This is a genomic window from Microbacterium sp. (assembly GCF_047602155.1).
In the GTDB taxonomy this organism is placed as follows: domain Bacteria; phylum Actinomycetota; class Actinomycetes; order Actinomycetales; family Microbacteriaceae; genus Microbacterium.
Genome location: NZ_JASGHZ010000001.1, coordinates 339,967 through 797,095, shown reverse-complemented (window position 1 = coordinate 797,095; position 457,129 = coordinate 339,967). Strand labels below are relative to the sequence as shown.

402 protein-coding genes, 7 tRNA genes and 9 pseudogenes (2 of these 418 running past the window's edge) are annotated in these 457,129 nt (G+C 70.8%); 232 read left to right on the top strand and 186 right to left on the bottom strand.

From position 1 onward, the window contains the following. From QM720_RS03710 to QM720_RS03690, 5 genes are all read right to left on the bottom strand, one after another. Positions 1-249: the start of an ABC transporter ATP-binding protein gene (locus QM720_RS03710; RefSeq protein ID WP_415124809.1), read on the bottom strand. It extends 327 nt beyond the left edge of the window; the window shows 249 of its 576 coding nt (coding positions 1-249); it begins with the start codon at positions 247-249; its stop codon lies off the left edge, out of view. Further along, a complete protein-coding gene (locus tag QM720_RS03705; RefSeq protein ID WP_415124808.1) occupies positions 246-1,232 on the bottom strand; it encodes an iron chelate uptake ABC transporter family permease subunit in 987 nt (328 codons plus the stop codon). Before QM720_RS03705 ends, QM720_RS03710 begins: the two co-directional genes overlap by 4 nt. A gap of 32 nt (positions 1,233-1,264) precedes the next feature. Further along, positions 1,265-2,128 carry a putative F420-0 ABC transporter substrate-binding protein gene (locus QM720_RS03700; RefSeq protein ID WP_415124807.1) on the bottom strand — a complete coding sequence of 288 codons (864 nt, stop codon included), beginning with the start codon at positions 2,126-2,128 and terminating at the stop codon, positions 1,265-1,267. A gap of 235 nt (positions 2,129-2,363) precedes the next feature. Continuing rightward, positions 2,364-2,858: a nuclear transport factor 2 family protein gene (locus QM720_RS03695; protein WP_415124806.1), complete on the bottom strand. Its 495-nt coding sequence runs from the start codon at positions 2,856-2,858 to the stop codon at positions 2,364-2,366. Beyond that, a complete protein-coding gene (locus QM720_RS03690) occupies positions 2,855-3,286 on the bottom strand; it encodes an HtaA domain-containing protein (RefSeq protein WP_415124805.1) in 432 nt (143 codons plus the stop codon). The genes QM720_RS03695 and QM720_RS03690 overlap by 4 nt, the downstream gene beginning before the upstream one ends. A gap of 141 nt (positions 3,287-3,427) precedes the next feature. Here QM720_RS03690 and QM720_RS03685 point away from each other — a divergent pair, with 141 nt between their 5' ends. Then, a complete protein-coding gene (locus QM720_RS03685; protein WP_415124804.1) occupies positions 3,428-4,465 on the top strand; it encodes an Ldh family oxidoreductase in 1,038 nt (345 codons plus the stop codon). Here the strand turns inward: QM720_RS03685 and QM720_RS03680 are convergent. Genes QM720_RS03680 through QM720_RS03665 form a run of 4 tightly spaced genes read right to left on the bottom strand, consistent with a single transcriptional unit; the run spans position 4,449 to position 7,612 of the window. Continuing rightward, positions 4,449-4,793, bottom strand: a complete 345-nt coding sequence (locus QM720_RS03680; RefSeq protein WP_415124803.1) for a hypothetical protein — start codon at positions 4,791-4,793, stop codon at positions 4,449-4,451. The two genes, QM720_RS03685 and QM720_RS03680, sit on opposite strands and share 17 nt — an antisense overlap. Continuing rightward, positions 4,790-5,530 (bottom strand): hypothetical protein, encoded by a 741-nt coding sequence (locus QM720_RS03675; RefSeq protein ID WP_415124802.1) that lies wholly within the window; start codon positions 5,528-5,530, stop codon positions 4,790-4,792. Before QM720_RS03675 ends, QM720_RS03680 begins: the two co-directional genes overlap by 4 nt. Beyond that, positions 5,527-6,342: a FadR/GntR family transcriptional regulator gene (locus QM720_RS03670; RefSeq protein ID WP_415124801.1), complete on the bottom strand. Its 816-nt coding sequence runs from the start codon at positions 6,340-6,342 to the stop codon at positions 5,527-5,529. The genes QM720_RS03675 and QM720_RS03670 overlap by 4 nt, the downstream gene beginning before the upstream one ends. After that, positions 6,293-7,612, bottom strand: a complete 1,320-nt coding sequence (locus QM720_RS03665) for an FAD-dependent oxidoreductase (protein WP_415124800.1) — start codon at positions 7,610-7,612, stop codon at positions 6,293-6,295. Before QM720_RS03665 ends, QM720_RS03670 begins: the two co-directional genes overlap by 50 nt. Before the next feature lie 301 nt (positions 7,613-7,913). On the opposite strand from QM720_RS03665, the gene QM720_RS03660 reads away from it, so the two are divergent. The 13 genes from QM720_RS03660 to QM720_RS03600 all read left to right on the top strand — a co-directional run bounded on the left by QM720_RS03660 (position 7,914) and on the right by QM720_RS03600 (position 19,487). Beyond that, positions 7,914-8,723, top strand: a complete 810-nt coding sequence (locus QM720_RS03660; RefSeq protein ID WP_415124799.1) for an SDR family NAD(P)-dependent oxidoreductase — start codon at positions 7,914-7,916, stop codon at positions 8,721-8,723. A gap of 44 nt (positions 8,724-8,767) precedes the next feature. Further along, the gene (locus tag QM720_RS03655) at positions 8,768-9,643 is read left to right on the top strand and encodes an amidohydrolase family protein (RefSeq protein WP_415124798.1); all 876 of its coding nucleotides are present in this window, start codon (positions 8,768-8,770) and stop codon (positions 9,641-9,643) included. A gap of 11 nt (positions 9,644-9,654) precedes the next feature. Further along, a complete protein-coding gene (locus tag QM720_RS03650) occupies positions 9,655-10,338 on the top strand; it encodes a carboxymuconolactone decarboxylase family protein (RefSeq protein WP_415124797.1) in 684 nt (227 codons plus the stop codon). Then, on the top strand, positions 10,335-11,174 hold the full coding sequence (locus tag QM720_RS03645; RefSeq protein ID WP_415124796.1) for an isocitrate lyase/PEP mutase family protein: 840 nt from the start codon (positions 10,335-10,337) through the stop codon (positions 11,172-11,174). Before QM720_RS03650 ends, QM720_RS03645 begins: the two co-directional genes overlap by 4 nt. A 37-nt stretch (positions 11,175-11,211) precedes the next feature. Further along, positions 11,212-11,406, top strand: a complete 195-nt coding sequence (locus QM720_RS03640; RefSeq protein ID WP_415124795.1) for a ferredoxin — start codon at positions 11,212-11,214, stop codon at positions 11,404-11,406. A gap of 5 nt (positions 11,407-11,411) precedes the next feature. Further along, positions 11,412-12,638, top strand: a complete 1,227-nt coding sequence (locus tag QM720_RS03635) for an NAD(P)/FAD-dependent oxidoreductase (protein WP_415124794.1) — start codon at positions 11,412-11,414, stop codon at positions 12,636-12,638. A gap of 11 nt (positions 12,639-12,649) precedes the next feature. Next, positions 12,650-13,876, top strand: a complete 1,227-nt coding sequence (locus QM720_RS03630) for a cytochrome P450 (RefSeq protein WP_415124793.1) — start codon at positions 12,650-12,652, stop codon at positions 13,874-13,876. Between the two features lie 321 nt (positions 13,877-14,197). Beyond that, complete coding sequence (locus tag QM720_RS03625; protein ID WP_415124792.1) at positions 14,198-15,382, top strand: ABC transporter substrate-binding protein; 1,185 nt, start codon at positions 14,198-14,200, stop codon at positions 15,380-15,382. Between the two features lie 33 nt (positions 15,383-15,415). Further along, positions 15,416-16,300: a branched-chain amino acid ABC transporter permease gene (locus QM720_RS03620; protein ID WP_415124791.1), complete on the top strand. Its 885-nt coding sequence runs from the start codon at positions 15,416-15,418 to the stop codon at positions 16,298-16,300. Beyond that, positions 16,300-17,178, top strand: coding sequence for a branched-chain amino acid ABC transporter permease (locus tag QM720_RS03615; RefSeq protein WP_415124790.1), 879 nt, complete (start codon positions 16,300-16,302; stop codon positions 17,176-17,178). The genes QM720_RS03620 and QM720_RS03615 overlap by 1 nt, the downstream gene beginning before the upstream one ends. After that, positions 17,175-17,891, top strand: coding sequence for an ABC transporter ATP-binding protein (locus QM720_RS03610; RefSeq protein ID WP_415124789.1), 717 nt, complete (start codon positions 17,175-17,177; stop codon positions 17,889-17,891). The genes QM720_RS03615 and QM720_RS03610 overlap by 4 nt, the downstream gene beginning before the upstream one ends. A 49-nt stretch (positions 17,892-17,940) precedes the next feature. Continuing rightward, complete coding sequence (locus QM720_RS03605; RefSeq protein ID WP_415124788.1) at positions 17,941-18,678, top strand: ABC transporter ATP-binding protein; 738 nt, start codon at positions 17,941-17,943, stop codon at positions 18,676-18,678. Next, positions 18,678-19,487, top strand: coding sequence for an SDR family NAD(P)-dependent oxidoreductase (locus QM720_RS03600; protein WP_415124787.1), 810 nt, complete (start codon positions 18,678-18,680; stop codon positions 19,485-19,487). The genes QM720_RS03605 and QM720_RS03600 overlap by 1 nt, the downstream gene beginning before the upstream one ends. Positions 19,488-19,536: 49 nt before the next feature. Here QM720_RS03600 and QM720_RS03595 read toward each other — a convergent pair whose 3' ends face one another. After that, positions 19,537-20,298 (bottom strand): FadR/GntR family transcriptional regulator, encoded by a 762-nt coding sequence (locus QM720_RS03595; protein ID WP_415124786.1) that lies wholly within the window; start codon positions 20,296-20,298, stop codon positions 19,537-19,539. 163 nt (positions 20,299-20,461) lie between these two features. Here QM720_RS03595 and QM720_RS03590 point away from each other — a divergent pair, with 163 nt between their 5' ends. The 12 genes from QM720_RS03590 (at position 20,462) to QM720_RS03535 (ending at position 32,826) form a co-directional block, all read left to right on the top strand. Continuing rightward, on the top strand, positions 20,462-21,604 hold the full coding sequence (locus QM720_RS03590; RefSeq protein ID WP_415124785.1) for an acyl-CoA dehydrogenase family protein: 1,143 nt from the start codon (positions 20,462-20,464) through the stop codon (positions 21,602-21,604). Continuing rightward, positions 21,601-22,368, top strand: a complete 768-nt coding sequence (locus QM720_RS03585; protein WP_415124784.1) for an SDR family NAD(P)-dependent oxidoreductase — start codon at positions 21,601-21,603, stop codon at positions 22,366-22,368. Before QM720_RS03590 ends, QM720_RS03585 begins: the two co-directional genes overlap by 4 nt. Then, the gene (locus QM720_RS03580) at positions 22,365-23,198 is read left to right on the top strand and encodes an SDR family NAD(P)-dependent oxidoreductase (protein WP_415124783.1); all 834 of its coding nucleotides are present in this window, start codon (positions 22,365-22,367) and stop codon (positions 23,196-23,198) included. The genes QM720_RS03585 and QM720_RS03580 overlap by 4 nt, the downstream gene beginning before the upstream one ends. Beyond that, positions 23,195-24,097, top strand: coding sequence for a CoA transferase subunit A (locus QM720_RS03575; protein WP_415124782.1), 903 nt, complete (start codon positions 23,195-23,197; stop codon positions 24,095-24,097). Before QM720_RS03580 ends, QM720_RS03575 begins: the two co-directional genes overlap by 4 nt. 7 nt (positions 24,098-24,104) lie before the next feature. After that, positions 24,105-24,902 (top strand): CoA-transferase, encoded by a 798-nt coding sequence (locus tag QM720_RS03570; RefSeq protein ID WP_415124781.1) that lies wholly within the window; start codon positions 24,105-24,107, stop codon positions 24,900-24,902. Beyond that, a complete protein-coding gene (locus QM720_RS03565) occupies positions 24,899-26,470 on the top strand; it encodes an AMP-binding protein (protein ID WP_415124780.1) in 1,572 nt (523 codons plus the stop codon). Before QM720_RS03570 ends, QM720_RS03565 begins: the two co-directional genes overlap by 4 nt. 3 nt (positions 26,471-26,473) lie before the next feature. Beyond that, positions 26,474-27,244, top strand: coding sequence for a citrate/2-methylcitrate synthase (locus QM720_RS03560; protein ID WP_415124779.1), 771 nt, complete (start codon positions 26,474-26,476; stop codon positions 27,242-27,244). A gap of 18 nt (positions 27,245-27,262) precedes the next feature. Then, the gene (locus tag QM720_RS03555) at positions 27,263-28,282 is read left to right on the top strand and encodes a 3-keto-5-aminohexanoate cleavage protein (protein ID WP_415124778.1); all 1,020 of its coding nucleotides are present in this window, start codon (positions 27,263-27,265) and stop codon (positions 28,280-28,282) included. Between the two features lie 52 nt (positions 28,283-28,334). Further along, on the top strand, positions 28,335-28,817 hold the full coding sequence (locus QM720_RS03550; protein WP_415124777.1) for a thioesterase family protein: 483 nt from the start codon (positions 28,335-28,337) through the stop codon (positions 28,815-28,817). Between the two features lie 83 nt (positions 28,818-28,900). After that, positions 28,901-29,677, top strand: a complete 777-nt coding sequence (locus QM720_RS03545; protein WP_415124776.1) for an electron transfer flavoprotein subunit beta/FixA family protein — start codon at positions 28,901-28,903, stop codon at positions 29,675-29,677. Between the two features lie 9 nt (positions 29,678-29,686). Beyond that, positions 29,687-30,661 (top strand): electron transfer flavoprotein subunit alpha/FixB family protein, encoded by a 975-nt coding sequence (locus QM720_RS03540; RefSeq protein ID WP_415124775.1) that lies wholly within the window; start codon positions 29,687-29,689, stop codon positions 30,659-30,661. A gap of 323 nt (positions 30,662-30,984) precedes the next feature. Continuing rightward, positions 30,985-32,826 (top strand): cytochrome b/b6 domain-containing protein, encoded by a 1,842-nt coding sequence (locus QM720_RS03535; RefSeq protein ID WP_415124774.1) that lies wholly within the window; start codon positions 30,985-30,987, stop codon positions 32,824-32,826. A gap of 310 nt (positions 32,827-33,136) precedes the next feature. Here the strand turns inward: QM720_RS03535 and QM720_RS03530 are convergent, their stop codons facing one another. Next, positions 33,137-33,643, bottom strand: a complete 507-nt coding sequence (locus tag QM720_RS03530; protein WP_415124773.1) for a GNAT family N-acetyltransferase — start codon at positions 33,641-33,643, stop codon at positions 33,137-33,139. A gap of 93 nt (positions 33,644-33,736) precedes the next feature. Between QM720_RS03530 and QM720_RS03525 the strand changes: the two genes are divergently transcribed. Together QM720_RS03525 and QM720_RS03520 are read left to right on the top strand one after the other, a co-directional pair. Then, positions 33,737-34,297: an acyl-CoA thioesterase gene (locus tag QM720_RS03525; protein ID WP_415124772.1), complete on the top strand. Its 561-nt coding sequence runs from the start codon at positions 33,737-33,739 to the stop codon at positions 34,295-34,297. 24 nt (positions 34,298-34,321) lie between these two features. Further along, complete coding sequence (locus tag QM720_RS03520; protein WP_415124771.1) at positions 34,322-38,059, top strand: proline dehydrogenase family protein; 3,738 nt, start codon at positions 34,322-34,324, stop codon at positions 38,057-38,059. 197 nt (positions 38,060-38,256) lie between these two features. Here the strand turns inward: QM720_RS03520 and QM720_RS03515 are convergent, their stop codons facing one another. Beyond that, positions 38,257-39,012 carry a hypothetical protein gene (locus QM720_RS03515; protein WP_415124770.1) on the bottom strand — a complete coding sequence of 252 codons (756 nt, stop codon included), beginning with the start codon at positions 39,010-39,012 and terminating at the stop codon, positions 38,257-38,259. A gap of 231 nt (positions 39,013-39,243) precedes the next feature. Here QM720_RS03515 and QM720_RS03510 point away from each other — a divergent pair, with 231 nt between their 5' ends. From QM720_RS03510 to QM720_RS03500, 3 genes are read left to right on the top strand one after another with little or no spacing between them, the layout of a single operon-like run. Continuing rightward, positions 39,244-41,052, top strand: a complete 1,809-nt coding sequence (locus QM720_RS03510; protein ID WP_415124769.1) for a circularly permuted type 2 ATP-grasp protein — start codon at positions 39,244-39,246, stop codon at positions 41,050-41,052. Further along, on the top strand, positions 41,046-41,975 hold the full coding sequence (locus QM720_RS03505; protein ID WP_415124768.1) for an alpha-E domain-containing protein: 930 nt from the start codon (positions 41,046-41,048) through the stop codon (positions 41,973-41,975). The genes QM720_RS03510 and QM720_RS03505 overlap by 7 nt, the downstream gene beginning before the upstream one ends. Then, positions 41,972-42,859, top strand: coding sequence for a transglutaminase family protein (locus QM720_RS03500; RefSeq protein ID WP_415124767.1), 888 nt, complete (start codon positions 41,972-41,974; stop codon positions 42,857-42,859). The genes QM720_RS03505 and QM720_RS03500 overlap by 4 nt, the downstream gene beginning before the upstream one ends. A 123-nt stretch (positions 42,860-42,982) precedes the next feature. On the opposite strand, the gene QM720_RS03495 is transcribed toward QM720_RS03500, so the two are convergent. The 7 genes from QM720_RS03495 to QM720_RS03465 all read right to left on the bottom strand — a co-directional run bounded on the left by QM720_RS03495 (position 42,983) and on the right by QM720_RS03465 (position 52,152). Continuing rightward, complete coding sequence (locus QM720_RS03495) at positions 42,983-43,450, bottom strand: biotin/lipoyl-containing protein (RefSeq protein ID WP_415124766.1); 468 nt, start codon at positions 43,448-43,450, stop codon at positions 42,983-42,985. Positions 43,451-43,506: 56 nt separating this feature from the next. After that, complete coding sequence (locus tag QM720_RS03490; protein ID WP_415124765.1) at positions 43,507-45,009, bottom strand: acetyl/propionyl/methylcrotonyl-CoA carboxylase subunit alpha; 1,503 nt, start codon at positions 45,007-45,009, stop codon at positions 43,507-43,509. 5 nt (positions 45,010-45,014) lie between these two features. Beyond that, positions 45,015-46,568, bottom strand: coding sequence for a carboxyl transferase domain-containing protein (locus tag QM720_RS03485; RefSeq protein WP_415124764.1), 1,554 nt, complete (start codon positions 46,566-46,568; stop codon positions 45,015-45,017). Between the two features lie 216 nt (positions 46,569-46,784). After that, positions 46,785-48,212, bottom strand: a complete 1,428-nt coding sequence (locus QM720_RS03480; RefSeq protein WP_415124763.1) for a rhamnulokinase — start codon at positions 48,210-48,212, stop codon at positions 46,785-46,787. Positions 48,213-48,357: 145 nt separating this feature from the next. After that, a complete protein-coding gene (locus QM720_RS03475) occupies positions 48,358-50,394 on the bottom strand; it encodes a bifunctional aldolase/short-chain dehydrogenase (protein ID WP_415124762.1) in 2,037 nt (678 codons plus the stop codon). Positions 50,395-50,605: 211 nt separating this feature from the next. Further along, positions 50,606-51,772, bottom strand: a complete 1,167-nt coding sequence (rhaI, locus tag QM720_RS03470; RefSeq protein ID WP_415124761.1) for an L-rhamnose isomerase — start codon at positions 51,770-51,772, stop codon at positions 50,606-50,608. Continuing rightward, a complete protein-coding gene (locus tag QM720_RS03465; protein ID WP_415124760.1) occupies positions 51,769-52,152 on the bottom strand; it encodes an L-rhamnose mutarotase in 384 nt (127 codons plus the stop codon). The genes rhaI and QM720_RS03465 overlap by 4 nt, the downstream gene beginning before the upstream one ends. A gap of 92 nt (positions 52,153-52,244) precedes the next feature. Between QM720_RS03465 and QM720_RS03460 the strand changes: the two genes are divergently transcribed. Beyond that, the gene (locus tag QM720_RS03460; RefSeq protein ID WP_415124759.1) at positions 52,245-53,027 is read left to right on the top strand and encodes a nucleotidyltransferase domain-containing protein; all 783 of its coding nucleotides are present in this window, start codon (positions 52,245-52,247) and stop codon (positions 53,025-53,027) included. A 12-nt stretch (positions 53,028-53,039) separates the two neighbouring features. Here the strand turns inward: QM720_RS03460 and QM720_RS03455 are convergent, their stop codons facing one another. The 3 genes from QM720_RS03455 to QM720_RS03445 all read right to left on the bottom strand — a co-directional run bounded on the left by QM720_RS03455 (position 53,040) and on the right by QM720_RS03445 (position 56,298). Further along, on the bottom strand, positions 53,040-53,876 hold the full coding sequence (locus QM720_RS03455; protein WP_415127799.1) for a carbohydrate ABC transporter permease: 837 nt from the start codon (positions 53,874-53,876) through the stop codon (positions 53,040-53,042). A gap of 62 nt (positions 53,877-53,938) precedes the next feature. Continuing rightward, on the bottom strand, positions 53,939-54,841 hold the full coding sequence (locus QM720_RS03450; RefSeq protein ID WP_415124758.1) for a carbohydrate ABC transporter permease: 903 nt from the start codon (positions 54,839-54,841) through the stop codon (positions 53,939-53,941). Positions 54,842-54,978: 137 nt separating this feature from the next. Further along, positions 54,979-56,298 (bottom strand): ABC transporter substrate-binding protein, encoded by a 1,320-nt coding sequence (locus QM720_RS03445; protein WP_415124757.1) that lies wholly within the window; start codon positions 56,296-56,298, stop codon positions 54,979-54,981. A 247-nt stretch (positions 56,299-56,545) separates the two neighbouring features. Here QM720_RS03445 and QM720_RS03440 point away from each other — a divergent pair, with 247 nt between their 5' ends. Both QM720_RS03440 and QM720_RS03435 read left to right on the top strand, forming a co-directional pair. After that, complete coding sequence (locus tag QM720_RS03440; RefSeq protein WP_415124756.1) at positions 56,546-59,224, top strand: family 78 glycoside hydrolase catalytic domain; 2,679 nt, start codon at positions 56,546-56,548, stop codon at positions 59,222-59,224. Positions 59,225-59,251: 27 nt separating this feature from the next. After that, positions 59,252-62,062, top strand: coding sequence for a family 78 glycoside hydrolase catalytic domain (locus QM720_RS03435; protein ID WP_415124755.1), 2,811 nt, complete (start codon positions 59,252-59,254; stop codon positions 62,060-62,062). Here the strand turns inward: QM720_RS03435 and yicI are convergent. Then, positions 62,052-64,274: an alpha-xylosidase gene (yicI, locus tag QM720_RS03430; RefSeq protein ID WP_415124754.1), complete on the bottom strand. Its 2,223-nt coding sequence runs from the start codon at positions 64,272-64,274 to the stop codon at positions 62,052-62,054. The genes QM720_RS03435 and yicI overlap by 11 nt on opposite strands. A gap of 229 nt (positions 64,275-64,503) precedes the next feature. Here yicI and QM720_RS03425 point away from each other — a divergent pair, with 229 nt between their 5' ends. From QM720_RS03425 to QM720_RS03395, 7 genes and pseudogenes are all read left to right on the top strand, one after another. Continuing rightward, positions 64,504-65,343 carry a DeoR/GlpR family DNA-binding transcription regulator gene (locus tag QM720_RS03425; protein WP_415124753.1) on the top strand — a complete coding sequence of 280 codons (840 nt, stop codon included), beginning with the start codon at positions 64,504-64,506 and terminating at the stop codon, positions 65,341-65,343. A 52-nt stretch (positions 65,344-65,395) separates the two neighbouring features. After that, positions 65,396-66,430 carry an autoinducer 2 ABC transporter substrate-binding protein gene (locus QM720_RS03420; RefSeq protein WP_415124752.1) on the top strand — a complete coding sequence of 345 codons (1,035 nt, stop codon included), beginning with the start codon at positions 65,396-65,398 and terminating at the stop codon, positions 66,428-66,430. Positions 66,431-66,580: 150 nt separating this feature from the next. After that, entirely contained in the window at positions 66,581-68,029 is a 1,449-nt protein-coding gene (locus QM720_RS03415) for a sugar ABC transporter ATP-binding protein (protein ID WP_415124751.1), read from the top strand. Then, positions 68,026-69,039 (top strand): ABC transporter permease, encoded by a 1,014-nt coding sequence (locus QM720_RS03410; protein ID WP_415124750.1) that lies wholly within the window; start codon positions 68,026-68,028, stop codon positions 69,037-69,039. The genes QM720_RS03415 and QM720_RS03410 overlap by 4 nt, the downstream gene beginning before the upstream one ends. Next, complete coding sequence (locus QM720_RS03405; RefSeq protein WP_415124749.1) at positions 69,036-70,190, top strand: ABC transporter permease; 1,155 nt, start codon at positions 69,036-69,038, stop codon at positions 70,188-70,190. Before QM720_RS03410 ends, QM720_RS03405 begins: the two co-directional genes overlap by 4 nt. 69 nt (positions 70,191-70,259) lie before the next feature. Continuing rightward, a complete protein-coding gene (locus QM720_RS03400; RefSeq protein WP_415124748.1) occupies positions 70,260-71,105 on the top strand; it encodes a sugar phosphate isomerase/epimerase family protein in 846 nt (281 codons plus the stop codon). Between the two features lie 158 nt (positions 71,106-71,263). Further along, positions 71,264-72,269 (top strand): annotated as a pseudogene (locus QM720_RS03395) (LacI family DNA-binding transcriptional regulator). A gap of 482 nt (positions 72,270-72,751) precedes the next feature. Here the strand turns inward: QM720_RS03395 and QM720_RS03390 are convergent. The 9 genes from QM720_RS03390 to QM720_RS03350 all read right to left on the bottom strand — a co-directional run bounded on the left by QM720_RS03390 (position 72,752) and on the right by QM720_RS03350 (position 81,524). Then, entirely contained in the window at positions 72,752-73,186 is a 435-nt protein-coding gene (locus QM720_RS03390; RefSeq protein ID WP_415124747.1) for a type II toxin-antitoxin system VapC family toxin, read from the bottom strand. Next, positions 73,183-73,461 (bottom strand): type II toxin-antitoxin system Phd/YefM family antitoxin, encoded by a 279-nt coding sequence (locus QM720_RS03385; RefSeq protein WP_415124746.1) that lies wholly within the window; start codon positions 73,459-73,461, stop codon positions 73,183-73,185. Before QM720_RS03385 ends, QM720_RS03390 begins: the two co-directional genes overlap by 4 nt. Positions 73,462-74,007: 546 nt before the next feature. Next, positions 74,008-75,852, bottom strand: coding sequence for a hypothetical protein (locus tag QM720_RS03380; RefSeq protein ID WP_415124745.1), 1,845 nt, complete (start codon positions 75,850-75,852; stop codon positions 74,008-74,010). Between the two features lie 222 nt (positions 75,853-76,074). Beyond that, a complete protein-coding gene (locus QM720_RS03375) occupies positions 76,075-76,848 on the bottom strand; it encodes an SDR family NAD(P)-dependent oxidoreductase (RefSeq protein WP_415124744.1) in 774 nt (257 codons plus the stop codon). Between the two features lies 1 nt (position 76,849). Continuing rightward, positions 76,850-77,698, bottom strand: a complete 849-nt coding sequence (locus QM720_RS03370) for a phosphogluconate dehydrogenase C-terminal domain-containing protein (RefSeq protein WP_415124743.1) — start codon at positions 77,696-77,698, stop codon at positions 76,850-76,852. Then, positions 77,695-78,489: a TIM barrel protein gene (locus QM720_RS03365; protein WP_415124742.1), complete on the bottom strand. Its 795-nt coding sequence runs from the start codon at positions 78,487-78,489 to the stop codon at positions 77,695-77,697. Before QM720_RS03365 ends, QM720_RS03370 begins: the two co-directional genes overlap by 4 nt. Beyond that, positions 78,486-79,322: a triose-phosphate isomerase family protein gene (locus QM720_RS03360; protein WP_415124741.1), complete on the bottom strand. Its 837-nt coding sequence runs from the start codon at positions 79,320-79,322 to the stop codon at positions 78,486-78,488. Before QM720_RS03360 ends, QM720_RS03365 begins: the two co-directional genes overlap by 4 nt. Then, a complete protein-coding gene (locus QM720_RS03355; protein ID WP_415124740.1) occupies positions 79,322-79,792 on the bottom strand; it encodes a ribose-5-phosphate isomerase in 471 nt (156 codons plus the stop codon). Before QM720_RS03355 ends, QM720_RS03360 begins: the two co-directional genes overlap by 1 nt. A gap of 1 nt (position 79,793) precedes the next feature. After that, the gene (locus QM720_RS03350; protein WP_415124739.1) at positions 79,794-81,524 is read right to left on the bottom strand and encodes a dihydroxyacetone kinase family protein; all 1,731 of its coding nucleotides are present in this window, start codon (positions 81,522-81,524) and stop codon (positions 79,794-79,796) included. A 255-nt stretch (positions 81,525-81,779) separates the two neighbouring features. Here QM720_RS03350 and QM720_RS03345 point away from each other — a divergent pair, with 255 nt between their 5' ends. From QM720_RS03345 to QM720_RS03315, 7 genes and pseudogenes are all read left to right on the top strand, one after another. Next, positions 81,780-82,517, top strand: a complete 738-nt coding sequence (locus QM720_RS03345) for a FadR/GntR family transcriptional regulator (protein ID WP_415124738.1) — start codon at positions 81,780-81,782, stop codon at positions 82,515-82,517. 210 nt (positions 82,518-82,727) lie between these two features. Beyond that, positions 82,728-83,795 (top strand): cupin domain-containing protein, encoded by a 1,068-nt coding sequence (locus tag QM720_RS03340; RefSeq protein ID WP_415127797.1) that lies wholly within the window; start codon positions 82,728-82,730, stop codon positions 83,793-83,795. Then, entirely contained in the window at positions 83,792-84,619 is an 828-nt protein-coding gene (locus QM720_RS03335; RefSeq protein ID WP_415124737.1) for a fumarylacetoacetate hydrolase family protein, read from the top strand. Before QM720_RS03340 ends, QM720_RS03335 begins: the two co-directional genes overlap by 4 nt. Next, complete coding sequence (locus QM720_RS03330; protein ID WP_415124736.1) at positions 84,616-85,410, top strand: maleylpyruvate isomerase family mycothiol-dependent enzyme; 795 nt, start codon at positions 84,616-84,618, stop codon at positions 85,408-85,410. Before QM720_RS03335 ends, QM720_RS03330 begins: the two co-directional genes overlap by 4 nt. Positions 85,411-85,675: 265 nt before the next feature. Beyond that, positions 85,676-86,572 (top strand): nucleoside hydrolase, encoded by an 897-nt coding sequence (locus tag QM720_RS03325; protein ID WP_415124735.1) that lies wholly within the window; start codon positions 85,676-85,678, stop codon positions 86,570-86,572. Beyond that, positions 86,476-87,500: pseudogene (locus tag QM720_RS03320) on the top strand (DUF1593 domain-containing protein); the annotation flags it as partial. The gene QM720_RS03325 and the pseudogene QM720_RS03320, both read left to right, overlap by 97 nt. Then, positions 87,489-88,085, top strand: coding sequence for a hypothetical protein (locus QM720_RS03315; RefSeq protein ID WP_415127795.1), 597 nt, complete (start codon positions 87,489-87,491; stop codon positions 88,083-88,085). The pseudogene QM720_RS03320 and the gene QM720_RS03315, both read left to right, overlap by 12 nt. 101 nt (positions 88,086-88,186) lie before the next feature. Here QM720_RS03315 and QM720_RS03310 read toward each other — a convergent pair whose 3' ends face one another. The 9 genes and pseudogenes from QM720_RS03310 to QM720_RS03270 form a co-directional block, all read right to left on the bottom strand. Continuing rightward, positions 88,187-89,491, bottom strand: a complete 1,305-nt coding sequence (locus QM720_RS03310; protein WP_415124734.1) for a DUF222 domain-containing protein — start codon at positions 89,489-89,491, stop codon at positions 88,187-88,189. A gap of 309 nt (positions 89,492-89,800) precedes the next feature. After that, positions 89,801-90,328, bottom strand: a complete 528-nt coding sequence (locus tag QM720_RS03305) for an alpha-L-rhamnosidase C-terminal domain-containing protein (RefSeq protein WP_415127793.1) — start codon at positions 90,326-90,328, stop codon at positions 89,801-89,803. Continuing rightward, positions 90,314-92,620: pseudogene (locus tag QM720_RS03300) on the bottom strand (family 78 glycoside hydrolase catalytic domain); the annotation flags it as partial. The pseudogene QM720_RS03300 and the gene QM720_RS03305, both read right to left, overlap by 15 nt. After that, positions 92,617-94,128, bottom strand: a complete 1,512-nt coding sequence (locus QM720_RS03295) for a family 43 glycosylhydrolase (RefSeq protein WP_415124733.1) — start codon at positions 94,126-94,128, stop codon at positions 92,617-92,619. The pseudogene QM720_RS03300 and the gene QM720_RS03295, both read right to left, overlap by 4 nt. A gap of 40 nt (positions 94,129-94,168) precedes the next feature. Then, on the bottom strand, positions 94,169-95,299 hold the full coding sequence (locus tag QM720_RS03290; protein ID WP_415124732.1) for a serine hydrolase domain-containing protein: 1,131 nt from the start codon (positions 95,297-95,299) through the stop codon (positions 94,169-94,171). 89 nt (positions 95,300-95,388) lie between these two features. Beyond that, positions 95,389-96,255: an ATP-binding cassette domain-containing protein gene (locus tag QM720_RS03285; RefSeq protein WP_415124731.1), complete on the bottom strand. Its 867-nt coding sequence runs from the start codon at positions 96,253-96,255 to the stop codon at positions 95,389-95,391. Positions 96,256-96,589: 334 nt separating this feature from the next. Further along, a pseudogene (locus tag QM720_RS03280) lies at positions 96,590-98,056 on the bottom strand (ATP-binding cassette domain-containing protein); the annotation flags it as partial. 56 nt (positions 98,057-98,112) lie between these two features. Continuing rightward, positions 98,113-99,054, bottom strand: a complete 942-nt coding sequence (locus tag QM720_RS03275) for an ABC transporter permease (protein WP_415124730.1) — start codon at positions 99,052-99,054, stop codon at positions 98,113-98,115. Between the two features lie 60 nt (positions 99,055-99,114). Next, the gene (locus QM720_RS03270) at positions 99,115-100,653 is read right to left on the bottom strand and encodes an ABC transporter substrate-binding protein (protein WP_415124729.1); all 1,539 of its coding nucleotides are present in this window, start codon (positions 100,651-100,653) and stop codon (positions 99,115-99,117) included. A 215-nt stretch (positions 100,654-100,868) separates the two neighbouring features. On the opposite strand from QM720_RS03270, the gene QM720_RS03265 reads away from it, so the two are divergent. Beyond that, a complete protein-coding gene (locus tag QM720_RS03265) occupies positions 100,869-101,495 on the top strand; it encodes a TetR/AcrR family transcriptional regulator (RefSeq protein ID WP_415124728.1) in 627 nt (208 codons plus the stop codon). Between the two features lie 10 nt (positions 101,496-101,505). On the opposite strand, the gene QM720_RS03260 is transcribed toward QM720_RS03265, so the two are convergent. Next, positions 101,506-103,011: a carboxylesterase/lipase family protein gene (locus QM720_RS03260; protein WP_415124727.1), complete on the bottom strand. Its 1,506-nt coding sequence runs from the start codon at positions 103,009-103,011 to the stop codon at positions 101,506-101,508. A gap of 206 nt (positions 103,012-103,217) precedes the next feature. On the opposite strand from QM720_RS03260, the gene QM720_RS03255 reads away from it, so the two are divergent. Beyond that, positions 103,218-104,672 (top strand): sulfatase, encoded by a 1,455-nt coding sequence (locus QM720_RS03255; protein WP_415124726.1) that lies wholly within the window; start codon positions 103,218-103,220, stop codon positions 104,670-104,672. 205 nt (positions 104,673-104,877) lie between these two features. Continuing rightward, a complete protein-coding gene (locus tag QM720_RS03250; protein WP_415124725.1) occupies positions 104,878-107,301 on the top strand; it encodes a glycoside hydrolase family 2 TIM barrel-domain containing protein in 2,424 nt (807 codons plus the stop codon). Positions 107,302-107,552: 251 nt separating this feature from the next. Here QM720_RS03250 and QM720_RS03245 read toward each other — a convergent pair whose 3' ends face one another. Continuing rightward, positions 107,553-108,917: an MFS transporter gene (locus tag QM720_RS03245; protein WP_415127791.1), complete on the bottom strand. Its 1,365-nt coding sequence runs from the start codon at positions 108,915-108,917 to the stop codon at positions 107,553-107,555. 5 nt (positions 108,918-108,922) lie between these two features. Further along, entirely contained in the window at positions 108,923-109,354 is a 432-nt protein-coding gene (locus QM720_RS03240; RefSeq protein ID WP_415124724.1) for a MarR family winged helix-turn-helix transcriptional regulator, read from the bottom strand. Between the two features lie 78 nt (positions 109,355-109,432). Here QM720_RS03240 and QM720_RS03235 point away from each other — a divergent pair, with 78 nt between their 5' ends. The 3 genes from QM720_RS03235 to QM720_RS03225 are packed head-to-tail and all read left to right on the top strand — an operon-like array spanning position 109,433 to position 112,295. Beyond that, positions 109,433-110,293: an alpha/beta hydrolase gene (locus tag QM720_RS03235; protein ID WP_415124723.1), complete on the top strand. Its 861-nt coding sequence runs from the start codon at positions 109,433-109,435 to the stop codon at positions 110,291-110,293. A 5-nt stretch (positions 110,294-110,298) separates the two neighbouring features. Continuing rightward, on the top strand, positions 110,299-111,348 hold the full coding sequence (locus tag QM720_RS03230; RefSeq protein WP_415127789.1) for a biotin/lipoate A/B protein ligase family protein: 1,050 nt from the start codon (positions 110,299-110,301) through the stop codon (positions 111,346-111,348). Beyond that, positions 111,327-112,295: a DNA-methyltransferase gene (locus QM720_RS03225; protein WP_415124722.1), complete on the top strand. Its 969-nt coding sequence runs from the start codon at positions 111,327-111,329 to the stop codon at positions 112,293-112,295. Before QM720_RS03230 ends, QM720_RS03225 begins: the two co-directional genes overlap by 22 nt. Positions 112,296-112,419: 124 nt before the next feature. Here the strand turns inward: QM720_RS03225 and QM720_RS03220 are convergent, their stop codons facing one another. Then, positions 112,420-113,940, bottom strand: a complete 1,521-nt coding sequence (locus tag QM720_RS03220; protein ID WP_415124721.1) for a carboxylesterase/lipase family protein — start codon at positions 113,938-113,940, stop codon at positions 112,420-112,422. 30 nt (positions 113,941-113,970) lie between these two features. Then, positions 113,971-115,281 carry an MFS transporter gene (locus QM720_RS03215; RefSeq protein WP_415124720.1) on the bottom strand — a complete coding sequence of 437 codons (1,311 nt, stop codon included), beginning with the start codon at positions 115,279-115,281 and terminating at the stop codon, positions 113,971-113,973. Positions 115,282-115,414: 133 nt separating this feature from the next. Here QM720_RS03215 and QM720_RS03210 point away from each other — a divergent pair, with 133 nt between their 5' ends. After that, on the top strand, positions 115,415-116,617 hold the full coding sequence (locus tag QM720_RS03210; RefSeq protein ID WP_415124719.1) for an ROK family protein: 1,203 nt from the start codon (positions 115,415-115,417) through the stop codon (positions 116,615-116,617). Between the two features lie 28 nt (positions 116,618-116,645). On the opposite strand, the gene QM720_RS03205 is transcribed toward QM720_RS03210, so the two are convergent. Continuing rightward, positions 116,646-117,272: a TetR/AcrR family transcriptional regulator gene (locus QM720_RS03205; protein ID WP_415124718.1), complete on the bottom strand. Its 627-nt coding sequence runs from the start codon at positions 117,270-117,272 to the stop codon at positions 116,646-116,648. Positions 117,273-117,374: 102 nt separating this feature from the next. Here QM720_RS03205 and QM720_RS03200 point away from each other — a divergent pair, with 102 nt between their 5' ends. Next, the gene (locus QM720_RS03200; protein WP_415124717.1) at positions 117,375-119,627 is read left to right on the top strand and encodes a glycoside hydrolase family 3 C-terminal domain-containing protein; all 2,253 of its coding nucleotides are present in this window, start codon (positions 117,375-117,377) and stop codon (positions 119,625-119,627) included. A 54-nt stretch (positions 119,628-119,681) separates the two neighbouring features. On the opposite strand, the gene QM720_RS03195 is transcribed toward QM720_RS03200, so the two are convergent. From QM720_RS03195 to QM720_RS03170, 6 genes are all read right to left on the bottom strand, one after another. Beyond that, positions 119,682-122,336, bottom strand: coding sequence for a glycoside hydrolase family 3 protein (locus QM720_RS03195; protein WP_415124716.1), 2,655 nt, complete (start codon positions 122,334-122,336; stop codon positions 119,682-119,684). A gap of 89 nt (positions 122,337-122,425) precedes the next feature. Continuing rightward, complete coding sequence (locus QM720_RS03190) at positions 122,426-123,730, bottom strand: MFS transporter (RefSeq protein ID WP_415124715.1); 1,305 nt, start codon at positions 123,728-123,730, stop codon at positions 122,426-122,428. 407 nt (positions 123,731-124,137) lie between these two features. Beyond that, positions 124,138-125,115 carry a UDP-glucose 4-epimerase GalE gene (galE, locus tag QM720_RS03185; RefSeq protein WP_415124714.1) on the bottom strand — a complete coding sequence of 326 codons (978 nt, stop codon included), beginning with the start codon at positions 125,113-125,115 and terminating at the stop codon, positions 124,138-124,140. Between the two features lie 67 nt (positions 125,116-125,182). After that, positions 125,183-126,094, bottom strand: a complete 912-nt coding sequence (locus QM720_RS03180) for a histidine phosphatase family protein (protein WP_415124713.1) — start codon at positions 126,092-126,094, stop codon at positions 125,183-125,185. A 552-nt stretch (positions 126,095-126,646) separates the two neighbouring features. Continuing rightward, positions 126,647-128,290, bottom strand: a complete 1,644-nt coding sequence (gene pgm, locus QM720_RS03175) for a phosphoglucomutase (alpha-D-glucose-1,6-bisphosphate-dependent) (protein WP_415124712.1) — start codon at positions 128,288-128,290, stop codon at positions 126,647-126,649. Positions 128,291-128,354: 64 nt separating this feature from the next. Next, entirely contained in the window at positions 128,355-128,981 is a 627-nt protein-coding gene (locus tag QM720_RS03170) for a hypothetical protein (protein ID WP_415124711.1), read from the bottom strand. A gap of 104 nt (positions 128,982-129,085) precedes the next feature. Between QM720_RS03170 and pheA the strand changes: the two genes are divergently transcribed. Next, complete coding sequence (pheA, locus tag QM720_RS03165; RefSeq protein WP_415124710.1) at positions 129,086-130,042, top strand: prephenate dehydratase; 957 nt, start codon at positions 129,086-129,088, stop codon at positions 130,040-130,042. A 634-nt stretch (positions 130,043-130,676) separates the two neighbouring features. On the opposite strand, the gene QM720_RS03160 is transcribed toward pheA, so the two are convergent. Together QM720_RS03160 and QM720_RS03155 are read right to left on the bottom strand one after the other, a co-directional pair. After that, complete coding sequence (locus tag QM720_RS03160) at positions 130,677-131,735, bottom strand: LLM class flavin-dependent oxidoreductase (protein ID WP_415124709.1); 1,059 nt, start codon at positions 131,733-131,735, stop codon at positions 130,677-130,679. A 201-nt stretch (positions 131,736-131,936) separates the two neighbouring features. After that, entirely contained in the window at positions 131,937-132,956 is a 1,020-nt protein-coding gene (locus QM720_RS03155; protein WP_415124708.1) for a diacylglycerol/lipid kinase family protein, read from the bottom strand. Positions 132,957-133,020: 64 nt separating this feature from the next. On the opposite strand from QM720_RS03155, the gene QM720_RS03150 reads away from it, so the two are divergent. Continuing rightward, complete coding sequence (locus QM720_RS03150; protein ID WP_415124707.1) at positions 133,021-134,298, top strand: MFS transporter; 1,278 nt, start codon at positions 133,021-133,023, stop codon at positions 134,296-134,298. Positions 134,299-134,300: 2 nt separating this feature from the next. Here the strand turns inward: QM720_RS03150 and QM720_RS03145 are convergent, their stop codons facing one another. Next, positions 134,301-134,687: a VOC family protein gene (locus QM720_RS03145; RefSeq protein ID WP_415124706.1), complete on the bottom strand. Its 387-nt coding sequence runs from the start codon at positions 134,685-134,687 to the stop codon at positions 134,301-134,303. Positions 134,688-134,739: 52 nt separating this feature from the next. Between QM720_RS03145 and serS the strand changes: the two genes are divergently transcribed. From serS to QM720_RS03120, 5 genes are all read left to right on the top strand, one after another. Further along, positions 134,740-136,020, top strand: a complete 1,281-nt coding sequence (serS, locus tag QM720_RS03140; protein WP_415124705.1) for a serine--tRNA ligase — start codon at positions 134,740-134,742, stop codon at positions 136,018-136,020. Then, complete coding sequence (locus QM720_RS03135; protein ID WP_415124704.1) at positions 136,017-136,964, top strand: HAD family hydrolase; 948 nt, start codon at positions 136,017-136,019, stop codon at positions 136,962-136,964. The genes serS and QM720_RS03135 overlap by 4 nt, the downstream gene beginning before the upstream one ends. A gap of 100 nt (positions 136,965-137,064) precedes the next feature. Beyond that, positions 137,065-137,149 (top strand) — tRNA-Ser (locus tag QM720_RS03130). Between the two features lie 16 nt (positions 137,150-137,165). Continuing rightward, positions 137,166-138,467: an LCP family protein gene (locus tag QM720_RS03125; protein WP_415124703.1), complete on the top strand. Its 1,302-nt coding sequence runs from the start codon at positions 137,166-137,168 to the stop codon at positions 138,465-138,467. 98 nt (positions 138,468-138,565) lie between these two features. After that, positions 138,566-138,657: transfer RNA gene (locus QM720_RS03120), tRNA-Ser, on the top strand. Between the two features lie 867 nt (positions 138,658-139,524). On the opposite strand, the gene QM720_RS03115 is transcribed toward QM720_RS03120, so the two are convergent. Next, positions 139,525-141,222, bottom strand: a complete 1,698-nt coding sequence (locus tag QM720_RS03115; RefSeq protein WP_415124702.1) for a glycoside hydrolase family 13 protein — start codon at positions 141,220-141,222, stop codon at positions 139,525-139,527. Positions 141,223-141,961: 739 nt separating this feature from the next. On the opposite strand from QM720_RS03115, the gene QM720_RS03110 reads away from it, so the two are divergent. From QM720_RS03110 to QM720_RS03095, 4 genes are all read left to right on the top strand, one after another. Continuing rightward, the gene (locus QM720_RS03110; RefSeq protein WP_415124701.1) at positions 141,962-142,951 is read left to right on the top strand and encodes a carbohydrate kinase family protein; all 990 of its coding nucleotides are present in this window, start codon (positions 141,962-141,964) and stop codon (positions 142,949-142,951) included. Continuing rightward, entirely contained in the window at positions 142,948-145,326 is a 2,379-nt protein-coding gene (locus QM720_RS03105; RefSeq protein WP_415124700.1) for a glycoside hydrolase family 65 protein, read from the top strand. The genes QM720_RS03110 and QM720_RS03105 overlap by 4 nt, the downstream gene beginning before the upstream one ends. 31 nt (positions 145,327-145,357) lie before the next feature. Next, positions 145,358-147,568, top strand: a complete 2,211-nt coding sequence (locus tag QM720_RS03100) for a glycoside hydrolase family 3 C-terminal domain-containing protein (protein ID WP_415124699.1) — start codon at positions 145,358-145,360, stop codon at positions 147,566-147,568. Positions 147,569-147,639: 71 nt separating this feature from the next. Beyond that, positions 147,640-148,068: a nuclear transport factor 2 family protein gene (locus tag QM720_RS03095; RefSeq protein WP_415124698.1), complete on the top strand. Its 429-nt coding sequence runs from the start codon at positions 147,640-147,642 to the stop codon at positions 148,066-148,068. Positions 148,069-148,205: 137 nt separating this feature from the next. Here QM720_RS03095 and QM720_RS03090 read toward each other — a convergent pair whose 3' ends face one another. The 6 genes from QM720_RS03090 to QM720_RS03065 form a co-directional block, all read right to left on the bottom strand. After that, entirely contained in the window at positions 148,206-149,135 is a 930-nt protein-coding gene (locus QM720_RS03090) for a LysR family transcriptional regulator (protein WP_415124697.1), read from the bottom strand. Positions 149,136-149,201: 66 nt separating this feature from the next. Then, positions 149,202-150,227 carry an ABC transporter permease gene (locus tag QM720_RS03085; RefSeq protein ID WP_415124696.1) on the bottom strand — a complete coding sequence of 342 codons (1,026 nt, stop codon included), beginning with the start codon at positions 150,225-150,227 and terminating at the stop codon, positions 149,202-149,204. Further along, a complete protein-coding gene (locus QM720_RS03080; RefSeq protein ID WP_415124695.1) occupies positions 150,224-151,822 on the bottom strand; it encodes a sugar ABC transporter ATP-binding protein in 1,599 nt (532 codons plus the stop codon). The genes QM720_RS03085 and QM720_RS03080 overlap by 4 nt, the downstream gene beginning before the upstream one ends. 163 nt (positions 151,823-151,985) lie before the next feature. Continuing rightward, on the bottom strand, positions 151,986-153,152 hold the full coding sequence (locus QM720_RS03075) for a sugar ABC transporter substrate-binding protein (RefSeq protein WP_415124694.1): 1,167 nt from the start codon (positions 153,150-153,152) through the stop codon (positions 151,986-151,988). Positions 153,153-153,340: 188 nt separating this feature from the next. Beyond that, entirely contained in the window at positions 153,341-154,753 is a 1,413-nt protein-coding gene (locus QM720_RS03070; RefSeq protein ID WP_415124693.1) for an FAD-binding oxidoreductase, read from the bottom strand. Between the two features lie 111 nt (positions 154,754-154,864). Continuing rightward, complete coding sequence (locus QM720_RS03065; RefSeq protein WP_415124692.1) at positions 154,865-156,373, bottom strand: helix-turn-helix domain-containing protein; 1,509 nt, start codon at positions 156,371-156,373, stop codon at positions 154,865-154,867. 147 nt (positions 156,374-156,520) lie between these two features. Between QM720_RS03065 and QM720_RS03060 the strand changes: the two genes are divergently transcribed. Both QM720_RS03060 and QM720_RS03055 read left to right on the top strand, forming a co-directional pair. Continuing rightward, the gene (locus QM720_RS03060; RefSeq protein ID WP_415124691.1) at positions 156,521-157,777 is read left to right on the top strand and encodes an MFS transporter; all 1,257 of its coding nucleotides are present in this window, start codon (positions 156,521-156,523) and stop codon (positions 157,775-157,777) included. Between the two features lie 28 nt (positions 157,778-157,805). Next, complete coding sequence (locus QM720_RS03055) at positions 157,806-158,273, top strand: PhzA/PhzB family protein (RefSeq protein WP_415124690.1); 468 nt, start codon at positions 157,806-157,808, stop codon at positions 158,271-158,273. 327 nt (positions 158,274-158,600) lie between these two features. On the opposite strand, the gene QM720_RS03050 is transcribed toward QM720_RS03055, so the two are convergent. Beyond that, positions 158,601-159,365: an SDR family NAD(P)-dependent oxidoreductase gene (locus tag QM720_RS03050; protein WP_415124689.1), complete on the bottom strand. Its 765-nt coding sequence runs from the start codon at positions 159,363-159,365 to the stop codon at positions 158,601-158,603. A gap of 252 nt (positions 159,366-159,617) precedes the next feature. On the opposite strand from QM720_RS03050, the gene QM720_RS03045 reads away from it, so the two are divergent. Further along, positions 159,618-160,532 carry a LysR family transcriptional regulator gene (locus QM720_RS03045; RefSeq protein ID WP_415124688.1) on the top strand — a complete coding sequence of 305 codons (915 nt, stop codon included), beginning with the start codon at positions 159,618-159,620 and terminating at the stop codon, positions 160,530-160,532. A 117-nt stretch (positions 160,533-160,649) separates the two neighbouring features. Beyond that, positions 160,650-161,045, top strand: a complete 396-nt coding sequence (locus QM720_RS03040; protein ID WP_415124687.1) for a hypothetical protein — start codon at positions 160,650-160,652, stop codon at positions 161,043-161,045. Positions 161,046-161,047: 2 nt separating this feature from the next. On the opposite strand, the gene QM720_RS03035 is transcribed toward QM720_RS03040, so the two are convergent. Beyond that, positions 161,048-161,968, bottom strand: coding sequence for a LysR substrate-binding domain-containing protein (locus QM720_RS03035; protein ID WP_415124686.1), 921 nt, complete (start codon positions 161,966-161,968; stop codon positions 161,048-161,050). Between the two features lie 94 nt (positions 161,969-162,062). Between QM720_RS03035 and QM720_RS03030 the strand changes: the two genes are divergently transcribed. After that, complete coding sequence (locus tag QM720_RS03030) at positions 162,063-162,350, top strand: type II toxin-antitoxin system Phd/YefM family antitoxin (protein WP_415124685.1); 288 nt, start codon at positions 162,063-162,065, stop codon at positions 162,348-162,350. Next, entirely contained in the window at positions 162,350-162,757 is a 408-nt protein-coding gene (locus tag QM720_RS03025; protein WP_415124684.1) for a type II toxin-antitoxin system VapC family toxin, read from the top strand. The genes QM720_RS03030 and QM720_RS03025 overlap by 1 nt, the downstream gene beginning before the upstream one ends. Positions 162,758-162,761: 4 nt before the next feature. On the opposite strand, the gene QM720_RS03020 is transcribed toward QM720_RS03025, so the two are convergent. The 4 genes from QM720_RS03020 to QM720_RS03005 form a co-directional block, all read right to left on the bottom strand. Then, complete coding sequence (locus tag QM720_RS03020; RefSeq protein ID WP_415124683.1) at positions 162,762-163,730, bottom strand: fumarylacetoacetate hydrolase family protein; 969 nt, start codon at positions 163,728-163,730, stop codon at positions 162,762-162,764. Between the two features lies 1 nt (position 163,731). After that, positions 163,732-164,025, bottom strand: coding sequence for a putative quinol monooxygenase (locus QM720_RS03015; RefSeq protein WP_415124682.1), 294 nt, complete (start codon positions 164,023-164,025; stop codon positions 163,732-163,734). Between the two features lie 135 nt (positions 164,026-164,160). After that, positions 164,161-164,928: a cyclase family protein gene (locus tag QM720_RS03010; protein WP_415124681.1), complete on the bottom strand. Its 768-nt coding sequence runs from the start codon at positions 164,926-164,928 to the stop codon at positions 164,161-164,163. A 112-nt stretch (positions 164,929-165,040) separates the two neighbouring features. After that, a complete protein-coding gene (locus tag QM720_RS03005) occupies positions 165,041-165,757 on the bottom strand; it encodes an SDR family NAD(P)-dependent oxidoreductase (RefSeq protein WP_415124680.1) in 717 nt (238 codons plus the stop codon). A gap of 170 nt (positions 165,758-165,927) precedes the next feature. Here QM720_RS03005 and QM720_RS03000 point away from each other — a divergent pair, with 170 nt between their 5' ends. The 3 genes from QM720_RS03000 to QM720_RS02990 all read left to right on the top strand — a co-directional run bounded on the left by QM720_RS03000 (position 165,928) and on the right by QM720_RS02990 (position 168,149). Continuing rightward, positions 165,928-166,209: a type II toxin-antitoxin system Phd/YefM family antitoxin gene (locus QM720_RS03000; RefSeq protein WP_415124679.1), complete on the top strand. Its 282-nt coding sequence runs from the start codon at positions 165,928-165,930 to the stop codon at positions 166,207-166,209. Then, positions 166,209-166,616 (top strand): type II toxin-antitoxin system VapC family toxin, encoded by a 408-nt coding sequence (locus QM720_RS02995; protein ID WP_415124678.1) that lies wholly within the window; start codon positions 166,209-166,211, stop codon positions 166,614-166,616. Before QM720_RS03000 ends, QM720_RS02995 begins: the two co-directional genes overlap by 1 nt. Before the next feature lie 156 nt (positions 166,617-166,772). Beyond that, positions 166,773-168,149: an NADP-dependent succinic semialdehyde dehydrogenase gene (locus tag QM720_RS02990; protein ID WP_415124677.1), complete on the top strand. Its 1,377-nt coding sequence runs from the start codon at positions 166,773-166,775 to the stop codon at positions 168,147-168,149. 489 nt (positions 168,150-168,638) lie between these two features. Here QM720_RS02990 and QM720_RS02985 read toward each other — a convergent pair whose 3' ends face one another. The 3 genes from QM720_RS02985 to QM720_RS02975 all read right to left on the bottom strand — a co-directional run bounded on the left by QM720_RS02985 (position 168,639) and on the right by QM720_RS02975 (position 171,296). Continuing rightward, positions 168,639-169,721, bottom strand: a complete 1,083-nt coding sequence (locus QM720_RS02985) for an NADP-dependent oxidoreductase (protein ID WP_415124676.1) — start codon at positions 169,719-169,721, stop codon at positions 168,639-168,641. 85 nt (positions 169,722-169,806) lie between these two features. Further along, a complete protein-coding gene (locus QM720_RS02980; RefSeq protein ID WP_415124675.1) occupies positions 169,807-170,334 on the bottom strand; it encodes an RpiB/LacA/LacB family sugar-phosphate isomerase in 528 nt (175 codons plus the stop codon). Between the two features lie 95 nt (positions 170,335-170,429). Further along, positions 170,430-171,296, bottom strand: coding sequence for a VOC family protein (locus tag QM720_RS02975; protein WP_415124674.1), 867 nt, complete (start codon positions 171,294-171,296; stop codon positions 170,430-170,432). 104 nt (positions 171,297-171,400) lie between these two features. On the opposite strand from QM720_RS02975, the gene QM720_RS02970 reads away from it, so the two are divergent. The 9 genes from QM720_RS02970 (at position 171,401) to QM720_RS02930 (ending at position 178,431) form a co-directional block, all read left to right on the top strand. Next, positions 171,401-172,336 (top strand): LysR family transcriptional regulator, encoded by a 936-nt coding sequence (locus QM720_RS02970; RefSeq protein WP_415124673.1) that lies wholly within the window; start codon positions 171,401-171,403, stop codon positions 172,334-172,336. Between the two features lie 51 nt (positions 172,337-172,387). Then, entirely contained in the window at positions 172,388-173,572 is a 1,185-nt protein-coding gene (locus QM720_RS02965) for an FAD-dependent oxidoreductase (RefSeq protein WP_415124672.1), read from the top strand. Beyond that, positions 173,569-174,153, top strand: coding sequence for a cupin domain-containing protein (locus QM720_RS02960; RefSeq protein ID WP_415124671.1), 585 nt, complete (start codon positions 173,569-173,571; stop codon positions 174,151-174,153). Before QM720_RS02965 ends, QM720_RS02960 begins: the two co-directional genes overlap by 4 nt. After that, positions 174,153-174,572, top strand: a complete 420-nt coding sequence (locus QM720_RS02955) for a VOC family protein (protein ID WP_415124670.1) — start codon at positions 174,153-174,155, stop codon at positions 174,570-174,572. Before QM720_RS02960 ends, QM720_RS02955 begins: the two co-directional genes overlap by 1 nt. Next, on the top strand, positions 174,569-175,363 hold the full coding sequence (locus QM720_RS02950) for an SDR family NAD(P)-dependent oxidoreductase (RefSeq protein WP_415124669.1): 795 nt from the start codon (positions 174,569-174,571) through the stop codon (positions 175,361-175,363). Before QM720_RS02955 ends, QM720_RS02950 begins: the two co-directional genes overlap by 4 nt. Positions 175,364-175,414: 51 nt before the next feature. Beyond that, complete coding sequence (locus QM720_RS02945) at positions 175,415-176,587, top strand: alpha/beta hydrolase family protein (protein ID WP_415127787.1); 1,173 nt, start codon at positions 175,415-175,417, stop codon at positions 176,585-176,587. Positions 176,588-176,653: 66 nt separating this feature from the next. Next, positions 176,654-176,881: a FitA-like ribbon-helix-helix domain-containing protein gene (locus QM720_RS02940; protein WP_415124668.1), complete on the top strand. Its 228-nt coding sequence runs from the start codon at positions 176,654-176,656 to the stop codon at positions 176,879-176,881. Continuing rightward, positions 176,878-177,282 (top strand): type II toxin-antitoxin system VapC family toxin, encoded by a 405-nt coding sequence (locus tag QM720_RS02935; protein ID WP_415124667.1) that lies wholly within the window; start codon positions 176,878-176,880, stop codon positions 177,280-177,282. Before QM720_RS02940 ends, QM720_RS02935 begins: the two co-directional genes overlap by 4 nt. Before the next feature lie 165 nt (positions 177,283-177,447). Then, positions 177,448-178,431 (top strand): fumarylacetoacetate hydrolase family protein, encoded by a 984-nt coding sequence (locus QM720_RS02930; protein ID WP_415124666.1) that lies wholly within the window; start codon positions 177,448-177,450, stop codon positions 178,429-178,431. A gap of 523 nt (positions 178,432-178,954) precedes the next feature. Here the strand turns inward: QM720_RS02930 and QM720_RS02925 are convergent. Together QM720_RS02925 and QM720_RS02920 are read right to left on the bottom strand one after the other, a co-directional pair. Further along, complete coding sequence (locus tag QM720_RS02925) at positions 178,955-180,355, bottom strand: MFS transporter (RefSeq protein ID WP_415127785.1); 1,401 nt, start codon at positions 180,353-180,355, stop codon at positions 178,955-178,957. Positions 180,356-180,432: 77 nt separating this feature from the next. Further along, complete coding sequence (locus tag QM720_RS02920) at positions 180,433-181,023, bottom strand: TetR/AcrR family transcriptional regulator (protein WP_415124665.1); 591 nt, start codon at positions 181,021-181,023, stop codon at positions 180,433-180,435. A 95-nt stretch (positions 181,024-181,118) separates the two neighbouring features. Here QM720_RS02920 and QM720_RS02915 point away from each other — a divergent pair, with 95 nt between their 5' ends. Next, positions 181,119-182,180, top strand: a complete 1,062-nt coding sequence (locus tag QM720_RS02915) for a hypothetical protein (RefSeq protein WP_415124664.1) — start codon at positions 181,119-181,121, stop codon at positions 182,178-182,180. A 106-nt stretch (positions 182,181-182,286) separates the two neighbouring features. After that, on the top strand, positions 182,287-183,645 hold the full coding sequence (locus QM720_RS02910) for a CotH kinase family protein (RefSeq protein ID WP_415124663.1): 1,359 nt from the start codon (positions 182,287-182,289) through the stop codon (positions 183,643-183,645). On the opposite strand, the gene QM720_RS02905 is transcribed toward QM720_RS02910, so the two are convergent. Further along, complete coding sequence (locus tag QM720_RS02905) at positions 183,635-184,513, bottom strand: helix-turn-helix domain-containing protein (protein ID WP_415124662.1); 879 nt, start codon at positions 184,511-184,513, stop codon at positions 183,635-183,637. The two genes, QM720_RS02910 and QM720_RS02905, sit on opposite strands and share 11 nt — an antisense overlap. 103 nt (positions 184,514-184,616) lie before the next feature. Between QM720_RS02905 and QM720_RS02900 the strand changes: the two genes are divergently transcribed. The 3 genes from QM720_RS02900 to QM720_RS02890 are packed head-to-tail and all read left to right on the top strand — an operon-like array spanning position 184,617 to position 186,194. Further along, positions 184,617-185,603 (top strand): aldo/keto reductase, encoded by a 987-nt coding sequence (locus tag QM720_RS02900; RefSeq protein ID WP_415124661.1) that lies wholly within the window; start codon positions 184,617-184,619, stop codon positions 185,601-185,603. A gap of 44 nt (positions 185,604-185,647) precedes the next feature. Next, positions 185,648-185,878: a ribbon-helix-helix domain-containing protein gene (locus tag QM720_RS02895; RefSeq protein ID WP_415124660.1), complete on the top strand. Its 231-nt coding sequence runs from the start codon at positions 185,648-185,650 to the stop codon at positions 185,876-185,878. Between the two features lies 1 nt (position 185,879). After that, positions 185,880-186,194 (top strand): type II toxin-antitoxin system PemK/MazF family toxin, encoded by a 315-nt coding sequence (locus QM720_RS02890; RefSeq protein WP_415124659.1) that lies wholly within the window; start codon positions 185,880-185,882, stop codon positions 186,192-186,194. A 29-nt stretch (positions 186,195-186,223) separates the two neighbouring features. Here QM720_RS02890 and QM720_RS02885 read toward each other — a convergent pair whose 3' ends face one another. From QM720_RS02885 to QM720_RS02870, 4 genes are all read right to left on the bottom strand, one after another. Next, a complete protein-coding gene (locus QM720_RS02885; protein WP_415124658.1) occupies positions 186,224-187,624 on the bottom strand; it encodes an aspartate aminotransferase family protein in 1,401 nt (466 codons plus the stop codon). Between the two features lie 129 nt (positions 187,625-187,753). Next, positions 187,754-189,133 carry a pyridoxal phosphate-dependent decarboxylase family protein gene (locus tag QM720_RS02880; RefSeq protein WP_415124657.1) on the bottom strand — a complete coding sequence of 460 codons (1,380 nt, stop codon included), beginning with the start codon at positions 189,131-189,133 and terminating at the stop codon, positions 187,754-187,756. Positions 189,134-189,144: 11 nt separating this feature from the next. Beyond that, positions 189,145-190,833 carry an amidase gene (locus tag QM720_RS02875; RefSeq protein ID WP_415124656.1) on the bottom strand — a complete coding sequence of 563 codons (1,689 nt, stop codon included), beginning with the start codon at positions 190,831-190,833 and terminating at the stop codon, positions 189,145-189,147. A gap of 46 nt (positions 190,834-190,879) precedes the next feature. Then, positions 190,880-191,908, bottom strand: a complete 1,029-nt coding sequence (locus QM720_RS02870; RefSeq protein WP_415124655.1) for an agmatine deiminase family protein — start codon at positions 191,906-191,908, stop codon at positions 190,880-190,882. 66 nt (positions 191,909-191,974) lie between these two features. Here QM720_RS02870 and QM720_RS02865 point away from each other — a divergent pair, with 66 nt between their 5' ends. Further along, on the top strand, positions 191,975-192,598 hold the full coding sequence (locus QM720_RS02865; protein WP_415124654.1) for a TetR/AcrR family transcriptional regulator: 624 nt from the start codon (positions 191,975-191,977) through the stop codon (positions 192,596-192,598). Between the two features lie 267 nt (positions 192,599-192,865). Here the strand turns inward: QM720_RS02865 and QM720_RS02860 are convergent, their stop codons facing one another. Next, positions 192,866-194,572, bottom strand: coding sequence for a CocE/NonD family hydrolase (locus QM720_RS02860; protein ID WP_415124653.1), 1,707 nt, complete (start codon positions 194,570-194,572; stop codon positions 192,866-192,868). A gap of 94 nt (positions 194,573-194,666) precedes the next feature. Between QM720_RS02860 and QM720_RS02855 the strand changes: the two genes are divergently transcribed. Then, the gene (locus tag QM720_RS02855) at positions 194,667-195,329 is read left to right on the top strand and encodes a TetR/AcrR family transcriptional regulator (RefSeq protein ID WP_415124652.1); all 663 of its coding nucleotides are present in this window, start codon (positions 194,667-194,669) and stop codon (positions 195,327-195,329) included. Positions 195,330-195,680: 351 nt separating this feature from the next. Here the strand turns inward: QM720_RS02855 and QM720_RS02850 are convergent, their stop codons facing one another. The 3 genes from QM720_RS02850 to QM720_RS02840 form a co-directional block, all read right to left on the bottom strand. Next, positions 195,681-197,003 carry an NAD(P)/FAD-dependent oxidoreductase gene (locus QM720_RS02850; RefSeq protein WP_415127783.1) on the bottom strand — a complete coding sequence of 441 codons (1,323 nt, stop codon included), beginning with the start codon at positions 197,001-197,003 and terminating at the stop codon, positions 195,681-195,683. 107 nt (positions 197,004-197,110) lie between these two features. Beyond that, positions 197,111-198,481: an aspartate aminotransferase family protein gene (locus QM720_RS02845; protein WP_415124651.1), complete on the bottom strand. Its 1,371-nt coding sequence runs from the start codon at positions 198,479-198,481 to the stop codon at positions 197,111-197,113. A gap of 55 nt (positions 198,482-198,536) precedes the next feature. Next, on the bottom strand, positions 198,537-200,069 hold the full coding sequence (locus QM720_RS02840) for a CoA-acylating methylmalonate-semialdehyde dehydrogenase (RefSeq protein ID WP_415124650.1): 1,533 nt from the start codon (positions 200,067-200,069) through the stop codon (positions 198,537-198,539). A gap of 125 nt (positions 200,070-200,194) precedes the next feature. On the opposite strand from QM720_RS02840, the gene QM720_RS02835 reads away from it, so the two are divergent. Then, entirely contained in the window at positions 200,195-201,877 is a 1,683-nt protein-coding gene (locus tag QM720_RS02835; protein WP_415124649.1) for a PucR family transcriptional regulator, read from the top strand. Positions 201,878-202,278: 401 nt separating this feature from the next. On the opposite strand, the gene QM720_RS02830 is transcribed toward QM720_RS02835, so the two are convergent. From QM720_RS02830 to QM720_RS02815, 4 genes are read right to left on the bottom strand one after another with little or no spacing between them, the layout of a single operon-like run. Beyond that, positions 202,279-202,539: a ribbon-helix-helix protein, CopG family gene (locus QM720_RS02830; RefSeq protein WP_415124648.1), complete on the bottom strand. Its 261-nt coding sequence runs from the start codon at positions 202,537-202,539 to the stop codon at positions 202,279-202,281. A 44-nt stretch (positions 202,540-202,583) separates the two neighbouring features. After that, the gene (locus tag QM720_RS02825; protein ID WP_415124647.1) at positions 202,584-203,939 is read right to left on the bottom strand and encodes a hypothetical protein; all 1,356 of its coding nucleotides are present in this window, start codon (positions 203,937-203,939) and stop codon (positions 202,584-202,586) included. Positions 203,940-203,970: 31 nt separating this feature from the next. Beyond that, positions 203,971-204,402 carry a type II toxin-antitoxin system VapC family toxin gene (locus tag QM720_RS02820; protein WP_415124646.1) on the bottom strand — a complete coding sequence of 144 codons (432 nt, stop codon included), beginning with the start codon at positions 204,400-204,402 and terminating at the stop codon, positions 203,971-203,973. After that, entirely contained in the window at positions 204,402-204,605 is a 204-nt protein-coding gene (locus QM720_RS02815; RefSeq protein WP_415124645.1) for a type II toxin-antitoxin system Phd/YefM family antitoxin, read from the bottom strand. The genes QM720_RS02820 and QM720_RS02815 overlap by 1 nt, the downstream gene beginning before the upstream one ends. 9 nt (positions 204,606-204,614) lie before the next feature. On the opposite strand from QM720_RS02815, the gene QM720_RS02810 reads away from it, so the two are divergent. Beyond that, positions 204,615-204,995 (top strand): DUF4440 domain-containing protein, encoded by a 381-nt coding sequence (locus tag QM720_RS02810; RefSeq protein WP_415124644.1) that lies wholly within the window; start codon positions 204,615-204,617, stop codon positions 204,993-204,995. A 9-nt stretch (positions 204,996-205,004) separates the two neighbouring features. On the opposite strand, the gene QM720_RS02805 is transcribed toward QM720_RS02810, so the two are convergent. After that, a complete protein-coding gene (locus QM720_RS02805) occupies positions 205,005-205,274 on the bottom strand; it encodes a helix-turn-helix domain-containing protein (RefSeq protein WP_415124643.1) in 270 nt (89 codons plus the stop codon). 70 nt (positions 205,275-205,344) lie between these two features. On the opposite strand from QM720_RS02805, the gene QM720_RS02800 reads away from it, so the two are divergent. The 4 genes from QM720_RS02800 to QM720_RS02785 all read left to right on the top strand — a co-directional run bounded on the left by QM720_RS02800 (position 205,345) and on the right by QM720_RS02785 (position 213,602). After that, the gene (locus tag QM720_RS02800) at positions 205,345-210,330 is read left to right on the top strand and encodes a type ISP restriction/modification enzyme (RefSeq protein ID WP_415124642.1); all 4,986 of its coding nucleotides are present in this window, start codon (positions 205,345-205,347) and stop codon (positions 210,328-210,330) included. A gap of 40 nt (positions 210,331-210,370) precedes the next feature. Next, on the top strand, positions 210,371-211,531 hold the full coding sequence (locus QM720_RS02795) for a TRAFAC clade GTPase domain-containing protein (RefSeq protein WP_415124641.1): 1,161 nt from the start codon (positions 210,371-210,373) through the stop codon (positions 211,529-211,531). An 89-nt stretch (positions 211,532-211,620) separates the two neighbouring features. Then, on the top strand, positions 211,621-211,869 hold the full coding sequence (locus QM720_RS02790; RefSeq protein ID WP_415124640.1) for a hypothetical protein: 249 nt from the start codon (positions 211,621-211,623) through the stop codon (positions 211,867-211,869). A gap of 38 nt (positions 211,870-211,907) precedes the next feature. Continuing rightward, the gene (locus QM720_RS02785; RefSeq protein WP_415124639.1) at positions 211,908-213,602 is read left to right on the top strand and encodes a hypothetical protein; all 1,695 of its coding nucleotides are present in this window, start codon (positions 211,908-211,910) and stop codon (positions 213,600-213,602) included. 101 nt (positions 213,603-213,703) lie between these two features. Here the strand turns inward: QM720_RS02785 and QM720_RS02780 are convergent, their stop codons facing one another. From QM720_RS02780 to QM720_RS02730, 11 genes are all read right to left on the bottom strand, one after another. Next, positions 213,704-214,099, bottom strand: coding sequence for a hypothetical protein (locus tag QM720_RS02780; RefSeq protein ID WP_415124638.1), 396 nt, complete (start codon positions 214,097-214,099; stop codon positions 213,704-213,706). After that, a complete protein-coding gene (locus QM720_RS02775; RefSeq protein WP_415124637.1) occupies positions 214,089-215,039 on the bottom strand; it encodes a DUF433 domain-containing protein in 951 nt (316 codons plus the stop codon). The genes QM720_RS02780 and QM720_RS02775 overlap by 11 nt, the downstream gene beginning before the upstream one ends. A 359-nt stretch (positions 215,040-215,398) precedes the next feature. Further along, positions 215,399-215,767, bottom strand: coding sequence for a cupin domain-containing protein (locus QM720_RS02770; protein WP_415124636.1), 369 nt, complete (start codon positions 215,765-215,767; stop codon positions 215,399-215,401). After that, the gene (locus QM720_RS02765; protein WP_415124635.1) at positions 215,764-217,194 is read right to left on the bottom strand and encodes an NAD(P)/FAD-dependent oxidoreductase; all 1,431 of its coding nucleotides are present in this window, start codon (positions 217,192-217,194) and stop codon (positions 215,764-215,766) included. Before QM720_RS02765 ends, QM720_RS02770 begins: the two co-directional genes overlap by 4 nt. Before the next feature lie 146 nt (positions 217,195-217,340). Further along, complete coding sequence (locus QM720_RS02760) at positions 217,341-218,990, bottom strand: amidohydrolase (protein ID WP_415124634.1); 1,650 nt, start codon at positions 218,988-218,990, stop codon at positions 217,341-217,343. 39 nt (positions 218,991-219,029) lie between these two features. Then, the gene (locus tag QM720_RS02755; RefSeq protein ID WP_415124633.1) at positions 219,030-219,911 is read right to left on the bottom strand and encodes an ABC transporter permease; all 882 of its coding nucleotides are present in this window, start codon (positions 219,909-219,911) and stop codon (positions 219,030-219,032) included. Then, entirely contained in the window at positions 219,908-220,864 is a 957-nt protein-coding gene (locus QM720_RS02750; protein WP_415124632.1) for an ABC transporter permease, read from the bottom strand. The genes QM720_RS02755 and QM720_RS02750 overlap by 4 nt, the downstream gene beginning before the upstream one ends. Beyond that, positions 220,857-222,035, bottom strand: coding sequence for a spermidine/putrescine ABC transporter substrate-binding protein (locus QM720_RS02745; protein WP_415124631.1), 1,179 nt, complete (start codon positions 222,033-222,035; stop codon positions 220,857-220,859). Before QM720_RS02745 ends, QM720_RS02750 begins: the two co-directional genes overlap by 8 nt. 43 nt (positions 222,036-222,078) lie before the next feature. Beyond that, positions 222,079-223,233 (bottom strand): ABC transporter ATP-binding protein, encoded by a 1,155-nt coding sequence (locus QM720_RS02740; protein WP_415124630.1) that lies wholly within the window; start codon positions 223,231-223,233, stop codon positions 222,079-222,081. A 209-nt stretch (positions 223,234-223,442) separates the two neighbouring features. After that, positions 223,443-224,372, bottom strand: a complete 930-nt coding sequence (locus QM720_RS02735; protein WP_415124629.1) for an ROK family protein — start codon at positions 224,370-224,372, stop codon at positions 223,443-223,445. 209 nt (positions 224,373-224,581) lie between these two features. Next, complete coding sequence (locus QM720_RS02730; protein WP_415124628.1) at positions 224,582-225,136, bottom strand: flavin reductase family protein; 555 nt, start codon at positions 225,134-225,136, stop codon at positions 224,582-224,584. Positions 225,137-225,278: 142 nt separating this feature from the next. Between QM720_RS02730 and QM720_RS02725 the strand changes: the two genes are divergently transcribed. Further along, positions 225,279-226,151 carry a sulfurtransferase gene (locus QM720_RS02725; protein WP_415124627.1) on the top strand — a complete coding sequence of 291 codons (873 nt, stop codon included), beginning with the start codon at positions 225,279-225,281 and terminating at the stop codon, positions 226,149-226,151. An 8-nt stretch (positions 226,152-226,159) separates the two neighbouring features. On the opposite strand, the gene QM720_RS02720 is transcribed toward QM720_RS02725, so the two are convergent. Genes QM720_RS02720 through QM720_RS02700 form a run of 5 tightly spaced genes read right to left on the bottom strand, consistent with a single transcriptional unit; the run spans position 226,160 to position 232,868 of the window. Then, on the bottom strand, positions 226,160-227,296 hold the full coding sequence (locus QM720_RS02720) for an LLM class flavin-dependent oxidoreductase (RefSeq protein WP_415124626.1): 1,137 nt from the start codon (positions 227,294-227,296) through the stop codon (positions 226,160-226,162). A 41-nt stretch (positions 227,297-227,337) separates the two neighbouring features. Then, complete coding sequence (locus QM720_RS02715; protein ID WP_415124625.1) at positions 227,338-228,420, bottom strand: ABC transporter ATP-binding protein; 1,083 nt, start codon at positions 228,418-228,420, stop codon at positions 227,338-227,340. Then, the gene (locus QM720_RS02710; protein WP_415124624.1) at positions 228,417-230,264 is read right to left on the bottom strand and encodes an ATP-binding cassette domain-containing protein; all 1,848 of its coding nucleotides are present in this window, start codon (positions 230,262-230,264) and stop codon (positions 228,417-228,419) included. Before QM720_RS02710 ends, QM720_RS02715 begins: the two co-directional genes overlap by 4 nt. Beyond that, positions 230,261-231,319 (bottom strand): ABC transporter permease, encoded by a 1,059-nt coding sequence (locus QM720_RS02705; RefSeq protein ID WP_415124623.1) that lies wholly within the window; start codon positions 231,317-231,319, stop codon positions 230,261-230,263. Before QM720_RS02705 ends, QM720_RS02710 begins: the two co-directional genes overlap by 4 nt. A 1-nt stretch (position 231,320) precedes the next feature. Further along, on the bottom strand, positions 231,321-232,868 hold the full coding sequence (locus QM720_RS02700; protein WP_415124622.1) for an ABC transporter substrate-binding protein: 1,548 nt from the start codon (positions 232,866-232,868) through the stop codon (positions 231,321-231,323). A 120-nt stretch (positions 232,869-232,988) separates the two neighbouring features. On the opposite strand from QM720_RS02700, the gene QM720_RS02695 reads away from it, so the two are divergent. The 6 genes from QM720_RS02695 to QM720_RS02670 all read left to right on the top strand — a co-directional run bounded on the left by QM720_RS02695 (position 232,989) and on the right by QM720_RS02670 (position 239,785). After that, positions 232,989-233,723 (top strand): hypothetical protein, encoded by a 735-nt coding sequence (locus tag QM720_RS02695; protein WP_415124621.1) that lies wholly within the window; start codon positions 232,989-232,991, stop codon positions 233,721-233,723. Continuing rightward, positions 233,720-235,024: an O-acetylhomoserine aminocarboxypropyltransferase/cysteine synthase family protein gene (locus tag QM720_RS02690; RefSeq protein WP_415124620.1), complete on the top strand. Its 1,305-nt coding sequence runs from the start codon at positions 233,720-233,722 to the stop codon at positions 235,022-235,024. Before QM720_RS02695 ends, QM720_RS02690 begins: the two co-directional genes overlap by 4 nt. Before the next feature lie 11 nt (positions 235,025-235,035). Then, positions 235,036-236,106 carry an LLM class flavin-dependent oxidoreductase gene (locus QM720_RS02685; RefSeq protein WP_415124619.1) on the top strand — a complete coding sequence of 357 codons (1,071 nt, stop codon included), beginning with the start codon at positions 235,036-235,038 and terminating at the stop codon, positions 236,104-236,106. A 191-nt stretch (positions 236,107-236,297) separates the two neighbouring features. Beyond that, positions 236,298-237,506, top strand: a complete 1,209-nt coding sequence (locus tag QM720_RS02680) for a pyridoxal-phosphate dependent enzyme (RefSeq protein ID WP_415124618.1) — start codon at positions 236,298-236,300, stop codon at positions 237,504-237,506. Beyond that, positions 237,503-238,654, top strand: coding sequence for a cystathionine gamma-synthase (locus QM720_RS02675; RefSeq protein ID WP_415124617.1), 1,152 nt, complete (start codon positions 237,503-237,505; stop codon positions 238,652-238,654). Before QM720_RS02680 ends, QM720_RS02675 begins: the two co-directional genes overlap by 4 nt. A gap of 147 nt (positions 238,655-238,801) precedes the next feature. Beyond that, on the top strand, positions 238,802-239,785 hold the full coding sequence (locus QM720_RS02670; protein WP_415124616.1) for a Gfo/Idh/MocA family protein: 984 nt from the start codon (positions 238,802-238,804) through the stop codon (positions 239,783-239,785). A 103-nt stretch (positions 239,786-239,888) separates the two neighbouring features. On the opposite strand, the gene QM720_RS02665 is transcribed toward QM720_RS02670, so the two are convergent. Further along, positions 239,889-240,584: a GTP pyrophosphokinase gene (locus QM720_RS02665; protein WP_415124615.1), complete on the bottom strand. Its 696-nt coding sequence runs from the start codon at positions 240,582-240,584 to the stop codon at positions 239,889-239,891. A 113-nt stretch (positions 240,585-240,697) separates the two neighbouring features. Here QM720_RS02665 and QM720_RS02660 point away from each other — a divergent pair, with 113 nt between their 5' ends. Then, positions 240,698-241,300 (top strand): PadR family transcriptional regulator, encoded by a 603-nt coding sequence (locus QM720_RS02660; protein WP_415124614.1) that lies wholly within the window; start codon positions 240,698-240,700, stop codon positions 241,298-241,300. Between the two features lie 136 nt (positions 241,301-241,436). On the opposite strand, the gene QM720_RS02655 is transcribed toward QM720_RS02660, so the two are convergent. After that, positions 241,437-242,093 carry a TetR/AcrR family transcriptional regulator gene (locus tag QM720_RS02655; protein WP_415124613.1) on the bottom strand — a complete coding sequence of 219 codons (657 nt, stop codon included), beginning with the start codon at positions 242,091-242,093 and terminating at the stop codon, positions 241,437-241,439. Between the two features lie 72 nt (positions 242,094-242,165). On the opposite strand from QM720_RS02655, the gene QM720_RS02650 reads away from it, so the two are divergent. The 6 genes and pseudogenes from QM720_RS02650 to QM720_RS02625 all read left to right on the top strand — a co-directional run bounded on the left by QM720_RS02650 (position 242,166) and on the right by QM720_RS02625 (position 249,733). Beyond that, positions 242,166-242,972, top strand: a complete 807-nt coding sequence (locus QM720_RS02650) for an SDR family NAD(P)-dependent oxidoreductase (protein WP_415124612.1) — start codon at positions 242,166-242,168, stop codon at positions 242,970-242,972. Between the two features lie 313 nt (positions 242,973-243,285). Beyond that, positions 243,286-244,323, top strand: a complete 1,038-nt coding sequence (locus QM720_RS02645; RefSeq protein WP_415124611.1) for a LacI family DNA-binding transcriptional regulator — start codon at positions 243,286-243,288, stop codon at positions 244,321-244,323. A gap of 539 nt (positions 244,324-244,862) precedes the next feature. Beyond that, complete coding sequence (locus tag QM720_RS02640; protein WP_415124610.1) at positions 244,863-245,588, top strand: L-ribulose-5-phosphate 4-epimerase; 726 nt, start codon at positions 244,863-244,865, stop codon at positions 245,586-245,588. Further along, positions 245,585-247,222, top strand: coding sequence for a xylulokinase (locus QM720_RS02635; protein WP_415124609.1), 1,638 nt, complete (start codon positions 245,585-245,587; stop codon positions 247,220-247,222). Before QM720_RS02640 ends, QM720_RS02635 begins: the two co-directional genes overlap by 4 nt. A 65-nt stretch (positions 247,223-247,287) precedes the next feature. Beyond that, a pseudogene (araA, locus tag QM720_RS02630) lies at positions 247,288-248,789 on the top strand (L-arabinose isomerase). Between the two features lie 26 nt (positions 248,790-248,815). After that, positions 248,816-249,733 (top strand): aldose 1-epimerase family protein, encoded by a 918-nt coding sequence (locus QM720_RS02625; RefSeq protein ID WP_415124608.1) that lies wholly within the window; start codon positions 248,816-248,818, stop codon positions 249,731-249,733. A 180-nt stretch (positions 249,734-249,913) separates the two neighbouring features. On the opposite strand, the gene QM720_RS02620 is transcribed toward QM720_RS02625, so the two are convergent. The 3 genes from QM720_RS02620 to QM720_RS02610 form a co-directional block, all read right to left on the bottom strand. Then, positions 249,914-250,705, bottom strand: coding sequence for a polyphosphate polymerase domain-containing protein (locus tag QM720_RS02620; protein ID WP_415124607.1), 792 nt, complete (start codon positions 250,703-250,705; stop codon positions 249,914-249,916). Next, positions 250,702-251,316 carry a DUF4956 domain-containing protein gene (locus QM720_RS02615; RefSeq protein ID WP_415124606.1) on the bottom strand — a complete coding sequence of 205 codons (615 nt, stop codon included), beginning with the start codon at positions 251,314-251,316 and terminating at the stop codon, positions 250,702-250,704. Before QM720_RS02615 ends, QM720_RS02620 begins: the two co-directional genes overlap by 4 nt. 195 nt (positions 251,317-251,511) lie before the next feature. After that, the gene (locus tag QM720_RS02610; RefSeq protein ID WP_415124605.1) at positions 251,512-252,345 is read right to left on the bottom strand and encodes an SDR family NAD(P)-dependent oxidoreductase; all 834 of its coding nucleotides are present in this window, start codon (positions 252,343-252,345) and stop codon (positions 251,512-251,514) included. Positions 252,346-252,447: 102 nt separating this feature from the next. Between QM720_RS02610 and QM720_RS02605 the strand changes: the two genes are divergently transcribed. Together QM720_RS02605 and QM720_RS02600 are read left to right on the top strand one after the other, a co-directional pair. Beyond that, complete coding sequence (locus QM720_RS02605) at positions 252,448-253,164, top strand: asparagine synthase (RefSeq protein WP_415124604.1); 717 nt, start codon at positions 252,448-252,450, stop codon at positions 253,162-253,164. Between the two features lie 76 nt (positions 253,165-253,240). Further along, a tRNA-Arg gene (locus tag QM720_RS02600) sits at positions 253,241-253,313 on the top strand. Between the two features lie 77 nt (positions 253,314-253,390). Here QM720_RS02600 and QM720_RS02595 read toward each other — a convergent pair. The 3 genes from QM720_RS02595 to QM720_RS02585 are packed head-to-tail and all read right to left on the bottom strand — an operon-like array spanning position 253,391 to position 257,612. Next, a complete protein-coding gene (locus tag QM720_RS02595) occupies positions 253,391-256,279 on the bottom strand; it encodes an FtsX-like permease family protein (protein ID WP_415124603.1) in 2,889 nt (962 codons plus the stop codon). After that, the gene (locus QM720_RS02590; protein WP_415124602.1) at positions 256,276-257,007 is read right to left on the bottom strand and encodes an ABC transporter ATP-binding protein; all 732 of its coding nucleotides are present in this window, start codon (positions 257,005-257,007) and stop codon (positions 256,276-256,278) included. Before QM720_RS02590 ends, QM720_RS02595 begins: the two co-directional genes overlap by 4 nt. After that, positions 257,004-257,612, bottom strand: a complete 609-nt coding sequence (locus tag QM720_RS02585; protein WP_415124601.1) for a PadR family transcriptional regulator — start codon at positions 257,610-257,612, stop codon at positions 257,004-257,006. Before QM720_RS02585 ends, QM720_RS02590 begins: the two co-directional genes overlap by 4 nt. 101 nt (positions 257,613-257,713) lie before the next feature. On the opposite strand from QM720_RS02585, the gene QM720_RS02580 reads away from it, so the two are divergent. Then, on the top strand, positions 257,714-257,914 hold the full coding sequence (locus QM720_RS02580) for a hypothetical protein (protein WP_415124600.1): 201 nt from the start codon (positions 257,714-257,716) through the stop codon (positions 257,912-257,914). Positions 257,915-257,948: 34 nt separating this feature from the next. Here QM720_RS02580 and QM720_RS02575 read toward each other — a convergent pair whose 3' ends face one another. Continuing rightward, the gene (locus tag QM720_RS02575; protein ID WP_415124599.1) at positions 257,949-259,829 is read right to left on the bottom strand and encodes an alpha-amylase family protein; all 1,881 of its coding nucleotides are present in this window, start codon (positions 259,827-259,829) and stop codon (positions 257,949-257,951) included. Positions 259,830-260,013: 184 nt separating this feature from the next. On the opposite strand from QM720_RS02575, the gene QM720_RS02570 reads away from it, so the two are divergent. Continuing rightward, positions 260,014-261,612, top strand: coding sequence for an L-serine ammonia-lyase, iron-sulfur-dependent, subunit alpha (locus tag QM720_RS02570; RefSeq protein WP_415124598.1), 1,599 nt, complete (start codon positions 260,014-260,016; stop codon positions 261,610-261,612). Positions 261,613-261,741: 129 nt separating this feature from the next. Continuing rightward, complete coding sequence (locus QM720_RS02565) at positions 261,742-262,215, top strand: Hsp20/alpha crystallin family protein (RefSeq protein ID WP_415124597.1); 474 nt, start codon at positions 261,742-261,744, stop codon at positions 262,213-262,215. 72 nt (positions 262,216-262,287) lie between these two features. On the opposite strand, the gene QM720_RS02560 is transcribed toward QM720_RS02565, so the two are convergent. Beyond that, complete coding sequence (locus tag QM720_RS02560) at positions 262,288-263,463, bottom strand: ROK family transcriptional regulator (RefSeq protein ID WP_415124596.1); 1,176 nt, start codon at positions 263,461-263,463, stop codon at positions 262,288-262,290. Positions 263,464-263,569: 106 nt separating this feature from the next. On the opposite strand from QM720_RS02560, the gene xylA reads away from it, so the two are divergent. The 4 genes from xylA to QM720_RS02540 all read left to right on the top strand — a co-directional run bounded on the left by xylA (position 263,570) and on the right by QM720_RS02540 (position 267,855). Then, positions 263,570-264,757 carry a xylose isomerase gene (xylA, locus tag QM720_RS02555; RefSeq protein ID WP_415124595.1) on the top strand — a complete coding sequence of 396 codons (1,188 nt, stop codon included), beginning with the start codon at positions 263,570-263,572 and terminating at the stop codon, positions 264,755-264,757. A 153-nt stretch (positions 264,758-264,910) separates the two neighbouring features. After that, positions 264,911-266,251: a xylulokinase gene (gene xylB / locus QM720_RS02550; protein WP_415124594.1), complete on the top strand. Its 1,341-nt coding sequence runs from the start codon at positions 264,911-264,913 to the stop codon at positions 266,249-266,251. A gap of 51 nt (positions 266,252-266,302) precedes the next feature. Further along, positions 266,303-267,121, top strand: a complete 819-nt coding sequence (locus QM720_RS02545; RefSeq protein ID WP_415124593.1) for an ABC transporter ATP-binding protein — start codon at positions 266,303-266,305, stop codon at positions 267,119-267,121. Beyond that, complete coding sequence (locus QM720_RS02540) at positions 267,118-267,855, top strand: ABC transporter permease (RefSeq protein ID WP_415124592.1); 738 nt, start codon at positions 267,118-267,120, stop codon at positions 267,853-267,855. Before QM720_RS02545 ends, QM720_RS02540 begins: the two co-directional genes overlap by 4 nt. A 144-nt stretch (positions 267,856-267,999) precedes the next feature. On the opposite strand, the gene QM720_RS02535 is transcribed toward QM720_RS02540, so the two are convergent. Continuing rightward, positions 268,000-268,428, bottom strand: a complete 429-nt coding sequence (locus QM720_RS02535) for a MarR family winged helix-turn-helix transcriptional regulator (RefSeq protein ID WP_415124591.1) — start codon at positions 268,426-268,428, stop codon at positions 268,000-268,002. Between the two features lie 44 nt (positions 268,429-268,472). Between QM720_RS02535 and QM720_RS02530 the strand changes: the two genes are divergently transcribed. After that, positions 268,473-270,329, top strand: a complete 1,857-nt coding sequence (locus QM720_RS02530) for a DUF2207 domain-containing protein (RefSeq protein WP_415124590.1) — start codon at positions 268,473-268,475, stop codon at positions 270,327-270,329. A 44-nt stretch (positions 270,330-270,373) separates the two neighbouring features. On the opposite strand, the gene QM720_RS02525 is transcribed toward QM720_RS02530, so the two are convergent. Next, positions 270,374-271,615 carry an MFS transporter gene (locus QM720_RS02525; RefSeq protein WP_415124589.1) on the bottom strand — a complete coding sequence of 414 codons (1,242 nt, stop codon included), beginning with the start codon at positions 271,613-271,615 and terminating at the stop codon, positions 270,374-270,376. A gap of 392 nt (positions 271,616-272,007) precedes the next feature. On the opposite strand from QM720_RS02525, the gene QM720_RS02520 reads away from it, so the two are divergent. Next, positions 272,008-272,763, top strand: a complete 756-nt coding sequence (locus QM720_RS02520; protein ID WP_415124588.1) for a hypothetical protein — start codon at positions 272,008-272,010, stop codon at positions 272,761-272,763. Beyond that, positions 272,760-273,317, top strand: coding sequence for an RNA polymerase sigma factor (locus tag QM720_RS02515; protein WP_415124587.1), 558 nt, complete (start codon positions 272,760-272,762; stop codon positions 273,315-273,317). Before QM720_RS02520 ends, QM720_RS02515 begins: the two co-directional genes overlap by 4 nt. 84 nt (positions 273,318-273,401) lie before the next feature. On the opposite strand, the gene QM720_RS02510 is transcribed toward QM720_RS02515, so the two are convergent. Both QM720_RS02510 and QM720_RS02505 read right to left on the bottom strand, forming a co-directional pair. After that, positions 273,402-274,058, bottom strand: coding sequence for a hypothetical protein (locus QM720_RS02510; protein WP_415124586.1), 657 nt, complete (start codon positions 274,056-274,058; stop codon positions 273,402-273,404). Positions 274,059-274,070: 12 nt separating this feature from the next. Next, positions 274,071-275,075, bottom strand: coding sequence for a hypothetical protein (locus QM720_RS02505; protein WP_415124585.1), 1,005 nt, complete (start codon positions 275,073-275,075; stop codon positions 274,071-274,073). Positions 275,076-275,210: 135 nt separating this feature from the next. Here QM720_RS02505 and QM720_RS02500 point away from each other — a divergent pair, with 135 nt between their 5' ends. Further along, positions 275,211-275,402 carry a hypothetical protein gene (locus tag QM720_RS02500; protein ID WP_415124584.1) on the top strand — a complete coding sequence of 64 codons (192 nt, stop codon included), beginning with the start codon at positions 275,211-275,213 and terminating at the stop codon, positions 275,400-275,402. Positions 275,403-275,589: 187 nt separating this feature from the next. On the opposite strand, the gene QM720_RS02495 is transcribed toward QM720_RS02500, so the two are convergent. Next, on the bottom strand, positions 275,590-276,042 hold the full coding sequence (locus QM720_RS02495) for a thiol-disulfide oxidoreductase DCC family protein (protein ID WP_415124583.1): 453 nt from the start codon (positions 276,040-276,042) through the stop codon (positions 275,590-275,592). A gap of 149 nt (positions 276,043-276,191) precedes the next feature. Next, positions 276,192-277,076, bottom strand: coding sequence for a lytic transglycosylase domain-containing protein (locus tag QM720_RS02490; protein ID WP_415124582.1), 885 nt, complete (start codon positions 277,074-277,076; stop codon positions 276,192-276,194). 222 nt (positions 277,077-277,298) lie between these two features. On the opposite strand from QM720_RS02490, the gene QM720_RS02485 reads away from it, so the two are divergent. Then, positions 277,299-279,350 (top strand): glucose PTS transporter subunit IIA, encoded by a 2,052-nt coding sequence (locus tag QM720_RS02485; protein ID WP_415124581.1) that lies wholly within the window; start codon positions 277,299-277,301, stop codon positions 279,348-279,350. A gap of 188 nt (positions 279,351-279,538) precedes the next feature. Further along, positions 279,539-280,165, top strand: coding sequence for a YdeI/OmpD-associated family protein (locus QM720_RS02480; RefSeq protein ID WP_415124580.1), 627 nt, complete (start codon positions 279,539-279,541; stop codon positions 280,163-280,165). A 125-nt stretch (positions 280,166-280,290) separates the two neighbouring features. Here the strand turns inward: QM720_RS02480 and pgi are convergent, their stop codons facing one another. From pgi to QM720_RS02460, 4 genes are all read right to left on the bottom strand, one after another. Then, positions 280,291-281,967 (bottom strand): glucose-6-phosphate isomerase, encoded by a 1,677-nt coding sequence (gene pgi, locus QM720_RS02475; protein ID WP_415124579.1) that lies wholly within the window; start codon positions 281,965-281,967, stop codon positions 280,291-280,293. Between the two features lie 152 nt (positions 281,968-282,119). Beyond that, the gene (locus QM720_RS02470; RefSeq protein WP_415124578.1) at positions 282,120-282,968 is read right to left on the bottom strand and encodes a hypothetical protein; all 849 of its coding nucleotides are present in this window, start codon (positions 282,966-282,968) and stop codon (positions 282,120-282,122) included. Further along, positions 282,965-283,642 (bottom strand): LuxR C-terminal-related transcriptional regulator, encoded by a 678-nt coding sequence (locus tag QM720_RS02465; RefSeq protein WP_415124577.1) that lies wholly within the window; start codon positions 283,640-283,642, stop codon positions 282,965-282,967. The genes QM720_RS02470 and QM720_RS02465 overlap by 4 nt, the downstream gene beginning before the upstream one ends. After that, positions 283,630-284,910, bottom strand: a complete 1,281-nt coding sequence (locus tag QM720_RS02460) for a histidine kinase (protein ID WP_415124576.1) — start codon at positions 284,908-284,910, stop codon at positions 283,630-283,632. Before QM720_RS02460 ends, QM720_RS02465 begins: the two co-directional genes overlap by 13 nt. Positions 284,911-285,133: 223 nt before the next feature. Here QM720_RS02460 and QM720_RS02455 point away from each other — a divergent pair, with 223 nt between their 5' ends. Continuing rightward, positions 285,134-285,964 (top strand): aldo/keto reductase, encoded by an 831-nt coding sequence (locus tag QM720_RS02455; protein WP_415124575.1) that lies wholly within the window; start codon positions 285,134-285,136, stop codon positions 285,962-285,964. Positions 285,965-286,003: 39 nt separating this feature from the next. Here QM720_RS02455 and QM720_RS02450 read toward each other — a convergent pair whose 3' ends face one another. The 8 genes and pseudogenes from QM720_RS02450 to QM720_RS02415 all read right to left on the bottom strand — a co-directional run bounded on the left by QM720_RS02450 (position 286,004) and on the right by QM720_RS02415 (position 292,918). Beyond that, positions 286,004-286,339 (bottom strand): siderophore-interacting protein, encoded by a 336-nt coding sequence (locus tag QM720_RS02450; RefSeq protein ID WP_415127781.1) that lies wholly within the window; start codon positions 286,337-286,339, stop codon positions 286,004-286,006. Between the two features lie 139 nt (positions 286,340-286,478). Beyond that, a pseudogene (locus QM720_RS02445) lies at positions 286,479-286,766 on the bottom strand (siderophore-interacting protein); the annotation flags it as partial. Next, positions 286,763-287,605, bottom strand: coding sequence for an ABC transporter ATP-binding protein (locus QM720_RS02440; RefSeq protein WP_415124574.1), 843 nt, complete (start codon positions 287,603-287,605; stop codon positions 286,763-286,765). The pseudogene QM720_RS02445 and the gene QM720_RS02440, both read right to left, overlap by 4 nt. Beyond that, the gene (locus QM720_RS02435) at positions 287,602-288,660 is read right to left on the bottom strand and encodes an iron chelate uptake ABC transporter family permease subunit (protein WP_415124573.1); all 1,059 of its coding nucleotides are present in this window, start codon (positions 288,658-288,660) and stop codon (positions 287,602-287,604) included. The genes QM720_RS02440 and QM720_RS02435 overlap by 4 nt, the downstream gene beginning before the upstream one ends. Then, a complete protein-coding gene (locus QM720_RS02430) occupies positions 288,650-289,672 on the bottom strand; it encodes an ABC transporter permease (protein ID WP_415124572.1) in 1,023 nt (340 codons plus the stop codon). Before QM720_RS02430 ends, QM720_RS02435 begins: the two co-directional genes overlap by 11 nt. A gap of 69 nt (positions 289,673-289,741) precedes the next feature. Continuing rightward, the gene (locus tag QM720_RS02425; protein ID WP_415124571.1) at positions 289,742-290,725 is read right to left on the bottom strand and encodes an ABC transporter substrate-binding protein; all 984 of its coding nucleotides are present in this window, start codon (positions 290,723-290,725) and stop codon (positions 289,742-289,744) included. 173 nt (positions 290,726-290,898) lie between these two features. Next, positions 290,899-291,885, bottom strand: coding sequence for a DNA-3-methyladenine glycosylase family protein (locus QM720_RS02420; RefSeq protein ID WP_415127779.1), 987 nt, complete (start codon positions 291,883-291,885; stop codon positions 290,899-290,901). 331 nt (positions 291,886-292,216) lie between these two features. Then, positions 292,217-292,918, bottom strand: coding sequence for a winged helix-turn-helix domain-containing protein (locus QM720_RS02415; RefSeq protein WP_415124570.1), 702 nt, complete (start codon positions 292,916-292,918; stop codon positions 292,217-292,219). A 340-nt stretch (positions 292,919-293,258) separates the two neighbouring features. Between QM720_RS02415 and QM720_RS02410 the strand changes: the two genes are divergently transcribed. Then, positions 293,259-293,561 carry a GNAT family N-acetyltransferase gene (locus QM720_RS02410; protein ID WP_415124569.1) on the top strand — a complete coding sequence of 101 codons (303 nt, stop codon included), beginning with the start codon at positions 293,259-293,261 and terminating at the stop codon, positions 293,559-293,561. A gap of 1 nt (position 293,562) precedes the next feature. On the opposite strand, the gene QM720_RS02405 is transcribed toward QM720_RS02410, so the two are convergent. Next, positions 293,563-294,372 (bottom strand): alpha/beta fold hydrolase, encoded by an 810-nt coding sequence (locus tag QM720_RS02405; protein WP_415124568.1) that lies wholly within the window; start codon positions 294,370-294,372, stop codon positions 293,563-293,565. Positions 294,373-294,454: 82 nt separating this feature from the next. On the opposite strand from QM720_RS02405, the gene QM720_RS02400 reads away from it, so the two are divergent. The 4 genes from QM720_RS02400 (at position 294,455) to QM720_RS02385 (ending at position 301,607) form a co-directional block, all read left to right on the top strand. Further along, positions 294,455-295,972: an MFS transporter gene (locus QM720_RS02400; protein WP_415124567.1), complete on the top strand. Its 1,518-nt coding sequence runs from the start codon at positions 294,455-294,457 to the stop codon at positions 295,970-295,972. A 9-nt stretch (positions 295,973-295,981) separates the two neighbouring features. Then, positions 295,982-297,130 (top strand): exonuclease SbcCD subunit D, encoded by a 1,149-nt coding sequence (locus QM720_RS02395; protein WP_415124566.1) that lies wholly within the window; start codon positions 295,982-295,984, stop codon positions 297,128-297,130. A 13-nt stretch (positions 297,131-297,143) separates the two neighbouring features. Continuing rightward, the gene (locus QM720_RS02390; RefSeq protein ID WP_415124565.1) at positions 297,144-300,305 is read left to right on the top strand and encodes an AAA family ATPase; all 3,162 of its coding nucleotides are present in this window, start codon (positions 297,144-297,146) and stop codon (positions 300,303-300,305) included. A gap of 129 nt (positions 300,306-300,434) precedes the next feature. Beyond that, positions 300,435-301,607: a carbohydrate-binding domain-containing protein gene (locus QM720_RS02385; RefSeq protein ID WP_415124564.1), complete on the top strand. Its 1,173-nt coding sequence runs from the start codon at positions 300,435-300,437 to the stop codon at positions 301,605-301,607. Positions 301,608-301,638: 31 nt separating this feature from the next. Here the strand turns inward: QM720_RS02385 and QM720_RS02380 are convergent, their stop codons facing one another. Next, complete coding sequence (locus QM720_RS02380; RefSeq protein WP_415124563.1) at positions 301,639-303,720, bottom strand: NAD(+) synthase; 2,082 nt, start codon at positions 303,718-303,720, stop codon at positions 301,639-301,641. Between the two features lie 174 nt (positions 303,721-303,894). Here QM720_RS02380 and QM720_RS02375 point away from each other — a divergent pair, with 174 nt between their 5' ends. Then, entirely contained in the window at positions 303,895-307,665 is a 3,771-nt protein-coding gene (locus tag QM720_RS02375) for a TM0106 family RecB-like putative nuclease (protein ID WP_415124562.1), read from the top strand. A gap of 36 nt (positions 307,666-307,701) precedes the next feature. Then, positions 307,702-308,001 carry a DUF3467 domain-containing protein gene (locus tag QM720_RS02370; protein ID WP_415124561.1) on the top strand — a complete coding sequence of 100 codons (300 nt, stop codon included), beginning with the start codon at positions 307,702-307,704 and terminating at the stop codon, positions 307,999-308,001. Positions 308,002-308,096: 95 nt separating this feature from the next. Here the strand turns inward: QM720_RS02370 and QM720_RS02365 are convergent, their stop codons facing one another. After that, on the bottom strand, positions 308,097-309,311 hold the full coding sequence (locus QM720_RS02365) for an amidohydrolase family protein (protein ID WP_415124560.1): 1,215 nt from the start codon (positions 309,309-309,311) through the stop codon (positions 308,097-308,099). Positions 309,312-309,488: 177 nt separating this feature from the next. Between QM720_RS02365 and QM720_RS02360 the strand changes: the two genes are divergently transcribed. The 4 genes and pseudogenes from QM720_RS02360 (at position 309,489) to QM720_RS02345 (ending at position 312,241) form a co-directional block, all read left to right on the top strand. Then, a complete protein-coding gene (locus QM720_RS02360) occupies positions 309,489-310,169 on the top strand; it encodes an aspartate/glutamate racemase family protein (protein ID WP_415124559.1) in 681 nt (226 codons plus the stop codon). 42 nt (positions 310,170-310,211) lie between these two features. Next, a complete protein-coding gene (locus tag QM720_RS02355) occupies positions 310,212-310,559 on the top strand; it encodes a hypothetical protein (RefSeq protein WP_415124558.1) in 348 nt (115 codons plus the stop codon). A 61-nt stretch (positions 310,560-310,620) separates the two neighbouring features. Continuing rightward, positions 310,621-311,415 (top strand): annotated as a pseudogene (locus tag QM720_RS02350) (amidohydrolase family protein); the annotation flags it as partial. Between the two features lie 55 nt (positions 311,416-311,470). Beyond that, positions 311,471-312,241 carry an amidohydrolase gene (locus QM720_RS02345; RefSeq protein WP_415124557.1) on the top strand — a complete coding sequence of 257 codons (771 nt, stop codon included), beginning with the start codon at positions 311,471-311,473 and terminating at the stop codon, positions 312,239-312,241. 10 nt (positions 312,242-312,251) lie between these two features. On the opposite strand, the gene QM720_RS02340 is transcribed toward QM720_RS02345, so the two are convergent. Then, entirely contained in the window at positions 312,252-312,992 is a 741-nt protein-coding gene (locus QM720_RS02340) for an SDR family NAD(P)-dependent oxidoreductase (protein ID WP_415124556.1), read from the bottom strand. 234 nt (positions 312,993-313,226) lie between these two features. Here QM720_RS02340 and QM720_RS02335 point away from each other — a divergent pair, with 234 nt between their 5' ends. Genes QM720_RS02335 through QM720_RS02325 form a run of 3 tightly spaced genes read left to right on the top strand, consistent with a single transcriptional unit; the run spans position 313,227 to position 316,857 of the window. Then, a complete protein-coding gene (locus tag QM720_RS02335) occupies positions 313,227-314,591 on the top strand; it encodes an aspartate aminotransferase family protein (RefSeq protein WP_415124555.1) in 1,365 nt (454 codons plus the stop codon). Positions 314,592-314,601: 10 nt separating this feature from the next. After that, positions 314,602-315,336 (top strand): TSUP family transporter, encoded by a 735-nt coding sequence (locus QM720_RS02330; RefSeq protein WP_415124554.1) that lies wholly within the window; start codon positions 314,602-314,604, stop codon positions 315,334-315,336. A 45-nt stretch (positions 315,337-315,381) separates the two neighbouring features. Continuing rightward, a complete protein-coding gene (locus tag QM720_RS02325) occupies positions 315,382-316,857 on the top strand; it encodes a PLP-dependent aminotransferase family protein (RefSeq protein ID WP_415124553.1) in 1,476 nt (491 codons plus the stop codon). A 57-nt stretch (positions 316,858-316,914) separates the two neighbouring features. Here QM720_RS02325 and QM720_RS02320 read toward each other — a convergent pair whose 3' ends face one another. From QM720_RS02320 to QM720_RS02300, 5 genes are all read right to left on the bottom strand, one after another. Beyond that, positions 316,915-317,817: an IS982 family transposase gene (locus tag QM720_RS02320; protein WP_415124060.1), complete on the bottom strand. Its 903-nt coding sequence runs from the start codon at positions 317,815-317,817 to the stop codon at positions 316,915-316,917. Between the two features lie 82 nt (positions 317,818-317,899). Next, a complete protein-coding gene (locus QM720_RS02315) occupies positions 317,900-318,499 on the bottom strand; it encodes a sarcosine oxidase subunit gamma (RefSeq protein WP_415124552.1) in 600 nt (199 codons plus the stop codon). Beyond that, positions 318,492-321,416, bottom strand: coding sequence for a 2Fe-2S iron-sulfur cluster-binding protein (locus QM720_RS02310; RefSeq protein WP_415124551.1), 2,925 nt, complete (start codon positions 321,414-321,416; stop codon positions 318,492-318,494). The genes QM720_RS02315 and QM720_RS02310 overlap by 8 nt, the downstream gene beginning before the upstream one ends. Further along, positions 321,413-321,715, bottom strand: a complete 303-nt coding sequence (locus QM720_RS02305; protein WP_415124550.1) for a sarcosine oxidase subunit delta — start codon at positions 321,713-321,715, stop codon at positions 321,413-321,415. Before QM720_RS02305 ends, QM720_RS02310 begins: the two co-directional genes overlap by 4 nt. Positions 321,716-321,731: 16 nt before the next feature. Then, entirely contained in the window at positions 321,732-322,949 is a 1,218-nt protein-coding gene (locus QM720_RS02300) for a sarcosine oxidase subunit beta family protein (RefSeq protein WP_415124549.1), read from the bottom strand. Between the two features lie 100 nt (positions 322,950-323,049). Here QM720_RS02300 and QM720_RS02295 point away from each other — a divergent pair, with 100 nt between their 5' ends. Then, on the top strand, positions 323,050-323,691 hold the full coding sequence (locus tag QM720_RS02295; RefSeq protein WP_415124548.1) for a GntR family transcriptional regulator: 642 nt from the start codon (positions 323,050-323,052) through the stop codon (positions 323,689-323,691). 9 nt (positions 323,692-323,700) lie between these two features. On the opposite strand, the gene QM720_RS02290 is transcribed toward QM720_RS02295, so the two are convergent. From QM720_RS02290 to upp, 4 genes are read right to left on the bottom strand one after another with little or no spacing between them, the layout of a single operon-like run. Further along, the gene (locus QM720_RS02290; RefSeq protein WP_415124547.1) at positions 323,701-325,329 is read right to left on the bottom strand and encodes a thiamine pyrophosphate-binding protein; all 1,629 of its coding nucleotides are present in this window, start codon (positions 325,327-325,329) and stop codon (positions 323,701-323,703) included. 26 nt (positions 325,330-325,355) lie between these two features. Further along, the gene (locus tag QM720_RS02285; protein ID WP_415124546.1) at positions 325,356-326,768 is read right to left on the bottom strand and encodes an MFS transporter; all 1,413 of its coding nucleotides are present in this window, start codon (positions 326,766-326,768) and stop codon (positions 325,356-325,358) included. 33 nt (positions 326,769-326,801) lie between these two features. Further along, entirely contained in the window at positions 326,802-327,023 is a 222-nt protein-coding gene (locus tag QM720_RS02280; protein WP_415124545.1) for a hypothetical protein, read from the bottom strand. A 56-nt stretch (positions 327,024-327,079) separates the two neighbouring features. After that, positions 327,080-327,712, bottom strand: coding sequence for a uracil phosphoribosyltransferase (gene upp, locus QM720_RS02275; protein ID WP_415124544.1), 633 nt, complete (start codon positions 327,710-327,712; stop codon positions 327,080-327,082). Positions 327,713-327,815: 103 nt separating this feature from the next. Between upp and QM720_RS02270 the strand changes: the two genes are divergently transcribed. After that, positions 327,816-328,247: a nucleoside deaminase gene (locus QM720_RS02270; protein WP_415127777.1), complete on the top strand. Its 432-nt coding sequence runs from the start codon at positions 327,816-327,818 to the stop codon at positions 328,245-328,247. Positions 328,248-328,417: 170 nt separating this feature from the next. Here the strand turns inward: QM720_RS02270 and QM720_RS02265 are convergent, their stop codons facing one another. Next, the gene (locus tag QM720_RS02265; RefSeq protein WP_415124543.1) at positions 328,418-329,524 is read right to left on the bottom strand and encodes an alpha/beta fold hydrolase; all 1,107 of its coding nucleotides are present in this window, start codon (positions 329,522-329,524) and stop codon (positions 328,418-328,420) included. A gap of 71 nt (positions 329,525-329,595) precedes the next feature. On the opposite strand from QM720_RS02265, the gene proC reads away from it, so the two are divergent. Further along, positions 329,596-330,429: a pyrroline-5-carboxylate reductase gene (gene proC / locus QM720_RS02260; protein ID WP_415124542.1), complete on the top strand. Its 834-nt coding sequence runs from the start codon at positions 329,596-329,598 to the stop codon at positions 330,427-330,429. Between the two features lie 5 nt (positions 330,430-330,434). Here proC and QM720_RS02255 read toward each other — a convergent pair whose 3' ends face one another. Both QM720_RS02255 and QM720_RS02250 read right to left on the bottom strand, forming a co-directional pair. Beyond that, positions 330,435-331,106: a potassium channel family protein gene (locus QM720_RS02255; RefSeq protein ID WP_415124541.1), complete on the bottom strand. Its 672-nt coding sequence runs from the start codon at positions 331,104-331,106 to the stop codon at positions 330,435-330,437. After that, positions 331,099-332,541, bottom strand: coding sequence for a TrkH family potassium uptake protein (locus tag QM720_RS02250; RefSeq protein ID WP_415124540.1), 1,443 nt, complete (start codon positions 332,539-332,541; stop codon positions 331,099-331,101). The genes QM720_RS02255 and QM720_RS02250 overlap by 8 nt, the downstream gene beginning before the upstream one ends. Positions 332,542-332,611: 70 nt before the next feature. Here QM720_RS02250 and QM720_RS02245 point away from each other — a divergent pair, with 70 nt between their 5' ends. The 5 genes from QM720_RS02245 to QM720_RS02225 all read left to right on the top strand — a co-directional run bounded on the left by QM720_RS02245 (position 332,612) and on the right by QM720_RS02225 (position 334,130). Continuing rightward, entirely contained in the window at positions 332,612-333,016 is a 405-nt protein-coding gene (locus QM720_RS02245; protein ID WP_415124539.1) for an ArsR/SmtB family transcription factor, read from the top strand. A gap of 92 nt (positions 333,017-333,108) precedes the next feature. Continuing rightward, positions 333,109-333,300 carry a helix-turn-helix domain-containing protein gene (locus QM720_RS02240; protein WP_415124538.1) on the top strand — a complete coding sequence of 64 codons (192 nt, stop codon included), beginning with the start codon at positions 333,109-333,111 and terminating at the stop codon, positions 333,298-333,300. Positions 333,301-333,383: 83 nt separating this feature from the next. Then, a complete protein-coding gene (locus tag QM720_RS02235) occupies positions 333,384-333,482 on the top strand; it encodes a 30S ribosomal protein bS22 (RefSeq protein WP_003792170.1) in 99 nt (32 codons plus the stop codon). A gap of 67 nt (positions 333,483-333,549) precedes the next feature. Continuing rightward, positions 333,550-333,834 (top strand): glutaredoxin family protein, encoded by a 285-nt coding sequence (locus QM720_RS02230; protein ID WP_415124537.1) that lies wholly within the window; start codon positions 333,550-333,552, stop codon positions 333,832-333,834. After that, entirely contained in the window at positions 333,831-334,130 is a 300-nt protein-coding gene (locus tag QM720_RS02225; protein WP_415124536.1) for a Dabb family protein, read from the top strand. Before QM720_RS02230 ends, QM720_RS02225 begins: the two co-directional genes overlap by 4 nt. 378 nt (positions 334,131-334,508) lie before the next feature. On the opposite strand, the gene QM720_RS02220 is transcribed toward QM720_RS02225, so the two are convergent. From QM720_RS02220 to mgtA, 3 genes are all read right to left on the bottom strand, one after another. Next, positions 334,509-334,691 carry a YegP family protein gene (locus QM720_RS02220; RefSeq protein ID WP_415124535.1) on the bottom strand — a complete coding sequence of 61 codons (183 nt, stop codon included), beginning with the start codon at positions 334,689-334,691 and terminating at the stop codon, positions 334,509-334,511. Between the two features lie 162 nt (positions 334,692-334,853). After that, the gene (gene aspS, locus QM720_RS02215) at positions 334,854-336,194 is read right to left on the bottom strand and encodes an aspartate--tRNA(Asn) ligase (RefSeq protein ID WP_415124534.1); all 1,341 of its coding nucleotides are present in this window, start codon (positions 336,192-336,194) and stop codon (positions 334,854-334,856) included. Between the two features lie 50 nt (positions 336,195-336,244). Continuing rightward, positions 336,245-338,785: a magnesium-translocating P-type ATPase gene (gene mgtA, locus QM720_RS02210; protein ID WP_415124533.1), complete on the bottom strand. Its 2,541-nt coding sequence runs from the start codon at positions 338,783-338,785 to the stop codon at positions 336,245-336,247. 82 nt (positions 338,786-338,867) lie between these two features. Between mgtA and QM720_RS02205 the strand changes: the two genes are divergently transcribed. From QM720_RS02205 to ccsB, 5 genes are read left to right on the top strand one after another with little or no spacing between them, the layout of a single operon-like run. Further along, the gene (locus tag QM720_RS02205) at positions 338,868-339,500 is read left to right on the top strand and encodes a histidine phosphatase family protein (RefSeq protein WP_415124532.1); all 633 of its coding nucleotides are present in this window, start codon (positions 338,868-338,870) and stop codon (positions 339,498-339,500) included. Then, the gene (locus QM720_RS02200; protein WP_415124531.1) at positions 339,497-340,084 is read left to right on the top strand and encodes a TlpA family protein disulfide reductase; all 588 of its coding nucleotides are present in this window, start codon (positions 339,497-339,499) and stop codon (positions 340,082-340,084) included. The genes QM720_RS02205 and QM720_RS02200 overlap by 4 nt, the downstream gene beginning before the upstream one ends. A 3-nt stretch (positions 340,085-340,087) precedes the next feature. Next, a complete protein-coding gene (locus tag QM720_RS02195; protein ID WP_415124530.1) occupies positions 340,088-340,930 on the top strand; it encodes a cytochrome c biogenesis CcdA family protein in 843 nt (280 codons plus the stop codon). Further along, positions 340,911-342,626: a cytochrome c biogenesis protein ResB gene (locus tag QM720_RS02190; protein WP_415124529.1), complete on the top strand. Its 1,716-nt coding sequence runs from the start codon at positions 340,911-340,913 to the stop codon at positions 342,624-342,626. Before QM720_RS02195 ends, QM720_RS02190 begins: the two co-directional genes overlap by 20 nt. 4 nt (positions 342,627-342,630) lie before the next feature. Next, the gene (gene ccsB, locus QM720_RS02185) at positions 342,631-343,668 is read left to right on the top strand and encodes a c-type cytochrome biogenesis protein CcsB (protein ID WP_415124528.1); all 1,038 of its coding nucleotides are present in this window, start codon (positions 342,631-342,633) and stop codon (positions 343,666-343,668) included. A 134-nt stretch (positions 343,669-343,802) separates the two neighbouring features. On the opposite strand, the gene QM720_RS02180 is transcribed toward ccsB, so the two are convergent. Continuing rightward, the gene (locus QM720_RS02180) at positions 343,803-345,773 is read right to left on the bottom strand and encodes a YhgE/Pip family protein (RefSeq protein ID WP_415124527.1); all 1,971 of its coding nucleotides are present in this window, start codon (positions 345,771-345,773) and stop codon (positions 343,803-343,805) included. Beyond that, positions 345,770-348,697, bottom strand: a complete 2,928-nt coding sequence (locus QM720_RS02175) for an MMPL family transporter (RefSeq protein WP_415124526.1) — start codon at positions 348,695-348,697, stop codon at positions 345,770-345,772. Before QM720_RS02175 ends, QM720_RS02180 begins: the two co-directional genes overlap by 4 nt. A gap of 122 nt (positions 348,698-348,819) precedes the next feature. Here QM720_RS02175 and QM720_RS02170 point away from each other — a divergent pair, with 122 nt between their 5' ends. Then, a complete protein-coding gene (locus QM720_RS02170; RefSeq protein ID WP_415124525.1) occupies positions 348,820-349,446 on the top strand; it encodes a TetR/AcrR family transcriptional regulator in 627 nt (208 codons plus the stop codon). 185 nt (positions 349,447-349,631) lie between these two features. Here the strand turns inward: QM720_RS02170 and QM720_RS02165 are convergent, their stop codons facing one another. Continuing rightward, positions 349,632-350,633 (bottom strand): o-succinylbenzoate synthase, encoded by a 1,002-nt coding sequence (locus tag QM720_RS02165; protein ID WP_415127775.1) that lies wholly within the window; start codon positions 350,631-350,633, stop codon positions 349,632-349,634. A gap of 138 nt (positions 350,634-350,771) precedes the next feature. Between QM720_RS02165 and QM720_RS02160 the strand changes: the two genes are divergently transcribed. Then, the gene (locus QM720_RS02160) at positions 350,772-354,524 is read left to right on the top strand and encodes a homocysteine S-methyltransferase family protein (RefSeq protein WP_415124524.1); all 3,753 of its coding nucleotides are present in this window, start codon (positions 350,772-350,774) and stop codon (positions 354,522-354,524) included. A 110-nt stretch (positions 354,525-354,634) separates the two neighbouring features. Here QM720_RS02160 and QM720_RS02155 read toward each other — a convergent pair whose 3' ends face one another. Genes QM720_RS02155 through QM720_RS02135 form a run of 5 tightly spaced genes read right to left on the bottom strand, consistent with a single transcriptional unit; the run spans position 354,635 to position 359,490 of the window. Beyond that, positions 354,635-355,042, bottom strand: a complete 408-nt coding sequence (locus QM720_RS02155; protein ID WP_415124523.1) for a GNAT family N-acetyltransferase — start codon at positions 355,040-355,042, stop codon at positions 354,635-354,637. A 49-nt stretch (positions 355,043-355,091) separates the two neighbouring features. Next, complete coding sequence (locus tag QM720_RS02150; protein ID WP_415124522.1) at positions 355,092-355,487, bottom strand: glucose-6-phosphate dehydrogenase; 396 nt, start codon at positions 355,485-355,487, stop codon at positions 355,092-355,094. Positions 355,488-355,511: 24 nt separating this feature from the next. Further along, positions 355,512-355,895, bottom strand: a complete 384-nt coding sequence (locus tag QM720_RS02145) for a VOC family protein (RefSeq protein WP_415124521.1) — start codon at positions 355,893-355,895, stop codon at positions 355,512-355,514. Further along, positions 355,892-358,927 (bottom strand): ATP-binding cassette domain-containing protein, encoded by a 3,036-nt coding sequence (locus QM720_RS02140; RefSeq protein WP_415124520.1) that lies wholly within the window; start codon positions 358,925-358,927, stop codon positions 355,892-355,894. Before QM720_RS02140 ends, QM720_RS02145 begins: the two co-directional genes overlap by 4 nt. Positions 358,928-358,932: 5 nt before the next feature. Beyond that, positions 358,933-359,490, bottom strand: coding sequence for a hypothetical protein (locus QM720_RS02135; RefSeq protein WP_415124519.1), 558 nt, complete (start codon positions 359,488-359,490; stop codon positions 358,933-358,935). 65 nt (positions 359,491-359,555) lie between these two features. Here QM720_RS02135 and QM720_RS02130 point away from each other — a divergent pair, with 65 nt between their 5' ends. The 4 genes from QM720_RS02130 (at position 359,556) to QM720_RS02115 (ending at position 363,482) form a co-directional block, all read left to right on the top strand. Next, on the top strand, positions 359,556-360,467 hold the full coding sequence (locus tag QM720_RS02130) for a 1,4-dihydroxy-2-naphthoyl-CoA synthase (protein ID WP_415124518.1): 912 nt from the start codon (positions 359,556-359,558) through the stop codon (positions 360,465-360,467). A 257-nt stretch (positions 360,468-360,724) separates the two neighbouring features. Then, the gene (locus QM720_RS02125) at positions 360,725-361,936 is read left to right on the top strand and encodes an AMP-binding protein (protein WP_415124517.1); all 1,212 of its coding nucleotides are present in this window, start codon (positions 360,725-360,727) and stop codon (positions 361,934-361,936) included. Positions 361,937-362,101: 165 nt separating this feature from the next. After that, positions 362,102-363,073: a 1,4-dihydroxy-2-naphthoate polyprenyltransferase gene (locus QM720_RS02120; protein WP_415124516.1), complete on the top strand. Its 972-nt coding sequence runs from the start codon at positions 362,102-362,104 to the stop codon at positions 363,071-363,073. Positions 363,074-363,080: 7 nt separating this feature from the next. Further along, positions 363,081-363,482 (top strand): DUF4260 domain-containing protein, encoded by a 402-nt coding sequence (locus QM720_RS02115; protein WP_415124515.1) that lies wholly within the window; start codon positions 363,081-363,083, stop codon positions 363,480-363,482. 4 nt (positions 363,483-363,486) lie between these two features. On the opposite strand, the gene QM720_RS02110 is transcribed toward QM720_RS02115, so the two are convergent. Beyond that, complete coding sequence (locus QM720_RS02110) at positions 363,487-363,789, bottom strand: DUF4229 domain-containing protein (RefSeq protein ID WP_415124514.1); 303 nt, start codon at positions 363,787-363,789, stop codon at positions 363,487-363,489. 69 nt (positions 363,790-363,858) lie between these two features. On the opposite strand from QM720_RS02110, the gene QM720_RS02105 reads away from it, so the two are divergent. From QM720_RS02105 to QM720_RS02095, 3 genes are read left to right on the top strand one after another with little or no spacing between them, the layout of a single operon-like run. Further along, the gene (locus QM720_RS02105) at positions 363,859-364,245 is read left to right on the top strand and encodes a PLD nuclease N-terminal domain-containing protein (protein WP_415124513.1); all 387 of its coding nucleotides are present in this window, start codon (positions 363,859-363,861) and stop codon (positions 364,243-364,245) included. A 1-nt stretch (position 364,246) separates the two neighbouring features. Further along, entirely contained in the window at positions 364,247-366,064 is a 1,818-nt protein-coding gene (menD, locus tag QM720_RS02100; RefSeq protein WP_415124512.1) for a 2-succinyl-5-enolpyruvyl-6-hydroxy-3-cyclohexene-1-carboxylic-acid synthase, read from the top strand. 39 nt (positions 366,065-366,103) lie between these two features. After that, positions 366,104-366,967: a polyphosphate kinase 2 family protein gene (locus QM720_RS02095; protein WP_415124511.1), complete on the top strand. Its 864-nt coding sequence runs from the start codon at positions 366,104-366,106 to the stop codon at positions 366,965-366,967. A gap of 17 nt (positions 366,968-366,984) precedes the next feature. Here the strand turns inward: QM720_RS02095 and QM720_RS02090 are convergent, their stop codons facing one another. After that, positions 366,985-368,280 (bottom strand): isochorismate synthase, encoded by a 1,296-nt coding sequence (locus QM720_RS02090; RefSeq protein ID WP_415124510.1) that lies wholly within the window; start codon positions 368,278-368,280, stop codon positions 366,985-366,987. 242 nt (positions 368,281-368,522) lie between these two features. Between QM720_RS02090 and ubiE the strand changes: the two genes are divergently transcribed. The 3 genes and pseudogenes from ubiE to QM720_RS02075 all read left to right on the top strand — a co-directional run bounded on the left by ubiE (position 368,523) and on the right by QM720_RS02075 (position 371,706). Beyond that, positions 368,523-369,233, top strand: a complete 711-nt coding sequence (ubiE, locus tag QM720_RS02085; protein ID WP_415124509.1) for a bifunctional demethylmenaquinone methyltransferase/2-methoxy-6-polyprenyl-1,4-benzoquinol methylase UbiE — start codon at positions 368,523-368,525, stop codon at positions 369,231-369,233. A 9-nt stretch (positions 369,234-369,242) separates the two neighbouring features. After that, positions 369,243-370,305 (top strand): annotated as a pseudogene (locus QM720_RS02080) (polyprenyl synthetase family protein). A 27-nt stretch (positions 370,306-370,332) separates the two neighbouring features. Beyond that, entirely contained in the window at positions 370,333-371,706 is a 1,374-nt protein-coding gene (locus QM720_RS02075; RefSeq protein ID WP_415124508.1) for an FAD-dependent oxidoreductase, read from the top strand. 20 nt (positions 371,707-371,726) lie between these two features. On the opposite strand, the gene QM720_RS02070 is transcribed toward QM720_RS02075, so the two are convergent. Next, positions 371,727-372,938 carry a multidrug effflux MFS transporter gene (locus tag QM720_RS02070; protein ID WP_415124507.1) on the bottom strand — a complete coding sequence of 404 codons (1,212 nt, stop codon included), beginning with the start codon at positions 372,936-372,938 and terminating at the stop codon, positions 371,727-371,729. A gap of 72 nt (positions 372,939-373,010) precedes the next feature. Here QM720_RS02070 and QM720_RS02065 point away from each other — a divergent pair, with 72 nt between their 5' ends. Further along, positions 373,011-374,393, top strand: a complete 1,383-nt coding sequence (locus QM720_RS02065; protein WP_415124506.1) for a glycoside hydrolase family 30 protein — start codon at positions 373,011-373,013, stop codon at positions 374,391-374,393. A gap of 15 nt (positions 374,394-374,408) precedes the next feature. On the opposite strand, the gene QM720_RS02060 is transcribed toward QM720_RS02065, so the two are convergent. Both QM720_RS02060 and QM720_RS02055 read right to left on the bottom strand, forming a co-directional pair. Further along, on the bottom strand, positions 374,409-374,897 hold the full coding sequence (locus QM720_RS02060; protein ID WP_415124505.1) for a YajQ family cyclic di-GMP-binding protein: 489 nt from the start codon (positions 374,895-374,897) through the stop codon (positions 374,409-374,411). Positions 374,898-374,989: 92 nt separating this feature from the next. Continuing rightward, positions 374,990-376,426, bottom strand: a complete 1,437-nt coding sequence (locus QM720_RS02055) for a DUF222 domain-containing protein (RefSeq protein WP_415124504.1) — start codon at positions 376,424-376,426, stop codon at positions 374,990-374,992. A gap of 177 nt (positions 376,427-376,603) precedes the next feature. Here QM720_RS02055 and QM720_RS02050 point away from each other — a divergent pair, with 177 nt between their 5' ends. The 3 genes from QM720_RS02050 to QM720_RS02040 all read left to right on the top strand — a co-directional run bounded on the left by QM720_RS02050 (position 376,604) and on the right by QM720_RS02040 (position 378,288). Further along, complete coding sequence (locus tag QM720_RS02050; RefSeq protein ID WP_415124503.1) at positions 376,604-377,095, top strand: FBP domain-containing protein; 492 nt, start codon at positions 376,604-376,606, stop codon at positions 377,093-377,095. 163 nt (positions 377,096-377,258) lie between these two features. Then, a tRNA-Tyr gene (locus QM720_RS02045) sits at positions 377,259-377,343 on the top strand. 81 nt (positions 377,344-377,424) lie between these two features. Next, on the top strand, positions 377,425-378,288 hold the full coding sequence (locus tag QM720_RS02040) for a hypothetical protein (RefSeq protein WP_415124502.1): 864 nt from the start codon (positions 377,425-377,427) through the stop codon (positions 378,286-378,288). Here the strand turns inward: QM720_RS02040 and QM720_RS02035 are convergent. Then, on the bottom strand, positions 378,285-379,508 hold the full coding sequence (locus tag QM720_RS02035) for a DNA cytosine methyltransferase (RefSeq protein ID WP_415124501.1): 1,224 nt from the start codon (positions 379,506-379,508) through the stop codon (positions 378,285-378,287). The two genes, QM720_RS02040 and QM720_RS02035, sit on opposite strands and share 4 nt — an antisense overlap. A gap of 272 nt (positions 379,509-379,780) precedes the next feature. On the opposite strand from QM720_RS02035, the gene QM720_RS02030 reads away from it, so the two are divergent. The 5 genes from QM720_RS02030 to QM720_RS02010 all read left to right on the top strand — a co-directional run bounded on the left by QM720_RS02030 (position 379,781) and on the right by QM720_RS02010 (position 383,119). Beyond that, a complete protein-coding gene (locus QM720_RS02030; protein WP_415124500.1) occupies positions 379,781-380,692 on the top strand; it encodes a hypothetical protein in 912 nt (303 codons plus the stop codon). A 39-nt stretch (positions 380,693-380,731) separates the two neighbouring features. Then, complete coding sequence (locus QM720_RS02025) at positions 380,732-381,520, top strand: inositol monophosphatase family protein (RefSeq protein ID WP_415127773.1); 789 nt, start codon at positions 380,732-380,734, stop codon at positions 381,518-381,520. Positions 381,521-381,672: 152 nt separating this feature from the next. Beyond that, entirely contained in the window at positions 381,673-382,887 is a 1,215-nt protein-coding gene (locus tag QM720_RS02020) for a M23 family metallopeptidase (RefSeq protein WP_415124499.1), read from the top strand. Between the two features lie 63 nt (positions 382,888-382,950). Continuing rightward, positions 382,951-383,022, top strand: a tRNA-Thr gene (locus QM720_RS02015). Positions 383,023-383,045: 23 nt separating this feature from the next. Further along, positions 383,046-383,119: transfer RNA gene (locus QM720_RS02010), tRNA-Met, on the top strand. A 79-nt stretch (positions 383,120-383,198) separates the two neighbouring features. Here QM720_RS02010 and QM720_RS02005 read toward each other — a convergent pair. Then, the gene (locus tag QM720_RS02005) at positions 383,199-384,407 is read right to left on the bottom strand and encodes a tyrosine-type recombinase/integrase (protein WP_415124498.1); all 1,209 of its coding nucleotides are present in this window, start codon (positions 384,405-384,407) and stop codon (positions 383,199-383,201) included. Then, positions 384,379-385,023: a helix-turn-helix domain-containing protein gene (locus QM720_RS02000; RefSeq protein WP_415124497.1), complete on the bottom strand. Its 645-nt coding sequence runs from the start codon at positions 385,021-385,023 to the stop codon at positions 384,379-384,381. The genes QM720_RS02005 and QM720_RS02000 overlap by 29 nt, the downstream gene beginning before the upstream one ends. A 126-nt stretch (positions 385,024-385,149) precedes the next feature. Here QM720_RS02000 and QM720_RS01995 point away from each other — a divergent pair, with 126 nt between their 5' ends. The 12 genes from QM720_RS01995 (at position 385,150) to QM720_RS01940 (ending at position 391,280) form a co-directional block, all read left to right on the top strand. After that, positions 385,150-385,371: a helix-turn-helix transcriptional regulator gene (locus tag QM720_RS01995; RefSeq protein WP_415124496.1), complete on the top strand. Its 222-nt coding sequence runs from the start codon at positions 385,150-385,152 to the stop codon at positions 385,369-385,371. Positions 385,372-385,454: 83 nt separating this feature from the next. Further along, positions 385,455-385,739: a hypothetical protein gene (locus QM720_RS01990; RefSeq protein WP_415124495.1), complete on the top strand. Its 285-nt coding sequence runs from the start codon at positions 385,455-385,457 to the stop codon at positions 385,737-385,739. 3 nt (positions 385,740-385,742) lie between these two features. Then, a complete protein-coding gene (locus QM720_RS01985; RefSeq protein WP_415124494.1) occupies positions 385,743-386,408 on the top strand; it encodes a hypothetical protein in 666 nt (221 codons plus the stop codon). Positions 386,409-386,411: 3 nt separating this feature from the next. After that, positions 386,412-387,056, top strand: a complete 645-nt coding sequence (locus QM720_RS01980; RefSeq protein ID WP_415124493.1) for a tyrosine-type recombinase/integrase — start codon at positions 386,412-386,414, stop codon at positions 387,054-387,056. Next, entirely contained in the window at positions 387,056-387,562 is a 507-nt protein-coding gene (locus QM720_RS01975; RefSeq protein WP_415124492.1) for a helix-turn-helix transcriptional regulator, read from the top strand. Before QM720_RS01980 ends, QM720_RS01975 begins: the two co-directional genes overlap by 1 nt. 1 nt (position 387,563) lies before the next feature. Continuing rightward, entirely contained in the window at positions 387,564-388,382 is an 819-nt protein-coding gene (locus QM720_RS01970; protein ID WP_415124491.1) for a hypothetical protein, read from the top strand. Further along, entirely contained in the window at positions 388,379-388,648 is a 270-nt protein-coding gene (locus QM720_RS01965; RefSeq protein WP_415124490.1) for a hypothetical protein, read from the top strand. The genes QM720_RS01970 and QM720_RS01965 overlap by 4 nt, the downstream gene beginning before the upstream one ends. Continuing rightward, on the top strand, positions 388,645-388,920 hold the full coding sequence (locus tag QM720_RS01960) for a WhiB family transcriptional regulator (protein WP_415124489.1): 276 nt from the start codon (positions 388,645-388,647) through the stop codon (positions 388,918-388,920). Before QM720_RS01965 ends, QM720_RS01960 begins: the two co-directional genes overlap by 4 nt. Continuing rightward, the gene (locus QM720_RS01955; protein WP_415124488.1) at positions 388,917-389,129 is read left to right on the top strand and encodes a hypothetical protein; all 213 of its coding nucleotides are present in this window, start codon (positions 388,917-388,919) and stop codon (positions 389,127-389,129) included. Before QM720_RS01960 ends, QM720_RS01955 begins: the two co-directional genes overlap by 4 nt. Next, on the top strand, positions 389,126-389,521 hold the full coding sequence (locus QM720_RS01950; protein WP_415124487.1) for a helix-turn-helix domain-containing protein: 396 nt from the start codon (positions 389,126-389,128) through the stop codon (positions 389,519-389,521). Before QM720_RS01955 ends, QM720_RS01950 begins: the two co-directional genes overlap by 4 nt. Positions 389,522-389,533: 12 nt before the next feature. After that, positions 389,534-390,847, top strand: coding sequence for a phage major capsid protein (locus QM720_RS01945; RefSeq protein WP_415124486.1), 1,314 nt, complete (start codon positions 389,534-389,536; stop codon positions 390,845-390,847). 115 nt (positions 390,848-390,962) lie between these two features. Next, the gene (locus tag QM720_RS01940; RefSeq protein ID WP_415124485.1) at positions 390,963-391,280 is read left to right on the top strand and encodes an HNH endonuclease; all 318 of its coding nucleotides are present in this window, start codon (positions 390,963-390,965) and stop codon (positions 391,278-391,280) included. 468 nt (positions 391,281-391,748) lie between these two features. Here QM720_RS01940 and QM720_RS01935 read toward each other — a convergent pair whose 3' ends face one another. After that, complete coding sequence (locus QM720_RS01935; protein WP_415124484.1) at positions 391,749-393,338, bottom strand: phytoene desaturase family protein; 1,590 nt, start codon at positions 393,336-393,338, stop codon at positions 391,749-391,751. Between the two features lie 117 nt (positions 393,339-393,455). After that, the gene (locus QM720_RS01930; RefSeq protein ID WP_415124483.1) at positions 393,456-395,096 is read right to left on the bottom strand and encodes an APC family permease; all 1,641 of its coding nucleotides are present in this window, start codon (positions 395,094-395,096) and stop codon (positions 393,456-393,458) included. Positions 395,097-395,274: 178 nt separating this feature from the next. On the opposite strand from QM720_RS01930, the pseudogene QM720_RS01925 reads away from it, so the two are divergent. The 11 genes and pseudogenes from QM720_RS01925 to QM720_RS01875 all read left to right on the top strand — a co-directional run. Further along, positions 395,275-395,931: pseudogene (locus QM720_RS01925) on the top strand (helix-turn-helix transcriptional regulator); the annotation flags it as partial. Between the two features lie 103 nt (positions 395,932-396,034). Next, complete coding sequence (locus tag QM720_RS01920) at positions 396,035-397,213, top strand: MalY/PatB family protein (RefSeq protein WP_415124482.1); 1,179 nt, start codon at positions 396,035-396,037, stop codon at positions 397,211-397,213. Between the two features lie 13 nt (positions 397,214-397,226). Beyond that, the gene (locus tag QM720_RS01915; RefSeq protein WP_415124481.1) at positions 397,227-397,703 is read left to right on the top strand and encodes a RidA family protein; all 477 of its coding nucleotides are present in this window, start codon (positions 397,227-397,229) and stop codon (positions 397,701-397,703) included. 94 nt (positions 397,704-397,797) lie between these two features. After that, positions 397,798-399,525, top strand: a complete 1,728-nt coding sequence (locus tag QM720_RS01910; protein WP_415124480.1) for an ABC transporter ATP-binding protein — start codon at positions 397,798-397,800, stop codon at positions 399,523-399,525. Positions 399,526-399,556: 31 nt separating this feature from the next. Further along, entirely contained in the window at positions 399,557-401,611 is a 2,055-nt protein-coding gene (locus tag QM720_RS01905; protein ID WP_415124479.1) for an ABC transporter ATP-binding protein, read from the top strand. 41 nt (positions 401,612-401,652) lie between these two features. Continuing rightward, complete coding sequence (locus tag QM720_RS01900; protein WP_415124478.1) at positions 401,653-402,777, top strand: glycerate kinase; 1,125 nt, start codon at positions 401,653-401,655, stop codon at positions 402,775-402,777. Positions 402,778-402,795: 18 nt separating this feature from the next. After that, positions 402,796-403,605 carry a sulfite exporter TauE/SafE family protein gene (locus tag QM720_RS01895; RefSeq protein WP_415127771.1) on the top strand — a complete coding sequence of 270 codons (810 nt, stop codon included), beginning with the start codon at positions 402,796-402,798 and terminating at the stop codon, positions 403,603-403,605. A 9-nt stretch (positions 403,606-403,614) separates the two neighbouring features. Next, positions 403,615-404,064, top strand: coding sequence for a MaoC family dehydratase N-terminal domain-containing protein (locus tag QM720_RS01890; protein WP_415124477.1), 450 nt, complete (start codon positions 403,615-403,617; stop codon positions 404,062-404,064). Beyond that, on the top strand, positions 404,061-404,468 hold the full coding sequence (locus tag QM720_RS01885) for a MaoC/PaaZ C-terminal domain-containing protein (RefSeq protein ID WP_415124476.1): 408 nt from the start codon (positions 404,061-404,063) through the stop codon (positions 404,466-404,468). The genes QM720_RS01890 and QM720_RS01885 overlap by 4 nt, the downstream gene beginning before the upstream one ends. Before the next feature lie 14 nt (positions 404,469-404,482). Beyond that, positions 404,483-405,619, top strand: a complete 1,137-nt coding sequence (locus tag QM720_RS01880; RefSeq protein WP_415124475.1) for a UDP-N-acetylmuramate dehydrogenase — start codon at positions 404,483-404,485, stop codon at positions 405,617-405,619. Positions 405,620-405,670: 51 nt separating this feature from the next. Beyond that, the gene (locus QM720_RS01875) at positions 405,671-406,063 is read left to right on the top strand and encodes an SIP domain-containing protein (RefSeq protein ID WP_415124474.1); all 393 of its coding nucleotides are present in this window, start codon (positions 405,671-405,673) and stop codon (positions 406,061-406,063) included. Positions 406,064-407,251: 1,188 nt separating this feature from the next. Here the strand turns inward: QM720_RS01875 and QM720_RS01870 are convergent. The 4 genes from QM720_RS01870 to aceB form a co-directional block, all read right to left on the bottom strand. Continuing rightward, the gene (locus QM720_RS01870) at positions 407,252-408,469 is read right to left on the bottom strand and encodes a pyridoxal phosphate-dependent aminotransferase (RefSeq protein WP_415124473.1); all 1,218 of its coding nucleotides are present in this window, start codon (positions 408,467-408,469) and stop codon (positions 407,252-407,254) included. A gap of 67 nt (positions 408,470-408,536) precedes the next feature. Then, complete coding sequence (locus tag QM720_RS01865) at positions 408,537-410,264, bottom strand: alkaline phosphatase family protein (RefSeq protein ID WP_415124472.1); 1,728 nt, start codon at positions 410,262-410,264, stop codon at positions 408,537-408,539. Between the two features lie 21 nt (positions 410,265-410,285). Further along, on the bottom strand, positions 410,286-411,881 hold the full coding sequence (locus QM720_RS01860) for an isocitrate lyase (RefSeq protein ID WP_415124471.1): 1,596 nt from the start codon (positions 411,879-411,881) through the stop codon (positions 410,286-410,288). A gap of 51 nt (positions 411,882-411,932) precedes the next feature. After that, positions 411,933-413,549 carry a malate synthase A gene (gene aceB, locus QM720_RS01855; protein WP_415124470.1) on the bottom strand — a complete coding sequence of 539 codons (1,617 nt, stop codon included), beginning with the start codon at positions 413,547-413,549 and terminating at the stop codon, positions 411,933-411,935. A 121-nt stretch (positions 413,550-413,670) separates the two neighbouring features. Between aceB and QM720_RS01850 the strand changes: the two genes are divergently transcribed. After that, positions 413,671-415,125 carry a helix-turn-helix domain-containing protein gene (locus tag QM720_RS01850; RefSeq protein WP_415124469.1) on the top strand — a complete coding sequence of 485 codons (1,455 nt, stop codon included), beginning with the start codon at positions 413,671-413,673 and terminating at the stop codon, positions 415,123-415,125. Here QM720_RS01850 and QM720_RS01845 read toward each other — a convergent pair. Further along, positions 415,122-416,669 (bottom strand): PucR family transcriptional regulator ligand-binding domain-containing protein, encoded by a 1,548-nt coding sequence (locus QM720_RS01845; protein WP_415124468.1) that lies wholly within the window; start codon positions 416,667-416,669, stop codon positions 415,122-415,124. The two genes, QM720_RS01850 and QM720_RS01845, sit on opposite strands and share 4 nt — an antisense overlap. A 105-nt stretch (positions 416,670-416,774) precedes the next feature. Here QM720_RS01845 and gabT point away from each other — a divergent pair, with 105 nt between their 5' ends. The 13 genes from gabT (at position 416,775) to rplA (ending at position 426,071) form a co-directional block, all read left to right on the top strand. After that, positions 416,775-418,124, top strand: a complete 1,350-nt coding sequence (gene gabT / locus QM720_RS01840) for a 4-aminobutyrate--2-oxoglutarate transaminase (RefSeq protein ID WP_415124467.1) — start codon at positions 416,775-416,777, stop codon at positions 418,122-418,124. Between the two features lie 122 nt (positions 418,125-418,246). Beyond that, positions 418,247-419,605 carry a flavin monoamine oxidase family protein gene (locus QM720_RS01835; protein ID WP_415124466.1) on the top strand — a complete coding sequence of 453 codons (1,359 nt, stop codon included), beginning with the start codon at positions 418,247-418,249 and terminating at the stop codon, positions 419,603-419,605. Between the two features lie 59 nt (positions 419,606-419,664). Continuing rightward, on the top strand, positions 419,665-421,029 hold the full coding sequence (locus QM720_RS01830) for an NAD-dependent succinate-semialdehyde dehydrogenase (RefSeq protein WP_415124465.1): 1,365 nt from the start codon (positions 419,665-419,667) through the stop codon (positions 421,027-421,029). A 54-nt stretch (positions 421,030-421,083) separates the two neighbouring features. Beyond that, positions 421,084-421,308 (top strand): hypothetical protein, encoded by a 225-nt coding sequence (locus tag QM720_RS01825; protein WP_415124464.1) that lies wholly within the window; start codon positions 421,084-421,086, stop codon positions 421,306-421,308. After that, positions 421,299-421,715, top strand: a complete 417-nt coding sequence (locus QM720_RS01820; protein WP_415124463.1) for a PIN domain nuclease — start codon at positions 421,299-421,301, stop codon at positions 421,713-421,715. Before QM720_RS01825 ends, QM720_RS01820 begins: the two co-directional genes overlap by 10 nt. Before the next feature lie 59 nt (positions 421,716-421,774). Next, the gene (locus QM720_RS01815; protein ID WP_415124462.1) at positions 421,775-422,212 is read left to right on the top strand and encodes a pyridoxamine 5'-phosphate oxidase family protein; all 438 of its coding nucleotides are present in this window, start codon (positions 421,775-421,777) and stop codon (positions 422,210-422,212) included. Positions 422,213-422,382: 170 nt separating this feature from the next. Continuing rightward, a tRNA-Trp gene (locus QM720_RS01810) sits at positions 422,383-422,455 on the top strand. Positions 422,456-422,530: 75 nt separating this feature from the next. Further along, positions 422,531-422,794 carry a preprotein translocase subunit SecE gene (gene secE / locus QM720_RS01805; RefSeq protein ID WP_415124461.1) on the top strand — a complete coding sequence of 88 codons (264 nt, stop codon included), beginning with the start codon at positions 422,531-422,533 and terminating at the stop codon, positions 422,792-422,794. A gap of 53 nt (positions 422,795-422,847) precedes the next feature. Then, positions 422,848-423,933: a transcription termination/antitermination protein NusG gene (gene nusG / locus QM720_RS01800; RefSeq protein ID WP_415124460.1), complete on the top strand. Its 1,086-nt coding sequence runs from the start codon at positions 422,848-422,850 to the stop codon at positions 423,931-423,933. A 218-nt stretch (positions 423,934-424,151) separates the two neighbouring features. Continuing rightward, positions 424,152-424,415, top strand: a complete 264-nt coding sequence (locus tag QM720_RS01795) for a hypothetical protein (protein ID WP_415124459.1) — start codon at positions 424,152-424,154, stop codon at positions 424,413-424,415. After that, complete coding sequence (locus QM720_RS01790; protein WP_415124458.1) at positions 424,412-424,795, top strand: type II toxin-antitoxin system VapC family toxin; 384 nt, start codon at positions 424,412-424,414, stop codon at positions 424,793-424,795. Before QM720_RS01795 ends, QM720_RS01790 begins: the two co-directional genes overlap by 4 nt. 141 nt (positions 424,796-424,936) lie before the next feature. Further along, complete coding sequence (gene rplK / locus QM720_RS01785; RefSeq protein WP_045247325.1) at positions 424,937-425,368, top strand: 50S ribosomal protein L11; 432 nt, start codon at positions 424,937-424,939, stop codon at positions 425,366-425,368. Positions 425,369-425,381: 13 nt separating this feature from the next. Beyond that, positions 425,382-426,071, top strand: a complete 690-nt coding sequence (gene rplA / locus QM720_RS01780) for a 50S ribosomal protein L1 (protein ID WP_415124457.1) — start codon at positions 425,382-425,384, stop codon at positions 426,069-426,071. A gap of 57 nt (positions 426,072-426,128) precedes the next feature. On the opposite strand, the gene QM720_RS01775 is transcribed toward rplA, so the two are convergent. The 4 genes from QM720_RS01775 to QM720_RS01760 all read right to left on the bottom strand — a co-directional run bounded on the left by QM720_RS01775 (position 426,129) and on the right by QM720_RS01760 (position 430,450). After that, positions 426,129-426,950, bottom strand: a complete 822-nt coding sequence (locus tag QM720_RS01775) for a fumarylacetoacetate hydrolase family protein (RefSeq protein ID WP_415124456.1) — start codon at positions 426,948-426,950, stop codon at positions 426,129-426,131. Further along, positions 426,916-427,881: a VOC family protein gene (locus QM720_RS01770; protein WP_415124455.1), complete on the bottom strand. Its 966-nt coding sequence runs from the start codon at positions 427,879-427,881 to the stop codon at positions 426,916-426,918. The genes QM720_RS01775 and QM720_RS01770 overlap by 35 nt, the downstream gene beginning before the upstream one ends. Positions 427,882-427,902: 21 nt before the next feature. Beyond that, the gene (locus QM720_RS01765) at positions 427,903-429,537 is read right to left on the bottom strand and encodes a bifunctional 3-(3-hydroxy-phenyl)propionate/3-hydroxycinnamic acid hydroxylase (protein ID WP_415124454.1); all 1,635 of its coding nucleotides are present in this window, start codon (positions 429,535-429,537) and stop codon (positions 427,903-427,905) included. A 121-nt stretch (positions 429,538-429,658) separates the two neighbouring features. After that, the gene (locus QM720_RS01760) at positions 429,659-430,450 is read right to left on the bottom strand and encodes an IclR family transcriptional regulator (RefSeq protein ID WP_415124453.1); all 792 of its coding nucleotides are present in this window, start codon (positions 430,448-430,450) and stop codon (positions 429,659-429,661) included. Positions 430,451-430,560: 110 nt separating this feature from the next. Between QM720_RS01760 and QM720_RS01755 the strand changes: the two genes are divergently transcribed. The 11 genes from QM720_RS01755 to QM720_RS01705 all read left to right on the top strand — a co-directional run bounded on the left by QM720_RS01755 (position 430,561) and on the right by QM720_RS01705 (position 442,238). After that, the gene (locus QM720_RS01755; protein WP_415124452.1) at positions 430,561-431,586 is read left to right on the top strand and encodes a BMP family lipoprotein; all 1,026 of its coding nucleotides are present in this window, start codon (positions 430,561-430,563) and stop codon (positions 431,584-431,586) included. Between the two features lie 8 nt (positions 431,587-431,594). Beyond that, on the top strand, positions 431,595-433,115 hold the full coding sequence (locus QM720_RS01750; RefSeq protein WP_415124451.1) for an ABC transporter ATP-binding protein: 1,521 nt from the start codon (positions 431,595-431,597) through the stop codon (positions 433,113-433,115). Further along, complete coding sequence (locus QM720_RS01745; RefSeq protein WP_415124450.1) at positions 433,112-434,218, top strand: ABC transporter permease; 1,107 nt, start codon at positions 433,112-433,114, stop codon at positions 434,216-434,218. Before QM720_RS01750 ends, QM720_RS01745 begins: the two co-directional genes overlap by 4 nt. Then, positions 434,205-435,113: an ABC transporter permease gene (locus QM720_RS01740; protein ID WP_415124449.1), complete on the top strand. Its 909-nt coding sequence runs from the start codon at positions 434,205-434,207 to the stop codon at positions 435,111-435,113. The genes QM720_RS01745 and QM720_RS01740 overlap by 14 nt, the downstream gene beginning before the upstream one ends. Positions 435,114-435,156: 43 nt before the next feature. Beyond that, the gene (locus QM720_RS01735; protein WP_415124448.1) at positions 435,157-436,281 is read left to right on the top strand and encodes an NAD(P)-dependent alcohol dehydrogenase; all 1,125 of its coding nucleotides are present in this window, start codon (positions 435,157-435,159) and stop codon (positions 436,279-436,281) included. Continuing rightward, positions 436,278-437,690, top strand: a complete 1,413-nt coding sequence (locus QM720_RS01730) for an aldehyde dehydrogenase family protein (RefSeq protein WP_415124447.1) — start codon at positions 436,278-436,280, stop codon at positions 437,688-437,690. The genes QM720_RS01735 and QM720_RS01730 overlap by 4 nt, the downstream gene beginning before the upstream one ends. 27 nt (positions 437,691-437,717) lie before the next feature. Next, entirely contained in the window at positions 437,718-438,377 is a 660-nt protein-coding gene (locus QM720_RS01725) for an MBL fold metallo-hydrolase (RefSeq protein ID WP_415124446.1), read from the top strand. 69 nt (positions 438,378-438,446) lie between these two features. Beyond that, on the top strand, positions 438,447-439,415 hold the full coding sequence (locus QM720_RS01720; RefSeq protein WP_415124445.1) for a TAXI family TRAP transporter solute-binding subunit: 969 nt from the start codon (positions 438,447-438,449) through the stop codon (positions 439,413-439,415). Next, a complete protein-coding gene (locus QM720_RS01715) occupies positions 439,415-440,542 on the top strand; it encodes an alcohol dehydrogenase catalytic domain-containing protein (RefSeq protein WP_415124444.1) in 1,128 nt (375 codons plus the stop codon). The genes QM720_RS01720 and QM720_RS01715 overlap by 1 nt, the downstream gene beginning before the upstream one ends. Continuing rightward, the gene (locus QM720_RS01710) at positions 440,539-441,546 is read left to right on the top strand and encodes a hypothetical protein (RefSeq protein WP_415124443.1); all 1,008 of its coding nucleotides are present in this window, start codon (positions 440,539-440,541) and stop codon (positions 441,544-441,546) included. The genes QM720_RS01715 and QM720_RS01710 overlap by 4 nt, the downstream gene beginning before the upstream one ends. Continuing rightward, complete coding sequence (locus tag QM720_RS01705; protein WP_415124442.1) at positions 441,543-442,238, top strand: class II aldolase/adducin family protein; 696 nt, start codon at positions 441,543-441,545, stop codon at positions 442,236-442,238. The genes QM720_RS01710 and QM720_RS01705 overlap by 4 nt, the downstream gene beginning before the upstream one ends. 319 nt (positions 442,239-442,557) lie before the next feature. On the opposite strand, the gene QM720_RS01700 is transcribed toward QM720_RS01705, so the two are convergent. From QM720_RS01700 to QM720_RS01690, 3 genes are all read right to left on the bottom strand, one after another. Next, entirely contained in the window at positions 442,558-443,685 is a 1,128-nt protein-coding gene (locus QM720_RS01700) for a Gfo/Idh/MocA family protein (RefSeq protein ID WP_415124441.1), read from the bottom strand. Continuing rightward, a complete protein-coding gene (locus QM720_RS01695) occupies positions 443,682-444,506 on the bottom strand; it encodes a sugar phosphate isomerase/epimerase family protein (protein WP_415124440.1) in 825 nt (274 codons plus the stop codon). Before QM720_RS01695 ends, QM720_RS01700 begins: the two co-directional genes overlap by 4 nt. Positions 444,507-445,005: 499 nt before the next feature. After that, complete coding sequence (locus QM720_RS01690) at positions 445,006-445,275, bottom strand: acylphosphatase (protein ID WP_415124439.1); 270 nt, start codon at positions 445,273-445,275, stop codon at positions 445,006-445,008. Between the two features lie 91 nt (positions 445,276-445,366). Between QM720_RS01690 and QM720_RS01685 the strand changes: the two genes are divergently transcribed. Further along, positions 445,367-445,705 carry an iron chaperone gene (locus QM720_RS01685; RefSeq protein ID WP_415124438.1) on the top strand — a complete coding sequence of 113 codons (339 nt, stop codon included), beginning with the start codon at positions 445,367-445,369 and terminating at the stop codon, positions 445,703-445,705. 1 nt (position 445,706) lies between these two features. On the opposite strand, the gene QM720_RS01680 is transcribed toward QM720_RS01685, so the two are convergent. Then, the gene (locus tag QM720_RS01680; RefSeq protein WP_415124437.1) at positions 445,707-446,324 is read right to left on the bottom strand and encodes a LysE/ArgO family amino acid transporter; all 618 of its coding nucleotides are present in this window, start codon (positions 446,322-446,324) and stop codon (positions 445,707-445,709) included. A gap of 68 nt (positions 446,325-446,392) precedes the next feature. Here QM720_RS01680 and QM720_RS01675 point away from each other — a divergent pair, with 68 nt between their 5' ends. From QM720_RS01675 to QM720_RS01665, 3 genes are read left to right on the top strand one after another with little or no spacing between them, the layout of a single operon-like run. After that, positions 446,393-447,340 carry a LysR family transcriptional regulator ArgP gene (locus QM720_RS01675; RefSeq protein WP_415124436.1) on the top strand — a complete coding sequence of 316 codons (948 nt, stop codon included), beginning with the start codon at positions 446,393-446,395 and terminating at the stop codon, positions 447,338-447,340. Further along, entirely contained in the window at positions 447,337-449,016 is a 1,680-nt protein-coding gene (locus QM720_RS01670; RefSeq protein ID WP_415124435.1) for a carboxyltransferase domain-containing protein, read from the top strand. Before QM720_RS01675 ends, QM720_RS01670 begins: the two co-directional genes overlap by 4 nt. A gap of 44 nt (positions 449,017-449,060) precedes the next feature. Continuing rightward, the gene (locus tag QM720_RS01665; protein WP_415124434.1) at positions 449,061-449,945 is read left to right on the top strand and encodes a PfkB family carbohydrate kinase; all 885 of its coding nucleotides are present in this window, start codon (positions 449,061-449,063) and stop codon (positions 449,943-449,945) included. 18 nt (positions 449,946-449,963) lie between these two features. Here QM720_RS01665 and QM720_RS01660 read toward each other — a convergent pair whose 3' ends face one another. Continuing rightward, positions 449,964-450,428: a MarR family winged helix-turn-helix transcriptional regulator gene (locus QM720_RS01660; RefSeq protein WP_415124433.1), complete on the bottom strand. Its 465-nt coding sequence runs from the start codon at positions 450,426-450,428 to the stop codon at positions 449,964-449,966. Further along, a complete protein-coding gene (locus QM720_RS01655) occupies positions 450,421-452,130 on the bottom strand; it encodes an MDR family MFS transporter (protein ID WP_415124432.1) in 1,710 nt (569 codons plus the stop codon). The genes QM720_RS01660 and QM720_RS01655 overlap by 8 nt, the downstream gene beginning before the upstream one ends. A 198-nt stretch (positions 452,131-452,328) precedes the next feature. On the opposite strand from QM720_RS01655, the gene QM720_RS01650 reads away from it, so the two are divergent. After that, complete coding sequence (locus QM720_RS01650; protein WP_415124431.1) at positions 452,329-453,513, top strand: Fic family protein; 1,185 nt, start codon at positions 452,329-452,331, stop codon at positions 453,511-453,513. 33 nt (positions 453,514-453,546) lie between these two features. On the opposite strand, the gene QM720_RS01645 is transcribed toward QM720_RS01650, so the two are convergent. Together QM720_RS01645 and QM720_RS01640 are read right to left on the bottom strand one after the other, a co-directional pair. Further along, complete coding sequence (locus tag QM720_RS01645) at positions 453,547-454,230, bottom strand: YqaJ viral recombinase family protein (RefSeq protein WP_415124430.1); 684 nt, start codon at positions 454,228-454,230, stop codon at positions 453,547-453,549. A gap of 10 nt (positions 454,231-454,240) precedes the next feature. Then, positions 454,241-454,978 (bottom strand): hypothetical protein, encoded by a 738-nt coding sequence (locus QM720_RS01640; protein ID WP_415124429.1) that lies wholly within the window; start codon positions 454,976-454,978, stop codon positions 454,241-454,243. 237 nt (positions 454,979-455,215) lie between these two features. On the opposite strand from QM720_RS01640, the gene QM720_RS01635 reads away from it, so the two are divergent. The 3 genes from QM720_RS01635 to rplL form a co-directional block, all read left to right on the top strand. Then, a complete protein-coding gene (locus QM720_RS01635) occupies positions 455,216-456,235 on the top strand; it encodes a hypothetical protein (RefSeq protein WP_415124428.1) in 1,020 nt (339 codons plus the stop codon). 310 nt (positions 456,236-456,545) lie between these two features. Beyond that, positions 456,546-457,061, top strand: a complete 516-nt coding sequence (rplJ, locus tag QM720_RS01630) for a 50S ribosomal protein L10 (protein ID WP_415124427.1) — start codon at positions 456,546-456,548, stop codon at positions 457,059-457,061. Between the two features lie 41 nt (positions 457,062-457,102). Then, positions 457,103-457,129, top strand: the start of a protein-coding gene (gene rplL, locus QM720_RS01625) for a 50S ribosomal protein L7/L12 (protein WP_415124426.1). Its footprint extends 363 nt past the window's final position; the window shows 27 of its 390 coding nt (coding positions 1-27); the start codon lies at positions 457,103-457,105; its stop codon lies beyond the right edge, outside the window.

The window sequence follows — 457,129 nt, the reverse complement described above, 5'->3', positions numbered from 1 at the left end:
CTCGAGCAGGGCGATTCGCCTGGCCCGTGCTCGCGGGCTGAGGGCGGTGAGCTCGGCCCCCGCGAACCGGACGGCTCCGCCGTCGGGGCCGAGAACGCCGGCGATGAGGCGCAGCAGCGTGGTCTTGCCGGCGCCGTTCGGACCGACGATCGCAGTGATCGCCCCGGGCGGGGCCGACACGTCGACGTCATCGACCAGCAGTCGCCCTCCGCGCGAGAACCGCACCCTCTCGAGCTCGAGCCCGGTCATCGCTCGGCCCTCCGACGGATGAGCAGGTGCGCGAACAGCGGGCCGCCGATGAGCGCGGTGAGGATGCCGACGGGAAGCTCCCTGGGCGCGAACAGTGTGCGCGCGGCAGTGTCGGCCCACACGAGAAAGGTCGCCCCCGCGAGGAACGACACCGGCAGCACGGCGGCATGGCGAACGCCGACGACGGCGCGCACCGCGTGCGGGAGGATCAGCCCGACGAACCCGATCGCTCCGCTCGCCGCGACGAGCACACCCGTCAGCAACGCCGTGCACGCGAACAGCATGAACCGCACGCGGCCGACCGGGACTCCCAGTGCGGTGGCAGCGGTGTCGCCGAGCGCGAAGCTGTCGAGTGGGCGCGACGCCGCCCACAAAGGGATGCCGGCCAGCACCACGGCGGCGGTCGTCAGTGCCACGTCGGTCCAGTCGGCGCCCGCGATCATGCCGAGCAGCCAGCCGAGGATCTCGCGGTAGCTGTCGCCGGTCGCGCTCCAGAAGATGACGAGGCTCGTCAGCGCCGACAGCACCGCCGAGACCGCCAGCCCGGCCAGGATCACGGCCGTCGCCGACACGCCACCGGCGGCACGGGCGAGGCCGAGCGCCAGCACGAGCGCGAGGAACGCACCGAGGAAGGCCGCGACCGGCAGGGCGAGGGAGATCCCCAGCACGATGACGACGACCGCGCCGGTCGATGCGCCCGACGACAGGCCGAGGAGATACGGGTCGGCGAGCGGATTGCGCGTCAGCGCCTGCATCACGGCGCCGCACACCGCCAGACCGCCGCCGACGGCGGCAGCGGTCAGCACCCGGGGCATCCTCAGCTCCCACACGATCGCGTCGCGCGTGGGGGAGAGCGGGCCGTCGGCGCCGGTGAGGTGGGCCCAGACGGTCGCCGCGGCGTCGGCGGGAGAGATCTCGGCGGTGCCGAGGGCCGCCGCCGCGGCGCACGAGGCGACGAGGGCGATCGCGAGGACTGTCGCCACCAGCGACACGCGAGTTCGTCGTGGCTGTCCGGTCACAGTTTCGCGAGTTGTGTGACGATCGACGCGACCGCGTCGACGTTGCGGATGCCCGCCTCCGTCGCGGGAAAGTCGACGATGATGAAGCGGTCGCCCGCGACGGCGGGCATCGTCGCCGTGACGGGGTTCGACTTCAGCAGCGCGATCTTCGACGCCGCCGTGTTCCAGGCCGAGTCCACCAGCACGATCACCGACGGGTCGCGGTCGGCAACCTCTTCCCACGAGGTGGAGGTCCAGCTGTCGTGCACGTCGTCGAAGACGTTGCGCAGCCCGGCAGTGGACATGAGCAGCTCGGGGGCGCCGATGCCGGCACCCACGTAAGGCTGATCGCGTCCCGACGAGTACCACACCGCTGTCAGCTCGCGGGAGTCGGGCGTGATGTCGGCCAGCCGCGTGCGCTGCTGCGCGGCGAGGTCAACCGCGGCCGCTTCGGCACCGACCAGGCGGCCGGCCTCGACGAACCCGTCGAAGACCTGATCGAAGGTCAGCGGATCCGGCATGTAGCCGCTTTCGCGGCAGGCGGCCGGAGCGACATACGTGGCCACCCCGAGGCTCTCCAGCGTCTCGCGCTCGCCGACGCCGTCGGCCGAGAAGTTCGACTCCCATCCGCCGAACACGAAGTCGGGGTCGAGCTCGAGCACTGCCTCCTGCGAGGGCACCTTCTCGGAGATGACGGGGATGTCGGCCCCCGCCGCGGCGAGTTCGGCGGGCAGCGGGCCGTCGGAGTACGCACTCCCGACGATGTGATCGCCCACGCCGAGCGCGAGGAGGAGTTCGAGAGTCGACGACTTGATCGTGACGATCCGCTGAGGTGGCGTGGCCGGGACGGTGACAGTGCTGCCGCAGTTGTCGATCGTCACGGGCGCGCCCGTGGTCGGGACCGGTGTCGGTGGGGCGGCGGCCGGAGTGGCGGCGCAGCCGGCGAGCAGAGTGGTGAGTGCGATCGCGCATACCGAGGCGGCGATAGGGCGACGAACGAGCGACATGGATCCTCCACGGAACAGATGAGCGTGCATGAAGAGCACGGGGATCTGCGGTCCACGAGGAGGAACCGCGGGAGGCGACCAAGTGGGTCGTCTCCCGTCATCCTAGCGCTCAACTGCGCTTGTCAGGCAACAACGGAAACCGCAGGGCATCGAGTATGAGCTGCGGTGGAACCGTCGCCTGTTCGATCTGCCAGAGTGCGCGGTGCGCTCGTGCCGTGATGAACCAGCGGCCGTGAACGTGCCGTAGGGTGTCGTCGTAGCGGATCGCGCGGGTCGCGAGGATACCGTCGGCAGGGCGCAAGGCGTGGACGATGGCGAAACTTGTCGCACGCACCGTTCCGACGTCTTCGGTCGAGATGTGCGTGTTGGCGAGGTTGTGCACGGTCGAGGGAGTGCTCACGGTCGCGGCCTGGACGAACTGCGCGACCTGGGCACCACCGATGAGGGTGCCGGCAGCACCTTCGTAGCGTGACTGTGCGTCGTCGGCGAAGCACCCCACGACGGCGGGCCAGTCGCGCCGGTCGATCGCTGACAGGTACGCCGACAACACCTCGAGCACGCGAGCGTGCTCGTGGGCGGATTCGGATACGGGGTCGGCGCTCATGAGTCAGGCCGCACACTCGGGCTGTCGAGCCGCGTGCCTTCGGCGTACTGACCGCCGAAGAGATCGACGCCGGCGGCGGTGAGCGTCGTAGGCCCACCCTGCAGCACGCCGGCCGCGTCCCGCGTAAAGCCCTCGATCTCGGCGATCGCGATGCGGCCCTCACCGTGGCGCACCCAGAGTGTCCAACCCCCTGCGTCGGAGGAGTGATGCACGGCGGGGTCGGCGATCACGATGCGCAGCATGCCGCCGTGGCCGATGAGCGAGGCCGTGCCGCGGAAGCACAGAGCCTCTGTGGCCATGTCGTCGAGGGGGAACAGGATGCCGTGCGGGCTCATCTCGGCGCCCTCGCTGACCTCGACTTCGCCCGTGGCCGGGCCTGCGAGGTAGCGCAGGAGCGAGGTCTTCACGCGCCAGGTCAATGCCGTCATGCCTGCTCCCTCCGGGTGGCGTCGTTGCCGCGACGGTCTCGCGAGTCCTATGTCTTACAATGGCACAAGTCGTATGGTTGTGCAGGTACTGGCCAGGTTCTGCCGAACCTGGCGTCGTCGTGCAGACGGAAGGCGGTGGCGATGAAGGACTCCTTCGAAGGTCGGATCGATGAAGTCGAGATCGGCATCGCTGAGGCGCGCGAGCTCGTGGCGAGGGCGTTCGCGGCTACCGGTTTCACCGCCGACGAGGCGGCGATCATCACCGATCAGATCATCGAGTGCGAGCTGCGCGGCGTACCCAACGCGGGGTTGTCTCGTGCACTCACCCTCGTGGACGTCGCTCGCCGGTGTCCGCCGCACGCCCCCATCACCGTCACGCGGGAGACGTCGGTCTCGGCACTCGTCGAAGGCGGTGGGCATTGCGGCTATCTCGTGGCGCACCGCGCCGTCGAGCTCGGCATTGAGAAGGCCCTCGCACACGGCATCGCCGTGATCTCCGCCCGCGACACCGCGTACACCGGCATGTACGTGCACTATCTGGAGTCGGCCGCGCGGGCCGGCCTGGTCGGCATGGCAGCCGGAAACTCCGGAGCGCGCGTGGCGCCGTATGGTGCCACGCAGGCGCGGATGGGCACCAACCCGATCGCATTCGCCTTTCCGACGGACAGCGACCCGGTCATCTTCGACACCGGGACGTCGTCGGTCGTGCTGTCCGAACTGCACCTCGCGCGCCGGCTCGGGCTCGAGATCGGCGAGGGTCTCGCGTTCGACGCCGACGGCATTCCCACGCGCGACCCCGCAGCGGCGCTCGCCGGTGCGATCACGGTATGGGGTGGATATCGGGGCTCGGGGCTCTCCGTCGCGGTGCAGCTGCTCGGTATCCTCGCCGGTGGCGACGTGCAGCCCACCGACGAATCCGGATCGGGCTTCCTTTTCGTCGCGATACGGCCGGATCTCTTCGGCGAACCCGGCGAGTTCGAGCGCCGCGCCCTCGAGTTCGCCGACTACGCGCGCTCGGCGGAGCCGGTGCCGGGCGGGGCACCCGTGCGCCTGCCGTTCGACCGGTCGGCGCAGACCCGGCGGGAACTCGTGGTGGCCGGCCGCTTCCCGGCATCAGCCCGCGTCGTCGCGGCGCTGCGCGAACTCGCCGGCGAAGGATCCGTCAGTCCGCGGTCGTGAGGCGCTGTGCCAGGCGGGCGCGCGAGCGCACGCGCTCGACGTCGGCGCCCCACAGCCGCGAGAACTCGGCGATGAGCGCGGCGATCGCCGCGCCCGCCAGAGCTGCCTCGAGCGCGGCCGCATCGGTGAACTCGTAGATCGCGTAGTGCACCGGGACGCTCTCCTCTCCGTAGCTCCACCAGCGTGAGGCGGTGTGGGCGCCGAAGTCGCTGAGCGCCTGCGGCAAGTGGTCCTCGTCGTACCAGCGATCGAAGTCGGCGACGAGCGCAGGGTTGCGCACGACGGCGCGCACGAGCATTGCCGTCGGCGGCGGAAGGACGTCGGTCATGCCAGCCCCCTCGGTGGTCGGTCGGCAGGCGGCGGGGTGGCTCTCTCCGGTGAGTCCAAGCCCATCGAGGGCCAGTGCGGGGGAAGGGCGAGGAGGCGCTCGTAGGCGATGGCGAACGACGCGGCGCCGGAGGGCAGCGAGGCCATCAGCGCAGGAGCTGCGGCCGCCACATCGTCGACGGCGCAGAGAAGGAGTCGCGACGGCGTGACGTCCCGTTCCATCATGCCTGCGATCTTCGGTGAACCGGCGGCGCGAGTGAGCGTCCGCCAGCCTGAGATGCCGTCGGCGGCGTCAAGCACCTGCCGCAGAGCCTCGTCGACATCGCTGTCGGCGCCGATGGCGATCAGATCCGTGGCGGGGCCGACACCGTCCCCGCGCATGTGCGTGTCATCGATGCGGTAGGCACCGCCCGCCGCGCGCACGATGGCGCCGAGCATCTGCGTCGTCCATTCCCGTCGCATCCCCGGGCCCAATGACGCGCGATTGCGGTGATACGCATCCGTCTCGAGCACGCCGAGATCGTCGAGTTCGTAGAAGGCGAGGTATTTCGCGGGTGCCGTTCCCACAAGCACGTCGCTCACCACCCACCGGCTCGCGGTGCGCACGCCGGGGACTTCGACGAGCGCGGGAACGTGCTCGTCGTTGTACCAGCGGTTCCACTCCTCATCGACCTCGGGCGTCGACTCCAGCATCCACAGCAGCACGCCGTGACCGTCACCGAACATGGGAGTCTTCATGCCAGCACCTCCGTGTGTGCGTCGACCGTCACGGCGGAGTGCCGTGCGAGGTAGGCGAGATGACTGCGCATCGCCGTCTGAGCCGTCGCCGCATCTCCTGCCGCGATGGCCTGCTGAATGCTGATGTGGTGGCGCACGGCCTGTGCGCCAAGCTCCTCATCGGTCTGGACGAAAGCCAGGGGATGGGTCGTGCGATGCAGAGCCGTCACGAAGGCATCGAGCACGCGGTTGCCCGATGCGCGCGCCACGGCGGAGTGGAACTGTGCGTTTAAGGTGTGCACGGCGGGGTCATCGAAAGCGATGCTGCGCTCGTCGTCGATGATGCGTCGCAAAGCCTGGATGTCGGCGTCGGTGCGGTGCCGTGCGGCGAGACGAGCGCTCGGGATTTCAAGGAGGTCTCGGAAGTCGGCGACCTCGGAGGGGGTGACCGAGCCGACGTCGAGCACGTTGGCCAAGCGGTCGGACACCAGCCTCGACAGCGCGTTGTGGTCGACGACCTGTGCGTACAGTCCGCTGGTGGCTGTCGGTCCCTTTACGACGAGGCCGCTCTCAAACAGCGTGCGCAGCACCTCGCGGATCGTTGCCCGGCTCACCTGGAACGATGCCGCGAGGGTGTTCTCGCTAGGCAGCCGTTCGCCTTCGCCGATGAGCCCGGACAGGATCGCGTGGCGCAACTGCTGCTGGACCTGCTCGCCCGGTCGTTGCACCGGTACGAGTTGCAGGTCAGCGCTGTTCGGGGGGCCGCTGGGCACCGTCGCCTCCTCAATCGGCGCGCGCGTCGAGTTCGCTCTGTATGGACCGCGCCGCCACACGTCCGAGCGTGATGCCGCGGACGAGGCCGCCGGTGTAGCCGCGCATGTTGAGTCCGCCGGCGTCGACCCCGACCGCGCGCAGGCCCTCGATCGAGGTGCCGTCAACGCGCAGGACGTGCCCTTCGACGTCGGTGCTCAGCCCGCCGTGCGTGAACGTGATCGCCGGCTGCACCTCGAGCAGGGCGTACGGCGGCTGGCGAAGCGGCGTGCCGTCGGGTCCGCCGTTCTCGTCCTGCACACGGCGCAGCGTTGCGAGTACGCTTTCACGGTCGAAGCCCCATGCGCCGACCGGTGCAGTCAGCTGCTCCAGATCGTCGGCGATCGAGACGTGCGATCCGGCCTGCTGCGCGTCGATGATCTTATCCTGCAGATCCATCCCCGGGATGAACGCTGTGCGCGCATACTGGTCCCAGACGGCGCTGTCGATGAACAGCAATGCCGTGCCGATCTTGGCGACCTCCTGCACGAGCACATGGTCGCCGAGTGACTCGTCAACGAATCTCTTGCCGTCGGTATCGAGCAGGACGCCGTGCTCGCTGTAGTACTGCGACAGCGGCGTGTAGCGCTCGGGGGTCCACAATTCGGCGGGCAGAGGCGTCGGGATGAGGTGTCCGTAGAAGGCCTCAAGACCCGCCGACTCGGCGGCCCCCACGTCGAGCCCCAAGCGCAGGCCGGCGCCCGCGCTGTGAGCGTTCGCGCGCAGGAGGATATCTCGGGTCCAGGCCCCGATGTACTTCGTGCGCAGCTCGGGGCTTCCCTGGAACCCGCCCGTGGCGAGGACGACGGTCCCCGTTCGGACGGAGAGGATCTCGCCGCTATCGAGGTCGCGTAGCTGCGCGCCGACGACCGCGCCGTCGGCGGTCTCGAGCCCGACAACCTCGTGACGTACGAGCACCCAGCCGCCGGCGCCTTCGACGGCGCGTTGCGCGGACGCAAGGTAGCGGCCGATGTCGATCTGATTGCCTTCGCCGTAGCCGAGCACCCGGAACAGGTCGGGGCCGACGTCGATGCCGAGCGCGCGGATGGCCGCCATCGCCTCATCGAACTCGTCGCGCATCGCCTGGAACTTTGCGACGTCGCCTCCGGGATCCTGGGCGAGGAAACTGTCGGCGTCGGGATTGGTCCAGACGAAGCCCTCCGACAGCGCAGCCGACCCTCCGGCGCGGTCGGCGATTTCGATCACGCCGACCTCGCGTCCGGCGCGCGCCAGCGTCGAAGCGACGGTCAGACCAGAGACCCCCGCGCCTACCACGAGGACATCGATGCTCATCTCTTCATCCACGAGAACTCCCTTGTCCGTGTCGAGTCACTTGTCTGATGTTGTACCGAACACTATACGCGCGACGGCGACACCTGCACCAGTGTCGGTCGGATCCCCGAGAATCCGGGAAGGTTTGCCGGTCGGCGGGCGGATTTCTCCGCGGCTGACGGCTTCTCCTGTGCGTCGGCGGCTAAAGATCGCAAACTTGTCAGACTATTGCGAACTTGTATGGGTGCGGCTAGTCTGATGCCGATAGCCCGATGGAGCACTCGGCGCTGCATGGGTAGCCGTCTCACACAATGGAGTTGGAATGACGTCGATCAATGATCCGGATGCCGTTGGTCCGGATGCCTGGGCTGGCCGCGTCGCCGTCGTGACCGGGGCTGCGGGAGCAATGGGAAGCCAGGTCGTGGCTGACCTCCTCTCGCGCGGCGTTCTGGTCGCAGGGTTCGACCGCACCGACGCGCTGGAACGGCTCGGTGATATCGCCGCAGGCACTCCCGGACGATTTCTCGGGATCGACGTCGACATCACTAGCCGTGCGGCCGTGCAGGATGCCTTCACGCGCGTCGACGACGAACTGGGCCCGGTCGAGTTCCTCGTGAACTTCGCCGGGATCGTCGGCGGGGCATCGACGATTGACGAGATCACTGAAGAAGATGTGCGACGGGTGTTCGCCGTCAACTTCGACGGCACACTGTGGACGCTGCAGGCTGCCACCGCGCGGATGCAGCGGCTCGGTCGCGGCTCGATCGTCAACATCAGCTCGACGAACGGCTTCAAGTCGCGCCGCGACAACCTCACTCACCCTTATGCCGCGGCCAAGGCCGCGGTGATCGGCCTCACGATGTCGACTGCCGTCGAAGCGGCGGCCCACGGCATCCGCGTCAACTGTGTCGCGCCCGGAATGCACCTCGGTCCGCTGCAGCTGGAGATGGCGCGTTCTGGCGACGGTGCCGAGAATTTCATCGAGAAGGCCATCGCGTTTACTCCTCTCGGTCGCGCCGGCACGGGCGCCGACATGGTCGGGCCCGTGCGCTTCCTGCTCGGACCCGACTCAGGATTCATGACAGGCCAGACGATCGTCAGCGACGGCGGTCGCACGCTCTGGTACGACTGAGCACCCGATACGACGCAACGGTTTCGGACGGCGGAGAAGGCGCGATGATCATCACGGATGCCCAGGTGCACATCTGGGAGTTGAGCCGTCCCGGGCGAGAATGGCCCGAGGGGCGATTCATGCCGACGTGGGCATCGACACCGCTGTCGGCCGACCAGCTGGTCGCACGCATGGACGAGGCCTCGGTCGACCGTGCCGTGCTCGTGCCGCCGGCGTTCGAGGGCGACCGCAACGATCTGTCGCTCGAGGCCGCGGCCCGGTACCCCGAACGACTGGCAGTCATGGGCCGCATGCCGATCGACGATCCTGAGACTCCGGCAAGGATGGCGGAGTGGGCGCGGACTCCCGGCGCGATAGGGCTGCGCTTCACCTTCTTCATCCCACAGCACCGGGAGTGGCTCGAAACCGGTGTCACCGACTGGCTCTGGCCTCGAGCCGCAGAGCTCGGCATCCCGCTGATGGTCTACCCGGCACCCGACATCCTCGAATTGATCGGCCCCGTCGCTCGAGACAACCCCGATGTGAAGATCACGATCGACCACCTCGCCGTCGGTCACGAGGAATGGCGCCGCGATGAAAAGGCGTTCGAGCACCTGGACACCCTGCTGGGTCTGGCACAGTACCCGAACGTGGCGGCGAAGGCCTCGGGCCTTCCCGAATACTCGACCCAGCCGTACCCCTACCGCAACATGCACGGCTATTTGAAGGACGTCGTGCAGGCCTATGGGCCGCAGCGCACGTTCTGGGGCACCGACCTCACGCGACTGCCATGCACGTATCGTGAGGCTGTGACCATGTTCACCGAGGAGATGGACTTCCTGAGCGCGGACGACCTCGAGTGGATCATGGGGCGTGCCCTCGGGCAGTGGCACGGCTGGCCGCAGCCGGGCGACAAGCTCGCCCCGGAGCACGGCTCATGACAGCGGATGAGGTGACCGGCCGCTCCGCGGCGCCCGAACTCTACGACGCCGTCATCGGCTTCGGCGACGCCTCCGCGCACAGCGCCCGGCTCGAGCCGAAGGTCGCGGCACTTGTCGCGCTCGCGGTCCGTGCGTCAGCCTGCACGCTGTCGGCAGAGGGTATCGATCATTGGGTCGCCGTGGCCATGGCCGCCGGCGCGACGGCCGCCGAGGTCGCCGACGTGCTCGCAAGCATCGCCCCGCTCGGCAATCACGCCGTGGGAGCTTCGCTGCCTGTGCTGCTGGAGGTCGCCGCGGAGGCGGGCCAGCAGATCGGCGAACCCGAGCTGACAGCGCAGGCGAAGCAGATCAAGGACGAGTTCGTTGCGATGCGCGGGTACTGGACGGACGGTCGCGAGCGCCTGGCCCGCTACTTGCCCGGCTTCTTCGCGAGCTATATGGAGCTCTCGGCCGCACCGTGGAAGCACGGTGTGCTCGAAGGCAAGGTTCGCGAGCTGATGATGGTCGCCATCGACGCTTCGGTCGCGCACATGTATACCGACGGCGTGCGGCTGCACGCACGGATGGCGATGCAGAACGGTGCGACGCTGGACGAACTGATCGGCGCGCTCGAAATCGCCGCGACCCTCGGCGTCGACGGGTTTGTCCACGGGATGCGAACGGCATCTGCGATCGATCGGGAGGGTGACACATGACGGCCGACTGGCTACCCCGCAGCGCAGACGAGGGTCCAGTGCTGCTGCCGGGCGTATATGACGGGCTGGGTGCCCGCCTCGCCGAGATGGCCGGGTTCCGCGCCGTCTACGCGAGTGGCGGTGCGATCGCTCGGTCGGCCGCGCTGCCCGACATCGGGCTACTCACTTTGACGGAGACGCTCGACCGGCTGCGTCCCATCGTCGAGGCGACGTCGCTTCCCGTGGTGGCTGACTTCGAGACCGGCTTCGGTGGCCCCGCCAACATCCGGCGGGCGGCGAAGGCCTTCGCCGACCTCGGCATCGCCGCGTTCCACCTCGAAGACCAGGACGAGCCCAAGCGCTGCGGTGCCTTGCCGGGAAAGCGCCTCATCTCTGTCGAGGAGATGTCGCAGAAGCTGAGTATCGCGCGCGAAGCGGTGAGCAATCCCGACGTACTCATCGTGGGGCGTACGGATGCCGTGTCGGTGGAGGGTCTGGATGCCGCGATCGCCCGCGCCAACGCATACGGTCGCGCCGGTGCCGACATCGTCTACCTCGAGTCGCTGTGGGACGGGCCGTCGATCGCCCGTGTCGCCGAGGAGGTGCCCGGCCCCAAGATGATCAGCATGATCGGAGGGAACTCCGCCCCCGACTTCTCCGCACGCGAGCTCGTCGAGATGGATTTCCGTATCGTCATCGTTCCCAACGACCTGCAGCGCGCCGCGGTGTTCGCGATGCAACGCGCGCTCGAACTGCTGCGCCATGACGGGCACACCACATCCATGGCCGACGCCATGATCACGATGGAGGACCGCGAGCAGATCGCCCGCACGCACGACTACGTGGACCTGGTGTGACGCCGTCCACCCCACTCGAGACCCGAGGAGAAAACTGATGAAGGTCATCGCCGAGATCGACAAATGCATCGGAGCCGGACAGTGCGTGCGCGCCGCCGGCGATGTGTTCACGCAGGATGACGACACCGGTCTTGTCGAGGTGCTCGTGGAGCACCCCGATGATTCGCGCCGTGCGGCCGTGGAGACGGCGGTGCGGCTGTGTCCGACCCATGCGCTGAAGCTCGAGGACTGATCGCCATGGATTCCTATGACGTTGTTATCGTCGGCGGGGGAGAGGCCGGTGTCGGCGCCGCACTGAATCTCCGCAGCTGGGGGTTCACCGGCAGCGTCCTGCTGATCGCGGGCGAGGCCGAGGCCTACCACCGCCCGCCGCTGTCGAAGGGCTTCATCGAAGGCACCGAGGGGCGCGAGGCGTTGCACTCAGCCTCGGACGCAGACTTCGCGCAGATGGATCTGCACACGCGGTTCGGGGCGCGAGTGACGGCGATCGACCGTTCGCGCAAAGTCGTGCTGACGGACGAAGGCGACGTGGGCTACGGACACCTCGTCCTCGCCACCGGCGCGCGCAACCGCTCCCTGACCGATCGTGACCTGACCGGTCTTGTGCAGCTGCGCACCGTCGATGACGGGCAGCGTTTGCGCGACGCGTTGCGCGCGCATTCCTCGATCGTCGTGATCGGCGCCGGCTTCCTCGGGCTCGAAGTGGCCAGTGTTGCTGCCGATCTCGGCCTCGACGTCGAGGTCGTCGAGTTCGCGCAGGCGCCGCTCGGCGGAAAAGTCAGCGCCCCGACCGTGCAGGCAATCGAGTCGTACCTGCGCTCATGCGGCATCCGGTTCTCGCTGGGTGTGGGCGTCTCTGAATTCCTCGAGGAAGACCGCGCGCTCACGGGCCTCGTGCTCAGCGACGGTCGCGTCATCGAGACCTCATTGGCACTGGCGTGTATCGGCGTCGTTCCTGAGGTCGCGCTCGCCGAGGCGGCGGGTCTGAAGATCGGCAACGGCATCGAGACCGACGAGTATCTTGTCACGAGCGATCCCGACATCTCCGCGATCGGCGACTGCGCGTCGTATCCGACCCGCGACGGTTCGCGCCTGCGCGTCGAGTCGATCGCCAACGCGCTTGGCCAGGCCGATGCTGTTGCGCGCCGACTCGCCGGCACCGTCGAGCCGTACACCGCGGTGCCCTGGTTCTGGAGTGTCTACGGCCCGCACCGCATGGAGATCGTCGGCGTGCGCAACCAGGTCGACGAGGTGATCGTGCACGGCAGCCCTCTCGACCACGACTTCGCTGCCTACTGTTTCTACGAGGGCGAGCTCGTCTGCTTCGAGTCCCTCAACCGCGCGCGCGAGCACATGAAGATGCGGCGCCTGTTCGAAAAGGGCACCAAACCCACCCCAGACATCGTCGGGACACGCGGATTCAGCCTCGCCGACTGGAAACCGGCACCCGTCGCCACGACCTGAGAGGACACGCCATGACCACCACACCGACCGAGGTCTTCGCGGCCTTCCCGTTCGAACGCGGCGCAGACCCCGTGTTGCCTCCCGTCGAGTATGCACAGGCGCGCCAGCTGGATGCCCCACTAGTCAAGATCAAGATGTGGAACGACAACGTCGCGTGGCTCGCTACGCGCTACGACGACGTCGTTGAGCTACTCACTGACAATCGGTTCAGTGCGAACCCGCATGCCGAGAAGTACCCGTCGCCGACGTCGAGCCGTGCGGCCGTGCTCAACGCCGAGCCGCCCGCGCTCGGCCAGATTGACATGCCCGAACACTCGCGGCTGCGCCGGATGTTCACACCGATGTTCACACTCAAGCGCATGCTGGAGTTCAGCGATCAGATCCAGGAGGTTATCGACCGCGCTCTGGACAACCTCGTCGCTGCGGGCCCCGGTGCAGATCTGTGCAGGCTGTTCGCCTACGAGATCCCCACCACCGTTGTCGCGGTCGTCATGGGCGTGCCCGCCGAAGACCGCCTGTTCTTCATCGAAACGGCCAACGCCCGGTTCTTCCACACGAAAGATCCGCAGGCCGCGATCGACGCGGGTGTCGCGCTGGGGGACTACTTCGACCGGCTGCTGTCTGAGCGCGAGGCCAGTCCACGTGAAGGCAACGACGTCGTCAATCGCATCGTCAACGAGCAGATCCTGCCGGGGAACCTCGATCACAAGGATGCCATCACGCTGCTGCGCAACATTCTGGTGAACGGCCAGGACACCACGGCGAATGTCATGTCGATCGGCGTCGTCCTGTTCCTCGAGCACCCAGACCAGCTGCAGAAGGTCAAGGACGACTGGTCGAAGCTGCCCGGCGCCGTCGCCGAGATCCTGCGCTATACGACACCGGCGCACTTCCAGGCGCCACGCACGGCTCTTGAGGAGGTTGACTTCAAGGGGATCACGATTGCGAAGGGTGAAGGCATCATCGCCTCGCTCCTGGCGGCTGACAACGATCCGGCGGAGTTCCCCGACCCGCAGGCTTTTGACGTCGAGCGCGACACGTCGCATCACGTGGCTTTCGGCTCCGGCATCCACACCTGCCTCGGGCAGCAGCTCGCGAAGGTCGAGCTGGAGCTCGCTTTCCGGACGTTGTTCACGCGGCTGCCGAACCTCAAGCTGGCTGTGCCGTATGAGGAACTGCGGTTCACGAACAACACGGGTCAGGCTTTCGGCATCCACGAGGTGCCCGTCACCTGGTGACTACCCGGTCGAGAACCCCAGAGGGCGGTCCGCGTCCTGGCACGTGGCGAAGCCGGCAGCTGGACGCTCATCCCGCCGTCGGTGGCTGATGCATTCGTCCAATTTCAGACAATTGGCACCGGATGGCGTCGGATCGCGGAGAGTCGGCGGGTCGATGGGGGAGGTCTCTCGATTTAGGTGGGGATTGCGGGGAATAGCGGTTGTTAAATGGTCTGACATGTGCTTTTCTAGTATTGTCAGACTAGTGCCGAATCTTCGGTGATAAGACACCCGACAATGGGTCGGGTGAATGTCTGGGCTTGCTCAATGAGGAGGAATCCAATGTCCACACACAGCATGCGGCGCCGTCGGACCACGCGGATGCTTGCCGTCACTGCGGCGGCGGCAGCGCTGGCTCTCACGCTCGGGGCGTGCTCGTCCGGCCAGCCGGAGCCGTCGTCGTCCAGCGGCGGCGGACTGCCGGCAGAGATCGAGCTGACGTCGCTATTGAACCAGTCGGGTGTTGTATCCCTGATCGGCAAGGACTCGCAGGCCGGCCAGGAGTTCGCGATTCAACAGCTCAACGAGGAGAAGTTCCTCGGCGATACGAAGCTGTCGATCAAGTTCGAGGACACCAAGACTGATCCGCAGCGCGCCGTGCAGCTGGCCAGTGCCGCTGTCGCCGCGAAGCCGCCGGTCGTGCTGTCGCCGCTGACGAGCGCGGAGAACCTCGCGATCGCCCCGATCCTGCAGCGCGGCTCGGTCCCGCTCGTGATCCATGGCGCGATGGTCGAAGGGCTGGTTGAGACCGGCGACTTCATTTTCCGCACGACGGCGCCGCAGGGGACCTACCAGCAGGCCGCCGTCGATCGGCTCAAGGAGCTCGGCGTCAAGAAGATGATCCTGGTGTACACGGCGGACAACCCCGGCACCAAGTCATGGGCCGAGACCACGATGAAGCCGCTCCTGGCTGACAACGGCATCGAGGTCGTCGAATCGATCGGCATCGCCCAGTCGCAGACCGATTTCTCGTCGGTGGCGACGAAGGTCGCCGACTGGGGCGAGGACACCGCAGTGGGACTGGCCGTGCAGGGTACCGCCAACGGCACGATCGTCACGCAGATGCGCGACCAAGGCTTCAAAGGACACTTCGTTGGCGACAACAACTTCGCCTCGGGCACTCTCGCCGCCGCGGGTGACAAGGCGAAGGGCGCGTTCTGCGTCGTGGCCTTCTCGCCGGAGCTCGACTTCCCGAGCACAAAGGCGTTCGTGGAGGCATGGGGCAAGGCTCACAACGGTGAGGTGCCCAGCGCGTACGCCTCCGAGGGCTACACGATGGTGCTGTTCGCCGTCACCGGCATCAAGAACGCGAACTCGGTTGACCCTGTCGAGGTGCAGAAAGGCCTGCTGAAGGCCTCTCAGGACGGCATCGAAGCCGGCCCCGGGCCCATCACGTTCAAGGACCGTGACGCTCGCGTCGAGGGTGCGCTCATCGTCTGGGACGGCGAGAAGTTCGTCGCCCCGTAGTCGACGGGTCTGTGGGCTGAGGGGGCTTTTCCGATGCAACAAGTCATCAACATCCTGGTCCTGGGATCGATCTATGGACTGTTCTCCATGGGTCTTTCCCTGGCCTGGGGTGTCGCCAACATCCTCAACCTCGCGCATGGTGCGGTGTTCGTTACCGGTGCCACAGTCACCTATGTGATCGGCACCGTGACGGGGCTGCCGCTGATCGTCCTGCTGCCGGTGGCGATGCTCGTGGGAGCACTCATCACCGTCGTCATGGATGCGGTGGCCTTCACGCCGATCATCGCGAAGTCGGAGACCTTGTTCAATCGGGAACTGGCATTCCTCATGGCGACGTTCGGGTTCAACGGCATCCTGATCAATGTCACCGAGGAGCTGACTGAGTCCCGCATCGTCAGCATCCCGCAGTCGGTGTTCCAGTCGGAGGTGTTCCGCTTCGGCGACGTCTCGATCACGAACATCCAGATCCTCACGCTCGTCTTCGGCATCATCGTCGCAGTCGCCCTGACCTGGTGGATCAAACGCACCCGCCAGGGCAGGCTGCGCGCCGTGGCTTACAACGACCGGATCACGCCATTGTTCGGCATCGACGGGAAGCGGCTGTCGCGGGCGACGCTCGCGGTGTCGGGCGCCCTCGCTGCCGGCGCCGGCGTACTGCTGGCGATCCTGCTGAGCGGGTTCAACGCGCACTCCGGAGAGTCGCTGATGATCAAGGCATTCGCGGTGATCATCGTCGGTGGAATTGGCAACGTCATGGGCACGGCGTTGGCCGCCTACGGGCTGGCAGCCGTGGAGACCGTCGCGTTCCTGACCCTGGGCGGCGAAGCGCAGGATGCTGCCGCCTTCGTGATCATCCTCATCGTGCTGCTCCTGCGTCCGCAGGGAGTGCTCGGTGCGACGACGACGGAGAGAGCCTGATGAACTGGTTCGTCGCTAACGAGATCCTGCTGCAGCAGGCCGCGGTCTCCGCGGTGCTCGCAGGCAGTGTGCAGATGCTGCTGAAGGCGGGCATCTTCTCCTTCCTTCCTGTAGGAACCTGGATGATCGGGGGTTACGCAGCCGCGATCCTCTCCTTCCAGGGCTGGCCAACCGTATTGGCGATCATCGCCGCCGTCCTCATCGGCGCGGTCGTGTCGTTCATTGTCGCGTTCGCGATGCGCCGCCTGTCTGGCATGGTGCTCGGCATGGCGTCGCTGGCCTTCGTACTCATCGTTCAGGTGCTCGTTCGCACCGGCCCGACAGAGGTGACCGGCGGTGCACTGGGACTGTACGGCATCCCGCCGCAGTTGAACACGATCGCCGTCGTGCTGATCGCCGCCGCCGTCGCCGTCCTGCTGTGGTGGCACGAGCGGGGTCGTGCGGGCCGCGCGGTGGAGAGCATCCGAGAGGACGCGCATGTGGCGTCCGCCGTCGGCATCCCGGTGCGCGGTGTGCAGGCCTGGCTCGTCACGGTCGCGGGTGCGCTGGGTGCACTGTCAGGCGCGTGCTACGCGTTCATGTTCAACGCCATCACCCCGGATATGGGCGGATTCAAGCTCGTCGTCGCGACCCTATCGATGGTGATCATCGGTGGCGTGGCGTCGTGGAAGGGCGCCTACATCGGCACCGCGCTGATGACGCTCCTGCCGAGCCTCGTGGCGATCTTCGATGCGTGGTCACTGGCCGCATACGGCGTGATCCTCGTGGCGGTGGTGGTGCTCGCTCCAGGCGGTCTGCTCGGTATCTGGCGCGACATCCGCTCCCGCATCCGCGCGCGCTCGCAAGCGAACGCGAACTCGAAGGAGGCGGTTTCATGAGCGCTCTGGTGACAGTCCGTGCCCTCACGGTGCGCTACGGCGGCGTCGTCGCGCTCGACGCAGTCGACCTCGAGTTGGAGCAGGGCTCGATCGAAGGTCTGATCGGCCCCAACGGCTCGGGAAAGTCGACGTTCCTCGCCGCGCTGTCAGGGGCACGGCGCGCCGACGACGGTGAGATCATCATCGACGGCGAAGATCGGCGCCGACTGGCGACCTGGCGGGTCGCCCGTCTCGGCGTCGCCCGCAGCTTCCAAGGGACACGGCTCATCCGGGGGCTCTCGGTGCGAGAGAACATCACACTTGGCGCCGAGTGGCACGCTGAGCTGCGTGGCAAGGAGCGCAGTCTGGTGGACGCGGCACTCGAACGTACCGGACTCGCCGCGGTCGCCAGCGCGGACGCTCGCTCGCTCGCATACGGCACGCAGCGCCTAGTGGAGATCGCGCGCGCCATCGCGGCACAGCCCCGACTGCTGCTGCTGGACGAACCGGCGGCGGGAATGAACCCGCACGAGAAGCGCGAAGTCGAGACGGTGATGAAGTCACTGCGCGACGATGGTGTGACACAGTTGCTGGTCGAGCATGACATGGACATGATCGCGGCGCTGTGCGACCGCGTGCGGGTGCTGTCCAGTGGGCGATTGATCGCGACCGGCACGGCCGAAGAAGTTAGTCGTGACCCGGAAGTGCGGGAGGCATACCTTGGCCACAAATGATCGACTCGTCGCCCAGGGCGTACGCGTCTCGTACGGCGCGGTGGAGGCTGTGCGCGACGTCACCGTTGAAACGGAACCGGGCACGGTGCGGCTGCTGCTGGGTGCCAATGGCGCCGGCAAGTCTTCACTGCTGAACGGCATCTCAGGGATGGCGCCGGTGAAGGGCGGGTCCATCACGCTTGGCGAGCTGCAACTGGACAGGATGCGCGCGCACCGGATTTCGCAGGCCGGCGTGCTGCAAGTGCCGGAGGGGCGACGCATGGTTGCACCGCTCACGGTGGCGGAGAATCTGCAACTCGGTCAGCTCGCCGCGCGTGGGCGCGAAGGCACGGACGGCAACCTTGGCACGGTGGACGCGATCTACGCGATGTTCCCCGCGCTGTACGAACGTCGCGCGATCCGCGCGGGCCAGCTCTCCGGCGGCGAGCAGCAGATGCTCGCACTCGGCCGAGCCTTGATGGGAGTGCCGCGCGTCATCCTGCTCGATGAGCCCACGATGGGGCTGTCACCCAAGTTCGTCGACGTCGTGCTCGAGTGCGTGCGGACGATCGCCGCGAAGGGTATTGGGGTGCTCATGGTCGAGCAGAATGTCGCCGCGCTCGACGTCGCCGATTATGTCTACCTGATGCGGCTCGGTGAGGTAGTGAGTTCGGGCCCGGCGTCGGAGTATGCCGGAGATGAGCGCATCGTCGACTCGTACCTCGGAGTGACCTCGGTGGCCGAAGTCGCTGAGGAGGACGAACAAGAATCCGGCTCGGACGGGCCAGTCGAGGGTGGGACAGCATGATGAAGCCGTTTGACGGACGGGTGGCGCTCGTGACCGGCGCCGGAGCCCAGCGCGGCATCGGCCGTTCAACGGCCGTCGAACTCGCCGCCCAGGGCGCGCGAGTCGTTGTCAGCGGCCGTTGGCACGACTACGCACCGGATGCGCCGTGGCGCGGTGTGCACAGCGTTGTCGAGGAGATCCGTGCTGCCGGCGGCGAGGCTGTCGCCATCCACGCCGATGTCGCCAGCGAGGCCTCGGTTGAAGCACTCGTCCACGAGACCGTTCAGGAGTGGGGTGGGCTCGACATCGTCGTCAACAATGCGGCGGCACGTCGCGAGGGGCCCGTCGCCGCGAGTTGGGAGTTGCCGCTTTCGGAGTGGCAGGAGCAGCTCGACGTCAACCTCACCGGAGTCTTCCTCGTGTGCAAGGCGGCGATCCCTCATCTGCTGCGGCGCAGCAATGGCCGCATTGTCAACGTGTCGTCGTTGTCGGCGCGCATCCCGCTGCGGCAGCGCGCCGGCTATTCGGCGAGCAAGCACGGATTGACCGGCCTTACGCGGGTTCTCGCCGCCGAACTCGCCCCGCACGCCATCACCGTCAACGCCGTATGCCCGGGAGTCATCGAGACCGATCGCTCGGCGACGAGCGCCCAGGTGACCGAGGCTGGTGCCGCGACGAAATGGTCCGATTTTGCGGCCAGTACCGTCCCCGCCGCGCGCGTGGGAAGCCCCGAGGAGGTGGCCGACCTCATCACCTTCCTCGCCTCCGAGCGCGCGGCGTATATCACCGGCCAGGCGATCAACATCGACGGCGGTTGGGTGATGTCCTGATCGCTTGTCAGAAAGTAACAGCGCCCGCTGCCGCCGGTAGTCGCGCTTCCTAGCGCGGGAGTGTGACGGCAACCGGGGCGGCGCCGGTAGCGCCTGTCGCCGACGCGTGCTCGTGCAAGTACTCGAGGTGGTCGTGCATGACGCGCATTGCGGCTGTCGGGTCTTGCTGCTCAATAGTCTTGAACAACGCGATATGGTGTGCGACTGCGGTGCGGCCGAGTTCTTCGTCGGTATGGACGAAGGCGAGCGGGTGGGCTGTGCGGTGCAGGGCTGAGACGAACGATGACAGGACGCGGTTGCCTGAGGCGTCGGCAACTTCGCAGTGGAACCGCGCGTTCAGTTCGGTGACGGCGGGGTCGTCGAAGGTCGTCGCACGTTCTTCGTCGATGATGCCGCGCAGCGAGGCGAGGTTCGTGTCGCTGCGGTGCAGGGCGGCCATCCGGGCACTGGGCACTTCGAGCAGATCGCGGAAGGCGTGCACTTCTTCGGGAGTCACCGAGCCGAGATCGAGAATGTTCGACAAGCGGTCGGAAACCACGCGGGCGAGAGCCCGGTGGTCGACGCTCTGCACGTAGAGGCCACTCGTGGTGCCGGGCTTGGCGAGCAACCCTCCTTCGGTCAGCGAACGCAGCGCCTCGCGGATCGTGGCGCGGCTGACGCCAAATGTCTGCGACAGAGTGTGTTCGCTCGGCAACCGTGAGCCCTCCGCCAGGCTGCCGTCGAGGATCGCACGCTTCAGTTGCGCCTCGACCTGCTGGCGCGGCCGCTGCACAGGGACGGCGGAGAAAGGCAAGGAGGACTGGCCCGGCATCAGGTTCCCATCGATTGTCAGATTCCACGCGGAGCTAACCTATGGCGCCAATCATACGGTGTGGAACTGACAGAACGGGTATCGGTCAGATATTGACTTTGTCTGACAACGTGTGCGATAGTCAAGACACGACCAACGGGGATCGACCGAGGAGACCAGCGACGTGACTCTCACCGAGGACCAGCAGATGATGGTCGACGCGATCGACCAGATCTGCCGGAGCATCGTCACCGACGAGTACTCCGCCGAGATCGACCGTGTGGCGCGCTACCCCGTCGAAGTGATGGACGCCCTCGCGGCGCAGGGCTGGGCGGCATTGCCCGTGCCCGAGGAAGCCGGCGGGGGAGGCGCCTCGGCGCAGGATCTGGTCGTCATCCACGAGACGCTCGCCCGCCACAACCTCGTCGTCGGGCAGGCGTACTTCTCGCTCTGGGTGCTGGGCGCCGAGGCGATCGAGCGGCTCGGCACGCCCGAGCAGAAGGCCGAGTGGCTGCCCCGCATCATGGAGGGTGCGAACGTCGCCTTCGCCCTCACCGAACCGGGGTCAGGCTCTGACGCCGCCGCGCTGCGCACGGCCGCCATCCGCGACGGCGACGACTTCGTGGTCAACGGGTCGAAGGTCTTCATCACCGGCGCCGCTGTGTCCGAGGTCATCATCACCGGCGTGCGCACGTCGACGGGTGGGCGCAAGCAAGAGGGCATCACCTCGCTGATGATCGACCCCACGCTGCCGGGGGTCGACATCCGCAAGCTCTCGAAGATGGGGCTGAAGGGCCTCGATCTGTGTGAGGTCTTCTTCGACAACGTCCGCGTTCCGGCATCCGCCGTCCTCGGCGCGGTCGACACGGGCTGGGCGGGGATGCTGCCGGGCCTCGCGAATGAGCGTCTGCTGCTGGCCGCGCTGAGCGTCGGGGCGCTGCGCGACCTTCTCGACCGCTGCCTCGTGCACGCGCAGCAGCGCGAGTCGTTCGGCAAGCCGATCGCGGGCCACCAGCTGATCGCCGAGAAGCTCGTCGAGATGCGCGTCGCGATCGAGGCGAACCACGCCCTTACGATGCAGGCCGCCGCGCTGGTCGATGCGGGTGACCCGGATGCGGTCAACGTCGCCTCGATGGCGAAGCTGTCGGCGACCCGCGACTACATCTCCGCGACGCGTGAAGCCGTGCAGATCTTCGGCGGCTACGGGTTCACGGACGAGTACCCGGTCTCTCGCCACTACCGCGATTGCAAGTACCTCGAGATCGGCGGCGGCACGAGCGAGATCCAGAAGATCGTCATCGCGCGTTCGATGGGAATCCGGCTGTGAGCGGGCTCGACGCGTTCCGCCTCGACGGGCGCATCGCGATCGTCACCGGCGCGACCGGCGGGCTGGGGGAGCAGGCCGCTCGGGCGCTGGCCGAGGCGGGCGCGACGGTGGTCATCACGGGGCGGCGCGAGCAGCGGCTGCAGGCCGTGGTCGAGGGCATCCGCGCCCTCGGCGGGGCGGCGCACGCGCGCGCCCTCGACATGACCGATCCGGATGCCTTGCGCGCCGTGTTCGCCGAGGTCGCCGAGACAGTCGGCGCCCCCGACATCCTGATCAACAACGCGGCGCAGGCGCACCAGGCGGACGTGCTCGACGTCACCGACGACGACTGGGCGCGCATCATCGACGTCAATCTCACGGCCGTGTTCACCGCGAGCCAGGCGTTCCTGCGCCACCGGAACACCGACCGGGAGAGCGCCATCGTGAACATCGCGTCGCTCGCCGCGACGATCGGCGTGCGCGGACAGGCGGCCTACGTCGCGAGCAAGACGGGCGTGGCCGGGCTCACGCGGGCACTCGCGCTCGACACCGCGCGCTCGGGCGTACGGGTCAACGCACTGGCCCCCGGCTACTTCGCGACCGACATGCCGGCCGAGGTCCTGGCCGACGAGGCGGCCACGGCGGCACTGCTGAAGAAGATCCCGATGCGCCGCGTCGGTCAGCCCGAGGAGATCGGCCCGGTCGTCGTGTTCCTGGCATCCGACGCCTCCCGGTACATGACCGGAGCCATTGTCAACTTCGACGGAGGGTACACCGCGCAATGAGCGAACAGACACGTCCCGTCGCCCTGGTCACGGGCGCCGCAGGCGACATCGGACAGGCCACCGCGGTGGGCTTCGCGCGCCGCGGCTACGACGTCGCGGTGTTCGACCGCGTCGAAGAGATCCTCGCCGAGACGGTCGCGCTGTGTGAGGCAGAAGGCGCCGCGGTGCACGCCGCGGGCGTCAATCAGATCGACTACGACACGGTGCGGGCGGGTGTGCAGGCCGTCGTCGACCGCTTCGGCCGCATCGACGCCCTCTTCGCCAACGCCGGCTACGGCAAGATGGCGCAGCTGATCGACGAGCCGATCAAGGAGTGGAACCGGCACGTCGACGTGAACCTGCACGGGACGTACTTCGTCGCCCGCGAGGCCGCGAACGCTATCATCGCCGGCGGCCGCGGGGGGTCGATCGTGCTGAACGCATCGTCGGGTGCGACGCAGTACTCCGACCTGCTCGGCGCCTACTGCATCACGAAGGCCGGTGTGAAGATGCTCGCCGTGGGCCTGGCCTCCGAGCTCGGCACCCACCGCATCCGGGTGAACTCGATCGAGCCCGGCGTCGTCGAGACCGGCATGACCGCTCCGATGCTGAACGGCGAGAACGGTGCCGCGCACAAGGAGGTGCTCGGGGTGAACACGCCCGTGGGGCGCCTGGGCAATCCGGAGGACATCGCACAACTCGTGCTGTTCCTCTCGTCAAACGAGTCGGCGGGCTTCATCACCGGCGTCAGCGTGCCGATCGACGGCGGGCAGGTCATCCACGGCCACCCGCAGTGGTTCGCGACCGACTACCGCAACACCGGAACCCCGAAGTGGGAGGCCAAGCTGTGACCGACATCACGCGCACGTCGCGCATCATCTCCGTCGAGGATGCCGCGGCCGCCGTCGAGGACGGCATGACCGTCGCGATCGGCGGGTTCATCAACTCCGGGCATCCGATGGCGGTCGTCCGTCAGCTGATCAAGGACGGCCGCAAGGATCTCACGGTCGTCGGCGCCGCGTCGGCCGGACTCGAGACCGATCTGCTGATCGCCGCCGGCGTCGCCAGTCACGTCATCACCCCCTACGTCGGCGCCGAGGGCTTCGCCGGCATCGGGCCTGCCTTCCGCAAGGCCGGCCAGGACGGGCTGATCGACATCTTCGAGCTCGACGAGGCGCACTTCTACGCGGGGCTGCGTGCCTCGGCGCAGCGCGTGCCGTACAACCCCTGGAAGGCGGGGGTGGGCACCGACCTGCCGAAGATCAACCCCCGGCTCAAGGAGTACCGCGACCCGCTCACCGATGAATTGCTCATCGCGGTGCCGGCGATCAACATCGACGTGGCGTTCCTGCACGCCGCCACGAGCGACGTCTACGGCAACGTGCAGCACAACGGCACCCGCTACGGCGACATCTCGATGTACAACGCCGCGACGAAGACCTACGTGTCGGTCGAGAAGGTCGTCTCGCCCGAGCGCATCAAGGCGGACCCGCTCAAGACCTCGATCCCGGGCGCGACGGGCGTCATCCGTGCCCCGTACGGCGCGCACCCGTACTCGGCCGACGGCTACTACGTGCCGGATGCCGGGCACATCAACACGTACCTGGCCGCCGCGACGGCGTGGCTGAAGACGGGCGACCGCGCCGAGCTCGACGCCTACATCGCCGAGTACATCACCGGCCCCGCCGACCACGCCGACTATCTGGAGCGCATCGGCATCCGCACGCTCCTGTCCCTGAACGAGTTCTGAGGCTGACATGACCGAGACCGCATTCCCCGTGTCCCCCAAGGAAGTCATGGCCGCGGCGATCGCGCACGACCTCAAGGACGGCCAGTGGGTCGAGGTGGGGGCGAACCTTCCCGTGCCCCGTGCCGGCGCCCTGCTCGGCCACCTTCACCACGGCCCGAACATGACCGTGATGATCGCCATGACCAAGGCGTACCTGCGCGACACGCCCGTCATCGAGGAGTTCGAGTTCATCACCGACGTCGGCGCGATGCAATGGTCGGAGGCCTACTACCAGCACGACCAGCTGCTCAACAACCAGCGGCACCGCGCCAACGGCGTGTTCTTCTGCGGCGGCATCCAGATCGACCGGTACGGCAACTCCAACATGATCGGCATCGGCAGCGACTACCAGAAGCTGAAGTTCCGCGGCCCCGGGCCGATCGGCACGACCAACGCGACGGCGCAGAACGGCACCTGGCACCTCGTCACCAACTCGCACGACCCGCGCGTGCTCGTCGACCGCGTCGACTACGTCTCCGCGCTCGGGTACGGGCGCGGTGAGAAGAACCTGCGTGAGGAGCTGGGGCTTCCCAACGGGGGGCCGACGTCCATCATCACGCCGCTGTGCGTCTTCGACTTCGAGGAGGAGACTCGCAGCGCCCGCTTGAAGTCCGTGCACCCGGGGGTCACGAAGGACGAGGTCATCGAGAAGACCGGCTTCGAGATCATCGTGCCCGACTCGGTGCCGATCACCGACGGGCCGACCGACGACGAGCTCGCACTGCTGCGCAACCGGATCGACGCCCGAGGCGCCCTGCGGTCATGAAGATGGACGAGCCCGCGCTGCGGACACTGCCGGCGCTTCTTGCCCGCAATGCCGCCGAGGATCCGGAGCGCGTCTTTCTCGCGTGGGCGGGCGGGCAGGCGACGCGTGCTGAGGTGTGGGAGCGGGCGCAGCGCACCGCGTCCGGCTTCCTCGGGCTGGGGCTCGTCAAGGGCGACCGCGTCGCGATCATGCTCGACAACGGGCCGGAGTTCATCTCGGCGTGGTTCGGCCTGGCCACCGCCGGTCTCGTCGAGGTTCCGCTCAACCCCGAGATGGGACCCGAGCGACTGCTGCACGCCATGCGGAACTCGGGGGCGTCGGCCGTCGTCGTCGACGCACGCCACCTGGGCCAGTTCACGTCGCTGCACGCGGAGCTTCCCCAGCTGCGCACGGTCGTCGTCGTCGGCGTCGAGGTGGCCGACACGCCACTGGAGACGAGAGCGCTCGCCGCGCTCGAACACAGCGACATCGGCGAACTGCCGGAGGTCACCCGTGCCGACCCCGAGGCGATCATGTACACCTCAGGATCCACGGGGCCCGCCAAGGGGGCGATCCTCCCGTACGGTCAGCACTACATGAACGGCTGGCAGGCGCGTCGCCAGGCAGACATCCGCCCCGACGACCGCATCTTCGTCGTCCTCCCGCTGCACCACAATCAGGCGCAGGGCTACGGCGTGATGGCGGCGGTCGTCGCCGGCGCCGAGGTCTTCATCGCGACAGGCTTCCGGCGGGCCACGTTCTGGCAGGAGACCGTCGAGGCGAAGGCGACGGTGTTCGTCTTCGTCGGAGCGCTGCTGGCACTGCTCGGCGCGCAGGACGGCGAGCCGGAGAACCCCATCCGGGTCGCCTACGGGGCCATGGTCCCCAAGGAGCTCTACCTCGAGCTGGAACGCCGGTTCGACATGCGGATCATCGACGCCTACGGGTCGACGGAGGCGACGATCCCCACGTGGGGGAGCCTCGACGGCGACCGCGCCATCGGCTCCTCCGGCCGGGTCATCCCGGAGTTCGAGGTGACGATCCGCGACGAGCTCGACGAACAGCTCCCCACGGGCGAGATCGGAGAGATCTGCATCCGCTCGCGCGAACCGTTCACGATGTTCCAGGGCTACTTCGGCAACCCCGAGAAGACCATCGCCGCCTCCCGCAATCTCTGGTTCCACTCGGGCGACCGGGGACGTTTCGACGAGAGCGGCAACCTGTGGTTCGAGGGCCGGGTCGACGACGCGATGCGGCGCTTCGGCGAGTTCGTCTCGGCCAAGGAGGTCGAGGATGCCGTCCTCACCCTCGATGCGGTCGAGCTCGTCGCGTGCTACGGCATCGCCGACGCCGTCGCCGGACAGGAGGTCATGGCCGCGATCGTCCTCCGCGAGGGGCGGCGACTGAGCGCCGAGGAGGTGCGCGCACGGGCCGCCGAACTGCTGCCCCGGTTCGCCGTGCCCCGCTACGTGGAGTTCCTCGACGAGCTCCCGATGACTCCGACCGGGAAGGTCGAGAAGCACAAGCTCCGCGCGCGCGGCGTCACCGATGCCACTTCCGACGCACGCCGAACCCAGGAAGGAAAGTAACGGATGGCCTACTTCAGCACCGCCGTCAGCGAAGTGACGGAGGGCGTCGTCAACCTGCGCGGCTACTCCCTCGCCGACGTCATGCGCAAGGCGACCTACACGCAGGGCGCCTTCCTGTCCATCACCGGCCGGCTGCCGAGCGCCGCCGAGACGCGGCTCGTCGACGGCATCCTCACGAGCCTCCTCGACCACGGCTACGTCGCCTCGACGATCACCGCGGCACGCTACATCGCCTCGGGCAACCCGCAGTTCATCCCGGCGGTCGCCGGCGGCATCCTCGCGGCGGGAAGCAACACGCTGTCGCCCGAACACTCCTTCCATCTGCTCGACCACACCGCCGAGCTCCGCGGCGACGGCACGCTCGAAGAAGGCGCGGCCCGGGTCGTCGAGGAGTACGTCTCGCAGCGCAAGCGGCTGCCCGGCTTCGGTCACCCGACCCACAAGACGAGCGACTTCCGCGCCGACATCCTCTTCGACCTCGCCGCCGAGCTGGGCCTCGACGGCGAGTCGATCCGGCAGCTCCAGGCGATCGACAGGGCGTTCCGCGAGCGCACCGGCAAGACGAACATCCCGATCAACATCGACGGTGCGCTGGCGGCCATCGGGCGCGACCTCGGCTGGTCGCCGAACCAGACCGTCGCCTTCGCCGTGCTGTCGGTGCTACCCGGCCTCATGGCCCACGTCGTCGAGGAGATCGAGACCGGGCGCCCGCTGCGCTACATCCAGGACGGCGAGTACGTCGGCGAACCGCTGGCCAAGTCCGTCGGCGACTGACATCGAGGAGCAACCGCAATGGGATTGAACGACAACACCATCCACTGGGATCGGGTCCGGCAGGGCGTCGAGCGCGCCGAGGGGCGCCTCATCTGGCGGCCCTACGGCTTCCCGGAGATCATCGACCCTTCGCACTCGTACTTCCATGAGGGCGAGATTCAGCCGAAGTGGGACGTGCCCGACAAGATCGTGGTGCAAACGGCCATCACGGGTGCGTTCTACACGCGCACCGCCAACCCCCACCAGCCGATCACGGTCGACGAGATCCTGCAGGATGCGCAGCAGTGCGCTCGTGCCGGCGCCAGCGCGATCCACCTGCACATGCGCGGTGACAACGGCTACAACGTGCTGGATCGCGAGCGCTTCACGGCGGTCGTGAACCCGCTGCGCGAGGAGTTCCCCGGCATCTCGGTCGACGGCTGCTACGTCACGGCGCTCAAGGGCGAGTGGGACGAGATGAAGCTCGCGATCGACGAGAAGATCCTCGACGGCGTGCCGGTGAACACGGCTGTGCTCTACAACGGCGACGCGCTGTTCGCCAAGCCCGCGCCGCTCATGATCGAGAAGACCCGCCTCATCCTCGAAGCAGGCGTCGCTCCGATCGTCGCGGTGTACACGGACGCCGACGTGAACAACGCCGACCGCTTTCTGTTCCGCAGCGGTCTGCTCGGCCCCGGCCAGGTCTGGTGCGTGCTGCCCTCGATTCCCGGCGCGAGCCCGATGGAGAACCCGCACCAGATGTTCACGGGGCTCCTGCGGATGGTGGAGCTGGTGCGGGATGTCGACCCCGAGGCGAAGATCCTCGTCTGTGCGGCGGGCCGGGCATCCGTCTTCCTCGCGACGGCGGCGGCGCTGCTCGGTCTGCACATCCGGGTGGGGATGGAGGATACGGTGTGGAAGTACCCGCACAAGGACCAGAAGATCACGAGCAACCTCGAGGCGTTCCTGCAGGTCAAGCAGATCGTGGAGGCGCTGGGCCGCGAGGTCGCCACGCCGACCGAGTACCGCGAGATCATGGGCGTCAAGGCGCTCGTCTGAGTGTCGATGCGGCAGTGACGAGGTGAGAGGCGCGCGACCGGTCGATGACGACGTGCAACAGCTCGCGGTCGTCGACACGGGCGTCGTCTCGCCCGACGACATCGACTTCAACGACCACATGAACGTCAACGTCTTCTTGCGGATCCTGACCGAGACGACGATCCGCGGGCTGGAGCCGGCCGGACTCGGATTCGGGTATCCGGCTCTCCACCGGTGCGGGCTGTTCTCCGTCGACCACCACGCGCAGTACCTGTCGGAGCTGCGGCTGGGGGCGCCGTACTCGACGCACGTGCGGCTCGTCGCGGCATCCGAGAGCGGCGTGCACACCGTCGCTTACCTCCGTGACGTGGAGGGTCGGCGGGTCGCGGCGACCCTGGAGAGTCTGCTGCTGAACGTCGACCACGCGACGCGGCGCGTCGTGCGGATGCCCGCGGAGATCCAGCAGCGGGTCGCCGAACTGAGTCGGGCGCATCGCGCGCTTTTGTGGCCGGCGCAGGTCTGTGGGGCGATCTCGGTGCCGGGACGAGCCCTCTGAGACCCGAGCTATCTGATCCCCCGTCTCACCATTCACGGGACCGAGTCGCACCTCCTAGAATGGTCCCATCCGAAGGAGAGCCGATGAAGATCGTGGTGCTGGTCAAGGAAGTCCCCGACACCTATGGCGACCGCAAGCTGAATCTCGAGACCGGCCTGGCCGACCGCGCGGCCGGTGATCGGGTGCTCGACGAGATCGGCGAGCGGGCCATCGAGGTCGCGTTGAGCTACGCCGACGCGCACCCGGGCACCGAGGTGCAGGTCGTGTCGATGGCTCCCGAAGAGGCCGCCGCGACGGTGCGCAAGGGGCTCGCGATGGGCGCGGCATCCGCGCTCCAGGTCCTCGACCCGGCCCTTTCCGGCGCCGATCTCGGCGTCACGGCGAAAGTGCTAGCGGCGGCCGTACGCCGCGCCGGATTCGACCTGATCATCACGGGGAACCTCTCCACCGACGGCTCCGGCGGCGTCCTCCCCGCGATGCTCGCCGAGCACCTCGGCGTGCCGCACGCCACCGCGCTGTCGGCGGTGACGATCGCCGAGAGCGAGGTCACTGGGACGCGCGCGACGGACTTCGGCGCCGCGCAGGTGACGGCATCCCTCCCCGCCGTCATCTCGATCACCGAGGCGCTGCCCGATGCGCGATTCCCGAACTTCAAGGGCATCATGGCGGCGAAGAAGAAGCCGTTCGAGACCGTGTCGCTCGCTGACCTCGGCGTCGACATCGACCCGGCGCTCGCACCGCAGTCGATCATGACGGCGGTCAGCGAGAAACCGCCGCGGGGTGCGGGCGTGAAGATCGTCGACGAGGGGGATGCCGGCGACAAGCTCGCCGCGTACCTCATCGAGAACCGGCTGGCGTAAGGGGCTGTCATGATGGATTTCGCTGCGGATTCGATCCTCGTCCTCCTCGACGTCACGCCCGCGGGCGAGCTGGCAAAGTCGTCGGCGGGCCTGCTCGGCGCGGCCGCCGAGGTCGGCACGCCGGTGGCGCTGATCGTGCACGAGAACGTCGAGCTGGCCGCGGATGCCGCTGCCCTCGGCGCCGCCGTCGTGCTCACGCACGCGCCGGGCGACGCCGCGACGCTGTCGCTGCCCGCGGTCGACGCCCTCGCGGCGGCGTTCGCGCTGGTGAACCCCGACGCCGTGCTCGTGTCGAACTCGATCGAGGGCCGCGACGTCGCCGGCCGGTTCGCCGTCCGTGCGGCGCTCGCGCTGTCGGTGGATGCCGTGGGCATCGCGCGCGACGACGACGGCGTGCTCGCGCAGCATTCGGTCTACGGCGGATCGTTCAACGTCACCTCGGCTTCGACCTTCGGGGCGCCCGTCATCACGGTGCGCCAGGGTGCGATCGAAGCCCGCGCGGAGGCGGTGCCGCTCGTGGCCGAGCAGCTCACGGTGGCCCCGTCGGCGTCGCCGGCCGCTGTCGTGACGGGGTTCGAGGCGGAGGTCGCGGCATCCAGCCGACCCGAACTGCGCGGTGCGGCGAAGGTCGTCTCCGGCGGTCGTGGCCTCGGCTCGGCCGAGAAGTTCGTGCTCGTCGAGCAGCTCGCCGACGTGCTCGGCGCCGCCGTCGGCGCCTCGCGCGCCGCCGTGGATGCCGGCTACATCCCCTACTCGCACCAGGTCGGGCAGACCGGGGTCTCGGTGTCGCCGCAGTTGTATGTCGCTCTCGGCATATCCGGCGCGATTCAGCACAAGGCCGGCATGCAGACCGCGAAGACCATCGTCGCGATCAACAAGGACGCCGACGCCCCCATCTTCGACGTCGCCGACTTCGGCGTCGTGGGCGATCTGTTCCAGGTCGTGCCGCAGCTGATCGCGGCCCTCGAGGCGAAGAAGGCCTGATGGTTGCGCCGGGTTCGGCCACCGGCGTGCGCCGCGGGTTGCCGCGCGTGCCGGGCGGCCCCGCGTGGCCCGAGGTGCCCGGGGTGGCGGGGGGCGCGGCGGTGGCCGGTCCAGCCGAGTCGCCCGGCGGCGCAGCTGGGGCAGTCGGCGCGGACCCGGCGTCCGGGGTTGAGTCGCGGCAGGTTGTGGGTGCGGATGCCGCTGACCCGCAGATCGCCGCGACTGAACTGGGTGTTCGTTTGGCGTCGGAGGTTGAGTCGCGGCAGGTTGCGGGTGCGGATGCCGCTGACCCGCAGGTTGCCGCGACTGAACCGGGTGTTCGTTTGGCGTCCGGGGTTGAGTCGCGGCAAGTTGCGGGTGCCGGCGTCGTTGACCCGCAGGTTGCCGCGACTGAACCGGGTGTCGGCGGCGCGCGTGCGCTGCGCCGCGGGCTGCCGCGCGTCGTGGGCGGCGAGGCGTGGCCGCGTGCCGAAGCTGTCGCGGCATCCGTTGCGGCCGGACTGACCCCGGGCGCTGCGACTGAGTCGCGGCACACTGCGGATGCCGGTGCCGTGCACCCGCAATCTGCCGCGACCGAAGCCGCGCCGACGGCGCCCGGGCAGTCGGCTGCGGCGGGCGTCTCCGCGGCGCACCCGCCGCAGGCGACCGCTGAATCCGCCGGAGGGGCGCTGCGCCGCGGGCTGCCGCGCGTCGCGGGCGGCGCGGCGTGGCCGGATGCCGTCGCGGCATCCGTTGCGGCCGGACTGACCCCGGGTGCTGCGGCCGAGTCGCGGCAAACTGCGGGTGCCGGCGTCGCTGACCCGCAGATCGCCGCGACCGAACCGGGTCTCGCGCGTGCGATACGGCGCGGGCTGCCGCGCGTGGCGGGCGGCGCGGCGTGGCCGCCGGCATCCGTCGTGCGCGTCGTGGCCCCGCCTACCCCTGCCGAGTCGCGGCAAACTGCGGGTGCCGGCGTCGCGCACCCGCAATATGCCGCGACTGAACCGGGGGCTGCGCTCGGGACCGAGGTTGAGTCGCGGCAAACTGCGGATGCCGTCGCCGCTGACCCGCAATATGCCGCGACCGAACCCGTTCCGCGGTCCGTCGCGGCGGGTGCGGGGACCGCGGCGGGTGCGGGGACCGGGGCGGGCGCCGAGGCTGCCCCCGCGCCGACGGGGCCGCGTCCGCCGCTGACGGTGCCGCAGACCGTGTGGCCGGGGCGGGCGGCGACCCATCGCCCGGCGCCGAAGGCCGAGCCGCGCCGCTACGGCCCGTTCACGAAGGGCCAGTGGGCGGGCATCGTCGTCGTGGGCGGCGCGGCGCTGCTGTTCGCCGCGGCGATGGCCGTGTTCTTCGTGCGGTGGTTCCTCAGCCTGGAGTTCATGCGGGACTTCCTCGCGACCTATCCGGGCGAGTATCACCTGCCGGATGCGGCGCCGGTCGGCATCCCGGTGTGGCTCGGGTGGCAGCACTTCTTCAACGTGTTCCTGATGGTGCTGATCATCCGGTCGGGGCTGACGGTGCGCACCGAGAAGCGGCCGACCGCGTTCTGGACTCCGCGCAGGGATGCCAAGGGCAAGGTCAGTCTGACGATCTGGTTCCACCAGGCGCTCGACTTGCTGTGGCTGATCAACGGCGCCGTGTTCGTCGTACTGCTGCTGGTCACCGGGCAGTGGATGCGGATCGTCCCGACGAGCTGGGAGGTCTTCCCCAACGCGCTCAGCGCGGCGCTGCAGTACGTGTCGCTGGACTGGCCGACCGAGAACGGATGGGTGAACTACAACTCCCTGCAGCAGCTTGCGTACGGCACGACCGTGTTCGTGGCGGCGCCGCTGGCGGCGCTCACCGGGTTCCGGATGAGCAGCGTGTGGCCGAAGAACAACGCCCGGCTCAGCGCCGCGTACCCGATCGAGTGGGCGCGCACGGTGCACTTCCCGACGATGCTGTACTTCGTCGTGTTCATCGTGATCCACGTTGCGCTGGTCTTCGCGACCGGAGCATTGCGCAACCTCAACCACATGTACGCCGCGCAGGGATCGCCCGACCCGAACGCCTACGCCGACAACTGGACGGGGTTCTGGATGTTCGCCCTGTCGCTCGCGGCCATCGCGGGGGCGTGGGCGGCCGCGCGGCCGCTGGTGCTCGCGCCGATCGCCCGGCTGTTCGGGACGGTGTCGGGGCGGTAGCTGTTCTTCCCCGGCATCCGTCGCCTGTCCCGCCGGCATCCGTCGCCTGTCCCGCCGGCATCCGTCGCCGGTTCCCGCCGGCATCCGTCACCGAAAACAGGAGATCACGCGAAAACAGGATGGATCCCGTCACAATCGTCCTGTTCTCGAACGATCTCCTGTTCTCGTGCGCGTGGGCGGGCGCGCGTGGGCGGGGCGCGTGGGGGCGCGCGTGGACGCGGGCGGGGGCGCGTGGGGGCGCGCGCGGGCGGGCAGGCGCGAAGTCGCGCGGGCGGGCGCCGCCGCGCGACGCCGCCGGGATGCCGGCGCCTCAGCGGACGAAGCGGACTTCGGTGAGGCTCTCGCCGAGGAACGGCTCGGTGTGCGTCGCGCCGTCGAGGGCGAAGCCGTTGCGGGCGTAGAACCGGTGCGCGCGGGGGTTGTCGTCGGCGACCCAGAGGTACACGCCCTCGCCCGGCTCGACGACGGCGTCGAAGAGACGCTGGCCGATGCCGGTGCCGTGGAACGCGCCGAGCAGATAGATGAAGTACAGCTCGCGGAATCGCACGGCGTCGCGGTCGCGCGCGGGCCCCGAACCGGCGAACCCGACGATCTCGCCGTCGACGAGAGCGGCGACCATGCGCAGGTCGGAGCCCTGCTGCGCCCAGTGCGTCCACAGTTCGGCGAGGCGCCGGGGCGAGACCTTCTCGAGCGCGGCCGTGCTGATCAGGTGGTCGTAGGTCTCATGCCAGCACGTCGCGTGCACCCGGCCGAGAGCCTCGGCATCCACGTCGCGGACGGGACGGATGACGACGTCGGTCTTCAACTCGGCTTCCATGGCCAGACTCTACGACTGGGCGCACGAATCGCGAAATCGACGGATGCCGGGATCGCCCCACCCGCATACCCGGAGCGACTAACATCGCGCTACGTGAACGTATGGTGGCGAACCCTGCTGACGATCTGGCGCGCGAAGGCGCTGCTGCGCCGACGCGGGACGATCCCACCGCACAGCGTCGGACGCATCCGGCTGCGGACGCTGCCCACCGATCTCGACCTGCTCGGACACATGAACAACGGCCGCTACGCGTCGCTGTTCGACCTCGGGCGGTTCGATCTGCTGATCCGCACCGGCGTCTGGGATGCGATGAACGCGCAGGGCTGGTACGCGGTGGTCGCGAGCGAGACCGTCACGTTCCGCAAGTCGCTGCGCCTGTGGCAGCGGTTCACCGTCGAGTCGCGGCTGTACGGGCACGACGACAAGGCGGTGTACCAGATGCACCGTGCCGTGGTGGACGGCGAGATCTATGCCGAGATGATCGTGCGGGCGCGGTTCCTGCGGCGCAGCGGCGGCGTCGTGAACACCGCGGAGCTGTTCGAGGCGCTGCACCGGCCCGACGATCTGCCGCCCCTGCCGCAGTGGGTCACCGACTGGGCCGCAGGTTCCGCGCTGCCCTCGACGAAGGCCCCCGCGCCGAGCATCTGGGACTGAGCCCGCGGGTCATAGGCTGGAGCCATGTCGGACACGCCCTCCGTCGCTCCACCCGCGCAGCCCCCGTCTGCGCTCGCCGATCAGGCGATCGAGCTGGCCCGCCGGTGGGTCGCCGAGTCGGCCGAAGCCGACGTCGATCCCGCCGCCGAACGCCTTGCCGGAGTGCTGAAAGACCCCGACGGGCTGCCGTTTACGATCGGCTTCGTCGACGGCGTCATGCGCCCCGAGTCGCTCGGGGCCGCGGCCGCGAACCTGCAGCGCGTCGCACCGCTGGTTCCCGGGTTCCTCCCCTGGTATCTGCGCGCCGCGGTGCGCACCGGCGGCACCGTCGCCCCCGTGCTGCCGACGCCGACCGTGCCGATCGCGCGTCGCGTGCTGCGCGAGATGGTGGGGCATCTCGTCGTCGACGCCCGGCCCGACAAGCTGGGGCCCGCGCTCGCGAAGATCCGGGAGTCGGGGGCGCGGCTGAACCTCAATCTGCTCGGCGAGGCCGTCCTCGGCGAGAGCGAGGCGCTGCGGCGGCTCGACGGCATCCACGACCTCATTCGTCGGGGCGACGTGGACTACGTTTCCGTCAAGGTGTCGGCGATCGCCAGCCACATCTCGATGTGGGCGTTCGACGAGGTCGTCGACACGGTCGTCGAGCGACTGCTGCCGCTGTATCTGACGGCGACCGGCGACGGCACCTTCCTCACCCTCGACATGGAGGAGTACCGCGACCTCGATCTGACGATCGCGGTGTTCACCCGCCTCCTCGAAGATCCGCGGCTGCGGGGCCTGGAGGCGGGCATCGTGCTGCAGGCGTACCTGCCCGACGCGTTGCCGGCGCTGCGCGAGCTCACCGCGTGGGCGGCGCGCCGGGTCGCGGCCGGCGGCGCGCGCATCAAGGTACGGCTCGTCAAGGGCGCGAACCTCGCGATGGAACGCGTGGATGCCGCCCTGCACGGCTGGCCGCTCGCCACGCACGCGTCGAAGCTCGACGCCGACGCCGGCTACCTGCGCTGCCTCGACGAGGCGCTGCGCCCCGCGCACACCGCCGCCGTGCGCGTCGGCGTCGCCGGCCACAACCTCTTCGACATCGCCTACGCGTGGCTGCTCGCCGGCGAGCGCGCGGTCCGGGGCGACGTGGAGTTCGAGATGCTGCTGGGCATGGCGCAGGGGCAGGTCGAGGCCGTCGCCCGCGAGGTGGGGCACGTGCTGCTGTACGTGCCGGTCGTGCGCCCCGACGAGTTCGACGTCGCGATCAGCTACCTCGTGCGTCGCCTCGAGGAGAACGCGTCGAGCGAGAACTTCCTCTCCGCGGCGTTCGAGCTGCACAGCGACCCGGCCCTGTTCGAGCGCGAGCGCGACCGGTTCCTCGCGTCGCTGGCGCGCTGCGCCGACCCGACGCTGCCGGTCGGGCCGAACCGGCGGCAGGATCGCGCGGCGGAGGCCGCGCAGGCCGCGCCGCCGGCCCTTCCTCAGGCGCCGCTGCCGTCGCTGCCGCCGCTGTCCGCGGCCGACGGCGGCCAGCCGGGACGCACGAAGCCGCCGGCGAGCGACGCCGACCTCACGCAGGCGGTGCTCGGCATCGCGCGGGCGTCGGCGGCGGCCGGCGACGACCCGATCGGCGAGCCGGTGTTCGTGCCCGGCGACGTCGTGCAGACGGCGGTGTTCGCCGCCCGCGAGTCGGTCGAGGCGCCACGGGGGGCGCCCGGGTTCGCGAACACGCCCGACACCGACCCCGCGCTGCCGGCGAACCGCGCGTGGGCGGCCGGCATCCTCGCCCGGGTCGAGACGTCGGTCGCGGGGGATGCCGCCGTCGGCGCCGCGCACCTCGCCACGGCAGACCGGCTCGACGCCGTGGTCGCGCGCGTGCGCGCCGCCGCCGAACGCTGGGGGGCGACGCCGGCCGCCGAGCGCGCCGCCGTGCTGCAGGCCGCCGCCCGCGCGCTTCAGGCGCGCCGCGCCGAGCTGATCGAGGTCGCCGCCAGCGAGACCGGCAAGGTGTTCGCCGAGGCCGACGCGGAGATCAGCGAGGCCGTCGACTTCGCGAACTACTACGCCGCGACGGCGCGCGAGCTCGACCGCGTCGCCGGGGCGGTGTTCGTCCCGGCGAAGGTGACCGTGGTCACCCCGCCGTGGAACTTCCCGATCGCGATCCCGGCCGGCGGGGTGCTGGCGGCGCTCGCGGCCGGTTCCGGCGTCGTGTTCAAGCCCGCGCACCAGTCCGCGCGCTGCGCGGCGGTGGTCGCCGAAGCTCTCTGGGATGCCGGCATCCCGCGTGACCTCCTCGCCCTCGTCGTGCTCGACGAGCGCGCGCTGGGGCAGCAGCTGCTCTCGCACCCCGACGTCGACCGGGTGATCCTCACCGGGGCGTGGGAGACGGCGCAGCTGTTCCGCTCGTGGCGGCCCGACCTGGCGCTGCTGGCCGAGACGAGCGGCAAGAACGCCATGATCGTCATGCCGTCGGCCGATCTGGATCTCGCGGCATCCGACCTCGTCAAGAGCGCCTTCGGGCACGCCGGGCAGAAGTGCTCGGCCGCATCGCTCGCGATTCTCGTCGGGCCGGTCGCGCGGTCGCAGCGCTTCGCGCGTCAGCTCGTCGACGCCGTGCAGTCGCTGCGCGTCGGCCCGCCGTCCGATCCGCTGAGCGAGGTCGGCCCGGTGATCGAGGTGCCCAGCGGAAAGCTCCGGTGGGCGCTGACGACGCTGGAGGAGGGCGAGGAGTGGCTCGTCGAGCCGCGGCCGGTCGACGATGCGGCGCCGGAGTACGCGGGCCGGCTGTGGCGGCCCGGCATCCGCACCGGCGTCAGACCCGGGTCGCGCACGCACCGGGAGGAGTTCTTCGGGCCGATGCTCGGGATCCTGCACGCGCACTCGCTCGCCGAGGCGATCGAGCTGCAGAACGCCGTCGCCTACGGACTGACGGCGGGGCTGTACACGCAGGATCCGGCCGACCTGGCGCTCTGGCTCGATCACGTCGAGGCGGGAAACCTGTACGTGAACCGCGGCATCACCGGGGCGATCGTGCAACGGCAGCCGTTCGGCGGCTGGAAGCGCTCGGCGGTCGGCGCCGGCGCGAAGGCCGGCGGGCCGAACTACCTCATCGGGCTCGGGTCGTGGCGGCCGTCCGCCGGCGGGGCGCCGTCGTCGACCCTGCACCTGCGCGGACTCGACACCCGCATCACGATGCTCATCGAGGCGGCCCAGCCGTCGCTGGACTACGAGGCGTTCGAGTGGCTGCGCCGCGGCGCCCTGTCCGACGCGATCGCGTGGGACCGCGAATTCGGCCAGGTGGGGGACGTGTCGCAGGTGAAGGTGGAGCGCAATCTCTTCCGGTACCGGCCCGTGCCCGTCGCGATCCGTGCCACCAAGGATGCCGCCTGGCAGGCCGTGCTGCGGGTCGTGGTGGCCGGCATCCGAGCCGGCGGATCGTTCACGCTGAGCGCGCCCGTCGGCCTTCCGGCCGAGGTGCGCCGGGCGCTCGGAGACCTCGACGCCCCGGTGTTCGTGGAGACCGACCGGGAGTGGATCGACCGGATGCGTGCGGCCCGCGACGCGGCGCCGCGCGTGCGGCTCGTGGGCGCTGCGGCATCCGTCGCCGGTGTGCGCCGGGCGCTGGCCGAGGCGACCGGCGGAGACCCCGGTCTCGCCGTCTACGACAACGACGTGACGACCGCCGGCCGCATCGAACTGCTGCCGTTCGTGCACGAGCAGTCGGTCACGATCACCGCTCACCGGTTCGGCACCCCCGACCCCTGGAGCGAGGCCGTGATCTGACGGGCGATCGGCGGCCGAAACGCGGAGAGAAACAACTTATCTTTCTGTCGTCGGAGGGTGCGGAGAGGCACGATTGCTATGGCGCTTCTGGGGAGCGCCGACGGAGACCGGTTCCAGCACGGCAGTGCTACGGCAGAGCCGCTGGTCGAACCGTCGATGACACGCCGGGGGGAGTGTCGCTCTGGGGCCGGGGGGAATCACTCGACCCCAGGGCTCCCGTCCGTGCCGGGCTGTGCAGCATCGCCTGGCACGGCGGGAGTCGTGAACTCGTTCACGAGCGCGCGCACCCCGAGCGCGAACAGCGTCCAGTTCCCGGTCGGAAGCTCGTCGTCGTCGGTGACGTCGTACGACGGATGCTCGATGCCCTCCAGCGCCCGCACGCCGAATCCCTCGCCCATCGCGGCCATCGCCTCGGCGAAATCCTCGATCGTCAGCGGGGTTCTCATCCGGCGGCCGTACGCCTCCATGACGTGCGCGTAGAACTCGGCGAAGGCGGCGACCGACTCGCGATGGCGCTGCAGGCTCGCCTCCTTCAGCTCGGGCCAGGTCTCCGCGGTGGTGCGCAGGGCCAGCGCGATGCGGAACTGCTGCGCATCCATCGCATCGGCGGGTTCGGTCACCTCGACGGCGGCGGTGCGCACGTGCGCGTCGGCCGCGGCGCGGATCACGTCGTCACTGCTGGCGCCCGACGCGATCATCTCCTCGACCGGCAGCCGGGCGTAGTCGGTGGGGCCGCTGAGCCGCAGCCGCACCATCGCGACGGCGAGGTCGCGCTGGTAGTGGTCCTGATCCGCCCACAGCCGGTAGGCGGCCCCCGTCGTCAGTCCGGCCCGGCGCAGCACCTCCTGCAGTCGGATGTGCTGCACGCCGGCCGAGACTCCGCGTTCCAGCAGCATCTGCATGCCGACCCGCAGCAGGAGCGTGCGGGTCTCGTCTCCAGTGCGTCGCGCCATGAAAAGAAATGTACTCAACTTGTGCGTCCGGCGCCCGTATCGCTTCACCGGTTCGCGCATCCCCGCATCCCCGCGTGGACGAGCGCCGTCGCTGGCGCCGAGCCTGCCGGTTGCGTGCGACCCTGCCGCCTGCGAACCGTTCGCAACCGGCCGGGTCGAGCGTTGGGGGTGGGGTCGACGGGATGCGGGCCCGAAACACCGCGGCAACACATCGCGCACTAGAGTCGTCGCATGGGCGACCTGTTCGACGGATACGGTTCCACGCTGGCACCGCGCAAGACGGCGTCGGGGGTGCCGGCGTTCGACGAGATGTTCGCGGCCCCGGCGCATCCCGCAGCGGCGGCCGATTCGCGACCGGCGTACCGCGAGCTGTACCAGGCGCTCGCGAAGATGACCCAGGAAGAGCTGCGCGGGCGCGCCGATTCGCTGGCCAGTTCCTACCTCGCGCAGGGCGTCACGTTCGACTTCGCCGGTGAAGAGCGTCCCTTCCCGCTCGACGCCGTGCCCCGGGTCATCGAGTACGACGAGTGGGCCCGGGTCGAAAGCGGCGTGCAGCAGCGGGTGCGGGCGCTCGAGGCGTTTCTCGACGACGCGTACGGCCGCCAGCACTGCGTCCGCGACGGGGTGCTGCCGGCGGCGCTCATCGCGTCGAGCCAGTACTTCTACCGGCAGGCTGCCGGCATCCATCCCGCGAACGGCGTGCGGATTCAGGTGTCGGGCATCGACCTCATCCGCGACGAGCACGGCGAGATGCGCGTGCTCGAAGACAACGTGCGCGTGCCGTCGGGGGTCAGCTACGTCATCTCCAACCGGCGGGTGATGGCCCAGACGCTGCCCGAGCTGTTCCTCTCGATGCGGGTGCATCCGGTCGGGGAGTACCCGAACCGCCTGCTGCAGGCGCTGCGGGCGTCGGCGCCGCCCGGCGTCGAGGATCCCAACGTCGTCGTGCTCACGCCCGGCGTCTACAACTCGGCCTACTTCGAGCACACGCTGCTGGCCCGTCTCATGGGCGTCGAGCTCGTCGAGGGCCGCGACCTGCTGTGCTCGGGCGGCAAGGTGTTCATGCGCACGACCCGCGGACCCAAGCGCGTCGACGTCATCTACCGCCGCGTCGACGACGACTTCCTCGACCCGCTGCAGTTCCGCGCCGACTCGATGCTGGGAGCCCCCGGCCTCATGCTCGCCGCGCGGCTGGGCAACGTCACGATCGCCAACGCCGTCGGCAACGGCGTCGCCGACGACAAGCTGCTGTACACCTACGTGCCCGACCTCATCCGGTACTACCTCGCAGAGGAGCCCCTGCTGCGCAACGTCGACACGTGGCGTCTGGAGGAGCCCGACGCGCTCGAAGAGGTGCTCGACCGGCTGGACGAGCTCGTCGTCAAGCCCGTGGACGGCTCCGGCGGCAAGGGGCTGGTCGTGGGTCCGGATGCCTCGCCCGCCGAGTTGGAGAAGCTGCGCAAGAAGCTGCTCGCCGATCCGCGCGGCTGGATCGCGCAGCCGGTCGTCATGCTTTCCACCATCCCGACCCTCGTCGAGGACGGGATGCGGCCGCGTCACGCCGACCTGCGTCCGTTCGCGGTCAACAACGGCGACGAGGTGTGGGTGCTGCCCGGCGGGCTCACCCGCGTCGCACTGCCGGAGGGGCAGCTCGTCGTCAACTCGTCGCAGGGCGGCGGGTCGAAGGACACCTGGATCGTCGGCGGCGAAGGCCCCGGGCGCGGCGAGTACGCGCCCGGCCCGGGGGGCGTCGCGGGCCTGGTCGCCGACCAGGCCGCGGTGACCGAGGCGATCTCGATCATCTACGACGCACAGCAGGCTCAGGCCCACTCGCCGCACGACCGCCCCTTCGGCAACCGCGAGCAGCAGGAGCAGCAACAGCAGGCCCGGGTCGCCCCGTTTCGTCTCGGCCCTGCGGGCCTCGCTCAACGACCGGAGGGCGCGATACGCCGGTTGTCGAGCGCCCCGGTCGTTGAGCGAGCGGCGCAGCCGCGAGACGAAACGCAGCAACCTGCAACAGGGGGTGAGGGGGCATGCTGAGCCGCATCGCGGAGTCGCTGTTCTGGATCGGGCGCTACATCGAGCGCGCCGACGGCACCGCCCGCATCCTCGACGTGCACCTGCAGCTGCTGCTGGAAGACCCGTGGATCGACGAGGACACCGCGTGCCGTTCGCTCATGGGCGTCATGGGCAGCTTCCCGGAGCCGGACGGCCGGGTCACGCGCAGCGACGTGCTGACGAGCCTCGCGGTCGACCGTAGCAACCCGTCGAGCATCTCGTACGCCGTGCTGTCGGCGCGCGAGAACGCCCGCCGGGCGCGCGAGATCGTCTCCACCGAGCTGTGGGAGACGCTCAACACGACCAACTCGCGCATGCCGCGGCGCCTGAACAACGAGAAGGTGCACGAGTTCTTCAAGTGGGTGCGCGAGCGTTCGGCGCTCGCCGTCGGCATCACCGACTCGTCGACGAGCCGCGACGAGGCGTGGCAGTTCCTCACCCTCGGCCGCTCGATCGAACGCACCGACATGACCGCGCGGCTGCTCGCGACGCGCGCGCTGACGGAGGCATCCGGCCCCTCCTGGACGACCATCCTGCGCTCGTGCGGCGCCTACGAGGCGTACCTGCGGACCTATCGGGGGATGCCGAGCGCCTCGAACGCGGCCGAGTTCCTGCTGCTCGACCGGCTCTTCCCGCGGTCGATCATCCACTCCATCGCGCGGGCCGAGGAGTGCATGAGCGCGATCGATCCCGTCGCCGACCGGGTCGGGCACTCCAACACGGTGCTGCGGGCGCTCGGACGCATCCGCAACGATCTGGAGTACCGGCCGATCGGCGAGATCCTCAGCGAACTGCCCGAGCACATGGAGCAGGTGCAGCTGGTCACGCGCGAGGCGTCGGAGGCGATTCGCGCCCGGTTCTTCCCGACACACGCCGAGCCGAGCTGGATCGGAGAGACCTCATGACCGCGCCCTTCGTTCCGGATGCCGCGCCCTACGCGCCGCCGCGCCGCCTGCGCATCGAGCACACGACGGGCTTCGCGTACGCGGGCGAGGTGGGCGCGTCGTACAACGAGGCGCGGATGCTGCCGAACTCGACCGAGACCCAGTTCGTGCTGAGTTCGCAGCTGGACATCCAGCCGGCGTCGAGCGTCAACTACTACGCCGACTATTTCGGCACGCGCGTCGCGACGTTCGACGTGCTGGCCGTGCACGATGCGCTGGAGATCACGGCGCGCTCGCTCGTCGAGGTGCGGTCGCACCCGCTCGTGTTCTCCGAGGTGTCGTGGGACGCGCTGGCGCGCGAGGCCTCTCGGTCGATCGCGACCGTCGAGATGCTGGGGCAGTCGGCGCGCACGGCGCCGCATCCCGAGGTCGCCGCCCTCGCGCGAGCGATCGCCGCGCAGCACGACAACCCCGCGCGCGCGGCGCACGCCATCGCCCTGGCGATCGGCGAGGCCGTGGAGTACACGCAGGGGATCACCGGCGTGCACTCGACCGGCGCGGAAGCCTGGACCGCGCGCAAGGGCGTGTGCCAGGACATCACCCACATCACGCTGGGTGCGCTGCGCGAGGTGGGGATTCCGGCCCGCTACGTCTCGGGATACCTCCACCCCGACCCCGACGCGGAAGTCGGCGTCGCCACGCCCGGCGAGTCGCATGCGTGGGTGGAGTGGTTCGCGGGCGACTGGCAGGGCTTCGACCCCACCAACCGCATCGAGATCGGCGACCGGCACGTGCTCGTGGGCCGCGGGCGCGACTACAACGACGTGCCGCCGCTGCGCGGTGTCTACGCCGGCCCCTTCAAGGGCGAGCTGCACGTGAAGGTGACCATCACCCGCGAGGCGTGACCGCGGTCGGGTTGCTGCGTTTCGTCTCGCGGCTGCGCCGCTCGCTCAACGACCGGTGCATGGGGTGACCCCTCCCCGGTCGTTGAGCGAGGCCCGCAGGGCCGAGACGAAACGCCCCTGCCCCTACGGTGCGGGTGCGACGGTCGCGACGACGGCGCCGCGCGCGACGCGGTCGCCGACCGCGACCGCGAGGCGCACGGTGCCGGCGACGGCGGCGCGCAGCACGTGCTCCATCTTCATCGCCTCGACGACCACCAGCGCGTCGCCGGGCTGTACCTGGTCGCCCTCGGATGCCGGCACCAGCACGACCGTCCCCGGCAGGGGCGAGACGACCTGTGGGGAGGCGTCGGTGTGCCTCCCGGCCCGGTGGCCGGAGCCCGCCCGATCCGCGCGCTCGCCGAGGGGCCGGGAGCCGGCATCCGTCACCCGGAGTGTCACGCCGTCGGAGGCGATCCACAGCGCGTCGGCGCCGGTCGTCTTCTCGCCGGCGAACACGACGGGCCGGGTCAGGGCGTCGATCGTCACGAGCGCCGTGCCGGACCCCGTCGGCGTGAGCGCGGCGGGGGCCTCCGGGGCGGCGTCGACGGACACGCGCAGCTCGTCGCCGCGTCCCCAGACGCGGACCTCGGCGGTCCGCTCGCCCGCCGTCAGCCGGTAGCGGCGCGGAGCCGGCGGCCCGAGCCGCCACCCGTCGCGGCGGTGCCAGGGCCCGGGGTCGCGGCATCCGCGGCATCCCACACGAGCGCGGCCTCGGCGAAGGCGCGCGCGGTCGGCGACGCGAAGCGCCACTCGCCCTGCGCACGGGCGATGAGCCCGGTGTCGAGACGCCCGGCGACGACGTCGGGGTGGGCGAGCAGCAGGCGCAGGAACTCCACGTTCGTCTCGAAGCCGAGCACGACGGTGTCGCGCAGCGCGGTGTCGAGCCGCCGCAGCGCCGCCCCGCGATCGGGCCCGGTCGCGATGAGCTTCGCGAGCATCGGGTCGTAGTCGATGCCGACCTCCAGACCCTCGGCCAGCGCGGAGTCGACGCGCACGCCGTCGCCGCCCGGGTGGATGACCCGCAGCACGCGCCCGCCCGTGGGAAGGAACCCCGCCGCGGAGTCTTCCGCATACACGCGCGCCTCGATGCTGTGGCCCGTGAGCACGACGTCGTCCTGCGTGAGCGGCAGCGGCGCGCCCGCGGCGATGCGCAGCTGCAGCTCGACGAGGTCGAGCCCGGTCACCTCCTCGGTCACCGGGTGCTCCACCTGCAGCCGCGTGTTCATCTCCATGAAGAAGAACTCGCCGGGGCGGTCGTCCGAGACGATGAACTCGACGGTGCCGGCGCCGCGGTAGCCGACGCTGCGGGCGGTCTCGCACGCGGCCGCTCCGAGACGCGCGCGGATCGCGGCGCCGTCGGCGAGGCCTTCCAGCAGCGGTGACGGCGCCTCTTCGACGATCTTCTGGTGCCGCCGCTGCAGCGAGCACTCCCGTTCGCCGAGGTGCACGATGTTCCCGTGCGCGTCGGCGACGATCTGCACCTCGATGTGCCGCGGCGTCGACACATACCGCTCCAGGAATATCGTGTCGTCGCCGAAGGATGCCGCGGCCTCGCGCCGCGCCGCGGCGAGCGCGTCGCGGAGGTCGGCGGCATCCGTCACGACGTGCATGCCCTTGCCGCCGCCGCCCGCCGACGGCTTGACGAGCACGGGCAGGCCGAGCTCGGCGGCGCCCGCGATGAGCTCGTCGTCGCTCGGGCGGGCGATGCCGGGAACCGTCGCGACGCCGCGCGCGTCGACCGCGTGCCGGGCGGCGATCTTGTCGCCCATGACCTCGATCGCCTCGGGCGACGGGCCGATGAAGACGATGCCCGCCGCGGCGCACGCGCGCGCGAACGCGGCGTTCTCGGCGAGGAAGCCGAACCCCGGGTGGATCGCCTGCGCTCCGGTCTGCCGCGCCGCGGCGATGACCCGCTCGACGCTGAGGTAGCTCTCGATCGCCGGCGCGGGGCCGAGTCGCACCGCCTCGTCGGCTTCGCGCACATGCACGGCGCCGGCATCCGCGTCGCTGTAGACGGCGATCGACCGGATGCCCAGGCGCCGCAGCGTGCGGATGATGCGCACGGCGATCTCGCCGCGGTTCGCGATGAGAACGCTCTCGAAGCTCAGCACGGCGATCACATCCGGAACACGCCGTACGACGGTGCCGGCGCGACGGGGGCGCGGTTCACGACGTCGAGCGCGAGCCCGAGCACGTCGCGGGTCTCGTCGGGCTCGATGATGCCGTCGTCCCAGAGTCGCGCGGTCGAGTAGTAGGGGCTGCCCTGCCGCTCGTACTGCGCGCGGATGGGGGCCTCGAAGGCGGCGCGCTCGTCGTCGGACCAGGGCGTGCCGGCGGCATCCAGCTGCTCGGCGCGCACCGTCGAGAGGACGGATGCCGCCTGCGGCCCGCCCATCACCGACACCCGGGCCCCGGGCCACAGCCATAGGAACCGCGGGGAATACGCCCGCCCGCACATCGAGTACGTGCCGGCGCCGAACGACCCGCCGACGACGACGGTGAGCTTCGGCACGCGCGCGCAGGCGACGGCGTTGACCATCTTGGCGCCGTGCTTCGCGATGCCGCCGGCCTCATATTCCCGTCCGACCATGAACCCGGTGATGTTCTGCAGGAACACGAGCGGCGTGCCGCGCTGGTCGCACAGCTCGATGAAATGCGCGCCCTTGAGGGCCGATTCGCCGAACAGCACGCCGTTGTTCGCGACGATCCCGACGCGATGGCCGTGGATGCGGGCGAAGCCCGTGACGAGCGTCTCGCCGTAGTCGCGCTTGAACTCGTGGAACGACCCGCCGTCGACGAGCCGCACGATGATCTCCCGGGCGTCGTAGGGCGTCGTGAGCTCGACGGGGACGACGTCCAGGAGCGAGCCGGCATCCGGCGCTCTCGTCTCGGCGGCGGGCTCGGCGAGGGGCGCGGGGGCGGGGAGGGTCGCGACGATGTCGCGGACGATGCGGAGGGCATCGGCGTCGTTCTCGGCGAGGTGGTCGGCGACACCCGAGATGCGGGTGTGCGTGATGCCGCCGCCGAGATCCTCGGCGCTGACGATCTCGCCCGTCGCGGCCTTCACGAGGGGCGGGCCGCCGAGGAAGATCGTGCCCTGGCCCCGCACGATGACGGTCTCGTCGCTCATCGCGGGGACGTACGCGCCGCCGGCGGTGCTCGACCCGAGGACCGCCGCGATCTGGGGGATGCCGTCGCGCGACATCCGCGCCTGGTTGTAGAAGATGCGGCCGAAGTGGTCGCGGTCGGGGAAGACCTCGTCCTGGAGGGGCAGGAACGCGCCGCCGGAGTCGACGAGGTAGATGCAGGGGAGGCGGTTCTCGGCGGCGATCTCCTGCGCGCGCAGGTGCTTTTTCACCGTGAGCGGGTAGTAGGTGCCGCCCTTGACGGTGGCGTCGTTGGCGACGACGCAGACGTGCCGCCCGTGGACGAGGCCGATGCCGGCGACGACCCCCGCCGACGGGGCGTCGCCGCCGTAGAGGTCGTAGGCGGCGAGCGGCGCGATCTCCAGGAACGGGCTGCCGCGGTCGAGCAGCAGGTCGATGCGGTCGCGGGCGAGCAGCTTGCCGCGCTCGACGTGGCGCCGGCGCGAGGCCTCGGGCCCGCCCCGTGCGATGCGCGCGCGGCGCTCGCGCAGCTCGTCGACGAGCGCGCGGTAGGTGACGACCATGGCACCCCCTCATTCGGTTAGTCCACACTAACCGAAACTGCCCCGCGGCGGGAGGGGCGGCATCCGTCCGGCGCTTCTGGGGATGACTCGCGTGTCGCGAAAAACGGAAGAATCGCGAAATGAGGACGGATGCCGCCGGTTCCCTCCGTTTTTCGCGTCATATCCGTTTTTCGCGACGGGTGGATGCCGGGTGGATGCCGGCGCCGACGGCAGGGGTCAGGCGCGCGGGTCGTAGCGCCGGGGCGGATGCGTGCGGGCGACGAGGTCGCGCAGGGCCTCGAGCGAGCCCGACACGACGCCGCCGGCGCGCGCCTGCACGAGCACGTTGCCCAGCGCGGTCGCTTCGACGGGGCCTGCGAGGACGGGAAGTCCGGCCCGGTCGGCGGTGCGCTGGCACAGCAGGGCGTTCAGCGCGCCGCCGCCGACGAGGTGGATCGTGCCGACGTCGACGCCGCCGAGGCGCCCGGCCTCGCGCGCCGCGTCGGCGAACGCCTGCGCGAGCGACTCGACGATCGCGCGGGCGGTCTCGGCGCGGGTGCGGGGGGCGTCGACGTCGTGCTCGGCGCACCACGCCGCGATGCGCGCGGACATGCTGCCGGCCGTCTCCTCGGACGGCAGGAAGCGCGGGTCGTCGACATCGAAGACCGGCACGGCGGATGCCGGGACGGCGGCGGCGGCCGACAGCACCTCGGCGAGGTCGATCGCGACGCCGTCTTCGCGCTCCCATCCGCGCACGGTCTCGCTGAGCACCCACAGGCCCATGACGTTGTGCAGCAGCCGCACGCGTGCGTCGACGCCGCCCTCGTTCGTGAAGCCCGCGGCCAGCGCCTCGGCGGTCAGCACCGGCCGGTCGACCTCGACGCCGACGAGACCCCACGTGCCGCAGGAGATGTACGCGGCGGCATCCGCCTGCATCGGCACCGCGACGACCGCGGAGGCCGTGTCGTGCGACCCGACGGCCGTGACGACGGGTGCGCCGCCGATGGTTTCCGCAACGCGCGGCCGCAGCGCGCCGACCCGCTCGCCGGGGGCGATGAGCGGGGGCAGGATGGCGCGCGGCACGCCGAGCGCCGCGATCAGTTCGTCGTCCCACGCCTGTGCGGCCCAGCTCAGCAGCCCGGTCGTCGAGGCGTTCGTGACCTCGGCGCGCGCCTGCCCGGTGAGCCAGCAGGCGAGGAGGTCGGGGATGAGCAGCGCCGTGTCGGCGAAGGCGAGCCACGACGCAGGCTCGGCGGCGAACTGATACAGCGTGTTGAACGGCAGGAACTGCAGGCCGTTGCGGGCATACAGGTCGGCGTGCGGCAGCCGCGCGTGCACGGCCTCGACGCCGCGGGCGGTGCGCGCGTCGCGGTAGTGGAAGGGCGTGCCGATCAGGCGGCCGTCCCGCAGCAGCCCATAGTCGACGGCCCACGAGTCGATGCCGATGCTGAGGATGCCGGCATCCTGTCGCAGCGCGTCGCGCAGTCCGCTCAGGGCGGCGCCGTACAGGCCGAGGATGTCCCAGTGCAGGCCGTCGCCGACGAAGACGGGGGTGTTCGGGAACCGCGCGACGGTCGTGGTCTCGAGGGTGTCCGGCCCGACCCGCCCGACGATGACGCGACCGCTCGTGGCGCCGAGGTCGACGGCGGCGACGGCCCCGGTCATCGGATGCCTCGCTGCGTTTCGTCTCGCTGCGCTCGCTCAACGCCCGGGGAGGAGCTGTGGTCCCGGACGTTGAGCGAGCGCCGCGGATGGTTCCGGACGTTGAGCGAGCGCCGCAGGCGCGAGACGAAACGCCCCGAGTGCGCGCTCATCGCAGGAACGCGGCGGCGACGCCGGAGTCGACGGGGATGTGCAGGCCGGTGGTGCGCGAGAGCTCGGGGCCGGTGAGGACGTAGACGGCGGCGGCGACGTTCTCGGGGACGACTTCGCGCTTGAGGATCGTGCGCTGGGCGTAGAACGCGCCGAGGTCCTGCTCGGCGACGCCGTAGGTCGCGGCGCGGTTGGCACCCCAGCCCGACGCGAAGATCCCCGAGCCGCGGACGACCCCGTCGGGGTTGATGCCGTTGACCCGCACGCCGTGTTCGCCGAGTTCGACGGCGAGCAGGCGCACCTGGTGGGCCTGGTCGGCCTTGGTCGCGGAGTAGGCGATGTTGTTGGGGCCGGCGAACACGCTGTTCTTCGAGGAGATGTAGACGATGTCGCCGCCCATGCCCTGGGCGATGAGGGCTTTCGCGGCGGCCTTGGAGACGAGGAACGAGCCCTTCGCCATGACGTCGTGCTGCAGATCCCAGTCCTTCTCGGTGGTCTCCAGCAGGGGCTTGGACAGCGACAGGCCGGCGTTGTTGACGACGAGGTCGACGCCGCCGAAGGCGAGGATGCCGGCATCCAGCGCGGCCTGCACGGCGTCTGCGTCGGCGACGTTCGCCGCGACGCCGATCGCGACGTCGGCGTTGCCGAGTTCGGCGGCGGCGGCCCGGGCCTTGTCGAGATCGAGGTCGGCGACGACGACGCAGGCGCCCTCGGCGGCAAGACGCGTGGCGATGGCCTTGCCGATGCCGCTGGCGGCGCCGGTGACGAATGCGATGCGGCCCTGGTGGGTCTTGGGCTTCGGCATCCGCCGGAGCTTCGCCTCTTCCAGCGCCCAGTACTCGATGCGGAACTTCTCGGCGTCGGAGATGGGGCGGTAGGTCGACAGGGCCTCGGCGCCGCGCATGACATTGATCGCGTTGACGTAGAACTCGCCCGCGACGCGCGCGGTCTGCTTGTTGGTGCCGTAGCTGAACATGCCCACGCCCGGCACGAGCACGATGAGCGGGTCGGCGCCGCGGATCGCGGGGCTCTCGGCGGTCGCGTGCGCGTCGTAGTACGCCTGGTAGTCGGCGCGGTACTCCTGGTGCAGCTCGTGCAGGCGCGCGATGGTCTCTTCGAGGGAGGCGGATGCCGGCAGGTCGAGGATCAGGGGTGTGACCTTCGTGCGCAGGAAGTGGTCCGGGCAGCTCGTGCCCAGCGCCGCGAGGCGCGGGGCGGCCTCGGAGGCGAGGAAGTCCGTCACGACGGCCGCGTCGGTGTAGTGGCCCACCATCGGGTGGTCGGTCGAGGCGAGCCCGCGGATCGTGGGAGCCAGGGCCGCGGCGCGGGCGTGGCGCTCGGGCTCGGGGAGCGCCTCGAACCCGGGGCGGATGCCGCCGAACGGGTCGGGCTTGCCGTGGGCCTGGATGTAGGCGGCGGCGGTGTCGATGATCCAGAGGCTGTTGCGCTCGGCATCCTCGGAGGTGTCGCCCCACGCCGTGATGCCGTGGCCGCCGAGGATGCAGCCGACCGCCTGCGGGTTCGCGGCCTTGATCGCCGCGATGTCCAGGCCCAGCTGGAACCCGGGGCGCCGCCACGGCACCCACGCGACCTTGTCGCCGAAGATCCGGGCCGTCAGCGCCTCGCCGTCGGCCGCCGTCGCGATCGCGATGCCGCTGTCGGGGTGCAGATGGTCGACGTGCGCGGCGTCGACGAGGCCGTGCATCGCGGTGTCGATGCTCGGCGCGGCCCCGCCCTTGCCGTGCAGGCAGTAGTCGAACGCGGCGACCATCTCGTCCTCGCGGTCGACGCCGGGGTAGACGCCGGTGAGCGCGCGCAGGCGGTCGAGGCGCAGCACCGCGAGCCCCGGCTCGGTGAGGGTGCCGAGGTCGCCGCCCGAGCCCTTCACCCACAGCAGCTCGACGGGCTCGCCCGTGACGGGGTCGATCTCGGTGCCCTTGGCCGAGGTGTTGCCGCCGGCGTAGTTCGTGTTCTTCGGGTCGGCGCCCAGGCGGTTGCTGCGGGCGAGGAGCGCGGCGGCGGTCGGGTTCGTCATGACGTGGTTCCTTGGGGTTCGGGATGCGGAGGTTGCGTCGCGGCTATGTGTGGGTGTGAGGGGGTCCGACCCGCAGGATGCCGCGACCGAACGGAGGGGGAGCGCGCTCAGTCGCGGCGTTTTGCGGGTGCCGGGGGTGCGAACCCGCAGGATGCCGCGACCGAACGGAGGGGGCTCCGGTGCAGGAGGGGGCTCCGGCGCAGCGGGGGCATCAGGCGCCCCAGCCGGCCTGCGTGCCGCCGACGCGCTCGGCGGCGATGCGCTGCGGGTAGCCGGAGGCGAGGTAGGCGGCGAGCGGGTCGGCGGGCAGGCCCCGCGACTCGCGCCACGCGGCGAGGGCCGGGCGGACGTCGGTGTAGAAGGCATCCATCAGCACGCCGTTGGCCGCCAGCACGTCGCCCGCATCCTGGGCCGCCGACAGCGCCTCGCGGTCGACCAGCAGCGCCCGCGCGGTCATCTCCTGCACGTTGAGCACGGAGCGGATCTGGCCCGGGATCTTGTCCTCGATGTTGTGGCACTGGTCGAGCATGAACGCCACGTCGGGGTTGTTCAGGCCGCCGCCGCGGATGACCTCGAGCAGGATGCGGAACAGCTGGAACGGATCGGCGGCCCCCACGATGAGGTCGTCGTCGGCATAGAACCGGCTGTTGAAGTCGAACGAGCCGAGCTTGCCGAGGCGCAGCAGCTGCATGACGATGAACTCGATGTTGGTCCCCGGGGCGTGGTGGCCGGTGTCGAGGCACACCATCGCGCGATCGCCGAGCGCGGCCACCTGCGTGTAGGAGGTGCCCCAGTCGGGCACGTCGGTGTGGTAGAACGACGGCTCGAAGAACTTGTACTCCAGCACGAGGCGCTGGTCGCCGGTGAGCCGGTCGTAGATGACGCGCAGCGAGTCGGCGAGGCGGTCCTGGCGGGCGCGCATGTCGTTCTGGCCGGGGTAGTTCGAGCCCTCGGCGAGCCAGATCTTGAGGTCGCGCGAGCCCGTGGCATCCATGATGTCGATGCATTCGAGGTGGTGATCGATGGCCTTGCGGCGGATGCGGTCGTCGTGGTGGGTGAGGGCGCCGAACTTGTAGTCCTCGTCCTGGAAGGTGTTGGAGTTGATCGTGCCGAGGCTCACGCCGAGGTCTTCCGCGTAGGTGCGCAGGGCGGCGAAGTCGTCGACGCGATCCCACGGGATGTGCAGCGCGACGCTCGGAACGAGCGCCGTGTAGGCGCCTACCTGCGCGGCATCCGCGATCTTCTCGTAGGGGTCGCGGGGCGTGCCGGGCGTGGCGAACACGCGGAAGCGGGTGCCGGAGTTGCCGAAGGCCCAGCTGGGCAGTTCGATGCCCTGCGCTGCGAGCGTGGCCAGGTTCTCGGGGGTCAGAGTCGTCATGATGCGGGGCTTTCCGGGTCGGTGACGGTGGATGCCGCCAGTTGGTCGTGCAGATGGAAGATCTCGGTGAGGGGTGTGGCGGCCTGGTCGGGGCGACCGCTGAGATCGACGAAGAAGCGGCTCATCTCGGCCTCCCACCGGGCGGCGACGGCGGATGCCGCGAGGTACGCCTGGGCGGCCGCGTCGTCGTCGGTCTCGTAATAGCCGAACAGGATGCCGCCCTCGCCCAGGAACAGCGAGTAGTTGCGGCGGCCGCTGGCAGCGATCTCCGCGAGCATATCGGCTCGCACCGGCGTGTGGCGCGCGACGTACTCGTCGAGCATCTCGGGGCGCACGGTGAGCCGGAATGCGACGCGGGTGGGCGTGGGATGATCGGTCATTTGCGGTGCCTGGAGGATAATAGCATGAATCGTTTCAATCTTTGATGCGACTTTAGCACGGACGTCGCCGGAGATGCGACCGGGAGGGTCCGATGGAACAGCACGAACGAGCAGTGGCGGCGTACATCGACACGGTCCGCGCGCAGCCGGGCACGCGTGCGGTGATCGTCGTGGGGTCGGTCGCCCGGGGAACCGAGCGCGCCGACTCGGACGTCGACGTCTACCTCGTCGTCGACGACGAGCGCTTCGCCGCTGAGACGGCACAGGACCGCTTCGCGTGGGTCGATCGGCGCGGGCTCGACTACCCGGGCTCGTACATCGACGTCAAGCTGGTCAGCCCGGGCTACCTCGCGACCGCGGCCGCGAGGGCGGACGACCCGACGCGGGCCTCGTTCCTCGGCGCGCGCGTGGCGTGGAGCACGCTCCCGGGCCTGGAGGAGGCGATCGCGCGCATCGTCGAGCTTCCCGAAGACGGCTGGGTCGACCGGGTGCGCTCCTACGTGGCGCAGGCCCGCCTGTACGGTGGGTACTTCCTGCCTCAGGCCGTCGCCGCCGGCGACGAGTTCCTGCGTCGCCACGCCGGGGTGCACTGCGCCCTGGCCGCGGCGCGCGCCGCGCTCGCTGCGAACCGGGTGATGCTTCCGGGGCCGAAGTACCTCGCGGCGCTCGTGCGGACGGTGCCCGCCCCGGACGGCTTTCTCGCAGCCTGGGATCGGCTGGTCGCCGCGCCCGATACCGAGACGGGGCGCGCGGTCCTCGGCATCCTCGATGACTGGCTCGGGGTCGGTCTCACGCCCGATGAGGCGCTGTCGAGGTTCATCCGCGACAACGAACTCGCATGGCTGAGGGGGACCGTCCCCGCCGAGTTCTGGTGAGCGCACGCGGCATCACCCCTTGATCGCCCCGCTGGTCATGCCCGCGACAATCTGCCGGTTGAAGAAGATGTACATGACCAGCGGCGGGATGGTGGTGAGCAGGATGTACATGAACAGCAGGTTGAACTGGCTCACCGACTGGCTCTGGAAGTTGTACAGTCCCAGCTGCACCGTCGGGTAGTCGTTTCCGGGCAGGAAGTACAGCGGCCCCTGGAAGTCGTTGAAGACGAAGACCGCCTGCACCACGATGACCGTGACGATCACGGGCTTGAGCAGCGGCAGCACCACGCCGAAGAAGAGCCGCAGCGGGCCGGCGCCGTCGATGATCGCGGCCTCGTCGAGTTCCTTCGGGATCGTCGCGACGAACGCGCGGAACAACAGGACGCAGAAGGCGAGACCGAAGGTCGCCTCGATGAGGATCATGCCCGGCATGGTCTTGAACAGTCCGAGCCCCTGCAGGACCCAGATGGTGGGGACCACGGCGGGCGGCACGATGAGCGCCGCGAGCACGAGGAAGTTGATCAGCGGGTTCAGTCGGCTGCGCTTGCGCTGCAGCACGTAGCCGACCATCGCGGCGAGGACCACCATGACCGCGCAGCTTGCCACGGTGAGGATGACGCTGTTGAAGAAGGCCCACAGCGCCTGGTAGTCGTTGGTCTCGATGACCGTGACGAGGTTGTCCCAGAACTGCGACTCGGTCGGGAAGGAGAACTCCAGCAGGCCCGCCTCGCGGGGGTTCTTCGCCGCTTGGAGCAGCACGAATGCGAAGGGCACGAGGAAGATCACGATCGACGCGAGGATCGAGAGGATGCCGAGCAGATACTTGCGCAGGAAGCGGCGCAGCGTCATCGGCTGGCGATCGGCGGGCGGGCGGCGGCGGGCGCCGACGGTGGTCACCGCTTCGGTGGCGGTCACAGTTCCGCCTCCTTCCGGTTCAGGAGCCAGGAGACCGGCACCATGATCGCCGTCACGACGATGAACAGCACCACGTTGCCGGCGGTGGACAGGCCGAAGAATCCGGCCTGGTACTGCTTGTAGATGACCGACGCGATCACGTCGCTGGTGAATCCGGGTCCGCCCTTGGTCATCGCCCAGATCAGGTCGAACGAGCGTAGGCCGCCGATGAGCGAGAGGATGATGACGGTCGCCGTGGCGGGCCGCACGAGAGGGAGGGTGATGTTGCGGAAGACCGCCCACGCTCCGGCGCCGTCCATGCGCGCGGCCTCGAAGTACTCGGAGGGGATTGCGACGATGCCGGCCATGAAGATGAGGGTCGCGATGCCGACGCCCTTCCAGATGTCGACGCCCGCCACGGTCAGCAGAGCCAGGGTGGGGTCGGTGTACCAGCCGGGCTGCGGCAATCCGAAGAACCCCAGGACGGCGTTGACCGCGCCGTGGAAGGGGTCGAGCAGAGCCTTGAAGGTGAGCCCGACGCCGATCGTGGACACGAGGACGGGGAAGAAGACCACCGCGCGCAGGTAGCCGCGCCCGATGATCGGGCCGGTGAGCAGGAGCGCGAGGCCGAGCCCGATGACGACCTTGGCAGCCGACGTGACGAAGCCGTAGATGAAGGTGTTGACGAAGCCCTGAACCAGCTGGGGCTCCTTGAAGAACTGGACGAAGTTGTCCATGCCGATGAACTGGACGTCGAAGAGCGTCCACCGGGTCAGCGAGAAGTAGAACGACGCGAAGGTCGGCACGGCGAAGAACACGATGAACAGCGCGGCGGCCGGCGCGTAGAACCAGGTGGGATAGGGGCTCTTGATCCCCTTGCGGCGAACCGGCGTGGGCGGCGTCGCGAGTGCGGTGGTCATGGTCACTCCTTTGTGAGCTGATCGCGAGCCGGGCCCGCGCGGAGATCCGGGATGCCAGAGCCTGAGGGAGAGGGGCCGGGGGCCGGCGTGCGCCGGCCCCCGGGTTGTTCCGCTGCGGTCAGGAAGCGGAGGGGGGATCACCAGCCGGACAGGCCCAGCTGCTGCGCCTGCTTCTTGACGTCCTCGTCGTACTGCGCGGCACCGTCCTTGGCGGACGTGATGCCGGAGCCGACCGCGACCGTGATGTTCTCCAGGTTGGGTTCCTTGATCGGGGAGAGGAACTCCAGCGCCGAACCGGTGGCGCCGGAGTCGAAGTAGGCCTGGATGTCGGCAATCAGCGCGGGCACCGAGTCGGGCAGCGTGCAGGCGGTGGTCACGTACGGACCCGCGGCCGAGCCGGTGTCGTTCTGCACCTGGCAGCCGTCGGCCGAGTTCGCGAACGCGACGAACTTCTTCGCGGCCTCGAGCTTGTCGCCCTCCGTCGTCTTGGCGATGTAGATCGCGTTCGGCTGCCACATCGTGATCGCCGTGTCGGCGGCCTCGACCGCGGGCAGCGCGAACACGCCGATGTCGTCGACTTTGTCGGGGTTGTTCTGTTGCACGGCGGCGATCGTCGCGGTGAGCATCGGGTACTGGGCGCCGGTGCCGTTGGCCAGGGCATCCATCGCCTGCGCGTTGGTCATCGAGGCGAAGTCCTCGTTGAGCAGACCCTTCTCGAATACCTCGGCGGTGTTGGAGAAGCCACGGAACGCGGGCTCGTCGACGTACTTCGCCTCGTTGGCGGTGTACTTCTCGGCCCAGTCCGGGTCCTGCTTGGCGACGTTGGCGAAATCGCCCAGCACGAACAGCTGGCTCGTCCAGGTGTCGCCGTAGGACTGCAGGATCGGGGCGACGCCGTTGCCCTTCTCCTTGATCGTCTCGCTGTTGGCGATGAACTCGGCCCAGGTGGTGGGAACGCTCAGCCCGAGGTCGGCGTAGACCTTCTTGTTGTAGAGCACGGCGCCGGCGAAGGAGGTGCCCCACGGAGCGCCGTACAGACCCTTGTCGGTGGAGACGACGAGCTTGAAGTCGTCGGTCAGGGTGTCGGCCCAGCTCTGGTCGCTCAGATCCACCAGCGTCGTGTCGGGGTTCAGCGCCTGCAGCAGCGAGCCGGAGTTGTAGTGGAAGACGTCGTCCATCGAGCCCGTGGAGAGCTTCGTCTTCATCAGGTTGTCGCCCTCGGTACCACTGGGCTGTGTGTCGAGCTTCACGGTGATGTCGGGGTTGGCCTTCTCGAAGGCGGCGATCAGCGCCTTGGCCTGGGTCTGGCTGGCATCGTCGTTCTGCGTCAGGTAGCTGATCTCGATCTTGCCGTCGCTGGAGCCGCCGCCGTTGCCGCTGCACGCGGCCAGCGGCAGGGCGAGCGCCGCGATCCCCGCCGCCGCGACGAGCATGCGCCGCGATGTGGAGTTCTTCATCCTTTACCTCCTTGTAAAGCTGAGCGGCCGATCCCGTCCACTCTGCCGGTTGCCTGGTGCTGCGAATGATTGAAACCATTCAACATTTGCACGCTACGGTGCAGGTCACAAAACATCAACACTTGTGTTTAAAACGATTCATCACGATCGGGTAACGGTGTGGTGCGCGGTTGACAGATTCCATGAATCGATTCACGATGGGTCTCGCGGGCCGGCGAGGCGGCCGCCCACGGAAAGGACACTGGCCATGGCGGCACTCCCCTCCCTCTCTGCGCAGGACTCCACGAGCCGGGTGGTCGCCCTGCGCACGCAGCACGGAGCCGCGCTGCTGGGCATCCCGCGCGACGGTCTGCGTCTGGCCTGGCGCGCCGAGAGCGACGACGCGGCGGCGCGCCTGATCGGCTACCAGCTCGCGTCCGGCGACCGGGACTCGGCCCTCGTCGAGGCCGAGCCGGTCGCGGGAGCCGCCGTCGGCGCCGGCGTCGCCGCGCCGCCGTCGGGGCAGCGCCGCGCCTTCGCGGTCCGTGTCGCCACGTCGGCAGGCTGGTCGCCCTGGTCGGCTCCGCTCGTCGTCGAAGCCGGTGTCGACGGGCCCGAGCTGGCCGCCCAGGTCATCGGGATCGACACGCCGGCCGACGGGCCGGTGCAGCTGCTGCGCCGCGAGTTCGTCCTCGAACGTGCCCCGGAAAGCGCCCGGCTGCGACTGAGCGCACTCGGCCTGGTCGACGCCTGGATCAACGGCGTGCGCGCGGGTGACGCGCTGCTCACGCCGGGCTGGACGTCTTACCAGCGCCGTATCCTCATCGACACGATCGATGTCACCGCGCTGCTGCGTGCGGGGCAGAACGTCATCGTCCTCGCCGTCGCCGACGGCTGGTACCGCGGCAGCTTCGGCTTCGCCCGCCGGACGGCGATCTACGGTGACCGCACCGGCGCCCTGGCCCAGCTCGAGGCCGACGGCGAGACGGTGCTGGTGACGGATGCCGCCTGGCGTGGTGGGTTCGGAGCCCTGCGCAGCGCGAGCATCTACGACGGCACCGTCACCGACCTGCGTCGGCGCGATCCGGCCATCCACGAGCCGGGCTTCGACGACGGCGCGTGGACGCCGGCAGCCGTCATCCCCGTCGATCCCGCCCGTTTCGAGCCGCGCTCCGCCCCGCCGGTGCGCGTGGTCGCGGAGCTGCCGATGACGCCGTCGTCGCACGCCGGACGCGTGCGTCTGGACGGCGGTCAGAATATCTCGGGCTGGGTCCAGCTCGTCGTGCGCGGGCGCGCCGGCGAGGTCGTCACCGTGCGCCACGCCGAGGTGCTCGAACCGTCGGGCGACCTGCACGTCTCGGCGCTGCGCACGGCCAGGGCCACCGATGTCTACACTCTCGACCGCGACGGCGAGCACGTTCTCGAACCGGCCTTCACGTTCCACGGATTCCGCTACGCCGACGTCGAGGGCGCCGATGTCGTCTCGGCCACGGCCGTCTCCATCTCGAGCGATCTCGCGCCGCGCAGCAGCTTCGCCTCGTCGCACGAAGCGCTCGACCGTTTCCACGCCAACGTGTTCTGGTCGCAGCGCGACAACTTCGTGTCGGTGCCGACCGACTGCCCGCAGCGCGACGAGCGGCTCGGCTGGACCGGCGACGCCCAGGCGTTCGCCGCGACCGCGTGCACGCTGATGGATGCCGAGGCGTTCTGGATGTCGTGGCTGCGCGATCTGGAGATCGACCAGACCGACGCCGGGGGCGTGCCGTCGGTGGTACCCGACATCATCCGCACCGAGGACATGCTGATGGGCGGTGTGCCGACCGAGAACATGGGCCGCGCCGGCTGGGCCGACGCGGCGACGATCGTCCCCTTCGCCGCGTACGAGGCCTACGGCGAGGTCGAGGTGCTGACCCGCCAGCTCGACAGCATGCGCCGGTGGGTGGAGCACCTGCGCCGCCGCGCCGGCGATGATGTCGTGCTGCCCGGCGGCGACTTCCAGTACGGCGACTGGCTCGACCCGGATGCCCCGGGAGAGCGGCCCTGGGAGGCGAAGGTGTCGAGCGACTTCGTCTCCAACGCCTTCTACGCGCACTCCGCCCGGCTGCTCGCCCGCGCCGAGCGCCTGGTCGGCGACGCCGCCCGCGGCGCGGATGATGACGCGCTCGCCGACCGCGTCGCCGCCGCGACCTTCGCCCGCTGGGGGGAGGAGGCGATTCTGACGCAGACCGGGGCCGCGCTCGCCGTCGAGTTCGGCATCGCGCCCGAAGAGCGCCGCCGGGAGATCGCCGCTGGGCTCGCCGCCAACGTGCGCCGTGAGAACGGCCGCATCGCCACAGGCTTCCTCGGCACGCCGCTCGTGTTGTTCGCCCTGTCGCGGTACGGACACCTCGACGAGGCGTACCTGATGCTGCTGCGACGCGAGGCGCCGTCGTGGCTGTATCAGGTCGACCGCGGCGCGACGACGGTCTGGGAGCGCTGGGACGCGATCCTCCCCGACGGCAGCATCCACTCCGGCGCGATGGATGCGGTCCCCACCGAGGAGGCGGACCGCGAGGAGGGCAACATGCTCTCCTTCAACCACTACGCCTACGGCGCTGTGATCGACTGGGTATACCGCAACGTCGCCGGCCTGGCGCCGCACGAGCCCGGCTACGCGGTGACGCGCGTCGCCCCGCGACCGGCCGTGGGACTGGACAGCGCCTCTGCGTCGATCCAGACCCCGTACGGCTCGCTGGCGATCGACTGGCGCCTGCGAGACGGCGTCTTCGAGGCCGAGGTCGAGGTGCCCTTCGGCGCGCGCGCCGTCCTCGACCTGCCGGTGACGGACGGATCTGTCGTCACCGTCGCGAGCGCCTCCGCCTCGGGGGGCGAGGTGCCGGCCGAGCTCGGTCACGGCATCCATCGCCTCACCGTGACCGCGCCTCGGATCGCCCAGCCGGTCGCCTGAACCCCACCCCCGCCACGAAGGAGCACCATGAGCCAGCCGACCACCCGGATCACCGCTGAAGCACCGCACGGCAGTGACGTCGTCGCAATGCCCGCCCCTCGCCTCACGTGGCGGACCGAGACCGATGCGCGCGACTGGCGGCAGGCGTCGGCAGAGCTCGAGCTGACGCGGGGCGGAGCCGTCGAGACCCATCGCGTTGACGGGCGGGAGTCGAACCAGGTGGCGTGGCCGTTCGCGCCGCTCGCGCCGCGAGAGGAGGTCGCGGTGCGGGTGCGCGTGACCGGCGCCGACGGGGTCAGCGGAGCGTGGAGCGTACCGGCGCGCATCGTCGCCGGGTTCCTCGGCGAGGGGGAGTGGGTTGCGCAGCCCATCGGCCTGTCCTCACCCGCGGCCCCGGCCCAGCCCGCCTACCTGCGCACCGAGTTCGATATCGACGCGCCCGTCGCGCGGGCCACGCTGTACGCCACCGCCGTGGGCGCCTACCAGGTCGCCGTCAACGGTGCCGACGTCGACGACCAGGTGATGAAGCCGGGGTGGACGCCGTACGCGCAGCGCACGATCCACGAGACGACCGACGTCGCGCCCCTGCTCGTGCCCGGCCGCAACGCGATCGGCGTGCGGCTGGCCGGAGCCTGGGCGACGGAGGAGTTCGGCTTCCGCGACAGCGCGCACCGGCACTACGGCGACCAGCCCCGGTTCGCGGCCCAGCTGCTGATCGAGTACGCCGACGGCCGTTCCGCGCTTCTCGCAACCGATGCGACCTGGCTGGCGTCGACGGGGCCGATGCTCTCGAGTGGCCTGTACGCCGGTGAGGAATTCGACGCGCGACTGCGGCCGGTGGACAACGCCGGGCGGACGTTCTCCGACACCGGCTTCGACGCCGCGGGGTGGATGCCGGTGGCCGTGCACGAGCCGATCGCCACCCCCGAGGCCCGCACGTCGCCGTTCGTGCGGCGTATCGAGGAGCTTCCGGTGCGCGAGGTCATCACGACGCCGGACGGGCGGACGGTGGTCGATTTCGGCCAGAACATCGTGGGGCGGCTGCGGATCCGCGTCTCGGGGCCGGCGGGCACCGAGATCATCCTGCGGCACGCCGAGGTGCTCGAGCACGGCGAGCTGGGCACGCGGCCGCTGCGCGCCGCCGCGGCCACCGACCGCTACATCCTCGCCGGCGCCGGCGAGGAGGAGTGGGAGCCCGAGTTCACGTTCCACGGCTTCCGCTACGCCGAGGTCTCGGGCTGGCCGGGTGATTTCGCGCCGTCCGCTGTGACCGCCGTCGTGATCCACAGCGACATGGAGCGCACCGGCTGGTTCGAGACCTCCGATCCGCTCGTCCAGCAACTGCACGACAACGTGGTCTGGGGGCTGCGCGGCAACTTCCTCTACCTGCCGACCGACTGCCCGCAGCGCGACGAGCGACTCGGGTGGACCGGCGACATCCAGGTGTTCGCTCCGACCGCGAGCTTCCTCTACGACGTGCGCGGCTTCCTCGACTCCTGGCTGCGGGATCTTGCGATCGAGCAGGTCGACGGCATCGTCCCGTTCGTCGTGCCCAACGTCCTGGGTCCGGGCCAGCCCGCCGCCGCGTGGGGCGACGCGGCGACCGTCGTCCCCTGGGTGCTGCACGAGAGGTACGCCGACAGCGCCACCCTCGCGCGTCAGTACGAGAGCATGAGGGCGTGGACCGACGCGCTTGTCGCGCTCGCGGGGCCGCGCCGCCTGTGGGAGGGCATGTTCCAGTTCGGCGACTGGCTCGACCCCGACGCGCCGCCGGAGCAGCCGGCTGCGGCGAAGACCGATCCCGACATCGTCGCGAGCGCGTACCTGTTCCGCTCGGCCGACGCGGTGGCACGCGCCGCGGAGTTGCTCGGCCACGACGCCGACGCCCGCACCTATCGCGAGATCGCCGAGCAGGTGCGCCAGGCCTTCCTGGCCGAATACCTCACGCCCAGCGGTCGCATGGTGTCCGACGCGCAGACCGCCTACGCGATGGCGATCGTCTTCGACATCGCGCCGGCCGGGCAGCACGCCGCACTCGGTGCCCGCCTCGCGGAGCTGACGCGCCGGTCGGGGTACCGCATCGGCACCGGATTCGTCGGGACGCCCATCATCCAGGATGCCCTGTCGCGCACCGGTCACCTCGAGACCGCGCGGCGGCTGCTCACCCAGACCGAGTGCCCGTCGTGGCTGTACCCCGTCACGATGGGGGCGACGACGGTCTGGGAGCGCTGGGATTCGATGCTCCCGGACGGCTCGATCAACCCCGGTGAGATGACCTCGTTCAACCACTACGCGCTGGGCGCGGTGGCCGACTGGCTGCACCGCGTCGTCGCGGGCCTCGCCCCTGGCGCCGCCGGGTACGAGAGCATCCGCATCCAGCCGCACCCGCTGGCCGGCTTCGACTGCGCGTCGGCCGAGCACGAGACGCCGTACGGCCGTGCGCGGTCGGGGTGGTCGCGCACCGGCGGGACGATCCGGGTTGAGGCGACGATCCCGCCCAACACCACGGCATCCGTCGTGCTGCCGGACGGGCGCGCCCTCGAGGTCGGTTCGGGCGGCCACGTGTGGGAGGTGGCCGACGCGCCACCACCGGCACCGGCACCCGTCGGTCTCGAGTCGAGCCTGGCCGCCGTGATCGACGACCCCGAGGCCTACGCCGCCATCGCAGCGGTACTCGAGGCGGCCGACCCGCAGGCGGCGCACGACTTCCGGACCGCGACGATCTGGACCGCGCAGCGTCCGCTCGGCAAGAGCCTGCCCTGGAGCGCCGGCCCCGACCTCAGGGACGCCGTGGCGGAGCGCCTCGCCGACCTGTCGGCGAGGCGACTCAGCCGGTGACGTCGGCGCGGTCGACCGCGAACGACTGCGTGCGGCCGTCGGGGCAGAGGACGCTCACCTCGGCGATGCCCGTGCCGCCGGGGAACACCCGCAGCGCGAGGCCGTCGAGGTAGTCGTAGTCGGGACGGTCGTCGCGCGCGCCCCACGGGAGCACCGCGCCCGGCCGCACGTACAGCGGCAGGCTCGTGTATCCGTGGTTCTCGCGCAGCCAGCGCCCGCCCTCGACGCTCTCGCCGGTCAGGAGCGAGGTCCACGTGCCGTCGGGGAGGTAGAACTCCACGTCGCCGGTCGGCGAGAACACGGGGGCGACGAGCAGGTCGGGGCCGAGCATGTACTGCCGGTCGAGGTAGGCCACGGCGGGGTCGCCGGGGAACTCGAGCGCCAGGGGGCGCATGAGGGGGACACCGGATGCCGCGGCATCCGACCCCCATCGGTACAGGTACGGCATCAGGCGCATCTTCAGCCGGGTGAAGATGCGGGTCACCTCGACCGCCTCCTCGTCGAAGGCCCACGGCACGCGGTAGGACTGCGAGCCGTGGAAGCGCGAGTGGCTGCCGAGCAGGCCGAACGCGGTCCAGCGCTTGAAGACGCCGACGTCGGGGGTGCCCTCGAAGCCGCCGATGTCGTGGCTCCAGTAGGCGAAGCCGCTGAAGGCGAGCGACAGGCCGCCGCGCAGCGTCTCGGCCATCGAGGCGTAGGTCGAGCTGGAGTCGCCGCCCCAGTGCACGGGCATCGACTGCCCGCCGGTTGTCGCCGAGCGGGCGAACAGCACCGCATCGTCCGCGCCGCGGGCCTCGACCAGGACGTCGTGCACGGCCCGGTTATACAGCTGCGCGTACAGATTGTGCAGGCGCTGCGGATCGGAGCCGTCGGCGTAGACGACATCCACCGGGATGCGCTCGCCGAAGTCGGTCTTGAAACAGTCGACGCCCTGCGCGACGAGCCGGCGCAGATGACCCTGGAACCAGGCGACGGCATCCGGGTTCGTGAAATCGACGAGCCCCATGCCGGCCTGCCACATGTCCCACTGCCACACCGAGCCGTCGGGCCGGGTGAGCAGGAAGCCCTGGTCGGCCGCCTCGGCGAACAGGGGCGAGCGCTGCCCGATGTACGGGTTGATCCAGACGCACACCCGCAGGTCGCGTTCGTGCAGGCGGGCGAGCATGCCGTCGGGGTCGGGGAACACGCGCGGATCCCACTCGAAGTCGCACCAGTTGAACTCGCGCATCCAGAAGCAGTCGAAGTGGAACACCGACACGGGCAGTTCGCGCCGTGCCATCTCGTCGACGAACGAGGTCACGGTCGCCTCGTCGTAGTCGGTCGTGAAGCTCGTCGACAGCCACAGCCCGTACGACCACGCCGGCACCGTCGGCGGGCGGCCGGTGAGCGCCGTGTAGCGGGCCAGGACGTCTTTCGGGGTGGGGCCGGCGATGACGAAGTACTCCAGCACTTCGCCGGGGACCGAGAACTGCACCCGCTCGACGACCTCCGACCCGACCTCGTACGACACGTGGCCGGGGTCGTTCACGAGCACGCCGTAGCCGCGGTTGGAGAGGAAGAAGGGGATGCTCTTGTACGCCTGCTCGCTCGCCGTGCCGCCGTCGGCGTTCCACGTCTCGACGGTCTGCCCGTTCTTCACGAGCGGGCCGAAGCGCTCCCCGAGTCCGTAGATGAGCTCGCCGACGCCGAGGTCGAGCCGTTCATGGACGAACGTCCGCGCTCGCCGCTCGCCGGCGGCCTCGGAGCGGTCGGCGACGCCGGCATCCACCTGCGCATCGCCGGCGACCTGGAGGTGGGCGGCGCTGCGGCGGCCGCTTCCCGTCACGCGCCGTCCGTCGACCTCGAACGACAGGTTCCACGGGGCGCCGGTCGCGATGCGCGCGGTCAGCGGGCCGGTCGTGAGGGTGCCGGCGTCGGCGTCGGCTGCGCCCGAACCGCTGGTGGCGCCGGGGAGATCGAACCCGCCGTGCCACGACCCACCTTCGTGGTGGGCGATGCGCACCCGCACCACGCCCTCCATCGGCGCCGACAGCGTCACGGTGAGCACCGGGCGGTTGAGGGTGTGACCGCGCGAGGCGATGACCGCCGTCGGAGCGGTCACCACGAGCGCGTCGCCGTCCCCGTTCTGCGTACGCCAGACGTCGTAGGCCTCTTCCGCGTAGACCGCCGTCACGCCCGGTCGCAGCTGCCAGAATCCGTCGGTGAACTTCACGATGCCCCCTCGCCCTCGTTGATCGTTGTCGATCACAACAAAACCCTTCACACCCTAGAGCGGGAACGGCGATCCGTCAAGGAGCAGGGGGCGTCGACGACGCGCACCGGGGCGGATCCCTCGAACGGCCGGGCGCGCGCACGACGCACGGGAGAGCGTCATCGCCTCGCACCGATACGCTTTCGTAATTCTTCGCAGCTTGCGCAGACCAAAAGCATCTGAATATGTTGTGAATCAACGGTCGGTTCCCCAAAGGCGAGGAAGGAGCGTCGTGAGGCAGCGTGAAATCCGTATCATGGAGCTCCTCGACGAGCGCGGCGAAGTCCGCGTGGACGAGCTCGCCGAGATGCTCGACGTGTCGACGGTGACGGTCCGCAAGGATCTGGAGCGACTGGAGGCCGGCGGCCAACTGGTCCGCACGCGCGGCGGCGCCGTCGGGGCCACCTTCCGCGAGGGGGAGTTCCACAAGAGGCTCCGGGTCGATGTCGCGTCGAAGCAGGCCGTGGCCACTCTCGCGGCGCAGCTCGTGTCGGACGGTGACGTCGTCGCGTTCGACACCTCCAGCACCGCCTACTTCGTCGCCCGCGAAGTCGTCGATCGGCAGGATCTCGTGGTCGTCACGCCGTCCCTGCAGATCGCGACGCTCTTCCTCAGCCGCTCGACGGCGCGCATCATCATGCCCGGCGGCATCGTCCGCCGCGAGTCCAGCGGCCTGGTCGGCGCAAGCCCCGACCAGCTCACCGGGCTCGGGCGCATCACCAAGGGCTTCTTCGGGATCACGGGGCTGTCGCCCGAGCGCGGTCTTCTCGAGTTCGCGCCGGAGGAGTCGATCACCAAGCGCATGCTCGTCGACGCGTGCGCCGAGGTGCACGCCGTCTTCGCCTCCGACAAGGCCGCGGGCTTCGGATTCCACGCCTTCTGCCCGCCCGAGGCGATCACCAGCCTCGTGACCGATGACCGTCTCGATCCCGACGTCGCCGCGATGTGGCAGGCCCGGGGCGTGGAGGTCCGGCTCGCCCTGTTCCTCGGCATGGCCAGTGCGCTGGCCGCCGAGGTGCCCACCGAATGAACACAGCGAAGCTGGCCACCCGGGCAGCTCAAGAAAGAAAGAGGGAGTATCGATGAAGATATCACGCAGGATCGGGATGGCCGTGGCGGCCGCGGCCGCCGCCGCACTGCTGCTGTCCGGTTGCACGTCGCGCAACAGCGACGACACGTCCGCCAGCGCGGACGCCGGCGGCACCGACGACCTCACGATCGCGTTCGTGCCGAAGCTGCAGGGCATCCCCTACTTCGAGGCCATGAACACGGGCGGTCAGAAGGCCGCCGAAGAGCTCGGTTTCACCTGGCTGTATCAGGGGCCGACCACGGCCGACGCCGCGGCTCAGGCCGACATCGTCCGCTCGTTCATCCAGCAGGGCGTCGACGTGCTCTTCGTCGCGCCGAACGACCCGGATTCGCTCGCCCCGCTGCTGCAGGAGGCGCAGGATGCCGGCATCCACGTCGCCACGACCGACACCGACGCGCCGGACTCGGTGCGCGAGGTCTTCGTCAACCAGGCGACCGCGGAGGGCATCGGCGAGACGCTCGTCGACACTCTGCTCGACGCAATGGGTGGCTCGGGCAAGTTCGCGATCGTCTCGTGCGGTGAGACCGCGGCGAACCTTAACTCGTGGATCGACGTGATGAAGACCCACACCGCCGAGGCCTACCCCGACGCCGAGATCGTCGACACCGTCTACGCCGGCGAAGACCAGGCGACGGCGACGTCGATGGCGACAGACCTGATGAACGCCCACCCGGACCTGACCGGTCTGATCGGTGTCTGCACCTCGTCGGCGCCCGGGGTGGCGCAGGCCGTCACCGATGCCGGACGCATCGGTGAGGTGTTCACCGTGGGTCTGGGCACGCCGCAGTCGATGCTGCCCTACCTCAAGTCGGGTGCGTCGAGCGGTTCCATCCTGTGGGACGTCGAGGCGCTGGGCTACCTCACCGGGTGGGCCGGAGTGCAGCTGGCCAAGGGCAACGCGTTCGCCGCGACCAACGACGTGAGCGACGCTCTGCCCGCGGTGGAGTACGACGACGCGACCAAGACCCTGCTGCTGGGCCCGCCGACGGTCTTCACCGCCGAAAACGCGGGGGACTACGACTACTGATCCTCGGATCGCACGTTCTGCCGGGGTGCGGTGCACCCGCACCCCGGCATCCCACGATTTTCGCGGCCCCGGCCGCACGATGCAGGGAGCTTCATGTCCGAACCCATCCCGCGCCTTCAGATGCGCGACATTGCCAAAAGATACGGCGGTGTGCGAGCGATCAGGCACGCAGACATCACCGTCATGCCCGGCAGCGTGCACGCGCTGGTCGGTGAGAACGGCGCCGGAAAATCGACGCTGATCAAGATTCTTGCCGGTGCCGTCCGTGCCGACGAAGGCACGATCGAACTGGACGGTGCGCCGGTGGCCATCGGCTCGACGGCGGCCGCCATCGAGCACGGCATCCAGACGGTGTATCAAGAGCCGCAGTTGTTCGCCGAGCTGACGGTGGCCGAGAACTTCTTCGTCGGGCGTGAGATCACCAAGGGGCCGGTCATCGACTGGCAGTCGCAGGCGCCGCGCATGCTCGAGCTGCTGGACCTCGTCGGGCTCGATCGGGGCGTGGCGGCGCAGCCGCTCGGATATCTCTCGATCGCCCAGCAGCAGCAGGTCTCCATCGCCAAAGCCCTCTTGGACAAGGCGAGCATCCTGATCCTCGACGAGCCGAGCGCGATCCTCACCGACAGTGAGATCGAGGTTCTCTTCGGGGTGGTGCGACGGCTCGCCTCCGAGGGCGTCTCGATCATCTACATCTCGCACCGTCTCGACGAACTGTTCCGCATCACCGACACCGTCACGATCATGCGCGACGGGCAGACCGTGACGACCAAGCCCATCACGGAGCTCACGGTGCGCCAGATCGTCGAGCACATGGTCGGCGGCGAGCTGAGTGACGGCACCCGCACGACCGGCACGCTCGGAGCGCCGCTGCTCGAGCTCGAGAACCTCACCCTCGCCGGTCGTTTCGAAGACGTGACGCTCCAGGTGCGGGCGGGCGAAGTGGTCGGTCTCTACGGGCTGGTCGGTTCGGGCGCCGCCGAGGTGGGCGAGGTCGCCTATGGGATGCGGCGGCCGACGAGCGGAGTGCTGCGGGTCGTGGGCAGTGCCGACCCGGTGCTCTCACCGGCGGCGGCGCAGCGGCGCGGCATCCGGATGCTTCCGGCCAACCGCGCATCGCAGGGCGCCTTCTCGTTCCAGTCGATCGCCTTCAACATCTCGATCGGATCCCTCGACCTGCTCGGCAAGGTGCGCGGGTGGGTCTCGCCGGCCCGCGAGCGCACCATCGCCCGCGGCCTCATCAACCGTCTCGCCGTGAAGACGCCGACCGAGCGACAGCCGATCGCCGCGATGTCGGGCGGCAACGCCCAGAAGGTGGTCCTCGCTCGTCAGATCGTTCGCAAGCCGGAACTGCTCGTGCTGGCAGAGCCCTCGCAGGGTGTCGATGTGGGAGCGAAGGAAGAGATCCACGCCCTCATCGGGGAACTTGCCGATCAGGGCACCGCGATCCTCGTCATCACGACCGATCTGAGCGAAGTGCTGCGGGTCTCCGACCGCGTGCTGGTGTTCCGGGCCGGGCGGATCGCGCAGGAGTTCGCGCAGGGTGCGACCCAAGCTCAGCTGCTGGCCGCGGCGGCCGGTGGCGAACAGGAGGCAGCGTGAGTACGACAGCCCCCGCTCGTGCGGGAAGCCCTTCCGTCGATCTTCGACGAATCCTCCCCCCTGTCGTCACCGGCCAGGAGATCGTCCTGCTGGCCGTGCTCGCCGCGCTGTGGGTGTTCCTCGGCGTGTTCACGCCGTCGTTTCTCACCGCGGGGTCGATCGGACCGCTCCTGGTGCAGGTCGCGCCGATCGCGCTGATCGGCGTCGGGATGACGTGCGTGATCATCACGGCGGGCATCGACGTGTCGGTGGCGGGGATGATCATGGTCAGCGCCGTGATCACGGCCCAGACGCTCGTGACCTTCGATGTGCCGCTCATCGTCGCCGTGGTGCTGGCGATGGCGATCGGCCTCGTCCTCGGAGCGGCCAACGGTGCGCTGATCGCGTACGGCGAGGTGCATCCGATCATCATCACGTTCGGTACGGCCAACCTGTTCCAGTTCATCGGCCTGCGCGTGTTCAATTCGTCCACGGTCAACGGGATCCCCGACACCCTCTCGTTCTTCGGGCGCGGCGCGGCGGGGCAGACCCTCGGTGTTCCGCACTCGTTCGCGATCGCGGTGGTCGTCGTGATCGCCGCCTGGTGGTACCTGCGCTACACGCGGCCGGGCCGCAATCTGTACGCGATCGGCGGCAACGCGAACGCCGCACGGCTTGCCGGCATCAACGTGAAGCCACGGCTCGTGGGCGTCTATGCGGCAACGGGGCTGTTCGCGGGGCTCGCCGCGTGCATGGTCATCGCCACCGGCACCTCGACCCTCGACCAGTCGGTGGGCGCCGGCAAGGAGCTCCAGGTCATCGCGGCCGTCGTCATCGGCGGAACCTCCATCATGGGCGGCCGGGGCAGTGTCATCGGGACGCTGCTCGGCGCGCTGCTCGTGCAGACGGTCATCACCGGGGTGACGCAGCTCGGCTGGCCGTCGCAGCTGTCGTACCTGTTCGTCGGGATCTTCATCATCATCGCCGTCGGCACCGATCTCATCCGTGAACGAGCCAGGAGGCGCTCATGAACGCCATCGACACGACCGCGGTCATCGCCATCGAGTCTCTCCGCCCGAAGGATCGCTTCAAGGCGTGGATCGCCGCCAACATCGGAGACCGCGCGACCCTGTTGCTCGGACTGATCGTCCTCCTGCTGGTCGTGATGGCGATCTTCGACGCCGCCGGGATGACCAGTGGACGCTTCGACAGCGACTATCTGGCATCCACCCTCATCGCCTACGTCCCGCTGGCGCTGCTCGCTCTCGCCGAACTCGTCGTGATCACGTCGGGCAAGGGGGGCATCGACCTGTCGATCGGGGCGATGGTGTCGCTGTCCGGCATCGCGTTCGGCATGCTGTACCAGCAGGTCGGGCTCCCGCTGGGAGTCGCGATGACGCTGGGTGTGCTCATCGGGGCGTTGCTCGGCGCGGTCAACGGGTACCTCACCGCCTACCTGGGCTTTCCCGCACTCATCGCCACCCTCGCGACGTTCTACGCCTACCGTTCGCTCGCGCTGGTGATCAGCAATCAGAAGCCCATCTCCGGCGACGCGATCCGCGACCTGTACGGCGCGGCCAAATCGATCGAGATCCCGCTGATCGGCGGATCGCTCCCGCTCGTGCCGCTGGGGGTGTTCACCTTCCTGCTGCCGGTCGCCGTCGTCGCCTGGTTCCTGCTGAACCGGACCACGTATGGGCGACGGCTGTATGCGATCGGCACGAACGACACCGCCGCGCAGTGGGCCGGCATCGACACGCGCCGCACCCGGATGCTGGCGTACACCTTCGCCGGTGGCGTGTCGGGGCTCGTCGCGGTGTACACCGTCGCGCAGTTCGCCTCGGCCCGCCCGGATGCGGGGACCAGCGGCGCGGGGATGGCGCTGCCGGCGATCACGATCGCCGTGCTCGGCGGCGTTGCGATCACGGGCGGCATCGGCCGGCTGTCCGGGGTTCTGTTGGCGGCGCTGCTGATCGTGTGGTTGAACGCCGCGATCCTTCTGGTGGTGCCGGGCAACGATGGCGCACAGGTGCAGTTGCTCGCCCTGGGCGTGGTGCTCGTCGGGTCGGCGCTGCTCAGCCGCACGCAGTTGAGACGCACGTCCAAACGCGTCGGCACGGTCGCGGTCAAGCCGCCCCCGGCGAAGCCGGCGGGCTCGGCGACGAACTCGGACGCCGCATGATCTCGGTGCGGCGGTGGCGTGTGAAGACGAAGGGGAGATGACATCATGCGAGTGGGTTGCCATGGGTTCGTGTTTTCCGGCTCGGTCGACGAGCGGGGCATCGCGACGGCGATCGAAGGGGTTCAGCGGGCGGGTTTCGACTTCATCGAGATGCCCCTGATGGATCCGTTCGCCTTCGATGAGAAGGCGGCGGCGAGGATCCTGGCCGATCACGGTATCGAGATGACCGCCTCGCTCGGGCTGAGCGGTGCGACAGATCTCTCCAGCGAGGATCCGGCGATCGTCCAGCGCGGCGAAGACCTGCTCGCGCGCGCGATCGACATCGTGGCCGCCGTGGGCGGGACCGACCTGTGCGGGGTGATCTACTCCGCGCTACAGAAGTACACCGCACCGGCCACCGCCACCGGCCGTCGCCACAGCGCCGAGGCGCTGCGGCGCCTGGGCGCGTACGCGCGGCAGGCGAAGGTGCAGCTGTCGCTGGAGGTCGTCAACCGCTACGAGACGAATATCTGCAACACCGCGCGGGAGGGGCTGGCCTTCCTCGACGAGGTGGACAGCGACAACGTCCAGCTGCACCTGGACACCTACCACATGAACATCGAGGAGTCGGGGATGTTCGACCCCGTGCTCGATGCGGGTGACCGGTTGCGCTACGTGCATATCGGCGAAAGCCATCGCGGCTACCTCGGATCGGGTTCGGTCGACTTCGACAGCCTCTTCCGCGCGCTGCGCCGCATCCGGTACGACGGCCCGATCGTCTTCGAATCGTTCTCCAGTGCCGTCGTCGACGATCAGCTGACGCGTTCGCTGGCGATCTGGCGCAATCTGTGGAACGACTCCGACGACCTCGCTGCGCACGCCAACCGGTTCATCCGGGATGGCATCCGCGCGGTGGAGACCATCGAGATGCATTGAGCGGCTCGTGTCCCGGCGTCGGCAGGACGGCACGCTGTCGTGGGCGACGCCGGCCGGTGTGCCCACCGAACCGGTCATGAATCGTTTCAAGCGGTAGTCTGGACGCGACGCTTCGCCCGGTGGTCGGCGGGGCCGCGCAGCACAGGGCGGGGGTCGCGGTGGCAGTGAGTGTGAAGGATGTCGCGGCTGCGGCATCCGTCTCGGTCGGCACCGTCTCGAACGTGCTGAACCGGCCCGACAAGGTCGCCGCGGCGACGGTCGCGCGCGTGCACGCGGCGATCGAGGAACTCGGGTTCGTGCGCAACGATGCCGCCCGTCAGCTGCGCGTCGGACGCAGCCGCTCGATCGGGCTCGTCGTGCTCGACAGCGCGAACCCGTTCTTCGCCGAGGTCGCGCGCGGGGCGGAGGACCGCGCCGCGCAGGCCGGGCTGGCGGTGCTGCTGGGCAACGGCGACCAGTCGAGCGTGCGCGAGGCCGCCTGCCTCGACCTGTTCCGGGAACAGCGGGTCAACGGGGTGCTGCTGACGCCGACCTCTCTGGACGCGCTGCCGGTGCGTCAGCTCGCCGATGCGGGGATCCCCCTCGTGCTCGTCGACGCCGAAGACCCCGACGGCGCCCTGCCGTCGGTCGCCGTGGACGACATCGAGGGCGGACAGCTCGCCGTCGCGCATCTGCTGGCGCAGGGCCGGCGTCGCATCGCGTTCGTCGGGGGTCCGCTGGCGATCAGGCAGGTCGCCGACCGGCTCGAAGGGGCGCGGCGCGCCCTGACGGCGGTCCCCGATGCGACGCTCGAGGTCATCGAGCTCGAAGTCGCTGACCGTGCTGGCCGGGCGCGCGGCGGGCGAGAAGGTCGCGCAGCGCGACGCGCAGGACCGCCCGGATGCCGTCTTCTGCGCGAACGACCTGCTCGCGGTCGGGATGCTGCAGGGGGTCGCGATCTTCGGCGACGTGCGCGTGCCCGAGGATCTTGCGCTGATCGGCTACGACGACATCGACTTCGCCCAGGCGACCATCGTGCCGCTGTCGTCGGTGCGGCAGCCCGCCCGCGAGATCGGCGCGACCGCCGTCGAGCTGCTGCTGTCGGCTCTCGGCGACCGGTCCGCGCCCGCGCGCCAGGTGCGCTTCCGGCCCGAGCTGGTCGTCCGCGCCTCGACCGGCGGCTGACGCCGGGGCATCCGGTGTGGCGTCCGCCGTGGCGGAAGCCGGTGTGGCATCCGCCGGACGCCGCGGCATCCGCCGTGCGGCATCCGGTGGAGGCGTCGGCGTCCTGCGCGTCCCGGCGCTACGGGTGCACGTCGCGAAAAACGGATATGTCGTGAAATACGGATGCCGATGCCCCACGGCGTCCGTTTTTCGGGTACATCTCCGTCTTTCGCGACGTGGGATGGGAGGGGTGGTGGAGGTGATGCGGCCGGTCGCGGCGGCGGCAATGGGGGTTGTCGCGGCGGCAGCGTGTGCGGCGGCGTCCGGTGTGGCGCCGTGGCATCCGCCGTGCGGCATCCGGTGGACGCGTCGGCATCCTGCGCGTTTCGGCGCTGCGGTGCGCGTCGCGAAAAACGGATATGTCGTGAAATACGGATGCCGATGGCCCACAGCGTCCGTTTTTGGGGTACATCTCCGTTTTTCGCGACGTGATGCGCGGGACCTCAGCGCCGGTCGGATGCCGGGCGCGGCACGGCGACGATGTCGACGAGCGCGTCCAGGCCGCGGTAGTCGTCAGGGTTCGTCGTGAACAGCGGCAGCGCTTCGGTCGCGGCGGTCGCGGCGATCATGAGGTCGGCGGCGCGGGCCCGCGGGATCCGGCCGAGTCGCGCTACTGCGGCGCACATCCGTCCGTACATCCGCGCTGCGGCGGCATCGTAGGGGACGGGGTCGAACTCGGCCTCCGCCTGTTGCAGCAGGGCGATGCGCTCGGCGCGCACGACGTCGGCGTCCGGCGCATCGGCGCGCACGAGGTGCACGCCGGCAGCGAGCTCGCCGAGCGCGACGGCGCTGATCGCCGCACGGTCGGGCAGGTCTCGCGGGTCGATCCGTGACCGCAGGATCAGGATGTTCGTGTCGAGCATCCCCTCGGCGGTCACCGCGCGGCTCGCGCGTACGGGTCGTCGATTCCGCCGTCGATCACAGCGTCGAGGTCGGCACGGAAGCGTGCCGGATCGATGACCGGCATGTTCCGCGATCCGCGGGCGAAGTCGTCGCGCGAGACGAACCGGTGCGTACGCCGCAGCGGGATGAGCTCGCCGACCCGGCGGCCGTCGCGCGTCACCGTGAACGACTCGCCGCGCTCCACGGCATCCATGATCTCTCGCGACCGCATGCGCAGATCGCGCTGGTTGACCTCGTGCGCCGCCTCCATGTGGCACAGCGTAGCACGGCATGCCACATGGAGGCGGCGCGACGGCGCCTGCCGCGAAAAACGGATATGTCGTGAAAAACGGATGCCGATGCCCCACGGCGTCCGTTTTTGGGGCACATCTCCGTTTTTCGCGCCGTGGGGTGGGAGGGGATGACGGAGGCGATGCGGGTCGTCGTGGCGGCGGCGTGTGCTGCGGCGGCGGCGTGTGTTGCGGCGTCCGGTGTGGCGCCGCGGCATCCGCCGGACGCGTCGGCATCCTGCGAACGCGTCGGCATCCTGCGCGTCTCGGCGCTACGGTGCGCGTCGCGAAAAACGGATATGTCGTGAAATACGGATGCCGATGGCCCACGGCGTCCGTTTTTGGGGTACATCTCCGTTTTTCGCGCCGTGGGGTGGGAGGGGGTGGTGGAGGTGATGCGGCCGGTCGCGACGTGGGGTGGGAGGGGGTGGTGGAGGCGAGGCGGCCGGTCGCGACGTGGGGTGGGAGGGGTGGTGGAGGCGATGCGGCCGGTCGCGACGCGGGACGCCGGAGGGATGCGGCCGGAGTCAGTTCAGCGTCGCCCAGGTGCCGGGGGCGAGGTGGATGCGGCGGCGGCCGTCGGGCGTGGCGTCGGGCGTGGCGTTGGGCGTGGCGATCTCGACCGTGCGCGCGGCGGCATCCAGGTTTGCCGCGAGCACCGTCTCGGCGCCGTCCGGACGGCGCGCGCCGACGGCCCAGACCAGGCCGTCGGGGCTCGCGCCGTGCAGCAGCTCGGCGCCGTCGAGCCCGGCGAGCGCCCGCACCGCTGCCGCGACCGGCCGGTCGCGGCCCTCTGAGGTGCGGATGCCGCGCGGACCCCACTCCTCGAAGTACGACAGCGAGGCGACGCCCGGCACGGCGAGAGCGGCCGCGCTCGCGATCGTCCACGCGGCGAGCTCGGGTGCGTCGTGTCGCGGATCGTCGGCGTCTTCGAGCTCGGGTCCGTAGCCGCCCGACAGGTCGTCGGTCGCCGGCAGCGGGGCGGGCGTCGTGGCGACGTTGTTGAAGTGCGGGCGCAACGTGATCGGTCCGATGTGCACCGGACGCCCGGCGGCGATGCCGACCGCCTGCCCGGCGACGAGTCGCTGCATCGCGACGGACTCGACCAGTTGCTCGGTGTCGAGGCTGTGGAACAGCGGCGTGACGCTGAAGACGATGCCGTCGAGGTCGGCCGGAAGGCGGTGCTGCTCGCGGTTCAGTTCGGTGAAGTGCGAGCGGGCACCGCCGACGACGGTGGGACGGATGCCGGCCTCGGCCAGCGCCGCGCGCAGGAGAGCGGTGGCCGCGGCATCCGACACGTGCTGCGCGGGCCCGGTCGGCCAGAATGCCGCGACGCGTGCGATGCCGTGCCGGGCCAGCGCGGCCGCCGCCGTGGCGACCGACCCGGCCGGATCGGCGTCGGCGATGACGAGGCGCACGTCGAGGGGGAGCCCGGCGCCCGCCGCCCGCGCGAGCGCGGCGGGCCATCCGACCCAGGCGAGGTCGAGCTCGACGAGGCGCGTCGAACCCGGCGCCGGGGCGCCGGCGACGGGTGCCGGGGCGGGTGCCGTCGCCACGCCCACCGACACGGCGGGGAAGGCGCCGCCGGGCGTCAGCGAGATGACGGCCTCCGGCGCTGCCGGCGTCGCGCCGCCCGCGACGGCGCCCGCCGGCACAGTGTCGGGCCGCCCGGTGCCGGCCCGCACGGTGACGGCGGGCCCATCGCCGGGCCGCCCCGCGCCGCCCGCGACGGCGACCGCGCGCACGGTGACCGTTTGCACGATGCGCTCGCCGGCATCCACCCGGTACGGGAACGGCAGTGCGAGCGGGCGGCTGTAGGTCTTGTACGAGGCGTCGGTCCAGTTGCGCTGGTCCTCCATCTCGAACACGTCGCCGTCGAAGCGCACGGCCACGGACAGGCCGTCGTGCTGCCACGCCAGCCCGGCGATGTCGAACACCGGCTGGTGCGGGCTGATCGCCACGGGGAACACGGTGCGCTCGGTCGTCCCGTCGCCGTGCAGCACGTCGATCGCCGCCCCCGCGATGCGCGGCGGATGCAGCACGACGAGGCCCGTGCGATTCGTGTCGAACGGCTGCGCGCTCTCGAGGTCGGCCGTCACGACGAAGCGGTCGCCGCGCGCCTCGGCCCGCACGACTCCCCGGAACGACGACCCGAGCCCGTCCGAGCGCACGTGGAGCGTCAGCGTGGCGTCGGTGGCGTGCACGCGGTCCACGACGAGCGGCGCCGTGTCCCAGTCGCGGTCGCGCACGACGGCGCGGATGCTGCGCAGCACCGGGCGGCCGTCTCGCCGCAGATCGGCGAGTTCGTCGCCGCGCAGCTCGAACGTCCAGTCGCCGAGCGCGCGCAGGTCGCGATGCTTGCGGGTCCACATCGTGGGGTTCCTCTCCGGTGGGTGTGGGGCGTTTCGTCTCGGCGCCTGCGGCGCCTCGCTCAACGACCGGTGGCCTGCGGCGCCTCGCTCAACGACCGGTGGCCTGCGGCGCCTCGCTCGACGACCGGTGGCCTGCGGCGCGTCGCTCGACGACCGGTGGCCTGCGGCGCGTCGCTCAACGACCGGTGGCCTGCGGCGCCTCGCTCAACGACCGGGGGTGTCTCAGAGGGAGGTCATGCCGCCGTCGACCTGGAAGATCGCGCCGGTCGCGAAGGAACCGTCGTCCGAAGCGAGGTACACCATGATCCCCGCGACATCGGCGGGCGTCCCGGCCCGGCCGATCGGGATGCGCCCGACGATCGCGGCACGCGACTGCGGATCCTCGGTGATCGCGGCGACGAGCGGCGTCTCGGTGTACGCCGGCTGCACCGTGTTGACACGTATGCCGCGCGACGCATATGCCGCGGCGACGGTGCGTCCCAGTCCATGGATGCCGGCCTTTGAGGCGCTGTAGGCGGTGAAGTCCTTCCCCTCGCCGTTGACCCCGGTGGGGCTCCCGGTGAGGATGATCGACGCGCCGGCCGGCCGGTCGGCCGCGCCGCTGCGCAGCATCGACCGCACGGCGTGCTTGACCGTCAGGAACGTGCCGGTGAGGTTGATGTCGATCGTGCGGCGCCAGATGTCGAGGTCGAGGTCGGCGGCCGGCGCGTCCTGACCGAACAACTGCACGCCCGCGTTCGCGACGACGACGTCGGGCGCCCAGCCGGCATCCTCGATCTCGGCGAAGCCCGCGGCGACGGCACGCTCGTCGGAGATGTCCATCGTCACGGCGCGCGCCGCCGCCCCGATTGCGGCGGCGGCCTGCGCCGCGCCCTCGCCGTTGCGGTCGGCGAGTACGACCCGTGCGCCCTCGCGGGCGAAGCGCTGCGCCACCGCCAGTCCGATGCCGAGCGCTGCGCCCGTGACCAGCGCGGTCTTTCCCTCCAGCTGGCCCATCTCAGCGCTCGGTGTGGTCGAGGTGGAGCATGCGGGCGAGGTTTTTGTCGAGCTCGTCGTCGCGGAAGATCTTCTTCCAGTCGTCCTTGATGATGCTCTCGCGGCCGTAGTCCATCGCGATGAGGCACGCGTCGCTGAACGGGTTGTCGCCGCGCAGCCCGTTCGCGAGCGCCACCTGCGTGTGCCCGTAGAGGATGCTGCGGGCCGCCGCCTCGGGGACGCCCATCGTGTGGACGGCCTCGTCGAGCGCCTCGTTCAGGAGGGCGCCGATCATGCACGCGACCGTCTCGACGAGGGTCGGCTCGAGCTGGGCGAGCTGCTTCACGGTGACCCAGTGCACGTCGAGGACCGGCGCGTAGATCGCGCGCACGGTCTCCTCGACGATCTCCTTCTTGGCGGGGTCGTCGCTCTCGATCGCGGCGATGGCGTCTTGCGGCGCCGCGATGCCGCCGAACGTGTCGGCCCACTCCTCCTTCGAGGTGCGCTCCAGGAACACCGACGGGTGGCACGGGTGCGCCACCGCCTGGATGACGTCGTCACGGGTCGTGAGCAGGCCCGCGTAGGCGGCGGCCGGGTCGAGCGTCAGCACTATCGTGCCCGGTCGCAGCTGCGGCACGAGGTCTGCCGTGACGGGGCCGAGCGCGAGGTCGGGGACGGCGAGGACGACGATCTCGGCCGAGGCGATGGCGGCCTGGGCGTCGGACAGCTCGCGGCCGGCGGCGACGACGCGCTCCTGGCCGGCGGGCGAGTTCTCGACGTACCAGACCGTGTGGGAGGTCTTCACGAGGTTGTTGGACACGCGCGTGCCCATCTTTCCGCCGGCGCCGAAGACGGCGATCTTGTGGCTCATGGTGTGCTCCTCAGATATTCCAGGGTGGCGCGGGTCCAGTCCCGCTCGGTTCGGATGGTGGTCTTGGCATCGCCCTGCCAGGGCAGCCAGTGCTCGACGATCTCGTCGATTCCGCGCTCGTGCGGGCGGACGGTCTCGCGCAGGTGCGGATAGTCGTGCAGTCCGGTGCCCATGCGTGCACCGGAATATGTGAAGCCGACCCACCCGGCCTGGCGGGCGAAGGCGAAGTCCTTGACGTGCACGTTCTTCACGACGGATACCGCCGACTCCACGCAGTCGCGCGGCAGCTCGAGCCGCGCCACGACGTTGGCCGGGTCGAGACAGACGCCCAGGTGCGGGTCGCCGATGTCCTGGACGAGTGCGACGAGGTCGGCGGTGGCGACCTGCTCGTAGGTCTCCAGGGCGAGGGTGACCCCCGCGGACTCGTAGGCACCGAGCGCGGCCTCGAGCCACGTCCGCGCCTCGTCGAGCGTGGGGCGCGAGCCCGGCCCGTACAGCATGCTGCGCACGAGGCGCGCATCGAACACCTCCGCGGGGCCGAGGAACCGGCGCAGGTGCGCGGGTTCGACGCCCTTCGTGCCGAGCTGGATCGCAAGACCCAGGTCGCGGGCCGCGGCGGCGGCATCCTGCAGTTCGGGCGCCGACATCTCGAGCAGCGGAGCGTAGTCGCAGATCTGGAACAGGTCGACGCCGAGCTCGCGCGTCGCCTCGAAGGCGCCGATGAGCGACAGCGGCTCGGCGACGCGGTCGGAGTGCTGCCAGAAGAAGGCGTAGGTGCCCAAGCCGATCATGAGCGCGTACTCGTCGGTCGGGGCGTTTCGTCTCGTCGCTGCGCTCCTCGCTCAACGACCGGGGGCTGTGCTCCGCGGCGGGAGGCGAGGGCGGCGGCCTCGTCGAGGACGGCGGCGAAGGCGTCGGGGTCGTGCGCGAAGCGGCCGAGGAACAGGCCGTCGACGTCGTCGCCGAGGCGGGTCAGCAGCCCGGGGCCGGCCGAGCCCCCGTAGATGACGGTCGAGCCGGCGCGCGCGGCGTCGGCATCCAGGGCGGCGCGCAGCGCCCGGGCGACGGCGACGATGTGCGAAGCGGGCGCCGGCTCGGGTGCGCCGATCGCCCACACCGGCTCGTAGGCGACGACGACCCGGCCGGCCGGAGCGCCGTCGAGGTCCGCGTGCAGCTGCGCGACGGTCGCCGCGGCGGCGGCCGCGGCATCCATCCGTTCCGTCTCGCCGAGGCAGAGCACCGGGGTGATGCCCGCACTCAGCGCGGCCGTCGCCTTGGCGGCGGTGTCGGCGTCGGTCTCGCCGAACAGGCGACGGCGCTCGGCGTGCCCGATCTCGGCGAGGGTCACGCCCGACTCTGCGAGCTCGGCGGCGGTGATCTCGCCCGTGTACGCGCCGGCGGGATACGCCGACACGTCTTGCGCGCCGAGGGCGATGCGGGTGCCCTCGAAGCAGCCGCGGGCGTCTTCGAGCTGCAGGTAGGTGGGGATGACGAAGACCTCGACGGCGCCGGAGCGCACCGCATCGTGGCTGCGGGCGCGCGCGGCGACCTGCGTGAACCAGATGCGCGCCTGGCGGCGACCGAAGTACGCCTTCAGGCTCACGCCGACCGTCACCCGCGGCATCAGCAGGATCCGGTGGTCTCGTACTCGTCGATGACAGCGACCTTAGCGGCCGACGCGCTGGACTCGTCGAAGCGGTAGGTCAGCCATTCGCGGACGAGGCGCCGGGCCAGCTCGATGCCGACGACGCGCTGGCCCATCGTCAGCACCTGCGCGTTGTTCGACAGCACGCCGCGCTCCACCGAGAACGAGTCGTGCGCCGTCACCGCCCGGATGCCGGCCACCTTGTTCGCCGCGATCGCGACGCCGAGGCCGGTGCCGCAGATGAGCAGGGCGCGGTCGGCGAGGCCTGCGGCGACGCGCTCGGCGGCCTCGATCGCGACCTTGGGATACGGGGTGTGCCCGTCGGCGTCGACGCCGACGTCGGCGACCGCGGCGACGAGGTCGCTGGCTTCGAGGTCCCTCTTGAGGATCTCCTTGTAGTCGTAACCGGCGTCGTCGCAGCCGATGACGATGCGGAGAGGTGCGGGCATGTCAGTTCCGTTCGGTGTCGGGGGAGGCGGCGAGCAGGTCGCCGATGGCGGTCGCGATGAGAGCGAGCGAGTGGGCGCCCGGGTCGGGCGTGCCGACGCTGTTCTGGCCGTGCGTGCGGGCGCGCCCCATCCGCGGGAGCAGGTCGGCGGTCGCGGCGGCGGCGGCGGTCGCGGCGGCGGCGGCCTGCTGCCAGGCGTCGGAGAGGGAGGCGCCGGCATCCACCGCAGCGGCCAGGGTCGCCGAGAACGGCACCAGCGCATCGACGAGGGTCTTGTCGCCGACCTCGGCCTTGCCGTAGGCCATGACGCCGGCCGTGCCCGCCGCCACCCCGGCCGCGACGTCGGCGGCCGAGGGCGTGCCGGCGTCGCCGAGGTGGGCTGCGACCGACGACAGGATCACGCCCCACAGGGCGCCCGACGTGCCGCCGGCGCGGTCGGACCAGCCGTCGGCGGCCCGCTCCAGGGTCGTGCCCGCGCCGGCGCCCGCCTCGGCCGCGGCGGTCGCGGCGGCGAGGGCCGCGTGCGATCCGCGCTGCATGCCGATGCCGTGGTCGCCGTCGCCGGCGATCGCGTCGATGCGGCCGAGCTCGTCGACGTGGGCGTCGACCGTCGCGACGATCGCCTCCAGGGCGGCGCGCACGGTGGCGGCGACCTCGACGGATGCCGGGTCGCCGGGGGTGACGGCATCCCTCGTCTCGGTGTGGGCGCCGGTGTCGGCGATGCGCTCGGCGGCGGCGACCGCGCCGCGGCGGTAGGCGGGCGTGTCGACCGGGGTCTCCCACAGCTGCGCGAGCTCGTCGTCGAGCCAGAAGAGGGTGAGGGAGGTGCCGGCCATGTCGAAGCTCGTGCAGTATTCGCCGACGTGCGGGTCGACGATCTCGAGCCCGGCCGCCTCCAGCAGCTGCGCGATGCGCCGATAGACGACGAACATCTCCTCGTACTTGAGCGACCCGAGGCCGTTGAGGATCGGCACGACGCGGCCGTCGGCACCGTCCGGCCGCTCCGCGAGGAGGCGCCTCACGAGCAGCTCGGCCAGCCCGTCGGCGGTCGGGATGTCGGTCTCGTCGACGCCCGGTTCGCCGTGGATGCCGAGGCCGATCGCCATGCGCCCTTCCGGCACGGTGAACAGCGGCTCCGGCGCCCCGGGCAGGGTGCAGCCGGTGAACGCGACGCCGAAGGTGCGGGTGCGTTCGTTCGCGAGCCGCGCGACGTGGGTCACGTCGGCGAGGTCGCAGCCGGCCTCGGCGGCGGCTGCCGCCGTGCGGAACACCGTCAGGTCGCCCGCGATGCCGCGGCGGCGGTGCTTCTCGTCGGGGGGCGCCGAGAAGATGTCGTCGGTGACCGTGACGGTCTCGCAGGCGATGCCCTCGCCGCGCAGCTTCGCCTGGGCGGCGTCGAAGTTCAGCACGTCGCCGGCGTAGTTGCCGTACGTGAAGAACACGCCGCCGCCGAGGTCGGCGGCCCGGGCGACCGAGACGATCTGCTGCGTCGAGGGCGAGGCGAAGAGGTTCCCCATCGCCGCGCCGTGCGCGAGGCCCTGCCCGACGAGCCCGCCGAAGGCGGGGTAGTGGCCCGAGCCGCCGCCGACGACCACCGCGACCTGGCCGGCCGGCGACACGGTGCTGCGCACCACGCCGCCCGGCACCCGCCGCACGTACCGTCCGTTGGCCGCGACGAAGCCGTCGATCATCTCATCCGCGAAGGATGCCGGGTCGTTCCAGAGCCGGGTCATCAGCGCCCGCTCTCCCGCGGCGAGACGCCGTTCTGGGTGCCGGACGAGACCGGCCGGGTCGCCTTGCGGATGGCGGACCGGGCGACGGGATTCGATTCGGTGGTGAGAGTGTCGTCCACAGTGACTCCTGATCATCGACGGCGCTGGTTCCGCGGACCGGCGTGCAGTGATCCGCGTGTGTGCCTGCGACCATATTGTCGAACCGGTTGACCAATTGCAAGCCCTTTTTCGGACCTTTGCGAGTATGTTGTCCCCATGCCCGCCTATCCCGGTGACCGCTCCGACGAGATCGCGGCCGCGCTGAGCGCCCTTCCGTCGGGAAGCCCGGTCTCGGAAGTGGTGCGGCGCCTGCTCGACCTGTTCACCGGCGGGTCGATCGCGGCGGGTACGCGGCTGCCCCCGGAGCGCCAGCTCGCGACGACGCTCGGCGTCGGGCGTTCGGCGGTGCGCGAGGCTCTGGCCGCGCTGGAGATCCTGGGCATCGTCGATGTGCGGCCGGGGTCGGGCACGTACCTGCGCGGGCGGGCGAGCGATCTGCTGCCGCAGACGCTGCGCTGGGGGCTGCTCATCGGCGAGCAGAACACGGCGGAGCTGCTCGAGCTGCGCTCGGGGCTCGAGATCTACGTCGCGCGCCTGGCGGCCGCGCGCGCCGACGCCGACGACCTGCGTGCGCTGGGCGGCGCCCTGGACCGGATGCGCGCGAGCGTCGGCGAACTGGAGGCCTTCGCCCGTGCCGACCTCGACTTCCACAACGCCCTCGCCGCCGCTTCGCGCAACGAGACGCTCGTCGACCAGCTGAACGTCGTGCGGTCGCTGTTGCAGGTCTACGCCGACCGCGCCGTGCGCGACGACGACGAGGCCCGCGCGGCGCTGGCCGAGCACGACGCGATCCATCACGCGGTCGCGGCGGGCGAAGAGGATGCCGCGGCCTCGGCGATGGCCGTGCACATGGCAACGGCATCCCGCCGCCTCGCCGCGGAACCCGCGCACTGAGTGAGGTCCGTCGCACTGCGGCCGATCACGCGGCGACCCTGGCATCGACATCGTCGTGCGGGAGGATGCGCTGCCGAGACCCTGTGGATAGCGCAATAGTTCCGGAAATGCTTGCGCTGCACGCAAGCACTCTCGATATCGTGGCGGGAACAGGCGAGAGGACCGCGGGTGGACGAGAGCAGCTTGAGTCACACGGATGTCGACAATGCGATGCAGCCCGAGGACACGCCCGAGCTGCGCGCCCTCTACAGCGGCTTCGAGGAGGAACACCTCATTCCGCTCTGGACGCAGCTCGACGACCTCATGCCCATGGTCCCGCGCCCGAAGGCGCTGCCGTGGCTGTGGCGGTGGTCGAAGCTGCAGCCGCTCGCCGAACGCGCCGGCGATCTCGTCCCGGTCGGGCGAGGGGGCGAGCGCCGGGCCATCGGCCTCGCCAATCCGGGCCTCGGCGGTCGTGCGTATATCTCCCCGACGCTGTGGGCGGCGATCCAGCAGCTCGGCCCCCGCGAGACCGCGCCCGAGCATCGCCACTCCCAGAACGCATTCCGTTTCGTGACCTCGGGTCAGGGCGTCTGGACGGTCGTCAACGGCGACCCGGTCCGGATGAGCCGTGGCGACTTCCTCCTCACCCCGGGCTGGAACTTCCACGGGCACCACAACGAGACCGACGAGTCGATGACGTGGATCGACGGCCTCGACATCCCGTTCGCCTACCAGTTCGACACGGGCTTCTTCGAGTTCGGCACGGAGCGGGTCACCGACTATGCGACCCCCGACTTCTCCCGGAGCGAGCGGCTGTGGTCGTATCCCGGGCTGCGTCCGCTGTCGGGGCTGCAGAACACGGTCTCGAGCCCGATCGGCGCCTACCGCTGGGAGAACACGGATGCCGCACTGACCGACCAGCTGCTCCTGGAGGACGAGGGTCAGCCCGCCACGATCGAACCGGGACATGCCGCGGTGCGTTACATCAACCCGACCACCGGCGGCGATGTCATGCCGACGATCCGCGCCCAGTTCCACCGCCTCCGCCCCGGAGTGCGCACGACGCCCCGTCGCGAGGTCGGGTCGAACGTGTTCCAGGTCTTCGAGGGCGAGGGCACGATCGAGCTCGACGGCACCGAGCACCGGGTCGGCCACGGGGACATCTTCGTGGCGCCGAGCTGGTGCCGGTACGCCGTCACGGCAGAATCGGGGCTGGACCTCTTCCATTTCAGTGACACCCCTATTTTCGAGGGCCTCGGACTCTACCGTCTGCAGGTCGAAGGAGAAGATCGATGAAACTCGCCACCATTCGCCGAGGCGACACCACGGCAGCCGTGCGGATCGACGGCGACACCGCCGTCGTGCTCGACGGGTATGCCGATGTGGGCGCCGTGCTGGCCGCGGATGCGCTGGAGCGCGCGGCGGCGATCGACGGCGAGACGCTCGCCGCCGCCGACCTGGATTTCGCCCCGGTGATCACGGCGCCGGGAAAGATCGTGTGCGTCGGGTTGAACTACCGGGCGCACATCCTGGAGATGGGAAGGCCGCTGCCGGACCATCCCGTGCTGTTCGCCAAGTTCACCGACACACTCCTGGGCGACGGCGACGCCATCGCCCTGCCGCCCGAGAGCGACAGCGTCGACTGGGAGGGCGAGCTCGTGGTCGTGGTGGGCGCCACCGTGCGCCGGGCCGACCGTGAGACCGCGGCGGCCGCGATCGCCGGCTACACGATCGCGAACGACGTGTCGATGCGCGACTGGCAGTTCCGCACGCGCGAGTGGCTGCAGGGGAAGATGTGGGAGGCCTCGACGCCGCTCGGGCCCGTCCTGGCCACCGCCGACGAGATCCCCGCGGATGCCGCGCTCACGACCTCCGTCAACGGCGTCGAGAAGCAGCGCGGCGACATCCACGACCTCGTCCACGACCCCGCCGAGCTCGTCTCGTACATCTCCACCATCACGACGCTGCGCCCGGGGGACATCATCCTCACCGGCACGCCCGGCGGGGTCGGCCACGCGCGTGATCCGCACGAGTACCTTGCCGACGGCGACGTCGTCAGCATCAGCATCGACGGCATCGGCACGTTGCGCAACGCCGTGGCGGCGGAATCGCCCCGATGAGCGGGGCGCTGTCGCCGGAACAGGAGGCGCTGCGCAAGCGCCTCGGTGCCGGCGCGCGCTACGACGCCGACGCCGCCCCGCACGCGGAGCTGCTGCTGGCGCGTCAGGGCACCGCCTATTTCCTGCGGAAGCTGCAGGAACTGCGCGACGACGACTTCGACGCGCCGTGCCTTCTTCCCGGGTGGTCGCGGCGGCACCTCATCGCGCACGTCGGCTACAACGCGCGCGGGGTCGCCCGGCTCGTCGAATGGGCGCGCACGGGGGTCGAGACCCCGATGTACGACTCCGACACGCAGCGCTGGGATGAGATCGTGTTCGGGTCCACCCTGCCGTGCCGGGCGCTGCGTCATCTCGTCGAGCACTCTGCCGTGCATCTGAGCGTCGAATGGCGCGACCTGGACGGTGCGGCCTGGGACCATAGGGTGGTGACCGCGCAGGGGCGCACCGTGCCGGTCAGCGAGACCGCGTGGATGCGGACGAAGGAGGTCTGGATCCATGCCGTGGACCTCGGCAACGGGGGCTCGTTCCACGACTTCCCCGCCGACCTGAACGACCGCATCATCGACGACGTCTTCCGCGTCTGGACGCGGCGCGGCGAAGAGGTCGCGCTCACCGTCGTGAAGACCGATCGCGACGGCGATGACCGCATCCGCAGCTTCGGATCGGGAGGCCCCGAGGTCGCGGGCCGCACGGCCGACCTCGCGCGCTGGCTCGCGCGTGGGCACGGCGCCGGCGCGCCGAAGGGTCTCACGGCGACCGTGGAGATCCCGGCGATTCCGCGCTGGTTCTGATCCGGCGGCACGGGGCATCGTCGCGCGACGCTCCCCAAAATTGGTCAACCGGTGATAGCGTCGGGGGCATCGGTGATGCCGCCGGGCGGTGGCGGAGGGGAGTCGACGATGACGAGAGTTCCGAACGAGCAGAGCGCTCCGATCGGCCCGACCTGGACGCTGGGCACCGCGCCCTGGCAGCAGATCCCGCCGGCAGGTCCCCGCCCGGGCGCGCGTCATCATCGACAACGACTTCTCCGGCGACCCCGACGATCTCTACCAGCTCGTGCATCACCTGCTGTCGCCGAGCGTCGACATCCGTCTCGTCGTCGCGTCCCACCTGCGCGCCGGCGACCCCTTCGACCCGTCGGGCCGCAGCGCGCAGAACGCCGCACTCGTCGCGCACGACGTGTTCGCGCGGATGGGACTCACCGCGGCCGAGACCATCGTGACCGGCTCCGACGAACCGCTCTCCGACCGGCGCACTGCGCGGCCGGCATCCGCCGTCGACGCGATCATCGCCGAGGCGATGCGCGACGACGTCTCGACGCCGCTGTTCTACCTCGCCGGAGGCGGCCTCACCGACATCGCCTCGGCGTGGCTGATCGAGCCGCGCATCGCCGAGCGCCTGACGCTCGTGTGGATCGGCGGCGCCGAGCACGACGGCCTCGCGGCGCCGCCCCCGGGCGCCATGCCCGTCGAGTACAACCTGCTCATCGATCCCGTCGCGGGTCAGGTCGTCTTCGGCGACTCGGACATCCCGCTGTGGCAGATCCCGCGCGACGTCTATCGGCAGTGCCTCGTGTCGGATGCCGAGCTGCGCATCCGCGTCGCCGCGGCAGGGCCGCTCGGGCGCTACCTGTACGAGGAGGTCGCGAGCGTCTTCCGCATGGTGGCGACGTATCTCGGCGGAGCGGCGGAGACCTACGCCCTCGGCGACTCGCCCCTCGTGCTCCTCACCGTGCTGCAGTCGCTGTTCGAGCCCGACCCGTCCTCGAGCCGCCACGTGGTGCGGCCCACGCCGGCGCTGGGCGATGACGGCGCGTACCTCGACGTGCCCGGTGCGCGCCCGATGCGCGTGTACACGTGGGTCGACACGCGACTGATGTTCGAGGATCTCTATCTCAAGCTCGCAGAGTTCGAGCGGTGGCGGGCATCGTCCGGCGAGGCGGCGGCATCGTGACCGCGGGTGCCGCGGCGACCACGCGCCCGCGCACGATCGTCACGACCGACCCCGAGCTCGACGACCTCAACTCGCTGATCCGCTTCCTGCTGTACAGCAACGAGGTCGAGATCGAGGGGCTGGTCTACGCGTCCAGCCGTTTCCACTGGCGCGGCGACGGCACGGGGACGACGTTCTTCCTGCCCGGCCGCGAGTACGACCAGCCGCAGACGTCGTGGCGCTGGGCCGAGGGCGAGCGGTTCATCCACGACGCCGTCGACGCGTACGCCGCGGTCTACGACAACCTCGTCGTGCACGACGCGCGCTACCCGAGCCCCGAGCACCTGCGCGCGCTCATCCGCGAGGGCAACGTCGACTTCGAGGGCGACACGTCGGCCGAGTCGCCGGGCTCGCAGCTCATCGCAGGCGCACTGCTCGATGATCGGCCCGGACCGCTGTTCCTGCAGCTGTGGGCGGGCCCGAGTACCGTCGCCCGCGCGCTGATGTCGATCGAGGAGCGGTTCCGCGACACGCCTTCGTGGGATGCCGTGCACGCCGCCGTGTCGGCCAAGGCCGTCATCACCAAGTTCGCCTCGCAGGATCCCACCTACGACGACTACATCGCGCCGGTGTGGCCCGGCATCCGCACGATCGAGGTCGCGACGCTCGCCTGGGGATACCTGGCGCGCAAGACCGTTCGCCCCGCCGATCGGCACCTGCTCGGTGCCGAATGGATGCGCGAGAACGTCACGAGCGCAGGGCCCTGGGGGCGCTGTATCGCGTGTGGGGCGACGGGCGGCAGATGGTGCCCGGCGACGTGACCGACTACTTCCACCTGTCGGGCCTGACCGGCGACGAACTGCGCGCGCAGGGCTATCGGGTGTGGACGGAGCCGCAGCCGGCCGGCGAGTGGATCTCGGAGGGTGACTCCACGAACATGCTGAACCTGCTGACGCCGGGGCTGCGTGCGCACGAGCATCCGTCGTACGGCGGATGGGGCGGGCGCTTCGTGCGCACCGGCGACGGCGTCGACACGTGGGCGCTGGCGGATGCCGCGCAGCGCCCGGACCTGGCCTCGTCGGAATCATCGGCTCCCTCGGATCCTTCCGGTCCCTCTGCTCCTGCCGGCGACGAGGGGTCGGTGGTGCGGTGGTTCGCCGACGCCCAGGCCGACTTCGCCGGACGCCTGCGCTGGAGCGTCACGCCCCGCTACGAGGATGCCAACCACCACCCGCGCCTGGCCGTCGCGCCGGGGGTCGACCTCGCTGTCGCGGCGGGCGATGCCGTGCCGCTGACTGCCGTCGCCGACGACCCCGACGGAGACGGCGTCACCGTGCGGTGGTGGGTCTACGCCGAGGCCGGCACGGGTGCCCTCGGTGCCGTCGTCGAGCCGGCGTCGGGGTCTACGGCGACGGTGCACATACCGGCCGACGCCCGCGCCGGCGACACGATCCACGTCATCGCCGAAGCCCTGGACGACGCCGCCACCCACCCGCTCAAGGCGTACCAGCGCGTCATCCTCACGGTCCGGTAGGGCGTGTCTGAGAAATGTGTCGTGGTTCTAGGTTTCGGGTATGACCGATCATGCGGTGCCGAATCTGCCATCTCGCGATGTCGATGACACGGGCGTGTGTCTCAGAACGGTGGTGGATCGGTGTCGGTGGTGAAGGCGACGTGGGGTGGGGTGCGGTCGGGGTAGTGCCGTCCGGTGGGGCTGGTCCAGGTGATGGTGCCGTCGGGTTGTTTTCGGGTGGTCCAGGTGGTGTGGTGTTTGAGGACGTGGTGTCGGCGGCATTTGTCGGTGAGGTTGTCTGCGTTGGTGGGGCCGCCGCGTGCGGCGTCGTGGATGTGGTCGAGGTCGCAGCGGCGGGTGGGCATCATGCAGCCGGGGAACCGGCACCGTTGGTCGATGGCGCGGAGGTAGCGGCGGAGGTCTGCGGAGGGTCGGTAGCGGTCTACGGCGAGGACGGCTCCGGTGATCGGGTGGGTGAGGGCCCGGTCCCACCCGGGGGATGCCCCCACGAGTTGCAGCGCGGTCGCGGTGTCGACGGGCTGCACGCCGTCGAGCATCGCGGGGTCCAGCTGTGCAGCGTCGAGCACGCCGTCGCGGGTGGTGGGGTGGCTGCTTGTGCTGGCGAGGGTGAGGGCGGGGACGGTGACGTGGATCTCGGCGGTGATCGTGCCGAGCAGTTGTGCGGGTTCGTGTGCTGTGGGTGTGCCGGACAGGGCGAGGTCGCAGAGCAGGTCGGCGCGCAGGTGGTCGAGGGTGCGCGGATCGTCGGGGTCGGTCGTGGTCACGGTGCGGGCTTGGTGGGTGAGGCGGTCGTGGATGCCGTGGATCAGGGTGGATGCGGCGACGAGGGTCAGCTGGGACATCGCATCGTCGAGATCGGACACGTCGACGCGGCGGCCCGCGGTCGCATCCTGGTGTCGCTCCTGGAGGGTGCGGGGGAGCAGGCGTTCCGCGGTCAGCCGTGCGTAGCCTTTCAGTCGTGAGGGGGATTCTTGTTCGGCGACGGTGAGTACGGCGGTCTCGAACCGGGCGCGGACCTCGTCGTCTGTGATGCGGTGCCCGGCGTCGACGATGACGTGCACGTGCGCGCGGCTGATCCGGCCCGTCGTGAGGGCGTCGAGTGTGCGGGGGAATCGTTCGGCGAGGATGCTGGCCTGGCCCAGCTGTCGTTGCACGGTGCGGTCCGAGACGCGCAGGGCCGCGCCGATCTCGGCGGCGACGTCCCGCATCGGGAGGTCACCGTCACTGCGTGACGCGTCCACCCGTTCCTGGGCGAGGGTGTTCGCGGCGTGCAGCAGCTGCGCCTCCAGCGCCTGGAACGCCGCGATCCCGCGGCGCGTTTCGACCAGGGATGTCACGAGATGGTCGAGCATCACCAGGTCCGGCGCCGTCAACGACGGACCCGCCCGGCGCGATATCTCGTTCATACCTTCGATTATGCCGAGAGCCTCCGACAGTGAAGGTCTGAGAAGTTCGGCCGATGGATACGTTCGCCCCGCGAGCGGAGCGAGACGAAACGGGCGGAGCGGTGAGAGCATCTCGTCGCTTCGCTCCTCACGGGGCGACCGGGAACCGCGTCTGCCCCGTTGCACGTGCCAAAAGCAGGGCGAAACCGCCTGAGACCACTCTGAAGAGCCGCTTTCGGTCGATCGGCCCTGCTTTTCGCACGCCCTCGCGAGTATCAGCGAGGCGACCCATCGGCGGAACCCCTTGTGCGCCACCGATCGGCGGATCTGTCAGGCGCGCTCCGCCGTCGCGGCGCGGACGGCGGCGTCGACGGCGGCCAGCAGGTCGGGCGGGGTGAACATGAGCGCCATCGACAGCGGCCGCCGCGAACCCCACACCGTCTCGGCGCGGACCGTCTCGGCGCGGGTGGGGTCGGCGGCGGCCAGGGTGTCCAGCAGCGCACGGTACGCGTGCGGGTCGTCGATCACGTCGGCCAGCGACGCCTCCAGCCCCGGCAGCGCCGGGCGCACCACGGCCGGCGCAGCGGCGAACCGCCACTCGTGCGCACCCGCGCCCACCTCGAACGGATCCCGCTCCGGCAGCGACACCTCGGCGGTCGTGTTCGCCGGCACGACCGCCGAGACGACGACCTCCGCGCCCTCGCGCCGCCAGGCGACCGACGCCTCGCCGTACGGCGTGAGGTGCCGAGCCGCCGCGTGCTGCAGCGAGGCGAGCGGTCGGGGCGCGATGCGCAGCCGCCGGTATCCCGGGGATGCCGGAGCCAGCCCCGCGACCGTCCGGTGCAGCCAGTCGGCCACCGCGCCCAGCGCGTAGTGGTTGAACGAGGTCATCTCGCCCGGGTTGATCGAGCCGTCCGGGAGCATCGAATCCCAGCGCTCCCAGACCGTCGTCGCCCCCATCGTGACGGGGTACAGCCACGACGGGCACTCGGTCTGGGTGAGCAGGCGCTCGGCGACGGCGAGATGCCCGCCGCCGACGAGCGCGTCGGTGACCAGCGCTCCGCCGACGAACCCGGCGCCGATCCGGTAGCCGCCCTCGCGCACGAGTCCGGCCAGTCGATCGCCGAGCGCCTGCCGCACGGCGGGCTCCCGCACGAGGTCGAACGTCAGGGCGAGGGCATAGGCGGTGGGGGCATCGCTCATCATGCGCCCGGCGGGGGTCACGTACTCGGCGACGAAGGCGTCGCGCGAGCGCACGGCCAGCGCGCCGTAGTGATCGGCATCGGCAGCGCGGCCGAGCAGCGCCGCGGCGTCGGCGACCAGCTGCAGCGAACGGGCGAGGTAGGCGGTGGCGACGATGTCGCTGTCGACCTTCGCCTGGCCGGGCTTGTCGGGCGGGGCCGACGGGTCGAGCCAGTCACCCAACTGCATGCGCCCGGCCCACAGCCCGGTGGAGCCGGCGTCGCGGAGCATGGCATCCACCCACGCGCGCATGCTGTCGTACTGGTCGGCGATCACGCCGGCGTCGCCGAAGCGCTCGTGCAGTACCGTGGGCAGCACCGTCGCCGCGTCGCCCCACGCCGCCATCGGCCCCCCGCGCCCGAACGACGGCAGCGCCTCCGGCACCACGACCGGCACGACGCCGTCGTGGTGGCGCTGCTCGGCGGCGAGGTCGCGCAGCCACGACGTGAGAAAGCCGTCGCAGTCGTACAGGAAGCTCGCCGTCGGCGCGAACACCTGGATGTCGCCGGTCCACCCCAGCCGCTCGTCGCGCTGCGGGCAGTCGGTCGGGATCGACAGGAAGTTGCCGCGCATGCCCCACACGACGTTCTCGTGCAGGCGCTCGATGAGGGCGTCGGATGCCGTGAACCACCCCGTCCGGGTCAGATCGCTCTGCAGCACCACCGCCTCGATGTCGGCGGGGTCGATGTCGGCGCCGGTGAGTTCGGCGTAGCGGAAGCCGTAGAAGGTGAACCGCGACTCGAGCACGTCGTCGCCGCCGGACAGGTCGAACGTCGCGGTGGCCGCCGCGTTGCGCAGAGTCCGCAGGGCCAGCTCGCCGTCTTCGAGCACCTCCGCATGGCGGATCACGACGCGATCGCCCGCGGCGCCGCGCACGCGCACCCGCAGCCGTCCGACGAGGTTCTGCCCGAAGTCGAGGATCGTCCCGCCGGACGGCGTGGGGATCGTGGCCGCCACCGGCACCGTCTGCACGCGGCGCACCGGCGGCGCGATGCGCGCCTCGGGGGCCGGGACGTTCTCGTAGTCGGGGTTCGCTGCGGCGCCGATGCGCGCGGGTGCCCAGCCGGTGGCCACGCGCCGGAGATCCTGGTGCTCGCCGGGGTAGATGCCGCTGTCGACGACCGTGCCGTCGCCGGCGGCCTCCCAGCTCGCGCCGGTGGCGGCGAGGGTCGCCACCGCGCCGTCGGCGTAGGTCACCCGCAGTTGCGCGAGCAGCCCGGGCTACGTGCCGTAGAGCCGGTTCGTGAACGTGAAGAAGCCGTACTTCTCGGTGTACCAGGCGCCGGCGATCGTCGCCGACAGCTCGTTCTCACCCGGCTGGAGGAGGGCCGTGACGTCCACCGTCTCGTGCACGAGACGGTCGCGGTAGGAGGTCCAGCCGGGGGCGAGCACGTCGTCCGACACCGGGATGCCGTTGACCTCCGGCTCGGCGACGCCGAGCGCCGTCCAGAACAGCAGCGCCCGCGCCACGGGGCGGTCGAGAGTGAACCGCGTGCGCAGCACGGCCGGCTGCGCCTCGCGGTCGGGGTGCGCGAGGCCGACGGGCTGGGCGATCCACTCGCCGCCTCCGAGGAAGCCGGCATCCACTCGCAGCGGGGCGCTCCAGTCGGTGCGACCGCCCGAATGACCACCAGAGTGACTGCCCGAGGCCGCGAAGGCCCGCACGCGCACCTCGCGGCTCTCGCCCGGCCGCAGGGGCGCGAACGGCCAGGCGACCAGCACGCTGTCGCCGCCGTCGAGGGTGACGGTGTCGATGCCGTCGGTCGCCTCGGCCGATGTCTGCAGCCAGCCGTCGGCGTCGCCGACGGTCCACGTCAGCCGCGGCGTCGGGGTCGCGACGAACGCGGTGTCGTCGCGAAGCTCCGCCCGCAGGGACGCGATGTACGGGGCAGTGGGGGCATCGGTCATTCGTCTTCTCCTTCGGTGATCCACGACTCCACCGCCACCGAACCGGCGACGGCGTACACGCCCAGCACGCGTCCGGTGAACGACTCGGCGACCTCCGAGGAGAGGAAGCGGCCGTCGACCCGGGCGAGGTCGACGCGCGCGCCGCCGGCGGGGGTGAAGCCGAGCACGAACTCGTCGCTCGTGGCCACCATGCGCCAGCCCGGGCCGGGCCGGACCGAGTCGAGGTGCAGGTCGACGACGTCGCCCTCCAGCGGTGCCGACCACTGCTGGTCGAGTCCCATGAACGACGCGTGCGCCGTGACGACGCCGTCGCCGGCCTGCACCGAGAGGTGGAAGCGCTCGTCGTAGCGCACCGCGAGCCCGCCGGTGCCGGCGCTCACGTCGAGGCGGACGGTGGTGTGCGAGGTCAGGTGCTCCTGGCGGCGCCCCACGAACACGGGCCGCACGTCGGCCAGGGTCGAGCCGTCGGCCGTCAGCACCAGGCGCCCGCTCTGCACCGCCGCGACCTGCGCGGGCAGGCGCCGGACGGCGATCCACTCCTCGTCGAGCGGGGCGTCGAAGCCGATCTCGACGCGGGTGCCGGGGCGCGGATTCAGCTCCACCGGGGCGATGGCCGGCCAGCCGCCCCGCCACGCGACCGGCGTGACGAAGGTCTCACGGCCGAGGGCGGAGAACGCCCGCGTCCCGCCGCGGGGGCGCACGCCCAGCAGCACGCACAGCCACTGTCCGTCTGGGCCCAGGACGAGATCGCCGTGCCCCGTGTTCTGGATCGGCCGCGGCGTCGAACGCGCCGACACGAGCGGGTTGGCCGGGGCGCCCTCGAACGGGCCGTCGGCGGCGGGGCCGCGCGCGACCGAGATGGAGTGCCCGCGTTCGGTGCCGCCCTCGGCGATGAGCAGGTACCACGCGCCGTCGATCTCATACAGGTGCGGCGCCTCGGGGAACATCAGCCCGGTGCCCGACCAGAGCGAGCGCGGCTCTTCGACCGCACGATGCGCGTCGAGGTCGACCCGCACCTGCTGGATGCCGAGGTGCGCGGGCGCGTTCGGGTTCAGCGCGCCCGTCAGCTGCAGGCCGGAGAACGTGACGTAGCAGGTGCCGCCGGCATCCCACGCGATGTCGGGATCGATGCCCTCGATCGTGCCGGAGCCGTCCTGCGTCAGCAGCAGGTCGCCGTCGCTCCAGGGGCCGGCGGCGTCGGCGGCGGTGAAGTGCAGCATGCCGCGCCCCATCGCGTCGGTGACGACGAGGTGGAAGAGGCCGTCGTGATGGCGGATCGTCGGCGCCCACGCGCCGCCCCCGGTCGGCACCCCGTCGACGCCGAGCTGGCCGGGGCGGGTCGCGACGTGCCCGATGAGCTCCCACGTCTCGAAGTCGCGCGAACGATGGATCGGGATGCCGGGCAGATACTCGAACGTCGAGGTGGCGAGGTACCACTGGTCGCCGACCCGCACGACCGACGGATCGGGGTGGAAGCCGTTCACGAGCGGGTTGTGCAGCGTGGTCATTCCCCTACTCCTTCGTGGTGTGCGGGCGGGCAGGGCGACCTCAGCCGGCCAGAACGAGCCCGAGGTCCCGGGCGAGGGCGACGGCGCGCGGGTCGGCGCCGCCGGGCCACGGCCCGCGGGCGATCGTCCAGGCGAACGCGACCCCGGTGTCGGGGTCGACGCAGGCCAGCGCGCCGGCGGCGCCGTCGTGCCCGAACGAGCGCGGCCCCCCGAAGGCGAGCTGCTGCGACGGCTTCTGGAACACGATGGCATGGGCGCGGCCCTGCTGGTCGAGCACCTCGTCGTATCCGCGGATCTGCTGCTGGCCGATCCGTCCGACGGTGTCGGGGGAGAGGAAGGCCGCACCGCCGTCGACGCCGGTGACGGCGGCCGCGAACAGGCGCGCGAGACCCCGCGCCGTGCCGGTGCCCGAGCCGCCCGGGTGCCCATAGCGGTAGCTGCGCGGGTCGTTGGCCAGGTGCACGTCGTCGCTCATCGACCCGAAGACGACCGGGCCGAGGGCCGAGTAGCTGCGCACGAGGGTGTCGGAGACCGGCTGCACCAGGGGCAGCAGCGGGACGAACCGGTGTTCCTGATCGGCCGGCAGGCCGAGGAAGAAGTCGACGCCGTGCGGGGCGCGGACCTCCCGCTCGTAGAACTCGTGGAGCGTGTGCCCCGTGACGCGGAAGACGAGTTCGTCGCCGAGACTGCCGATCGTGAGGGCGTGGTAGCCGAAGGCGCTGCCCGGCCGCCAGAACGGGCGGGTGGCGGCGAGGCGGTCGGCGGCCGCGTGGTGGTCGAGCAGTTCGTCCCACGTGAGCGGCGGCGTCGCCTGGGGCAGCCCCGCCTGGTGCGACAGCAGTTGCCGCACGGTCACGTGCTCCTTGTCCTGCGCGGCGAACTCGGGCCAGTAGTGCGCCACGGTCTCGTCGAGGTCGAGCGCGCCGCGCTCGACCAGCAGCCCGACCGAGAGCCCGATCGTGTTCTTGGTGACCGAGTAGGGCACCGTGACCGCGTCCTGGGCCAGGTGCGGGCCACCCCACGCGTCGAGGACGAGCGCCCCGTCGTGGTAGGCGGCGACCTGGAACGACAGATCGTCGTCGGCGGCCAGGAATCCCTCGAGCCGCTCGACGAGCGCGTCCAGTCGCGCGTCGGCGCGACCGTGCAGTCTTCCGGTCAGTGTCTCGGTCATTTCGTCCTCTCGGGAAGGGGAGTGCGGATGACGACGGATGCCGGGGTGCCCGCGTCACACCGCACGCGGGGCACCCCGGCATCCATCCGTCAGGCGGCGTCGGCCGCCTGCGCGGACTCTGCGGCGGCCTCGGCGGCCAGGAACTCGCGCCGGGCGGCCCGGCGCTCTTCCTGCTTGTCGGGGTCGGGCACGGGTGCCGCCATGAACAGCCGCTGCGTGTACGGGTGCTCGGGGCGGGAGGTGACGCGGTCGCCGTCGCCGGTCTCGACGATCTCGCCGCGGAACATCACCGACACGCGGTGGCTGATGTGCCGTACGACGGCGAGGTCGTGGGTCACGAACAGGTAGGCGACGCCGGTGCGCTCCTGGATCTCGATGAACAGGTCGAGCACACGGGCCTGCGTGGACAGGTCGAGCGCCGAGACCGGCTCGTCGCAGACGATCAGCCGCGGGCTCAGCGCGAGCGCGCGGGCGATGGCGACACGCTGGCGCTGGCCGCCGGAGAACTCCCGGGGCAGGCGCGCGCGGGCGTCGGAGGGCAGACCCACCTGGTCGAGCAGCTCGCGCACCCGCTTCTTCGCCTCGGCGCTGGCGACACCGGCGACGGTGAGCGGCTCGGTGAGGATCTGCTCGATCGTCATCGACGGGTTCAGCGACGAGTACGGGTCCTGGAACACGACCTGGATCTCCGAGCTCAGCGCCCGGCGCTGGGCACGGTTCAGGTGCGAGATGTCCTTGCCGTCGAAGAAGATCGACCCGCCGGTGACCGGTGCCAGGCCGAGGGCCGCGCGGCCGAGGGTGGTCTTGCCCGAACCCGACTCGCCGACCAACCCCACCGTCTCTCCGGGGAGGATGTCGAGCGAGACCTCCTTCAGCACCCGGAACGGCTTCGCACGGAAGCCCTTGCCGGGGTATTCGACGATGAGATCCTTGACGTCCAGCAGTGGCGCGGTCATGCCCCCGCTCCCTTCGTGACCAGCGGACCGCGAGCGGGACCCTCGTCGAGGATCGCCGCCAGCAGCGCCTGCGTGTACGGATGCTGCGCGTCGTTGAAGATCGCGCGCACGGGGCCTGTTCGACGAACAGGCCGTGCTGCATGACCGTGACGTGGTCGCACAGGTCGGCGACGACGCCAAAGTTGTGCGTCACGAGCATCATCGCCATCTGGCGTTCGGCCTGCAGATCGCGCAGCAGATCGAGCACCTCGGCCTGCACCGTCACGTCGAGCGCCGTGGTGGGCTCGTCGGCGATGATCAGGTCGGGGTCGGTCGAGACGGCGCCGGCGATGAGCACGCGCTGTGCCATACCGCCGGAGACCTCGAACGGGTAGGCGTCGAACGTGCGCTTCGGGTTCGGGATGCCGACCCGCGCCAGCAGGTCCAGCGAGCGCTGCGTCGCGTCGGCCTTGGACAGCCCGAGGTTCTTGCGCAGCGGCTCGACCAGCTGGCTGCCGATCGTGAACGACGGGTCGAGGTTGCTCATCGGCTCCTGCGGGATGTACCCGATGCGCTTGCCGCGGATGCCCTGGTAGATCTTCTCGCTCGAGTCGGCCAGCTCGGTGCCCTCGTACAGGATCGATCCGGCGGTGACGCGGCCACCGCGGGGGAGCAGGCCCAGCACGCCGAACGCCGTCTGCGTCTTGCCCGAACCCGATTCGCCGATCAGCCCGTGCACCTCACCCTTGCGGATGTCGAGCGAGACGCCGTGCACGACCTCGATGTGCGAGCCGTCGGGCTGGTCGTAGCCGACGCGCAGGTCACGGATCTGCAGCACCGTCTCGGTCGCCTTACTGCGCGCGTCGTCGGGATGCGTGATGGTCGAGAGGTTCTCGATCACGGGCGGCTCGTCCAGGTCGACGGCGTCGCCGCCGCTGGTGGCCACCGAGGTGGTGACGGCCGCGATCGATCCGGTCGCCGTGGTCACGGCGCGGCGGCGCTTGCGGCGCACGGTGACGGTGCGCTCGAGCTCGTCGCGCATGACGTTGGCGAGGAGTGTGAGGGCGATACAGGTGATGGCGATCGCCAGCGCCGGCCAGATCATCAGCAGCGGCTGCTTGTAGATGTTCTTGAACGCGTCGTTGAGCATGCCGCCCCACGTGGGGACGTTGACGTCGCCGAGCCCCAGGAACTCCAGACCCGACTGGATCGCGATCGCGATGCCGGCGATGATCGCCGACTGGATGATGATCGGGGCGCGGACCACCGACAGCACGTGGCGGCCGATGATGCGTCCGTCGCTCAGACCCGACACGCGCGCCGCGTCGACGTACAGCTCCTCGCGCACCGCCGTGACCGACGCGTAGACGAGGCGGAAATACGAGGGCGAGAGCAGGATGCCGAAGATGAACATCGACAGCCAGACCGACGGGCCGAGCACGGCGCGGGCCGCGAGGAGGATGATCATGGCCGGCAGCGCCATGTTCAGCTCGGTGACCCACGTCGCGACGGTGTTGAACCATCCCTGGTAGTAACCGGCGATGAGGCCGGCGACCACGCCGATGGCGACCGCGGTGACGAGGGCGATCAGCGCCGCCAGAATGCTCGTCTGGGTGGCGAACAGCAGTCGCGACATGACGTCGCGGCCGCTGCCGTCGGTGCCGAGGACGTGGGTGCCGCCCGGGGGCTGCAACACGGCGCGGATGTCGGCGAAGTTCGGATCCTGCGGCGTGATGTACGGGCCGATGATGGCCAGTACGGCCACGATCGCGAGCACGACCGTGGAGGCCAGGCCGAGCGGCCGACGGAGGATGCGGCGCATCAGGTGCACGCGCGCGGGGCCCGTGGTGGGCACGGCGGGAGGGACGTCGATGGCGGTCATGACAGTCGGACCTTCGGGTTCAGTGCGGCCTGCGCGAGGTCGATGAGGAGATTGACGACGATGACGATGATGGCGAACACGATCACCAGGCCCATGACGACGGGGATGTCACCCAGCGTCGTGGCCGAGACGGTGAGCTGGCCCATGCCGGGGATGGCGAAGACCTGCTCCACGATGACGGCGCCGCCGAGGAGGCCGATGAACTGCACGGCGAGCACGGCGAGGGCGGGACCGCCGGCGTTGCGCAGCACGTGCTTGTAGACGACCGAGTTGATCCCCAGACCCCGGGCGCGGAGGGTGCGGACGTAATCGCGCGACATCGCGTCGATCACGGATCCGCGGACCTGCTGGGCGACCGTCGCGACCGCGCCGATCGAGAGCGCGACGACGGGGAGTGTCACCGATGACATCCAGCCGCCGAAAGATTTCGTGATGGGCACGAACCCGGTCGCCTTGAACCAGCCGAGGTTGATGGCGAACACGAGCACGAGTCCGAGCGCGATGAGGAAGTTCGGCATCGCGAAGCCGACCAGCGACAGGAACTGGATCGTGCCGTCGACGCCGCCGCCGCGGCGTGCGGCCCAGACGCCGAGGACGATGGAGAGGATGGCCGAGACGATCGTGGCGCCGATCACGATCGAGAGCGTGACGGCGATGCGGTTCGAGACGCTGACCGAGACCAGTTCGCCGGAGAACCAGCTGCGGCCCAGGTTGCCCGTGAGCGCGGAGGTGAGCCAGTTCCAGTACTGGGCGAGCAGGGGCCGGTTCAGCCCCAGTTCCTCGGTCTTTTTGGCGACCGTCTCTGCGGTCGCCTGTTCACCGAGGATGCGGCGGGCGATATCGCCGCCCGCCATATACAGAAGCGTGAACGCGAGGAACGAGATCACCGCGATCAGCACGACGCCCGACAAGAGGCGTCGAAGGATGAACGAGAGCATGCTGCCTTCCGGTCGTGGTACCGGCCCGCCCGCGCTGTCGCGCGAGCGGGCCGGGGTCGGTCAGTTCTTGGGCGAGAAGTCGAAGATCGACGGGTACGCGTTGGTCGGCCAGAACTCCAGGTTCGTGTCGGCATCCACCGCGTACGTGCCCTGCACGCGGTAGAACGGAGCGAACCACGCCTGCTCGACGAGGTACTTGTTCAGATCCTTCGTCGCCTGCTCGGCCTCTTCCTCCGTGCCCATCTGGATCGTGGTGATGTACTCATCGATCTTCGGGTCCTCGCTGTGGAACGGGTTGAAGGTGGCGTTGGGAGCGATCATGAAGTTGATCAGCTGCCAGTCGGGGTTCTGCTCCAGCGACATCCAGGTGGCCGGGTACTTCGGCGCCAGCATGTCGGTGATGAAGTTGCCCGTGCCGGGGTCGGTGTAGTTGACCGTGATGCCGATGTCGGACAGCTGCTGCGCCACGAGGTCGAACGTCGTCTGGAACGCCGGGGTCGACATCATGTTCAGCGTGAACCCGTCGGGGTAGCCGGCCTCGGCGAGCAGCTCCTTGGCGCCCTCGGGGTCGTAGGCGTAGGTGCTGTCCAGTTCCGGGTCGTAGGCGACCGAGGTCTCCGGGAAGACCTGCTCGGTCAGCGAGCCGTAGCCCGACTGCAGCGCCGTCAGCAGAGCCTCGCGGTCGAAGGCCATGTTGATCGCCTGGCGCACCTTGACGTCGGCCAGTTCGGGAGCCATCGTGCCGTCACGGTCGAGCAGGAGCATGCCCTGGAAGTCGAGCTCGTTGGTCTCGACCGCCCAGCCCGATGCCTCGATCTCCGGGATCGAGCTGTTGTCGGCGATCTTCGCACCGTTGGCCTCGCCCGCCTTCATGGCGTTCAGGACGGCGGTCGGGTCGCTGATCACGTTGATCGTGAGGTTGTCGTAGTGGACGGCATCCTTGTTCCAGTAGTCGGGGTTCGCCGTGTACACGTACGTGGTCCCGGTCACCGAGGCGGAGGCGTCGTAGATGTACGGACCGGAGCCGACGGGGACGGTCGCGGAGTCGGGGTCGTCGAACGAGGAGGGCGCCTGGATGAGGCCGGGCGCGATCGACAGCAGGTTCACGAGCGACGGGTCGGGTGCGTCCTGGGTGATGGTGACGGTGCTGTCGTCGACGGCTGCGAAGGTCTTGCCGGCCAGGGTGGCCGCCTGCGGCGAGGTGCCGTCGCGGAAGCGCTCCAGGCTCGCGACGACGGCGGCGGCATCGACGGCGGTGCCGTCGGTGAACGTCGCGTCGGTGCGCAGCGTGAGCGTCAGCACCGTGTTGTCGTCGTTGTACGCCCACTCCGTGGCCAGCCAGGGCTCGATCTCGCCTGCGCCGTTCTTCTGCAGCAGCGTGTCGAACACCGCCTGGAAGAACGGGCTGCGGTTGCCGTACTCGGCGCCCGAGCCGATGTCGTAGCTCGTCGGGGCGAACAGCGAGATGAGCGTCAGCCGGTCGGCGTGACCACTGCTCTCACCGCTGCTCGAATCGCCTGAATCATCGCCTCCGGCGCACCCGGTGAGGGCGAGCGCCGCGACGACCGCGAGGGCTGCTGTGGCCTTCCAACGGAACATCCTTGGTCCCTTCTCATGAGCGACACCACGGTGGGCCGCTGTCTCTGTCGGACGGTAACAGTCAATGCCCGACCGGCGCTAGGTTTTCGGACGAAAAACTAACGATCGCTCGGAATTCGTTATATTCCGTTATCGACCGGCTCCGACCCGGCGTTGCGCCCCTCGGAGGGGGCCGGGGAGTCGAACAAGACCGCATCGCGGGGTACGGTGCACCTATGACCACCACGAGCCCGCCCGTCGGCGCGGTGCACAAGCCGCGGGGGCAATATGCGAAGTCGGCGGTGAAACGCCGCGAGATCCTCGATGCCGCCCTCGAAGTGTTCGCCCAATCGGGCTACCGCGCCGGGTCGCTGCGCGACGTCGCACAGCGCGCCGGCATGAGCGAGGCGGGGCTGCTGCACCACTTCCGCAACAAGAGCGTGCTGCTGGAGGCCGTGCTGACCCACCGCGACGACCGCGCGAGCAGGATCGTGGCGCTCGACTCCGGCGACGGCGCGACGATCGTACGGGGCCTGGTCGAGCTTGCGACGTACAACGCCTCGATCCCCGGCCTGGTCGAGCTGTACTGCGTGCTGTCCGCCGAGGCGACAGCACCCGAACACCCCGCCCACCGGTACTTCATCGATCGCTACGAGTTCATCCGCGAGCGCGTCGGCAACGCGTTCCGCGCGCTCGCCGTCGAGGGGCGGCTGAAGAACGGCATGACGCCCGAACGCGCCGTGGTCGTACTCATCGCCCTCATGGACGGGCTGCAGGTGCAGTGGCTCTACGACCGCAGCATCGTCGACATGACCGAGGCGCTGCGGTCGACCTTCTCGGTCTTCGTCGACATCGAGTGGTGAACGGCACCCGTCAGTCGCCGCCGCACGCGAGCGCGCCCGCCCAACCCCCGGGTTGCGTGCCGCCGTCGGGGTCGTCGAAGACCCGCGTCGGGCTCGTCCGGTCGGCCGGCCCGCGGGCGGCGGCCCACGGCGCGACGCCGGTGCGGGCGAACTCCACCGCCGCGCCGTGCACGGCGGCCGCGAGTGCCCGCGGCGGGTGGTCTCCCGCGATGCGGTCGACCCGTTCGGCGTCGAGGAGGTCGAACAGGAACGGGATGTCGAGGCAGTGGACCGCGCCGCCCCGCACGGGGGAGCGCCACGCGAACCGGTACGCCCACGTCGCCGCGCCGCCGGCCGCCGCATCCTCCCGGGCGCGGAGGGTGCGCGCGACGACCGACCGGAAGACCCGATCCCCCACCCAGCGCGCCAGCACGGCGGATGCGCCGCGGGCAGCGACGCCGGCCCGCACGTACGCCTGCGCGACGGGCGCCGGCACGCCGACCGCCGTCAGGGCGGCGTCGGGGGCGAGGCTCGCCAGCTCCGGCGGGACGGCGCCGGCGACCATGCCGAACTCGTCGTCGTTGGCCCCGACGACGAGCGCCACGTCCGACCCGGCTCCCGCCGCGAGCGCCTCCAGCACGGGCCGGTCGAGGATCTCGCCGTCGATCGTCGGACCGAGCCGGTAGCCGTGGTCGACGAGCGTGAGGACGCTCCACAGCCCCGGCGTGCCTCGACCGGTCACGGCGAGCTGGGCGGCGTCGAGGGCGTCGCGGTCGACGGACGCGAACCCGGCGCGGGTGGCGGGCACCCCTGTGTGCGCGGCGACCGCGGCGGCGAAGCCGTGCGCCGCATCCTCGGTGATATCGGCGAGCACGGGAGAGCTCGCCCAGGCGGCCCGGAACAGGCCCGCGGCCGGTGACGCCACGAGCGCGAGCACGACGCCGGCACCGGCCGACTGGCCGGAGAGCGTGACGGCGTCGGGATCGCCCCCGAACCGGGCGATGTTCTCGCGCACCCAGTGCAGCGCGGCGATCACGTCGCGCAGACCGCGGTTCGCCGGGGCGCCCGGCACGACCCCGAACCCCTCCATGCCGAGCCGGTACGCCACCGTCACCGTCACGACGCCGTCGCGGGCGAACGACGCGCCGTCGTACCAGGGGCTCGCCGGCGACCCCGACACGAAGCCCCCGCCGTGCACGTGCACCCAGACCGGCAAGGATGCCGCCGCGGTGCGCGATGCCGGGGTGAACACATTGAGGCACAGCACCTCGTCGCCGGGCACGCTGGGCTCGGGGATCAGGGTCGCGGCGCCGCCCGATCCGCGCTGCGGCGTCGCGCCCATGCGCGTGGCATCGCGCACCGAGGTCCACGCGGGGGCCGGCTGCGGTGCGGCGAACCGGAGCGTACCGACGGGCGCGGCCGCGTAGGGGATGCCGAGGTAGGCGTCGCAGGCGCCTCGACGCACGCCGCGCACCGGGCCGGAGACGGTGTCGACGACATCGGCCGGGGCATCGTCCACGGCGCGTGCGGTGCTCATGCGCTCTGCTCCTCTCCAGACCTCTCCAGACTTCTCCTGACTGTCGGGCGCGGCCAGTCTAGAGTGCCGGCGGGAGCGGCGCCCATCTCAGCGGCACCGGGTTCGCGATCGTGACGAGCCGGCACGACGCTGTCGGGGCGCCTGCGGCAACTGGCGGAGACGGAGCACGGGCTCGCCCCGCACCCGCGGGTGGTACCGTCCGTACCGTGAGCCCGCGTCGCCCCAACATCCTCCTCGTCCTCACCGACGATCACGCCGCCCATTCGATCGGCGCCTACGGAGCGGTCGTCAACGAGACGCCGCGCATCGACGAGCTCGCCGATGCCGGCGTGCGCATGGACCGCTGCTACGTCACCAACTCGCTGTGCTCGCCCAGCCGGGCCTCGATCCTCACGGGCACCTACAGCCACGTCAACGGCGTCACGACGCTGTTCACCCCGATCGACGCGAGCCAGCCGACGTTCATCTCGCAGCTGAAGGCGGCCGGCTACCGCACCGCCATCGTCGGCAAGTGGCACATGGGCGAGGGGCCCGAAGCGAATCCGCAGGGCTTCGACTACTGGGACGTGCTCATCAACCAGGGCGAGTACTTCGACCCCCGATTCCTCTCGCCGGACGGCATCCGTCACGAACCCGGCTACGCGACCGACGTCATCACCGATCTCGCGCTGAACTGGCTCGAACAGCACAGCGGCGACGGCCCGTGGTGCGTGCTGATCTGGCACAAGGCTCCGCACCGCTCGTGGGAGCCCGACGACAAGCACAAGGACATGTACAGCGAGCCGATCCCGGTGCCGGGCACCTTCTGGGACGACTACAGCACCCGGTCGGCGTCGGCGCGGCGAGCCCTCATGCGCATCGTCGACTACCTCAACAAGGAGGACATGAAGATCGACCCGCCCGAGGGGCTCAGCTACGACGAGCTCGCGCTGTGGAAGTACCAGCGCTACATGGAGGACTACCTGCGCTGCGTCGCGTCGGTCGACGACAACGTCGGGCGGGTGATCGATTGGCTGCGCGCGCGCGACGAGTTCGACGACACGCTGTTCATGTACTCGTCGGATCAGGGCTTCTTCCTCGGCGAGCACGGCTGGTTCGACAAGCGGTTCATGTACGAGGAGTCGCTGCGCATGCCGCTGATCCTCAGCTACCCGCGGGTGCTGCCGGCGGGGGCCGTGCACGAGGGCATCGTGACGAACGTCGACTTCGCGCGCACGATCCTCGATGCGGCGGGCGTCGAGCCGCACGAGCGGATGCAGGGTCGCAGCTTCCTCGGCGACCTCCTCGGCGCGCCCACGTCGCCGCCGGCCGAGGGCATGTACTACCGCTACTGGGAGAACGACGACTGGTTCCACAAGGCGCCGGCCCACTACGGGTACCGCGACGAGCGCTACAAGATCATCTGCTTCTACAACGCGAGCCTGGGTCTGGCCGGTGCCGGGTTCTTCGAGTACCCGGTCGAGTGGGAGCTGTACGACCTCGAGGTCGACCCCGACGAGCTGAACAACGTCTACGCCGACCCCGCCTACGCCACGGTTCGCGAGACGATGACGGCGAAGCTCGCCCGCGCGCAGGCCGATGTCGGCGACGAGCCCTGGACGGGGGAGGCGATCACCGACGACCAGCGGATCCCGATCCTCACCCGCCTGACCTCCCGCTGACCCCGGCATCCTCTCTCTCCCTCCCTCCCTCCCTCCCTCCCTCCCTCCTCTCCTTTCCGCGAGACAGCATCGGTGCACCGAGACTGCGGTTGCCCGCTGCAGTCTCGGTGCACGGATGCTGTCTCACCGGCAGCGGAGGCGCCGGCGGGGCGGGGGCGGGGGCCGCGGGTAGGCTCGCAGCAACCCGAAACGCGAAGGAGAACTCGTGATCCGCATCCCGTTCACCGACGGCTGGACTGTCGGCCCCAAGCTCGGGGCCTTCGAATCACGGGATGCCGCGACGGCCGCGGTGCCGGTCGCGATCCCGCATGACGCGCTGCGCGACCTGCCGCGCTCGGCCGACAGCACGCAGGGGGTGCACGCGGGGTATATTCCCGGCGGCGTATTCGAGTACGCGAAGACCTTCGACGTGCCGTCCGAGTGGCGCGACAAGACGGTGCGCTTCGAGTTCGAGGGCGTCTACCGCGACGCCACGGTGTACGTGAACGGCGACTTCGCGGCGCACGAGCCGGGCGGCTACACCGCCTTCACGGTGCTCGCCGACCCGTTCCTGCGCTTCGGCGAGGTCAACACCGTCACCGTCGAGGCGCGCGTGCACAAGGACAGCCGATGGTATACCGGTGGCGGCATATACCGACCCGTGCATCTCATCGTCGCCGACCCAGTGCACCTCGCCCTCGACGGGACGACCGTCGTGACGACCGACATCGACACCGAGCGGGCGCTCGCCGAGATCGCCACCCGCGTCGAGAACGACACCCGGCACACGGCGACGCTGCGGGTCTCGTGGACCGTGACGGATGCCGACGGCGTCGCGGTCGCCGCCGCCGACTCGCCCGTGACGGTGCTGCCCGGTGCCGATGCCGTGGCACGCGTGCGGCTGCCGCTGCCGTCTCCGCGGCTCTGGGGGCCGGACGACCCGCACCGGTACACGTTGCGGACGGTGCTCACTCGGGCCTCCGGGGCGCCGGTCGACGACGACGTCACGTCGTTCGGCGTGCGCCGGCTGCAACTCGACCCGCAGCACGGGCTGCGCATCAACGGGAAGACGACCGATCTGCGCGGCGCGTGCGTGCACCACGACAACGGCCCGCTCGGCGCGATCACCGTCGCGGCGGCCGAAGACCGCAAGGTGCGGCTGCTCAAGGCGGCGGGCTTCAACGCGATCCGCAGCGCGCACAATCCGGCATCCCGCGCACTCCTCGAAGCCTGCGACCGGCACGGCATGCTCGTCATGGACGAGCTGACCGACGTGTGGACCCGGGCCAAGACGGCGTTCGACGCGTCGATCGGGTTCGAGCGGCAGTGGCCGGCCGACGTCGCGGCGCTCGTCGCGAAGGACCGGAACCATCCGAGCGTCGTGCTGTACTCGATCGGCAACGAGATCCTCGAGCTCGCGACCCCGCACGGGGCGACGTGGAGCCGGCGGCTCGCCGAGGAGTTCCGCCGCCTCGACCCGACGCGGTTCGTGACGAACGGCATCAACGGGATCATCGCGAACCTGGCGCGCATCGCCGAGGCGCAGGCCGAGGCATCCGCCGACCCGAACACGATGATGGCCGACCTCGGCGAGCAGATGGCGGCGATGAACGCGTCGAGCCTCGTCACCGACTCGATCGAGGAGTCGGCCGCCGTGCTCGATGTCGTCGGGTTCAACTACGCCGATTCGCGGTATGCGATGGATGCCGACCTCTACCCGCACCGCGTCATCGTCGGCTCGGAGACCTTCCCCGACCGCATCGCGGTGCTGTGGGACGCGGTGCGCCGGCATCCGCACGTCATCGGCGACTTCACCTGGACCGGCTGGGACTACATCGGCGAGGCCGGCATCGGCCGCGTCGACTACACCGACGAGCCCGGCTACGCGCCGACCGGCACCGCGGGGCCGTATCCGTACCTGCTCGCGCGGTGCGGCGACATCGACATCACCGGCGTGCGCCAGGCGCCGTCGTACTACCGCGAGATCGCGTTCGGCCTGAGCGCGGGCCCGTGGATCGGGGTGCACCGGCCGCAGCATCACGGCCGGCCGACCGCCAAGACGCCGTGGTCGTGGGACGACGTCGTCGGCTCGTGGACCTGGGCGGCCGCGCCCGGGGCTCCGGTCACCGTCGACGTCTACGCCGCCGCCGACGAGGTCGAGCTCGTGCTCGACGGGGCGGTCGTGGGACGCGCGCGGGTGGGGGAGGTGCGCCCGCTCGTTGCACGGTTCGAGACGGAGTATCGGCCCGGTTCGCTCGTGGCGGTCGCCTACGCGGGCGGTGTCGAGACGGGTCGCGCGCAGTTGCGCACGGCGGGCGAGGCCGGGCTGACGGCGTGGGTCGAGGACGCCGGCGACGGCGCGCTCGGGCTCGACGGCCTCGCTTTCGTGCCGATCGCGCTCGCCGATGCCGACGGCGTCGTGGCGTGCGACCGCGACGTGCTCGTCACGGTGACCGTCGACGGGTCGGGCGAGCTCGCGGGGCTCGGCAGTGCGCGTGCCCGCACCGAGGAGTCGTTCGCCGGCCCGGCCGTGACGACGTTCGACGGCCGCGCGCTGGCGATCGTCCGGCCGACCGGCGCCGGCGAGATCGGCGTGACGGTCACGGCCGAGGGCTTCGCGCCCGTGCGCGTGACCATCGCCGCAGTGTGAGCCGCCGGTTGCGCCGCCGGTTGCGCCCGCCGGTTGCGCCGCCGGTTGCGCCGTCGCCGCGAAAAACGGAAAAGTCGTGAAATACGGATGGATCTGGCCTGCGGCATCCGTTTTTGGCGACATATCCGTTTTTCGCGGCGCGGGAGGGCGGGCGTTCAGGAAGAGCGGGTGGATGCCGGCCGGTGGATGCCGGCGGGTGGAGGCCGGGCGGATGGCGGCGGGCGGATGCCGCCGGATGCCGCCGGATGCCGTCAGGGGCGCGGCGGGGTGACCGTGCGGATCGGGGTCGTCGAGGCGATCGCGTCGCTGAACTCCTCGGGCGCGGCGGGCTGGACGAGCGCGACCGCGTCGGCGACCTGGGCGTCGATGATCGAGATGGGCCGGGTCTCGTCGAGGGTCATCCCGAACCGCCGGCCCGGATCGCGATGCACGCGGCCCGAGGTGAGCACCCACGTCACGCCGATGGCGCAGGCGAGCAGCCCCGCCGCCGCGCCGGCCTGGATCGCGGCCCGCGGCCCGAAGGTCGTCGCGACCCACCCGATGATGGGCGCGCCGACCGGCGTCGACCCCATGATGACCGCCATGTACAGCGCCATGACGCGGCCGCGCAGGGCCGCCGACGTGGTGGTCTGCACGTAGCCGTTGGCGGTCGTCAGCATCGTGACGGTGCACAGGCCGACGAACACGAGCGTGACGGCGTAGGTCAGGTACGTCGGCATGAACGACGAGATCAGCCCGGTCGCGCCGAACCCGCCGGCGGCGAGCACGACCACCCGCAGCTGTGCCCGCGCGCGCCGCGCGGCCAGCAGGGCGCCGGTGAGCGAGCCGATCGCGAGCACCGAGCTGAGCACGCCGTAGCCGTCGGCATCCTGCCCGAATTCGAGGGCCATCGTCGAGGCGTAGATCGGGAAGTTCATGCCGAACGCGCCGATGAGGAAGACGATGACGAACGTGACGCGCAGATCGGGGCGGCCCCAGACGTAGCGGAAGCCCTCCGACAGGCGCTGCGCCCCCGTCGCGCGCACCCGCGGCGTCAGCTCGTCGGCGTGCATGAGCAGCAGTGCGATCAGCATCGCGAGGAACGTCGCGGCGTTCAGCAGGAACACCCATCCGGTGCCGACGGCGACGATGAGCACGCCGCCGACGGCCGGCCCGATGAGGCGCGCCATGTTGAACGACGCCGAGTTCAGCGCCACGGCGTTCGACGCGTTCTCGCGCGAGACGACATCGGTCACGAACGCCTGCCGCGCCGGACTGTCGAACGCGTTCGCGATGCCGAACAGCAGCGCGAACAGGTACATCAGCGGCAGCGTCATGACGCCGCTGAGCAGCAGCGTGCCGACCAGGATCGCCAGCAGCATCAGCGCCGACTGCGTCGCGTACAGCACCTTGCGGCGGTCGAACCGGTCGGCGACCCAGCCGGTGAGGCTCACGAGCACGAGCGGCGGGCCGAACTGCAGCGCCATCGTGACGCCCATGGCCGTCGCGTCGTTGTCGGTGAGCTGCGTCAGCACGACCCAGTCCTGGGCGGTGGCCTGCATCCAGCCGCCGATGTTGGAGATGAGCGCGCCGATCGCCCAGACGCGGAAGTTGTAGATCGACAGCGAGCGGAACATCGGGCTCATCGGGATGCCACCTCCCGCATGACGGCGGCGGCCTCGTGCAGCGTCGCACGCTGCGCCGGGGTGAGCTCGGCGAGAGCCTGCTCGAGCCACGAGTCGCGGCGGCGCACGGTCTCGTCGACGACGTCGCGGCCGGCATCGGTCAGGGCGATGTTGACCTTGCGCCGGTCGTCCTCGTCGGGGGTGCGGCTGAGGTATCCGGCCTCTTCGAGGCAGTTGACGGTGCGGTTCATCGACGGCGCCGAGACGCGTTCGCGGTCGGCGAGCTCGCCCAGGGTGTGCGGGCCGTGGAGCGACAGCGCGGCCAGGACGGCGAACTGGCCGTCGCTCATGGTGTCGACGGCCCGCTCGGAGCGCAGGCGCCGGGCCAGCCGGAAGGTGGCCATGCGGAGATCGGAGGCTTCGGAGAACGGGGTCGGGGTGGTGCTCATGACGATTGTTTAGCCTAGCTCATTAGTCTTGCTAAGTAAATCGGGGAGGGATGCCGGCATCCGCCGTAGGATCGGCTCATGTCCCGCGAAGAACGGTCGTTCACCGATGCCCACGGCATCCGGATCTTCTACGACGTGCACCCCGTCGCCGCGCCGCGCGCGGTCGTGCAGCTGCTGCACGGGGTGGGCGAGCACGCCGGCCGGTACGGCGCCGTCATCGCGCGGCTGAACGCCGCGGGCTTCACGGTGTACGCCGACGACCACCGCGGCCACGGGCGCACCGGCATGGCGCAGTACGACGGCGACGGGGCGAAGCTCGGCCGGCTCGGGCCCGGCGGGCACCGCGCCGCCGTCGCCGCGCTGTGGCAGTTCACGCAGCTCATCCGCGACGAGAACCCGGGGCTGCCGCTGGCGATCCTCGGGCACTCGTGGGGGTCGTTCCTCGCGCAGATCCTCGTGAACGACCACCCCGAGGCGTACGACGCCGTCGTGCTGAGCGGCTCGTCGCTGCGCTGGCCCGGCGCGCTGAACTCGGGCGACCTCAACAAGCCGTGGAAGGCGCCGGATGCCATGGGCACCGAGTGGCTGTCGTCGGACCTCGCGGTCGGGCGGGCGTTCCTCGACGACCCCCTCACCACCGACACTCCGCTGCTGAAGCTGTTCGGCCCCGTCGACGCGATGCGCATCATGGGCCTGCCGAGAAAGCACCTGAAGGTCGACCTGCCCGTGCTGCTGATGGTCGGCCGCGACGACACCGTCGGCGGCCCGCGCAGCGTCCACCGCCTCGCCGAGGCCTACCGCACGCGGTCGGGCTTCTCCGACGTCACGACCCTCGTCTACCCCGGCGCGCGGCACGAGATCTTCAACGAGGTCATGGCCGGCGAGGTCTACGACGACCTCGCCGCGTGGCTGCAGGCGCACTTCCCCGAGCGGGCGTGAGCGGCGTGCACGGAGAGTACAAGGTTCCCGGCGGCAAGCTCGTCGTCGTCGATCTCCAGGTGCAGGGCGGCCGCATCGCCGACTTCCACCTCGCGGGCGACTTCTTCCTCGAGCCCGACGATGCGCTCGACGACATCGACGCCGCCGTGAACGGACTGCCGGTCGAGACGGATGCCGCGGGCATCGCCGCGGCGGTGCGCGCGGCACTGCCCGAGGGCGCGCAGCTGCTCGGGTTCACGCCGGAGTCGGTCGGCACCGCCGTGCGGCGCGCCCTCGTCACCGCGCCCGGCTGGCGCGACTTCACGTGGGAGATCGTGCACGAGAAGGCCGTCTCGCCGCGCATGAACCTCGCCCTCGACGAAGTGCTCACCACCCGTGTGGGCGACGGGCGGCGCCAGCCGACGCTGCGGATCTGGGAGTGGGACGAGTCGGCCGTCGTCATCGGCTCGTTCCAGTCGTACCGCAACGAGGTCGACCCGGAGGGCGCGGCGCGGCACGGCTTCGACGTCGTGCGGCGCATCTCCGGCGGGGGAGCGATGCTCATGGCCGCGGGGGCGATCGTGACGTATTCGCTGTATGTGCCGGCATCCCTCGTGGCGGGGATGACCTTCGCCGACTCGTACGCGTTCCTCGACGAGTGGGTGCTGCAGGCGCTGCGCTCGCTCGGGATCGCGGCGACCTACCAGCCGCTCAACGACATCGCCTCACCCCAGGGCAAGATCGGCGGTGCCGCGCAGAAGCGGCTCGCCGGCGGCGGCGTGCTGCACCACGCGACCCTGTCGTACGACATGGACGGCCAGGTGATGACCGAGGTGCTGCGCATCGGCCGCGAGAAGCTGTCGGACAAGGGCACGACCTCGGCCGCCAAGCGCGTCGACCCGCTCCGCAGCCAGACCGGGCTGCCGCGCGAGGCGATCATCCAGCGGCTCAAGGAGACGTTCACGGCGCTGTACGCCGCCGAGCCGGGGGCGATCACCCCGGACGAGTACGCCGAGGCCGCGGCGCTGGTGGAGTCGAAGTTCGCCACGGATGCGTGGCTGCACCGGGTGCCGTGACGGTCACGATCCACCACGGCGACAATCTCGCCGTCGCCGCGACGCTGCCGGCGGGGTCGTTCGCGCTCGTGTACCTCGACCCGCCCTTCAACACCGGGCGCGTGCGGGGGCGCGCCGTGGAACAGGCGCTCACCTCGGGGGCCACAACTCAGGCAGAACCGCACGGGGCCGATTCCGCGCCAGCACGCGGCGCCGGCTCCGATGCGACGGCGAACAGCCTGAGTCATGCGCCGGCCGCGCCCGTGAAGACCGGGTTCCGGGGGACGAGCTACGCGCGCCTGCGCGGTGACCTGCGGCGCTACGACGACCGGTTCGACGACTACTGGGAGTTCCTCGAGCCGCGACTGCGCGAGGCGTGGCGGCTGCTGGCCGACGACGGCACGCTGTACCTGCACCTCGACTACCGCGAGGCGCACTACGCCAAGGTGCTGCTCGACGCCCTGTTCGGGCGGGAGTGCTTCCTCAACGAGCTGATCTGGGCGTACGACTACGGTGCCAAGAGCCGCCGGCGCTGGCCGACCAAGCACGACACGATCCTCGTCTACGTCAAGAACCCGGCGGGGTACTTCTTCGACTCCGACGCCGTCGACCGCGAGCCGTACATGGCCCCGGGCCTCGTCACGCCCGAGAAGGCAGCCCGCGGCAAGCTCCCCACCGACGTCTGGTGGCACACGATCGTGCCGACGAGCGGACGGGAGAAGACCGGATACCCGACGCAGAAGCCCGAGGGCATCCTGCGGCGCATCGTCCAGGCCTCCAGCCGCCCCGGCGACCGTGTGCTCGACCTCTTCGCCGGCAGCGGCACGACCGGCGCGGTGTGCCTCGCGCTCGGCCGCGACGCCGTGCTCGTCGACGACAACCCCGAGGCGATCGCCGTCATGCGATCCCGGATGCCGCAGGCTCTCGTCGCGGCCCGCCATCAGACGAGCGGCGGCACCGACACGTAGGCATCGGCGGTGGTGCGGTGGGCGGCCAGCGCGCGCGAGACCCGCTTTCCGGATCGAGACCCATGACTGGGACGCGGGTCTCGATCCGCAGACGGGGTTTCGCCGCGAAGCGGCGGGCGCGGGCTCAGAGGAGCGCGGCGACCGAGGCGTAAGCGCCGGTCACGTCGGCGGTCGTCCCGGCGGGGCCGCCGAACACGCGCGCCGTGCCGGGGGTCGCCGACCACGCCGGCCAGCCCGGGTCGCCGTCCACGACGAGCGCGACCGCCGCCGCGTGGGTCGCGTCGGCGAGGCTCTGCGGCGGGTTGGGCCCGGTGAGATTGTCGAGTTGCACAGAGCCTTCTGGTTGCAGAGGATCGAGGCAGTCGAACCAGAACGGCACGTCGATGCAGTGCACCGCGAGGCCGCGCACCATGCCGGGCTGCGTCGAGCGGAACGAGTACCGGTACACCCACGTCGGCGCGGCTCCCCGCGCGCGGGCGGTCGTCACGACCCCCGTCCGGAACATCCGGTCGGTGAGGTAGCGCCCCAGCACGGCGGCGTGGCCGCGCCTGACGACGTCGCGATTGGCGGCCAGATAGGCCTTGCGCGCGGCCCCCCGCAGCCCCACCCTGCCGAGCAGCACCGACAGCGGAATCCAGCGGAGCGTGCCCGCGGCCTCGGCGAGGGCCATCGTGAACTCGTCGTCGGTCGCACCGAGCACGAGCGGCTTGTCGGCGCCGACTCCGGCGCGCAGCGACTCGAGCGTGGGCCGGGTGATGAGGTCGCCGTCGATCGTGGGTCCGAGCCCCAGCCCCTCCTCCGCCATCCGGCTCAGGGCGTCGGGGCCGGAGATGTCCGTCGCGGCCTTCTGCGCCTCCAGGATGCCCTCCTCGCTCACCGCCGACAGCCCGGCGCGGGTCGGGGCGACCCCGAGCCGCGCCGCGATGTCCAGGCCGAGCGCTTCGGCGCGCGCGGGGGCCACGTCGGCGGTCGCCCCGGAGAGGGCGTAGACGCTGTGGAACAGGTGCTGCGCCGCCGGCATCCCGAGCAGCGTCAGCACCGCCCCGCCGCCCGCGGACTGCCCCGCGATCGTGACGCGGCCCGGGTCGCCGCCGAACGCGGCGATGTTCTCCTGCACCCACTCCAGCGCCAGCAGCCAGTCGCGCACGCCGCGGTTGGAGGGGGCGTCTTCGATCCAGCCGAACCCGTCGAAGCCGAGACGGTACGAGATCGATACCGTCACGACCCCGTCGCGGTTGAACGACCGCCCGTCGTACCACGGGCTCGCCGGCGACCCGGCGAAGTAGCCGCCGCCGTGGATCCATACGAGCACCGGCAGCCGCGCCGCGGTGTCGCCGGGCGCCGGCGTGAAGACGTTGACGTTGAGCGTCGAGGGGCCCGGCACCGACGGCTCCGGGATGAGGGTGACGCCGGGGTCGCCGCGCTGCGCCGTCGCGCCGAACGCGAGCGCGTCGCGCACACCCTCCCAGGGTGCGACCGGCACCGGCGCCGCGAACCGGAGGTCGCCGACCGGCGGCTTCGCGAACGGGATGCCGAGGAAGGCGGCACTGCGCACCGCCGTCCCGGGGATGTCGCGCCAGGCGCCGCGGACGCGCCCGGCGCGGGTGCTCGCCTCGACGTGGGCGGTGGGGACGTCGTCGGTCATCCGATCACTCCTTGCGTGCACGTGCCGGGTTCAGCGGACGCTCTTGATGGGCGCCACGGCGACGGCGGCGATCAGCACGAAGACCATGGCGAACACGAACAGCATCGGGTAGCCGCCGAGCGACGTGATGATGACGCCCGCGACGGCGGCGCTCATGGCCTGCGGGATGTTGGTGGCGATGTTCAGGATGCCGAGATCCTTCGCCGCGTCCTTGCCGCCGCCGGGCAGAACCTCCGTCATGAGCGCCGTGTCGACCGACATGTAGAAGCCGAAGCCGAAGCCGATGATGATGTTCATGAGGGTCATGCCGGTCATGTCGGGCAGGAACAGCGGCAGCGACAGGCTCGCGACCATGATGACCGACGAGGCGTAGATGAAGACCTTGCGGCGGCGGATCCGGTCGCTCCACCAGCCCGACAGGGCCACCGCGACGAGGGTGGGCACGAGGCCCGCGAGCGTCAGGGTGACCTGCGCGCCGGCGGCATCCGTCAGAGACATGCCGATGTAGTCGGTGAGGATGTACAGGCCGTACGCCGAGACGACGAAGTAGCCGAGCATGAACAGGAACCGCGCGGTGAAGGCCCAGAAGAAGTCGGGGTTCTGCTTCGGGTTGACCCAGAACCCGGCGAGGAAGCCCTTCCCGCTCCACGGCGCGACGGCGGCGTCCTTCGACGACCAGTCGCGGTCGATGACCACGTACGCGACCGTGACCACGATGACGATGACGCCGAAGACCGCGTAGCCGACGCCGACGTTGGCGGCGAACTGGCCGGCGACGACGACGCCGAGCGTCGCGCCGATCTGCATGCCCAGGCCGAACATGGCGCTGGCGGCGCCGCGGCGGTCGCGCGGGAAGCGATCCGGGGTGATCGCCGACAGCGGCCCCTGCAGGGCGTTCAGCGAGACCTGGATGCAGACCCAGAACACGGTGAGCCAGAGGATCGAGTTCAGCAGGCCCATCCCGAACAGCAGGATGCCGCCGATGAGCGCACCGCCGACCATCCACGGCGCCCTCCGGCCGAACCGCGAGCGGGTGCGGTCGCTGATCGCACCGACGATGGGCTGGGCGAACAGGGTGAAGACGAACGAGGTCGTCATGATGATCGCGAGGTTGCCGACCTTGTTCTCGGGGTCGATCGTGGCGACCTGGATGGGCAGCAGGATGGCGATGAGCCCGGCGTACGAGGCGAACAGTGCGAGCGCGACCAGGAGGATGCCGGGGAGCGTGCGCTTCGTGGGCGGCGGGCTGGCCGGCGGCTCTCCCGCCGCGGGCGGCTCGCTGCGGATGGTCCCGGTGGGGGCGACGCTCAGGGCGGGGTCGGGGGCGGGATGCGTGCTCATGCGGAGACTCCTCGTCGTCGAGATCTGCTCGGGTGGGTGCGGACGCGCGAACGTGTCCGCTCAGTAGTGTGTCCCATTCCTCCATAAAGTTCAAGAGCTGAATTATGTGAGGGGAGGTCGTACGATGAGAGCCATGCCCCTTGCCACGCCCGATCTGCGCCGGCACAATCTCGGCCTCGTGCTGGCGCGCGTGTGCACCGCCGGCGGCGAGGCGAGGGCCGATATCGCGGCGGCGACCGGACTGTCGCGGGGCGCGGTGACCTCGCTCGCGGCGGAGCTGATCGACGCCGGGCTCATCGAAGAGGCGGAGGTCGTCGCAGCGGCCGGACTCGGACGACCGCGGACGATGCTGCGGTCGGCGGCATCCGCGCCCTGCGTCCTGATCGCCCTGCTCGACGCCGACCACGCCGCCGCCGTGGCCAGCACCCTCTCCGGTGAAGAACTGGTGCGCGTGTCCCGGCGCCACGGCCGCCCGATGGGGGACCCGCAGGCGATCGCGCGGGTGCTCGCCGAGGTGATCGACGAGGCCGCCGCACAGCTCGGGCGGGCCGGGCGACGCATCGCCGAACTGTCCATCGTGGTGTGGGCGCCCGTCGGCGGCACCCCTGCACGCGTGCTCGCCGACACCGACCTCGAGTGGGATGAGGTCGATCTGCTCGCCCTGTTGCGCACGGACTCGACGGCGGTGGCGGCCTTCGAGGCGACCGGGGGGCAGGTGCGGCTGGTGTCCGATTCCCTCGTGGCCGCCCTCGCCGAGCACGACGCCGTCGGCGGGGAGACGGTGCTGTACCTCAAGGCCGACTCCGGCATCGGCGGCGCCGTCGTGCTGGCCGGTGCCACCGCGGCGGCACCCCGGGTGCTGGCGGCGGCGCTGGGGCATCTGCCGGTCGTGCCGGACGGCGAACTGTGCGGATGCGGGCAGCACGGCTGCCTCGTGACGGTCGCCGGCCCCGACGCCCTCCTGGAGCGGGCGGGGCTGGCCGACCGTGCCGCCGCCGAGGGACTGACGGCGGCCCTGGACGCGTTCGTCGCCGACGTCTGCGCCGGCACGGAGCCCGCGGCATCCGCCTGGCGGCATGCGGCGGGCGAGATCGCCCGCACGCTGCAGATCGTGGCGCTGACCGTGGCGCCGGATGTCATCGTGCTGGGCGGATTCATCGCGGCCCTCGCCGACGACGTCGACGCCGTGTTCGGTGCGATCCAGCCGCGGATGACTCCGGCGGAAGAGCTTCCGCGTGCCCCGGTGCGCGGCAGCACCCTCGGACCCGACGCCGCCCTGCGCGGGGCGCAGCGCGATGCGCGCTCCCGCCTGCTCGCCGACCCGCTCGCGATCTGAGCCGCGCGCCGGCCTCGCGCGCGGGAGATCAGTCGCGTTCGACGAGGTCGAACAGGGCGCCGACGATGGCGGCCATGTCGAGGTCGGGTTCGAGCATCCACTGCACCTGCAGGCCGTCGGCGACCGCCTGGAAGAGGCGCGCGAGCGTGTCGGGGCCGACGCGGTCGGTGACCCGCCCCTCGGCCTGCCGGCGCGCCAGAGACGCGCCGAAGGCCTCGCGGAGCAGCCGGTTGCGTTCGAGGAAGAAGCGGTGCGCCGGGTGCTCCGGATCGGCGGCATCCACCGACAGCTGCGCGAACAGCTGCACGAGCCCGGGAACCTCGGCGTTGTGCTGGACGATGCCGACATAGCCGCCGCGCACGTCGTCGACGACCGGGTGCTCCGGGTCGAGGCCGAACGACCGCGAGTCGACCTCGTCGCGCTTGCGGAGGATCGCGGTGAACAGCTCCTCCTTGCTGCCGAAGTAGTGCAGCAACCCCGCCTGGCTCAGTCCCGCGGCCTCGGCGAGCTCTTTCACGGATGCCCCGCGGTAGCCCGACCGCGCGATGACCTCGAGCGAGCGCGCGAGGATCTCCTCACGCTTGGCGACGCCCTTCGCGTAGGCGCCGCGTCGCGCCGGCGCGTCCGGTGCCGGAGATGCGGAGCCTGGTGTCATAGGAGAAGTAAACCCGAACGATGCTTGATTTCTCAAAACCAAATCTCATAAGGTTTTTCGGAGTGCTCACTGCCGAGCGCGCCGCCGACGCAAGGATCGAAGATGACTGACGTGTCCGACCTCACCCTGGAAGAAAAGGCCGCGCTCACCAGCGGCGCGAGCTTCTGGTACACCAAGCCGATCGACCGGCTGGGCGTGCCGTCGATCATGGTCACCGACGGACCGCACGGCCTGCGCAAGCAGCGCGAGGGCGGCGACCACCTGGGGCTCGGCGACAGCGTCCCGGCCACCTGCTTCCCGCCGGCGGTCGGCATCGGCTCGTCGTGGGACGTCGATCTCATCGGCCGGGTGGGCGCGGCCCTGGGCGCAGAGACGTCGATCGAGAACGTCGCCGTGCTGCTCGGCCCGGGCATCAACATCAAGCGCTCGCCGCTGTGCGGCCGCAACTTCGAGTACCTGTCCGAGGATCCGATCGTCTCGGGCGTGCTCGGTGCGGCCTACGTCAACGGCGTGCAGTCGCAGGGCGTCGGCACGTCGCTCAAGCACTTCGCCGCCAACAACCAGGAGTTCGACCGGATGCGGGCCAGCTCCGACGTCGACCCGCGGCCGCTGCGCGAGATCTACCTGCGCGGCTTCGAGCGCGTCGTCAAGGACGCCCAGCCGTGGACCGTCATGTGCGCCTACAACCGCGTCAACGGCGTGTACGCGTCGGAGGATCCGTGGCTGCTGACGCAGGTGCTGCGCGACGACTGGGGCTTCGAGGGCCTCGTCGTGTCGGACTGGGGCGCCGTCAACGACCGCGTCGTGGGGCTGCCGGCCGGACTCGACCTGGAGATGCCGTCCAGCGGCGGCGTCACCGACGCCCAGCTGGTCGCGGCGGTGCGCGCCGGGACGCTGGACGAGAAGTCCCTCGACATCGCCGCCGGCCGCGTGCTCGACCTCGTGCGCACGTCGCAGGAGGGCGCCGGTCGCGTCGCCGGGCCGCTGGACGTCGACGCGCACCACGCCCTCGCCCGCGAGGCGGCCGGGCGCTCGATCGTGCTGCTGCGCAACGACGGCGGCATCCTTCCGCTGAGGCGCGACGCGAAGCTTGCCGTCATCGGCGCGTTCGCAGGCAACCCGCGCTACCAGGGTGCCGGCTCGTCGCTCATCCACCCGACGCGGCTCGACACGGCGCTCGAAGAGATCCGCGCGCTGGCGGATGCCGAGGTGCCCTACGCCGCCGGCTTCGGCCTGTCGGCGGTCACCACCGACGACGAGAACGCCGCGCTGCGGGACGAGGCCGTCGCCGTGGCGGCGGGTGCCGACACGGTCGTGCTGTTCCTCGGCCTGCCCGCGCGGCTGGAGTCGGAGGGCTACGACCGCGAGGACATCGACCTGCCGGCCGAGCAGCTGGCGCTCCTGGACGCCGTGCTGGCCGTCAACCCGAACGTCGTGGTGGTGCTGTCCAACGGCGGCGTCGTGGCGCTGCCGTTCGCCGGCCGCGTGCCGGCGATCGTCGAGGCGTGGCTGCTGGGTCAGGCCGGTGGCGGCGGCACCGCCGACGTGCTGTTCGGCGTCGTGAACCCGTCGGGCAAGCTCGCCGAGACGATCCCGCTGCGCCTGGCCGACAGCCCCGCCTTCCTCGACTTCCCGGGCGAGTTCGGGCACGTCCGCTACGGCGAGGGGCTGTTCGTCGGCTACCGCTGGTACGACGCGCGACGGTTCGAGGTCGCGTTCCCGTTCGGCCACGGCCTGTCGTACACGACGTTCGCGTACGGCGAGCCCGCGGCATCCGTGAACGCCGCGGGCGACATCGAGGTGACGCTCGATGTCACCAACACCGGCGCGGCGTCGGGCCGCGAGATCGTGCAGGTCTACACGTCGCTGCCGGGCTCGGCCGTGCAGCGGCCGGTGCGCGAGCTGAAGGGCTTCGCGTCGGTGGCGCTGGATGCCGGCGAGACCCGGGCGGTGACGATCACGGTGCGCCGCGCCGACCTCGCGTACTGGGACATCCGGGTCGACGGGTGGGTCGTGGAGGGCGGGACGTACACGGTGGAGACGGCGGCGTCGAGCCGCGACCTGCGCGGTGCGACGACGGTCGAGGTCGTTGCCGACGACGTGCGGGTTCCGCTGAGCCGCGAGTCGTCGATCGGCGACGTGTTGGAAAACCCCGTCGCGGGCCCCCTCCTGCAGGCCGCGCTCGCGCAGATGATGGCCGGGCTGGAGGGTCTTCAGTCGGTCATGCCCGAGGGCGTCGACATGTCGAAGATGATGAACTCGCTGCCCATCGGCCGCATCGCGATGCTCGCCGGCGACCAGGCGCCCCCGGAGATGATCGACGCCCTCATCGCCGCCGGCAACGCCCCGCAGTAAGAGTGCGAAACGGGGTGGGCGCCCGGCGCCCACCCCGTTTCTGGGAGTCGCGGTTCAGCCCACCGCGACGCTTCCGGTGAGGCGGATGTCGCGCGAAGACGCGCCGACGAGCACCTCGACCCGACCTGCAGGAGTGACGAAGTCGTGGCTGTCGACGTCGTAGTACGACACCGACCGCCGCGAGATCGGAACCTCGACCCGCGCCGACTCGCCCGGTTGGAGGCTCACCTTGGCATACCCGGCCAGCTGCTTCGGCGGGGTGAGCACCGGGGCGTCGATCTTGCCCGCGTACACCTGCACGATCTCGCTGCCGGCCCGGTCGCCGGTGTTGGTGATGGTCACCGATGCGGTGCCCACCGCGTCACCCTCGCCCGCGGCGACCGACAGGTCGGAGTACGCGAACGTCGTGTAGCCCAGGCCGTGGCCGAAGGCATACGTCGGTTCGAGGCCGCCGGCATCCTGCGCGCGATATCCCACGAGCACGCCCTCGTCGTAGTGCACGTGACCGTCGACGCCGGGGTAGGTCCGGGCGCTCGCGACGGGCGTGTCGGCCAGCGACGCCGGAACCGTCAGCGGCAGGCGTCCGCCGGGCTCGACGACGCCGGTGAGCACGTTGGCCAGCGCCCCGCCCTGCGCCTGGCCCGGGAACCACGCCTGCAGGATCGCGTTCGGCTGTCCGCCCCAGACGGTCGTGTCGATCGGGCTGCCCGTCATGAGCACGACCACGGTCGGCGTGCCGCTGGCCAGCACCGAGGCGATGAGGTCGTTCTGGCCCGACGGCAGGCCCATGTGCGGGCGGTCGTCGCCCTCGGCCTCGTACGAACGTGCGGCGATGATGGCCACATCCGCCTCGCGGGCCAGCGCGGTGGCCGCCTCGACGTCGGGCGAGTGCACGCCCGCGGGCGGGTTCCAGCCCAGGCGCACCTTGGCGCCCAGCAGCCAGTTGTCCTCGAACGCCGGGTGGTCGGTCGCGTACTCGAACACGACGTCATACGGCGCGCCCGCCTCGAGCGTGAAGACGATCTCGTCGAGGTCGGCGGCGGCGTCGGCGGTGCCGCCCCCTCCGCCGACACTGCCGCGGAAGCCGCTGACGGCCGCGTGGCCGACGCCGGCCGCCGCGCCCGAGCTGGCCACGGGCTCGTACGACGTCTGCAGCGCGCCGGAGACGCGCTCCTTGGAGCGGTGCACGACGCCGCCGATGGAGAGCGTGTAGCTGCCGAGGCTCGTCACCACGACCTCGTAGTCACCGGTCACCGGCACCGTGAGGGTGCCCGTGTACCGCACCGACAGCTTGTTGTTGAGCTCGCCCGGCAGCAGCGGGTAGCGCGCCGACGAGGCGTTGAAGCCGGGGAAGTTGTGGAACCCCAGCAGCAGTTCGGCCGCGCCCTCGGTGCGCGAGACGAGCGGGTCGCCGGAGAAGTCGGTGCTCGTGTAGAAGTCGGCGTGCAGACCCTTGTCGCCGTTGGGCGCCGTGAAGAAGCTCGCCGGAATCGCGTCGGGCCCGGGCAGGAGCGCCGCCGGGGTGATCGGGTTCGAGCCGTAGGCCGTCACGATCTCGACGTCGTCGCCGAACGCCTCCCGCAGACCCGCGAGCGGCGAGACCACCTTGGTGGGCAGGACCTGCGAGCTGCCGCCGCCCTTGGCGGTGACGTCGTCGACGTCCGAGCCGATGAGGGCGATCTTGCGGACGCCCCGCAGCGGGAGCACGCCGTCGTTGCGCAGCAGCACCATCGAACGCTCGGCGATCGACTGGGCGATGTCGTGGTGCGCCTCGGCGTCGAAGTCCTCGATCGTCGTGCGGTTCTCGAGCTGACCCATCCCGATCAGGGGGCGCAGGATGCGGCGCACCTTCTCGTCCAGCGTCTCCTCGCTGACCTCGCCGTCGTTCCAGGCGTGCCACAGCTTGGCGCCCCAGAATCCTTCGCCGGGCTGCTCCTGGTCGAGGCCGGCGTTCGCCGACTCCGCCGTGGAGTGGTTGGCGCCGTAGTCGCTCATGATCCAGCCGCGGAAGCCGAGACGGTCCCGCAGGATGTCGGTGAGCAGTTCGCTGTTGTCGCACGCGAAGGTGCCGTTGACGCGGTTGAACGAGGCCATCATGGATGCCACCTGGCCCTCCTGCACGAGAGCCTCGAACGGCGGCAGGTACAGCTCCATCATCGTGCGCTCGTCGATGACGGCGTCGATGGACGAGCGGTGGTCTTCCTGGTTGTTGATCGCGTAGTGCTTCGCGCACGCCTGCACACCCTCGGCCTGGACGGCCTTGACGAAGGCGACGCCGGTGCGCGCGGCCAGGAGCGGGTCCTCGCCGTACGACTCGAACGTGCGGCCGCCGATCGGCACGCGGGCGATGTCGACGGCGGGGCCGAGCGACACGTTGTGGTCGGTCGTGCGGCACTCGACACCGATCACGGTCGCGTAGTCGGTCGCGGCATCCACATCCCACGTCGCTGCGAGCGCGATCGGGGCGGGCAACTGGGTGGCCCTGCCCTCGTGCACGTCGCCGCGGTTGATGCGCACGCCGGCCGGGCCGTCGGCCATCTGCAGCGCAGGGATGCCGAGACGATCGAGGGGGCGGGCGTAGAAGCCGTAGTCCCAGTTCACCTCGCCGGTGACGAGGGAGATCTTGTCGTCGATCGTCAATTGAGCCAGAAGCTCTTCGACGCGGGCGTCGGTCTCGGGCGTGTCCCACCCGGCGTTGGCTGAAGTCATGTGAGGGGTGTCCTGTTGTTGTTCTCAACGCAGAGGGCGCGGCCGACCGTGCTGGCCGGCCGCGCCCTCTGCGGGTCGGAGCCTTGCGGCTACCGCACCTTCTTGATGGGGAAGATCACCAGTGCGCCGAGCAGACAGGCCACGGCACAGACGGTGAACCACACGCTGTAATTCGCACCGCTGACACCACCGGTGGCCGCCAGCACGAAGCCGCCGATCATCGGCGCCAAGGTCTGCGGCAGCGCGTTGGCGATGTTGAGCACGCCGAGATCCTTGCCCGCGTCGTCGGGGTTCGGGAGCACGTCGACCACGAGCGCGAGGTCGACACCGACGTAGACGCCGTATGCCGCGCCCAAGAACAACTCAAGGAGGTAGTACGACGAAATGTCCTGGATGAAGATCAGCGCGAAGGTGCCGATGGCGAACAGTGCCGTCGAGGTCCAGACGAAGATCTTGCGCTTTCCCAGCTTGTCGGAGAGCATGCCCGCCAGCCACGCCGTGACGATCAACGCGCCGGTGTAGACCAGCGTCGTGTTCGCGATCAGAAGACCGATCTCCTCCTCAGGAACCTCGAGGTGATTGATGAGGTACCCGAAGCGGAAGGCGGTGAAGCCGAACGATGCGAACGTGATCAAGAACCGCGACCACCAGGCCAGCGCGTAGTCGGGCTCCTTGACGGGGCTGACCCAGACCGTCTCGATGATCTCGGCCAGGGTCAGGCGCGGCGGCTTGATGGGGAGCACCTTGTCGGGCAGCACGAAGGCGAACACGATCATCGCGCCGATCGCGAGAATCGACGGGATCACGAACACGACGAAGAGGTTGAACGAGAACCAGCCGGCGACGTAGACACCGCCGACGATGCCGAGGTTCTGCGCGATGCCCAGTGCAGCGGTGATCTTTCCGCGCTGGAACTTCGGCACCTGGTCGGCGATCGTCGCGATGAACGGGGCGAGAGTCATGTTCGCGCCGAGCTGTGCGATCGCCCAGCCGATCGTGGCGACCATCAGGCTGGTCCCGAGCGCCATGAAGACGAAACCGATCGTCATGATGACCGTGCCGAGCACGATCCAGATGCGGCGGCGGCCCCACTTGCTGGTCGTCCGGTCGGAAACCCGGCCGAACACCACATTCGCGATGGTGGCGAACAGCGCGCCGACGCCACCCAGGATCGCCTGCGCGGTGTTCAGGCCCGCGCCGGTGTCCTCCACTGCGCCCGTGCTCTGCAGTTCGAGGATCTTCATGCCGATACCGACGATCGCCGGGCCGAGCAGTGCGACGAAGAAGACGAACTGGGCGACGATGAGCCATGTGACGTAGCTCTTGTTCGCCGGCTCCGTTGGCTCCTTGAACCAGTGGTGCGTGTTTGACGCGACTCTGCTGGCCGCCGTCATCCCTGAGGGATTACCCGCGGCCGATCCGCTGACTGATGACATACCTGCCCCCTTTGGCCGGTTTGCTTTCCATATGACCTGCGCTCGCCTGGTTGGAGGGCGCCGGTGACGGGTGGCTGAGCGCCCGTCGTCTAAAACCTAGTCAGGTCAGGTTTCAGGTGCAAGGCCATTCTGAAAAATTGCTGAGAGCTATGTCGCCGCGTCGGCGCCAGCGGCATCCCTTGCTGTCGCCAAAAACAGGAGAAAGCGCGAAAACAGGACGAAAACGGCTCCCGCCGTCCTGTTCTGGCGGAATCTCCTGTTTTCGGTGACGGATGCCGGGGTGACGGCGGCGGGGGTCGTGACGGATGCCGGGGCGACGACGGCGGGGGTCGTGACGGCGGCGGGGGTGACGGCGGCGGGCGGGGTCAGCCCGCGGCGCGGCGCGCGTCCCAGCCGGTGCGCACCATCTCGTCGACCGTGTAGCGGTTGCGCCAGTCGAGGTCGCGGGCGGCGAGGTCTCCGGTGGCGACGATGCGGTCGGGATCCCCCGGCCTGCGGGGCCCGATCCGGGGCGTGAAGCCGATGCCCGTGACGCGGGCCATGGCATCCATGATCTCGCGCACGCTCAGCCCGTTCTGCGAGCCGAGGTTGTACGCGGCCTCGACCGGCTCGCCCGCCTGCAGCCGCTGCGCGGCCACGACGTGGGCCGCGGCGATGTCGCCGACGTGCACGTAGTCGCGCACGTTCGTGCCGTCGGGGGTGTCGTAGTCGTCGCCGTTGATCTGCGGCGTCTGCCCGGCCAGGAGCTTCTCGAACACGATCGGGAAGAGGTTGTGCGGGCTCGTGTCGTACACGGCCGGGTCGGCGGAGCCGACGACGTTGAAGTAGCGCAGCGAGGTGTGGCGCAGGGCGGCATCGGTGCCGGCGGTCGCGGTGGCCTGGTCGCGGATGAGCCACTCGCCGATGAGCTTCGACTCGCCGTAGGGCGAGGCGGGGCGCTTCGGGAGGTCTTCGGTCACGAGCGGCACGTCGGGGGTGCCGTACACCGCCGCGCTCGAGGAGAAGACGATGCGGGTGGCGTCGGCATCCGTCATCGCCTGCAGCACGACGCGCGTGCCCTCGACGTTCTGCTCGTACGTGTGCAGGGGGCGCTGCACCGAGACCCCCGCGTACTTGAAGCCGGCGACGTGGATGACCCCCGTGACGCCGTGCGCGCGCATCGTGTCGGTCAGCAGGTCGCGATCGAGGATGCTGCCTTCGATGAACGGGATGCCGGGCGGCACGAACTCGGCGTGCCCGCTCGACAGGTCGTCGACGACGACGGGATCGATGCCCGCGCTCGACAGTGCGCGCACGACGTGCGCTCCGATGTATCCCGCGCCTCCGGTGACCAACCAGCTCATGTCCGCCACTCTACTCGCGCCCGCGGCCCGATGTTGACGATAACATCGGGCCGCGGGTCGAGAGGGGTTACTGGCGGTAGCTCGTGTCGCCGACGGAGACGACGGTCCAGGCGCCGTTCTTGTAGGTGAGCTTGCTCACCGCGACATTGGAGATCCCGCTGGTCACCGTGGTGCCGAGGGAGTCGATCACGCAGGTGATCGTCAGGCCGCTGGAGACGACGAGCACACGGGCCTCCTTCTGCTTCACCGCCTTCTTGGCGATGTCGTTCAGTGCGGCCATCGCGCGCGTGCTCGCGTCGGTGCAGTCCTCGGCAGGCAGGACGATGCCGGTGTCGGTCGGCTCCTGGGCGATCTCCTTCATCGCCGCCATCATCGCGACCAGACCCTGGTCGGCGATCGCGATGCCCTGCATCGTCTGCCAGCCGCCGTTCTGCCGGTTCGCGTCGGCAGGAGCCTGGGCCGCTGCGTCGTGGTCCACCGTGTAGCCCATGTGCTCGACGATCTCGGTCCACATCTCCTTGTTCTCGGCGCCCTCGTACTTGCCGAAGTTCAGCTCGCGCAGCCGCGAGTCCTGTCCCACGGTGAGCTTGCTCTGGCCGGCGCCCTGCAGGATGTACGACGCGGTCTCGTTGTGACGCTTCATGTCGGCGGAGTACGCCGAGGCGAACGCGCCCTCACGAGCGCGCAGGTTCGTGCCGACGGTCTTCGGGAGGATGCGGGCGTCGAGCACCGAGCCGTCGGCGTTCGTGCCGACCACCAGCGGCGAGTCGGTCCAGCCCTGCACGCGCTCGAGCGTGTTCAGCAGGGTCTGGCCGTGGCGGGTGAGATAGATCGTGACGGTCGTGTCGCGATCGGTGTCGCGGTGCGTCGCGACATCCGAGCTGCTCGGGGCCTGACTCGGCGCGGTCCAGCCGCCGAGGGCGGTGGCGCCGAGGACCACCGCGGTGGCCAGCGCAATACGGGGGATGATGCGTTTCATGGATGTCTCCTTGTGTGGGGAACCGGCGTCGTTGCCGGTCGTTGAAAACCCTGGCGGATAAGGTTTCTCCTCCACAAGGGATCGCGCACGGGATGAGAGCTTTCTCACTCCGCGCCGCAATCCGCCCCCTCGCCCGCCCTCCCTCCCGCGAAACCTCACAAATGTCTGCGTTTTGGGCCCTTTTCGTCGCAAAAGCGGACATTTGTGAGGTCTCGCGAAACCTCACAGATGTCGAGGGGGTGCACGCCGGGCCTCATCCGTCGCAAAGTGCCGCCATCTGGCGGGTTGAGCGTGGTGTGCGACGGATGAAAGGATGCCGCCGCCGCTCATCCGTCGCGAAACACCGCTGTCCGGCGGTTTGACCGTCGTTTGCGACGGATGAGTGAGTGCCGCTGCCCTCACGCTCCGCGAGACCTCACAAATGTCTCGATTTACGGCCCATTTCGCCGCAAAAGCCGACATTTGGGAGGTCTCGTGAAACCTCGCAGATTTCGCGGGCGTCGCGGCTGAGGGCCAACGCCAACCCCCGGCCGAGCTCGCCCTCGGCCGAGGTCACACCCCGCCGAGCGCCTCCGCGACGACGGCGCGGGCCTCGGCCTGCACCTCGGCGAGGTGCTCCGGGCCGCGCAGGCTCTCGGCGTACAGCTTGTACACGTCCTCCGTGCCCGAGGGGCGCGCGGCGAACCAGGCGTGCTCGGTCTGCACCTTGAGGCCGCCGATCGCCGCACCGTTGCCGGGCGCGTGCGACAGCTTCGCCGTGATCGGCTCGCCGGCGAGCTCGGTCGCGGTGACGGCGTCTCCCGAGAGCTTGCCCAGCGCCGCCTTCTGCGCGGGCGTCGCCGGGGCGTCCACCCGCTGATAGGCCGACGCGCCGAACTCGGCCTCGAGCTCGGCGTAGCGCTGCGAGGGGGTCTTCCCCGTGACGGCGATGATCTCCGAGGCCAGGAGACACAGCAGGATGCCGTCCTTGTCGGTCGTCCACACGGTGCCGTCGAAGCGCAGGAACGAGGCGCCCGCCGACTCCTCGCCACCGAAGGCGACCGAGCCGTCGAGCAGCCCCGGGACGAACCACTTGAACCCGACCGGCACCTCCAGCAGCTCGCGGCCGAGCGCGGCGGCGACGCGGTCGATGATCATCGACGAGACGAGCGTCTTGCCCACGGCCGCGTCGGCGGGCCAGCCCGGACGATGCCCGTACAGGTAGTCGATCGCGACGGCGAGGTAGTGGTTCGGGTTCATGAGCCCGGCATCCGGAGTGACGATGCCGTGCCGGTCGGCGTCGGCGTCGTTGCCGGTCAGGACGTCGAACTGGTCGCGGCGCGCGACGAGCGCGGCCATCGCCGACGGCGAGGACGGATCCATCCGGATCTTCTCGTCCCAGTCGAGCGTCATGAACCGCCAGGTCGGGTCGACCTCGGGGTTCACGACGGTGAGGTCGAGGCCGTAGCGCTCGCCGATGAGCGCCCAGTACTCGACGGATGCCCCGCCCAGCGGATCGGCACCGATCCGCACGCCGGCGCGCCTGATCGCCTCGACGTCGATGATGTTGGCCAGGTCGGCGACGTAGCCCTCGCGGAAGTCGTACGACCCGTACGCCCCGTCGGCGATGTCGGCGAAGCGGGTGCGGTGCACACCCTCCAGGCCCGCGGCGATGAGGGCGTTGGCGCGGTCGGCGATCCATCCCGTGGCGTCGGTGTCGGCCGGCCCGCCGTGCGGCGGGTTGTACTTGAACCCGCCGTCGCGGGGCGGGTTGTGCGACGGGGTGACGACGATGCCGTCGGCGCGGCCCGGGTCGTCGGCGGCCCGGCCGCGGTTGTAGGCGAGGATCGCGTGCGACAGGGCCGGCGTCGGCACCCACGCGTCGCGGGAGTCGACGCGCACGTCGACGCCGTTCGCGACGAGCACCTCGATCGCGGTGCGCTCGGCGGGCAGCGACAGCCCGTGCGTGTCGCGGCCGAGGAACAGCGGGCCGGCGATGCCCTGACCGGCGCGATAGTCGACGATCGCCTGGGTCGTGGCGAGGATGTGGTCTTCGTTGAAGCTCGTGCTCAGCGACGAGCCGCGATGGCCGCTGGTGCCGAACGCGACCCGCTGTTCGGGCACGGACGCGTCGGGCTTTCGGTCGTAGTAGGCGGCGATCAGCTCATCGATGTCGATGAGGTCGGATGCTTCGGCTGGCTGTCCTGCTCGGCTCATTCCCACAGTCTGTCACTCGACCCGGCTGCGCGCATCGCGCAATCGCCGACCGCCTCGCGCCGTGTCAGCGGCGGTGGAACACCGACGTCGCCGATCCGCCCGCGACCTCCGACGTCAGGGTCAGCGTGTCGGTCGTGCAGGTGTACGCGGCGTCGCCGACCGGAGCCTGCGCGATCTGCTCGCTGATCGCGCCCGGGTCGGTGGCCACGCCGTCGATCGTCGCCGTCACCTCGAGGGCGCTCGTGGCCAGCGGCGAGCTGGTGATGCGGTCGGCGGTCGCCGTGTAGGTGCCCTCCATGCTGCCGCCGAACGTCACCAGGATCGTCACCCCCGACACCTGCGCCGTCACCTCGGTGCTCGGTGCCCAGGAGTAGGTGCCGGCGGCATCCATCGTCATCGTCGCCGACCCGACGGGGCTGAACTCGACGCCCGAACCGGCCATGACCTCGTTGATGCTCTGGTAGAACGCGGTGAGCTCGTCCTGCCCCATGTACCACTCGCCGACGAGGCAGTCGGCGGTCGCCTCGCCCGTCGCGCCGGCGCTGGGCGTGGCGCTCGCCGAGGCGGATGCCGCGGGCTTCGACGCCGACCCGCTGGAGGTCGGGGTGGGGGAGGACTCGGCGGCGCAGCCGGGGAGGACGAGGGCGAGGGCGGCGAGGCCAAGAAGGGGGGTGGCGAGACGTCGGTTCACGCCCCCAGCGTACGGCGAGGCCGCCGGCGGGTGCGTCGTGCCGCGCAATCGTGCGCCGATCGTGATGCGGGCCGGCGGCGAAGGCCCCCAGTAGGCTGTCCCCCGTGAGTTCCGAGCCCGCCGCCCCCGTTCGTCGTACCTACAGCTACCTGGGACCGGCCGGCACCTTCACCGAGGCGGCGCTCGCGCAGGTGCCCGAGGCGCGCGACCAGAACTGGCGGTCGGTGCGCAACGTCGCCGAGGCGCTCGCCGACGTCGTCGAGGGGCGGTCGGATGCCGCCATGATCGCGATCGAGAACTCCGTCGACGGCGGGGTGTCGACGGCGCAGGACGCCCTGGCGACCATGCCGGGGCTGCGGATCATCGGCGAGTATCTCGTGCCGGTGAACTTCGTGCTCGTGGGGCGCCCCGGCACGCGGTTGGAGGACGTGTCGCTGGTCGCGGCGCATCCGGTCGCCTACGCGCAGTGCCTGCAGTGGCTGTCGGCGCGCCTTCCCGAGCACGCCCACCTCCCCGCGGCGTCGAATGTGGCCTCGGCGGTCGGGATCGTGGAGGGCGTGAGCGATGCGGATGCCGCGATCGCGCCCCCCGGCATCCTGGAGCACTACGACCTGGAGCTGCTCGCCGAGTCGATCGGCGACAACGCCAACGCCGTGACCCGGTTCGTGCTCGTCGGGCGCACCGTCGCGCCGCCGGCGCCGACCGGGGCGGACAAGACGTCGCTCATCGTCGAACTGCCCGAGGAGTATCCCGGCGCGCTGCTCGAGCTGCTGGAGCAGTTCGCGACGCGGGGCATCAACCTGTCGCTGCTGGCCTCGCGGCCGATCGGCGACGCGCTCGGCCGGTACCGGTTCGTGATCGACGCCGACGGGCACATCGAAGACGAGCGCATGGCCGATGCCTTGCTGGGGCTGCGGCGTTTTTCGCCCAAGGTGATCTACCTGGGCTCGTACCCCCGCGCCGACCGCGCCATCGTGCACTACCCCGACCGTTACGCCGACGACGTGTTCGTCGAAGCGCGCGACTGGCTGCGCGGCCTGATCTCCGGCGAGCCCGGGTAGCCCCGCCGCCGGTTCGGTCGCGCGCTTCGGCGGTTGCGGCGGTTGCGGTTGCTGCGGCGGGTTCGGCGGGTTCAGTCGCGGCATTCTGCGGGTGCGACCGCGGATGACCCGCAATTCGCCGCGACCGAGTGATGAGGGGCTCGGTTCGGTCGCGGCATCCTGTGGGTGCGCGCCGCCGCGACCCGCGTTTCGCCGCGACCGAACCCCGCTCGCCTGTCGCGTTCTGTCGGGTGTGGCGGCGGCTTGTGGCAGGGGAGCGGCGGTGCGGTGGCTTGTTCCCGCGCGAGCTTTGGTCGCGGCAATGTGTGGGTGCGATCGCGGATGACCCGCAATTCGCCGCGACCGAGTGATGAGGGGTTCGGTTCAGTCGCGGCATTCTGCGGGTGCGACCGCGGATGACCCGCAATTCGCCGCGACCGAGTGATGAGGGGCTCGGTTCGGTCGCGGCATCCTGTGGGTGCGCGCCGCCGCGACCCGCGTTTCGCCGCGACTGAACCCCGACGGGCACGCCGGCGGGCACGCCGACGCGTCACACCGGCGGGCACCCCGACGCGGCACGCCGACGGGCACGGTCAAGCATGCACCGGCAGGGGAGCGGCGGAGCTGACGCGGCAGCGGGATGCGCCGCGCCGGCTCAGGGGGCGAGGAGCTCGAGGGTCTGGATGCGGGCGGTGGCGGCATCCATCGGCTCGTCGTCGCGGGCGGCAGCGACGGGCGAGATCATGACCTCCGCGACGCCGTGGCGGGCGGCGAAGGCGGCGAGGTCCGTCCGCACGGAGGCGCCGGTGCCGACGAACCAGCGGTGGTGCAGCGCGTCGATGAGAGGCGCCGCCAGGTGGTCGGACGCCTCGGCCGCCGCGGCCTGCTCCACGGTCTCGAGCGCGACGAGCGGGCGGCCGCCGCGCAGGCGGGCCATCATGCGGGCCTGGGGGAGCATCCGCTCCTCCGCCTCGGCGACAGTCGGCGCGGCGACGGCGTTGGCGGTGAGGAAGGTCAGGGGGGCTGCGAGCTCCGCCGACGGCTGGAACTGCGTGCGATACAGCTCGAGCGCGCGCTCCAGGCCCTCGCCGGAGAAGTGGTTCGCGAACACGTACGGCAGCCCGAACGCGGCGGCGAGCTGCGCCGAGTAGTCGCTCGATCCGAGCAGCCACACCTCGGGCGTTCCGGATGCCGCCGGCGTGGCGCGGATGTCGTACGTGCTGTCCGCGGGGTGACCGGGGGCGCTCACCAGGCGCACCGTCGCGCCGGTCGCCGACATGATCGCCAGGATGTCGCGGATGTGGTCGCCGAACCGGTCGACCTCGCTCGTCGTGCCGCTGCGGCGCAGCAGCTGCGTGATGACGGGGTCGCTGCCGGGGGCTCGCCCGATCCCGAGGTCGATGCGGCCGGGCGCGATGGCCTCGAGCGCGGCGAACTGCTCGGCGACGACGAGCGGGGCGTGGTTCGGGAGCATGACGCCGCCCGACCCGACGCGGATGCGGCTCGTGCGCGACGCCGCGGCGGCGACCAGCACCGGCGGGGTCGTCGAGGCGACGGCGGGCATGTTGTGGTGCTCGGCGAACCAGTAGCGCCGGTAGCCTAGTGCGTCGGCGCGCTGGGCGAGCGCGAGGGATGCCGCCACCGCCTGCGCGCTCGTCTGCCCCGTTCGCACCGGCACGAGGTCGAGGACGGAGAGGGCCGGAGGCGTCGTCATGACAGGTGCCAACGTGCGTGCGGGCGCGCACATTCCGGGGCGCCCCGGTTCGGTCGCGGCGTTGTGCGGGTGCTGGGGCTGCCGACCCGCACTATGCCGCGACCGAGGTCGGGGCGCCCCGGTTCGGTCGCGGCGTTGTGCGGGTGCCGGGGCTGCCGACCCGCAATCTGCCGCGACCGAAAGCGAACGGATGCCGACGGCTCAGGGCGTCGTGCGAGGCACCGCCAGCAGCAGCGCGCCGGGCGCGACGCGCACATTCAGCGCGGTCGCCTCGCCGAACTCGTCGCCGTCGAGCTGCACCGGCTGGGGGTCGGTGGCGGCGACCTGGATGCCGGTGCCTCGCGCGTACCGCACCGCGTTGTCCGCCGTGCGCAGGCGCAGGAGCCGGCGCCCCGCGCGGAAGCGGCGCAGCACGCTGTTGTCCCACGCGACGCGACGCCACACGAGCAACCACCCGAGCGGGCTCTTCGGCTGGAAGATCGCGATGTCCAGCTCGCCGTCGGAGACCGACGCCTCGGGGATGAGCTCCAGCCCGGCCGGCAGCGAGCCGCAGTTGGCGTAGACGATGCTCTGCACATGGGTGCGATGCATCCGATGCCCGGCCACCTGGTACAGCGCGTGGAACGGCTTCGCGCCCACGAGCGACCGCGCCGCGCCGTCGACGTACGCCACCCAGCCGACCTTCTTCTTCAGGTTGCCGCTGGTGTTGGCGATCATCGCGGCGTCGAGCCCGATGCCGCCCATCACGACGAAGGCGAACTCCTCCCGCGCGCCGCCCGGGCGGGTGAACTCGGCGAAGCCGACGTCGATGCTGCGCCGGTCGCCGGCGAAGGTCGCCGCGACCATGGTGCCGGGGTCGCCGAGCGGGAGCCGCAGGTTGCGGGCGAGCAGATTGCCCGTGCCGCTCGGCACGATCGTCAGCGGGATGCCGCTGCCGCTCATCGCCTCGCTGACCGCCCGCACGGTGCCGTCGCCGCCCGCGACGAGAACGGCATCCACCCCCTTCGCGAGCGCCCGGCGCGCGGCGCCGTCGCCGAGGTCTTCGAGGGTCGTCTCATAGAAGAGGGGCTTCGCCCACTTCGCCGCACGTGCGTGGGTCGTGACGGTGGCCCGCAGGGCCTCGGCGTCGACCTTGATCGGGTTGTAGATGAGCGCCGCGCGCCGATCGGGCGTGGCGCCGCGAACCGGCCGGTCTGCAGCAGATTCGGCGGCGGTGGGCATGGCGCAACGATACCCCGGGGAAGGGGCGGCGGCGCCCGCGCGCCTTGCGCACTAGGCTGACGCGGTGCCCTCCCTCGGTGAACTGATCGCTCCCCGTCGCCTGGGTTCCGGCTTCCGCTGGCTGCTCGGCTCGTCGTGGACGAGCAACATCGGCGACGGCATCGCGCTGGCCGCCGCACCGCTGCTCATCGCGTCGATGACGTCGTCGCCGATCCTCGTCGCCGCGGGGGCCATCCTCCAGTACCTGCCCTGGCTCGTCTTCGGCCTGCACGCGGGCGCGGTCGCCGACCGCTTCGATCGCCGCACGCTCGTCATGGTCGGGGGCGCCGCCCGCGCGGTCGTCGTCGCGGCCCTCATCGCCTTCCTCGTCTCGGGCACGGCCACCATCTGGATCGTGCTGGTCGTCGCCTTCCTCTACGGCACCGCCGAGGTGTTCGTCGACACCGCGGGCAGCTCGATCCTGCCGATGCTGCTGACACCCGCCGACCTCGGCGTCGGCAACGCGCGCCTGCAGGCTGGCTACCTCGTCGCCAACCAGTTCGCCGGCCCGCCGCTGGGCGCATTCCTCTTCGCCGCGGGATCGGCCTGGCCGTTCCTCGTGCAGACCGTCTGCATGACCCTGGCGATCGTGCTCATCGCCCGCATGGCGCTGACGCCGCTGCCACGCAAAGACCTCACAGACCCCGCCCGCACGCCGGTCCACACCGACATCGCCGAAGGCCTGCGCTGGCTGTGGCGCAACCCGCCCGTGCGGACGCTCGTCGTCATCGTCCTCGTCTTCAACGTCACCTGGGCGGCGCCCTGGGGAGTGCTCGTGCTCTACGCCACCGAGCACCTCGGGCTCGGGCCGGTCGGCTACGGCGCGCTGACCACGGCATCCGCCGCGGGAGGCATGGTCGCCGTGCTGGGCTTCGGCTGGCTCGAACGCCACGTCTCGTTCGCGACGCTCATTCGCGTCTGCCTCTCGGCCGAGGTGCTCATGCACCTCGCCTTCGCCCTCACCACCGGCTGGGCGGCGTTCGTCATCATGTTCTTCTTCGGGCTCTACGCCTTCGTCTGGGGCACGATCTCCACGACCGTCCGCCAGCGCCTCGTGCCGCAGGAGCTCCAGGGCCGCATCGCCTCGGTCAACATGGTCGGCGTCTTCGGCGGACTCGTCATCGGCCAGGCGCTCGGCGGCGTCATCGCCCAGTTCTGGGGCCTCACCGGCCCCTGGTGGTTCGCGTTCGTCGGCGCGGCGTTGACCCTCGTCGTCGTCTGGCGCCCGATCTCGCACATCGTCGGCGCCCCGCCAGTGAGCGACGCCGGCGGCACCGGCGACCCGGAGGATGCCGGCGCGTGAAGTCACGCGTGCAGGAACTCGATCCGGATGCCGTTCGCATCCTCCACGAACGACGCGTAGTACGTCGCGGTGAACCGCGGATACTCCGCGGGTTCGCGCACGGCGGTCCACCCGGCATCCGTCGCGATGCGGTGCAGGCGTTCGACCTCGTCGCGCGAGGCAACCTCGAACCCCAGGTGCTGCCAGCCGACGCGCCCGTGCACGTGCGGCCCCGTACCCTGCTCGCGGGCGGCGTAGAGCAGGATGCCGGGAGCCTCCCCGGCCCACCACGTGATGCACGTCTCGTCGTCGTGACGCGTGTAGCCGAGCGCGGTCAGGACGGGGTCGAACTGCGCCGCCGCGGCGGTGAGATCGGCGACCGTGACGCCGAGGTGGTGGATGCGAGGCACGGGCTCATCATGGCAGGTCGGGCCTGTCGCCACCCCTAACTAGACTTGCTGCGTGATCGATCTCGCTCTGCTCCGCGACAACCCCGACCTCGTCAAGCGCTCGCAGCAGGCCCGGGGCGAGTCGCCCGACACCGTCGACGACGCCCTCCACGCCGACCGCGAACGTCGCGCCGCGATCACCGCCTTCGAAGAGCTGCGCGCCGCGCAGAACGCGCACGGCAAGGCCGTCGCGCAGGCCTCGAAGGACGACAAGCCCGCGCTCGTGGCCGAGGCGAAGGAGCTGAGCGACCGCGTCAAGGCCGCCCAGCTGGCCGCGACCGCCGCCGAGGATGCCGCCGAGGCGGCCCTCGCCCGCATCGAGAACATCGTCATCGAGGGCGTCCCGGCCGGCGGCGAGGACGACTTCGTGACGCTGCGGACGCACGGGACGCCGGCATCCTTCGACTTCGCACCGCTCGACCATCTCGCCCTCGGCGAGAGGCTCGGCGCCATCGACATGGAGCGCGGCACGAAGGTCAGCGGCAGCCGCTTCTACTTCCTCACCGGCATCGGCGCGCGGCTGGAGTACGCGCTCATGTCGCTCGCGCTGCAGCGCGCCCTGGATGCCGGCTTCACCCCGATGATCCCGCCCACCCTCGTGCGCCCCGAGGTGATGCGCGGCACCGGGTTCCTCGGCCAGCACGCCGCCGAGGTCTACCACCTCGACGAGGACGACCTCTACCTCGTCGGCACGAGCGAGGTGCCGCTGGCCGGCTACCACCTGGGCGAGATCCTCGACCTGACGGGCGGCGCGAAGCGCTACGCCGGCTGGTCGACGTGCTACCGCCGCGAGGCGGGGTCGTACGGCAAGGACACCCGCGGCATCATCCGCGTGCACCAGTTCAACAAGCTGGAGATGTTCGTCTACACGACTCCGGACGACGCCGAGGCGGAGCACCTGCGCCTGGTCGAACTGCAGGAGAGCATGCTGCGCGACCTCGGCCTCAGCTACCGCGTCATCGACGTCGCCGCCGGCGATCTCGGCTCGTCCGCCGCGCGCAAGTACGACATCGAGGCATGGGTGCCGACGCAGGATGCCTATCGCGAACTGACGTCCACGAGCAACTGCACGACCTACCAGGCCCGTCGCCTCGACGTGCGGTATCGGCCACCGGTGGAAGGCGGAGGGGGCGGCAAGACCGCCCCGGTCGCGACCCTCAACGGCACGCTCGCCACGACCCGCTGGATCGTCGCCCTGCTGGAGACCCATCAGCGCGCCGACGGGTCGGTCGTGATCCCCGAGGTGCTGCGGCCCTACCTGGGCGGGCTCGCCGTCGCGGAGCCGGTCGCGTGACGGGCGTCGACGAGCAGCTGCCGCCCACCGGGTCGATCCAGGTCGTTCCGGGCGCCGCGGCGGCGCAGCTCGTCGACCGGCTCGCCGGCGACGCCGAGCACGTCGCGACCCCGCCGCTGCTGATCGCTCTCGACATCGACGGCACCGTGCTGCTCGAGGACGAGACCCTCAGCCCCGGCGTCGTCGAGGCCGTCGCGCACGCGCACCGCGCGGGGCACGAGGTCATGCTCGCGACCGGCCGCAGCTGGGAGGGCACCCGCGGCATCCAGCACGTGCTCGCCCTCGCGCCCGAGTACGCCGTCTGCTCGAACGGCGCCGTCATCATGAAGCGGGTCGGGCCGGCGCCTCGGGGACCCGAGGCGGACCGGGGGCCCGTGCACGCCGACGTCCGCTACGAGCGGTTCCACGTGGAGACGTTCGACCCCGCCGAGGTGCTGCACCTGCTGCACGAGCACCTGCCCGACGCGCGCTACATGGTCGAGCTCGCCGACGGCCGCCGCCGGTACACCGAGCAGATGGACGACTGGAACCTCGTGCACGCCCGCCGCGTGAGCTTCGAGGAGCTCACCCGCGAACCGGTCTGCCGCGTCGTCGTGGTCTCGCCCGACGAGACCGCCGACGACTTCACCGAGCTCGCCGCGCACATCGGGCTGAACAAGGTCTCGTACGCGATCGGCTGGTCGGCGTGGCTGGACATCGCCCCGCAGGGCGTCGACAAGTCGACGGCGCTCGAGCGCGTGCGCACGTGGCTCGGCGTGGAGCCCGAGCGCGTGCTCGTCATGGGCGACGGCCGCAACGATCTCGGCATGTTCCGCTGGGCGCTCGAGCACGGCGGCCGCGCGATCGCGATGGGGCAGGGGCCCGACGAGGTGCTGCGCAGCGCGGGCGAGGTGACGGCATCCGTCTACGCGGGCGGCGTCGCCGACGTCTTGCGGAGTCTGTGACGCGTCGTCTTTCAGCGCCCGCACAGGCGCACCCGCGATGATGGAGGACGTCTGCTCGACTAGACTCCCCCTGTCTGATGGATGCCGACGGCCTCCGTCGGGAGGGTTGTCCGAGCGGCCGATGGACCCGGTCTTGAAAACCGGTGGGCAGAGATGTCCCGTGGGTTCGAATCCCACACCCTCCGCTTCGAAAGGATCCCCGTGAGCCCTCGCCCCGCGAAGACTGCGCCGCGCCGTGAGCCGGTGGCGCGCCACGGCATCCTGAGGTCGCCGCATCCGTTGACGCAGATCCTGACCGTGCTCGGCGCGATCGTCGCCGTGGCGGTCGTGAGCATCAGCAGCGTCAGCGCGTTCGCCCTGTGGGATGTCGCGCACGCCGTCGAGGCCGCCTCCGTCGACATCGGCGACGACGACTCGCAGCTGCCGCCGACCATCGGTGAGATCGAGGGCGGCGTCAACCTGCTGCTCGTCGGGACCGACTCGTGCGAGGGGGCGAACACCGCACTGTCCACCGCGTGCCAGGAAGAGACCACCGGGGGCGAGCGCAACGACGTCACCCTCCTCGTGCACATCAGCGACAACCCGCGGCGCGTGACGATCATCTCGTTCCCGCGCGACATGCTCGTGCCGATCCCATCGTGCACCGGCGAAGACGGCACGCAGTACTCCGCGATGAGCTCGCAGATGCTCAACGTCTCGTACTCGTACGGCGGACTGTCGTGCACCGTGCTGACGGTCGAGAACCTGACCGGCGTCGACATCCAGTTCGCCGCGGCCATCCGCTGGACCGGGGTCGTCAACATGTCCGACGCGATCGGCGGTGTGGACGTGTGCGTATCGGAGGACATCAGTGACGGCAACACCGGGCTGTCGCTGACGGCGGGCACCCACTCGCTGTCCGGCGTGCAGGCGCTGCAGTTCCTGCGCATCCGCCACGGCATCGGCGACGGGTCCGACCTCGGGCGCATCTCGAACCAGCAGCAGTTCATGAGCTCGATGGTGCGCAAGCTCCAGTCCGACGGCGTGCTCGGCAACCCGGCGGTGTTGCTGAACCTCGCCACGACAGCGCTGCAGCAGGTCACCAGCGACCAGCTCGTGCTGAGCTCGTCGCTGGCGAATCCGCAGCGGATGGTGCAGATCGCGATGGCCGTCAAGAGCGTGCCGTACGAGGACATCGTGTTCGTGCAGTACCCGACGGTGTACGCCACCAGCGGCCGCGTGCAGCCGGTGTACTCGGCGGCCGACGTCCTGTTCCAGGCGCTCGCCGACAACCAGCCGCTCATCCTGACGGGATCGACCAGCGGCGGATACGGCACCGAGGTCGTCGGCGAGGCCGAGCAGCCGACCACCGAATCGACCGCGACGCCGACACCCGGTGCAACGGATGCTGCGACGGATGCCGCCACGGAAGAGCCCACGCCCGTGGAGACCGGGGTCGAGCTGCCGGCATCCATCACCGGGCAGACCGCCGCGCAGGTCACCTGCACCGTCGCGCAGCACTAGGCCCGAGTTGGGTTGCGGTTCGGCCTTGGTTCGGCACGGCGCCCTGCACCGGTTATGATTGCTGGGCGTGTCCGCGCCGCTTCGGCAGCCGGACGCCGGGAGTCGTCGCATAGTCAGGCCTAGTGCACCACCCTGCTAAGGTGGAGTCCTCGCAAGGGGACCGAGGGTTCAAATCCCTCCGACTCCGCCACTTTTCGCCTGGTCAGAGCCTGTTTTTTCCTGAGCGCCTGCGGCTCCACGAGCCTCCTGTCGTGCGGGCTCACACGCGCGCATCACCCCGGATGCTGACACATCCGCGTCGGGGCGTTGCGCGGGGTTGGCGGAGTTGGCGGCATTCGGGTTCACGCGTGCGCATCACCCCGGATGCTGACACATCCGCGCTGCGGCGCCGCGCGGAGTTGGCAGCATCCGGGCGCAAACGTGGGTGTCGCCCCGGAACCTGACACATCGGCGGCGCGGCGTTGCGCGGGGTTGGCGGAGTTGGCGGCATTCGGGTTCACGCGTGCGCATCACCCCGGATGCTGACACATCCGCGCTGCGGCGCCGCGCGGAGTTGGCAGCATCCGGGCGCAAACGTGGGTGTCGCCCCGGAACCTGACATATCCGCATCGCGGCGCCGCGATGCCTTGCGTGGCGTTGCCCGGCGCCGCGCGGAGTTGGCGGTATCCGGGTTCACGTGCGCGCATCACCCCGGATGCTGACACATCCGCGCTGCGGCGCCGCGCGGAGTTGGCAGCATCCGGGCGCAAACGTGGGTGTCGCCCCGGAACCTGACATATCCGCATCGCGGCGCCGCGATGCCTTGCGTGGCGTTGCCCGGCGCCGCGCGGAGTTGGCGGCATTCGGGCTCACGTGCGCGCATCACCCCGGATGCGGACACATCCGCGCTGCGGCGCCGCGCGGAGTTGGCAGCATCCGGGCGCAAACGTGGGTGTCGCCCCGGATGCTGACAGATCGGCGTCGCGGCGTTGCTCGGCGTCGCGCAGATCTGGCAGCATCCGGGCCCAACAGCGGCGCATCGCCCCGGATGCTGACACATCTGCGGCGCGCGCCTGCGCTACGGGAGCCGCAGGATCCGGGACTCCCACGGGGCGAGCACATCGGACATCTCCCCGAGGTGAGTGCCGAGGACGAGCGCCGCTCCCGCCACCTGAGGCAGCCCGGTGTCCGGGATATCCGCGGGCTGCGAGGAGCAGTTCGCGATGACGAGAAGCACGTCGTCACCCAGGGTCCGCGTGAACGCCCAGAGCTGCTCGTGCTCCGGGAGCAGCAGGTCGAACCGACCCTCGCGCACCGTCTCGTCCCGATGGCGGAGCGCGATGAGTCGGCGGTAGTGTGCGAACACCGAATGCGGGTCTTGCCGGTCGGCGGCGGCGTTGATGTCGGTGTAGTTCGGATTCACCGCGAACCAGGGCGTTGCACGCGTGAATCCCGCGTGCGCGGAGTCGTCCCACTGCACGGGGGTGCGGGCGTGATCACGGCTGCGCGCGGCGAGGGCGCCCAGGATGACCTCTTCCGGCACGCCCGCGGCGGTGGCCCGGGCGTGGTGGTTGAGCGACTCGAGGTCGCGGTAGTGCTCGATCTCGGTCAGCGGCGCGTTCGTCATCCCGAACTCCTCGCCCTGGTAGATGTATGGCGTGCCCTGGTGCAGATGCAACGCCGTCGCCAGGGTCTTGGCGGAGTTCACGCGGTGCGCGGGGCTGTCATCGCCGAAGCGCGAGACGGCGCGGGGCTGGTCGTGGTTGTCGAGGTAGAGCGAGTTCCATCCGCGGCCTTCCAGCTCCTTCTGCCAGCGCGCCAGGTTCGCCTTGAGCACCGGCAGCGACAGGTCGGCGAGGTCCCACTTCGTCCCGCCCGGCTCGTTGTCCAGCATCATGTGCTCGAAGGTGAACACCATGTTGAGTTCATGGCGCGACGGATCGGTGGCGAGGATCGCCGTCTCCACGGTCGAGCCCGGCATCTCGCCGACAGTGAGCAGCCGCTGCTCGTCCAGCCCGACCTCGCGATTCATCTCGGCGAGGAACTCGTCCAGACGCGAGCCCCGCTCGAAGAACTCGGTGGGAACGACGGGACCGCCGTTCGTGATCGCCGCCGGCTTCGAGATCAGGTTGATGACGTCCATGCGAAATCCGTCGACGCCGCGGGCGACCCACCAGCGCATCATCCGGTAGACCGTCTGGCGAACCGCTTCGTTCTCCCAGTTGAGGTCGGGCTGCCCGGGGCTGAACAGCGCGAGGTAGTACTCGCCGCTGCTCGGGTCGTGGATCCACCGCGACGGAGCGAAGGCGGCGGGATGTCCGTCGGGTTCGGCGCCCTCGGTTCCCGGTGCGTGCCCGGGGCGAGGAGGGCGCCAGAAGTACCAATCGCGCCGAGGCGAGGCCGGGTCCCGCGATTCGATGAACCAGGGATGCCGGTCCGAGGTGTGGTTGACCACGAGATCCATCATCAGCTTCATGCCCCGCGCATGCAGTGCGGCGATCAGCTCGTCGAGATCCGCCAGTGTTCCGAACACCGGGTCGATGTCCTGGTAGTCGCTGATGTCGTAGCCGTTGTCGGCCTGCGGCGAGCGGTACACGGGGGACAGCCACACCACGTCGACACCGAGTTCGGACAGATGGTCCAGCCGGCTCGTGATGCCTCGGAGATCGCCGATGCCGTCGTCGTTCGAGTCCTGGAAGGATCGCGGATAGACCTGATACACGACGGCCGATCGCCACCACCCCTCGGGGCGACGATCTGTGCTCTCGACGTTCATGGATTCCTCTCCGCCTCGACGCATCCGCGCGGGCATCATTCAGTAACCCTATTGATCGCTGTGCCGGTTGCTGCTCGCCACGAACGAGGGTGTGCGCGGGGAGTGGATCCTGCGAGGCGCAGGCTTTTCGTCGCGCCGAGTTGGCGGCATCCGGGGTCACGCGCGGGTGTCGCCCCGGATGCTGACACATCTGTGGCGGGGCGTTGCGCGGAGTTGGCGGCATCCGGGGTCACGTGGGGTACATTGCCCCGGATGCTGACATATTCGCGGGGCGGCGCGGGGGCGCGCGTCGGGGTGCGGCGCGGGTGCGGCGCGGATGTGGCGGCATTCGGGCGTAAAGGTGGGTGTCACCCCGGATGCTGACACATCTGTGGCGGGGCGTTGCGCGGAGTTGGCGGCATCCGGGGTCACGTGGGGTGCATTGCCCCGGATGCTGACACATTCGCGGGGCGGCGCGGAGCGGCGCGGGGGCGCGCGTCGGGGTGTGGCGAGGGTGCGGCGCGGGGCGACGCGGAGGTGGCGGCATTCGGGTGCAAAGGCGGGTGTCGCCCCGCAAGCTGGCAAATGCGTGTGATGCGCCGCGCGGGCCAAGCGGCAAAAACCCAGGCCACGAAGGTTTTCCCGCGCCGGCGCGGGACAACACGCCCCGCAATGCGTCCCGGCGCGCTCGACGCGCGGGGCAAATCCGGCCAGAATGGGCCTCGACGCACTCGACGCACTCGATGAGGAGGCACGTTCCATGAGCGCCAGCGACCGCCCGTTCCAGAAGATCGCCGTTCTGGGTCCGATCCCTCGCGACCACATCATCACCCATCGCGGTGACGTGCTCGACAAGTACGGATGCGCCCTCTACACGGTGATCGCGCTGTCGTCGCTGCTCGGCGAGAACGGGGTGGTCCTGCCCGTCGTGAACGTCGCGGAGGAGGACGAGGCGGCGATCCGCGACATCCTCTCCGCCTACCCCAACGTGTCGCTGGAGGGCGTGCGCGCAAAGCCCCACGGCGGCGACGTCGTCGAGCTGCGCTTCGTCGACCAGAACAACCGCCTCGAGCGTCAGACCGGCTTCATGGCGCCGATCACCCCCGAAGACGTCGAGTTCGCCCTCGACGCCGACGCGTTCGTGTGCGTGCCGATCACCGACTACGAGGTGACCCAGACGACCCTGGAGTACATCCGCGCCCACAGCAGCGGTGTCATCCTGCTCGACGGCCACGGCCCGACGACGTCGATCTCGCACGGCGGCGAACGCGTGCGGCGCCTGTGGATCGACATCAACGAGTGGCTGCCGTCCATCGACATCCTCAAGATGAACCTCGAAGAGGCCGGCTGCAGTTGGCTCCCCGAACCCGGCGACGACCGCGCCCCGGGAGACCCGGTGACCCTGAACCACCTCGCCGAGTTCGCCGAGGCGACCCTGCGGCATGGCCTGCGCGCCCTGTGCGTCACGCTCGACGAGGAAGGCTGCGTCGCGTTCACCCTCGACGAGCAGGGCGGCCTCGTGCAGACCGTCGTCGGCCGGGTGCCGATCGAGCACGTCGTCGACACGACCGGATGCGGCGACTCCTTCGCTGCGGGCATGGCCTTCGGCTACCTCCTCGACGGCAGCGCGCAGACCGCCTGCCGCTACGGCAACGCCGTCGGCGCGCAACGTGCCGCGGCGACCCGCCTCGACGGCTACGGCGACTTCGCCACGACGACCGCGCAGATCCGGGCGGCGTACGGCGCATGAGCACCTCACTCGCACAGCAGTTCGGCGAGCTCGGCGCCGAGTGGACGATCCGCCAGTCGGGTTTCGACCGCGACGCCGCGAATGTCTACGAGACGCAGTTCACGGTCGGCAACGGCCGCCTCGCGGCGCGCGGGTCGCACGAAGAGCGCCACCGCGGCGATGTCCCCGGATCGTTCCTGGCCGGCGTCTACGACGGCCACGACGCGATCGTCATCGACCTCGTCAACGCCCCCGACTGGCTGGACACGGCCGTCGTCGTCGCCGGCACGCGGCTCAGCGTCGACAGCTGCACCGTCGTCTCGCACGAGCGGGCGCTCGACATGTCCACCGGCATCCTCTGGCGCTCGACCGTCTTCGAGGATGCCGAGGGCCGCCGCACCCGGTTCGACACCGCGCGCACGGCGTCGATGCGCGACCGCGACCTCGCCGTGCTGCGGGTGGAGGTCACTCCGCTCAACCACGGCGGCGAGGTGCAGCTGATCACCGGCATCGACGGCGACCGCACCAACATGGAGGCGCTCCCCGTCTACCCCAAGGGACGCACCTTCACGACGGAGGAGAAGTGGGCGAAGTGGGCCCGCAGCATCCACCTGGAGACGCAGGGCACCGTCGTCACGGGCGACGACGTGCTCGAGCTCACCACCCGCACGCGCGGCACCGGCGACGTGCTCGCCTTCGCCGCGGCGCTGTCGGTGACGCCGGCGGCATCCCGCGTCGAGACGGTGCGCGCGGCCGACGACGTGCGGCGCCTGGTCACGGTGCCGGTCGCCGAGGGCGAGACGGTGCGGCTCGACAAGGTCGTCGCGGTGCGCACGAGCCGCGACGTCGACGCCGTCCCGGGAGAGGATCTCGCCGCCCGCGCGATCGCCGCCGCCCGGGCGGGCCGCGAGGCCGGCATCGACGCCATCGTCGCGGACAGCACGGCCGAATGGGCGCAGCTGTGGGCCGCCAGCGACGCCGAGATCGTCGGCGACGACGAGCTGACGACGGCGGTGCGCTTCAGCATCTATCACCTGCTCATCACGGCGAACCCCGACGACCCCACCGTCAACATCGGCGCGAAGTCGATGAGCGGCGAGGGCTACCGCGGGCACGTGTTCTGGGACACCGAGTGCGTCATGCTGCCGTTCTACCTGCAGACCAACCCGGCGATGGCGCGGGCGCTGCTCGGCTATCGGTACCACACGCTCCCCGGCGCGCGCCGCAACGCGGTCGACCTGTACGGCAAGGAGGGTGCCCGCTTCGCCTGGGAGGCCGCGGCCACCGGCGACGAGGAGTGCCCGACCACCACCGCCGACGGCAGCGAGCGGTTCTGGACGCGCGAAGAGGAGGTGCACGTCACGGCGGACGTCGCCTACGGCATCTTCCGCTACGTCGAGGCGACGCAGGACATCGACTTCCTCTACGACTTCGGCGCCGAGATCCTCTTCGACACGAGCCGATTCTGGGTGTCGTTCGTCGAGACCGACGACGACGGCAGCGTGCACCTGCGTCAGGTGATGGGCCCCGACGAGTTCCACTCGCACGTCGACGACAACGCGTTCACGAACTTCCTCGTGCAGTGGCACCTGCGCTACGCCGCCGACGTCCACGACCAGCTGGCCGCCGACGCACCCGACACGCTCGCCGCGCTCGCGGCTGCTCTCGGGATGGATGCCGGCGCCCCCGCGCAGTGGCGCGATGTCGCCGACCGCATCGTGCAGGGCGTGGCGAACGAGCACGGCGTCATCGAGCAGTTCGCCGGCTATTTCGAGCGTGAGGACGTCCCCGTCGCGGAGTGGGACGAGAACGACATGCCGAAGTATCCCGAGGGCTACCACCACCACAACCTCGAGGGCACGCAGCTGCTCAAGCAGCCCGACGTGCTCGAGCTGATGCTCATGTTCCCCGAGGAGTTCAGCCACGACGTCAAGCTCGCGAACTTCGACTATTACGAGCCGCGCACCCTGCACAAGAGCTCGCTGAGCCCGTCGGTGCACGCCAAGATCGGCATCTCGGTGGGCGACCGCACCCGCGCGCTGCAGTACTTCACGCGCTCCGCGCTCGTCGACCTCGCGAACAACCAGGGCAACACCGCCGACGGCATGCACATCGCCTCGGCGGCCGGCACCTGGACGACGCTGACCGGCGGCTTCGGCGGGCTCACCGTCGACCACGGCGTGCTCGATTTCGCGCCGTGGATTCCGCCGGAGTGGGAGGCCGTGCGCTACACGTTCTCGTGGCGCGGGCTCACGCTGCGCGTGCACGCCGACCACGACGCCACCACGATCGAGGTCTCCGGCCCAGCGGGCGCCGAGTTGACGGCGACCGTGAACGGACGACAGACGGTGCTGCGCGCCGGCGAGAGCGCCGTCGTCCCGGCCGCGAACGACTGACCGCATCCACACCCACACCCAGGAGCACCGCATGACCGACGTAACCGCATCCGACCTCACCCTCGAAGAGCGGGCCTCGCTCACCAGCGGCGCCGACTTCTGGACGACGAAGCCGCTGGAGCGGGCCGGCATCCCGGCGCTGATGCTGACCGACGGCCCGCACGGACTGCGCAAGCAGGCGGGCGCCAGCGACCACCTGGGCCTCGCGGAGAGCGTGCCCGCCACGTGCTTCCCGCCGGCGGTGGGCCTTGCGGCATCGTGGGATGCGGCGCTCGCCGAGCGCATCGGCGAGGCGCTCGGGGTCGAGTCGGCCATCGAGGACGTCGCGGTGATCCTGGGGCCGGGCATCAACATCAAGCGCTCGCCGCTGTGCGGCCGCAACTTCGAGTACTTCTCCGAAGACCCGATCGTCTCGGGCATCATGGGCGCGGGCCTGGTGCGCGGCATCCAGTCGAAGGGCGTCGGCTCGTCGCTGAAGCACTTCGCCGCGAACCAGCAGGAGACCGATCGCCTGCGCTCGTCGAGCGACATCGACCCGCGACCGCTGCGCGAGATCTACCTGCGCGGCTTCGAGCGCGTCGTGAGGGACACGCAGCCGTGGACGGTCATGTGCTCGTACAACCGTCTCAACGGCGTGTGGACTTCGGAGGACCCGTGGCTGCTGACGCAGGTGCTGCGCGACGAGTGGGGCTTCGAGGGTCTCGTCGTCTCGGACTGGGGCGCCGTGCACGAGCGCGTCGTGGGCCTGCCCGCCGGCCTCGACCTCGAGATGCCGTCCAGCGGCGGCCGCACCGACGCGCAGCTGGTCGCGGCCGTGCGCGACGGGTCGCTCGACGAGGCGGCCGTGACGCTCGCCGCCCAGCGGGTCATCGACCTCGTGAACAAGGCGGAGGCGCGCCCGCGCATCGGCGGCCCGCTCGACGTCGCCGCCCATCACGCGCTCGCCCACGAAGCCGCGACCCGCTCGATCGTGCTGCTGCGCAACGAGGGCTCGGTGCTGCCGCTCGCGCCCGAGGCGCGCGTGGCCGTGATCGGCGAGTTCGCGCGCACGCCGCGCTACCAGGGCGCCGGGTCGTCGCAGATCGTCCCGACCCGGGTGGATGCCGCCCTCGACGCCATCCGCGCCGCGGCCTCCGGCGAGGTCGCCTTCGCTCCCGGCTTCACGATCGACGGCTCCGGGGATGCCGGCGCCCTGCGCGCCGAGGCCGTCGCCGCGGCGGCGGGCGCAGAAGCGGCCGTCGTGTTCCTCGGGCTGCCCGCGGCGGAGGAGTCGGAGGGCTTCGACCGCACCCACATCGACCTGCCGGCGCTGCAGCTCGAGCTGCTCGACGCCGTCATCGCGACCGGGACGCCCGTCGTCGTCGTGCTGTCCAACGGCGGAGTCGTCGCACTGCCGTTCCGCGACCGCGTCGCGGCGATCGTCGAGGGGTGGCTGCTCGGCCAGGCCGGCGGCTCCGCGACGGCCGACGTGCTGTACGGCGTGGTGAACCCGTCGGGCAAGCTCACCGAGACGATCCCGGTGCGGCTCGAGGACAACTCCGCCTACGGCAGCTTCCCCGGCGAGCTCGGGCACACGCGCTACGGCGAGGGCGTGCTCGTCGGCTACCGCTGGTACGACGCGAAGAAGCTCGAGGTCGCGTATCCGTTCGGTCACGGCCTGTCGTACACGACGTTCGCGTACGGCGACGCGTCGGCGTCCGTGGACGCCGGCGGCGACGTCGTCGTCACCGTGCCCGTCACGAACACCGGCTCCGTCGCCGGGCGCGAGATCGTGCAGGTGTACACGTCGCTGGCCGCCTCCGTCGTGCAGCGCGCGCCGCGTGAGCTCAAGGGCTTCGCCGTCGTCGAGGTGCAGCCGGGTGAGACGAAGGATGCCGAGATCGTCCTGCGCCGCAGCGAACTCGCCTACTGGGACGAGCGGCCGCAGGCGTGGGTCATCGAGGGCGGCGAGTACCTCGTGGAGGTCGGGGCCTCGAGCCGCGACCTTCGCAGCTCGACCTCGGTGACGCTGGCCGGCGACGACGTCGTGCTGCCGATCTCGATGGACTCGTCGATCGAAGAGCTGCTGGCCGACGCGACCGTCGGCGGCGCCCTGCGCGCCGCACTGGAGGCTCGCCACGGCGCCGGGGTCGAGTACCTGCTGCGGCTCGTCGGCAACTTCCCGGTCGGCCGGCTCGACGGTTTCCCGCTGCCGCGCGAGGACATGGTCCGCTTCGTCCGCGAGGCCGGCGGGCAGCTCTAGCGCCCGGTGCCGGTAGTAGGCATCGGCGCAGCGAGGTTCCCGGCATCCGTCACCCGTCCTAGCGTGGAGGCATGGACGAGCCACGCTTCCGGGAGTACATCCGCCGGTTCAACGAGGAAGACGACACCGCCTTCGACGACTACCTCGCGCCCGACATGCACATGAAGAACGGCACGCTCGAGTTCACCGGCGTCGACGGGATGAAGCACCACTACCGCGACCTCATCTGGCCCGATTTCGTGGAGCGTCTGACGGTGCCGCGGTTCGTGTCCGATGCGAGGCGCGCCGCGATCCAGATGAACACGGTCTTCACGGCCAAGCACGACGCCGACGCGTCGCTGTTCGGTCCCGTCCGCACGGGCGAGACGTTCGAGTTCGACGGTGTCATCATGTACGAGATCGACGAGACCGACCGCTTCAGCGACATCCTCGTCGCCTACAACTCGTTCGTCTACACCGACCTCGACGGCAACAGCAGGGATCTCGGCATCCCGCACTGAGCACCGGGCGCACACCCCGCCCCGTTGACCCCGCCCCTTGGCGTCGACCAGGCCGGTTGCGCACGGTTCGCAACCGGCCGGCTCGTGCGCAAGCGGCGGGTTCGACGGCTGCGATGCGGTGTCGTGGCCTGGGGCGCTCAGGGGGCGTCGGTGCCGAACTCGACGAGCTCGGCGGCGCGGCGCAACTGCTGAACGAGCCACTGCAGCGCGGGGTCGTCGGACTTCGACGGATGCCAGTGGGCCGCCTCGACGAGCACGCTCGGCGCGATGGGCGTCTCGGCGATGACGAGCCCCAGCAGGTCGGCGTAGCGGGTGGCGGTGCGCTCGGGCACCCAGCCGACCCACTCGGTGCCCGCGATGGCGAACGGCACGGGCATGAAGCCCTGCACCGTCAGCGCCGTGCGCGGCACGATGTCGGCGGCGCTGAGCATGTCGTCGATGTGCGTCGAGGAGTGCGCGCCGAACACGCAGCGCACATGACGCAGCCGGCGCAGCGCGTCGAGGCAGAGCGCGCCGTCCCGGAGGGCGGGATTGGCGGCATCCACGATGCATACGAACCGGTCGGAGAACAGCGACGCCCGCTTGCCGGGCACGCCCCGCCCGGTTCCGGCGATCATGATGTCGCGGCGCAGCAGGTCGACCGGCGACACCACGTCTTCGATGGGCAGCGGCACGAACTCGACCCGGGTGTGCGGCGCCTCGCGGCCGAGCACCGTCAGCAGCGGGCTCGTGATCTCGGCGAGCACGTAGTCCGACGCCGACACGAGGAATGTGCGGGTGCTCTCGGCGGGGGAGAACCCCGGCAGCGTGTCGAAGGTGCGCTGCACCGACGCCATGCACTCCGCGACGCTCGGGATGAGCGACGTGGCGCGCGGGGTCAGCACGAACTGGCGGCCCTCGCGCTCCAGCAGCGGATCGTCGAACAGCTCGCGCAGCCGGGACAGCGCGCTGCTGACGGCCGGCTGGGTCATGCCGACGCGCTCGCCCGCGTGCGTGAGGTTGCGCTCGCTGAGCAGCGCATCGAGCACGACGATGAGGTTCAGGTCGAGCTTGCGGACGTCGCTCACGTGCCCCATCCTACGGAGGATGCCGCGATGCCGACGCCCGGCCCGCTCTCCGCGCGGGACGCGCACTCAGCCGAGCTTCTTGCGCCGTCCCAGGTAGGTCGACAGGGCGACGGCGGTGATCAGCGCGATGCCGTTGAAGACGTTTGTCGTCCAGCCGGCGAAACCCATGAACGTCAGGCCGGTCACCGACACCGAGAGCAGGATGCCGGCGATGACGGCCCCCCACACGTTGAAGAAGCCGGGCGTGATCGCCGTCGCGCTCAGGAAGATGAACGTGATCCCCTTGAACAGCAGCGAGCCTCCGTCGCTCGCTGTCGCGCTGCCGACCTGGGCGAGCTGCATGATCCCGGCGAGCGAGCCGAGCAGCGACGCGATGGCGAACGCCCACCACAGGTTGCGGTCGACGCGGATGCCGACCAGGCGCGCCGACGGCGTGCTCGAACCCATGCCGTACAGCGAGCGGCCGAAGGGGGTGTGCGTCAGGACGTACCAGACGATGAGCGCGATGACGAACACGGCGTAGACCGGAACCGGCAGACCGAGGAACTTGGTCGTGGCGAATTTCAGGATGAGGAACCCGGCCGGGGCGGACAGGCGCTGGCCGCCGGTCCACAGCATCGAGATGCCGTAGAGCAGCAACGACATGCCGAGCGTCGTCACGAACGGGTTCATCTTCAGCCGGGTCACGAAGAACCCGTTCGCGAAGCCGATGATCGGCGACAGCAGCACCGGTACGACGATCGCGAGCCACACCGGCCAGCCGAAGCCGTTGACGGTCGTGTCCATGAGGCGGGCGGCGAGCACGCACGTCAACGCCGCCGTCGCGCCGACGGAGAAGTCCATGTATCCGGCGACGAAGGGGAACATCGCGGCGAGGGCGACCATCAGGGCGCACAGCATGTTCGTGAGCACCGTGTTCAGGCTCGTCACGGTGAGGAACTGGGTGCTCGTTCCCGGATAGATCGCGAAGAACCCGATGACGACCAGGGTGAGGATGATGAGGGTGTACTTCTCGAAGAACGCGGTGACGCGAGATGGGCTCTTCGCGACGACGACGGTGTCGGTCGGTGCCGCGGATGCGGGAGAGGTCATGACGTCGTTGTCCTTTCGAGGGTGGATTCGTAGATCGTGCGTCGGGTGCCCGGTTCGCGCAGGACGAGAGAGGTGAGGCCGTCGACGTCGGCCTCACCGGCGAGCACTTCGCCGGTGATGCGCCCGCGCGCCAGGATCAGCACGCGATCGCACAGCGCGTGCAGTTCGGCCATGTCGCTGGAGGCGACGACGACGGTGCAGCCCTCTCGGGCGGCGACACGGATCGTCTCGTAGATCTCTGCGCGGCTCATCACGTCGACGCCCTGCGTCGGCTCGTCGAGCAGGAGCAGCCGGGGCTGCCGCTGCAACCAGCGCGCGAGGATGACCTTCTGCTGATTGCCGCCGGACATCGAGCTGAACAGCGCGTCGGCGCCGGCCACCTTGACGGTGAAGCGCGAGATCAGTGCGGTGGCGGCCTTGCGTTCGCGTTCGCGGGGCATCCGTCCGCCGGTGAAGTATTCGTCCAGCATCGCCAGGGCGAGGTTGTCGCTGACGGTGAGATCCATGAACGCCGCTTCGCGCACGCGGTTCTCCGGCACCATGCCGACGCCCGCGGCCATCGCGTCGTGCACATCGCGCGGAGCGTAGCGTGCGCCGGCGAGAGTGAGCGATCCCGCCGAGGGCGCGTGCACGCCGAACAGCGCCTGCAGCAGGGAGCTTCGCCCCGAGCCCTGGAGACCTGCGATGCCGAGGATCTCGCCCTCGTGCGCCGTGAAGGTCACATCGCGCAGCGGGCCGGAGGAGAGGTGGGCGACCTCCAGCGTCGGCTCCCCGCGGGTGTGCGCACGCTCACCGGTGGGCGCGAGGGCGACGGTGAGACCGCCCGCCATGAGGGAGATGAGCTCGTCCTCGGTGGGGTGGGCATCGGTGAGGGTGCCGACGACCTTGCCGTCGCGGAAGACGGTGAAGTCGTCGGCGACGTCGAGGACCTCCTGCAGACGGTGGCTGACCATGACGACGGTCTGACCGCGGTCGGCGAGGCGGCGCACCTTCTCCAGCAGCAGCGCGGACTCCGCGGCGGCCAGCGAGGCGGTCGGCTCGTCGAGGATCAGGATGCGGCGCTCCCCGTCGCCGCTGCCGCGCAGCGCCCGCGCGATCGCGACCATGGTGCGGTCGGAGGGCCGCAGGTCTGCGACCGCGCGACGCGGATCGATGTCGAGGTCGTACTCGATGATCGTCTCGGCGACCTCGGCCTCCAGCGCACGCCAGCGGATCTTGCCGAGCTTCGAGAGCGGAAAGCCCGTGTCCAGGCCGAAGTTCTCCGCGATGGAGAGCTCCTCGAACAGGCCGAGATCCTGGTGGACGAAGCGGAACCCGGCGTTGTGGGCGTCCTGGGCCGTCCACGCGCGCAGATCGCGACGCTCGCCGCCGATCTCCAGTTCGCCGCCGTCGGCGCTGTACACGCCGGCGAGGATCTTGATCGACGTGCTCTTGCCGGAGCCGTTGCCGCCCAGGACCGCGTGCACCGTGCCGGCCCGCACCGCGAGCGAGGCCTTGCGCAGCGCGCGGGTGCCGCCGAACTGCTTGTCGACGTCATGGAGGCGCAGGACGTATTCGTGGACGTTCTGCGCAGAGCTCACGATGCTCACGGTCACGACTCCTTCGTCGACGGACCCCAGGTGCGGTCTCGAGCACTATGCAATCACTCGGCCCCGCCCAGCGCGACCCTGCGGCGCTGATGCCTGTCATCGCCGCGGCGAGCACGACGCGAGGCCCCCGGACGAATCCGAGGCCCCGCGTTCGGGTGAGTGCGGAAGGCTACTCGACGCCCCACGACGTCTTGAACGCCGTCTTGAAGTCGACGTCGCCGACGTAGTCGCCCGAGTCGGGCATGTTGTTGTCGGCATCCACGAGCTGAATCTCCTCGCCGATGTAGGCGGGGTCCTGGCCGGCCAGCACGCGGATGGCCGTGTCGATCGAACCCCACGCGCCCCACTCGGACGCGTAGCCGACCGTGGCGTCCAAGCCGCTGTCGCCGGCCTTGATGAGCTCGAGCGCCGACTCGTCGCCGGAACGGCCGATGATCAGCAGCTGGTCGTCGAGACCGGCCTGCACGATGGCCTGCGACAGGCCGCCGGTGAGCCAGCCGTCGACCGGGACGATGAGAGCGTTGGCCTCGGGGTGGGCGAGCAGCTCGGTGAGCACCTTCTGGACGTATGAGCCGTCGCCGTTCTCCTCGTCGCTGACCTCGACCGTGTCGACGACGGCGGTGGAGGCGTCCAGCCCCAGCGTCGTCAGCTCTTCGTTGAACCCGTCGACGAGGTACTGGCCCCACGGGCCGCCCGTCGCGTTGAGGACGATGGCCTTCAGGTCGTCGCCGATCTTGCCGTAGGCGTAGTCGGCCTGCAGCTTGGCCTGCTTGTACCAGATGCCGGTGTCAGGGTCTTCGTCCTCCAGCCAGTAGCGGATCGAGGCCCACTGCTGCGGGTCGCAGTTGTCGACACCGCCACCGCCGACGGTCGTGACTCCGGCGTCCTTGGCGGCGGTGAATCCGGTCTGCGCGGCGATGCAGGGGAAGCCGATCGGCGAGATGACGTTCGCACCGGCGGCGACGGCCTGGTTGACGGCGTCGGCGAAGCCGGTGCCGCCCGAGTTGAGGTTGCCGTCGGCGATGGCCGCGGTCCAGCCGGCGGTCTCGGCGGCTTCGACCATCGCGGCGGCCGGGAGGTGGCAGCTGGGCACGGCCTCACCGCACGAGATCACGTAGAACGACTTGTCGGCGGCGACCTCCACGGGCTCGAGGCCGGACAGGTCGGAGCCGTAACCGGCGTAGGCGGCATCCAGGGCTGCCTGCTGGGCCGCACTGACCTCGCTGGTGCTGTCGGTGTCGGACGAGGTGGGCGTTTCGTCGGACGAACACGCGCCCAACCCCAGGGCGAGCAGTGCGGCTGCTGCCGCGACGCCCATCTTGCGGATTTTCTTCACGGGACACTCCTGCTGTGTCAGGAGGCGTCGCGGCCGCGGATGCGGCATCGTTGCCTCGATCGGGTGCTGGCCGCGTTGCCAACTCGATCATCTCAGCAGGAGGCGTCGCGTGAGGGAACGTTCTCGCGTCGATGTGTGCCATCGTCGTGCATGATGGCCGTCTCGGTGAGGCGGGATCGCGCCGCGGATCAGCGCGCCGCGTCCGCCCGCTCCCAGTGGTTGACGTTGAGGGCGTCGTGGTCCTTCGCCAGGTAGCGGTGGAAACGCCCCTCCGGGTCGCGCGCCGCGATGATCTCCTGCAGCCGCGCCCAGTTCGCGGGCGCCATGAACTTCAGCTGCCGGTGCGTCATGTCGGAGTCGCCCAGGTACTGTCCCGCGGTGACGGGCTCGGCGTGCGCGAACACCTCGCTGACCCAGGCGCGGTTGCGCGCGTACTCGGCGGGATCCTCGTACACCGTGTAGGCGGCAACGTACGCGTCGGTGTGCAGCGAGAACGCCATGTCGGGCAGCGCGCGGCGCGGCGCGTTGCTCATCCAGATCGCGAAGCCCTTCTCGGTGGGGTTCGTCGTGAACAGGGGGCGGATGCCCTCGACCATCGCGGCGATGCCCTCCGGGGTGTCGTCGCCGTCGATCCAGGCGTTGTCGCAGATGTACTGCCAGTGCTCGGGATTGTTGCGCAGCTGCTCCTCGCGCTGCGCGGCGAGGGTGGAGGGGGCGGCATCCTGCACGAACACGGCGCGCTCCCGCACCGGCGACGTGTGGAACGCGGCGAGGGACGCCTGCGCGTGTGCGAGATCGTCGCCGAAGGCGAGGCCGGTGACGAGGAAGAGGCGGCGCTCGCCGCCCTCCGGAACCGGAACGGGCACCGACACGCAGACGATCTCGACGTTGTCGGGGATCTGGTGGTGCGCCGTGTACATCCACGTCATGACCTCGGTGAAGTCGTCGAGCTCGTAGCCGTGCACGGTGTGCGCGAGGGCGCCGAACTTGGGGCGCGTGGCGAGGTGGAAGCGCACGACGATGCCGGGGAAGGCCGGGCCGGCGCCGCGCGCCGCCCAGTACAGGTCGCTGTGGTGCTCGGCGTCGGCGCGCACGAGGTCGCCGTCGGCCGTGACGACGTCGACGGCGACGACCGATTCGGCCGCCCAGCCCCAGCCGCGCTGGTTCCAGCCCTGGCCGCCCTGCAGGAGGAACCCGCCGATACCGACGGTCGGGCAGTGGCCGCCGTTGAAGAAGCGTCCGCGCTGTTCGAGGTAGGGCGAGAGCACCTCGCCGCCCTTGACGGCGGGGCCGGCGCTGGCGATGTGGGTCGCCTCGTCGTACGCGATGTCATCGAGCGCGCCGAGGTCGATGAGCAGCCCGCCGTCGCGCACGCTCCACGCCGCCCACGAGTGACCGCCGGAGCGGACCGCGACCGTCCAGCCCCGCTCCTTCGCGAGCCGCACGCCCTTCTGCACGTCGTCGACGTTCGCGGCGATGAGCACGGCGTCGGGCTGACGGTCGGGGCGCCGCCCGTTGAACACGCGGCCGACGCGGGCATCGTCCCACCCAGCGTCGCTCGGAAGCACCAGCGTGCCGTCGAAGGTCAGGTCGTGGGTCATCGTCGATCTCCTCGGAACGTTCGTCGGAATGCGCGCGGCATCCGCCGCAACGAATCTAGAGGGCCGTCGCCGATCGGGGCAGATGTCGCCGGGCATACCTGCTATCGCACGTCAGCCGTGCAGCAGGTCGTTCCACGACAGGGCGAGCGCGACGCGTGAGATCGTGCGGTAGTCGCGCAGCGACGAGCCGAGCAACCGCTCGATGCGGTCGATGCGCTGCTTGACCGTGTTCGGGTGCACGTGCAGCCGCGCTCCGCAGAGGGTCGCGCTGCCGTCGCAGTCGAGATAGGCGCGCAGCGTCGACACCAGCTCGGTGCGGTGACCCGCATCGTGGCGTTGCAGCGGTTCGAGGACATCGGCCGCGATGCGGGCCGCCACGGCCGGTTCGAGTGCGGCGGCGACATCCGCCAGCCCGCTCACGTCGGCCGAGCGCACCGGGGTGCCGCGCGCGACCGAGAGTTGGGCGGCTGCCCCCGCACGCTCCTGAGCGCGCGGCACCTCCTGCCAGCGCGCGAACCGCTCGCTGATGCCGACGCCCGCGACGCCCTCCAGAGACAGCGCGCGCGTCGCGAGGGCGTCTGCCGCGTCGTCGCCGGCGCAGAGCACGACGACGCTGGCGGCGAGGTCGGCAGCGGCGATGGGCGCCTCGCCCGGGGCGGACCGGGTCAGCGTTCGCACGGCACGATAGGCCGCGTCGTCATCGATGCATCGCGCCGTCAGCAGAACGAGCGGACACTCGCGCAGCAGTCCGAGAGCAGCCGCGGCATCCTGCGCGGCACGGTCGGGGCCGCCGCGGCAGAGCCGCAGGAGCGCGGCGCCGGCTGCGACGGCATCGTCCGCGCGGTCGCGAGAGACGCGTTCGTGCGCCGCGGATACCGCGACGGTCGCCGCATGCGCGACGATCGGGCCCGCACCGCTGTCGGATCTGGACGTGAGAGCGAGCACCGCCGGCACCGGGTCGGCGTCACCGCCGAGCGCCGCAAGCGCCCCCAGGGCGATGTGCAGCGCCGCCTGCAGTTGCGCGGCCGCCGCCACCTCGCGGTCGAGCTCCTCGGCCAGGTCATCGCCGCGCCGACGGAGGGCTGCGGCGCGGTGGGCGATGTCGAGGGCGAGGGCGATGTGATGCCCGACCAGCAGCAGATCCTCGCGCTCCTGGGGGTCGGGCGCGTGGCGGCGTCGCCAATACAGCGTGAGCACGCCGAGCGGGCGCCCGGCGTGGATCAGCGGAACCGCGGTCATCGCCCGCATCGTGAACCCCGTGCGTGTCGCGCCCGCGATGTCTTCGACGACCTGGATGCGGCCACCGAGGAACGCCTCGGCGCTCGGGCTCCGCGGCCCGGGCTGCACAGTGCTGCTGCGGATGTCATCGAGGTCGATCGTCTCGGAGCGCATCGTCTCCGCGTGGTGGGCGCTGATGCCCTCGATGCCGTGCACTGTGGCGACCCGCAGCGTGGCGCCCTCGGCGTCGGGGATCCGCACGGCGCTCATGTCGCAGCCGGCGAGCTCCACGGCCTTGGCCGCCAGCAACGCCATCAGCCGGTCGGGAGAGCGCAGCCCCGCGCCATCGATGACCGCATCGAGGAGCACGTCGGCAAAGCGGGACGCGAGTGGTGCGGACATATCGTTCCTGTCTACATCGCCATTTGATATGAGATATCGGTGTTGATTCTGACATATCGCCCGCCGACCGCTCTTCCTACGATCGTCAGCACACGCTCGACGCGGCGCGCCGCCGCACCGCCAGACTCCAATGGAGGAGACCCACTCATGACCACCGCACTCGCGCCCAGCCGCCTCTCCGAGGCGCGCTTCGGCTGGCGTCCGCTGCTCGGGTCGACGCTCGGCGTCGCCGTCGGCATCGGCTCGATCCCGCTGTACACGAACTCGGTGCTGTTCCACAATCTCGAGGAGCAGTTCGGCTGGCAGGAGAGCGCGCTGACGCTCGTCTTCCTCATCTGCAATCTGCTGCTGGCGCTGGCCTCGCCGTTCGCCGGTCGTCTTGTCGACGCGATCGGTTCGCGGCTGCCGGCGCTGATCTCGGCGATCGCGCTCGGCGCGAGCTACCTCGTGCTCGCGATCGCGCCCGACAGCTTCTCGTTATACGTCGTCACGCAGGTCATCGTGTACCTGGCCGCCGCATGCTCGGCCGCCGTCGCCTACGCCAGGCTCGTCACACGCTCCTTCGACCTGATGCGCGGTCTGGCGCTCGGTGTCATGAACACCGGGCCGGCGATCGTGGCGATGCTGATCCCGGCGGTCGCGGCGTCCGCACTGGATGCCGGCGGCATCCGCGGCGCGTATGTCACGCTGGGTCTCATCTGCCTCGTCGGCGGGTCGCTGTCGTTCCTGCTCATCCCGCGTCGGGCGGATGCCGACGCCTCCGCCGCGCCGGATGATCTGCCGTCCGTGGCGACCGCCGCGGTGCCGCAGGTCGTGCGGTCGCTTCGGCTCAACCGCACGCTCGTGACGATGTTCGTCGCGTTCTTCCTGATGGCGCTGGCCACGATCGGCACGATCGAGTTGCTGTTCGGGCTGCTGCTGGAGATCGGGGCGACCGAGGGCGAGGCGATCGCGATGCTCGGCTCGTTGGGGCTCGTCATGTTCATCGTGCGCTTGGCGATCGGCGCTCTGCTGGACTGGCTGCCTGTCACCTGGGTCGCCGCGGTGGCCTTCGTCCTGTGCGCGGTCGGCCTGGCGTCGCTCGCGCTCGTCGGGGCGCCCGTCGCCGGGGTCGCGGTGCTCGCGCTCGGGCTGGCGCTCGGCTCGGAGACCGACATCATGGCGGTGTTCGTGTCGCGTTACACGAGCCGGGGCGTCTTCGGTCGGGTGTTCGGCATCGGGTCGCTCGCCTTCGGCCTCGGCGTCGCCGCCGGCCCCTTCCTGCTGTCGCTCGTGCACGAGGCCACCGGCGCGCCGGTGGCACCCCTGCTGGTCGCAGCCGGGGCCCTGGTCGCCGCTGCCGTGCTGTTTCTCACCGTGCCGAGCATCCGCCCCACCGCGGCGCGCCGTCGCGACCTCGCCTGAAGACCACTCATTGATAAGGAGAAAGACGATGACCACAAAGAACACCGCACCGTGGGGTGACGCCGAACTGCGCCGCCGCAACCGAGAGACGATCGAGAAGTACTTCGCGATGGGCGGCAACCGCACGGGCCGGCACCTGCTGTTCACGCCCGACGGATCCGGAGGTCTGTACACCACTGACAGCGGCGAGCCGATCCAGTCGGTCGGGCACGAGGCACTCGCCGCCGCCGACGAGTGGAACAACACCTACTTCTCGGAATGGGAATGGCGCAACGTCGACATCTTCGAGACGCAGGATCCGAACCGCTTCTGGGTCGAATGCGACGGCGGCGGCTTCGTGCACTTCAGCGCGTACCCGACGGCGCGGTACGAGAACCACTACCTGCACTCGTTCCAGATGCAGGACGGTCTCATCAAGACCTACTGGGAGTACATGAACCCCTGTGCGGAGATGCGCGCGCTCGGCATCGACGTGCCCACGGTCCAGCGCGGTTGATCGGGCATCCCCGCTGAGCGCGCTCCTCGCGCCCGCCCGTCGCCCCCAGCCGTCGACCCCACCCCTTCCGTACGACCCGGTCGGTTGCGCACCGTGCGCAAGCGGCCGGGTCGTACGCAACCGGCAGGGTCGATGTCGGGGGTGTTGTGAGAGCGCTTGCGGGGCGAGGGCGAGGGGCGTGTGGGAGGTGGTCGCCGCGTCAAAACGCGCAGTGAGATCGCTGTACGCGCAGTGAGATCGCTGTGTTCCCGGCGATCCAGAACCTGCACGGCCGCCGGCGTGGAGAACGCCGAGCGGTTCCTCCCGAGGAGCCGAGGGCTCGTCGTCTCAGCCGAGCACGCTGCCGCCGCCGTCGACGACGAGGTTGACGCCCGTGATCCACGACGCCTCCGCCGAGGCGAGGAACAGCGCGGCGTTCACGATGTCGTCGGGCTGGCCCACACGACGCAGCGGAATGCGATCCCACGTCTCCTTGAGCGGCGGCGGCGGGTCGTTGACGAGGAACGCCGTCGCCTCGGTCTCGATGAATCCGGGCGAGATGCACACGGCGCGGATGCCGAACGGACCGCCCTCGACGGCGAGCTGCTGCGTGAGGTTGATCACGCCGCCCTTCGCCGAGCCGTGCACGTTCTGCGGGATGAACTCCACTCCCCGGATGCCGGCGATCGAGCCGATGTTGACGATGACGCCGCGCGCGGCCTTCAGGTGCGGCCAGGCGTAGTGCACGGCGTAGAAGACGAGGTTGAGCTCGAGGTTGATGTTGCGCTGCCAGTCTTCGATCGGCAGTTCGTCGATCGTGCGAAACGGCGCCTGCCAGCCGGCGTTGTTGTACAGCACGTCGATCGCGCCGTACGTCGCGACGGCGTCGTCGATCCACTGCGAGACCTGCTGCGGGTCGCCGGCATCCACCGTGAACCCGGTGACCTCGCCGCCCGCCGCGCGGATCTCCGCGGCCGTCGCGTCGAGCCTCGCGGTGTCGAGGTCGCAGCCGACGACCTTCGCGCCTTCTGCGGCGAACCGCTTCGCCGCCTGCCTGCCCATCCCGGCGCCGATGCCGCTGATGAGCACGACCTTGCCGTCGTACCGTCCCATCTCTGTCTCCTCCTCGAGTGACGCGTTCCGCGTTCGACCTGCCCCCATCCTGGCTGCCCCCGCGCCGCCCGTCCCCACGCCGAATGCGATGCCAGGTATGCCCCGCCCGCCCCCGCCCCGCGAAACCTCGCATATGTCGGCGACACGCCGGCCGAAGCGTGCGTAAGACGTACATTTGCGAGGTTTCGCGGGGGACGGGGCGGGGGACGGGGTGGGGATGGGGTGGGGTGGGGCGGCGGGTACGATACGGGCATGGCGGGCAGCGGACACGATCTCAACCTCCTCGTGCCCCTGCGTGCCCTGCTGGAAGAGGCCAACGTCACCCGCGCGGGCCAGCGCGTCGCGATGGGGCAGTCGTCGATGAGCTCGGCGCTGTCGCGGCTGCGGACGGTGTTCAACGACGAGCTGCTGGTGCGGGTGGGGCGCGAGTACGAGCTGACGCCGTTCGCACGCATGCTGCTGCCGCAGGTGCAGGAGACGGTCCCGCTGATCGAGCGCGTGCTCACGGGGGAGCAGCAGTTCGCCCCGGCATCCAGCCCGCGTCGCGTCACGATGATGATGACCGACTACGGCACGATGCGGCTGCGCGGGCCGCTCGCCCAGGTGCTGGAAGCGGCGCCCGAGATGGAGGTCGACGTCACCCCGCTGCCCGAGCGGCCGATGGAGAGCGAGCGCGACCTCATCACGCACGACTTCGTCGTGACGGTGGCCGGCATCGGCATCGAGGGCGAGAGCGCCGACCTGTTCGTCGACGAGTACGTGTGCCTCGTCGATCCGGCCAACCCGGCCCTCGTCGACGGCGCGCTGTCGTTCGAGGCGTTCGTGGCCCTGCCGCAGGCCGTGGCGCAGTTCGGCCGCCTGCACTTCACCCCCGCCGACCGGCGGCTGCGCGAGCTCGGCGTCGATCGCAGCGAGCCGCGCGTGACCGCCGGCAGCTTCTTGCCGTTGCCGTCGATCGTGGCGGGCACCGACCTGGTGGCCGTCGTCCCGCGCGTGCTCGCCGAACGGCTCGGCCCGGCCAACGGTGTGATCGGCGTCGACGCGCCGTTCGGCCGCGTGCCGATCGACCTCAAGCTGTGGTGGCACGAGAGCCACGACAGCGACCCGGCGCACGTGTGGTTTCGCGAGCAGCTGCTGGCCGCCGTGCGGGCCGAGGCCGCCGGCTGACGCCGGCGACCCGATAGGTGGCATCGCCACCGTCGTGTTCCCGTGCACGCGCGGGCGACGTACGTTCGGTGCAGGCAGCAGCACGATTGCGTGCGATGGATGTCCCCTGGAGTGTCGATGGCGGTCTCAGCAGTGCTGATCGAGGGTGCCGATGTCTCGGCGCTCGCCGTGGCGATCGCCCTGGCCGAGCAGGGCGCCGAGGTGGCCGTCGTGCACCCGGCGGTGCCTCTCGAGCGGGCGGCATCCGAGGGTGCACAGACGGATGCCGAGGCGCAGGCGGCGCTGCTCGCGCGCGCCCGCCTGCTGGGCATCGAGGTGCGGCCCGGCCTCGGCGTCGTCGGCTGCGTGCACGTCGACCAGTACATCGAGGCCGAGCTGACCAACGGGCGCATCGAGAACTACGACGTCGTGATCGACGGGCTGCCCGGTCGGCGCCGGATCGTCACGGGCGACGAGACGCGGCGCACGGCCGTCGCCGACGTCGTCGATCGGGCGCTATCAGCGGTGCGCTGAGGTCATGCCGGGTCGCCGGCGAACTCGACGCGCTCGGCGACCGTGCGCAGGATCGTGAGCAGCCAGCGCAGCGCCGGGTCGTCGTCGCGGGACGGATGCCAGAACACCGACTCCACCAGCACGGGAAGCTGCACCGGGATGCGTGCGACGACGAGGTCCAGCTCGCCGGCGTAGAGGTCGGCCAGACGCGCGGGGACGAACCCGAACATGTCGGTGCCGGCGACCGCGAACGGCACGGGCAGGAACCCCGGGACGGTGCGCGCCACCCGCGGGGCGATGCCGTGCTCGGCGAGGGTCTCGTCGGCGTACATCACGATGCCGTCGGCGAGGGCCACCTGCACGTACGGCAGGGTGACGAGGTCGTCGAGGCCGAGCCCGTCGTCGTCGAGGCTCGGATGGCCGCTCCGTACGATGCACACCATCGTGTCGGAAAAGAGCGACCGCCGCTTGCCGGGCACCCCGTGCGAAGCCGAGGCGATCGCGACGTCGTCGCGCAGCAGGTCGATCGGGTCGAGCGCGCCCTGCGGGCTGAACTCGACCGAGACGCCGGGAGCCTCGACGCCGAGCACCTCCAGCAGCGGCGCCGTCATGACCGACAGTGCATAGTCGGATGCCGACAGGCGGAACTGCCGGTCGCTCCTGTGCGGGTCGAACATGGGCCGTACGTTGAGGGTGCGATCGATCTCGCTGAGCGCCGCGCGCACGACCGGCTGCAGAGCCTGCGCCTTCTCGGTCAGCTCCGACGTGCGGCCGCTGCGGATGAGCAGCGGGTCGTCGAGCAGCGTGCGCAGCCGCGCCACGGCGCCGCTGACGGTCGGCTGGGTCGTCCCCAGCACCTCGGCCGCGCGCGTGAGGTTGCGCTCGGTGAGGATCGCGTCGAGCGTGACGATGAGGTTGAGGTCGATGCCGCGCAGTTCGTCCATGGCGTTCCCGAGCCTATCCGCGGGAGCCGGCCGCGTCCGGCATCCGATCGGAGGCATTGTTGTACGTCAATGTACAACAACGTACAATCGGGGTATGAGCATCACCGCGAGCATGGCCCGGCAGACCCTCCCGGCCCAACTCGACCGGGTCGAGGCGGGCCAGGTGGTCGAGATCACCCGGCACGGCCGCGTCGTCGCCGTGCTCGCGTCGCCGAGTGCCTTGCGCAGTCGGCATCCATCACCGGCGTCGGCAGCCGGGGAAACCGCTGCGGCGCTGCTCGATCGGCTGCGCGCGAAGCCGCTCGCCCCGGCCGCGCTGAGCTCGGAGTGCGCCGACGACCTCGTCGCGCAGCTGCACGCCGAGCGGACTGCGCGCGGCTGATGCGCGTCGCCTTCGATGCTGACGTCCTCATCTACGCTGGCGCCGTCGGCCACCCGGTGGGGGAGCGCATCCGGGTGTTGCTTCAGGACGAGGCGATCGAACCTGTCGGATCGCTGCTGCTGCTCGTCGAGGTGCTCGCGAAGCCGATGCGGCGTGCGCCCGGATCGGCCGACGTCGAGGCTCTCGCCTCGGTGCTCTCTCGCCTCGAACTGTTGCCGCTCGATGAGGATGCCGGCCGGCTGGCACTCGGCTTTGCGGTGCACTACGGACTGCGTGCAGCGGATGCCGCACACCTCGCGACGGCCGTGACTGCAGGAGCCGCGATGTTCGTCACGAACAATCGCAAGGACTTTCCGCAGGCGATCGCTGAGATCGACGTCGTCTTCCCGGACGACCTGTCGATCTGACGCCTCAGAGGCGGTCGTCGCCGTAGGTGCGGCGGGCCGGCGGCACGGTGTGGCCGGGGCTGCGCTGCTCCACGATGCGGTTGGAGATCGTGCCGAGACCCTGCACCGTCATCGTGACGACGTCGCCGACCTGCAGCGGCGGGATCACGAGCTCGCCGCCCGCGCGCGCCCAGCGCTCCGACAGCGCCCCCTGCGAGGCCGTGCCGGTGGCCAGCACGTCGCCGGCGCCGACCCAGGCGTCGCGCGAGGCGTGCACGAGCATCTCCTCGAACGACCACGACATGTTGCGCAGGTTGTCGGTGCCGACCACCTCGCCGTTGATCGCGACCGACATGTCCAGCGCGTAGCGGTCGCCCTCGCGATACTGCTCCAGCTCGTCGGGGGTCGTGATCCACGGCCCCAGCGTGTTCGCGAAGTCCTTGCCCTTGTTCGGGCCCAGGCCCACGCGCATCTCGTTACCCTGGATGTCGCGGGCGCTCCAGTCGTTGAGCAGGCAGAACCCGGCGATGTGCTCGTGCGCCTCCTCGATCGGCACGTCGCGCACCGTGTGCGCCACGATCATCGCCACCTCGAGCTCGAAGTCGAGCTTCGTGGTGAACGGCGGCATCGGGATGTCGGCACCGGTCGGCACGACCGACCACGGGTTCATGAACAGGAACGCGGGCGCCTCGTACCACTGCGGCGGCACCTGGCCGTTGCCCGGCTCGTTCTTCTTCATGCCGGCGATGTGGGCCTCGAAGACGAGGAAGTCGCGCATCGCGCGTGGCTGCACGGGCACCGCGAAGACGGCATCCTCGATCGGCAGCTTCTGGTAGCGGCCGCCGCGCACGTCGAGGTCGCGACGACGCTCTTCCGGCATCGCGAGCAGGTCCAGGATCTCGGGGTCGCCCGGCACGTCCAGGAGGCGGCCGTGCTGTACGCGGCCGGTGTGGACGATGCCGTTGGGCCCCACGTAGCGCGCGTACTGCGCCATCTCAGAAGTCCAGCGTCTCGTAGAAGTCGCGCTGGCGCGTCTCGAGGACGGGAATGGCCTGGCCGAGCGCCCACTGCTCGAAGTGCGGGTAGGTGCCGTGGGCCTTGAAGGCGGCCTCGTCGGCGTACACCTCGAAGATGCGGAAGACGTTCGGCTCCGCGGGGTCCTGGTAGGCCTGGTAGTAGAGGTTGCCGGGCTCCTCGCGCGAGGCGGGGGAGAGCTTCTCCAGAGCGTCGCGGACGGTCTCCGCCTCGCCGGGCTTGGCGGTCCAGGTGGCGCTGCACACGAATGCCATGAGTGTGTTCCTTTCGGACGTCGTCGTCGGGGCCTTGATCCCCAGTGGTTTCAGGCTAGGAGCGCCGCGGATGCGGGGACAGGCCGTCGCGCCGATGCCAGGCATCGCCCGCGACCAGCGCCCGCCCCGGCGCGGTCACTCGTCGAAGAGGGCGACGGCGCGGGTCCACCCGGCCGAGGCGCCGCGCACCTTCGCGGGGAAACACGCGACGGTGAAGCCGAACGCGGGCACCTGCTCGAGGTTCTGCAGCTTCTCGATCTGGCAGTAGCCCACGTCGATGCCGGCCTTGTGGCCCTCCCACACGATCGACGGGTCGCCGGTCTCCTCGAACTGCTTGCGGTTGATCGACACGGGCAGATCCCAACCCCACGCATCCGTCCCGACGACGCGCACGCCCTTGCCGGTGAGGTGCAGGGTGGCCTCGCGCCCGAAGCCGATGCCGGTGTCGATGTAGTCCTCGCGGCCGTAGGCGGCGGCGGCGACCGTGTGCGCCAGCACGATGTCGAGGGGCTGCAGCTCGTAGCCGATGCGGTCGAGCTCGGCGTCGATGTCGGCGGCGGTCACGAGGTGCCCGGTGGGGAGGTGCCGCAGGTCGAGCTTGACGCCGGGCCGGAAGAACCAGTCCAGCGGCACCTCGTCGATCGTCCAGGCCTTCTCGCCGCCGTTCATCGTCGGGTGGTAGTGCCAGGGGGCGTCGACGTGCGTGCCGGCGTGCGTCGTGATCGTCACCGTCTCGGCGGCCAGCCCCTGCCCGTCGGGCAGCTGTTCGGGCAGGATGCCGTACATCGCGTACATGTCCTTCAGGCCCGCGATGTGATCCTTGTACTCGATCTGAGGCCGCAGGAACGGCGGGTCGACCGGGATGACGGCATCCAGCGGCATGGACAGGTCTACGAAACGCATGGGCACTCCTTCGTCTGCCGTCCATCATCCGTGCGCGCGCCGCGCGGCAACACCCGCATCCGCACATGCATGGCATCGGCGAGCCCGGGGTGAGCGCTCCCGTGCCCGTTCCTCAGATGCGGCTCTCGCCGCCGTCGACGAGGAGGGTCTGCCCGGTCATGAACGCGGCGTCGTCCGAGAGGGCGAACGACACGACCGCGGCGATGTCGGCGGGCTGCCCGGTGCGCCCGATCGCCTGCCGCTCGCGCACCGCCGCGAAGTGTTCGGCCGGCACGTCGGCGAGGGCGTGCGCGGTCGCGGTCAGTCCCGGCGCGACGGCGTTGATCGTGATCCCCAGCGGCCCGAGCTCGGTGGCCAGGGCCCGCACGAGTCCGGTCAGCGCGCCCTTGCTCGCGATGTAGTGGGCCATCATCGGCGGCGGTGCGAACTGGCTCGACGATGTGATCATGACGATGCGGCCGGCGCCGGCCTCGCGCATGCCCGGCAGCACGGCGCGCACGAGATTCGCGCCGCCGGTCACGTTGACGCCGAACGTGCGGTCCCACACGTCCCGGTCGAGGGTCTCGAACGCCGCGATCCGCTGATACGCGGCGCAGTGCACGAGCGCGCCGATCGGGCCGGGCCCGGATGCCGCCCGCTCGACGGCGGCGGCGACCTGCGCGGCGTCGGAGATGTCGCAGACGAGGTCGAGCACGCCCTCACGCGGCTGCGGCGGCACCTCCAGGTCGAGGCTCGCGACGCGATACCCGTCGGCCCGCAGCCGTTCGACGATCGCCGCACCGATGCCGCGCGCGCCACCACTGACGATCGCGGCTGAGTTCTCCGACATGACGACTCCTTCGACGGGACTCATCATCGACCGCGGCGGCGGGCCGCGACAGGCCGTCGCGGCCATGCCAGGCATCGCTGCGAGAGCGGCACGATCGTCGCGAGGTGCTGGTTCCGGCGAGCCCATGCCTGATATAGACCAATGACTAGTCTCTGGTCTAAAGTGAATCCATGAGCAATTCGGTCCCGGTCTTCACGGCCGTGCGCACCGTGAGCCTGGCCGAGGCCAAGGCGCACCTGTCGGCGCTGGTCGCGGCGGTCGAGGCCGGTGAAGCGATCACGATCACCAAGCACGGGCGCCCCGTCGCCAACCTCTCGCCGGCGCACGAGCACCGCTCGGCGCCCGAGGCGATCGCGGCATGGCGACTCTACCGGGCGTCTCATCCGGCTGCGCCGCCCGGCGACTTCGATGTCACTGACCGCCGCACCCTTCATACGGGGCACCGGTACTGATGCCGATCGTCGTCGATGCATCGGTCACGATCTCATGGTTCTTCGGCGCCGAGCGCATTCCCTCCGTCGAAGATCTGTGGGATGAGGTGTCGGGGTCTGGGGTCGTCGTGCCGACGATCTGGTCGTACGAGGTCGCGAATCGCCTCGGTCGCTCACTGACCGCCGGCGAGATTCCCGCGACGGAGGTGGCGGCTTTCTTCGCCATGCTCGAAACGCTCCAGCCCGTGACGGTGCAGCCGTCTCTCACGGCGCTGGTCGCGCGAATGACGGCGACCGGCCTCACCGCCTGCGATGCGGCGTATCTCGACGTCGCGGCGGCGCGGGGGCTGGCTCTCGCGACCCTGGACCGGCGCCTGCGCGAGGCCGCGGCCCAGGCCGGCATCGCCGTGCTGCCCGAGTCGTTCTGAGAGCCCCGGCGGGCGTGCGCCGCGATCGTGCACCGCCAGTCAAGGGCGTGCACGCAGACGATGTGCCCATGGCACCCATCTCGCGAGAGAATGGACGCAGCGACGCATTCCGCCGTACGCTCACGACGTCACCCGCCTCGAAGAGGAGCATCCGCCATGGCCATCGCGACGATCAACCCGTTCACCGGGCTCACCGAGCAGGAGTTCGCAGCGCACACCGACGCAGAGGTCGACGCGCGCATCGCGGCCGCCCAGGCGGCGTACGAGACGATGCGCGGCACCACCTACGCGCAGCGCGCGCAGTGGATGCGAAACGCCGCGCAGCTGCTCGAAGACGACGTCGAGCACGTCGCCCGCCTCATCACGATCGAGATGGGCCGCCCGATCAAGGGCGCCCGCGCCGAGGTGCTCAAGAGCGCCAAGGGGCTGCGCTACTACGCCGACAACGCCGAGCAGCTGCTCGCGCCCGAGCAGCTCGCCGACCCGTCCGTCGTCGGGGCCTCGTCGGCCGGCACCCGTTACGCGCCGATCGGCGTGATCCTCGCCGTCATGCCGTGGAACTACCCGATCTGGCAGGTGCTGCGCTTCGCGGGGCCCGCGCTCATGGCCGGCAACGCGGGCCTGCTCAAGCACGCGTCGAACGTGCCGCAGGCGGCCCTCTACCTCGACACCCTGTTCGAGCGCGGTGGCTTCCCGGTCGGCGCGTTCCACTCGCTGCTGATCCCGGCATCCCGCGTCGAGGGCGTGCTGCGCGACCCGCGGGTGAAGGCCGCGACCCTCACCGGTTCCGAGCCGGCCGGTCGCTCGCTCGCCTCGATCGCCGGTTCCGAGGTCAAGCACGTCGTGCTCGAGCTCGGCGGCTCCGACCCCTTCGTCGTCATGCCGAGCGCCGACATCGACAAGGCGGCATCCGTCGCGGTCACCGCGCGCAACCAGAACAACGGACAGTCGTGCATCGCGGCGAAGCGCTTCATCGTGCACACCGACGTCTACGACGAGTTCACGCGCCTGTTCTCCGAGCGGGTCGCGGCGCTGAGCCTCGGCGACCCGCTCGACGAGTCGACCGACGTCGGGCCGCTCGCGACCGAGTCGGGCCGCGACGAGCTCGAAGGCCAGGTGGCGGATGCCGTCGCCAAGGGCGCCGTCGTGCGTGTCGGCGGCGTCGTGCCCGACCGCGACGGGTGGTTCTACGAGCCGACCGTGCTCGAGGGCATCACGCCCGAGATGCGCCTGCACCTGGAGGAGGCCTTCGGCCCGGTCGCGACCGTGTACCGCGTCGCGAACCGCGAGGAGGCGCTCGCGCTCGCCAACGGCACGACCTTCGGGCTCAGCTCGGCGGTGTGGACCAACGACGCCGAGGAGGAGGACTGGTTCATCCGGGGCCTCGACGCCGGTGCCGTCTTCGTCAACGGCATGACCGCCTCGTACCCCGAGCTGCCCTTCGGCGGCGTCAAGGACTCGGGCGTCGGCCGCGAGCTGGCCGCCGCCGGCATCCGCGAGTTCTGCAACCTGCAGACGGTCTGGAAGGGCTGACGCCCCGCCCCCACCCCCGCGAGACCTCACAAATGTCCGCGACACGCCGCGCGAAGCGCGCAGAAGCCGACATTTGTGAGGTTTCGCGGAAGAAGCGGGGGTGCGGCGGGCGGGGCGCGGCGGGGCGCGGCGGGGCGGGCTCGGCGCGGCGGGGTTCGCGGCGCCGCCTGCGTCGGCGTTCATCCGGCGCAAAGCGGCGTCATCGCGGCGGATGGCCGCGATTCGCGACGGATGAGGAGAGGTCGGCCTTGTTCATCCGGCGCACAGTGGTGCTATCTCGCGAGTTGGCCACGATTCGCGACGGATGAACCCGTCGTCGGGGCTGACTCCGCCGCCTGCGCGACCCGGACATTTCTGAGGTCTCGCGACGCCTACATCTGTGAGGTCTCGCGAGACCTCGCAAATGTCCGCGACACGCCGTGCGAAGCGCGCAGAAGCCGACATTTGTGAGGTTTCGCGGAGGGTTGGGGGGCGGGGGAAGTGGGCGGGTCAGGGGAGGATGACGACCTTGCCGGGGGCGTGGGACGACTCGAGCGCCGTGAACGCCGCGGCGACCTCGTCGAGGGGGAAGGATGCCGCCACCGGCAGCACGAGGGTGCCGGCGGCGATGCGGTCGGCGAGCCCGGCGAGGTTCTCGGGGGTGCGCGCTTCGCGCTCGGCGTTCTGGACGCCCAGTTCGGCCCCGGCGGCGTAGGCGGCGATCGCCGCCATGCGGTCGACCGGCACGCCCAGGGCGATGCCGGCATCCAGGGCGTCGCGGCCGTGGCAGTCCACGACCGCAGTGACCCGGCCCTGCGCGGATGCCGGGGCGGCCACGCGCTCGGTGGACCCCTGCGCGGATGCCGGGGCGGCCACGCGCTCGGTGGACCCCTGCGCGGATGCCGGGGCGGCCACGCGCTCGGTGGGCCCCTGCGCGGATGCCGGGGCGGCCACGCGGCCGGTGGGCTTCTCGCCGGAGGCCAGGGTGGCCACGCGCTCCGCGAGCCCCTCGCCGTATGCCGTCGGCTCGATGCCGAGCGACCGCAGCAGGTCGTGGTTGCGGGGCGAAGCCGTGCCGATGACGCGGGCGCCGGCATCCCTGGCCAGCTGCGACACGACGAGCCCGACGCCGCCGGCGGCGCCTCCGACCAGCAGCGTGTCGCCCGCGCCGACGGGCACGGTGACAAGGCACGACACGGCGGTCAGGCCGGCGACCCACAGGGCGCCGGCGACCTCGACCGGCACGGCATCCGGTCGCCGCGCGACCTCGCGCGCCGACGCGATCACGCGCTCGGCCACCGCGCCGCCGGCACGGCCCATGACCTCGTCGCCGACCGCGATCGGGGTGCCGTCCCAGAAGACGGCACCCTCGCCGACCGCCTCGACGGTGCCGGCGAAGTCGCCGCCGGTGCGACGGGGGAACGGGGCCTCCGACGGGATGAAGCCGCTGCGCAGCTTGCCGTCGAACGGGTTCAGGCCCGCCGCGTGCACGCGCACCGCAAGCTGGCCGGAGCCCGGCTGAGCGTCATCGACCTCGCCGACGTAGAGAACCTCGGGTCCGCCGGTGCGGTCGTACAGGGCTGCGCGGGGCATGGTTCTCCTCAGGTGGATGCGTGACCGACAGAACGAAGAACACGGATGCCGGCGCCGTCATTCCGGCGGCGGACCTGCGCACGGGTCAGTGCGTCTCCTCGTGGCGGACGGCGATCTGCTCGGGCTCGAGCTGCACCGCCCAGCCCTCGATCGTGCCGGCGTTCTCGTACTCCTCGATCTGCAGGATCTGCCGGCCGCGCTCGACCGTCTGCTGCATGGGCGACGTGACGAACGCGTACACGTTCAGCCAGGCCGACTCGGGGTAGGCGACGCCGTCGAGCACGAGCACGTTGGCGTCGACGACGGCACGGGAGTTGATCGCGTCGCGCGGCGAACTGCTCGTCACGGCGCGCGCCCCGTTGACCTTGTTCGCCGCGACGGCACCGGCGGCGGGCTCGCCGACGACGAACACGCCGAACGCGTCGATGCCGGCATCCTGGTCTTCGACGACCGACCCGCCGACGCGGATCGCGTACACGGGGTAGTCGTCGCCCGCGTCGTACTCGTCGGCGCCGTGCCAGACGGTGTCGAATCCGGATGCCGCAGCCCGCTCGTGCAGGGCGCGGCCGAGCTCATAGCCGCCGTGATCGGCGGCGAAGTGGATGCGTGCCATGTTCTGACCTCCTGTGGACGTGTCTGCTCAGACCGGCGGGGCCACGAACAGGCCCTTGTCGATGTCGTTGAACGACTCGCGCGCCACCAGCTCGCTCATCTCCTGCGCCGTGCCCCACTGGTCCTGCGTGGAGAGATGGCTGATGTCGTGGCGGTGCGCCTCCCACGTGTCGTCGTCGACCATGGCCAGCTCGGTCGTGTACTCGATCGTGTTGCCGGCCGGGTCGAGGAAGTAGGCGAACGTGTTGTCGCCGGCGTTGTGCCGGCCGGGCCCCAGATCATGCGGGCTCCGGAACGGAGGATCTTGCCGGCGCCGCGCATCCATTCCTCGATGCCGCGCATCTCGAAGGAGAGGTGGTGCAGCGAATGGTGCGGCCCCATCGCGACGGCGATCGAGTGGTGGTTGGGGTTGCAGCGCAGGAAGTGCATCATGTCGGTGCCGTCGGGCCGCACGAGCGAGTCGGAGATCGTGAAGTCGAGGTGGTCGATGTACCACTGCACCGTCTCGTTGAGGTGCTGCGAGTTGAAGACCATGTGCGAGAGCTTCGCCGGGATCGGCTCGCGCTCGCGGATCTTGCGCGCCTCGCGGGTCTGGTAACCGGTGGAGAACTCGAGGGCGCGGCCGTCGCCGTCGAACACGCGGAAGCCGTAGCCGCCGCTGTACCCGGTGAGCGCCTGCGGCTCGTGGATGAACTGCACGCCCTCGGCGTGCAGCTTCGCGGCCAGCGCGTCGACGTCGGCGCGGGTGCGCACGCCGAAGCCGGCGAGGTCGATGCGCTTGTCGTCTTTGCGCAGGCGCAGGATGAAGGGCTCCTCCGAGCCCTCCGCCGCGAGGTAGCTGACGCCGTCTTCGGCGTGCACCTCGGTCAGACCCCAATGCGTGACGAAGAAGTCGCGCTCCTGTTCGAAGTTCGGCACCGCGAGCGCGGCGTAACGCAGATGGGAGACGAGCCGCTCAGTCATCGTCGACCTTTCTTCGAGTATCGGTGGCGCGCCGGTGGCAGCCACCCCGAGAGTAAGTCGGGGGTGCGCCCGAGCGCCATGCCCCGGGCGGATACCATGCATCTGTGGCCAGCGTCGACACCGATCTCAATCTGCTCGTGGCGCTGCGCGCGCTGCTGGAGGAGGCGAACGTCACGCGGGCCGGCGAGCGGGTGGGCAGCGGCCAGTCCACGATGTCGACGGCGCTGGCGCGACTGCGCGCCGTGTTCCACGACGAACTGCTCGTGCGCGTCGGCCGCGACTACGAGCTCACGCCGCTGGCCCGCCAGATCCTGCCGCACGTGCAGCTGACGCTGCCGCTCGTGGCGCAGGCCCTCGGGCAGCAGGCGCCGTTCGACCCGGCGACGAGCCGCCGCACCTTCGGCATCCAGGTCACCGACTACGCGGCCGTCGAGCTGCGCCCGTTCTTCGCCCTCGCCCGTGCCGCGGCCCCCGGCATCCGGTTCGACGACCTGCGCCTGCCGGCCACGCCCACCGACGCGGAACGCGATCTGCTGGCGCACGACTTCGTCGTCGCGACGCCCGGCATCGGCATCGACGGGGAGAGCATGGAGCTGTTCCGCGACGAGTACGTCGTGATCGCCGATCGCGGCAATCCGCTCGTCGCGGGCGGCGAGATCTCGCTCGACGACCTGTTCGCGAGCCCCTTCATCCGCTGCGACTTCGGGCGCGCGCACCTGACCCCCGTCGAACGCCGCCTGCACGAGCTCGACCTGCACCCCCGCGTGCGGGTGACCACCTCGACGCTGCTGTCGGTGCCGCTGATCGTGTGCGGCACCGACCTCGTCGGCATCGTGCCGAGCCGGCTCGCCCGCCGGGCCGCGGCCGGCACCGTCGCGGTGCCGACGCCCTTCCCCACCGTCGAGCTGATCCAGCGCCTGTGGTGGCATCCCGCGCACGACCGCGACGAGGGGCACGCCTGGCTGCGCGCGCTCGCCGCGCAGTGCGTCGACAGCGGCGCACTGTCGGCGGCGCCGGCCGGCACTGGCGTCGCCCGATAGCAGGCATCGCCGCAGGCCGCTGGCGGCGGATGCGGGCACCGCCGTAGCGTCGTGCCAGGACTCAGGCGCGTCGGCGGTGTTGCACGTGCTGCGAAAGGGAAGACGAACATGTCGGTTCAGAATGTGCTCATCGTCGGCGGTGGGTTCACGGGGCTCACTGCGGCCATCGCCCTCGCCCAGCGCGACGTCAAGGTCACGCTCGTCGACCGGGTGTCCGCGTGGGCGCGCGTCGGCCACGGCCTCACCATCCAGGGCAACGCGCTGCGCGTGTTCCGGGAGCTCGGCGTGATCGACGAGATCCTCGCGGTCGGCCAGCCCGAGAACGCCGTGACCTTGTACTTCGCCGACGGCCGGGTCATGGCCGAGATGCCCACGCCGCGCACCGGCGGCGACGACCTGCCCGCCACGATCGGCGCGCTGCGCCCCGACCTGCACGAGATCCTCGTGCGCAAGGCGGAGTCGCTCGGCGTCGAGATCCGTCTCGGCCGGGAGCTCGTCTCGTTCGAGAACGACGGCGACACGGCGACCTCGGTGCTCTCCGACGGCACGACCGAGACGTGGGATCTCATCATCGTCGCCGAGGGCATCAAGTCGCCGACCCGGCCCAAGCTCGGCATCGCCGAAGACCGCGCCCCGAGCGGCCTCGGCATCTGGCGCGCCGTCACGTCGCGCCAACCCGAGATGACCGGCGGCATCGCCTTCCCGACCGCAGACGACGGCGGCGCCTACAAGGTCGGTTACACGCCGGTCGGCCCCGACCAGTGCTACGTCTTCGTGCTGTGCCGCCCGCAGCGCATCGAGAACGGGCTGGAGGGCTGGCAGGAGGTCAAGCGCCTGATGGCGAACTTCCACGGCGAGTTCGACTACCTGCGCGAGTCGATCGGGCCCGACACCTTCCTGAACTTCCAGGAGATCGAGTGGATCTTCGTCGAAGGCCCGTGGCACTCCGGGCGCGTCATCGCGCTCGGCGAGACCGTGCACGCCGTGCCGCCGCTCATCGCCCAGGGCGCCGCGCAGTGCGTCGAGGACGCGCTCGTGTTCGCCGAGTACGTCACCCGGCCCGGCGACCTCCAGACGCAGCTCGCCGAGTTCTACGCCCGCCGGCTGCCGCGCATCAAGGGCGTCGTCGACTCGTCGCTGCAGCTCGCGCACTGGGAGCAGAACCCCGGTTCGCCCGACGCCGACCCCGGCCGCGTCATGGCGCAGGCTCTGCTCGCCCTGGTGCCGGCGCCGTGACGGGCCAGCCGCAGGCGGCGGATGCCGGGGGCTTGCGCATCCCGCGCCGCATCGTCACCGGCCACGACGACGCGGGCGTGTCGATCGTCGTCAGCGACGGGCCTGTGCCCGTCACGCGCGAGCTGCCCGAAGACGGCGTCGCGTTCCACGAGGTGTGGGTCACCGACACGACGCCCGCCGTCATCGGCGCGGGGCCGGAAGACCCCACCGCGGGGGCGATCACCGTGCCGCCGCCCACCCACGGCACGCGCATCCGCATCAACGAGTTCCTGCCCGGGCATCTCGACGAGCGCGGCCTGCAGTCGCCCGTGCACCGCACCGAGTCGATCGACTACGGCATCGTGCTGGAGGGCGAGATCACGCTCGTCCTCGACGACAGCGAGGTCACGGCCCGCGCCGGCGACATCGTGATCCAGCGCGGCACCGACCACGCCTGGGCCAACCGCGGTGACCGCATCGCGCGCGTCGCGTTCGTGCTCGTCGGCGGCGCGTTCGCGCCGGAGCTGCTCGATGTCCTCCCCGCCGACGTCCACGCCGCGCTCATGACGCGCGGACCCCACGACGGCCCCGGAGGTGCCTGATGCACGTTGACCACGTCGGACTGTCGGTGCGCGACCTCGACGCGCAGCGCGACTGGTACCAGAAGGCCTTCGGCTTCCCGACGGCGAGCCCGTTCGAGATCGCCGCGGTCGGGTTGCGGGGCGTCTTCCTCGTCGGCCCCGACGGGGTGTCGATCGAGCTGCTCGAGCGCCGCGGGTCGACCCACCGCACCCCGGCGACGAGCCCGCCCGACGAGCTGCTCGCGCAGGGCTGGGGGCACGTGTGCCTCCGCGTGGCCGATGTCGACGCCGTCTTCGACGGGCTCGTGGATGCCGGTGCCGTCGTCGTGACCGCCCCCGCGCCCGCGCCGGAACCCGGCGTGCGCTTCGCCTTCGTCACCGACCCGGAGGGCAACTTCATCGAACTGCTCGACCGGGCGGGGCCCGTGGTGGCGTCATGACCGGCGTCCAACTGCCCGGCATCGCCGGAGGCCTCTTCGTCGTCACCGGCGCCGCCGGCGGCCAGGGCGCGAAAGAAGCCCTGCTGCTGGCGGGTCAGGGCGCCGACGTCGTCGCCGCCGACCTCCGCGACGAGGCGCCCGAGCTGCGCGCGGCGGCAGATGGCCTCCCCGGCACCGTGACCTACCGCCGCCTCGACGTCACCGACGAGTCGGAGTGGAGCGCCCTCGCCGACTCCCTCGGCGGGCGCCGCGTGAAGGGTCTCGTCAACAACGCGGGCGTCACCCACCGCGTGCGCATCGGCGCCCTCGAGCGCGCCGACTGGGATCGCGTGCTGGCGGTCAACGTCACCGGCGCGATGCTCGGCATCCAGGCCCTGCTGCCGCTGATGGATGCCGGTTCGTCGATCGTGAACATCGGCTCCGCCGCCGGCGTCACCGGCCACTACACGGCCGCGTACACGACGAGCAAGTGGGCGCTGCGCGGGCTCACGCACTCGTGCGTGACCGAGCTCGGGCCGCGCGGCATCCGCGTCAACATCGTGCACCCCGGTTACATCAACACCGAGATGACCGCGAGCGCGCCGCCCGCGTTCCGCGACGCGAACGTGCAGATCGCGCCGCTGCACCGCGGCGGCGAGCCGGAAGAGGTCGCGAACGTCGTCGTGTTCCTGCTGTCGGATGCCGCCGCCTTCGTCACCGGCGCCGAGATCGGCGTCGACGGCGGCCAGTTCCTCTCCGGCGTCGCGACCTTCCTGTCCGACGCCGTGCGTCCCCCACAGTCCGGTCGCTGAGCGCGCGCAGCGAGCCGAAACGCCCTGAGCCCAAGGAGTCACCCCGTGTACATGTATTTCCCCACCAACTACGTCTGGAGCATGTCGGTCGTCGCGACGCTCAACAACGGCGGGCTCATCGACGACGTCGACAAGGCGTCGCGGCCCGTGCTGAAGGCGTCGGAGCAGGGCGACGACGTCGGCACCGAGCTGCTGTACGGCTCGTGGCAGGCCGTCGCCGACCGGCTGCTGGCGGCCGCCGAGGCCGACGAGGCCCGCGGTTGGCGCAAGGGCGCCGCCGACAAGTACTACCGCGCCGCGCTGTACACCTCGCAGGCCGAGCGCCTGCAGTCGCCGAAGTGGGAGGGCCGCAAGGCCGCGTACCAGAAGTCGATCGACCTGCTGCTCAAGCACGTCGAGCTCGGCGACGTGCCGCTGACGACCGTCGACATCCTCTACGCCGGCGACGACGCGCCGGCCGGTTCGGCGCTGCCCGGCTACTTCTACCGCGCGCCGGGCGCGGGCCCGCACCCGCTCATCGTGATGTGGAACGGCCTGGACTCCACGAAGGAGATGATGTACACCTCGGGCTTCCCGCAGCAGCTGGCGGCCCGCGGCATCTCGACGCTCATGATGGATCCGCCCGGATCGGGCGAGGCGCTGCGCATGCGCGACCTGCGCGCTCGCTACGACACCGAGGTGTGGGCGGCATCCACCCTCGACTGGATCGAGGAGCACGCAGGATCGCTCGGTGTCGACCCCGGCAAGGTGGGGCTCGTGGGCTGGTCGCTGGGCGGCTACTACGTGCCGCGCGCGACCGCGTTCGAAAAGCGCATCGCGCTCGCCGTCGCGTGGGGTGCCAACTACGACTGGGCCGCCGTGCAGGAGGCGCGCCGTCGCCGCGAGGGCGAGAACCCCGTGCCGCACTACTGGGACCACGTCTACTGGGTGTTCGGGGCGACGGATGCCGACGACTTCCTGGAGAAGACGAAGAACATGCGCCTGCAGGGCGTCGTCGAGAACATCACGGTGCCGTTCCTCGTCACCCATGGCGAGGGCGACCGGCAGATTCCGGTGTCGTACGCGCACGACGAGTACGAGGCCGCCGTGGGTTCGCCCAAGCGTGAGCTGCGCATCTTCACGCAGGAGGAGGGCGGCGCCGAGCACATTGGCCTGGACAACATGCCCTACGTCGCCGAGTTCACCGCCGACTGGATCGCCGAGACCTTCGCCGAGCTGGCCTGACCTGGCCTGACGTGGCCTGACCTGTGGCGCGTCGACATGCAGAACGCATGCGACTAGCATGATCGCATGTCGACGCTCCAGGTCCGTGATGTTCCGGCGCAGACGCACCGTACGCTGAAGGCGCGAGCCGCGGCATCCGGTCGCAGTCTGTCCGAGTACGTGCTCGAGATCCTCGAGCGCGAGGCGCGGCATCCGACGCTCGACGAGTTGCTCGATCGGGTGAGCGCACGCGGGGCGATCGACCTCGGTGACAGCGCGACGCGGATCCTCCGCGCCGAACGCGACGCGGCGTGATCGCCGTCATCGACGCCTCGGCGCTCGTCGAGGTGCTGGCGATGAGCCCGCTCGGGCAGCGCGTCGCCCCGCATATGCGGGCGTCGGGCGGCGCGCTGCATCTCCCTCACCTCGCCGACGTCGAGACGGTCTCGGTCGTGCGCGGGCTCGTCGCCGGCGGGCTGCTCACGCCCGATCGCGGTGTGCAGTTCCTCGGCGATCTGCGCGACTTTCCCGCCCAACGATGGCCGGCGCACATGCTCTTCGAACGCATCTGGGAACTGCGCGCCAACGTCACCGCGTACGACGCCACCTACGTCGCCCTCGCCGAGGCCCTCGGCGGGCGTCTGATCACCACCGACGCCAAGCTCGCACGCGGGGTGGCGGGCGTGGCCGCCTGCGAGGTCGTCCTCGTCGAGTAGGTGCCCGGGGTGGCCCCGGCGCCATCGGCGCGGCGCATGTCACCCATCACCGGCCGCGGGTTGCCGCCGTGCCACCGCCCCGCGAGACTGCAAGGGTGCACCGAGACAGCAGCCGGTGCGTGCAGTCTCGGTGCACGGATGCTGTCTCGCGGGGGAGGAGTTTGCATGCGGATCGCGCGGTGGACGGACGGCGACCAGACCCGGGAGGGGATCGTCGTTGAGGATGCCGTCGTGCCCTTCCCCGACGAGGTCACCGTCGCGGGGCTGCTGGCGGCGGGGCTCGATGCGGCGCGTGCCGTGCACGACCGGATGCTGACCGCCCTCGCGGCCGGCGCGGCGCGCGCGACACCCCTGGACGAGGTGGCGCTGCTCGCTCCGCTGGTGCCGGCATCCATCCGTGACTTCGTGGCGTTCGAGGAGCATGTCGAGGGGGTCTCGGCATCCGTCGACGGCAAGAGCGAGGTCGTGCCGGAGTGGTACGAGGCGCCGACGTTCTACTTCACCAACCCGCACACGGTGCGGGCGACCGGGGTCGTGGTACCGATCCCGCAGACGCGGCGGCTCGACTTCGAGCTGGAGCTCGCGGTGATCGTCGGAGGCGTCGCCGGGTCGACCGGCGAGAGCCTCGACGTCGCCGGCGCCGCGGCGCACATCTTCGGCTACACGGTCATGAACGACTGGTCGGCGCGCGACCTGCAGTCCCGCGAGATGAAGGTGCGGCTCGGCCCCGCCAAGGGGAAGGACTTCGGCACGACGCTCGGACCGTGGATCGTCACGGCCGACGAGCTCGACCGGTACCTCGACGACGAGGGACTGCTCGCCGTGCGCGCCGAGGTGTACGTGGGCGGCACGCTCGTCGGGGAGGGCCTCGTCTCGAACATGGGCTGGACCTTCCCCGAACTGATCGCCTACGCCTCGCGCAACTCGATCGTCGTCCCGGGGGACGTGCTCGGATCCGGAACCGTCGGAAACGGCGGATGCCTCGGCGAGCTCTGGGGCCGCGGCGTCGACATCGCCGCGCTCGAACCCGGCGACGAGGTGCGCATGGTGATCGAGGGCGTCGGCGAGATCGTCAACATCGTCGGCGAGCGGATGCCGGCTCCGCCCCTGCCCCCGGCCCGCCCCCGGCCCCGCGCCCGCCACCGCTGACGCCCCGCGGGTTCATCGGTCGGTTCACGCGTGGGTTCACGCGTGGGTTCGTCCGTCGGTTCACGCGTGGGTTCCTCCGTGGGTTCACGCGTGGATTCATTCGTTGGTTCACGCGTGGGTTCACGCGTGGGTTCACGCGTGGGTTCGTCCGTCGGTTCACGCGTGGGTCCCTCCGTCGGTTCACGCGTGGGTTCACGCGTGGGTTCGTCCGTCGCAAATCGCGCCCAAACCGCTGGGTAACCGTGACATGCGACGGATGACGGATGCCCGCGGCCGTTCATCCGTCACGAAGTGGGCCCATCGCGCCGGATAGCCCCGCTTTGCGACGGATGAGGAATCCCCACCGTCGTCCCCCGGCGCAAATCGGCCCATCCCGCCCCGCTCCGCCCGCCCTCGCTCCCGCGAAACCTCACAAATGTACGCGACACGCCGTGTTTTGACCGCGGAAAGCGTACATTTGCGAGGTTTCGCGGACGGGACGGGCGGGACGGGACGGGGCGGGAGGGGGCGGAGGCGGCGGGGGTCACTCGGGGAGCGAGGGGCGGCGCTCGTGCGGGTCGCGGGCGCGGGGGATGCACAGCGCCACGGCGAGGGCGATGACCGCGGCGACGCCGCCGAGGACGAACGAGAGGCGGAAGGCATCCGCGGTCGGCACCGCCGCGCCGTCGATCTGCACGACGTGCGTCGCGAGCACGGCGCCGATCACGGCGGCTGCCGTGCTCGTGCCGAGCGAACGGCACAGCGCGTTCAGCCCGTTCGACGCCCCGGTCTCGGTCTGCGGCACCGAGCGCATGATGAGCATGGGCATCGCGGCGTAGCCGAACCCGATGCCGACGCCGATCACGACGTTCGCGACGAACAGATGCCACACCTCGGTCGACAGCAGCAGCGTGAACCCGTATGAGACGATCAGCGAGACGGCGCCCAGCACGAGCAGGAGCTTCGGCCCGACGGTGCGCGCGAGGCGCCCGGAGTAGGGCGACAAGATCATCATCATGATGCCGGCCGGCATCACGATCAGGCTCGCACCGAACAGCGACAGGCCGAAGCCGCCGGTGGCGACGGGAAGCTCGAGCATCTGCGGGTAGACGACGTTCGACGCGAACAGCGCGAACCCCATCGCGATGGAGGCGAGGTTGGTCAGCAGCACCGGACGGCGGGCGGCGACGCGCAGGTCGAGCAGCGGGCCGTCGATGCGCAGCTCGTACCAGCCCCACACGAGCAGGACGAGGATGCCGCCGACCCCGCACGCGAGCACCGGCAGCGAGGTCCAGCCCCACTCGTTGCCGCGCGAGATCGCGAGCAGGACGCCGAGGAGGCCCACCGTGAGACCGGCGGCCCCGACGTAGTCGAAGCGGCCGGCGGTGCGCAGGACGCTGACGGGCACGATCCACAGGACGAGCGCGAACACCGCGACGCCGAGGCCGGCCGACACCCAGAACAGCCCGTGCCAGTCGCCGTACTGCGTGATCAGCGCGCTGATCGGCAGGCCGATCGCGCCGCCGACGCCGAGCGTAGCGCTGATGAGGGCGATCGCGGAGTCGACGCGGCGCTCGTGCAGCACGTCGCGCAGGATCGAGATGCCCAGCGGCACGACCCCGGTCACCGCGCCCTGCAGCGTGCGCCCGACGATGAGGCCGGCGATCCCGGTCGACAGCGCCGCGATGACCGACCCGGCGACGAGCACGGCCAGCAGGACGAGCACGATGCGCCGCTTGCCGTACATGTCGCCGAGGCGCCCCGCGATGGGCGTGATGACGGCGGCGGCGAGCAGGGTCGCGGTGACGACCCACGCCGTGTCCTCGCGGCTCGCGTTCAGCAGCTCGGGCAGCTTCGCCTGGATGGGCACGACGAGCGTGAACATGAACGACGACGCGAGGCCCGCGATCGCCAGGACCGCGACGATCGCACCCTGCGGCGGCATCCGCGTGAGGCGTCGGCGTTCGGCGTCTTCGCGGGATCCCATCCGACCAGGCTATCGGTGGTGGCGGTCGGCCCGGCTCAGCGGCGGTAGACCTGCAGCAGGCCCGCGAGGTAGGCGTCTTCGTCGAAGTCGGGGAGGACGGCGCGCTGGATGAGGTAGCCCGGGGCCGCCGACACCACGACGGGAGTGACGAGGCGGGCCCACTCGTGCGGGTCGCCGTCGACGCGGCCCGGCTCGGCGGCGGCCCACGCCGCCAGCTCGGCGCGCAACAGTGCCTGTACCTGGCCGAAGATGCGGCCGGCGACCTCGCGGACGTCGTCGTCGAGCGGCGCTTCGGCCCAGATCTGCGGGATGACGTGCGACAGCTGCTCCTGACGCAGCCCCCCGATGAGGGTCGCCATGATCTCGCCGGGCGAAAGTGGTGCGCCGTCGTTGCGCGCCGCGGCGAGGTCGGCCTGCCGGGCGTCGAGCACGCGTTCGGCGACGGCGACGAGCAGTTCCTGCTTACCGCTGAAGTGGCCGTAGATCGCCCCGGCCGACAGCCCCGACTCCTCGATGACCGCCGACATGGAAACCCCGCGGTACCCGTCGCGCAACACGCAGCGCACCGCCGCGTCGATGATCTCGTCGCGGCGGGCGGCGCGGTAGGCGTCGGAGACCTTGGGCATGCGGCCAGTCTAGGCAGACGTGTTGGCGCGCCGCGCTTTTCATGGTAAAAAGAACGAACGTTCGTTTTATCTTCTTCCGACGAAGGATGCCGGCCATGTCCGCTGCCCCAGACACCCACACCGCCCACACCCCGATCGCCCGGATCTTCGCCATCGCGGCGGGGATCTCCGTGCTCGTCGCCCTCATCGTGATGGCCTTCTCGTGGCCGGCGGTGACCGCGGAGGCGAAGGACATCCCGGTCGCCGTGGCGGGGCCGGAGCAGGCCGTGACCGCGATCGAGGAGCAGTTCGCCACCGGCGACAGCCCCTTCGAGCTGACCGTCGTCGACGACCGCGACGCCGCCGTGACGGCGATCCGCACGCGCGAGGCCGCCGGCGCGATCGTGCTCGGCGACGCCCCCGAACTGCTCACCGCATCGGCGGCGGGCACCTCGGCGGCCGTCGTCAAACAGCTCGCGACGCCGCTGCAGGCGGCGTTGAACGCGCAGGCCGCCGCGGCATCCGCCGCCTCCGGTCAGCAGATCACCGCCCCCACCCTCGTCGTGACCGATGTCGTGCCGTTCGCCGAGAGCGACGCGGCGGGCCTCGGCATGAACGCCGCGTTCTTCCCGCTGCTGCTGGGCGGCATGGCCGGCGGCATCGCCATCGCGTTCCTCGTCGTCGGGTCGCTGCGGCGCGTGCTCGCCGTGACCGTCTACGCGGTCTTCGGCGGGGCGCTGCTGACCGGCATCCTGCAGGGGTGGTTCGGGTCGATCCAGGGCGACTACTGGGCCAACGCCGCGGCGTTCGCGCTGTCGCTCGCCGCGATCGCCGCGCCCATCGTCGGCGCCGTCGCCGTCATGGGCCGCGCCGGCATCGCGGTCGGCCCGGTCGTCATGATGCTGTTCGCCAATCCCATCTCGGGCGCCGCGCTCCCGTCGTCGTACCTGCCGGGCGCGTGGGGCGCCGTCGGCCACTGGTTCCCGCCGGGGGCGTCGGCCGTGCTCGTGCGCAACCTGTCGTACTTCCCCGACGCCGATTCGACGTTCCCCTGGCTCGTGCTCGCCGGATGGACGGGCGTCGGCCTGCTGCTGGCCCTCGTCGGCCGCTTCCGCACCGCGGGCGGCAGCGAGCCCGACGCCCAGGCCGCCCACGAGGACGACCCCGTCGCCGCGTAGCCCTCACCGTACGGCAGCGACTCGACGCGGTCGGCGCCGCCGCGCCACGGCAGATGCACGCGCCCCGCATAGAGGCTCCATAGCGGCGGATGGTCTGCTGGAGGCCATGATCATCCGCCGACGCGCCTTGGCCGCCACGGCATCCGTCGTGCTCGTGCTGGGCCTTGCGACGGCGTGCTCGACCACAACAACCTCCACGGCCGACGCCGCCTCGGGCGAGCGAGCCAGCACCACCACGACGACCTCGAGCCTGTGGGACACCTCGGTCGTGCACACCATCTCGATCTCCTACGACCAGGACGACTACGACGCGCTGATCGCCGCCTACCTCGACTCGGGCGAGAAGGAGTGGATGTCGGCATCCGTCACGATCGACGGGGTGACGTACGACGACGTGGGCATCAAGCTCAAGGGCAACTCGACTCTGCGATCGCTGTCGACGAGCGCGGATGCCGAGCTCAGCTCGCAGCACCCGGAAGATCTGCCGTGGCTCATCCGCCTCGACAAGTACGTCGACGGGCAGAACGCCGACGGCACGACCGAGCTCGTCGTGCGCGGCAACAGTTCCGAGACCTCGCTGAACGAGGCCGTCGCGCTCGACCTGCTGGCGGCGGCGGGACTCGCGTCGGAGCCGGCCATCTCGGCCCGCGTCGAGGTCGGCGGTCAGAGTGCGCTGCGCCTCGTGATCGAAAACCCCGACGAGGAGTGGATGACGGCGCAGATGCCGGATGCGACAGCGCTCTACAAGGCCGATGCCGACGGCGACTACTCGTACCGTGGCGACGACCCGGACTCGTACACCGACGTGTTCGACCAGGAGGCGGGCGATGACGACCTGACGCCGCTCATCGACTTCTTGCAGTTCATCAACGAATCCGACGACGCGACGTTCGAGGCGGATCTGTCGGACCACCTCGACGTCGACGCGTTCGCGACCTACCTCGCCTACCAGGAGCTCGTCGACAACTTCGACGACATCGACGGGCCGGGCAACAACTCCTACCTCGCGTACGACGCGAGCACCGGGAAGATGACGGTCGTCAACTGGGATCTCAACCTCGCGTTCGGCGGGTCGCCCGCCGGCGGCGGCAACGGCGGTGGCAACGGCGGTGGCGGCGGCGGCAACGGCGGTGGTGGTGGTAACCGCCCCGGCGGCGGCGCTCAGGACGGTGCTCAAGGCGGCGCTCAAGACGATGCGCAGAGCGGTGCGGCCGGCGGCCAGGGCGGTGGCGGCGGCAAGAGCGGCAACAACATCCTCGCGACGCGCTTCCTCGCCGACGACACGTTCAAGGCTCTCTACGAGTCGGAGCTCGAGCGCCTCACCGACGTGCTGTACACCTCCGGACTCGCGCAGCAGTTGCTCGACGCCCGCGTCGCCGTGCTCGAACAGGGCGCGTCCGACCTCGTCTCGACCGCCACGATCGAGTCGGAGGCGAAGAGCATCGCCGGGTACTTCAGCGGGTGAGGCCCGCGGCGTCGCCGGCGACAGGGGAGGCGGCATCTATCGACAGCGCACCCAGCAGGGTCAGCGCGTCGGCGGAGGTTGACCCCGGTTCGGCGGTGAACACCGACAGGCGCAGGCCCGGGTCGGCGGGCAGCTCGAGCGCCTCGTAGGTCAGCACGAGGTCGCCGACGTGGGGGTGGCGGATGTGCTTGACGCCGGTGCGATGGTGGCGCACGTCGTGTGCGGCCCACAGCGTACGGAACGGCTCCGACCGCGTCGACAGCTCGCCGACGAGGTCGGTGAGGCGCTTGTCGTACGGGCTGCGGCCGGCCTCGCCGCGCAGAGCCGCCACGAGCTCGGAGGCGACCTGATCCCACTGCGGGTAGAAGTCGTGCGCCGCCGGGTTCAGAAAGAGGAACCGTGCGCTGTTCGGCACGGCCTCGGCGAACACCGGCGCGTACAGCGCCCGCCCGAGCCGGTTCGCGCCGACGTAGTAGTGGTGCCCGTCGATGACGGTCGCCGGGGCGTCGATCGCCTCGAGCAGACGCTGGATGCCGGGGCGCAGCCCGTCGCGTCGCGGCGCCGTGCGGGGCGCCAGCGGCGATGCGTGCGCCGCACGGGCGAGGTCGAACAGGTGGGCGGTCTCGGCGTCGTCGAGCTGCAGGGCACGCGCGAGCGCGCCGAGCACGGCGTCGGACACGCCCGACAGGTCACCGCGCTCGAGGCGCGTGTAGTAGTCGACGCTCACGCCGGCCAGGAGCGCCACCTCTTCGCGGCGCAGGCCCGGCACGCGCCGGTTGCCGCCGTACGCCGGCAGACCGGCGCGGTCGGGGGTGAGACGGTCCCTGCGCGACTGCAGGAACTCACGGACGTCGGCGCGTCGATCCATGCCTCCGACGGTACGCGACCGCCGCGGCGCGTGGGAGGGTGCGCCAGACCCTCCCGGCATCCGCCGGGGCGTCGTAGCGTGATCGTGAGGAAAGGATGCCGCGATGCACACGCGTGAACTCGGCCAGGGACTGCGGGTCTCGGCCATCGGAATCGGCGCGATGGGGATGTCGATGAGTTTCGGCCCCAACCCCGGCGACCGGGGCGACATGATCGGCGTGCTGCGCTACGCCGTCGAGCAGGGGGTCACCTTCATCGACACCGCCGAGGTGTACGGGCCGTACGAGAACGAGGAGCTCGTCGGCGAGGCGATCGCGCCGATCCGCGATCGGGTCGTCGTCGCGACGAAGTTCGGCTTTCGCATCTCGGAGGGCGCCTCGCACGGCCCCGACTCGCGGCCCGAGCAGATCCGCCGCGTCGCCGATGCCTCGCTGCAGCGCCTCGGCGTCGAGGCGATCGACCTGTTCTACCAGCATCGCGTCGACCCCGCCGTGCCGATCGAGGAGGTCGCCGGCACGGTCGGCGAGCTCGTCGCGGCCGGCAAGGTGCGCCATTTCGGCATGTCCGAGGCGTCGGCGGCCACGATCCGGCGGGCGCACGCGGTGTTCCCGGTGACGGCCGTGCAGAGCGAGTATTCGCTGTGGACGCGCGAGCCCGAGCCCGAGGTGCTGCCCGCGTGCGCCGAGCTCGGCATCGGGTTCGTGCCGTTCAGTCCGCTCGGCAAGGGGTGTCTGACCGGCACCGTCGCGGCCGATGCGACCTTCGGCCCGGGGGAGTTCCGCGCGACGACCCCGCGGTTCTCGCCCGAGAACCTGCGCGCCAACCAGGCGCTCGTCGACCACGTGCGGGCGGTCGCGGCGTCCCGCGGGGCGACCCCGGGGCAGGTGGCGCTGGCGTGGCTGCTGGCGCAGCATCCGTTCATCGTGCCCATCCCGGGCACGCGCCGCCGCGAGCGCGTCGACGAGAACGCCGCTGCGACGCAGGTGGCGCTGTCGGCCGACGAGGTGGCCGCCCTGAACGCGCTCGCCGAGACCGTGGGCGTCGCCGGCGACCGCTACAACGCCGCCGGGATGGCCGCCGTCGGGCTCTGACGTCCTGCATCCCGAATCGGGATGCAGGATGGTATGATGGCACCATGTCGATGCAGATCGCAGTGCGTCTCCCGGAGCCGCTCGTCGAGTTCCTCGACCACGCCGTCGCCGAAGGCCGGGCGCCCAGCCGCGCGGCTCTCGTGACGTCGGCGCTCGAGCGCGAGATGCGGCGGTTCGTCGCCGAACGGGATGCCGCCTTTCTTGCGGACGGCGCCGCCGACGACCTCGACGTGCTCGTCGACTGGTCGGTCCGCCACCTCGATCTGGACGATTGACGTGCGCGAGATCTGCCTGGCGCGCCTGGACAAGACCAGGCCCGTGCTCGTGCTGACCCGCGAACTCGCGCGACCCGCGATGACGAAGGTCACCGTCGCGCCGATCACCTCGACGATCCGGGGGCTGAGCAGCGAGGTGCCGCTCGGGCGTGCCAACGGGCTGGACCACGAGTGTGCGGCATCCATCGACAACGTGCTGACGATCCCCGTCGCCGCTCTCGGCAGGACGATCGGCGTTCTCACCGAGGCGCAGGAGAGAGACCTCGCGCGTGCGATCGTCCTCGCCTACGACCTCGATGTCCCGCTGATGTCGTGAGTGGAGCGGCCGCGCGGATCAGAGGGGGATCAGAGACGGGTCCAGGCCTCGGTCAGCACCGAACGCAGGATCTGCTCGATCTCGTCGAACTCGGCGGGGCCGATCGTGAGCGGCGGTGCGAGCTGGATGACGGGGTCGCCGCGATCGTCGGCGCGGCAGTACAGGCCCGCGTCGAACAGCGCCTTGGACAAGAACCCGCGCAGCAGCCGCTCCGACTCGTCGTCGTCGAACGTCGCCTTCGTCGCCTTGTCCTTCACGAGCTCGATGCCGAAGAAGTAGCCGTCGCCGCGCACGTCGCCGACGATCGGCAGGTCGAGCAGCCGCTCCAACGTCGAGCGGAACACCGGCGAGTTCTCGCGGACGTTCTGCAGCAGCGACTCCTCCTCGAAGACGTCGAGGTTCTCCAGCGCGACGGCCGCCGACACCGGATGCCCGCCGAACGTATACCCGTGCGGGAATGAGGCCGTCCCGTGGGCGAACGGCTCGTAGACGCGGTCGCTGACGATCGTGCCGCCCAGCGGCGCGTAGCCGCTGGTGACCGCCTTCGCGAACGTGATCATGTCGGGCTGGTAGTCGTACCGGGTCGCGCCGAAGTACTCGCCCAGCCGGCCGAACGCGCAGATCACCTCGTCGGACACGAGCAGCACGTCGTAGCGGTCGCAGATCTCCCGCACGCGCTGGAAGTAGCCGGGCGGGGGCGGGAAGCATCCGCCGGAGTTCTGCACCGGCTCGAGGAACACCGCGGCGACCGTGTCGGGCCCCTCGAACTGGATCATCTCCTCGATGCGGTCGGCGGCCCACCAGCCGAACTGCTCCTCGGCGGACGCGGCGGCGCCGGCATCCGCGGTGAAACCCATCTCGCCGGAACGGTAGAAGTTCGTGTTCGGCACGCGGAATCCGCCCGGCGTCACCGGCTCGAACATCGACTTCATGCCCGGCAGGCCCGTGATCGCGAGCGCCCCCTGCGGGGTGCCGTGGTAGGCGATGGCACGCGAGATGACCTTGTGCTTGGTGGGCTGGCCGCGCAGCTTGAAGTAGTGCTTGGCGAGCTTGAACGCCGTCTCGACGGCCTCGCCGCCGCCCGTGGAGAAGAAGACGTGGTCGAGGTCGCCCGGCGCGAGATGCGCGATGCGGTCGGCGAGCTCGATCGCGGCGGGGTGCGCGTACGACCAGAGCGGGAAGAACGCCAGCTCCTCGGCCTGCTTCGCCGCCGCCTGCGCGAGGCGCGTGCGGCCGTGCCCGGCGTTGACCACGAACAGGCCGGCGAGACCGTCGATGTAGCGTTTGCCCGCGGCATCCCAGATGTGGTGTCCCTCGCCCCTCACGATGATCGGCACGCCCGGCCCCTCGGTCATCGCGGACTGGCGCGCGAAGTGCAGCCAGAGGTGATCGCGGGCCATCTGCTGGAGTTCGGCCTCGGTGCGGGTCATGATCGGCTCCGATCTCGTCGTGATTCCACGCTATTGGCGACACGGGCCCGTGTCGAGGAGGCCACGGCGTGCAGATCGGGCACTCCGTGCGGATCTTCCGCGGCGCCGGACGATCCGCGCTGCGGCGGCTCAGCGCATCGTGTCGAGGATGCCGGTGAGGTGCTCCAGCGTCGTGCGCGGGTTGAGGATCGCGAAGCGGGCGTTGGTGACGCCGGCGTGGCTCGACGGGGTGACGAAGGCGCGCTGCGCGTCGAGCAGCCGCGTCGACCAGCGGCTGTAGTCGGCCTTGTCCCAGCCGACCCGCTCGAAGACCACGACGCCCAGCTGCGGGCGGCGCACGAGCCGCAGCTCGGGGCGGCGCTCGATGTCGTCGGCGATCTGCTGTGCAAGCTCGAGCGCGTGGGTGATCGCGGCGCGGTAGGCGGCGGCGCCGTGCGTCGCGAGCGAGAACCACAGCGGCAGCCCGCGCGGGCGACGGGTCAGATGCATGGCGTAGTCGGAGGGGCTCCAGTCGCCGGTCTCGGTGAGGGTGTCGAGGTACTCCGCGTGCTGCGTGTGCGCGCGGCGCCCCAGCTCGGGGTCGCGGTAGATCAGGGCGCAGGCGTCGAACGGCGCGAACAGCCACTTGTGCGGGTCGACGACGAGCGAGTCGGCGCGCTCGACGCCCGCGAACAGCGGCCGGGCGGTGTCGGTGAGCATCGCCGACAGGCCGTAGGCGCCGTCGACGTGAAGCCAGACGCCGTGGGCGGCGGCGGCATCCGCGATGCTCGCGATGTCGTCCACGATGCCGAAGTTCGTCGACCCCGCTGTCGCCACGACGGCGAAGACGCTGTCGCCGTGCTCCTGCAGCGCCGCCCGCACGGCGTCACCGCGCAGCACGCCGTCGTCGGTCGGCACGCCGACCACGTCGACGTCCATGACGCGCGCCGCGGAGGCGATCGAGGAGTGCGCCTCGACGCTGCACACGATCTTCCAGCGGGCGATGGGCGCGCTCGCGCGCTCGCGCGCCGCCTCGCGGGCGGCGACGAGCGCCGAGAGGTTGCCGAGCGTCCCGCCCTGGACGAAGACGCCGCCGGCGCCGTCCGGCATCCCGAACTCTGCGGCGAGCCAGCGGAGCACCTCGTTCTCGGCGTGCACGGCGCCGGCGCCCTCGAGCCATGACCCGCCGTAGAGCGCGCTCGCCGAGACGACGAGGTCGAACGCGGCGGCCGCCTTCGTCGGGGCGCTCGGGATGAACGACAGGTACCGCGGATCGTCGGTCGTGATGCATGCCGGGGCGAGCACATGCTCGAACACGCCCAGCGCCTTGCGCGCGCCGATGCCCGCCTCGCTGATCGTCCGCCCGGCCAGGCGGCTCAGCTCGGCCGGCGGCAGCGGCTTGTCGAGCGGATTGTCCTCGGACAGGAGGCGCCGCTCGGAATACTCCAGCACGAGTTCCACGATGGAACGGGTCTCGGCGCTGACCTCGTGCATGCGGGCGGCGTGATCTTCGGGAAGGGGCGGTGTCATCGTGATCCTTGTCACAGTGCGGGGGTGCGCGGCGGCGCCGTGCGGCGGGGGCGGAGGGCCTCGAACGCGAGGCCCAGTCGCAGCAGTGCGGTGTCATCGTATGCGCGCCCGGCGATGGTGAGGCCGACCGGCATCCCGATGTCGGCCATCGTCCCCATCGGGACGGTCACCGTCGGGATGCCCAGGTGCCGGATCGCGAGGTTGCCGTTGGCGACCCACACGCCGTTGCGCCAGCCGAGGTCGGCGGATGCCGGGTTCACGTCCATGTCGGCGTGCCCGACGTCGGCGACGGCGGGGAAGACGACGGCGTCGAGGCCGGCGGCATCCATCCACTGCTCCAGGTCGACGCGGCGGGTCTCCTCGAGGCCGCGCAGGCCCGCTTCGAGCTCCGGCATGTCGGCGAAGCCGGCGCCGGGGTGCTCGCGCACCCACCCGGGATACTCGGCGATGTCGTCGTCGAAGCCGGTGTAGCGGTCGAGTTCGGCGCCGGCCGGCCGGGGGAAGATGCGTGCGCCGTCGACACCCGCGAGGGTGTCGAGCGCCGGGTCGCCGTTGGCGGCGAGGAAGTCCTCCCAGCCCCAGGCCGACAGGTCGACGATCTCGCGGCGCAGGTACTCCGGGCCGACGAGCCCGCGCGTCGCGATCGTCGGGGCGCCCGGGCGGTCGCCCTCGTAGTTGCTCACGACGGGGAAGTCGACCTCGACGACCGTCGCGCCGGCCGCCTCCAGGTCGGCGCGGGCCCGCCGCCACAGGTCGATGACGCTCGGCCGGGTGTCGATGCGCCGACCGGTCGGGCCACCGATGCCGGGCCCGTCGGGGGCGTCGTCGGCGTTCACGTACATCCGCGGGATGCCGATGCGCTTGCCGGCGAGGTCGGCTGCGCGCAGCCCGACATAGGATGCCGGCCGCACCTCGCTCGCCGCCGGGATCTCGACCCACGGCTGCACGCGCCAGAAGTCGCCGCGCGTCTCGGCGTCGTTCGCGACGATGACCTCGAGCACCTCGAGCAGGTCGGCCATGGTGCGCGTGTGCGGCACGACGACGTCCATCGTGGGCACGAGCGGCCAGTTGCCGCGCGTGGAGATGACGCCGCGGCTCGGCGTGTAGGCGCACAGGGCGTTGTGGGATGCGGGTCCCCGCCCGCTCGACCACGTCTCCTCACCGAGACCGAAGGCGGCGAAGCTCGCCGTGGTCGCGGTGCCGGAGCCGTTGGACGAGCCGGAGGCGAACGGCGCCGTGAGGAAGTCGGCGTTGTACGGGCTCTCGGCGCGGCCGTATACGCCGCGCTGCATCCCTCCGTTGGCCATCGGCGGCATGTTCGTGAGGCCCAGGCAGATGGCCCCGCCCGCGCGCAGCCGCTCGACCGTGAACGCGTCGCGCTGGGCGACGAGGTCGGCGAACGCCGGGGAGCCGGCGGCGGCGGTGAGCCCCTGCACGAGGTACGAGTCCTTCGCCGTGTACGGGATGCCGTCGAGGGGCCGCCGCGTCTCGCCGCGGGCGCGGCGGGCGTCGCTGGCGGCGGCCTCGGCGCGCGCCTCGGGGTTCGGGACGACGAGGGCGTTGAGGGCGGTCGCGGTGCCCGGCGCATCGTATGCCGCAATCCGCATATGGTACGCGTCGACGAGTTCGACGGCGGTGGTCTCGCCCGATTCGAGCGCGGCGCGCAGCTGCGCGATGGTCGCTTCGACGACGTCGATCATGCGGTTCCCTCTTCTCCTTCGCCGTCAGGCGTTCCGTCGCCGAACATCAGCGCACCGCCGGCTGCTGCTGCGTGATGCAGTGCACGCCGCCGCCGCGCGCGAACAGCGGGCGCGCATCGACGGTGACGACCTCGCGTCCCGGGTAGGCGTCGGCGAGGATCGCGCGCGCCGCGGCATCCGCCCGCTCGTCGCCGAAGCCGCACGCGATGACGCCGTCGTTCACGACGAGGTGGTTGACGTAGCTCCAGTCGACGAGACCGTGCTCGTCCTCGACGGTCTCCGGGGCCGGCAGATCGATGATGTCGAACGGGCGGCCGGCGGCATCCGTCTGCGCGACCAGCAGAGCCCGGATCTCGCGCATCACGGCGTGGTCGGGGTGGGCCGGGTTGGACGGGGCGTGCACGAGCAGGCGGCCCGGGGAGGGGATGGTCGCGACGATGTCGACGTGGCCCTTCGTGCCGAAGTCGTCATAGTCGCGGGTGAGGCCGCGGGGCAGCCAGATGGCCGTGGTCGTGCCGAGCGTGCGGGCCATCTCGGCTTCGACGCGGGCCTTGTCGGCGAACGGGTTGCGGCGCGGGTCGAGCTGGACGGTCTCGGTGAGCAGCACCGTGCCCTCGCCGTCGACGTGGATGCCGCCGCCCTCGTTCACGAGCAGCGAGCCGACGACCTCCGCCCCGACGGCCTCGGCGATGATGCGCGCGTGCTGGGCCGACTTCTGCCACTGCGCCCACGCGGGAGCGCCCCAGCCGTTGAAGACCCAGTCGACGGCGCCGAGCGCGCCGGTGGCGTCGTCGATGACGAACGTGGGGCCGGCGTCGCGCATCCAGAACTCGTCGACGGGAGCCTCCAGCAGCTCGACCTCGCCGGGGAGCATGCGCCGTGCGCGGGCGAGCTCGCTCGGGTCGACGAGCATCGTCACGGGCTCGAACCGGGCGACGGCGACGGCCACCGCAGTCCAGGCGGCGTAGCCCTCCTCGCGCAGGGCGTCGGTGTCGCCGAGGGTCTCGCCCTCGGCGGGGAAGGCCATCCAGATGCGGTCCTGGGGGGCTGTCTCGGCCGGCATGCGCCAGGTCATCGCGTTCTCCTCGCTGATCCGCTAGGTTGTTGATCAAACGATCAATAAGAGGGAGCGTACCGAGCGATGAGCGAGACGTCAACACCCCGGCGGGTGCGCAAGAGCCCCGACGAGCGTCGCGCCGAGCTCGCCGCCGCCGCGCGCGATCTCGCCCTGCGCGAGGGGCTGGATGCCCTGACCCTCCGCGCCGTCGCCGCCGAGGCCGGCGTCGCCCCGGGCCTGGTCGCACACTACGCGCCGGGCATGGACGAGCTCGTCGCCGCCACCTTCGGCGACGTCGTCGCGGGGGAGCTGGCCGAGGTCGTGGCCCTGCTGCAGCGGGTCGACCCGGCCGCGGAGCGCATCGGCATCCTGCTGTCGACGATGCTCGACGGCTCGCGCGCCGACGTCACCCTGGTGTGGGTGCAGGCGTGGGCGATCGGCACCCGCAACGACGCGCTCGCCGCGCGCGTGCGCGTCGAGATGGACGATTGGCAGGCCGCGATCGCCGCCGAGGTGCAGCGGGGGATGGATGCCGGCGCCTTCGCCCGCGGCGACGCTGCGGCGATCGCGTGGCACCTCGTCGCCATGATCGACGGCCTCAGCGCCCACACCCTCGTCGGCTGGCGCGGCGCGCCCGACCTGCTGTCGCTCACGGCCCGCGCCGTCGCGGGCCTCCTCGGCGTCGACGCCGCCGCGCTGGGCGGGTAGCGCCGTCCGCCGCCCGCCTCCGCCGTCCGCCGTCCGCCGTCCGCCACCGCCGTCCGCCTCCGCCGTCCGCCGTCCGCCACCGCCGTCCGCCGTCCTCGCGCCGAGACCCCGTCTCCGCATCGAGACCCGCGCGCACGGCGGCGGTCTCGATGCGCAGCGTGGGTCTCGGTTGCGCGGGCGTTCCGCGGACGGGGCGGTGGCCGTGAGACCGCACCTGCGTGATGCGACGGCATCCGATGCACGCGGTCTCATGGTGCCGCCGAAGTCTCACGGCGCGGGGTGCGCGGGGATGGCGGGGATCTCCAGCGCCGAGGCCTCGCCGCACACGATGGTGGCGGTGCCGCGACTGCTGCGCACATAGTGTGTCGGGAAATGCCCGAACAGCGGGTTACGCGGCTCGAGATACCGTCCGGCGATCATGAGCCGCAGGCTCTCTCCGGCGTGGAAGAGCGTCGCCGACGGGCTGAGCGCGATCGTGACATCGACCTGTTCGCCGGGCCGCACGGGCTGCAGCGTGCGAAAGGCGTGCACGGGCTGGTGGGGTGTGCTCAACTCCGGGTCGAGCCCGCGCAGCGAAACACGCAGCCGCCCCTGGGCGATGCGGTCGCGCCCGTATCCGTACGACCCCTGGAACGGGACCGGCATGTCGTTCGCTCGCTTCTCGATCCCGACGAACAGTCGGGGATCGCGCGCACGTTCGGTCGACAACCGCAGGCGCAGGGTCATCGGGCCGCTCAGCTCGGTGTCTTCGTCGAACCGGTGCTCGAAGGCGAGAGCCGCTCGCCGCAGGTCGAACGAGACCGTTCCGGACGGTGTGCCCGACGGTGTCGTGGGCCTGCATTCCGTGAGCGCCCCGTCCGCAGTGAGGTGCAGGCGACGCCACTGCGTCCGCGCGAGCGGCCACTCGTGCTCGTCGCGAACCTCGACCACCCGGTCGCCGCGGTCGCGGACCTCCAGGCGCAGCGGCGGCAGCTCGGGGGCGTCTCGCTCGGCGAGATGCCGGTCGAAGAACGCGCGCTGGTGGGCGCGCGCCTCCGCGCTGTAGAACACGGCCCATTTCGGCCCGCGGTGGGCGTATGCGTGGCGATGCTCGGATGCGACGCGCTGGAAGGCGCGCATCGATCCGCCACTGTGCAGATTGGCATCCGAGAAGCTCGTGCACTCCAGGATGGGCACGGTGATCTTCGAGAGGTCGGGCGCGAGGGCATCCCACCATTCGTCGCGAAGTGGATGCCGGCGCCGCTCGGCGCCGAGGTTGGTGTTGAGCCGGGCGGCCTTCGCGCTCAGGAAGAACCAGATGCGTGCGAAGCCGTCTTCGACCACCCCACCCGAGGTGCAGAAGTCGCGGTAGATGTCGGTGAATCCCTCCCAGGGGCAGATCGCCTTCAGGGCCGGTGGGTTCAGGGCGGCGACCTTGTACTGCGAGATCGCGAGGTACGACACGCCCAGCATCCCGACCCGGCCGTTCGACCACGGCTGCTCTGCAGCCCAGGCGATCACCTGGGCGATGTCGTTGGCCTCTTGATCGCTGAACAGGTCGCCGCGACCCTCGGAGTGCCCGCCGCCGCGGACATCGAGGTTGATGACGGCGTACCCCTGCTGCGCCCACCAGACCGGGTCGGGCGCCTCCCAGCTGGTCTGATCCGAGATCCGCAGCGGCGCGGTCTGGTTCATGATGCGAAACTGCGGGTTGAGCGCCCAATGGCGACCCCTGCGCCTGGGCACCGCGTCTTTGCCGTAGGGATGCGCGGAGAGCAGCACGGGCAGGGGCTCCGTGGCACCGGCGGGGCGGAACAGGTTGAGCCGCAGGGTGACGCCGTCGCGCAACAGCACCGGCACGTCGGCGTCTTTGCGGACGTCGGATGCCATTTCGTAGACGGTCACGGGCGGCTTGCGCAGGGCGCCGATCCGGCGGCGCGCGTATGCGGCCGTTCCGGGGCGGCGCCAGGGCTTGTCCACGAGACTGCGGGTCATGACACGGCTCCTTCGATCGACGTCGCAACATGGTTTAGATCGACGTTCTAGTGCTATTGAACGACACTCTAGAGCATGCGGTACGATGCTGTCCATGACGTTCTCAGAAGCGGAGATCGGTGAGACCGGCGACGCGCGCAGCCGGCAGAAACGCGTCGGCGACGCTCTCCGTCGCGATACCCGGGCGCGATTGCTCGAGGCGGCCGAAGGAGAGTTCGGCGCCCACGGGTACACGGCAACCACGGTCACCCGGATCGCCGCGGCGGCGGGCGTCTCCGTGCAGACCCTGTACCTGGCATGGGGGAGCAAGCGGGGTCTGCTGCGCGGTTACATGGAGCACGCGATCGCGGGGGGCGAGGCATCGCCCGAGGATGCCGCGCGGCGCTTCGCCGGGGACATGTCGCCACAGGACCGGATCAACGGCCTGGCGGACCTCGTGTCCGACATCGCCGAGCGTGCCGCGCTCGGATGGAGCCTCTACCGCGATGCCGCCGCGGTCGATCCGGAGATCACCGAGGACTGGGCGGAGCTGCATCGCCTCCGTCACGGCCTCATCGCCCGGATCGTCGCAGGCATCCCCGCGGAATCCCTACGGGCTGGACTCACCCACGCCGCCGCGACCGACACCGCGTGGGTCATCGCCAGCCCCGACAGCTACGACCTCCTCGCGGGCAGGCTCGGCTATGACCTCGACGCGTTTCGCGCGTGGACGCGCCGGACCCTCACCGCCGCACTCCTCACGCCGACCGCGGGCTGAACGTCACCGATTCATCCGTCGCGAACCGCGGCCATCCGGCGAGTTGGAGGTGGTTTGCGCCGGATGGGCCGGATGCCGACTGCCTCGTCCGTCGCGAATGATGGCGAAACGCCGCTGTGGTCGTGGTTTGCGCCGGATGGGCGGGATGCCGCCGACTTCATCCGTCGCGAATGATGGCGAAACGCCGTTGTGGTCGCGGTTTGCGTCGGATGAACGCGGCGCCCCCGGTTTCGTCCGTCGCACATTGCGGTGATTCGGCCGGATGGAGGTGGTTTGCGTCGGATGAACGGGGCTAGCGAGCGGGATGCGCCGGATCAACGCCAGCCGCCAGCGACACCGGATGCCGCCGCCTCAGTGCCCGCGGCCCGACACCCAGTCCGCGACCCGGGCGACGGGCGACGTCGCCGGCCGCCCCGGCCGCGCCTCGTGCGCGTCGGCAAGATGGTACGCGCCGTAGATCGCCTGCACGGCGAGCCAGCGCAGCGGCTCGACCTCCCAGCGCCGCGCGCGGCGCCCCACCCAGGGCAGGTCGACGAGGTCGCTCGCACGCCCGAGTACGAGGTCGGCGAGCGTGCGCCCGGCGAGGTTCGTCGTCGCGACGCCCGTGCCGACGTAGCCGCCGGCCCACCCGAGCCCGGTCCGCCGGTCGTAGCCGACCGTCGCCGACCAGTCGCGCGGAACGCCGAGCACCCCCGACCAGGCGTGGTCGATCGGGGTGGCGGCGGCATCCGGGAAGAACGCGTGCAGCAGCCGCGTGAGCGCGGCGACGGTGCGCTGCGGCGTCGCGCCGTCGCTGTCGACGCGCGACCCGTAGCGATACGGCACGCCGCGCCCGCCGAACGCGATGCGGTCGTCGGCTGTGCGCTGCGCGTACATGTAGACGTGCGCGAGGTCGCCGAGGGTCGCGGCGCCCGACCAGCCGACCGCATCCCAGAACTCCGCCGGCAGGGGCGCGGTCACGATCATCGACGAGTTCATCGGCAGCCACGTGCGGTGCTGCCCGCGCAGGTCGGGCGTGAAGCCCTCGGTCGCCCGGATGACGGATGCCGCGCGCACCGTCCCGTGCGCGGTCACCGCGCGCCCCGGCTCGATGGCCGACACCGCGGTGTCCTCGTAGATCGGCACGCCGAGCCGCTCGACCGCGGCGGCGAGCCCGCGCGCCAGGCGGGCCGGATGGATGCGGGCGCAGTGCGGATGCCACACCCCGCCGAGCGCGCCGGCGACCCGCACGTGCGCGTCGGTCGCGGCGGCATCCCACAGCTCGAGGTCGGTGTGCGGCCACGACTGCTCGTCGGCGGCGAACGCGCGCAGCCGCGCGAGCTGGGCCGGCGTGCGGGCGATGTTGAGCTCGCCGCCCTTGCGGATGCCGGCGTCGATGCCCTCGGCATCCGCCACCCGGATGACCTCGTCGACGGTCGCGTTCATCGCCGCCTGCTGGCGCGCACCGCCCTCGCGGCCGTACTGCGCGCGGCCGCCCGTGACCGAGTTCGTCAGCCAGCCGCCGTTGCGGCCCGAGGCGCCGAACCCGGCGAAGCGCCGCTCGAGCACCGCGACGCGCAGGTCGGGCTGCAGGGTCTTCAGGTAGTACGCCGTCCACAGCCCGGTGTACCCGGCGCCGACGATCGCGACATCGACGTCGCGGTCGCCCGGCAGCGGGCTGCGCGCGGGTGGCATCCCGAGCTGCCGCCACCAGAACGAGACGCCCCCGTTTGCGACGCCGTGCCGCTGGTTCGTCACCGAGACCGCCGCGGTATGCCGAGACCCCGCATCCGGATGCCGGGTCAGAGGGCGGCGTCGGCGACGTCGAGCGCGGCGTCGAGGATGTCGAGGCCGCGGACGAGGTCGTCCTCCGAGATCACGAGCGGCGGGGCGACGTGAACGCGGTTGAAGTGCGTGAACGGCCAGAGCCCCGCCTTCTTGCAGGCGGCGGCGACGGCCGCCATGGGGGCGGCATCCGCGCCGGACGCGTTGAAGGGAACGAGCGGCTCGCGCGTCTCGCGGTCGCGGACGAGCTCGATCGCCCAGAACAGCCCCCGGCCGCGCACGTCGCCCACCGACGCATGCCGTGCGGCGAGGGTCTGCAGCCGCGGCTCGACGACGCGCGCGCCGAGGTCGCGCACGCGCTCCAGGATGCCGTCGCGCCGGAACACCTCGAACGTCGCGATGCCAGGGGCGCAGGCGAGGGGGTGGCCGGAGTAGGTGAGTCCGCCGGGGAAAGCGACGGTGTCGAAGTGCGCCGCGATACGGTCGCTGATGACGATGCCGCCGAGCGGCACGTATCCCGAGTTCACGCCCTTCGCGAAGGTGATGAGGTCGGGGACGACATCGAACGCCTGGAACGCGAACCACTCGCCGATGCGGCCGAAGCCGACCATGACCTCGTCGGCGATGTAGACGATGCCGTACTTGTCGCAGAGGGCCCGCACGCCGGGCAGGTATCCGGGCGGCGGCACGAGCACGCCGTTGGTGCCGACGACGGTCTCGAGGATGATCGCGCCGATCGTCGACGCGCCCTCGAGGATGATCGTCTGCTCGAGGTGCTCCAGGGCGCGGGCGGTCTCCTCCTCGGGCGAGGAGGAGTGGAAGGGCGACCGGTACGCGTACGGCCCGAAGAAGTGCGCGACCGAGCCGTCGGCGGGCTCGTTCGCCCAGCGTCGCGGGTCGCCGGTCAGGGTGATCGCGGTGGACGTGTTGCCGTGGTAGCTGCGGTACATCGACAGCACCTTGCGCTTGCCGGTGACCAGGCGGGCCATGCGCACGGCGTTCTCGTTCGCGTCGGCGCCGCCGTTGGTGAAGAACACCTTCTCGAACCCGTCCGGGGCCACGTCCGCGATCAGCCGTGCGAGCTCGCCGCGGGTGTCGTTGGCCATCGACGGCTGGATCGTGGCCAGCCGCCCGGCCTGCTCCTGGATCGCGGCGACGAGGTCGGGATGCTGGTGCCCCAGGTTCAGGTTCACCAACTGCGAGCTGAAGTCGAGGTACGAGTTGCCGGCGTAGTCCCAGAACGTCGCCCCGGACCCGCCCGCGACGGGCAGCGGATCGATGAGCGCCTGCGCGCTCCAGGAGTGGAAGACGTGCCCGCGGTCGGCGGCGCGCACGCGCGCGTCTTGGTCGAGGTCGGTGCGGATGCCGGTCGTCAGCGTGTCGGTCATGATGTGTGGGTCTCCGGTCGTTGAGCGAGCGCCGTAGGCGCGAGTCGAAACGTCGTCAGTCGTGCTGCGGGAAGCCGAGGTTGATCCCGGTGTGGGAGCTGTGGCCGCGCGTGGCCGGGTCGATCCAGCGGGCCGTGATCGCCTTCTCGCGGGTGAAGAAGTCGAAGCCGTGCGTGCCGTACGCCTTCGCGTCGCCGAACAGCGAGGCCTTCCAGCCGCCGAAGGAGTGGTACGCGACGGGCACGGGGATCGGCACGTTGATGCCGATCATCCCGACCTGGATCTCGTTCTGGAACCGGCGGGCGGCCCCGCCGTCGTTCGTGAAGATCGCGGTGCCGTTGCCGAACTGGCCCGAATTGATCAGCTCGACCCCGTCGGCGAACGAGGCGATGCGCACGACCGACAGCACCGGCCCGAAGATCTCCTCGGTGTACGCGCGCGAGGTCGTCGGGACGTGGTCGAGCAGGGTTGGCCCGAAGAAGAAGCCGTCTTCGTGGCCCTCCACCCGGCATCCGCGGCCGTCGACGACGATCGTCGCGCCGTCGGCCTCGGCGATGTCGACGTAGGAGGCGACCTTGTCGCGGTGCGCGCCGGTGATGAGCGGACCGAGGTCGGGCTCGACGGCATCCGCCCCGTTGCCGATGCGCAGCTTCGCGATGCGCTCGGCGATCTTGCCGATCAGCTCGTCGGCGACCGGCTCGACGGCGAGGACGACCGAGATGGCCATGCAGCGCTCGCCGGCGGCGCCGTATCCGGCGTTGACGGCCTGGTCGGCGACGAGGTCGAGGTCGGCGTCGGGCAGGACGAGCATGTGGTTCTTCGCGCCGCCGAGAGCCTGTACGCGCTTGCCGGTCTTGGCCGCGGTCTCGTAGATGTACTGCGCGATCGGGGTCGAACCGACGAACGAGATGGACTGCACGACGGGGGAGTGCAGCAGCCCGTCGACCGCTTCCTTGTCGCCCTGCAGCACCGTGAACGCCCCGTCGGGAAGCCCCGCCTCGCTCCAGAGGGCCGCGAGCCACAGGGCCGCAGACGGATCCTTCTCGCTGGGCTTGAGGACCACCGCGTTGCCGGCGGCGAGTGCGATCGCGAAGAACCACATCGGCACCATCGCGGGGAAGTTGAACGGGCTGATGACGCCCACGACGCCGAGGGGCTGCTTGAGGGAGTACACGTCGATCCCGGTCGACACGTTCTCGCTGTACGCGCCCTTGATCAGCGCCGGGAACCCGCACGCGAGCTCGACGACCTCCTGGCCGCGCGCGATCTCGCCCATCGCGTCGGAGATCACCTTGCCGTGCTCGGCGGTGATGATGGCGGCAAGCTCCGTCTTGCGCGCGTTCAGCAGCTCGCGGAAGGCGAACACCACCGCCTGGCGCTTGGCGATCGAGTAGCCGCTCCAGACCTCGAATCCGCGCTGCGCCGACCCGATCGCCGCGTCGATCTCGGCCTGGTCGGCGAGGGCGACCTCCGCCTGCACGGCGCCGGTGGCCGGGTTGAACACCGGCGCGGTCCGGCCGCTCGACGAGGGACGCTCGGCCCCGTCGATCCAGTGTGAGATGACGCGGATGCTGTCGGTGCTGGTCATTTCGTCTCCTTCGCGCGGTTCGCCAGAGCTGATCCGGACAGATCGACCGGACGGACGAATCGGTGTGGCAGACTCATTCTGCCCGTGGATGGCTGAGCGCAACAGGGGTGAGGGAGGTAAGAGCCGTGGCCGAACGTCGCGAAGTTTCGATCGACCGGACAATCCGTCCGGGCGGGTCTGCGGCGGCTGCGGGCCTGCCGACGGTGCGTGAGGCGCTCGTGCTCGACGCCGTCGCCGCGGGCGCCCCCGAGGTGCTGGCGGACGCCGGGCTGGATGCGCCCGTCCGCTGGGTGCACGCCTCCGACAGCGCCGCGGTCGCGCGGCTGCTCGACGGCGGCGAGCTGCTGCTGTCGACGGGGTCGGCGTGGCCCGTCGAGCCCGACGCCCTGCGCGAGTTCGTGGGGAGCCTCGCCGATGCGGGGCTGTCGTGCCTCGTGCTCGAGCTGGGCACGCACTACCGGTACGCGCCCGCCGTCGTCGTCGAGGCGGCGCGCGAGCGGGGGCTGGCGCTGGTCGTGCTCCACCGCGAGGTGAAGTTCGTCGCGGTGACCGAGGCCGTGCACCGGCGGATCATCGCCGACCAGACGGCAGCGCTGGAGGCGCGCGACGAGGTGCGCACCCGGTTCACGGCGCTCGCCCTGCGCGGCTCGCCCGCCGACTTCATCGTGCACCAGCTCGCGCAGACGCTGGGGTCGCCGGTCGTGCTGGAGAACCTGGCGCACGAGGTCGTCGTCGCCGACGTTCCGCCCGCGCGCGAGACCGAGGTGCTCGCCCGGTGGGAGGTGCGCTCCCGCGTCGCGCACCGCAGCGGCGGGGTCGCGGAGTCGGCCGCGGGCCGCCCGGAGCGCTGGCTGATCGTGCCGGTCGAGGCGCGCGGCATCCGGTGGGGGTATCTCGTGGCGCTTCCGGGGCCGGCGCATCCGGCGGGGCGCGTGGGCGTGCTGGAGCAGGGTGCGATCGCGCTGGCCCTTGGCCGCCTCACCGACGCCGCGGGCGACGAGTGGGCGCGCATCGGCCGACGGCAGCTGGTCGACGCGCTGCTGGCGGGCCGCTACGCGAGCGCCGACGGCGGGGCCGCGCGGCTGCAGGCGGCGGGCCTGCCCGTCGAGGGCGCCGCCCTGCGCGGCGTCGTCGCCGCAGGTGCGCAGGTGCGCGCCGACGCCGCGGATGCCGCCGCCCGCGCGCTCGGCGGCCGCGCGCTGGTCGGGTCGGCCGATGGCGTGGCGGACGCCGCGGCCCGCGCCGGCGCGGTGGGTGCTGCTGACGCGCCCGGCGCGGCGATCCTGCTGTCGTTGCCGCCGGCGGTGCGGTTCGATGACGACGCGGCGCTGCGCTTCGCGCACGATCTCGGCCCCGACGCCGCGCGGCTGACGCTGTCGATCGGGCCGGCGGCATCCGGGCTCGACGAAGGCCTCGCGTCGCTGCAGGAGGCCATCGACCTGTCCCGTGCTCCGGGGCCGCGCGGGGTGCGCGGGCCGCAGCTGCGGCGGGCCGAGCAGCGCCCGCTGGCGCGGCTGGTCACGGCGCTGCGCGACGACCATCGCGTGCTCGACCACGGCGAGCGGATGCTCGCGCCCCTCATCGACCACGACCTCGCCCGCGGCGGCGACTTGCTCGACGTGCTCGGCGCGATGCTCGCGCACCCCGGCAACCGCACCGCCGCCGCGTCGGCGTCGCATCTGTCGCGGTCGGTGTTCTACCAGCGGCTCACCCTGATCGGCGACCTGCTCGGCGTCGACCTCGACGACGGCGAGGTGCAGGCCGCCCTCCACCTCGCCCTGCTGGTGCGCCGCTCGTCGGCGCGCTGACCCGGGATGGCCGGCGCGCGTGGGCAGCGCATCCGGATTCGCCGCCATCCGTCGCAAATCGCGGCGACGCCGGCGGATGGCCGTGGTTTGGGGCGGACGAGCCGGGGGCGGATGCCGTCATCCGTCACGAATCGTGCCCAAACTCGCGAATACCCGTGGTTTGCGCCGGATGAAGCCGGGGCGCTTCACGGCGTCGGATGCCGCCGGTGCGTCATCCGTCGCGAATCGTGCCCAAACCCGCGAATACCCGTGGTTTGAGCCGGATGAAGCGGGCGGACGACGGGGACGGCGAGTTCTCCGGCGGTCGAGGCGGTCGACAGCGAGTGGCCCCGAGACAAGCGGCGCGATGGTCACGGAGTCGATGTCGTTGATGCCATGCCTTCGTGCTGATGCATGGACGATCACGCGGCGCTGGCCCACGCGTCGAGAGCCGCGCGGATGGCCTCGGAGCGGTTGAGTCCTTCGCGCTCGGCGCGCTGCATCACGGCGGCGAGTTCATCCTGCGTCAGTCGTACCGGAACCACTTGCGCTGCAGTGGTTCCGCGAGGCGCGCGACCCCAGCGCACACGCAACTGGTCGACGTCGTAGCCGGCCTCCGCCTCTGCGGCCCACTCGGCGACCTGGGCGTCATCGACTTCGCGGCCCTGAATCGTGCGCTTCATGAACTCATCGTATTACGAAAAAGGTGGCGGCGCCGGATCCCCGCTTACCGCCGGCCGATGAGCTTCGCGCGGGCGAACTCGTCGAGGCAGCGCGGGCGGCGGCGGTTGTCTTCGGCGGTCTGCAGGAGGAAGGCGTCGAACGCGGCCCGGTGTTCCGGCCCGGCGGCATCCGCCGCGCCGCGCATAGTCACGAGGATGCGCGCGGCGCTCTTGTAGTTGCGCACGTCGGTGACGGTCAGCGTATCGGTGACGATCTGGCGGTAGAGGGGAAGCGTATCGGCCGGGCGTGTGCGGGCGCGGTCGGCGCAGAGGTTGAGCCAGGTCGACGCATCCGCGAGGCGCTCGCGGTTCGTCGTGGCGAAGGCCCAGGCGGCGTCGCCACGGCCGGTCTTCAGTAGGTGCTGCACGTAGGAATCGGGGTGACGCTCGGCGAGCAGTGCCTCGGCGGCATCCTGTTCGGCGGCCCACTGCCCGACGTTGCTTGCGGTCGTGCGCAGGTCGTCGAACGATGCTGTTGACGGATGCCGTCGGAACCACTCGCGACGCAAGGTCACGGCCTCGTCGGAAGCGCCGCGGTCGAGTGCGTCGTCGACGAGGAACGTGATGAGCTTGCGATCCCAGCCCCGACCGTCCATGGCGATGCCGATGTGCGCGTAGGCGACGGCGTCGTCGTGGAGGCCGGCCTCTTCGAGATCCCATACGATCGCCGCGGCGAGCAGGGCATTCGTCGGTTCGCCGCCGTGCGCGGCGACGATCGCGTCGCGGTCTTTGTCGAGTACGGCGAGGCGGGTGAGCGGGTACCTACCATACGGCCCGAGATCTATGCCTGCAATGGCCTCGCGGTACTTCGCGATGCTCTTCGCGGATAGCCCCGGAGCGTAGGCGACGATGTCGGGGTCGAAGAAGTCCTGCTGGCCGCCGTAGCGGAACTTGACGATCCAGGCGACGAGCTTGGTCTGCTCGGCCTGTGTGAGCGGCGGCTGCGAGGTGCGCACGGCGGTCGCATGCGCCGCCAGCAGGGTGTAGGCGAGGTCACCCTGCCTACCCGACGAATCGTCGGACTTGAGGATCGCGCGCGTGGCGAGCGTCAGCGCGCGCTCGATCACGGGGATCAGCTGGGGCGTCGCGCTCTCGGCGCGGGCGGCGAGCAGCTGCACGGTGTCGTACGCGTCGTCGGCGTAGTCGTTCGCCTGTCGGTAGTCGTAGAAGCGGTATGACGGGGTGAGGTTGTCGTTGACGAGCCGCAGGAGGTCGCCGGGGTCGTCGGATGCCGCCACCCGCACGGTCTCCAGCCAGTCGGCGAACTCGGGCGACCGTCCCGCGCCGGCGAGGACCAGCTGCCGGAGGTCGTCCTCGTCGAGCCCGTGCAGCCAGTCATCGAGGTCGTCGCCGGGGGTCATGGTGTCAAGTGTGGCAGGGAGTAACGACAACTCAGCCGCCGACGTCGACCGTCGCGACGCCCAGGTCGCTCCACGCGCGCAGCAGATCGCGGTCGCCGCCGACGGCGATGAAGTCGTCGGATGCGACGGCCAGCGCCGTCGCGCACTGGATCGCGTCGTAGCCGCGCAGCGCGTGTGCGGCGGCGAGGTGTGCGGCGTTCGCCAGAATCGCGTCGCCCGGAGTCACGTGCACCATGTCGCCCCAACGCGCTTCGAAGGCAGCCAGAGCCCGACGGTGTTCGGCTTCGCCGAGCCTTCCCTGTCGGGCGGCCTGCGCGATGGCGGCATGTACCTCCACGAACGACAGGGTCGTGGTGACCATTGCATCGGCCTGATCCCAGATGCCGTTGCAGCGTGCCGTCGTCGGTTCGGCGATGACAAGCGGGACCAGTGCGGATGAATCGAAGTACGTGATCGCGGGCACTATCGACGCTGGTCCTTGACGAGGTCGCTCACCGTGCCGTTGGCGGCGACCGGATCGGGGTAGCGCGACTGGCGCGGCCCTGTCGGCAGCGTCACGAGCCCTTCGCGGATGAGCTTCTCCAGCCCCGACTCCTCGCCGATCGGCACGATCTTCGCGATGGGTCTGCCGTGATCGGTGACGGTGATCTCCATGCCCTCGCGCACGCTCGCCAGGTGACGACTGAGCCTATCCCGCAGCTCCCGGATGCCGATTGTGGCTACATTCATGAGGTCATTATAGCCATATTCCATGAGCGGCGGCATCCCGATCGCCTGGAGGCGCTGCTGCATCCGGAGTTCGTCGAGATCGGGCGCTCCGGCTGGCGCTGGACGCGGGCCGAGATCATCGCGTCGCTGCTCTCGGAGCCTCCGCGGGCGAGGCCGACGACGGATGAGTGGCAGTTCGCCACGATCGCGCCCGGTCTCGTTCTCGTGACCTACCGGATAGCCGCACTCGCGGGCACCAGCCGACACTCGTCGCTGTGGGATGTCAGCGGCGCGCACCCGGTGATCCGGTTTCACCAGGGGACGGCTGTGTCCGAGGGACTCGGATAGGTCGCTGTCTCAGCCCGCGCGTCGCGAGGCAACGGCATCCTCGAAGAGGTCCGCTGTGAGCCCGTCGAGGAAGTAGCCGGGCTTCACGCGCAGCGCATCGGCGATGCGCACGATCGTATGGATGCTGGGCATCGCGCGACCCGTCTCATACGCGCGGATATTGGCTGAGTCGATGCCGGTGAGGCCGCCGAGCTTGTCATGCGTCATCGAGGACCGCAGGCGCGCGGTGCGGATCCGCTCGCCGACGAAAGCGGCTGCTGCGGACGGAACTCGAGGCACTCGTCAAGCGTTGCCGGTCGAGGGCACATCAACCAGGGTGATTGTCCCCAGTTACAAGTACCCTGATTGCGTGCCATCCCCCTCGGACGAACATCCCGGTCCGCGCTTCGTCGCTGAAGACGGGGTGCCCGTCGCATCGTCAACGCCGCTCGATTCGCTCCTCGCGCAGTTCCGCAACCTTGCCGACAGCCAGCGGATGAAGGGCAGCTACCTCGAGCAGCTGGCGCGCCACTACCTGAAGGTCGAGCCGTTACGGGCGGAACGTCTCGGCGAAGTGTGGCTCTGGAAGGACTGGCCGGGCCGCGAGGGGCGACCTGACACGGGCATCGACCTCGTGGCGGAGATTCGCGGCGGAGGTCTGCTCGCGGTTCAGGTGAAGTTCTTCGCCGAGAACCACAGGATGCAGAAGAGCGACCTCGACTCGTTCTTCGAGGCGATGGGCAAGGAGCCGTTCACCGAGGGCCTTGTCATCGATACGACGAGCACACCTTGGTCTGCGAATGCCGAGGAGGCGCTGAAGAACCGTACGAAGCCGGTCGGTCGCGTCTCTCTCGCAGAGCTGCGGCACAGCGCGGTCGATTGGTCGACCTACACGCTTCTCAAGCCCGAGGTCGCGCCCGATCGGTTCGAGCGCAAGGCGCTTCGTGCCCACCAGCATGCAGCCGTCCACGCGGTGATGGAAGGGCTCAAGCCCGGTGGCACGCACGACCGAGGCAAGCTCATCATGGCCTGCGGCACAGGCAAGACCTTCACCGCGCTCAAGCTGGCCGAGCGCTGGACCGACGAGGTCGCCGGTGGCTCCTCGACGGTGCTGTTCATGGTGCCGTCGCTGGCCCTGCTGCAGCAATCGCTCGACGAGTGGTCGCGCGAACGCGACCCCGAGGTGGGATTCCGTGCGTTCGCCGTGGGCTCGGACACGAACATCGGGCGCCAGAAGAACGACGACCTCACGAGTGTGCTCATGGAAGATCTGGGTGCGCCGGCGACGACCGACGGAGCGACACTGGCGCGGCTGCTCGGCGATGACGAAGAAGACCGTGAGGGGATGACGGTCGTCTTCTCGACCTACCAGTCGATCGACGCCGTCGCTGCAGCCCAGCGATTCCTCGGCCTGCAGTTCGACCTCGTCATCTGTGATGAGGCTCACCGCACGACCGGCGTCACGCTTGCGGGCGACGACGAGTCGCACTTCGTCAAGGTGCACGACAACGCCGTGATTCCGGCGACCGCACGCGTCTACATGACCGCAACGCCGCGCATCTTCGCGCCCGAGGTGAAGAACGCGGCTTCGCAGAAGTCGGCCGAACTCGTTTCGATGGATGACGAAGAGTTGTTCGGGCCGGTGCTCTATCGCATCGGGTTCGACGAGGCGGTGCGCAAGGAACTGCTCAGCGACTACAAGGTCGTCGTGCTCGGCATCAGCGAGGACGAGATCGTCGAGCATCTGCAGCAGGAACTCTCCGACCAGGGTCGCGAGCTTCAGGTGACCGATGTGGCGAAGCTGATCGGATGCTGGAACGCGCTTGCCAAGCGCAACGCGGGTACGGTCGCCGAAGGCTTCGGCGCCGATGTGACGCCGATGCGGCGCGCGGTGGCATTCGCCAAGGACATCAAGACGTCGAAGGGCGTCGCAGGTGACTTCACAGCGCTCGTCGAGGGCCACCTCTCGAACATCGAGAACGACGACGCGACGGACGATCTGACAGTCGAGGCTGAGCACGTTGACGGCACCATGAACGCGACGCAGCGCGGCGAGTTGCTTGACTGGCTCAAGGCCGCGCCAGAGCATGACCAGTACGGTCGTCCGGTCGCCCGCGTCCTGACCAACGCGCGCTGCCTCAGCGAGGGCGTCGATGTGCCGAGCCTTGACGCGGTGCTCTTCCTGAGCCCCCGCAAGAGCCAGGTCGATGTCGTCCAGGCTGTCGGTCGCGTCATGCGCCGCTCGCCGGGCAAGAAGCTCGGGTACATCGTGCTGCCGATTGCGATTCCGGCCGGGATCAGCCCCGAGGAAGCGCTCAACGACAACGAGCGCTACCGGGTCGTGTGGCAGGTACTGCAAGCGCTACGCGCGCACGACGAGCGGCTGGATGCCTCGATCAACCAGGCCGCGTTCACCGGGCGGCTCCCCGAGCAGGTGCTCATCGAGCGCGTCGATCTCGCCCCGAAGAAGCCACGTCAGTCATCACCGTTTGACACGCCGCCCGAGCCGCCGCCGGCGACGCCCGGCGGAGGTAGCCAGCCGTCACACATCGCGCCGATGCTCCCCGGCCTCACCGACAGTGCCGCGCTCTGGAAGGACGCTGTCTTCGCCAAGCTCGTCGCGAAGGTCGGCGACCGCCTCTACTGGGACGACTGGGCGGGCGATATCGCCGAGATCGCGCAGCGCTTCATCGCGCTGATCACGGCGCACATCAACGCTCCTGAGAACGCTCGAGCGCCGTTCGACGACTTCGTCAAGGCGTTGCGTGCGACGGTGAACCCTGACGTCTCTGAGCCCGAGGCGATCGAGCTGCTCGCGCAGCATCTGATCACCAAACCGGTATTCGAGGCGATGTTCCCCGAGGGGTCGTTCACGCAGGACAACCCCGTGTCGGTTGCGATGGAGAACGTCCTCGAAACCTTCCACGACAACGCGGCGTTCGCGCGCGAGCGCGAACCGCTCGACGTGTTCTACGGAAAGGTCACCGATCGCATCCGCGGGCTCGACACCGTCAGCGCCAAGCAGCAGATGCTCGTGACGCTGTACGACAAGTTCTTCACGAAGGCATTCCCGCTGCTAGCCGACCGCATGGGCATCGTCTTCACCCCCGTCGAGGTCGTCGACTACATTCTGCGATCGGCGGATGCCGCGTACTTCCAACACTTCGGCAAGCGCTTGAGCGACGAGGGGGTGAATATCCTCGAGCCGTTCGTCGGGACGGGCACGTTCCTCACGCGGCTGATGCAGACGGGACTCATCAGGCCGGAAGACCTCACACGCAAGTACACGCAGGAGCTGTACGCGAACGAGATCGTGCTGCTGAGCTACTACGTCGCGGCGATCAACGTGGAGGCGGTGTACCGCGAACTGTGTGCCGAGCATGGGATCGAGTCGGCCGAGGGCGGGTTCACCGGGATCAGCCTCACCGACACTTTCGCGATGGACGAGCGTGACAACCAACTCGCCGGGGGCGTGTTCCCCGAGAACACGGCTCGCCTAGAGAAGCAGCGCGATACGAAGATCGACGTCATCGTCATGAACCCGCCGTACCGGGCGGGACAGGCGAGCGCCAACGACGCGAGTCAGAACGCGAAGTACAAGATGACGGATGCTGCGATCAAGAACAGCTACGTTGCTCGCTCGACTGGCGCGAACAAGAACGGGCTGTACGACTCGTACTATCGCGCACTCCGCTGGGCGACTGACAGGCTTCGAGATGGCGGTGTGATTGCGTTCGTGTCGAACTCAGGCTTCGTCGATGGCGGCACTGCTGACGGCGTCCGCTTGAGCTGGGCAGAAGAGTTCAGCGACGTGATCGTCTACAACCTGCGTGGGAACATGCGCGTGCGCGACTGGCAGGCAGAGGGCGGCCAGATCTTCGGAGCGGGCAGTCAGGCGGGCATCGCGCTCACTCTGCTCGTGAAGGACCCGAAGTACGCGGGGCCGGCACGCATCCACTACGCCGACATCGGTGAGGGCTTGAGTCGCGAAGACAAGCTGGAGAAGCTCGTTCGCGAGGCTTCGATCGAGGGCACCGACTACTCCGAGGTCACGCCCAACGCGGCGGGCGACTGGGTCAATCAGCGCGACGAGCGTTTCGGCACCTTCCAGCCGATCGGTGACAAGGCATCGAAGGGCATGGAGACGAGCCCGGCGATCTTCCGCGAGTTCTCGAACGGACTCAAGACGAATCGAGACGCTTGGACCGTCAACTTCAGCGATGTTGTGCTTCGTGCGAGTGTTCAGCGACATGTCGATCATCTGAACAGCGAGCGAGAACGGGTCCATGCTCGCGCTGCAATCGGTGACGCGACTCCGCTTGAGAAGCTCCTCGTGCGTGATTCCGGTCTAGGTACCTGGGCACCCGCGAACATCGCGGATCTGAGGCGTAACCGGCCCACGGTCCTCGATGAAGACGGCTTTCGCACGACGCAGTATCGCCCATTCGTCGGTCAGCATCTCTACTTCGACCCGTCCGGGCGTCTCAACGAGCGGGCCTACCAGATCCCCAGGGTCTGGCCGACCGCCGCTCACTACAACATTGCAATCGCGGTGAACGCAGACGGTCGCCTGCCGACTCCTCCGCTGATGACTCGCGACCTCGCTGACCTGCACCTCAACGGCGACGCGCAGGTGTTCCCTCGCTACACCTGGGAGCCCGTGGCGACGCCGGACGGTGCCCTGAATCTCGATGCGCTTGCGATGTCTGCCAGCGAGGAGGTCGATGGCTACCGCCGGGTCGACAACATCACCGATGCGACGCTCGCGGCCTACCGAGCGGTGCATGGCGATGCCGTCGCGAAGGACGACATCTTCTACGGCATCTACGCGCTGCTGCACCATCCGATCTATCGCGAGACGTATGCCGCCGATCTGCAGAAAATGCTCCCGCGCATCCCCCAGGTGAGGGACTTCTTGGAGTACGCCCGCATCGGTCGCGCGCTCGCCGAGCTGCACGTCGACTACGAGTCGGTCGCGTCGGCGGAGCTCGGCGAGGAGATCACCTCGCTCGATCCGCCGACCGACCCGTTCGAGCTGTACCGCGTCGACAAGCTGGCGTGGGTCTCGCGCAAGGACCACACCGCGATCCGGTACAACGCGCACCTGACGATCACCGGCATCCCGCTCGAGGAGTCCGAGTACAAGGTCGGCGGCCGCAGTCCGCTCGAGTGGGTCATCGATCGGTATCAGGTGAAGGTCGACAAGGCGTCCGGCATCGTCAACGACCCGAACGCATGGCTGCGCGAGCAGAACAACCCGCGCTACGTCGTCGATCTGATTCGGTCGCTCGTGACGGTGAGCCTCGAGACCCAGCGCCTGGTCGGCGAACTGCCGCCCTTCGAGGTGATCGATTGACGTACGCCACCAACTTCCCCACTCATAGGGGAGCGCCCACATGAAAGTGAACAAGTCACTGGACCAGCACATCGCCGTCTTCGGTGAGAGCGGCAGCGGCAAGACCGTGCTGCTGTCGTCGTTCTACGGGCCGACACAGGAGCCCGGCTACGCCAAGGAGAACCTCTTCGAGGTGATCGCCGAGAGCACCGGGCAGGGCATGCGGCTCCACCAGAACTACTTGGGCATGCGCAACGACGCGCGTGTACCCGAGCCCAACCGGTTCGTCTCGCACAGCTACGCCTTCCGGGTCACACCCAAGAAGGGCGACGGTGTCAAGGCGCCGGTCGACAGTCTGCGCCTCGTGTGGCACGACTACCCCGGAGAGTGGTTCGAGCAGGACACGAGCAGCGACGAGGAAGCTGAACGACGTGTTGACACGTTCCGTTCCCTGCTCTCGTCCGACGTCGCCTTCCTGCTCGTCGATGCGCAGCGGCTGGTCGACAACGCGGGCGAGGAAGAGCGCTACCTCAAGTCGCTCTTCACGAACTTTCGCAACGGATTCGCGGGTCTGAAGGACGCAATCCTCCTCGACGGAGAGCCTCTCGTCGAGTTCCCGCGCATCTGGGTCGTCGCCTTGTCGAAGGCGGACCTGCTTCCGGACCTCGACGTGTACGGGTTCCAGGAGCTCGTGATCGGAAAGGCCGCGGGCGAGCTCAACCGCCTCGGCGAGACCATCGGCGAGATGGTGCAGGGCAAGGCAGCGTTGTCGGTGGGGGAGGACTTCGTCCTCTTCTCTTCGGCCAAGTTCACCTCCGGAAAGATCGATCTCACGGAGCGCGTGGGTCTGGACCTCATCCTGCCGATCGCAGCGATGCTGCCCTTCGAGCGGCACGCCAAGTGGGCGGAAGCGAAGCTCGTGAACAAGATCCCCGACGCGGTCGTCGGGAATCTCGTCGGTGGAGCGAACGTCGTCGCGGGGATCCTCCTGGCGAAGAAGATCAAGCTTCCCGGCCCGATCGGCGTCGTTGTCGGCCTGCTCTCAGGATTCCTGACCAAGGACGTCGTCGATGGACTGCTGAACATGGCGAAGGGCAGCCTCGAAGCCGCGAAGAACGACGCGATCCAGAAAAAGGAGTACTTCACCGCGGTCCTCACCGGATTCCGTCTCGCGCTCGTCGACGCGGAGGAGCGCCGCGTCCTCCGCCTGAGTCGACGATGAGCCTCATCTGGGCGACGAGGGGTCGAATGTGGGGATTCCGGTTCTTGCGCTCGGATGGGCCGACGGACCCGCTCCCGCGTTACGAGGCCGTGTTCGAGGCCCTGAGCGGTGAGCGTGAAGGCATCGCCCGCCGAGGCGACGACGTCGGGCTCCGTCTCCTCGATCCCGAAGGCCGGACCGACCGCGCCGGGCGGCCGATCCAACACGACTTCGTCGTATCGGGAGCGCTTGCGGAGCAGATCCACTCGGTCGCCGACGGGCTCGCGCTGGTCTGGCCGGTCGTGGCCGCTGAGTACGCCCGATGCTGGGATCGCGCGGATCCGCCGGGCCGTGGTTGAGGTTTCGCGTTGTCCGCGGCATCCGGCAGAGTAGGCGTATGAAGCACGTTGCCACGGTCGGCGACGCGGATGAACTCGCTGCCGAGATCCTACGCGCGCGCAGCAAGCCGCTCGTGCTCATCAGCACCGACGACGCCGGGGGCTTCGCGTTCGACCCGGAACGGGTCGCGGACGAGCTGGGCGACGGCGCCGATGTCGTCACGATCGCGACGGGCGATGTGACCCGTCATGTCGAGCGGTTGTTGCCCGAGAAGACGCACGCGTTCGGCGGCGCCGCGCGGTCGTATCCGCCCGATTTCGGCGCCGATCCGCGCTGGCAGCGCTCGCTGCTGCGCTTCCCGGCACGCAGTGACGTCAACGACCTCATCGACGACGCCTTCGCGCAGATATCCTTCACCGTCGCGCAGCAGGTGCAGCCGCGCCGCACCTGGGCGCGTGCCATCGTGGAACGCCTGTCCGGCGCCTCCGGCAACGTCGGCCGACTCGAGAACGGTGACCGCGTCATGATCGTTGCCGACCTGCTGCCGTCATCACTCACGCTGGCGAGCGGGCTTCGCGTCGGCGACACGGTCGAAGGCTGGCTCGCCGGCCGCGACCTCGCCCCCGAACCCGACGAGCCCGACCTCGCCCGCTTCGCGGTCGGCGTCACGACGCTCGCCCGCGTCGTCAAGGTCACCGAAGCGCGCGTGACGGTGAGCCTCCACCCTGCGCTCGCCGACATCGCCCTCCGCCGACGCGACGTCGTCCCCGGCGCCGACGACGGCGAGAACGGCGAACTCCACCTCTCCGACCTCGCGCACGTCGGTGCGACCCTGCGCGTTCGCGTCACGGCTGCGGCACCCGCCACCGCGCTCTCGCTGCTCGACGTCGACCCCGACACACCCCTCGTCGACGCGCTCCCGCTGCTGCGCGGCGGGCCGCCGTGGTTGCGTGAAGGGGAGGATGCCGCGGCACCCGACGCGCCCGAGGCGGTACCCGTCCCCGCGGCCGAGGCTCCGGCATCCGATCTTCCGGTCCACTCCGCTGCCGCTCCATCCGACGGCCCGCCCGCCGCGACATCGGCCGACGTCGAGGCGTTGCGCGATGAAGTCGCGGAACTGCGCAGCGGCGTCGCGCGATTGGGGCGCGAGCTGCGGGCCGGCACCGACCTCGAGACGCTTGACCGCCTGCGCGACGAAGCGAGTGCGATGTCCATCGAGCTGGCGCGCGAGCGCGGCCGTATGCGTGAGCGCGACCAGATGATCGCACGGCTCACCCAGGAATTGCGCGAAGCGCGTGCGGCACGTGCAGGAGCCGAACCTGTCACGCGGCGCACCGAGCGCGAATCATGGCCCTCCGCAGACGACTGGGTGCGGCACGAGGTCACGGTCGCATGGGCCGCGCGCACGGTAGCGTCGGAGAAGCGCGCGTACCCGATCGCGCCCTACGCGATCGGGTCGCGGTTCGCGGACAGTCTCGGCGCGCTCGACGACGCCCAGTTCGCCAAGGCGATGCGCGCCGTCGTCGATGTCGTGACGGGCCGCGTCGCCGAGATCCCCTCGCGCGAACTCCACCGCCTGCGCACCGGGTTCGGCGGTGACGACCCCTTCGTCGAGCGGGCGGACGGTGCCAAATGCTGGCGGGCGTCGATCGAGCAGAACGCGGCATCCGCCCGACGCCTGCATTACTGGGAGCTTCCCGGCGGTCGCATCGAGTTAAGCCGCATCGTGCTGCACGACGACGTCGAACCCTGACGCCCACCGGCATCGAGTCGCACGAGAGACTGCGGCGATACGGGCTCTCTGACACCGTCGTGGGGATAGAGGGGTAGCCACCTGGTGCCGCGTCGATCCGATCAGGGGAGCACCCGGCTGATTCGGGAACCATAAAGAACGTACGCCCCCGGAACATCCCAAGCTTTGGCAAGCCGTTCGATGTGCCCGCGGTGTGTGGTCAAGCGGGCATGTTGCTCCGCTGATGTCAGCTGGGCTGTAGGGAAACAGAAGAGGAGCGCCTCCGCGTCGATCAACGCCTGACGCTCGATGGGGTCAGAGAGGATGTTCGCGTCGCTGGTGACGAGGACACGGCGCAGCGAGGTCTGCTCAGCGATCCAACTCACGTCTGGAACGTGCTGTCCTGCATGCGCGCCGTACACCTCGCTGAGAGTGGCGAGACTCCAGCCATCCGCACGAAGTGCCGCGGCGAGCCTCTTGCGCCCCAGCGACCGATCGAGGAACAGCTCACCGACCATGAGGCGACAGCAGTACCTTCCGGGCGATCTCCGGGTCCAGGTCGAAGTCGTCGATGACCTCATCAAAAGGCTCGCCAGCGAGAACACGTCCTTCGACGTCGGAGACGCGTACACCGATGCTGTTGAAGGTTGGTTTACCGCCGTTGATCCAGGGGTCGACGATCACGTCCGGGTGGCCGAATGTCGGGGGCGAGAACCGCTCGATCACATCCTGATCGGAGTAGGAGACCGTCTGAAGATACTCCGCGACCGCTTCACGGAAGACCTTCTGGCGGTTCGTCACAACAGCCAGGTGTCCAGGGGTATCGGGCGAGGAATCCGGGTCGTCGAGGTACTCGTAGAGCACGTCGACTCCGTCTGTCTTGAGGCGCCCGCTGAGGAGCGCCTCTTGCACGCCGATCTCCTCACGCAACTTCATCACCGCGGGGCGGATGCGTTGCATGGGCAGGCCCGCCGCCTTCAGTGAGGTGATGACGTGCGCCTCGGCGAGCCCGGCAAAGGGGACGCTCAGGCTCCTGAACGGCTCAGCCAGCGCAATCAGCCCGGTGGACTCGCGTTGTCCGCTCGCAGTGAGGTAGGTGTACCCGCTCGCCCAGTTTCTGAGCGAGTTCGCGGGCACACCAACGATCCGCGCAGCCTCCGCCTGGGAGTAGCGCGGTTCGAGGTAAACACCCGGAAGGGCCGCCATTTCTCTAAGGTAGCGCCACCGGAGGCACACTAAGGTTGCCTCGCCGGGAGGGAGCGGGCGGGCTGCCAACAGCTCGCGTGTGAACGCGATGCCGACGGCATCCTCGATATGGCCATGGCGCGCGCAGTCGTCGGCGAGCCCATTGCCGATTTCGGCATCCGGAACCAGATCCGCTACTCGCAGATCGGCCGTAACGGCCGGTGAAAGCGCGAAGCTCGGGACGCCGACCGTCCGGAAGGCTACCGAACTCACATCGCTCCGCTATTGCGGAACGCTTCGTCATAGTAGCCGTTCCTGCCGTCAACATGCTGGCAGCGGGGCGTCCGTTGGGTTCGGCGCGCAACGCGGTGACGCGGTGCTTGACGGCGGTGTAGCCGATCTGCCTGTGCGTGCAGCCGGGCGCGCCAGCACCTGAAGCGCGGGGGGCTTCGTTCATCCGTCCTGAATCGTGCCGAAACCCGCGGATGGCCGTGATTTGTGACGGATGAAGCGCGGGCGGCATCCTTCATCCGGCGCGAATCGTGTCCAAACCAGCGGGTAGCCGTGATTTGCGCCGGATGGAGCAGAGGCACGGGGCGTGCCTAACGCCGGTGAAGCGCACGAATGCACCCCTACGCCAGGTACACCTTGCGCAGCGTCTCGCGGACGGTCCACACCGTCTTCATGCCCGACTCCAGGCGCACGATCGCGCCGGGCGCCAGCTCGATCGCGGGCAGCGCGGGGTCGACGAACTCCACCGTCGCCGAGCCCGCCACGACGACGAACACCTCGTCGACCTCGACGTCGCGCATCGCACCGGGCGTCATCTCCCACACGCCGAAGCCCATGTCCTCGTCGAGATCCACCGACCCCGTCGCCGGCGACCCTGCCACCACCTGCGCGGCGGGCACCGGTGACAGCGGCACCGAGATCTCACCGGCGGCGATCACGACGCCGGCATCCAGCTCGCCCGACACCTCGTCGTCGTCCCAGCCGCTCACGAGTCGAACCCCAATCCCAGCGCATCCAGCGTCTTCAGCAGCAGGTTGCGGCGGCCGCCGCGGTGGTCGGCGCGGTCGAGCGACCAGCGCGTCAGGTTGATGCCGATCGCCGCCGCCGGCTCGGGCGGGAACGGCAGCGGGCGCCGCCGCACCATCTCCAGCGTCGTCCGCTCGTTCTCGACGCCCGCCAGCAGGTCGAGCATCACCTCCGCGGCGAACCGCGTCGACCCGACGCCGAGCCCGGTGAAGCCCGCCGCGTACGCGACGCGCCCTCCCCGGGCGGTGCCGTAGAACGCGGCGAACTGCGTCGAGGTGTCGATGGGACCTGCCCACTGGTGCGAGAAGCGCAACCCCTCCAACTGCGGGAACGTCGTGAAGAAGTGGCTCGCGAGCTTGCGCCACACCTCGGGGTTGTTCTCGTACTTCGGGTTCACGGTGCGCCCGTAGTGGTACAGCGCGTCGTAGCCGCCGAAGAGGATGCGATTGTCTGCGGAGATCCGGTAGTAGTGGAACTGGTTGGCCATGTCGCCGATGCCCTGCCGGTCGCGCCAGCCGACGGCATCCAGCTGCTGCGCGGTGAGCGGTTCGGTCATGAGCGCGTAGTCGTACACCGGCACGGTCATGAGCCGGTTGCGCTTGAGCAGCGACGGGAAGACATTCGTCGCGAGCACGGCATGGTCGGCCTCGACGCGGCCGGCGCTCGTGGTGACGGCGATGCCCTGCGGCCGGTCTTCGAGGCCGCGCACGAGCGAGCGTTCGAAGATCTCCACGCCGCGCTCCTCGGCGGCGCGGGCGAGTTCGGCGGCGAGCCGTGCCGGATGCACCATGCCGCACGTGCGCTTCTCCCACACCGCGGCAAGATAGGTGGGCGAGGCGATCGATGCCTGGACGGCATCCCGGTCGAGGTAGACGACATCGGGGTCGCCCTCGGCCATCCAGTCGGCGAGCCACTCCAGCTGGTGCTCCTCGATGGCGGGCGCGAGCTGGCCGGTGCGCTCGAAGTGGAAGTCGATGCCGTACTCGCCCTCGGCGGCCTCGATCGCGTCGAGGTTCTCCATGCCGAGCTTGTCGAGGAGGGGCATCTCGGCGGGCCACCGGTTCATGCCGTTCTCGTGGCCGTGGGTGAGGCTCGACTCGCAGAACCCGCCGTTGCGTCCGGATGCCGCCCACCCCACCCGGTTCGCCTCGACCACGACGACCCTCAGGCCCGGGTCGCGGGTCTTGGCGAGCAGCGCCGTCCACAGGCCGGCGTAGCCGCCGCCGACGACGACGAGGTCGGCCCGGACGGTGCCCTGCAGCGGCCGCCGGTTGGGGCGGAGCGAGGCCGGCAGATCGTCGATCCAGAACACTGCGTGGTTCGTGTCGGCGAGGCTGTGGTCGACGATGGATGCCGCCGGTGCCTGCCGTTCGAAGACCGTGGTCGCCACGGATATCACTTCCTCTGTCGTATGTTGCCGATTCTCCCGCCCGCGAAACCTCACAAATGTCCGCGACACGCCGGGTGGAACGGGCCAATTGCGGACATTTGTGAGGTTTCGCGGGGTGAGGAGAGAGGGGAGGGGAGGGGGAGGGGTCAGGGGGTCGAGTAGACGAGGGCGCCGCCTACGTAGGTCTGCAGGGCCTGCGCCGTGCCGATCTGGTCGGCGGGGCCGGCGAACGGGTCGCGGTCGAGCACGACGACATCCGCGAACTTGCCGACCTCGATCGTGCCGGTGTCGGCGTCGAGGTGGTTCACCCACGCCGAGCCGGCCGTGTAGGCCACCAGCGACGTGCCGAGGTCGATCGCCTGCTCGGGGAGGAACGGCTCGTAGTCGCCCTCCTCGTACCCCGGCGCCGCCTGCCGGTTCACGGCGGTGTGGATCGCCGCGAGCGGATTCGGCGACGACACCGACCAGTCCGAGCCCGCCGCGAGCACGGCGCCCGCGCGCAGCAGGTCGCCGAACGGATACTGCCAGCTCGAGCGCTGCTCGCCGAGGAAGGGCAGCGTCAACTCGACCATCTGCGGCTCGAGCGTCGCCCACAGCGACTGCATGTTGGCGGCGACGTCGAGCCCCCGGAACCGCGGGATGTCGTCGGGATGCACGACCTGCAGGTGCGCGATGTGGTGCCGGTGGTCGCTGCGGCCGTTGCGGGCGATCGCGTGCTCGACGGCATCCAGGCACTGCCGCACGGCCAGGTCGCCGATCGCGTGGAAGTGCACCTGGAAGCCGAGGGCGTCCAACTGCGCGACCGCCTCGTTCAACACTGCCGGCTCCACGAACGAGATGCCCGAGTTGTCGGTGGCATGCCCGTGTCCGTCGCAGTACGGCTCGATCATCGCGGCGGTGAAGTTCTCTGCCACGCCGTCTTGCATGATCTTGATCGACGTCGCCTGGAACAACCCGCCCGACAGCCGTTCGCGCCGCTCGACGAGCGACGGGATCTGCTCGAGCCCCTTCGTCCGGTCCCACCACAGCGCGCCGACGACGCGGCCGGTCAGCGACCCGTCGGCGGCGCACGCGCGGTAGATCTCGCCCTGATCGCGCAGGTCGGCGTAGTCGCCGATGATCGCGTCCTGCCAGGCGGTGATGCCGTACGCGTGCAGATAGCGCTGCCCCGCCAGCAGCGCCTCGCGCAGGAACTGCGGCGTCGGGTCGGCGACGAGCCGGTTCACGAGCGTCATTGCGCCCTCGTGCAGCGTCCCGGTCGGGTTGCCGTCGGCGTCGCGTTCGATGCGCCCGTCGGCCGGGTCGGGAGTGCCCCGATGGATGCCGGCGCGTCGCAGCGCCTCGGAGTTGACCCACGCGCCGTGCCCGTCGCGGTTGGGCAGGAACGCGGGGCGGTCCGGCAGCACGCGGTCCAGGGCCGCGGCGGTCGGCGTGCCGCCCGGGAACGCCGACATCGCCCAGCCGCCGCCGAGGATCCACTCCTCGTCGGGGTGGGATGCCGCATACGCGGCGATCGCCTGGAGGTACTCGTCCTCCGTGGTCGCCTCGTTGAGGTCGCACCGCAGCAGCTCGAGCCCGCCCGAGACGGGGTGCACGTGCGCGTCCTGGAACCCGGGCACGAGCAGCCGCCCGCCGAGGTCGACGACCTCGGTGCCGGGCCCGATCAGAGGGTCGACGGCATCCCGCCCCGCGGCGACGATGCGGCCGCCGCGCACGGCGACGGCATCCGTCCGCGCGCGCACCGTGTTCGCCGTGAACACCGGCCCGCCGACGAAGGCGAGGTCTGCGTGGGTCATGCGGTTCTCCTGTTCTGATCCGCGGGGATGCCGGGCACGTCAGCCCCCGGCCATGGTGCGGGCGATGTCGGCCGCCGAGTCGCCGGCCCGGCGCAGCACCCACGCGACGATGCCGAGCGCGACGAGCGTCAGTGCGAGCATGATGGTCGACACCGCGGCGATCTCGGGCCGCAGGCCCGTGCGCACGGCGCTCAGGATGTACACCGGCCACGGCGTCGACCCCGACACCGAGACGAACGCGGCGATGACGGTGTTGTCCAGGCTCAGGGTGAACGACAGCAGGAATCCGGCGAGCACGGCCGGCAGTGCGAGCGGCAGCGTGACCCGCCGGAAGGTCGTCAGCGGCGTCGCGTACAGGTCGGCCGAGGCCTCTTCGAGCTGCGCGTCGAGCCCGACGAGCCGTGCGCGCACGAGGTACGACACCACGGCGACCGAGAACAGCGAGTGGCCGATCACGAGCCGCACGATGCCGTCGTTGAAGATCGTGAGACCCCAGTCCTGCCCGAGGGTGACGAGCCAGGGCAGGAGCGCGACGGCATCCACGATCTCCGGCGTCACCGACACGAGCAGCAGGAGGAACAGGAACCACCACACCCAGCGGCCCGGATGCCGCGCCATCGCGATGCCGGCGAGCGTGCCCAGCGCCGATGCGAGCAGGGCCGCGATGAAACCGGTCTGCAGCGAGACGAGCACGGCGTCGCGGATCGTCGGATTGTCGATGATGGCGAGGAACGAGCCGAACCCGAACTGCGTGAACGAGGTCAGCAGGCGCCCCGTGTTGAACGAGTAGACGACGATGATCGCGATCGGCAGGAACAGGAACACCAGCACGGCGACGCCCCACACCGTGAATCCCCAGCCCGCGCGCCGCACTCGGGTCGTGCTGCGCTCGGTGAGGATCGCGCGCGTGTCGGCGCTCATGCGGCACCTCCCGCGGTCGTGGCGGCGGATGCCGGGGCCGCGCCGACCGGCGCCGGGCCGGATGCCCGTCCGGAGGGGGGAGGGCCGAGCCGGAGGCGGCTGCGCTGCCGGAACGGCAGCCCGACGAGCCAGACGATCCCGAGCCCGACGGCCGCGGAGAGCATGATGACGAGGATCAGCAGCACCGCCATCGCGGAGCCCAGCGCCCAGTTCTGCGCCGTCTGGAACTGCGTCGCGATCATCTGGCCGATCATGTTGCCCTTGGCCCCGCCCAGCACGGTCGCGGTGATGTAGTCGCCCATGAGCGGGATGAACACGAGCAGCACGCCGGCGATGAGGCCCGGCTGCGCGATCGGGAGGGTCACGCGCAGGAACGTCGTCCAGCGCCCCGCCCCGAGATCCTTCGACGCCTCGCGCAGCGACGGCCCGACCCGGTCGAACGCGACGAACAGGGGGAGGATCATCAGCGGCAGGTAGTTGTACACGACGCCCAGCAGCACCGCCTGCCGCGTGTAGAGGATGTCGAGCTCGCCGAGCCCCAGCGACTGCATCACGGAGGAGACCCAGCCGTTGGGCGCGAGGATGATCTGCCAGCCGATCGTGCGCACGAGGAAGTTCGTCCAGAACGGGATCATGACGAGGGCCACCAGCAGCCCGCGCGTGCGCGGCGGAGCCTTCACCGCCATCCAGTACGCCACCGGCGCGCCGATCGCCAGGCACAGGAGGGTGCCGGCGACGCCGATCCACAGCGTGTTCTGGAAGGTCGCGAAGAAGGTCGGGGTCAGCGCCTCCAGGTACCGGTCGAACGACAGGACGTCGTTGGAGTGCGTCGTGAAGATGTCGGGCTTGTACCCGAAGCTGAACCACACGACGTACCCGACGGGCACGACGAAGAAGAACAGCAGCCACGCCCACGCCGGAAACGCGAGCGCGACACCGCCCCTGCTACGCACCCGCCGCCGCCTTGACCTTGTTGTAGATGTCGACGATGCGGGCGAGCGAATCGCTCACCTCGCCCTCGTCCATCGTCGCGATCTGCTCGGGGGTGAAGAACACCATGTCGAGCAGTTCGAAGCCGGCATCCGCCGCGGCCTGCTCGATGTTCGCGACACCGGTGTGGTAGCCGATGTAGTCGAGCTCCTTCAGCGAGATCTCGGGGTCGAGGGTGAAGTTGATGAACGCGTGCGCGGCCTCGGGATGCGGCGCGCCGGTGGGGATCGCCCAGTTGTCCATCCACAGCTCGGTGCGCGGAGCGCCCAGCACCCACTGCCAGCGGTCGGGCTCGGAGCTCTCCATCAGCGCGAGCCGCACGTCGCCGTTGTAGGCCTGCATGAGCGCGTGCGAGGCCTGCTGGATCGCGCCGCCGCCGAGATACGAGTCGAACGCCTCGATGTGCGGGGCGAGTGTGTTCACGAGGTAGTCCTCGGCGGCGTCGAGGTCGCCGGCGTCGGTGGTCGTCCACGGGATGCCGTTGGCCCAGAAGTACACCCCGGTGAGCTCCGCGGCGTCGTCGAGCATCGACGTCTTGCCGCTCGCCTCGTTCTGCGCGGCATCGAGGAAGTCGGACCAGGTGGTCAGCTCGCGCGTGATGACGGTCTTGTCGTAGACGAAGCCGGTCGTGCCCCACGCCTTGCAGATCGAGTACTCGTTGCCCGGATCCCACGCGGGGCCGGCGAAGTCGGGGTCGAGGTTCGTCAGGTTCGGGATGAGGTCGAGGTTGAGCTTTTGCAGCAGCCCGTTCTGCACCATCTGCGGGATGTAGATGCCGGTGGGCACGACGATGTCGAAGCCGCTCGTGCCCTTGGCGCCGGTGAGCTTGGCGATCATCTCCTCGTTCGACGAGAACGACGACAGTTCGACCGTCGGGCCCTGCTCGCTCGTGAACTGCGTCAGGACCTCGGGGGCGTCGTAGTCGCCCCACGTGTAGATCGAGAGGCTGCTCTCCAGCGCCCCGCCCGTCGCGGCCGGGGCCGACGAGGTCGCGCCGCCGGGGCTGCACGCGGCCAGCACGGCCGCGCCGCCGGCGGCGACGGCGACGCCGATGAAGCCGCGGCGGGTCAGCTCGCGGCGGATCGCGGGCACGGCCTCGGCGCTGGCGAGGATGCGGATCGGGTTGTCGGTCATCTCGGCCTCCGGGTTCGGGTTCGGGTGGGGTTCTGGCGCCGGTTCAGGCGGGCGGTGCGAGGTAACCGCCGTCGGTGGCGGCGGCGTCGGCGGGGAAGAGCAGGACGTCGGCGGCATCCCACGTGCACACGACGGCGTCGCCGACGCCGAGCGCGGGCGCGGTGGGGGTGGGGCGACGCACGAGGATGCTCTGGTCGTCGCCGAGGCGCACGAGGTACTGCATCGTCTCGCCCAGGTGGGCGACGCTCAGCAGCGCCCCGCGGACGGTGTTCGCGGTGCCCGCGGCATCCGTCGCCGCCGCGATGCGCACGAACTCGGGGCGCACGGCCGCCTGGCCGCTCTGCTGGCCGGCCAGGGCGCCGCGGCCGGAGCGCACGCGCACGTGCGCCGAGTCGACGCCGTGGCCGTCGTCGACGACGGCGCCGGTGAAGAAGTTCTGCTGGCCGACGAAGGCGGCGACGTAGGCCGACGCGGGGCGGGCGTAGACCGTGTCGGCGTCGGCGAGCTGCTCGATGTGGCCGTCGCGCATGATCGCGATGCGGTCGCTCATCGACAGCGCCTCGCCCTGGTCGTGCGTGACGAACACGAACGTGATGCCCAGGCGCGACTGCAGCAGTTTCAGCTCGAGCTGCATCTCCTCGCGCAACTGGCGGTCGAGCGCTCCGAGCGGCTCGTCGAGCAGCAGCACGGCGGGGCGGTTCACGAGCGCGCGGGCCAGCGCGATGCGCTGCTGCTGGCCGCCGGAGAGCTGGGTGGGCCGGCGGTCGGCGAAGCGGCGCATCTGCACGAGGTCGAGCGCGGCCGACACGCGTTCGCGGATCTCGGCCTTCGGCGTGCGGCGCTGCTGCAGCCCGTAGGCGACGTTCTCGGCGACCGTCATGTGCGGGAAGAGCGCGTACGCCTGGAACACCGTGTTGACGTCGCGCTTGAACGGCGGCAGGCCGAGGGCGCTGCGGCCCGAGATGAGGATGTCGCCGGCATCCGGATGCTCGAAACCGGCGATCATGCGCAGCGTCGTCGTCTTGCCGCAGCCCGAGGGTCCCAGGAGCGACAGGAACTCGCCCGGCTGGATCTGCAGCGACAGATCGTCGACGGCGACCTGGTCGCCGTAGCGCTTCGTGACGCCCTCGAGGGTCACGCCCCCGGTGCCCGGGGTGCGGGAGTCGGGTCGATCGATGAGGGCGTCGGGTGCCGTCACGGGTGCTCCGCTTCTGCTCATGCCTGTGCGTGCCGCCATGGCGCGTGTGCGTGGGCCATTCAATACGTCCGGGGCTCGGTGTGCAACGGATGAGCGGGTGCACCGGACGGATCCGCGCTTCCGCTCGGAGCGCCGGACAGAATGTCCGAGCCGGTGTCACGGCCCGGTGTCCCGCCGATGACGCGCGTGTTGCGGGTCTCGGCGAGCGCTCAGAGCAGGTCGGCGCGGTGCACCAGGGCGGCGGCCCCGATGAGCGGGGCATCGCCGCCGAGGCTCGCGCGCACGACGCGCAGGCGGGCGGCGTAGGCGTTGATCGCGGCATCCCGCACCGCCGCCTCGATGCGATCGGGGTAGTCGTCGGCGACGAACGAGAACCCGCCCCCGACGACGGCGAGCTCGAGGTCGAGCAGGGTCGCGGCGCTCGCCAGGCCCACGCCGACGGCGTGCGCCGACCGGGCGACGGCCGCAACCGCGAGCTCGTCGCCGTCGCGGTAGGCGGCGGCGAGCTCTTCGCCGGTGGTGCCGGTCCAGCCCCGGGCGCGTGCCCAGGTGACGGTGTGCGGGCCCGACGCGCGCGCTTCGAGGGTCGCGGCCGCCGGGTCGCCGTCGGGGTGGTCCTCCGGGTCGGCGACGATGACCTGACCGATGTGCCCGGCGTTGCCCGAGCCGCCGGCGACGAGCCGCCCGTCGGAGATGACACCGCCGCCGACGCCGGTCGACACGACGAAGACGATGGCGTTGCGCACGTCCCGCGCGGCGCCGAGCCAGGCCTCGGCGAGGGCGATGCAGGTCCCGTCCAGGCGCAGCGTCACGGCGTCGAGGCCACTCGCGCTGCGCACCGCCGCGACGATGCCGAAGCCGTGCGCGGCCGGCAGGTTGATGGGTGAGATCGTGCCGGCGGCGAGGTCGATGGGGCCGGCCGACCCGATGCCGGCGGCCCGCACCTCGCCCCACCGCGGATGCCGGCGCACCCCGGCGACGACCTCGTCGAGCGCCCCCGCGAGCACGGCCACGTCTGCGGCGGCGGCCGCGCCGGTCGCCGCGCGGGCGCGCGAGCCCGCGACGATCGTTCCGGTGTCGTCGACGAGGGCCGCCTCGACTTTCGTGCCGCCGAGGTCGACGGCCAGCGCCAGTGGCATCCTGACTCCTTCGTGGGGGTTCGCGCCGTATGCCGCGAGGGGTACGCACAGAAGCGTAGCCTCGGCCTCAGCGATCGGCATCCGCCCGTGGCCTCGGCCGTGTCCCGCGTGGTGCCAAACGCAGGCTGAAACGGCACTTCGCTCGCGCGAACGGACCGAAACGGTCGATTCGTCCTGCGTTTCGCACGCAGACGGGTAGGCGCGGGCGGTCAGTCGATGCGGGAGTGGTCGCCGAGGCGGTGCCAGCTGCGGTTGTGGTAGACCAGCGCAGCGCCCTCGCTCGCGTCGCGCTCGAGCTGCGCCTGCAGGGCGTGGGCGGCGATGACGGTGGAGCCGCCGGCATCCATCCGCCCGATGACGGCGCAGCGCACCCACGCCCGCACGTCGTGGTACACCGGCTCGCCGGTGACCAGGCGCGACCACCGATGGGTCTGCGCGAACCGGTCGATTCCGCTCGTCGAGCCGAGCTTGGCGACCTCGAGGTCGTGGGCGTCGAGCAGGTGCACGACGACCGTCTCGGCCCGAGCGAGCACGGCGGATGCCGACGACAGCGCAGACACCGAGAAGATCAGCAGCGGCGGCTCGGCGCTCACCGACGACACCGACGTCGCCGTCAGCGCCACCGGCCCGTCGCCGGCGTCGGCCGTGATGACGGCGACGCCGCCCGGGTGGCCGCGGAACAGCGCCTTGAAGTCGTCGGGCGACAGCGAGGACGTGAAGCGGTGCTCGGGCTCATTGTGCGAGGTGGTGGCCGGAAGTGACATGCCCACGACGCTACGCACCTCGCCGGACCGGCGTCGCGACTGTGTGCCCCTGTGACGGCGTGTGACCGTATGTTGCGTCGCTCATGTCCGAGTGTTGCGCCGCGCGTTCTGTTCGTGCCCCGCGGTGGGGACGATGGAGGGCATGTCTCCCCTCGTGCGGGCCGGCGAGCTCGCCGGCGAGCTCGCGTCGGGTGCGGTCACCGGCCGGGCGCCCCGGGTGCTCGACGTGCGCTGGCGCCTCGACCGCCCGGAGGGGCGCATCGACTACCTGGAGGGTCACATCCCCGGCGCCGTGTTCGTCGACCTCGAGCGGGAGCTCGCCGCACCCGGCCGGCCCGAGGCGGGCCGGCATCCGCTCCCCGCCGAGGCCGACTTCCGTGCCGCCGTGCGCCGGTGGGGCATCGCCGCGGGCGACCGGGTCGTGGTCTACGACGACAACGACGCCGTGCCCGCGGCCCGCGCCTGGTGGCTGCTGCGGCAGTACGGGGTCGACGTGCGCGTGCTCGACGGCGGCCTGCGCTCGTGGCTGCGGCACGGACTGCGGCTGGAGCGCGGTGACGTGTCGGTGCGCCCGAGCCGGTGGGAGGGCGCCCCGCCACGGACGGATGCCGTCGCCTCGATCGACGACGCCGCCCTCGCCCCGCAGGTCGGGGTGCTCGTCGACGTGCGCGCCCCGCAGCACTATCGCGGCGCGGTGCCGGGCCTCGACCCGGCGGCGGGTCACATCCCGGGCGCGATCAACCTGCCCACGGTCACCCACATCTCACCGGAGGGCCTCTTGCGCAGGGGCGAGGCGATCGGGGCGCAACTGGCGCACCTCGGGATCGGCCCGGACGACGAGGTCGTGCTGTACGACGGGTCGGGCATCGCGTCGATGCACTCCGCGCTCGCGTTCACCCTCGCCGGCTACCGCCCGCGCGTGTTCGTCGGCTCGTGGAGCCAGTGGGCGCGCAGCGAAGGCCGCCCCGTCGCCGTCGGCCCCAGCCCCGCCGGCACGATCGTCGCCGCCTACTGAGCCCGGGATCAGGCGGGCTGGAGGACGCGGGCCTCGTCGCGCAGGCGGGCGCCCTCGCGCAGCAGCGGCACGAGCTCCCGGCCCCAGTCGACGACGTCGCCGAGCGGGTCGAATCCGCGGATGAGGAACTTCGTGACGCCCAGGTCGTAGTACTTCAGCAGCGCCTCGGCGACCTGCGCGGGGGTGCCCACGGGCGCCGTCGAGTTGCCGCCGGGGCCGGTGAGCCGCGTGATGCCGAGCCACAGCCGCTCGTCGTGCACGTCGCCGAGCTTGGCGTGCTCCTGCAGCAGCGCGGCGGATGCCGACGCCTTCTCGCTCGCGTGCGGTGCCGCGAAGGCGAGGGTGTTGCCGGTGCGCTTCTGCTCCTGCAGGGCGACGGCCTCGTCGTAGATGCGCTGCGCCTTGGCCCAGGCCTCTTCTTCGGTGGCCGCGACGATGGGCCGCGTCGAGAGGCTGAACTCGATGTCGCGTGCCCGTGTATTCGCGTCGGACAGGGTGTCGGCGGCGGCGCGGATGGTGCGGACGTGCTCGTCGACGGCGGCGAGCGGCTCACCGAAGAGCATGTAGACGTCGGCGTGCGCGGCGCCGACCTCGACCGCGCCCTCGGAGAGACCGCCGAAGAAGATCGGGATGCCGGCATCCGTCGCCGGCTTCACGGCGGAGTAGCCGCCCTCGACGCGGTAGAAGTCGCCGTCGTAGTCGAACGGCGCATCGGAGGTGAGGGTGCGGCGCAGCACGTCGATGAACTCGCCGGTGCGGCGGTACCGGTCGGACTTCTCGCTGAAGTCGCCGTCGCGGCGCTGGTCGGCTTCGCTGCCCCCGGTGATGTGGTGGATCGCGACGCGTCCGCCGCCGGTGAGGTGGTCGAGGGTCGCGAGCTTGCGAGCCACGATGGTCGGGGCGACGAAACCGGGGCGGTGCGCGATGAGCACCTTCAGGCGCTCGGTGGCCTGCAGGGCCGCGGCGGCGACGGCGAAGCCGTCGGGCGAGCTGGCGCTGTAGCCGATGAGGATGCGGTCGAACCCGGCGTCTTCGTGCGCGCGGGAGAACTCGCGCACGTAGGCCGGGTCGATGACGGGGCCGTCGATGGCCTTCGACTCCGACCCGGGGGTCGTCGCGATCATTCCGAGGATCTCGATGGGCATTATTTCTCTCCGTGGGTGGCGGGTGCGAGGTGGATGGGGGTTCAGGCGTCGACGAGGGCGCGCAGTGCGGCGCGCTCGTCGGCGGGGGGTGCTGCGACGCCGATGACGGGCACCGACGAGATGAGGAGCTTCGTGTAGGGGTGTCGGGGCCGACTGACGATCTCGCGGGTCAGCCCGGATTCGACGACCCGGCCCCGGTACAGCACGACGAGGCGGTCGCTGAGTGCCGCGAGCGAGCCGATGTCGTGCGAGATCACGAGCATGCCGATGCGATCGTCGCCCCCCGCCGCGCCCGCCGCGCCCGCCGCCGCGCCCGCCGCGCCCGCCGCGCCCGCCGCCGCGCCCGCGTCCGCCGCCGCGTCCGCTGACGCGACGGTCGCCGAGAAACCATTTTGCGCGTGAGAAACCACATCTGCAGTGGTTTCTCGCGCAGAAAGTGGTTTCTCGCTGGAGGAGGGGGAGGGAGAGGCGGAGGAGGAGGCGGAGGCGGAGGGGGAGGAGGGGGCGGCGGAGGATGAGGGAGCGAGGGAGGGGCGGGGGGTCGCGCGCAGGCGCAGGAGCGCCTGGATGACGTGGTCGCGGCTGGCGGCATCCAGGGCGCTGACGGGCTCGTCGAGCACGAGCAGCCGCGGCTCGACGGCGAGCGCCCGTGCGATCGCGGCGCGCTGGCGCTGCCCGCCTGACAGCGCGGCGGGCAGGCGCTCGGCGAGCGCGGCGTCGAGCCCGACGGCGTCGAGCGCCGACGCGACCCGGCGGTCGATCTCGTCCTGGCTCAGCCCCGCCAGCCGCGGGCCTTCGGCGACCGACTCGGCCACGCGCACTCCCGGGTCGAGCGCGCGCAGCGGATCCTGGAAGACGTACTGCGCGACGCCCGCTCGCCGCCAGCGGCGCAGGGCCGCGCCGCGGAGCGCGCGCACCTCCGTGCCGTCGACGCGGATGGAACCCGTGGCGGCGTCGACGGCGCGCAGCACGGCGCGCGCGAGCGTCGTCTTGCCCGAACCCGACTCGCCGACGATGCCGACGACCTCGCCGGGGCGCACCCTCAGCGACACGTCGTGCAGCACGCGCACGCGCGGTGCGCGCCCGAGGTCGACGCTGAGGCTCTCGATCTCCAGCAGGCTCATGCGAGGTACCTCTCCAGTCCGTACTGGGCGTGAGACGACAGCAGCTGCCGCGTGTAGGGGTGCCCGGGGGAGCGCAGGACGCGGGCGGTGGGACCGCCCTCGATGATGCGACCGTCCTGGAAGACGACGACCCGCTCGCACACCTGCGACACGACCGCGAGGTCGTGGCTGACGAGCACGAGCGACAGACCCCGCTCGGCGCGCAGGCGCCGCAGCAGGTCGAGGAGCTCTGCCTGCACCGTCACGTCGAGCGCCGTCGTCGCCTCGTCGGCGATGAGCACGGCGGGGTCGGCGGCGAGGGCCATCGCGATGAGGACGCGCTGCAGCATGCCGCCGGACAGCTCGCCGACGCGCCGCCGCAGCACGAGGTCGACGTCGCGCAGCCCGAGGTCGTCGAGCAGCGCGCGGGCGCGGGCGCGGGTCTCGCGTCGCGGCACTTTCGCCGTGACCCGCAGCACCTCCTCGAGCTGTGCGCCGATGCGGATCGACGGGTTGAGGTACGACGCCGGATCCTGGAAGACGGCGCCGATGCGCGGTCCGCGCAGCGCCCGCCACTCGCTCTCGGCGGCGTGCGTGAGGTCGCGTCCGTCGACGAGCACGCGCCCGCCGGTGACGGTCGTGCCGGAGGGAAGGATGCCGAGGAGGGCCCGGCACGTCAGCGTCTTGCCGCTGCCGGACTCGCCGACGACGCCGACCGCCTCACCGGGTCGCACGTCGAGGCCGACGCCGTGCACGAGCGGCGTGCCGTCGATCGCCGACACGACGAGGCTCTGCACCGACACGATCGGGGTGACGCTGAGCGTCGCCTCGTCGAACGACGGCGCCGACGCCGCCGAGCCGCGAGCGGCTCCCGCGGGGAGTCCGACGGGAGCGGCGACGGATGCCGGGGATTCACGCAGTTGCGACATCGGCGCTCTCCCGTCTGCGTCGAGCGGTCGAGCGCCGGTCGGTCGGGCGCCCAGCCGCCGGGCGCCGGGCGCCCGCACCGGCCGTGTCGCGCACGGCGTCGGCGAGGACGTTGAGCGCGCCGACGGTGAGGATGATCGCCAGCGCGGGGGCGACGGGCCCAGCGGGCGCTGCGAGAGGTATTCCAGGTCGCTGGCCAGCATGCCGCCCCACGTCGGCGCGGGCGGCTCGACCCCGATGCCGAGGAACGTCAGCGACGAGACGACGAGCAGCGCGGCCCCGAGCGCGCCGATCGCGGCGACGGAGACGCTCGGCAGCACCGTGCGCCACACGTGCCTGCGCACGAGCCATCCCGCGGACGCGCCGAGCAGGGTCGCCGCTTCGACGTACTGCGCCGAGGTCACCCGCACGGCCGCGGCCCGCGCGACGCGGAAGAAGCCGGGGGCGAGGAGGATGCCGATGGCGGTCATCGCGGGCCACAGCCCGTTGCCGAGAAGCCCCGCGAACGAGATGGCGAAGAGGACGAACGGCAGTGCGAGCAGCGTGTCGACCAGGCGCAGGCCGAACCACTCGACGGGGCGCGGCGCGAACACCGACAGCATCCCGGGGACGACGCCGAGCACGAACCCGACGACCATCGCGAGCACCGCGGCCGAAAGCGACAGCGGCGCTCCGGCCAGCAGCCGGCTCAGCACGTCGCGGCCGAGATAGTCGGTGCCCAGCGGGTGCGCGAGCGAGGGGCCGGCGAGCGCGTTCGCGGTGTCCTGCGCGAGGGGGTCGTACGGTGCGAGCACCCCGCCGAACAGACCCACGACGACGACGGCGGCGAGGACGAGCAGCGCGAGGCGCATGACCGGTCCGCCGCGCCAGAGCCGCCGCAGCGCCCGGGCGCGATCGGTGCGTTCGGTGGAGAGGGTGGAGGTCGCGGTGGCGCTCATGCGGCACTCCGCTCGGTGGGGCTCACGCGGGCGAGCACGAGGTTGACGACGATGCCGCTGACGACGACGATCGCAGCGCTCACGAGCAGCACGCCCTGCACGACGGGCACGTCGCCCTGCACGGCGGAGGTGCGGGCCAGGCGTCCGAGCCCCGGCATCCCGAAGACGGCCTCGGTGATGACGGCGCCGCCGACCAGGCGCGGCACGTGCACGCCGAGGGTCGCGAGGGCAGGTCCCAGGGCGTTCGGCAGGGCGTGTCCCCAGACGATGCGGGCGCCGCCGAGTCCGTGCACGCGGGCGCCGATGATGTAGTTCTCGTCGAGGGCGCCGACGAGGCTCGTGCGCAGCTGGCGTGACAGGTCGGCGGCGGCGTCGAGGCTGAGGGCGAGCGCGGGCAGGACGAGGCACCCGAGCCACGCGGCGACGCTCACCTGCGGCGGCACGTACCCGCCGACCGGGAAGAGCGGGATGGCGTAGGCGAACAGCAGGATGAGGACGATGCCCGCGACGAAGGCGGGGATCGTCGCCAGCGCGGCGTTGCCGGCGGTGACGGCGCGGTCGATCCACGTGCCACGGCGCACCGCGGCCACGACGCCCGTCACGCCGCCGAGGAGCAGGGCGACGAGCGTCGCGCCGGCGGCGATCGACAGACTCACCGGCAGCGCCGCCCCGATCGACTGCGACACCGGGATGCCGGTGAACCACGACCGGCCGAGGTCGCCGGTGAGCGCCTGGGCGAGCCAGGCGACGTAGCGCTCCAGGAAGGGCCGGTCGAGGCCGAACTCGGCGTTCAGGCGCGCGACGTCCTCGGGCGTGGCCATGTCGCCGAGGGCGACCGCGGCCGGGTCGGAGCCGCTTGCGGCGCCGAGGGCGAACGTGAGGAAGCTCGCGAGCAGCAGCACGACGGCCGCCTGCGCGAGGATCGCGCCGGCGGACCGTCCGGCGCGCGCCGCACCGTGTGAGGTGATGCGTGGCGCGACGCCGCCGCCGACGCCCCGGTGCGTGCGGCGCACGCGCGCCGCACGCACCCCGGTCACGCTCTGCAGCGCGGTCATGTCAGCTCGCCACCTTGACGTCTTCCCAGCGCTGCACGTCGACCCAGTGCTGGATGCCGGTGACGTCCGCGGAGTGCGTGAGGATGCGCGGCCACGTGAACAGGAAGGTGTTCGGCATGCTCTTCACGCCGATGGCGACGGCGCTGCGCAGCTTCTCGGCGTAGTCGGCGGCATCCGTGGGGGTGGCGCGGGCCGCGTCGATCGCGGCGGTGAGCTCGTCGGGGGTGTTGCCGCCGAGGTTCATCAGGCCGGTCGTGCCGAAGAGCACCTCGAGGGCCTGCAGCGGCGACTGGCGGCCGGAGAAGCTGTCGAGCACGAGCGGGTAGGTGTGCGTGACGTAGTTCTGCGCGATCGCGCTCGGCTGCAGCACGTTGAGCGTCACCCGGATGCCGGCCTGCGCCCACTGCGCCTGCAGCACCTCGGCGATGGCGCTGTCGGCGTCGGACAGGCTCAGCTCGATGTCGAGGCCGTCCGGGTGACCGGCCTCGGTGAGCAGCTTCTTGGCCGTCGCGACGTCGTACGGGTACAGGTCGTCGAGGTCGTCGTCGTAGGCGACGTAGCCCGCGGGGAAGGGCTGGTAGTTCGGCGTGCCCTGCCCGAAGTAGGCGCCGTCGACGAGGGCCTGCCGGTCGGTGGCGTGGCTGATGGCCTGCAGCACGAGCGGGTCGTCGAACGGGGCGACCGTGTTGTTGACGTCGAGAGCGCGCACGGTGAGCGCCCGGATCTTCTCGACCTCCAGGCCCGCCTTCTCGGAGGCATCCACCTGCGACGGCGGGATGATCGCGACGTCCCACTGGCCGGTCTGCACGCCGGCGACGACGGTGGCGTTGTCGGTGACCGGCACGACATGGAACTCGTCGATGAAGATGTGGTCGGCGTTCCAGTAGCCGGTGTTCTTGTGCAGGTCGGCGTGCGAATTGGGCACGTACTCGTCGAGGACGAACGGGCCGGACCCCTCGGGCTGGGTCGCCAGTGTCGTGACGTCGTCGAAGGCGGCCGGGTTCACGACGAAGCCGGTCTTGCCGGCGAACAGGTACGGCACCTGGTAGTCGGCCTGGTCGAGGTGCACCGTCACGTGCTCGGCGTCGACGACGTCGACGCCGGTGACGATCCTCAACTGGCCGGCCAGGGTCGAGTCGGCCTGGTCGCGCCCGCGCTCGAGGTTGGCCTTGACGGCCGCGGCATCGACCGGGGTGCCGTCGCTGAAGGTCGCATCCCGCAGCGTGAACGTCACGGCGGTGCCGTCGTCGCTGTACTCCCAGCTCTCCGCGAGGCCCGGGACGACGTTGCCGTCGGGGTCGAGCTGCGTGAGCCCGTCGTAGACGAGGGCGAGCGCGTGCGTGTCCCAGCCGGCCGTCGAGGTGACCGGATCCCAACTGGTCGGCAGATTCCAGCCCCACGTGAGCGACGTCGCGGTCGCCTCGCCGGAGCCCGCGGCGGTGCCGGTGGCGCAGCCGGTCAGGGCGAGGGCGGCGACGGCCGCCGCCATCGCGCGCAGCCTGCGGCGGGAAAGCGGGGTCGGGGACGATGCGGGTCGGCTCGTGGTCATGGGCAGTGACGCTATGCGGGCCGCAAGCCCGCGGTCCAAGCGGGATGACGCCAGGCGTCACCGAGCGAAACACTTCGACACATGCGGCCCCGCGGCCGGGTCGATCGCGAACATGGACGTGTGAGTTCTGCTGCCTCCTCCGTGCGCGCGGCCCCCGTCGTGCACGCACCGCCGTCCGCCGTCCGTGTCCGTGGCGCGCTCGCCGTCGTCGCCGGCGCGGGCGAGAGCCCCGGCGTGTACGCCCGGTTCGGCGCGCGCATCGCCGCCGACGGGTACGTCGTCGCCGTGTTCGAGACGACGGATGCCGGCGCCGCCGAACAGTGGCTGACCGCACAGGAGCACGCCCCGCGCGTGCTCGTCGGCTCCGACCGGGGCGCCGCGGCGGTGCTCGCGCTCGTGGCCGTGGCGGCCGCCGTGGACGGCGCGATCGTGGCGGGCACGCCCACCGGCGCCGCCGACGACGCGGCCGCGGATGCCGCCGTCCGCACGGCGTGCCCCGTGCACCTCGGGGTGCTCGGCGACGCGTCCGCCCGCGCGTCCGCCGTGGACCCGGCCGCAGAGCCCGCCGCACCGGTGGCTGTCCCCGACGCGGAGGCCCTGGCATCCGTCGCCGTTCCGGTCCTCGCGATCCACGGCGCAGCGGACGCGGTCGCGCCGTTCGCCGCGGCGCGCGCCGTGCTGGGAGCCATCCCGGCGCTGGAGCTCGTCGAGACCGTCGACGGGCTGCACGATGCGCTCAACGACCAGACCCACCGCTCGGTCGCGGCGACGGTCGTGCTGTGGCTCGAGCGCCTGCGCGGCGCCGGCGTGGACACGCCCATCGTGCGCGTCGTCGCCCCGGAGGCTCGGCGATGAGCGGCTTCGCCACCGACCAGGTGCAGCACGGCTACGCGACGAACACGCCGCAGAACGCCGTCGCGGTGCCGATCTACCAGACGACGGCGTACGAGTTCGCCTCGCTGCAGGACGCCGCCGACATCTTCGCGCTGCGCAAGACCGGCAACCTCTACAGCCGTGCGGCCAACCCCACCCAGATCGTGTTCGAAGAGCGCGTCGCCGCGCTCGAGGGCGGCACGGCGGCGGTCGCCGTCGCGTCGGGGCAGGCGGCCGTGGCCGTCGCGCTCCTGGCCCTGGCCAAGGCGGGCGAGCACGTCGTCGCGGCCCGGCAGCTGTACGGCGGCACCGTCGACCTGCTGCAGGACACGTTCGCCGACTGGGGCATCGAGGTCACCTTCGTCGACCAGGACGACCTCGACGCGTGGCGCGGTGCCGTGCGCCCGACGACCCGCGCCCTGTTCGCCGAGTCGGTCACCAACCCCACGGCGCAGGTGCTCGACGTGCGCGCGGTGGCCGGCATCGCGCACGAAGCCGGCATCCCGTTCGTCATCGACAACACCGTCGCGACGCCGTATCTGCAGCGGCCGGGCGAGTTCGGCGCCGACATCGTCGTGCACTCCGCGACGAAGTACCTCGGCGGGCACGGCACCTCGATGGGCGGCGTCATCGTCGACATCGGCTCGTTCGACTTCGGTGCCGAGCCCGGGCGCTGGCCGCAGCTCACGCAGCCCTACGCCCGCATCGCCGACGTCGTGCTGTGGGAGCGGTTCGGCCCCGCCGGCCTGGCGCTGGCCGTGCTGTGGAAGACGAAGTACGTGCACGACCTCGGCCCGTCGCTGTCGCCGTTCAACTCGTTCCAGCTGCTGCAGGGGCTGGAGACGCTCGACCTGCGCGTCGCCCGCCACAGCGCGTCGGCTCTCACGGTCGCCCGGCACCTCGCCGGACATCCCGCCGTCACCGCCGTGCACCACCCCGGCCTGCCCGGCAACCGCTGGGCCGCCGCGGCGCGCGACTACCTGCCGCGCGGCGTCCCCGCCGTGTTCTCGTTCGACCTGGCCGCCACGGGGGATGCCGCCGCCGACCGCGAGCGCGTGCACCGCTTCGTCGACGCGCTGCGGCTCGTCAAGCTCGTGGCCAACATCGGCGACGCGCGGTCGCTCGTGGCACACCCGGCATCCATGACCCACAGCCACCTGACGCCGGAACAGCTCGCCGAATCGGGCATCTCGCCCACCACCGTGCGGCTGTCGATCGGGCTCGAAGACCCCGCCGACATCATCGCCGACCTCGACCAGGCGCTCGGCGCCGCACACCGCTAGGAGCACGACCGATGACGATCGACCTCGGCTACTGGACGCCGGTCTACGGCGGATTCCTCCGCAACGTCGCCGACGAGGAGGGGATGGCAGCCACGTGGGAGTCGATCCGCGACGTGTCGGTCACGGCCGACCGGCTGGGCTTTCACACGACGCTCGTGCCCGAGCTGTACCTCAACGACCGCAAGGGCGTGGAGGCGCCGAGCCTGGAGGCGTGGTCGCTGTCGGCGGCGATTCTCGCGGTGACGTCGCACCTGCGGGTCATGACGGCCGTGCGGCCCGGCTTCCACCTGCCGGCGGTGCTCGCCAAGACCGTCTCCACGCTCGACTCGATCGCGCCGGGGCGTGTCGCGCTCAACGTCGTCGCGGCGTGGTGGGCCGAGGAGGCGCGTCAGTTCGGCGGCCGGTTCACGACCCACGACGCCCGCTACGTGCAGGCCGAGGAGTTCGTGCAGGTGCTGCGCGGCCTGTGGGAGCGGACGCCGTTCACCTTCCAGGGCGACTACTACGAGCTCGAGGGCACGATCGTCGAACCCAAGCCCGCGGCGCAGCCCGTCATCTTCGCGGGGGGTGAGAGCGAGGCCGGCAAGGAGTCGATCGCCCGGTTCGCCGACGCCTACGTCATGCACGGCGGCACCCTCGACGAGGTGCGCGCGAACGTCGCCGACATCAACGAGCGGTCGCTGCGGCTGCACGGGCGCCCCGTGCGCGAGATCGGGATGCCGGCCTATGTCATCGTCCGCGACACCGAGGCCGAGGCGCAGCGCGAGCTGGAGCGCATCACCGCCGTCGACCCCGCCTCGCCCGGCTACGCCTCGTTCGAGCAGTTCCGGCAGAACTCCAACCTGTCGCTGGAGCTCACCAAGCGCGAATACTCCGTCGGCACCCGGGGGCTGCGGCCCAACCTCGTCGGCACGCCCGAGCAGGTGGCCGAGCGCATCCGCGCCTATGGCGATGCCGGCATCTCGCTGCTGCTCATCCAGTCGTCGCCGCTGCGCGAGGAGCTGGAGCGCATCGCCGAGCAGGTCTTCCCCCTCGTGCCCCAATCGCGCGTGCCGCAGTCGCAGCTCGTCGCGGTGGGCTGAGCCCGCGGCCGGCCTCGTGTTACGGCGCTCGCGTCACACAACCGGCATCCTCCGTCGCGGCCGGTTACCGTAGAGGGGTGTCCCTGACCTGTCGCTGTTGTCGCTGAGCGCTCGCGCGCTCCTCCGACGACCCGACAGCCCCGCGCGCTCGCGCTCAGACGCGCCGCGCGGCCCCACCCTCAGGAACCCCCATGCGCTACGCGTCCCACGTCGCCGACCTCGTCGGCGACACCCCTCTCGTTCGGCTGAACGCCGTGACCGACGGCATCCGGGCCACCGTGCTCGCGAAGGTCGAGTACTTCAACCCCGGCGGCTCGGCGAAAGACCGCATCGCCGCGCGCATCGTCGACGCCGCCGAGCGCGACGGCCTGCTGCGGCCGGGCGGCACGATCGTCGAGCCGACGAGCGGCAACACCGGCGTGGGGCTCGCCCTCGTCGCGCTGCAGCGCGGATACCGCATGGTGTTCGTCGTGCCCGACAAGTTCGCCGGCGAGAAGACGGCCGTGCTCCGGGCCTACGGCGCCGAGGTCGTCGAGGTGCCGACGAACGTGCCGCCGGAGCATCCGGATTCGTATTACAGCGTCTCCGACCGGCTCGCCCGCGAGATCCCGGGCGCGTTCAAGCCGAACCAGTTCGCGAACCCGAACGGCCCGCGCGCCCACTACGAGACCACGGGCCCGGAGATCTGGCGCGACACCGACGGCCGGGTGACGCACTTCGTCGCCGGCATCGGCACGGGCGGCACGATCAGCGGAACCGGGCGCTTCCTGAAGGACGCGACGGCGGGCGAGCTCGTCGTCGTCGGCGCCGATCCGGAGGGGTCGATCTACTCCGGCGGGCCGATCCACGGCTACGCCGTCGAGGGCGTCGGCGAGGACTTCTTCCCGGCGACCTTCGACCCGGCCGTCGTCGACCGCTACGAGCGGGTGTCGGATGACGAGAGCTTCGCCATGACCCGTCGCCTCGCCCGCGAGGAGGGCCTGCTCGTGGGCGGTTCGTCGGGCATGGCGGTCGTCGCCGCGCTGCGCACGGCGCGCGATCTGCCCGGCGACGTCGTCGTCGTCGTGCTGCTGCCCGACCACGGCCGCGGCTACCTCACCAAGCTCTACGACGACGCCTGGCTGGCCGCCCGCGGCTTCCCCGCCCTCGTCACCCCCTCGTCCGCCCCCGCCTCCCCGGCCCCGCCCGCCCCCTCGTCCCCGGCCTCGCCCGCCCCCTCCTCCGCTGAGAAACCACTTTCTGCGCGAGAAACCACTGCAGATGTGGTTTCTCACGCGCGAAGTGGTTTCTCGGCATCCGGCGCCGCCGCCACCGCGACGACCGCCGCCACCGCGACGACCGCTGCCACCGCCACGACCGCCGCCACCGCCACCGCCACGACCGCCAGGAGCAACGCATGAACCACACCGCCCGCGGATTCGCCAGCCTCGCCGTCCACGCGGGGCAGGAGTTCGACCCCACGACCGGCGCGGTCATCCCGCCGGTGCACTTCTCGACGACGTATGCCCAGGACGGCATCGGCGGCCTCCGCCAGGGGTACGAGTACGGGCGCAGCGGCAATCCGACCCGCACCGCCCTGCAGACTCAGCTCGCGGCGATCGAGGGCGGCGTGCATGGCTTCTCGTTCGCGTCGGGCCTCGCGGCGGAAGACACGCTGCTGCGCGCCGTGCTGCAGCCGGGCGACGAGGTGCTGCTCGGCAGCGACGTCTACGGCGGCACGCACCGGCTCATCGCGCGCGTGCTCGGCCCGTGGGGCGTGCGGCTGCGCGTGGTCGACATGAGCGATGCGGATGCCGTCCGCGCCGCCGTCGCCGAACGTGCGCCCCGGGTGGTCTGGGTCGAGACGCCGTCCAACCCGCTGCTGCGCATTGCCGACATCGCCGGGCTCGCCGCGATCGGCCGCGACGCCGGCGCCCTCGTCGTCGTCGACAACACGTTCGCGACCCCCGCGCTGCAGCAGCCGCTGGCGCTCGGCGCCGACGTCGTGGTGCACTCCACGACGAAGTACCTCGGCGGCCACTCCGACGTCGTCGGGGGAGCGCTCGTGCTGAACGACGACGCCCTCGCCGAGAAGATCGGCTTTCTGCAGTACGCCGTCGGCGCCGTGTCGGGGCCACTGGATGCGTGGCTGACGACGCGTGGCATCAAGACCCTCGCCGTGCGGATGCGCCAGCACAGCGAGAACGCGGCATCCATCGCTGCATTCCTCGATGGGCATGAACGTGTCGCGCGGGTCTACTACCCGGGGCTCGCATCACACCCGGGGCATGAACTGGCGGTGCGGCAGATGTCCGGCTTCGGCGGGATCGTGTCGGTCGCGCTGGAGACGGGGGAGGCGGCGCGACGGTTCGCCGAGTCGCTGCAGCTGTTCCAGCTCGCCGAGTCGCTCGGCGGTGTGGAGTCGCTCGTGAACTACCCCGATGCGATGACGCATGCGTCCGTCCGCGGCACCGAAGCCGCCGTCCCCGTCGAGGTCGTGCGGCTGTCGGTCGGCATCGAAGATGCCGGCGACCTACTCGCCGACGTCGAGCAGGCGCTGCGCGCCTGAGCGTGCGGTCGTCGAGCACTCGGTCCGTCGAGCGCGACCGCGCCAGATTGCAGGACGGTCCGTGAAAAGTCGGGCCTGCAGGGCCGATTGAGTTGACAACTGTAACGGGTGATCCTGCATCTTGGCGGGCGGCGTAGCGTGGAGGCCATGACCGCCCCTGCTGCTCGCGCGCGCTGGGCCGTGTTCGGCGCCGGCGCCATCACGGCCGACTTCGTGCGTGCCCTGCCGGCCGCCGAGCACGGCGTGCTGCACGCCGTCGCCGCGCGCGACGCCGACCGCGCGCGGGCGTTCGCCGATGCGCACGGGGCGCCGGTCGCGGGAACCTACGAGCAGATCCTCGCCCGCGACGACGTGGACGCCGTCTACCTCGGCACCGTCCACACGACGCACGCACCCCTCGCGCACGCCGCGTTGGATGCCGGCAAAGCCGTGCTGTGCGAGAAGCCGCTCGGGGTCGCCCCCGCCGAGACCGACGAGCTGGTGGCGCACGCCGACCGGGTCGGCTTGCCCCTCGTGGAGGCGTTCAAGTACCGGTTCGCTCCGTTTCCGGCACTGCTGCGACAGCTGATCGCCGGCGGCACGCTGGGCGAGCTGCGCGAGCTGGAGACGTCGATCGGCTTCGCCGCCGACACCCGCGAGGGGCGACTGTTCGACCCCGCGACGGCGGGCGGTGCGATTCTCGACGCGGGCTGCTACCCGGTCTCGCTGGTCGTCGGAGTGGCGGCGTGGGCGGGGATCGCGACCGAGCCCGTCGTGGTCGCGGCCGACGGCGTGGTCGGCGCCGTCGACGAGCAGGCGCGGGCGACGATCACGGTCGGGCCGCTGACCGCCCGTGTGGCGACGGCCATCACGGCGCCGCTGCCGCGCCGTACGGTGATCCGCGGGACGGCGGGCGAGTTGGAGATCCCGAACGTCTGGGGCAGTCGCGTCGAGAGCGCGGATGCCGGCATCCTGCGTCGCCGCGACGGCTCGGTCGAGGAGGTGCGCACCGGCACGATCAGCCCGATGGCGGCCGAGGCCGACGCGACGATCCTGGCGCTGCGCGCCGGGCGACGCGAGGTCGCGGAGATGCCGTGGGCGCAGACCCGCGCCACCGCCCGCCTGCTCGCCGCCTGGCGCGCCGCCCTCTGACCCCCGCCCCCACCCCCGCGAAACCTCGCAAATGTACGCGACACGCCGAGGATCGGGGTCCGGAAGCGGACATTTGCGAGGTTTCGCGAGTGTGGGTGCCGCGTCAGACCGCGCGCAGCGGACCGGGCCGCTGCCCGTGCAGCTCACCGTGCAGACGCTCCATGCGGGCGTCGAGGAGGGCCGCGGAGTCGGCGGCATCCTTCAGCTCGGCCAGCAGGCCGTCGGGGACGGCGCCGTCGTACTTGTAGTAGATCTTGTGCTCGAGGCTCGCCCAGAAGTCCATCGCGATCGTGCGGAACTGCACCTCCACCGCCACAGACACGCGCCCCGTCGAGAGGAACACCGGCACCTCGACGATCGCGTGCAGGCTCTTGTACCCGTTGGCCTTGGGTTCGGCGATGTAGTCCTTGACCTCGCGCACGGTGACGTCGTCCTGTTGGGTGAGCAGGTCGAAGAGGCGGTAGGCATCCTTCGTGAAGCTCGTGGTCACCCGCACGCCGGCGATGTCGGTGATGTGCGCCCGGATCGACGCGAACGACGGATCGATGCCCTTGCGCACGACCTTCTCGACGAGGCTGTCGGCCGACTTCACCCGGCTGGAGAGGTGCTCGATCGGGTTGTAGTCGTGCATCAGCTGGAACTCGTCGCGCAGGATGCCGAGCTTGGTCTCGACCTCGCGCAATGCGAACTGGTAGTCGAGCAGGAAGCGCTGGAACTCGTCGCGCATCGCGCGCAGCTGCTCGGGGGAGAAGGTCGCGATGCCCTCGTCGGTCGTCACGGCCAGCGGCGGGGCATCCATGGGTCCGACGGTACCGAGGCGGCTTTGGTGGATGCTGGGAGTCACGGAATCGCTGCCGAGTATGTATATACTCAGAAATCACATACTCGGTATGCTCGCGGACGGAGACGCGGATGTCGGTGCGACAGAGCCTGCTGGCGATCCTGGACCAGGGGCCGTGCTACGGATACCAGCTGCGCGCGGAGTTCGACCGCCGCACCGGATCGACCTGGCCGCTGAACGTCGGGCAGATCTACAACACGCTCGACCGCCTCGAACGCGACGGACTCGTCGCCAAGGGCGAGACCGACGAGCAGGGGCACGTCTACTGGCGGATCACGGCTGCCGGTTCGGCCGAGGTCGCCGCCTGGCTGTCGGAGCCGGTGGCGCGGGTCGCGACGCGCGACGAGCTGGCGGTCAAGCTCGCCGTCGCCGCGACGCTGCCCGGGGTCGACGTCGCCGAGGTGATCCGGACCCAGCGCGCCGCGTCGCTGCGGCAGGCGGAGGAGCTGACGCGGGCGCGGGATGCCGGAGACGCCGCGGCCGGTCCCGAGGCGCTCGCGCGGTCGCTCGTCGTCGACGCGATGGTCTTCGCCGCAGAGGCCGAGCTGCGGTGGCTCGATCACGCGGCGGAGCGCTTGGCGCGGCATCCGCAGCACGCGATGGCACTCGCGCTGTCGACCGAGAAGCCCAAGCGCGGGCGCCCGGCCGGCAACGGGCGTCGCGTCGGGGCGTGACCGGCCACCGGACGACGCCTGCCGAGCTCGACGTCGCACCGCGCCCGGAGCGCCCGCCGGTCGTGCGGGAGGTCCGATACCGGCGCGCCACCCCGGGCTGCGCACCTCCCCGAACCCGCCGCGGGATGCCGCGCCGTCACCCCGCGGCGGGGAGCACGGTGCGCACGAGCGCGTCGGCGACGCCGGGTGCGTACGGCGCGCGGCGCAGCACCCGCAGCAGGATCGCCCCGGTGAGAGCCTCGACGATCGCGTCGACGTCGGCGCCCGGCGCCAGCTGTGCGCTCCCGCGTTCGATGCGGTCGCGCAGGGTCCGGGACGCGTGGTTCTGCTCGTCGAGGCGGTGACCGACGATCGCATCCTCCGCGGCGGCGGCGACCATGTAGCGGGTGATGGCCGTCGCCTCGTGATCGGCGGTGGCCTGCAGGACGGCCTCGAGCCACGCCGCGAGGTCGGCGTGCAGGTCGCCAGTGTCGACGGGCACCGGCTCGAGCAGCTCCAGCGGGCGAACGAGCCCCTCGAGCATCGCGTCGGCGACGAGCGCGCTCTTCGACGGCCACCAGCGGTAGATCGTCGGCTTCCCGACGCCGGCTGCGGCGGCGATGCCCTCGATCGTCAGCCCGTCCCAGCCGCGCTCGGCCAGCTGCGCCGCGGTCGCGTGCAGCACGGCCATGCGCGCGGTCTCGCTGCGCACCGCTCCACGGCGCCGCGCGGAGCCCGGGGCGGATGCCGGCTCAGCACCCGATCCGGCCGCCGGGGGAGAGCCGGGTGCGTGCTCCGCAGGTCGATCGGTCATGGCTCGACGGTACCCCCTCTTTTCGCAAAACGCTACGTAACGTAATATTGAAGGCGAATCGAGGAGAACATCATGGACATCAACGGAAACGTCTTCGTCGTCACCGGCGCGGGCAACGGCATCGGCCGCCAGGTCGCGCTGCAGCTGCTGCGCGAGGGGGCGCGCGTGGCGGGCGTCGACCTCAACGAGGCCGGGCTCGCAGAGACGGCATCCCTCGCCGCGGCGGGAGAGCGCTTCTCGGTCCACGCCGTGAACATCACCGACCGGGATGCCGTGGCCGCCCTCCCGGCGCAGGTGATCGGGGCGCACGGCAAGGTCGACGGCATCCTGAACGTCGCGGGTGTCATCCAGCAGTTCGTGAAGGTCATCGACCTGCCGTACGCGGAGATCGAGAAGGTCATGAACGTCAACTTCTGGGGCGTCGTCAACGTCGTGAAGGCGTTCCTGCCCGAGTTGGTCGCTCGGCCGGCGGCCGCGATCGTCAACGTGTCGAGCATGGGCGCGCTCGCGCCGGTGCCCGGCCAGGCCGTGTACGGCGCGTCGAAGGCGGCCGTGTCGCTGCTGACGCAGGCGCTGTACGCCGAGTTCATGGGCACGAACGTCGCCGTGACGGTCGTCTACCCGGGCGCCATCGGCACGAACATCGCGCAGAACTCCGGCGTCTCGATCGCCGGCGCCGAGACCGCGGACACCCAGGCCGCCGCCGCGAAGACCACGAGCCCGGAGAAGGCCGGCGCCGTCATCGTCGAGGCGCTGCGCAAGGGCAGCTACCGCGCCACGATCGGCGGCGACGCCGCGGGCCTGGACAAGCTGTCGCGGTTCAGCCCGAAGCGTGCCACGGAGATGATCGCCGGCAAGATGGCGGCGCTGCTCGGCTGAATTGCGGCGTGGCGTGGCGTGGCCCGGCGTGCGGCCGCCGTGCGGCCGGCGTGGCGCGGCGTGGCGTGGCCCGGCCGGCGTGCGGCCGGCGTGCGGCTGCAGGGGTTCAGTCGCGGCGTTCTGTGGGTGTCCCGCGTCCGGGTGGGGTTCATTCGCGGCGTTCTGTGGGTGTGGGTGTCTGGGATCCGCGTTTTGCCGCGACCGAGTGGAGCGCCGTGGGCAGGGAGGTCGCCTGGGTGTGTGCCCAGGGCGAGTGAGCCGCGGGTGAGTGACCCAGGGCGAGTGGGCCGCCGCGGGCGCTACCGTAAGAGCCGTGACCGACCACTCCGCCGTCCCCGCTCCGCGCGCGGGCGTGCGCGAGGTCGCGGCGCACGCCGGCGTCTCGACCCAGACGGTGTCGCGTGTGCTCAACGGCTACGACGGGGTGCGGCCCGAGACCCGCGCGCGTGTGCTCGACGCCGTCGAGGCTCTGGAATACCGCATGAACAACGCGGCGCGCGCGCTCGGCACCCGCACGACCCGGACGATCGGGGTCATCGTGTCGGATGCCGCGCTCTACGGCCCTTCGGCGGGCATCGCGGCGCTCGACGCCGCGGCGCGCCAGGCGGGTCGCTGGATCGCGACCGTGCACGCCGACTCCGCGGATGCCGCCTCCGTCCTCACCGCCGCAGACCGTCTGCTGTCCCTCGGCGTCGACGGATTGATCGTCGTCGCACCGCATGCCGGTGCGCTGCGTGCGCTCGAGGCGGCGCACGGCGACACTCCGCTCGCGGCGTTGCACGCCGCCGTCGGCACGCATCGCGACGCCGCGCGACAGGCCCAGGGTGCCGCGCGACAGGCCCAGGGTGCCGCGCTCGCGGTCGCGCACCTCGTCCACCTCGGCCACCGGCGTATCGGACGCGTGTCGGGGCCGTCCGACTGGCTCGAGGCCGCCGCGCGCGACGCCGGCGTCGACGATGCCCTCGCCGAGGCCGGGCTCGAGACCGGACCGCGATGGGTGGGCGACTGGAGCGCCGACTCCGGCGCGAGGTCGGCGGCATCCATCGCGGCGGCGATCGGTCGCGGCGACGGACCGACGGCGATCGTCGTCGCGAACGACCAGATGGCGCTCGGCGTCATCGCGGGGCTCGAGGCGGAGGGCATCCGGGTTCCCGGCGACGTCAGCGTGACCGGCTTCGACGACAACCCCGACGCGGCCTCCTACCGCCCCGCGCTGACGTCCGTGCGCATCGATATGGCAGGCGAGGCCCGGCGCGCGCTCGCCGAGGTGCTGGGCTGGGATGCCCCGGCCGCCGCTCCGGCCCCGCCGACGCTCGTCGTGCGCGCCTCGACCGCCCCGCCCGCGGGATAGTGGCGTGGGGGTAGCGGGACACCGGGCCCGCGCGGGGGTTCATCCGTCGCAAATCGCGGCTATTCGTGGGGTTTGGCGTGTTTTGCGACGGACGAAGGATGCCCGGGCCTGTTCATCCGTCGCAAACCGCGGCTGTCCGCGAGGTTTGCCGTGTTTTGTGACGGACGAAGAGGTTTGTGACAGACGAAGAGGTTTGTGACGGACGAAGAGGTTTGTGACGGGTGAATGCGGCGGGTATGCGGGATGCCGGGTTCCCTCGTCGGTCCGTCGCAAATCGCGGCTATTCGTGGGGTTCGGCGTGTTTTGCGCCGGACGAAGGATGCCCGGGCCTGTTCATCCGTCGCAAACCGCGGCTGTCCGCAGCGTTCGCCGTGTTTTGTGACGGATGAAGAGGTTTGTGGCGGACAATGACGGATGAAGAGGTTTGTCACGGGCGAATGCGGGGGACGCCGCGGCCGAGGGGCTTGTCGCCCGGAGATGTTACCGGTAACATCGAGCCACGGGCGGTCGGAGCAGACCGCCGGATTCGAGGAGGACCGGTGGCATCACCCGACGTCGACAGCGCGTTGCAGGCATCCATCGACGCGGTGCGCAGCGACGTCGCCGCCCTGCACGGCGAGCTCGTGCGCTACGGCCTCGTGGTCTGGACCGGCGGCAACGTCTCGGGACGGGTCCGCAGGGAAGGCGACGGTGCCGATCTGTTCGTCATCAAGCCCTCGGGGGTCGGCTACGACGAGCTGACCCCCGAGAACATGATCCTCTGCGACCTCGACGGCAACGTCGTTGCGGGCACCCCGGGCAGCGATCGCAGCCCGTCGAGCGATACGGCGGCGCACGCATACGTTTACCGGAATATGCCCGAGGTGGGCGGTGTCGTGCACACCCACTCCGACTACGCGGTGGCCTGGGCGGCGCGCGGCGAGGAGATCCCGTGCGTCATCACGGCGATGGCCGACGAGTTCGGCGGCCCGATCCCGGTCGGTCCGTTCGCGATCATCGGCGACGACTCGATCGGCCGTGGCATTGTGGACACCCTGCGCGGACACCGCTCGCGCGCCGTGCTCATGCGCAACCACGGGCCGTTCACGATCGGTGTGAACGCGAAGGATGCCGTCAAGGCCGCCGTCATGTGCGAAGACGCCGCCCGCACGGTGCACCTGGCGCGCCAGGGCGGGGAGCCGGCCCCCATCCCGCAGGAGGCGATCGACGCCCTCTACCACCGGTACCAGAACGTCTACGGGCAGAACACGGACGACCGGCGATGAGCGCTCTCGACAGCATCCGCAGCGGACGCACGACGCTCGGAATCGAGCTGGGTTCGACCCGCATCAAGGTGTGCCTCGTCGATGCCGACGACCCGCAGACGGTGCTCGCCGTCGGCGGCCACGCGTGGGAGAACTCCTACGCCGACGGGCTGTGGACGTACGCCCTCGACGACGTGTGGTCGGGTCTTCAGGCCGCCTACGCCGACCTCGTTGCCGACGCGAAGCGGCGCCACGGCGTTTCGCCGGAGACATATGCCGCGATCGGCATCTCGGCGATGATGCACGGCTACCTCGCGTTCGACGACGCGGGCGAGCTGCTCGTCCCGTTCCGCACGTGGCGCAACACGAACACCACCGCGGCGGCCGCCGAGCTGAGCGCGCTGTTCGGCGTGAACATCCCGCTGCGGTGGTCGGTCGCGCACTACCGTCAGGCGCTGCTCGACGCCGAGCCGCACGTCGACCGCGTCGCGTCGATCACGACGCTCGCCGGGTACGTGCACGAGCGGCTCACCGGGCGGCGCGTGCTCGGGGTCGGTGACGCGTCGGGCATGTTCCCGATCGACCCGGCGACCCGCGACTACGACCGGGAGCTTCTGGACCGGTTCGACGGCCTCCCCTCGCAAGACCCGCGAGCCCCGCGAGACCTCCAGGTCCGAGACGGCCGAGACGAAACGCACACGCCCCGCCCGTCCCTGCGCGCGCTCCTGCCCGAAGTCCTCGTCGCGGGGCAGGATGCCGGCACGCTCACCGCGGACGGCGCGGCGCTGGTCGACCCGACCGGAGCGCTGCGGCCCGGCATCCCGTTCTGCCCGCCCGAGGGAGATGCCGGTACCGGCATGGTCGCCACGAACGCCGTCGCCCCGCGCACCGGCAACGTCAGCGCCGGGACGAGCATCTTCGCGATGGTCGTGCTCGACCGCGCGCTGACGCAGCAGCACCACGAGCTCGACCTCGTCACGACCCCGGCCGGCGACCCCGTCGCGATGGTGCACTGCAACAACGGCGCGAGCGAGCTGGGGGAGTGGGCCGGGCTCTTCGGCCGGTTCGCGGAGGCGGCCGGCATCCCGCTCGACCGCGACCGCGTGTTCGACGTGCTGCTGCGCGAAGCGCTGACCGGCGCCGCGGATGCCGGCGGCCTGCTCGCCTACAACCACCTCGCCGGCGAGCCGATCGCGGGGCTGACCGACGGCCGTCCGCTGTTCGTGCGCACCCCCGACTCGACGCTGAGCCTCGCGAACGTCATGCGCGCACAGGTATATGCCGTTTTCGGCACATTGGCGCTCGGCATGCGGGTCCTGGATGCCGAGGGTGTGCAGCTCGACCGGATGTTCGCCCACGGCGGCCTGTTCCGCACGGCGGGGGTCGCGCAGCGGTTCCTCGCCGGAGCCCTGAACACCCCGGTCGCCGTCGGCGAGACCGCCGCGGAGGGTGGGGCCTGGGGCATCGCTGTGCTCGCCGCCCACCTCGCGCACGCGGATCGGAGCCTCGCGGCCTACCTCGACGACGTCGTCTTCGCCGACGCCGCCCTCACCGTCGCCGCACCCGACCCGGCCGATGTCGCCGGGTTTGCCGCCTATCTCGACCGCTACCGCGCCGGGCTCGCCGTCGAGGCCGCCGCGGTGGAACACCTCTGAGCCGCGTTTCGACGCGCCCGCTCGACGACCGGAGCCATGCCCGCTCACCGACCGAAGGACACCCCATGACCCTCACCACCTCCCTCGACGGCTACGTCGTGTGGTTCGTCACCGGCAGCCAGAACCTCTACGGCGAACAGACGCTGCGGCAGGTCGCCGAGCAGTCGCAGCAGGTCGCCGCGGGGCTCGCCGGCCTGCCGGTGCGGGTCGAGTGGAAGCCGGTGCTGAAGGACTCCGAGGCGATCCGGCGCCTCGCGCTCGACGCGAACAGCGACGACTCCGTCATCGGCGTCATCGCGTGGATGCACACCTTCAGCCCCGCCAAGATGTGGATCGCCGGGCTCGACGCCCTGCGCAAGCCCCTGCTGCACCTGCACACGCAGGCGAACGTCGAGCTGCCGTGGGCCGACATCGACTTCGACTTCATGAACCTCAACCAGGCCGCGCACGGCGACCGCGAGTTCGGCTACATCCAGACGCGGCTCGGGGTCGCGCGCAAGACCGTCGTCGGGCACGTGTCGAACCCGGCGGTGCGCCGGCAGGTCGAGACGTGGCAGCGCGCCGCCGCCGGGTGGCAGGCCGCCCGCACCCTCAAGCTCGCCCGCTTCGGCGACAACATGCGCTACGTCGCCGTCACCGAGGGCGACAAGACCGAGGCCGAGCTGCGCTTCGGCGTGCAGGTGAACACGTGGGGCGTGAACGAACTGGCGGATGCGGTGGCCGCGGCATCCGCGGACCAGATCGACACGCTCGTCGCGACATACCTCGACGAGTACGACGTGGCGCCGGAGCTGCGGCCCGGGGCGAGCGTCATCAGAGCCTGCGCGACGGTGCGGCCATCGAGGTCGGGCTGCGCGCGTTTCTCGAGGCGGGCGGATTCGGCGCCTTCACGACGAGCTTCGAAGACCTGGGCGCCCTGAAGCAGCTGCCGGGGCTCGCCGTGCAGCGGCTCATGGCCGAGGGGTACGGGTTCGGTGCGGAGGGCGACTGGAAGACCGCGATCCTCGTGCGGGTCGCGAACGTCATGGGTGCGGGCCTGCCCGGCGGGGCGAGCCTCATGGAGGACTACACGTACGACCTCGTCGCGGGCGACGAGAAGATCCTCGGCGCGCACATGCTCGAGGTCTCGCCGTCGCTGACCACCGACAGGCCGCGGCTCGAGGTGCATCCGCTCGGCATCGGCGGCAAGGACGACCCGGTGCGGCTCGTGTTCACCGCCGACCCGGGGCCCGCGCTGGTCGTGGCGATGAGCGACCTGCGCGACCGATTCCGCCTCGTCGCCAACGTCGTCGAGAACGTCACGGCGCCCGACCTGCCCAAGCTCCCCGTGGGGCGCGCGATCTGGAAGCCGGCGCCCGACTTCGCCACGAGTGCCGCCTGCTGGCTCGCCGCCGGAGCCGCGCACCACACCGTCATGACGACCGCCGTCGGCCTCGACGTCTTCGAGGACTTCGCCGAGATGGCCCGCACCGAGCTCGCCGTCATCGACGCGTCCACGACCGTCCGCTCCTTCCAGCGCGAGCTGCGCTGGAACCAGGCCTACTACCGCCTCGCCCAGGGCCTGTGACCGGCCCCCGAACGACGGAGTCGGGGGTGCAGTATACGATCCGCTCCGGCGCCTACGCGGCGGAGGTTGCGAGCGTCGGTGCCTCGCTCCGGGCGCTGACGCACGACGGCCGCGATCTCGTCGTGCCGTTCGCCGCCGACGAGGTGCGCCCCGCCTACCGCGGCGCCACGCTCGCGCCCTGGCCGAACCGCATCGTCGACGGGCGCTACACGTTCGACGGGGCGGAGCACCGGGCCGCGCTCACCGAGCCCGAGCGCGGCCACGCGCTGCACGGCCTCGTCGCGTGGGCCGACTTCGGCCTGGTCGCGCAGTCTGGCGACCGGGTGACGCTCGCGACCGTCATCCCGCCCCAGACGGGGTACCCCTGGCGCGTCCGCGTCGAGACGACCTACACGGTGGACGCCGCCGGCCTCACCCAGTCCGTCCGCGCGACCAACGAGAGCCCGGATGCCGCCCCCTTCGGCACCGGCCCGCACCCCTACCTCGTCGCCGGCCCCGCTCCGCTGGACGAATGGACGTTCCAGCTCGACGCCGCGGAGGTGCTGGAGGTCGACGACCGCCTCGCACCCGTGGGCCTGGCCGCCTGCTCGGGAAGGTTCGACTGGCGTGCCCCGCGCGTGCTCGGCGCCGTCGAGCTCGACCACGCCTTCACCGGACTCGGCCGGGCGGACGGCATCGCGCGCGCCCGCCTGACCGACCCGTCCGGCACCGGCGTGGAACTGGCCTGGGACGCGTCGTGCCCCTGGGTCCAGGTCCACACCGCCGACCTGCCCACTCTTCCGGACGGCCCCGGTACTCCAGGCCACCGCGCCGGCCTCGCCGTCGAGCCGATGACCTGTGCCCCCGACGCCTTCAACGCCGCCCGGTACGACTACGATGCCGGGCTGCTCGTGATCGCGCCGGGGGCGTCGGTCACGGCATCCTGGCGCATCGCCGCGCTGTAGGCGTCACCGCGGCGGCTCTTCGCGCAGCAGCTGCTCCGTGGGGTCGTACGACGCCTCCTTGACGTTGAGGTCGGCCTTCGTCTCGTCGACAAGCCCATGTCGTGCTCCTTTCGTGGCGTCCGCACACGGGACGGACCTCCGACGCGAGGGCCGAGGGATTGTCGCATCCTCGCGTGATGGTCACGCCGCGACCGCATCGGCGAAATGTCGGCCGAGCACGCGGTTCCACTTGTTCGCCGGGAGCGTGGGGTGCAGCGCCGCCATGCCGGTGCCGTACTTCGACACCGTCGCGGGGCGGTGCCCGGCGCGCCACAGCGCGCGGTCGAGCGCACCGGCGCGCTGCCCCGACTTCGTTTCGACGATGACGGATGCCGGCAGCCGCAGCATCCGTCCGTCCGCGCCGATCCAGGTCAGCTCGGTGTCGATCGTCGCCCGCGACGGGGCGGCGCCCGGCAGCAGCAGCGTCGTCCGGCGATAGCGGGTGACGAGGACGGGGACGAGGTCGTCGGCGAGGCGGTTCGCACCGGGGATGCCGGCATCCTCCAGCAGCCCCGCCGCGTAGGCGACGGCGTCGTCGTCGAGCTCGTCGCCGACGACCGGAACCCGCTCCTTCACGGTCGAAGAGCGACCACCGCGCGTCTTGACCTCGAGGAACGAGCCGCCCGAATCGACGTACGTGCGGGCCCGGACCTTGAACCGGCGGCGCCGGCCGCGCGCGGCGCCGAAGTAGCTGTCCAGGCGCGGGGTGTCGAAGTACTGCGACGTGTAGCGCAGGGCGCGCTCGCCGTCGATCTCCAGCACCTGGGCGCCGGCGGGGAGCGCCGCGAGGACGTCCGGAAGGTCGGCCAGCGGCAGCACGTACTTGCGGTCGACACGGGTCTGCAGTTCGGCGGCGGCGTTCAGCTGCTCGAGGTCGACGGCGCGCAGCCGGTTGATGACGTGCAGCCGGCCGACGGCGGCGGTGGCGCTCATCGCGCGACCTCCAGACCCTCGTGCGTCCGCGCTTCGTGCGTCTGCGCCGAGAGTGTCGCGGCGCCGGGACGGGGCGCGAGGTACCGGACCTCGACCTCTGTCGTGTCCGAGACCAGGTCGATGCTGCGGGTCGTGACGCGGTGCACCGAGGTGCCGAGCAGTTGCTCGACGGCGGCGCGCAACTCGTTCTCGTCGGTGTACGCCCGGTCGAGCACGATCCGCTGCTCGCGTGAGCGTCGCAGCAGGGCCGGGTTGTCGACGATGGCGAGCCCGCCGACCACGAGAGCGACGAGCCCGACGCCCAGCCACGAGACCCCGGTGGACAGGCCCGAGATGAGGCCGATCGCGAGAGCCGCGAGGTAGTACCCCATCTCGCTTTGCTCGATCTCGCGCGAGCGGAGCCGGATGATCGACAGCACGCCGAACAGGCCGAGGCCGAGCCCCGCCCCGACCGTCGTGTCGGCCAGCACCATCGAGACGGCGAGTACCCCGACGTTGACCCCGACGAAGGCGACCGCGAGATCGCGGCGCCGGTGGCGCGGGTAGTAGACGGCGAAAGCGAGGACGGCGATCGCGACGAGGTCGAGGGCGACGGCGGCGATGATGTTCATGGGTACTCCTGACGTGGGGGCTGCAGTACCCATCCCAGGGGGCGACGCTATGCGCTCGCTATGTGTGGCACCAGGCGCGGGTACGAATCCGGGGATGCGGCCCCGGCGCGTGCCACACGCAGGGCGAAATGCGCTTTCGGGAGAGCGGAGGGCGCCAGAACGCCGATTCGCCCTGCGTGTGGCACAGCCGCCGGGTCAGACCGGCGTCGTCGTGTCGGTCGCCTGCCGCAGCGGACCGCGCATGAACCGCCAGTAGCCGACCGGGAACAGGCGCGCCAGCGCGTCGACGAGCCGCGCTTCGCGCCCGATCATGGTGCGCGCGCGGCGGTTCACCGTCGCCTCGACGATCCGGGCGGCGGCGTCCGCGGGGTCGGTGTGGTACATCGCGGCCTGCGCCGCTGCCGCCCGGTCGGCGATGGCGGGGTCGAGGGCGGCGGCGTAGCGCCCGCGCAGGATGATGCCCGTCTTCACCCCGGCCGGGTAGACCGCTCCGACCGTCACCGTCGACCCTTCCAGCTCGTGCCGCAGCGCCTCGGTGAACCCGCGCACGGCGTACTTGCTCATGGCGTACGGGATGCGCCCCGCCGGGGCGGCGAGCCCGTAGATCGACACGAGGTGCGTGACGTGCGCCGCCGGCGCCTGTCGCAGCGCGGGCAGGAGCGCCTGCGTCAGGTTGACCGTGCCCCAGAGGTTGACGTCCATGAGCCAGCGCATCTCGGCCATCGTGAGCTGGTCGATGTTGCCGAGCATCGACGACCCCGCGCACGTGATGAGGGTCTGCACCGGTCCGCGGCCGGCGATCGCGGCGGCGACGGCGGGGACGGCGGCGTCGTCGGCGAGGTCGACGACATGCATCGTGTGGCCCGATCCGGGCAGGGATGCCGCGACCGCGGCGAGTCCGTCGGCATCCCGGTCGACGAGCACGATGCGTGCCCCGCGGGCGGCGAGCTGCCGGGCGACCTCGGCGCCCATGCCCGCGGCGGCGCCGGTGACGACGCTCGTCGCGTCGGCGACCTGCAGTCGTGGCATCGCCGCCTCCGTTCCTGCGCGACGGCATCCTGTACGCCGATTCGCTCCGTATGTCGATTGTGGCCGATGACGTTCCCTAGGATCGACTGCAAAGGGGGTGTCGTGGCTGCGGATGACAAGAAGCGGAAGAAGCGCAAGAAGTCGAAGGAGAAGGATCCTCGCCGCATGCGCACCCGCGACGTCGTCGCGGAAGGGCTCTACATCGCGTCTGCCGCGACCCGGTTGAGCCTGAAGAACGCGATTCTCATGCATGTCCTCGCCGGCGGCGAGAACTTCGCCGTCGACCGCTATCTGCCCGAGGCGCGCGAGATTCTCGAGACGCTCGCGGCCGAGGCCGAGGTGGATGCCGCGCGGATCGAGCAGGAGCAGAAGGTCGCCAAGAACCGCCACTACGATTCGGACGGCACGCACGACTACCGCAGCCGCGACCTCAGGAACCTGCGGCGGCGGCAGAAGCAGTCGCTGCATGTCGCGAACGAGCTGCGCGCGCGCACCGAAGACGAAGAGGAGGTGCGGCAGATCGTGCTCGAGGCGCGGGATGCGGCCTGGGGCGAGGTCGCCGCGAACATCGAGCGCACCCTCGACGCCCTCGCGGCGCGCCCCGACCTCGATGTCGACTACGAGCGGATGCGCACGGCGCGCATGCAGGCACTGCGACTGGTCGATCTCCCGAGGCTCAAGGCGCATCGGCGCAATCTCGCGGCGCACCACGACCTGCTGGACCTGGGCCTTTCGTCGGAGGAGGTCGCCGAGCGGCTCGACGGCGATGACGCCGCGGCGCCGGACGAGCCCGCGTTCGACCCGGCTGAGCTGGAGTGATCGGCCGGCACGATTGGCCAGAACGTGCCTCGTCGGGTAGGCTGAACGTCGGCCTTCTCACGGAGGCTGTGCGCCCGCGCTCGTAGCTCAATGGATAGAGCATCTGACTACGGATCAGAAGGTTGGGGGTTCGAGTCCCTTCGAGCGCACACTGTGTTGAGACAGTAAATCAGCCGAAAACCCGCGGAATCCCGCGGGTTTTCGCATTGGTGGCCGAGTTGGTTTCCTAGTCCAACCTTCGCACGGCACGACGCGGCGGGCGTGCGACGAGGAGGACTCCCGCGAGGGATGCCGCGACGATGGTGCCGGCGAGGGCGAGTTGCAGATCCCAGAGGGGGACCGTCTCCAGCCATACGCCGCGGTCGATGTGCGCGAAGCGGAACCAGGCGATCAGGTAGGTGCCGCAGGCGACCCCCGCGAGCATGCCGAGCGGCACGCCGAGGATGAGGATGAGCGACCCTTGTGCAGCGGCGAGTCGCCGGAGGAACCGGGGCGCCGCGCCGACGGCGTACATCGTGGTCGCGTCGCGTCGGGCCTGGGTGCGCGCGAGCAGGAGCGACACGATCGTGGCCGCGACGGCCAGGGAGGCAAGGCCGAGCACGGCGATGAGGGTGCCGTCGCCGCCCCACGGTTCGACGAACTGCGGCGTGGCGACGTTGACGAGGGAGGTGTGCGCGGTGACCAGCTCGCGCGCGCGGTTCAGCTCTGCTGTGGTGAGCGGCCGGTCGGTGAGGACGTACTCGCCGAGGTAGTCGAACTCCGCGACGCCGAGCGCGTGTGCGGTCGCGGGTGAGACGGTGAGGCTGGGTGCGAAGCCGCGCAGGAAGGCTCCGGGCAGGGTGGTCGTGGACGTGGCATCAGCGGCGGTCGGGAGCAGCTCGGACCCGGTGGCGACCACGACCGTGTTATCGCGGCTGAGCTTCGTGGCGTCGTTGACGATCACTCCACCGTTCGCGAGGACGGACGCCGCGGCATCCGCACCGGGAAGCCCCGACGCGCGAACCGCCGCGGGATCGAGGACGAAGACGTCGGTGCCGCCCATCCAGGCGACGCTGAGCATCGGTCGGAATCCGTTGTCGGGATCGGTGCACGTGGTCGTGCGTGCGGGATCGAGTGCGGATGCAACGTCCGGAACGAGACCCGTGGGGCACGACTTGTCGGCGGCGGTGAGCGCGCTCAGGTGCGCATCGCCGTTCAGCGCGGTGGTCCGGATCTCAGCGGTGCCGATGATGGGCAACTCGGTCTGCAGCGCCCGAACGGTGTCGGCGAGCACGAGCCGGTCGAAATCCGGTGACACCGGCACACTGACGCCGAGGACGAACCGGCCATCGGCGACCATCTGACCGGTCGTGTCGCGGGAGTTCTGTGTGCCCGAACCCGCGATCACGACGAAGGCGGACGCGGCAAGCACTGCGACGAGGACGCCGGCGGCGGCGGGAACGACGCGCGCGGAGTGGTCGTGCGCGTCGCGCAGCGCCAATCGGAGCGCGATCGGGGCACGCGGAGCGCCGTGGACGATGCCGCCGAGGATGACACGGATGCCGAGCAGGAGTGCGGTCCCGAACAGGATCACTGCGACGGCGACGAGGAATCCGGACAAGGGGGCACTGGAGCCCGGTGCGCGGCTCGCGTTGGATGGGGACGCTTCCGCGAGGGCGAAGGCGTGATACCCGGCGGCCGTAGCGGCGATGAGAAAGACGAGGGGCAGCGCGGCGCCGACGACCGCGCGCCACCGGCGCCGGGAATGGACGGCGGACGGTGTGATGCGGTCGCGGACCGCGTCGACGGGCCGAAGCCGCGCCGTCCGGCGCGCCGGTCCCAGGGTGGCGACGAGCCCGACGCCCACGGCAGTGACGATGCCCGTGACGGGAGCCCACCACGGGAAGCGCGCCCAGACGTCCCCTGCCGGGTAGGCGAGCGCGGCGAGCAGCATCCCGCCGATGAGACCGAAGGCGATGCCGAGCATTCCTCCGGCGAGGCCGATCATGCCGCCCTGGGCCAAGATCGTCCGTCGGAGATCTCGAGGTGTCGCGCCGGCAACGGCGGCCAGCCCCAGCATCCGGCGCGCCTCGTCGGCGGCGACGGCGAACGCCGGGGTCACGAGCCCGAGAACGAGCAGGGCTCCGAGAAGGGTCGTGATGGTGGTGACGACGACGCGCAGAATGAGCGCGTCCGCGTCGACCGCGACCGGGTACAGGGCGCTCGGGGGAGGGGGGTTCTCGAGCACATCGCGGGAGACGACGAAGGCCTGCAGCTCGTTGAGCGCCTTGGCCTGATCCCACGTGACGGGATCGTCGCCGACGACGAGCCAGCGGCCGTCGACCCCGGCGGGGTCGGCGGAGATGAGCTTCGACATCCAGCCTTCCGGCGCCCAGACCGTCTGCGCGGTGTCGTCGGCGATGCCGCTGACCGCGTAGCCGCGCTGGACGTTCTGCACGACCTCGCCCATGCGGCCTTCGCCGTCCGAGCTGTACCATCCCGACCAGGGCGGCGCGACGAGGGCGAACGTGTCGCCCACGCCGAGGCCGAGGCGCTGCGCGAACGCCGTGGACACGACCGCCTCATCGCTCGCGGTGGGGAGGTTCCCATCGCGAAGCGTCGGGATCAGGATGCCGAGCCCCTCCGCGTCTGCTTCGACCAGGCGCCCGGTGGACAGGACGGAGGCGTCGAGACCGCTCGTTGCGACATCGGCGCCGGCGCTCGCCTCATCGCCGGGTGTGATCTTCAGACCGGTGGTGGCGATGAGGTCGAGTGATCGCCAGAACGGGATGAGCCGGTCCGACGTGCCCAACGCGGCACGTAGCTCCTCGGCTGTCGCCGGCTTCGTGTCCAGATCGCCCATCCACGGCGCAGGCGCACCCTCGGGGATCTGCGGGAAGGGCCCCGTCCCGCGGGGGATCGTCGTCGCGGTGATGACGGCCTGCGCGTCGGCGGGGATCGTGGCGAGCGCGCTCTCGCGGGCGGGGACGGGAGCCTGTTCCACCATCGCCCACCCGACGAGTGCGGTGATCGGCAGGGCGACGAGCACGATCGAAAGAGTCGTCCGCAGCCAGTGTGCGGCGGCATCCCGCAGCGCGAGGCGCAGCGTGGGGCGCCAGGAGATCAGCCGTCTCATCGGGCGGTGTCGGCAGTCTCGGCCAGCAGAGAGGAGGGATCGCTCGGGCCTGTCTCATCGATGATGCGCCCGTCGCGGAGGAAGATCGTCCGATCGGCCCACGCCGCGAAGCGCGCCTCATGGGTCACCATGAGCACGGCCGCACCGCGGTCGGCGCGATCGCGCAGGAGCTCGAGCACGGCGGCGCCCGTCGCCGAGTCGAGCGCGCCCGTGGGCTCGTCGGCCAGGATGAGGCGCCGAGCGCCGATGAGGGCTCGTGCGATCGCGACGCGCTGCGCCTGACCTCCCGACAGCTCGTCGGGGCGTCGATCGGCGATGTCGGCGAGGCCCGTCTCACGCAGCAGAGCGAGCGCCGCCTTCCGAGCGCGGTGTGCAGGCTGCCCGTCGAGTTCCAGCGGGAAGGTGACGTTCTCCATGGCGGTCAGCGACGGCAACAGGTTGAAGTCCTGGAAGACGTACCCGATGCTTCGCCTGCGCAGCAGCGCCAGCCGGGTCGCATTCAGGCTGGCGAGGTCGGTGCCCTCGACCGTCACGGAACCGGCGGTCGGCTGATCGAGCCCGCCCGCCAGGTGCAGCAGGGTCGACTTGCCGGAGCCGGAGGAGCCCATCACGGCCACGAACTCGCCGGGCAGGAGCGTGAGGTTCGCGTCGCGGAGCGCGACGACCTCGCGTGCTCCCTCGCCGTGGACGCGCGTCGCCGCGTGCAGCTGCAGCACGGGCGCGGTCATCGCGTTGCCCGTTCGATGGACACCGAGTCACCGAGGGGTTGCCGTGCGGGCTGCTGCGCAATCGTTGGAGCTCCGATCGCACCCATGCCGCGTCGAATCAGTGTCTCTTCGACGTCATCGAGCCAGCGCAATTCCGCCTCGGTGACGAACAGGTGGTTGTCGAGGATGAGACGACCCGCGATGTCTGCGTCATCGAGCCCGCGCCGCAGTCGGGTCAGGTCGTGCAGTGTGCGCTGCGTCGCGCTCCGCTGACGCTGCACGACACCGGTCACATCCACGTCGCCGAGCGCGACGGCGAGGGCCAGTTTGATCACGAGTTCATCCCGCCCCCGCTGTGCCGGGGTCACCGGATCCTGCCACCACGCCGTGAGGTCGCGACGCCCCTCGTCGGTCAGACTCCACTGGCCGTGAGAGTCAGACTCCTCGTGGGCCTCGCCGTGCCGAAAGACCAGCCCGTCCCGTTGCAGCCGCTGCAGCGTGGTCGAGACCTGGCCGATGTTCAGCGGCCACGAGTGGCTCGTCGACTCGTCGAAATCCTTCCGCAGCTGATAGGTCGTCGACGGTCGGCGAGACAGCAGGGCGAGCAGGGCGTACTTGACGGACATGAGCGCCTCCTTCGGTTACCCGGTAACCATAGCATGACCTCGGTTACTCGGTAATCAGTGTCTGCGGCGTATCAGCCGGGGTGACCGTCGGCTCTTCTGATGTGATCCGAATCGCGGGCGATCCCGTCCGCTGGGGACGGGGGTCACCAGAGGAGGCCGACCTCAACCCGCAGCCGCTGAACGAGATCTTCGCCGGCGTGCAGACCGGCATCGCGGTCGGGCACGAGCTGGTGCCCGCCGCCGGGTTCTTCGAGCGGGTCTACGACACGGCCGTGAAGGGCGTCGAGGTCGGCAGAGGGTGACCAGCCTCTGAGCTGGGCCGGGCCGGCCGCAACGCTACAGCGGCGTGACCCGCAGCCACACGAACCCGTGCGCGGGGAGGTGGAGCCCCTCGTCCAGGTCGAGCTCGGTGTCGTGGACGAGATCGAACGCCCCGCGCTCGAAGCCCGACAGGGTCAGCGGATCGATCGCGACCTCGACGTCGCCCACGTTCGCCAGCACGAGCACGCGGGACGCGGGGACCGCCTCGCGCTGGTACCCGACCACGGCGGCATGCGGGGTGTGGAACGGGATCAGCGCGTTGCCGGCGAACTCCGGCGTCGACTGCCGCACCGAGATGAGCTTCGTCAGCCGCCGGAACACGCGCCCGGCCGGCGTCGCCGGGTCGTTGCGCTGGGCGTAGCGGTCCCGCGGCCGGTTGCCGCGGTGCACCCAGCGGCTGTCGCCGCGGCGCACCGGGTCGTCGCGGTACGAGTAGTCGTTGAGCTGGGCGACCTCGTCGCCGAGGTACAGCAGCGGGATGCCGCCGGTCGACAGTGCCAGCGCATGCGCGAGGACGAAGCGGTCTTCGCCGCCGGCATCCATCGCCTCGATGCCGGCGAGCGACGCGCCGGTGCCGGCGACCCGCGCGTCGCCCGTGGCCGGGTTCTCCTGGAAGGCGACGCCGCGGGCGAACGTGCCCTCGTGCTTTCCGGTGTAGAAGCGGTTCAGGAACTGCCGGTGCGTGTAGCCGTCGATGCCGAGCTCGGCGGCATCCTCGTCGGCGAACGTCCAGCCGATGTCGTCGTGGCTGCGCACGTAGTTGACCCACGCCGTCCCGGGCGGCAGGGCGTGGCGGCGGTCGAGAGCCTGCTGCAGCAGCCGGCCGTCGCGGGTCGCCAGCGCCTCCCACGTGAGCGCCATCTGCAGCGGGTTGTACGACAGCTCGCACTCGCCGGGCGAGAGGTAGCTCACGACCTCGTCGGGGTGCACGATGGCCTCCGACTTGAAGGCCATACCCGGCGCCGCCATCGCGAGCACGGCGTTGAACGCCTGCAGCAGGAAGTGCGCCTCGGGAAGCGACTCGCACGCGGTGCCGAGCCGCTTCCAGATGAAGGCGACGGCATCCATCCGCAGCACCTCGACGCCCTGGTTCGCGAGGAACAGCATCTCGCCGGCCATCGCGCGGAAGACGGCGGGGTTCGCATAGTTGAGATCCCACTGGTAGTGGTAGAACGTCGACCAGATCCAGCGTCCGTCGGCGAGCTGCACGAACGAGCCGCGGTGGTCGTCGGGGAAGATCTCGCGCGTCGTCCGCTCGTAGGCGTCGGGCATCTCGCGGTCGTCGAAGATGAGGTAGAAATCGGCGAACTCGGGGTCGCCACAGACGGCCTTGCGCGCCCACTCGTGCTCGCTGCTGGTGTGGTTGAAGATGAAGTCGACCACGAGCGAGATGCCCGCCAGCCGCAGCTCGGCGGCGAGCTCCGTCAGCTGCGCCATGGTGCCGAGGCTCGGGCTCACCCTGCGGTAGCTCGACACGGCGTAGCCGCCGTCGTTGTCGCCCTCGGGCGTGTCGAACAGCGGCATGAGGTGCAGGTAGGTGAGCCCCAGCTCGCGGAAGTACGGGATCTGATCCCGGATGCCGGCGAGGTTGCCCGCGTACCGATCGACGTAGCAGACGCCGCCGAGCATCCGCTCCGACTGGAACCAGCCCGGGTCGCGCTGCGCATCGCGCACCTTCAGGTCGAGCGGGCGCGTGCTCCACGACGCGGATGCCGCCGCCACCGTCGCGGACAGCTGCTCCTGTCCGTCGGCGCGCTCGCCGTAGAGCCGGGTGAACAGGTCGTGCAGCCGCGGGAACTGGTCGTCGAAGCGGGCGAGAAAGGCCTCGTCGGCCGTCGCCTCGACGGCCGCGCGCGCGGCGGCGCGGTCGACGTCGAGCGTCGTGAGCGCGGTCATGCCCCCAGCCTACGGGCGGCCCGCCGGAATGCCTCGCCAGAATGCCTCGCCAGAATGCAGGGCGGAGTGTGACCGAACCGGGCTTTCGGGCGAGTCGAGTTGACTCGCGTCACAGGTGCTCCTGCATCTTTGCGGTATCGCGTGGTATCGCGCGGCGCGGCGCGGCGCGGCGTAGGCTCGGAGGGTGAGCGCGTACGTTTCGGCGTTCGAGTTGTTCTCCATCGGTGTGGGGCCCTCGAGCTCCCACACGGTCGGTCCGCTGCGGGCGGCCCGCGACTTCGCGCGCCGCACGATCGCGGCGACGGATGCCGGTGCCATCGCCCGGGTCGAATGCGTGCTGTACGGGTCGCTCGGGGCGACCGGCATCGGCCACGGCACGCCGGATGCCGTCGTCGCGGGGCTGCAGGGCCACGCGCCCGAGACCGTCGACCCCGCCGCCGTGCGCCGCGCCTGGACGGACTGGGTCGACGGCGCCGCGCTGCTGATGGGAGGCGCGCCCGGCGCGATCGCGGTGCCCTTCGCGCGCGACGACATCACCCTCGCCCCGCGCACCCGCCTGCCCGGGCACCCCAACGCGATGACGCTGCGCGCGCTCGACGGCGGCGGCGCGGTGCTGCGCGAAGACGCCTACTACTCGATCGGGGGCGGGTTCATCCGGCGCGAGGGCGAGAGCCGGGCGGTCGCCGCACCCTTCCCCCTGCCGTATGCGACGGCCGCCGAGCTGCTGGAGGTCTGCGACGAGCAGGGTCTCACGATCGCCGAGGTCGCGCGCCGCAACGAAGAGGCGCTGCGGCCCGAGGCCGACGTCGCCGCCGGCCTCGACGCCATCTGGGACGCGATGGCCGGATGCGTCGAGGCGGGGCTGCGCGCCGGCGGCGTGCTGCCCGGCGCGCTGCGGGTCAAGCGGCGCGCGAGCGCCATCCGCGAGCAGCTCGACGCCGCCGAGGCCGGCGGAGGGCGCGAGCTGCCGGGGGAGTGGCTGGGCGCGTTCGCGCTCGCCGTCAACGAGGAGAACGCCGCGGGCGGCCGGGTCGTCACGGCCCCCACCAACGGTGCGGCGGGCATCGTCCCGGCCGTCGCGATGTACTGGTGGCGGTTCCTCGCCGACTCCGGTCTCGGCGCCGAGAACGCCGTGACGCCCTACGGCGAGCTCGTCGGGAGCGCGCTGCTCGGGTTGCGCGGCGCTGCGGATGCCGCTGACACCACCCGGACGTTGAGCGAGGAGCGCAGCGACGAGACGAAACGCAGTGAGTCGGGCCGAGACGTTTCGTCTCGCCCTGCGGGCTCGGGAGGCGACCGGCAGGGCATAGCATCCCCGGCATCCATCGCCGAGGCGAACAGACGCCGCGGCATCCGGCGCTTCCTGCTGACGGCGACGGCGCTGGGCAGCCTCTTCAAGGCGAACGCCTCCATCTCGGGCGCCGAGGGCGGGTGCCAGGCCGAGGTCGGGTCGGCGTGCGCCATGGCGGCCGCCGGGCTCACCGCGGTCATGGGCGGCACGAACCGGCAGATCGAGAACGCCGCCGAGATCGCGATGGAGCACCACCTCGGCCTCACGTGCGACCCCGTCGGCGGGCTCGTGCAGATTCCGTGCATCGAGCGCAATGCGATCGCGGCATCCACCGCCGTGACGGCGGCCCGCCTCGCGCTGCGCGGCGACGGCAGCCACTACGTGCCGCTCGACGCCGTCGTCGAGACGATGCGGCAGACGGGCATCGACATGTCGACGAAGTACAAGGAGACGAGCGAGGGCGGCCTCGCCGTCAACGTCGTCGAGTGCTGAGGACGGCGTCGCGACGCGGGTGTTCGCCGTGCGAGAACCATTGGCACTCGGGCGGCCAGAGTGCTAATCTCGGAGGTGGTTGAGTCGTACCGGCTCAACTTTCCAGCCATCATCGACAAGGAGAGAACAATGGCCACCTACGATCCGTTCCGTGACCTCGATCGCCTCGCGTCGAGCCTCTTCGACACGCGCCGCGGCCCGCGTCGCATGCCGATGGACCTCTACCGCGACGGTGACCACTACGTCCTGAGCGCCGACCTGCCGGGCATCGATCCCGGCTCGGTCGACATCGACGTCGACGGGCAGCTGCTGACGATCCGCGCCGAGCGGACGCTCGCCGAAGGCGACGGGGTGAAGTGGATCACCCGCGAGCGCGAGGCCGCGAGCTTCCTGCGTCAGCTCAACCTCGGCCAGGGCATCGACACCGACGGCATTGCCGCGACCTACAGCAACGGCGTGCTCACCGTGACGATCCCGGTCAGCGAGCGGGCCAAGCCGCGCAAGGTGCAGGTCGTCGCCGACTCCGCCGCCCCGACGGTCCGGGCGCACGAGTCCATCCAGGTGCACGAGTCGAACGAGGAGCCGCAGCCGATCGAGCAGTGACGGCCACGGCCGAGTCGCGTCCGAGCCGCCCCTTTCGTCGCCGCGTCCGCGGCGCGACGGGGGCGGCTCTTCTCACGCGGGGGTCATCCGGGCGGGGAGGTTGTCGAGGAGGTCGGTGAAGACGGCCTCGGCGGCGCCGATGAGCAGCCGGTCTTCGGCGAGCCGCGCGGCGACGATACGCAGGTCCTCGGCGCAGGCGGGCATCGACTGGGCGCGGACCGCGTCTTCCAGGCCCGGCAGATCGTGGTCGGCGAGGCTCGCGAGAAACCCCCCGAGCACGACGACGGCCGGGTTGAGCACGTTGACGGCGTTCGAGAGGGCGGTGGAGAGGATGCGGCGCTGCCGCACGATCTCCTCGAGCGCGTCCGGGGTGGTCGCCTCCGCCAGGGCGCGGGCCAGTTCGAGGTCGTCGGCGCGGTGCGCTCCCAGCGCGGCGAGCAGGCGCGTGCGGCTCACCTCGTCTTCGAGCACGCCGTCGGGGGCGCGGCGATCGGCGATCGAGGAGATCCCCGGGCGGTTCTGGCCGAACTCGCCCGCGTAGCCGCCGACCCCGCCGACGGGGACCCCGTGCACGATGACGCCTCCGCCGATGCCGCTCGCGCCGCCGTTGAGGTAGACGACGTCGTCGATGCCGACGGCCGCGCCGTACAGGTGCTCGGCGCGCGCGCCGAGCGAGGCGTCGTTGCCGACCGCGGTGGGCAGGCCTGTGGCGGCGGAGACGAGGTCGCGCAGGGGGGCGTCCCGCCAGCGCAGGTGCGGCGCGTCGCGCACCAGGCCGTCGGCCGCGCGGACGAGCCCGGGCACGGCGATGCCGACGCCGACGATCGTGGCGCCGGCCCACGCATCCGACCACCGCGCGATCTGCTCGGCGATGAGCTGCGCCGTGCGCTCGGGCGTCAGCAGGGTGTCCTGCGGCAGGCGCACGCGGGTGCGCACGCCCTGGTCGAGACCGACGATGCCGATCTCCAGCATGTCGACCTCGGGATTGGCGGCGATCGCGACGACCGACGGATGCGGCAGGACGATCGGCGAGGGCCGGCCGACGCGACGCGACGGGTCGGGCGCGCGCTCGTCGACGAGCCCCGCGGCGGAGAGCTCGGCGACCAGGCCCGCGATGGTCGATCGGTTCAGGCCGGTCGCTTCGGTGAGGGCTGCGCGCGACAGCGGCCCGTGCAGATGGACCAGGCGCAGCAGCCGCGCGAGGTTGCGCTGGCGGACGCCTTCGACGGTGCCGCTGTCATCTGCCACGGCTCCACTGTACGAGATCGCACGGTGGACAAAGGGCGGCATCCGATATACGTTGCTGTGAACAACATTTGGTTTCCCCGCTGATTCCGGCCGATCGAGGAGCGTCATGCCCACCCCTACTCCCGCCGACAAGTTCACGTTCGGTCTCTGGACCATCGGCTACAACGGCACCGACCCGTTCGGCGGCCCGACCCGCCCGCCGCTGGACGTCGTGCACGCCGTCGAGAAGCTCGCCGAGCTCGGTGCGTACGGACTCACCTTCCACGACGACGACCTGTTCGCGTTCGGCTCGACGGATGCCGAGCGCCGGCACCAGATCGACCGCCTCAAGGGCGCCCTGGATGCCACCGGGCTGAAGATCCCGATGGTGACGACGAACCTGTTCTCGGCGCCCGTCTTCAAGGACGGCGGCTTCACCTCGAACGACCGTGCCGTGCGCCGCTTCGCGATCCGCAAGGCGCTGCGCCAGCTCGACCTCGGCGCCGAACTCGGGGCCGAGACGTTCGTCATGTGGGGCGGTCGCGAGGGTGCCGAGTACGACGCCGCGAAGGACGTCCGTCAGGCGCTGGAGCGCTACCGCGAGGCCGTGAACTTCCTCGGCGACTACGTCGTCTCGCAGGGCTACAAGCTGCGGTTCGCGATCGAGCCGAAGCCGAACGAGCCGCGCGGCGACATCCTGCTGCCGACGGTCGGGCACGCGCTCGCGTTCATCGAGTCGCTCGAGCGGCCCGAGCTCGTGGGCCTGAACCCCGAGGTCGGTCATGAGCAGATGGCGGGCCTGAACTTCGCGGCCGGTATCGCGCAGGCGCTGTACCACGGCAAGCTGTTCCACATCGACCTCAACGGTCAGCGCGGCATCAAGTACGACCAGGATCTCGTGTTCGGCCACGGCGACCTGCACAACGCGTTCGCCCTCGTCGATCTGCTGGAGAACGGCGGGCCGAACGGCGGGCCGGCCTACGACGGCCCGCGCCACTTCGACTACAAGCCCTCGCGCACCGAGGACGAGACGGGCGTGTGGGAGTCGGCATCCGCCAACATGCGCACCTACCTGCTGCTCAAGGAGCGTGCGGCCGCCTTCCGCGCCGACCCCGAAGTGCAGGAGGCGCTCGCGGCCGCCCGCGTCGCCGAGCTCGCCCAGCCCACCTTCGCGGCCGGCGAGACCTACGACGACTTCGTCGCCGACCGCTCGGCCTACGACGACTTCGACACCGACGCCTACCTCGGCGGCAAGGGCTTCGGTTTCGTCCGCCTGCAGCAACTGGCCACCGAGCACCTTCTCGGCGCCCGCTGAAGCCACCGCGCCCCACACCCCGCCTCTATCCGCGAGACTGCAATGGTGCACCGAGACTGCAGCTGCCGGCCGCAGTCTCGGTGCACGGATGCTGTTTCGCGGAACGGGTGGGGCGGGAACAGGGGGGGACAGCGGGGAGGGAAGGAGGCGGGCATGGGGCTCGTGATGGGGGTTGACTCGTCGACCCAGTCGTGCAAAGTCGTGATCGTCGACGCGGAGAGCGGGGCGATCGTCCGCGAGGCGCGGGCGCCGCACCCCGACGGCGCGTCGGTCGACCCGGAGGCGTGGTGGCGCGCCCTGCAGACCGCGATCGCGGATGCCGGTGGCCTCGACGACGTGGCCGCCTGGTCGATCGGCGGCCAGCAGCACGGGATGGTCGCGCTCGACCGCGACGGTCGGGTGGTGCGCGACGCGCTGCTGTGGAACGACACCCGGTCGGCGGATGCGGCATCCGCCCTCGTCGCCGAGTTCGGCGCGGAGGCGCTCGCCGCGCGCACCGGGCTGGTGCCGGTGGCGTCGTTCACGATCACGAAGCTGCGCTGGCTGCGCGACGCCGAGCCCGACAACGCCGCCCGCGTCGCGGCCGTCGCCCTGCCGCACGACTGGCTGACCTGGCGCCTGCGCGGGTTCGGGCCGGGCGACAGCCCGCGCGGCGCGGACCTCGGCGAGCTGGTCACCGATCGCTCCGACGCCTCCGGCACCGGCTACTGGAACCCCGCGACCGGCGAGTACGACCGCGAGCTGCTCGCGGCGGCGCTGCGACGCGATGCACCGGGACACGACGCGCAGGGACACGACGCGCGGGGACACGACGTCGTGCTGCCGCGCGTGCTCGCCGCCGACGAGTGGGTCGCCGATGCCGACGGACGCCGGGTCGCGCCGGGTGCCGGCGACAACGCCGCCGCGGCCCTCGGCGTCGGGGCGGAGCTGGGGGATGTCGTGGTCTCGATCGGCACGAGCGGAACGGTCTGCGCCGTCAGCGCCGACCCGACGACCGATCCGACCGGCACGGTCGCCGGGTTCGCCTCGGCCGACGGGCACTTCCTGCCGCTCGTATGCACCCTCAACGCGGCGCGCGTGCTCGATGTGACCGCGCGCCTGCTCGGCGTCGACCACGCCGGTCTCAGCGACCTGGCGCTGGCGGCCGAGCCGGGCGCCGGCGGACTGCGGCTCGTGCCCTACTTCGAGGGCGAGCGCACGCCCAATCTGCCCGATGCGACGGCATCCCTCGACGGGATGACGCTCGCCTCGACGACCCGCGAGAACCTCGCCCGCGCCGCCGTCGAAGGGATGCTGGGCGGCCTCGCTGCCGGCCTCGACGCCGTGCGCGACCTCGGCGTGCCGATCCGGCGTGCGCTGCTGATCGGCGGCGGCGCCCGCTCCGACGCCGTGCGCGAGATCGCCCCCGCCGTGCTCGGCGTGCCCGTCGAGGTACCCGAGCCCGCCGAGTACGTCGCCCTCGGCGCCGCCCGGCAGGCCGCGCGCGTGCTCTGACGCGCCCCGTGGCGGTCGCGCCCGGTGCCGGCGCGGCGGATAATTCAGCACATGATGACTACTTCGGATGCCGTCAGCATCCGCGGCCTGCGGGTGCGGCGCGGGCGCACCGAGGTCTTCGGCGGCCTCGACGTCGACATCGCGCGCGGCGCGGTGACGGGCCTGCTCGGCCCGTCGGGGTGCGGCAAGACGACCCTCATGCGCTCGATCGTCGGCGTGCAAAAGGTCGCCGGCGGCACCGTGACGGTGCTCGGCGAGCCGGCCGGGAGCGCGGGGCTGCGCAGGCGGGTCGCCTACGACACGCAGGCGGCATCCGTCTACGCCGACCTCACGGTGCGGCAGAACCTGCGCTACTTCGCCCGTGTGATCGGCGCGCCGCGCTCCGACGCCGACCGCGTCATCGCCCAGGTCGGGCTGGAGGCTCAGGCCGACCAGGTCGTCGGCTCGGTCTCGGGCGGCCAGGAGAACCGGGTGTCGCTGGCCGTGGCGATGCTCGGATCCCCCGAGCTCATCGTCCTCGACGAGCCGACGGTGGGCCTCGATCCGGTGCTGCGCGCCGAGCTGTGGGGCGTCTTCCGTGCCCTCGCGGATGCGGGGGCCACACTGCTCGTCTCGAGCCACGTCATGGACGAGGCCCTGCGCTGCGACCGCCTGCTGCTCATGCGCGCCGGACGTCTCGTCGCCGACACGACGCCCGCGGGGCTGCTGGAGGACACCGGCGCGAACGATCCGGATGCCGCCTTCCTCGCCCTCATCCAGCGCGCCGAGTCGGGCGCCGACGACGAGCATCCCCGGCGGCGCCGGTCGTCGAGCGCGGCGCATGGCGTCGAGCCGAAACGCCGGGACCGACGGGGCGGGGGTGCCTCGTGAACCCCTCCCGCACCTTCGCGACGGCCGGTCGCGTGCTGCACCAGCTGCGGCACGACCCGCGGTCGATCGCGCTCATGCTCATCGCGCCGAGCGTGCTGGTCGGCCTGTTCGCGTGGCTGTTCACCGATCAGCAGGGCGTGTTCGACCGGTTCGGCGGGCCGATCCTGGCGCTGTTCCCGTTCGTGATCATGTTCCTCATCACGTCGATCACGACGCTGCGCGAGCGCCGCAGCGGCACCCTCGAGCGTCTCATGACGACGCCGCTCGGCAAGGCCGACTTCATCGTCGGGTACGCCCTCGCGTTCGGGCTGATGGCGACCCTGCAGGCCGTCATCACGGTGGTGTTCGCCGTGACCGTGTGCGGGCTGCAGATCGACGGGCCGATGTGGCAGCTCGGGCTCGTCGCCGTCATCGACGCGATCCTCGGGACGGCGCTGGGCCTGCTCGCGAGCGCGTTCGCGCGCACGGAGTTCCAGGCCGTGCAGTTCATGCCGGTGCTCGTGTTCCCGCAGATCATCCTCGGCGGCCTGTTCATGCCCCGCGACCAGATGCCCGATGTCCTCCACTCCATCAGCGACTGGCTGCCGCTGAGCCACGCGATCGACGCGGTCAGCGCCGTCACGGCGGGCAAGGAAGGTTGGGACGACCTCTGGATGCCGGTCACCGTCATCGCGGCCTTCGCCCTCGGCGCCCTCGTGCTCGCGTCCCTGACACTGCGCCGCCGCACCCCGTAGTGCGGGTTGCGGCGTTTCGTCTCGCTCGCTGCGCTCGCTCGCTCAACGTCCGGGGGTTTCCGTGTCCGGTCGTTGAGCGAGCCTTCTGTCCGGTCGTTGAGCGAGGCCCGCAGGGCCGAGACGAAACGCAGAAACCCGCCGCGCTCAACAGCGGCGCAGCTTCGCCGCCAGCTCCTGCAACTGCGCGAGCTCGTCGTCGGTGAGCACCGCCATGCGCTCGGCGATCGAGCGCGCGTGCGCGGTCGCCACGCGCCGGAAGGCCGCCAGCCCCTCCGGCGTCGCACGCACGACGGCGCCGCGGCCGTCGAGCGGATCGGGGCACTTGGACAACAGTCCGCCGGCGACCATCCGGTCGACGAGGCGCGAAACGCTCGGCTGGCTGATGAGCATGTTCGCCGTCACATCGCGCAGCCGCGCCGCGTGGTCGTCGCCGCGCGTGACGGTCAGCAGCACGTCGTATTCGGCCTGCGACAGCTCGCCGTCGGCGAAGTCTCCGCTGATGTCGCCGAACACCTCGTGCTGCGCGCGGAACAGGCTCTCCCACGCGGCGATGGCCAGGCGACGGTCGGTCATGGCGTCAACTGTAGTGCGACGCGCGCGCCCTCTAGGGTGGGGTCATGCGACACCTGTGGTCGACTGTGCTCCTTGCGATGCTCGCGTGCGCGATCTGCGCCCCGGCCACCGCCGCGAACGCGACCGCACCACGCGTGGCCGACCCTCTGGCCGCCCCCCAGGCCGACCCCGTGGCCGCGGCATCCATCCGCCCCGCGGGGCTCGACGACTTCACGTTCGAGTCGATGACGGTCGACTACACGCTCACCCGTGCCGACGACGGCACGAGCCGCCTGCTCGTGGTCGAGCGGCTCGTCGCGGTGTTCCCGGATTACGACCAGAACCGGGGCATCCGGCGGCAGATCCCCGACACCTACAACGGTCAGCCGCTGAAGGCGCACCTCCTGTCGATCACCGACGAGGACGGCAACCCGCGCGAGAGCGAGCTCGAAGACGTCGACGGCGCCTTCTCGGTCGTCTCGCGCTCCGGCGGCTACGTGCACGGCCGGCAGACGTACGTCATCACCTACACGCTCGACAACGTCACCTGGAACTTCCCCGACACCGGCCTCGAGTTCTACTGGGATGTCAACGGCGTGGGCTGGGCGCAGTCGTTCGGGTCGGTGACCGCCCGCCTGCACCTGGCGCCCGACCTCGCCGCGCAGCTGACCGGCCGCATGTCGTGCTACCAGGGCTATCAGGACGCCACCGACGCCTGCGCCTCGATCGATCGGGCGATGGATGCGGGCGGCGACACCGTCATCACCGCCGTGGCGACCGGCATCCAGCCGTATCAGACGCTGACGATGGCGGTCGGGTTCGCGCCGGAGGCCTTCACCCTCTTCGGCACGTCGTATCTCGCGTCGCCGTGGGGCTGGGCGCAGGGCGTCGCCGGGCTCGGCGCGGTGGGCGCCGTCGTCGTCGCGGCGCGCCGGCGCCGCGGCGTGCTCGCCGACGCGCCGGGCCGGCCGACGATCATCGCCGAGTACGAGCCGCCGCCGGGCATCGACGCCCTGGAGAGCGCCGTGCTGCTGGGCCTCGCGACGAAGGCGATCCCGGCGGAGGTGCTCGAGCAGGCCGTCGTCGGCTCGATCCGCATCATCGAGGGACGCCGGGGCTGGACGGGCAAGGCGAAGCTGGTCGCCGAGCTCGTCGACCCGTCGCGCGCGGACGGCGACGGGCGAATGCTGCTGTCCGGGCTCTTCCCCGCGGGCACGCCGGGGGAGCAGTACGAGTTCGGCAGGCAGGACACCCGGCTGTCGCGGGTCGCGCAGAGCATCCTGGCCGCCGCCGAGTCGGAGCTGAAGAACCGCGGGCTGCGGAAGGCGGTACCGTCCGGCACGCGCGGCGTGCCCATCGCGATCGCCCTCGTCGCCGTCGTCGGGGTGTTCCTGTTCGGCGTCGCGGCGGGGGACGGGGGCGTGAGCGGGCCGGCGCCCGTGCTCGTGATCATCAGCGCGATCTTGGCGGTGGTGGTCGTCGTCGCGCTCTGCGCGCGCAAGCCGCTGACCGCGCGCGGCGCCGAGACCCGCGACCACCTGCGCGGGCTCAGGGAGTTCATCGAGTGGGCTGAGGCCGACCGCATCCGGATGCTGCAATCGCCCTCCGGCGCCGAGCGGGGCCCGGTGGACGTGAACGACCCTCGGCAGAAGCTCGCGCTGTACGAGAAGCTGCTGCCGTACGCCGTCGTGTTCGGCCAGGAGAAGGAGTGGTCGCAGCAACTCGCGGTGCTCTACGGCGCGGTGGGCGCGAGCGGGCCGTACTGGTACGTCGGCACCGGGTCGTTCGACGCGTCGTCGTTCGCGTCGGGCATCGGGTCGCTGTCGTCGGCCGCCTCCTCGTCGTCGTCGACGTCGGGCGGGTCGGGTGGCGGCGGCGGAGCCGGTGGCGGTGGTGGGGGCGGAGGTGGTGGCGGGGTCTGACCCCGTCAGGCCTCGGGCTCGCCGGCGTTCGGGGTGCGCACGGTTCAGCCCATGATGCGCTCGCGTGCGAGGGCGGTGAGTCCGGCGCCGACGAGCGAGAGCACCGCGGCGGCCACGAAGACGAGCCAGAATCCGCCCACGAGCGCCACGAGCAGGGCGCCGATCATGGGCCCGATGAGCTGGCCGAGCGCGGCGATGACGCCGACGACGCCGAGGTCGCGGGCGTGGTCCTTCTCGGTCGGCAGCAGATCGGTGGCGAACGCGAGCCCGACCGTCATGAACGCGCCGTAGCCGGCGCCCATGAGGGCCGCGGCGACCATCGTCATCGTGAAGGTGGGGGCGATCAGCAGCATGACGCCCGACCCGGCCTGCACGATCGCGGCGGTGACGGTGAGGGCGCGGCGCCGCCCCGTGCGGTCGGAGACGACGCCGGTGACGACGGATGCCGCCACCACGAACACCGTGTAGACCACGATGACCAGCAGCAGGTTGTCTTCGGCGGCCGACTTCTCCTGCCCGAGTCCGTAGAGGAGGAAGAAGAGGAACAGGCTCGTCGCGACGGCGTTGCCGACGTTGACGACGAGGCGACCGATCAGCATCCATCGGAAGTCGCGGTCGGCCCAGAAGGCGAAGCGGGGTTCGCCCGGGGCGCGCTGCGCGTGCGCCTCGAAGGAGGTCGCCGAGGGGTCGGGCAGGAGCAGTGCCGTCGCCGTGCCGATGACCGCGATGGTCACCGCCAGGGCGAGGTACGAGGTGAAGACGCTGAGCCCGACGAGGACGACGGCGGCGACCCCCAGGATGAGGCCGACCGCCTGCGCCGAGGATGCCGCGGACGACGCGGCGCCGCGCTGCGCCGCCGGCAGCTGGTCGGCGATCATCGCGGTGAACGCGGCCGAGGCGATCGCGATGCCCACCGACACCCCCACCCACGAGGCGCCGATCGCGAACGGTCCCGGGCCGAGGCCGGTGAGCACGAGGAAGACGGCGGTGATCCAGGTTCCGGCGAGGGCGAACGGGCGCCGCCGGGGTTTCGCTCCGCCGCGCCGGTCGCTCCAGGCGCCGGCGAGCGGCCCGGCGACGACGCCGACGAGTCCGCCGACGCCGAGCACGAGCCCGGAGTGCACGACGCCGTCGACCCAGCCCGACGCGCTGTCGGAGGTGTCGAGCTGCAGCGGCAGCAGCAGTTGCAGCGGGGTGAGCTGCACCGTCCAGATCGCCAGCCACGCGAGGGTGAACAGCGTGAACCACATCGCACCGACGCGGGGGACCGGAGTGCGGGTGCTCATGCGGGTCAGCATACGTCCGGGCGTGCAAGAGCGATGGATGCCGCGGCGCAAGAGTAAGGGCCGGTCGGAGAGGCTCCCGACCGGCCCTTGTCCCTTGCACCAAGAGTGTCCTGCAATCACATGCCGGTAGCTGCCACAGCAAAACAACTACCGTGCCAGCACTGTATAACGGACAGGTAACGGCCCACAAGGGGTTGTCGTTATCTTTTTGTGATTCAACGCCGACGCATAGGAAATGGTCAGACTGTCCTTCCTCACCGGACCCCTCAGCTTCTCGCCGGCTGATGATCGTCTCGAACTCCCCGTCGTGATCTCCCCCGTGCCGCTGCAACGCTTTGGCCGGCAGCGGACATGAACAGGGTGTTCAGATCAAGAGGGGAACACTCATGGACATGACCACAGACACCGACCTCATCGCCGCGCTGCGCGCGGCAGACCCCGCCGCGGCGACCGACGTCACCGGCGGACGAGCGCGCGACGCCGTCCGTCAAGCGCGACCCGTGCGCCGCCCGCACCGCGGGAAGATCCTCGTCGCCGCCGTGGCGGCGATCGTGGTGGTGGGGGTTCCGGCGGGAGCGGTGGCGACCGGGTTCGCCGCGCGCACGGGCTGGTTCGGGTCGCCGAACCCGGGGGATGACCGGGGCTCCGCCGTCAGCACGGAGCATGACGTGAACAGCGAATGGATCGACCTGGGCGCGTCCGATCTCGATGAGGTCGTCGCGTCGGTGTATCCCGAATGGATGCCGCTGGCTCCGGGCGTCACGCGCGAAGACCTCACCGCCCGTGTCGTCGCGATCATGACGGCGGATGGCGCCGTCGCGCCCGAGCTGCTGCTGCGCCGCACCTTCGAGTCGGAGTCGTACAGCGACTGGCTGGGCGCCTGGATCGCTGCCGATGGCGCAGGGGATGCCGCGGCGCGAGAGGCGGCGGCGCGCGTCATCGGCGCGGCATCGGATTGGCCGGCGCTGGTCGCAACGGACGGCGGCGGCGTGACGGACAGCATGCGCGCCTTCGCGGAGCGGATCGAGGACGGCGACGCCGAGGCCGCCCAGGCGATGGCGCAGCTCTGGGGCGCACCGGCGTGGGACGGGGTGGACCGGACCGGGCTGATCGACGAGATCTCCCAGTCGGATGGGGACGGACAGTGAGCACGCCCGCCGCCGACAGGCTCACGATGATCGAACGCAGCCACGCGGCGTCGGCCGACTCGAAGGCCGCGGAGCGGGCTTTCGAGGACGCGATCGCGGCCCTGGTCCCCGCGCTCCTGCGCTACTTCGCCCGCCGGGTCACGCCCACCGACGATGCGGCCGACTGCACGTCGGAGACCCTGGTCGCCCTGTGGCGGCACCGCTCCCGCCTCCCGCGGGCGGAGGACGAGCGCAGAGCGTGGGCGTACGGGATCGCCCGCAAGGTCCTCGCCAATTACCGGCGCGGAAGGTTGCGGCGCGACCGCGTCGACGATGCGCTCCGCGCCGCCGCAGCGGTTCCGGCCGCGCCGATCCCGGACGAAGCGTTCGTCGCCGTCGAGGCGCTGAAGCTCGTGCCCGCGCGCGACCAGGAACTCATCCGTCTCGTGGTCTGGGAGGAGCTCTCCGTCGCGGCGGCGGGGCGAGTGCTGGGGATCGGCGCCGCCACCGCACGCTCGCGCTACGCGCGCGCGCTCACGCGGCTGCGCGACGCGTACGAGGCTCTCCAGCCCTGAGCCGCCTCGATCGCCTGCACCACGCTTCGAGGGCGCCCCGGCATCCAGCCGCCAGGGGCGCCCTCCTCGTCGATCAGCGCCAGCTCACGGGTAGAGCTCGCCGGCGAACCACGTACCGGCGTCGATCCACTGCCCGTCGCCGCCCGACCCCCAGCCCTGGTTGACGTAGAACTGGGTGTCGGTGACCTCCTCGGACCACGACCACCACAGGAAGCTCTTGCGGACGGTGCGCTTCTGCCACCGGTATCCCCATGCCAGCGGATAGTGCGTGAGCCAGCCCGTGCCGATGACGGCGGGCGTCTTGCGGTACGCGATCGAGCTCGCGGCGTAGTTCGCCAGCCGCGTCTCATGGATGCCGAGCACGTTGTAGTGCGTGTCGAGATGCGCCCCGGTGCGCCCGTTCAGGTACTGCCATGCGCCCGACATGTTCCACGGAGCGGTCGCCCCGCTGCCGAACGCGCAGAACGTGCTCACCTGCCCGCGGATCTCGGCGATCATGTTCTGCACGCCCTGATCCTGCGTGGTCGGCGCCACCGCGTCGGCCCCGCGGCCGCCGTTCTGCCGGTAGATGCCGGTGCGCGGCGCCCAGTACGGCAGTCCCGAATGCGCCGTGCGGTCGGCCCAGCCGAACAGCATGCCCCACGCGACCGGTCCGCACCCGACGGCGCATCCCGCGAAGGAGAACTGGTAGTAGCGGGGCTGGCCATCGCTCGTCCCGGCCCAGAAAGTCGTCCATGCCATGGTTCCTGCTCCTCAGAAGACCGGTCCCAGGGGCGACGGCCCCGGAACGATGACGGTGGGTGCGTTCTGCGGGACGATGAAGAAGGTCAGCGTCTCCGACCCGCCCCCCGCGTAGCTCGCGTTCAGCTGGAACGTCGTGTCGCGGTCGTCGGTGCCGGCGTCGGTGGACACCTCGACCGACGGCGTGCCGGTCCGCGCGCCCGACATCGTCACCTTCACACGGTCGGCGGCCGGCCCGGTGACCGCCACCTTGCCGCGCTCCAGGAGCGGCACCGTGATGCTCTGCCCCGCGTGGATGCCCTCGCCGAATCTCTCGACGAGCGCCTCGACTCCCCAGGGATGCGCGGCCCGCTGCGCGAGCCCCGCCAGCTGCAGCCGGTACGAATCCGCGTACCCGTCCTTCAGCTCCTTCCACGAACGCCACGACGACAGCTCCACGGGGCGCTTCTCGCGCGAGGCGCGCAACCGCGCGCGCGGCGACTTCTCGGCATCCGGCTCCTGCACCGACAGCAGCACCCGCTCCGGATCCTTCGGCAGCGTCGTCGCCCAGCCCTGCGGCAGTTTCGCCGGGATCTTGTCCGGCGCGCCGGCGAGCTTCGGCGGCATCGTGCCGATGAAGCCGATCAGCGTGCCCGCGCGGTCTTCGGCGGCGTACGTGAGCGCGTCGATCTTGAAGACGTTCTCGGCCTCGCCGAACACCTCCAGCTGCCGGCTCGGCGGCGCGAGGTCGATGCTCAGGTGCGGCACCGGCACGTCGTGATCGCCCGCGGCGACGATGATGAAACCGCGGTCGAACTCCTTCGCCTCGGCATCCGGCACCGGCAGCGACGTCGTGACGCCGGTCACCTCGAACTCCCAGTACGCCACGCCGTCGAGGTCGGGCCGCCGCAGCGGCATGACCTCCGCCCCGAGTTCCGCGCGCGCGAGCCTGCGCTCGCCCGTGTCGGTCAGCGACTGCAGCGCGCGCAGCGCGCGCCGCCGGGCGTCGACCGGCACCTTCTCGATGGGTACCCTCATCGCGTTCTCCTTCGATCGTGCGGGTGTGCCCGCATCCGTTCCCCCGTAGGAGGAGAGGAGCGTCGAGGGGCGGAGATACATCCCGATCCGAGTGGGGGATCGCGCCGACCGGGGCGAGTGACCTATTCTGAGCGCATGCGACACTGGCCGTTCTGGCTCTCGATCGCGCTGACTGCGATTCTCGGCGCGATGTGGCTCGCGGGCTGGCACGAGGCTCTCGGGTGGATCGTGCTCGCGCTGACCCTGGGACCTCTCGTCTACGTGATCGTCGTGATCGCGTTCTTCAACGACTGGCGCCCGAGCGGGCGGGTGGACGAGCGCGACTGACGCTGCGGCCCGGTCACGACTGCCGTACGTCCTGCGGGCGCGGCCGCCACCCCGCCGCGGCCGCCGCCAGGATGCAGGAGCACCTGTGACGCATGTCAACTCGACTCGCCCGGAAGCCCGTTTCGGTCACACTGTGTCCTGCAAGTTGGGAGCCTGCCCGGCGTATCGGCCCGAGCCGGTGCGCGGTTCAGCGCGACGGCAGGGCGCAGGCGGCCGTCGCGCCCGGCAGCAGCCGGCGGTTGCGCGCGATGACGCGGTACCCGACACGGGCGAGCAGCCGCACGCCGGGCCACTGCAGCACCGCGCCGACCGCGCGCCACCGCCGCAGGTGCGCTCGCCGCAGCGCCGCCGCGATCGCCGCGGCACCGCCGCGTGGTGCTGCACTGGGTGGTGCTGCACTGGGTGGTGCTGCACTGGGTGGTGCTGCACTGGGTGGTGCTGCACTGGGTGGTGCTGAGCCGGCGGGTGCCGCGTCGTCGACGAGCCACACCGCGGTCTGCACCTGCTCGAGGCTCAGCCCGAGGGCGTCGAGCTCGGCGAACTGCCACGGCACGGTCTCGACGTCGGCGTGCCGGGTGATCCAGGCGGCCGCGCTCGTGCAGAACCCGCAGTCGCCGTCGAACACCAACAGAGCGGTCATGCCTCCAGCGTAGCCGCGTCCATCGCCCAGACGCACCGCCCGACGCGGCGAGGCGCCCGACGTCGAGACCGCCCCGTGTCGCACGGCGGCAGGGGACGGTCTCGACGATCAGTGGCGGCCTGGACGGGGGGATCCGGGCAAGGCGGCGCTCAGTACCAGCCGGTCGACTGCGAGTGGCTCCACGCGCCGCACGGGTTGCCGTAGCTGCCCGCGATGTACGAGAGCCCCCACGCGATCTGCGTCGCCGGGTTGGTCTCCCAGTCGGCGCCGGCCGAGGCCATCTTGCTGCCCGGGAGCGCCTGCGGAATGCCGTACGCGCCGCTCGACGCGTTGTAGGCGGCGGCGTTCCAGCCCGACTCGCGGTCCCACAGCGCCACGAGGCACGCGAACTGGTCGTCGCCCCAGCCGTAGCTCGCCGCCATCATCGCCTGGGCGATGCCCTGCGCCGAGGCGGGGTCGACGTTCACGTCGACGGCGGGAGCGGCAGCGACGCTCGCCGCCTGGGCTTCGGCCTCGGCCTGCGCCTGAGCCGCGGCGGCCTCGGCAGCGGCGGCCTCGGCGGCGGCCTGCGCGGCGGCGGCCTCAGCGGCAGCCTGCGCGGCGGCGGCCTGCGCGGCGGCGAGCGCCGTGCGCAGTGCGGCCGTCTGGCCGCGCACCGAAGCGATCTCGGCGTTCGCCTCGTCGGTCACCGCCGGGATCAGCATCGTCGGGGTGACCGAGATGGTCGCCAGCTTGTCGATGAGGGTGCCGAGCTTCGTCGTGTCGATCACGATGTCGGTGGTGCCGACATCCAGCCCGGATGCCGTGATGTCGAACGACACCCGCGTCGCGCCGTCGACGGCGGCCTGCGCCTTGGCGAGGGTGTTGCGTGCGTCGGCGGTGATGGCGTCGATCGAGGTCGTCGTCTCGGCCACGGCCGGCGCGTCGTCTGCGGCGACGGAGGGCAGCGACGCGGAGGTGGTCGCGACGACGCCGACGACGAGGCCGAGGCTGACGAGCAGGGACGTGGCAGGGCGGAACGGCAGACGGGGCATGAGTGAGTACTTCCGGTAAGTCAGCACCGCAGCAGCACGGATGTGGCCGGCGGTGTGCATCCTCGGGTGGACACGAAGGTCACAGCTTGGCAACGGTTTCTGGACGATCACGGCGCAATTCCTGGCAAAAACCTGAACGGATACGGTATCCCTTTGGGTCTACCGAGGCTTCCGAGCCCGGTATAGAGTCGCGTTCACAGGCGACTCCCAGGGAGAAACGACATGGCATCCACTACTGCAGCCGACATCGTCGAAGCCGTCGGCGGCCCCGGAAACATCACGAGTCTCACGCACTGCGCCACGCGGCTGAGGTTCCAGCTCGTCGACGGCGACAAGGCCGACAAAGGCGCCGTCGAAGCCGTCTCCGGCGTGCTCGGCGCCGTCCCGCAGGCCGGCGACCGCTTCCAGGTCGTGATCGGCGGTGGCGTGCAGACCGTCTACAACGAGATCATGGCGCTGCCCTCGATGTCGGGCGACCGACCCGCCCTGTCCGACGCCGACCTCAAGAAGGCGGCCCGAGAGGGCGGCGTGCGCGGCAAGGTCGCGTGGCTCGACTCGCTCTTCGAGTTCCTGTCCGACTCGTTCCGGCCGATCCTGGGCGCGCTGCTGGGCGCATCCCTGTTCATCACGTTCATGGCGCTGATGTCGACCCTCGGCGTCATCGGCAACTGGGCCGACCCCCGCACCGAGCTGCCGCCGTCGTGGCAGTTCGTCAACCTGATGTGGCAGTGCGTGTTCATCTTCCTGCCGCTCATGGTCGCCTACAACGCGGCGAACAAGCTCGGTGCCGACCCCTGGGTGGGCTTCGCGATCATGGCGGTGGTCATGCTCCCCGGCTTCACCAACCTCGCGACCCAGGAGGGCGCGCAGCAACTGCACTTCCTCGGGTCGGACATCACGACGATCCCGATCTTCGGCGTTCCCCTCACGATCTTCAGCTACAACTCGCAAGTGTTCCCGCCGCTGCTCATGGCGGCGGTGCTCGGACCGTTGTACAAGGGGCTCAAGCGGATCATCCCCGACAACCTGCAGCTGATCTTCGTGCCGTTCTTCGCGATGCTCATCATGATCCCGCTGACGGCGTTCCTGCTCGGCCCCATCGGCGTCTACGTCGGTGCGGCGCTGGCGAACCTGCTGAGCTCGATCAACTCGTTCTCCCCGTTCATCTTCGCGATCATCATCCCCCTGGCGTATCCGTTCATGGTGCCCTTGGGGCTGCACTGGCCGATCAACGCGATCATGCTCCTGAACATCCAGAACCTCGGGTACGACTTCATCCAGGGCCCGATGGGCGCATGGAACTTCGCCTGCTTCGGTGCGACCGCGGGCGTCCTGGTGCTCGCCTGGCGCGAGAAGGACAAGCAGATGACGCAGACCGCGACCGGGGCGCTCGCCGCGGGCCTGCTCGGCGGCATCTCCGAACCGTCGCTGTACGGCATCCATCTGCGGTTCAAGCGCATCTATCCACGGATGCTGGTGGGCTGCCTCACCGGCGGTCTCATCATCGGCGTCGGGTCGCTGCTGCTGGGGCTGGAGCACGGCATCACGACGCAGGCGTTCGTGTTCACGTCGCTGCTCACGATCCCGGCGTTCACCCCGATCGGGCTATACGGCATCGCGGTGCTCGGCGCGTTCGCGGTCGCGATGTTCCTCGTCATCATCTCGGGCTACAAGGATCCGCAGCCGGCGGTGGCCGCTGACGCGGCGGTGGCCGCTGACGCGGCGATGGCCGCTGACGCGGCGGTGGGTGCGGCCGCCGCGGCCGGCGGAGCGGCGCTCGCGGGGGCCGCGGGCGCGACCGCCGTGGCGACCGACCTCATCCAGGTCGCCTCGCCGCTCGACGGCACCGCCGTGGCGCTGTCGTCGGTGCCCGATCCGGTCTTCGCGGGCGGGGTCATGGGGCCGGGCGTCGCGATCGAGCCGACCGGCAGCACGGTGTACGCGCCCGGTGCCGGCCTCGTCGTGGCGGCGCAGCCCACCGGGCACGCGTTCGGACTGCAGCTGGACAACGGCGCCGAGGTGCTGATCCACGTCGGCATCGACACGGTCAACCTCAAGGGCGAAGGCTTCGACGTGAAGGTCGCGAACGGCGATCGCGTCGAGGTCGGCACCCCGCTCGTGACCTTCGACCGCGCCGTGATCGAGGCCGCGGGCTATCCGCTCATCACTCCCGTCATCGTGCTCAACGGCGACGCCTTCGACACCGTCGACCCGGTGGCGCTGGGGCCGGTGACGCACGGGCAGCCCCTGCTGGACGTGCAGCGGAAGGGCTGACGGCTGTCCGTGCGGCGGGCACGGCGGCTCGGGGGGAATGCCGCACGGCACGGCGGCTCGTGCGAGGCGGCTCGTGCGCGGCGGCTCTCGTGCCAAATGCAGGGCGGATCGCACTCTCCGGGCCTGGACGGGCTCGGATGATGCGGTTCGCCCTGCAATTGGCACGGGTCGGGTGGTAGCGTCGCGCCATGGCTGCCGAGTCCGACGCGCTGTTCTTCGCGGATGCCGCCGAGTTCCGGGCCTGGCTCGAAGAGCACCACGAGACGGCGACCGAGCTGTGGATGCAGCGCCGCCGCAAGGGCCACCCCGGGCTGTCGTACGAAGACGCCGTCGTGGAGGCGCTGTGCTTCGGGTGGATCGACTCCACGAGCCGCCGCATCGACGACGACGCGCGGGCGCAGCGCTGGTCGCCGCGCACGCCGTCGTCGAACTGGAGCGCCGTCAACGTCGCCCACGTCGAGCGGCTCATCGCCGAGGGGCGGATGCGCCCTGCCGGGCTCGCCGCCTACGAGCGACGCCGCCCCGAGCGCACGGGCGTGTACTCGTACGAGCAGCGGGCCGAGATCACGCCCGAGCAGGCCGCCGCGATCGCCGCGAACCCCGCCGCGCAGGCCTTCTGGGATGCCGCGACCCCCGGCTATCACCGCATCTGCGCCAACTGGCTGAGCGGCGCCAAGCGCGAGCAGACCCGCACCGACCGGCTCGCCGCGCTCGTGGCCGACTGCGCCGCCGGGCGGCTCATCCCGTCGCAGCGCCACGGCCAGGCCCCCGCCTGGGTCGCTCGCGCCGCCGCGGCGGCATCCGTCGACGACTGACGCGCAGCCCTCGCGGGCGGATGCCGGCCGCGGCCTGACCGGCGGGTGCGGGCGTTTCGTCTCGGCCGCTGCGCGGCCTCGCTCAACGACCGGTGGGCGGGGTGCCCTGCGCGGCGTCCGGGGCGCTACGCGCGGTGCGTGCGGTAGTAGTCGAGCAGCGCCCGGGTGGAGGCGTCCTGCGCCTCGAGCGCGGCGGCATCCCCCTCCAGCGCGGGGGCGATCTGCAGGGCCAGCTGCTTGCCGAGCTCCACGCCCCACTGGTCGAACGAGTTGATGCCCCACACGGTGCCCTGCGTGAAGGTGATCTGCTCGTACAGGGCGATCAGCTCGCCGAGCACCCGCGGGGTGAGCGCCGGTGCGAAGATCGACGTCGTCGGGCGGTTGCCCGGGAACGTCCGCGCCGCGACGAGGGCGCCGGTCGTGCCCTCGGCCTCGACCTCCTCGGCCGTCTTGCCGAACGCGAGAGCCTTCGTCTGGGCGAGGAAGTTCGCCAGGAACAGGCCGTGCACGTCGCGCCCGCCGTCCTCCAGCGCGTAGGCCGGGTTGGCGAACGCGATGAAGTCGGCGGGGATGAGCCGGGTGCCCTGGTGGATCAGCTGGTAGAACGCGTGCTGCCCGTTCGTGCCCGGCTCGCCCCAGAAGATCTCGCCGGTGTCGCTCGTCACCGGCGTCCCGTCCCAGCGCACGCGCTTGCCGTTGGATTCCATCGTCAGCTGCTGCAGGTAGGCGGCGAACCGGCTGAGCTGCTGCGCGTAGGGCAGCACGGCGTGCGACTGCGCGCCGAGGAAATTCGTGTACCAGACGTTCAGCAGGCCCATCAGCACCGGTACGTTGCGCTCGAACGGCTCGGCCCCGAAGTGCACGTCGACGGCGTGCATGCCGGCCAGCAGCTCGCGGAACGCCTCCGGCCCGAGCTCCACCATGAGCGAGAGCCCGATCGCCGAGTCGACCGAGTAGCGGCCGCCGACCCAGTCCCAGAACCCGAACGCGTTGGCGGGATCGATGCCGAACGCCGCGACCTTGTCGAGCGCCGTCGAGACGGCGACGAAGTGGTGGGCGACGGCATCCTGCCTCTGCGCGTCGTCGTCGCCGATCGCGCCGGATGCCGTCAGCCCCGCCCACAGCCAGTCGCGCGCGAGCCGGGCGTTGGTGAGGGTCTCCAGCGTCGTGAACGTCTTCGACGCGACGACGAACAGGGTCGTCTCGGGGTCGAGATCCTTCGTCTTGTGGGCGAGGTCGAACGGGTCGATGTTCGAGACGAACCGGGCCTCGATGCCGGTGGCGAAGGGCTCGAGCGCCGCCGAGATCATCGCGGGGCCGAGGTCGCTGCCGCCGATGCCGATGTTGACGACCGTCCGCACCCGCTTGCCCGTGATGCCGAGCCACTGACCGGCGCGCACCCGGTCGGCGAAGACCGCCATCGCGTCGAGCACGGCGTGCACGTCGGCGTCGACGTCCTGCCCGTCGACGACGAGCGCCGGCGCGGCGCCTGCCGGGCGGCGCAGCGCGGTGTGCAGCACGGCGCGGTCTTCGGAGGTGTTGAGGTGGTCGCCGCGGAACATCGCCGCGATGCGGTCGGCCAGCTGCACGTCGCGGGCGAGGGCGAGGAGGTCGCCGAGGATGTCGGCATCCACCAGGTTCTTCGACAGATCCACGTGCAGGTCGGCCAGCTCGAAGCTCAGGCGCCCGACGCGGTCGGGTTCGTCGCGGAACCAGCCGCGGAGGTCGGGGGCGAATCCGGCGGCGCGGGCGGAGAGGGCGGCCCAGGCGGGCGTGGCGGTGGCGTCGATGGGAGTGGTCACGCGTCCAACGTAGCGCGCACGCGGCCCGCGCACACCCGGCCACCGGGCGACGCCCACCAGAATGCAGGAGCACCTGTGACAGGAGTGACGGGGAGGGCCGTTTACGGCCCTCCCCGTCACAGGTGTTCCTGCATCTTTGCGCGCGCGGCGCCTCAGCCGGCGGATTGCAGCCGGACGAACCCGGCCGACAGGCTCACCGACACGCGGTGCGCAGAGCCCGGGTCGAGGCTGAGCCGGTTCTGGAACTCGCCCGCCGTCGAATCGCCGGTCACGTCGTAGACCGCGTCGGGGAGCGTCAGCACGAGTCGCCCCGCGCTGACGTCGACGCTCACGTCGCTGGGCGCGACGCCGGACAGTGTTGCGGTCATGGCGCCGGCGCTGAGCCGCAGGTCGGCCTCGTCGACGCCCGACAGGTCGAACAGGAGCCGGCCGGCGGCGGCGTCGGCGTCGACCGAGCGGGCCGAGCCCGACACGTCCATCGAGCCCGCGCTGAGGTCGAGGTCGAGCTCGCCGTAGCGGCCGTGTGCCCGCAGGACGCCCGCGCTGAGCGAGAAGTCCCCGTCGATCGCGGTGTTCTCCAGGGATGCCGGCAGCGTCAGCACCGCGGAGTCGCCGTCGTCGAACCACCGGAATCCGCCCCACCAGTCGCGCTCGGTCGCGACGGACAGCGTGTCGTCGTCGCGCGTGAGGCGCCAGTCGGACGTGTTGCCGGTGACATCGAGCCGGGCCTCGGACCCGCTGTAGACGACGGTGAGCTCGGCGGCGGCCACGTCGATGTCGAGCTCGGTGATGCCGGCGGCGTCGGCCGTGAACGACGTGGTCTGCGGGGAACCGCGCAGGGCGGCGAACACGCCGGTGAAGATGGCGCCGAGGATCAGCACGGTGCCGAACGCGATCGCGAGGACGGCGATGACCCGGGACGAGGCGCGTGTCGGGGCGGGCCCGCCGGCCGCGGCGGCGGGGGTAGGCGGCAGGGGCGGGGGAGTCAGGGTCGTGGTCATTGGAGTGCTCCGTTCGGGGAGGATGCCGCGCCGTGCTCGAGGTGGACCAGCGCGGCGAGCACGCGGCGGTTGCCGTGCTCGTCCTGTTCGAGGTCGAGCTTCTGGAAGAGGGACGTGATGTGCTTCTCGACGCTCGCCTCGCTGACGAACAGCGTCTGGGCGATGGCCTGGTTGCTCTTGCCCTCGGCGATGAGCGCCAGCACGGTGCGCTCGCGGTCGGTGAGCCGGGCCATCCGCTCGTCGCGGGCGCGGCGGGTGAGCAGCTGCGCGACGACCTCGGGGTCGAGCACGGTCGCTCCGGCGCCGATGCGCTGCACGGCGTCGAGGAAGTCGCGGACGTCGGCGACGCGGTCTTTCAGGAGGTACCCGAACCCGGCGGCCTGACCCGTGATCAGCTCGCTGGCGTAACGCTCCTCGACGTACTGACTCAGCACCAGCACGGGCAGCTCGGGCCGCGAAGAACGCAGCGCGAGCGCCGCCCGGATGCCCTCGTCGGTGAACGTCGGCGGCAGCCGCACGTCGAGGATGCACAGTTCGGGCGCCGCCTCGTCGACCGCCGCCGCGAGCCCCCGCGCGTCGGGGAGGGCCGCGACGACGGCGTGACCGGCATCCTCCGCGAGGCGCACGAGCCCCTCTCGCAGCAGCGCGGAGTCTTCGCAGATCAGGATGCGCACGGGACGCTCACCTCCAGGGCGGTCGGGCCGCCGGCCGGGCTGTCGAGGCGGCTCGTGCCGCCCGCCGCCGTGATGCGGTTGACGATGCCGTCGAGCCCGCCGCCGGGGAGCACCCGCGCCCCGCCGATGCCGTTGTCTTCGACGCGGGCCCAGATCGTCCCGTCGTCGCGGCTGCGGACGATGACGCGGGCCGCTGCGGCGCGGGAGTGCTTGGCGGCGTTGGTCAGCGACTCGGCGATCGCGAAGTAGACGGCGGCTTCGGCCGTGCGGCTGCACCGGTCGTCGAGGCGGACGTCCAGGCTCACCGGCACGTGCGAGCGGGCGGCGAGGGCGCTGAGGGCGGCATCGAGCCCGCGGTCGTCGAGGACCGATGCATGGATGCCGCGGGCCAGCTGCCGCAGCTCGGTGATGGCGGCCTTGGTCGAGGTGTGCGCCTCGTCGATGAGCTCCTTCGCGGCGGCCGGGTCGGTGTCGATCTTCTGCTGCGCGAGCCCGAGGGTCATGCCGACGGAGACGAGCCGGGGCTGAACGCCGTCGTGCAGGTCGCGCTCGATGCGGGTGCGCTCGACCTCGCCGGCGCGGACGGCGCTCTCGCGCTGCGTGCCGGCGGTGCGCGCCTGCTCGGTGAGCTGGGCCTCGCGGCTGGGGACGAGGATCGCGCGGGTCAGTACAGCGTGCAGCAGCGCGATGCCGGCGAGCAGCGCGAGACTCAGCACGATGCCGAGGATGCCGGCCGGGACCGCCCATTCGATCGCGACCGGGATGCGGAAGACCGTCATCCGCCACGAGGCGAGGTTGTGCTCCAGGAGCGGCGCGAACAGCAGCACGACGCTCGAGGCGAGCGTGCCGACGAGGGGGAGCACGGCCAGGCCCAGCATCGTCGCGATCGCCGCCGAGGCGATGCCGCGCCACATCGGGCCGTCGATGAACTGCTGCCAGAGGGTGCGCATCCATCCGCCGAGGCCGGGGCGGCCGCTGCGGCGCGTCGGCAGGGCCGGCAGGCCGTAGCCGTAGAGGCCGTCGACGCGCTCGTACTCCAGCCACGCGGTCGCCCAGAGCAGGCAGAGGAAGGCGAGCAGGAACAGGATGCCGATGCCCACGACCGGCAGCAGCCCGACGCCCAGGCTGAGGAAGGTCGCGAGGATCGAGAACAGGACGGAGCCGACGACGCCGACGGCGGCCAGCTGCGCGATGGCGCCGACGTGCCGCCCGATGCGCATGGCGCGCAGCCTCGTCGGGGCTGCGGGGAGGGGGACCGCTGCGGTCATGTCCTCCACGGTAGGGGCGGCGGCGGGGGCGCGCAGCGGAGGCACCCGGACGATCCGGTTCGGGATAACCCCACCCGGGTGGCGTCGCCGCCCGGCTCCCACGCGCGAACTCCGCAGATCATCGCGTACTCCGCAGCCGCAGGGGCTTTCGCCTGCGGAGTTCGTGCGATTCTGCGGAGTTGGTGCGGCACGTCGCTCCACCCGGCGGCGTACGGTGGGGGATATGGTCATGATTCCTACGGTCACTCTTAACGACGGCACCGACTTCCCCGAGCTCGGGCTCGGCACCTACAACCTGCGCGGCGACGACGGCATCGCCGCGATGGTCGCCGCGATCGGCAACGGCTACCGGATCCTCGACTCCGCCGTGAACTACCAGAACGAGGCCGAGGTGGGCGCGGCGGCGCGGGCGAGCGGCATCCGGGACCGGCTCCTCGTCACGACGAAGGTTCCCGGCCGCGACCACGGGTTCGACGAGACGATCCGCAGTGCACGCGGCTCGCTGGAACGGCTCGGGCTCGACCGCATCGACCTGTACCTCATCCACTGGCCGAACCCGAGCGTGGGCCGCTACGTCGAGACCTTCCGCGCGATGCTCGCCCTGCGCGCCGATGGCCTCGTCGGCTCGGTCGGCGTCTCCAACTTCACGGCGCCGATGCTCACGCGCCTCATCGACGAGACCGGGGTCACCCCCGCCGTCAACCAGATCGAGCTGCACCCGTACTTCCCGCAGGCGGCGATGCGGGCGTTCCATGCGGAGCACGGCATCCGCACCGAGAGCTGGAGCCCGCTCGCCCGTCGCACCGAGCTGCTGAGCGAGCCGGTCATCGCCGCCGTCGCCGCCGAGCACGGGGTCACGCCCACGCAGGCGGTGCTGCGCTGGCACACGCAGCTCGGCTCGACCCCGATCCCGAAGTCGGCCGACCCCGCCCGGCAGATCGAGAACGCCGACGTCTTCGGGTTCGCTCTCACGGATGCCGAGATCAGCGCCATCGGCGGCCTGGAGCGCGGGCGCCTCTTCGACGGCGACCCCGACACCCACGAGGAGATGTAGCGGGAGGTTCCGTCGCGGCGTTCCGCGGGTCGCGAACGCTCAGTGCGGGGCGTGGTACTCGGCCTCGCCGCGCTTCCAGTAGCCCTTGATGATCGTGTGCTCGGCGGGAAGTCCCCAGCGCTCCAGCAGCAGGGCGCGGCCGGGCTTGACGATCGCCTGCTCGGCGGCGATGAAGCCGAGCACGTCGCCCGCCGGCCGGTCGGCCCCGAGCGCGTCGAAGCGGGCGGCCAGCGCCGAACCCGACGGGGCCGCGCCGCGGTGCACCTGCTCCACCGTGACCCCGGCCGGGGCATCGACGGGCAGCTCGTGCTCGGCGACCTCGACGAGGATGCGGCCGGTGGCCTCGGCATCCATCAGCCGCGCGAAGCGCCGCATCGCGGGCACCGCGGTCTCGTCGCCGGCGAGGAACCACGCGTCCGGACGGCCGATCAGCTGCAGCGATCCGCGGGGACCGTCCCACGCCGATCTCGGCGCCCAGCGGGGCCGTCGCCGCCCACGGGGCGGCCACCCCCTCGTCGCCGTGCACGGCGAACTCGACGTCGAGCCAGCCGGCGTCGGCATCCCAGTCCAGCGGCGTGTACTCGCGGCTCGGGGCCGCGCGCAGCTCCTCGACCGACTGCGTGGGTGCGGAAGGGAAGAACAGGCGCATGTGGTCGTCGGAGCCGAGCGAGGCGAACCCGCGCAGGTCGTCGCCCTCCAGCCGCACGCGCACGTACGACGGCGTGAGCCACTCGCGCGCGGTGAGGCGCACGGTGCGGAACCGCAGATCGAGAGCGGTACGGGCGAGGGCGAAGGCGCTCATCGGTCCAGGCTATCGTTCGGGGGCATGGGGGTCTCCTTGTCGGAGGGCGGATGCACGGGCGGATGCGCCGTCTCGGGCGGCGTCCGGTGGTAGACGGCGAAGCGGCCCGACGGGCTGTCGACGACCGTGACGGGGGTGCGGAAGATGCGGGTCAGCACGTCGTCGCGGACGATCTCGTCGGGGGTGCCGTGCACGACGACGGCGCCGTCGTCCATCGCGACGAGGTAGTCGCTGTACGCGGCGGCGAAGTTGATGTCGTGCAGCACGATGACGATCGTGCGCCCCAGCTCGTCGGCCGCGCGGCGCAACTGCTGCATCATCTGCACCGAATGCTGCGCGTCGAGGTTGTTGAGGGGCTCGTCGAGCAGGAGGTAGTCCGTGTCCTGCGCGAGCACCATCGCGACGTACGCGCGCTGACGCTGCCCGCCGGACAGCTGGTCGAGAAAGCGCTGCTCGAGGTCGGTGAGGTCGAGGAAGTCGATCGCCTCGGAGATCTTGTCCTCGTCGGGCTGCGTCAGGCGCCCGCCGCTGTACGGGAAGCGCCCGAACCCGACGAGCTGGCGCACCGTGAGCCGCGTGACGAAGTGGTTCTCCTGCCGCAGGATCGACACGGTCTTCGCGACGTGGCGCGTGGGGGCGGCGTGCACGTCGAGGCCGCCGATCTCGATCGTGCCGGCATCCGGCGTCAGCAGGCGCCCCATCATCGTGAGCACCGTCGACTTGCCGGCGCCGTTCGGCCCGACCAGGCCCACGATGCCGCCGGCGGGCAGGTCGATCGACACGGGGCCGATCTCGACGTCGGTGCCGTAGCGCTTGACGACGTTGTGCAGCCGGATCACAGGCGCCCCTTTCGGAAGACGACGACCAGGAAGACGAGGCCGCCGATGAGCTCGACGATGACGGTGACGGCATCGACGAGGGGGAAGACGTGCCGCAGCAGGAAGTACGCCGCGGTGAGGATGACGTAGCCGAGCATCCACGCCACCGGCAGGATGCGGCGGTGGTCGTGCGTGTCGGTCACGGAGCAGGCGAGGGTCGCCATGAGAAAGCCGAGGAACGTCATCGGCCCCACGAGCGACGTGCTCATCGCCATGAGCACCGCGACGAGGGTGAGCATGAGCATGATGTGCCGCTTGTGGTTCATGCCGAGCGTCGTCGCGATGTCGCTGCCGAGCGCCACGACGTTGAGCCGCCGGGCGAGCGCCCAGATCGCGCCGCCGGTCAGCGCGCACACCGGGATGACGAACCACAGGAAGTCGGTGTTGGCGTTGCCGACGTTGCCGAACAGGCGCGCGGCGAGCACGTCGAACTCGTTCGGGTCGAGCACCTGCTGCATGAGGGTGGATGCCGACCCCATCCCGGCCCCGAGGATGATGCCCACGAGCAGCATCACGTGCAGGTCGCCGAACCGGCCCGACAGCAGCCACGAGTACAGCAGCACGGCGAAGGCCACCATGAGGGCGACCTGCAGGAGGAACCGGGCGAACGGGCTCAGCCCGACCGCGTCGGAGGTCGCGGCGGTGCCGAAGAAGAACACGATCGAGGTCTGCACGAGCACGTACAGCGATTCGAAGCCCATGATCGACGGGGTGATGATGCGGTTGTTCGTCACGGTCTGGAACGTGACGGTCGCCAGCGCCTGGCAGAAGGTGACGGTCGCGATGACGACGATCGAGGTGATCCGCATCGACGAGATGCGCCACCAGCGCTCGCTGAACGGCGCGAACTCGTTGCCCCAGCTCAGCAGCAGCACGGTGATGACGAGGGATGCCGCCACGAGGGCCGCGCACACGATGCGGAACCGAGTGCGGTGGGCGCGGGTGGCGTAGGGGCCGGCGCGGCGGTCGAGGGCGGGGCTGGGGGTGAGGCCCGGGGCGATCGCGTCAGCGGACACGGGTCCTCCTCGTGCGCAGGAGCATCGCGATGAACGCGGCCGCGCCGACGACGCCGAGCACGAGCGAGACCGGCACCTCGAACGGCATGATGAGCGTGCGCCCGACGATGTCGCACACCGTGACGACCCAGATGCCGGTGAGGAACACCCAGGGCAGGTTCGTGCGCAGGTCGTCGCCGCGGACGAGGGAGACGAGGTTGGGGACGATGAGGCCGAGGAAGGGCAGCATCCCGACGACGACGGTCACGACGCCGGTCGTGAGCGCGACGAGCGCGACCCCGAGCATCACGACGCGCTCGTAGTTCAGGCCCACGGTCGTGGCGATGTCTTTGCCGAGGCCGGCGACGGTGAACCGGTCGGCGGCGACTGCGACGACGACGGCGACCGCCAGCACGATCCACAGCAGCTCGTAGCGGCCGACCTCGATGCCGGTGAACCGGCCCAGGAACCAGCCGCCCAGCACCTGCAGCAGGTGGAACCGCAGCGCGAGGAACGTCGTGATCGCGCTCACGACGGCGCCGAGCATGATGCCCACGATCGGCACGATGAGCGACGACTTCAGCGTCACGCGACGCAGGAACGCGAAGAAGACGAGCGTGCCGATGAACGCGAAGACGATCGCGGCGACCATCTTGGCGAACACCCCGGCGCTCGGCACGAGGATGTAGGTCAGCAGCAGGCCGAGCCCGGCCCATTCGGTGGTGCCGACGGTCGTCGGCTCGACGAACCGGTTCTGCGTCATGAGCTGCATGACGAGGCCCGCCATCGCCATGCTCGCGCCGGCGAGCATCAGCGAGGCGGTGCGGGGGATGCGGGTGATCCAGAGGAACTCGGCCCCGCGGCCGGTCGCGTCGGTGATGTCGGCGACGCCGACGAACACCGACAGGGTCAGCAGGCCCGCCGTCAGCACGATCGCGACCAGCAGCGGCCAGCTGCGGCGCGACCTTCCGGGGGCGTGGGCGCGGGAGAGGGCGTCGATGTGGGTGACGCGGGGAAGGGCGGGTGAGGTCATGGGCGTGTCCCCCGGTCGTCGAGCGAGCCCGCGGCTCGCTCGACGACCGGAGGTGTCGGGGGTGTCGGGTCAGGCCTGGAAGGTCTTCGCAAGTCCGTTCAGCACGGCGATGTAGGCGAACACGTCCTCGGTGAGGTAGTAGTCCGACGGGAACACGTAGATCGCCCCGTTCTGCACCGCGGGCACGGCGGCCAGTGCCGCGGAGCCGTTGATGAGCTCCAGCGCGGGCGTGACCTCGCCCTCGCCGACGGCCGCGTCGCGGTCGAGCACCATGAACACGTCGGCGTTCGCGCCGGCGAGCGCTTCGAGCGACACGCTGTCGCCGGTGTGACCTTCCGAGCCCTCGGCATCCAGCGCGGGGGTCAGCTCGAGCAGGCTGAAGAAGATGCTCGCGCCGCGACCGTCGGTCGGGTTGGAGTAGTTGATCTCGCCGCCCGAGGTGATGAGGCCCATGACCGTCGTCGCCGGGTCGTAGGCGCTCTTGGCCTCATCGAGCGCGTCGTGGAACTCGGCGATGAGGGCCGCGGCCTCGTCCTTCTTGTTGAAGACCTCACCCATGAGGGTGAGGCTCTGCACGACGTACTCGTCGGCGGTCGTGTCGTCGGGGGCGGTCATGTCGATGAACGCGGCGTCGGGTGCGGCATCCTTCACGCCCTGCGCGTTCTCCTCGCCGCCGAAGCGGTAGCCGTTGATGACGAGGTCGGGGTCGGCGGCGACGATCTTCTCGAAGTCGGGCTCGCCGTGCGTGCCGATGTTGAGGATGTCCTCGTCGTCGGCGAGCGGGTTGTTCGGGCTCATCAGGTCGCGCGGGGCGACGGTGATCGCCAGATCCCAATCGGCGGCGAGCTGGAAGAAGCGGTTGTCGGTGATCGCGACGCTGTCGGCGCTGTCGATCGTGACCTCGTTGCCGGCGAGGTCGGTGACGGTGATGGGGTAGTAGTCCTCTGCGGCAGGGGTCGTCTCGGCGGCCTCGGGCGTGCTGGCGCACGCGGCCAGCGCGAGCGCGGAGACGAGGGCCAGAGAGGCGGCGGCGGTGAACCGGCGCGTGTTCATGGGGAAGCTCCTTTGAGTGGGGCGTCGGAAAGGGATTGGGCATGCTTTGGTAAGGCTTACCTAAATCCACTATTGCCTATGAATGCGCCGTGAGGCAAACCCTCGGCCGCTGAGGGTTTCGTTCGCTGGGGTTCGGGGCGCCGGGTTCGGGCGGCGGGGCGCCCGCTGCCCGCTCAGCGGGCGCGGTGGTCTTCCGGCGCCAGGCGCGGGCCGCGGCGCGGCTCGACGACGCCGCTCAGGCCGATCAGCTGGATCGCCCGCTGCCGGTGACCGCGCCACGGTTCGAGGAGCGCCAGCATCCCGTCGTCGTCGTCGACGCGGCGGCCGGTGAGCGCGAACCCGACCTGGTGGGCGAGGTGGTAGTCGGCGACGCTGACGGCATCCGCATCGCCGAACGCGCGGATGCGGGTCTCGGCGCTCGTCCACGCGCCGACGCCGGGCAGGCTCGTCAGCACCCGATCTGCGGATGCCGGGGATGCCGCCCGTTCGATCGACCGGCGGCGGCCGGCCGCCGCGACGATCGTGCGCGACTGCGGCGGCTCGAGGCCGGCGCGATGCCACGTCCAGCTCGGGATCGCCGCCCAGTCCGCGGGCGGGGCGAACATCGGCCGCGGCGTCGGGCCGACAGCGCGCTCGCCGCACCACGTGAGGATCATCCGCCACGCGCCGAATGCCTGCAGGCCGGTGACCTTCTGCTCGAAGATCGCGCTGACGAGGGCGTCGAAGAGCAGGTCGGTGCGGCCGATCCGCAGGTCCGGATGGCGACGGTGGGCCGCGTCGACGACGGGGTGGTGCGTGGGGTCGAACCCGGTCGGGTCGTCGTCGGCGCCGCACAGGGCGGGCAGCTGGTCGAGCGCCCAGCCCGCGCCCGGACCCCACGCCGCGCCGCGGATCCGGTGGCGCTCGACCCGGATCGCGAGCGTCGCGACGCCGTCGGGCGTGCGCGTCGCCCGCCAGATGACGCCCTCGTGCTCCTGCTGCGCGGGGTCGTGCGCGCCGCGCTGCTGCGCCCGGATCGCCCGCGCCGCGTCGATCGGCGCGCGGGGCCGGTACTCCGTCTCGAGAGGCCGCCCGTGCTCCGGTCGCGGATCCCGGGTGGCGTGCGGTGCGGTGTCGGGTGGATTGCCGGCGGGCAGCGCGTCGGCCCGGTGCCCCGGCATCCATCGTTGTCGTCCCGCCGTCATGCCCGCCACCCTACGCGCCCCCGCCGACGTCCAGGCACCGCCTTCAGTCGCGGCAAGTTGTGGGTGTTGGTGGTGAGCACTCGCGTTTCGCCGCGACTGAGTCATGTCCGGGGTGCTGTGGTGGGTTTGGGTCGCGGCAAGTTGTGGGTGTTGGTGGTGAGCACCCGCGTTTCGCCGCGACTGAGTCATGTCCGGGTTGTCGTGGTGGGTTTGGGTCGCGGCAAGTTGTGGGTACGCCCGCGCAGCACCCGCAGGATGCCGCGACCGAACCGCGGCGGAAGCCACGCAACCGCGATGCGCGGGAGGCTCAGAAGCGGTCGGGCGAGGGGGTGCCGTGGCCGTAGCGGATGACGACGTCGGCGTGGCGGTCGAAGCGGTATCCGACGCCGCGAACGGTGCGCACGATGTCCTCGTAGCGGCCGAGCTTCGAGCGCAGGCGGCGCACGTGCACGTCGATCGTGCGCTCGCCGGGGGCCTCGTCGTCGTCGGCGTGGCTCCACAGCGACGACACGAGCTCGGTGCGCTCGATCGTGCGGCCCTCGCGCAGCACGAGGTACTGCAGCAGCTCGAACTCCTTGAAGGTCAGCGCGGCCGACTCGCCGTCGATGTGCACGCGGCGGCGCGAGATGTCGATCGTGACGCCGCCGGGCACCTGGTCTTCGTCGGGCTGGTCGGCCTTGGTGCGGGCGACGGCGCTCGGCTCGTGCAGGGCCAGTCGCACGACGTCGACGTCGCGGCCCCCGGCTCCGGCCGGGGCGAGGGCGACGGTGGCGTAGGTCTCGGCGTGCGGGGCGAGCTCGCCGAGCGTGCGGCGCAGCGCCTCGACGAGGGTCGACAGCGAGACGCCGTCGGCGACGGCCTTGGCCTCGTCGATGCCGACGTAGAGCGCGAAGCCGCGCGGCGAGGTGCGTGCGGCTTCGACCTGGGCGACGGGGGCGGATGCCGGCAGATCCTCGACGGCGTGCAGGTGACGGGCGGCGGGGCGGGAGAGGAGGGCGGTGTTCGACATGAGAGTGTCCTTTACGGGCGGAACCCGGGAGCGCGGCGCGGGTTCGAGTGTGTTGCGGTGGCCGGCGAGGCGGCCGATGTGCGAGGCGCATCCGTGGGATGGCTCGGGGGTCGTTCTGCGTTCAGAAGCAGCGACCCGGCGGGATTACCGTGTCAACGACACATTCGGCAACACATGACAGCGCCCGGCATCATGATGCCGGTTGTTCCGTTCGCCTCCCGGGCGGACAGAGTGCGTGCGATGTCAGTCATGCGCCGATTATGACCGAATGCGTCGCAATGCGTCAAATCGCACGGATGCCGCCGCAACATCGTGACGGAATGTGACAGAGTGCTCAGTCATGGCCGACCTCAGCTTCGCGAACGAGACGGATGCCTCCCGCTACACGCTGCACCGGGGCGACGACCTCGTCAGCATCCTCGACTACCGCGACGACGGCCGTACGGTCGCGATGACGCGCGCGTACACGGTGCCGGTCTTCCGCGGCCGCGGCTACGCCGCCGAGATCGTCGCGCGGGCCGTCGCCGAGCTGGAGCAGCGCGGCGACCGGCGCGTGCGGCCGATCTGCTGGTACGTCGCGGACTGGTTCACGGCGCATCCCGAGCACGCGGAGCTGCTCGCGCAGGCACCCCGCGGCTCGTAGCTCAGGCCTGCGCGAGCCACCGCCGCAGTTCGGCGACGGTCGGCTCCGAGGTGCGGATGAGGGTCTCGTGGTGGTGTCCCTCGACGACGAAGGAGACGGCATCCGGCACGGCCGCGGCGACCTCGTCGAACCACGGCTGCGGCACGACGAGGTCGAGCTCTCCGCGGACGAGGAGGGTCGGCACCGCGATGCGCGGGTAGGCGTCTTCGGGGCGATGAGCGAGCATCGCGCGGAGCTTGTGGCGCAGATGCGGGCCGGCGCGCAGATACTCGCGCGTGCCGAGCAGCAGCACCTTCGGGCTCTCGCCGAGCAGGTCGCGGCCGAGCCGGGCGAGCTGCGTGGCGGCGCGGCGGCGACGCCGGTCGACGGTGGGCGCGACGAGCACGAGCCGGTGGACGGTCTCCGGATGCCGCGTCGCCACCTCGACGGCGACCTGCGTGCCCATCGAATGGCCGAGCAGCACGACGGGACCGCGATCGAGGTGACGGAGGTACGCGGCGACGAGGTCGGCGATGCGCGGGATCGTCGGGGTGCGCGGCGGCTCGGGCGCCTCGCCGTAGCCCGGCAGGTCCAGCGCGACCACGCAGGCGTCGTCCCGCAGTCGCCGGACGAGATCGGCGAAGACCTTGCGGCCCATCCCGATGCCGTGGAGGAGGACGAAGGTGCGGCGCGCGGCCGGGTCGCCGTGACGTTCGGCGACGATGCCCGCGCCGTCGTACGCGAACTCCTCGATCACTCCCTCGGGGCCGCCGGCGAGGTCTGCGATCGCGCGCGCGGCGGCATCCAGCGTGCTCTCGTCCTCATCCGGCATCCCTCCACGATAGGCCTGTCGCACCGGCGTGCGCTGCGCGTGCACGCCGCGACGCACCGCCCGTACCGCTAGCGTGAGTCGGGTGACGGATCCGACCCGCTCCCTCGATCACGGTCAGCGCTGGCGCGCGTTCTGGGTGTGCGCGTCCGTGGCGTCGCTCACGATCATCGACCTCAGCAAGGTCAACGTCGCCCTGCCGTCGCTCGAGCAGGCGCTCGGAGCCACCTCGACCGAGCTGCAGATCATCGTGTCGGGCTACGTGCTGATGTTCGGGCTCGCGCTCGTGCCGTTCGGGCGCCTGGGCGACCAGCGCTCCCGCTGGACGCTGTTCATCGTGGGGTTGAGCCTGTTCGCGCTCACGAGCATCGTGTGCGCCCTGGCGCCGACGGCCGAGGTGCTGATCGTCGGCCGTCTGCTGCAGGGGATGGCGGCCGGCATCCAGATGCCGCAGGTGCTGGGCGTGATCCAGCAGATCTTCGTCGGCGCCGAGCGCGGCCGCGCGTTCGGGCTGTTCGGCGCGACGATGGGGGTCGCGACGGCGATCGGCCCGACCCTCGGAGGCCTGCTCATCGCACTCGGCGGCGCGCAGGACGGCTGGCGCTGGATCTTCTGGATCAACGTGCCGCTGTCGCTCGTGGTGCTGGCGGGGGTCGTCTGGATGCTGCCGCGCGTGCGCAAGCCCGCGTCGAAGGTGCATGTCGACCCCGTCGGGCTGGTGCTGTTCGCGGCCACCGTCATCACCCTGATGTGGCCGTTCCTGTTCACGACGGGGTCGCCCGACGACGATCCGCGGCGGTGGTGGACGCTGGTGCTGTTCGTGCTCTGTGCGACCGCGTTCACGTGGTGGGAGCGGCGGTACGCCGCCGGCGGACGCCCGCCGCTGGTGCCGTTCTCGCTGTTCTCGATCGCCTCGTACCGCAACGGCACGCTCATCGTCAGCGCCGTGTTCACCGCGATGCCGGCGATGTTCCTGCTGACGAACCTCTTCCTGCAGCTCGGCGTGGGCCTCGAGCCGGTCTTCGCCGGGATGGTGTCGATGGGGTTCGCGATCGCGAGTGCGGTGACCTCGTGGATCGGCGGCACCCTCGTCGGACGGTACGGCCGGCCGCTGGTCGTGTGGGGGCTCGTCATCATGCTCGGGAGCGTGGCCGTGCTCGCGGTCGTGGCGTACACGGCGCCCGCCGACGTCGTCGCCTACGCCATGGCGGGGGTGCTGCTGGTGTGCGGGGCTGGCTCGGGGTTCGTGATCTCGCCGAACCAGGCGCTCACGCTCGCCGAGATCCCGCCGCGGCAGGGCGGGCTGGCCGGCTCGGTGGGGCAGCTCGGTCAGCGCGTCGGCGGCGCGATCGGCACCGGGATCGGGCTCTCGCTGTTCTACGCCGCGATCTTCCGCGGCCAGGCCGCGGGCCGCGAGGGCCTGGACGCCTACCACGAGGCCTTCGCCTACGGGATGATCGCGGTCGGGCTCTTCCTCGCCCTGGCATTCCTCGTCGGGGTCGTCGACCTCGCGCCGCGGCCCCGGGGCGGCGCAGCAGCGAACACGGCAGAGCGCGCCGTGCCGGCGGCGGGCCGCGGCGGCGATGTCGGAGGCCTCGCATAGCGTGGGAGCATGCGCATCCTGCACACCTCCGACTGGCACATCGGGCGGACCTTCCACGGTCACTCCACGCTCGCGGCGCTGCGCGGTGTGCTCGAGGCGCTGACGGCGCAGGTGCGCGAACACGACGTCGACGTCGTCGTCGTCGCGGGTGATGTGTTCGACTCGGCGACGCCCGCCGGCGACTGCTACACGCTGCTCACCGACACGCTGCGCGCCCTCGCCGACACGGGCGCGCAGGTGATCGTCACGAGCGGCAACCACGACTCGGCGGCGCGGCTGGGGTTCCAGGCGGGGCTGTTGCGCGACGGCATCCATGTGCGCACGGACCCGGCGCGCGTCGCGGAGCCCGTCACGGTCGCCGACGCCGACGGGCCGGTGCACTTCTACGGCATCCCGTACCTGGAGCCGGCGCTGCTGCGCGCCAGCTGGCCCGATGCGCGGTCGCAGGCGGCGGTGCTCGATCACGCGATGGGGCTCGTCCGCGCCGACCTGAGCGTGCGGGGCGGCCGTTCGGTGGCGATCGCGCACAGCTTCGTGGCGGGCGTCGAGCCGACGCCGCACCTCGAGCGCGACATTCAGCAGGGCGGGCTCGACGTCGTGCCGCTGTCGACGTTCGCCGGGGTGGACTACGTCGCCCTCGGCCACATCCATGGCCGCCAGCGGCTCGCCGGACACATCCGCTACGCCGGCGCGCCGCTGCACTACAGCTTCGGCGAGGGCGACAAGCCGCGCGGCTCGTGGCTGGTCGAGGTGGATGCCGGGGGCTTCGCCGGGGCGCAGTGGCTCGAGCTGCCGGTGCCGCGGCGCCTGGTCACCCTGCGCGGCAGGTTCGACGAGCTGCTCTCGAATCCCGCGTATGCGGATGCCGAGGACGCGTGGGTGAGCGTGGAGTACACCGACGCGTTGCCGCAGAGCGAGCCGATGCGGCGCCTGCAGGCGCGGTTCCCGTTCTGCGCGAAGGTCGCCCATGCGCCGGGGGCGGCGCGCGACGACGACCGGCGCAGCTATGCGCAGCGGGTGCGCGCGGCCCGCAGCGACGCCGAGCTGATCGAGGCCTTCCTCGTGCACGTGCGCGCCGGCGAGGGCGCGACCGATCGCGAGCGCGACCTGCTGCGCGACGTGCTCGACGAGCGGGTGCGCGTGGAGGCACTGGCGTGAGCGGGGTGGGTGCGTGAAGCTGCATCGCCTCGAACTGACCGGATTCGGGCCGTTCCGCCAGGAGCAGACCGTCGACTTCGACGCGTATGACGCCGACGGGCTGTTCCTGATCTCGGGGCGGACGGGCGCGGGCAAATCGAGCATCCTCGACGGGGTGAGCTTCGCGCTGTACGGGTCGGTGCCACGCTACGACGGCGGGGAGAAGCGGCTGCGCAGCGACCACTGCCACCCCACCGACCCCACCGAGGTGCGGCTGGAGTTCACGGTCGGCGGCACGCGCTGGCGGGTCACGCGCGCGCCCGAGTACGACCGTCCGGCCAAGCGCGGCGGCGGGCTCACGACCGAGGTCGCGCGCGCCGAACTGGAGGAGTGGGTCGACGGCGCCTGGGCCGGGCGCGCCGCAAAGCCGCGCACCGTCGGAGAGCTCCTCGGCGGGGTGCTCGGGCTGAATGCGCAGCAGTTCCAGCAGGTGATCCTGCTGGCGCAGAACAAGTTCTCCACGTTCCTGCTGGCACCGGGCAGCGACCGGCAGGCGCTGCTGCGGACCCTGTTCGGCACGCGCCGGTTCGAGCGTTACCGTGACGACCTCGACCGGCGCCGGCTCGAGGCGCAGCGCGCGATGGATGCCGTCTCCACCCGCGCCCAGACCCTGCTCGACCAGGCCGAGCGGCTCGTCGGCGAGGCCGAGCCGGGGGAGGGCGAGGCAGGCGAGACGGGCGCGGCGACCGGCGATGCGACGGGCACGGCAACCGGCGGCGATGCGACGGGCGATGCGACGGGGCGCGGCACCGACCTGGCGGCGCGGCGCGAGACGATGACCCTCGCGCTGCAGCGCGCGCAGTTCCGCGTCGCGCAGGCGGAGACGGCGAGCGTGCGGGCAGGCGCCGCGTACGCCGCCGCCGTGGCCGCACACACCGAGGCGGCCGCGCGGGCGCAGCGCGCCGCCGAGCTGGCCGCGGCGCGAACGCGGCTGGCCGAGTTGGAGCGGCGTGCGCCCGAGGTGGCGGCCGGGCGGCTGCGGCTCGAGCGGGCTCGCGCCGCCGCCGCGGTGCGCGCCCCCCTGGAGGCCGCCTCGCGCGCCGGCGCGGCGCGCGACGCGGCGGCACGCGTGGTGGACGATGCCGAGCGGGCGTGGGCGGGCCGGCGGGGTGCCGCGGGCGTCGCCGGCGACGCCGACATCGAGGCCGTGCTCGACGCCCTCACCGGCAACCTCGCGCGATGGCAGGCCGCCGCCGCGCAGGAGCGGGAGCTGATCGACGTCGAGGCGACGGGGGAGTCGCTCGCGCGCCGCGTCGACGAGGTGAGCGCCGCGCTCGCCGCCCTCGCGCAGCAGCAGGAGCTGATCCCCGCCGAGCGCATCCGGATCGAGAGCGCCCTGACCGTGGCCGACGAGGCCAGGGCGCGGCGCGACGACCTGCGCCGCGCGCGCGACGAGCTGACGGCGGCGCTCACGGCGGCACGAGAGGCCGAGGACCTCCGGCGTCAGGCGCGCGTGGCCGACGAGACCTACGCCCGGGCGGGCGAGGCCGCCCGCGAGGCGAGGGCCGTCGTCGACGCCCTCGTGCGTCGACGGCTCGCGGGCTACGCGGGGGAGCTGTCGTCCGCGCTGGTGGACGGCGAGCCCTGCGCCGTGTGCGGATCGACCGCGCACCCGCACCCGGCGGCGCCCGCCGACGACGCCGTGACCCCGGACGCGATCGACGCGGCCGAGGCCGCCCGCGACACGGCGACCGAGACCGAGCGCACCGCGGGCGACGCGGCACGGGCGGCGCAGCAGCGCCTCGGCGCGGCACGTGAGCGCGCCGGGGGCCGCAGCGCCGACGAACTCGACGGGCTGCGCACAGGCCTCGACCGCGACCTCGCCGCCGCCGACGCCGCGGCGACCGAGGCACAGCGCCTGCGCACGCGCCGCGACGAGCTCGACCGGCTCGGCGCGGCGGCCGATGCCGAGCGGGCCGCCCAGACGACCCTGCTCGCGGGTCTGCGCGAGCAGCACGCCGCCTGTGCGGCGGATGCCGCCCGGCTGCGGGGCGCCGTGGACGCCGCACGCGGCGACCACGGCTCGGTCGCGGAGCGCGTCGCCGCCGTGACGGCCGACCGCGACCGGGCGCGCGCCCTCGCCGACGCCCGCGCCGCCCTCGCCGAGGCCGAGCGCGTGCGCGCGGCGGCGCTCGCCGACCGCGATGCGCGTCTGGCGTCATCGCCCTTCGCGGTGCCGGAGGACGGGCGGCAGGTGCCGGAGGATGCGCCGGCCGCGGCCGACCGCTCTGCGGCCGAGCGCGCCGCGACGGACGCCGCAGCCTCCCTCCTCCCCGACGACGAGGTGCGCACGCTGGATGCCGACCTCGCCCAGCACCTCGCCGACCTCACCGCGACCCGCGCGCGCCTGCTCGAGCTCGACGCCGAGGACACGGAGGCGCCCGGCACCGCCCACGCCGCCGCTGAACCACCCGACCCCGACGCGGCACTCGCGGCATCCGAGGTCGCCGTCGCCTCGGCCGACGCGGCGCGCGCCGCGGCGATCGCCGCCCGCCGTGACGCGGAGAACACCGCCGCGCGGCTGCGTGACCTGCTCGTGCAGGCCGACGACGCCTGCGCCGTCGTCGCCGAGGCCGCCGCTGCGGCCGCCGTCGTCACGCGCCTTTCCGACACCGTCGCGGGCCGCGCCCCCAACACGATGAAGATGGACCTCGAGACCTTCGTCCTCGCCGCCGAGCTGGAGGAGATCGTCGCCGCCGCGAACGTGCGCCTCGCGGAGATGTCGTCGGGACGCTACACGCTCCACCACTCCGACGCGCGGGCGTCGCGCGGGCGGGCCTCGGGGCTCGGCATCGACGTGCTCGACGCTCACACCGGCCGGCTGCGGTCGCCCGATTCGCTGTCCGGCGGTGAGACGTTCCTCGCGTCACTGGCGCTGGCCCTGGGCCTGGGCGAGGTGGTCACGAGCCGCGCCGGCGGCATCCGGCTGGACACGCTGTTCGTCGACGAGGGATTCGGCGCCCTCGACCCCGAGACGCTCGAACTCGCGATGCGCACGCTCGACGAACTCCGCGCCGGCGGCCGATCGGTGGGGGTCATCAGCCACGTCGAGGCGATGAAGGAGCAACTGCCCGCTCAACTCGTGGTCGAGGCGACGCCGGAAGGCCCCAGCATCATCCGGGACCGCGCGCACTGACCGGCCGGCACCGCGGCCGCTGACGGGAGTTGCACAAGAACCAGTGACAAGGGGCATAGGGAGAGCAGAGAAAGCGCATAGCTCCATCGGTTGCACTAGGTGAACCAGACACACCTGACGGACGGAGACATGATGCGACGAATCGCCCTGACCACCACTGCCGTGGTCGCCACAGGACTGCTCACGGCAGGACTGCTCGCGGGCTGCGCCGTGACCGCTGCCACCGCGACCCCGATCACCTCGGCCATCGCCTCGGCGACCGCCTCGGCCGAGTCGACCACCACGACGGCCAGTGAAATCAGCGCCGGCATCGACTGGAGCTCCCTGCCGACCACCGAGGTGACGCTCACCGACGCGGGCCTGGCCATCACCGAGGCCGGCACCTACATCCTCACCGGCTCGACCACCGGGCAGGTGACGGTCGCCTCCGACGGCAACGTGCGGATCATCCTCAACGGCGTGACGATCGCGAGCACGACGGGAGCGGCGATCCAGGTCGACAGCGCCGAGACCGCGGTGATCGAACTGGCGGACGGCACCACGAACACCGTCTCGGATGCCGCCACGCGCAGCGACGACTCGATCGACGGCGCGATCTTCTCCTCCGACGACCTCATCATCACCGGCACGGGCACGCTGAACGTCACGGCGAACTTCGCCGACGGCATCGTCGGCAAAGACGACCTGCTGATCGATTCGGGAGTCATCAGCGTGACGAGCGTGGACGACGGCATCCGCGGCAAGGACTCGCTGACCGTCAGCGGCGGCACGATCACGATCAACGCGGCGGGCGATGGCATGAAGGCGAGCAACGACACCGATGCCGGCGCCGGCCAGCTCGTGATCAGCGGCGGCGATATCACGATCACCTCGGGCGATGACGCGATCAAGGCGGAGCAGAAGATCTCGATCACCGGGGGAACGATCAACATCGCCCAATCGGTCGAGGGCATCGAAGCGCCCGTGATCGTCATCGACGGCGGAGACATCACCGTCAACGCCTCCGACGACGGCATCAACGCCGCCGCCTCGGCGATCGTCACGACCGGCATCGGCGTCACGATCAACGGCGGCAACATCACGATCGTGATGGGCGCGGGCGACACCGACGCGATCGACAGCAACGGCGACCTCACGATCACCGGCGGCACGATCAACATCACCGGCCAGTCCGCGTTCGACTGGGACGGCACGGGAACCCTCACCGGCGGCGACATCACCGTCAACGGCGAAACCGTCACGGAGCTGACGAACCAGTTCGCCGGTGGTGGCGGAATGGGCGGCGGCGGTCGCCAGCCGTAACCGCTTCGCGATCGCTGCCGGGGTCCTGGGTTCAGGATCCCGGCAGCGCCGCGTCGAGCTCGGCGAGCCAGACGGCCGCGTCGCCGTCGCTGGGCGCGCGCCAGTCGCCGCGCGGCGACAGCGAACCCGAGGGCAGCACCTTGGGCCCGTTCGGGATCGCGGTGCGCTTGAACTGCGCGAACCCGAAGAAGCGCTTCAGGAACACCCGCAGCCACCGCACGACGGTCGCCCGGTCGTAGGCGTACCGATCGGATGCCGGGAAGCCGGGCGGCCAGGCGCCGGCATCCGGATCGTCCCAGGCATGGCCGGCGAGGAAGACGATCTTCGACGGCCGCATCCCGTACCGCAGGATGTGGAACAGCGCGAAGTCGTGCAGCGCGTAGGGGCCGATCGTGTCCTCGGTGGACTGCACCTTGCCGTCCTGCCCGGCGGGCACCAGCTCGGGGCTGATCTCGGTGTCGAGCACGGACTGCAGGACGGCCTTGGCGGCGTCGGTCAGCTCCCCGGCCGACGAGTGCGCGATCACCCAGCGGATGAGGTGCTGGATGAGGGTCTTCGGCACGCCGGCGTTGACGGCGTAGTGGCTCATCTGGTCGCCGACGCCGTAGGTCGCCCAGCCCAGCGCCAGCTCCGACAGGTCGGAGGTGCCCACGACGAACCCGCCGTGCTGGTTCGCGAGGCGGAACAGGAAGTCGGTGCGCGCGCCGGCCTGCACGTTCTCGAACGTGACGTCGTACACCGGCTCGCCGGAGGCCGCCGGATGCCCGATCCCCTTCAGCAGCTCCGTCGCCATCGGCCGGATGTCGATCGTGGAGATCGACGCGCCGATCGCCTCGGCCAGCGCGATCGCGTTCGAGCGGGTGTGATCGCTCGTGGCGAAGCCCGGCATCGTGTACGCGAGGATGTCGCTGCGCGGCCGCCCCATCCGGTCCATCGCACGGGCGACGACGAGCAGGGCGTGCGTCGAGTCGAGGCCGCCCGAGACGCCGATCACGGGCTTGGGGGAGCCGATCGCCCGCATCCGCTGTTCGAGCCCGGACACCTGGATGTTGAACGCCTCATAGCAGTCCTGGTCGAGCCGCGCGGGGTCGTCGGGGACGAACGGGAACCGGTCGAGGGGCCGGCGCAGGCCGAGATCGGATGCCGGCGGCTCCACCGCGAAGGCGATCCGCCGTGCGGCGCGGGCTCCGTCGAGGCGGGGGTCGATGCGGGCGTCGGCGCGGCGGTTGTCGTCGAACGTGCCCTGGCGCAGGCGGTCCTGCCGCAGCCGGTCGAGATCGACGTCGGCGACCGCCATCCGCGGTCCGTCCGGGAAGCGCTCGGTCTCGGCGAGCAGGGCGCCGCCCTCGTAGATCATCGTCTGGCCGTCCCACGACACGTCGCCCGTCGACTCGCCCTGACCGGCGGCGGCGTACACGTAGGCGGCGAGACAGCGCAGCGACTGCGACTTCGCGAGCAGGTGCCGGTCGTCGGCTCGCGCGATCGTGATGGGGCTGCCGGAGAGGTTCAGCAGCACGGTCGCCCCGGCCAGGGCCGCGCCCGACGACGGCGGGACCGGCACCCACAGGTCTTCGCACACCTCGGCGTGCACGACGAGCCCGGGCACGTCCGTCGCCTCGAACAGCAGATCGGTGCCGACGGGAACCTCGGCGCCGTTCAGCGTCGCGGTGGCGGGGGCGCCGGCACCGGGGGCGTACCAGCGCGCCTCGTAGAACTCGCGGTAGGTCGGCAGGTACGACTTGGGGGCGACGCCCAGCACCCGGCCGCGATGGATCACGACGGCGCAGTTGTAGAGCCGGGCGCCCAGCAGCAGGGGAGCACCGACGACGACGAGCGGTCGCAGCTCGCGCGAGGCGGTGGCGATGGCGTCGATGGCGCAGCGGACGGCATCCAGGACGGCGTCCTGCATCACGAGGTCGTCGATCGCGTACCCGGTGAGGCACAGCTCGGGGAACACCGCCACGGCCACGCCCTCGTCGTGCGCCCGGCGGACCGCGTCGATGACGGCGGCGGCGTTGCGGGCGGGGTCGGCGATCGTCACCGGGATCGTGCACGCCGCGACGCGCACGAAGCCGTGGCGGTAGAGGCTCTCGAACGGCAGGTTCTCGCTCACCCGTCCAGTCTGGCAGGTGGCGAGCGCCGCGCGGGTGTGCCAAACGCAGGGTGAAGTGGCCGATTCGGGTGCTGCACGGCGCCGATCGGACGGATGAGCCTGCTTTTGGAACGCCGACGGCACCTGCCGCCGCCGTGTCGGCGGCCCCGGCTAGGGTCGAACCGGAAGGGTGACATGCGATACATCGAAGGCGAGAGCCGCGTCGTCTGGAGCGCGAGCGACCTCAAGGCGGCGGCCGAGTGCGAGTTCGCCTGGCTGCGGGCGATCGACGCGAAGCTCGGGCGCGTGGCCGCGGTGGAAGAGCCCGAAGACGCGACGCTCGCACGCGCGGGCCGGCTCGGCACCCAGCACGAGCTGCGCCAGCTCGACGCGTATCGCGCACAGTTCCCCGGGCGCGTCGTCGAACTGCCCGAGACGCGGTCGTCAGATGCCGCGGGCATCGCCGCGGCCGTCGCCGCCACGAACGCGGCGCTCGCCGACCCCGACGTCGCCGTGATCTACCAGGCCGTGTTCGCGACCCCCGAGTTCGTCGGCTTCGCCGACTTCCTCGTCCGCGAAGATGTGTTTCGTCTCGGTCCTGCGGACCCCGCTGGGCGCCCGGGCAGGGTCGCTGACGACGCACTTCTGCCGGACGTTGAGCGAGCGGCGCAGCCGCGAGACGAAACGCAGCCGGTGACTCGACCCGGTCCGTGGGTCGTGCAGGACACCAAGCTCGCCCGCCACGCGCGGGTGACGGCGCTCATGCAGTTGGCGGCATACGTCGACCAGCTCGACCGCCTCGGCGTGCCGCACAGCGATCGCGTCGAACTGCTGCTGGGCGATGGCACGACCTCGCCGCACGCCGTGCGCGACCTCATGCCGGTGTTCCGGCTGCGCCGGGCGCGGTTGCGCGCCCTCATCGCCGACCGCGACCTCGCCTCGGGCGCCGCGGGCGCGGCGATCGCGTGGGGCGACGAGCGCGGGACGCTGCGCGTCGTCGCATGCGGCCGCTGTGCGACGTGCGACGCCGAGGTCGTCGCGCACCGCGATCTGCTGCTCGTGGCGGGGATGCGCCCGCCGCAGCGCGACCGGCTGCGCGATGCCGGCATCCTCAGCATCGACGACCTCGCCGCGGCGCGCGAGGCGCCCGAACGCCTGTCGTGGGACACCTTCACCGGGCTGCGCACGCAGGCGCGGCTGCAGCTGGCGAGCCCGGCGGGCGGGGTGGCGCCGCTCCTGCGTTCTGGCGACCCGCTCTCCGAGCCCGCCGCGGTCGAGCCCGCCGCGGTCGATGCCGCCGCGGTCGAGGCCGCCGCGGTCGAGGCCGTCGCGGTCGGGGCCGAACGGCCGCCCGTCCCCGCCTACGAGGTCGTCTTCCCCAAGGCGATCGGCGCGCTGCCGCGGCCCGACCGCGGTGACCTGTTCTTCGACTTCGAGGGCGACCCGCTGCATCTGGAAGGAGCCTCGACGGGGCCGGGGGCCGGTGCGTGGATGGGCATCGACTACCTGTTCGGCTGGGTCGACGACGACGAGCGGTACACCGCCCTGTGGGCGCACACGTTCGCCGACGAGAAGCGGGCGCTGGAGGACTTCCTCGACGTGGTGAAGCTGCGGCGGCAGCAGCATCCGGGCATGCACATCTACCACTACGCGCCCTACGAGCCGTCGCATCTGCTCGCGATGGCGGCCCGCCACGGGGTGCGCGAGGCCGAGGTCGACACGCTCCTGCGCGAGGAGGTGTTCGTCGACCTGTATCCCATCGTGCGGCGGGCGCTGCGGGTCGGATCGCGGTCGTACTCGATCAAGAAGCTCGAACCGCTGTACATGGGCGCCGAGGTCCGCACGAGCGACGTGCAGAAGGGCGACGACTCGATCGTGCGGTACGTCCAGGCGCGGGCGCTGGGCGGCGATCAGGGCGCCGCGATCCTCGCCGACCTCGCGGACTACAACCGTTACGACTGCGTCTCGACCCGCCGCCTGCGCGACTGGCTCGTCGAGCGGGCGCGCGAGGCGAAGCTCACGCCGTCGGCCGATCGCGACGCGGCCGAGCGCCCCTACGAGCCCTCGCCGCGTGCCGAGGCGCTGGCCCGGCTCGCCGCCGGCGCGCACCCGGACGAGCGCGCCGTCACGGCGCTGCGGCTGGGCGCCGCGGCGATCGACTACTACCCGCGCGAGGCGAAGACGTTCTGGGCGACGCACTTCCTGCGGCTGCGCGAGCCGGTGTCGATCTGGGAGAGCACCCGCGACGTCGTCGTGTTCGACCGCGGCCGGTGCCGCGTGCTGACCGACTGGCATCTGCCCGAGGGCGCGCGGGTGCAGCGTCGCGTGCTCGAGCTGCGCGGGGAGCTCGCACCGGGCACCAGGCTCACCGCCGACGGCACGACGTTCGTGCTGTACGAACTGCCCGCGCCGTTCCCGATCGAGACCAGCCCGCGCTGGATCCACGCGGCCCGCTCGGTGCGGGTCGTCGAGGTGCTCGACGACGGCGTCATCGTCGAGGAGACGCCGATCGGCGGGCTCACGTGGCAGGAACTGCCCATCGCGCTCACCCCGCCGGCGCCGCCGAGCGCCGGCAGCCAGCAGGCCGCGATCGACGAGTGGGCGGATGCCGTCATCACCGCCGCGCCGCAGACCGAGGCCGACTTCCCCCGCGACGCGGCGACCGACCTGCTGCTGCGCCGTCCCCCGCGCACCGGCGGCACTCTCGCCCGGACGCCGGCCGCCCCGGGGACCGAGCCGGACGACGTGGGCGACATCGTGCGCGCGGTCGCCTGTCTCGACCACAGCTACCTCGCGGTGCAGGGGCCGCCCGGCACCGGCAAGACGTACGTGGGGTCGCACGTCGTGGCCCGCCTCGTCGCGGAGCGCGGCTTCCGGGTGGGGGTGGTCGCACAATCGCACGCCGTCGTCGAGAACATGCTGGCGCGCATCGTGGATGCCGGGGTTCCGCTGGGGCAGGTCGCCAAGGCGGCGAAGGGTGCGCGGGCAGCGGCATCCGGCCAGGCGTCAGACGACGGCGCATCGGGGCAGGCGGCGTTCACCCCGATCGTGAAGGACGGCTACGCGGCGTTCGCGGCGGAGCATCCGGAGGGCTTCGTCATCGGCGGCACGGCGTGGGATCTCAGCCATGCCGGGAGGGTGCCGCGGGGGAGCCTCGACCTGCTCGTCATCGACGAGGCCGGCCAGTTCTCGCTCGCCTCGACGATCGCGGTGTCGGTCGCCGCCGACCGGCTGCTGCTGCTCGGCGATCCGCAGCAGCTGCCGCAGGTGAGCCAGGGCACCCACCCCGAGCCCGTCGACACGTCGGCGCTCGGGTGGGTCATGGACGGCGCCGCCGTCATCCCCGAAGGTCGCGGCTACTTCCTCGCACAGACCCGGCGGATGCGCCCCGAGGTCGCCGGGCCGGTGTCGCAGCTGTCGTACGAGGGGCGGCTGGCGGCGCATCCGTCGACGTCGGACCGGCACCTGCAGGGCGTCGAGCCCGGCGTGATCCCCGTTGCCCTCAGTCACACCGGCAACGCGACGGCCTCGCCGGAGGAGGCGGCCGAGGTCGTCGCGATCGTGCGGCGCCTGCTCGCGGGCCGCAGCTGGACGACCGGCGACGCCGCGCCCCGCGCGCTGGCGGCAGCCGATCTCATCGTCGTCACCCCGTACAACGCGCAGCAGGTGCTCGTCGAGCAGGCGCTCGGGGGTGCCGGGTTCGGCGCCGTGCGGGTGGGCACGGTCGACAAGTTCCAGGGGCAGGAGGCGGTCGTCGCGATCGTGTCGCTCGCGGCGTCCAGCGGGCGCGACGCGCCGCGCGGGCTGGAGTTCCTGCTGCTGCAGAACCGCCTCAACGTCGCCGTCTCGCGCGCGCAGCACACGGCGTACGTCGTCTACGGCACCGGCGTTCTCGACGACCTGCCGCGCACGCCGGACGGCGTCGCGCGCCTGAGCGCCTTCGCGCGCCTGGTCGGCGCGGGGTGAGGCCGTAGACTCGCGAGCACACACCGAGGGGATGCCATGACCGACGACATGCCGCGCCAATTCGAGATCGACCTGCCGCCCGAGGTCGTGCCCGGCAGCTACGCCGATTTCGCGAACGTGTGGCACACGCCCGACGTGTTCGTGATGGACTTCGTGTCGCTCGCGCGGCCCCCGCAGGCGGCGACGGATGCCGACGGCAACGCCATCACCGTCGTTCCGGGGCGGGTCGTGCAGCGCGTGCGCATCCCGCCGCAGCAGGTGTTCGAACTGGCCAAGGCGCTGACGCAGCAGCTGGAGTTCTGGGAGCAGGAGACCGGCCGCCGCTCCGGTCACTGAAGCGACCCCCCCGTCGGCACGCGGGTGACGTCCCTGATTGATCGACATCCCTCAGGAAATCGCCGGACGTCGACGATGCGCCGACGACGACCCGCTCAGGCGACCTTCACGCCGTCCTTGAACACGTGGATGAGGTTGTCTTCGGGCTTTGTGAGCAGGGCGATGTTCTCCACCGGGTTGCCCGTGAGCACGATTGCATCTGCGATGGCCCCCTGCTGCAACGTGCCCAGCTGGCCCTCGCGCCGCAGCAGCTTGGCCGCGTAGACGGTTGCCTCCCGCAGCACCTCATCCGGTGGTGTGACCTGAGCGCGAATCAGGAACTCGTTCAGTTGCGCAAATTCCATCGGCCCGATGAGGTCAGTGCCGAATGCGATGGGGATGCCAGCCGCCTTGGCCTTTGCGTAGGCCTGGAGCCCGGCGTTGCGCACCGGCTCCACCTTTGCAAACGCTCCCGGGCCCAGCGCTCCCGCGGCGCCCTGTTGGTGCATGAGCTCGAAGAAGACGAGGGTGGGCACCAGCCAGGTACCTTGCGCGGCCATTTGCGCGAGGTTGTCGTCGTCGAGCAGGTTGCCGTGCTCGATGCAGTGCACCCCCGCGTTCAGCGCCTGCGCGATCGCCCGGGGGTGGTAGGCGTGCACGGTGACATAGCGGTTGGCGTTTTCGGCTTCGATCACGGCCGCGCGGATCTCGTCGTAGGTGAATTGGACGGCGTCGATCTCGTCGTGGGGCGATGCGACACCGCCGGAAACGGTCAGTTTGATGTGGTCGGCGCCTTTGCGCAGTTCGTCGCGCACCGCCCGGCGCATCTCGTCGACGCCATCGACGATCATGGTTGCCGCGACATCCTCGCATCGACAGTCAACGTGCTGTCCGAGCGGGCGGAGATCGCCGTGTCCACCCGTCTGCGACAGCAGCTTTCCGCCGAAGAAGATCCGTGGCGCGTTGACGAGCCCCTCGGCAGCGGCCTGCGCGACGCCGTAGTCGGCCCCGCCCACATCCCGCACCGAGGTGAAGCCGCGGCGCAACATCTTCTCGGCCCGCTCGAAGGTGCGGGCCGCGGCGTACGACTGTGACCAGCCTGCCGCCTCGGTGGCGCTCAGGGTGGAGATCGCCAGGTGCACATGGGCGTCGATGAGGCCGGGCATCACCGTGGCGCCGGCGACGTCGATGATCTCGACGTCCGCGCTCAGATCGGGCTCGCCCGCGCCGCGGCCGGCGATCCTGCCGTCAGCGAAGGCGATCCAGGTGTCGGCCGAGATCGTGCCGTCTTCGACATCGAGGATCTGGGCATTGGTGAGAACGGTTGCCATTTTGTTGCCCCTTCAGCGCTGGAGGATCGCGCTGGTTGGGCGCTCGCCACCAGCGTAGTACGCAATTGATATTTCTGGGGTATCCTGAGCCTACGACTGGAGCTCGCGTTGCCAAACCCGGCCAGCGTGGGTTCTCATCGCTCTGCACGCAGGAGCCGGTCGTAGGAAGCGAGCGGCGTGAGCAAGCGGCCCAAGAAGATCACCATCATCAACCCGAGCGATGATGAGGCCCTGACCGAGCGGTTTCAGCACACGTTGCGGCCGTTCGAGTTCAACGACAGCTTTGAGCTGAACTACGTCACCCTCACGGGCGGCCCTGCGCACATGGTCACTCAAGAGAACATCGACAGCGTTGCCCTGCCGATGGCGGAGATCATCAAGGCCGACGACACCAGCGATGCGTTCATCATCGGATGCTACGCGGACCCGGGGCTGTGGGTGTGCCGCGAGGCAGCCGGAAAGCGACCGGTTTTCGGGATCAACGAATCCGCGGTGCTGACGGCGCTTTCTCGCGGTGAGAAGTTCGGGATCATCGCCATTCAGCCGCACGCGATCCGCAGACACGTGCGTCACATGCGCCAGCTGGGCTTGCTCGATCGCTTCGCCGGCGAGCGCTGGATCGGTCTGACCGCAGAAGACGCCGACGATGAGACAAAGGTTGCCGCGGCCGCGCTGAAGGTCGGCGCCGAGTTGCGTGACCTCGACGGAGCCGAAGTCGTCATTATCGGCGTCGGCGCCGCGGGAGCGTTTCGCGCGCCACTGGAAGAGATGCTCGGCGTTCCGGTGATAGACCCCGTCCAGGCCGCGGTCGCGATGGCGATGGGCCAAGTGACGTACTCCGATCCGGCTGGCTCCTAAACGGATCGTTCTCGCCCAAAAACTCGGAACCGAAGGAGAACCATGGTTGAGGCAACAGAACCCGACACGCTGATGATCCGACTCGTCGTGCACGACACCTCGAAGATCACGGAATTCGAGGAGTGGTACAGCTCGGGGCACTTTCCGAACTCGCTGAGTGCCTTCGGAGCCGTGTCGGCCGAGCGCTGGTGGAGCCTCGACGAGGGCGAGTATCCGGTGCACTACGCCGTGTACACGTTCGACTCACCCGACGCACTCAACCGGGGGCTGGCGGATCCTCGGATCGCGGCCCTGACGGAGGGGTTCATGCAGAAATGGGGGCCGTACGGGGAAGGCTCACGCTCGCGGATCCGCCGCGTGGAGAAGATCTCGGCGCCCGAAGGTGAATGACGTGCAGACGGCGGATGCTGAGCCCGAGCTGGTCATCTACCCGGCGCGTCTGGTGCGAACGATGGACCCGGCCCGGCCCACCGCCGAGGCCGTCATGGTGCGTGGCGATCGGATCCGCGCCGTCGGTTCGATGGAGGAGCTGAAGGCATACGGCCCGGCGCGCGTGGATGAGCGCTACGCCGACAAGGTGATCTTCCCGGGGCTGGTCGAGGCGCACGCCCACATGTTCTCGGGTGCGGCATGGGGCAGCACCTACGTCGGCACGGCCGATCGGGTCGCCCCGGACGGCACGCCGTGGCCCGGGTGCACTGATCTTGCCGATGTCCTGGCCAGACTCACGCAGGCCGAGGCAACCATCTCCGACCCGGACGCACCGCTCATGGCGTGGGGGTTCGACGCCCTCCTCCTCGGCAGCAGGCCACTCACCCGCGAAGACTTGGACGAGGTCTCGACGACGCGGCACATTGGTGTGATCCACCAGAGCGGCCATGCGATGACGGTGAACTCCGCGGCGCTCGTCGGCAACGCCATCACGCGCGAGAGCGTCGCCGTCGGCGTTGTCAAGGACGCCGCGGGAGAGCCCACCGGCGAACTGCACGAGCTGCCGACGATGATGCTCGCGCAGACCGTGAGTCCGATTCTCGTGCTCGGAAACCCGACGGACCCCACGACGCTGGAGAACTTCGGCGCAGACGCAGTCAACAACGGCGTGACCACTGTTTCCGACCTCGGCAACCAGAGTCTGATGACCGAGGGCTACACCGAGTGGCTCCACGATCAGGTGGATGCCGAGAGGTTCCCGGCCCGGCTGGCAGTCTTCCACGTCGTGCAGGGCTACACGGTGGGGGGAGTGGAGCTTCGCGAGCAGATCCGTCGTCTGAAGGGACCTCAAAAAGCACAGTTCCGCGAAGTTGCGTTTCGGCTTCGTCAAGTTCGTCGTCGACGGCTCGAACCAGGGTTTTACCGCTCAGCAACAGGAACCGGGGTACCTGGAGTTCGGGCGCGAAGGCATGTGGGTCACCCCGCCGGAGCACCTGCCCAACCTTTTCGGCGCGTATCACGCTGCGGGCTTCACTGCACACGCCCACTGCAACGGCGACGCGGCAACCGAGCTGTACCTGAACACGGTCGAGAACGCCCTCGAGGAGCATCCGCGGTGGAACCATCGCCACACCGTGACGCATTCCCAGTTGTCGACCGCCGCGCAGTATCGACGAATGGCCGCGTTGGGGATGTGCGCCAACATCTTCTCCAACCACATCTGGTACTACGGCGACATCCACTACGAGAGGGTCTTCGGCCCCGACCGTGCATGCCGCATGAACGCTGCGGCCACAGCCCTCCGCCACGGCGTCTCGATCTCGTTGCACTCCGACACGCCCATCACGCCGATGGATCCGCTGGCAACCGCAAGCTACGCCGCCACGCGCGAGACGCAAAGCGGGAGGATTCTCGGCGAACAGGAGCGGTTGAGCGTAGCGGAAGCGCTCCACGCGATCACGATCGGTGGCGCCTATCAGTTGAAGATGGATCAGGACGTCGGATCGATCGAGGCCGGGAAGTTCGCCGACTTTGCGATCCTCGGCTCCGACCCGTTGGAGGCCACGCCTGCTGGTCTGCGCGATGTGAAGGTCTACGGGACGGTCTCGGGCGGGCGCCACTTTCCGGCACGGGGCGTGTAGATCGCCGCGGTCAGGCGCGCCGATGCACGACCTGTGCGGAGACCTGGTCGCGAGCGAGGATGAGCATCGAGTCGATGTTCACATGGGGCGGCCGTTGCACGACCCACGTGACAGCATCCGCGATGTCTGCGGCCGACAGCGGCGTGAGCCCGGCGTACACGCGGGCGGCGGCCTCGGCGTCGCCGCCGAACCGATTGATGCTGAACTCGGTCTCGACCAAGCCTGGGTCGATCTCGCTCACACGCACCGGGAGGCCGAGCATCTCGATGCGCAGCACTCGGGTCAAGGCTGCGACGCCGTGTTTCGCCACGTTGTAGCCGCCCCCGCCACGGTACGACTCGCGTGCGGCGATCGAACCGATCGTGACCACCTGCCCGTCGCCGGACTCGATGAGCAGGGGCAGCAGCGCCTTGGTGAGACGGAGCGTGCCCAGGACGTTCACGTCGTACATCGCCTGCCAGTCGGCGAGGTTCGCCTCGGCGATCGAGTCGGCACCGATCGCGCCGCCGGCGTTGTTCACGAGCACATCGCAGCGGTCGATCTCCGCGACGAAACGGTCGACGGAATCCTGGTCGGTGACATCGAGTTGAGCGCAGTGGATGCCGGGCGTACGGGCGAGATCTTCCAGCAGCGGGAGCCGGCGAGCGCCGGCTATCACGTGGTAGCCGGTCGCGGCCAGGCTCAGGGCCGTGGCCCGGCCGATGCCGCTCGATGCGCCGGTGACGACGGCGGTACGGGGTGTGGGGGTCATGACGGTCCTCTCGATTCGGCGCACTTCTACCCTCGCGGCGGGGGCTGGTTCACACCAAGCACCAGTTCACGACAGATCAGAGGTGCCAGACGTCGTCGGAACGAAACGAAGCACCTCTCGAGCCCGCGGATGACGAACGCGTGACTTCTGGACCCATCATCTCGTTGGTGCACTGGATCTGGTAGGGACCAGCAGATGCGCGGAGGATCGTTGTGTCGAGCGAAAGGGGCATCCATGCCGATCCCGTCATCGGTGCACGGCCGCACTGTGTACGACCACGACCGTCGCTACGTTTTTCACTCCTGGTCGGCGCAGGCTCAGCTCGATCCGCTGGTGGTCGCGGATGCGGCAGGGTCGGAGGTCGTCGATGCCGACGGCCGGCGCTACCTGGACTTTTCGTCGCAGCTGGTCTACACCAACCTCGGCCACAAGCATCCGGCGATCGTTGCGGCCATCCAGGAGCAGGCAGCGCGCCTTCCGACGATCGCTCCGGCGTACGCGAACGAGGTGCGTTCGGAGGCAGCGCGGCTGATCGTGCAGCAGGCGCCCGAGGCGATCGAGAAGGTGTTCTTCACCGTCGGCGGGGCCGAGGCGGTCGAGAACGCGATCCGGATGGCGCGGCAGTTCACCGGACGCTACAAGGTCCTCTCGCAGTACCGCTCGTACCACGGCTCGACGAGCATGGCGATCAACGCAACGGGCGATCACCGCCGCTGGGCCAACGACTACGGGAGTTCCGGGAGCGTGCACTTTTTCGGTCCGTTCCTGTATCGCACGGTGTTTCAGGCGACGAACGAGCGTGAGGAGTGCGAGCGCGCCCTGACCCATCTGGAGGAGGTCATCCGATTCGAGGGTCCGCAGGCGTTCGCCGCGCTCATCCTCGAGACGATCCCGGGCACGGCCGGCGTCATGCCCCCGCCGCCGGGATACCTCGCCGGTGTGCGCGAGATCTGCGACCGCTACGGCATCGTGCTGATCCTCGACGAGGTGATGGTCGGCTTTGGCCGCACCGGAGCCTGGTTCGCGTCCGAGCACTACGACGTGCAACCGGACCTCATGACCTTCGCGAAGGGCGTGAACTCGGGCTATGTCCCTCTTGGCGGGGTGATGGTGAACGGCCCGATCGCGCACTTCTTCGATGAGCGTCCCTACCCGGGCGGCATGACCTACTCCGGCCACCTGCTGGCGTGCGCGGCCGCCGTCGCGACGATCGAGACGATGATCGCCGAAGACGTGCCCGCGCAAGCGGCCGTCTTGGGGTCGGACGTGCTGGGGCCCGGTCTGACGGCGCTCGCGCGGCGTCACCCCAGCGTGGGCGACGTGCGCGGGCTGGGAGCCTTCTGGGCGCTTGATCTGGTCGTCGATCGCGACACGAAAGAGCCGATCGCACCCTACGGCGGCTCGAGCGAGGCGATTTCGCGCACGCTCACCGCGGCACGCGATGCGGGTCTGCTGCTGTTCCACCAGTACCACCGCATCCACCTCGCCCCTCCTCTGACGATGACGCACGAAGACGCCCGACGGGGGCTAGCGCTGCTTGACACGGTGCTCGATCTCACCGACGGGTACACCACGGCGGGGACGCCCGCAGCCGCGTGAACGAGCGACCGTGATCGACGCGGCAGCGCTCCTTCTGATCGTCGTCGGCGTGCTGGTGGGGGCGATCGCTCAATCCGCAACGGGCGTCGGGTTCGGGCTCGTCGCCGGGCCTGCGGTGCTGATCGCGGCACCGCAGGCCGGGCCGATGCCGGTGCTGGCGGCGAGTCTGGTCGTGCTCTCGCTCACACTGGCCCAGAACCGGCACGGGTGGCGCTGGAGGGTGGTGACGTTCATCGTGGTCGCCGCGCTTCCGGGCACCGTCATCGGGGCCGCCGTGCTCCGCGCGCTGGACCCTCGGATGCTGCAGCTCGCCGCCGGCATCGTCGTCGTCGTCGCGGGCTGCGTCATCGTGCGGGGCGTTCGAGTTCCGTCATCCGCCCCGTTCTTGGCTCTGGCAGCGCTCGTGGCCGGGGCACTGAACTCCATCGCGGCGATCCCCGGCCCGCCGCTCGCGATGACCTACCGTCCGTCGGACGCGGCCCAGTTTCGCGCGAACCTTTCCGCCGCCTTCCTTGCGATGACGGTGCTGTCGCTCGTCGCGACGAGTGTGGTCCGACCGCCGACGGCCGAGGATGTGCGCCTCAGCGCGGTCGTCGCGGCCGTCGCGGCCGTGTCCCACGTGGGAGCGCGGCGATGGGTGCGCAGCATCCCGAACGACACGGTGCGACGGGCGGCGGTGCTTGTGAGCATTGCCGCCGGCGCCTCACTCGTGGTGGTCAGCGTGCTCGCTCCGGTGCCGACGTGACCGGCGCCCACCGCGGCCGCGCGCGTAGACTTGCCGTGAGTTGCCATGGCCGTTGACCTCCCGACCCCACCGATCGGCGGCGCCGAGCGCACGTTTCTCTACCAGCGCGTGCGCAGCCACATCGAACAACTCCTTGCGGCGTCGGAGCTGCCGGCGCTGCGCGCCCTGCCCTCCTCCCGGTTTCTGGCGAGCACGCTCGGCGTCTCACGGAACACGGTCAACGCCGCCTACGACGAACTGATCGCGCTCGGTCTGGTGGAGTCGCGGCCGCGGAGCGGGCTGTACCCGACTGTCATCGCGCGCGAATTCGCGGCGCGGACGCACGACACCGCCGTCACGACCGCGCAGACCGAGGCGGCGCCGGTGGGCTGGGAGGAGCGGATGCGGCGTCCGCAGACGCCGCTGGACCCGCCGGCGACGCACCCGGATTGGACGGCCTTCCCGTTCCCTTTCCTCCCGGGACAGCCGGAGACGGCGAGGTTCCCCGCCCGCGCCTGGTCCCGCGCGAGCTCCGAAGCCCTCTACGGGGCGCACTTGCCGTTCAGCATCCGCGATTCCTCCGACCTCGACGATCCGCTGCTGGTGGAGATGATCCGCACCGAGATTCTCGCGCCCCGCGGCGTGATCGCCGACCAGAGCACGATCCTCGTCACGTCCGGCGCGCAGGAGGCGCTCTCGCTCATCGCCGATCTGGCGTTCGGCCACGACGTCACCGTGGCCCTGGAAGATCCCGGGTATCGGGATGCCGCGCACATCGTGGCGGAATCGGGCGCGACGATTCTCCCGATCCCGGTGGACGAGCAGGGCGCACGTGTGCCTCCCGCGGCGCGGTGTGACTATCTGTACCTGACTCCGAGCCATCAGCACCCCACCTCCGTCACCTTGAGCTACCCGCGCCGGCTGGAGATCCTTCGGCGTGCAGCAGAAGAGGACTTCATCGTGATCGAAGACGACTACGACTCCGAGGTGCGCTACCGCGGGCGACCGACTCCGCCGCTGAAATCTCTGGACACCGACGGCCGCGTTGTGTACGTCGGCACATTCTCCAAGTTCGTTGCTCCCGGCATCCGCCTCGGCTTCGTGGTCGCCTCGCCGGAGTTCGTCTCCCGCCTGCGGCGTCGACGTCGTTACGCAAGCCGGCACCCGAGCGGTCACTCGCAACGGGCGCTGGCGCTGTTCATCCAGTCCGGCGACTATCATCGTGCGCTCCGTCGTCACCGCAACCACTTGCGTGCGAAGTGGGAGACGCTCACCGACGCGCTCCTGGCCGAGCTGCCCTGGCCGCTCAGCGCCCCCGCGGGCGGGATGAGCATCTGGGTCACGGGCGACGCCGGATTCGACGGGACGGCTGCGGCCGCTGCGGCTGCTCGGCGCGGCGTGCTCGTCGACCCCGGTGCGGCGTTCCATCTCGGCGAAGACCCCCCACGCGGCAGCCTCCGGGTGGGGTTCAACGCGATCCCGCTCGAGGCCATCCGTCCCGGGGTCCGCATCCTCGGCGAGGTCATCCGGGCACAGCAGTGAGGCGGCGATCACCGCTGCAGCTCGGGCTGCAGCCTAGATGAGTGAGTCCGATCGTTTTCAGTGGTCGTAGGCGATGAGGGATCGTTTGTTGGGGGCGTCGGTGAGCCAGTTGTGCCAGATTCCGGCGGCGAGGGCGAGGAGGCGGGCGGCGACGCGGGAGTAGACCCCTGCGGGTGTTCTGCCGCCGTGGTCTTCGAGGGTGAGTTGTCCTTTCAATGTGTCGAACACGGACTCGACCCATTGCCGGATGCCGCCGAGCTTCCCGAACCTGGGGTTCTCGTCCTTCCGGTCGGGACGGATCAGGTGTCCGCCGAGTTCGTCGGTGATGAAGGCCTCGAACTCGCGGCCCGCGAACCCCTTATCGCCGACGATCACCTGTCCAGGGCGGACGAGATGCTGGTCGTGCCGGAGTAGTGCCTCGGTGACCTCGCGTTCTCCGATCTTCGGGTTCGCGAGCCCCCAGATCACGGGCATCCCGTCGGGAGTGCAGACAAGGTAGAGCCGGAACCCCCAGAAGTATCGGGAGTGGGATGCACAGTACCCGTAGCCGGCATGCCCGGCCAGGTCGGAGCGTTTCACGGTCTCCCTCGACGCGGCGCAGGGCACCGGGGTCGAGTCGACCAGCCGGGTGATCTCACCCCAGGACGGGGTGTCGCGAGCGAGCTCGGTGATCACCGCCGACAGCAGCCCAGTGGCTTGCCGGACGCGTTTGCCCCATCCGGACTGTCCAGGCAGGTTCGGGAACATCCCGATGAAGTGCTTCCGTGCGTGCCGGATCCACTTACGGTCCGACGCAATCCCGAGCAGATGCTGCGCGACCAGCAGACACAACAGCTCGACGTCGTTGAGCGCGGGCTTACGGCCCGGTGAACGATCCCGGGTGAAGCCGATCGCTGGAAGGATCCGGTCATCGAGGTGGACGTAGAGTGTGATCAGGAGGGTGTTGAGTTCAGTTTTCACACACCGGGGTTAACACCCTCCGCCTCGCATTAACAGCGTCCACGCCGCGTCAGAGCCAAACAAGCCAAACGGACTCACTCATCTAGACCGCGTACTCGGCCATTGCGTCGATGAGCCAACGCACGGTGTAATCAGCGAACGAGGCGCGGGGGAACAGCCGGTAGCTGTTCTCGCCCGCATGGTGCAGGATCAGCGGCACCTGAGCGAGCTGGGTCGTCCAGGCGGAGCCGACAGAGAACGCCCGCGGATGCAGGTCGGCGCGGCATCCTTTCTCGAGCACATCGCGCGCGTGAATCCCCGTGAGCTCCAGGATCGCGCGGTTCGCCGACAGATCCACCACCTGGCCCGGGAGCTCGCGCAGCGCGGCCTCGGCGACGGCCGCCTCATCGGGCTGCCGGCGACGGGACGTGTCTACCGCGAGGAACTCGTCGGGGCTGATCCAGATGATGTGCACAGCGCCGGGATCCCCGCTCACGTGGCCGACCTGCCGCGGCAGCGGTACGCCGAGGGATGCCGACAGCGCCCGCGCCGAGGCGCTCTCCGGATGCGCGCGCAGCCCCAGCTGAACGGCGAACGCGATCTCACGCAGCGAGACGGTGCCGCTCGTCGCGGCGGATGCTGCATCCATCGCGTCTGCCAGGTGCGCCGCGGGAGCGATGCGCAGGCCATCGAGGTCAGCCATCTCGCCGGATCCCTTCGGGGTCGTACCAGACGGGTTCGGTGATCTCCACGTCGACGATCTCGCCGGCGAAAGCCTGCACGATCTCGCCGATCCGATTTCGGCCGTCGTGAACCAGAGCCAGACCGAACGGGTGCCCGAGGGACGCGGAGTAGTACGAAGAGGTCACATGGCCGATCGTCGGCACGGGGCCCAGCTGCGGCGTGATCGGGGTGCCGGATGCCACCAGTTGCGCGCCTTCGCGCACGAGGGTGGCCCGGTCGACCGGCACGACGCCCACGAGGTGCTTCCGGTCGGGTCTGGCGGTGTCGGCCCGCTGGTAGGAGCGTTTGCCGATGAAATCCTTGACCTTCGAGACCACCCAGCCCATCCCCGCGTCCTGTGGCGTCACCGTGCCGTCGGTGTCTTGCCCGACGATGATGAAGCCCTTCTCGGCCCGCAGCACGTGCATCGCTTCGGTGCCGTACGGCGTGATGTCGAACTCGGCGCCCGCGTCGGCGACGAGCTTCCACACCTCTAGGCCGTAGAAGGCGTCGACGTTGACTTCGAAGGCCAACTCGCCGGAGAACGAGATCCGGCAGAGGCGAGCGGGGATGCCGTCAGCGAGTGTCGTCTCGCGGAACTCCATGAACCCGAACCCCTGCGCGGACACGTCGAGACCGGGGGCGATCTTCGCCACGACATCTCGTGATCGCGGTCCCGCGATCGCGATCGTCGACCACTGGTCGGTCACCGACGTGAAGAAGACGTCGAGGTGTGGCCATTCGGTCTGATGCCACTCTTCCAGCCAGTCCAGCACACGTGCCGCCCCGCCGGTCGTCGTCGTCAGGAAGAAGCGGTCCTCAGCGATTCGGAGCGTGACCCCGTCGTCGAAGATCATCCCGTCCGGGGTGCACATGACTCCGTAGCGTGCCTTTCCCGGCTCAAGCTTGGCGAAGGCGTTGGTGTAGACGCGGTTCAAGAACTCCCCGGCATCCGCCCCTCGCACCTCGATCTTGCCGAGGGTGGAAGCATCCTGGAATCCGACCCCGTGCCGCACCGCCAGGCACTCGCGCTGCACGGTCGCCGACATGTCCTCGCCGTCCCGCGGGTAGTAGCGCGGCCGCTTCCACTGCCCGACATCCTCGAAGACAGCCCCCTGGGCAACATGCCACGGATGAATCGCGGTGAGACGGGCCGGGTCGAACAGGTCCCCGCGGCGGCGACCGGCGAGAGCCGCAAAGGCCACCGGGGTATAGGGCGGACGATGCGATGTGGTGCCGACGAGCGACGGATCCGGTTGCGCGAGCAGGGTGGCGACAAGGCCGATCGTGTTCACGCCGCTGGTTTTGCCCTGATCGCTCGCGGTCGAGATCGAGGTGTAGCGCTTGACATGCTCGATGCTGCGCAGGCCCGCCCCGACCGCGCGGCACACATCCGCCGCGCTTTGGTCACGCTGCAGATCTACAAAGTGCTCGTGCAGCCCCTCGGGAGCCGTGTCCTCCGGCGCCACCAGCCACACAGGGCGATCGGGCGCGGCGGTGTCGTCCGCAGCGGTGGTGTGAGGCACGACGAGTCGACCGGTGAACCCCGCGCCGAGCGCCGCGCGATTGCCGGCTGTCGCACCCGTGGCGAGGGCGGTGTCGAGCGATCGATCCCCGGTCACGGCGCCCGCGAGAAACTGACCAGCCACCGGTGCGGAAGGGACGAATCCCGCCCACCGATCGCTCCACATGACCGTGCCCTGCCGCTGGGTGTGCAGTTCGGTGACGGGCGTGAAGCCGCCCGAGACCGCCAGCAGGTCGGCGGCGATCGTTTCGGTGGGCTCCGGCAGCGTGCCTCGCGGGCCGAGGGCAGACACCGTCACCGACCCGAGGCGCCCAGATGCCGAACCGGCGGTGTCGGCGATCGCCGACCCGAACAGGGCGCGCACGCCGGTTCGGGCGAGCGTTGCGACCGCGCGCGCAGTGGGCTCCGGCCGGGAGTCGACCACGACGACGACCTCGACGCCGGCGTCGTGCAAGTCGTCAACAAGGCAATAGACGGAATCGTTTGTGGTGGCCACCGCGACGGCGCTCCCCGCGGCGACCCCGTAGCAGTTCAGGTAGGTGCGCGCGGCGCCGGCCAGCATCACACCCGGGCGGTCGTTGTTCGCGAAGACGATCGGCCGCTCGCGAGATCCCGTGGCGAGGATCACGTGGCCGGCGCGTATATGCCACACCCGCTGCCGCGGTTTCCCCGGGCGCGGGCTGGCGTTCACCAGGTCGGCCAGCACGGTGTGCGTGCGGTCCTGCACCGCAACGACGTAGTTGGAGTCGTAGCTGCCCACCGCGGTGGTGCGCGCCAGATAGGTGAACTCTGGAGCCTCCGCGGCCTCGTTGAGCGCTGCCCGCACCCAGGACCGCGCGTCCTGACCGTCGATGATGCCGCCGCGAGAGCCGAGCAGCGACGCGCCGGGGCTCGGGTGCTCGTCGAGCAGGATCGTCCGGGCTCCCGTCTTGGCCGCTTCGCGTGCCGCAGCGATCCCGGCGGGGCCGGCTCCGACAATGAGGACGTCAGTGTGCACGTGCTTGTGGTCGTAGGTGGCCTCGTCCGCAGCAGGGGCGAGTCGCCCCAACCCGCTCAGATAGGCAGCGGCAAGCCCCTCGGTGATCGGGGTCGTGGTCGCCGGAAGCATTGATTCCTCGATGTCGCCGTCGAAACGAGGCGCCACCCGCACCAGCGCGTTCGGCTCCTCGACACCCGCCGTAAAGACGCCTCGAGGGCGGCCGCGATACATCGACGGACCGCACTCGATGCGTCCGGCAGCGAGACAGGCGCTCGCGATCGTGTCGCCGGCATAGCCGGAATAGGGCGTGCCATCGAGAACGAACGATACGGGCCGCGAACGGTCGATGCCGTAGCCGGGAGCGCGCTCGGCTGCCAGCCGGGCGGAAGTCATGCGGCTCCTCCTTCGCCCGTGTCGGCGTCGAGAGGCGGTGCCGCATTCACGGGGTAGACGGCAGCGAACTCGTAGGACGAGGTGTCCCGCAGGGCGCTGAACCATTTGCGGCATCCGGCGCTGTGAGCCCAACGCTCTGCGAAGAGCCCCCGGGGGTTTTCCCGGTAGAACAGGTATCGCGCCCACTCCTCGTCGGTCAGGGCGTAGGGGTCGACGGGGTAGGCGACGTGTGCTTGGCCGCCGTAGTGGAACTCGGTCTCGTCGCGTGGGCCACAGTGTGGGCACTGGATCAGCAGCATGCTCAGCGATCTTCCCTCAGTGCGCTACCGCGGCAGCGCCGTGCTCGTCGATCAGGTGGCCGCTGACGAACCGCTCGAGGGAGAACGGCGTGCTCAGTTCGTGGGGGTCGCCCGTGGCAATGGTGTGAGCGAATGTGTACCCCGCCGCAGGTGTGGCTTTGAAGCCGCCGGTACCCCAGCCGCAGTTGACGAAAATACCGTCGACCGGGCTCCGGTCCACGATGGGAGAGGCATCCGGGGTGATATCCACGATCCCTCCCCACGTGCGAAGCAGATGCGCCCGGGCGAAGATCGGGAAGAGCTCCACGGCGGCGGCGAGTTGATCCTCGACGACGTGAAACCCGCCTCGTTGGCCGTAGCCGTTGTACGCGTCGACCCCGGCCCCCATCACGAGCTCGCCCTTGTGCGCTTGCGAGACGTAGACGTGAATGTGGTTGGACATCACCACGGTGGGCTGGACCGGTTCAAGCAGCTCCGAGACCAGCGCCTGGAGAGGGTATGACTGCACGGGAAGGGTGAACCCGGCACGCTCGGCCACGACCGACGAATGGCCCGCAGCGCAGAGCCCGACGGTCTCCGTGCGGATCTTGCCGCGTGTCGTCTCGACCGCCACAACGCGGTTCCCCGATTTCGCGAAGCCGGTGACCTCGCAGTTCTGGATGATGTCGACGCCCATGTCGTTGCACTTGCGGGCGAATGCCCAGGCGACGTGATCGTGCTTGGCGATGCCGGCCCGGGGCTGGTACGTCGCGCCGAGCACGGGATAGCGCAGGTCGTCGCTGAGGTTGATGATCGGGCACAGCTCCTTCACTTGCTCCGGAGTGAGCCACTCCCCATCGACACCGGCGAGCACATTGGCGTTCACCCGTCGTTGCGATTCGCGAACTTCCTGCAGAGTGTGGGCCACGTTCATGACCCCGCGTTGTGAGAACAGGAAGTCGTACTCCAGTTCCGCGGGCAGCGATTCCCAGAGTTTCAGGGCGAACTCGTACATGCCGATGGATTCGTCCCACAGGTAGTTCGAGCGGATGATCGTGGTGTTTCGGGCCATGTTCCCGCCGGCGAGCCACCCCTTCTCCAGCACTGCGATGTTCGTCACGCCATGATTCTTGGCCAGGTAATAGGCGGTGGCGAGCCCGTGACCTCCGCCGCCGACGATGACCGCGTCGTACGCGCGTTTCGGCTCCGGGTCGTCCCAGAGAAACGGGGGATGCTCGGGTAGGGGTTCCGCCATCACAGCCCCTCTCGAACTCCAGGTGAAGCTAATCGACATCAAATATATCAGACCGGTTTGCGTAGAATATCGTGCACGCATCAGCGGCGCAGGAGGCGACATGAATTCGGGGCTCGAGGAATCGAAGTCCGATCGGGCGTACCGCGAGTTGCGGCATCGGCTGATCATGCTGGACATCCAGCCCGGGGCGGCGATAAACGAGGCTTCGCTCACCGGTGGAGGTCTCGGGCGCACGCCCATCAGAGAGGCTCTCAAGCGCTTGGAGAGCGATCATCTGGTGGTCTCGTATCCGCGCCGGGGCACGTTCGCGGCGAACGTGGACATCACCGACCTGGCCGAGATCTACGAAGTGCGCCAGCTGCTTGAGCCGCTGGGGGCTCGCAAGGCTGCCGAAGGGATCAGCGCGCAGCTGCGTTCCGAGTTCGAAGACCTGGTCACCGAGCTCAGGCAGGCCAGCACAGAGCAGGACAAGCGCCGCCTCTTGGAGCTCGATCTCGAAGCGCACCGCCTGATCTACCGTGCACTGGATAACCGCCACCTCGCCGAGACGCTGGAGCGGCTGGACGACCTCGCGACCCGGATCTGGTGCCTGGTGCAGACCAGGCTTCCCGATTTCGGCGACAGCATCGGCGAACACATCAATCTTTTGCGCGCGATCATGGATGGAGACGCAGATCGCGCCGCAGAACTCGCTGCCGACCACGTGCGTCACTTCGAGGCCGTCATCCGCGGCGCACTCTAGACGGTGCCGTTATCCGCCCTGCCCCGGCACTCCCCAGTTCTGCGTCGCGGAGAGGTGAAGGTCGATCAGCAGCGGGCCGTCGAGGTCCGCCACGTTCCGCAAGGCCATCTCGAGCTCTGATCGCGTCGACACTTTCACCGCCCGGGCGCCGAGGCTCTGGGCGATGGCGGTGAGATCCGGAAGCTCGATGCGGGCGAAATCCGGGTTCATGCCGTACGCCGGCAACTTCATGTACTCGGCGCCGTACGCTGCGTCGTTGTACACCACCACGACAAGCGGCAGCTTCAGACGGACCGCGGTCGGCAGCTCCAGCAGGCCCATGTACCCGCCGCCGTCGCCCACGAGCGCCACCGTCACCCGTCCCGGATCGGCGATCGAGATCCCGATCGCCGTCGCGATCCCGAGGCCGATGGAAGTCCACGCCATGGGGTGGAAGAAGTCCGCTCCGCTTTCGGCATGGAGATACTTCGCCACCGGCAACATGAATCGGCCCGAGTCCAGAGTCAGCACCCGCGCGGTCGGCAGGAGCTGGTCAAGAAGGATGCTGGCCGTCTTCGGGTCGAGTGGGTCGTCGGGTTCTGCGGTGAGTTGAGCGAGGTTTCGCTCGCGGATGCTCGCCGGCGCCAGCGCGTGCTCGCGGTACGGCGACTCCGCGACGTACTCTGCCTCGGTGAGCATGGCGACCATCGCTTCCGCGGTGGCGCGGGCGTCGCCCACGACGCCGATGCCGGCCTCGTGCCAGCGCGCGATGTGCGCCGGATCCGAGTCCACCTGGATCACGGTCTTTCCGCGCAGAAAGCCGCCGTCGACCGTGGTGTTCGTGTTGAGACTGGCGCCGAAGGAAACGATGCAGTTCGCCTGGGCGATCACCTGGGCGGCCCACGGCTCGACGATCGTCCCCATGATGCCCAGGTCATAGGGCTGGCCGAAGAAGAGACTCTTCCCGCCGACGGACGTCGCCAGCGGCGCGCCGACGAGTTCGCCGAGAGCGACGAGGGCATCGGCGGCATCCGATTTCACCGCTCCGGCTCCGGCGAGAATGACCGGTCGCGACGAGGCGACGAGGGCGCCGACTGCGGCGTCCACAGCCTGAGGGTCTGGGCTGAGCACCGGGGTCACCACGCTCTGCCTGGCCGAGGACTCGTACTCGACGTCGGCGGCGAGCATGTCGACCGGGATGTTCAGCACCATCGGCCGTCCGGTCGCAGCGACCTGCCCCAGCGCCCTCAGCACATCGCCCGCGACCATCGCCGGTGATTTCGCGCGATAGTAGTCGGCCCCGGTCGCTGCGAACAGCGCGCTGAGCTCGATATCTTGCGCCTCGCCGTACTTCGCCGGCGTGTCGCCGGTGAGCAGCAGCAGCGGCGTTCCGGCCCGGACGGCCTCAACGAGCGGATTTATGGTGTTCGCCGCCCCGGGACCGTGCGTGACCGAAACGACGCCGACCTTGCCCGACCGGCGGGCGTAGCCGTCTGCCATCGCCGTTGCGCTGCGCTCGTCCAGCGCGGCAACGTACGTGCCCTGGCCGTGCTGGATGTACGAGACGACGTAGGCCATGTTTGCGTCGCCCATGAGGCCGAAGAGCCTCTCGACTCCGCCGTCGGCGAGCGCGCACGCGACCGCTTGGAAAGTCTTCACGATTCAGGCCTCCTTGACCTTTCGCCTCAGGCGGTGATGTCGGCCTCGCGCAGGCGGTAACGGCTGAGCGAGAACAGGCTGACGATCATGAGCACCGCGGGGATCAGGCTGAACGAGAGCGAAACCCCGAGCACCGCACTGGCCGGCTGCTCCACGGTCTGAGTGCCCGTCGACTCGACGTAGCCCGACAGCCCCAGGGCCAGGGTGAGGACGATGGATGCCACCGCGGACGCGGTCATTTCGAACGACGACCAGACGCCGGTGAAGGCGCCGCCGCGGTTCGATTCAGCACCGCCGGTCTCTTCGTTGATGATGGTGATCGCCTGCGTGCTGTCGTGGCCGATGACATCCGGCAGCATGGCGAGCGGCAGCGCTTGCACGCCGGCGTAGGCGGCGCCGGTGAGTGCGACGGGCCCGAGGATCCACCAGCCAGGCGCCCAGATCATTCCGAGCAGCAGGATCGTCGCGGCGATGAAGACCCAGCTTGCCACCCGGTACGCCCGCTCCTTGCCGATGCGCTTGGCAACCAGACGCCACAGCGGCGCCGCGATCAGGGCCGGCGCGATCAGCGCGGCGAACAGCGGCGTGACCGCGTTCTCATTGTGCAGGACCCACTTCGCGACGTACTGCGCACCGGCGAGCATCATGCCGATCGCAATCGACTGCAGGGTGAAGGTCGTGATCAAGGCGCGGAAGGGCTGGCTCTCTCTCAACGTTGCGAGCGCCTCTTTGTAGTGCGACGCGGCCAGAGCGCGCGATTGGGTGCCCGAGCGCCCGGTGGGCTTGCCACGCGGAGCCACGAACGATGAGACGACCAGGCTCACACCGATCAGCACGGCAGCGAAGATCGCCATCACCAGGTAGCCGAGATTCGGGTTGTCGGAGAACCGGGCGCGGATCATGGGCGCGCCCGCCCCGAAGAGCAGGATCGAGAAGGTCAGCACGACGATGCGCGTTGTCAACAACCGGGTGCGTTCGTGGTAGCTGTGCGTGAGCTCTGTCGGCAAGGCGAGGTAGGGCACCTGAAACAGGTTGAAGAACGTCGTGGCCGCGAGGAAAGCCAGCAGAACCCAGACTGCGCCGATCCAGGGCTCAAGCCCTGCGGGAACGGCGAACGTCAGCGCGAACGCGAAGGGGAGGCTCACCGAGCCGATGAGCATCAGCTTGCGGCGCGTGCCGGTGGTGGCCAAGCCATGGTCGCTGAGGCCCCCGATGACGGGGGAGATGACGACATCCCAGGCCTTCGGGATGGCAACGACGATGCCGGCCGCCAGCGCCGCGACCCCGAGGGTGTCCGTCATGTAGAACAGCAGCACGAGCCCCGGGAGCGTGCCGAACCCTCCGGTCCCGAGGGAGCCTGTTGCGTAGCGCCACACCGTGCCGGCGGAGAGCTTCGTGGGGGATGCCGCCGTGCCCTGCGAATGCCGTTGCGAACTCATATATCAATTAGATGTCACAGATCCGGCCCTGAGTCAAGGGTGCGGCGACAATCGACCATGCCCGCAGGCGGCGACGGATGCCGACGGCAACGCCATCACCGTCGGGAGAAAGTCGCCTTCCTTGCGTGCGGATGCGTCGGCGGGGCGGTCTGAGACGAGCACGCTCACTCGCACCTTGCCGTCCGCGCCGGTGACGATCAGTTCGCGGGCACTGTTGAGTTCGCGAAGATCGTCGTGCTCACCGTACGCGTCCACCCACGCCTCGGGCGCCCAGTCTCCGTCACGTGGTGTCCTTCAGCGACGACCAACGGTCAGACGGTGCCGTAGAGGCGGTCGCCGGCATCCCCGAGGCCGGGAACGATGTAGCCCTTGTCGTTGAGGCGTTCGTCGAGCGAGCCGAGCACGAGCGTCACGTCGCGGTCGCCGACCTGGCGCTCGATGGCGGCGACGCCCTCGGGCGCGGCGAGGATGCAGATCGCCGTGACGTCCTGCGCGCCGCGGGCGAACAGGAACTCGATGGCCGCGCCCAGCGATCCGCCGGTGGCGAGCATGGGGTCCAGGACAAAGCACTGCCGGTCGCTGAGGTCGTCGGGCAGCCGCTCGGCGTAGGTGGTGGGCTCGAGGGTCTCCTCGTTGCGCGCCATGCCGAGAAATCCGACCTCGGCGGTGGGCAGGAGCTTCACCATGCCCTCCAGCATCCCCAGTCCCGCGCGCAGGATCGGCACGACGAGCGGCCGCGGCTCGCTGATGCGCACGCCCGTCGTCGTCGTGACGGGCGTCTGGATCTCGACGGACTCGACCCGTACCGCCCGGGTCGCCTCGTAGGCGAGCAGGGTCACGAGCTCTTCCGTGAGCTGACGGAACACGGGTGACGGCGTGTGCTCGTCGCGCAGCACCGTCAGCTTGTGGGTGATGAGAGGGTGATCGGCCACGTGCACGCGCATGGCACTCAGCTTACGGTGCCGGGTCTTACGGCGCCGCGTCCCGGCCGTGCGCACGTACGCTGGGGCTATGACCCTGCGGACCTCCGCGCTCGACGACGCCGCGATGGCGCGTGCGCTGGCGCTGGCGGCCGAGGCCGCCGACGGCGGTGAGATCCCGGTCGGCGCGGTCGTCACGGATGCCGCCGGCTCGGCCATCGGCGAGGGCCGCAACCTCCGCGAGGCCACCGCCGACCCGACGGCGCACGCCGAGGTCGTCGCGCTGCGCGCCGCCGCCGCTGCCCGCGGGTCGTGGAACCTCGAGGACTGCACCCTCACCGTCACCCTCGAGCCGTGCCTCATGTGCGCCGGCGCGATCCTGCAGGCGCGGGTCGGGCGGGTCGTCTTCGGCGCGTGGGACGAGAAGGCCGGCGCGGCGGGTTCGGTCTACGACGTGCTGCGCGACCGGCGCCTGCCGGTGCGCGCCGAAGTCGTCGGCGGGGTGCGCGAGGCCGCGGCGGCGGCGCTGCTCGCGGCGTTCTTCGACGCGCGGCGGTGAGGTCGCGCCAAGATGCAGGAGCAGGCGTGACAGAAGTCGCCTCGACCGGCATCTGCGGCGGGTCTTGTCACAGGTGCTCCTGCATCCTGGCGAGGCGACCCGCACACGGCGCCTCGGGCCGTCGCGCCCACGTCAGTCCGACGAGCCCACGTCAGTCCGACGAGCCCACGTCAGTCCGAAGAGCTGAGGATGATGTTCTCCGTCGGCGGCGCGGGGTCGGCGGGCCGGTCGAGGTAGCCGATGACCTGCAGCAGCGCGCGGCGGAACTGCGCGGGGCGCTCCAGGTGCGGCGAGTGGCCGACGCCCTCCAGCTCGACCTCGGTCACCTCGCCGCCCGCGGCGCGGTAGGCGTCGAGCACGTCGCGCGTCTGCGACACCATCTCCTGCGCGGGGGCGACGTCGGCGCCCGGCCAGCCCGGGATGACGCCCACCTGCCCGAGGTAGTTGAGGTCGAAGAACGACGTATCCGAGACGATCGCATCGGCGGTGCCGTGGATCCACAGCACGGGCGGTTTGACGGCGAGGTCGACGATGCCCGACGTGTCGAAGTACCGCGGTGTCATCGTGTTGAGCACGCCGATCGTGCCGGCCGCGAAGCCGGGCCAGTTCTGGCTGGCGACGCCGTCGCCGGGGTAGTTGCCCTCGGCGGTGGAGGTCGTGTTCATCGACTCGACCCACAGATCCTCGTGCGCGCTCGTGTATCCGGGGGCGACGTAGCCCGAGCGGAACACGCTGCGCGGCGAGGTCTGCGCCTCCTCCGAGGTGTCGCCGGCCTGCAATCGCGCGACGAAGTCGGGGTTCGCGCCGCCGCCGCCCGTGCCGGCGTCGTCGTCGGTGAGGCGCGAGCCGTCGCGTCGCGTGCCGCCGAAGCCGTAGGGCGAGACCGGCGCCTGCAGCGTGAGCGAGAGCACCGGGTGGTCGAGCGCGTACTGCATGACCACGCCGCCGCCCATCGACCAGCCGACGAGGTGCGCGGCATCCAGACCCAGCGCCGTGAGCGTCGCGTGCAGGTCGTCGCTGAAGTCGCGCACGCCGCGCGTCGCGTCGATCGGCAGGCTCTCGGTCAGCCCGAACCCGCGGAGGTCGACGGCGATGACGCGCAGGTCGCTCGGCAGATCCTGCATGACCTCCTGCCAGAACAGGCTCGACGACACGTTGCCGTGCACGAGCACGACGGTCGTGTCGGCCGCGGCGTCGTCGCCGTCGCGTTCCAGGATGCCCACGTGCAGGCGATCGGTGTCGATGATGCGGGAACGGATGCCGGCGAGGAGCGTCATGTTCGGCATCCTACCCGGGCCTCGGCGGGGCGGAACGGGCCCTCGGCCCGGCGGCTTCGTAGGATGGGGGCATGTCTTCCCCGCTGCCTTCGATCGCTCTTCTCGGTGCCGGCTCGATGGGCGGTGCGATCCTGCAGGGCCTCGTCCGCTCGGGTGTGGCGCCCCGCGTCACGGTGACCAACCGCACCGCCGCGAAGGCCGCCGAACTCGACGGGCTGCCCGGGGTGACGAGCCTCGCGCTCGAGCACGACCCGGCCGCGAACCGGCACGCCGCCGCGGATGCCGACATCGTGCTCGTCGGCGTCAAGCCCGCGATGGTCCCCGACCTGCTGCGCGAGATCGCGCCGTCGCTGCGCCCCGGCGTCGTCGTCGTGAGCTTCGCCGCCGGCGTGCCGATCGCGACGTTCGAGTCGATCCTCGGGGAGGGTGTCGCCGTGGTCCGCTCGATGCCGAACACCCCGGCGCTGGTCGGCAAGGCGGTCACGGGGGTCGCCGCGGGGGCCGCGGCATCCGCCGCCGACGTCGCCGTGGTGCGGCGTCTCTACGAGACGTGCGGCGTCGTCATCGAACTGCCGGAGGAGCAGATCGACGCGCTCGGCACGATCTCGGGGTCGGGGCCGGCCTACGTGTTCCTGCTCATCGAGCAGCTCACCGCCGCCGCTCGCGGCAAGGGCTTCTGCGACGCCGACGCCCGGCTCATGGTCGAGCAGACCTTCATCGGCGCCGCGGCGCTGCTGGAGGCGACCGGCGAGGATCCGGCCGAGCTGCGTCGCCGCGTCACGAGCCCCAAGGGCACGACCGAGCGGGCGATCGCCGTGCTGCAGGCCGCGCACCTCGACGGCCTGTTCGCCGAGGCGACGGATGCCGCACTCGCCCGCTCCCGCGAACTCGCCGCCGGCGCCTGACAGCCCTACCGGTCGAGGCTGGCGAAGCGCTCGATGTCGCTGTTGGTGCCCGACACGATGATGAGGTCGTGGTTGGTCACGACGGTGCCGGCCTCGGCGTAGCGGAAGGGCTTGCCGGGGCTCTTGATCCCCACGACCGTGACGTTGTACTTCGTGCGCACGCCCGACTCGTTCAGGCCGATGCCGCGGATGAACTTCGGCGGGTACATCTTGGCGAGCACGAAGTCGTCGTCGAAGCGGATGAAGTCCAGCATCCGCCCCGAGACGAGGTGCGCGACGCGCTCGCCGGCCTCGCGCTCGGGGTAGATGACGTGGTTGGCGCCGACGCGGGCGAGGATCTTGCCGTGCGCCTGTGACACGGCTTTCGCCCAGATCTGCGGGACTTTCAGGTCGACGAGGTTCGCCGTGATGAGCACGGATGCCTCGATCGACGAGCCGACGGCGACGACGGCGACCTGGAAGTCGCTGGCCCCGATCTGTTTCAGCGCGTCGATGTTGCGCGCGTCGGCCTGCACCGCGTGCGTGACCCGTTCGGACCACTTCTGCACGAGGTCGAGGCTGTCATCGATCGCGAGCACCTCCCGGTCGAGCCGGTCGAGTTCGCCGGCGCACGCGGCACCGAACCGGCCGAGGCCGATCACCAGGACGGGGGCATCGCTGCGGATCTGCTCAACCAACGATCGGCCTTTCCACGGGCAGCGCGTAGTGCTGCGATCGGGATGTCGCGGCCACGGCCGCGGCGAGTGTCACTGTACCAACGCGCCCCATGAACATGGTCAGGGCCATGATGTAGACGGCCGGGTCGGGCAGGTTCTGGGTCACGCCGGTGGACAGGCCCACGGTGGCGAAGCCGGAGATCACGTCGAACAGCACGTCTTCGATCGGCTGCTGCGTGAGCTGGGCGATCGCGATGGTCGACAGGGCGATGATCGTCGATCCCCAGGCGACGACCGAGAGCGCGACGCGCTGCACGTCGCTCGGGATGCGGCGGCCGAAGGCCTGCACGCTGGGGCGTCCCTTCGCCTCCGACCACACCGCGAGAGCGAGGACCGCGAGGGTGGTCACCTTGATGCCGCCCGCGGTGGATGCCGACCCCCCGCCGACGAACATCAGCATCGAGCCGACGATGAGCGACGAGCCGTGCAGCTCGCCCATGTCGATGATCGAGAATCCGCCGGAGCGTGTCATGGCCGACAGGAAGAAGGCCTGGAAGGTGGTGTCCCACGCCCCGAGACCCCCGAGGGTCTCCGGGTTGTCATATTCCAGCAGCAGGAAGACTCCCGCGCCGGCGAAGAACAGGATGACGGTGGTGATGAGCGTGAGCTTGGCGTGCAGCGACCAGCGGCGCACGTGCAGATGGTGGCGCCACAGCGTGAAGATGACGGGGAAGCCGATCGAGCCGAGGAAGACGCCCGTCATCAGGATCGTCAGCATGGGGTAGTTCTGCGTGAACGGGGTCAGGCCGCCGGCGTTGGGCGCGAAGCCGGTGTTGGTGAACGACATCGCCGCGTAGTAGGGCGCCTCCCACAGCGCGTTCACCGGGTCAACGCCGCTCAGCAGCAGCGAGGGATAGAGCAGGATGGCCAGCCCCGCCTCGATCACGAGCGTCGACAGCGCGACCGTCGCGAGCAGCTGGCCGACCTCGCCCAGGCGCACCGTCTGGCCTTCGTTGACCGGGCCGCCGTGGGCGCGCAGCGGATTGGAGTCGCCGGCGGCGATGAGCTTGGCGCGCAGCCCCAGACGTTTGGAGATGACCATCCCGAGGATCGAGGCGAGGGTCAGCACCCCGAGGGCGCCGACATTGACGCCGACATAGACGAGCACGTGACCGAACGGACTCCAATGCGTCCCCATGTCGAGCGTGGACAGGCCCGTGACGCAGATCGTCGACACGGCGGTGAACAGGGCGTCGGCGAACGGCGTCACCTCGCCGGTGGCCGACGCCGCGGGCAGCGAGAACAGTCCGGTGAACGTGAGGATCAGCAGCGTGAACACGAGGATCGCGAAGCGCGAGGGCGATGCGGTGGCCAGGCCCCGCACCCCGCGCCACACGCTGCGCAGGGCGGAAAGAGGGTCGCGCTGCGCGCGGGTACCGACGGCGTCACCCGCCATGTCGCGCCTCTCTCTCGCCGAAGAATCGTTGTCATGGTACTCCGGGCACGCCGCGGGCTAACCTAAGTGCATGGCGGACATCTTCGACGTGATCGCCGACGGCACCCGTCGGGACATCCTGCAGCTGCTGCGCGAGCGCGCGGCGGCCGCCGACCGGGGCACGAGCGTGTCGCAGATCGTCGGCGAACTGGGCATCAGCCAGCCGACGGTGTCGAAGCACCTGAAGGTGCTGCGCGAGGCCGAGCTCGTCACGGTGCGCGAAGACGGCCAGCACCGGTTCTACAGCCTCTCGGCGGCGCCGCTGGACGTCGTCGACGACTGGCTCGTGCCGTTCCTCGACGACGGGTTCGCCGATATCGCCGGCGCGTCGTCGCTGCCCGAACCCGCCGCCGCGGCGGCCGACATGGTCGGGCGGGCCGCGGCATCCGCGAAGCACGCCTGGGACAGCGCGATCAAGCGCATCCCCGGCCGTTAGTCACAGAGGTTTACACGCGTCCCATCGACGCCCTATCCTGAGGGGCGGAGCATTGCTGGTGTCTGCAGTGCTGGTGTCTGGGGAGTGGTGGAGTGCCTGATCTGTCTGATGTGCGCTTTCTGACCGTCGCTGAGGTGGCGGAGCTCATGCGTGTGTCGAAGATGACGGTGTACCGTCTCGTGCACGCCGGAGAGCTTCCCGCCGTGCGCTTCGGGCGCAGCTACCGCGTACCCGAGATCGCCGTCACGGCAGCCCTGCAACGGCCCATCGCCGACGTCGGCTAGACTGCTCCGAGGGCATTTTCCGTGATGCCCGATCCCGGACGCGGAAGATGCGCGTCCAGACCCCTGACATAGTGAGGTTTTCCGTGGGTTCTGTCATCAAGAAGCGCCGCAAGCGCATGGCGAAGAAGAAGCACCGCAAGCTGCTTCGCAAGACTCGCCACCAGCGCCGCAACAAGAAGTAAGCGGCAGCGACACCGAGCGCCCCGTCCTGTGGACGGGCGCTTCGTGTTTTCGGGCAGGATGGATGCCGTGACCACCCTGACGATCATCTCCAAGCCCGACTGCCATCTGTGCGACGTGGCGCGCGAGGTCGTCGAGACGGTGCTGGCCGAGTTCCCCGAGGATGCCGTCGAGGTCGCCGAGCTGTCGATCCAGGACGATGCGGCGCTGTATGCGCAGTGGTGGGAGAAGATCCCCGTCGTCCTCATCGACGACCGCCTGCACGCGCACTGGCGCCTGTCGCCCGATCGGCTGCGCGCAGCCGTGTCCGCATCCCTGTCGGCATCCATCGCCCCGGAAGAGGAGATCGTATGACCATCCGCCACGTCGTCGCCTGGAAGCTCGCCGCCGAAGATCCGGCCGAGCGCGCCGCGCAGGCACAGAAGATCAGCGAAGACCTCGCCGCGCTGCGAGGGGTCGTGCCGTCGATCGTCGACCTGACGATCGGGCCCGACGTCGTGGGTGGCGGCAACTGGGATGTCGCGCTGGTCGCCGATTTCGCCGACCAGGCAGGCCTGGACGCCTACCAGACCCACCCCGACCACCAGGCCGTCGTCGGGTACGTGCGCTCCGTGGTCTCCGACCGCGTCGCCGTCGACTTCGAACTCTGACCGCGCTCCGACCGCCGACCGCCCGGCGCGTCGCGCACAGGCGCGGGCTTTCGCGCTGTCGAAACCTGCACGCGCTGTCGAATCCTGTACGCGCTGTCGAATCCTGTACGCGCTGTCGAATCCTGTACGCGCTGTCGAATCCTGTACGCGCTGTCGAATCCTGCACGCGCTGTCGAAGTTTCAGCAGCGCGTGCAGGTTTCTGTAGCGCGAGCAGGTCGCGGTAGCGCCGGCCGACGCGCGCGAGCCTGCGGCCGACGCGCGCGGGCCTGAGGCCGACGCGCGCGAGCCTGCCGTCGGCGCCGCGCACACGGCGCCGCGCACACGGGGAAGGGGCCGGCCGGGGCCGACCCCTTCGAGTCATGGGTGCGGGGCGCGGCCTACTTCTCGATCTCGACGATCTCGGCGTCGGGGGCGTTGTTGCGGACCGACTCGATGCCGTTCAGGGCGCTCGCCTTCGCGTTGTACCCCTGGCTCGTCGCGATGACCTGGCCGTTGGATGCCTTCAGGTTGAAGCGCCAGTCGCCGCCCTTGTCGACCCAGAGCTCGAACTTGCCTGCCATGGGAGATCCTTCCGTCCGTTGGACGGCCCCGGCGCCGCCGCTGTGCCCACGCTAGCGGCGGCATCCGTCCCGCGGAAGAGTGAGAAACCACATTCCGCGTGAGAAACCACTGCAGAAGTGGTTTCTCACGCGCGAAGTGGTTTCTCGCGCGCGGGATGCCGGCTAGGGAGCGAGGCGGGTGGGGCCGCGGAAGAGGTAGGTCACCTCGCGGATCGAGTCCTGGCCGAGCAGCAGCATCAGCACGCGCGCGAGGCCCATGCCGAAGCCGCCGTGCGGCGGTGTGCCGTAGCGGAAGAAGTCGAGGTAGTGCGCGAGACCCTCCAGCTCCAGACCCTTCTCGAGGGCCTGCGCCTCGAGCACCTCGATGCGGTGCTCGCGCTGCGCGCCGGTGGTGATCTCGACGCCCTGGAACAGCAGGTCGTAGCTCTTCGTGAGGCCCGTCTCGGGGTCGCGCATGTGGTAGAACGGCCGGATGCCGGCGTCGTAGTCGGTCACGAACACGAACTGGTGGCCGAAGGTCTCCTGCGCGTGAGCGCAGACGCGACGCTCCGACTCGGGGTCGAGGTCGCCGTCGGTGCGCGGGTTGACATAGCCGGTGGCCGCGACGATCTCACGGGCCGCAGCGAGCGGGATGCGCGGGAAGGGGAGCGTCGGCACGACGACCTCGAGGCCGAACAGCTCCTCGATCTCGGCGCCGTGCTTCTCCTTGACGGCGGCGAAGGCCGCAGCCAGCAGCTCCTCCTGCATGCGTGCGACATCTTCGTGCGAGTCGATCCAGCTGATCTCGGCGTCGACGCTCGTGAACTCTGTGGCGTGCCGGCTCGTGAAGCTCGGGTCGGCGCGGAAGGCATCCGCGATCTCGAACACCTTGCCGAAGCCTGCCGCCTGCGCCATCTGCTTGAAGTGCTGGGGGCTCTGGGAGAGATATGCCGTCTTGTCCTCGAAGTAGGGCACCTCGAACAGCTCGGCGCGCGACTCCGACGGGCTCGCCATGAGCTTCGGGGTGTGGATCTCGATGTAGTCGCGCTCGATCCAGTAGGTGCGCATGGCGTGCTCGAGGGTCGTCTGCACGCGGAAGATGAGGTTGTTGCGGCGCTGGCGCAGGTCGATGAACCGCCAGTCCATGCGCTTGTCGAGGCCGCTGTCGGCCGCGATGGGCGTCTCGGGCAGGGCGGATGCCGCGACCTCGAGCGCGCCGATCTTGATCTCGACGCCGCCGAGCTTGACGCGCTCGTCGTGCGTGAGGTCGCCCGTGACGGTGAGGAACGTGCCCGTGGACAGCTCGGAGATGAGCGCGGTCAGGGCGAGGGCTGCGGCATCCTGCTCGCTGCCGTCTTCGGCGGGGCGCGTCGCCGGGTTGACCAGCTGCACGGCGCCGGTCTCGTCGCGCAGGATGACGAACTGCACTCTCTTCTGATCGCGGACGGTTTCGACCCATCCCGACACCCGGACGGGGCCGTCTTCACGGGACTGCAACTGGCTGACGAGAACGCGTTCACTCACGAGGGTCCAGTCTACGGGGCGGCGTCGGGCTCGCGCGGATGCCGGCATCCTCACCGCGCGGGAACGGGATGCGCGTGGGCGGGCACGCGCCAGAACACGACCTTGGTCAGCTCGGTCGCGGCGCAGTAGACGACGGTCAGCGCGGTCACGAGCCCGACGAGCGACCACGGCGGCACCGACATCTCGAGCAGCCCGCCGAGCGGCGTCAGCACGATCGCGAACGTCACGACGGTCACCGCCGCCGACAGCAGCACGAGCATGCCCGACGGTCGCGAACGCCACGACGGACCGCGCGTGCGCAGCGCGAACACCACGAACACCTCGGTGAGCACCGAGCCGAGGAACCACGCGCTCTGGAACTCCTTCTCGCCGGCGTGGAATCCGACGCGCAGGAGCACGAACGTGATGAGGTCGAACGCCGAGCTGACGACCCCGAACACGATCATGTAGTTGCGGATGAGGTGCATGTTCCAGCGCTGCGGGTGGGCGATCTGCCGCTCGTCGACGTTGTCGGTCGCGATGGCGGTGGCGGGCAGGTCGGTGAGCAGGTTGATCATCAGGATCTGCCCCGCCAGCAACGGCAGGAACGGCAGCACGACCGACGCGATCGCCATCGAGATCATGTTGCCGAAGTTGGCGCTCGTGGTCATGAAGATGTACTTCATCGTGTTCGCGAACGTGCGCCGGCCCTGGCGCATGCCGTCGAGGAGGGCGCCCAGGTCGTTCTCGAGCATGACGATGGATGCCGACTGCGTCGCGACGTCTGCCGCTGCGCGCACCGAGATGCCGACGTCGGCGGCCTTCAGCGCCGGCGCGTCGTTGATGCCGTCGCCGACGTATCCGACGACCGCTCCGGATGCGGCGAGCGCCCGCACGATGCGCTCCTTGTGCCGCGGGCTCGTCTCGCAGAACACCGCGATGCCCCCCGCGCGGGCGCCGAGGGTCTGGTCGTCCCAGGCGTCGAGGTCGGCGCCGGTCGCGATGGCCTTCGTGTCGAGGCCGAGCTCGGCGGCGATGTGCGCGGCGGCCGGGCGGGAATCGCCGGTGATCATGCGCACCGACACCCCGGCCGCGGCGAAGCCGGCGATCGCGGCGGCGGCATCGGGCTTGACCGGGTCGGCGAAGGCGAGCAGGCCCTCCAGGGTAAGGTCGGCCTCGTCGGCGACGGTGACGGCGGATGCCGACGGCATCGGCTTCGTCGCGAGCGCGAGCACCCGCATCCCCTCGCCCGACAGGGTCTCGACGACCGCCTGCACCCCGGGCGTCGCCGCGGCGATCGGCGTCAGCGTGCCGTCCGTGGCGCGCGCCTGCGTGCACACCGCGAGCACGGGGTCGACGGCGCCCTTGGTGATGAGGAGGGGGCCGGCATCCGGCTGATCGACGAGCACGCTGAGGCGTTTGCGGGTGAAGTCGTAAGGCACCTCGCCGGCGGGCTTCGCGCCGCCGAGGTCGAGGTCGTGCGCGGCGGCGGCGATCGCGTCATCGAGGGGGTTGGCGAGTCCGTGCTGCAGCGTCGCGTTGAGGGCCGCGAGGCGCAGCAGAGCCGGGTCGGGGGTGCCGTCGATCGCGACGACGCGGTCGAGGTGGATCGAGCCCTGCGTCATCGTGCCGGTCTTGTCGGTGCACAGCACGCTCATCGCGCCGAAGTCCTCGATGGCGTTGAGGCGTTTGACGATCACGCGGTGCTTCGCGATGGCGCGGGCGCCCTGAGCGAGGCTGATGCCGACGATCGCCGGCAGCAGCTGCGGCGTCAGGCCGACGGCGAGCGACAGCGAGAACAGCGCCGAGTCGACGAGCGGCCGCTGCAGCAGCAGGTTCGCGACGAAGATCAGGACGACCAGCACGACCATGACGCGGGTCAGCAGCAGCCCGAAGCGCGTCATGCCGTGCTCGAACCCGGTCGCGCGCTGCCTCTGGCCGATCGCCGTGACCACCTGCCCGAACTCCGTGTCGCGGCCGGTGGCGACGACGACGGCGCGGCCCGAGCCGCTGGCGACGTGCGTGCCCATGTACAGGACGTTGGCGCGGGCGGCGAGCGCCGTGCCCGCGGGGGAGGGGGCGGGCGTCTTCGCCGCCGGGAAGGTCTCGCCGGTCAGGCTCGACTGGTCGAGCTGCAGGTCGGCGGCGCTCAGCACGAGCGCGTCGGCGGGCAGGATGTCGCCGCCGGAGACCTGGACGACGTCGCCGGGCACGACCTCGTCGAACGGGACGGCGGTGACGGTGCCGCCCCGCACGACGTCCGCCGTCAGCTGCACGCTCGCCAGCAGCCGGTCGATCGCACCGGTGGCGCCGCGCTCCTGCACGAAGTCGAGCAGCCCCGACAGCAGCACGATGACGAGGATGATGACGCTGTCGGTGACGTCGCCGAGGATGCCGGACAGCACTGTCGCACCGATGAGGATCAGCATGATGGGGCTCGTGAACTGCCGCGCCAGCAGCCGCCAGCCGGAGGCGTGAGTGCCCTGCGGCAACGCCCGTGCGCGGGTGGCGGGCAGCTCGGCGGCCGCCGCCGCGGCGCTGAGTCCGTCCGGTCCGGAGGACAGGGATGCCGCGACCTGGGTCGCGGGCTTGGTCCAGGACTCGTCGGTCACGGTGACGATTATGCTCCCGCCGTCTCTCGCCGGGCGCACACTCCCAGCCCGGCCACAGATCGCCGCCGCGTAGACTTGGCGGGTGCCCGCCGATCGCCTCCACCTCGTGCGTCACGGGGAGGTGTTCAACCCCGAGCGCATCCTCTACGGACGGCTGCCCGGCTACGGGCTCAGCGCCGACGGACGCGGCATGGCCCGCGCCGCCGCCGAGCACGTGGGGCGCCTCGACCGGCCCGTCGTCGCCCTCTACGCCTCGCCCCTGCAGCGCACGCGCGAGTCGGCGGAGCCGTTCGCCGAGCTGTTCGGCCTCGACCCGGTCCTCGACGAGCGCCTCATCGAGCCGACCAACGTGTTCGAGGGCAAGCGCATGAAGAAGGCGCTGATGAACCCGCTGAACTGGCGGCATCTGCTGCGGCCGGGCGTCCCCAGCTGGGGCGAGCCGTACGCCGCGATCAGCGCGCGCATGCTGCAGGCGATGGATGCCGCCTGGCAGTCCGCCGACCGCGGTGACGTCGTGCTCGTCAGCCATCAGGCCCCCATCTGGATCACCCACCTCGCCGTCGGCGGCGAGCCGCTGCGCCACGACCCGCGCACCCGCCGGTGCGCCCTGTCGAGCGTCACGACCTTCAAGCGCCGCGAGAACCTCGACTTCCTCGAGATCGGCTACGCCGAGCCCGCCGCCACCAGCGACGCCGTGGATGTGGGGGCGGTATGAAGCGCGCGGCATCCCTTGCGGCTCTGGCGCTGACGCTCGCGCTCGCCGGCTGCACGAACGCGAACGACGGGCTCGCCCAGGACTATCAGCAGGGCGGCGACAAGGGCTACATCTCCGGCGACGGCACCGTGCAGGAGATCGCCGCGGCCGATCGCGGCGACGCGATCGCGTTCACCGGCACCGCTGTCGACGGATCTACGATCTCCAGCGCCGACTACGCGGGCACCGTGCTCGTGCTCAACTTCTGGTACGCCGGCTGCGGCCCCTGCCGCGCCGAGGCGCCCACCCTGGAGTCGACGTACCAGGAGGTGCAGCCCGACGCGACCTTCCTCGGCGTCAACATCTACGACGGCCCCGAGGCGGCGGCGGCGTTCGACGAGACCTACGGCATCAGCTACCCGTCGCTGCTGGCAGCCAAGGATGTCGACCTCAAGCTCGCCTTCGCCGACTGGACGACGCTGTCGAGCACCCCGACGACCCTCGTGCTCGACACGCAGGGCCGCGTCGCGGCCCGCTTCATCGGCCTGGTCAAGAGCGAGTCGATCCTCAAGAGCATCATCCGCGACGTCGTGGCCGAGCAGTAGGCCATGGACAGCGGATCCATCGTCTTCGACGGCGCGCTCTGGCTCGCGCTGCCCATCGCGATGCTCGCCGGGCTCGTGTCGTTCCTCTCGCCGTGCGTGCTGCCGCTCGTGCCGGGCTACCTCGGCTTCCTCGGCGGAGCGGTGGGTGCCGCCGGCGCGGGGCGGGAGGGAGCGGATGCCGCGCACCAACTCCGCAGTTCTGCGCGAACTCCGCAGGATTCGGCGGATGCGGTGCGGAGTTCGCGCTCTTCTGCGGAGTTCGCGACCGCCCGCGGCCGGCTCGTGCTCGGCGTGCTGCTGTTCATCGCCGGCTTCACGGTCGTCTTCGTCGCGATGGGCGTGCTGGCCGGCACCGCCGGGCGCTTCTTCCTCCAGTACGGCGACGTGCTCACCCGCATCCTCGGTGTCGTCGTCATCGGGATGGGCCTCGTCTTCCTCGGCCTGTTCGGGTTCGCGCAGCGCGCCCACAAGCCGCAGGTGCGCAGCGGACTGGGCCTGGTCGGAGCGCCCCTGCTGGGCGTCGCGATGGGCATTGGCTGGGCGCCGTGCATCGGCCCCACCTACACGGCGATCCTCTCCATCTCGCTGACGCAGGCCGACCCGGGCCGGGCCGTGCTGCTGGCGGTGGCGTACTCGCTGGGGCTCGGCATCCCGTTCCTGCTGCTCGCGATCGGCTTCGGCTGGGCGACCCGCTCGGTCGCATTCCTGCGGCGGCATATTCGCGCCGTCAACATCGCCGGCGGCGTGCTGCTGATCGCACTGGGCGTGCTGATGGTGACCGGCCTGTGGACCGATCTCATGTCGCGCGTGGCGGGGGTGATGGGCAGTGTCGAACTCCCGCTCTGACGGTTCGGAGAACGACCCGCTGCGGCCGGCCGATCACGTCGAGTCGACGGCGCAGCCGCAGCTCGGGCCCGTCGGCTGGCTGCGCTGGGTCTGGCGGCAGCTGACCAGCATGCGCACGGCGCTCGTGCTGCTGCTGCTGCTCGCGATCGCCGCCATCCCCGGGTCGATCGTGCCGCAGCGCACGGCCGACCCGAACGGCGTGCTCGACTACAAGGCGAACAACCCCGACCTCTTTCCGATCCTCGACAAGCTGCAGCTGTTCGACGTGTACTCGTCGGCGTGGTTCTCGGCGATCTACATCCTGCTGTTCGTCTCGCTCATCGGCTGCGTCATCCCGCGCACGAAGCACCACTACAAGGCGCTGCGGGCGCGGCCGCCGCGCACCCCCGCCCGGCTGTCGCGGCTCGACGATCACGCCGAGGTCAGCCGGCCCCTTCCGCGGGGGTCGGATGCCGCCGCGATCGACCTCGCGCAGGCGCAGCTGCGCAAGGGCGGCTACCGCGTCGAGCGCTACGACTCGGCGGGTTCGGCATCCGTCTCCGCCGAACGCGGATACCTCCGCGAGACCGGCAACCTCGTCTTCCACGCCGCGCTGGTCGGAGTGCTGCTGTCGGCGGGCATCGGCGGGGGGCTCACCTACACGGGGCAGACGGTGCTCGTGCAGGGCGACAGCTTCGTCAACTCGCTGGGCCTCGGGTACACCTCGTTCAACCCCGGCCGGTTCGTGAACACCGACGCGCTGTCGCCGTACTCGCTCACCCTCGACAGCTTCGACGTCACCTACGTGCCGGTCGGCGAGGCCGGTCAGGGCCAGGCCGGCGACTTCGCCGCGAACCTCACGACGCGCGAGGCGGGCGGTCAGGCGCAGCAGCAGACCGTGCGCGTCAACCACCCGATCGACATGGCCGGCGACCGCATCTATCTCATGGGCAACGGCTACGCCCCGACCATCACGGTGCGAAACCCCGGTGGCGAGGTCGTCTTCCGCGACGACGTCGAGTTCTTGCCGCGGGGGGCGACGATGACCTCGCTCGGCGTCGTGAAGGTTCCCGACGGGCTGAGCGAGCAGATGGGGCTCGTCGGATTCTTCTATCCGACCGCCGCGGAGCAGGAGTCCGGGGCGCTCACCTCGATCTACCCGTCGCTCGTGAACCCTGTGCTCACGCTCGACGTGTACGTCGGCGACCTCGGCATCAACGACGGCACGCCGCGCAACGTCTACGCCCTCGACACGAGCGGCATGACCCAGCTCACCGGTCGCGCCGTCGACGTCGCGTCGCTCGAGCTCGAGCCAGGGCAGACCGTCGACCTGCCGAACGGGCTCGGCACGATCACCTTCGAGGATGCCCGGACGGCCGGTGCCTCCGAGGCCGTCAAACGCTACGTGTCGTTGTCGATCCACCGCGACGTCGGCGCGCCGTTCGTGCTCGGCTTCGCCGTCGTCGCGCTGCTGGGCCTGCTCGCCGCGCTGTTCGTGCCGCGCCGGCGCATGTGGGTCAAGGCCACGCCCGTCGACGGTGCGCTGCGGCTGGAATACGCGGGCCTCGCCCGCGGCGAGGACCCCGCCATCGCCGGTGCCGTCGCCGACCTCGCCCGCGAACACGGCGCCGCGATGGATGCCGCCGGCTTCGCGCCGGCGCCGGCCGAGGAGGCGGCATCCGTCGAGCGGTCCGCAGAACCCGCGCGCGTAGACTGACGGCATGCCCGACGCAGGTCTCTCGCTCGACGACGTCTCCCAGCTGCTGGTGTGGACGGCGGTCGCGATCTACGCGCTCGCCTTCGTCGCGTACGCCGTCGATCTGGCGCGCCGGTCGGACCTCGCGGTGAAGGCGAAGGATGCCGCGGAGGCCCGCGTCCTCGTCGGTGCCGGTGGCGTCGGCTCGATCGACGAACTGCACGCGCAGCAGGCGGTGGCCAAGGCCGAGCTCGAGGCGCCGCTCGCGGACCGTGCACGCTACCTGTGGGCGCGCATCGGCACGTCGCTGACCGTGCTCGGGTTCCTCTTCCACGTCGGCGGCGATCTCCTGCGCGGTATCGCGTCGGGCCGCGTGCCGTGGTCGAACATGTACGAGTTCGCCCTCACCGGCACGATGCTCATCGTCGCCGTGTACCTGCTCGTGCTGGTGAGATACGACCTGCGCTTCCTCGGCACGTTCATCACGGGACTCGTCGTCGTGCTGCTCGGCGGCACGGTCCTCTGGTTCTACACCGCCGTCGTGCCGCTGGCCGACCCGCTCAAGAGCGTGTGGCTCGTCATCCACGTGTTCGTCGCGTCGCTCGCGACCGCCCTGTTCGCGCTGGCGTTCGCGCTGTCGGTGCTGCAACTGCTGCAGCACCGTCGCGAGCGGCTGGCGGTGGCCGCGCTGGATGCCGGGGCATCCGTCGCGGCCACGACCCGCCCGCGGTTCCTGCGCACGCTGCCGTCGGCGGAGGTGCTGGAGTCGCTCGCGTACCGCTTCACGATCATCGGGTTCATCTTCTGGACCTTCACCCTCATCGCGGGATCGATCTGGGCCAACGACGCCTGGGGCCGCTACTGGGGCTTCGATACGAAGGAAGTGTGGACCTTCGTCATCTGGGTGCTCTACGCCGGCTACATCCACGCGCGCGCGACGCGTGGCTGGCGCGGTACCCGCTCGGCGTGGCTCGCCATCGTCGGGTTCTCGGCCGTCATGTTCAACTTCACGATCGTGAACCTCTTCTTCAAGGGGCTGCACGTCTACAGCGGCCTCAACTGACCCGGCGCCCCCGATTCTCGTCGGCATCCAGATAGGGGGCGCGTTCTGCGGCCTCACGCGCCCTGAGACAGCAGTTCGCGCCGCCGATTGCCCTCGTGCAGGTTCCTGCGCGTGGGGGCGGCGCGGGGCGGTCGTCAGGCGAGGGCGGCCGCCAGCAGCGATCGCGTCGACGCGGTGCGGCGGCGGGCGACCACCAGCACGCTCGCGATGACCGCGAGGCCGGCCCAGACGAGCAGCCCGACGAGGCCCGCGGCGACGCCGGATGCCGGGGTGAGGGCGGCGAGCATGGCCGTGTAGGCGGGCATCGTGGGCATGAGGGCGGCCACCTGGGACAGCACGCCCGGCACGGTCGAGACGATGCCGGTCGCCACGGCGAGCACCCCGACGAGCGCCGAGATCCACCGGCCGGCTCCGCCGAAGACGGCCACCAGCGCCTGGTTCACGGCGGCGAACGCGACGCCCGCGACCACGGCCAGCCCGGCGAAGGTCCACCACGCCCCGGCCTCGTAGCCGGCCGCGAACTGCACGACGACCGCGACGAGCAAACCCTGGGCGGCGCCGATGGCGGCGGCGGGGGCGAGGCTGCGGAGCGCAAGCACGACCGACGGGCGGCGCGAGCTCAGCGCGTGACGGGGCACCGCCTGCAGCGCGACGAACGAGGCGAGGCCGCCGAACCACAGGGCGAGCATCGCGAGCAGCGGAATCGCCGAGGCGCCGAACAGGTTCGCGCCGACGCCCTCGGTCTTCACGGGGTTCGCGACGACCGACGCGAGGTCGGTGGCCTGCTGGTCGGTGTACGACGGCAGCGCCGCGACGGCCGTGTCGAGCCCGTCGGCGAGGTCGCCCGTGCCCGACGCGAGCGAGGCGATGCCGTCGGCGAGCGTCTGCGCGCCCTCGCCGAGCTGCGACGCGCCTTCGCCGAGCTGCGTCGCTCCGGTGGACAGGCCGGTCGCCCCGCTCGCCGCCTGGTCGATGCCGCCTGCGACCGTGCCGAGCCCGGACTGCAGGTCGGTTGCCCCGCTCGTGAGCCGATCGACGCCCTGCGCCGTCTGGGTGAGGGCCGTCTGCACCCCCGCGGCGTAGCCCGCGGTGTAGCCGGCGTTCGTCACGGAGTCCTGCACGCCGGCCGCGAGCTGGCCGAGCGCCGTGCACGCGGCGATCTGCTCCGCCGTCGTGGGCGCGGTGCAGCTGTTCTGCGCCAGCAGGGTCTGGTACGTCGTGACGAGCGACTGCGTCGCGGCGGCGGCCTGGTTCGCGTAGGTGACCGTCGTGGCGGCGGTGCCGCCCAGCGTGTTCTCGGCCGTCGAGGTCAGCTGCGCCGACACCTGCGCGAGTCCGTCGGCGAGCGACCCCGCGCCCGTGGCCGACTGCCGTGTGCCGGCGGCGAGCTGCGTGAGCCCGCTCGCCAGCTCGGTGGCGCCGCTCGCGAGGCTCGCTGCCCCGGTGGCGAGCTGCGTCGCCCCGTCGGGGAGCTGCGCCGCGCCGTCGGCGGCCTGCGTCGCCCCGTCCGCGAGCTGGTGCGCGCCGTCTGCGGCCGTGCCGAGCTGGTCGCCGAGGGTCGTGAACCCGACGAAGACGTTCTCCAGGTACGTCGACGACAGCTGCTCGCCGAGGACGGATGCCGCGGTCTGCGCGAGCTGGGCCGTGATGGCGTCGTCCACGATGAGGCTGTCGGGCGAGGTGGTCACCGAGATCGTCGCCTGCTCGGGCGTGCCGCCCGATCCGTCCGACGCGGCGGCGGTCGAGGTCGCGGCGGCGGAGAAGTTCTCCGGGATCGTGATGACGGCGTCGTAGGTGCCGTCGGCGAGGCCGGCGGCGGCATCCGCGGTGTTGGAGATGGTCCAGGTGAGGTTGCTGGCGGCGTCGTCCGAGCCCTCCACGAGCCCCGCCGTCAGCTGCCGGCCGAGCGGGATGTACTGGTCGTTGAGGGTGACCGGCTCGTCGTTGTTGACGATGGCCGCGCGCATGCCGTCGAGGCGCTCGCCCGGGTTGTAGAGCGCCGCGACGAGGATGCCGCCGATCACGACCGGCAGCAGCAGCACGCCGACGAGCGTCAGCCATGTGACGGGGCGGCGCGAGCGCGCGCGTTCGATGGAGAGAGTCATGAGTTCACCTCGGTCGGGTCTGCCGCCACGGCCGGCGCGGCCGTCGTCAGCGCGAGCGAGGTCACGCTGGGGCGGTGCGCGTCGGCGAGCAGCTCGAGGGCGGCGCCCTCGCGCCGCGCGGACGCGACGATGGTCAGGGGCGATGCGGCGTCGCCGCGGCGTCTGCCGCCGGCATCGCGCAGGAGGGCGGCGGCCTGGTCGCGATCGGGCCCGACGAGCGTGTCGAGGCCGTCGATCGCGATGAGCGTCGTGCCGCCGGCCAGGGCCCGCCGCAGCTCGCGCACGGGGTCGGAGGCGCCGTCGAGCAGGGCGACGCCGACGTGTGCGCGCACCCACGCGGCACGGCCGGGCAGAAGATGCCCCGCGACGCGCAGCAGGCCGTCGCTGGGTGTGACGCGCCCGGCGACGGTGAGGACGAACGCGCGTGCCGCGCGCGGGTCGGCCGCTGTGACGACGAGCGTGTCGCCGTGGCCCAGGCGCACGGTGGCGCCGCCGAACAGCTCGACCTCGCCGATGCCGCGTCCGCCGTCGGCGCGCACCGCGAGCCCTTCGGCCGCGAGCGGCGCGCGCGAGTCGGGCTCGGGCCAGTCGGCCAGGGCGAGCTCGCGTTCGACGGCCTCGCCCTCGATGTCGAAGTGGGGGAGGACGCGGTCGAGCCAGGCCGGCATCCACCACGCCTTGTCGGCCAGCAGTGCCATGACGGCGGGGACGAGCGTCATCCGCACGACGAACGCGTCGACCGCGATGCCGACGGCGAGCCCCAGCGCGATCGGCTTGATCGACGCGTCGCCCTCGGGGACGAACGCCGCGAACACGGCGAACATGATGACGGCGGCGGCCGTGACGACGCGTGCGGATGCCGTGAAGCCGCTGCGCACGGCGTTCACCGCCAGCGCGCGGGCATCGACCTTCTCGCCCGCCTGTTCGGCGCGGCGCTTGGCGTGCACGAAGTCTTCGCGCATGCGCGAGACGAGGAACACCTCGTAGTCCATCGCGAGCCCGAACAGCACGCCCATGAGGATGATCGGCATGAAGGAGATGACGGGGCCGGTGCGGGCGACGTGCAGCAGGTCGGCGAACCAGCCCCACTCGAACACGGCGGCCACGACGCCGAAGGCGGCGAGGATCGACAGCAGGTATCCGACGGCGGCCTTGATCGGCACCCAGATCGAGCGGAACACGATCATCAGGAGGACGAGCGACAGGCCCACCACGAACAGCCCGAACGGCAGCAGGGCGGCGCCGAGCCGGTCGGAGATGTCGATGCCGACGGCCGTGAACCCCGTCACCTTGAGATCGACGCCGTACTTCTCCAGCCACTCGTCGTGGTGCGCGCGCAGTTCGCGCACGAGGTCGGCGGTGGCGGGGTCGTCGGGCGCCGTCGTCGGCACGACCTGGACGAGGCCGGTGTCGGCGGTCTCGTTCGGGGTCGCGAGGGCGACGCGCTCGACGCCCGGGATCTGCTCGATCTCGGCCTTCAGGTCGGCCATGAGCCCGAGCGGGTCGGTCGAGGTGACGATCGTCCCGGCCACGATGAGCGGGCCGTTCGAGCCGGGGCCGAAGTGCTCCGCCGTGAGGTCATAGGCCTGGCGGGCTTCGCTGCTCTCCGGCTGCACGCCCGCGTTGGGCAGGGCCAGGTGCAGGCTCGCCGCCGGGATCGCGACGACGGCGAGCCCCGCCACGACGGCGATCGTCGTGACGACCGGATGCCGGGTGACGGCGCCGACCCAGCGTGTCGCGAAGCCGGGGCGCTCACCGCGTTTCGTCTCGCTCGCTGCGCTCGCTCGCTCAACGGCCGGGACCGATGCCTCGCCGGCGCTGTCCCCGGAGGTCTCGCGGGCGCCTGCACCCCTGGTCGTTGAGCGAGCGGAGCGAGACGAAACGCCCCGACCTCGACGCGGCCGGCCGGCGACGCGGCCCCTCGCGAAGCCGAGCAGGGCGGGGGTGAGCGTGACGGCCACGACGACGGCGATCGCGACGGCGACGGAGGCGGCGATGCCCATCGTCGTCAGGAACGGGATGCCGGCGAAGCTCAGCCCGATCAGGGCGATGAGCACGGTCACGCCGGCGAACACGACCGCCGAGCCGGCGGTGCCGGTGGCGCGCGCGGCCGATTCCTCGGGCTCGATGCCGGCGCGCACCTGGTCTTGATGTCGCGCGACGATGAACAGGGCGTAGTCGATGCCGACCGCGAGCCCGAGCATGACCGCCAGCATCGGCGTCGTCGACGAGACCTGCGCGAACGCCGTCGCGACGTAGATGAGGGCGACCGCGAGCCCGACGCCGATGAGGGCGCTCGCGAGCGGGAACCACGCCACCGCGATCGAGCGGAACGCGACGATCAGGACGAACAGCGCGATGAGGATGCCGACGGCTTCGGTGAGCGAGAGGGCAGGCACCGACTGCGAGAAGAGGTCGCCGCCGATCGCGACCTGCGACCCGCTCGGCATGGCGTCCCGCACCGATTCGGCGACATCGCGCAGGGCGGTCTTCGTCTCGGCCGACACCGACGTGGACTGCCCGTCGAACTGCAGGCGGATGATGGCGGCCTGCCCGTCGTCGGAGACGAGCCCCGTCACCGACTCGTCGAAGGGGTTCGTGACGGCGATGACGCCGTCGACGGCCTCGAACTCGTCGATCGCGTCGGCCACGACCGATGCGGAGGGCTCGGCATCCACTCTGTCGCCGTCGGGGGCGACGACCACGAGCTGCGCGCTCGTGCCGCTGGCCTGCGGGAAGGTGCGATCGAGCAGCGCGATGCCCTCTTGCGCCTCGGTGCCGGGGATCGTGAAGGCGTTGTCGGTGCCCTTCATGAACAGGGCGGCCCCGCCGCCGGCGAGGGTGAGCAGCAGCAGCCACGCCACGAGCACGCGCCACGGGTGACGGTACGACCAGCGGCCAAGGGATGCGAGCAGTGTGGACACGGAAACTCCGGAAGTCGATTCAACAGGTTTCGATACAACACTGTATCCGATACATAGGTGTATCGTAAGACGTCGGGTGACGCAAGTCTTCGAGAATGCTGGATGCGCAGAGGGGAGCAGCAATGAGCGATGTGACGAGCCGTCCCGGTTCACGTCGGCGCGAGCAGACGCGTGGCCGGCTGCTGCAGGCCGCGCACGAGCTATTCGCCGAGGTCGGGATGGATGCGGCATCCGTCGAGGCGATCTGCGAGCGCGCGGGGTTCACGCGCGGCGCGTTCTACTCCAACTTCGAGTCGAAGGACGACCTGTTCCTCGCCCTCATCGCCCACCTCGCCGAGGAGAAGCTCGACGAGGTCGACGGGCGGGTCCGCGACCTGCCGCCGGGGGGACCGGCCGACGTGTCGACGCTCGTGCGGCAGGTGATGGGGGCGTCGTTCAGCGAGCGGATGGAGCCGCAACTGGCGGCGGAGCTGCGCACCCAGGCGCTGCGCGACCCGCGGCTGGCGGCCGCCTACCTCGCGTGGCAGGAGGCCGTGCGGGGACGCGTCGCGGGGATTATCGGGTCGGTCGTGCAGGCCTACGGCCTGCGGTTGCGGGTGTCGGTCGACGAGGCGGCGCAGCTGTTTCTCGACGTCTCCGACGACACGTGCGCGCTCGCGACGCTCGAGGGCCACCCCGCCGCCGAGGTGACCGAGCGCATCCACAGCCGCCTCGAGGCCCTCGTCGCCCTGATCGTCGCCACCCCCTGACCCCGCCCGCCCCTTTCGCCCCGCCCGCGTTCGCGAAACCTCACAAATGTCCGCGACACGCCGTGCCGCGGCCCCCAGAGCGCGACATTTGCGAGGTTTCGCGAGACCTCACAGATGTCGGCGACACGCCGTGTTGAGGCGCCCGAAGCGGGACATTTGTGAGGTTTCGCGGGCGTGGGGAAGGGTCAGAGGAGGCGGTGGCAGCGCTGAAGGCGGGCGAGCCACCAGTCGCGGCGGTCGGCGGATGCCGCGTGCTCGCGCAGGAGCGCGGGGTCGGGCTCGACGCGGCCGACCGGGAGGGAGCCGGCATCCGGGCGCAGGGGTTGCGCCGTGACGTCGGCGGCCAGCAGCGACGCGGTGCCCAGGCCGCAGTCGTAGGGCAGGTCAGGGAGGGCCGCCGCCAGGGCGACCCCCATCGACAGCCCGATGCTCGTGTCGAGGGCGCTGGAGACGACGGCGGGAAGGCCCGCCGCGGCGATGCCCAGCGCCCGGTGCACGCCGCCGAGCGGCTGCGCCTTGACGACGACGATGTCCGCCGCGCCCGAGCGGGCGACGGCAAGGGGATCGGCGGCCTTGCGCACGCTCTCGTCGGCGGCGACCGGGATGTCCCAGTCGTGCAGCCGAGAGCGCAGCTGCGCCAGTTCGTCGACCGATGCGCACGGCTGCTCCAGGTACTCCAGGTCGAACCCGGCGAGGGCGTGCACGGCGTGCTCTGCCTCATCCACGTTCCAACCGCCGTTCGCGTCGAGGCGGATGCGGCCCTCCGGCCCCATCCCCGCGCGCACGGCGCGCACGCGCGCGACGTCGTCGGCGAGCGACTGTCCGCGCTCGGCGACCTTGACCTTGGCGGTGCGGCATCCGTCGAAGCGGGCGAGCACGGCCGGCACGTCGTCCGGTGCGACCGCCGGCACGGTCGCGTTCACCGGGATGCGCGCGCGCAGCGGTGCGGGCTGTGGATGCCACCCGAACTCGATCGCCGCGGCGAGCCACACGGCGGCCTCGGGGTCGTCGTACTCGACGAAGGGCGAGAACTCGGTCCACCCCTCCGGCCCTTCGAACAGCAGGGCTTCGCGGTGGTCGACGCCGCGGAAGCGGGTGACCAGCGGGAGCGAGACGACGTGTGCCGTCGCGAGGAGGTCGGGCAACGGCGGCGGGCCGGACACGTGCGGGGTGTTCACGGCATCCATCCTGCCGGTCGCGCGTGCCAATGACAGGGTGAATCGACCTTTGCGGTGGCTTCGTGGCCCAGAAATCGCGATCCACCCTGCATCTGGCACAGGGACGAACGGAGGGGCCGCGGTGTCGATGCGTGGGAGAATCGGCTGGTGACCCGGACCCGCACCGAACCCCGCTTCGCCCTCGACATCGACGGCGTGCCGCGGACCGCTCGCGCGCAGGCGCTGCTCGATGCGCTCGCCGACCGGGTCGTCATCGCCGACGGAGCGATGGGCACGATGCTGCAGCGGTACGAGCCGACCCTCGACGACTACCGGCAGCTCGAGGGCTGCAACGAGATCCTGAACGTCTCGCGGCCCGACATGATCGCCGCGATCCACGACGACTACCTCGCGACCGGAATCGACGCGATCGAGACCAACACGTTCGGCGCGAACTGGTCGAACCTGTCCGACTACGGCATCGACGACCGCATCCACGAGCTCGCCGCGGCCGGGGCCCGCATCGCGCGCGAGCGCGTCGAGGCGGCCGAGGCCGCCGACGGACGGATGCGGTGGGTGCTCGGCTCGATCGGACCCGGCACGAAGCTGCCGAGCCTCGGGCACACGACCTACGCGCACCTCAAGGAGACCTTCGCCCTCCAGGCCGAGGGGCTCATCGACGGCGGGGCGGATGCGTTCCTCGTCGAGACGTCACAGGATCTGCTGCAGACGAAGGCGGCCGTCAACGGCTGCAAGCTGGCGTCTGTGACCCGCGGCATCCGGCTGCCGATCTTCGTCGAGGTCACCGTCGAGACGACCGGCACGATGCTGATGGGGTCGGAGATCGGCGCCGCGCTCACGGCGCTCGAACCCCTCGGCGTCGACGCGATCGGCCTGAACTGCGCCACCGGTCCCGCCGAGATGAGCGAGCACCTGCGGCACCTGTCGAAGCACTCGCCCGTGGCGATCGCGTGCATGCCCAACGCGGGCCTTCCGGTGCTCACCGCCGACGGCGCGCACTACCCGCTGACGCCCGCCGAGCTCGCGACGGCCCACGAGCAGTTCGTCCGCGAGTTCGGTGTGGGCCTCGTCGGCGGATGCTGCGGCACCACCCCCGAGCACCTCGCCGCCGTCGTGCAGCGGCTGCGCCCCGCCGCCTCGTCCCCCGCCGCGTCCGCCGCGTGCGCCGCGCCCGCCGAGAAACCACAAACCGCACGAGAAACCAGCGCAGAGGTGGTTTCTCACGCAGGAAGTGGTTTCTCGCGGGCGGGAGCGGGGGCCGGCGCGGGCGCGGGGGCGGGGGAGCCTGAGCGGGGGGTTGCGAGCCTCTACCAGCACGTGCCGTTTCGGCAGGATGCCTCGTACCTCGCGATCGGCGAGCGCACCAACGCGAACGGGTCGAAGGCGTTCCGTGAGGCGATGCTGGAGGGCCGCTGGGACGACTGCGTCGAGATCGCCCGGGGTCAGACCCGCGTCGGCGCGCACCTGCTCGACGTGTGCGTCGACTACGTCGGGCGCGACGGCGTCGCCGACGTCCGCGAGGTCGTGTCGCGGCTCGCCTCGGCATCCACCCTGCCGCTCGTGATCGACTCCACCGAGCCCGCCGTCATCCAGGCGGGGCTCGAACTGATCGGCGGCCGACCCGTCGTCAACTCGGTCAACTACGAGGACGGGGATGGGCCGGCATCCCGCTTCGGTCGCATCATGCCGCTCGTGAAAGAACATGGCACCGCCGTCGTCGCCCTGACGATCGACGAGCAGGGTCAGGCGCGCACCGCGCCCGACAAACTGCGCATCGCCTCGCGCCTCGTCGACGAACTCGTCGGCCAGTGGGGGATGCGGGTCGAGGACATCATCGTCGACTGCCTCACGTTTCCCATCGCGACCGGCCAGGAGGAGACCCGGCGCGACGCGATCGAGACGATCGAGGCGATTCGCGCGCTGGTCGCGAAGTATCCCGGCATCCAGACGACGCTGGGCGTGTCGAACGTGTCGTTCGGGCTGAACCCGGCGGCGCGGTCGGTGCTCAACTCCGTCTTCCTGCACGAGGCGACGCAGGCCGGGCTCACGAGTGGCATCATCGACGCGGCGAAGATCGTGCCGCTCGCCTCGCTTCCGGACGAGCAGCGCAAGGTCGCCCTCGACCTCGTCTGGGACCGCCGCGAATACGACGCCGACGGCACCGTGACCTACGACCCGCTCGCCGTCATGCTCGACCTGTTCGCCGGGGTCGACACGGCGGCGCTGCGCGACCAGCGTGCCGCCGAGCTCGCGGCGCTCCCGGTGGGGGAGCGCCTGGAACGGCGCATCATCGACGGCGAGGCGAAGGGGCTCGAGGCCGACCTCGACCTCGCGCGTGCGGGCGGCCTGAGCCCGCTCGCGATCATCAACGACCATCTGCTGGAGGGCATGAAGGTCGTCGGCGAGCGGTTCGGCTCGGGGCAGATGCAGCTGCCGTTCGTGCTGCAGTCGGCCGAGGTCATGAAGTCGGCGGTCGCATTCCTCGAACCGCATATGGAGCGCACCGACGAGGCGGGCAAGGGCACGATCGTGCTGGGCACCGTGCGCGGCGACGTGCACGACATCGGCAAGAACCTCGTCGACATCATCCTCACCAACAACGGCTACACGGTGATCAACCTCGGCATCAAGCAGCCGATCGCCGACATCATCGCCGCCGCCGAGGAGCACGACGCCGACGTCATCGGCATGAGCGGACTGCTCGTGAAGTCGACCGTCGTCATGAAGGAGAACCTCCTCGAACTCCAGTCGCGGGGGCTCGCCCGCCGGTGGCCGGTGCTGCTGGGCGGCGCGGCGCTGACCCGCGCCTACGTCGAAGACGACCTGGCGGGCCTGTTCGACGGAGAGGTGCGCTACGCCAAGGATGCCTTCGAGGGGCTCGCCCTCATGGAACCGCTCGTGCGCATCGCGCGCGGCGAGGCGAGGGATGCCGTGGGCCTTCCGCCCCTGAAAAAGCGCATCCACGCCGCCGGTTCGCGCCTGACGCTCACCGAGCCCGACGCGATGCCCACGCGCTCCGACGTCGCCCTCGACAACCCGGTGCCCGCGCCGCCGTTGTGGGGAACGCGGATCGTGCGTGGCATCGCCCTGGCCGACTACGCGGCGTACCTCGACGAGCGGGCGACGTTCATGGGCCAGTGGGGGCTCAAGCCCGGCCGGGGGGAGGACGGACTGTCGTACGAGCAGCTCGTCGAGACCGAGGGGCGCCCGCGGCTGCGGTACTGGCTCGACCGCATCCTCGCCGAGGGGATGCTCGACGCCTCCGTCGCGTACGGCTACTTCCCGGTGGTGTCCGAGGGCGATGACGTCGTCGTGCTTCACCACGGGGATGACCCCGCGGGGGTGCTCGGCGTGCCCGGGCTGCTCGCGCCGGACGGCGGGTCGGGTGGCGCGCTCGGCACCGATCGGCTGCGCTTCCACTTCCCGCGGCAGCGCCGCGACCGGCACCTGTGCCTGGCCGATTTCGTGCGCTCGCGTGAGTCGGGCGTCGTCGACGTGCTGCCCGTGCAGCTCGTCACGGCGGGGGCCGCGATCGACGCCGTGACGGCGAAGCTGTTCGCCGAGGACAAGTACCGCGACTACTACGAGCTCAACGGCCTGGTGATGCAGCTGACCGAGGCGCTCGCCGAGTTCTGGCATGCCCGCATCCGGTCGGAGCTCGGCTTCGCCGCCGAAGACCCGACCGACACCGCGGGGCTGTTCAAGCTCGAGTACCGCGGTGCGCGCTTCTCGCTCGGCTATCCGGCCTGCCCCGACATGGAGGACCGCCGCAAGGTCGTCGAGCTGCTGCGCCCGGAGCGCATGGGCGTCGAGCTGAGCGACGAACTGCAGCTGCACCCCGAGCAGTCCACCGACGCGTTCGTCTTCCACCACCCCGAGGCGAAGTACTTCTCGGTCTGAGGGTGCCGGTGTCAGTTTCTGAGGAGATCGACGAATCCTGAGGATGAAATCGCGGCATCCCGTCCTCGCGAACCCCCGATCTCCTCAAAAAGCTGCGCGCGGATGCCGGCTCAGCCGGCGCGGGTCATCCACATCGTCGGGTCGGCCAGCGGCGCGAACCCGAACTGCGCGTAGAGACCGTGTGCGTCGGCGGTGGCCAGCGCGATGCGCTTCAGGCCGAGGGGCGCGAGGTCGCCGACGACGCCCGCCATCAGCAGCTTGCCGACGCCCCGTCCGCGTGCTGCTTCGTCGACGAACACGTCGCACACCCACGCGAACGTGACGCCGTCGGTGACGACGCGCGCGTAGGCGACCTGATCGCCGGTCGCGTCGTCGTACACGCCGTAGTTGCGCGATCCGTCGATGGCGGCATCCTGCGTCTGCCGGGAGCGACCCGTCGCCCAGTACGACTGCTCGCTCAGCCAGCGGTGCACGAGGGCGCGATCGATGCGTTCGGTTCCCGCCGCGAAGATCAGCATGCGATCAGCGTAGGGTTCGGCACAGTGAGGCAGGCGCGGATGCCGGCTCTCAGGCGACCCGCTGCCCGCACATGCCGCACACGCCGGTCGGGGGCACCTCGACGAAGCAGTCCGGGCACAGCACGGCCTCGCGCGGGGGGATGACGGGCGCGGCCGGCGTGCGCGGGGTGGATGCCGCCCGCGCGCGCCGCGCGCGCTCGGGTGCCGACGGGGTCGGCGCGAGCTTGGGCGTCGGCTTGTGCTCGGCGCAGTAGTACCGGACGAATCCGGCGGGGTTGGTCGGATGCCGGTGCTTCACGATCCACAGCCCCTCGCGCGGCCACGGCTCGCTCGCGGGGCCGCACGTGGCGCAGCGCGTCGGCTCGCCGGGCATGGCCTCGGCGGCGGGCACCGGCAACTCGAAAGGGAGGGCGTCGCGCCAGTCGGAGGAGTTCCTGATCTGCATGACCCCTCCAGTCTCCCACGCCGGTCAGCGGCGCGCCGCCCAGCCCGACCAATCCGCCGCCGCGATCACGCAGAAACGGTTGCCCTCAGGATCCTCCATGATGACGTAGTCGGCGTCGGCGGGCCGCTTGCTCCAGTGCACCTCGCGCGCGCCGAGCGCGGTCAGCCGCGCGACTTCGGCGGCCTGGTCCTCGGCGTACAGGTCGAGATGGATGCGCGGTGGCAGGTGCCGTGCGGCGGGCACGGCATCCAGGGATACATTCGGCCCGACGCCGGTCCGCGGATGCAGCAGCGCGAAGTCGTCGTCGATCGGCTCGCGCGCGACGTAGTCGAGCGCCCGCGTCCAGAACCCGACCTGCCGCGCGAGGTTGTCGACGCGGATGACGATCGAACCGACGACGAGGCTCACGTGTCGACTGTAGCCCGCGCGGGCGCCACCGGCTTCGCACGGCGCAGCGATCGCAGCAGCGCGCGGCCCACGAGCACGAGACCCACGACGGTCGTGACGGCGCGCAGGGTGTCCCAGCTGAGCGTCGAGGTCAGCAGCGAGTACACGACGAAGTTGCCCAGGTTTTCCGCGATCGACCCGCCTGGCACGTACGAGATGCTCGTGTCGGCACCGACCGCGAAGGGCCAGAACCACATGTTCATGATCATCCCGAACAGGTAGGCGGAGGCGATGCCGTAGACGGCCAGCATCCCGATCTCGGCCCAGCCCGAGACGCGCCTCGGCAGCAGGCCGGCGCCCGCGCCGACCCAGCCGCAGGCGAACATCTGAAACGGCAGCCACGGCCCGACCCCGCCCCACACGATCGCCGACAGGGCGATGGATGCCGCCCCCAGCAGCAGCCCGAATCGCGCGCCGTACGCGCGGCCGGCGAGGATCAGCAGGACGAACAGCGCCTCGACCCCGCCGACTCCGGTGCTCGCGATGCGGATCGCGGCCCCGATCGCGGCGAGCACGGCCAGCAGCGCCAGGGTGTGTGCGGAGCGGACCGAGACGTCGAGGGCCGCGAGCACCAGCACGACGGCGAGCGGCGCGAGGGCGAGCGCGATGTACGGGACGGCGGCCTGCGCCTGCGCGGGCACCGCGCTCGCCACGAGCGGCCAGAGGAAGGCGCTCGCCGCCGCGATGTTCGCCGCGATCAGCGCGGGTGTGCGCCAGCGGCGGCGGGCTTGCACCATCGACGGTGCAGCGCCGGGTTCGGGCCGCGACACGTCGAGCTCGTCGCCCGCTCCGCGCTGTCCCGCTTCGTGCTGTCCCGCTTCGTGCTGTCCCGCTCCGCTCCTGCCCGCTTCGCTCCCGCCCACTTCGCGAAACCTCCCAAATGTCGCCATTTCGGCAGTTTTTGCGGACATTTGCGAGGTTTCGCGGGGGTGGGGGTCGGGGTGGGAGTCGGGATGAGAGTGGGGGTGGGGGTGAGGGTGGGAGGCGAGGATGCCGGCATCCATCGCCAGAGTGCGGTCAGCGAGGGCGGCGGCGAACTCGGCGTCGTGCGTCGCGAACAGCACCGCCGTCCCGGATGCCGCCTGACGCGCGAGCGCCGACGCCACGAGCGCGCGGGCGCTCGGGTCGAGCCCGCGCGTCGGCTCGTCGAGGAGCAGGGTCCGGGGAGCGCGCGCGGTCTGCACCGCGATCGCGAGGCAGCGCCGCTGCCCGGCGGACAGGTCGCGCGGATGCCGCCGCAGGAGCGCGGCGAATTCCCGCCCGGCGGGGTCGAGATCCAGCAGTTCGGCGAGCCGGACGGCGGTCGCCTCGCTGACCGGCGTCGTCGGGGCGGATCCGTCCCAGGCGGCACTCCGTCGTTCCGCGGCGCCGGCTGCACCGGGGAGCCGCTTCGCCATGCGATCGGCGCGGCGGCACTCGGCGGCGACGGTGTCGCGGACGAACAGCGCGTCGGAATCGTCGGGCACGAGGGCCGCCCGCGCGGCGTGCTCGCCGGTGGCGAGGGCGACGAGCAGGCTCGACTTGCCCGCGCCGTTCGGCCCTTGCAGCGCGACCACCTCGCCGAGGTGCAGTGCGACCGCGGCGTCGTCGACGGCGACCCGGTCGCCGTGCCGGACGGTGATCCCGGTCGCGACGAGGGCCGGTGCGCGCTCCGGCACCCCGCGCGGGTCGTGACGCGTTCTCAGCGATGCGGCCGCCGGAATGAGACCGCGCAAGTGCTCGGGGTCGACGTCGACGACCGCACCGGCATCCATCTCCAGCCACCGGTCGGCGACGCCGGCGAACCCGGCGGCGTGATGCTCGGCGACGAGGACGCACACGCCGCGCTCGTGTGCGAGCGCGTGCAGCAGGTCCACGATCCTCGCGCGGGCGGCGACGTCGAGGTCGGCCAGGGGTTCGTCCACGAGCAGCAGGATCGGCTGCTCGACGATCGCCGCCGCGATGGCCACGAGCGTCGCCTCGCCCGCCGACAGGCCCCGCAGCCCGCGGCCCCGCAGCGGTGCGATCCCGGCGCGCTCGGCGGCCTCCGCCACCCGCGCGGCGACCAGTGCCGGCGCGGCGCCGCGCAGCTCGAGCGCGAGCCCGATCTCGTCGGCGACACGCTGCGTCGCAAACGCCTGACGCGGATGCTGCAGCACCACGCCGACCGTCCGCGACAGATCGCGCGGCGGCGTGGCGGCCCGATCGTGTCCGACGACCTGCGCGTCACCGGTCAGCCAGCCGCCGTCGAGGTGCGTGTGCAGCCCGCTCAGCGCCCGCAGCAGCGTGGACTTGCCCGACCCGGTCGGGCCGGTGAGCACCGTCAGCGTTCCGGGTTGCAGGCGGAGGGATGCCGTCGACACGACGCTCGTCGCGAGCAGCCCCGTCGCCCGCGCGTCCGGATGCGCATCCACCGGCGCCGCCCCGAACCCCGCCGCGAACCGGTCCAGTTCGACCGGCCGCTCGCACGCCCCCTCCCGCCCGCGCCCCGCGTATCCCCGCAGCTCGAGCGCGGCGGCGACCGCGGTCGCCCGCTCGAGCGTGTGCTCCAGCACCGGCGCGAGGAGGCGCACGCCCCCGTGCTCGCCGCGCAGCCGCTGCGCGAAGCGCACCGACTGCACCGCCGCGGCCAGCGACGGCAGCGTCGCCCACGCGATCGACACCGCTCGCGCGAGTCCCTGCAGCGGCCCGCGCCGCGCCGCGCGCGCGATCAGCCGCGGCACGTCGAGGAGCGCATTGAGCACCCCGAACGCCAGGATCGTCAGCGCGATCGGCGCCGCCGACAACACCGCCGTCCCCAGGCCGTCGGCGGTCACCGGGCCCAGCAGGACGACGTGCGCGAGCGGCGGCGGCATCCGCCACGACGGCAGCGGCAGCAGCACCTGCCCTGACCCGTCGGCGCCGTGGAACAGCACCCGGTACAGCACCCGCACCGCGACGAACCCGAGCGCCAGCGCCGCGGCCGCGCGCAGCGGCCCGCGCCGAAGACGAGGCCGCGCCGGGGACGTCCCCACGCCGATCAGGCCGCCGGTGCCGCCGGCGCGCCGTCGAGGGTGAACAGCAGCTCCAGGCTCTCGCCGGGCGAGACCGTCAGGGTCGACAGCCCCTCCTGCGCGTAGTCCCACGTGCCGCCGGCGGGCTTGAGCCACAGCGACCAGTAGGCGAAGGCGGCGGGCATCGTCTCGCACGACTCGATGTACGAGGGGTCTTCCGTCGAGCCGACCGGCTCCGATGCCGATGGCTCCCCGTTCACCCGGCACACCACCTGGTCGCCGTACTGCGTCGTGCCCTCGGTCTCGACGCCGGCGGTGGCGAGCACGTCGGATGCCGCGAGGTCGGTGGTCGACAGCACGCACCACGTGCCGGAGGCATCGTCGGCCTCGCCCAGCGCGCTGGCGTCGACGACGAGCGTCACGCCCTCGTCGCCGTCGCAGGGAGCGTTCAGGGTGAGGGTGGACGTGGCATCCTCGGTGGGCGTCGAAGCCGGCGGATCGGAGATCGTCGTCGTACACGCGGACAGACCGAGGGTGAGCGCGGCGGCGGCCGCGAGGGCGAGGAGGGAGCGCGGAGAGGTCACCGCTCCAGCGTAGGGGGCGGCATCCGTCGTCTGCTGCCGTGTGACGCCCCGCGTAGGCTGGGCGGGTGGCCGACCCCTTCGTCTCCGAGCTGTTCGATCCGTCCGTGTGGGTGGCTGCGCCCGGGGCGGAGGCGTACGACGACATCACGGCGCACGTCTCGACCGACGGGCGCATCGCACGCATCGCGTTCGACCGGCCCGAGGTGCGCAACGCGTTCCGCCCGCACACGGTCGACGAACTGTACCGGGCGCTCGATGTCGCACGGCAGGACCCGCGCATCGGCGTCGTGCTGCTGACCGGCAACGGACCGAGTCCGAAAGACGGCGGGTGGGCGTTCTGCTCCGGCGGCGACCAGCGCATCCGCGGGCGCGACGGTTACACCTACGCCGCCGACGATGCCGTCGCACCCGACCCGGCGCGGGCCGGGCGGCTGCACATCCTCGAGGTGCAGCGGCTCATCCGGTTCATGCCTAAGGTCGTCATCGCGGTGATTCCGGGGTGGGCGGCCGGCGGCGGCCACTCGCTGCACATCGTCTGCGACCTGTCGATCGCGTCGGCCGAGCACGGCCGGTTCAAGCAGACGGATGCCGACGTCGGCTCGTTCGACGCCGGCTACGGCTCGGCGTACCTGGCGCGGCAGGTGGGGCAGAAGGTCGCGCGCGAGGTGTTCTTCCTCGCCGAGGAGTACTCGGCTCGGCGCGCCTACGAGATGGGCGCGGTCAACCGCGTCGTGCCGCACGCCTCGCTGGAGGCGGAGGCGATCGCGATGGCCCGGACGATCCTCGGCAAGTCGCCGACGGCGATCCGGATGCTGAAGTTCGCCTTCAACGCCATCGACGACGGCATGGTCGGGCAGCAGGTGTTCGCCGGCGAGGCGACGCGCCTGGCCTATGGCACCGACGAAGCCGTCGAGGGCCGCGACGCGTTCCTGCACAAGCGTGACCCCGACTGGTCGCCCTATCCGTACCACTTCTGACGCGCCGCCTCATGCTCCCCTCCTCCCGCCCCGCCCCCTCCTCCCGCCGCGCCTCCGTGTCGCGGACATCTGTGCAGTTTCGCGAGACCTCGCAAATGTCCGGTTTGCACGGTGTTTGCGCGGCGTGTCGCGGACATCTGTGCAGTTTCGCGAGACCTCGCAAATGTCCGGTTTACGCGGCGTTCGTGCGGCGTGTCGCGGACATTTGGGAGGTTTCGCGAGACCTCGCAAATGTACGGCTGGCGGGGGCGTGAGGCGTGAGGCTGGAGCGGGTGGATGCCGGCGACGCCCGCGCCGTCCTGCGCGGACTGCGCGGCGCCGTGCTCGGCGCCGGCCCGGCGATCGCGCTGGATGCCGCGGGTGTTGCTTCGGCGGTTGCAGACCCGGGTGCAGCCGCACTGCCGGCCGCGCTCCCGCACGAGGTGCCGCCGGGGACGGCCGTGCTCGTCACCACCTCGGGGTCGACGGGGTACCCGAAGTCCGTGGTCCTGAGCCGCTCGGCCCTCACCGCGAGCGCCCTGGCCACGGCGGCGCGCCTCGGCGAAGGAGCCTGGCTGCTCGCGCTGCCCCCGGGCTACATCGCGGGGGTGCAGGTGCTCGTCCGCGCTCTCGTCTCGGGGCACGAGCCGGCGCTGCTCTCGGGTGCCTTTTCGGCGGGGGCTTTCGCCGCGGCGGCATCCGCCATGGCCTCGAGCGTCGGCGGCAACCGCATTCCGGCCTTCACGTCGCTCGTGCCGTCACAGTTGCAGACCGTCCTCGACGATCCCGATGCGGCCGGCGCGCTCGGCCGGTTTGAGGCCGTCCTCGTGGGCGGGCAGGCCCTGCCGCCGCCGCTCGCCGAGCGCGCCGTCGCCGCCGGTGCCCGCATCGTGCGCACCTACGGGTCGAGCGAGACGGCCGGCGGCTGCGTCTACGACGGCACGCCGCTCGCCGGCGTCGGCGTGCGCATCGTCGCCGGCGAGGTGCAGTTGTCGGGCCCGACCCTCGCCGACGGCTACCTCGACGGTGACGGCCGCGTCGTCGCCGCGCCGCGCGGCGACGACCCCGGGCACGCATCGGATGCCGCCTTCACCCGCGATGCCGACGGCACCCGCTGGTACCGCACCGGCGACGCGGGCAGCTTCGACGGCGTCCTGCGGGTCACCGGCCGCCTCGACAACGTCATCGTCTCGGGCGGCGTGAACATCTCGCTCGACCGCGTCGAGCGCGTCGTCCGGGCACTGCCCGGGCTGGAGGGCGCCGTCGTCGTGCCGGCCTCGTCGACCCGGTGGGGGCAGGCATCCGTCGTCGTCGTCCCCCGCAGCGCGGCCGTCGCCGGCGCGCTCCTCGACCGCATCCGCGCCGCCGTTGCCGCCGAACTCGGGGCACCGGCGCGGCCGGCGGCCCTCCACGTGATCGACGCCATCCCGCACACCGCCAGCGGCAAACCCGACCGCGCCGCGTTGCGTGCGCGCTTCGGCGGCGACTGAGCGCGCCAACTTGCAGGAGCGGGTGTGAAAAAACCCGCCGTCAGCGGCCCTTGCCGTCACACCAGTCACAGGTGATCCTGCATTCTTGCGGCGCGACCCCGCCGCGACCCCGCCGCGACCCCGCCCCGACCGCGTGCGCATAGCCGAACCGCATAGGATTTCCGCGTGGCAGCCAGCACCCGCAAGAAGAAGAGCCCCGCAAGACACCGCCCGCACGGCAACCCGCAGAAGGCGCACGTCTCGCGCGACCCCGCGCACACCGCCCCGGCCACCTTCGGCGACTGGTTCGGCGCCGCTCGCCTTCGGACGCTGCCGCTCGCGGTCGCTCCCGTCGTCATCGGCACGGGCGCCGCGCTGATCCTCGACCACGAGCTGCACTGGGTGATCGCGCTGTGCTGCCTCGCGGTGGCCGTCGCGATCCAGATCGGCGTGAACTACGCCAACGACTACAGCGACGGCATCCGCGGCACCGACGACCACCGTGTCGGGCCCGCCCGGCTCACCGCGTCGCGCCGCGTCGCGCCCCAGGCCGTGCTGACGGTCGCGCTGGTGTTCTTCGGCATCGCGGCGGTGGCGGGCATCGCGATCGTCGTGCGCACGGGGCACTGGTGGATGCTGGCGGTCGGCGCCGTGTGCCTGCTCGCCGCGTGGTTCTACACCGGCGGCAAGCGCCCCTACGGCTACGCGGGGCTCGGCGAGGTGTTCGTCTTCGTCCTCTTCGGCCTCGTTGCCACGGCCGGCACGACGTTCGTGCAGGTCGGCCAGGTGCTCGACGAGGCCTGGCTCGGCGGCACGATCGCGGGCCTGTTCGCCTGCGCCGTGCTGCTCGCGAACAACCTCCGCGACATCGATCAGGACCGCCTCGCCGGCAAGCGCACCCTCACGGTGCGCATCGGCAGGCGCGCGACGCAGGTGCTGTTCACCCTGTTCGTGCTCGTACCGTTCGCGATCATCGTCGTGCTCGCGCAGTTCTATCCGTTCGCCTGGCTCGCGCTGTGGGCGCTCGTGCCGATCGGCTGCGCGATCCTCATCGTCTGGACCTACCGCGCTGCGCGCGAGCTCGTCGTGGCGCTGAGCATCACGTCGCTCACGTCGCTGGCCGTCGCGGGCCTGCTCTTCTGGGCCTTCACGGGCTGAGCGGGTCATGACGCCCGTCGCGATCCAGCGCATCGAGAGCGTGGCGATCGCCGTCGGCGCTCTGGCCGCGACGGCGGTGGCGTATCCCGCGCACTGGTGGATGCCGCTGGCGCTGTTCCTCGTCTTCGACCTCTCCGCGCTGGGCTACCTGGCCTCGCCGCGGGTGGGCGCGGCCGCGTACAACCTCGGGCACAGCTACCTGATCCCGGTCGTCGTCGGCGCCCTGGCGCTGCTCGCGCCGAGCGACGCCCGGACGCCGCTGACCTGGTGGGCCGGGATCGTCGCCCTCTCGTGGGTGTTCCACATCGCGGCCGATCGCGCGCTCGGTTACGGACTGAAGCTCCCGGACGCGTTCACGCACACGCACCTCGGGTGGATCGGCAAGGATCGCGAGCCGAAGGCGACCTGAGCCGTCAGTCCTCTTCGGATGAGGCGGATGCCGCACTCGCCGCGTCGGCGACGGCATCCTCGGCGTCGGCGTCGGCGCGCGCGCCGCTGGGCGCCGCGCCTGCGCGCCGCGCGGCCAGGGCGCTCGTCACCTCGTCGAGGGGACGGCGCAGGAACAGCACCGACAGACTCAGGCCGATGAGCGCGGCGAAGATCGCCGACAGCCAGGAGAACTCCCGCATGACCGGGAACAGCATCATGATCCCGAACGGCACGAAGAAGGCCAGCAGCCGCAGCACCGAGTAGACGAGGGCCGGACGTGCACGCATGCTCCGAGCTTACGTCGCGCGGCCGGGCCTCACACACGGCGCCCAGCCGCGCGAGCCTAGGATGGAACAGTGGTGCGCGTCCTGCTGCCTCTGGCGCTGCTGTTGATCGCCTTCTGGGTCTACAGCATCGTCGACTGCGCCCTGCAGCCGGTCACCCGCCACCGCGGCGTGGGCAAGCCGATGTGGATGCTGATCGTGATCGTGCTGCCGGTGGTCGGCGGCGTCCTGTGGTGGGCCGTCGGACGCACCCGGCCGCGCCAGCAGCCGGTCTTCCGCGCTCCCGACGACAACCCCGAGTTCCTCGGCCGCATCGGCGCGATCAGCGACCAGGACGAGCGCATCCGCCGTCTCGAAGAGGAGCTCGCCGCTCTGGACAGCGAGGCCGACGACCTCGATGCGCCGCCCGCGGAATCGGTCGTGAAGCCCGACGACGACGCCGACGAGCAGCGCGGCTGAGATGCGCGAGCGCGTGACGGGCGCCGGTCGCGCCCCCGCGACGGATGCCGCCGCCGCGCTCCTCGGACGCCTCGTCGAACTCGGCGTGCAGCACGTCGTCGTCAGCCCCGGTTCGCGTTCGCAGTCGCTGGCGCTGGTCGCCGCCGAGCTCGAGGCGCGCGGCGAGATCGCGCTGCACGTGCGCATCGACGAGCGGGTCGCCGGGTTCACGGCGCTCGGCATCGGACGCGAGACCGGCGCGCCCGCGGCCGTCATCTGCACGTCGGGCACGGCCGCGGCGAACCTGCTGCCGGCGGCGCTCGAGGCGCACCACGCCGGCGTGCCGCTGCTGCTCCTGACCGCCGACCGCCCGCCCGAGCTGCGCGGCGTCGGCGCCAACCAGACCACTCGCCAGCCCGGCATGTATGCCCCGAACATGCGGCTCGAGGCCGACCTGCCGGTGCCCGAGGAGACCGACCTCGACGGTACGGGCGAGCAGTCGGCGATGCTCCGCGGCGTCGCCGACGAGGCGGTGGCCGCCGCCCTGGGCGCCGGCACCCGCCAGGCCGGTCCCGTGCACCTGAACCTGCCGCTGCGCGAGCCGCTCGCGGGCGCCCTGCCCGAGTGGCTTGGCCGCGCCGAGCTCGATCTGCCGGCGCCGGCCGTCGGCCCCGACGTCGCCGCCGACGACGTGGCGCCGATCGAGCCGTCGGGTGCGCTGTACCAGGGCGGCGGGGGCATCGGCGAGTCGAACGTGCCGTGCGACCCCGAGGTCGACCCGGTCATGCTCGAACCCGGTCCGCGCACGATCGTCATCGCGGGGGCGGATGCCGGCCCTGCCGCCGAGGCGCTCGCCCATGCCGGCCGGTGGCCGCTGGTCGCGGAGATCGTCAGCGGGGCGCGGTTCGGGCGCAACCTGGTCCACGGCTACCGGCGCCTGCTCGCCGACGCCGACCTCGGCGGGCGCATCGAGCGCGTCGTGGTCTTCGGTCACCCGACGCTGAGCCGCGAGACGGTGGCGGTGCTCTCGCGCCCCGAGGTGGAGGTGCTCGCCGTCCGCGGTCCCGGCGAACCGCTCAACCTCAACGACGCGACGACCGCCGTCGATGCCGTTGCGGCGTCCGCTGCGCCTCCCGGCGAGGGCGACCGGGAGTGGTTCGGGGAGTGGATGCGGGCATCCCACGCGGCATCCGTCGACCTGGCGCCGCCGGCGCCCGACGCCGACGGGTTGTCGTCGGTCGTGCCGAGCGAACGGCTCGGGGCGATCGCGGCCGAGCTCGACGTCATCCGCGCCCCGATCGACCGGGTCGCGCTCGTCGACGCGGTGTGGCGGGCGACGTGGCCGCACGATCGGCTGCTGTTCGCGTCGTCGCGGCTCGTGCGCGTCGCCGACGAGGTGCTCGGCGGCAAGAAGGTGCCGGTGCACGCCAACCGGGGTCTCGCCGGCATCGACGGCACGATCGCGACCGGCTTCGGCATCGCGGTCGCCAGTCAGCGCGCGGGCGCGCCCGGCGTCACGCGGGTGCTGACCGGCGACCTCGCGTTCCTGCACGACGTCGGCGCGCTGCTGCGGGCGCCGGGCGAGCGGCCGCCGCGCATCCAGGTCGTCATCGGCAACGACGGCGGCGGCACGATCTTCGACGGGCTGGAGGTGGCGGCCGTCGCGCCGCCGGCCGCGAGGGAGCGCGTGCTGTACACGCCGCACGAGGCGTCGATCGCGCAGCTGGCCGCCGCGTACGGATGGGGGTACGCGCGCGTCGCGACCCGCGTCGCCCTCGACCAGGCGCTGACCGCGCCCGTCGCCGGCCCCCAGCTCATCGAGGTCGCGCTCGCGCGCTGAACCGCGCTTCCCGCACGACGGGTGATGCATGATGAAGGCATGACCGCGAAGAGCCAACGCAACTGGACCGGCGAGCCGGGCGCACTGCTGCGCGTCGGCGAGGGCTCCCGCCTCGCCGACGTCGACCCCGCCGCGACGCCGGGATACGACGACGGCAAGAAGCACGGGCAGGCCGACCTCGAGTCGGGCGCGGCCGAGCTCGACGACCTGCAGGAGCGCCTGTTCGCCCAGAGCCGCGTCGCCCCGGGCAGCCCCGCCGTGCTGCTCGTGCTGCAGGCGATGGACACGGCGGGCAAGGGCGGCATCGTGCGGCACGTCGTCGGGGCGGTCGACCCGCAGGGCGTCGCGCTCGCGGCGTTCAAGAAGCCGACGCCCGAAGAGCTCGCGCACGACTTCCTGTGGCGCATCGAGAAGCGGGTTCCCGGGCCGGGGATGATCGGCGTGTTCGACCGGTCGCACTACGAAGACGTGCTGATCGGCCGGGTGCGGTCGCTGGCCCCCGCGGAGGAGATCGAGCGGCGCTACGGCGCGATCGTCGACTTCGAGAAGCGGCTGACGGATGCCGGCATCCGCATCGTCAAGGTCATGCTCCACATCTCGTCGGACGAGCAGAAGGCGCGGCTGGGGGAGCGGCTCGACCGGCCGGACAAGCACTGGAAGTACAACCCCGGCGACATCGACGAACGCGAGCTGTGGCCGGCGTACCTGGAGGCGTATCAGACCGTGTTCGAGCGCACGTCGACGACGAACGCGCCGTGGTACGTGGTCCCGGCGAACGCGAAGTGGTACGCGCGGCTGGCCGTGCAGGCGCTGCTGCTGGAGGCGCTGGAGGACATCGACCCGCAGTGGCCCGCCGCCGACTTCGACGTCGCCGTCGAGCGGGCCCGCCTCGCCGCGAGCTGAGTGCGACGTGAGCCCGTTCAGGCGAGGGCGTCCACGATGGGGTGGAACTTGACCCGGGTCTCGAGCATCTCCGACTCGGGGTCGCTGCCGGCGACGATGCCCGCGCCCGCGTGCGCGACCACCGGGATCTTGTCGCTGTAGGGTGCGAACGCGCGCGCGGGCCCGGTCCCGACCTGCACGCACCGCAGGGCGATCGCCCACTCGCCGTCTCCGCGCGCGTCGACCCAGCCGACCGGACCGGCATAGCGGCCGCGGTCGAACGGCTCGATGCGGCGGATGATGTCCATCGCGGCATCCGTGGGGGTGCCGGCGACGGCCGCCGTCGGGTGCAGCGCTGCGACGAGGTCGAGTGCCGAGGCGTGGTCGCGCAGGTCGCCGGCGACGTCGGTCGCGAGGTGCCACAGGTTCGGCAGCTCGAGCGTGAACGGCTCGTCGTCGGCGCTCACCGCGCGCGCGTGCGGCGCGAGTGCGTCGAGCACGCTGCGCACGGCGTAGCGGTGCTCGTCGAGATCCTTCGCGCTGTGGCGGAGGGCGGCCGATGCCGCCGCGTCGTCGCCGGCATCCGTGCCGCGGGCGACCGTCCCGGCGAGGACGCGGGCCGTGACGGTACCGCCCGCCACCGTCACGAGGGTCTCGGGGCTCGCGCCGATGAGGCCGTCGACGGCGTATGTCCACGTGTCGGGGTAGGCGGCCGCGAGCGCGCGGACGAGGCGCCGCAGGTCGGCGCCGGCCGGGATGCTGCCGACGAGGTCGCGCGCCAGCACCACCTTGCGCGCCTCGCCCGCGGCGATGGCGGCCAGTGCCGCGCGGACGGCGCCCTGGTATCCCTCGGGAGACAGGATGCCGGGGCCCAGCGTCGCCGGCCAGTACGGACCGTAGGGATGGGGCGGCGGCGCGGCGTGTGGTGCGGCGTGCGGTGCGTCGAGGTGCTCGATGCGGGTCACCCAGGCGCGGTCGCCGCGGCGACCGGCGACGAACGACGGCACGCGCAGCACGCTCGTGCGCGCCGAACGCGCGTCGAAGGTGAACGCGCCGAAGGCGACGAGCCCCGTGCCCGGGAGGCCGACCTCGTCGTCGATGTCGGCGTGCGCGGCGATCGCCCGCCAGGCCTCGGCGAACGAGAGGGGGGATGGCGGCGTGTCGCCGCCGCGCTCCAGCGTGATCACCGCCGGTCCGCCGACGATCCCCTCGCCGCGGCGTACCCAGGCAAGAGGGTCGGCGGCCTCGGTGAACGGCAGCAGGTCGTCGCCGCCGAGGTCGAACTCGCGGGTCACCGCGCGCAGCCGGGGCGGCGGGGGCGGCGCGGAACTCACCCGGCCAGCCTAATCCGCCGTCTTCGGTCCGCGACGCGTGCGAAAAGCAGGGCGGATCGGCACGAAGTGCCCTCCGGCGGCCCGATTCGGCCAGTTCGCCCTGCTTTTGGCACCGTTCGCCGATAGGTCGTTGAGCGAGGAGCGAAGCGACGAGACGAAACACCCTCACCGCTCCGGGCGTTTCGTCTCGCTCCGCTCGCTCAACGGCCGTGCCCATCGGCGGAGCTTCTAAGATCGACATCGTGAGTGAGCATCGCGCCGACCTGGGCAAGGATCCCTCCCGCGTCAGCGGCATGTTCGACGAGGTCGCGCCGGCGTACGACCGGACCAACACGGTGCTGAGCCTGGGCCAGGACAGGCTGTGGCGCATCGCGACCACGCGCGCGGTCGCGCCCCGGCCGGGGCAGCGCATCCTCGACCTCGCCGCCGGCACCGGCGCGAGCTCGGTGAGCCTCGCCCGCGGCGGAGCCGAGGTCGTCGCCGGCGACTTCTCGCCGGGCATGATCGCCGAGGGCAGGCGCCGGCACGGCGACGTGCCGGGGCTCACGTTCGTCGAGGCCGACGCGATGGATCTCCCGTTCGACGACGACGAGTTCGACGCCGTCACCATCTCGTTCGGCCTGCGCAACGTCAACGACCCGAAGCAGGCGCTCGCCGAGATGCTGCGCGTCACGGCGCCCGGCGGCAAGCTCGTCGTGTGCGAGTTCTCGCATCCGCAGAACGCGGCCTTCGCCGGCCTCTACCGCTTCTACAACGACCGCATCCTGCCGCCGATCGCCAAGGTCGTCAGCTCCAACGCCGACGCCTACGACTATCTCAACGAGTCGATCGCGCACTGGCCCGACCAGGTGACGCTGTCGTCGTGGATCCGGGATGCCGGGTGGTCGCACGTCGCGCACCGCGACCTGAGCTTCGGCATCGTCGCCCTGCATCGGGCTTTCGCGCCCCGGTAGGCTGTCAGGGTGACTCCGAGCCCTTCCGCTCCCGGCGCGCGCCTGACGGCAGGCCTGGGCCTGACCGAGCGCGTGCTCGCGGGGCCCCGGATGCGCCGGCTCCTCACGACGATCGAAGACGGGCTCGACCGTGTCGAGGCCCGGCTCGCCGACGAGTTGCACGTCACCGACGCGCTTGCCGACGCGACGACCCGCTACCTCTACGAGGCGGGCGGCAAGCGCGTGCGCCCCATGCTCACGCTGCTCACGGCGCAGCTCGGTAACGGCGCCACCGACGACGTCATCGCCGGGGCGACGGCGCTGGAGATGACCCACCTCGGCTCGCTGTACCACGACGATGTGATGGACGGCGCCGACGTGCGCCGCGGCGTTCCGAGCGCCCACGCGGTGTGGGGCAACAGCGTCGCGATCCTCGCCGGCGACCTGCTGTTCTCGCGCGCGAGTCAGCTGATGGCGCAGATCGGCGAGCGGGCGATCCAGTTGCAGGCCGACACGTTCGAGCGGCTCGTGCTCGGGCAGATGCACGAGACCGTCGGCGCGCAGGCGGGCGACGACCCGGTCGAGTTCTACCTGCGGGTGCTCGCGGATAAGACCGGGTCGCTGATCGCGGCATCCGCCCAGGCCGGAGTGCTCTTCTCCGACGCGCCCGCCGAGTACCGCCGACCCACGCTGGAGTACGGCGAGAAGATCGGCATCGCGTTCCAGCTGCTCGACGACGTCATCGACCTCTCCGACGATCCGGATGCCACGGGCAAGGTCGCCCGGCACCGACCTGCGCGCGGGCGTCGCGACCATGCCGTATCTGCTGCTCGCGCGGGCGACCGACCCGGCCTCGGGTGCCCTCAAGGCGACGATCGACGACGGCGTCGCGCGGATCGCGGACGGCGCCGACCCGGCGATTCTCGACGAGGCGATCACGCAGTTGCGGGGGCATGCCGTCACGGCCTCGACCCGCCGCCAGGCGTACGAGTGGGCGGATGCCGCCATCGCGGCGCTCGACCCGCTCCCGGACGGCCCGGTGCGCGAGGCGCTCGTCAAGCTCGCGCACGTGATCGTCGACCGCTCCAGCTGAGCGGCATCCAGACAACGAAGGAACACCATGACCAAGCTCAGGCTGGCCATCGTCGGCGCAGGGCCGGCCGGCATCTACGCGGCCGACATCCTGCTGAAGGCCGAGCGCAAGTTCGACGTGTCGATCGACCTGTTCGACCAGCTGCCGGCGCCGTACGGGCTCGTGCGCTACGGGGTCGCGCCGGATCACCCGCGCATCAAGGGCATCATCACGGCGCTGCGCGACGTGCTCGATCGGGGCGATATCCGCATCTTCGGCAACGTGCTGTTCGGCCGCGACCTCACGCTCGACGACCTGAAGCACCACTACAACGCCGTCATCTTCGCCACCGGTGCGATCAAGGATGCCGACCTCGACATCCCGGGCATCGACGCCGCCGGCTCGTTCGGTGCCGCCGACTTCGTCAGCTGGTACGACGGGCACCCGGACTTTCCGCGGGAGTGGCCGCTGGATGCGGCATCCGTCGCGGTCATCGGCAACGGCAACGTCGCGCTCGACGTCGCGCGCGTGCTCGCCAAGCACGCGGAGGATCTGCTCGTGACCGAGATCCCGGGCAACGTCCAGGCGGGCCTGGAGGCCTCGCAGATCACCGACGTGCACGTGTTCGGCCGGCGCGGCCCCGCGCAAGTGAAGTTCACCCCGCTCGAGCTGCGCGAGCTCGGCGAGCTGCGCGATGTCGACATGGTCGTCTACGACGAGGACTTCGACTACGACGAGGGCGCGCGCGCGGCGATCGCGAGCAACAAGCAGGTCATGGTCATGGACCGCGTGCTGCAGTCGTGGCGGCAGCGGCCGGGCGTGAACGGCGCCGGCGGCGAGGCGTCGCGGCGCCTGCATCTGCACTTCTACGCGAAGCCCGTCTCGGTGCGCACCGACGAGAACGGCCGCGTCGCCGCGCTCGTCTACGAGCGCACGAAGCCCGACGACGAGGGCGGCGTCGTCGGCACGGGCGAGCTGCGCGAGGTGCCGATCCAGCAGCTGTACCGGGCCGTCGGCTACTTCGGGTCGCCGCTGCCGGGGGTGCCGTTCGACAAGCGGCACGGCGTGATCCCCAACCACGAGGGCCAGGTGCTGCGGCAGGACTCCAACGAGCGCGTCCCCGGCGTCTACGCGACCGGCTGGATCAAGCGCGGGCCGGTGGGGCTCATCGGCCACACGAAGTCCGACGCGATGGAGACCGTCAGCCATCTCATCAACGACCAGGGGTCGTGGTGGCATCCGGTAGACCCGTCGCCGGAGGCGATCCCGGCGCTGCTGGCCTCGCGCGGTGTGCGCTGGACCGACCTCGGCGGCTGGCACCACCTCGACCAGCACGAGATCGCCCTCGGCGCCGCGCAGGACCGCGCTCGCATCAAGGTCGTCGATCGCGACGAGATGGTGCGGGTCTCGCGCGGGCAGTAGCGGGTGCGCCCGCAGCCGTGTCAGGCGCGGCGGGTCGCGAGCATGCCGAGCAGGCACGCGAGCCCGGATGCCGCGGTCATCGCGACCGCCATGGGCACCGCGGTGTGCTCCCCGGCGATGCCGACCAGCGGCGAGGCGAAGCCGGCCAGGGCGAACTGGGCGGCACCGAGCAGGGCCGAGCCCGCGCCGCGCGAGCCGGTGTCGGTCTCGGCGAGGGCCAGGGCGCTGCCGTTGGCGAGCACGAGACCGTTCGACCCGACGACGCAGAACGCGCACGCGATGAACGACCAGACGGCCAGTGCGCCGGTCGCCGCGAGCAGGAGCAGAACGGTCGAGGCGCCGACCATGACGACGAGGCCGAGGCGCAGCATCAGCCGGGGGCCGACCCGCGGGGCGACGCGGGCGTTGACGAGGTTGGCGGTGATGAGCGCGGTGCCGCTGAGCGAGTAGGCCAGGGCGTAGCCGAGCGGCGTCATGCCCAGGACGAGCTGTCCGACGAAGGGCGATCCGGCGATGTAGCCGATGAACGTCGCGAAGCCGAGCGCGTAGGCCAGGATGAGGCCGGTGAAGCGCGGCATCCGTAGCAGCGGGCCGAAGCGGGCGAACGCGGCGACCACGCCGCCGCCGTGGCGCCGCTCGGGGGGCAGCGACTCGGGCACCGCGATCGTCGCCATCGCGACCATGAGGATGCCGGTCGCCGCGAGCACGGCGAGCACGCCGCGCCAGCCCCACCAGCCCGCCACGAGCGCGCCGAGCGGGGGAGCGACGAGGGGGCCGAAGGCGCCGCCGAGGGCGATGAGGCTCAGTGCGCGCACCGCCGTCTGCCCCGTGGACAGGTCGGCGGCGATCGCGCGCGAGACGACGGCGCCCGCGGCGCTGGCCACGCCCTGCACGAGCCGCAGCGCGATGAGCACCTCGATCGTGGGGGCGAACACCATCGCGACGCTCGCGGCCGTGAAGACGATGAGCGCCGCCAGCAGCACGGGGCGACGGCCCCAGCGGTCGGAGAACGGCCCGAGCAGCAGCTGGCCGACGCCGACCCCGACGAAGAAGGCGGTCAGGGTGAGCTGCACGGCGGCGCCCGACGCGTACAGGTCGGTCGCGATCGCGGTGAACGACGACAGGTACATGTCGGTCGACAGCGCGGTGGTCGCCGCGACGACGGCGAGCACGGCGAGCAGGCGTGCGGTGAGCCGGTGGGGGCTCGGCGTCGCATCCCCGTGTCGTGCCATCCGCCAACGATATCGGCGGCGTGGATGGGCTGACGACGCCGCTGCGTGCGGGGATCAAGGAGGATGGGTCACATGACAGCGACATCGTCGGCATCCTGGGTCGTCACCACCCGGGGGGAACAGTGGAGGAGCGCACCCGACCTGGAGGTCATGGGCGTGGACGGCATGCCCAACGTGATCTCGAAGCTCGACGAGCCCCGGCAGGCCGTCCAGGGCTTCGGCGCCTGTTTCAGCGAGCTGGGGTGGACCTCGCTCGGGTTGCTTGATGAATCCGACCGCGAGGACGTGCTGCGGGAGCTGTTCGCCCCCGGCGGTGCCGGACTCGGTTTCGGACGGATGCCGATCGGTGCCAACGACTTCTCCCGCGACTGGTATTCGTACGACGAGACCCCGGGCGACTTCGCCCTGGAGCACTTCAGCATCGAGGGCGACCTCGAGACGCTCGTGCCGTTCATCCGGGCGGCCCAGCGCTACCGGCCCGACCTGCGGATGTGGGCGTCGCCCTGGTCGCCGCCCACGTGGATGAAGACGAACGGGCACTATGCCGCCGCCGTGCCGGCCGGGATCTTCGCGGAGGTCGACAACGGGATCACGCCCGAGCAGGTGGGCGCCGAGGGCACCGACCTGTTCCGGCTCGACGAGCAGCACCTCGCCGCCTATGCCGCCTACTTCGGCAGGTTCATCGACGCGTATCGCGAGGCGGGCATCCGGGTCGAGATGGTCATGCCGCAGAACGAGTTCAACTCGGCCCAGCCGTTTCCGTCGTGCACCTGGACGCCTGACGGGCTGCGGCAGTTCGTCGCGCACCTCGGGCCTGAGATGCGCAAGCGGGGCGTGGAGGTGTTCCTCGGCACCCTGGAACGGGCCGACGACCGGCTCGCCGGCGACGTGCTCGCCGACCCGGTCGCGGGCCCGTTCGTGTCGGGGCTGGGCCTGCAGTGGGAGGGCAAGAAGGCGCTGGCGGCGCTGCACCGGCTGCACCCCGGCCTCACGATCTACCAGACCGAGCAGGAGTGCGGCGACGGCCGCAACGACTGGCGCTACGCGTGGTACGCCTGGCGCCTCATGAAGCACTTCCTCGCGGGCGGCGCGAACGCGTACATGTACTGGAACATCAGCCTCGAAGAGGGCGGCGTCAGCCGGTGGGGGTGGACGCAGAACTCGCTCGTCGTCGTCGACCCCGCGACGCGGTCGTACCGCTTCACGCCGGACTACTACGTGCTCAAGCACGTCGCCGCCTTCGTGCAGCCCGGCGCGCGCTTCATCGACACCTGGAGCTTCAACGGGTTCGACGATCAGCTCGTGTTCGCGAACCCCGACGGCTCGTCCGTCGTGGTCATCCGCAACGACGTGAACGAGGACGTCGAGGTGAACATCATGCTCGACGGGCGGATGGTCGCGCCCACCCTCCCCGCCGACTCTCTCAGCACGATCGTCGTGCCGCCGCGAGGGTAGCGCGGTGCCGCCGGATCAGCGGTAGTTGACGAACTGGAGGTCGACGTCGAGGTCGGCGGCCTTCAGCATCCGCTGCACCTCCTGCAGGTCGTCGCGCGACTTCGAGGTGACGCGCAGTTCGTCGCCCTGGATCTGGCTCTTCACCGACTTCGGGCCCTCGTCGCGGATGAGCTTGCCGATCTTCTTCGCGTTCTCGGAGGAGATGCCCTCCTTCAGCGTGGAGGTGATGCGGTACTCCTTGCCGGATGCCGTGGGGTCGCCCGACTCCAGCGACTTCAGCGAGATGCCGCGTTTGATGAGCTTCGACTGGAACACGTCGAGCACGGCCCCCGCGCGTTCCTCGCTGTTCGCCTTGATGAGGATGGCCTCGCCGCTCCACTCGATCGAGGCATCCGTGCCCTTGAAGTCGTAGCGCTGCTCGACCTCTTTGCGGGCCTGGTTGAGTGCGTTGTCCGCCTCCTGGCGGTCGATCTTGGAAACGATGTCGAAAGAACTGTCAGCCATGCCTCAAATCTACTCGACCGGGTCTGGGGCGACGTGGGCAGCCGCGCACCACCAGTTGAGTGGGCGTCATCCGAGGACGGGTCGTCAGCGTGTCAGAACGGTGGGTGGTCGCCGGTGGGGATCGGGGTGTCGAAGAAGTGCGCCCAGGGTGCGCGGCGCGCTGAGCCGACCACGACGGGGGGTGAGTCGGTTCGGTATCTTCGGCCGGTGGGTGAGGTGAACTCGAGCGCGCCGCCACCACGCTGGACCACTTTCCAGAGCGAGGCGTGTTTCAGGGTGTGGTGGTGTGTGCAGAGCACTTCGAGGTTCCCGGCGCAGGTCGGTCCGCCCGCGTCGAACGGGATGGTGTGGTCGATGTCGCTGCGCCGTGCTTGGCGGCGGCAGCCGGGCCATCGGCAGTGCACGTCGCGGGCTGCGATCAGTCGCCGCAGGCGTTTGCTGGGCCGGTAGGTGTCGAGTCGGAGCGGTTCGTGGGTCACCGGGTGGGTCATGACGCGCTGCCAGCTGGGGGCGCTGGCCGCCAGTGCGCGCGCCGTGACCGCATCGATCGGGCTGGCGCCGTCGAGGAGGGCCGGGTCGTTGTCGAGGCCGGCGAGGGTGAGGATCGGGATCGTGACCTGCACGGTCGCGCGGATCGCCGCCAGTCCCGTGTCGCCACCGACCGTCGGGGCGCTCGTGAGGAGCAGGTCGCACATGATGTCGGCGCGGCGCTGGTCGAGGGTCCGTTCGTCGGGTTCTACGGGGACGGATGCTGCGCCCGCGGCGTCCGCAGACTCCGGGGTGGGGGCGTCGTCGAGTGCGATTCCCATGGCGGTGAGGCGTTCGAAGATTCCGTGCACGATCGCGGTCGGCCCGTCGAGCAGCAGCCGGGAGAGCCCGTCGTCGAGGTCGAACATCCGCACGCGGCGCTCCGCGAGGGCGCGGCGCTGCGCCTCTTCGACGGCGTCGGGGTGCAGTCGGGCGGCGATCACCCGCGCGTACTGGCGGGTGGTCGGCGCGGTCTCGCGCTCGGCGATGGGGAGGATCAGTCGTTCGTACTCGTCGTGGCGCGCGGCCGGCAGGGTCATGCCGCCGTCGATGATCGCCGACGCGTGGCGTTCGTCGATGCGGCCTTCGCGCAGTGCGGTCAGCGTGGTCGGGTACGTGCCGACGAGCGCGGCGCCGTCACCGAGCCAGTGGGAGACCGTCCGCTCGCCGACCCGCAGCGCCGTGGCCAGTTCGGCGACGACCTCGCGCAGCGGGATCGTGTCTCCGAACTCGCGCCGCAGGCGTGCGGCCTCACGCTGCGCGACCCGCAACGCGACGAGCTCGAGAGCCCGGGCGCACAGCTCCGCGCGCTCTGCCTGCAGCCGCGACATCTCGGCCCGGATCGCCTCGGCCTCGGAGACCAGCGCAGACAACTCCGCCCAGTGAGGTTCGATTACACAGTGCGGCGCGGTCGCATGCGCTTCGTCGGCAGTCGCGCCGGGGCCGGTGAACTCCACGCGCGGACGCTGCGGGTCGGGCTGGTCGTGAGTGGGGGTGCCCATGGGTGCTCCTGACGTCGATCATCCAACGTCCGGTGGCACTGCCGGCTCTTCATCGCGGATGCCTGAAGGGAACATCCGCTACTCCCACTATAGAACAAAAAAGCGAGAAACAATAGATCAAACTAAAACTAGTTTCGCTGATTTCGGCGAGCAATCGCAGTTTCGTAGACTGGACCGATGCAGCCGCTCACCGAAGACGACGTGCGCGCGGCGTTCGTGAACGCCACCGCGGATGAGCTCGAGCGACTCGTGGTGCCGATGTCGTTCGTGCTCGCCGACTGGGATCACCTCGACTTCTTCGCCTGGCCCGATCCGCGCACGCGCGGGCGGGGGTACCTCGTCGTCGAGCGCGACGGTGTGCCGACCGGTGTCGTCGTGCGGGCCGCCGACGGCGGGCGCTCGCGCGCGGCCCTGTGCAATCTGTGCCACACGATGCAGCCCGGCAATCAGGTGGCGCTGTTCACGGCGCGACGGGCGGGGGATGCCGGCATCCGCGGCGACGGCGTCGGCACCTACATGTGCGCCGACCTGGGATGCCACGAGAACGTCCGGCTGGCCGCGCCGCTGGCGCCGGGGGAGCTGCGCGCGAGCGTCGACCGCCGCATCGACGGGACGCGGCAGCGGGTCGAGGCGTTCGTGGAGCGGGTGGTCGGCGACGCCGACGCGTGAGCGCGCCCGGGCTTGTTCCACCGTCGCAGGTGGCCACGTCGGAGCCCGACGCGACGGGGGATGCCGGGGCATACTCGGGTGTGGTTCTCGGCATCCGTCGCGGGCAGGTAAGATGGTTGATTGCGTCTTCGGTCGACTGAGAAAGCCGGGCGGGTGCGCACCTGGCGAGTTACCCAAGCGGCCAAAGGGATCTGACTGTAAATCAGCCGTCTTCGACTTCGGGGGTTCGAATCCCTCACTCGCCACCAAGGGAAAAAGCCCGGCAAAACTGAGAAAATCGGTTTCCGGGCCTTTCTCGTTCCCGCGAGGCCCCCCGCTATCATGCGAGCATGAGTGATGTGAGCGCCGCTGATGGCACCCCGCTTGCGCGCGACACGATCGTTGCGGGTACGGCCGATGTGGTCGGCTGGTGGCTTGAGAATCGTCAAGCGAAGAAGCTCGCGGCGGGCGCCAAAGAGACGATCAACATCAACCCGTTTCTCCTGCCCCTCATCGCGGGGCTCCATGGTACGGACACCGTCGAGGAACTCGGCGAGCTCCTGATCGATGCGCACCTCATTGGCGGGCACAACACCGGCTTCGGGAAGCTCTTCGATGAGAAGCTGCTGCCGCAGGTATTCGGCACGTCGAAGCTGGACAAGACCTTCCGCGCGAAGACCGCACCCTACTCGCAGTCTGCGTTCAATGACATCGACCACGTCGTCCATCGCGGTGACCACGATGATCTGTTGTCGCTCAAGGCGTCGCCGTGGACCATCAATCTCGGCGGCGCCCGCGATCTGAACACATCATTCGCTGACATCCGCCTTCATCACATCAACCCGTATCCCGGGAAGTATGGCGAGATCGCGGTGGGCGTGCTCACGGGGACTGCGAGCACACTCACGGACAAGTACCAGATACTCCGCGGCGAGACGCCGGCGCAGCGGAAGAAGCACGATGTCACCGACCTGACGGACACGGTCACCGTGTATGCGGGGCGCGAGTTCTGGACGTGGCTCAACGGCGGCGAGAGCGCAACACAAGACTGGGTGCTCGAAGGGGTGCTGACTGCGTCACGGCGCATCGGCGAGTCCAACGCTCAGCGCAACTCCATCAAGGAACTCGTTCGTTCGAGCGCCGCTTTTCGCGCACTCGGCGCTCAAGGCGACGCGCCGGATTGGGCCGGCGTGCTGCGAAAGGTGAACGGCTAGCCTGTCGCACCGCTCCGGTAGTAGTCGACGTCCCCGGCGTAGGCGACGCCGTCCTTCCAGAACGAACGTGTGCGAACGTGCGGGCGGAGGTGAATGATCCGTCGCTCCGCGGCGGGCAGTTCGCCGTTGTCAGCGTGGAGCAGTTCACGCACGACATTGCCGAGCACGGTCCCCAGGCGGACGGGGACGGCATTTCCGATCTGGCGGAACTTCGACTGCGTGCTTCCCTGAAATTGCCAGTCGGCGGGGAATTCCTGAATGGCTGCCGCCTCGCCCACGGTAATGGCCCGCGTCTGGCTCGGGTGACACATGCTCGTGCCCGCATGATTCGGCATCGTCACCACCGTCGGCGAGGGGAAGGCAAAAGAGAGCCGACGCCAGTAGGCGCTGCGGCCGCCTTTGAGGAACCAGCTCTTCCCCATCGATTCCTTCTGGATATCGACGGGGAGACTCCTCCAGTTCCCGCCCTCGGGGATCATCGACAGATACCGAAGCTTGCGAGGGCTGAAGTCGAGAACCGACGGATCGGTGTCGATGAACCCGTCTCCGATCGCCTCCCCGAGCGTCGTGAAGGGGAGAAGCTCATCCTCGGGCCTGTTCGAGTGCGTCGGCTCGGGAAAGTTCGCGAGCTTGCCCTCCCGGTTCCCGATCAAGAGCACCCGCTCTCGAAGCTGTGGCGCGCCGTAGTTGACCGCGTTGACGACGAAGCAGTCCACGCGGTATCCGATCGCCTCGAATCGGCGGATCACGTCGCGAAGCAGCGATCCGTGGGAGGTGTCCTCGGCGCTCGCGTCGGGATCGGTCCTCGCTCGCAGAGACATCGAGAGCAAGCCCCTCACGTTCTCCATCACAAACGCCCGCGGCTGGATTTCGTCGACGATCCGGATGAACTCGTAGACCATCTGACCGCGATCGTCGGCCAGACCGCGGCGTTTCCCGATGACGCTGAATGCCTGGCAAGGTGGCCCACCGACGACGAGGGGAACCTCGCCCCGAGTCAGGCCCGCGAGCCGCAGAAGCTCCTCGCCGTTCGTCGTCGTGATGGACCGGTCAACAACCGGCAACGTGGGGCGGTTCTGACGGATGGTCTTGACCGCGTCGGCATCGAACTCGACCGCGACCCGCGCTTCGAAACCGGCCTGCTCGAGTCCGAGGTCCAGCCCCATGGCCCCCGAGAAAAGCGAGATGAAGGGCACCGCATCCCCGTCAGGCTTCGTCATGGGGGAACCTCCGTATCTTCGTCCCCCTAACCTTAAGGGTCCGCCGCCGACATTCTCGGCTGCCCGCTCCAGCGGGCTGGAACTTCCGCCGCCCCCTTCTCCGCGGCCGACACCGACGCGCGCGCCTCGTGGTGTCGTGGCGGCCGAGGCGAGCGCCGAGCGTCTCGCGTCGCCGTCGCTCACCGCGAGGCCTGTGGACAGGACCGGCATCCCTGGTCGGGTTCGTGTCAGGATGGGACGGCGGCCAGTACGGCCCGGCGAAGGGAATGGCAATGACCGAACCGATCACCTCACCCCAGTCCAGCACAGTGCTGCGCGCATCGATCTGGGTCGCCATCGGGGCGCTCATCGCCGCGGCGGTCGTCTGCGTCGTGTGGGTGATCGTGGGGGACTCGAACGGCATCGTGGGCAAGGCGTTCCTCACCGTGCTGCTGCTCGCCGGCTTCGCGGGCGTGTCGATCATGGAGACCAACCTCGCCGCCCGCCGGCCCGCCTGGCTCACGCTCGCGAGCATGATCGCCTGGGTGCTGCTGCTGCTCATCGGCGCTTTCCTCATCTGGATGCCGGAAGAATCGTCGTACTACTCGGGCCCGGAGCGGTTCTTCAAGTTCATCCTGATCGGCCTGATCATCCAGGGCGCGCTGCTGCACGTGCGCCTCTATCTCAAGGCGTTCCTGCGGCACCAGACCACGTTCACGTCGATCGTGACCTACGTGACGATCGGGCTCGTCGTGATCCTCGGGGTCATGCTCGTGCTGCCGATCATGACTGAGGAGTACATCGACTACAAGTCGATCTACTGGCGCATCGTCGTCGCCCTCGCGATTCTCGCAGCGGTCGGCACGGCGCTGGTCCCGCTCGTCAACGCGCTGTTCGCGCCGAAGAAGCAGCGCCCCGCAGCGGCCGTGCCGTACGCGTCGCCGGCGCAGGTCCAGCAGTGGCCGACCTACGTCGACGGCGTCACGCCCCTGCCCGTGCTGCCCGATGGCCAGCCCGACTGGAACGCCTACTACACCGGTCAGCCCACGTACGCGCAGCCGGCCCTCGCAACGCCGATCCCGGCTCCCGCGCCGGTGGCCGAGATCGCGCCGGCGCAGCCCGCTCCCGTCGACCCGCTGGCACCGCAGGCGTACCCCGGCTACCAGGGATACCCGCCGGCCCCGCCGCTGCCGCCCCAGCAGTAAGCCTTCCGCGCGCGAAGCGCGGGTAGCGTGGAACCCGTGATGGATGCCGGGAACCTGCTGCCGCTCGCCGTCGAGATCGCCCGCGAGGCCGGAGATCTCGCCCGTCGGCGGCGCGAGGACGGCGTCGCGATCGCGGCGACGAAGTCGACCCTCGCCGACATCGTCACCGAGGCCGACCGCGAGGTCGAGGATCTCATCCGCGCGCGCCTCGCCGAAGCCCGCCCGGGCGACGGGTTTCTCGGCGAGGAGTCCGGGGTCGAGGAGGGGACGACGGGCGTCACGTGGGTCGTCGATCCGATCGACGGCACGGTGAACTACGCCTACGGCATCCCGCACTACGCCGTGAGCATCGCCGCGGTCACCGGCGAGGTCGCGCCCGGGCACTGGACGGCGCAGGCCGGGGTCGTGTTCAGCCCCGCGGCGGGCGAACTGTTCCGGGCTGCGCGCGGCGCCGGCGCGTGGCTCGGCGAGCGCCGGCTGAGCGTGTCGACGCCGTCGGATGCCGGCGCCCTGCTCGCGACCGGCTTCGGCTACGACCCGGCGACGCACGGGCCCGACCTCGACCGCGTGCGCCGCGTCATGCCGGCCGCGCGCGACCTGCGCCGGGCCGGCGCCGCCTCGCTCGACCTGGCCTATGTGGCGGCGGGGCGACTCGACGGATACTTCGAGCGCGGGTTGCATCCGTGGGACCACGCGGCCGGCGGGCTGCTCGTGATCGAGGCCGGCGGCACCCTGTGGGGTTCTCCGGGCGGCGCGCCGGGGCGCGACATGACCATCGCGGGGAGCGCGGGGCTCGTCGAGCGGCTGCGCATCCTCATCGAGGGATAAGAGATATATCGTCGGCGTTCACCCCATTCCCAGGTGAGAACCGATAGTGTTTACCTGATCGTTACCTTCGCCGCCCGAACGGCGCAGGCGATCGAAGCCCGAAGTACGTCGCCGCGCCCGTTCCCCCCGGCCGGCCCGACGAGAGCCGCGTATTGACCCCCGACACCACCACGGCTGACGCCGCGCAGACGCGCCGCGACCGCAGTCGACCCTCGGCGAGCACGCCGGGCGGTTCAGGTGTCCTCACGCGCGCCGAATATCGCCGCCTCGCCGCTGAGGCGGCGACCGAGTCCGTCGCTGTCGATGCGGCTCTCGAGCCGGTCGCCGCGATCGAAGCTGCGCCGGAAGCCGTTGCCGCGATCGACGCTGCGCCGAGATTCTCCGCCGAAGACGCCGCGCCGGCATTCCAGGCCGCCGATGCGCAACCCGAGTCGTACCGCCTCGATGAATTCGAGTCCGCGGCGCGGCTCTTCTCGTTTACGGGGGAGACCCCGCTGCAGCAGGCGGCTCCGGTCGCCGAGGAGGCCGCGGCATCCATCGCCACCGAGACCACCGGCACGACCGGGACGCCCGCGACGGATGCCGCGCACGCCGCACCGCGCCGCCCGCGGATGACCGGCGCCGCGTTCGTGAAGCGTGTGGCGGCGGCCTCGCTGTCGGTCGGGGTCATGGCGGTCGTGGGGCTGCTGGCCATCGGCACGACGACGCCCGCGGCGGCTGTCGCGGCGACGAGCACCGTCTCGAAGGACCTCACCGTCGCGTCGGCGTCGGCGGAACCCGCGGGGGAGATCCAGGCATTCGTCGCCCCGAGCGGCACGCAGACGAGCGCGCTCGATCGCCCCGAGACCTACAACGTCGCTTCGATGGCGGACATCGCCGCCGAGGGCGGCGTGACGATGTTCTCGGGGACGTGGGTCAACGACCCCAGCGCCAACATCCAGTGGCCGTTCCCCGTCGGCGTGCCGATCTCGGCCGCCTACAACTCGAACAGCTACCTGTCGGAGTTCTCGACGACGCACAACGGCGTCGACCTGACTCCGGGCGAGGGTGCCGAGGTGCACGTGATCGCGGCGGGTACCGTGCGCATCGCGACCGAGGCCGGCGGCGACTACGGCGTGACCGTCGTCGTCGACCACATCATCGACGGCCAGCTGGTGTCGACGCGCTACGCGCACATGCAGTACGGATCGCTGAAGGTGGAGCAGGGTGACACCGTCGAGGTGGGCGAGGTTCTCGGCACCGTCGGCCAGACCGGCAAGGCCACCGGCCCGCACCTGCACTTCGAGGTGCTGCTCGGCGGCACCACCTACACCGACCCGATCGCGTGGATGGAAGAGCACACGAGCGGCACGCACACCGTCGGCTGACCGATTCTGACGGAGCCGTTCGCTCTGATATTCTCGTCTCGTGTGTCCGCTCGCGGGCAGCATGCCCCGATAGCTCAGTGGCAGAGCACTTCCATGGTAAGGAAGGGGTCGTCAGTTCAATCCTGACTCGGGGCTCGTCTCCGGCTTCGGCCGGACGCGGCAGGGTAGCTCAGTTGGTGAGAGCGCACGACTCATAATCGTGAGGTCGCGGGTTCAAGCCCCGCTCCTGCTACAGACGCCCCGGAATCTCAACGATCTCCGGGGCATTCTCGTGTTCGAGGGTCCGCCGACCCCGCACAAACCCCGCACATTCATTCCCGACCCATCACAGCATCCAGCGCGCTCGCCGCCTTCGACCCGCCCACCGTCTTCGACATGTACACGCCCAACGTGAGTGAGGGGTCTGCATGCCCGAGGTACTCGGCAATATCCCGCGCGGATAGTCCCGCCTGATCGAGTGCCGTCGCTACCGTCTTGCGGAAGCTGTGGAACGTGTACGCCGCCAGCCCTAGCCTGTCCCGTGCTGCAGCCCAGTCGCGTGCCGTGTTCCTGGGGTCACGCAGATTGCCGAGCACCGTGGGGAACACCAGCCCATGAGGGTTCGGCCCGCCGTGCACGCGCCGATCGCCGAGGACGCCCACGAGCACGCCTGGCAGCGTGATCCGACGACTGCCGGCGTCTGTCTTCGAGTGATCCTGCCGGATGACACCACGCCCAGTCGCGCGCACCACATTCGCCCGGATCGTTACCACGCCGGCACCGAGGTCGACATCCTCCCATGCCAACGCCAGGGCCTCGCTGATCCGAACGCCCGTGCCGGCGACGAACTCGACGACGTCGACAAGGTCAAGCTCCCGCATCCTCTCATCACCGCGCACCGCCACCAGCAGCGCCGGCAGCTCGTCGAGCGGTACGGCCGTCGCGCCCTTCGCCTTTGCCTTTCCGAGCGCGAGCTCGCGCACAGGGTTCTGTCTGATCGCATCCGAGCGAGTGGCGAGCCCCATCATCCCCGACAGCACCGCCCGCGCCGTCTTCGCCGCGCCCGCCCCGTGCTCGAGGCGCACGGCATCAAGGAAGCGCTGCAGCCTCTCTGGCGTGGCCTCCATGATCCGCACATCGCCTAGCCGCGGCAGAATGACCCGCTCCACGCTGTACGTGTACGCCTCGATCGTCCGCGGTGCCCGGTCAGCCTTCGACGCGAGGAACCGCGCCGAGAGATCTCGCATGCTCGTCTCCCGCCGCACCTCGACGCCCGTCGACAGTTGCGCGTCGGCGAGCGCCCGCTTCAGCGCGGCCTCTGCCTTCGCCCTCGAAGCGCCGAAGCGCTCGACCTGACGCAGCCGCCCATCCTCGAACCGAAACCGTGTACGAGCCCGCCACAGGCCATGTGCCCGAGGGTCCGCCGGAGGAGGCTCAAGCACAACCAGGCGCCGCCGGCCGCCATCGGATGCGGTGGCGTACGCGACCGCATCGATCGTGATCCTGCCGTAGCTACTGAGCGGAGTCCGCGGCCGCGGCATGAATGGCCTCCTCGATCTCCTTGACGAGTCGGCGAGTCGCGTGCCCGCGGCGCTGCGCGCTCATGTCGCCAGCATCCGAGGCAGCCTTCTCGTCGAGCGACTGCGCCCACAGCGAGTTGGCCCACATCTTGACCGCGTTGGCGCTGATGCCAAGCCGTCTCGCCGCGCGGTTCTCCGCGAGCGACGTAGGCTCCAGCTCCAGCTCGGCTGCCCGTCTGAACGACATCCCGGGCGGCATCGACTTCACCGTCGCAACCACCTTCTCCACGTCGAGGTTGAGCTTCTCGGCATCAGGGAGCACTGAATCCATCTCCGCGTCCCCCGCACGATCCGAGTCGAAGAGTAGGCAGAGGTCCGAGAGGTTGGCGCTCCACGAAGCTGTGATCGCGACGGCATCGCTCGGCACGATATCGCGAAGCGATGTCACGACGAGGTTCCTCCCGCCCGTCGTGAGAGCGGCAACAACCACGAGCAGCGTCTGCAGCGTCGGCTCCAGACGTCCGTTCTCCAGCTCGCTGACGCGGGAAGTCGTCCAGTTGAGGCCATACGACCGCACCCGCCGCGCGAGCTGATCCTGAGACAGCCCCCGCGCTTCACGCAGGTTGCGCACCCGCATTCCGATCGTGTCTTCACCCTGCACATCGCCGACCCTATCGGATGAAGTAGCCAAATGGTGGAAACCCTGCTATCTTCTGAGGCATCCAGCAGTTGGATACTTGATTCTGAGACTAGGAGTCCGCACATGACAACGACCGACCCCGCGGAGATCCTGACCCGCGCCGAAGTCGCCGAACTCACACGCATTTCCCTCGCGACACTCGCGCGCTGGGCGGGTGAAGGCTCCGGCCCGAAGTTCCGAAAGGCCGGCGGGCGGGTGCTCTACCGCCGCAGCGACGTCCTCGCCTGGCTGGACTCGCTCGAGGCCGGGGGCAGCGCCGACCAGCCGATCGCGGCGAGCGCATGAGCCGCGCGATCGTCCGCCGGCATGAGAAAGGCCCCGGGGTCGAGCCGGGGCCAGTGACCAAACCCATGAGAGAGGAAAGATCAATGAACACCCTACAGAACACCACCGACACCGAACCGGACACGATCGTCGTCGACGCGAGGTTCGCCGGCGGCGCCCTCATCGTCACCGCGACGACGCTGCCCCACGACGACAGCATCGAGTCGGTCCGCCTCACCGGCCCCGGCTTCGACCTCGCCCTGTTCCCCCACGAAGCCGCAGCGCTCGCCGCAGCTCTAGGCCGCGCTACTCGCACCGCCGCACGCCGCGCCCGGCAGCTGCGGCGCCCGGTCGACGTCGACGCGCAGCTGCGCGAGCTGGAGGGCTGACCGATGGGAAACCTGATCGACCTGCGGGACGTGTACACCGCGGACGAGCGGCACGGGCTGCCGATCGTCGTCACGATGACGACCACCGGGCAGCGCGTCTCCATCGTCGAGCGCGACGGCAAGCGCTACCGCGACGCCGCACGGCTGAGCATCAAGCGTGTGGGCGACGTCGACGCGATCGTCATCGAACTCCTCGAGGGCGCCGTGACCACGGACCTCGAGGACTTCCGCGCCGCAGCTCGGGAAGTGCGTTCGTGCGGCCACCCGTGGCGGGGTCCAGCTATCGGATGGCGCGCCGTCGACGGCGCGCTGGACTACCGGAACACTCTGACCCGTCATGAGCGCATCCACGAGAGTTCGCCGGCTGTCCAGCGTTGCGACGTCGACGTGTGCCCTGAGAGCTGGCACGGCGGCGACGACAAGCACGTCGCGCTGACGATCCTTCGCGAAGCCCCCGCCGCCGGCTACTCCATCGAGGTCGCGATGGACGTGAACGATGAGGACGGCCGCGGTTGGTACGTCGACGTCTACGCCGACGAGTTCTACGGGACCGCCGCCGACACGGCACGCTTCGCCGCAGACCTGCAGCACGCCGCAGAGGCATGCGCCCACGCCAACGCGCTCTACCGCGACACGACGCCGCACGTGCCGATCGAGATCGCGAGCTGAACGATGACATCGCTCAGCCACGTCGACGCCCCGCGCCCCGCAACAGCGTCGGAACGCGCCCGGCTGCTCTGGGGCCCGGGCGCTGGCTCGTTCGACGCCGACAGGGCCGCGCTCGCCGGGTTCGCGGCCGACACGCGCGCCCGCGGCTGGTCTCCGAAGACGCTGAAGACGTACGACTCTCTGCTGCGCACCACGGCCGCGGCGATCGGCCGGCCGCTGCTCGAGCTGACGACCGCCGACCTGCGGATCCACATCGGCCGCGACGGGATCAAGAACAGCACCCGCAACACGACCCGGGCAGCGCTCGCCGCGTTCTACCGGTTCGCGGTCTGGTTCCCCGCCCGCGCCGGCCGCGCCGGTCACATCTCGGGCCCGGCCGTCACCGACCTCATCGGCGACGCGATCCGCCGCGCCGGGATCACCGACCCGAAGCTGACACCGCAGTCGCTGCGTCACGGGTTCGCGACGAGTCTCGTCGATGCCGGCGTCGACATCCGCGTCATCCAGGAGCTCATGATGCACGAGTCGCTCGGCTCGACGCAGATCTACGCCGGCGTCTCCGAGAAGCTCATGCGCGACGGCATCCACCGGCTCCCGTCCCGCAGCATCCCCCAGCACGCCGCGAGACCACCACGGGCGGAGATCTGATGGTCTGGCACGAAGACCTCCCGTCCGCGAACATCTCGCTCATCCCCGTCGACCTCGCGCTCGTCTACTGGGTGATCGTGCAACGCGGCTCCGCCGTCCACGACAGCGTGTTCGCCGACTACCAGGCGCTCGCCGACTCCCTCCCCGGCGGCCGCCGCATCGGCAGGATGTGGGTGTACGCGGCGCTGCACCAGCTGACCGTGGTCGGGCTCATCGAGGTCGACCCGATCGCCGGCAGGTCGCACCGTGGGAACAAGGCCCGCAGCTGGCGGCTCACCGCCGACACCGAACCGCACCAGGTGCACGTGCCCGGCGGCCGCTGGCTCTCACCCGCTCAGGTGTGCGAGCACGTGCCCGGGCTGACCGTCCGGCAGCTGCGCGGCTGGCGGGAACAGCACCGCGGGCCCCGCTACGCGAAAGCCGGCCGCACGATCGTGTACCACGAGCGCCACGTCGACGAGTGGCTACACAGCACCACGGTCAGCATCGAAGGACCGCAGGGCTGACGTGGGCTACCGGCTGGTCGAAGAGGCGTTCGCGTTCGTGAGCGCGCACAACAAGCGTGCCCGAGCTGAAAACGATCGGCAGCTCGGGCCGCTCGAGGTCGCCGTGCTCGTCCGCATGGCGCAGCGCGCACGCGACGACGACCCGCAGCCGACCTACAGCGAGCACCGAGCCGCCCTGCTCGACGCGCTCGGCATCGAAGACGACAACAACAAGTCGGGTCGCGCGCGCGTCCAGCGCGCGCTCAGCGCGCTAATCGCTGCCGACGCGGTCGGTGCCCCGTCTCGGGCCCATCGGGGATTGACGCCCCGCTACAGCCTCTCCTATCAAGGGGGCCACCAGTGGCCCCCTTACGACGAAGAAGGGGGCCACCAGTGGCCCCCTTACGACGAAGAAGGGGGCCACCAGAGGCCGGAAAGGGGGCCAACCATGGCCCCCGGAGTAACAAGGAATAACACACCAGCGCGTGCGCCCGCGCACGCGCACACACGCGCGCACGCGCGCGAGACCCTCGATCCCATCCCCACCACCGGCGAGCGCTCGCCGAAGCCGTACCCCGCGCAGTGCGACGACCACCAGCACGGCCCGCACACCGCACCGTGCGCCGCATGCGGCGCCGCGCGAGTCGCCGACCGCGCCGCGAGCCGCGGCGCTCGCGCGGCGAAGCGTGCCGCGTCCCGACGCACCTACCGCGTCGTCAACGGCCGCCGCGTCTGCGACAACCAGCCCCACCAGCTCGCCGGCGACGGCAGCTGCGTCTACTGCGAGATCCGCGCCGACGACGCGGCCGCTTCCCTCATCGAGATCGGGATACCCGCATGACCACGATCTACGACTGCCGCGCCCGCCGCCACAAAGTCCTCGCCGGCGACGGCATCTGCGTCCTCTGCGGCCGCCGCGGTGTCACCGACGCCCGCCACCTGCAACCCGCGCTGCAAGTCGACACCGCCACCCCGGCGCCGACCGCCGAGCCGTCCCCGTTCGACTGCGCCACCGGCCGACACAAGGTCCTCGCCGGCGACGGCATCTGCGTCCTCTGCGGAGCCCAGAACGTCGCCGACGCCCGAACGATCGGCGCGACAGCATGAGCAACCGGCCCGGCCGACCGCCGGCGACCTCCCCTGCCTACACGGCACTCACCGAAGCGCTCGCCGCCTCGGCAACACCGCCCCCGTGCGCCGACGACCCACGGTTCACCGCCGACCACGACGAGCTCGCCCTCCAGGAGGTCGACTACCTCACGATGTCCCGCTGCTACAGGTGCCCCCTACGACCGCTGTGCCGCGCGTACGGCGACGAAACCCGACCCGCCGCCGGCATCTGGGGCGGCCGCACCTACCCCGCCAAGGAGAAGCCGTGACCGACCCGCGACCATCCGACGACGCGATCGCACTCGTGCGAGCCTTCACCGGCGGCGACCCGCTCACCGCCGACGTCATCGTCGCGATGGATCTCCACGAGTTGCAGGACTGCGTGGGGCGGCTGCTGCAGCTGATCGCCTTCACGGTGACGCCCGCCCAGTTCGCACGCTGGCAGGAGCTCGTGCAGCAAGACGGCGGCCACGGGTGACGGTCAATCCTGAACGGTACATCGTGCCGGGCGCGCCGGTCGTGATGCTGACCCCGACGATGTGCCGGTTCCTTGTCGGGTACACCGACATGCTCGAGGTCTACCAGCGGTACCGCGGAGCGAACGACCAGGTCGACGCGTGCGTCGCCGCGATCCGCGCCGTCGACAAGCACGCACGCCCCGACGCGACTGGGACCGGTTCCGCACCCGGAACCCCGCCAGCGAACCATGCGGAACCCGCTGCACGATGGGTCACGACCGGACAAGCCGCAACCCGCCTCGGGATCACAGAACGCGCAGTACGCAAGCGCTGCACCGCTGGGCGCATCCTCGGGGCCCGACTCTCCGGCGGCCGTTGGCAGATCCCCGCCGACAGTCTCACCACACTCTGAGAGGAACACAGCATGGCCAACACATTCGCGGGCAAGACCGCCGCCGACGTCGAACGGAGCACCACCGCCCGCGCGAAGAAGCACGCCGCGCTCATCAAGCGAGCCGAGACCGACCCCGACAGCCTCACCGAAAGCGAGCGCACTCTGCTCGAGGGAGTCCGCGACGTCGAGGCGCAGGGTGAGCTCCGTCTGCGCGAACTTTCCGTCCGCACCGCGTACGAGACGCGCACCGAAGAACAGATCCGTGTGGAGAATGACGCGCTCCGGTTCGCTCACGAGACCGTGGGCAACGCTGACACCCGTGCATTCGAAGAGGAGGGTGGCATCGGCGCGCAGCTGCGTAACGCGATCCGCACCCGCAGCAACGAGCCGCTGACCTTCACCGCACCGCGCCGCGAGATGCGGTCGGGCTACCAGCCGGGCATCGAGCGGCGCACACTCGTCACATCGTCCGGCGGGGGACTGATCCGCACGTCGTTCTGGAACCAGCTCGTCATGTCGATGGTCGAAAGCTCCGCGATCCTCGCCGCCGGCGCCACCATCATCTCGAGCGAGACTGGCGAGGACCTGGTCGTTCCCCGAGTGTCTGCCCTGTCGACCGCGTCGATCGTGGCAGAGAACACCGTCATCCCGACCAGCGACCCCACGTTCGGACGCCTCACCCTCAACGCCTACAAGTACGGATTCATGCTGCAGGTCTCCCACGAGCTCGCCAACGACGCCGGATTCGACCTCGAGGGATTCATCTCGACACAGGTCGGCATGGCGATCGGCAACGGGTTCGGGGTCCACGCGATCACCGGCGACGGCACCGGCAAGCCCACCGGCATCCTCACCGGCGCAACCGTTGGCATCACCGGGCCGACCGGCACGTCGACGAGCTTCGGCAACCAGTCCACGGCCGGGCAAGGCGGTGACCTGCTCATCGACCTCGCCGCATCGCTCGCGGAACCGTACCAGCGCAGCAAGGCCGCAGCATGGCTCATGCGCGGCACGACCCTCGCCGCGATCAAGAAGCTGAAGACCTCGCAGGGCGACTACGTGTTCAACTCCGACGTCATCCCCGGTTCCGGCTCCGCCGGCACGATCCTCGGCAAGCCCGTGTACATCGACCCAAACATGCCCGCTATCGCGCCCAACGCGACGTCGGTGCTGTTCGGCGACATCTCCCGATACTGGGTACGCCAGGTCGCCAGCATCCGCCTCGACCGCAGCGAGCACGTCGGCTTCGACCGCGACCTCATCACCTACCGCGGCCTCGCACGCATCGACGGTGCGCTCATCGACCCGAACGCGGTCAAGACCTTCAAGCACTCCGCGACCTAACGCCCGCGCGTCAACCTCACCCCAGCCACCAGGTGCTTCTCCTCGCGCTTGATGCACCACCCCCGGCGGCACAGGGGAAAGGAAGGGCAACTCCACATCGGACCTGCGCGCAACCATGATGCTGCGCACCCAGCCCGGGCGAGAATCCCAGAGGGGTGCGCAGCATCATCCCCCTCCGCTCCCATTCCTGCGCCGCACGATGCATCCGCACGGCCCGAGCCTGGATCACATCATCGAGCTGCAGTTCGACGGCGACCCGTTCGATCCGTCGAACCTGCGGCCCGCGCATCTGGGCTGCAACGTGAGGAAGTCGAACCGGCTTCGCGCCCTCGCCCGGGCGACCGTGACCAGTCCTGCGCGTGTCGGTCGCGCGCGTGTCGTCGTGACCTCGCGCGGACGCGTGAAGCGATCGTCCGAAGCGCTCGACAGGTAGCGCGGTGGGTGCGGAATACGTATGTGGTCGGGAGTTTTTTCCCGTCAGTGAGTATAGAAGACCCGCGCCTCGATCATTTTTTTTGCGTACGAGATGTCTGGAGTAACGGCTCACTCGTGTGCACAGGGGCTATGCCAACCCCGCACAAACCCCGCACATTGGGAGCGAAGGCGTGGGTCGGGCTGATATCGCTTGACCGCCCCATGACTGGGGGACGCTACTGTCTGATACCCCGCACAAACCCCTGATAGAAGGGCCGACCTAATCGTGAGGTCGCGGGTTCAAGCCCCGCTCCTGCTACAGACGAAACGCCCCGCAAGGGGCGTTTCGTCGTTGCGCGAGCCGTGCGGGCTGGCCGTTCGGGAGGATGAAAACCCCGGCATCCATCCTCCCGAGCGTGCTTTTCCTCCCGAAGTACGGCTGGCGCCGCGGACAATACGGCGGATGCCGCCCAGCGCTGCCGTCGCGTCAGCTTCCCGCGAGCTCCTCCAGCACGGCCATGGCGGCGTTGTGGCCGCCCAGGCCGCTGACGGCGCCACCGCGCCGCGCACCCGACCCGCACACGAGGATGCGCTCGTGCGCCGTCGCGACGCCCCACCGCTGCGCCGGAGTGTCGCGCGGCGCGTCGTCCTCCAGGAAGGGCCACGACAGCGGGCCGTGGAAGATGTTGCCGCCGGGCATGTGCAGCGCCCGCTCGATGTCGAGCGTCGTCTTGGCCTCGATGCAGGGGCGGCCGGCGGCATCCGTCATCAGGAGATCTTCGATCGGCTCGGCCAGCACCGAGTTCAGCGACGCCAGCACCGCGGCCTGCAGGCGCTCGCGCTGCGCCTCGTTGTTCTCCGGCGTGACGACGGAGCCGTCGGGCACGTGCAGCCCGAACACGGTCAGGGTCTGCGCGCCGGTGGCCGCCAGCTCGTCGCCGAGGATCGTCCGGTCGGCGAGCGAATGGCAGTAGATCTCGCAGGGGAGGGATGCCGGGATCTCGCCCGTCGCCGCCTCGTCATACGCCGTCTGCAACTGTGTGTACGTCTCGTTGATGTGGAAGGTGCCGCCGAAGGCCGCCGCCGGCGCGATGGAGGCGTCGCGCAGTCGCGGCAGGCGCTTGAGGAGCAGGTTCACCTTGATCTGCGCGCCCCGCGGCTTCGCCTGCCGGTCGGACGCGGGCGTACCGAGCAGTTCGTCGAGCACGGCGGGGGCGACGTTCGCGAGCACGTGCCGTCCGGAGACCTGCTCCTGCCCGGTCGGCGTGCGGAAGGTGACGGTGCCGTCGGGGTCGATGGCGGTGACCTCGGCATCCGTGCGGATCTCGGCGCCGGCGGCGCGCGCGACCGCCGCGAGCTGCGTCGTGACGGTGCCCATGCCGCAGATCGGGACGTCCCAGTCGCCGGTCCCGCCGCCGATGACGTGGTACAGGAAGCACTTGTTCTGCTGCAGGTCGGTCTGGCCGGCGGTCGCGAACGTGCCGATGAGCGCGTCGGTGAACACGACGCCGCGCACGAGGTCGTCGCGCACGTGCGACTCGATGAACTCCCCGATCGGTCGCTCGAACACGGCGTGCCACAGCTCGTCGTCGCCGACCGCGGCGCGGGCCTCGCTGCGCGTCGGCAGCGGTTCGGTGACGCTCGGCCACAGTGCCTCGGCGACGCGGGTCGTGTCGTCGTAGAGCGCGCGGAACCCGTCCGCGTCGTCGGGCGCGCCGATCGCGGCGAAGGACGCATCGGTGACCGACGGGTCGGTGCGGTCGATGAGCAGACCCCTGCCGGCGGGGTCGCCGGGCACCGGCGTGTACGACGCGTAGCGGCGGCGCGCGAGGCGGATGTCGAGGCCGAGGTCGTCCTGGATGCGGCGCGGCATGAGGCTCACGAGGTAGGCGTAGCGCGAGAGCCGGGCATCGAGCCCCGCGAACGTGCGGGCGCTGACGGCCGCGCCGCCGGTCGACCCGAGGCGCTCGAGCACGAGCACCGAGCACCCCGCCTTCGCCAGATAGGCCGCGGCGGTGAGGCCGTTGTGGCCGCCGCCGACGATCACGACATCGTGGGTGAGGGAGTTCTGGGTCATGCTGCCAGGGTAGCGACCGGGCTCCGACGGTGTCGGCGTCCGGCGTGGGCATCGACCGCGCGTGCTCCTGCCCGACCTCGCCGCGGCGTCCGGCGCGGCGAGGTCGGGCAGGCCCGGTCAGTAGTAGACGCCGACCGCCTCTTCCGCTGCCTGCGAGCGCAGCCACGTGATGGAGTCGTGCCGGCCCCAGGCGTAGAAGACCGCCGACCCCACGGCCACCAGGATCGAGTCCCACGGCTCGCCGATGATGTTCGCTCCGCCGAAGGATCCGACGGCCGAGACGACGAGGATGAGCGCCATGTAGGCGATGAACCAGATGCCGTGGCGCAGCAGCGCGGGCGTGAAGACCTTGCGGTCGCGCATCATCACGAAGATGGCGATCGGGATCGAGATCGCGAACAACGCGACGCCGAGCCAGACCTGGTTCCACCCCGACCAGAACAGGATGAGGCCCGAGATCACGAAGGACAGCGGTGCGACAACGCCCATGCCCCTCTTCATCCACGGCTGCGCCTTCAGCCGCGGGTCGTGGCTGCTCACGCCCGCCGCGACGGCGATGACTGAGTAGCCGACGGCGAAGAAGAAGCCGAGCGATGCCACGAGACCTTGCCACGACTGGAAGACGAAGAGGAAGATGAGCGAGATGACGAGGTTGACGGCGAGCGCGTTGGCGGGGATGCCGGTCTTCACGCTGACGTTGGCAACCCAGTTCGGCAGCAGCCGGCTCTGCGCCATCCCGTAGGTCTGCCGGGCACCGAGGCCGATACCGAGCAGCATGCTGCCGGCGGGGGAGACGACGGCATCGACGAGCAGCAGTTGCGCAAGCCAGCCGAGGCTCAGCAACGTGGCGAGCTGTGCGAACGGCGAGTCGAAGTTGATCCCGCTCCATCCGCCTTCCGCAAGCAGTTCTGACGGCACGGTCCACAGATACGAGATCTGCAGCAGCAGGTACAGGGCGAATGCCGCGCCGAAACCGATGAACGTGCCGAGCGGGATGTTGCGGCGGGGGTTGGAGGACTCCCCGGCCATCACGGCGGGGGTCTGGATGCCGCCGAACGAGTAGATCATGCCGGCGCCGATCACGGCGGAGAGGATGCCGGCACTTCCGTACGGCGCGAACCCGCCACCGGTCGCGACGTTGGTCGAATCGAACCCGGACGCGAGCAGCAGGACGATCGTCAGCAGCGGGACGACGATCTTGAAGACGGTGATCGCGTTGCTCACGCGCGTCATGAGGAGGACGCCGAACCAGTTCAGGACGGTGAAGATCACCAGCACGAGTGCGGCGATCACGAGTCCGATCATGCTGAGCTTGCCGTCGCTGACCAGCTGCGGCCACCAGTTGCTCGCGTATTGCAGTAGTCCGGATGCCTCACTGGGGTTGCCGAATGCCGTTTGCAGCAGCAGCACCCAGCCCATCATGATCCCCATGAACGGGCCCGAGAGCATCGACGGCCAGCGCGTGTTTCCGCCGGCGATCGGACGCGTCACCCCGAGCTCGATGAAGGTGAGACCGACCATCGTCGTGGCGAGGGCTGCGATGCACCAGGAGACGAGCGCGGCGGGTCCCGCCATGCCTGCGGCGTAGTGCGCCGCGAACAGCCACCCGGATCCGACCATTCCGGTGAACGTCAGCAGAGCCAGCGAGAGCCAGCCGACGCGTCGTTTGAAGTGCCGATCCTGTTCGTCGATGACGGCGGCTGTGATCGTGATGGGTTCGACGTTGTTGGTGGGATCTGTTGTCGAGGCGGAAGACATGGATGCCCTTTCGTTCGGTTTCAGCAGGGCCGTCCAACGCTTCGCGGCCCTGGTGCTCGGGTGCAACAATTCGTGGAACGCATAAACGAGGTGTTGACAGGCAGATCGTATCAACGTGAAATTGAATCTCACAACAGTTTGTGTAAATCTCTGATTACGCATCGCGGAGGAGGCAGAAATGGCGCAGACATGCCCCGGCCCGGTGTCGCACGACGGCCTGGCATCGCACGACGGCAGCAGGGGCACCGCCGACGAGAGGAGCCTGCTGATCCGTCTGCTCAGCTCGCTCGTGGACGCGCTCGGCAGCGCCCTGCCGCCCCACAGCGAAGTGCTCGTGCACGATCTGGGCAAGCTGCCGAACTCCATCGTCGCCATCCACGGCGATCTCACGCACCGCCGTGTCGGCGACCCCGCCACAGACCTGCTGCTCGCCGCGGCCCGGCGTGGCGATCTGCAGACGCGGATCGGCTACGAGACGCGTCTCGCGGACGGCCGGCGGCTGCGCTCGTCCACCGTGATCGTGTGCGGTTCGGTCGGCGAACCGATCGCCGCGGTGTGCGTCAACAGCGACCTTTCGGGGTGGGAGGCGATCCATCAGCTTTCTGCGCTCATGCTCGCGGGAGCGGCCGCGACCGAGCCGATGCGTGACGCCGGATCCGCGCTCGATGGCGACTCCGAGGAACTGTTCACGGCGGACGTCGACGAACTGGCCATGCACCTGATCGCGCGCGCAACGGCGGCATCCGGCATCCCCGTCGAACTCATGCGCAAGAAGCACAAGATCGAGATCGTCCGCGAGCTGGAGCTGCGCGGATTCTTCATGCTCAAAGGCGCCGCGGACAAGGCCGCGTCGGCCCTGCGCGTGAGCCGGTTCACGATCTACAACTACCTGAACGAGATCTCCGACGGCGCGCAGGCCTCGGGGGAAAGGAATCAGCATGACCGAGTTCGCGCGTCGTATCGACGCCACGACGATCGAATCGCTGCGCGCCACCGGCGCCTCCAAGTGGTCGGCGACCGATGGCAGCATCGGTGCGTTTGTCGCCGAGATGGATTTCGGGATCGATCCGCACGTCACCGCCGCGCTGCACCGTGCGGTCGACGACAGTGCCTTCGGGTACATGCCCAAGGGCATCGCCGCAGACCTGTCGGAAGCGACGGCCTCGTTCGTCGGGCGCAGATACGGGTGGACGGTCGCGCCCTCGGACGTGTGGGCGGTCCCCGACGTCATCATGGGCCTGGAACTCGCGATGGAGCACTGCTCGGAGCCGGGATCGAAGATCATCGTGCCGACGCCGTCCTACATGCCGTTCCTGATGGTCCCGCCGCTGCGCGGACGCGAGGTCATAGAGCTGCCGCTCGTCGTCCGCGACGGCCGCTACGAGTTCGACCTCGACGCCCTGCAGCGCGCGTTCGACGAGGGTGGAGGGTTGCTGATCCTGTGCAACCCGTACAACCCCGTCGGTCGCGTCTTCAGCCGCCAGGAGCTCGAAGACATCGCCACGGTCGTCCAGCGCAACGGCGGTCGCGTCTTCTCCGACGAGATCTGGGCCCCCCTCGTCTACAGCGGATCGGTGCACGTCCCCTACGCGACCGTCTCGGCGGCAGCGGCAGCGCACACGATCACGGCGATGAGTGCGTCGAAGGCGTGGAACCTGCCGGGGCTCAAGTGCGCCCAGCTGATCCTCACGAACGACCACGACCGCGAGACCTGGGCGCGGATCGGCCTGTTCGCCGGCCACGGCACGAGCAACCTGGGAGCCATCGCGAACGCCGTGGCGTTCCGCGACGGAGATCAGTGGCTTGCCGACCTCGTGCCGTATCTCCAGGGCAACCGCGACCGGCTCGTCGAGTTGCTGAAAGAGGAGATTCCCCAGGCGTGGATGCCGGTGCCCGAGGGCACGTACGTCGGCTGGATCGATTTCCGCGGCATCGGACGCGGCGATCGGCCCGCGGAGTTCTTCGGCCGTGAGGCGGGCATCACGCTCACCGAGGGCACGATGTGCGGCGTCGCGGGCGCGGGCTTCACCCGCCTGATCTACGCGACGCCCCGGCCGATCCTCGAGCAGATCGTCCGATCGCTCGGTCGTTCGCTGCGCACCCCCGCCGCGGCCTGAGGACGCAGTGGCCATGAGCATCATCGACGCCACGCCCGGCATCGCCGTCGCCGACCTCCACCGCATCGCGGCCGCGCCGGCCGGTGCCGCCCCGTCGTTCGCGGCCGCCGTCGTCGTGGACGATCTCGTCTACACCTCCGGGCAGCTTCCGCTCGTCGACGGCGCGCTGACGGCCGTCGGTCTCGTCGGACGAGACATCGCCGTCGAGGAGGCGGCGATGGCGGCGCGAGCGTGCGCGGCCAACGCGCTCGCCGCCGCCGCGACCGCAGCCGCGGGCCGGCGAATCGAGCGTGTCGTGAAGATGACCGGGTTCGTCGCGTCGGCGCCGGGGTTCAACGATCAGCCGGCCGTCATGAACGCCGCCAGCGCGTACCTGCACGAGGTCTTCGGCGCTGCCGGCGAGCATGTCCGCTCCGCCATCGGCGCGGCGTCGCTGCCGCGAAACGCCGCGGTGGAGGTCGAACTCGTCGTCAGACTCGTCCGCGACTGAGTCCGCCCGCACCGCCGGCGGACCCGTCCGGAACGCCCGTGTCGGAACCCGGCGTTAGCATTGACCGTCCCTGCTCCTGGACGGAAGATCTCGCATGCTCGGAAAGCTCCTGGTCCGCTACCTGCGGCCCTACCCGTGGTGGTTGCTGGCGGTGCTGGTCTTCCAGTTCGCGTCGGCGATGGCCTCGCTGTATCTGCCGCGCCTGAACGCCGACATCATCGACAAGGGCGTCTCGACCGGCGACACCGGCTACATCTGGTCGCGCGGTTTCCTCATGCTCGCAATCGCCCTGGGGCAGATCGTCGCCTCGGTCATCGCCACCTTCTTCGCGGCCCGGGCCGCGATGAGCGCCGGCCGCGACATCCGCCGCGACGTGTACGAGAAGGTGAGCGGCTTCTCCGAGCGCGAGGTCTCGGCGTTCGGCGCCGGCACGCTCATCACGCGCAACACGAACGACGTGCAGCAGGTGCAGATGCTCGCGATGATGGGGGCGACGATGCTCGTCACGGCGCCGCTGCTGGCCATCGGCGGCATCATCATGGCCCTGCAGCAGGATGTCGGGCTCAGCTGGCTGATCGGCGTGGCGGTGCCCGTGCTGCTGCTGGTCGGCGGCCTCGTCATCGCGCGGATGGTGCCGCTGTTCCGCCGCTATCAAGACCGTCTCGACAACGTGAACCGCATCATGCGCGAGCAGCTGACCGGCGTGCGCGTCGTGCGCGCCTTCGTCCGCGAGCGCGTCGAAGAGGAGCGGTTCCGCGCGGCGAACACCGACATCTTCGTCGTCGGCCGCAAGGTCGGTTCGCTGTTCGTGCTCATCTTCCCGCTCGCGATGCTCGTGCTGAACGTCACGGTCGTCGGCGTGATCTGGTTCGGCGGCATCCAGGTCGACGCCGGTCACGTGCAGATCGGCACCCTGTTCGCGTTCATGCAGTACGTGGGGCAGATCCTCATGGGCGTGCTCATGGCCACCTTCATGACGATCATGATTCCGCGCGCCGCCGTGTCGGCCGACCGCATCGGCGAGGTGCTCGAGTCGAACGATGCGCTCGCGCGTCCCGAGCATCCCGTCGCCGCGTTCCCGACCCCGGGCGCGCTCGAGTTCGACGACGTGTCGTTCACCTATCCGGGCGCCGAGTCGCCGGTGCTGCAGGGCATCTCGTTCACGGCGGATGCCGGTGAGACCGTCGCGATCGTCGGTTCCACCGGTTCGGGCAAGACGACGCTCGTCTCGCTCATCCCGCGGCTGTTCGACGTCACCGGCGGCACCGTCCGCGTCGGCGGGGTCGACGTGCGCGAGGCCGACCTCGACGTCATGTGGAAGGGCATCGGCTACGTTCCGCAGCGGGCCTTCCTGTTCACCGGCACCGTGGCGTCGAACCTGCGCTTCGGGCGCGAGGAGGCCAGCGACGACGAGCTCTGGGCGGCGCTCGCCATCGCGCAGGGCGCCGACTTCGTCGCCGAGATGCCCGGCGGCCTCGGCGCGCGCATCGCCCAGGGCGGCACGAACGTCTCGGGCGGTCAGCGTCAGCGCCTGTCCATCGCGCGCGCGATCGCGCACCGCCCCGACATCCTCGTGTTCGACGACTCGTTCTCGGCGCTGGACGTCGCCACCGACGCGCGGCTGCGCCAGGCGCTGTGGCGAGAACTGCCGCAGGTGACGAAGATCGTCGTCGCGCAGCGCGTCTCGACGATCACCGACGCCGATCGCATCATCGTGCTCGACGACGGCCGCATGGTCGGGTCGGGCACGCACGACGAACTGCTGGCCACGAACGAGACGTACCGCGAGATCGTCCAGTCGCAGTTGGGAGTGGACGCATGAACGCGCGTCGCGCAATGAGGAAGGTGAACGCATGAGCGCCCCGGACGCGGCAGCCCTCTCCGAGGAGGAGCGCTACGAGGCCGAGCTCGCCGAGCAGGCGCGGCTGAACTCCGGCGATTGGGACTCGGTCAAGCCCGGCAAGGCCGCGAACTTCCGCGAGAGCTTCTTCCGGATGATCGGCCTCCTCGCCCCGTTCAAGTGGGCGTTCGCGTTCGTGTCGGTGCTCGGCGCCATCGGCGTCGTGCTCGCGGTGATCGCGCCGAAGGTGCTGGGCGAGGCGACCAACGTCATCTTCGAGGGCGTGGTGTCGGCATCCCTCGGGGGGAACTTCCCGGCCGGCACGTCGCAGGCACAGGTCGTCGAGGCTCTCCGCGCGGCGGGCCAGACCGACATCGCGAACCTGATCGCCGCGATGAACGACTTCCAGGTCGGCGCCGGGGTCGACTTCGACCGGCTCCGCCACGTCGTCGCGGCCGTGCTCGCGATCTACGTCGCCTCGGCGGTGCTGACATGGCTGCAGGGCTACGTCATCAACGTCATCATGGTCCGCACGATGTGGCGGCTGCGCGAAGACGTCGAGGCCAAGCTCAACCGGCTGCCGCTGTCGTACTTCGACCGCGTGCAGCGCGGCGAGCTCATCTCGCGCGTCACGAACGACATCGACAACATCACCCAGACGATGCAGCAGTCGCTGTCGACCGCGGTCACGAACGTGCTCACCGTCGTCGGCGTGATCGTCATGATGTTCTCGATCTCGTGGCAGCTCACGATCGTCGCACTCGTCGCCCTGCCGCTCATGGGCGTCATCTTCGGGGTCATCGGCCCGCGCTCGCAGAGGGCTTTCAACCTGCAGTGGCGCAAGGTGGGGCGCCTGAACGCGCGCGTGGAGGAGTCGTTCTCCGGTCACGCGCTCGTGCGGGTCTACGGTCGCGAGAAGGACGCGCGGGAGAAGTTCCAGAAGGAGAACGAAGAGCTCTACCAGGCCGCGTTCACGGCCCAGTTCCTCTCCGGCCTGATGATGCCGGCGATGATGTTCATCGGCAGCCTCAGCTACGTCGGCATCGCGGTGCTCGGCGGGCTCATGGTGGCATCGGGCCAACTGCGTCTGGGTGACGTGCAGGCGTTCATCCAGTACTCGCAGCAGTTCACGCAGCCGCTGTCGGAGCTCGGCGGCATGGCCGCCGTCGTCCAGTCGGGCACGGCCTCGGCCGAGCGGGTCTTCGAACTGCTCGACGAAGACGAGCAGGATCCGGATGCCGCCGACGCCCCCGCGCTGCGGGACGGCCGCGGGGTGATCGAGTTCGAGCACGTCGCGTTCTCGTACTCGCCCGACAAGCCGCTCATCCGCGACCTGTCGTTCCGCGTCGAGCCCGGGCAGACCGTCGCCATCGTCGGCCCGACCGGCGCGGGGAAGACGACGCTCGTCAACCTCCTCATGCGCTTCTACGAGCTGGACGGCGGGCGCATCCTGCTCGACGGACAGGACATCGCGGCCCTCACGCGTGATGACGTGCGCGCACGGACCGGGATGGTCCTGCAGGATCCGTGGCTGTTCGCGGGGTCGATCCGCGACAACATCCGCTACGGCAAGGAGTCGGCATCCGACGAGCAGATCGTCGACGCCGCCGTCGCCACGCGCGTCGACCGCTTCGTGCACTCGCTGCCCGCCGGCTACGACACGATCCTCGACGAGGATGCCGCCAACGTCTCCGCCGGCGAGAAGCAGCTCATCACGATCGCGCGCGCCTTCGTGGCCGAGCCGAGCGTCCTGATCCTCGACGAGGCGACGAGCTCGGTCGACACCCGCACCGAGCTGCTGCTGCAGCACGCGATGGCGGCTCTGCGCGAGGGGCGCACCTCGTTCGTGATCGCGCACCGGCTTTCGACGATCCGCGACGCCGACCTCATCCTCGTGATGGAGCACGGCGACATCGTCGAACAGGGCACGCACGACGAGCTCATCGCGGCCGAGGGCGCCTACTGGCGCCTGTACCGCTCGCAGTTCGCGCAGGCGGCCACCGGCGACGACGGGGCGGTCGCGGGGGATCACGACCCGGGAGCGGCGCCGGAGACTGCGTCGCCCTGAACCGCGCACCCGCTCGCCGAGCGGAGACCGAGAGGAGCGCCATGCGGGTTCTCGTCGCGGTCGACTCGTTCAAGGGGTCGATCGGCGCACCGGCCGTGGCCGCCGCCATCGGCGCCGGCTGGAGTTCGGTGCGGCCCGGCGACACCGTCGATCTGCTGCCCCTCGCGGACGGCGGCGAAGGCACGGCCGAGGTGATCGCGGCGGCCACCGCCGGCGCGGTCGTGCACGAGGTGGCCGCCGTCACGGGGCCGGACGGCCGAAAGGTCACCGGCGAGTGGGTCGAGCTTCCCGGCGGCGTCGCCGTCGTCGACCTGGCGCAGATGTCCGGTCTTCCGCTCATGCGCGAACTCGACCCGAGAGGCGCGACGACGCGGGGGCTCGGCGAGGTGGTGCGCGCCGCCGTGGAGTCGGGCATGTCCGAGGTCTGGATCGGGCTCGGCGGCAGTGCGTCGACCGACGGCGGCGTCGGAGCCCTGCGCGCGCTGGGGATGCGGGCGCTCGACGCGCGGGGGTGCGAGGTCCCCGATGGCGGCATCGGCCTGCGGGAGCTGGATGCCGTGGACCTCTCGGGCCTGCTCCCGATCCCTGGCGGGGTCAGGCTCCTCACCGACGTGACATCGCCCCTGACCGGCGCGGCCGGTGCCGCCGCCGTCTTCGGACCGCAGAAGGGTGCCGACCCGGTGCAGGTCCGGATCCTCGATCGCGCTCTGGCGCGGCTCGCCGACGTGCTCGGCGCGGATCTCGGCGTGGATGCCGAGACTGCCGGGGCGGGCGCGGCCGGCGGCACGGCCTTCGGCTTCGCCGCCGTGTACGGTGCGGCGATCGTGCCGGGCGCCGACGAGGTCGCGCGCCTCACGCGGCTCGACGAGCGGATCGCCCTCGCCGACCTCGTCATCACCGGAGAAGGCGCCTTCGACGCGCAGAGCCGGCGGGGAAAGCTCGTCGGCAACGTGCTGACCCGGGCGGCGACCGCGGGAAAGGCGACGGCGGTGATCGCCGGGGTGCTCCGCGAGGATCCCGGGGTACCGGCGGTCGGTCTCGTCGAGCTGGCCGGCAGTTCGGAGGCCGCGCTGCGCTTCCCCGCGCGGTGGGCGCGGGCCGCCGGTGCGCGCCTGGCATCGACCTCGGCGGGCAGCCGGTCGGGGAGAGGGATGCCGCCGCGCTAGCATGAGGGCGTGCCCGACCTGCAGCAATCGCCGCCCCCACCGCGCGGTGCGCGCTTCATCGTCAGCTGCCTCGCCATCGGCCTCGGGGCCGGGCTCCTGTCGGGCCTGTTCGGGGTCGGCGGCGGCACGGTCATCGTGCCGATGCTCGTGCTGCTCCTGCACCTCGATCAGCGCCGGGCGGCCGGCATCTCCCTCGCCGCGATCGTGCCCACCGCGACCGTCGGGGTCGTCTCCTACGCGCTGCACGGCTCGGTGGCCTGGATTCCCGCGCTCATCCTCGCCGCCGGCGCGGTGGTCGGAGCGCAGATCGGCACGTGGCTGCTCGCCCGCATCCCGCAGAACGCCCTGCGCTGGGGATTCGTCGGCTTCCTCGTCGTCGTGATCGTCATGCTCTTCGTCGTCCCGCCGGTGCGCGATGCCGACCTGCCGGTGACGCTGTGGACGGCATCCGGTCTCGTCGTGCTCGGACTGTTCACCGGGACCATGGCGGGGCTGCTCGGCGTCGGCGGCGGCGTGATCGTCGTGCCGGCGCTCATGTTCCTGTTCGGCGCGAGCGACCTCATCGCGCGGGGCACGTCGCTGCTGATGATGATCCCGACGGCGCTGTCCGGAACGATCGGCAACTTCCGCCGCCACAACGTCGACCTGGTCGCCGCCGCGCTCATCGGGGTCGCGGCCTGCACGACCACCGCGCTCGGCGCGTGGATCGCGACCCTCGTCTCGCCGCTCGTCGGCAACATCCTGTTCGCCGCGTTCCTCACCTTCATCGCCGTGCAGATGGCGCTGCGCGCGCTGCGCGCCGGGCGGGCCGGGCGCGAGGCTCGATAGGATCAGGGGGTGTCCGTGAACCCTGAGCTGGTCGGCCGCTCGTTCCCGCCGACCGCGCCGTATCTCGTCGGCCGCGAGAAGGTGCGCGAGTTCGCGCGCGCCGTCTTCGCCGACGCCCCGCAACACCTCGACCCCGCAGCCGCGCAGGCCCTCGGCTACGCCGACGTCGTCGCGCCGCCGACCTTCGCGATGGTGATCCAGGATCTGACCCTGCAGCAGCTGCTGGCCGAGGAGGACTCGGGCATCGTGCTGGAGCGGACGGTGCACGCCGAGCAGCGCTTCCGCTACACGCGGCCCATCGTCGCCGGCGACGAGCTGACCGCGCAGCTGAGCATCACGAACGTCCGCCCGTTCGGGCAGGGCGCGATGGTCACGAGCGAAGCCGAGATCACGGATGCCGCAGGCTCCCACGTCGTCACCGCCACCTCGGTGCTGCTGATCGGAGGTGAGGTCGCGTGACCGATCTCGACGTGGGCGCCGTCGTCGCCGAGCGCACCGTGCACCTGACCCGCGAGTCGCTCGTGCGCTACGCGGGCGCATCGGGCGACTTCAACCCCATCCACTACCGCGACGACGTCGCCGCGCGCATCGGGCTGCCGGGCGTGCTGGCGCACGGGATGCTCACGATGGGCATCGCCGTCGAGACGATCGTCGAGTGGCTCGGCGACGCCGGTCGCATCGTCGAATACGGTGTGCGGTTCACGCGTCCCGTCGTGGTGGATGCCGAGTCCGGCGCCGACCTCACCGTCACCGCGAAGGTGGGCGCGCTCGACGATGAGACCGCGCGCATCGACCTGACGGTCGTCTGCGGCGACACCGCGGTGCTCGGCAAGGCGCACGTGCGCGTGCGCCGCGCCGCGTGACGCGGGCACTCCCGATGCCCGAGATCACCCCCGTTCCGCTCGCGCAGCTGACCACGCTGCGCGCGGGCGGCGCGCCCGCGCGCATGGTCGAGGCCCGCACCCGTGATGAGCTGATCGCCACGATGCGCCGGCTGTGGGCCGACGACGAGCCGTGGCTCGTCGTCGGCGGCGGGTCGAATCTGTTCGTCGGGGACGAGCCGTTCGAGGGCACCGTCGTGCTCGTGCGCACGCGGGGCATCGAGCGGCTGCCGGGCTCCCGGCCGGGCGCGGTGCGGCTGCGCGTGCAGGCCGGGCACGACTGGGACGGCCTCGTCGCCTCCGCCGTCGACGCGGGGCTGGCCGGCATCGAGGCGATGAGCGGCATCCCGGGAACGGCCGGTGCCGCGCCCATCCAGAACGTCGGCGCGTACGGTCAGGAGATCGTCGAGACGCTCGTCGAGGTCGAACTGCTCGACGAGCTCACCGGCGAGGTCGAGACGGTGCCGGCATCCGCGTTGGAGCTGGGCTTTCGCACCTCGTCGCTCAAGGCGCACTACGGTCAGGGCGCCCGCCGCACGGGCGTGATCGTGTCGCTCACGCTCGAACTCGCCGACGTCGGGCACGGCGACGTTCCGGTGCCGGGGGTCCAGCTGCGCCAGGCGCTGCGGCTCGACCCCGACGCCGAGGTCTCGCTGCGCTGGATCCGCGACACGGTGCTCGCGACGCGCGCCGCGAAGGGCATGGTGCTCGACGACGCCGACCCCGACACGCACAGCGCCGGGTCGTTCTTCCAGAACGCGATCGTGTCGGCGGCGTTCGCGCGGACCCTCCCGCCGGAATGTCCGCGGTGGCCGCTGAAGGTCGAGGTCGAGCAGGTGCGGGTCATCCCGCTGGATTCGTACGCCGGCATCGCTCCGGCACCCGATGCGCCCGCGCCCGACGTCAAGGTCAGCGCCGCGTGGCTCATCGAGCACTCCGGGCTCGGCAAGGGGTTCCACCTGCCGCGCTCGCGCGCCGCGCTGTCGACCAAGCACGCCCTTGCCCTGACGAACCGCGGCGGTGCGACCGCGGGGGAGCTCGCCGAGCTCGCCCGCTACATCCAGCAACGCGTGCAGTCGGAGTACGGCCTCATCCTGCAGCCCGAGCCCGTGCTCGTCGGCGTCGAACTGTGACGGGGATGCCGTTCCTTGCGAACTGAGGTAAGGCTTACCTAAACTTCAGGCATGGGATTTGAATACCGCTGCGCTCCGTGTTGGCAGAACCTTGACGGGGCCGTGCTGTTCGCCGGCGACCCTGCCGACCTGCCCGCGATCGCCGAGGCGGCCGCTGAGGTGCCCTGCACGACGCACGTGACCGTGCTCATCGAGGCCAGCGCACCGCTGCCGGCCGTCGATCTGCCGCCGCACGCGAGCCTCATCTGGCTCGTGCGCGGCGAACCCGGGACCAGCCATCCCGCCGGAGGGCGCGGTGCGCGCCTGGGACTGGCCGTGCACGCGTGGTGCGCGGAGTGGGCCTGCAGCGACCCCGCGTTCGTCGTCCCGTGCACGGTGTGGCTCGGCCCGCGCACCTCGCCGCACGTCGTACGCATGGCGAAGGCTCTCGTCGGCGCGGACTGATCCGCCGCGGCCCCGGCCCCCGGCATCCCCCACACCTGGCACGTTTCGGTGTCATCCCGCGCCCCCGCCCCCGGACTTGGCAGTTTTCGGTGTCATCCCGCGGGTTGGGCCCGGGTGCCGCCAGCTTCGCAACCCGCGCGGGGGCGCCGCCCCGCAGACTTGGCAGCTTTCGGGGTGATCCGGCGGGTTGGGCCCGGATGTTGCCGGCTTCGCGCGCCGCGCGGGGGCGCCGCACGGCGGACTTGGCGGCTTTGGGGGTGATCCGGCGGGTTGAGCCCGGATGTTGCCAGCTTCGCAACCCGCGCGGGGGCGCCGCGCTGCAAACTTGGCGGCTTTGGGGGTGATCCGGCGGGTTGAGCCCGGATGCCGCCAGCTTCGCGCGCCGCGCGGGGGCGCCGCGCCGCAAACTTGGCGGCTTTGGGGGTGATTGCGCGGGTTGGGCCCGGATGTTGCCAGCTTCGCAACCCGCGCGGGGGCGCCGCGCTGCAAACTTGGCGGCTTTGGGGGTGATCCGGCGGGTTGAGCCCGGATGTTGCCAGCTTCGCAACCCGCGCGGGGGTATCGCACGGCGGACTTGGCGTGTTTCGGGGTGATCCGGTGACTCCGCAGACTTGGCGGCTTTGGGGGGTGATTCGGCGGGTTGGGCCCGGGTGCCGCCAGCTTCGCAACCCGCGCGGGGGTGTCGCACGGCGGACTTGGCACGTTTCGGTGTGATCCGGCGGGTTGCGCCCGGATGTTGCCAGCTTCGCGCGCCGCGCGGGGGCGCCGCGCCGCAAACTTGGCGGCTTTGGGGGTGATCCGGCGGGTTGAGCCCGTATGTTGCCAACTTCGCAACCCGCGCGGGCGTGCCGCGCGGCGGACTTGGCGAGTTTCGGGGTGATCCGGTGACTCCGCAGACTTGGCGGCTTTGGGGGTGATTCGGCGGGTTGAGCCCGTATGTTGCCAACTTCGCAACCCGCGCGGGCGTGCCGCGTGGCGGACTTGGCGCGTTTCGGGGTGGTCCCGCGACTCCGCAGACTTGGCACGTTTCGGTGTGATCCGGCGGGTTGAGCCCGGATGTTGCCAGCTTCGCAACCCGCGCGGGGGCGCCGCGCCGCAGACTTGGCGGCTTTGGGGGTGATCCGGCGGGTTGGGCCCGGATGTTGCCAACTTCGCAACCCGCGAGGCGCGCGGGCGCGCGGGCGCGGGTCAGGCGAACAGGCGCTGCAGGCGCTGGATGCCCTCCAGCAGCGCATCGTCGCCGAGGGCGTACGACAGGCGCAGGTAGCCCGAGGGGCCGAAGGCCTCGCCGGGCACGACGGCGACCTCGGCCTCGTCGAGGATGAGGTCGGCCAGCTCCAGCGACGTGTGCACGGTCGTGCCGGCCCACTCGCGGCCGAGCAGCCCCGTCACGTCGGGGTACGCGTAGAACGCGCCGAGGGGGTTCGGCACCCGCACGCCCGGGATCTTCGCGAGCTCCGACACGATGAGGTGCCGGCGGCGGTCGAAGGCGAGCCGCATCTGCTCGGCCTCGTCCTGCGGGCCCGACAGGGCGGCCAGCGCCGCGCGCTGCGCGATGTTGTTGACGTTCGAGCTCAGGTGCGACTGCAGGTTGCCGGCGAGCTTGATCGCGTCGGCGGGGCCGACCATCCAGCCCACGCGCCAGCCCGTCATGGCGTAGGTCTTCGCGACGCCGCCTACGAGGATCGTCTGGCCGGCCAGCTCCGGCACGGCCTCGACGATCGAGACCGCGCGGGCGCCCTCGTAGACGAGGCTCTGGTAGATCTCGTCGGTGATCACCCAGATGCCGTGCTCCAGCGCCCACTGCCCGATCGCGCGGGTCTCTTCGGCGGTGTACACCGAGCCGGTGGGGTTCGACGGCGACACGAACACGAGCACCGTGGTGCGGTCGGTGCGGGCGGCCTCGAGCTGCTCGACGGTGACCTTGTAGTCCTGGTCGGCGCCGGCGAACACCTCGACGGGCGTGCCGTCGGCCAGCGCGATCGCCTCGGGGTACGTCGTCCAGTAGGGAGCCGGCAGCAGCACCTCGTCGCCGGGGTTCACGACCGCCTGGAACGCCTGGTACACGGCCTGCTTGCCGCCGTTGGTCACGATGATCTGGGTCGGGGAGACCTCCAGACCCGAGTCGCGCAGCGTCTTCGCGGCGATCGCCTCGCGCAGCGCCGGCAGGCCCGCTGCCGGCGTGTAGCGGAAGTTCGCGGGGTCGCGCAGGGCCTCGGCGGCGGCATCCACGATGAACTGCGGCGTGGCGAAGTCGGGCTCTCCCGCGGCGTAGGAGATGACGGGGCGGCCGGCGGCCTGCAGGGCCTTCGCCTTCGCGTCGACCTTGAGGGTCGCCGACTCGGCGATGGCACTGAGTTTTCTGGAGACACTGGGCTTGCGGGACAGTGGAGCGCGTTCGGTCACGCCCTCCAGCGTACCCGCGGGCGATCACCCCGGCAGGCCATCGAGCAGCGCCGGGTACGACCCGGCGTCAGTCGCCGGCGGCGGCATCGGTCGTGCCGAACAGGCCGTGCCCGTCTTCCTGCAGCACGTCGTAGGCCTCGCCGTAGGTCGTGGGCGCCTTCGCCCGCGGATTCCGGTACTCCAGCAGCAGCCCGAGCAGCCCGCGGGCGGGGGAGGTGAGCGGGCGGGCACGGTGCGCGTCGGCGGTGTCGTCGGCAACCGCCTCGGGGTTCGGCGGCGCCCACAGCGCCGTCGGCTGCGGCCAGGTGCCCGGCTGGCGCGGGGCGGTGAGCGTGAGGGCGTTGTCGATCGCCCGCGCGCCGGCATCCCTCGCGGTCAGCGGCGCCAGACCGTGCTGGCGGCACAGGGTCGCGATCACCGCACCGTGGTGCATCTCGTCGTGCACGACCGTGCCGGCCGCGGTGTAGGCGCTGATCACGATCGCCGGCACGCGCGGCCCGAGGCGGTCGAAGCCGAAGCCCATCTCGCCGGGCCCCGCGTCGTCGGGCGGCGTGGCCGCCGGCGGCGCGACGTGGTCGAAAATGCCGCCGTGCTCGTCGAAGGTGACGACGAGCGTCGTGTTGATCGCGTTCGATCCGGTGGGCGACGCACTCGTGCGGATCGCGTCGTAGACGTCTTGCAGCAGCTTGTCGCCGGCGCGCACGTCGGAGATGGCGCTGCTGTCGATCTGCACCGTCGTGCCGTCTTCGAGCGTCAGCGTGCCGCCGCGCAGCTCGCCCCACGGCGGGTGCATGTCGTTGTGGTTGAAGATCATCCGCGGCTCGATGAAGGAGTAGGCCGGCAGGGTGCCGGCGGCGGCATCCGCGGAGAACTGGGTCATGTCGCGGAAGTTCGTCTTCCAGTACTTCTCCAGCGCCGGGGCGTGGATGAAGCCGGTGAGCGAGACGAGCTGCGTCGGGTCGTAGTAGACGCGCCAGGGGATGCCGGCATCCTCCAGCCGGTCGAAGATGGTCGGCGACGCGGGGGCGTGCAGCCACTTCTCGTACGAGCCGTCGGTGTGGTTGACGACGAAGCCGTGCGAGGTCGAGGCGTGGAAGAACGAGCGGTTGCAGTACGTCTGCGACGGCACGGCCGCGAACCACCGGTCGTAGACGGCGAACTCCCGCGCCAGGGTGGACATGACCGGCAGCATCTCGGGCGCGAACCCGCCCATCGCGACGCGGTACTCCGCCGCGGTCGGCTCGCGCCCCTCGGATTCGCGGAAGTTTGTGATGTAGTCGTGCACGAACCCCTCGTTGGTCGGCTTCGCCGCGGCGGACGGGGCGTTCACCGGCGGCCGCTCGATGTCGAACAGCTGCGTGTTCACGTGCGGGTACGTCTCGCCCGGGTCGGGCTGCGGCTGCTGCATGATCGAGTCGGTCGAGCCCGTGTACACGTGCGCCGGGATGCGGGCGCCGTCGGGGCCGGGGTTGGAGTAGTCGCCCTGCCCGAGGCCGTCGAACTGCGTGCGCGACTTCTCCTGCGCGCTGTAGAGCCGGCCGAGGACGTTGTCGAAGCTGCGGTTCTCGAACATCAGCACGACGAGGTGGTCGAAGCCGGGTTCGGGGCGCTCTGGCAACGGACTGAAGCCGGGCTCGGGGCTGTGCTGAGCGCCGATCGCCGTGGCGATGCCGAACGCCGCCCCGCCGCCGACCGCGAGCCCGGCGACCCCGATCCCCGTCCGCCGCAGGAACTCCCGCCGGCCCGGGTCGGCCGGCGCGCCGTCGCCCGACCCGCCGTCCGCTCCCGTCGCCATCGCGCCAGTCTACGAGCGAGGTCAGCCGAACTGGTTCATCGTGTTGTCCTTGCCGCCGGCCTTGAGGGCGGCGTCGCCGGCGAAGTACTCCTTGTGGTTGTCGCCGATGTCGCTGCCGGCCATGTTCTGGTGCTTGACCGTCGCGATGCCTCCGCGGATCTCGCGCCGCTGCACGCCCCGCACGTAGGCGAGCATGCCGTCGTCGCCGAAGTAGCCCTGGGCGAGGTCATCCGTCGACAGTGCGGCCGTGTGGTACGTGGGCAGCGTGATGAGGTGGTGGAAGATGCCGGCGCGGGCCGAGCCGTCGCGCTGGAACGATCGGATCCTCTCGTCGGCCAGCCGGCCGAGCTCGGTCTCGTCGTACGCCGCGTTCATGAGGTCGGCACGGTCGTAGGCCGACACGTCCCGGCCCTGCGCGGCCAGCGCGTCGTACGCCTGCTGACGGAAGTTGAGCGTCCAGTTGAACGACGGGCTGTTGTTGTAGACGAGCTTCGCGTTCGGAACCGCCTCGCGAATCGCGTCGACCATGCCGCCGATCTGCTCCAGGTGCGGCTTCTCGGTCTCGATCCACAGCAGGTCGGCGCCGTGCTGGAGCGCCGTGATGCCGTCGAGCACGCACCGGGCCTCGCCGGTGCCGGGCCGGAACCGGTACAGGTTGCTCGGCAGACGCTTGGGTCGCAGGAGCCTCCCCTCACGACGGATCACGACGTCGCCGTCGCTGAGGTCGTGCGCGGCGATCTCCTCGACGTCGAGGAACGCGTTGTACCGGTCGCCGAGGTCGCCCGGACGCGTGGAGACCGCGAGCTTCTGGGTGAGCCCCGCGCCGAGCGAGTCGGTGCGGGCGACGATGACGCCGTTGTCGACCCCCAGCTCGAGGAAGGCGTAGCGGACCGCGTTGAGCTTCGCGAGGAAGTCGTCGTGCGGCACCGTCACCTTGCCGTCCTGGTGCCCGCACTGCTTCTCGTCCGACACCTGGTTCTCGATCTGGATGGCGCAGGCGCCCGCCTCGATCATCTTCTTCGCGAGCAGGTAGGTCGCCTCGGGGTTGCCGTAGCCCGCGTCGATGTCGGCGATGATCGGCACGACGTGGGTCTGGAACGCGTCGATCTGCGACCGGATGAACTCGACCGCCGTCTCGTCGCCCGCGACGCGGGCGGCATCCAGTTGCGTGAACAGGAGGTCGAGCTCGCGGGCGTCGGCCTGCTTCAAGAAGGTGTAGATCTCCTCGATGAGCGCCGGCACCGCCGTCTTCTCGTGCATCGACTGGTCGGGCAGCGGCCCGAACTGCGAGCGCATCGCCGCGACCATCCAGCCCGAGAGGTAGAGGTAGCGCCCCCGGGTCGACTTCAGGTGCTTCTTGATCGAGATGAGCTTCTGCTGCGCGACGAAGCCGTGCCAGACGCCGAGCGACTGTGTGTAGCACGACGGGTCGGCGTCGTACGCGGCCATGTCGCGGCGCATGATCTCGGCGGTGTACCGGGCGATCTCCAGCCCCGTGCGGAACCGGTTCTGCGCCCGCATCCGCGCGACGTGCTCGGGGGTGACGGCATCCCAGCCCGGCCCGTGCTGAGCCTTGAGGGCGGTGATGGCCTCGATGTCGTCCTGGTAGGCGGTCATTGTCTCTTCCTTACGTCTTCGTCGTCGATGGATGCGTCGATGGATGCCGGGTCACTCGGCGAGGTAGCGGTCGTAGGCGGGGATCGTCAGGAACGCGGGGAAGTCGGCGCCGAGCGCCACCTCGCGGAAGATCTCCGCCGCGTCGTCGAAGCGGTCGGCATCCGTGCGGGGCGCCTCGGCCAGCACCTCGGCGATGAGCCCTTCGACGTAGTCGCGCGTGATGCGGGTGCCGTCCTCGGTGCGGCGGTCCTGGTGGATCCACTGCCACACCTGGCTGCGGCTGATCTCCGCCGTCGCGGCGTCTTCCATGAGGTTGTCGATCGCGACGGCGCCCTGGCCGCGCAGCCACGCCTCGAGGTACCGGATCGCCACCGACACGTTGCCGCGCACCCCGGCATCCGTGATCGGCAGGCCGATGTGCACGTCGATCAGCTGCGACGCCTGCACGTGCACGTCGGGGCGCAGGCGGTCGACCTGGTGGGGACGGTCGCCGAGCACGGCGTCGAACTCGGCCTGCGCCACCGGGATGAGGTCGGGGTGGGCTACCCACGTGCCGTCGAAGCCGTCACCGGCCTCGCGCTTCTTGTCGGCGGCGACCTTCTCGAACGCCCGTGCCGTCACCTCGGGGTCGCGCCGGTTCGGGATGAAGGCGCTCATGCCGCCGATCGCGAATGCGCCGCGCTTGTGGCACGTCTGCACGAGCAGCTCGGTGTAGGCCCGCATGAACGGCACCGTCATCGTGACCTGGCTGCGGTCGGGCAGCACGAACCGGGCGCCGCGGCCGCGGTAGTTCTTGATCATCGAGAAGATGTAGTCCCAGCGTCCCGCGTTCAGGCCCGCGGCGTGATCGCGCAGCTCGAAGAGGATCTCGTCCATCTCGAACGCCGCCGGCAGCGTCTCGATGAGCACCGTGGCACGGATCGTGCCGTGGTCGATCCCGAGGAAGCGCTCACTGAAGCTGAAGACGTCGTCCCACAGCTTCGCCTCCTCGGACGATTCGAGCTTGGGCAGGTAGAAGTACGGCCCGCGGCCGCTGTCGATGAGCGCCTCGGCGTTGTGGAAGAAGTACAGTCCGAAGTCGACGAGAGAGCCGGATGCCGCGAGCTGCCGCCCCGACCGATCGGTGAAGCGCAGGTGCTTCTCGGTCAGGTGCCAGCCCCGCGGGCGCATCACGATCGTCGGCGTGCGCTCGGCGGTGACGCGATACTCCTTGCCCTCGGGGGAGGTGTGGCTCAGCTGCCCGCGGATCGCGTCGAACAGCGACAGCTGCCCCTCGACGACGTTGCGCCAGGTGGGGCTCGTCGCGTCCTCCTGGTCGGCCAGCCACACCTTCGCGCCGGAGTTGAGCGCGTTGATGGTCATCTTCGGGTCGGTCGGCCCGGTGATCTCGACCCGGCGGTCTTCCAGGCCCGGGCCGGGGCCGGCGACGCGCCACTGGTCGTCCTCGCGGATGTGGGCCGTGTCGGCCCGGAACTGCGGGTCGTGACCGTTGCCGATCTCGAAGCGGCGACGCATGCGGTCGGCGAGGCGGTCGTGACGGCGCCCCGCGAACCGGTCGTGCAGCTCGGCGAGGAACTCGAGGGCGCCCGGCGTGAGGATCTCGTCGTACCGCTCGCGGACGGGGCCGGCGATCGTGATGGTCGTGGGGGCCAGTGTCTGGGTGCTCATGGGGTGCTCCTTCGGTGGAGGGGTGTTCGTGAGACCACTCTGAGTGAAGTTTGGCGGGTTCCATGACCAAATCGACTGTGAAGTTTTGTCGATCTTCTGCTCTTGTGACACACTTCCGAACATGGCGATTGTCGAAGTCGGGGAAGACGAGGCGGACGCGCTCACGATCGGGCGGCGCATCCGGCAGTTGCGCACGGCCCGCGGGATGACGCTCGACGAGCTGGCGGCATCCGTCGAACGCGCGCCGAGCCAGCTGTCGATGATCGAGACCGGCAAGCGCGAACCGAAGCTCACCCTGCTGCGCGCGATCGCGAAGGCGCTCGGCGCGAGCGTCGACCAGCTGCTCGAGGCCGAGCCCCTCGACGAGCGCGCGACGATGGAGATCGCGCTGGAGCGCGCGATGAAGGGGCAGACGTTCCGCGCACTCGGCATCGAGCCGTTCCGCATCGGCAAGTCGGTGCCCGACGATGCCCTCCGCGCCCTCCTCGCCCTGCAGGGCGAGATCGAGCGGCTCGGCGACGAGCGGTCGGCGACTCCCGAAGAGGCGCGGCGCGCCAACGTCGAGCTGCGGCACCTCATGCGGCGGCAGGACAACTACTTCGCCGAGCTGGAGGAGCAGGCCCGCGGCATCCTGCGGGCCGTCGATCACCCGGGCGGTCCGCTCACGCAGCGCACGGCCAGCGACATCGCCGCCCACCTGGGCTTCTCCCTGCACTACGTGCCCGACCTGCCGGCATCCACCCGCTCGGTCGCGGATCTGCGCAACGGGCGGCTCTACCTGTCGAGCACCGTCCCGGCCAAGGGCGACTCGCGCACCGCCGTGTTGCAGGCGCTCGCGTCGCGGATCCTCGGCCACAGCGAGCCGCACTCCTACGCGCAGTTCCTGCGCCAGCGCGTCGAGACGAACTATCTCACCGGCGCGCTGCTGATCCCCCAAGAGCACGCCGTGCCGGTGCTGCACGACGTGAAGGCGCGCCGGGCGCTGTCGATCGAGGACCTGCGCGACGCCTACTCGGTGTCGTACGAGACGGCGGCGCACCGGTTCACGAACCTCGCGACGCGGCACCTCGGCATTGCCGTGCACTTCCTCAAGGTGCACGAGTCGGGCACCATCACGAAGGCGTACGAGAACGACGACGTGAACTTCCCGGCCGACCGGCTCGGGTCGATCGAGGGTCAGCTGTGCTGCCGCCGGTGGACGAGCCGGGTGGTGTTCGACATCCCCGACAAGTTCAACCCGTACTACCAGTACACCGACACCGGCAACGGGACGTACTGGTGCACGGCACGCGTGGAGACCTCCAGCGAGGGCGCGCACTCGGTGTCGGTGGGGGTGCGGTTCGACGACACGAAGTGGTTCGTCGGGCGCGAGACCACCAATCGCGGGGTCTCGCGGCACGCCGTGGAGGTGTGCTGCCGGCGCCCGCCCGCCGACCTGGAGGGGCAATGGCGCGACCAGGCCTGGCCCAACGTGCGCACGCCCCGGACGCTGCTGGCGACCCTGCCGACCGGCGCCTTCCCCGGTGTCGACACGACCGACCTGTACGAGTTCCTCGACGCCCACGCGCCGCGCTAGACAGCCGCGGCGACGAGGGCGGCCCACAGCTCGGCGCGGGCAGGGAACGATGCCAGGTCGAGGCCGAGCAATTGCTGCGCCTGTGCGACGCGCGCGCGCACGGTGTGGCGATGGATGCCGAGGGCCTGCGCCGTCCCGTCGATGCGGGCGTCGTGCTCCAGCCAGGTGCGCACCGTCGCGATGAGCGCGGTGCCGTGCGCGTCGTCGTACGTCCGCAGCGGCCGCAGGAAGGCGTCGGCGAGCGCCCGGGCATCGGGGGAGTCGAGGCCGGCGAGCACGCCGCCGCCGGCGGCATCGGCGAAGTGCGCCACCTCGCCGGCGCGAGCCCGCCGCGCCGCGGTCACGGCCTGCGCGTGCGCGCGCGAGAACCCGGCATAGTCGGCGGGGTCGGCGGCGCCCACGACGGCGTCGAACAGGGCGGCGAACTCGTCGAGCAGTGCGGCTGTGGCCGGTGTGCCCCGGCCATCCGTTCCTCCGGCCGGCACCACGATCACGACGCCGTCGGGGCCCCGGCCGTGGAACAGCGCGCCACGCGACTCGGCGACGCGCAGTTCGAGCCAGTCGACGGCGGCATCGAACCGGCCGGGGGCGACGCTCGCGACGGCGACGACGACCGGCGCCGGCGGCAGCGCCCCCCACAGCTCGCGCGACACGCGGCGGGCGAGCGTTGGGTCGTCTCCCAGCAGCGCCTGCACGAGTCCCGCGCGCAGGGCGGTGCGGGCACGCCCGAGGGTGACGTTCTGCTCCAGGGCGAGACCGGCCATCGCGATGACCGACGTGACGACGCTGCGGCCCTCGAGGTCGAGTTCGGTGCCGACGATCGCGATGAGACCGCGGAGGTGCCCGCCGCGTCCGAGGGTCTGCATCGTGACCCGCTGCCCGCCCAGCACCAGCGTCGAGGCGGCGCGGGCGCCGCGGCGCAGCACCGCACCGGTCTCGACCGCGAGGGCGTCGCGTAAGCCGTCGGGCAGCGTTCCGGAACCGTGGGTCAGCACCGCGGCCGCGTCGAACAGGCCGACCCAGGCGCCGAGCTGCCTGGCGAGTTCGGCGACGGTCGCGCCGAGCCCGTCGGGGCGCAGGGCGGCCAGCGAGATCGCGCGCTGCGCCGCGAGCGCCCACGTGCGCCGCGCGTACGCCTGCGCGGCGATCGCCTCGGCGTTCGCGCGCGCGATGGCGATGAACGGCGTGCGGTACGGCACCTCGAACAGCGGCATCCGCTCGTCGCGGCACGCGTCGACGAGGGCGGGCGGGATGCCGGCGCGCACCACCTCGGTGCCGAAGCCGAGCCCGCGCACCCCCCGCGCCCGCAGCCGCGCGACGTAGGCGCGATACGGCTCCGGGTCGTCGGCGCCGGCGAACTGGGTGCCGGTGGTCAGCAGCAGCAGGTCGTCGGTGAGGAACGGCGTCGGGTCGGTGAGGTCGCTGCTGTGCACCCACCGCAGGGGGGCATCGAGCGCGTCGGAGGCGGATTCGGCGGAGGCGAGGCGCAGCGACAGGTCGGCGCGTGCCAGCAGCGCGCGGAGGGTCGGCTGGGGATCGGCCACGCGGCATCCTCCCTCGAAGCAGGGTGTACGCGGCGTATACCCTGTGTCTCAGAATGTACACCGCGGTAGGTGTGCCGCGGGATGCCGGGCGCTTACGCTCCCGGCATGAGCTTGACCGACAGCGCCGTCCTCGGCGGCCCCGCCCTGGCGCAGGAGCGCCGTCTCGTCACCGCCATCCCGGGCCCGCGTTCGCAGGAGTTCCTCGCGCGCAAGGCCTCCGCCGTCGCGGCCGGCGTCGCCCACACCGTGCCGATCGAGGCCGTCGCCGCCGGCGGCGGCGTCGTCGTCGATGCCGACGGAAACTCGCTCATCGACCTCGGCAGCGGCATCGCCGTCACGACCGTCGGCAACGCCAACCCGCGGGTCGTCGCCGCCGTGCAGGAAGCCGTCGCGCAGATGACGCACACGTGCTTCATGATCTCGCCGTACGCGTCGTACGTCGGGGTGGCCGAGGCTCTCAACCGCCTGACCCCGGGCGACCACGCCAAGAAGACCGCGCTGTTCAACTCGGGCGCCGAGGCCGTCGAGAACGCCGTCAAGATCGCCCGCAAGCACACCGGCCGCCAGGCCGTCGTCGCCTTCGATCACGCCTACCACGGCCGCACCAACCTCACGATGGCGCTCACCGCCAAGGCGATGCCCTACAAGAGCGGCTTCGGGCCTTTCGCCTCCGAGGTGTACCGCGCGCCCGCGTCGTACCCCTACCGTGACGGGCTGAGCGGGGCCGAAGCGGCCGCGAAGGCCGTCTCGCTCATCGAGAAGCAGATCGGCGCCGACAATCTCGCCGCCGTCATCATCGAGCCGATCCAGGGCGAGGGCGGGTTCATCGTGCCCGCCGACGGCTTCCTGCCGGCGGTCGTCGACTGGTGCCGGACGAACGGCGTCGTGTTCATCGCCGACGAGGTGCAGACGGGTTTCGCCCGCACCGGCGCGATGTTCGCGAGCGAGCTGTTCGGCATCGTGCCCGACCTCATCACCACCGCCAAGGGCATTGCTGGGGGGATGCCCTTGGCGGCCGTCACCGGACGCGCGGAGATCATGGATGCCACCCACACCGGTGGCCTCGGCGGCACCTACGGCGGCAACCCCGTCGCCTGTGCCGCGGCGATCGCCGCAATTGAGGCGTTCGAGGAGGACGGCCTGCTCGAGCGGGCGCGCGAAATCGGGGGGATCCTGCGCGCCCGTCTCGAGTCGGTGCAGCAGGCCGACCCGCGCATCGGCGACGTCCGCGGCCATGGCGCCATGATCGCCGCCGAGTTCGTCGACCCCGTCACGAAGGCTCCGGATGCCGCCCTCACCTCCGCCGTCGCGAAGGCCGCGATCGCGCAGGGCGTCATCGTGCTCACGTGCGGCACGTACGGCAACATCATCCGGTTCCTGCCGCCGCTGTCGATCGGCGACGACCTCCTGAACGAGGGTCTCGACGTCGTCGTCGCAGCCCTGGCCGCACACTGACCCCACCCACCACCACCCCGTTGAACCTGCCCTTTGGCAACGACCGGGCCGCTTGCACACCGTTCGCAACCGGCGGGGTCGAGAGCAACCGGCAGGTTCGACACACAGAGGGAGCACGACCCATGACCGAGATCACCCGTGACGTCGTCATCGTCGGTGCCGGAGCCGCAGGGCTGACCGCCGCCAATCAGCTGAGGAAGGCCGGGCTGTCGGTCGCCGTGCTCGAGGCGCGGGACCGCGTCGGCGGGCGCCTGTGGACCGACACGATCGACGGCGCGATGCTCGAGATCGGCGGCCAGTGGGTCTCGCCCGACCAGGATGCCCTGATCGAGACGATCGACGAGCTGGGGCTGGAGACCTACGAGCGCTACCGCGACGGCGACAGCGTGTACGTCGGCGCCGACGGGGTCGCGCACCGCTTCACCGGCGACCTGTTCCCGGCGGGCGCGGAGACCGAGCGCATCATCAGCGAGATCGGGGAACGCCTCGACGCGATGGTCGCAGGCATCGACCCCGACCGGCCGTGGGCACACCCCCAGGCGGCCGAATGGGACGCGATCTCGTGGGATGCCTGGCTGCGCGCGCAGACCGACGACGACGAGGCGATCCGCAACCTGGCCTTCGCGACGGGGCCGGCGATGCTCACCAAGCCCACGCACGCGTTCTCGCTGCTGCAGTCGCTGCTGATGGCGGCATCCGCGGGAAGCTACTCGCACCTCGTCGACGCCGACTTCATCCTCGACAAGCGCGTCGTCGGCGGGCTGCAGCAGGTGCCGCTGCTGCTGGCCGAGCGCCTCGGCGGCGACGTCTTCCTGAACCAGCCGGTGCGCACCCTGGAATACGGCGACGGCGGCGTGACGGCCGTCGCCGACGGCATGACGGTGCGGGCGCGGCACGCGATCCTGGCCCTCGCGCCGGTGCTGTACAACCGCATCTCGTTCGTGCCGCCGCTGCCGCGGCTGCAGCACCAGATGCACCAGCACATCTCGATGGGCTTCGTCATCAAGGTGCACGCGGTCTACGACCGTCCGTTCTGGCGCGAGCAGGGGCTGTCGGGCACCGCGTTCAGCCCGTACGAGCTGTCGCACGAGGCCTACGACAACACGAACTTCGGCGACGAGCGCGGCACCCTGGTCGGCTTCGTCTCCGACCGCAACGCCGACGACCTGTTCCGGCTGAGCGCCGAGGAGCGCAAGCAACGCATCCTCGAGTCGCTGAGCCACTACTACGGGCCCGAGGCGAAGAACCCGGTCGTCTACTACGAGAGCGACTGGGGCAGCGAGGAGTGGACGCGCGGCGCGTACGCGGCATCCTTCGATCTCGGGGGACTCAGCCGATACGGCGCCGACCTGCGCACACCGGTCGGGCCGATCCACTTCGCGTGCAGCGACATGGCCGGGGCGGGCTATCAGCACGTCGACGGCGCGATCCGCATGGGGCGCCTGGCCGCCGAGCAGATCGTCGCAGACGCGCGCGGCTGAACCCGGCATGATGGGGGGCAGGAGCCCCCGCCCTTACGACTTCACGAATGGAGCACGCAATGACGTATGCGGTTGTGAACCCCGCCACCGGCGAGACGCTCGCCACCTACCCCGAGGCGACCGACGCCGAGGTCGAAGCGGCCATCGCGGCCGCCGATGCGGCGACCCGCGGCTGGGGGCGCTCGTCCACGCCCGCCGAGCGCGCCGCCCTGATCCGGCGGGTCGCGCAGCTGCATCGTGAGCGCCGCGACGAGCTCGCCGCGATCATCGTGCGCGAGATGGGCAAGCCCCTCGCCGCCGCCGAGGGCGAGGTCGACTTCGCCGCCGACATCACCGAGTTCTACGCCGACCACATCGACGAGATCACCGGCGACACCCCGCTGACGATCCTCGCCGAGGGCACCGCCGTGATCCGCCGGTCGCCGCTGGGCGTGCTGCTCGGGATCATGCCGTGGAACTTCCCGTACTACCAGGTGGCCCGCTTCGCCGCCCCCAACCTCGCCATCGGCAACACGATCCTGCTCAAGCACGCGCCGCAGTGCCCGGAGTCGGCCGCGGCCATCGCGCAGATGTACACGGATGCCGGCTTCCCGGCCGGCGCGTACGCCGACGTGCGGCTGAGCAACGAGCAGGCCGCCGCCGTCATCGCCGACCCGCGAGTGCAGGGCGTGTCGGTGACCGGTTCGGAGCGCGCCGGATCGGCCGTCGCCGAGGTCGCCGGGCGCAACCTGAAGAAGGTCGTGCTCGAGCTCGGCGGGTCCGACCCCTTCATCCTGCTGTCGACCGACGACCTCGACGGGGCCGTGCAGATGGCCCTCGACGCCCGCCTCGACAACAACGGCCAGTCGTGCAACGCCGCCAAGCGCTTCGTCGTCGCCGACGGGCTGTACGACGAGTTCCTGTCGAAGCTGACGGCGGGCATGGCCGCCGCGAAGGTCGGCGACCCGTTCGCCGCCGACACCGTGATCGGCCCGCTGTCGTCGCTGGCCGCCGCCGAGCGGCTCGCCGAGCAGGTCGACCGCGCCGTCGCGCAGGGGGCGACGGTCGTCACCGGCGGCATCCGCGACGGGGCGTTCTACCCGGGGACGGTGCTGACCGGCATCACGCCCGACATGGACGCGTACCGCGAGGAGTTCTTCGGCCCCGTCGCGTCGGTGTACCGCGTGTCGGGCGAGGACGAGGCGGTCGCGCTCGCCAACGCCACGTCGTTCGGACTGGGCTCGTACGTCTTCACGACCGACCCGGAGCAGGCCGCGCGCATCGCCGACGCCCTGGATGCCGGCATGGTCTACATCAACATCGTGCTCGCCGACTCGCCCGAGCTGCCGTTCGGCGGCGTCAAGCGCAGCGGCACCGGGCGCGAGATGGGGCTGCTGGCCGCCGAGGAGTTCGTCAACAAGAAGCTCATCCGCGCCGCCGTGTGATCAGCGAAGCGCCGTCGCCGTCAGTGATATCATGATATCGCGGAGGCGATGACCATGACCGACATTCTCGTGCGCGGCCTGAGCCGTGATGCCGTCGATCGGATCGACGCCGAGGCCTCGGCTCACGGGCTTTCGCGCAATGAGTTCCTGCGGCGCAAGCTCGAAGGGGCTGCGGTGTCCGCGTCAGGCGCGGAGCTGTGCGCTGCCGACTGGGCGCGCTCGGCGGCGGCATTCGGTGATCTTGCCGATCCTGACGTTATGGACGCTGCATGGCGGTGACGCGCTGGCTGCTCGACAAATCAGCGTTCGTGCGCATGCAGCAGGGGCATGTCGCCGACATGGACGCCTGGAACCGGCGCATCGAGCGAGGCGTGGTGCAGCTGTCGGCGATCACCCGACTGGAACTCGGATTCTCGGCCCGGTCGGCGGTCGCCGCGCGGGAGGCTTTCGATCTGCCGCCGCTATCGCTCATGCCCATCGTGCACGCAACGCCCGCCATCGAGGACCGTGCGTTCGAGGTGCAGCTGGCGCTCGCCGCGCGCGGGCAGCATCGCGCGCCGTCCATCCCGGACCTCATGATCGCCGCGACGGCAGAGAAGTGCGGTCTCACGGTGCTCGCCGTGGACAAAGACTTCGATCTCATCGCGGCGATCACCGGTCAGCCGATGCAGCGCCTCGAATCCTGACCGGTTTGTTCCGGCGTTCGGCCCTTTCGCGTCCCGCCGCGGAGGGGCAGGATGGGGAGATGGACAGTCAATCCGACGTCGTCGTCGTCCTCACCGACAGCCAGTGCTGGGAGCGCCTCGCCGCGCAGCAGCTCGGGCGCCTCGTCACCCACGTCGGGAACCTGCTCGACATCTTCCCGGTGAACTACACCGTCGACGGCGAGAGCATCGTGTTCCGCACCGCCGAGGGCAGCAAGCTCACCGAGCTGACCATCAACGACGACGTGCTGTTCGAGGTCGACGAGCATACCGACGCCGACGCGTGGAGCATCGTCGTCCGCGGCCACGCACAGCGCCTCACCACGGCCGCAGAGGTCGAGGCCGCCGACGCGCTGCCGCTGTCGCCGTGGATCCCGACGCTCAAGTACAACTACGTGCGCATCGCGCCGGCATCCCTGTCGGGTCGGGAATTCCGGCGCGGCGAAGAACCCGACCGCTACGGCGTGCAGCAGTACTGACGGCGGGCCGTCGGCATCCCGCGCGTTCGCGAGCGCCGGAGGCATGACGTAGACTGGGACGTGCAGTTGAAGTCTGCATTCTTTCGCCGTGCCCGCATGCGGGCAGCGTGAGCGCAGATTTCCCCGGGATCGGATGACGAAGGTCGCGAGATCCAGGTCGAAAGATCTATAGGGCGGTAGCTCAATTGGCAGAGCAGCGGTCTCCAAAACCGCAGGTTGCAGGTTCGATTCCTGTCCGCCCTGCGCGTCAGCGCACAGCTGACAACGAAGGAGCCGCCGGCACACGCCGGCGCGGAAGTAAGTCATACAGGTGGGTACATGGTCCAGGAAGAGGCGCACGGTGACGTCGTCGCAGCAGGCGGCGTACCCCGTGAGAAGAAGCTGAACTTCTTCCAGCGGGTCGCCCTCTTCATCCGCCAGGTCTTCGCCGAACTCCGCAAGGTCGTCACCCCGACCCGCCAGGAGCTCGTGAAGTTCACGGCGGTCGTGCTGGGCTTCGTCGTCGTCATGATGGCGCTCGTGTACGGCCTCGACTTGCTCTTCACCTGGGTCGTGCAGGTGGTCTTCGGAGCGCCGAGCTGATCGGCCGCGCACCGCAGCAATGACCGCACGACCCCCGATGGAAGAGAACGCACGTGTCTGAAAAGTATGTCGACGACGCCGACTGGGCGACCGCCGCAGAGCAGTCCAGCGAAGACGACGAGGCCCAGGAGGGCAACATCCTCGCGGCCGAAGAACTGGCGTCGGCACCGGCCGAGCACCTCGCCATCCACATCGTCGACGACGAGGACGAGATCGACGACGAAGAACTGGACGACATCGACATCGACGACCCGGAGGCCGACGCCATCGTGAACGACGCACTGGAGATCGACAGCGCTGACGAGGCGGAGGCCGCCGCCGAGGTGCTCAGCGACTCGCTCGCCGAAGACCTCGCCGACCTGGCCGCGCACGCCGCGGACGAGGTCGCCCCCTACGACGGCCCCGACGTGGGCGGCGAGCCCGACGAGCCCGCGCTCGATGATGAGTTCGTCGCGGAGGTCGCCGCCGGCGACGCCGTGGTGGATGCCGCCGAGGCCGCCGTACTGGCCGGCGACATCCCCGAAGACCCCTACGAGGCGTTCCGCGCCGAGCTGCGGGAGCAGCCGGGCAAGTGGTACGTCATCCACTCGTACGCGGGCTTCGAGCGCAAGGTGAAGGCCAACATCGAGCAGCGCAAGAACACGCTCGAGGTCGAAGAGGACATCTACCAGGTCGAGGTCCCGATGGAGGACGTCGTCGAGATCAAGAACGGCCAGCGCAAGATGGTCACGCGCGTGCGCATCCCGGGCTATGTGCTCGTGCGCATGGAGCTCAACGAAGACACCTGGTCGGTCGTGCGCCACACGCCCGGCGTCACCGGCTTCGTCGGCAACGCGCACAACCCGACGCCGCTGCGCTTCGAAGAGGCCTTCAACATGCTGCGCTCGCTCGTGCAGGTCGCCGAGGTGGCTCCCGCCAAGGGCGCCGCGAAGGGCGGGGCCGCGCAGCAGCGCAGCGTCGTCACCGAGGTCGACTTCGAGGTCGGCGAGACGATCACCATCAAGGAGGGCTCGTTCGCGGGCCTGCCCGGTTCGATCAGCGAGATCAAGCCCGAGAGCGGCAAGCTCACCGTGCTCGTCTCGCTCTTCGAGCGCGAGACCCCGGTCGAGCTCTCGTTCGACCAGGTCACCAAGCAGTAGGCATCCCTTCGCGTCGCGCCGCGTCCGCGCCGCGCCGCGTCGCGTCGGTGAGAAACCACTTTCCGCCTGAGAAACCACGTGCCACGTGGTTTTTCGCCACGGATGTGGTTTCTCGTGCGGGATGGGCGGTCAGCGGCATCCTGAACCGCCGTGGACGGGCGGATGCCAGACATGGCGATGGAGGTGAATCACCTGATCGTCGGTGGTACACTTCCGGTATGCCGACCGCTCGTCACCGGTACCAGGTCACGGAGACCGACGAGGTCGCGCGCGCGCTCGACGCGGCGGAGCGACGGTGGCCGGGCGAACCCCGATCTCGGCTGCTTGTGCGGCTCATCATGCACAACGGCGAGCGGCTCCCCGAGGTGAGCGAGGAGGAGATCGCTCGTCGTCGCGCAGCGCTCGACGAACTGGCGGGTTCGCTCACGGGGCTCTACCCGCCGGGGTACCTCGAAGAGCTCCGTCAGGAGTGGCCGGAGTGATCGTCCTCGACGCCAGCGTGATCATCGCGATCGCCGACGGAGCGGATCCGCATCATGCCGCGGCGCTGGCGCTGATCGGGGCGCACGCGAACGAACGCCTGCTGGTGCACCGGCTGACGATGGCCGAGTCGCTCGTGCGGGCCGCCGCGGCGGGCCAGTCGCGGCTGACGGCGCAGCGCTTCGCCGCCGCGGGGGTCGAGCTGCGCGACGAGTTGGACGATCCGCTCGAGCTCGCTGAGCTGCGTTCGCGCACGGGGATCAGGATGCCGGACTGCTGCGTGCTCGACACGGCGATGCGCGCACGTGCGACCCTCGCGACGTTCGACGAGCGTCTCGCGGTGGCCGCGCGGGCGCAGGGTGTCGCCGTCGTCGGCGGCTGACGACGGGACACCGGATGCGGCGGCGAGCGGCATCCGGTAGACTTGAGAGGTTGCGCGCGTGTCGCGCACCAATCCACACCACGTCCAGGAATCGCCTGGCTCGTGGCAGCGCGCCGATTCGGCGCACGAAAAGGAGAAGAAATGGCACCGAAGAAGAAGGTGACCGGCCTGATCAAGCTTCAGATCAACGCCGGTGCCGCCAACCCGGCGCCGCCGATCGGCCCCGCGCTCGGTCAGCATGGCGTCAACATCATGGAGTTCTGCAAGGCGTACAACGCCGCGACCGAGTCGCAGCGCGGCAACGTCATCCCCGTCGAGATCACCGTCTACGAGGACCGCAGCTTCACGTTCATCCTGAAGACCCCGCCGGCGGCGGAGCTCATCAAGAAGGCCGCTGGCGTGCAGAAGGGGTCGAAGACCCCGCACACGGTGAAGGTCGCCAAGCTCACCAAGGAGCAGGTGCGCCAGATCGCCGAGACCAAGCAGCCCGACCTGAACGCGAACGACATCGAGGCCGCGTCGAAGATCATCGCCGGCACCGCCCGTTCCATGGGCATCACGGTCGAGGACTGAGGGGGAACAGAAAATGGCTAAGTCCAAGGCTTACGAAGCAGCAGCGGCGAAGATCGACCGCGACAAGTTCTACACGTCCACCGAGGCCGTCAACCTCGCGAAGGTCACCGGCTCGGCGAAGTTCGACTCGACCGTCGAGGTCGCGCTGAAGCTCTCGGTCGACCCGCGCAAGGCCGACCAGATGGTGCGCGGCACCGTCATGCTGCCGCACGGCACGGGCAAGACCGCCCGCGTCATCGTGTTCGCGACGGGCCCGGCCGCCGAGGCCGCCATCGCCGCCGGTGCGGACGAGGTCGGCGGCGCCGAGCTCATCGAGAAGGTCGCCGGCGGCTGGACCGCGTTCGACGCGGCCGTCTCGACGCCCGAGCTCATGGGCCAGGTCGGTCGCCTGGGCAAGGTGCTCGGCCCCCGTGGCCTCATGCCGAACCCGAAGACCGGCACCGTGACCCCCAACCCGGCCAAGGCCGTCGAGGAGATCAAGGGCGGCAAGATCGAGTTCCGCGTCGACAAGCACGCCAACGTGCACTTCGTCGTCGGCAAGGCCTCGTTCACGGCCGAGCAGCTGGACGAGAACTTCAAGGCCGCGGTCGACGAGATCGTGCGCCTGAAGCCGTCGAGCTCGAAGGGCCGCTACATCCAGAAGGGCGCCGTGTCGACCACGTTCGGCCCCGGCATCCCGCTGGACGTCAACACGCTCGTCTGACGCACAGACACGAACGGCCCCCGCTGTCGCGGGGGCCGTTTCGCGTCTGGGTGGTGGCTACTCGGCGATCACCGGGCTCTCGATCCTGCCGATCCCGTCGACCTCGACCGTCACGGTGGAGCCCGGCGTGAGGAACAGCTGCGGGTCGCGGCGGAAGCCCACCCCGCCCGGAGTGCCGGTCAGGATGATGTCGCCGGGTGCGAGGGCGGTGAACTCCGAGATCGTTGCGATCAGTGTTGGCACATCGAAGATCAGCACCGACAGCTCCGAGTCCTGCACCGTCACCCCGTCCACGACGGTGCGGATGCGGCACGCGGGCAGGTCCACCTCCTCATGCGGCACGAGGAACGGCCCGATCGGCGTTGCGCCGTCCCATGCCTTGCCCTGCAGCCACTGGTGAGTCTTGTACTGGTAGTCGCGCATCGTGACGTCGTTCGCGACGGTGTAGCCCAGGACATGCTCCATGGCACGCTCGCGGGGGATGCGCCGACCGGCCTTCCCGATTACCACGGCCACCTCGGCCTCGTAGTCCACCTGCGACGACTCCGCGGGCACCGGGATGGGCCGGTCTGCGGCGATCAGGCTTGAGGCGTACTTGGGGAACAGCACCGGGTAGGTGGGAAGATCCCTCCCGGTCTCGCGGATGTGCTCGTCATAGTTCAGGCCCACGCAGAAGACCTTCTCCGGCGCCCACGACGGCGGCAGCAGCTCGACGTCGACGGCGTGCACCGCGCCGTCGGGATCCGGCTCCGCCTGGCGCAGCTCGGCCGAGCCGGTGGCGGCATCGATGCGCCGGATGCCCTTCAGCGGCACGTAGCGATCGCCGTCGACGATGCCGACGTGCTCATGGCCGTCCTTGCGATATGCGACCCAGGTCATCAGATGTGGTCCTCTCCGACTCGACGCCAGGTCGGTGTCTGGCCGCCCCAGAGGTTGACAGTGGTGGGTGCCGGCGTCCACGTGCGCGGCACGTAGGCGACGCGATCGTCGTAGAACTTCTCCATCTCGGCGGAGAGTTCGATGTGGTTGCCCGCGGGGTCGTCGAAGAACACGAAGAGGTTGTTTCCGGGGCCATGCCGGCCGGGCCCCAGCTGACGGGCACGTCGAGTTCGGTGAGCCGGTCGCACCACGTCTTGAAGTCCTCCCACTCCGAGAGGTCGTAGGAGTAGTGGTCGATGTCTCCCGACCTGCCCACCCGCACGATCGCCAGCGTGTGGTGGTCGCGGTCACTGCGCAGCCAGGCGAAGTTGCCGTCGTCAAGCTGATCCGAGATCCGGAAGCCGATGACGTCGGTGTAGAAGGTCGCCATCGGTGCCACATCGACGGTGCCGACCGTGGTGTGCTGGAACTTGATGGGGCGGCGGCCGGTGTCGGCGGAGTTCTCACCGTGGCGGCGCACCTCGCTGTGGAAATGCACCGTGGTGCCGTCGGGGTCGGTGACGGCGATACCGTCCGGGGTGCCGACGGCCTCGTCGACATCGGCAGGATCGAGCGGATCGAACGGGATGCCGGCCTCGGTGAGGCGGGCACGGATACCGTCGAGACCGCCCTCATCGCGCACCTCGAAGCCGTAGTGGGCAAGCGTCTTGTCCCCCTCGGACAGGTCGATGACGTGATGGCCTTCGCCCCAGCCGAGCCGCACCCGGCCGTCGGGGAGCACGCTGTGCCGCTTCATGCCGAGCACGCGGCAGTAGAAGGCCTCGGCGGCGGCGATGTCGGGAACGACGAAGCCGATGTGCGAGACGTGCGTGCGGTGGAGGGTGCCGGCGTGGGCGCCCTCGGGGATGGTGAACCGCGGGGGTCGTTGCATGGGTGATTCCTTTCCGAAGGTCTAGCGGGCGAGTGCGCGGAGCCTGGCCCCGCCGTGGTCGGTCGGCACGCCATCCCTGGGGAGGCGCAGGCCGAGATCCTGCTCCGCGTGGGCAAGCTCGTCGGTCGACAGCACTGCGGCGATCACCCGGTCGGGCCGGACCAGCAGGAAGCGCCCGCGCGCGGCGTCGACCTCGGCATAGAGACGCCCGTCGAGATCGATGGTCACCGTCACACCGGGCGGACGGTCGCGCACGGTGTCATCCAGCGGCACGTCGACCAGGCGGGGCGTCAGTGCGGGGAAGAGCTCCGCCACCCCGGCCCATGGCTGATCGGCGTCGAGGCCGACCCCGATCAGCGCCCAGCCGGTTCCGAGCAGGTCATCGAAGGGCGTGGTAGCGCGACGGTCGAAGTCGAAGACCGAGGGCTGGCCGATGCTGGTGCCCGCGAGCGCGTCACGTTCGGCGCGCAGCACGAGGCCCTCGGTGATGCGGGTCGATGGGCGGTAGCGCATGCCCTCGAAGAAGTCCCGCCCTTCCCGGGTCGACAGCGCCTGGCGCACGACGCGGTCCCGAAAGCGTGCGAGGCGCTCGTTGGTCGTCATCACCACGCGCCCCAGGCGTTCGGACGAGCGGACGACGGCGCGGGCGTGGGCGCGCCGTTCATGCTCGTAGGTGTCCAGCAGTGCGTCCGGCGCCTCTGCGCGCAGGACCGCGGCGACCTTCCAAGTGAGGTTGGCGGCGTCGCGGATGCCGGAATTGAGGCCCTGGCCGGCGAAGGGCGGCATCATATGGGCGGCGTCGCCCAGCAGGAAGACGCGCCCATCACGCCAGCGGTCGGCGGTGAGCCCGTGAAAGCGGTATGAGACGGCGCGCTCGACCTGTTGCGGGGTGATCGGCCGCAGGGGGCTGAGCAGGCGCTCGATCAACTCGAACGGAGGATTCTCGGTCGCTTCGCCCTCGCCCGGGTGCAGGTAGAACTCGTAACGGCAACGGCCATGCAGACCCGCAACCACCACGTAGGGTCGCCGGGGGTCGCCGTGGTGCATGCCGTAACGCTCGGCGTGCGGGTCTTCCAAGCAGTCCACGACCAGCCAGACGTCGGGGTGGCTGCGACCGCTCATCGGGATGTCCAGCAGGGCTCGCACCGCGGAGCGTCCGCCGTCGGCGGCGAGCACGGCTCTGGCCCGGATCGACCCGTCGTCGTGCGGGGTGCGGACGCGGGCGGTCACGCCGTCGGCATCCTGCTCGAGGCCGATGAGTTCGGTGGAGAAGCGCACGTCCACGCGCGGATGCTGCTCCAGCGCCGAGCGCAGCGCCTTTTCCAGGTCGGGCTGGGCAAAGGGGTTCTTGAAGGGGAAGCCGAACCGATTCGGCACGGCAGCGCCGCCGTGAAACAGCAGCTGATCGTCGGCGTCGAAGTAGCTGGTGCCGGTGCCGGGGACGATGACAGGCAGCACCTGATCGACCATCCCCGCGCGCTGGTAGACGCGCAGGGACTCGTCATCGAGGCTGATCGCCTTGGGATCGTCGGCGGTCGTGGCGTTCTTCTCGATCAGTACGACGGCGATGCCGTGCGAGGCCATCAGCAGGGCGCTCGTCATGCCCACCGGGCCGGCGCCCACCACGAGCACCTCGGTAGAGATCTGCTGCTCCACTCTCACATCCTTGTGTCATGTCCTGTTTAGTGAGCCACTATATCTGAAAAACAGAACAAGGCAAGGAGTTCGTGGCGCGCGAGCGATCGTGCCAGCACGGGCGGGGCGGGGCGCCCTGGGCTCAGAGCTCGAGCAGTGCTGCCCGCTCGCTCAGGTGTGCGGCGGCTTCGATCACCCTCCGGGTGATCTCGGCGACCTGGTCATCGTCGACGAGCGAGCGGATCAGCACGACGCTGAGCGCGGCGAGGGCGGTGCCGTCGGGGCGACTGATCGGAGCGGCGATTCCCATCGCGGTGGGGTCGACCTCGCCCGCGGACACCGCGTACCCTTCTTCTCGGATGCGGGCGAGTCGCTCGATGATGGCATCGGGGGTGGTCATCGTGTGCTCGGTGAAACGGCGCAGCGGCGCGTCGGCGAGGATGCGCCGGACCTCTTCCTCGGTCTCGCCGGCGAGCAGCACGATCGCGGAGGCGCCCGCGTTGATGTCGAGCACCGATCCGCGCTCGTAGGACAGGCGCACGTACTGTGCCTGGGCCTCTTCGCGCTCGAGGCAGATGACGGATCCGCCCATGCGCTTGGTCAGCAGCACGGTCTGGTGGAACCGCTCGGCGAGCTCGCGCATCACCGGGATCGAGAGGTCGCTGAGCCCGTATCCCTTGCGGGCGATGCGGGAGAGTTCCACGATGTGAAGGCCAAGGCGGAAGCCCCCGCGGCCGTTCTCGGAGAGAAAGTCGGCCTGCACGAGCGTCTGCAGGTAGCGGTAGGCGGTGGAGCGGGCGACCCCCAGGCTTTCGGCGACTTCGATCGCTGAGATCTCGGGTCGCTCCTCCGTGAACATCTGCAAGACGTTGAGGGCGCGATCCGCCGTGCTGTTGCGCTCGCGATATCCGCTGCCCTGGGCCATGAGTGCCATCTAACCAGACTCTCCGGTCGTGCCGCGGTGGGCGATACTCAAAACATGGTTGCTAAAAACAGGACAGTAGTATTGAATGCTAGGACACTCTCGATTCAAAGGAGAATCTCATGACTCAGCGGACTTCCCGGTTCGCCGGTGCGGTGCTCGCCGGCATCGCCGCCCTCGCTCTGGCTTCCTGCGCGGGCCAGGCGCCCGAGACCGCGAACCCCTCGGCCACCGATGGCGAGACCGCCGCGCAGCCGGTGTCGATCGGCCTCTTCGTCGCCAACGCCTTCGGTGACCACAGCTACTACGATGCGGCCTTCGCTACCATCGCCGACCTCGAGAACGACCTCGGCGCCACGGTGACGACCTACGAAGGCAAACTCGAGACGCAGAACTACGCACCCCTGCTGCAGGACGCTGCCGATGTGAATCAGCTGGTGTTCGTGGTGGGCAACCAGGCCATCGACGCCACCGTGGCAGCGGCCGCCGACAACGCCGATACGACCTTCGTCTTCGTCAACGGCGTCGTCTCCGACGCGTCCGTCGTCTCGGTCGCCTACCGGTATGCCGAGTCCTGCTACGTCGGCGGCACCATCGCCGCTCTCGTGAGCGAGGGCACGGATGCCACCGCCGTCGGCTTCATGGGAGGGTTCGAGGCTCCCAGCATGGCCGATTGCGAGGCCGGCCTCACCCAGGGCGTGGCTGCGCTGGCACCGGAGCTGTCGGTCGTGTCGCAGTTCGTGGGCTCGTTCAGCGACCCGGGCAAGGGGCTGGAGACGGCGACCGCCCTCGCACAACAGGGTGCCTACGTCGTGTACTCGTCCGCCGGGCTGTCCGGTCAGGGCGCGGTGAAGGCTGCCGAGAGCGGGGTGGAGATCGCGCCGATCCTCGCGGCCTCCGCCGATGTTCCCGACGTCAGCCCCGCGGTCGTCAACGACGACACGGCGGTACTGATCCTCGATGCGGCGCAGGGCTTCGTCGATGGCACGCTGAAGAAGGGCGAGGTGCGCACCTACGGTTGGGCCGAGGGCGCCTTCATCGTCGATTTCAACCCGGCTTTCCTCGACGCCGCGCAGCAGGCTTCGGTGCAGGCCGTCATCGCAGACATCACGGCGGGCAAGATCACCCCGACGGGCGCCGCGCGCTGATGGTCGAGGTGGCCCTGCGGGCAGTCGGGCTGGGGAAGCGGTTCGGCGAGCTCATCGCGAACGCCGACGTCGACTTCGAACTGCGCCGGGGCGAGGTTCACGCTCTGGTGGGCGAGAACGGGGCCGGCAAGAGCACCCTCATGAAGATGCTCTACGGCATGTACCGTCCCGACCAGGGCCACCTAGAGATCGACGGGACGCGGATCGAGTTCCACCGCGTCGCCGATGCCATCGACGCGGGAATCGGGATGGTGCATCAGCATTTCATGCTCGTGCCCGAGTTCAGCGTCGAGCGCAATGTGCTGCTGGGGCGCGAACCCCGCAGACTGGGATTCATCGATCGCGCGGCGAGCGCTCGGGCGCTCACCGCGCCGATGGCCGCCCTCGGGCTCGACCTCGACGCGCGCCGGCAGGTGGGTGAGCTCAGCGTCGCCGACCAGCAGCGGGTCGAGATACTGAAGGTGATCGCCCGCGACGCGCGGGTGATGATCCTGGACGAGCCCACGGCCGTGCTCACCCCGCAGGAGACAGCCGAGCTGTTTCGCACGCTGCGAACCCTCGCTGCCACGGGGGTCTCGGTCATCTTCATCACCCACAAGCTGTGGGAGGTGAAGGCGGCTGCCGACCGGGTCACGGTGCTGCGCAAGGGTCGCACGCGGGGGACGTTCGACGTCGACGCGGTCGGCGTGGACGAGCTTGTCGAACGGATGACCGGTCGCAGCGACGTGGTGCTCGGACGCATCGAGCGCACGGCCCCCACGTCGCGCTTGCGCCTGGAGGTCGAGGGGCTGAGCGGGCGACAGGCACCGGACACAGCGGTCCGGAACCTGGACTTCGCGGTGCGCGAAGGGGAGATCCTCGGAATCGCCGGCGTTGACGGCAACGGGCAGAACAGCCTGGCCGCCCTGCTCGCAGGCGGTGCCCAACCGCAGGCGGGCAGCATCCGCCTCGACGGGCGGGAGATCTCCCGCGAGACGATCGCGCAGCGCCGTTGCGCGGGCGTCGCCGTGGTCCCCGAGGACCGCCACCGCGAGGGGTTGCCGCTGCATGCCTCGGTGCTGGAGGGACTGGCGCCGCTGCGGCTTGCCCGTCGGCGTGGTGCGGCAGCTCCCTTCGGGCCCGCGCTCACCCGTCGGCTGCGCGCGTGGGCGTTCGGCGTCGTGCAGGCGTTCGGGGTGGTGACCGCATCCCTGCAGAGCCCGGCATCCACCCTCTCCGGCGGCAACCAGCAAAAAGTGGTCGTTGCACGCGAACTCGACGCGGAGCCGGCGCTGCTCGTGCTCTCGCAGCCCACCCGGGGTGTCGACCTGGGGTCGGCTGAGGGCATCTACGGTGCGCTGTCGCGCCACATCGCCACGGGTGCGGCGGCGGTCATGGTCTCGGCGGATCTTGATGAGCTGCTGCGGATCTGCGACCGGATCCTTGTGCTGTACCGCGGTGAGATCGCGCTGGTTGCCGACGCCGCCGGTACCTCGCGCGAGGAGCTCGGCCGCGCGATGGCCGGCGCGCACCTGACGGAGGGAAGATGACCGACACCGCCAGCACGGCGATCGCCACCTTCCGTCGCCCGAAGAGGTTCGCCTGGCGGCAGACGCCGGCCCACGCCGTGCGTCACCTGCTCGCGCCAGCCGTGGGGATCCTCCTGGCCATCGTCCTCATCCAGTTCGGGGGGTTCCAAGGTCTCCCCACGATCGCCGTTGGCCTGCAGTACGCGGTGGGCACCCCCGAAGCCCTCGCGCGCACCGTCGCCTGGGCTCTGCCGTTGCTCGTCGCGACCGTCGGCGTCGTGATCGCCTTCCGCGCGGGCCTGTTCTCGGTAGGCGCCGAGGGCCAGATCTACGTCGGTGCACTCGTCGGCGCCGTCACCGGCAGCGCGCTCGCCGGCACGCTCCCGGTGCTGCACCAGGCGCTTGCCATCGGCTCCGCCGCGATCGTTTCGGGTGCGGTCTCGGCCGTGTTCGGTTGGTTGGCAGTGCGCTGGAAGGTCGACATCGTGTTGTCGACGCTGCTGGGCAACTACGTTCTCGTGTCGACCTGCATCTTCCTCGCCAAGAACGTCTTCAGCGACCCGGAGGCCGAGGCTCCGGGTGCGACGGTTCCGATCCTGCCTTCGGCCCAGCTTCCCGTGCTGCTGCCGCGCACCCAGTTGACCAGCGCCGTGTTCCTGGTCCTGGTGCTCTGCGCACTCGTGTGGTGGGTGATGGAGCGCGCGGTGACCGGCTACCGGTGGCGGATGGCCGGGGAATCGCCGGCGTTCGCCCGCGCGGTCGGGATGAATGTCGCCCGATCGCAGATCCTCGCCTGCGCCACCTCGGGCGCGCTGTGCGGCATCGCCGGCGCGCTGCTGGTCGTCGCGGCGCAGGGCCGCTTCACCTCTGAGATCGCCGTGGGCATCGGATGGGTGGCGATCATGTTGGCGCTGATGGGACGCGCCCGCGTGCTGCCCGCGATCATCTGGGTGCTCGTCTACGCGGTGATGCACGCCGCGAGCCGCAAGATCGAGCAGATCGCGCACGTGCCATCCGATCTGGCGGTGCTCGTGATCTGCACCGTGCTCATCACGGCCGCCGCCTCGCCGGGGCTGGCGGCCCTGATCTCCGATCTCTGGAGGAGGCGCCGTGGAATGGCTTGACGTGCTGCTGGGATCGTGCATTCGCACGACCACCCCCATCCTGTTGGCCGCGCTGGCGGGTCTACCGACACTGTGGACCCGCGACATCAACATCGGCTTGGACGGCATCATGATCTTCGGCGCCTTCTTCGGGGTCGCTGTGGGGCTGTGGACCGGCTCCATCTGGGCGGCGCTGGCCATCACGATCGCGCTGGCGGCGCTGGCGGGACTGTGCTTCGGGGTGCTCGTGGCCGGGCTCAAGGTCGATGTGTTCGTCGCCGGGATCGTGCTGTTCGTCTTCGCCGGGGCCGCAACGGCATACTTGTTGACTATTCTCTTCGGCGTCAAGGGCAACCTTGCCGACCCCGCCACCCCCGGCCTGCCCGCGATCATCATCCCGGGTCTGGCGGACGTGCCGCTGGTGGGCGCGCTGCTGTCCGGGCACAGCATCCTCACCTGGCTCGCGGTCCTGCTCGTCGCCGGACTCATGATCTGGGATCGCCGTTCGGTGGGCGTGCTCTACTGGCGCGCTGCCGGGTCGCATCCGCAAGCCCTGGCCGCCTCCGGTGTCGGCGTGCTGCGTCGGCGCGTGCTTGCGCAGATCTGGTGCTTCGTGTTCGCCGCGCTCGCCGGCGTGCAGATCAGCCTCGGTCAGCTGTCGCTGTTCACCGTGGGGATGACCGGAGGCGTGGGTTTCGTCGCCCTGGCCGTGGTGATCTTCTCTCGCGGCAACGTCGCGCTCGTCGCGGTGATCAGCGTCGGCTTCGGACTGGTGACGGCGCTCGGCTACCAGACGACCAACGATGTGGTGCCGCACGAGATCACTGTGTTGTTCCCGTACGCGGTCGCCCTGGTCGCGTTGATCCTGCTGTCGCGGCGTAGCGTGCGTCGCACCGTCGCCGTACGCGCGGCATGAGAACGACGATTGTCCCGACTCGTCGGGCAGTGAAGGAGAGGTCATGATGCAGACGATCGCTGCGATCGCCACCGGGGAGCCGGGCGGATTTCGGATCGCGCCCGTGGAACTCGACGATCTTCGTGGTGACGAGGTGCTCGTGGATGTGGTGGCCGTGGGCATGTGCCACACCGATCTGAGCGCAGCATCCGGTGTGATCCCCTTCCCGCTGCCGGGAGTGCTCGGTCACGAGGGTGCCGGGCGGGTGCGCGCCGTAGGTGCCGCTGTCACTCGGGTGCGTCCGGGGGATGCGGTGTTGATGACCTTCACCTCGTGCGGGCGCTGTCGGCAGTGCCGCGGCGGGCATCCGGCGTACTGCGACCATCACCTGCCCTGGAACCTGCTCGGCGGGGCTCGCGCGGACGGCACGCCGACGATGACGGATGCCGAGGGAGGGCCGCTGCACGCGCACTTCTTCGGTCAGTCTTCGTTCGCGCGCCAGGCGATTGCCGACGAGCGTTCACTGGTGCGACTGGGCGACGACATCTCTGACGATGACCTCGCCCTGTACGCGCCCCTCGGATGTGGGCTGCAGACGGGCGCGGGCGCGGTGCTCAATGTGCTTCGCCCGGCGCCGGACGAGGTGCTCGCGGTGAGCGGCGCCGGGGCCGTGGGCCTCGCGGCGGTGATGGCGGCAGGGGCGGTGTCGGTGCAGCGGATCGTCGTGATCGACCGGGTGCCCGAGCGGCTGAATCTGGCCCGCGAACTGGGGGCGACCGATGTGGTGGACGCCACGACAACCGATGTGGCGACAGCGCTCGGCGAGTTGACGGCGGGCGCAGGGGTGCACGCAGTGGTCGAGACCACCGGCAACGTCGGCGTGCTCGAGACGATGATCGGGGCGCTGGGGGTGGGTGGCACCTGCGCCGTGGTGGGCGCTCCACGCGCGGGCTCCCGCGCCTCCTTCGACGTCAACGCGCACCTCCCCGGGCGCAGGATCGTCGGAGTCACTCTCGGCGACAGCGAACCGGAGCGTTTCGTGCCACAGTTGATCGCCCTGCACCGCAGCGGTCGATTCCCCCTGGAACGACTCGAGCGCCGTTACTCGTTCGCCGAAATCGGCGAGGCCGCCGCGGATGCCGCGGGCGGACGCACCATCAAGCCCGTGCTGATCATGGAGGACGCATGACCGTGGCCACCTTCCCGGACCTTTCCCCGATCGACGGCGCGCTGGTGGGGGAATTTCCTGCCCTGTGCCCGGAGGATGCCATCGACCGCGTCCGCGTCGCGTCGGAAGCGCAGCCGGACTGGGCCCGGCGCCCGTTCGCTCAGCGTCGTCGTATCCTCCTGGATGCCGCCGATCTGCTGGAGGCAGAGGTGGAGGATCACGTGGCGCTGCTCGCGCGCGAGATCGGCGCCACGCGTCCCTGGGCCGAGATGAACGTGCACGAGTCGGCCGCGACGCTACGCGAGGCGGCGGCGGTGGTCAGCGGCCCCACCGGAGAGATTCTCCCGTCAGCCGACCCCGGCACGCGCAATCACTCGCTGCGGGTGCCGGTGGGCGTCTCGCTCTCGATCGTGCCATGGAACGCACCGGTGATCCTTGCGGCCCGCTCCAGCGCGATCTCCCTGGCGCTGGGCAACGCCGTGATCATCCGCCCGAGCGAGGAGGCCCCCATCGCCGCCGGTCACCTGCTGGCCGACGCGCTGGTGCGCTCGGGGGTGCCGTCCGAGGTGCTGCCGGTCGTGACGAGCGCCCCCGGTGAGGGGCGGCACCTCATCGACGCCCTCGTACAGGACGAGCGGGTGCGCCGGGTGGCCTTCATCGGCTCCACGCCAGTGGGACGCGCGATCGCCGCCAGGGCGGGTGCCGCGCTGACACCTTCGGTGATGGAGCTGGGCGGCAAGAACGTCACGATCGTGCGCGGCGACGCGGACCTTGCCCGATGGACCGGGCCGCTGGCCTTCTCGGCGTTTGCGAACTCGGGCCAGGTCTGCATGTGCACCGACCGGCTGCTCGTGCACCGCAGCCGCTACGAGGAGCTGTGCGAGCGGATGGCTGATGCCGCCCGCGGCATGGTCGTCGGCGATCCGCGCAACGCCGGCACCGACCTCGGCCCGTTGATCAACGACCGCGCGGCCGCTCACTTCACAGAGCTGGTCGAGGATGCACGGCGCGGCGGGGCCAAGATCCTCGCCGGCGGCACGTCGGATGGGCGCTGGGCGCAGCCGACCGTGCTCACCGATGTCGGCGACTCTTGCCGGTTCGCCGTGGAAGAGGGGTTCGCGCCGATCGTCAGCATCGAGGCCTTCGACAGCGACGATGACGCGGTGCGACGTGCGAACGCGGGCGAGTTGGGTCTGATCGCTGCGGTGATCTCCGCTGATCACAGCGCGGCCGAGCGGCTGGCGCACCTCCTGCGAGCCGGGGCTGTGCACGTGAACGGACCCTCCGTCGGCGATGAACCGCACGTTCCGTTCGGGGGGCTTGCCGCCTCGGGCATGGGCAGGCTGGGCGGGTGGGAGTCCGTCCGGTTCTTCACGGAGCAGCGCTCCCTCTACCTGCACGGCGCCGCAGCCGCGGCGCAGGTGTCTTAGCAACAGCGACGAAAGGAAGGCATCTTCATGACGATGCGCATCACCCCCCTCGGCCACTCCTGCGTACTGGTGGAGACGGAGGGGGCGGACGGCGCCCGGGTCCGCCTGCTGCTGGACCCGGGTTCGCTGGCTCCGCAGCTCGATCCGATCGAGGGGCTGGACGCCATTCTCATCACGCACGCGCACGGCGATCACCTCGACGCCGAGCAGGTTCGGCGTGTGCGCGGAACGGGGTCGGCTCCGCTGTACGGAGACGCCGAGTCGATGCGAGTGGCAGCGGAGGCGGGCCTGGAGGACGTGCATCCCGTGGAGCCCGGCAGCATCCGGATCGCCGGCGTGGACGTCGAGGTGTCGGCGTGGACGCACGAGCAGATCTATCCAGGGGTGCCTCTGCCGCAGGACTACGGCTACCTCATCGGCGGGCGGGTCTTCGCCCCGGGTGACGCCTTCGCCGTGCCGGAGTCTCCCGTCGACCTGCTGCTGCTGCCCACGGGCGCGCCGTGGATGAAGCTCTCCGAGACGATCGACTACCTGCGCCAGGTGGCCCCCGACGCCGCGCTGCCGGTGCACGACGGCGGCCTGGCTCCCGCGCATCAGCAGATGCATCGCGCGCTGATCGGCAAGTTCGCACCCGAGGGCACTGCGGTGCTTGTGCCGACCCGAGGCGAGGCAATCGACCTGCACTGACCACGCCCAACATAGTCTTGAATTGCAGGACGCAACTAGCATATTGTAGGAATGTCGAAGGAGACGGGCATGGACACGCAACGCCGGCCGCCGCTGCGGATCAAGGCGGATTGGGGTGGGGCGAACCTGCTGCGCGCTGCGGGCTGGCTGACGCAATGGGTGTGGGACAACACCGAGGACAACCGCCGCGGGCTGATCCACACCGGGCGGGGCATGGGCGACAATCTCGTGGCGCTGTCCCGAGGAGAGGTCGACATCGCGTTCGCCACGCCCGCGTCGTTCGCCCGCCTCGCCCGCGAGGGCCGTGGCCCCTTCGCCGGGCGAGGGCTGGACGACCTGCTCGCCATCGGCGTCCTCTCGCACCGCGATGCCATGGTCCCTGCCGTCCGTGCAGACCTCGGCCTTTCGTCGCTGGCAGAGGTCGCCGCGCACGCCGGACCCCTACGCATCGCGCTCGGAGTGAACGACCCTGACGGCTTCATGGGCTACGCAGGTGATCTCGTGCTGCGCGCCGGCGGCGTCGACCTGGATGAGATCGCCCGCCGAGGCGGCACGATCACTCGCCACGAGCAGCCGTTCGACGCGGTCGCCGACCTGCGTGAGGGGCGCGCGGACCTGATGGTGTCGGAGGCCATCATGACGCCGGACTGGCAGGCGCTCGCCACCGAGCAGGACGTGCGCTTCCTCAGCTTGTCGGATGCCGAGGTGCAGCGCATCCACGACGAGGACGGGCTGGGCGTGATCGGCATCCCCGGCGGCTATTTCTCCGGCCACGAGGAGCCGATCGTGGCGCTGGACTACTCCGACTGGATCTGCCTCACGACCTCCCGCCTCGACGACGAGACGGCGGAGTTGCTCGCGCGGGCGTTCATCGAGAACGGCTCCGCGCTCGACCGCGGCTACCGGCATCTTCCCCTGGACTATTCGCCGCTGCGCTACCCGATCGACTTCCGCGAGGCTCGTCGCACCCCCATCCCCCTTCACCCCGCCGTCGACGCCGCCTACCGGCGCGCGGCCGCAGAACAGGAGGCACGCTGATGCTGGCATCCCAGGTCATCGACAAGAACGGAGAGCTGGGCGTCTACGAGCTGCCGGATCCGGTAGCCGGGCCCGGAGAAGCCGTGGTCGCGGTCGAGGCCGCCGGGCTCGCTCCCGGTGCCTTCAGCCTGCTGCGGATGGGCGCCGTGCCGATCCTGCCCACGACGTTCGGGCACGAGATCGCCGGCACCGTCGTGTCGGTGGGTGATGAGGCACGCACCGACCTCGTCGGAAGGCGCGTACGCGTGCATCCGCTGCTCTCCTGCGGCGTCTGCGATTACTGCACGACGGACCGCGAGATGATGTGCGCGCAGAACGCGATGATCGGCCATGCCGTGTTCGGCCCCGAGGCCATGCCGCGCTACAGCCGCTACCACGACGGCGGTCTGGCGCAGCAGGTGCTCGTGCCGGTCGACAATCTCGACCTCCTGCCCGACAAGGTCGACGCCGAGCTCGGCGCCAAGGCGCACGACTTCGCCAACGCCGTGCGCGCGCTGAAGCTGGCCGAGACCGGGCCGCAGGCCGTGATCATCGTGACCGCCGCCACGGGTGCCATGGGCGTTGCCACCATCGCGATCGCCCGCGAGTTCGGCGTGCGCCAGATCATCGCCGTGGGCCGCGATGCCGACCGCCTCGCGCAGGTCGTCGATCTTGACCCCGACCTCGTCACCCCGCTGGTGCTGGGGGACGACGACACGGCGCAGTCGGTTGCGGGACGCATCCGCGCGATCGCTCCGGCCGGTGCGCACGCCGCCATCGACTACCTGCCCGGAGGCAAGGGCACCTCGTTCATCTTCGGCGGTCTGCGCACGGGCAGCCGCATCGTGCACATGGGCGTCAACCCCGAACCCTTCGTGATCCCGCCGGCGGCATTCTCGATCCACTGCATCAGCTTCATCGGCACGCGCAACGGCACCCGTAAGGACGCCCACGACGCCCTGCGGCTGCTCGCGGCCGATCCCGATCGCTATCGTCGCCTCATCACCCACCGCCTGGCACTCGATGAGGCGCACCTGGCGCGCGACAACTTCAGCTCTCGGGCCGAGCCGATGTGGATGGCCGTCGTGAACCCCGGTCGGCTCGCCGGCACCGTGAAGGCGGACGAGAACAGAGGAGACGCAAGTTGACGATCGTGACCGAGTATTTCGACGAGTTCCCCTTCGACGGTGAGCCCCGGGTTCTGCGCCGCGACGAGGAGTTGCTGCTGTCGCGCGCCGTGCCCCGCATGCCCGGTGTCTCGTGGGATCCCATCCCGCCGCTGAAGGTCGTGCACTTCGACCAGACCTACCAGGACGGCGCTTTCATCCCGCCACGGATCCTCTGGGAGGGCGAGACCGGGCGCATCGAGTGGATGCAGATGAACTTCCGTCAGCCTATGTACCACCGCAATCTCGACGTCGACGAGATGTCCTACCAGATCCGCGGTGAGCGGACGCTGATGACCGAGCACGGCACTGTCGAGCTGCGCGACGGTGACTTCGTGCGGATTCCGGTCGGCGTCGCGCACGACAACTACGGCCGGCGCGGCAGTCACATCCTCTGGTACTTCCCGGCGCCCCTGCACGATGTGGGAGTAGTCGTGCGCACCGCCGAGGTGCTCATCCCGCCGTTCGCCGGGTGGCAGGCAGAGACGGTCAACGAGGTGCACACCGACTGCCTGGGCGGACGGCATTGCGACCGGGCTGTGCAGCTGTCCGACGAGACGCTGCTCCTCGAGCAGGCCCATCACGAGAGCGGGCGGCTGGCTGTGCTGTCGTCGCACGTCGACACCGACAGTACGTCTTGGGTGTGGCGGGGCGCGCAGCACGCGATCGGCGTCGTGGACATCACCGACAGCGACGGTACGCTCTACCGACGTCGGCGCAATGTGGACGAGGTTCAGTACCAGATCGAGGGTACTCGCCTGCTGATCAGCGCCAACGGCGTCGTCGAGCTCACACCGGGCTCCTTCGTGCACATCCCGCTCGGCGTCGCCTATGCCAGTGTGGTCAAGGGCGCCAGCCGGCACATCACCACCGTGACGACAGGCAAGCTCGACTGCGTGTGGGACGCCGCCGCGGACTCCGAGCAGTGGGATCACGCGCGCATCGAGGCCTACCGCGCCGCACTGTTCGGGGCGGCGGATTCATGACGTCGACGGCCTTGCAGCGGGTCGTGGACGCCGGGCGTGCGCTCGCCGCCGCCGGCCAGCAGGACATGGTGTGGGGTCACGTCGCGCTCCGGGATGAGGGCGGTGACGGCATCTGGATCAAGCGGTCTGGGGTCGGCTACGACGAGCTGGGGCTCGATGATGTGCAGTTGGTCGGCTGGGACGGCAGCCTGCGGCAGGGCCGGGGGAGTGTGCACATCGAGTGCTTCCTCCACCTGGAGACGTTGCGTGTGCGAGGCGACGTCGTGATGAGCGTGCACTCCCACGCCCCCGCGGTGAATGCGTTCTCGGCTCTGGACGAGCCCCTGCGCGCACTCTCGCACGATGGGGTGCCGTTCGCTTTGCCGCAGATTCCGCGGGCCGGGATCTCGGGCGACCTCGTCGGCGATCCGCAGCGTGGTGCCGCCGTGGCCGCGGCCCTGGGCGGAGCGCCCGCCTGCCTCATGCCCCGGCACGGGTTCCTCGCGGTCGGGCGTACCGATGCCGAGGCCGTGATGCATGCGGTGCTGCTGGAGTCGGCGTGCCAGCTGCATCTGGATGCGGCCGCTGCGGGCACGATCCGGTCGTATTCCGACGAGGAGGAGCTGCGGCAGAAGCAGGCGCACGTCTGGCCGGCGGCACAGTTCGAGGCCGGCTACGCCTACCTCCTGCGTCGCGCCGCCCCGCCGGCCTGAGGCCGGCACTCAGCCTGCACCGTTCGACCGCCAACCCGCATCGTTGTGGGTGGATGCCGACCATTCCGTCGCCTGAGCATCCACGGCACGGACCCCGGACCCTCCCACGCCGGGGCCGCGCTGTCGTCGCTCGGTGCCGGCTGAACTACGCAGACCACGTCGTCCAGAGCGGGTTCGCGCGACCGGAGGCGACTACGTCGCGGGCCCGACCGGCATCCCCTGCGTGAGAAACCACTTTCAGCCGAGAAACCACTTCTGCAGTGGTTTCTCGAGCCGAAAGTGGTTTCTCAGCGGGCGGATGCCGCCGGATGCGGCCGCGTTACAGCGTGCGCGCGAAGGGGTCGAAGTCGACCGCGACGGCGGGGACCGGCGCCACGGTGCTCGCCACCTTCACGACCTCGCCGGTGGCGGCGGACTCGCCGGCCGACAGCATGATGTCGAGCACGTGGTAGCCCAGTTCGCCCGACGCGATGTGCGGCCGGTCTTCGGCGATCGCGCGCACCATGTCGACGACGCCGAGGCCGCGGCCGGGGCCGACGCCCTCCTGCGGGACGTCGATGAACTTCTGCGTGAGGTCGAAGCCGTCGGCGATGACATCCATCGGCTTGACGTAGGCGATCTTGCCCTCGAAGCGGTTCGGGTCGGGCAGGACGATCGAGCCTTCCGTGCCGTGGATCTCGAGCACGCCGTGGCGCTCCAGCGCCGAGTCGAAGCTCAGCATCGACTGCGACTGCTGTCCGCCATCGAAGGCGACGAGCACCGAGACGGTGGTCGGAACCTCGACGGGGAACGGCGTGCCCGCCAGCGGACCCATCGCGGCGGCCCGCTCGGGGCGGGGCTTCGCCCCGAGCGCTGCGACCCGGTCGGCTCCGCCGAACAGGCTCACCAGCGCGCTGAAGTAGTACGGGCCCATGTCCATGAGCGGGCCCGCGCCCTCGGCGAACAGGAATGCGGGGCTCGGGTGCCAGGCATCCGGACCCTGCGTCTGGAAGGCCGTCTGCGCGAACAGCGGCGCGCCGATGATGCCCGACTGGATCGCGCGCTTGGCCGTCTGGAACCCCGGGCCGAGGATCGTGTCGGGCGCCGAGCCGATGCGCAGGCCGGCATCCGCCGCCTGTCGCAGCAGCGCCGCGGCGCCGTCGCGGTCGAGGCCGAGCGGCTTCTCGGTCCACACATGCTTGCCGGCGGCGATCGCCGCCGACGAGACGGCGATGTGGGCGGCCGGGATCGTGAGGTTGACCACGAGGTCCACGTCGGGATGCGCGAGCACGTCCTCGGAGGTGCCCGACTCGGCGACGCCGTGCTTGGCGGCCTGCGCCGCGGCGCGGTCGGTGTCGAGGTCACCGAGGATGACGACCTCGACGTCGGGGAACGAGTTGAGGTTCTCGAGGTAGGTGTCGCTGATGACACCGACGCCGATGAAACCGATGCCGACCGGGCCGGTCATGCCACGAACCCGCCGTCGCGGAGGAACGCGTAGCTGGCGGCGATGTCCTCGAACACGTCCCCGGGCGGGTTGTCGTACTCGATGACGGCGTACTTGACGTTGCCGTTCGCGCGCAGTGCCGCGGCGAGGGGCACGTCGCCGGTGCCGGCGTGGCGCTGGTCGAGGCTGTCGGTGCCGAACGAGGGGGCACCGGGCGCCCACGGGTTGCCGGCGGGGACGATGCCGTCCTTGACGTGCAGAGCCACGAGGCGCGATCCCAGGCGCTCGACGAGCGCGGGGACGTCCTGGCCGCCGGCGAGCGCCCAGAACAGGTCGAGCTCGAGCTCGACGCGCTCGTCGGTGAGGGAGACGAACCGTTCGTACGCCGAGACGCCGTCGAAGTCAGCGACGAACTCCTGCGCGTGGTTGTGGTAGCCGACCGACAGGCCGAACGTGGCGCCGATGTCGGCGGCGCGGTTGAGGCGCTCGGCGATGTCGGCGACGCCGTCGGCGGTGAGCCAGCGCTCCGGCGCGACGAACGGGTCGATGACGGTCTGGATGCCGATCGTCGCGGCCGCCTCGAACACCACCTCGGGCGCCGGCGTCGGGATGGAGCCGTCGGGCGTCCACAGCTCGTCGGACAGCAGCGGCGCGTGACCGGTGGGGGAGACGAGCCCCGCGGCATCGAGTGCCGCGCGGATCTCCTGCGGGCGGTCGACGAACGCGAACGCCTCGACGTTGCGCAGGCCGATGGCGGCGAGCTTGTCGAGCGACCCCTGCGGATCGGCGGCGAACTGGCTGACGAGGGTATAGAGCTGTACGGACGCAGCGGGAAGTGTCATGGAGGCCTGCCTTGTTTCGATTCGCGCCGCGACCTCGCGGCTCGGTGCCACTGTATTGGAACCGGGGCGGTTCTGGGGCCGGATGTCGGCAAATTGCTCAGCGACTGCGGGTTTCGAGCGGCTCGCCACCGGGTGGTGGACGACGCGGCGGTGTTCGCCGCGCTCGCGGCGGGGCTGCCGGGCTGACGGCGCCGCACCTTCGTCCGTCGCGAATCGCGTCTATCCGCGGTTTTGACCGTGATTCGGGCCGGATGAACCGGAGCGCGTCGGCTTCGTCCGTCGCGAATCGTGGCCATCCGAGGCGATAGCCGCCGTTTGCGACGGATTTGCGGTGGTCGGGTTGCGGGCGTTGCGGATGTGGCGGCATCCGGGCTCATGGGGTGGTGTTGGGCCCGGGTTGTGACAGGTTTGCGGGTGTCGGGTGTCGGGTGTCGGGTTGTGACAGGTTGGCGGGTGTCGGGTTGCGGGTGTCGGGTGTTGCGGGCCGGGCTGGCGGCGGCTACCACCGGATCTCGAACGTCGTCGAGCCCTCCACCGCGATCTCGGCCTGCTCGACGCGATCGACCCGGCCGCCGCGCGGGCCGCGGGCCGTCCAGGCGAGGACGTCGCCGACCTGCGCGTCGGTGCCCTCGATCTCGGCCTCGACGGTGCCGTCGGCGCGGTTGCGCACCCATCCGGTCGCGCCGGTCGTGGTCGCGACCTGCTGCATCGTGTAGCGGAACCCCACGGCCTGGACCTCTCCGTGCACCCGCACCCGTACGCGCTTCATGACCCCATCCTGCCGCGCACGCGCGCGCCACGGGGGAGGTGCGGGAGGCGCGGGGCTGTCGCGCCCGCGCAGAAACTGACAGGATGCCGCCATGGGCACGATCGACGACTACCTCGCCGGCCTCGATCCGGACGACGCCGCGGTCATCGCGCACGTGTACGACATCGCCCGCGAGATCGTGCCGGATGCCGAGCAGGGTCTCGGCTACGGCATGCCCGCCCTCCGCTACCGCGACACGTCGCTGCTGTCGGTCATGCGGGCGAAGAGCCACTTCGGGGTGTACCCCTTCAGCCCCGCCGCGATCGTGGACATCCTGCCGCTGCTGGGCGGCGTCGATCACGCGAAGGGGACGATCCGCTTCACCGAGCCGCTGCCCGACGACACCATCCGGGCGCTGGTGGCCGCCCGCAAGGCGCAGCTCGACCTCTGAGTCACTGCGGCCAGACGAGGCCGACCGCGATCGCGATCATGACGACGGCGATGGTCCCGTCGAGCACCCGCCACGCCCGCGGCGCCTGCAGCCAGCGGCCGAGGTAGCGTGCGCCGAGCGCGAGCGAGAAGAACCAGACGACGGATGCCGTCGCCGCCCCCGCGGCGAACCACCACCGCGCGTCGCCGTAGGAGCTCGCGACCGAACCCAGCAGGAAGACGGTGTCGAGGTAGACGTGCGGGTTGAGCCAGGTGAGCGCGAGGCACGTCGCGAGCACCGGTACGAGGCGGCCGCCCGTCGTCGTGGGGGCGGCATCCACCCGCAGCGCCGCGCCCGACGGGCGCAGGGCGCGGCGGGCGGCGAGGAGGCCATAGCCGAGCAGGAACGCGAAGCCGGCCCAGCGCACGACCGTGATCAGCCACGGCAGGGCGTGCAGCGCCAGCCCGAGACCCGACACCCCGACGACGATGAGCACCGCGTCGGAGGCGGCGCAGACGGCCGCGACCGCGAGGGCGTGCTCGCGGCGGATGCCCTGGCGCAGCACGAACAGGTTCTGCGCGCCGATCGCGACGATGAGCGACAGTCCGAGGCCGAAGCCGGCGAGGGCGGGGGTGAGCACTCTCCGACGGTACGGGCGAACCCGGATGCAGTCCAGTTCATGATTCTGATGTTGCGTAAGCTGAGCTTATGATCCGCATCCCGCCGGACTTGGCCCTGACCCTCGCGGCCGTCGTCGAGGAGGGATCGTTGGATGCCGCGGCCGCCCGGCTGCACGTCTCGCCGTCGGCGATCAGCCAGCGCATCAAGGCGCTGGAGGAGCAGCTCGGGCGCGTGCTGCTCGTGCGCTCCCGGCCCGCTCGGCCGACCGAGGCGGCGCTGCCGGTCATCCGGTTCGCGCGGCAGCTCGCCCTGCTCGAGCACGACGCCGTCGCCGGTCTCGGCGCGGTGCAGGAGCGCGTGAGCATTCCGCTCGCCGTCAACGCCGACTCGCTGGCCACGTGGTTCCTGGAACCCCTGCAGCGGCTGAGCGTGCGGCATCCGATCGTGTTCGACCTGCACCGCGACGACCAGGACTTCACCGCGGGACTGCTCGAAGCGGGCACCGTGATGGGCGCCGTCACCTCGCGGGCGGAGGCGGTGGCGGGGTGCCGCGTCATCGCGCTCGGCACGCTCGTGTACGAGGCCGTGGCGACGCCGGAGTACGTCGCCGAGTGGTTCCCCGAGCGGAGGGATGCCGGCACCCTGGCGCGGGCGCCGCTCATCGACTTCGACCGGCGCGACGAGCTGCAGTCGCGCTGGCTCGCGGCGCAGGGCGCCGACGCCGCCCTGCCGCCGCGGCATCGTGTACCCGCATCGCACGACTTCGCCGCTGCGACCCTCCTCGGGCTCGGCTGGGCGCTGCTGCCGCGGCTGCAGTCGCGGGCGGCGCTCGAGGCCGGCACGCTCGTGCCGCTCGGCGGGCCGGTGATCGAGGTTCCGCTGTACTGGCAGCAGTGGAACCTGCGGTCGGCGCTGCTCGACGCCGTCGCCGACGAGGTCGTCGCCGAGGGACGACGGATGCTGGTGCGCAGCGACACCGGCACGGGCGCGGGTTCGGGCGCCGCCGGCGGCGCCGGAGTGGAGGGCGTGCGATGACGGGTCTGTCGCAGGACGCGGGGCACGGGATCGTCGTGCGCCGCGTCGGTGACCGGGCGCTGCTGGTCGACGGGCTGCGGCGCGGCGAGCCGGCGCGGGTGCGGGCGGCGCTGGTCGCCGCGCCGCTGCCCGGGCAGGTCGACGTCGTGCCGGGAGCCGCGACCGTGCTCGTGCGGTTCCGCCAGGCGTGGCCCGACCCGGCCGCGCTGCGGGCGCGGGCGGGCGACGCGGGCGGCGGAGCGGAGGCGGCATCCGGAGCGCGGCACCGGATCGAGGTCGTCTACGACGGCGACGACCTCGATCCGCTCGCGGCGCGCCTGGGTCTGAGCGTCGACGCGCTCGTCGCGTGGCACACCGGCGCGCCGTGGCGCAGCGACTTCAGCGGCTTCGCCCCGGGCTTCGCCTACCTCGCGCGGCTGGATGCCTCGGGCCCGCCGGGCGCGCCGGGTGCGCTCGCCGTCCCACGCCGCGCGAGCCCGCGCACGCGGGTGCCGGCGGGCTCGGTGGCGCTCGCCGGCGGCTACAGCGCCGTCTACCCGCAGGACTCTCCCGGCGGGTGGCAGCTCATCGGCCGCACGGAGGCGCCGGTGTGGGACGTGCACCGTGACCCGCCCGCACTGATCGCGCCGGGCGACGAGGTGCGGTTCGTCGCCGTGCGCGCCCTCGCACGCGGCGGCGCGGGGGTCGGTGACGCGCCGTCGCGGCCGGAAAGCGACGGTGCGGCGCCCGCGGCGCCCGACCGCCCGGCGCTGCGCGTCGTGTCGCCCGGCGTGCTCGCGCTCATCGAAGATCGGGGACGACCGGGGTTCGCGGCGTCGGGGGTGTCGCCCTCCGGCGTCGCCGATCCGGTCGCCGCCGCGGATGCCAACCGTCTCGTCGGCAACGGCGGCGGCGCCGCGGTGATCGAGGCGATCGTCGGCCTCGGCGAGGGAGGGGTCGAGGTCGAGGCGCTGCGCGACCTCGTCGTCGCCGTGACCGGACCGGGCGTCGTCCCCGTGGTCGTTGCGGGCGACCTCGAAGCGGAGCAGCCGGCGGGGCGTGCCTTCGCACTGCGGCCCGGCGACCGGCTGTTCCTCGACGCGGCGGATGCCGGCACGCCGCCCGCCGGGCTCCGTTGCTGGGTCGCGCTCCGCGGCGGCGTCGACGCGCCGCGCACGCTCGGCAGCCGCTCCACCGACACCCTCAGCGGGCTCGGCCCGCCGCCGCTGCGCGCGGGAGAGGTCGTCGCCCTCGCAGGCGACGCGGTCGACGCCGTGGGCGAACCGCTGGCGGGCGCCACGCACACCGGCGGCGCCCGGCCCGTCGTGTCGCTGCGGGTCGTACTCGGCCCGCGCGACGACTGGTTCACGCCGCCCGCGGTCACGCGGTTCCTCGCTCGCACGTGGCGCGTCGACCCGCGCAGCAATCGGGTCGGCATCCGTCTCGGCCCTGCCGGCGACGACAGCCCGGGCGGTATCGCGCCCGAGCGCGCGATACCGGGGGAGCTGCCCAGCGAGGGCGTCGTCGCGGGCGCGATCCAGATCCCCGCCGGCGGCGAGCCGATCGTGTTCCTCGCCGATCACCCCGTGACCGGCGGCTACCCGGTGATCGCCGTCGTCGTGCACGACGACCTGCGCCTGGCCGCACAGCTCGCGCCGGGCGACCCGGTGCGGTTCGTCGAGGTCAGCCCCGCGTGACCACGCAGTTCGCATTCGACGGCCGCGTGCGCGACACTGAGCGCATGACTGCAGCACTGGTGATCGGCGAGGCGCTGATCGATATCGTCGAGACGGATGCCGGAGACGTCGAACTCGTCGGCGGCAGCCCCGCCAACGTCGCGGTGGGGCTGGCGCGTCAGCGGCACGACGTGCGCCTGCTGACGCGGCTCGGCCGCGACGACCGCGGCCGGCGCATCGCGGACCAGGTGTCGGAGTCGGGCGCGGTCGTCGACGACGCCTCGTGGACGGATGCTGCGACCTCCACGGCCCGCGCGCGCCTGCGCGCCGACGGATCGGCCGAGTACGAGTTCGCGATCGACTGGAGCCTGCCGGCGCAGGAGGCGCCGCAGGCCCGGCTGGTGCACACCGGCTCGATCGCGCTGTTCCTCGAGCCCGGCGGCGCCACGGTGCTCGACGCGCTTCGCACCGCCGCCGGTGGGGCGCTGGTCAGCGTCGACCCGAACATCCGGCCCGCGCTGGTGGGCGCGCACGGCGACGCGCTGTCGCGGTTCGAGGCCGCGGCATCCGTCGCCGACCTCGTCAAGCTCAGCGACGAAGACGCCGAATGGCTGTATCCGGGTCTCGCGCCCGCCGCGGTGCTCGGGGCGATCGCGGCACTCGGCCCGCGCATCGTCGTCATGACGCGCGGCGGCGAGGGGGCGATCGGGCTCGGGCCGGGTGGCATCGCGTCGGTCGACGCGCTGCCGGTTTCGGTCGCCGACACGATCGGAGCGGGCGACGCCTACATGGCGAGCCTCATCTCCAGCGCCCTCGACGACGCGGCCGTGTTCGACGACCCCGCGCTGTTCGCCCAGGCGCTGCGGCGAGCGGCCGTGATGGCCGGCATCACGGTGTCGCGCGCCGGCGCCAACCCGCCCACGCGCGCCGAGGTCGACGCCGCGCGGTGACGCGCGCTCGATCGGCGGCTATTCGACGCCGTTGTGGAGGGCGCGCAGCAGCCGGGTGAGCGCCTGCACGTCGTCGAGCGACCAGTCCTCGATCGCCCGCTGCAACAGCCCCTGCTGGGGTGCGCGGACCGCGTCCAGGCGCTCGAGGCCGAACGCGGTCGGCGACAGCAGGCTCGACCGGCCGTCGGTCGGGTCGGGGGTGCGCTCGACGAGGTTCAGCTTCTCCAGCTCGCGGACGGTGCGGCTGAGCTGACCCTTGTCCATCAGGATCGCCTCGGCCAGGGCCGACAGGGTCACCTGCTCGCGCCGCGCGATCGTCGTGAACACCTTGTACGCGCCGGGCAGCAGCCCGGGGCAGAGCCGGTCGGCGTTGTCCGCGACGATCCGGCGGAACCGGCTGATCAGCTCACCGAACTCCGCTTCCAGTTCGCGCACCGCCGCGGCGCGCGAGGCGGAGCCGATGCCGGCGGCATCCTCAGTCATCGTCCGACCTGCGGGGCGTCTCGACGGTGCGGATCGACCCGGTCGGGGTCAGCACCTCCATGGCCTCGGGCACCGAGACGGTCGCGAAATCGGCCTCGGAGGCCTGCAGGCGCTCGGTCGTGGTCATCGACGTGAGCGGCTTGTTCGGCAGGAACACGATCGCGATGAGCGACAGCACGGCGAACGGCACGGCGATGAGGAACGAGTGCGAGATGCCGGTGGCGTAGACGTCCTCGAAGACGACGCGCAGCGCCTCGGGCATCTCCGCGACCTTCGGCAGCGACCCCGACTGCAGCTGCTCGCCCCAGTACTGCGCCTTGTCGCCGAGGCTCATGATCGCCGTGGTGATGTCTTCCTTGCGCTCGGCGACGAGGTCGATGACCTTGGCGGCGAGGGCCGCGCCCATGACCGACACGCCGATCGTGCCGCCGAGGCTGCGGAAGAACGTGACGCCCGAGCTGGCGACGCCGATCTCCTCGGGGCGCGTCGTGTTCTGCACGACCAGCACGAGGTTCTGCATCGTCATGCCGACGCCGGCGCCGAGGGCGAACATGTACACCGAGACGAGGAAGAAGTCGGTGTCGTAGTGGATCGTCGACAGCAGGTACGAGCCGGCGATCAGCAGGACGGCGCCGACGACGAGGTAGGGCTTCCACCTGCCGGTGCGGGTGATGAGGGCGCCGACGACGATGGAGGCGACCAGCAGGCCGCCGATCATCGGGATCGTCATGAGGCCGGCCTCGGTCGGCGTCGCGCCGCGGGCGAGCTGCATGTACTGGCTGAGGAACACCGAGGCGCCGAACATCGCGATGCCGGTGGCGATCGAGGCGATGACCGAGAGGGTGAAGGTGCGGTTGCGGAACAGCGTCAGCGGAACGAGCGGCTCCTTCGAGCGCAGTTCGACGACGATGAACAGGAGGATGCCGAGGATCGCCCCGCCGACCATGAGCACGGTCGTCAGGCTCCACCAGTCGTTGTTGCCCAGGTCGGCCCAGTCGCCGGTGGTCGTCGTGCCGGCGTTGCTGACCCAGACCAGCAGCAGCGAGACCGCCACCGACAGCAGCACGATGCCGAGGTAGTCGATCGAGGTCTTCTTCTTCGGGCGCGCCGGCACGTGCAGTGTCGCCTGCACCATGATGAGGGCGAGGATGGCGACGGGCAGGGCGACGAAGAAGTTCCAGCGCCAGCCCCACGCGTCGGTGATGACGCCGCCGAGCAGCGGGCCGCCGATCGTGGCGACGGCCATGACGGCGCCGAACAGACCCATGTAGCGGCCGCGCTCGCGCGGGCTGATGATGTCGGCCATGAGCACCTGGCTGAGGGCGGCGAGACCGCCGGCGCCGATGCCCTGCACGGCGCGGAACGCGATGAGCATCTCCGGGTTCTGCGAGAAGCCGGCGGCGGCGGTGGCCAGCACGAAGATGACGATCGCGAGCTGGTAGAGCACCTTGCGGTTGGTGAGGTCGGCGAGCTTGCCCCAGATGGGGGTGGAGATCGCCGTCGTCAGCAGCATGGCGGTGACGACCCAGGTGAACGCGGTCTGGTTGCCGTCGAGGTCGTGGATGATGACCGGCAGCGAGCTGGACACGACGGTCGAGGCGAGCATCGACACGAACATGCCGAGGATGAGACCCGACAGGGCTTCGAGCACCTGACGCTGGGTCATGCGGGGCGCGGTGGCCCCGGGGAGGGATTCAGACATTGGGGTTCCTTGACGTGCGACGATGCGGGCTGCGGTGCCGAGTGGCGGGATAGTTGACGACAATCAACTGTTGAGACTGGTCAACCATACGCGCCTTGTTGAGCTGTGTCAACTATCCGTACCCGGGTTCAGAAGAACCCCTCTAACTAAGGGATAGGCAGGTATCCTTTACTTAGAGCACACGAGGAGGCGGATCCGATGGGTGGCACCTGGCAAGCCGTCGGCTATGAGTCGCGCCCCTGGCCTCGAGGCGGCGAGATCTCGGCGTCACGCCGTCAACTCCGGCGGATCCACCGGGACTATCGTGCGGCGGTGCCGCCACTGATTGCCGATGCGCCTGCTGTGCTGGAGCCCGAGGTGCTCGCTGCCGCTGAGGACGCGAGCGCCGAACTGGTCAGGTTCGATGCCGAGGCCGGTCCGGTCGCGCCCGTGTTCGCCGCGATCCTGCTGCGAACGGAGTCCGCCTCGAGCTCAGAGGTGGAAAATCTCACCGCCAGGGCGAAGGAAGTGGCGCTGGCCGAGATCGGACGAGCGCGATCGGGGAACGCGAAGCTCATCATTGCCAACGTTCGTGCGATGACCGCCGCACTGCAGGCAGATCAAGATCTCGATGAGTCCGCTGTGATCGCGATCCAGCGTGAACTGCTCGGCGAGTCTGCGCCGCACATGACCGGCGCCTGGCGCCAGGAACAGGTCTGGATCGGAGGCACGCGGTATTCCCCGCACGACGCGCAATTCGTGCCACCGCATCATGAACGGGTACCGGCATTGATGGCCGATCTCTTCGAGTTCATTGCGCGCACCGACGTTCCGGTGCTGCCGCAAGCCGCGATCGCTCATGCGCAATTCGAGACCATTCATCCCTTCCCCGACGGCAACGGCCGGACGGGGAGGGCTCTGCTCCACCTCATGCTGCGCAGAAGCGGGCTCACGCGCCAGACCACGGTTCCGATCTCTGCGGGGCTCCTGCACGATCCACAGAAATACTTCGACGCTCTCACGGACTATCGCGAGGGTGACGTCGACGCGATCGTTCACGCCATGACCGACGCGGCGTTTGCCGCCGTCAGCCACGGGAGGCGCTTGATCTCTGACATTGCGGCGATCCGCGAGATGTGGCGAGAGGAAGTGACTGCTCGATCCGACGCGACGGTGCACCGGTTGCTCGATCTGCTCCCGACCCACCCCGTCATCACCGCGAACACGGCGGCGGATGCCCTCCGGGTGAGCACCGCCGCAGTCGGCGGAGCTCTTGCGGCGCTGGTCGATCTCGGGATCCTCACGAAGGCGGCCGGCGGCGAGCGTTATCGCGTGTGGCAGGCGCCCGCCATCCTCACTGCTCTCGACGAATTCGCGGCTCGTGCGCGGCGTGGACGCCTCTGAAGGCCGACCGACGCGAGCGTGGCGGCATCCTCGTCAGTCGGTGAGAGCGAGCGCGCGATACGGTTCGCGCGGCGTCGCCGGATGCCGGGCCGTCCCGGCATCCCGTCGCAGTGTCGTCCGCCGGTAGAGCTCGTCGATCAACTCGGTGGCCAGGCGCACGAGCTGGCCGATCTCGCGCTCGTCGCGGTCGACCCACGCGCAGCGCGGCTCGTCGCCGACGGGCACGAAGCCGTCGTGCTCCTCCCACACGACGAGCGTGCGCTCGGCGCCCAGCACGTGCTGCTGCCACCACACCTGCCGCAGATACGTGCGGGGGATCGAGCGCCACGTCTTGTTGGTCGTCTTGATCTCGGCGAGGGTGACGCGACCGTCGGCATCCACCGCGATCCCGTCCGGGGTGGCGAGGTGGCGCTTCTCGACGACGGCATGGAACAGTGCGGAAGACGGCTGGATGCCGTGGGTCGCGGCGACCCACGCCGCGATCTCCGGCTCGCGCCGGCGCCCGTGGTCGGTGTAGGCGTTGCCGGAGAAGCCGGATCCGCCGCCGAGCTTCGCGTCGGCCGCCCGCGCGATCGAGGTGTGGCTCGTCAGCTGCGCGACGTCGGTGGCGGTGATGCCGCGCGAGCGCGCCCGCATCCAGGCGACGCGGTCACGCGAGTCGGCGACGATGCGCGAGGCGAGGTCCGGCGCGACGCGTGCGAAGACCTCCGGACTCATGCCTACGAGGCTAACCCGCACCCCCGACGCCGGCGCGCTTCGACACTCGCCACACGCGCACAACCCCGCCGAGCTGACCGGCGCAGACGGCGGCGGCCAGAGCGACCCAGAGCACGACGACGTGGACCAGAGAAACGGTCGGATCGGTCAGAATCCAGGGCACGGTCTCGAGCAGTACGCACGCGATCAGCAGAAGCGCGAATGCCGAGGTGACCAATCGCATGAGCAGGTCGACGCCGAAGCCGAGTTGCAGACGAGGCCGATGCCCACGTTTCGTCGTGCGGTACCCGTAGCCCTGGGCGAGCGCCCCCCAGTATGCGGCGGCGCGCGACAGCCGACGCCCGGCGCGGTGCAAGACGAAGAGCAGCCACAGCGACGGCACGCCGAAGATGACCGCGATGGCGAGCAGGGGGAGGGTCATCGCGGCCATCATCCCGGTGTGGTCTTGGAACGTGGTGTCGAGGTACGGCACACTGAACACGCCGGCCGGTATCGCAACCGCCGCGAGGACGGTCCCGAGCAGTCCCAGTGCCCAGCGCGCCGCGCTCCCGTATTCGGCGCGGGTGAGCGCCGCGGCCGTGGCCGCCTCCTTCGCGCTGGCGGCACCCGCCCGTGCTTCTGCTGCGATGACGTACGGGAGCACTTCGGCCGCGATCATCGGCAACTTCAGCGACGCCGCGCCGGACGTCGTGTCGACAGTCGCGGGGGAGCCGGGAGCGACCACGTCCGCCTCGCTTCCCGTCCTCATCGTGCGTCGGATGCCGCATCCACACTACTGGGCCTTGCCGCACTGCCCCGCGCCCGCGCATCCATCGACCCAGCCCCTTGTGCGCGACCAGGCCGCTTGCGGACGGTGCGCAACCGGCGGGGTCGCGCGCAAGAGGCAGGCTCAAGACCTCCTCCCCAGTCGACCAGTTCGCGGATCTGTCCACGGATCCGGCAGATCGGCGTCCGCGGGGCCGAGCGGCCCGGCATCGTGGGGTGCATGCACCACGCCACCGCTTCAGACCTTCTTCGCGCACTGCAACCGCGCGCGGCGCTTCTCGACGCCGGCCACTCCGGTCGCGCGATCGCGGCGGCCGTTGCCGGTCGCGAGCTGCACCGCGTGCGCCGGGGGTGGTACGTCGCGCGTGAGGAGTGGGACGCGCTGTGGAGCGAGGCGCGTCATCTTGCGCACGTGCTCGCCGTGAATGAGGATGCCGCGGGGACGCGCCCCGTGTTTGCCCTGGCGTCGGCGGCCGTGCTGCACGGGCTGCCGCTGTACCGGGTGCAGCCGCGACGCGTGCACCTCATCGGCGCTCCCGGTGCGCGGCGCAGCATCGATGACGTCTATCGTCACGAGGCCGATCTCGACCCCGACGACGTCGTCGAGGTTGATGGCATGCGGTGCACGTCGCTCGCGCGGACGGTCCACGATCTTGCCCGGCTCGCCAGCCCGGAGGTGGCGATCGCGGCCCTGGATGCCGCGGTGGGTCGCATCGGCGGCGATCCGCGACGATTCGACGACGACGCCGCAGAGGCGTGGCGTGCGGAGCTGCATGGGCGCGCACGACCGCGCATGCGGGGCATCCGTCGTGCCACCGCACTCCTGGACATCGCGGACGGCCGCGCGCAGTTGCCGCTCGAGGCGGTGACCACGCTGCAGCTGTGGCGGCTCGGCTTTGCCCGACCGCAGCTGCAGGTGCCGGTGCCCGGGCCGAACGGCCGCGTGTTCTGGATGGACATCGAGATCCCCGGGGTCGGCTTCTACGAGTGCGATGGGCTTGGCAAGTACGTCGAGCCCGCGATGCTCGCCGGTCGTACGAGTGGCCAGGTGGTGCTCGACGAGAAGTCACGGGAAGACTGGGTGCGCGGTGTCACGGGCAGACGCGTCCTCCGCGGCGGCAGCGCCGACTCGATAAGCTCCGCCGCGCTCGCCGCGCGCCTGCGCAGCTTCGGCGTCGTGCTGCCGCCGCATCGACCTCACCCTTTTCTGCCGAACCTGCCGGTTGCGCACGGTCTGTAAGGGGCAGGGCCGTACGCAACCGGCGGGGTCGACGCCTGTGGGGAGGGGTAACGGGGAGGGGGATGCCGCGATTTGGTGCGCGGAACGGGCGCGCATATAGTGGAGGGAGCCAAAGACCGCCGGTCTCGGCATGCGTGCAAGCGGATGCCGACGAAGCTCTGCATCGCAGGGGCCCGCGCAGGTGACACGAACTTCCGGGAAACCGGGCCGAAGCTCCGTGCGCTTGCGCCGGAGCTTTTCTCGTTGCGGGGGGCGGTCCGCGGCAGGCGCTTCGCCACCGCGGAGCGTCTCGTACAGACAAGGAGTGGCCATGGCGCACAAGGATGCATCGGTCGCCGAGCTCACGAAGAACTTCGAGGACTCGACCGCCGTTTTGCTGACCGAGTACCGCGGTCTGACGGTCGCGCAGCTCAAGGAGCTGCGCAACAGCATCCGTCAGGACGCGGAATACGCCGTGGTGAAGAACACGCTGACCAAGATCGCGGCGCGCAATGCCGGGGTCGAGGGGCTGGACGACGAGCTCAAGGGCCCGTCTGCCATCGCTTTCGTGCACGGTGACCCGGTCGCCGTCGCGAAGGGCCTGCGTGCCTTCGCCAAGGCACACCCTCTGCTGGTGATCAAGGGCGGCTACTTCGACGGTGCCCCCCTGACGCCCGCCGAGGTGAACAAGCTCGCCGATCTCGAGAGCCGTGAAGTCCTGCTGGCGAAGCTCGCCGGTGCGATGAAGGCCTCGCTGACCAAGGCGGCCTACGTCTTCAACGCGCTGCCGTCGAAGGCCGTTCGCACGGTCGACGCGCTGCGTGAGAAGCAGGAGTCCGCGGCCTGATCGGGCCCGGCGTAGAAGAACCCCACACAAGGAGAAACATCATGGCAAAGCTCAGCACTGAGCAGCTG

What these genes read in the sequence shown, in the direction of transcription:
- QM720_RS02675 (WP_415124617.1), top strand. Translation starts at nt 237,503, where the DNA reads ATGAACCACACCGCCCGCGGATTCGCCAGCCTCGCCGTCCACGCGGGG.
- QM720_RS01660 (WP_415124433.1), bottom strand. Translation starts at nt 450,428, where the DNA reads ATGACTGAGGATGCCGCCGGCATCGGCTCCGCCTCGCGCGCCGCGGCG.
- QM720_RS03545 (WP_415124776.1), top strand. Translation starts at nt 28,901, where the DNA reads ATGAAGATCGTGGTGCTGGTCAAGGAAGTCCCCGACACCTATGGCGAC.
- QM720_RS01685 (WP_415124438.1), top strand. Translation starts at nt 445,367, where the DNA reads ATGGGCACGATCGACGACTACCTCGCCGGCCTCGATCCGGACGACGCC.
- QM720_RS02845 (WP_415124651.1), bottom strand. Translation starts at nt 198,481, where the DNA reads ATGACCGACACGCTGACGACCGGCATCCGCACCGACCTCGACCAAGAC.
- QM720_RS02370 (WP_415124561.1), top strand. Translation starts at nt 307,702, where the DNA reads ATGACCGACGACATGCCGCGCCAATTCGAGATCGACCTGCCGCCCGAG.
- QM720_RS03270 (WP_415124729.1), bottom strand. Translation starts at nt 100,653, where the DNA reads ATGTTCCGTTGGAAGGCCACAGCAGCCCTCGCGGTCGTCGCGGCGCTC.
- QM720_RS02165 (WP_415127775.1), bottom strand. Translation starts at nt 350,633, where the DNA reads ATGGATGCCGTGAACACCCCGCACGTGTCCGGCCCGCCGCCGTTGCCC.
- QM720_RS02870 (WP_415124655.1), bottom strand. Translation starts at nt 191,908, where the DNA reads ATGACCTGGCGCATGCCGGCCGAGACAGCCCCCCAGGACCGCATCTGG.
- QM720_RS02910 (WP_415124663.1), top strand. Translation starts at nt 182,287, where the DNA reads ATGATCATCCGCCGACGCGCCTTGGCCGCCACGGCATCCGTCGTGCTC.
- QM720_RS03340 (WP_415127797.1), top strand. Translation starts at nt 82,728, where the DNA reads ATGCAGCCCGAGGACACGCCCGAGCTGCGCGCCCTCTACAGCGGCTTC.
- QM720_RS03365 (WP_415124742.1), bottom strand. Translation starts at nt 78,489, where the DNA reads ATGATCGGCTTGGGCACCTACGCCTTCTTCTGGCAGCACTCCGACCGC.
- QM720_RS02460 (WP_415124576.1), bottom strand. Translation starts at nt 284,910, where the DNA reads ATGACCGCAGCGGTCCCCCTCCCCGCAGCCCCGACGAGGCTGCGCGCC.
- QM720_RS02385 (WP_415124564.1), top strand. Translation starts at nt 300,435, where the DNA reads ATGATGCGACGAATCGCCCTGACCACCACTGCCGTGGTCGCCACAGGA.
- QM720_RS03555 (WP_415124778.1), top strand. Translation starts at nt 27,263, where the DNA reads ATGGGATTGAACGACAACACCATCCACTGGGATCGGGTCCGGCAGGGC.
- QM720_RS03160 (WP_415124709.1), bottom strand. Translation starts at nt 131,735, where the DNA reads ATGACGACGCCTCCGGCCCTCTCCGTCCTCGACCTCGTGCCGGTGCGA.
- QM720_RS02200 (WP_415124531.1), top strand. Translation starts at nt 339,497, where the DNA reads ATGAAGCGCGCGGCATCCCTTGCGGCTCTGGCGCTGACGCTCGCGCTC.
- QM720_RS01700 (WP_415124441.1), bottom strand. Translation starts at nt 443,685, where the DNA reads ATGACCGGCCCGGTCGGCATCGGTTTCATCGGCGTCGGTGTCATCAGC.
- QM720_RS03220 (WP_415124721.1), bottom strand. Translation starts at nt 113,940, where the DNA reads ATGACCGACGACGTCCCCACCGCCCACGTCGAGGCGAGCACCCGCGCC.
- QM720_RS03610 (WP_415124789.1), top strand. Translation starts at nt 17,175, where the DNA reads ATGAGCGCTCTGGTGACAGTCCGTGCCCTCACGGTGCGCTACGGCGGC.
- QM720_RS02025 (WP_415127773.1), top strand. Translation starts at nt 380,732, where the DNA reads ATGGATGCCGGGAACCTGCTGCCGCTCGCCGTCGAGATCGCCCGCGAG.
- menD (WP_415124512.1), top strand. Translation starts at nt 364,247, where the DNA reads ATGCGCGAGCGCGTGACGGGCGCCGGTCGCGCCCCCGCGACGGATGCC.
- QM720_RS02530 (WP_415124590.1), top strand. Translation starts at nt 268,473, where the DNA reads ATGCGACACCTGTGGTCGACTGTGCTCCTTGCGATGCTCGCGTGCGCG.
- QM720_RS03600 (WP_415124787.1), top strand. Translation starts at nt 18,678, where the DNA reads ATGAAGCCGTTTGACGGACGGGTGGCGCTCGTGACCGGCGCCGGAGCC.
- QM720_RS02950 (WP_415124669.1), top strand. Translation starts at nt 174,569, where the DNA reads ATGACCGGCGTCCAACTGCCCGGCATCGCCGGAGGCCTCTTCGTCGTC.
- QM720_RS02510 (WP_415124586.1), bottom strand. Translation starts at nt 274,058, where the DNA reads ATGGCATGGACGACTTTCTGGGCCGGGACGAGCGATGGCCAGCCCCGC.
- QM720_RS03045 (WP_415124688.1), top strand. Translation starts at nt 159,618, where the DNA reads ATGGCGGGCAGCGGACACGATCTCAACCTCCTCGTGCCCCTGCGTGCC.
- QM720_RS03115 (WP_415124702.1), bottom strand. Translation starts at nt 141,222, where the DNA reads ATGAACGTCGAGAGCACAGATCGTCGCCCCGAGGGGTGGTGGCGATCG.
- QM720_RS02690 (WP_415124620.1), top strand. Translation starts at nt 233,720, where the DNA reads ATGAGCGGCTTCGCCACCGACCAGGTGCAGCACGGCTACGCGACGAAC.
- QM720_RS03625 (WP_415124792.1), top strand. Translation starts at nt 14,198, where the DNA reads ATGTCCACACACAGCATGCGGCGCCGTCGGACCACGCGGATGCTTGCC.
- QM720_RS02755 (WP_415124633.1), bottom strand. Translation starts at nt 219,911, where the DNA reads ATGAGCGCCGACACGCGCGCGATCCTCACCGAGCGCAGCACGACCCGA.
- QM720_RS02615 (WP_415124606.1), bottom strand. Translation starts at nt 251,316, where the DNA reads ATGAACATCATCGCCGCCGTCGCCCTCGACCTCGTCGCGATCGCCGTC.
- QM720_RS02700 (WP_415124622.1), bottom strand. Translation starts at nt 232,868, where the DNA reads ATGACCACGAGCCGACCCGCATCGTCCCCGACCCCGCTTTCCCGCCGC.
- QM720_RS01940 (WP_415124485.1), top strand. Translation starts at nt 390,963, where the DNA reads ATGATGCTGCGCACCCAGCCCGGGCGAGAATCCCAGAGGGGTGCGCAG.
- QM720_RS03560 (WP_415124779.1), top strand. Translation starts at nt 26,474, where the DNA reads ATGGCCTACTTCAGCACCGCCGTCAGCGAAGTGACGGAGGGCGTCGTC.
- QM720_RS03500 (WP_415124767.1), top strand. Translation starts at nt 41,972, where the DNA reads ATGACCGCGCCCTTCGTTCCGGATGCCGCGCCCTACGCGCCGCCGCGC.
- QM720_RS02245 (WP_415124539.1), top strand. Translation starts at nt 332,612, where the DNA reads ATGGCGGACATCTTCGACGTGATCGCCGACGGCACCCGTCGGGACATC.
- QM720_RS02710 (WP_415124624.1), bottom strand. Translation starts at nt 230,264, where the DNA reads ATGAGCGCCACCGCGACCTCCACCCTCTCCACCGAACGCACCGATCGC.
- QM720_RS03085 (WP_415124696.1), bottom strand. Translation starts at nt 150,227, where the DNA reads ATGACCTCTCCCGCATCCGCGGCACCGACCGACACCGTCGTCGTCGCG.
- QM720_RS02070 (WP_415124507.1), bottom strand. Translation starts at nt 372,938, where the DNA reads ATGGCACGACACGGGGATGCGACGCCGAGCCCCCACCGGCTCACCGCA.
- QM720_RS02680 (WP_415124618.1), top strand. Translation starts at nt 236,298, where the DNA reads ATGCGCTACGCGTCCCACGTCGCCGACCTCGTCGGCGACACCCCTCTC.
- QM720_RS01905 (WP_415124479.1), top strand. Translation starts at nt 399,557, where the DNA reads ATGAGCGCCCCGGACGCGGCAGCCCTCTCCGAGGAGGAGCGCTACGAG.
- QM720_RS03310 (WP_415124734.1), bottom strand. Translation starts at nt 89,491, where the DNA reads ATGAACGAGATATCGCGCCGGGCGGGTCCGTCGTTGACGGCGCCGGAC.
- QM720_RS02705 (WP_415124623.1), bottom strand. Translation starts at nt 231,319, where the DNA reads ATGACCGCGCTGCAGAGCGTGACCGGGGTGCGTGCGGCGCGCGTGCGC.
- QM720_RS01830 (WP_415124465.1), top strand. Translation starts at nt 419,665, where the DNA reads ATGACGTATGCGGTTGTGAACCCCGCCACCGGCGAGACGCTCGCCACC.
- xylA (WP_415124595.1), top strand. Translation starts at nt 263,570, where the DNA reads ATGCCCACCCCTACTCCCGCCGACAAGTTCACGTTCGGTCTCTGGACC.
- QM720_RS03290 (WP_415124732.1), bottom strand. Translation starts at nt 95,299, where the DNA reads ATGACCGAGACACTGACCGGAAGACTGCACGGTCGCGCCGACGCGCGA.
- QM720_RS02450 (WP_415127781.1), bottom strand. Translation starts at nt 286,339, where the DNA reads ATGCGGCGCTTCGCGCGGCTGATGGATGCCGAGGCCACCGGCCGCATC.
- QM720_RS02785 (WP_415124639.1), top strand. Translation starts at nt 211,908, where the DNA reads ATGAAGCACGTTGCCACGGTCGGCGACGCGGATGAACTCGCTGCCGAG.
- QM720_RS03420 (WP_415124752.1), top strand. Translation starts at nt 65,396, where the DNA reads ATGAAGATATCACGCAGGATCGGGATGGCCGTGGCGGCCGCGGCCGCC.
- QM720_RS02485 (WP_415124581.1), top strand. Translation starts at nt 277,299, where the DNA reads ATGGCATCCACTACTGCAGCCGACATCGTCGAAGCCGTCGGCGGCCCC.
- QM720_RS01815 (WP_415124462.1), top strand. Translation starts at nt 421,775, where the DNA reads ATGGACAGTCAATCCGACGTCGTCGTCGTCCTCACCGACAGCCAGTGC.
- QM720_RS02990 (WP_415124677.1), top strand. Translation starts at nt 166,773, where the DNA reads ATGGCCATCGCGACGATCAACCCGTTCACCGGGCTCACCGAGCAGGAG.
- QM720_RS03580 (WP_415124783.1), top strand. Translation starts at nt 22,365, where the DNA reads ATGAGCGAACAGACACGTCCCGTCGCCCTGGTCACGGGCGCCGCAGGC.
- QM720_RS01655 (WP_415124432.1), bottom strand. Translation starts at nt 452,130, where the DNA reads ATGTCTGAATCCCTCCCCGGGGCCACCGCGCCCCGCATGACCCAGCGT.
- QM720_RS02895 (WP_415124660.1), top strand. Translation starts at nt 185,648, where the DNA reads ATGTCGATGCAGATCGCAGTGCGTCTCCCGGAGCCGCTCGTCGAGTTC.
- QM720_RS02980 (WP_415124675.1), bottom strand. Translation starts at nt 170,334, where the DNA reads ATGGCACGCATCCACTTCGCCGCCGATCACGGCGGCTATGAGCTCGGC.
- QM720_RS03630 (WP_415124793.1), top strand. Translation starts at nt 12,650, where the DNA reads ATGACCACCACACCGACCGAGGTCTTCGCGGCCTTCCCGTTCGAACGC.
- QM720_RS01645 (WP_415124430.1), bottom strand. Translation starts at nt 454,230, where the DNA reads ATGAGTCCGGAGGTCTTCGCACGCGTCGCGCCGGACCTCGCCTCGCGC.
- QM720_RS01920 (WP_415124482.1), top strand. Translation starts at nt 396,035, where the DNA reads ATGACCGAGTTCGCGCGTCGTATCGACGCCACGACGATCGAATCGCTG.
- QM720_RS01965 (WP_415124490.1), top strand. Translation starts at nt 388,379, where the DNA reads ATGACCACGATCTACGACTGCCGCGCCCGCCGCCACAAAGTCCTCGCC.
- QM720_RS01960 (WP_415124489.1), top strand. Translation starts at nt 388,645, where the DNA reads ATGAGCAACCGGCCCGGCCGACCGCCGGCGACCTCCCCTGCCTACACG.
- QM720_RS02195 (WP_415124530.1), top strand. Translation starts at nt 340,088, where the DNA reads ATGGACAGCGGATCCATCGTCTTCGACGGCGCGCTCTGGCTCGCGCTG.
- QM720_RS03375 (WP_415124744.1), bottom strand. Translation starts at nt 76,848, where the DNA reads ATGGGCCAGCTGGAGGGAAAGACCGCGCTGGTCACGGGCGCAGCGCTC.
- QM720_RS02620 (WP_415124607.1), bottom strand. Translation starts at nt 250,705, where the DNA reads ATGAGCGCCACCGCCGCCGTCGGCCGGCTGCACGTCATCAACCGGCTG.
- QM720_RS02875 (WP_415124656.1), bottom strand. Translation starts at nt 190,833, where the DNA reads ATGATCGACGTCGTCGAAGCGACCATCGCGCAGCTGCGCGCCGCGCTC.
- QM720_RS03505 (WP_415124768.1), top strand. Translation starts at nt 41,046, where the DNA reads ATGCTGAGCCGCATCGCGGAGTCGCTGTTCTGGATCGGGCGCTACATC.
- QM720_RS01795 (WP_415124459.1), top strand. Translation starts at nt 424,152, where the DNA reads ATGCCGACCGCTCGTCACCGGTACCAGGTCACGGAGACCGACGAGGTC.
- QM720_RS03205 (WP_415124718.1), bottom strand. Translation starts at nt 117,272, where the DNA reads ATGACACCAGGCTCCGCATCTCCGGCACCGGACGCGCCGGCGCGACGC.
- QM720_RS03685 (WP_415124804.1), top strand. Translation starts at nt 3,428, where the DNA reads ATGAAGGACTCCTTCGAAGGTCGGATCGATGAAGTCGAGATCGGCATC.
- QM720_RS03595 (WP_415124786.1), bottom strand. Translation starts at nt 20,298, where the DNA reads ATGCCGGGCCAGTCCTCCTTGCCTTTCTCCGCCGTCCCTGTGCAGCGG.
- QM720_RS02525 (WP_415124589.1), bottom strand. Translation starts at nt 271,615, where the DNA reads ATGAGCACCCGCACTCCGGTCCCCCGCGTCGGTGCGATGTGGTTCACG.
- QM720_RS03435 (WP_415124755.1), top strand. Translation starts at nt 59,252, where the DNA reads ATGAGCCAGCCGACCACCCGGATCACCGCTGAAGCACCGCACGGCAGT.
- QM720_RS01865 (WP_415124472.1), bottom strand. Translation starts at nt 410,264, where the DNA reads ATGGCGACGGGAGCGGACGGCGGGTCGGGCGACGGCGCGCCGGCCGAC.
- rplA (WP_415124457.1), top strand. Translation starts at nt 425,382, where the DNA reads ATGGCTAAGTCCAAGGCTTACGAAGCAGCAGCGGCGAAGATCGACCGC.
- QM720_RS02065 (WP_415124506.1), top strand. Translation starts at nt 373,011, where the DNA reads ATGACAGCGACATCGTCGGCATCCTGGGTCGTCACCACCCGGGGGGAA.
- QM720_RS03030 (WP_415124685.1), top strand. Translation starts at nt 162,063, where the DNA reads ATGAGCATCACCGCGAGCATGGCCCGGCAGACCCTCCCGGCCCAACTC.
- QM720_RS02745 (WP_415124631.1), bottom strand. Translation starts at nt 222,035, where the DNA reads ATGACCGACAACCCGATCCGCATCCTCGCCAGCGCCGAGGCCGTGCCC.
- QM720_RS01775 (WP_415124456.1), bottom strand. Translation starts at nt 426,950, where the DNA reads ATGACCTGGGTCGCATATCGCAAGGACGGCCATGAGCACGTCGGCATC.
- QM720_RS01635 (WP_415124428.1), top strand. Translation starts at nt 455,216, where the DNA reads ATGCACCACGCCACCGCTTCAGACCTTCTTCGCGCACTGCAACCGCGC.
- QM720_RS02180 (WP_415124527.1), bottom strand. Translation starts at nt 345,773, where the DNA reads ATGACTCTCTCCATCGAACGCGCGCGCTCGCGCCGCCCCGTCACATGG.
- upp (WP_415124544.1), bottom strand. Translation starts at nt 327,712, where the DNA reads ATGCGCGTGCACGTGGCCGATCACCCTCTCATCACCCACAAGCTGACG.
- QM720_RS01715 (WP_415124444.1), top strand. Translation starts at nt 439,415, where the DNA reads ATGCTGGCATCCCAGGTCATCGACAAGAACGGAGAGCTGGGCGTCTAC.
- QM720_RS02325 (WP_415124553.1), top strand. Translation starts at nt 315,382, where the DNA reads ATGGCCGTTGACCTCCCGACCCCACCGATCGGCGGCGCCGAGCGCACG.
- QM720_RS02150 (WP_415124522.1), bottom strand. Translation starts at nt 355,487, where the DNA reads ATGCAGATCAGGAACTCCTCCGACTGGCGCGACGCCCTCCCTTTCGAG.
- QM720_RS02340 (WP_415124556.1), bottom strand. Translation starts at nt 312,992, where the DNA reads ATGACCCCCACACCCCGTACCGCCGTCGTCACCGGCGCATCGAGCGGC.
- rplK (WP_045247325.1), top strand. Translation starts at nt 424,937, where the DNA reads ATGGCACCGAAGAAGAAGGTGACCGGCCTGATCAAGCTTCAGATCAAC.
- QM720_RS01945 (WP_415124486.1), top strand. Translation starts at nt 389,534, where the DNA reads ATGGCCAACACATTCGCGGGCAAGACCGCCGCCGACGTCGAACGGAGC.
- QM720_RS02685 (WP_415124619.1), top strand. Translation starts at nt 235,036, where the DNA reads ATGACGATCGACCTCGGCTACTGGACGCCGGTCTACGGCGGATTCCTC.
- QM720_RS02500 (WP_415124584.1), top strand. Translation starts at nt 275,211, where the DNA reads ATGCGACACTGGCCGTTCTGGCTCTCGATCGCGCTGACTGCGATTCTC.
- QM720_RS03455 (WP_415127799.1), bottom strand. Translation starts at nt 53,876, where the DNA reads ATGACGCTGCGCCGCTTCCTGCGCAAGTATCTGCTCGGCATCCTCTCG.
- rplJ (WP_415124427.1), top strand. Translation starts at nt 456,546, where the DNA reads ATGGCGCACAAGGATGCATCGGTCGCCGAGCTCACGAAGAACTTCGAG.
- QM720_RS02300 (WP_415124549.1), bottom strand. Translation starts at nt 322,949, where the DNA reads ATGGCGGAACCCCTACCCGAGCATCCCCCGTTTCTCTGGGACGACCCG.
- QM720_RS02880 (WP_415124657.1), bottom strand. Translation starts at nt 189,133, where the DNA reads ATGACACCGCCCCTTCCCGAAGATCACGCCGCCCGCATGCACGAGGTC.
- QM720_RS03355 (WP_415124740.1), bottom strand. Translation starts at nt 79,792, where the DNA reads ATGCCCGCACCTCTCCGCATCGTCATCGGCTGCGACGACGCCGGTTAC.
- QM720_RS02720 (WP_415124626.1), bottom strand. Translation starts at nt 227,296, where the DNA reads ATGCCCATCGAGATCCTCGGAATGATCGCGACGACCCCCGGGTCGGAG.
- QM720_RS03190 (WP_415124715.1), bottom strand. Translation starts at nt 123,730, where the DNA reads ATGACGGCGGCCAGCAGAGTCGCGTCAAACACGCACCACTGGTTCAAG.
- QM720_RS03540 (WP_415124775.1), top strand. Translation starts at nt 29,687, where the DNA reads ATGATGGATTTCGCTGCGGATTCGATCCTCGTCCTCCTCGACGTCACG.
- QM720_RS02985 (WP_415124676.1), bottom strand. Translation starts at nt 169,721, where the DNA reads ATGCCCCGCGCAGCCCTGTACGACCGCACCGGCGGACCCGAGGTTCTC.
- QM720_RS01835 (WP_415124466.1), top strand. Translation starts at nt 418,247, where the DNA reads ATGACCGAGATCACCCGTGACGTCGTCATCGTCGGTGCCGGAGCCGCA.
- QM720_RS02715 (WP_415124625.1), bottom strand. Translation starts at nt 228,420, where the DNA reads ATGAGCCTGCTGGAGATCGAGAGCCTCAGCGTCGACCTCGGGCGCGCA.
- QM720_RS02375 (WP_415124562.1), top strand. Translation starts at nt 303,895, where the DNA reads ATGCGATACATCGAAGGCGAGAGCCGCGTCGTCTGGAGCGCGAGCGAC.
- QM720_RS02295 (WP_415124548.1), top strand. Translation starts at nt 323,050, where the DNA reads ATGAATTCGGGGCTCGAGGAATCGAAGTCCGATCGGGCGTACCGCGAG.
- QM720_RS01880 (WP_415124475.1), top strand. Translation starts at nt 404,483, where the DNA reads ATGCCCGAGATCACCCCCGTTCCGCTCGCGCAGCTGACCACGCTGCGC.
- QM720_RS03020 (WP_415124683.1), bottom strand. Translation starts at nt 163,730, where the DNA reads ATGGCGCAGTACGCGCGCTACGTGGGGCCCAACGGCATCGTCCACACC.
- QM720_RS01670 (WP_415124435.1), top strand. Translation starts at nt 447,337, where the DNA reads ATGACGGGTCTGTCGCAGGACGCGGGGCACGGGATCGTCGTGCGCCGC.
- QM720_RS02310 (WP_415124551.1), bottom strand. Translation starts at nt 321,416, where the DNA reads ATGACTTCCGCCCGGCTGGCAGCCGAGCGCGCTCCCGGCTACGGCATC.
- QM720_RS02395 (WP_415124566.1), top strand. Translation starts at nt 295,982, where the DNA reads ATGCGCATCCTGCACACCTCCGACTGGCACATCGGGCGGACCTTCCAC.
- QM720_RS03460 (WP_415124759.1), top strand. Translation starts at nt 52,245, where the DNA reads ATGGAACAGCACGAACGAGCAGTGGCGGCGTACATCGACACGGTCCGC.
- QM720_RS01745 (WP_415124450.1), top strand. Translation starts at nt 433,112, where the DNA reads ATGACCGACACCGCCAGCACGGCGATCGCCACCTTCCGTCGCCCGAAG.
- QM720_RS02315 (WP_415124552.1), bottom strand. Translation starts at nt 318,499, where the DNA reads ATGGCTGACCTCGATGGCCTGCGCATCGCTCCCGCGGCGCACCTGGCA.
- QM720_RS03010 (WP_415124681.1), bottom strand. Translation starts at nt 164,928, where the DNA reads ATGCGTTTCGTAGACCTGTCCATGCCGCTGGATGCCGTCATCCCGGTC.
- QM720_RS03100 (WP_415124699.1), top strand. Translation starts at nt 145,358, where the DNA reads ATGACCGACGTAACCGCATCCGACCTCACCCTCGAAGAGCGGGCCTCG.
- QM720_RS02650 (WP_415124612.1), top strand. Translation starts at nt 242,166, where the DNA reads ATGGACATCAACGGAAACGTCTTCGTCGTCACCGGCGCGGGCAACGGC.
- QM720_RS02930 (WP_415124666.1), top strand. Translation starts at nt 177,448, where the DNA reads ATGCGGATCGCGCGGTGGACGGACGGCGACCAGACCCGGGAGGGGATC.
- QM720_RS03645 (WP_415124796.1), top strand. Translation starts at nt 10,335, where the DNA reads ATGACGGCCGACTGGCTACCCCGCAGCGCAGACGAGGGTCCAGTGCTG.
- QM720_RS03005 (WP_415124680.1), bottom strand. Translation starts at nt 165,757, where the DNA reads ATGTCGGAGAACTCAGCCGCGATCGTCAGTGGTGGCGCGCGCGGCATC.
- QM720_RS03635 (WP_415124794.1), top strand. Translation starts at nt 11,412, where the DNA reads ATGGATTCCTATGACGTTGTTATCGTCGGCGGGGGAGAGGCCGGTGTC.
- QM720_RS03015 (WP_415124682.1), bottom strand. Translation starts at nt 164,025, where the DNA reads ATGGCATTCGTGTGCAGCGCCACCTGGACCGCCAAGCCCGGCGAGGCG.
- QM720_RS02035 (WP_415124501.1), bottom strand. Translation starts at nt 379,508, where the DNA reads ATGACGAAGCCTGACGGGGATGCGGTGCCCTTCATCTCGCTTTTCTCG.
- QM720_RS02075 (WP_415124508.1), top strand. Translation starts at nt 370,333, where the DNA reads ATGACCAAGCTCAGGCTGGCCATCGTCGGCGCAGGGCCGGCCGGCATC.
- QM720_RS03335 (WP_415124737.1), top strand. Translation starts at nt 83,792, where the DNA reads ATGAAACTCGCCACCATTCGCCGAGGCGACACCACGGCAGCCGTGCGG.
- QM720_RS03095 (WP_415124698.1), top strand. Translation starts at nt 147,640, where the DNA reads ATGGACGAGCCACGCTTCCGGGAGTACATCCGCCGGTTCAACGAGGAA.
- QM720_RS02170 (WP_415124525.1), top strand. Translation starts at nt 348,820, where the DNA reads ATGAGCGATGTGACGAGCCGTCCCGGTTCACGTCGGCGCGAGCAGACG.
- QM720_RS02115 (WP_415124515.1), top strand. Translation starts at nt 363,081, where the DNA reads ATGACGCCCGTCGCGATCCAGCGCATCGAGAGCGTGGCGATCGCCGTC.
- QM720_RS02225 (WP_415124536.1), top strand. Translation starts at nt 333,831, where the DNA reads ATGACCATCCGCCACGTCGTCGCCTGGAAGCTCGCCGCCGAAGATCCG.
- QM720_RS02665 (WP_415124615.1), bottom strand. Translation starts at nt 240,584, where the DNA reads ATGGATGCCCCGCCGCTGGCCGTGACGACCGACGAGGGCATCGCGACC.
- QM720_RS03105 (WP_415124700.1), top strand. Translation starts at nt 142,948, where the DNA reads ATGAGCACCTCACTCGCACAGCAGTTCGGCGAGCTCGGCGCCGAGTGG.
- QM720_RS02975 (WP_415124674.1), bottom strand. Translation starts at nt 171,296, where the DNA reads ATGACTGAGCGGCTCGTCTCCCATCTGCGTTACGCCGCGCTCGCGGTG.
- QM720_RS02915 (WP_415124664.1), top strand. Translation starts at nt 181,119, where the DNA reads ATGTCCGCTGCCCCAGACACCCACACCGCCCACACCCCGATCGCCCGG.
- QM720_RS03315 (WP_415127795.1), top strand. Translation starts at nt 87,489, where the DNA reads ATGCTGAACCTGCTGACGCCGGGGCTGCGTGCGCACGAGCATCCGTCG.
- QM720_RS02365 (WP_415124560.1), bottom strand. Translation starts at nt 309,311, where the DNA reads ATGGCAACCGTTCTCACCAATGCCCAGATCCTCGATGTCGAAGACGGC.
- QM720_RS03665 (WP_415124800.1), bottom strand. Translation starts at nt 7,612, where the DNA reads ATGAGCATCGATGTCCTCGTGGTAGGCGCGGGGGTCTCTGGTCTGACC.
- QM720_RS02660 (WP_415124614.1), top strand. Translation starts at nt 240,698, where the DNA reads ATGTCGGTGCGACAGAGCCTGCTGGCGATCCTGGACCAGGGGCCGTGC.
- QM720_RS02670 (WP_415124616.1), top strand. Translation starts at nt 238,802, where the DNA reads ATGACCGCCCCTGCTGCTCGCGCGCGCTGGGCCGTGTTCGGCGCCGGC.
- QM720_RS03680 (WP_415124803.1), bottom strand. Translation starts at nt 4,793, where the DNA reads ATGACCGACGTCCTTCCGCCGCCGACGGCAATGCTCGTGCGCGCCGTC.
- QM720_RS02155 (WP_415124523.1), bottom strand. Translation starts at nt 355,042, where the DNA reads ATGCTGATCTTCGCGGCGGGAACCGAACGCATCGATCGCGCCCTCGTG.
- QM720_RS03660 (WP_415124799.1), top strand. Translation starts at nt 7,914, where the DNA reads ATGACGTCGATCAATGATCCGGATGCCGTTGGTCCGGATGCCTGGGCT.
- QM720_RS03565 (WP_415124780.1), top strand. Translation starts at nt 24,899, where the DNA reads ATGAAGATGGACGAGCCCGCGCTGCGGACACTGCCGGCGCTTCTTGCC.
- QM720_RS02470 (WP_415124578.1), bottom strand. Translation starts at nt 282,968, where the DNA reads ATGACCACGACCCTGACTCCCCCGCCCCTGCCGCCTACCCCCGCCGCC.
- QM720_RS02575 (WP_415124599.1), bottom strand. Translation starts at nt 259,829, where the DNA reads ATGACCGCGCTCACGACGCTCGACGTCGACCGCGCCGCCGCGCGCGCG.
- QM720_RS01720 (WP_415124445.1), top strand. Translation starts at nt 438,447, where the DNA reads ATGGACACGCAACGCCGGCCGCCGCTGCGGATCAAGGCGGATTGGGGT.
- QM720_RS02780 (WP_415124638.1), bottom strand. Translation starts at nt 214,099, where the DNA reads ATGGTCGGTGAGCTGTTCCTCGATCGGTCGCTGGGGCGCAAGAGGCTC.
- QM720_RS02060 (WP_415124505.1), bottom strand. Translation starts at nt 374,897, where the DNA reads ATGGCTGACAGTTCTTTCGACATCGTTTCCAAGATCGACCGCCAGGAG.
- QM720_RS01640 (WP_415124429.1), bottom strand. Translation starts at nt 454,978, where the DNA reads ATGAGGACGGGAAGCGAGGCGGACGTGGTCGCTCCCGGCTCCCCCGCG.
- QM720_RS02595 (WP_415124603.1), bottom strand. Translation starts at nt 256,279, where the DNA reads ATGAGACGGCTGATCTCCTGGCGCCCCACGCTGCGCCTCGCGCTGCGG.
- ccsB (WP_415124528.1), top strand. Translation starts at nt 342,631, where the DNA reads ATGCCCGACGCAGGTCTCTCGCTCGACGACGTCTCCCAGCTGCTGGTG.
- QM720_RS03285 (WP_415124731.1), bottom strand. Translation starts at nt 96,255, where the DNA reads ATGACCGCGCCACTGCTGGACGTCAAGGATCTCATCGTCGAATACCCC.
- QM720_RS02795 (WP_415124641.1), top strand. Translation starts at nt 210,371, where the DNA reads ATGAAAGTGAACAAGTCACTGGACCAGCACATCGCCGTCTTCGGTGAG.
- QM720_RS03695 (WP_415124806.1), bottom strand. Translation starts at nt 2,858, where the DNA reads ATGAGCGCCGACCCCGTATCCGAATCCGCCCACGAGCACGCTCGCGTG.
- QM720_RS03530 (WP_415124773.1), bottom strand. Translation starts at nt 33,643, where the DNA reads ATGGAAGCCGAGTTGAAGACCGACGTCGTCATCCGTCCCGTCCGCGAC.
- QM720_RS03110 (WP_415124701.1), top strand. Translation starts at nt 141,962, where the DNA reads ATGAGCGCCAGCGACCGCCCGTTCCAGAAGATCGCCGTTCTGGGTCCG.
- QM720_RS02285 (WP_415124546.1), bottom strand. Translation starts at nt 326,768, where the DNA reads ATGAGTTCGCAACGGCATTCGCAGGGCACGGCGGCATCCCCCACGAAG.
- QM720_RS02885 (WP_415124658.1), bottom strand. Translation starts at nt 187,624, where the DNA reads ATGACCCGCACCGAGGCCGAACTCCAGCAGATGGCCCGCGATCACCTC.
- QM720_RS03485 (WP_415124764.1), bottom strand. Translation starts at nt 46,568, where the DNA reads ATGGTCGTCACCTACCGCGCGCTCGTCGACGAGCTGCGCGAGCGCCGC.
- QM720_RS01705 (WP_415124442.1), top strand. Translation starts at nt 441,543, where the DNA reads ATGACGTCGACGGCCTTGCAGCGGGTCGTGGACGCCGGGCGTGCGCTC.
- pgm (WP_415124712.1), bottom strand. Translation starts at nt 128,290, where the DNA reads ATGAGCCGAGCAGGACAGCCAGCCGAAGCATCCGACCTCATCGACATC.
- QM720_RS01730 (WP_415124447.1), top strand. Translation starts at nt 436,278, where the DNA reads ATGACCGTGGCCACCTTCCCGGACCTTTCCCCGATCGACGGCGCGCTG.
- QM720_RS02490 (WP_415124582.1), bottom strand. Translation starts at nt 277,076, where the DNA reads ATGCCCCGTCTGCCGTTCCGCCCTGCCACGTCCCTGCTCGTCAGCCTC.
- QM720_RS02050 (WP_415124503.1), top strand. Translation starts at nt 376,604, where the DNA reads ATGCAGCCGCTCACCGAAGACGACGTGCGCGCGGCGTTCGTGAACGCC.
- QM720_RS03050 (WP_415124689.1), bottom strand. Translation starts at nt 159,365, where the DNA reads ATGGGACGGTACGACGGCAAGGTCGTGCTCATCAGCGGCATCGGCGCC.
- QM720_RS01915 (WP_415124481.1), top strand. Translation starts at nt 397,227, where the DNA reads ATGAGCATCATCGACGCCACGCCCGGCATCGCCGTCGCCGACCTCCAC.
- QM720_RS03025 (WP_415124684.1), top strand. Translation starts at nt 162,350, where the DNA reads ATGCGCGTCGCCTTCGATGCTGACGTCCTCATCTACGCTGGCGCCGTC.
- QM720_RS03000 (WP_415124679.1), top strand. Translation starts at nt 165,928, where the DNA reads ATGAGCAATTCGGTCCCGGTCTTCACGGCCGTGCGCACCGTGAGCCTG.
- QM720_RS02760 (WP_415124634.1), bottom strand. Translation starts at nt 218,990, where the DNA reads ATGACCCACGCAGACCTCGCCTTCGTCGGCGGGCCGGTGTTCACGGCG.
- QM720_RS02565 (WP_415124597.1), top strand. Translation starts at nt 261,742, where the DNA reads ATGGCCACCTACGATCCGTTCCGTGACCTCGATCGCCTCGCGTCGAGC.
- QM720_RS03210 (WP_415124719.1), top strand. Translation starts at nt 115,415, where the DNA reads ATGCCCCTTGCCACGCCCGATCTGCGCCGGCACAATCTCGGCCTCGTG.
- QM720_RS01850 (WP_415124469.1), top strand. Translation starts at nt 413,671, where the DNA reads ATGGCGATTGTCGAAGTCGGGGAAGACGAGGCGGACGCGCTCACGATC.
- QM720_RS02995 (WP_415124678.1), top strand. Translation starts at nt 166,209, where the DNA reads ATGCCGATCGTCGTCGATGCATCGGTCACGATCTCATGGTTCTTCGGC.
- proC (WP_415124542.1), top strand. Translation starts at nt 329,596, where the DNA reads ATGTCTTCCCCGCTGCCTTCGATCGCTCTTCTCGGTGCCGGCTCGATG.
- QM720_RS03040 (WP_415124687.1), top strand. Translation starts at nt 160,650, where the DNA reads ATGGCGGTCTCAGCAGTGCTGATCGAGGGTGCCGATGTCTCGGCGCTC.
- QM720_RS02110 (WP_415124514.1), bottom strand. Translation starts at nt 363,789, where the DNA reads ATGCGTGCACGTCCGGCCCTCGTCTACTCGGTGCTGCGGCTGCTGGCC.
- galE (WP_415124714.1), bottom strand. Translation starts at nt 125,115, where the DNA reads ATGAGCTGGTTGGTCACCGGAGGCGCGGGATACATCGGAGCGCACGTC.
- QM720_RS03155 (WP_415124708.1), bottom strand. Translation starts at nt 132,956, where the DNA reads ATGCCCACCGCCGCCGAATCTGCTGCAGACCGGCCGGTTCGCGGCGCC.
- QM720_RS02425 (WP_415124571.1), bottom strand. Translation starts at nt 290,725, where the DNA reads ATGAACACGCGCCGGTTCACCGCCGCCGCCTCTCTGGCCCTCGTCTCC.
- QM720_RS01825 (WP_415124464.1), top strand. Translation starts at nt 421,084, where the DNA reads ATGACCGACATTCTCGTGCGCGGCCTGAGCCGTGATGCCGTCGATCGG.
- QM720_RS03570 (WP_415124781.1), top strand. Translation starts at nt 24,105, where the DNA reads ATGACCGAGACCGCATTCCCCGTGTCCCCCAAGGAAGTCATGGCCGCG.
- QM720_RS03370 (WP_415124743.1), bottom strand. Translation starts at nt 77,698, where the DNA reads ATGAGCCACAAGATCGCCGTCTTCGGCGCCGGCGGAAAGATGGGCACG.
- QM720_RS03240 (WP_415124724.1), bottom strand. Translation starts at nt 109,354, where the DNA reads ATGAGCACCACCCCGACCCCGTTCTCCGAAGCCTCCGATCTCCGCATG.
- QM720_RS01820 (WP_415124463.1), top strand. Translation starts at nt 421,299, where the DNA reads ATGGCGGTGACGCGCTGGCTGCTCGACAAATCAGCGTTCGTGCGCATG.
- QM720_RS01985 (WP_415124494.1), top strand. Translation starts at nt 385,743, where the DNA reads ATGGGAAACCTGATCGACCTGCGGGACGTGTACACCGCGGACGAGCGG.
- QM720_RS03195 (WP_415124716.1), bottom strand. Translation starts at nt 122,336, where the DNA reads ATGACTTCAGCCAACGCCGGGTGGGACACGCCCGAGACCGACGCCCGC.
- QM720_RS02355 (WP_415124558.1), top strand. Translation starts at nt 310,212, where the DNA reads ATGGTTGAGGCAACAGAACCCGACACGCTGATGATCCGACTCGTCGTG.
- QM720_RS02655 (WP_415124613.1), bottom strand. Translation starts at nt 242,093, where the DNA reads ATGACCGATCGACCTGCGGAGCACGCACCCGGCTCTCCCCCGGCGGCC.
- QM720_RS03385 (WP_415124746.1), bottom strand. Translation starts at nt 73,461, where the DNA reads ATGGAGGCGGCGCACGAGGTCAACCAGCGCGATCTGCGCATGCGGTCG.
- QM720_RS02855 (WP_415124652.1), top strand. Translation starts at nt 194,667, where the DNA reads ATGACGTTCTCAGAAGCGGAGATCGGTGAGACCGGCGACGCGCGCAGC.
- QM720_RS02535 (WP_415124591.1), bottom strand. Translation starts at nt 268,428, where the DNA reads ATGACCGACCGTCGCCTGGCCATCGCCGCGTGGGAGAGCCTGTTCCGC.
- QM720_RS03065 (WP_415124692.1), bottom strand. Translation starts at nt 156,373, where the DNA reads ATGTCCGCACCACTCGCGTCCCGCTTTGCCGACGTGCTCCTCGATGCG.
- QM720_RS02005 (WP_415124498.1), bottom strand. Translation starts at nt 384,407, where the DNA reads ATGCCGCGGCCGCGGACTCCGCTCAGTAGCTACGGCAGGATCACGATC.
- QM720_RS03035 (WP_415124686.1), bottom strand. Translation starts at nt 161,968, where the DNA reads ATGGACGAACTGCGCGGCATCGACCTCAACCTCATCGTCACGCTCGAC.
- QM720_RS02900 (WP_415124661.1), top strand. Translation starts at nt 184,617, where the DNA reads ATGCACACGCGTGAACTCGGCCAGGGACTGCGGGTCTCGGCCATCGGA.
- QM720_RS03690 (WP_415124805.1), bottom strand. Translation starts at nt 3,286, where the DNA reads ATGACGGCATTGACCTGGCGCGTGAAGACCTCGCTCCTGCGCTACCTC.
- QM720_RS03070 (WP_415124693.1), bottom strand. Translation starts at nt 154,753, where the DNA reads ATGACCCACGACCTGACCTTCGACGGCACGCTGGTGCTTCCGAGCGAC.
- QM720_RS02265 (WP_415124543.1), bottom strand. Translation starts at nt 329,524, where the DNA reads ATGACGCTCCTCGCCGGCATCCGTTCCCGCATCATCGACACCGATCGC.
- QM720_RS01900 (WP_415124478.1), top strand. Translation starts at nt 401,653, where the DNA reads ATGCGGGTTCTCGTCGCGGTCGACTCGTTCAAGGGGTCGATCGGCGCA.
- QM720_RS02270 (WP_415127777.1), top strand. Translation starts at nt 327,816, where the DNA reads ATGGCGCGTGCGCTGGCGCTGGCGGCCGAGGCCGCCGACGGCGGTGAG.
- QM720_RS02040 (WP_415124502.1), top strand. Translation starts at nt 377,425, where the DNA reads ATGAGTGATGTGAGCGCCGCTGATGGCACCCCGCTTGCGCGCGACACG.
- QM720_RS03060 (WP_415124691.1), top strand. Translation starts at nt 156,521, where the DNA reads ATGACCACCGCACTCGCGCCCAGCCGCCTCTCCGAGGCGCGCTTCGGC.
- QM720_RS01690 (WP_415124439.1), bottom strand. Translation starts at nt 445,275, where the DNA reads ATGAAGCGCGTACGGGTGCGGGTGCACGGAGAGGTCCAGGCCGTGGGG.
- QM720_RS02850 (WP_415127783.1), bottom strand. Translation starts at nt 197,003, where the DNA reads ATGCCACCCGCGCGCAGCCCGCTGCCGGGCGACCGCGACGTCGATGTC.
- QM720_RS03480 (WP_415124763.1), bottom strand. Translation starts at nt 48,212, where the DNA reads ATGACCGGGGCCGTCGCCGCCGTCGACCTCGGCGCCACGAGCGGTCGC.
- QM720_RS02305 (WP_415124550.1), bottom strand. Translation starts at nt 321,715, where the DNA reads ATGCTGCTGATCCAGTGCCCACACTGTGGCCCACGCGACGAGACCGAG.
- QM720_RS03055 (WP_415124690.1), top strand. Translation starts at nt 157,806, where the DNA reads ATGACCACAAAGAACACCGCACCGTGGGGTGACGCCGAACTGCGCCGC.
- QM720_RS03450 (WP_415124758.1), bottom strand. Translation starts at nt 54,841, where the DNA reads ATGACCACCGCACTCGCGACGCCGCCCACGCCGGTTCGCCGCAAGGGG.
- QM720_RS02495 (WP_415124583.1), bottom strand. Translation starts at nt 276,042, where the DNA reads ATGACCGCTCTGTTGGTGTTCGACGGCGACTGCGGGTTCTGCACGAGC.
- QM720_RS03475 (WP_415124762.1), bottom strand. Translation starts at nt 50,394, where the DNA reads ATGACGAACCCGACCGCCGCCGCGCTCCTCGCCCGCAGCAACCGCCTG.
- QM720_RS03445 (WP_415124757.1), bottom strand. Translation starts at nt 56,298, where the DNA reads ATGAAGAACTCCACATCGCGGCGCATGCTCGTCGCGGCGGCGGGGATC.
- QM720_RS02415 (WP_415124570.1), bottom strand. Translation starts at nt 292,918, where the DNA reads ATGTCGAACACCGCCCTCCTCTCCCGCCCCGCCGCCCGTCACCTGCAC.
- QM720_RS02840 (WP_415124650.1), bottom strand. Translation starts at nt 200,069, where the DNA reads ATGACCAGCACCGACAGCATCCGCGTCATCTCACACTGGATCGACGGG.
- QM720_RS01875 (WP_415124474.1), top strand. Translation starts at nt 405,671, where the DNA reads ATGGGATTTGAATACCGCTGCGCTCCGTGTTGGCAGAACCTTGACGGG.
- QM720_RS01735 (WP_415124448.1), top strand. Translation starts at nt 435,157, where the DNA reads ATGATGCAGACGATCGCTGCGATCGCCACCGGGGAGCCGGGCGGATTT.
- QM720_RS03350 (WP_415124739.1), bottom strand. Translation starts at nt 81,524, where the DNA reads ATGACCCGGCTCTGGAACGACCCGGCATCCTTCGCGGATGAGATGATC.
- QM720_RS03675 (WP_415124802.1), bottom strand. Translation starts at nt 5,530, where the DNA reads ATGAAGACTCCCATGTTCGGTGACGGTCACGGCGTGCTGCTGTGGATG.
- QM720_RS03330 (WP_415124736.1), top strand. Translation starts at nt 84,616, where the DNA reads ATGAGCGGGGCGCTGTCGCCGGAACAGGAGGCGCTGCGCAAGCGCCTC.
- QM720_RS02940 (WP_415124668.1), top strand. Translation starts at nt 176,654, where the DNA reads ATGTCGACGCTCCAGGTCCGTGATGTTCCGGCGCAGACGCACCGTACG.
- QM720_RS01975 (WP_415124492.1), top strand. Translation starts at nt 387,056, where the DNA reads ATGGTCTGGCACGAAGACCTCCCGTCCGCGAACATCTCGCTCATCCCC.
- QM720_RS03615 (WP_415124790.1), top strand. Translation starts at nt 16,300, where the DNA reads ATGAACTGGTTCGTCGCTAACGAGATCCTGCTGCAGCAGGCCGCGGTC.
- QM720_RS02455 (WP_415124575.1), top strand. Translation starts at nt 285,134, where the DNA reads ATGGTCATGATTCCTACGGTCACTCTTAACGACGGCACCGACTTCCCC.
- secE (WP_415124461.1), top strand. Translation starts at nt 422,531, where the DNA reads ATGGTCCAGGAAGAGGCGCACGGTGACGTCGTCGCAGCAGGCGGCGTA.
- aceB (WP_415124470.1), bottom strand. Translation starts at nt 413,549, where the DNA reads ATGAGCACCCAGACACTGGCCCCCACGACCATCACGATCGCCGGCCCC.
- QM720_RS03345 (WP_415124738.1), top strand. Translation starts at nt 81,780, where the DNA reads ATGCCCGCCTATCCCGGTGACCGCTCCGACGAGATCGCGGCCGCGCTG.
- QM720_RS03465 (WP_415124760.1), bottom strand. Translation starts at nt 52,152, where the DNA reads ATGACCGATCATCCCACGCCCACCCGCGTCGCATTCCGGCTCACCGTG.
- QM720_RS03515 (WP_415124770.1), bottom strand. Translation starts at nt 39,012, where the DNA reads ATGGCGCGACGCACTGGAGACGAGACCCGCACGCTCCTGCTGCGGGTC.
- QM720_RS02905 (WP_415124662.1), bottom strand. Translation starts at nt 184,513, where the DNA reads ATGGATCGACGCGCCGACGTCCGTGAGTTCCTGCAGTCGCGCAGGGAC.
- QM720_RS03260 (WP_415124727.1), bottom strand. Translation starts at nt 103,011, where the DNA reads ATGAGCACCGCACGCGCCGTGGACGATGCCCCGGCCGATGTCGTCGAC.
- QM720_RS02420 (WP_415127779.1), bottom strand. Translation starts at nt 291,885, where the DNA reads ATGCCGGGGCACCGGGCCGACGCGCTGCCCGCCGGCAATCCACCCGAC.
- QM720_RS02335 (WP_415124555.1), top strand. Translation starts at nt 313,227, where the DNA reads ATGCCGATCCCGTCATCGGTGCACGGCCGCACTGTGTACGACCACGAC.
- QM720_RS03510 (WP_415124769.1), top strand. Translation starts at nt 39,244, where the DNA reads ATGGGCGACCTGTTCGACGGATACGGTTCCACGCTGGCACCGCGCAAG.
- QM720_RS02585 (WP_415124601.1), bottom strand. Translation starts at nt 257,612, where the DNA reads ATGTCCGTCAAGTACGCCCTGCTCGCCCTGCTGTCTCGCCGACCGTCG.
- QM720_RS01935 (WP_415124484.1), bottom strand. Translation starts at nt 393,338, where the DNA reads ATGACCCAGAACTCCCTCACCCACGATGTCGTGATCGTCGGCGGCGGC.
- QM720_RS02520 (WP_415124588.1), top strand. Translation starts at nt 272,008, where the DNA reads ATGACCACAGACACCGACCTCATCGCCGCGCTGCGCGCGGCAGACCCC.
- QM720_RS02030 (WP_415124500.1), top strand. Translation starts at nt 379,781, where the DNA reads ATGACCGAACCGATCACCTCACCCCAGTCCAGCACAGTGCTGCGCGCA.
- QM720_RS02220 (WP_415124535.1), bottom strand. Translation starts at nt 334,691, where the DNA reads ATGGCAGGCAAGTTCGAGCTCTGGGTCGACAAGGGCGGCGACTGGCGC.
- QM720_RS03640 (WP_415124795.1), top strand. Translation starts at nt 11,212, where the DNA reads ATGAAGGTCATCGCCGAGATCGACAAATGCATCGGAGCCGGACAGTGC.
- QM720_RS01725 (WP_415124446.1), top strand. Translation starts at nt 437,718, where the DNA reads ATGACGATGCGCATCACCCCCCTCGGCCACTCCTGCGTACTGGTGGAG.
- QM720_RS01650 (WP_415124431.1), top strand. Translation starts at nt 452,329, where the DNA reads ATGGGTGGCACCTGGCAAGCCGTCGGCTATGAGTCGCGCCCCTGGCCT.
- QM720_RS02635 (WP_415124609.1), top strand. Translation starts at nt 245,585, where the DNA reads ATGAGCGCTCTCGACAGCATCCGCAGCGGACGCACGACGCTCGGAATC.
- QM720_RS02945 (WP_415127787.1), top strand. Translation starts at nt 175,415, where the DNA reads ATGTATTTCCCCACCAACTACGTCTGGAGCATGTCGGTCGTCGCGACG.
- QM720_RS01665 (WP_415124434.1), top strand. Translation starts at nt 449,061, where the DNA reads ATGACTGCAGCACTGGTGATCGGCGAGGCGCTGATCGATATCGTCGAG.
- QM720_RS03180 (WP_415124713.1), bottom strand. Translation starts at nt 126,094, where the DNA reads ATGAAACGCATCATCCCCCGTATTGCGCTGGCCACCGCGGTGGTCCTC.
- QM720_RS02725 (WP_415124627.1), top strand. Translation starts at nt 225,279, where the DNA reads ATGTCTCCCCTCGTGCGGGCCGGCGAGCTCGCCGGCGAGCTCGCGTCG.
- QM720_RS02860 (WP_415124653.1), bottom strand. Translation starts at nt 194,572, where the DNA reads ATGACCCGCAGTCTCGTGGACAAGCCCTGGCGCCGCCCCGGAACGGCC.
- QM720_RS02410 (WP_415124569.1), top strand. Translation starts at nt 293,259, where the DNA reads ATGGCCGACCTCAGCTTCGCGAACGAGACGGATGCCTCCCGCTACACG.
- QM720_RS01980 (WP_415124493.1), top strand. Translation starts at nt 386,412, where the DNA reads ATGACATCGCTCAGCCACGTCGACGCCCCGCGCCCCGCAACAGCGTCG.
- QM720_RS03360 (WP_415124741.1), bottom strand. Translation starts at nt 79,322, where the DNA reads ATGCCGCGGGTGACGGTCGGCGTGAGCCTGAAGGCGTACTTCGGTCGC.
- QM720_RS02480 (WP_415124580.1), top strand. Translation starts at nt 279,539, where the DNA reads ATGGCTGCCGAGTCCGACGCGCTGTTCTTCGCGGATGCCGCCGAGTTC.
- QM720_RS02825 (WP_415124647.1), bottom strand. Translation starts at nt 203,939, where the DNA reads ATGACCCCCGGCGACGACCTCGATGACTGGCTGCACGGGCTCGACGAG.
- QM720_RS02430 (WP_415124572.1), bottom strand. Translation starts at nt 289,672, where the DNA reads ATGACCTCACCCGCCCTTCCCCGCGTCACCCACATCGACGCCCTCTCC.
- QM720_RS03235 (WP_415124723.1), top strand. Translation starts at nt 109,433, where the DNA reads ATGTCCCGCGAAGAACGGTCGTTCACCGATGCCCACGGCATCCGGATC.
- QM720_RS01770 (WP_415124455.1), bottom strand. Translation starts at nt 427,881, where the DNA reads ATGCAACGACCCCCGCGGTTCACCATCCCCGAGGGCGCCCACGCCGGC.
- QM720_RS03620 (WP_415124791.1), top strand. Translation starts at nt 15,416, where the DNA reads ATGCAACAAGTCATCAACATCCTGGTCCTGGGATCGATCTATGGACTG.
- QM720_RS02055 (WP_415124504.1), bottom strand. Translation starts at nt 376,426, where the DNA reads ATGGGCACCCCCACTCACGACCAGCCCGACCCGCAGCGTCCGCGCGTG.
- QM720_RS01675 (WP_415124436.1), top strand. Translation starts at nt 446,393, where the DNA reads ATGATCCGCATCCCGCCGGACTTGGCCCTGACCCTCGCGGCCGTCGTC.
- QM720_RS03440 (WP_415124756.1), top strand. Translation starts at nt 56,546, where the DNA reads ATGGCGGCACTCCCCTCCCTCTCTGCGCAGGACTCCACGAGCCGGGTG.
- rhaI (WP_415124761.1), bottom strand. Translation starts at nt 51,772, where the DNA reads ATGACGACTCTGACCCCCGAGAACCTGGCCACGCTCGCAGCGCAGGGC.
- QM720_RS01755 (WP_415124452.1), top strand. Translation starts at nt 430,561, where the DNA reads ATGACTCAGCGGACTTCCCGGTTCGCCGGTGCGGTGCTCGCCGGCATC.
- QM720_RS02000 (WP_415124497.1), bottom strand. Translation starts at nt 385,023, where the DNA reads ATGCGGGTGCGCAACCTGCGTGAAGCGCGGGGGCTGTCTCAGGATCAG.
- QM720_RS01910 (WP_415124480.1), top strand. Translation starts at nt 397,798, where the DNA reads ATGCTCGGAAAGCTCCTGGTCCGCTACCTGCGGCCCTACCCGTGGTGG.
- QM720_RS02925 (WP_415127785.1), bottom strand. Translation starts at nt 180,355, where the DNA reads ATGCCGCCGCAGGGTGCGATCGTCGCGGTCCTGGCGATCGCGGGCCTC.
- QM720_RS03380 (WP_415124745.1), bottom strand. Translation starts at nt 75,852, where the DNA reads ATGTGGACCCGCAAGCATCGCGACCTGCGCGCGCTCGGCGACTGGACG.
- QM720_RS01990 (WP_415124495.1), top strand. Translation starts at nt 385,455, where the DNA reads ATGAACACCCTACAGAACACCACCGACACCGAACCGGACACGATCGTC.
- QM720_RS01930 (WP_415124483.1), bottom strand. Translation starts at nt 395,096, where the DNA reads ATGTCTTCCGCCTCGACAACAGATCCCACCAACAACGTCGAACCCATC.
- QM720_RS02955 (WP_415124670.1), top strand. Translation starts at nt 174,153, where the DNA reads ATGCACGTTGACCACGTCGGACTGTCGGTGCGCGACCTCGACGCGCAG.
- QM720_RS02865 (WP_415124654.1), top strand. Translation starts at nt 191,975, where the DNA reads ATGAGCGAGACGTCAACACCCCGGCGGGTGCGCAAGAGCCCCGACGAG.
- gabT (WP_415124467.1), top strand. Translation starts at nt 416,775, where the DNA reads ATGAGCTTGACCGACAGCGCCGTCCTCGGCGGCCCCGCCCTGGCGCAG.
- QM720_RS03265 (WP_415124728.1), top strand. Translation starts at nt 100,869, where the DNA reads ATGACCACCACGAGCCCGCCCGTCGGCGCGGTGCACAAGCCGCGGGGG.
- QM720_RS02250 (WP_415124540.1), bottom strand. Translation starts at nt 332,541, where the DNA reads ATGGCGGGTGACGCCGTCGGTACCCGCGCGCAGCGCGACCCTCTTTCC.
- QM720_RS03200 (WP_415124717.1), top strand. Translation starts at nt 117,375, where the DNA reads ATGACTGACGTGTCCGACCTCACCCTGGAAGAAAAGGCCGCGCTCACC.
- QM720_RS02735 (WP_415124629.1), bottom strand. Translation starts at nt 224,372, where the DNA reads ATGCCACTGGCGCTGGCCGTCGACCTCGGCGGCACGAAAGTCGAGGCG.
- QM720_RS03655 (WP_415124798.1), top strand. Translation starts at nt 8,768, where the DNA reads ATGATCATCACGGATGCCCAGGTGCACATCTGGGAGTTGAGCCGTCCC.
- QM720_RS02405 (WP_415124568.1), bottom strand. Translation starts at nt 294,372, where the DNA reads ATGCCGGATGAGGACGAGAGCACGCTGGATGCCGCCGCGCGCGCGATC.
- QM720_RS02610 (WP_415124605.1), bottom strand. Translation starts at nt 252,345, where the DNA reads ATGCCACGACTGCAGGTCGCCGACGCGACGAGCGTCGTCACCGGCGCC.
- QM720_RS01695 (WP_415124440.1), bottom strand. Translation starts at nt 444,506, where the DNA reads ATGACACTTCCCGCTGCGTCCGTACAGCTCTATACCCTCGTCAGCCAG.
- xylB (WP_415124594.1), top strand. Translation starts at nt 264,911, where the DNA reads ATGGGGCTCGTGATGGGGGTTGACTCGTCGACCCAGTCGTGCAAAGTC.
- QM720_RS02920 (WP_415124665.1), bottom strand. Translation starts at nt 181,023, where the DNA reads ATGCCCAAGGTCTCCGACGCCTACCGCGCCGCCCGCCGCGACGAGATC.
- QM720_RS01860 (WP_415124471.1), bottom strand. Translation starts at nt 411,881, where the DNA reads ATGACCGCCTACCAGGACGACATCGAGGCCATCACCGCCCTCAAGGCT.
- QM720_RS01995 (WP_415124496.1), top strand. Translation starts at nt 385,150, where the DNA reads ATGACAACGACCGACCCCGCGGAGATCCTGACCCGCGCCGAAGTCGCC.
- QM720_RS03275 (WP_415124730.1), bottom strand. Translation starts at nt 99,054, where the DNA reads ATGCTCTCGTTCATCCTTCGACGCCTCTTGTCGGGCGTCGTGCTGATC.
- QM720_RS01760 (WP_415124453.1), bottom strand. Translation starts at nt 430,450, where the DNA reads ATGGCACTCATGGCCCAGGGCAGCGGATATCGCGAGCGCAACAGCACG.
- QM720_RS03520 (WP_415124771.1), top strand. Translation starts at nt 34,322, where the DNA reads ATGTCGGACACGCCCTCCGTCGCTCCACCCGCGCAGCCCCCGTCTGCG.
- QM720_RS02545 (WP_415124593.1), top strand. Translation starts at nt 266,303, where the DNA reads ATGATGACTACTTCGGATGCCGTCAGCATCCGCGGCCTGCGGGTGCGG.
- QM720_RS03405 (WP_415124749.1), top strand. Translation starts at nt 69,036, where the DNA reads ATGAACGCCATCGACACGACCGCGGTCATCGCCATCGAGTCTCTCCGC.
- QM720_RS02095 (WP_415124511.1), top strand. Translation starts at nt 366,104, where the DNA reads ATGACCGCGAAGAGCCAACGCAACTGGACCGGCGAGCCGGGCGCACTG.
- QM720_RS02730 (WP_415124628.1), bottom strand. Translation starts at nt 225,136, where the DNA reads ATGTCACTTCCGGCCACCACCTCGCACAATGAGCCCGAGCACCGCTTC.
- QM720_RS02590 (WP_415124602.1), bottom strand. Translation starts at nt 257,007, where the DNA reads ATGACCGCGCCCGTGCTGCAGCTGCACGCGGCGACGCGCGTCCACGGC.
- QM720_RS02505 (WP_415124585.1), bottom strand. Translation starts at nt 275,075, where the DNA reads ATGAGGGTACCCATCGAGAAGGTGCCGGTCGACGCCCGGCGGCGCGCG.
- QM720_RS03215 (WP_415124720.1), bottom strand. Translation starts at nt 115,281, where the DNA reads ATGAGCACGCATCCCGCCCCCGACCCCGCCCTGAGCGTCGCCCCCACC.
- QM720_RS03245 (WP_415127791.1), bottom strand. Translation starts at nt 108,917, where the DNA reads ATGTTCCGCTCGCTGTCGATCTACAACTTCCGCGTCTGGGCGATCGGC.
- QM720_RS02830 (WP_415124648.1), bottom strand. Translation starts at nt 202,539, where the DNA reads ATGAAGCGCACGATTCAGGGCCGCGAAGTCGATGACGCCCAGGTCGCC.
- QM720_RS03295 (WP_415124733.1), bottom strand. Translation starts at nt 94,128, where the DNA reads ATGACCACGCTGCACAACCCGCTCGTGAACGGCTTCCACCCCGATCCG.